Origin of the sequence: Dactylosporangium sp. CA-092794, from assembly GCF_050948465.1 — a bacterium.
Taxonomy (GTDB): domain Bacteria; phylum Actinomycetota; class Actinomycetes; order Mycobacteriales; family Micromonosporaceae; genus Dactylosporangium.
In genome coordinates, this window is sequence record NZ_CP192044.1 from 11365481 (window position 1) to 11826853 (window position 461373).

406 protein-coding genes, 5 tRNA genes, 3 rRNA genes, 1 other RNA gene and 4 pseudogenes (1 of these 419 running past the window's edge) are annotated in these 461373 nt (G+C 71.2%); 165 read left to right on the forward strand and 254 right to left on the reverse strand.

What is annotated here, in order from left to right; translation table 11 throughout:
* Positions 1 to 491: 491 nt before the first annotated feature.
* A complete protein-coding gene (locus ACQPXD_RS49125) occupies positions 492 to 776 on the reverse strand; it encodes a hypothetical protein (RefSeq protein ID WP_432830898.1) in 285 nt (94 codons plus the stop codon).
* Positions 777 to 1269: 493 nt separating this feature from the next.
* On the opposite strand from ACQPXD_RS49125, the gene ACQPXD_RS49130 reads away from it, so the two are divergent.
* From ACQPXD_RS49130 to ACQPXD_RS49140, 3 genes are all read left to right on the forward strand, one after another.
* Positions 1270 to 2139: a hypothetical protein gene (locus tag ACQPXD_RS49130; protein ID WP_432830900.1), complete on the forward strand. Its 870-nt coding sequence runs from the start codon at positions 1270 to 1272 to the stop codon at positions 2137 to 2139.
* The gene (locus ACQPXD_RS49135; RefSeq protein ID WP_432830902.1) at positions 2132 to 3136 is read left to right on the forward strand and encodes a TRM11 family SAM-dependent methyltransferase; all 1005 of its coding nucleotides are present in this window, start codon (positions 2132 to 2134) and stop codon (positions 3134 to 3136) included. Before ACQPXD_RS49130 ends, ACQPXD_RS49135 begins: the two co-directional genes overlap by 8 nt.
* 588 nt (positions 3137 to 3724) lie before the next feature.
* Positions 3725 to 4042 carry a recombinase family protein gene (locus ACQPXD_RS49140; RefSeq protein ID WP_432830904.1) on the forward strand — a complete coding sequence of 106 codons (318 nt, stop codon included), beginning with the start codon at positions 3725 to 3727 and terminating at the stop codon, positions 4040 to 4042.
* A 16-nt stretch (positions 4043 to 4058) separates the two neighbouring features.
* Here the strand turns inward: ACQPXD_RS49140 and ACQPXD_RS49145 are convergent, their stop codons facing one another.
* From ACQPXD_RS49145 to ACQPXD_RS49155, 3 genes and pseudogenes are all read right to left on the reverse strand, one after another.
* Positions 4059 to 4409, reverse strand: a complete 351-nt coding sequence (locus ACQPXD_RS49145) for a hypothetical protein (RefSeq protein ID WP_432830906.1) — start codon at positions 4407 to 4409, stop codon at positions 4059 to 4061.
* 565 nt (positions 4410 to 4974) lie between these two features.
* Positions 4975 to 5256: pseudogene (locus ACQPXD_RS49150) on the reverse strand (sigma-70 family RNA polymerase sigma factor); the annotation flags it as partial.
* Entirely contained in the window at positions 5253 to 5480 is a 228-nt protein-coding gene (locus ACQPXD_RS49155; protein ID WP_432830908.1) for a hypothetical protein, read from the reverse strand. The gene ACQPXD_RS49155 and the pseudogene ACQPXD_RS49150, both read right to left, overlap by 4 nt.
* 878 nt (positions 5481 to 6358) lie before the next feature.
* Between ACQPXD_RS49155 and ACQPXD_RS49160 the strand changes: the two genes are divergently transcribed.
* On the forward strand, positions 6359 to 6496 hold the full coding sequence (locus ACQPXD_RS49160; protein ID WP_432830910.1) for a hypothetical protein: 138 nt from the start codon (positions 6359 to 6361) through the stop codon (positions 6494 to 6496).
* The gene (locus tag ACQPXD_RS49165; RefSeq protein ID WP_432830912.1) at positions 6496 to 7023 is read left to right on the forward strand and encodes a hypothetical protein; all 528 of its coding nucleotides are present in this window, start codon (positions 6496 to 6498) and stop codon (positions 7021 to 7023) included. Before ACQPXD_RS49160 ends, ACQPXD_RS49165 begins: the two co-directional genes overlap by 1 nt.
* Before the next feature lie 550 nt (positions 7024 to 7573).
* Here ACQPXD_RS49165 and fxsT read toward each other — a convergent pair.
* A complete protein-coding gene (gene fxsT / locus ACQPXD_RS49170) occupies positions 7574 to 9649 on the reverse strand; it encodes an FxSxx-COOH system tetratricopeptide repeat protein (protein ID WP_432830914.1) in 2076 nt (691 codons plus the stop codon).
* A 62-nt stretch (positions 9650 to 9711) separates the two neighbouring features.
* Positions 9712 to 9960, reverse strand: coding sequence for a hypothetical protein (locus ACQPXD_RS49175; protein WP_432830915.1), 249 nt, complete (start codon positions 9958 to 9960; stop codon positions 9712 to 9714).
* Positions 9961 to 11062: 1102 nt separating this feature from the next.
* Between ACQPXD_RS49175 and ACQPXD_RS49180 the strand changes: the two genes are divergently transcribed.
* The 6 genes from ACQPXD_RS49180 (at position 11063) to ACQPXD_RS49205 (ending at position 15406) form a co-directional block, all read left to right on the forward strand.
* Positions 11063 to 11272: a helix-turn-helix transcriptional regulator gene (locus ACQPXD_RS49180; RefSeq protein ID WP_432830916.1), complete on the forward strand. Its 210-nt coding sequence runs from the start codon at positions 11063 to 11065 to the stop codon at positions 11270 to 11272.
* 12 nt (positions 11273 to 11284) lie between these two features.
* Positions 11285 to 12463, forward strand: a complete 1179-nt coding sequence (locus ACQPXD_RS49185) for a tyrosine-type recombinase/integrase (protein WP_432830918.1) — start codon at positions 11285 to 11287, stop codon at positions 12461 to 12463.
* 142 nt (positions 12464 to 12605) lie between these two features.
* Positions 12606 to 12767 (forward strand): WD40 repeat domain-containing protein, encoded by a 162-nt coding sequence (locus ACQPXD_RS49190; RefSeq protein WP_432844232.1) that lies wholly within the window; start codon positions 12606 to 12608, stop codon positions 12765 to 12767.
* 119 nt (positions 12768 to 12886) lie between these two features.
* Positions 12887 to 13144: a hypothetical protein gene (locus ACQPXD_RS49195; RefSeq protein WP_432830920.1), complete on the forward strand. Its 258-nt coding sequence runs from the start codon at positions 12887 to 12889 to the stop codon at positions 13142 to 13144.
* 225 nt (positions 13145 to 13369) lie between these two features.
* A complete protein-coding gene (locus ACQPXD_RS49200; RefSeq protein ID WP_432830922.1) occupies positions 13370 to 14023 on the forward strand; it encodes a hypothetical protein in 654 nt (217 codons plus the stop codon).
* A 603-nt stretch (positions 14024 to 14626) separates the two neighbouring features.
* Positions 14627 to 15406 carry a hypothetical protein gene (locus tag ACQPXD_RS49205; protein ID WP_432830924.1) on the forward strand — a complete coding sequence of 260 codons (780 nt, stop codon included), beginning with the start codon at positions 14627 to 14629 and terminating at the stop codon, positions 15404 to 15406.
* 191 nt (positions 15407 to 15597) lie between these two features.
* On the opposite strand, the gene ACQPXD_RS49210 is transcribed toward ACQPXD_RS49205, so the two are convergent.
* Positions 15598 to 16164, reverse strand: a complete 567-nt coding sequence (locus tag ACQPXD_RS49210) for an RNA polymerase sigma factor (protein WP_432830926.1) — start codon at positions 16162 to 16164, stop codon at positions 15598 to 15600.
* A gap of 8 nt (positions 16165 to 16172) precedes the next feature.
* Entirely contained in the window at positions 16173 to 16460 is a 288-nt protein-coding gene (locus tag ACQPXD_RS49215; protein WP_432830928.1) for a hypothetical protein, read from the reverse strand.
* Here ACQPXD_RS49215 and ACQPXD_RS49220 point away from each other — a divergent pair.
* Both ACQPXD_RS49220 and ACQPXD_RS49225 read left to right on the forward strand, forming a co-directional pair.
* Positions 16428 to 16595, forward strand: a complete 168-nt coding sequence (locus ACQPXD_RS49220; protein WP_432830930.1) for a hypothetical protein — start codon at positions 16428 to 16430, stop codon at positions 16593 to 16595. The genes ACQPXD_RS49215 and ACQPXD_RS49220 overlap by 33 nt on opposite strands.
* The gene (locus ACQPXD_RS49225) at positions 16592 to 16858 is read left to right on the forward strand and encodes a hypothetical protein (RefSeq protein ID WP_432830932.1); all 267 of its coding nucleotides are present in this window, start codon (positions 16592 to 16594) and stop codon (positions 16856 to 16858) included. The genes ACQPXD_RS49220 and ACQPXD_RS49225 overlap by 4 nt, the downstream gene beginning before the upstream one ends.
* Positions 16859 to 17062: 204 nt before the next feature.
* Here the strand turns inward: ACQPXD_RS49225 and ACQPXD_RS49230 are convergent, their stop codons facing one another.
* Positions 17063 to 17227: a hypothetical protein gene (locus tag ACQPXD_RS49230; protein ID WP_432830934.1), complete on the reverse strand. Its 165-nt coding sequence runs from the start codon at positions 17225 to 17227 to the stop codon at positions 17063 to 17065.
* A gap of 981 nt (positions 17228 to 18208) precedes the next feature.
* On the opposite strand from ACQPXD_RS49230, the gene ACQPXD_RS49235 reads away from it, so the two are divergent.
* From ACQPXD_RS49235 to ACQPXD_RS49245, 3 genes are all read left to right on the forward strand, one after another.
* Positions 18209 to 18472: a hypothetical protein gene (locus ACQPXD_RS49235; RefSeq protein ID WP_432830936.1), complete on the forward strand. Its 264-nt coding sequence runs from the start codon at positions 18209 to 18211 to the stop codon at positions 18470 to 18472.
* Positions 18473 to 18536: 64 nt separating this feature from the next.
* Positions 18537 to 19418 carry a helix-turn-helix domain-containing protein gene (locus tag ACQPXD_RS49240; RefSeq protein ID WP_432830938.1) on the forward strand — a complete coding sequence of 294 codons (882 nt, stop codon included), beginning with the start codon at positions 18537 to 18539 and terminating at the stop codon, positions 19416 to 19418.
* A gap of 318 nt (positions 19419 to 19736) precedes the next feature.
* Positions 19737 to 20369 (forward strand): hypothetical protein, encoded by a 633-nt coding sequence (locus ACQPXD_RS49245; RefSeq protein ID WP_432830940.1) that lies wholly within the window; start codon positions 19737 to 19739, stop codon positions 20367 to 20369.
* 3 nt (positions 20370 to 20372) lie between these two features.
* Here the strand turns inward: ACQPXD_RS49245 and ACQPXD_RS49250 are convergent, their stop codons facing one another.
* From ACQPXD_RS49250 to ACQPXD_RS49310, 13 genes are all read right to left on the reverse strand, one after another.
* Complete coding sequence (locus ACQPXD_RS49250) at positions 20373 to 20636, reverse strand: hypothetical protein (RefSeq protein WP_432830942.1); 264 nt, start codon at positions 20634 to 20636, stop codon at positions 20373 to 20375.
* A gap of 1028 nt (positions 20637 to 21664) precedes the next feature.
* Complete coding sequence (locus tag ACQPXD_RS49255; protein WP_432830944.1) at positions 21665 to 24127, reverse strand: tetratricopeptide repeat protein; 2463 nt, start codon at positions 24125 to 24127, stop codon at positions 21665 to 21667.
* A 1140-nt stretch (positions 24128 to 25267) separates the two neighbouring features.
* Positions 25268 to 27616 (reverse strand): tetratricopeptide repeat protein, encoded by a 2349-nt coding sequence (locus ACQPXD_RS49260; RefSeq protein ID WP_432830946.1) that lies wholly within the window; start codon positions 27614 to 27616, stop codon positions 25268 to 25270.
* Complete coding sequence (locus ACQPXD_RS49265) at positions 27613 to 31014, reverse strand: hypothetical protein (RefSeq protein ID WP_432830948.1); 3402 nt, start codon at positions 31012 to 31014, stop codon at positions 27613 to 27615. Before ACQPXD_RS49265 ends, ACQPXD_RS49260 begins: the two co-directional genes overlap by 4 nt.
* Positions 31011 to 31853: a hypothetical protein gene (locus ACQPXD_RS49270; protein ID WP_432830950.1), complete on the reverse strand. Its 843-nt coding sequence runs from the start codon at positions 31851 to 31853 to the stop codon at positions 31011 to 31013. Before ACQPXD_RS49270 ends, ACQPXD_RS49265 begins: the two co-directional genes overlap by 4 nt.
* Positions 31850 to 34471, reverse strand: coding sequence for a right-handed parallel beta-helix repeat-containing protein (locus ACQPXD_RS49275; RefSeq protein ID WP_432830952.1), 2622 nt, complete (start codon positions 34469 to 34471; stop codon positions 31850 to 31852). Before ACQPXD_RS49275 ends, ACQPXD_RS49270 begins: the two co-directional genes overlap by 4 nt.
* Positions 34458 to 36665, reverse strand: coding sequence for a transglutaminaseTgpA domain-containing protein (locus ACQPXD_RS49280; protein WP_432830954.1), 2208 nt, complete (start codon positions 36663 to 36665; stop codon positions 34458 to 34460). Before ACQPXD_RS49280 ends, ACQPXD_RS49275 begins: the two co-directional genes overlap by 14 nt.
* A 71-nt stretch (positions 36666 to 36736) precedes the next feature.
* Positions 36737 to 37867 (reverse strand): DUF58 domain-containing protein, encoded by a 1131-nt coding sequence (locus tag ACQPXD_RS49285; protein WP_432830956.1) that lies wholly within the window; start codon positions 37865 to 37867, stop codon positions 36737 to 36739.
* 13 nt (positions 37868 to 37880) lie between these two features.
* Positions 37881 to 38975: an AAA family ATPase gene (locus ACQPXD_RS49290; RefSeq protein ID WP_432830958.1), complete on the reverse strand. Its 1095-nt coding sequence runs from the start codon at positions 38973 to 38975 to the stop codon at positions 37881 to 37883.
* A 1906-nt stretch (positions 38976 to 40881) separates the two neighbouring features.
* Positions 40882 to 41130: a hypothetical protein gene (locus ACQPXD_RS49295; protein WP_432830960.1), complete on the reverse strand. Its 249-nt coding sequence runs from the start codon at positions 41128 to 41130 to the stop codon at positions 40882 to 40884.
* A gap of 65 nt (positions 41131 to 41195) precedes the next feature.
* On the reverse strand, positions 41196 to 41402 hold the full coding sequence (locus ACQPXD_RS49300) for a hypothetical protein (protein ID WP_432830962.1): 207 nt from the start codon (positions 41400 to 41402) through the stop codon (positions 41196 to 41198).
* A gap of 141 nt (positions 41403 to 41543) precedes the next feature.
* Positions 41544 to 42152: a nuclear transport factor 2 family protein gene (locus ACQPXD_RS49305; RefSeq protein ID WP_432830964.1), complete on the reverse strand. Its 609-nt coding sequence runs from the start codon at positions 42150 to 42152 to the stop codon at positions 41544 to 41546.
* A 210-nt stretch (positions 42153 to 42362) separates the two neighbouring features.
* A complete protein-coding gene (locus ACQPXD_RS49310) occupies positions 42363 to 43019 on the reverse strand; it encodes a TetR/AcrR family transcriptional regulator (RefSeq protein ID WP_432830966.1) in 657 nt (218 codons plus the stop codon).
* Positions 43020 to 43319: 300 nt separating this feature from the next.
* On the opposite strand from ACQPXD_RS49310, the gene ACQPXD_RS49315 reads away from it, so the two are divergent.
* Positions 43320 to 43967, forward strand: coding sequence for a TetR/AcrR family transcriptional regulator (locus tag ACQPXD_RS49315; protein WP_432830968.1), 648 nt, complete (start codon positions 43320 to 43322; stop codon positions 43965 to 43967).
* A 24-nt stretch (positions 43968 to 43991) separates the two neighbouring features.
* Here ACQPXD_RS49315 and ACQPXD_RS49320 read toward each other — a convergent pair whose 3' ends face one another.
* From ACQPXD_RS49320 to ACQPXD_RS49335, 4 genes are read right to left on the reverse strand one after another with little or no spacing between them, the layout of a single operon-like run.
* A complete protein-coding gene (locus ACQPXD_RS49320) occupies positions 43992 to 45536 on the reverse strand; it encodes an AMP-binding protein (RefSeq protein ID WP_432830970.1) in 1545 nt (514 codons plus the stop codon).
* Positions 45533 to 46540: an amidohydrolase family protein gene (locus ACQPXD_RS49325; protein WP_432830972.1), complete on the reverse strand. Its 1008-nt coding sequence runs from the start codon at positions 46538 to 46540 to the stop codon at positions 45533 to 45535. The genes ACQPXD_RS49320 and ACQPXD_RS49325 overlap by 4 nt, the downstream gene beginning before the upstream one ends.
* The gene (locus ACQPXD_RS49330) at positions 46537 to 47052 is read right to left on the reverse strand and encodes a MaoC family dehydratase (RefSeq protein WP_432830974.1); all 516 of its coding nucleotides are present in this window, start codon (positions 47050 to 47052) and stop codon (positions 46537 to 46539) included. The genes ACQPXD_RS49325 and ACQPXD_RS49330 overlap by 4 nt, the downstream gene beginning before the upstream one ends.
* A 2-nt stretch (positions 47053 to 47054) precedes the next feature.
* A complete protein-coding gene (locus ACQPXD_RS49335; RefSeq protein WP_432830976.1) occupies positions 47055 to 47828 on the reverse strand; it encodes an HpcH/HpaI aldolase/citrate lyase family protein in 774 nt (257 codons plus the stop codon).
* Positions 47829 to 48261: 433 nt separating this feature from the next.
* Here ACQPXD_RS49335 and ACQPXD_RS49340 point away from each other — a divergent pair, with 433 nt between their 5' ends.
* The 7 genes and pseudogenes from ACQPXD_RS49340 (at position 48262) to ACQPXD_RS49370 (ending at position 56992) form a co-directional block, all read left to right on the forward strand.
* Positions 48262 to 49023: an ABC transporter ATP-binding protein gene (locus ACQPXD_RS49340; RefSeq protein WP_432830978.1), complete on the forward strand. Its 762-nt coding sequence runs from the start codon at positions 48262 to 48264 to the stop codon at positions 49021 to 49023.
* Positions 49020 to 49751, forward strand: a complete 732-nt coding sequence (locus tag ACQPXD_RS49345; RefSeq protein ID WP_432830980.1) for an ABC transporter ATP-binding protein — start codon at positions 49020 to 49022, stop codon at positions 49749 to 49751. Before ACQPXD_RS49340 ends, ACQPXD_RS49345 begins: the two co-directional genes overlap by 4 nt.
* A gap of 22 nt (positions 49752 to 49773) precedes the next feature.
* The gene (locus ACQPXD_RS49350) at positions 49774 to 50727 is read left to right on the forward strand and encodes a branched-chain amino acid ABC transporter permease (RefSeq protein WP_432830982.1); all 954 of its coding nucleotides are present in this window, start codon (positions 49774 to 49776) and stop codon (positions 50725 to 50727) included.
* Positions 50727 to 51836: a branched-chain amino acid ABC transporter permease gene (locus tag ACQPXD_RS49355; protein WP_432830984.1), complete on the forward strand. Its 1110-nt coding sequence runs from the start codon at positions 50727 to 50729 to the stop codon at positions 51834 to 51836. The genes ACQPXD_RS49350 and ACQPXD_RS49355 overlap by 1 nt, the downstream gene beginning before the upstream one ends.
* Before the next feature lie 8 nt (positions 51837 to 51844).
* Entirely contained in the window at positions 51845 to 53155 is a 1311-nt protein-coding gene (locus ACQPXD_RS49360) for an ABC transporter substrate-binding protein (RefSeq protein ID WP_432830986.1), read from the forward strand.
* Between the two features lie 35 nt (positions 53156 to 53190).
* A pseudogene (locus ACQPXD_RS49365) lies at positions 53191 to 53304 on the forward strand (site-specific integrase); the annotation flags it as partial.
* A gap of 586 nt (positions 53305 to 53890) precedes the next feature.
* Entirely contained in the window at positions 53891 to 56992 is a 3102-nt protein-coding gene (locus ACQPXD_RS49370; RefSeq protein ID WP_432830988.1) for a CHAT domain-containing protein, read from the forward strand.
* Positions 56993 to 57078: 86 nt separating this feature from the next.
* On the opposite strand, the gene ACQPXD_RS49375 is transcribed toward ACQPXD_RS49370, so the two are convergent.
* Positions 57079 to 57528, reverse strand: a complete 450-nt coding sequence (locus tag ACQPXD_RS49375) for a hypothetical protein (RefSeq protein WP_432830990.1) — start codon at positions 57526 to 57528, stop codon at positions 57079 to 57081.
* A gap of 238 nt (positions 57529 to 57766) precedes the next feature.
* Between ACQPXD_RS49375 and ACQPXD_RS49380 the strand changes: the two genes are divergently transcribed.
* Both ACQPXD_RS49380 and ACQPXD_RS49385 read left to right on the forward strand, forming a co-directional pair.
* Entirely contained in the window at positions 57767 to 59953 is a 2187-nt protein-coding gene (locus ACQPXD_RS49380; RefSeq protein ID WP_432830992.1) for a CATRA conflict system CASPASE/TPR repeat-associated protein, read from the forward strand.
* Positions 59934 to 62870 carry a CHAT domain-containing protein gene (locus ACQPXD_RS49385; protein WP_432830994.1) on the forward strand — a complete coding sequence of 979 codons (2937 nt, stop codon included), beginning with the start codon at positions 59934 to 59936 and terminating at the stop codon, positions 62868 to 62870. Before ACQPXD_RS49380 ends, ACQPXD_RS49385 begins: the two co-directional genes overlap by 20 nt.
* Before the next feature lies 1 nt (position 62871).
* On the opposite strand, the gene ACQPXD_RS49390 is transcribed toward ACQPXD_RS49385, so the two are convergent.
* Positions 62872 to 64149, reverse strand: coding sequence for a hypothetical protein (locus ACQPXD_RS49390; protein ID WP_432830996.1), 1278 nt, complete (start codon positions 64147 to 64149; stop codon positions 62872 to 62874).
* 196 nt (positions 64150 to 64345) lie between these two features.
* On the opposite strand from ACQPXD_RS49390, the gene ACQPXD_RS49395 reads away from it, so the two are divergent.
* A complete protein-coding gene (locus ACQPXD_RS49395) occupies positions 64346 to 65320 on the forward strand; it encodes a hypothetical protein (protein WP_432830997.1) in 975 nt (324 codons plus the stop codon).
* Between the two features lie 9 nt (positions 65321 to 65329).
* On the opposite strand, the gene ACQPXD_RS49400 is transcribed toward ACQPXD_RS49395, so the two are convergent.
* Genes ACQPXD_RS49400 through ACQPXD_RS49415 form a run of 4 tightly spaced genes read right to left on the reverse strand, consistent with a single transcriptional unit; the run spans position 65330 to position 71611 of the window.
* Positions 65330 to 65833, reverse strand: coding sequence for a hypothetical protein (locus tag ACQPXD_RS49400; protein ID WP_432830999.1), 504 nt, complete (start codon positions 65831 to 65833; stop codon positions 65330 to 65332).
* Positions 65834 to 65851: 18 nt separating this feature from the next.
* On the reverse strand, positions 65852 to 67369 hold the full coding sequence (locus ACQPXD_RS49405; RefSeq protein WP_432831001.1) for a protein kinase domain-containing protein: 1518 nt from the start codon (positions 67367 to 67369) through the stop codon (positions 65852 to 65854).
* Positions 67351 to 69762 (reverse strand): Eco57I restriction-modification methylase domain-containing protein, encoded by a 2412-nt coding sequence (locus ACQPXD_RS49410; protein WP_432831003.1) that lies wholly within the window; start codon positions 69760 to 69762, stop codon positions 67351 to 67353. Before ACQPXD_RS49410 ends, ACQPXD_RS49405 begins: the two co-directional genes overlap by 19 nt.
* Before the next feature lie 40 nt (positions 69763 to 69802).
* Positions 69803 to 71611, reverse strand: coding sequence for an N-6 DNA methylase (locus tag ACQPXD_RS49415; RefSeq protein ID WP_432831005.1), 1809 nt, complete (start codon positions 71609 to 71611; stop codon positions 69803 to 69805).
* A gap of 107 nt (positions 71612 to 71718) precedes the next feature.
* On the opposite strand from ACQPXD_RS49415, the gene ACQPXD_RS49420 reads away from it, so the two are divergent.
* Both ACQPXD_RS49420 and ACQPXD_RS49425 read left to right on the forward strand, forming a co-directional pair.
* Positions 71719 to 72225, forward strand: a complete 507-nt coding sequence (locus ACQPXD_RS49420) for a hypothetical protein (RefSeq protein ID WP_432831006.1) — start codon at positions 71719 to 71721, stop codon at positions 72223 to 72225.
* Positions 72226 to 72452: 227 nt separating this feature from the next.
* Positions 72453 to 72713 carry a hypothetical protein gene (locus tag ACQPXD_RS49425; protein WP_432831008.1) on the forward strand — a complete coding sequence of 87 codons (261 nt, stop codon included), beginning with the start codon at positions 72453 to 72455 and terminating at the stop codon, positions 72711 to 72713.
* 22 nt (positions 72714 to 72735) lie between these two features.
* Here ACQPXD_RS49425 and ACQPXD_RS49430 read toward each other — a convergent pair whose 3' ends face one another.
* Together ACQPXD_RS49430 and ACQPXD_RS49435 are read right to left on the reverse strand one after the other, a co-directional pair.
* Positions 72736 to 73716, reverse strand: a complete 981-nt coding sequence (locus ACQPXD_RS49430) for a thiamine pyrophosphate-dependent dehydrogenase E1 component subunit alpha (RefSeq protein ID WP_432831010.1) — start codon at positions 73714 to 73716, stop codon at positions 72736 to 72738.
* Complete coding sequence (locus ACQPXD_RS49435) at positions 73713 to 74711, reverse strand: alpha-ketoacid dehydrogenase subunit beta (RefSeq protein ID WP_432831012.1); 999 nt, start codon at positions 74709 to 74711, stop codon at positions 73713 to 73715. Before ACQPXD_RS49435 ends, ACQPXD_RS49430 begins: the two co-directional genes overlap by 4 nt.
* 65 nt (positions 74712 to 74776) lie before the next feature.
* Here ACQPXD_RS49435 and ACQPXD_RS49440 point away from each other — a divergent pair, with 65 nt between their 5' ends.
* The gene (locus tag ACQPXD_RS49440) at positions 74777 to 75523 is read left to right on the forward strand and encodes an IclR family transcriptional regulator (RefSeq protein WP_432831014.1); all 747 of its coding nucleotides are present in this window, start codon (positions 74777 to 74779) and stop codon (positions 75521 to 75523) included.
* A gap of 54 nt (positions 75524 to 75577) precedes the next feature.
* Here the strand turns inward: ACQPXD_RS49440 and ACQPXD_RS49445 are convergent, their stop codons facing one another.
* Genes ACQPXD_RS49445 through ACQPXD_RS49460 form a run of 4 tightly spaced genes read right to left on the reverse strand, consistent with a single transcriptional unit; the run spans position 75578 to position 80428 of the window.
* Complete coding sequence (locus ACQPXD_RS49445; protein WP_432831016.1) at positions 75578 to 78394, reverse strand: FAD-binding and (Fe-S)-binding domain-containing protein; 2817 nt, start codon at positions 78392 to 78394, stop codon at positions 75578 to 75580.
* A complete protein-coding gene (locus ACQPXD_RS49450) occupies positions 78391 to 79182 on the reverse strand; it encodes an amidohydrolase family protein (RefSeq protein WP_432831018.1) in 792 nt (263 codons plus the stop codon). The genes ACQPXD_RS49445 and ACQPXD_RS49450 overlap by 4 nt, the downstream gene beginning before the upstream one ends.
* Positions 79182 to 80093 (reverse strand): NAD-dependent epimerase/dehydratase family protein, encoded by a 912-nt coding sequence (locus tag ACQPXD_RS49455; RefSeq protein ID WP_432831020.1) that lies wholly within the window; start codon positions 80091 to 80093, stop codon positions 79182 to 79184. The genes ACQPXD_RS49450 and ACQPXD_RS49455 overlap by 1 nt, the downstream gene beginning before the upstream one ends.
* 2 nt (positions 80094 to 80095) lie before the next feature.
* Complete coding sequence (locus ACQPXD_RS49460) at positions 80096 to 80428, reverse strand: cupin domain-containing protein (protein ID WP_432831022.1); 333 nt, start codon at positions 80426 to 80428, stop codon at positions 80096 to 80098.
* A gap of 220 nt (positions 80429 to 80648) precedes the next feature.
* Here ACQPXD_RS49460 and ACQPXD_RS49465 point away from each other — a divergent pair, with 220 nt between their 5' ends.
* Genes ACQPXD_RS49465 through ACQPXD_RS49480 form a run of 4 tightly spaced genes read left to right on the forward strand, consistent with a single transcriptional unit; the run spans position 80649 to position 85127 of the window.
* Entirely contained in the window at positions 80649 to 81353 is a 705-nt protein-coding gene (locus ACQPXD_RS49465; RefSeq protein WP_432831024.1) for a GntR family transcriptional regulator, read from the forward strand.
* On the forward strand, positions 81350 to 82099 hold the full coding sequence (locus ACQPXD_RS49470) for an SDR family NAD(P)-dependent oxidoreductase (RefSeq protein WP_432831026.1): 750 nt from the start codon (positions 81350 to 81352) through the stop codon (positions 82097 to 82099). The genes ACQPXD_RS49465 and ACQPXD_RS49470 overlap by 4 nt, the downstream gene beginning before the upstream one ends.
* A gap of 26 nt (positions 82100 to 82125) precedes the next feature.
* The gene (locus tag ACQPXD_RS49475; RefSeq protein ID WP_432831028.1) at positions 82126 to 83205 is read left to right on the forward strand and encodes a TRAP transporter substrate-binding protein; all 1080 of its coding nucleotides are present in this window, start codon (positions 82126 to 82128) and stop codon (positions 83203 to 83205) included.
* Between the two features lie 2 nt (positions 83206 to 83207).
* A complete protein-coding gene (locus ACQPXD_RS49480) occupies positions 83208 to 85127 on the forward strand; it encodes a TRAP transporter large permease subunit (protein ID WP_432831030.1) in 1920 nt (639 codons plus the stop codon).
* Positions 85128 to 85205: 78 nt separating this feature from the next.
* On the opposite strand, the gene ACQPXD_RS49485 is transcribed toward ACQPXD_RS49480, so the two are convergent.
* The 4 genes from ACQPXD_RS49485 to ACQPXD_RS49500 all read right to left on the reverse strand — a co-directional run bounded on the left by ACQPXD_RS49485 (position 85206) and on the right by ACQPXD_RS49500 (position 88561).
* Positions 85206 to 85460 (reverse strand): hypothetical protein, encoded by a 255-nt coding sequence (locus ACQPXD_RS49485; protein WP_432831032.1) that lies wholly within the window; start codon positions 85458 to 85460, stop codon positions 85206 to 85208.
* Between the two features lie 798 nt (positions 85461 to 86258).
* Positions 86259 to 87254 carry a hypothetical protein gene (locus ACQPXD_RS49490; protein ID WP_432831034.1) on the reverse strand — a complete coding sequence of 332 codons (996 nt, stop codon included), beginning with the start codon at positions 87252 to 87254 and terminating at the stop codon, positions 86259 to 86261.
* Positions 87255 to 87316: 62 nt separating this feature from the next.
* Positions 87317 to 87577, reverse strand: a complete 261-nt coding sequence (locus ACQPXD_RS49495) for a hypothetical protein (RefSeq protein ID WP_432831036.1) — start codon at positions 87575 to 87577, stop codon at positions 87317 to 87319.
* Positions 87578 to 87760: 183 nt separating this feature from the next.
* The gene (locus ACQPXD_RS49500) at positions 87761 to 88561 is read right to left on the reverse strand and encodes an Fpg/Nei family DNA glycosylase (protein WP_432831038.1); all 801 of its coding nucleotides are present in this window, start codon (positions 88559 to 88561) and stop codon (positions 87761 to 87763) included.
* 83 nt (positions 88562 to 88644) lie between these two features.
* On the opposite strand from ACQPXD_RS49500, the gene hrpB reads away from it, so the two are divergent.
* The 5 genes from hrpB to ACQPXD_RS49525 all read left to right on the forward strand — a co-directional run bounded on the left by hrpB (position 88645) and on the right by ACQPXD_RS49525 (position 95022).
* On the forward strand, positions 88645 to 90942 hold the full coding sequence (gene hrpB, locus ACQPXD_RS49505; RefSeq protein ID WP_432831040.1) for an ATP-dependent helicase HrpB: 2298 nt from the start codon (positions 88645 to 88647) through the stop codon (positions 90940 to 90942).
* Between the two features lie 78 nt (positions 90943 to 91020).
* Positions 91021 to 92295 (forward strand): DUF1254 domain-containing protein, encoded by a 1275-nt coding sequence (locus ACQPXD_RS49510; RefSeq protein WP_432831042.1) that lies wholly within the window; start codon positions 91021 to 91023, stop codon positions 92293 to 92295.
* Between the two features lie 127 nt (positions 92296 to 92422).
* Complete coding sequence (locus ACQPXD_RS49515) at positions 92423 to 93727, forward strand: glycosyltransferase (RefSeq protein ID WP_432831044.1); 1305 nt, start codon at positions 92423 to 92425, stop codon at positions 93725 to 93727.
* A 30-nt stretch (positions 93728 to 93757) separates the two neighbouring features.
* On the forward strand, positions 93758 to 94321 hold the full coding sequence (locus ACQPXD_RS49520) for an NADAR family protein (protein ID WP_432831046.1): 564 nt from the start codon (positions 93758 to 93760) through the stop codon (positions 94319 to 94321).
* Positions 94318 to 95022, forward strand: a complete 705-nt coding sequence (locus ACQPXD_RS49525) for a hypothetical protein (RefSeq protein ID WP_432831048.1) — start codon at positions 94318 to 94320, stop codon at positions 95020 to 95022. Before ACQPXD_RS49520 ends, ACQPXD_RS49525 begins: the two co-directional genes overlap by 4 nt.
* A 480-nt stretch (positions 95023 to 95502) precedes the next feature.
* Here ACQPXD_RS49525 and ACQPXD_RS49530 read toward each other — a convergent pair whose 3' ends face one another.
* Entirely contained in the window at positions 95503 to 96942 is a 1440-nt protein-coding gene (locus tag ACQPXD_RS49530; protein ID WP_432831050.1) for an amino acid permease, read from the reverse strand.
* A gap of 90 nt (positions 96943 to 97032) precedes the next feature.
* Between ACQPXD_RS49530 and ACQPXD_RS49535 the strand changes: the two genes are divergently transcribed.
* Positions 97033 to 98355 (forward strand): FAD/NAD(P)-binding protein, encoded by a 1323-nt coding sequence (locus ACQPXD_RS49535; protein WP_432831052.1) that lies wholly within the window; start codon positions 97033 to 97035, stop codon positions 98353 to 98355.
* Here the strand turns inward: ACQPXD_RS49535 and ACQPXD_RS49540 are convergent.
* From ACQPXD_RS49540 to ACQPXD_RS49555, 4 genes are read right to left on the reverse strand one after another with little or no spacing between them, the layout of a single operon-like run.
* A complete protein-coding gene (locus ACQPXD_RS49540) occupies positions 98314 to 98892 on the reverse strand; it encodes a GTP-binding protein (RefSeq protein WP_432831054.1) in 579 nt (192 codons plus the stop codon). The genes ACQPXD_RS49535 and ACQPXD_RS49540 overlap by 42 nt on opposite strands.
* Positions 98873 to 99256: a DUF742 domain-containing protein gene (locus tag ACQPXD_RS49545; protein ID WP_432831056.1), complete on the reverse strand. Its 384-nt coding sequence runs from the start codon at positions 99254 to 99256 to the stop codon at positions 98873 to 98875. Before ACQPXD_RS49545 ends, ACQPXD_RS49540 begins: the two co-directional genes overlap by 20 nt.
* Positions 99243 to 99665 (reverse strand): roadblock/LC7 domain-containing protein, encoded by a 423-nt coding sequence (locus ACQPXD_RS49550; RefSeq protein WP_432831058.1) that lies wholly within the window; start codon positions 99663 to 99665, stop codon positions 99243 to 99245. Before ACQPXD_RS49550 ends, ACQPXD_RS49545 begins: the two co-directional genes overlap by 14 nt.
* A complete protein-coding gene (locus ACQPXD_RS49555) occupies positions 99666 to 102056 on the reverse strand; it encodes a nitrate- and nitrite sensing domain-containing protein (RefSeq protein WP_432831060.1) in 2391 nt (796 codons plus the stop codon).
* 170 nt (positions 102057 to 102226) lie between these two features.
* Here ACQPXD_RS49555 and ACQPXD_RS49560 point away from each other — a divergent pair, with 170 nt between their 5' ends.
* Entirely contained in the window at positions 102227 to 102619 is a 393-nt protein-coding gene (locus tag ACQPXD_RS49560) for a hypothetical protein (RefSeq protein ID WP_432831062.1), read from the forward strand.
* A 12-nt stretch (positions 102620 to 102631) separates the two neighbouring features.
* On the opposite strand, the gene ACQPXD_RS49565 is transcribed toward ACQPXD_RS49560, so the two are convergent.
* Both ACQPXD_RS49565 and ACQPXD_RS49570 read right to left on the reverse strand, forming a co-directional pair.
* Positions 102632 to 103747, reverse strand: coding sequence for a DUF5925 domain-containing protein (locus ACQPXD_RS49565; protein ID WP_432831063.1), 1116 nt, complete (start codon positions 103745 to 103747; stop codon positions 102632 to 102634).
* A gap of 10 nt (positions 103748 to 103757) precedes the next feature.
* On the reverse strand, positions 103758 to 104795 hold the full coding sequence (locus tag ACQPXD_RS49570; protein WP_432831065.1) for a bifunctional heptose 7-phosphate kinase/heptose 1-phosphate adenyltransferase: 1038 nt from the start codon (positions 104793 to 104795) through the stop codon (positions 103758 to 103760).
* A 39-nt stretch (positions 104796 to 104834) separates the two neighbouring features.
* On the opposite strand from ACQPXD_RS49570, the gene ACQPXD_RS49575 reads away from it, so the two are divergent.
* On the forward strand, positions 104835 to 105950 hold the full coding sequence (locus tag ACQPXD_RS49575) for an NAD(P)/FAD-dependent oxidoreductase (RefSeq protein WP_432831067.1): 1116 nt from the start codon (positions 104835 to 104837) through the stop codon (positions 105948 to 105950).
* Between the two features lie 656 nt (positions 105951 to 106606).
* Here the strand turns inward: ACQPXD_RS49575 and ACQPXD_RS49580 are convergent.
* Positions 106607 to 107188, reverse strand: a complete 582-nt coding sequence (locus ACQPXD_RS49580) for a PadR family transcriptional regulator (RefSeq protein WP_432831069.1) — start codon at positions 107186 to 107188, stop codon at positions 106607 to 106609.
* 134 nt (positions 107189 to 107322) lie between these two features.
* Between ACQPXD_RS49580 and ACQPXD_RS49585 the strand changes: the two genes are divergently transcribed.
* The 3 genes from ACQPXD_RS49585 (at position 107323) to ACQPXD_RS49595 (ending at position 110811) form a co-directional block, all read left to right on the forward strand.
* On the forward strand, positions 107323 to 109776 hold the full coding sequence (locus ACQPXD_RS49585) for an ATP-binding protein (RefSeq protein ID WP_432831071.1): 2454 nt from the start codon (positions 107323 to 107325) through the stop codon (positions 109774 to 109776).
* 189 nt (positions 109777 to 109965) lie between these two features.
* Complete coding sequence (gene rpsT / locus ACQPXD_RS49590) at positions 109966 to 110235, forward strand: 30S ribosomal protein S20 (protein ID WP_432831073.1); 270 nt, start codon at positions 109966 to 109968, stop codon at positions 110233 to 110235.
* A gap of 159 nt (positions 110236 to 110394) precedes the next feature.
* The gene (locus ACQPXD_RS49595; protein ID WP_432831075.1) at positions 110395 to 110811 is read left to right on the forward strand and encodes a GntR family transcriptional regulator; all 417 of its coding nucleotides are present in this window, start codon (positions 110395 to 110397) and stop codon (positions 110809 to 110811) included.
* A gap of 103 nt (positions 110812 to 110914) precedes the next feature.
* Here ACQPXD_RS49595 and ACQPXD_RS49600 read toward each other — a convergent pair whose 3' ends face one another.
* Together ACQPXD_RS49600 and holA are read right to left on the reverse strand one after the other, a co-directional pair.
* A complete protein-coding gene (locus ACQPXD_RS49600) occupies positions 110915 to 112762 on the reverse strand; it encodes a hypothetical protein (RefSeq protein ID WP_432831077.1) in 1848 nt (615 codons plus the stop codon).
* Positions 112759 to 113736 carry a DNA polymerase III subunit delta gene (holA, locus tag ACQPXD_RS49605; RefSeq protein WP_432831079.1) on the reverse strand — a complete coding sequence of 326 codons (978 nt, stop codon included), beginning with the start codon at positions 113734 to 113736 and terminating at the stop codon, positions 112759 to 112761. The genes ACQPXD_RS49600 and holA overlap by 4 nt, the downstream gene beginning before the upstream one ends.
* Positions 113737 to 114086: 350 nt before the next feature.
* On the opposite strand from holA, the gene ACQPXD_RS49610 reads away from it, so the two are divergent.
* Positions 114087 to 114452, forward strand: coding sequence for a hypothetical protein (locus ACQPXD_RS49610; RefSeq protein WP_432831081.1), 366 nt, complete (start codon positions 114087 to 114089; stop codon positions 114450 to 114452).
* A 151-nt stretch (positions 114453 to 114603) separates the two neighbouring features.
* Here the strand turns inward: ACQPXD_RS49610 and ACQPXD_RS49615 are convergent, their stop codons facing one another.
* The 7 genes from ACQPXD_RS49615 to nadD all read right to left on the reverse strand — a co-directional run bounded on the left by ACQPXD_RS49615 (position 114604) and on the right by nadD (position 120763).
* Positions 114604 to 116913, reverse strand: coding sequence for a ComEC/Rec2 family competence protein (locus ACQPXD_RS49615; protein ID WP_432831083.1), 2310 nt, complete (start codon positions 116911 to 116913; stop codon positions 114604 to 114606).
* Complete coding sequence (locus tag ACQPXD_RS49620) at positions 116910 to 117461, reverse strand: helix-hairpin-helix domain-containing protein (protein ID WP_432831085.1); 552 nt, start codon at positions 117459 to 117461, stop codon at positions 116910 to 116912. Before ACQPXD_RS49620 ends, ACQPXD_RS49615 begins: the two co-directional genes overlap by 4 nt.
* Positions 117462 to 117704: 243 nt before the next feature.
* Positions 117705 to 118577: a DegV family protein gene (locus ACQPXD_RS49625; protein ID WP_432831087.1), complete on the reverse strand. Its 873-nt coding sequence runs from the start codon at positions 118575 to 118577 to the stop codon at positions 117705 to 117707.
* Between the two features lie 81 nt (positions 118578 to 118658).
* Complete coding sequence (locus ACQPXD_RS49630; RefSeq protein ID WP_432831089.1) at positions 118659 to 119057, reverse strand: hypothetical protein; 399 nt, start codon at positions 119055 to 119057, stop codon at positions 118659 to 118661.
* 38 nt (positions 119058 to 119095) lie between these two features.
* Positions 119096 to 119695 carry a histidine phosphatase family protein gene (locus tag ACQPXD_RS49635; protein ID WP_432831091.1) on the reverse strand — a complete coding sequence of 200 codons (600 nt, stop codon included), beginning with the start codon at positions 119693 to 119695 and terminating at the stop codon, positions 119096 to 119098.
* A gap of 25 nt (positions 119696 to 119720) precedes the next feature.
* Entirely contained in the window at positions 119721 to 120104 is a 384-nt protein-coding gene (gene rsfS, locus ACQPXD_RS49640; RefSeq protein WP_432831093.1) for a ribosome silencing factor, read from the reverse strand.
* Between the two features lie 80 nt (positions 120105 to 120184).
* Positions 120185 to 120763 carry a nicotinate-nucleotide adenylyltransferase gene (gene nadD, locus ACQPXD_RS49645; RefSeq protein WP_432844234.1) on the reverse strand — a complete coding sequence of 193 codons (579 nt, stop codon included), beginning with the start codon at positions 120761 to 120763 and terminating at the stop codon, positions 120185 to 120187.
* 170 nt (positions 120764 to 120933) lie between these two features.
* On the opposite strand from nadD, the gene ACQPXD_RS49650 reads away from it, so the two are divergent.
* Positions 120934 to 121152: a DUF397 domain-containing protein gene (locus ACQPXD_RS49650; protein ID WP_432831095.1), complete on the forward strand. Its 219-nt coding sequence runs from the start codon at positions 120934 to 120936 to the stop codon at positions 121150 to 121152.
* A 60-nt stretch (positions 121153 to 121212) separates the two neighbouring features.
* Here ACQPXD_RS49650 and ACQPXD_RS49655 read toward each other — a convergent pair whose 3' ends face one another.
* A complete protein-coding gene (locus tag ACQPXD_RS49655; RefSeq protein WP_432831097.1) occupies positions 121213 to 121791 on the reverse strand; it encodes a hypothetical protein in 579 nt (192 codons plus the stop codon).
* On the reverse strand, positions 121791 to 121961 hold the full coding sequence (locus tag ACQPXD_RS49660; protein WP_432831099.1) for a hypothetical protein: 171 nt from the start codon (positions 121959 to 121961) through the stop codon (positions 121791 to 121793). Before ACQPXD_RS49660 ends, ACQPXD_RS49655 begins: the two co-directional genes overlap by 1 nt.
* A gap of 325 nt (positions 121962 to 122286) precedes the next feature.
* On the opposite strand from ACQPXD_RS49660, the gene trpS reads away from it, so the two are divergent.
* Positions 122287 to 123327 carry a tryptophan--tRNA ligase gene (trpS, locus tag ACQPXD_RS49665; RefSeq protein ID WP_432831101.1) on the forward strand — a complete coding sequence of 347 codons (1041 nt, stop codon included), beginning with the start codon at positions 122287 to 122289 and terminating at the stop codon, positions 123325 to 123327.
* Here the strand turns inward: trpS and ACQPXD_RS49670 are convergent.
* The 10 genes from ACQPXD_RS49670 to ACQPXD_RS49715 all read right to left on the reverse strand — a co-directional run bounded on the left by ACQPXD_RS49670 (position 123260) and on the right by ACQPXD_RS49715 (position 136693).
* Complete coding sequence (locus tag ACQPXD_RS49670; protein ID WP_432831103.1) at positions 123260 to 124408, reverse strand: hypothetical protein; 1149 nt, start codon at positions 124406 to 124408, stop codon at positions 123260 to 123262. The genes trpS and ACQPXD_RS49670 overlap by 68 nt on opposite strands.
* A 16-nt stretch (positions 124409 to 124424) precedes the next feature.
* Entirely contained in the window at positions 124425 to 125354 is a 930-nt protein-coding gene (locus ACQPXD_RS49675) for a GNAT family N-acetyltransferase (protein ID WP_432831105.1), read from the reverse strand.
* A gap of 69 nt (positions 125355 to 125423) precedes the next feature.
* The gene (obgE, locus tag ACQPXD_RS49680; RefSeq protein ID WP_432831107.1) at positions 125424 to 126878 is read right to left on the reverse strand and encodes a GTPase ObgE; all 1455 of its coding nucleotides are present in this window, start codon (positions 126876 to 126878) and stop codon (positions 125424 to 125426) included.
* A gap of 283 nt (positions 126879 to 127161) precedes the next feature.
* Complete coding sequence (rpmA, locus tag ACQPXD_RS49685; protein ID WP_432831109.1) at positions 127162 to 127419, reverse strand: 50S ribosomal protein L27; 258 nt, start codon at positions 127417 to 127419, stop codon at positions 127162 to 127164.
* A 10-nt stretch (positions 127420 to 127429) separates the two neighbouring features.
* Positions 127430 to 127744 (reverse strand): 50S ribosomal protein L21, encoded by a 315-nt coding sequence (rplU, locus tag ACQPXD_RS49690; protein WP_432831111.1) that lies wholly within the window; start codon positions 127742 to 127744, stop codon positions 127430 to 127432.
* 135 nt (positions 127745 to 127879) lie between these two features.
* A complete protein-coding gene (locus tag ACQPXD_RS49695) occupies positions 127880 to 130750 on the reverse strand; it encodes an Rne/Rng family ribonuclease (RefSeq protein WP_432831113.1) in 2871 nt (956 codons plus the stop codon).
* A 90-nt stretch (positions 130751 to 130840) separates the two neighbouring features.
* Positions 130841 to 131665, reverse strand: a complete 825-nt coding sequence (locus tag ACQPXD_RS49700; RefSeq protein WP_432831115.1) for a TIGR03936 family radical SAM-associated protein — start codon at positions 131663 to 131665, stop codon at positions 130841 to 130843.
* A complete protein-coding gene (locus ACQPXD_RS49705; RefSeq protein ID WP_432831117.1) occupies positions 131658 to 133616 on the reverse strand; it encodes a TIGR03960 family B12-binding radical SAM protein in 1959 nt (652 codons plus the stop codon). The genes ACQPXD_RS49700 and ACQPXD_RS49705 overlap by 8 nt, the downstream gene beginning before the upstream one ends.
* Before the next feature lie 15 nt (positions 133617 to 133631).
* Positions 133632 to 135977 (reverse strand): glycoside hydrolase family 65 protein, encoded by a 2346-nt coding sequence (locus ACQPXD_RS49710; RefSeq protein WP_432831119.1) that lies wholly within the window; start codon positions 135975 to 135977, stop codon positions 133632 to 133634.
* The gene (locus tag ACQPXD_RS49715) at positions 135974 to 136693 is read right to left on the reverse strand and encodes a beta-phosphoglucomutase family hydrolase (RefSeq protein WP_432831121.1); all 720 of its coding nucleotides are present in this window, start codon (positions 136691 to 136693) and stop codon (positions 135974 to 135976) included. The genes ACQPXD_RS49710 and ACQPXD_RS49715 overlap by 4 nt, the downstream gene beginning before the upstream one ends.
* A gap of 65 nt (positions 136694 to 136758) precedes the next feature.
* Here ACQPXD_RS49715 and ACQPXD_RS49720 point away from each other — a divergent pair, with 65 nt between their 5' ends.
* Complete coding sequence (locus tag ACQPXD_RS49720) at positions 136759 to 137625, forward strand: hypothetical protein (protein WP_432831123.1); 867 nt, start codon at positions 136759 to 136761, stop codon at positions 137623 to 137625.
* 161 nt (positions 137626 to 137786) lie between these two features.
* Here the strand turns inward: ACQPXD_RS49720 and ACQPXD_RS49725 are convergent, their stop codons facing one another.
* Positions 137787 to 139322, reverse strand: coding sequence for a chitinase (locus ACQPXD_RS49725; RefSeq protein WP_432831125.1), 1536 nt, complete (start codon positions 139320 to 139322; stop codon positions 137787 to 137789).
* Positions 139323 to 139699: 377 nt separating this feature from the next.
* Here ACQPXD_RS49725 and ileS point away from each other — a divergent pair, with 377 nt between their 5' ends.
* Positions 139700 to 142813, forward strand: a complete 3114-nt coding sequence (gene ileS / locus ACQPXD_RS49730; protein WP_432831127.1) for an isoleucine--tRNA ligase — start codon at positions 139700 to 139702, stop codon at positions 142811 to 142813.
* Here ileS and ACQPXD_RS49735 read toward each other — a convergent pair.
* Entirely contained in the window at positions 142810 to 143415 is a 606-nt protein-coding gene (locus ACQPXD_RS49735; protein WP_432831129.1) for a helix-turn-helix domain-containing protein, read from the reverse strand. The genes ileS and ACQPXD_RS49735 overlap by 4 nt on opposite strands.
* A 209-nt stretch (positions 143416 to 143624) precedes the next feature.
* On the opposite strand from ACQPXD_RS49735, the gene ACQPXD_RS49740 reads away from it, so the two are divergent.
* Positions 143625 to 144461 (forward strand): EamA family transporter, encoded by an 837-nt coding sequence (locus ACQPXD_RS49740; RefSeq protein ID WP_432831131.1) that lies wholly within the window; start codon positions 143625 to 143627, stop codon positions 144459 to 144461.
* 106 nt (positions 144462 to 144567) lie between these two features.
* Positions 144568 to 145269, forward strand: coding sequence for a lysophospholipid acyltransferase family protein (locus tag ACQPXD_RS49745; RefSeq protein ID WP_432831133.1), 702 nt, complete (start codon positions 144568 to 144570; stop codon positions 145267 to 145269).
* A 107-nt stretch (positions 145270 to 145376) separates the two neighbouring features.
* Here the strand turns inward: ACQPXD_RS49745 and ndk are convergent, their stop codons facing one another.
* On the reverse strand, positions 145377 to 145790 hold the full coding sequence (ndk, locus tag ACQPXD_RS49750) for a nucleoside-diphosphate kinase (protein ID WP_432831135.1): 414 nt from the start codon (positions 145788 to 145790) through the stop codon (positions 145377 to 145379).
* Between the two features lie 133 nt (positions 145791 to 145923).
* Between ndk and ACQPXD_RS49755 the strand changes: the two genes are divergently transcribed.
* Positions 145924 to 148752 (forward strand): VOC family protein, encoded by a 2829-nt coding sequence (locus ACQPXD_RS49755; protein ID WP_432831137.1) that lies wholly within the window; start codon positions 145924 to 145926, stop codon positions 148750 to 148752.
* Positions 148753 to 149469: 717 nt separating this feature from the next.
* On the opposite strand, the gene ACQPXD_RS49760 is transcribed toward ACQPXD_RS49755, so the two are convergent.
* Genes ACQPXD_RS49760 through ACQPXD_RS49775 form a run of 4 tightly spaced genes read right to left on the reverse strand, consistent with a single transcriptional unit; the run spans position 149470 to position 154737 of the window.
* Positions 149470 to 150438 (reverse strand): helix-turn-helix transcriptional regulator, encoded by a 969-nt coding sequence (locus ACQPXD_RS49760; RefSeq protein WP_432831139.1) that lies wholly within the window; start codon positions 150436 to 150438, stop codon positions 149470 to 149472.
* Positions 150438 to 150800, reverse strand: coding sequence for a DUF4233 domain-containing protein (locus ACQPXD_RS49765; protein ID WP_432831141.1), 363 nt, complete (start codon positions 150798 to 150800; stop codon positions 150438 to 150440). Before ACQPXD_RS49765 ends, ACQPXD_RS49760 begins: the two co-directional genes overlap by 1 nt.
* A complete protein-coding gene (locus ACQPXD_RS49770) occupies positions 150797 to 152065 on the reverse strand; it encodes a bifunctional folylpolyglutamate synthase/dihydrofolate synthase (protein WP_432844236.1) in 1269 nt (422 codons plus the stop codon). The genes ACQPXD_RS49765 and ACQPXD_RS49770 overlap by 4 nt, the downstream gene beginning before the upstream one ends.
* A 53-nt stretch (positions 152066 to 152118) precedes the next feature.
* Positions 152119 to 154737, reverse strand: coding sequence for a valine--tRNA ligase (locus ACQPXD_RS49775; RefSeq protein WP_432831143.1), 2619 nt, complete (start codon positions 154735 to 154737; stop codon positions 152119 to 152121).
* 92 nt (positions 154738 to 154829) lie between these two features.
* On the opposite strand from ACQPXD_RS49775, the gene ACQPXD_RS49780 reads away from it, so the two are divergent.
* Both ACQPXD_RS49780 and ACQPXD_RS49785 read left to right on the forward strand, forming a co-directional pair.
* Entirely contained in the window at positions 154830 to 155675 is an 846-nt protein-coding gene (locus tag ACQPXD_RS49780; RefSeq protein ID WP_432831145.1) for a hypothetical protein, read from the forward strand.
* 73 nt (positions 155676 to 155748) lie between these two features.
* Positions 155749 to 156381 (forward strand): hypothetical protein, encoded by a 633-nt coding sequence (locus ACQPXD_RS49785; RefSeq protein ID WP_432831147.1) that lies wholly within the window; start codon positions 155749 to 155751, stop codon positions 156379 to 156381.
* 99 nt (positions 156382 to 156480) lie between these two features.
* On the opposite strand, the gene rrf is transcribed toward ACQPXD_RS49785, so the two are convergent.
* The 10 genes from rrf to ACQPXD_RS49835 form a co-directional block, all read right to left on the reverse strand.
* Positions 156481 to 156597, reverse strand: a 5S ribosomal RNA gene (rrf, locus tag ACQPXD_RS49790).
* A 121-nt stretch (positions 156598 to 156718) separates the two neighbouring features.
* A 23S ribosomal RNA gene (locus ACQPXD_RS49795) occupies positions 156719 to 159831 on the reverse strand.
* 340 nt (positions 159832 to 160171) lie between these two features.
* Positions 160172 to 161686 (reverse strand): 16S ribosomal RNA (locus ACQPXD_RS49800).
* The 16S, 23S and 5S rRNA genes sit together here, the layout of an rRNA operon.
* Positions 161687 to 162394: 708 nt before the next feature.
* Complete coding sequence (locus ACQPXD_RS49805; RefSeq protein WP_432831149.1) at positions 162395 to 163189, reverse strand: carbon-nitrogen hydrolase family protein; 795 nt, start codon at positions 163187 to 163189, stop codon at positions 162395 to 162397.
* Positions 163190 to 163205: 16 nt separating this feature from the next.
* Complete coding sequence (locus ACQPXD_RS49810) at positions 163206 to 164039, reverse strand: EamA family transporter (RefSeq protein ID WP_432831151.1); 834 nt, start codon at positions 164037 to 164039, stop codon at positions 163206 to 163208.
* 159 nt (positions 164040 to 164198) lie between these two features.
* Positions 164199 to 165497 (reverse strand): ATP-dependent Clp protease ATP-binding subunit ClpX, encoded by a 1299-nt coding sequence (clpX, locus tag ACQPXD_RS49815; RefSeq protein ID WP_432831153.1) that lies wholly within the window; start codon positions 165495 to 165497, stop codon positions 164199 to 164201.
* Between the two features lie 264 nt (positions 165498 to 165761).
* Positions 165762 to 166421 (reverse strand): ATP-dependent Clp protease proteolytic subunit, encoded by a 660-nt coding sequence (locus ACQPXD_RS49820; protein ID WP_350616060.1) that lies wholly within the window; start codon positions 166419 to 166421, stop codon positions 165762 to 165764.
* A gap of 11 nt (positions 166422 to 166432) precedes the next feature.
* Positions 166433 to 167083, reverse strand: a complete 651-nt coding sequence (locus ACQPXD_RS49825) for an ATP-dependent Clp protease proteolytic subunit (RefSeq protein ID WP_432831155.1) — start codon at positions 167081 to 167083, stop codon at positions 166433 to 166435.
* Positions 167084 to 167254: 171 nt separating this feature from the next.
* Positions 167255 to 168625 carry a trigger factor gene (tig, locus tag ACQPXD_RS49830; RefSeq protein WP_432831157.1) on the reverse strand — a complete coding sequence of 457 codons (1371 nt, stop codon included), beginning with the start codon at positions 168623 to 168625 and terminating at the stop codon, positions 167255 to 167257.
* 58 nt (positions 168626 to 168683) lie between these two features.
* Positions 168684 to 168757: transfer RNA gene (locus tag ACQPXD_RS49835), tRNA-Pro, on the reverse strand.
* A 144-nt stretch (positions 168758 to 168901) separates the two neighbouring features.
* On the opposite strand from ACQPXD_RS49835, the gene ACQPXD_RS49840 reads away from it, so the two are divergent.
* Positions 168902 to 168972 (forward strand) — tRNA-Gly (locus ACQPXD_RS49840).
* 220 nt (positions 168973 to 169192) lie between these two features.
* On the opposite strand, the gene ACQPXD_RS49845 is transcribed toward ACQPXD_RS49840, so the two are convergent.
* Positions 169193 to 169348, reverse strand: a complete 156-nt coding sequence (locus ACQPXD_RS49845) for a hypothetical protein (protein WP_432831159.1) — start codon at positions 169346 to 169348, stop codon at positions 169193 to 169195.
* Positions 169349 to 169703: 355 nt separating this feature from the next.
* On the opposite strand from ACQPXD_RS49845, the gene ACQPXD_RS49850 reads away from it, so the two are divergent.
* The gene (locus ACQPXD_RS49850; RefSeq protein WP_432831161.1) at positions 169704 to 169973 is read left to right on the forward strand and encodes a DUF1778 domain-containing protein; all 270 of its coding nucleotides are present in this window, start codon (positions 169704 to 169706) and stop codon (positions 169971 to 169973) included.
* Positions 169970 to 170689, forward strand: coding sequence for a hypothetical protein (locus tag ACQPXD_RS49855; protein WP_432831163.1), 720 nt, complete (start codon positions 169970 to 169972; stop codon positions 170687 to 170689). Before ACQPXD_RS49850 ends, ACQPXD_RS49855 begins: the two co-directional genes overlap by 4 nt.
* A 10-nt stretch (positions 170690 to 170699) precedes the next feature.
* On the opposite strand, the gene ACQPXD_RS49860 is transcribed toward ACQPXD_RS49855, so the two are convergent.
* The 11 genes and pseudogenes from ACQPXD_RS49860 to ACQPXD_RS49910 all read right to left on the reverse strand — a co-directional run bounded on the left by ACQPXD_RS49860 (position 170700) and on the right by ACQPXD_RS49910 (position 179575).
* Positions 170700 to 170894 (reverse strand): hypothetical protein, encoded by a 195-nt coding sequence (locus ACQPXD_RS49860; protein WP_432831165.1) that lies wholly within the window; start codon positions 170892 to 170894, stop codon positions 170700 to 170702.
* Positions 170894 to 171052 (reverse strand): hypothetical protein, encoded by a 159-nt coding sequence (locus ACQPXD_RS49865; RefSeq protein ID WP_432831167.1) that lies wholly within the window; start codon positions 171050 to 171052, stop codon positions 170894 to 170896. Before ACQPXD_RS49865 ends, ACQPXD_RS49860 begins: the two co-directional genes overlap by 1 nt.
* Before the next feature lie 301 nt (positions 171053 to 171353).
* A complete protein-coding gene (locus ACQPXD_RS49870; protein WP_432831169.1) occupies positions 171354 to 171905 on the reverse strand; it encodes a flavoprotein in 552 nt (183 codons plus the stop codon).
* Positions 171906 to 171910: 5 nt separating this feature from the next.
* Positions 171911 to 172975 (reverse strand): hypothetical protein, encoded by a 1065-nt coding sequence (locus ACQPXD_RS49875; RefSeq protein WP_432844376.1) that lies wholly within the window; start codon positions 172973 to 172975, stop codon positions 171911 to 171913.
* 18 nt (positions 172976 to 172993) lie between these two features.
* Positions 172994 to 173122 (reverse strand): annotated as a pseudogene (locus tag ACQPXD_RS49880) (helix-turn-helix domain-containing protein); the annotation flags it as partial.
* Between the two features lie 68 nt (positions 173123 to 173190).
* Positions 173191 to 174831, reverse strand: coding sequence for an AIPR family protein (locus ACQPXD_RS49885; RefSeq protein WP_432831171.1), 1641 nt, complete (start codon positions 174829 to 174831; stop codon positions 173191 to 173193).
* A 173-nt stretch (positions 174832 to 175004) separates the two neighbouring features.
* On the reverse strand, positions 175005 to 175598 hold the full coding sequence (locus tag ACQPXD_RS49890) for a hypothetical protein (RefSeq protein ID WP_432831173.1): 594 nt from the start codon (positions 175596 to 175598) through the stop codon (positions 175005 to 175007).
* 1394 nt (positions 175599 to 176992) lie between these two features.
* A complete protein-coding gene (locus ACQPXD_RS49895) occupies positions 176993 to 177136 on the reverse strand; it encodes a hypothetical protein (protein ID WP_432831174.1) in 144 nt (47 codons plus the stop codon).
* 93 nt (positions 177137 to 177229) lie between these two features.
* Positions 177230 to 178426, reverse strand: coding sequence for an RNA polymerase sigma factor (locus ACQPXD_RS49900; protein WP_432831176.1), 1197 nt, complete (start codon positions 178424 to 178426; stop codon positions 177230 to 177232).
* A complete protein-coding gene (locus ACQPXD_RS49905; RefSeq protein WP_432844237.1) occupies positions 178426 to 178833 on the reverse strand; it encodes a YciI family protein in 408 nt (135 codons plus the stop codon). The genes ACQPXD_RS49900 and ACQPXD_RS49905 overlap by 1 nt, the downstream gene beginning before the upstream one ends.
* A 91-nt stretch (positions 178834 to 178924) precedes the next feature.
* Positions 178925 to 179575, reverse strand: coding sequence for a DUF2625 family protein (locus tag ACQPXD_RS49910; RefSeq protein WP_432831178.1), 651 nt, complete (start codon positions 179573 to 179575; stop codon positions 178925 to 178927).
* 119 nt (positions 179576 to 179694) lie between these two features.
* Here ACQPXD_RS49910 and ACQPXD_RS49915 point away from each other — a divergent pair, with 119 nt between their 5' ends.
* The gene (locus tag ACQPXD_RS49915) at positions 179695 to 180513 is read left to right on the forward strand and encodes an SDR family oxidoreductase (RefSeq protein WP_432831180.1); all 819 of its coding nucleotides are present in this window, start codon (positions 179695 to 179697) and stop codon (positions 180511 to 180513) included.
* Here the strand turns inward: ACQPXD_RS49915 and ACQPXD_RS49920 are convergent.
* Positions 180482 to 181234, reverse strand: coding sequence for a tyrosine-protein phosphatase (locus ACQPXD_RS49920; RefSeq protein ID WP_432831182.1), 753 nt, complete (start codon positions 181232 to 181234; stop codon positions 180482 to 180484). The genes ACQPXD_RS49915 and ACQPXD_RS49920 overlap by 32 nt on opposite strands.
* The gene (locus ACQPXD_RS49925) at positions 181231 to 182904 is read right to left on the reverse strand and encodes a serine/threonine protein kinase (protein WP_432831184.1); all 1674 of its coding nucleotides are present in this window, start codon (positions 182902 to 182904) and stop codon (positions 181231 to 181233) included. Before ACQPXD_RS49925 ends, ACQPXD_RS49920 begins: the two co-directional genes overlap by 4 nt.
* Positions 182905 to 183009: 105 nt before the next feature.
* Here ACQPXD_RS49925 and ACQPXD_RS49930 point away from each other — a divergent pair, with 105 nt between their 5' ends.
* From ACQPXD_RS49930 to ACQPXD_RS49940, 3 genes are all read left to right on the forward strand, one after another.
* Positions 183010 to 183810, forward strand: coding sequence for a GNAT family N-acetyltransferase (locus ACQPXD_RS49930; RefSeq protein WP_432831186.1), 801 nt, complete (start codon positions 183010 to 183012; stop codon positions 183808 to 183810).
* Positions 183717 to 184226, forward strand: a complete 510-nt coding sequence (locus tag ACQPXD_RS49935; RefSeq protein WP_432844238.1) for a sterol carrier protein domain-containing protein — start codon at positions 183717 to 183719, stop codon at positions 184224 to 184226. The genes ACQPXD_RS49930 and ACQPXD_RS49935 overlap by 94 nt, the downstream gene beginning before the upstream one ends.
* Positions 184227 to 184314: 88 nt before the next feature.
* Positions 184315 to 184788: a hypothetical protein gene (locus ACQPXD_RS49940; protein ID WP_432831188.1), complete on the forward strand. Its 474-nt coding sequence runs from the start codon at positions 184315 to 184317 to the stop codon at positions 184786 to 184788.
* Positions 184789 to 184896: 108 nt separating this feature from the next.
* On the opposite strand, the gene ACQPXD_RS49945 is transcribed toward ACQPXD_RS49940, so the two are convergent.
* The 8 genes from ACQPXD_RS49945 to ACQPXD_RS49980 form a co-directional block, all read right to left on the reverse strand.
* Entirely contained in the window at positions 184897 to 185367 is a 471-nt protein-coding gene (locus ACQPXD_RS49945; protein WP_432831190.1) for a ribose-5-phosphate isomerase, read from the reverse strand.
* A 13-nt stretch (positions 185368 to 185380) separates the two neighbouring features.
* Positions 185381 to 185575 carry a hypothetical protein gene (locus ACQPXD_RS49950; RefSeq protein ID WP_432831192.1) on the reverse strand — a complete coding sequence of 65 codons (195 nt, stop codon included), beginning with the start codon at positions 185573 to 185575 and terminating at the stop codon, positions 185381 to 185383.
* A 29-nt stretch (positions 185576 to 185604) separates the two neighbouring features.
* Positions 185605 to 186807, reverse strand: a complete 1203-nt coding sequence (locus tag ACQPXD_RS49955) for a DUF1015 family protein (RefSeq protein ID WP_432831194.1) — start codon at positions 186805 to 186807, stop codon at positions 185605 to 185607.
* A gap of 17 nt (positions 186808 to 186824) precedes the next feature.
* Entirely contained in the window at positions 186825 to 187016 is a 192-nt protein-coding gene (locus ACQPXD_RS49960; RefSeq protein ID WP_432831196.1) for a hypothetical protein, read from the reverse strand.
* 125 nt (positions 187017 to 187141) lie between these two features.
* A complete protein-coding gene (locus ACQPXD_RS49965; protein WP_432844240.1) occupies positions 187142 to 187555 on the reverse strand; it encodes an ATP-binding protein in 414 nt (137 codons plus the stop codon).
* Positions 187556 to 187595: 40 nt separating this feature from the next.
* Positions 187596 to 187922: a DUF3817 domain-containing protein gene (locus tag ACQPXD_RS49970; RefSeq protein ID WP_432831198.1), complete on the reverse strand. Its 327-nt coding sequence runs from the start codon at positions 187920 to 187922 to the stop codon at positions 187596 to 187598.
* A gap of 5 nt (positions 187923 to 187927) precedes the next feature.
* Positions 187928 to 188299 (reverse strand): hypothetical protein, encoded by a 372-nt coding sequence (locus tag ACQPXD_RS49975; protein WP_432831200.1) that lies wholly within the window; start codon positions 188297 to 188299, stop codon positions 187928 to 187930.
* Positions 188300 to 188326: 27 nt separating this feature from the next.
* Positions 188327 to 188956 (reverse strand): mycothiol-dependent nitroreductase Rv2466c family protein, encoded by a 630-nt coding sequence (locus ACQPXD_RS49980; protein ID WP_432831202.1) that lies wholly within the window; start codon positions 188954 to 188956, stop codon positions 188327 to 188329.
* Positions 188957 to 189141: 185 nt separating this feature from the next.
* Here ACQPXD_RS49980 and pepN point away from each other — a divergent pair, with 185 nt between their 5' ends.
* Positions 189142 to 191685: an aminopeptidase N gene (pepN, locus tag ACQPXD_RS49985; RefSeq protein ID WP_432831204.1), complete on the forward strand. Its 2544-nt coding sequence runs from the start codon at positions 189142 to 189144 to the stop codon at positions 191683 to 191685.
* Between the two features lie 72 nt (positions 191686 to 191757).
* On the opposite strand, the gene ACQPXD_RS49990 is transcribed toward pepN, so the two are convergent.
* The 3 genes from ACQPXD_RS49990 to ACQPXD_RS50000 form a co-directional block, all read right to left on the reverse strand.
* Positions 191758 to 192135 (reverse strand): DUF5130 family protein, encoded by a 378-nt coding sequence (locus ACQPXD_RS49990; RefSeq protein WP_432844242.1) that lies wholly within the window; start codon positions 192133 to 192135, stop codon positions 191758 to 191760.
* A 13-nt stretch (positions 192136 to 192148) separates the two neighbouring features.
* Complete coding sequence (gene ctaJ, locus ACQPXD_RS49995) at positions 192149 to 192457, reverse strand: aa3-type cytochrome oxidase subunit CtaJ (protein ID WP_432831206.1); 309 nt, start codon at positions 192455 to 192457, stop codon at positions 192149 to 192151.
* 934 nt (positions 192458 to 193391) lie between these two features.
* Complete coding sequence (locus tag ACQPXD_RS50000) at positions 193392 to 193934, reverse strand: HNH endonuclease (RefSeq protein ID WP_432831208.1); 543 nt, start codon at positions 193932 to 193934, stop codon at positions 193392 to 193394.
* Positions 193935 to 194149: 215 nt separating this feature from the next.
* On the opposite strand from ACQPXD_RS50000, the gene ACQPXD_RS50005 reads away from it, so the two are divergent.
* The 4 genes from ACQPXD_RS50005 (at position 194150) to ACQPXD_RS50020 (ending at position 198706) form a co-directional block, all read left to right on the forward strand.
* A complete protein-coding gene (locus ACQPXD_RS50005) occupies positions 194150 to 195181 on the forward strand; it encodes a mechanosensitive ion channel family protein (RefSeq protein WP_432831209.1) in 1032 nt (343 codons plus the stop codon).
* 267 nt (positions 195182 to 195448) lie between these two features.
* Positions 195449 to 196951 carry an MFS transporter gene (locus tag ACQPXD_RS50010; RefSeq protein WP_432831211.1) on the forward strand — a complete coding sequence of 501 codons (1503 nt, stop codon included), beginning with the start codon at positions 195449 to 195451 and terminating at the stop codon, positions 196949 to 196951.
* Positions 196952 to 196955: 4 nt separating this feature from the next.
* On the forward strand, positions 196956 to 197372 hold the full coding sequence (locus ACQPXD_RS50015; RefSeq protein WP_432831213.1) for a globin: 417 nt from the start codon (positions 196956 to 196958) through the stop codon (positions 197370 to 197372).
* A 74-nt stretch (positions 197373 to 197446) separates the two neighbouring features.
* On the forward strand, positions 197447 to 198706 hold the full coding sequence (locus tag ACQPXD_RS50020) for a PKD domain containing protein (protein ID WP_432831215.1): 1260 nt from the start codon (positions 197447 to 197449) through the stop codon (positions 198704 to 198706).
* 153 nt (positions 198707 to 198859) lie between these two features.
* Here the strand turns inward: ACQPXD_RS50020 and ACQPXD_RS50025 are convergent.
* From ACQPXD_RS50025 to ACQPXD_RS50040, 4 genes are all read right to left on the reverse strand, one after another.
* Positions 198860 to 198935 (reverse strand) — tRNA-His (locus tag ACQPXD_RS50025).
* A 53-nt stretch (positions 198936 to 198988) separates the two neighbouring features.
* A complete protein-coding gene (gene orn, locus ACQPXD_RS50030; protein WP_432831217.1) occupies positions 198989 to 199627 on the reverse strand; it encodes an oligoribonuclease in 639 nt (212 codons plus the stop codon).
* A gap of 99 nt (positions 199628 to 199726) precedes the next feature.
* On the reverse strand, positions 199727 to 200968 hold the full coding sequence (locus tag ACQPXD_RS50035) for a hypothetical protein (RefSeq protein ID WP_432831219.1): 1242 nt from the start codon (positions 200966 to 200968) through the stop codon (positions 199727 to 199729).
* A 98-nt stretch (positions 200969 to 201066) separates the two neighbouring features.
* A complete protein-coding gene (locus ACQPXD_RS50040) occupies positions 201067 to 202929 on the reverse strand; it encodes a copper resistance CopC/CopD family protein (RefSeq protein WP_432831221.1) in 1863 nt (620 codons plus the stop codon).
* A gap of 139 nt (positions 202930 to 203068) precedes the next feature.
* Between ACQPXD_RS50040 and bcp the strand changes: the two genes are divergently transcribed.
* The 6 genes from bcp (at position 203069) to ACQPXD_RS50070 (ending at position 208249) form a co-directional block, all read left to right on the forward strand.
* Positions 203069 to 203542 carry a thioredoxin-dependent thiol peroxidase gene (bcp, locus tag ACQPXD_RS50045; protein ID WP_432831223.1) on the forward strand — a complete coding sequence of 158 codons (474 nt, stop codon included), beginning with the start codon at positions 203069 to 203071 and terminating at the stop codon, positions 203540 to 203542.
* A 190-nt stretch (positions 203543 to 203732) separates the two neighbouring features.
* Entirely contained in the window at positions 203733 to 205304 is a 1572-nt protein-coding gene (locus ACQPXD_RS50050; protein ID WP_432831225.1) for a circularly permuted type 2 ATP-grasp protein, read from the forward strand.
* An 8-nt stretch (positions 205305 to 205312) separates the two neighbouring features.
* Positions 205313 to 206260, forward strand: a complete 948-nt coding sequence (locus ACQPXD_RS50055; RefSeq protein WP_432831227.1) for an alpha-E domain-containing protein — start codon at positions 205313 to 205315, stop codon at positions 206258 to 206260.
* Positions 206257 to 207099 (forward strand): transglutaminase family protein, encoded by an 843-nt coding sequence (locus tag ACQPXD_RS50060; RefSeq protein WP_432831229.1) that lies wholly within the window; start codon positions 206257 to 206259, stop codon positions 207097 to 207099. The genes ACQPXD_RS50055 and ACQPXD_RS50060 overlap by 4 nt, the downstream gene beginning before the upstream one ends.
* Positions 207100 to 207123: 24 nt before the next feature.
* A tRNA-Leu gene (locus ACQPXD_RS50065) sits at positions 207124 to 207196 on the forward strand.
* 321 nt (positions 207197 to 207517) lie between these two features.
* The gene (locus ACQPXD_RS50070; RefSeq protein WP_432831231.1) at positions 207518 to 208249 is read left to right on the forward strand and encodes a hypothetical protein; all 732 of its coding nucleotides are present in this window, start codon (positions 207518 to 207520) and stop codon (positions 208247 to 208249) included.
* Positions 208250 to 209178: 929 nt separating this feature from the next.
* Here the strand turns inward: ACQPXD_RS50070 and ACQPXD_RS50075 are convergent.
* Entirely contained in the window at positions 209179 to 209670 is a 492-nt protein-coding gene (locus ACQPXD_RS50075) for a hypothetical protein (protein ID WP_432831233.1), read from the reverse strand.
* Positions 209671 to 209923: 253 nt separating this feature from the next.
* Positions 209924 to 210724, reverse strand: coding sequence for an MOSC domain-containing protein (locus tag ACQPXD_RS50080; protein WP_432831235.1), 801 nt, complete (start codon positions 210722 to 210724; stop codon positions 209924 to 209926).
* A gap of 95 nt (positions 210725 to 210819) precedes the next feature.
* Between ACQPXD_RS50080 and ACQPXD_RS50085 the strand changes: the two genes are divergently transcribed.
* The 6 genes from ACQPXD_RS50085 to hutH are packed head-to-tail and all read left to right on the forward strand — an operon-like array spanning position 210820 to position 218672.
* The gene (locus ACQPXD_RS50085) at positions 210820 to 211683 is read left to right on the forward strand and encodes a MurR/RpiR family transcriptional regulator (protein ID WP_432831237.1); all 864 of its coding nucleotides are present in this window, start codon (positions 210820 to 210822) and stop codon (positions 211681 to 211683) included.
* A 9-nt stretch (positions 211684 to 211692) separates the two neighbouring features.
* The gene (gene hutU / locus ACQPXD_RS50090) at positions 211693 to 213345 is read left to right on the forward strand and encodes a urocanate hydratase (RefSeq protein ID WP_432844244.1); all 1653 of its coding nucleotides are present in this window, start codon (positions 211693 to 211695) and stop codon (positions 213343 to 213345) included.
* A complete protein-coding gene (locus ACQPXD_RS50095) occupies positions 213345 to 214550 on the forward strand; it encodes an allantoate amidohydrolase (protein WP_432844246.1) in 1206 nt (401 codons plus the stop codon). The genes hutU and ACQPXD_RS50095 overlap by 1 nt, the downstream gene beginning before the upstream one ends.
* A complete protein-coding gene (locus ACQPXD_RS50100) occupies positions 214541 to 215989 on the forward strand; it encodes a formimidoylglutamate deiminase (protein WP_432831239.1) in 1449 nt (482 codons plus the stop codon). Before ACQPXD_RS50095 ends, ACQPXD_RS50100 begins: the two co-directional genes overlap by 10 nt.
* The gene (gene hutI / locus ACQPXD_RS50105) at positions 215986 to 217155 is read left to right on the forward strand and encodes an imidazolonepropionase (RefSeq protein ID WP_432831241.1); all 1170 of its coding nucleotides are present in this window, start codon (positions 215986 to 215988) and stop codon (positions 217153 to 217155) included. Before ACQPXD_RS50100 ends, hutI begins: the two co-directional genes overlap by 4 nt.
* Positions 217152 to 218672 (forward strand): histidine ammonia-lyase, encoded by a 1521-nt coding sequence (hutH, locus tag ACQPXD_RS50110; protein ID WP_432831243.1) that lies wholly within the window; start codon positions 217152 to 217154, stop codon positions 218670 to 218672. The genes hutI and hutH overlap by 4 nt, the downstream gene beginning before the upstream one ends.
* Before the next feature lie 1120 nt (positions 218673 to 219792).
* On the opposite strand, the gene rdgB is transcribed toward hutH, so the two are convergent.
* From rdgB to ACQPXD_RS50140, 6 genes are all read right to left on the reverse strand, one after another.
* Positions 219793 to 220389 carry an RdgB/HAM1 family non-canonical purine NTP pyrophosphatase gene (gene rdgB, locus ACQPXD_RS50115; RefSeq protein WP_432831245.1) on the reverse strand — a complete coding sequence of 199 codons (597 nt, stop codon included), beginning with the start codon at positions 220387 to 220389 and terminating at the stop codon, positions 219793 to 219795.
* Positions 220386 to 221114: a ribonuclease PH gene (gene rph / locus ACQPXD_RS50120; protein WP_432831247.1), complete on the reverse strand. Its 729-nt coding sequence runs from the start codon at positions 221112 to 221114 to the stop codon at positions 220386 to 220388. The genes rdgB and rph (ACQPXD_RS50120) overlap by 4 nt, the downstream gene beginning before the upstream one ends.
* Before the next feature lie 72 nt (positions 221115 to 221186).
* Positions 221187 to 222005, reverse strand: a complete 819-nt coding sequence (locus tag ACQPXD_RS50125) for an SGNH/GDSL hydrolase family protein (protein ID WP_432831249.1) — start codon at positions 222003 to 222005, stop codon at positions 221187 to 221189.
* 25 nt (positions 222006 to 222030) lie between these two features.
* Entirely contained in the window at positions 222031 to 223143 is a 1113-nt protein-coding gene (locus ACQPXD_RS50130) for a glycosyltransferase (protein WP_432831251.1), read from the reverse strand.
* Positions 223140 to 224288 carry a glycosyltransferase family 4 protein gene (locus ACQPXD_RS50135; protein ID WP_432831253.1) on the reverse strand — a complete coding sequence of 383 codons (1149 nt, stop codon included), beginning with the start codon at positions 224286 to 224288 and terminating at the stop codon, positions 223140 to 223142. The genes ACQPXD_RS50130 and ACQPXD_RS50135 overlap by 4 nt, the downstream gene beginning before the upstream one ends.
* A 67-nt stretch (positions 224289 to 224355) precedes the next feature.
* Positions 224356 to 225108 carry an MBL fold metallo-hydrolase gene (locus ACQPXD_RS50140; protein WP_432831255.1) on the reverse strand — a complete coding sequence of 251 codons (753 nt, stop codon included), beginning with the start codon at positions 225106 to 225108 and terminating at the stop codon, positions 224356 to 224358.
* A 258-nt stretch (positions 225109 to 225366) separates the two neighbouring features.
* Between ACQPXD_RS50140 and ACQPXD_RS50145 the strand changes: the two genes are divergently transcribed.
* Positions 225367 to 225714 (forward strand): hypothetical protein, encoded by a 348-nt coding sequence (locus ACQPXD_RS50145; RefSeq protein ID WP_432831257.1) that lies wholly within the window; start codon positions 225367 to 225369, stop codon positions 225712 to 225714.
* Here ACQPXD_RS50145 and ACQPXD_RS50150 read toward each other — a convergent pair.
* The 6 genes from ACQPXD_RS50150 to ACQPXD_RS50175 all read right to left on the reverse strand — a co-directional run bounded on the left by ACQPXD_RS50150 (position 225711) and on the right by ACQPXD_RS50175 (position 229976).
* Positions 225711 to 226661 (reverse strand): PLP-dependent cysteine synthase family protein, encoded by a 951-nt coding sequence (locus ACQPXD_RS50150; protein WP_432831259.1) that lies wholly within the window; start codon positions 226659 to 226661, stop codon positions 225711 to 225713. The genes ACQPXD_RS50145 and ACQPXD_RS50150 overlap by 4 nt on opposite strands.
* A gap of 4 nt (positions 226662 to 226665) precedes the next feature.
* A complete protein-coding gene (locus ACQPXD_RS50155; protein ID WP_432831261.1) occupies positions 226666 to 226977 on the reverse strand; it encodes a MoaD family protein in 312 nt (103 codons plus the stop codon).
* Positions 226978 to 227044: 67 nt separating this feature from the next.
* Positions 227045 to 227536 carry a Mov34/MPN/PAD-1 family protein gene (locus ACQPXD_RS50160; protein ID WP_432831263.1) on the reverse strand — a complete coding sequence of 164 codons (492 nt, stop codon included), beginning with the start codon at positions 227534 to 227536 and terminating at the stop codon, positions 227045 to 227047.
* 47 nt (positions 227537 to 227583) lie between these two features.
* Entirely contained in the window at positions 227584 to 228078 is a 495-nt protein-coding gene (locus ACQPXD_RS50165; protein ID WP_432844248.1) for a DUF2017 domain-containing protein, read from the reverse strand.
* Positions 228079 to 228080: 2 nt separating this feature from the next.
* Positions 228081 to 228377 carry an ATP-dependent Clp protease adapter ClpS gene (gene clpS, locus ACQPXD_RS50170; protein ID WP_432831265.1) on the reverse strand — a complete coding sequence of 99 codons (297 nt, stop codon included), beginning with the start codon at positions 228375 to 228377 and terminating at the stop codon, positions 228081 to 228083.
* Between the two features lie 15 nt (positions 228378 to 228392).
* On the reverse strand, positions 228393 to 229976 hold the full coding sequence (locus tag ACQPXD_RS50175; RefSeq protein ID WP_432831267.1) for a hypothetical protein: 1584 nt from the start codon (positions 229974 to 229976) through the stop codon (positions 228393 to 228395).
* Positions 229977 to 230173: 197 nt separating this feature from the next.
* Between ACQPXD_RS50175 and ACQPXD_RS50180 the strand changes: the two genes are divergently transcribed.
* The 4 genes from ACQPXD_RS50180 (at position 230174) to ACQPXD_RS50195 (ending at position 235282) form a co-directional block, all read left to right on the forward strand.
* Positions 230174 to 232798: a LuxR C-terminal-related transcriptional regulator gene (locus ACQPXD_RS50180; protein ID WP_432831269.1), complete on the forward strand. Its 2625-nt coding sequence runs from the start codon at positions 230174 to 230176 to the stop codon at positions 232796 to 232798.
* A 77-nt stretch (positions 232799 to 232875) separates the two neighbouring features.
* Positions 232876 to 234120 (forward strand): nicotinate phosphoribosyltransferase, encoded by a 1245-nt coding sequence (locus tag ACQPXD_RS50185; protein WP_432844250.1) that lies wholly within the window; start codon positions 232876 to 232878, stop codon positions 234118 to 234120.
* On the forward strand, positions 234117 to 234689 hold the full coding sequence (locus ACQPXD_RS50190) for an isochorismatase family protein (protein ID WP_432831271.1): 573 nt from the start codon (positions 234117 to 234119) through the stop codon (positions 234687 to 234689). Before ACQPXD_RS50185 ends, ACQPXD_RS50190 begins: the two co-directional genes overlap by 4 nt.
* 215 nt (positions 234690 to 234904) lie before the next feature.
* Positions 234905 to 235282: an STAS domain-containing protein gene (locus ACQPXD_RS50195; protein ID WP_432831273.1), complete on the forward strand. Its 378-nt coding sequence runs from the start codon at positions 234905 to 234907 to the stop codon at positions 235280 to 235282.
* 1186 nt (positions 235283 to 236468) lie between these two features.
* Here ACQPXD_RS50195 and ctaD read toward each other — a convergent pair.
* Together ctaD and ACQPXD_RS50205 are read right to left on the reverse strand one after the other, a co-directional pair.
* A complete protein-coding gene (ctaD, locus tag ACQPXD_RS50200; protein WP_432831275.1) occupies positions 236469 to 238205 on the reverse strand; it encodes an aa3-type cytochrome oxidase subunit I in 1737 nt (578 codons plus the stop codon).
* A 132-nt stretch (positions 238206 to 238337) separates the two neighbouring features.
* A complete protein-coding gene (locus tag ACQPXD_RS50205; RefSeq protein WP_432831277.1) occupies positions 238338 to 238622 on the reverse strand; it encodes a hypothetical protein in 285 nt (94 codons plus the stop codon).
* 188 nt (positions 238623 to 238810) lie between these two features.
* Between ACQPXD_RS50205 and ACQPXD_RS50210 the strand changes: the two genes are divergently transcribed.
* Both ACQPXD_RS50210 and ACQPXD_RS50215 read left to right on the forward strand, forming a co-directional pair.
* The gene (locus ACQPXD_RS50210; RefSeq protein WP_432831279.1) at positions 238811 to 239860 is read left to right on the forward strand and encodes a LacI family DNA-binding transcriptional regulator; all 1050 of its coding nucleotides are present in this window, start codon (positions 238811 to 238813) and stop codon (positions 239858 to 239860) included.
* Between the two features lie 148 nt (positions 239861 to 240008).
* Positions 240009 to 240854, forward strand: coding sequence for an NADP-dependent oxidoreductase (locus ACQPXD_RS50215; protein ID WP_432831281.1), 846 nt, complete (start codon positions 240009 to 240011; stop codon positions 240852 to 240854).
* Between the two features lie 343 nt (positions 240855 to 241197).
* Here ACQPXD_RS50215 and ACQPXD_RS50220 read toward each other — a convergent pair whose 3' ends face one another.
* The 7 genes from ACQPXD_RS50220 to ACQPXD_RS50250 all read right to left on the reverse strand — a co-directional run bounded on the left by ACQPXD_RS50220 (position 241198) and on the right by ACQPXD_RS50250 (position 245607).
* Positions 241198 to 241413 carry an RNA-binding S4 domain-containing protein gene (locus ACQPXD_RS50220; protein WP_432831283.1) on the reverse strand — a complete coding sequence of 72 codons (216 nt, stop codon included), beginning with the start codon at positions 241411 to 241413 and terminating at the stop codon, positions 241198 to 241200.
* The gene (locus ACQPXD_RS50225) at positions 241410 to 241760 is read right to left on the reverse strand and encodes an ankyrin repeat domain-containing protein (protein WP_432844252.1); all 351 of its coding nucleotides are present in this window, start codon (positions 241758 to 241760) and stop codon (positions 241410 to 241412) included. Before ACQPXD_RS50225 ends, ACQPXD_RS50220 begins: the two co-directional genes overlap by 4 nt.
* Before the next feature lie 791 nt (positions 241761 to 242551).
* Positions 242552 to 242773, reverse strand: coding sequence for a hypothetical protein (locus tag ACQPXD_RS50230; RefSeq protein ID WP_432831285.1), 222 nt, complete (start codon positions 242771 to 242773; stop codon positions 242552 to 242554).
* Between the two features lie 59 nt (positions 242774 to 242832).
* Positions 242833 to 243495 carry a phosphotransferase gene (locus ACQPXD_RS50235; RefSeq protein ID WP_432831287.1) on the reverse strand — a complete coding sequence of 221 codons (663 nt, stop codon included), beginning with the start codon at positions 243493 to 243495 and terminating at the stop codon, positions 242833 to 242835.
* Between the two features lie 162 nt (positions 243496 to 243657).
* Complete coding sequence (locus ACQPXD_RS50240; protein ID WP_432831289.1) at positions 243658 to 244266, reverse strand: response regulator transcription factor; 609 nt, start codon at positions 244264 to 244266, stop codon at positions 243658 to 243660.
* 36 nt (positions 244267 to 244302) lie between these two features.
* Positions 244303 to 245115: a M20/M25/M40 family metallo-hydrolase gene (locus ACQPXD_RS50245; protein WP_432831291.1), complete on the reverse strand. Its 813-nt coding sequence runs from the start codon at positions 245113 to 245115 to the stop codon at positions 244303 to 244305.
* 261 nt (positions 245116 to 245376) lie between these two features.
* On the reverse strand, positions 245377 to 245607 hold the full coding sequence (locus tag ACQPXD_RS50250) for a hypothetical protein (RefSeq protein ID WP_432831293.1): 231 nt from the start codon (positions 245605 to 245607) through the stop codon (positions 245377 to 245379).
* A 240-nt stretch (positions 245608 to 245847) separates the two neighbouring features.
* Here ACQPXD_RS50250 and ACQPXD_RS50255 point away from each other — a divergent pair, with 240 nt between their 5' ends.
* Positions 245848 to 246711, forward strand: coding sequence for a dioxygenase family protein (locus ACQPXD_RS50255; protein WP_432831295.1), 864 nt, complete (start codon positions 245848 to 245850; stop codon positions 246709 to 246711).
* Here ACQPXD_RS50255 and ACQPXD_RS50260 read toward each other — a convergent pair.
* The 5 genes from ACQPXD_RS50260 to ACQPXD_RS50280 form a co-directional block, all read right to left on the reverse strand.
* The gene (locus tag ACQPXD_RS50260) at positions 246694 to 247344 is read right to left on the reverse strand and encodes an MOSC domain-containing protein (RefSeq protein WP_432831297.1); all 651 of its coding nucleotides are present in this window, start codon (positions 247342 to 247344) and stop codon (positions 246694 to 246696) included. The genes ACQPXD_RS50255 and ACQPXD_RS50260 overlap by 18 nt on opposite strands.
* 22 nt (positions 247345 to 247366) lie before the next feature.
* Positions 247367 to 248140 (reverse strand): hypothetical protein, encoded by a 774-nt coding sequence (locus ACQPXD_RS50265; RefSeq protein WP_432831299.1) that lies wholly within the window; start codon positions 248138 to 248140, stop codon positions 247367 to 247369.
* A gap of 223 nt (positions 248141 to 248363) precedes the next feature.
* The gene (locus ACQPXD_RS50270; protein ID WP_432831301.1) at positions 248364 to 249101 is read right to left on the reverse strand and encodes a helix-turn-helix domain-containing protein; all 738 of its coding nucleotides are present in this window, start codon (positions 249099 to 249101) and stop codon (positions 248364 to 248366) included.
* 608 nt (positions 249102 to 249709) lie between these two features.
* On the reverse strand, positions 249710 to 250468 hold the full coding sequence (locus ACQPXD_RS50275; protein ID WP_432831303.1) for a hypothetical protein: 759 nt from the start codon (positions 250466 to 250468) through the stop codon (positions 249710 to 249712).
* A 43-nt stretch (positions 250469 to 250511) separates the two neighbouring features.
* Positions 250512 to 250799, reverse strand: coding sequence for a hypothetical protein (locus ACQPXD_RS50280; RefSeq protein ID WP_432831305.1), 288 nt, complete (start codon positions 250797 to 250799; stop codon positions 250512 to 250514).
* Positions 250800 to 250855: 56 nt separating this feature from the next.
* Here ACQPXD_RS50280 and ACQPXD_RS50285 point away from each other — a divergent pair, with 56 nt between their 5' ends.
* Complete coding sequence (locus tag ACQPXD_RS50285; RefSeq protein WP_432831307.1) at positions 250856 to 251467, forward strand: thymidine kinase; 612 nt, start codon at positions 250856 to 250858, stop codon at positions 251465 to 251467.
* Here the strand turns inward: ACQPXD_RS50285 and ACQPXD_RS50290 are convergent.
* A complete protein-coding gene (locus ACQPXD_RS50290; protein ID WP_432831309.1) occupies positions 251407 to 253617 on the reverse strand; it encodes a putative bifunctional diguanylate cyclase/phosphodiesterase in 2211 nt (736 codons plus the stop codon). The genes ACQPXD_RS50285 and ACQPXD_RS50290 overlap by 61 nt on opposite strands.
* A 96-nt stretch (positions 253618 to 253713) precedes the next feature.
* Between ACQPXD_RS50290 and ACQPXD_RS50295 the strand changes: the two genes are divergently transcribed.
* Both ACQPXD_RS50295 and ACQPXD_RS50300 read left to right on the forward strand, forming a co-directional pair.
* A complete protein-coding gene (locus tag ACQPXD_RS50295; protein ID WP_432831311.1) occupies positions 253714 to 254007 on the forward strand; it encodes a metal-sensitive transcriptional regulator in 294 nt (97 codons plus the stop codon).
* Entirely contained in the window at positions 254000 to 254497 is a 498-nt protein-coding gene (locus ACQPXD_RS50300; protein ID WP_432831313.1) for a hypothetical protein, read from the forward strand. The genes ACQPXD_RS50295 and ACQPXD_RS50300 overlap by 8 nt, the downstream gene beginning before the upstream one ends.
* Before the next feature lie 148 nt (positions 254498 to 254645).
* Here ACQPXD_RS50300 and ACQPXD_RS50305 read toward each other — a convergent pair whose 3' ends face one another.
* The 12 genes from ACQPXD_RS50305 to ACQPXD_RS50360 all read right to left on the reverse strand — a co-directional run bounded on the left by ACQPXD_RS50305 (position 254646) and on the right by ACQPXD_RS50360 (position 266098).
* Positions 254646 to 255128, reverse strand: coding sequence for a lipoprotein (locus ACQPXD_RS50305; protein WP_432831315.1), 483 nt, complete (start codon positions 255126 to 255128; stop codon positions 254646 to 254648).
* Positions 255129 to 255213: 85 nt separating this feature from the next.
* Positions 255214 to 255693, reverse strand: a complete 480-nt coding sequence (locus ACQPXD_RS50310) for a macro domain-containing protein (protein WP_432831317.1) — start codon at positions 255691 to 255693, stop codon at positions 255214 to 255216.
* 374 nt (positions 255694 to 256067) lie between these two features.
* A complete protein-coding gene (locus tag ACQPXD_RS50315; RefSeq protein WP_432831319.1) occupies positions 256068 to 256676 on the reverse strand; it encodes a Clp protease N-terminal domain-containing protein in 609 nt (202 codons plus the stop codon).
* 153 nt (positions 256677 to 256829) lie between these two features.
* Positions 256830 to 257435, reverse strand: a complete 606-nt coding sequence (locus ACQPXD_RS50320) for a transposase (protein WP_432831321.1) — start codon at positions 257433 to 257435, stop codon at positions 256830 to 256832.
* Positions 257417 to 257905 (reverse strand): winged helix-turn-helix domain-containing protein, encoded by a 489-nt coding sequence (locus ACQPXD_RS50325; protein ID WP_432825383.1) that lies wholly within the window; start codon positions 257903 to 257905, stop codon positions 257417 to 257419. The genes ACQPXD_RS50320 and ACQPXD_RS50325 overlap by 19 nt, the downstream gene beginning before the upstream one ends.
* A gap of 302 nt (positions 257906 to 258207) precedes the next feature.
* Positions 258208 to 258624: an SMI1/KNR4 family protein gene (locus ACQPXD_RS50330; RefSeq protein ID WP_432831323.1), complete on the reverse strand. Its 417-nt coding sequence runs from the start codon at positions 258622 to 258624 to the stop codon at positions 258208 to 258210.
* Between the two features lie 663 nt (positions 258625 to 259287).
* The gene (gene rph / locus ACQPXD_RS50335; RefSeq protein ID WP_432831325.1) at positions 259288 to 261885 is read right to left on the reverse strand and encodes a rifamycin-inactivating phosphotransferase; all 2598 of its coding nucleotides are present in this window, start codon (positions 261883 to 261885) and stop codon (positions 259288 to 259290) included.
* A 118-nt stretch (positions 261886 to 262003) separates the two neighbouring features.
* Entirely contained in the window at positions 262004 to 262660 is a 657-nt protein-coding gene (locus tag ACQPXD_RS50340) for a DUF305 domain-containing protein (RefSeq protein WP_432831327.1), read from the reverse strand.
* A gap of 79 nt (positions 262661 to 262739) precedes the next feature.
* The gene (locus ACQPXD_RS50345) at positions 262740 to 264233 is read right to left on the reverse strand and encodes a multicopper oxidase family protein (RefSeq protein WP_432831329.1); all 1494 of its coding nucleotides are present in this window, start codon (positions 264231 to 264233) and stop codon (positions 262740 to 262742) included.
* 19 nt (positions 264234 to 264252) lie between these two features.
* Positions 264253 to 264840, reverse strand: a complete 588-nt coding sequence (locus tag ACQPXD_RS50350; RefSeq protein ID WP_432831331.1) for a peroxiredoxin family protein — start codon at positions 264838 to 264840, stop codon at positions 264253 to 264255.
* On the reverse strand, positions 264837 to 265832 hold the full coding sequence (locus ACQPXD_RS50355; protein ID WP_432831333.1) for a cytochrome c biogenesis CcdA family protein: 996 nt from the start codon (positions 265830 to 265832) through the stop codon (positions 264837 to 264839). The genes ACQPXD_RS50350 and ACQPXD_RS50355 overlap by 4 nt, the downstream gene beginning before the upstream one ends.
* The gene (locus tag ACQPXD_RS50360; RefSeq protein WP_432831335.1) at positions 265829 to 266098 is read right to left on the reverse strand and encodes a hypothetical protein; all 270 of its coding nucleotides are present in this window, start codon (positions 266096 to 266098) and stop codon (positions 265829 to 265831) included. The genes ACQPXD_RS50355 and ACQPXD_RS50360 overlap by 4 nt, the downstream gene beginning before the upstream one ends.
* Before the next feature lie 145 nt (positions 266099 to 266243).
* Between ACQPXD_RS50360 and ACQPXD_RS50365 the strand changes: the two genes are divergently transcribed.
* From ACQPXD_RS50365 to ACQPXD_RS50380, 4 genes are all read left to right on the forward strand, one after another.
* Positions 266244 to 266693: a DUF6153 family protein gene (locus tag ACQPXD_RS50365; protein WP_432831337.1), complete on the forward strand. Its 450-nt coding sequence runs from the start codon at positions 266244 to 266246 to the stop codon at positions 266691 to 266693.
* An 88-nt stretch (positions 266694 to 266781) separates the two neighbouring features.
* Entirely contained in the window at positions 266782 to 267417 is a 636-nt protein-coding gene (locus ACQPXD_RS50370) for a DUF305 domain-containing protein (protein WP_432831339.1), read from the forward strand.
* Between the two features lie 215 nt (positions 267418 to 267632).
* A complete protein-coding gene (locus ACQPXD_RS50375) occupies positions 267633 to 268136 on the forward strand; it encodes a SigE family RNA polymerase sigma factor (protein ID WP_432831341.1) in 504 nt (167 codons plus the stop codon).
* Positions 268136 to 269578 (forward strand): hypothetical protein, encoded by a 1443-nt coding sequence (locus ACQPXD_RS50380; protein WP_432831343.1) that lies wholly within the window; start codon positions 268136 to 268138, stop codon positions 269576 to 269578. Before ACQPXD_RS50375 ends, ACQPXD_RS50380 begins: the two co-directional genes overlap by 1 nt.
* A 68-nt stretch (positions 269579 to 269646) precedes the next feature.
* Here the strand turns inward: ACQPXD_RS50380 and ACQPXD_RS50385 are convergent, their stop codons facing one another.
* Positions 269647 to 276327: an RHS repeat-associated core domain-containing protein gene (locus ACQPXD_RS50385; RefSeq protein ID WP_432831345.1), complete on the reverse strand. Its 6681-nt coding sequence runs from the start codon at positions 276325 to 276327 to the stop codon at positions 269647 to 269649.
* Positions 276328 to 276751: 424 nt separating this feature from the next.
* On the opposite strand from ACQPXD_RS50385, the gene ACQPXD_RS50390 reads away from it, so the two are divergent.
* Positions 276752 to 278167 carry a glycosyltransferase family 87 protein gene (locus ACQPXD_RS50390; protein ID WP_432831347.1) on the forward strand — a complete coding sequence of 472 codons (1416 nt, stop codon included), beginning with the start codon at positions 276752 to 276754 and terminating at the stop codon, positions 278165 to 278167.
* A gap of 84 nt (positions 278168 to 278251) precedes the next feature.
* Complete coding sequence (locus tag ACQPXD_RS50395; protein WP_432831349.1) at positions 278252 to 278680, forward strand: hypothetical protein; 429 nt, start codon at positions 278252 to 278254, stop codon at positions 278678 to 278680.
* A gap of 64 nt (positions 278681 to 278744) precedes the next feature.
* Here ACQPXD_RS50395 and ACQPXD_RS50400 read toward each other — a convergent pair whose 3' ends face one another.
* On the reverse strand, positions 278745 to 279356 hold the full coding sequence (locus ACQPXD_RS50400) for a hypothetical protein (RefSeq protein ID WP_432831351.1): 612 nt from the start codon (positions 279354 to 279356) through the stop codon (positions 278745 to 278747).
* Between the two features lie 121 nt (positions 279357 to 279477).
* Here ACQPXD_RS50400 and ACQPXD_RS50405 point away from each other — a divergent pair, with 121 nt between their 5' ends.
* The gene (locus ACQPXD_RS50405) at positions 279478 to 279894 is read left to right on the forward strand and encodes a hypothetical protein (protein ID WP_432831353.1); all 417 of its coding nucleotides are present in this window, start codon (positions 279478 to 279480) and stop codon (positions 279892 to 279894) included.
* On the forward strand, positions 279891 to 280610 hold the full coding sequence (locus ACQPXD_RS50410; protein WP_432831354.1) for a DUF6518 family protein: 720 nt from the start codon (positions 279891 to 279893) through the stop codon (positions 280608 to 280610). Before ACQPXD_RS50405 ends, ACQPXD_RS50410 begins: the two co-directional genes overlap by 4 nt.
* A gap of 3 nt (positions 280611 to 280613) precedes the next feature.
* Here the strand turns inward: ACQPXD_RS50410 and ACQPXD_RS50415 are convergent, their stop codons facing one another.
* Both ACQPXD_RS50415 and ACQPXD_RS50420 read right to left on the reverse strand, forming a co-directional pair.
* Entirely contained in the window at positions 280614 to 280775 is a 162-nt protein-coding gene (locus ACQPXD_RS50415; RefSeq protein WP_432831356.1) for a hypothetical protein, read from the reverse strand.
* A gap of 143 nt (positions 280776 to 280918) precedes the next feature.
* Positions 280919 to 281323 carry a GntR family transcriptional regulator gene (locus tag ACQPXD_RS50420; protein WP_432831358.1) on the reverse strand — a complete coding sequence of 135 codons (405 nt, stop codon included), beginning with the start codon at positions 281321 to 281323 and terminating at the stop codon, positions 280919 to 280921.
* 216 nt (positions 281324 to 281539) lie between these two features.
* On the opposite strand from ACQPXD_RS50420, the gene ACQPXD_RS50425 reads away from it, so the two are divergent.
* Positions 281540 to 282034, forward strand: coding sequence for a SigE family RNA polymerase sigma factor (locus tag ACQPXD_RS50425; protein WP_432831360.1), 495 nt, complete (start codon positions 281540 to 281542; stop codon positions 282032 to 282034).
* Complete coding sequence (locus tag ACQPXD_RS50430) at positions 282027 to 282845, forward strand: hypothetical protein (protein WP_432831362.1); 819 nt, start codon at positions 282027 to 282029, stop codon at positions 282843 to 282845. Before ACQPXD_RS50425 ends, ACQPXD_RS50430 begins: the two co-directional genes overlap by 8 nt.
* A 204-nt stretch (positions 282846 to 283049) precedes the next feature.
* Here the strand turns inward: ACQPXD_RS50430 and ACQPXD_RS50435 are convergent, their stop codons facing one another.
* Both ACQPXD_RS50435 and ACQPXD_RS50440 read right to left on the reverse strand, forming a co-directional pair.
* Entirely contained in the window at positions 283050 to 283271 is a 222-nt protein-coding gene (locus ACQPXD_RS50435; RefSeq protein WP_432831364.1) for a hypothetical protein, read from the reverse strand.
* 35 nt (positions 283272 to 283306) lie between these two features.
* Positions 283307 to 284740: an MDR family MFS transporter gene (locus ACQPXD_RS50440; protein ID WP_432831366.1), complete on the reverse strand. Its 1434-nt coding sequence runs from the start codon at positions 284738 to 284740 to the stop codon at positions 283307 to 283309.
* A 113-nt stretch (positions 284741 to 284853) separates the two neighbouring features.
* Here ACQPXD_RS50440 and ACQPXD_RS50445 point away from each other — a divergent pair, with 113 nt between their 5' ends.
* Entirely contained in the window at positions 284854 to 285678 is an 825-nt protein-coding gene (locus ACQPXD_RS50445) for a helix-turn-helix domain-containing protein (RefSeq protein ID WP_432831368.1), read from the forward strand.
* Here ACQPXD_RS50445 and ACQPXD_RS50450 read toward each other — a convergent pair.
* From ACQPXD_RS50450 to ACQPXD_RS50465, 4 genes are all read right to left on the reverse strand, one after another.
* Positions 285662 to 286624 carry an ABC transporter ATP-binding protein gene (locus ACQPXD_RS50450; RefSeq protein WP_432831370.1) on the reverse strand — a complete coding sequence of 321 codons (963 nt, stop codon included), beginning with the start codon at positions 286622 to 286624 and terminating at the stop codon, positions 285662 to 285664. The two genes, ACQPXD_RS50445 and ACQPXD_RS50450, sit on opposite strands and share 17 nt — an antisense overlap.
* Complete coding sequence (locus tag ACQPXD_RS50455; RefSeq protein ID WP_432831372.1) at positions 286624 to 287433, reverse strand: ABC transporter permease; 810 nt, start codon at positions 287431 to 287433, stop codon at positions 286624 to 286626. Before ACQPXD_RS50455 ends, ACQPXD_RS50450 begins: the two co-directional genes overlap by 1 nt.
* Positions 287426 to 288283, reverse strand: a complete 858-nt coding sequence (locus tag ACQPXD_RS50460) for an ABC transporter permease (RefSeq protein ID WP_432831374.1) — start codon at positions 288281 to 288283, stop codon at positions 287426 to 287428. The genes ACQPXD_RS50455 and ACQPXD_RS50460 overlap by 8 nt, the downstream gene beginning before the upstream one ends.
* Before the next feature lie 417 nt (positions 288284 to 288700).
* Positions 288701 to 290902, reverse strand: coding sequence for an MMPL family transporter (locus ACQPXD_RS50465; protein ID WP_432831376.1), 2202 nt, complete (start codon positions 290900 to 290902; stop codon positions 288701 to 288703).
* Positions 290903 to 291088: 186 nt separating this feature from the next.
* On the opposite strand from ACQPXD_RS50465, the gene ACQPXD_RS50470 reads away from it, so the two are divergent.
* Positions 291089 to 291670, forward strand: coding sequence for a TetR/AcrR family transcriptional regulator (locus ACQPXD_RS50470; protein ID WP_432831378.1), 582 nt, complete (start codon positions 291089 to 291091; stop codon positions 291668 to 291670).
* Positions 291671 to 291846: 176 nt separating this feature from the next.
* Here ACQPXD_RS50470 and ACQPXD_RS50475 read toward each other — a convergent pair whose 3' ends face one another.
* On the reverse strand, positions 291847 to 292086 hold the full coding sequence (locus tag ACQPXD_RS50475; protein WP_432831380.1) for a hypothetical protein: 240 nt from the start codon (positions 292084 to 292086) through the stop codon (positions 291847 to 291849).
* Between the two features lie 364 nt (positions 292087 to 292450).
* On the opposite strand from ACQPXD_RS50475, the gene ACQPXD_RS50480 reads away from it, so the two are divergent.
* The 4 genes from ACQPXD_RS50480 to ACQPXD_RS50495 all read left to right on the forward strand — a co-directional run bounded on the left by ACQPXD_RS50480 (position 292451) and on the right by ACQPXD_RS50495 (position 296942).
* Positions 292451 to 292813 (forward strand): ArsR/SmtB family transcription factor, encoded by a 363-nt coding sequence (locus ACQPXD_RS50480; protein WP_432844254.1) that lies wholly within the window; start codon positions 292451 to 292453, stop codon positions 292811 to 292813.
* A gap of 167 nt (positions 292814 to 292980) precedes the next feature.
* Positions 292981 to 293493, forward strand: coding sequence for a hypothetical protein (locus ACQPXD_RS50485; RefSeq protein WP_432831382.1), 513 nt, complete (start codon positions 292981 to 292983; stop codon positions 293491 to 293493).
* Between the two features lie 217 nt (positions 293494 to 293710).
* On the forward strand, positions 293711 to 294460 hold the full coding sequence (locus ACQPXD_RS50490) for a DUF4253 domain-containing protein (protein ID WP_432831384.1): 750 nt from the start codon (positions 293711 to 293713) through the stop codon (positions 294458 to 294460).
* Between the two features lie 319 nt (positions 294461 to 294779).
* Positions 294780 to 296942 carry a GmrSD restriction endonuclease domain-containing protein gene (locus ACQPXD_RS50495; RefSeq protein WP_432831386.1) on the forward strand — a complete coding sequence of 721 codons (2163 nt, stop codon included), beginning with the start codon at positions 294780 to 294782 and terminating at the stop codon, positions 296940 to 296942.
* 202 nt (positions 296943 to 297144) lie between these two features.
* On the opposite strand, the gene ACQPXD_RS50500 is transcribed toward ACQPXD_RS50495, so the two are convergent.
* The 4 genes from ACQPXD_RS50500 to ACQPXD_RS50515 all read right to left on the reverse strand — a co-directional run bounded on the left by ACQPXD_RS50500 (position 297145) and on the right by ACQPXD_RS50515 (position 299109).
* On the reverse strand, positions 297145 to 297474 hold the full coding sequence (locus ACQPXD_RS50500) for a hypothetical protein (protein WP_432831388.1): 330 nt from the start codon (positions 297472 to 297474) through the stop codon (positions 297145 to 297147).
* Positions 297464 to 297733 (reverse strand): hypothetical protein, encoded by a 270-nt coding sequence (locus tag ACQPXD_RS50505; protein ID WP_432831390.1) that lies wholly within the window; start codon positions 297731 to 297733, stop codon positions 297464 to 297466. The genes ACQPXD_RS50500 and ACQPXD_RS50505 overlap by 11 nt, the downstream gene beginning before the upstream one ends.
* A 665-nt stretch (positions 297734 to 298398) precedes the next feature.
* Positions 298399 to 298471: transfer RNA gene (locus ACQPXD_RS50510), tRNA-Ala, on the reverse strand.
* Positions 298472 to 298554: 83 nt separating this feature from the next.
* A complete protein-coding gene (locus tag ACQPXD_RS50515) occupies positions 298555 to 299109 on the reverse strand; it encodes a YqgE/AlgH family protein (RefSeq protein WP_344619484.1) in 555 nt (184 codons plus the stop codon).
* Positions 299110 to 299398: 289 nt separating this feature from the next.
* Between ACQPXD_RS50515 and ACQPXD_RS50520 the strand changes: the two genes are divergently transcribed.
* Positions 299399 to 300157, forward strand: coding sequence for an S-methyl-5'-thioadenosine phosphorylase (locus ACQPXD_RS50520; RefSeq protein ID WP_432844256.1), 759 nt, complete (start codon positions 299399 to 299401; stop codon positions 300155 to 300157).
* Here ACQPXD_RS50520 and ACQPXD_RS50525 read toward each other — a convergent pair.
* From ACQPXD_RS50525 to ACQPXD_RS50540, 4 genes are all read right to left on the reverse strand, one after another.
* The gene (locus ACQPXD_RS50525; protein WP_432831392.1) at positions 300093 to 301166 is read right to left on the reverse strand and encodes a sensor histidine kinase; all 1074 of its coding nucleotides are present in this window, start codon (positions 301164 to 301166) and stop codon (positions 300093 to 300095) included. The two genes, ACQPXD_RS50520 and ACQPXD_RS50525, sit on opposite strands and share 65 nt — an antisense overlap.
* Positions 301159 to 301839: a response regulator transcription factor gene (locus ACQPXD_RS50530; protein ID WP_432831394.1), complete on the reverse strand. Its 681-nt coding sequence runs from the start codon at positions 301837 to 301839 to the stop codon at positions 301159 to 301161. The genes ACQPXD_RS50525 and ACQPXD_RS50530 overlap by 8 nt, the downstream gene beginning before the upstream one ends.
* Before the next feature lie 62 nt (positions 301840 to 301901).
* Positions 301902 to 302300 (reverse strand): hypothetical protein, encoded by a 399-nt coding sequence (locus tag ACQPXD_RS50535; protein ID WP_432831396.1) that lies wholly within the window; start codon positions 302298 to 302300, stop codon positions 301902 to 301904.
* Between the two features lie 52 nt (positions 302301 to 302352).
* Positions 302353 to 302802 carry a MarR family winged helix-turn-helix transcriptional regulator gene (locus ACQPXD_RS50540; protein ID WP_432831398.1) on the reverse strand — a complete coding sequence of 150 codons (450 nt, stop codon included), beginning with the start codon at positions 302800 to 302802 and terminating at the stop codon, positions 302353 to 302355.
* A 62-nt stretch (positions 302803 to 302864) separates the two neighbouring features.
* Here ACQPXD_RS50540 and ACQPXD_RS50545 point away from each other — a divergent pair, with 62 nt between their 5' ends.
* Positions 302865 to 304424, forward strand: a complete 1560-nt coding sequence (locus ACQPXD_RS50545; protein ID WP_432831400.1) for an MFS transporter — start codon at positions 302865 to 302867, stop codon at positions 304422 to 304424.
* 120 nt (positions 304425 to 304544) lie between these two features.
* On the opposite strand, the gene ACQPXD_RS50550 is transcribed toward ACQPXD_RS50545, so the two are convergent.
* From ACQPXD_RS50550 to ACQPXD_RS50565, 4 genes are all read right to left on the reverse strand, one after another.
* The gene (locus ACQPXD_RS50550; RefSeq protein WP_432831402.1) at positions 304545 to 305528 is read right to left on the reverse strand and encodes an aldo/keto reductase; all 984 of its coding nucleotides are present in this window, start codon (positions 305526 to 305528) and stop codon (positions 304545 to 304547) included.
* Positions 305529 to 305562: 34 nt separating this feature from the next.
* The gene (locus ACQPXD_RS50555; protein ID WP_432831404.1) at positions 305563 to 306081 is read right to left on the reverse strand and encodes a YdcF family protein; all 519 of its coding nucleotides are present in this window, start codon (positions 306079 to 306081) and stop codon (positions 305563 to 305565) included.
* Positions 306082 to 306786: 705 nt separating this feature from the next.
* Positions 306787 to 307830 carry a WD40/YVTN/BNR-like repeat-containing protein gene (locus ACQPXD_RS50560; RefSeq protein ID WP_432831406.1) on the reverse strand — a complete coding sequence of 348 codons (1044 nt, stop codon included), beginning with the start codon at positions 307828 to 307830 and terminating at the stop codon, positions 306787 to 306789.
* 11 nt (positions 307831 to 307841) lie between these two features.
* On the reverse strand, positions 307842 to 309377 hold the full coding sequence (locus ACQPXD_RS50565; protein WP_432831408.1) for a SpoIIE family protein phosphatase: 1536 nt from the start codon (positions 309375 to 309377) through the stop codon (positions 307842 to 307844).
* 148 nt (positions 309378 to 309525) lie between these two features.
* Between ACQPXD_RS50565 and ACQPXD_RS50570 the strand changes: the two genes are divergently transcribed.
* From ACQPXD_RS50570 to ACQPXD_RS50580, 3 genes are read left to right on the forward strand one after another with little or no spacing between them, the layout of a single operon-like run.
* Positions 309526 to 310998: a PAS domain-containing sensor histidine kinase gene (locus ACQPXD_RS50570; protein ID WP_432831410.1), complete on the forward strand. Its 1473-nt coding sequence runs from the start codon at positions 309526 to 309528 to the stop codon at positions 310996 to 310998.
* Between the two features lie 4 nt (positions 310999 to 311002).
* Positions 311003 to 311395 (forward strand): response regulator, encoded by a 393-nt coding sequence (locus ACQPXD_RS50575; protein ID WP_432831412.1) that lies wholly within the window; start codon positions 311003 to 311005, stop codon positions 311393 to 311395.
* A gap of 34 nt (positions 311396 to 311429) precedes the next feature.
* Complete coding sequence (locus ACQPXD_RS50580; protein WP_432831414.1) at positions 311430 to 311555, forward strand: hypothetical protein; 126 nt, start codon at positions 311430 to 311432, stop codon at positions 311553 to 311555.
* Between the two features lie 67 nt (positions 311556 to 311622).
* Here ACQPXD_RS50580 and ACQPXD_RS50585 read toward each other — a convergent pair whose 3' ends face one another.
* The gene (locus ACQPXD_RS50585) at positions 311623 to 312171 is read right to left on the reverse strand and encodes a DUF6036 family nucleotidyltransferase (protein ID WP_432831416.1); all 549 of its coding nucleotides are present in this window, start codon (positions 312169 to 312171) and stop codon (positions 311623 to 311625) included.
* Positions 312168 to 312671: a helix-turn-helix domain-containing protein gene (locus ACQPXD_RS50590; RefSeq protein ID WP_432831418.1), complete on the reverse strand. Its 504-nt coding sequence runs from the start codon at positions 312669 to 312671 to the stop codon at positions 312168 to 312170. Before ACQPXD_RS50590 ends, ACQPXD_RS50585 begins: the two co-directional genes overlap by 4 nt.
* Before the next feature lie 251 nt (positions 312672 to 312922).
* Here ACQPXD_RS50590 and ACQPXD_RS50595 point away from each other — a divergent pair, with 251 nt between their 5' ends.
* The 5 genes from ACQPXD_RS50595 (at position 312923) to ACQPXD_RS50615 (ending at position 318759) form a co-directional block, all read left to right on the forward strand.
* Complete coding sequence (locus tag ACQPXD_RS50595; protein WP_432831420.1) at positions 312923 to 313588, forward strand: hypothetical protein; 666 nt, start codon at positions 312923 to 312925, stop codon at positions 313586 to 313588.
* A 131-nt stretch (positions 313589 to 313719) separates the two neighbouring features.
* Positions 313720 to 314757 carry a type II toxin-antitoxin system PemK/MazF family toxin gene (locus ACQPXD_RS50600; RefSeq protein WP_432831422.1) on the forward strand — a complete coding sequence of 346 codons (1038 nt, stop codon included), beginning with the start codon at positions 313720 to 313722 and terminating at the stop codon, positions 314755 to 314757.
* 258 nt (positions 314758 to 315015) lie between these two features.
* Positions 315016 to 315375, forward strand: coding sequence for a hypothetical protein (locus ACQPXD_RS50605; protein WP_432831424.1), 360 nt, complete (start codon positions 315016 to 315018; stop codon positions 315373 to 315375).
* A 1135-nt stretch (positions 315376 to 316510) separates the two neighbouring features.
* Positions 316511 to 317932, forward strand: a complete 1422-nt coding sequence (locus ACQPXD_RS50610) for a DNA methyltransferase (protein WP_432831426.1) — start codon at positions 316511 to 316513, stop codon at positions 317930 to 317932.
* Positions 317929 to 318759, forward strand: coding sequence for a hypothetical protein (locus ACQPXD_RS50615; RefSeq protein WP_432831428.1), 831 nt, complete (start codon positions 317929 to 317931; stop codon positions 318757 to 318759). Before ACQPXD_RS50610 ends, ACQPXD_RS50615 begins: the two co-directional genes overlap by 4 nt.
* A gap of 837 nt (positions 318760 to 319596) precedes the next feature.
* Here the strand turns inward: ACQPXD_RS50615 and ACQPXD_RS50620 are convergent.
* The 3 genes from ACQPXD_RS50620 to ACQPXD_RS50630 all read right to left on the reverse strand — a co-directional run bounded on the left by ACQPXD_RS50620 (position 319597) and on the right by ACQPXD_RS50630 (position 322640).
* Positions 319597 to 320385, reverse strand: coding sequence for a hypothetical protein (locus ACQPXD_RS50620; protein ID WP_432831429.1), 789 nt, complete (start codon positions 320383 to 320385; stop codon positions 319597 to 319599).
* Between the two features lie 727 nt (positions 320386 to 321112).
* Entirely contained in the window at positions 321113 to 321382 is a 270-nt protein-coding gene (locus ACQPXD_RS50625; RefSeq protein WP_432831431.1) for a hypothetical protein, read from the reverse strand.
* A gap of 391 nt (positions 321383 to 321773) precedes the next feature.
* Positions 321774 to 322640, reverse strand: a complete 867-nt coding sequence (locus tag ACQPXD_RS50630) for an SDR family NAD(P)-dependent oxidoreductase (RefSeq protein WP_432831433.1) — start codon at positions 322638 to 322640, stop codon at positions 321774 to 321776.
* An 87-nt stretch (positions 322641 to 322727) separates the two neighbouring features.
* On the opposite strand from ACQPXD_RS50630, the gene ACQPXD_RS50635 reads away from it, so the two are divergent.
* The 3 genes from ACQPXD_RS50635 (at position 322728) to ACQPXD_RS50645 (ending at position 325294) form a co-directional block, all read left to right on the forward strand.
* Positions 322728 to 323615 carry a LysR family transcriptional regulator gene (locus tag ACQPXD_RS50635; protein WP_432831435.1) on the forward strand — a complete coding sequence of 296 codons (888 nt, stop codon included), beginning with the start codon at positions 322728 to 322730 and terminating at the stop codon, positions 323613 to 323615.
* Positions 323616 to 324297: 682 nt separating this feature from the next.
* Positions 324298 to 324528 carry a hypothetical protein gene (locus tag ACQPXD_RS50640; protein ID WP_432831436.1) on the forward strand — a complete coding sequence of 77 codons (231 nt, stop codon included), beginning with the start codon at positions 324298 to 324300 and terminating at the stop codon, positions 324526 to 324528.
* 220 nt (positions 324529 to 324748) lie between these two features.
* Positions 324749 to 325294 (forward strand): HD domain-containing protein, encoded by a 546-nt coding sequence (locus ACQPXD_RS50645; RefSeq protein WP_432831438.1) that lies wholly within the window; start codon positions 324749 to 324751, stop codon positions 325292 to 325294.
* Here the strand turns inward: ACQPXD_RS50645 and ACQPXD_RS50650 are convergent.
* The 11 genes from ACQPXD_RS50650 to ACQPXD_RS50700 all read right to left on the reverse strand — a co-directional run bounded on the left by ACQPXD_RS50650 (position 325259) and on the right by ACQPXD_RS50700 (position 336013).
* A complete protein-coding gene (locus ACQPXD_RS50650) occupies positions 325259 to 325723 on the reverse strand; it encodes a hypothetical protein (protein ID WP_432831440.1) in 465 nt (154 codons plus the stop codon). The genes ACQPXD_RS50645 and ACQPXD_RS50650 overlap by 36 nt on opposite strands.
* Positions 325716 to 325901 carry an NUDIX hydrolase gene (locus ACQPXD_RS50655; protein WP_432831442.1) on the reverse strand — a complete coding sequence of 62 codons (186 nt, stop codon included), beginning with the start codon at positions 325899 to 325901 and terminating at the stop codon, positions 325716 to 325718. The genes ACQPXD_RS50650 and ACQPXD_RS50655 overlap by 8 nt, the downstream gene beginning before the upstream one ends.
* A 573-nt stretch (positions 325902 to 326474) precedes the next feature.
* Positions 326475 to 326848: a transfer-messenger RNA gene (gene ssrA / locus ACQPXD_RS50660) on the reverse strand.
* A gap of 70 nt (positions 326849 to 326918) precedes the next feature.
* The gene (locus tag ACQPXD_RS50665) at positions 326919 to 328298 is read right to left on the reverse strand and encodes an SRPBCC domain-containing protein (RefSeq protein WP_432831444.1); all 1380 of its coding nucleotides are present in this window, start codon (positions 328296 to 328298) and stop codon (positions 326919 to 326921) included.
* Between the two features lie 69 nt (positions 328299 to 328367).
* Positions 328368 to 328847 (reverse strand): SsrA-binding protein SmpB, encoded by a 480-nt coding sequence (gene smpB / locus ACQPXD_RS50670; protein ID WP_432831446.1) that lies wholly within the window; start codon positions 328845 to 328847, stop codon positions 328368 to 328370.
* 76 nt (positions 328848 to 328923) lie between these two features.
* Positions 328924 to 330207 (reverse strand): peptidoglycan DD-metalloendopeptidase family protein, encoded by a 1284-nt coding sequence (locus tag ACQPXD_RS50675; protein ID WP_432831448.1) that lies wholly within the window; start codon positions 330205 to 330207, stop codon positions 328924 to 328926.
* A 168-nt stretch (positions 330208 to 330375) separates the two neighbouring features.
* Positions 330376 to 331251: a permease-like cell division protein FtsX gene (gene ftsX / locus ACQPXD_RS50680; RefSeq protein WP_432831450.1), complete on the reverse strand. Its 876-nt coding sequence runs from the start codon at positions 331249 to 331251 to the stop codon at positions 330376 to 330378.
* A gap of 65 nt (positions 331252 to 331316) precedes the next feature.
* Positions 331317 to 331997, reverse strand: coding sequence for a cell division ATP-binding protein FtsE (ftsE, locus tag ACQPXD_RS50685; RefSeq protein ID WP_432831452.1), 681 nt, complete (start codon positions 331995 to 331997; stop codon positions 331317 to 331319).
* A 201-nt stretch (positions 331998 to 332198) separates the two neighbouring features.
* Positions 332199 to 333317: a peptide chain release factor 2 gene (prfB, locus tag ACQPXD_RS50690; protein ID WP_432831454.1), complete on the reverse strand. Its 1119-nt coding sequence runs from the start codon at positions 333315 to 333317 to the stop codon at positions 332199 to 332201.
* 29 nt (positions 333318 to 333346) lie between these two features.
* Positions 333347 to 333862 carry a PadR family transcriptional regulator gene (locus ACQPXD_RS50695; protein ID WP_432831456.1) on the reverse strand — a complete coding sequence of 172 codons (516 nt, stop codon included), beginning with the start codon at positions 333860 to 333862 and terminating at the stop codon, positions 333347 to 333349.
* 96 nt (positions 333863 to 333958) lie between these two features.
* Positions 333959 to 336013, reverse strand: coding sequence for a serine/threonine-protein kinase (locus tag ACQPXD_RS50700; protein ID WP_432831458.1), 2055 nt, complete (start codon positions 336011 to 336013; stop codon positions 333959 to 333961).
* 140 nt (positions 336014 to 336153) lie between these two features.
* Between ACQPXD_RS50700 and ACQPXD_RS50705 the strand changes: the two genes are divergently transcribed.
* Complete coding sequence (locus tag ACQPXD_RS50705) at positions 336154 to 337758, forward strand: hypothetical protein (protein WP_432831460.1); 1605 nt, start codon at positions 336154 to 336156, stop codon at positions 337756 to 337758.
* Between the two features lies 1 nt (position 337759).
* Here ACQPXD_RS50705 and pruA read toward each other — a convergent pair whose 3' ends face one another.
* A complete protein-coding gene (gene pruA / locus ACQPXD_RS50710) occupies positions 337760 to 339379 on the reverse strand; it encodes an L-glutamate gamma-semialdehyde dehydrogenase (protein ID WP_432831462.1) in 1620 nt (539 codons plus the stop codon).
* A gap of 90 nt (positions 339380 to 339469) precedes the next feature.
* On the opposite strand from pruA, the gene ACQPXD_RS50715 reads away from it, so the two are divergent.
* A complete protein-coding gene (locus ACQPXD_RS50715; protein ID WP_432831464.1) occupies positions 339470 to 340333 on the forward strand; it encodes a hypothetical protein in 864 nt (287 codons plus the stop codon).
* On the opposite strand, the gene ACQPXD_RS50720 is transcribed toward ACQPXD_RS50715, so the two are convergent.
* Positions 340330 to 340836, reverse strand: a complete 507-nt coding sequence (locus tag ACQPXD_RS50720; RefSeq protein WP_432831466.1) for a DUF6912 family protein — start codon at positions 340834 to 340836, stop codon at positions 340330 to 340332. The genes ACQPXD_RS50715 and ACQPXD_RS50720 overlap by 4 nt on opposite strands.
* A gap of 137 nt (positions 340837 to 340973) precedes the next feature.
* Between ACQPXD_RS50720 and ACQPXD_RS50725 the strand changes: the two genes are divergently transcribed.
* Positions 340974 to 341201 carry a helix-turn-helix domain-containing protein gene (locus ACQPXD_RS50725; RefSeq protein ID WP_432831468.1) on the forward strand — a complete coding sequence of 76 codons (228 nt, stop codon included), beginning with the start codon at positions 340974 to 340976 and terminating at the stop codon, positions 341199 to 341201.
* Positions 341202 to 341377: 176 nt separating this feature from the next.
* Positions 341378 to 341980, forward strand: a complete 603-nt coding sequence (locus tag ACQPXD_RS50730) for an Rv3235 family protein (protein WP_432831470.1) — start codon at positions 341378 to 341380, stop codon at positions 341978 to 341980.
* 1299 nt (positions 341981 to 343279) lie between these two features.
* Here ACQPXD_RS50730 and secA read toward each other — a convergent pair.
* Complete coding sequence (gene secA, locus ACQPXD_RS50735; protein WP_432831472.1) at positions 343280 to 346204, reverse strand: preprotein translocase subunit SecA; 2925 nt, start codon at positions 346202 to 346204, stop codon at positions 343280 to 343282.
* A 172-nt stretch (positions 346205 to 346376) separates the two neighbouring features.
* On the opposite strand from secA, the gene ACQPXD_RS50740 reads away from it, so the two are divergent.
* From ACQPXD_RS50740 to ACQPXD_RS50750, 3 genes are all read left to right on the forward strand, one after another.
* The gene (locus tag ACQPXD_RS50740; RefSeq protein WP_432831474.1) at positions 346377 to 347525 is read left to right on the forward strand and encodes a GNAT family N-acetyltransferase; all 1149 of its coding nucleotides are present in this window, start codon (positions 346377 to 346379) and stop codon (positions 347523 to 347525) included.
* Entirely contained in the window at positions 347522 to 348502 is a 981-nt protein-coding gene (locus tag ACQPXD_RS50745) for a GNAT family N-acetyltransferase (RefSeq protein ID WP_432831476.1), read from the forward strand. Before ACQPXD_RS50740 ends, ACQPXD_RS50745 begins: the two co-directional genes overlap by 4 nt.
* A gap of 68 nt (positions 348503 to 348570) precedes the next feature.
* Complete coding sequence (locus tag ACQPXD_RS50750) at positions 348571 to 349686, forward strand: glycerophosphodiester phosphodiesterase (RefSeq protein ID WP_432831478.1); 1116 nt, start codon at positions 348571 to 348573, stop codon at positions 349684 to 349686.
* 57 nt (positions 349687 to 349743) lie between these two features.
* On the opposite strand, the gene hpf is transcribed toward ACQPXD_RS50750, so the two are convergent.
* The 5 genes from hpf to mtrA all read right to left on the reverse strand — a co-directional run bounded on the left by hpf (position 349744) and on the right by mtrA (position 356950).
* Positions 349744 to 350400, reverse strand: a complete 657-nt coding sequence (gene hpf / locus ACQPXD_RS50755) for a ribosome hibernation-promoting factor, HPF/YfiA family (RefSeq protein ID WP_432831480.1) — start codon at positions 350398 to 350400, stop codon at positions 349744 to 349746.
* Positions 350401 to 351585: 1185 nt separating this feature from the next.
* The gene (locus ACQPXD_RS50760) at positions 351586 to 352287 is read right to left on the reverse strand and encodes a ComF family protein (RefSeq protein ID WP_432831482.1); all 702 of its coding nucleotides are present in this window, start codon (positions 352285 to 352287) and stop codon (positions 351586 to 351588) included.
* Between the two features lie 6 nt (positions 352288 to 352293).
* Positions 352294 to 354588, reverse strand: a complete 2295-nt coding sequence (locus ACQPXD_RS50765) for an LpqB family beta-propeller domain-containing protein (RefSeq protein WP_432831484.1) — start codon at positions 354586 to 354588, stop codon at positions 352294 to 352296.
* The gene (gene mtrB / locus ACQPXD_RS50770) at positions 354585 to 356252 is read right to left on the reverse strand and encodes an MtrAB system histidine kinase MtrB (protein WP_432831486.1); all 1668 of its coding nucleotides are present in this window, start codon (positions 356250 to 356252) and stop codon (positions 354585 to 354587) included. The genes ACQPXD_RS50765 and mtrB overlap by 4 nt, the downstream gene beginning before the upstream one ends.
* A gap of 8 nt (positions 356253 to 356260) precedes the next feature.
* Positions 356261 to 356950, reverse strand: coding sequence for an MtrAB system response regulator MtrA (gene mtrA / locus ACQPXD_RS50775; protein WP_190251405.1), 690 nt, complete (start codon positions 356948 to 356950; stop codon positions 356261 to 356263).
* A 140-nt stretch (positions 356951 to 357090) separates the two neighbouring features.
* On the opposite strand from mtrA, the gene ACQPXD_RS50780 reads away from it, so the two are divergent.
* The 5 genes from ACQPXD_RS50780 to ACQPXD_RS50800 all read left to right on the forward strand — a co-directional run bounded on the left by ACQPXD_RS50780 (position 357091) and on the right by ACQPXD_RS50800 (position 362733).
* Positions 357091 to 357945, forward strand: coding sequence for a hypothetical protein (locus tag ACQPXD_RS50780; RefSeq protein ID WP_432831488.1), 855 nt, complete (start codon positions 357091 to 357093; stop codon positions 357943 to 357945).
* Entirely contained in the window at positions 357942 to 358511 is a 570-nt protein-coding gene (locus tag ACQPXD_RS50785) for a DUF4129 domain-containing protein (protein ID WP_432831490.1), read from the forward strand. Before ACQPXD_RS50780 ends, ACQPXD_RS50785 begins: the two co-directional genes overlap by 4 nt.
* A gap of 138 nt (positions 358512 to 358649) precedes the next feature.
* Entirely contained in the window at positions 358650 to 360395 is a 1746-nt protein-coding gene (locus tag ACQPXD_RS50790) for a DUF4350 domain-containing protein (protein WP_432831492.1), read from the forward strand.
* Positions 360392 to 361390 carry an AAA family ATPase gene (locus ACQPXD_RS50795; protein WP_432831494.1) on the forward strand — a complete coding sequence of 333 codons (999 nt, stop codon included), beginning with the start codon at positions 360392 to 360394 and terminating at the stop codon, positions 361388 to 361390. Before ACQPXD_RS50790 ends, ACQPXD_RS50795 begins: the two co-directional genes overlap by 4 nt.
* On the forward strand, positions 361387 to 362733 hold the full coding sequence (locus ACQPXD_RS50800) for a DUF58 domain-containing protein (RefSeq protein WP_432831496.1): 1347 nt from the start codon (positions 361387 to 361389) through the stop codon (positions 362731 to 362733). Before ACQPXD_RS50795 ends, ACQPXD_RS50800 begins: the two co-directional genes overlap by 4 nt.
* Before the next feature lie 134 nt (positions 362734 to 362867).
* On the opposite strand, the gene ACQPXD_RS50805 is transcribed toward ACQPXD_RS50800, so the two are convergent.
* Positions 362868 to 363863, reverse strand: coding sequence for a stage II sporulation protein M (locus ACQPXD_RS50805; protein ID WP_432831498.1), 996 nt, complete (start codon positions 363861 to 363863; stop codon positions 362868 to 362870).
* 61 nt (positions 363864 to 363924) lie between these two features.
* On the opposite strand from ACQPXD_RS50805, the gene ACQPXD_RS50810 reads away from it, so the two are divergent.
* Positions 363925 to 364923, forward strand: a complete 999-nt coding sequence (locus ACQPXD_RS50810) for an RDD family protein (RefSeq protein WP_432831500.1) — start codon at positions 363925 to 363927, stop codon at positions 364921 to 364923.
* Positions 364924 to 365385: 462 nt separating this feature from the next.
* Here the strand turns inward: ACQPXD_RS50810 and ACQPXD_RS50815 are convergent, their stop codons facing one another.
* From ACQPXD_RS50815 to ACQPXD_RS50860, 10 genes are all read right to left on the reverse strand, one after another.
* Positions 365386 to 367116, reverse strand: a complete 1731-nt coding sequence (locus tag ACQPXD_RS50815; RefSeq protein WP_432831502.1) for an ABC transporter family substrate-binding protein — start codon at positions 367114 to 367116, stop codon at positions 365386 to 365388.
* 45 nt (positions 367117 to 367161) lie between these two features.
* Complete coding sequence (gene efeB / locus ACQPXD_RS50820; protein WP_432831504.1) at positions 367162 to 368418, reverse strand: iron uptake transporter deferrochelatase/peroxidase subunit; 1257 nt, start codon at positions 368416 to 368418, stop codon at positions 367162 to 367164.
* A 72-nt stretch (positions 368419 to 368490) separates the two neighbouring features.
* Positions 368491 to 369636, reverse strand: coding sequence for an iron uptake system protein EfeO (gene efeO, locus ACQPXD_RS50825; protein ID WP_432831506.1), 1146 nt, complete (start codon positions 369634 to 369636; stop codon positions 368491 to 368493).
* Between the two features lie 35 nt (positions 369637 to 369671).
* Positions 369672 to 370517, reverse strand: a complete 846-nt coding sequence (gene efeU, locus ACQPXD_RS50830; protein ID WP_432831508.1) for an iron uptake transporter permease EfeU — start codon at positions 370515 to 370517, stop codon at positions 369672 to 369674.
* A gap of 199 nt (positions 370518 to 370716) precedes the next feature.
* The gene (ahcY, locus tag ACQPXD_RS50835) at positions 370717 to 372183 is read right to left on the reverse strand and encodes an adenosylhomocysteinase (RefSeq protein ID WP_432831510.1); all 1467 of its coding nucleotides are present in this window, start codon (positions 372181 to 372183) and stop codon (positions 370717 to 370719) included.
* A 284-nt stretch (positions 372184 to 372467) separates the two neighbouring features.
* Positions 372468 to 373610: a mannose-6-phosphate isomerase, class I gene (gene manA / locus ACQPXD_RS50840; RefSeq protein ID WP_432831512.1), complete on the reverse strand. Its 1143-nt coding sequence runs from the start codon at positions 373608 to 373610 to the stop codon at positions 372468 to 372470.
* A 2-nt stretch (positions 373611 to 373612) separates the two neighbouring features.
* Entirely contained in the window at positions 373613 to 374578 is a 966-nt protein-coding gene (locus ACQPXD_RS50845; protein ID WP_432831514.1) for a cation diffusion facilitator family transporter, read from the reverse strand.
* A gap of 79 nt (positions 374579 to 374657) precedes the next feature.
* Positions 374658 to 375854, reverse strand: coding sequence for an SIS domain-containing protein (locus ACQPXD_RS50850; protein WP_432844258.1), 1197 nt, complete (start codon positions 375852 to 375854; stop codon positions 374658 to 374660).
* A gap of 5 nt (positions 375855 to 375859) precedes the next feature.
* Positions 375860 to 376084: a Trm112 family protein gene (locus tag ACQPXD_RS50855; RefSeq protein WP_432831516.1), complete on the reverse strand. Its 225-nt coding sequence runs from the start codon at positions 376082 to 376084 to the stop codon at positions 375860 to 375862.
* A 28-nt stretch (positions 376085 to 376112) separates the two neighbouring features.
* Positions 376113 to 377483, reverse strand: coding sequence for a phosphomannomutase/phosphoglucomutase (locus ACQPXD_RS50860; protein WP_432831518.1), 1371 nt, complete (start codon positions 377481 to 377483; stop codon positions 376113 to 376115).
* Positions 377484 to 377620: 137 nt separating this feature from the next.
* Here ACQPXD_RS50860 and ACQPXD_RS50865 point away from each other — a divergent pair, with 137 nt between their 5' ends.
* Positions 377621 to 378601, forward strand: coding sequence for a cation diffusion facilitator family transporter (locus ACQPXD_RS50865; RefSeq protein ID WP_432831520.1), 981 nt, complete (start codon positions 377621 to 377623; stop codon positions 378599 to 378601).
* A 4-nt stretch (positions 378602 to 378605) separates the two neighbouring features.
* On the opposite strand, the gene ACQPXD_RS50870 is transcribed toward ACQPXD_RS50865, so the two are convergent.
* Positions 378606 to 380030: an aldehyde dehydrogenase family protein gene (locus ACQPXD_RS50870; protein WP_432831522.1), complete on the reverse strand. Its 1425-nt coding sequence runs from the start codon at positions 380028 to 380030 to the stop codon at positions 378606 to 378608.
* Positions 380031 to 380147: 117 nt separating this feature from the next.
* On the opposite strand from ACQPXD_RS50870, the gene ACQPXD_RS50875 reads away from it, so the two are divergent.
* From ACQPXD_RS50875 to ACQPXD_RS50900, 6 genes are all read left to right on the forward strand, one after another.
* Positions 380148 to 381578 carry a gamma-aminobutyraldehyde dehydrogenase gene (locus ACQPXD_RS50875; protein ID WP_432831524.1) on the forward strand — a complete coding sequence of 477 codons (1431 nt, stop codon included), beginning with the start codon at positions 380148 to 380150 and terminating at the stop codon, positions 381576 to 381578.
* Positions 381578 to 382900: a 4-aminobutyrate--2-oxoglutarate transaminase gene (gabT, locus tag ACQPXD_RS50880; RefSeq protein ID WP_432831526.1), complete on the forward strand. Its 1323-nt coding sequence runs from the start codon at positions 381578 to 381580 to the stop codon at positions 382898 to 382900. The genes ACQPXD_RS50875 and gabT overlap by 1 nt, the downstream gene beginning before the upstream one ends.
* A 550-nt stretch (positions 382901 to 383450) precedes the next feature.
* The gene (locus tag ACQPXD_RS50885) at positions 383451 to 384737 is read left to right on the forward strand and encodes a GAF domain-containing protein (RefSeq protein ID WP_432831528.1); all 1287 of its coding nucleotides are present in this window, start codon (positions 383451 to 383453) and stop codon (positions 384735 to 384737) included.
* 9 nt (positions 384738 to 384746) lie between these two features.
* Positions 384747 to 386270 (forward strand): aldehyde dehydrogenase, encoded by a 1524-nt coding sequence (gene adh / locus ACQPXD_RS50890; protein ID WP_432831530.1) that lies wholly within the window; start codon positions 384747 to 384749, stop codon positions 386268 to 386270.
* A 2-nt stretch (positions 386271 to 386272) separates the two neighbouring features.
* Positions 386273 to 386641, forward strand: coding sequence for a DUF779 domain-containing protein (locus tag ACQPXD_RS50895; protein ID WP_432831532.1), 369 nt, complete (start codon positions 386273 to 386275; stop codon positions 386639 to 386641).
* Positions 386642 to 386776: 135 nt separating this feature from the next.
* On the forward strand, positions 386777 to 388237 hold the full coding sequence (locus tag ACQPXD_RS50900; protein WP_432831533.1) for an FAD-binding oxidoreductase: 1461 nt from the start codon (positions 386777 to 386779) through the stop codon (positions 388235 to 388237).
* 110 nt (positions 388238 to 388347) lie between these two features.
* On the opposite strand, the pseudogene ACQPXD_RS50905 reads toward ACQPXD_RS50900, so the two are convergent.
* The 6 genes and pseudogenes from ACQPXD_RS50905 to ACQPXD_RS50930 all read right to left on the reverse strand — a co-directional run.
* Positions 388348 to 388554 (reverse strand): annotated as a pseudogene (locus ACQPXD_RS50905) (arginase family protein); the annotation flags it as partial.
* A 1-nt stretch (position 388555) separates the two neighbouring features.
* Positions 388556 to 389761, reverse strand: a complete 1206-nt coding sequence (locus tag ACQPXD_RS50910; protein WP_432831535.1) for a saccharopine dehydrogenase family protein — start codon at positions 389759 to 389761, stop codon at positions 388556 to 388558.
* A 4-nt stretch (positions 389762 to 389765) separates the two neighbouring features.
* A complete protein-coding gene (locus ACQPXD_RS50915) occupies positions 389766 to 390569 on the reverse strand; it encodes an ABC transporter permease (protein ID WP_432831537.1) in 804 nt (267 codons plus the stop codon).
* Positions 390569 to 391477, reverse strand: a complete 909-nt coding sequence (locus ACQPXD_RS50920) for an ABC transporter permease (RefSeq protein WP_432831539.1) — start codon at positions 391475 to 391477, stop codon at positions 390569 to 390571. The genes ACQPXD_RS50915 and ACQPXD_RS50920 overlap by 1 nt, the downstream gene beginning before the upstream one ends.
* 109 nt (positions 391478 to 391586) lie before the next feature.
* A complete protein-coding gene (locus ACQPXD_RS50925) occupies positions 391587 to 392732 on the reverse strand; it encodes an ABC transporter ATP-binding protein (RefSeq protein ID WP_432831541.1) in 1146 nt (381 codons plus the stop codon).
* Positions 392733 to 392735: 3 nt separating this feature from the next.
* On the reverse strand, positions 392736 to 393974 hold the full coding sequence (locus tag ACQPXD_RS50930) for an extracellular solute-binding protein (RefSeq protein WP_432831543.1): 1239 nt from the start codon (positions 393972 to 393974) through the stop codon (positions 392736 to 392738).
* A gap of 248 nt (positions 393975 to 394222) precedes the next feature.
* Here ACQPXD_RS50930 and ACQPXD_RS50935 point away from each other — a divergent pair, with 248 nt between their 5' ends.
* Genes ACQPXD_RS50935 through ACQPXD_RS50950 form a run of 4 tightly spaced genes read left to right on the forward strand, consistent with a single transcriptional unit; the run spans position 394223 to position 398020 of the window.
* Positions 394223 to 394723, forward strand: coding sequence for an Lrp/AsnC family transcriptional regulator (locus tag ACQPXD_RS50935; RefSeq protein WP_432831545.1), 501 nt, complete (start codon positions 394223 to 394225; stop codon positions 394721 to 394723).
* Positions 394720 to 396102, forward strand: a complete 1383-nt coding sequence (locus ACQPXD_RS50940; RefSeq protein ID WP_432844260.1) for an aspartate aminotransferase family protein — start codon at positions 394720 to 394722, stop codon at positions 396100 to 396102. Before ACQPXD_RS50935 ends, ACQPXD_RS50940 begins: the two co-directional genes overlap by 4 nt.
* On the forward strand, positions 396087 to 396674 hold the full coding sequence (locus ACQPXD_RS50945) for a pyridoxamine 5'-phosphate oxidase family protein (RefSeq protein ID WP_432831548.1): 588 nt from the start codon (positions 396087 to 396089) through the stop codon (positions 396672 to 396674). Before ACQPXD_RS50940 ends, ACQPXD_RS50945 begins: the two co-directional genes overlap by 16 nt.
* Positions 396674 to 398020 carry an NAD(P)/FAD-dependent oxidoreductase gene (locus ACQPXD_RS50950; RefSeq protein ID WP_432831550.1) on the forward strand — a complete coding sequence of 449 codons (1347 nt, stop codon included), beginning with the start codon at positions 396674 to 396676 and terminating at the stop codon, positions 398018 to 398020. Before ACQPXD_RS50945 ends, ACQPXD_RS50950 begins: the two co-directional genes overlap by 1 nt.
* A 342-nt stretch (positions 398021 to 398362) precedes the next feature.
* Here ACQPXD_RS50950 and ACQPXD_RS50955 read toward each other — a convergent pair whose 3' ends face one another.
* A complete protein-coding gene (locus ACQPXD_RS50955; protein ID WP_432831552.1) occupies positions 398363 to 398890 on the reverse strand; it encodes a signal peptidase I in 528 nt (175 codons plus the stop codon).
* Between the two features lie 378 nt (positions 398891 to 399268).
* Between ACQPXD_RS50955 and ACQPXD_RS50960 the strand changes: the two genes are divergently transcribed.
* Positions 399269 to 399526, forward strand: a complete 258-nt coding sequence (locus tag ACQPXD_RS50960) for a WhiB family transcriptional regulator (RefSeq protein WP_033364663.1) — start codon at positions 399269 to 399271, stop codon at positions 399524 to 399526.
* A 71-nt stretch (positions 399527 to 399597) separates the two neighbouring features.
* Here ACQPXD_RS50960 and ACQPXD_RS50965 read toward each other — a convergent pair whose 3' ends face one another.
* Positions 399598 to 399951: a DUF3499 domain-containing protein gene (locus tag ACQPXD_RS50965; protein WP_345134832.1), complete on the reverse strand. Its 354-nt coding sequence runs from the start codon at positions 399949 to 399951 to the stop codon at positions 399598 to 399600.
* A gap of 118 nt (positions 399952 to 400069) precedes the next feature.
* Between ACQPXD_RS50965 and ACQPXD_RS50970 the strand changes: the two genes are divergently transcribed.
* On the forward strand, positions 400070 to 400519 hold the full coding sequence (locus tag ACQPXD_RS50970; protein ID WP_432831555.1) for a metallopeptidase family protein: 450 nt from the start codon (positions 400070 to 400072) through the stop codon (positions 400517 to 400519).
* A gap of 962 nt (positions 400520 to 401481) precedes the next feature.
* On the opposite strand, the gene ACQPXD_RS50975 is transcribed toward ACQPXD_RS50970, so the two are convergent.
* Both ACQPXD_RS50975 and ACQPXD_RS50980 read right to left on the reverse strand, forming a co-directional pair.
* Entirely contained in the window at positions 401482 to 403962 is a 2481-nt protein-coding gene (locus ACQPXD_RS50975; protein ID WP_432844262.1) for a bifunctional FO biosynthesis protein CofGH, read from the reverse strand.
* Positions 403963 to 404115: 153 nt separating this feature from the next.
* Entirely contained in the window at positions 404116 to 405834 is a 1719-nt protein-coding gene (locus tag ACQPXD_RS50980) for a hypothetical protein (protein ID WP_432831557.1), read from the reverse strand.
* Positions 405835 to 405961: 127 nt separating this feature from the next.
* On the opposite strand from ACQPXD_RS50980, the gene cofD reads away from it, so the two are divergent.
* From cofD to ACQPXD_RS50995, 3 genes are read left to right on the forward strand one after another with little or no spacing between them, the layout of a single operon-like run.
* On the forward strand, positions 405962 to 406933 hold the full coding sequence (gene cofD, locus ACQPXD_RS50985; protein WP_432831559.1) for a 2-phospho-L-lactate transferase: 972 nt from the start codon (positions 405962 to 405964) through the stop codon (positions 406931 to 406933).
* Positions 406930 to 408009 carry a coenzyme F420-0:L-glutamate ligase gene (locus ACQPXD_RS50990; protein WP_432831561.1) on the forward strand — a complete coding sequence of 360 codons (1080 nt, stop codon included), beginning with the start codon at positions 406930 to 406932 and terminating at the stop codon, positions 408007 to 408009. The genes cofD and ACQPXD_RS50990 overlap by 4 nt, the downstream gene beginning before the upstream one ends.
* Complete coding sequence (locus ACQPXD_RS50995) at positions 408006 to 408551, forward strand: NUDIX hydrolase (RefSeq protein WP_432831563.1); 546 nt, start codon at positions 408006 to 408008, stop codon at positions 408549 to 408551. The genes ACQPXD_RS50990 and ACQPXD_RS50995 overlap by 4 nt, the downstream gene beginning before the upstream one ends.
* A 276-nt stretch (positions 408552 to 408827) precedes the next feature.
* Here the strand turns inward: ACQPXD_RS50995 and ACQPXD_RS51000 are convergent, their stop codons facing one another.
* From ACQPXD_RS51000 to ACQPXD_RS51010, 3 genes are all read right to left on the reverse strand, one after another.
* A complete protein-coding gene (locus ACQPXD_RS51000; RefSeq protein WP_432831565.1) occupies positions 408828 to 409946 on the reverse strand; it encodes a mannose-1-phosphate guanylyltransferase in 1119 nt (372 codons plus the stop codon).
* 110 nt (positions 409947 to 410056) lie between these two features.
* A complete protein-coding gene (locus tag ACQPXD_RS51005) occupies positions 410057 to 411205 on the reverse strand; it encodes a glycosyltransferase family 4 protein (RefSeq protein WP_432831567.1) in 1149 nt (382 codons plus the stop codon).
* 153 nt (positions 411206 to 411358) lie between these two features.
* A complete protein-coding gene (locus tag ACQPXD_RS51010; protein WP_432831569.1) occupies positions 411359 to 413422 on the reverse strand; it encodes an N-acetylmuramoyl-L-alanine amidase in 2064 nt (687 codons plus the stop codon).
* A 61-nt stretch (positions 413423 to 413483) separates the two neighbouring features.
* On the opposite strand from ACQPXD_RS51010, the gene ACQPXD_RS51015 reads away from it, so the two are divergent.
* Entirely contained in the window at positions 413484 to 414167 is a 684-nt protein-coding gene (locus ACQPXD_RS51015; RefSeq protein ID WP_432831571.1) for a TIGR03089 family protein, read from the forward strand.
* A gap of 20 nt (positions 414168 to 414187) precedes the next feature.
* On the opposite strand, the gene ACQPXD_RS51020 is transcribed toward ACQPXD_RS51015, so the two are convergent.
* Together ACQPXD_RS51020 and ACQPXD_RS51025 are read right to left on the reverse strand one after the other, a co-directional pair.
* Positions 414188 to 416134: an acetoacetate--CoA ligase gene (locus ACQPXD_RS51020; protein ID WP_432831573.1), complete on the reverse strand. Its 1947-nt coding sequence runs from the start codon at positions 416132 to 416134 to the stop codon at positions 414188 to 414190.
* Positions 416135 to 416254: 120 nt separating this feature from the next.
* The gene (locus ACQPXD_RS51025) at positions 416255 to 416788 is read right to left on the reverse strand and encodes an acyl-CoA thioesterase (RefSeq protein ID WP_432831575.1); all 534 of its coding nucleotides are present in this window, start codon (positions 416786 to 416788) and stop codon (positions 416255 to 416257) included.
* A 24-nt stretch (positions 416789 to 416812) separates the two neighbouring features.
* Between ACQPXD_RS51025 and ACQPXD_RS51030 the strand changes: the two genes are divergently transcribed.
* Both ACQPXD_RS51030 and ACQPXD_RS51035 read left to right on the forward strand, forming a co-directional pair.
* Positions 416813 to 420085 (forward strand): hypothetical protein, encoded by a 3273-nt coding sequence (locus ACQPXD_RS51030; protein WP_432831577.1) that lies wholly within the window; start codon positions 416813 to 416815, stop codon positions 420083 to 420085.
* A gap of 852 nt (positions 420086 to 420937) precedes the next feature.
* Positions 420938 to 422302 carry a carbohydrate-binding protein gene (locus ACQPXD_RS51035; RefSeq protein ID WP_432831579.1) on the forward strand — a complete coding sequence of 455 codons (1365 nt, stop codon included), beginning with the start codon at positions 420938 to 420940 and terminating at the stop codon, positions 422300 to 422302.
* Positions 422303 to 422348: 46 nt separating this feature from the next.
* Here the strand turns inward: ACQPXD_RS51035 and ACQPXD_RS51040 are convergent, their stop codons facing one another.
* Genes ACQPXD_RS51040 through ACQPXD_RS51050 form a run of 3 tightly spaced genes read right to left on the reverse strand, consistent with a single transcriptional unit; the run spans position 422349 to position 426511 of the window.
* On the reverse strand, positions 422349 to 424460 hold the full coding sequence (locus ACQPXD_RS51040) for a putative bifunctional diguanylate cyclase/phosphodiesterase (protein ID WP_432831581.1): 2112 nt from the start codon (positions 424458 to 424460) through the stop codon (positions 422349 to 422351).
* Between the two features lie 11 nt (positions 424461 to 424471).
* Positions 424472 to 425614, reverse strand: a complete 1143-nt coding sequence (locus ACQPXD_RS51045; RefSeq protein ID WP_432831583.1) for an FIST signal transduction protein — start codon at positions 425612 to 425614, stop codon at positions 424472 to 424474.
* A gap of 54 nt (positions 425615 to 425668) precedes the next feature.
* Positions 425669 to 426511: a LysR family transcriptional regulator gene (locus tag ACQPXD_RS51050; protein ID WP_432831585.1), complete on the reverse strand. Its 843-nt coding sequence runs from the start codon at positions 426509 to 426511 to the stop codon at positions 425669 to 425671.
* A gap of 71 nt (positions 426512 to 426582) precedes the next feature.
* On the opposite strand from ACQPXD_RS51050, the gene ACQPXD_RS51055 reads away from it, so the two are divergent.
* From ACQPXD_RS51055 to ACQPXD_RS51065, 3 genes are all read left to right on the forward strand, one after another.
* On the forward strand, positions 426583 to 427458 hold the full coding sequence (locus tag ACQPXD_RS51055) for an NAD(P)H-binding protein (protein ID WP_432831587.1): 876 nt from the start codon (positions 426583 to 426585) through the stop codon (positions 427456 to 427458).
* Between the two features lie 219 nt (positions 427459 to 427677).
* Positions 427678 to 428061, forward strand: a complete 384-nt coding sequence (locus tag ACQPXD_RS51060; RefSeq protein WP_432831589.1) for a hypothetical protein — start codon at positions 427678 to 427680, stop codon at positions 428059 to 428061.
* Between the two features lie 14 nt (positions 428062 to 428075).
* Positions 428076 to 429806 (forward strand): ATP-binding protein, encoded by a 1731-nt coding sequence (locus tag ACQPXD_RS51065; RefSeq protein WP_432831591.1) that lies wholly within the window; start codon positions 428076 to 428078, stop codon positions 429804 to 429806.
* 167 nt (positions 429807 to 429973) lie between these two features.
* Here the strand turns inward: ACQPXD_RS51065 and ACQPXD_RS51070 are convergent, their stop codons facing one another.
* The gene (locus ACQPXD_RS51070) at positions 429974 to 431122 is read right to left on the reverse strand and encodes an acyl-CoA dehydrogenase family protein (RefSeq protein ID WP_432844264.1); all 1149 of its coding nucleotides are present in this window, start codon (positions 431120 to 431122) and stop codon (positions 429974 to 429976) included.
* A 184-nt stretch (positions 431123 to 431306) separates the two neighbouring features.
* On the opposite strand from ACQPXD_RS51070, the gene ACQPXD_RS51075 reads away from it, so the two are divergent.
* Both ACQPXD_RS51075 and ACQPXD_RS51080 read left to right on the forward strand, forming a co-directional pair.
* Positions 431307 to 432728, forward strand: coding sequence for a UDP-glucose dehydrogenase family protein (locus ACQPXD_RS51075; protein WP_432831593.1), 1422 nt, complete (start codon positions 431307 to 431309; stop codon positions 432726 to 432728).
* A gap of 127 nt (positions 432729 to 432855) precedes the next feature.
* Entirely contained in the window at positions 432856 to 437883 is a 5028-nt protein-coding gene (locus ACQPXD_RS51080) for an SCO7613 C-terminal domain-containing membrane protein (RefSeq protein ID WP_432831595.1), read from the forward strand.
* 383 nt (positions 437884 to 438266) lie between these two features.
* On the opposite strand, the gene ACQPXD_RS51085 is transcribed toward ACQPXD_RS51080, so the two are convergent.
* The 4 genes from ACQPXD_RS51085 to ACQPXD_RS51100 form a co-directional block, all read right to left on the reverse strand.
* The gene (locus ACQPXD_RS51085; RefSeq protein ID WP_432831597.1) at positions 438267 to 438389 is read right to left on the reverse strand and encodes a hypothetical protein; all 123 of its coding nucleotides are present in this window, start codon (positions 438387 to 438389) and stop codon (positions 438267 to 438269) included.
* A gap of 49 nt (positions 438390 to 438438) precedes the next feature.
* Positions 438439 to 438732, reverse strand: coding sequence for a hypothetical protein (locus ACQPXD_RS51090; RefSeq protein ID WP_432831599.1), 294 nt, complete (start codon positions 438730 to 438732; stop codon positions 438439 to 438441).
* A gap of 92 nt (positions 438733 to 438824) precedes the next feature.
* Positions 438825 to 439655 carry a hypothetical protein gene (locus ACQPXD_RS51095; protein WP_432831601.1) on the reverse strand — a complete coding sequence of 277 codons (831 nt, stop codon included), beginning with the start codon at positions 439653 to 439655 and terminating at the stop codon, positions 438825 to 438827.
* Complete coding sequence (locus tag ACQPXD_RS51100) at positions 439643 to 440161, reverse strand: SigE family RNA polymerase sigma factor (RefSeq protein WP_432831603.1); 519 nt, start codon at positions 440159 to 440161, stop codon at positions 439643 to 439645. Before ACQPXD_RS51100 ends, ACQPXD_RS51095 begins: the two co-directional genes overlap by 13 nt.
* A gap of 128 nt (positions 440162 to 440289) precedes the next feature.
* Here ACQPXD_RS51100 and ACQPXD_RS51105 point away from each other — a divergent pair, with 128 nt between their 5' ends.
* A complete protein-coding gene (locus tag ACQPXD_RS51105; protein WP_432831604.1) occupies positions 440290 to 440898 on the forward strand; it encodes an RNA polymerase sigma factor in 609 nt (202 codons plus the stop codon).
* Between the two features lie 3 nt (positions 440899 to 440901).
* On the opposite strand, the gene ACQPXD_RS51110 is transcribed toward ACQPXD_RS51105, so the two are convergent.
* From ACQPXD_RS51110 to ACQPXD_RS51120, 3 genes are read right to left on the reverse strand one after another with little or no spacing between them, the layout of a single operon-like run.
* Positions 440902 to 441468, reverse strand: a complete 567-nt coding sequence (locus tag ACQPXD_RS51110) for an exonuclease domain-containing protein (protein ID WP_432831605.1) — start codon at positions 441466 to 441468, stop codon at positions 440902 to 440904.
* Entirely contained in the window at positions 441462 to 441902 is a 441-nt protein-coding gene (locus ACQPXD_RS51115) for a MarR family winged helix-turn-helix transcriptional regulator (RefSeq protein WP_432831606.1), read from the reverse strand. The genes ACQPXD_RS51110 and ACQPXD_RS51115 overlap by 7 nt, the downstream gene beginning before the upstream one ends.
* 28 nt (positions 441903 to 441930) lie before the next feature.
* A complete protein-coding gene (locus tag ACQPXD_RS51120; RefSeq protein WP_432831607.1) occupies positions 441931 to 442518 on the reverse strand; it encodes a TetR/AcrR family transcriptional regulator in 588 nt (195 codons plus the stop codon).
* 84 nt (positions 442519 to 442602) lie between these two features.
* Here ACQPXD_RS51120 and ACQPXD_RS51125 point away from each other — a divergent pair, with 84 nt between their 5' ends.
* Positions 442603 to 443967 (forward strand): MDR family MFS transporter, encoded by a 1365-nt coding sequence (locus ACQPXD_RS51125; protein WP_432831608.1) that lies wholly within the window; start codon positions 442603 to 442605, stop codon positions 443965 to 443967.
* On the opposite strand, the gene purE is transcribed toward ACQPXD_RS51125, so the two are convergent.
* The 4 genes from purE to ACQPXD_RS51145 all read right to left on the reverse strand — a co-directional run bounded on the left by purE (position 443936) and on the right by ACQPXD_RS51145 (position 448858).
* The gene (purE, locus tag ACQPXD_RS51130; RefSeq protein ID WP_432831610.1) at positions 443936 to 444454 is read right to left on the reverse strand and encodes a 5-(carboxyamino)imidazole ribonucleotide mutase; all 519 of its coding nucleotides are present in this window, start codon (positions 444452 to 444454) and stop codon (positions 443936 to 443938) included. The two genes, ACQPXD_RS51125 and purE, sit on opposite strands and share 32 nt — an antisense overlap.
* Positions 444451 to 445632 (reverse strand): 5-(carboxyamino)imidazole ribonucleotide synthase, encoded by a 1182-nt coding sequence (locus ACQPXD_RS51135; RefSeq protein WP_432831612.1) that lies wholly within the window; start codon positions 445630 to 445632, stop codon positions 444451 to 444453. The genes purE and ACQPXD_RS51135 overlap by 4 nt, the downstream gene beginning before the upstream one ends.
* A 257-nt stretch (positions 445633 to 445889) precedes the next feature.
* Entirely contained in the window at positions 445890 to 446438 is a 549-nt protein-coding gene (locus ACQPXD_RS51140) for a hypothetical protein (RefSeq protein WP_432831614.1), read from the reverse strand.
* Positions 446439 to 446887: 449 nt separating this feature from the next.
* On the reverse strand, positions 446888 to 448858 hold the full coding sequence (locus ACQPXD_RS51145) for a thioredoxin domain-containing protein (protein WP_432831616.1): 1971 nt from the start codon (positions 448856 to 448858) through the stop codon (positions 446888 to 446890).
* A 124-nt stretch (positions 448859 to 448982) separates the two neighbouring features.
* Here ACQPXD_RS51145 and ACQPXD_RS51150 point away from each other — a divergent pair, with 124 nt between their 5' ends.
* The 5 genes from ACQPXD_RS51150 to ACQPXD_RS51170 all read left to right on the forward strand — a co-directional run bounded on the left by ACQPXD_RS51150 (position 448983) and on the right by ACQPXD_RS51170 (position 453006).
* A complete protein-coding gene (locus ACQPXD_RS51150; RefSeq protein ID WP_432831618.1) occupies positions 448983 to 449402 on the forward strand; it encodes a hypothetical protein in 420 nt (139 codons plus the stop codon).
* A gap of 143 nt (positions 449403 to 449545) precedes the next feature.
* Positions 449546 to 450187 (forward strand): hypothetical protein, encoded by a 642-nt coding sequence (locus ACQPXD_RS51155; RefSeq protein ID WP_432831620.1) that lies wholly within the window; start codon positions 449546 to 449548, stop codon positions 450185 to 450187.
* A 213-nt stretch (positions 450188 to 450400) separates the two neighbouring features.
* Entirely contained in the window at positions 450401 to 451546 is a 1146-nt protein-coding gene (trpB, locus tag ACQPXD_RS51160; RefSeq protein WP_432844266.1) for a tryptophan synthase subunit beta, read from the forward strand.
* Complete coding sequence (trpA, locus tag ACQPXD_RS51165; RefSeq protein ID WP_432831622.1) at positions 451543 to 452259, forward strand: tryptophan synthase subunit alpha; 717 nt, start codon at positions 451543 to 451545, stop codon at positions 452257 to 452259. The genes trpB and trpA overlap by 4 nt, the downstream gene beginning before the upstream one ends.
* A gap of 3 nt (positions 452260 to 452262) precedes the next feature.
* On the forward strand, positions 452263 to 453006 hold the full coding sequence (locus ACQPXD_RS51170) for a GntR family transcriptional regulator (protein ID WP_432831624.1): 744 nt from the start codon (positions 452263 to 452265) through the stop codon (positions 453004 to 453006).
* Here ACQPXD_RS51170 and ACQPXD_RS51175 read toward each other — a convergent pair.
* The 4 genes from ACQPXD_RS51175 to mca form a co-directional block, all read right to left on the reverse strand.
* The gene (locus tag ACQPXD_RS51175) at positions 452986 to 453621 is read right to left on the reverse strand and encodes a hypothetical protein (protein WP_432831626.1); all 636 of its coding nucleotides are present in this window, start codon (positions 453619 to 453621) and stop codon (positions 452986 to 452988) included. The two genes, ACQPXD_RS51170 and ACQPXD_RS51175, sit on opposite strands and share 21 nt — an antisense overlap.
* A gap of 581 nt (positions 453622 to 454202) precedes the next feature.
* Positions 454203 to 456692 (reverse strand): putative bifunctional diguanylate cyclase/phosphodiesterase, encoded by a 2490-nt coding sequence (locus ACQPXD_RS51180; protein ID WP_432831628.1) that lies wholly within the window; start codon positions 456690 to 456692, stop codon positions 454203 to 454205.
* 205 nt (positions 456693 to 456897) lie between these two features.
* Positions 456898 to 457146: a hypothetical protein gene (locus ACQPXD_RS51185; RefSeq protein WP_432831630.1), complete on the reverse strand. Its 249-nt coding sequence runs from the start codon at positions 457144 to 457146 to the stop codon at positions 456898 to 456900.
* Between the two features lie 5 nt (positions 457147 to 457151).
* The gene (gene mca / locus ACQPXD_RS51190; RefSeq protein ID WP_432831632.1) at positions 457152 to 458036 is read right to left on the reverse strand and encodes a mycothiol conjugate amidase Mca; all 885 of its coding nucleotides are present in this window, start codon (positions 458034 to 458036) and stop codon (positions 457152 to 457154) included.
* Between the two features lie 100 nt (positions 458037 to 458136).
* Between mca and ACQPXD_RS51195 the strand changes: the two genes are divergently transcribed.
* Both ACQPXD_RS51195 and greA read left to right on the forward strand, forming a co-directional pair.
* Positions 458137 to 458565: a DUF4307 domain-containing protein gene (locus ACQPXD_RS51195; RefSeq protein WP_432831634.1), complete on the forward strand. Its 429-nt coding sequence runs from the start codon at positions 458137 to 458139 to the stop codon at positions 458563 to 458565.
* A 101-nt stretch (positions 458566 to 458666) separates the two neighbouring features.
* Positions 458667 to 459167: a transcription elongation factor GreA gene (gene greA, locus ACQPXD_RS51200; RefSeq protein ID WP_432831636.1), complete on the forward strand. Its 501-nt coding sequence runs from the start codon at positions 458667 to 458669 to the stop codon at positions 459165 to 459167.
* A gap of 79 nt (positions 459168 to 459246) precedes the next feature.
* On the opposite strand, the gene ilvA is transcribed toward greA, so the two are convergent.
* The 3 genes in view from ilvA to ACQPXD_RS51215 are tightly spaced (each overlapping or abutting the next) and all read right to left on the reverse strand, a layout consistent with a single transcriptional unit that may run on beyond the window.
* Positions 459247 to 460476, reverse strand: a complete 1230-nt coding sequence (gene ilvA, locus ACQPXD_RS51205; protein ID WP_432831638.1) for a threonine ammonia-lyase — start codon at positions 460474 to 460476, stop codon at positions 459247 to 459249.
* A complete protein-coding gene (locus ACQPXD_RS51210) occupies positions 460473 to 461144 on the reverse strand; it encodes a hypothetical protein (protein WP_432831640.1) in 672 nt (223 codons plus the stop codon). Before ACQPXD_RS51210 ends, ilvA begins: the two co-directional genes overlap by 4 nt.
* On the reverse strand, positions 461144 to 461373 hold the final stretch of the coding sequence (locus ACQPXD_RS51215; protein WP_432831642.1) for an amidase. The gene runs 1156 nt beyond the window's last position; the window shows 230 of its 1386 coding nt (coding positions 1157–1386); its start codon lies off the right edge, out of view; the stop codon is at positions 461144 to 461146. The genes ACQPXD_RS51210 and ACQPXD_RS51215 overlap by 1 nt, the downstream gene beginning before the upstream one ends.

Genomic DNA, 461373 nt, shown 5'->3' on the forward strand with positions numbered 1-461373 from the left:
TGTCGGCGCTGAACGCGTGGTGGCTCCAGGCACGTACTGCCGGGCGATGGTGGACTTAACACGTCCAATACCCCGGCCACCAGACAACGGGGCACCCCCTCGCCCTGCCACACCGGTGCGGCCGACCGGCCGCCGGTGAAGGCAGTCCGCAGCACGTCGCCAGCGCTCGGGCCGGACGGCGACGGTCCCGGGGTTCCAGGGTCCAGCGATCAGGCGGTGGCGGCCGGTATGGGCACTGGGTAACCGGTACCGGCGACCCCCGGTGCAGTACGGAACTCGGTGCGGTAACGGTGGACGTCCGGCGCCGTACCGCACCCGATACCGCGACCGGTGACCGGGCCGTACTGGTACCCGCCCACTGACCGGACCGGCACCGGCACCGGCAGGCCACGGGTGCACGCCGATGGCACCGGTACGCGTACCGCCCTGCAGTGACCGGTCCGCCCGCCCGGTACCGCCCGGTGGCCGTCCGGCCCCGGCCACCGCGAGGATCATCGGCCGATACGCATCGTCACCGCACTGTCGGCGCCGGACTCGGCCGGCATCGCACGAATCCAGTATCCGGATATCGCGGCGTACGCATCTACATCGGTCGCCCACCGGCCACGCCACCACCAGCGAGGGATGTTGATGGCGACCACAGCGCGGCCGATCGCCTCCACACCACCGTCAAAGGAGTTGTCGCCGACCGCACGGTGCATCAACCGGTCCGCGCAGGAACCATCCGTACCAATTACGGAGCGGGCGCGCCTGCGGCGGGCGCGCCATTCGATCACCAACCGGTACCGGAACCGGCGGCGCCGCGACCGGTACCGGCCCGGCGGTGTGCCTGGTCGCCGTTTGAGGCGGCCCACACGCGGGTACCGGCGGGCGCCACACCGGTACCGGCCGCGCCCGCACCGGTACCGGTGATGCCCGCCGCGGCACCGGACACGATCACGGGCTGGAACGGAGCGCTGAAACCAACGGCGTGGCGGTTCGGCGCGGCCGTCAACCAGCGAGCACGCCCCGCAGCGACGGCCGTACCCATCACAGGCAGGCACCCCGGTTGAGCGGCCGCCGGTCGCAACGCCGGGCTGGTTGGCTGCCCAACCACCGGCCAGCTAGGCACCCGACGAGTCCGGTTGGGTCGCGCCCGCGGCGGTACCCAACCGAGCTGGGTATCGCCATCCAACCCAGTTGGGATCGCCTAGCGCCGGTTGGGTGCCGGTTGGGTTGCCTGCCCCGTCGACCGCTGCGGGCGGGGGTCCAGTTGGGCCATGGGTGGGCGTGAACACCAGCCACCCCGCGCGGGAACCGCACCCGCCCATGGCCGACCACCACGACCGCCCCGACGACGACCGCGAACGTCGCACCGCACCCCAGCCCGACCAGCCGCACCACCTTGACCCGCGCATCCCGGACAGCCCCGGCCCGGACACTGGGTACACACCAGATGCCGATGACCCGCTCACGCTCTCCGAACTGATCGCAAGCGGCGACATCGACGTCGTCCCCGGCGACCCACCGGTCCCGATCGCGGTCTGGCGCGTCGCCGACGTCGACGCCCAATGGAGCCGCCAGCGCGCCGACGCGCTCACCCCACGGCTGGCCGCGCTGCTCGTCGGCACCCACACCCGCCCCGGCGACACGATCGTGTCGATCGGCCACGAACCCGCCCTGGCCGGTGCGGCCGGCGCCGGCGCTCGCCGCTACCACAGCCTCGACCACCCCGACCAACTCGCCGGCCTCGACCAGGCCGCCGGCACGGTCGCGCTGATCGTGCTGCCCTGGCCGCCACCCAACCGGCCCGGCACAACGAGCCACCAGATGAGCGGAGTACTGAGCCGGGACAGCCTGGTCGCGATGTTCGGCGCCTGCCGGCGGCTGATGAGCCCAGGCGGCTGCACCATCGTCGCCCTCGCCGGGCTGCCGCCACAGCAGACCTTCGTCGAGCACAGCAGCGCACTCATCCCGGCGGCGCACCAGGCCGGCCTCGGCTGGCTACAGCACATCGTCGCGATCACCGCCCCGATCGTCGGGCCGCACATCACCTGGCGCGCCGCACCCGCCGACCCGGCGCTGCTGCGCGCCGCCGCCCATCTCAGGGTGCATCTGGACTTGTTTGTGTTCGTGAGTCGGGGCAGCCGGCATGGCTGAGTACGCCCGCCCGTATGTCGCGACATCCGCCCTGGCCGGTGCGGGCGGGTCGCCCGCCGGCTGCGGCGACACACCATTGTCGCCGTCAGCGCCGCTGTTGTCGGTGATCCTGGTCGGGCAACGCAGCCTGGCCCGGCAGCGGCACGGCCGGTACGTCGCCGGGTCCGGGGCGCACCCGGCCCGGATGGCCCCCGACCTGGCCGCCGCCCTCATCGGCGACTACACCCGCCCCGGCGACCTGGTCTTCGACCCCCTGGCCGGGACCGGCACCACCCTGGTCGAGGCCATCCACGCCGGCCGCAACGCCCTGGGCATGGAGTACGAACCCGGATGGGTCGCGCTCGCCCGGGCCAACATCGACCTGGCCCGCCGCCAGGGCGGCACCGGCCACGGCCGAGTCCTGCGCGGCGACGCCACCGTGCTCCCCCGCGGCGTGCCCACCGAACTGCGCGGCCAGGTCAGCCTGGTGCTCACCTCACCGCCGTACGGCAAGACCATGCACGGGCGGGTCGAGCACAGGCGCGGGCCATTGGCCCGCTTCCACAACACCTACAGCCAGCGCCCACCGCACGGCGCCACCGACGGCGAGGCCGCCGGCCCGGTGGCGGCGGCCCCGGCGAACCTGGCCCACCGCGGGCGCGACGCGCTGCTGGACGGCATCACCGCTGTGCTGGCCGGCTGCGTCCCGCTGCTCAAAGCCGGCGGGATCATCGCCGTGGTGGCCCGGCCGTGGCGACGCGACCACTTCCTGGTCGACCTGCCCGGCCAGACCATCCAGGCCGGTCTGGCCGCCGGGCTCGAGCTCGTCGGGTGCCGCCGCGCGGTGCACGCCGCGGTCCGCGACGGCAGGCTGCTCGCACGTCATTCGTTCTTCCAGCTGCATGTGGCCCGGGCCAGCCGCCGCAAGGGCATCCCGGTCAGCCTCATCCAGCACGACGACATCGCCCTGCTGCAGGCCCCCAGCGATGTTCTGGCCGCGCCCGGGCGGTCAGCGTGAGCACGCCGCCGCGCCGCGCCCCGCCGCGCCCGTCCGGCCCCAGCCCACACTCCGGACGGCTCGGATCCGGGGCGAAGAGCAGGGGTCGGCACCGCGGCGCGAGTCGCGCTACCGTCCCCGCCAGCCCGGCCCGGCCGGGAACGGCCAGACCCGGAAGCCAACCGGGTGCTGCGGCTGGTCCTGACCGGACACCGTGCCGATCACCGCAGACCAGCCTCAACAGGCGGTCAAGGCGCTGTCCGCCATGATCGTCGCCTGGTTGCAGCGGCAGGCACACCACGGCCGGTCACTGACCGGCTGACCCAGACGCGGGGCCGGGCTGGCGAGGCTCCCCGCCGCCCGGCCCCGCCCAGGTTTCCCTGCACATCCCTTTCAGTGTTGGAGATCACCATGCCCACTACCGCCATCGGTACCCATCGCCCGCGCCGGGTCGCGCCATAGACGCGCACCCGCGACCCTGTATGCCTCCTCCTCCCCCACCAGGACAGGAAATCCGGCTGCAGATGTTCCTACTCAGCCACCCCGACTAGTACCCGGTTGCCGAGCACGCCGAGTACGGCAGCGACGCCCGCCGCACCGGGCCTGCCCTTGCGGCAGGCGGTCGCCGACGCCCGCGCTCCGCAGTTCGACCTCCTGCTCACCGAAAACCTGGACCGGCTCGGTCGCGGCCTGCCCGGGTCACCGGGGCTGCTGATCGACCTGGACCGCGCCGGCGTGGCCATTGCCACCGCGGACGGCGCGGTGAACACGACCCGGTCGGCCGACCGGCTACTGCTGGCGATACTGACCGCGATCGCCGAGAACGAGGCCGCCGGCCAGGCCGCACACCGCGTCGAATGCGCTTGCCGCCGTCGCCTCCGCCACGCGCGCTGGGCCGCGTGCCCACGGCTGGACGAATGCGGCTAAGGGAAGGAGAGGACCGTCACGGCGCGTCGCGCCACCACCTGCGCCGCCCGTAGGCCGCCCAACTGAGCGGCCTACCGTCCAGCTCAGAGGACAGTGCTTCCAGGGCAGGGCAGGGCAGGGCAGGGCAGGGCAGGGCAGGGCAGGGCAGCGAGTTGCATACTCCCTGGTGCAGGTCGTCGCTGGCGAACATGAGGAGGTGGTTGTCGTTGCCTTGCTCAACAACCGTGACGAGTACGCGGGCACGAATCGCCTCGGCCAGATCCGGCGTCAGCGCTGCGGGCGGGCACTGCATCAGCCGGGCGACGTCCTGCAGCCCGCACGACGGGCCGATCAATGCGGCGACCCACAGTAGGCGCTGCACGGGCATGGGCAGCTGGGCAGCCTCTGCAGGAGGCCGCCAAGGTGCGGCGGAGCGATGGTGGAGGTTGCGGGATGCCGCAATGCGATCCACCGGCACTGCCACCGCAGGATGTCACGGAGTGTGGGTGGCGGCCCGCGGGTGGCACGCCGACGAGGTCGTGCAGGAACGGCCGTAGGATGATGGGCAACAGGTCGAACGGACCTCCGGGGACCAAGCGGTAGTTGACCTTCCGGCAAGCACGTCCACATTGGACCGATTTCGTCGCCACGTCCGTGGCGCGTCACATTGGCTCGGATCCGTTCACCGCTGCATCGTCGCCGCTTACGCGGGCGGCGTCCTTTCGTCGCTGCCGACTGGCTCTCTGCCGACAGCGAGGTGAACAGTACTTCCGTGGCCGACCAGTAGGTGCCGACGGCGGCACCGGGCATGGGCAGCACCCGCAGATCCCCGAATTCTGCGGAGGCTCCTGCCAACCATGCGCATCACACCAGGTCAGCGCGGTAAGGCTGGCCGTTTCGTCCCCGAAGAGCGCTCGTCGCAGGTCCGCGGGAATGTGACGAAGCTCGACACCGACGAAGTCACGCAAGGTTCCAGCGCGATGGCGAGGGTGTCGCAGCTTAGACATCGTCTTCGCCTCGATCTGGCGAATCCGCTCACGGGTAACGCCTAGCCGCCGACCGACCTCGTCGAGAGATCGCGGGACCATGTCGCTGACCAGGCCGAAACGCAGTTGGATAACGACCTTCTCGCGCTCAGTCAAACTATTGATTGCCTCGGCGAGGCCACGGGCAACCTCGATGGACGTGAGTATCGAATCGGCCGAAGTAGAATTATTTGCCCGTTTTCTAGTCATTCAGCACGCCCTGAGTCGTCGCCGGGCTCAATAATGCCGCGGCGGTCCTCGGGCCTCTGCGGGAGGCGGTCAACGAGCGGGCGGAACGCCGAGACGAACACCGCTAGAACAGTGGGAAGGTCTTCGGGCCGAGCACGTCGGATCGCGGCAAGCCACACGAGGCAGAGGCCGACCGCAAGAGCAAGGAAGGGGGAGATCAGCAGGAACACGAGCATCAGCGACACAACGACCTCCAGAGACGACGAAACCCCCCGGTGTACGCGACACCGAGGGGTTGGGCAGCTTGTTTTGGGCAACAAAAAAGCCCCTGACCTCCAAGGTCAAGGGCTTGATCGATTGTACTTACGCATAGTCCTTCGCGGCGATGAGAGCCTATCGCAAAAAAGCCGGGCGGCAAAGCCCCCATCGGACCGTTGTTTTCCCAGCTCAACGAAAATACGCGCCGGTCGGGCGGTTTTGTGACACCCGTGACCAGTCACGCTCGCGTAGCGCAGGTGACGCGCGGCGGCGATTCGCGCTTGACAAGCAACTGCGGGGGCGGCTGGCGTTATGGCGCGGCAACGTGCTGGCAGACGGGCGCCGACAAAACCGTGCCGCATCGCACCGGGCTGTGCTGCCGACCAGGCCAGCCCCGAGCAGATCCCGGGCGGTGCAGCGCGCTCGGGCCGGCTGGGGGCCCGACTGGTCGCGACGAATCCGATAGTGCTTCGCGGTTCAACGCGGCCTCTGGGCGGGACATCCGCCATGACCGGCAGCGCGGCCCCGATCGGCCAATTCATCCTAAAAACTGAACGGCCGTTGCAACCTCAGTGCGACTGTTGCTACCTCTATGAGCATGGCGACCAGAGCTGGAAGCGATGTCGGAGGCGGTCGTCGTACAGTCCGCTCGCCGCCCCGGTGACTACGCCGCCGCCCGCGGTCCGAGCGGCCTGGAGATCGTCTTCCAACGGCGGAGAACAGCTACTCGCCGGCACCGACGGCATCGACCGCGTCGCCTCGATCCTGCGCGACACCGTGCTTGGCCGGTGTCGTTCGTCGACAGACCAACGGGACGCTCATCGACGCGGCATTTCTCGAGGTGTTTCGGCGGCACGGAATCCGGGTGAGCGTCTCACTCGACGGCGGTGCGCGCGCCCCCTTCCGCCACCGGCGCTACGCGAACGGCCGGGAGAGCTTCGACCTCGTGGCACGCGGCCTGAACCTGCTGCGCAGCGAGACCGACCTCTACGCCGGCCTGTAGTGCACATCGATACCGACAACCATCCCACACTGGTGTACGAGGACCTCCTCCGCTTCGCCTCGCCCCGGATGGATCTGCTGCTGCCGCATGGGACGTGGGACCGTCCGCCGCCGGTCGCGGCGCCGATCAGGCCGCCACGCCCTACGCCGGTTGGCTGGCTGGCAGCGGTCTTCGACCGCTGGTGCGACGCACTGCTCCGGGAAACCTCGATCCAGATCTTCGAGTCGATCGGCGATCTGCTGTTCGGCGGGCACGGCGAGAGTGAGGTCGTCGGCCTGGGGCGGGACATGACGGTGACCATTGAGTCCGACGTCTCGATCGGGCACAACGACTTCTTCAAGATCACCACGGACGGCGGCGCGGAGACTGGCCTTAACGTCTTCGCCCACGACCTCGCCGACGTGCTCGCCCATCCGGCCTGGACCGCCCCGACCGGGCTCCGCGGGCTCTGTGCTACCTACAAGGTCGTGCCCCGTGGTACGCGTCTGTGGCGGCGGCCTGCGGCCCACCGGTTCCGCTCCGGCTAGCTCGACAACCCATCCGTGTACTGCCCCGACCTCTTTGCGCTCATCGCACACATCCCGCGCCGCCTCACCGCGGGCCTCCTGCGGTTGCGCACGGCCAGCACAACAACGGTGGAGACACCAGCGTGATCCGGCGCTACACGCTGACGATCGGCGATCTCGACGCCCTCGGCGTCGGCGACGGCATGCTCGAATTGCACCGCCAGCTGGCCGCGTCACAGAAGTCGAGGCGCATGCTGCTTGAGCACAAGTGGTCGCGCACCGGTTTGCAAGTGCGACCCGTGTGTATACTCGCCAGCTGCACCGGCCGATCTCCACAGAGGACCGCAAATCTGCTGGTGGCTTGGCCGGCGGTGGCACGACACCGACCCCGCAGAGAAGGTCGCGACGGTCTCGGTCGCCGGGTTCCTGATCTGGCTCGTCGGCGACCTTGTGCTCAGCGGCATCCGATGACCGCAACGCGGCCGCCTCGTCCCACACCTCCGCAAGCTCGCCAACACCCCCTCAACGAACGCCGGACCGTCCGCCAACTAGCCCGGCTCCCCCGTGACGGTCAGTCGTTCCGCCGATCGTCCGCTACTGTCCGGCTCACAACCGTTTCGTCGAGTGCTGCCAACTTGTTCGTTGACGCCAAGGTCTCCGGATGGTTCTCCCCCAGGATACGACGGCGGGCGGCAAGGACGTGCTCGTGCATCGAGCGCGCCTCGGCAAGCTCGCCGAGCCCGGCTAGCACATCCGCAAGATTGTGCATAAGCGTGAGCGTGTTCGGATGGCTCTCACCGAGGACCCGCCGCGCCGTGGTCAGGGCACCGGTGTACATGGCGCGCGCCTCGGCGGTTCGCCCCAGCTTGGCGAGCACGCCCGCGAGGTTGTTCATCGAAGCAAGGGTGTCCGGATGGTCCACACCGAGATTCCGCTGTGTGGCCTGCAGCGTCTGCTCATGCATCATCCGAGCGTCGCCGAGTTCGCCGAGCCTGGCCAGCACCAGCGCAAGGTTATTCATCGACGTGAGCGTGTCGGCATGGTCGGCGCCGAAGATGCGGCGGCGTGTCCGCAGCGTCTGCTCGTGCATCGCGCGGGCCCGGGCGAGCTCGCCCAGCCTGACCAACACATCCGCGAGGTTGTTCAGCGACGTCAGGGTATCGGCGTGGTCCGTTCCGAGGAGGCGCCGGCGGGCACTCAGGATCCGTTCGTGCAGGGCACGTGCGTGGTCGAGCTCGCCGAGCCTGGCGAGCACCTCTGCAAGATTGTTCAGTGCGCCGAGGGTGCCGGGGTGATTGCCACCGAGACTCCGGTCCAGCCGGATGTGCGCCTCCCCGAGGAGACGTTCGGCCTCCCTGAGCTCGCCTCGCCGCTGCGCATACAGGCCGCATACGGTCAGCAGCCGTGCCGCGTTGTCGTCAGCGGACGGCGGCAGGTGTTCGGCAATCGTCGTGATGTGGGGGTACAACACCGCGATCTGCGACCACGTGCCGGGATCGTCGGGGTGGGCCGGGAGGGCAACGGCAAGGAGCTGTGCGGTGATCTGCGGCCAGGTGACGCGCCTAGCACGGAGGCGCCGCCACCATGGCACGGACGGCGTGGGGTGCTGGTGCCGGATGATCTCGGCGACGAGCTGGTGGACGCGGATCGTGCCGTCCCGGATATCGATTAGGGCAAGTTCGGCCAGCACTTGTAGGGCGCGGTCGTAGGCGGCCTGGTCCTGGGCGGTCTGGCGCAGCGGGGCGGGGAGCTGGTGTGGAGCGACGGTGGCAAGAGCCCGTGGGATGGGTGCGGCGGCGAGATGGGCGAACAGCTGCATTAGGGACGGGGCTGCCGGGTGCTGGTGGTCAGCCACATTGACCGCAAGGGTGATGGTCGCGTCAACCGTCAGGTGCTGAGCATCGTCGATGCCGTACCGGAGGAGGCGGTGCTGCTGGATGGCATCGAGATAGTCGGTCAGGGTGCGACCGGTGGCGGTGCAGTAGGCGCGGGCTTGTTCGAGCGCCAAGGGAAGGTAGCCGAGGCGCTCGGCGAGCTGCACCGCGGCGTCCGTCGGTACCCTGCCTGCATGTCCGGCCTTCGGCATGAGGAAGGAGGCTGCGGCTTGCGGGGGGAAGAGACCGACTTCCTGAGTGGCAGCGGTGTTGTCCCAGTAGGGGTTGCGGGACGTGATCAGCACTTGGCCGCCGCGCGGCGGGATGAGACCACGAATGGTGTCGGGCGCGGCGTCGTCGAAGACCAGTAGCCAGCGGTCACGGTGGCAGAGGGCCGCCACGACCGCGGAAGCCGCCTGCTCCTGGTCCGGCCCGAGCGTGAGCTCAAGGGGTCCAGTGAGTTGGGCCAGGCCAGTCATGGCGGAGAGTCGGCTGGTGGCGCGAATCTGCCAGGCGATGTCGAACCGGTCCGCGTGCTTGTGCGCCCAGGCCAGCGCGAGCTGAGTCTTGCCGACACCCGGGATGCCGTGCAGGACCACCCGCCCGGTCGTCTCCAGAGCAGCGCCCAGCGCGGTGAGGTCAGTGTCGCGTGCGGTGAACGTCGCCACCGGCGCCACCACGGTCCACGCCTTCGCATTGACCGCCGGCCCGCGCGGCGGCGGCGAACCTACCGGCGCCTGAGCAATGACGATGTCACGTTGGGCCTGGTACACCGTCGCATTCTCACGGGCACGGCCACGGAACCAAGCCCACTTGCTGCGCCGCATCGGTCGGTTCACGGCTGTGAGCGCTGGTTGTTGCCGACGTTGTGGACGTCACGGCCGGCTTGTACCACCAGCGCGTTACCTCTCGCCTTGCCGCTGAAGCGGAACGTCCGGCGAGCGCCGTCGCTCGTACGCGACGGCAGGGCAAGGAACAGGGTCGCAAAAGCCAGCACGAAACTGCCGACACCGGCGAGCCATGACGCGACCTCGACACCATGCTGCCCGAACAGCACGGCGGCAATAATCAGCCCGACCACCACGAGCGCACCAACCACTCCGGTTGCCCACCTGCCAGTCCGGTTCATTCCTTTAGCATGCCGCAGCCGAGCAACAACCGTCGACCACCCAATCGACGACTCCCAAGACGACCAGCGCACTGATCCTGTGCAGGTAGAGCGAGCATGCCCGGAGCCGTGACCACGTCACGGCAGACGACCTGCCCGGCCTGCGGATCGAGCCCGAACATCGGGGCCACGCCCCCGCTGCCCTTGGGCACAGGCTGCTTGAGCAACCGTTAACCCCATATCAGCAAATCAGTGGTCCCGACCGGCGCCCGACCCAACGTTCCAACCCACGGGTTGACATCCAGCTCACGCCAGTTGCATACCCCACCGGAGATTTCCGATATCGGGCAATCGTCGGCAAGACCACGCCGGCTGGGTTGGCGGGTGGCGGCTGGTTGGGTCAGTTGGGCGGCCCCGATCGCGCGGCTGCCGGAAACCGGGCTCTGGTTGGGCCATGGGTGGATATGAACACTCCCGAATTGGCGCAGGAGTCTGACGCGCCGATAGCCGACACGCACCAGATCGACAGGGATCGGCTGCCCCCTGGCACGGCCATGACCCGGCCGATGCCGGCGGCGACGCACGTAGCCGCCGCCGGAGACGCCTGCGCCGCAACCAGCCTGGGTCTCCAGGCGATCGATGCGATATACCACGCCCCCGGCCTCCATGCTGCGGTGCGCTCCGGTGTCGCGGCCGGGCCGCTGCTGCGCTGCCGGAGTGCTACACACCGCAGCCAGCTTCACGCCGATACGCCGCGTCCCTCCCTCAGCAGTTCCCCGGTCGCCGAATGGGACAGCGGCGGCGCTGATGACCGGCCGCGCCACCGGTACAGCGACGGTCCGGACGAGCGCCGGCAGCTTGAGAACCAGCGTGAGGAGCCCTGGCAGTACCGCCGGCCCTCCGGTCAACTGCCCGCAGCCGCGCCGTGCCCTGTCAGCGCTGGCTGGCGGTGGTGCAGCGAGTCGCGCTACCGTCCCGCGCCGTCCAGACGTCGGCCGCATCTTGCGACCTGCGGCGACGGCGAGAGCAGGAGGAACAGCCCCTGTGAACAGACAGCCGACCGGCCGGCAGGTGCGCCATGACCGGCACCGCGAACGCCGGATGGGAGCCAGAGCCCCTGCTGAGCGTCGAGCAGGTGGCGCGATGGCTCGGCAAACCCAAAGCCACCCTCTACGCCTGGCGCAGTCGCGGCCAAGGACCACGTGCCATCCGGGTCGGCAACGTCCTGCGCTACCGGCACAGCGAGGTAGAGCGATGGCTCGACCAACAGACCGACCCACGCCGATAGGCAGGTACCACGGTGAGTAGACCGCAACTGCCCATCGGGACCTGGGGCAGCATCCGCCGGGAGGAAGTCACCCCACACCGGTTCCGGGCCCGCGCCCGGTTCCGCGACTACGACGGCGTCACCCGCGACGTGGAGGCATGGGGTCCCAGCGGCGCAGCCGCCGAACGTGCCCTGCGCGTCAAGCTCCGCGACCGATCCACCCCGAACAACAACGACATCAACCCAGACATGCGCCTGAACCGGCTCGGCGACCTGTGGATCGACGAACTCATCGCCGAGGCCCGGATCACCCCGCAAACCATCGCCCGCTACGAAGGCAGCCTGCGTACCGCCATCCGTCCCGCCCTGGGCAACCTGCGCATCCGCGAGGCCACCGTCGGCCGCCTCGACCGGTTCTTCAAAACGGTCGCGGCCCAGCACCCCGCCAAGGCCCGCGGCGCGAAGGTCGCCCTCAGCCAGATGCTCGGCATGGCCGTCCGCCACGACGCGCTTGCCACCAACCCCGTCCGCGACATCGCCCGGCTCGGCAAACCCCGCCGCACCGTCACAGCGCTGACCGTCACCGACCTGAACACCGTCCGCGACGCCATCCGCCGCTGGCAGACCCCAACCACCGGCAAACCCGGCCCCCACCACAACAGCGACCTCGCCGACATCGTCGACCTCCTGCTCGCCACCGGCGCCCGCATCGGCGAAATCCTCGCTCTACGCTGGGACGACATCGACCTAGCCCTGCCGCGCCCGACCCTCACCTTCAGCGGCACCCTCGTCTACGTCAAGGCACGCGGACTGTTCCGCCAACCCTGGACCAAGAGCCACGCCAGCCACCGCACCGTCGTGCTCCCCCGCTTCGCCGTCGACATGTTGCTGGGCCGGCAAGTCCACGCCACCAGCAACACCAACAACGCGATATTCCACTCCCGGACCGGCGCCTGGCTATGGCCCAACAACGTCCGCCGCCAATGGCGCGCCGCCCGCAAAGACACCGGACTCGACTGGGTCACCCCACACACCTTCCGCAAGACCGTCGCCACCCTGCTCGACCGGGAAGCCAGCACCAAAGCCGCCGCCGAGCAACTCGGCCACAGCAGCGAAACCACCACCGACACCTACTACATCCAGAAAGCCAAACAGGCACCCGACGTCTCCGACGTCCTCCAAACCCTCAGCAACCCCGACGCAACCGCCTGAGGGCCCAGACGCCCGGCCACATTGACGAACTGCTGCAACGGCCCAGCATCCAACGCGTCCTGACGATCCCGACCAAACACTTCGAACGGGCCTGGTCACTACACGCAGCGCATCGCGGAACGGAACCCGTCGAACACGGCGTCTGACCGGCCACACCGGGCCGGTGCGGTCGGTGGCGATCGCGCCGGACGGGACGTGGCTGGCCACCACCGACGACGACCGGGAGGTGCGGATGTGGGGGTTGGCGCCGCGGCGCCAGCCATCTCGGCCGAGACACGTGCGGATGGCATCCCGGCCGGTCTGACGCCGCTACTACGCCAGCTCGCTACCGACCTGCGAAGGGCAGGCGACCATCCGCTGCTACTCGCCGGGACCGGGATCGAGCCGGGCCTGCGGGCCAGCTGCCGGCGCCTTGTTGCGGAGATGTCGGACCAGGCAGATCAGTTGCGGGCGGCGCTGTCGGAGTTCGTGGGGGCGGACCCGCGCGCGGCGAAGAACATCCGGCTGGACGACCTGGACGGGGTGCTCTGGTCGGACGCCAAGGCGGCCAATGGTCCAACCCGCTGGCCCGACCACCTCCACCACGTCGTGCGGGAACATTCGGACGAGACCGGGCCCGGGTCCGGCCTGTTCGTCGTGCGGTTCGGCACCTCAATCGGTGCTGGCCCGCGTACGATCTAGCTCCCAGGTGTCGCCGCTGAATGTCAGCCGTGGCGCTTTTGCTGGCATCGAGATGACCGACGAGCACTGACAACGAGGTGGCGCCTCCCACCTGGTTCGCCACGATGGCATGAATGAATCGCGCCGTCCCCGAGCGGAAGCGCTCGCCGGAAGTACCGTTTCCCGCATCCGACGGAGAGCGCCTACGCATGGCGGGGTGTCGGTTCTACGATGCGGGAGGGAAAAGTGACCTGGCCGTTCGAGCAACGGTTCAACGTGGCCCAGTACGCCCGGCGGGTGGGCATCTCCGAGGGCCGCGCCCGCGCGATGCTCACCGATCTCAAGGGCAGCCGCCTGGCCGAGCCCGACGGCGCCGACGCCGACGGGAAGCCGGTGTGGTTCGCCTCCACCATCGACGCCTGGTGCCGGGCTACCGCCCGGCCGGTGCCCCGGCAGGCGCGTTTCCCGCACGGCTGGCCCGATGCTCCGGCACCAGCCGAACTCATCTACGACGAGGTGGTGTCGCTGCCGGATCCGCCCGGCCGGCAGGCGCATGTGCTGGTCTGGGACGCTGGCGACGGCGACGGGCACCTGCTGCTGGTTAACGCGCTGGCCGGCTTCGGCATCATGCAGCACACCCTCGCCAAGGCCGCCGCCCGGTTCGTCGAACCGCTGTTCTGGTCCGCCGCCGTGATCGTCATCGGCGTGCCGCCGTCGGTCAGCGGCGACGGCGCCGGCGGGCACTGGCTGCCGACCTGGCGGATCGCCGCGCCGGGCATCGAGGATCCCGGCCCGCCCCCCGCTGCAGCCACGCGCCGCGCTGGGCAGCCGACTGCCGCGCTTCCTGCGCCAGCTCATCGACGGCCCGGACGAGCCTCTGGAGATGGAGGCCGAGCCTGAGCGCTCAGCGCCGGAGCCGGCCGTCGAGCTCGGCGGCAACGTCAGCACAGCCCAACTGCTGCGCGTGCTCGGCCGGCCGGTGCCGCTGTGGTGGGACGGTACCTGTACCCCGCCGTCATCCAGCGCATGCGCGCCCTGGGCGTGCCCAGCGCCGTCACCGTCGTGGACACCGTCACCGCCTGGCCTCTGGCCCGGGCCCGCGCCGCGGCCTCTGTCGCCGCTGATCTGCCCGGCGACTTCCCGCAGGCGTTCGCCCTGCTGGCCGACGACGTGCGCGGCGTGCACCAGGAGGTCCGCCAGCAGCACCGGCGCACCGGCAACGGTGGACCGGGCTGGTACCTGGCCGCTCGCCCGGGCCGCGCCGGAGTAGCCGGTCACCCTGGAGCAGCGCATTCACCTGGCCGCCGACACCCCGTTCGACGCCGACACCGCCGAGCGCGAGCTGCCCGAGCTGCGCCAACAGGAGCAGGACCTGCCGTGACGCGACCCGGCCGAGGACGCCACCGGCTCAGCGATGCACCTGGCCGCGCAGCTGCTGGGCGCGCAGCTGTACCGTCGCGATCGCAACGCGGTGGTATTCCAGGCCCGACCAGCTACCACATCGTGCTCGCCGGGCCGGTCTGCCAGCAGTATGTGGACACGCTGATCCCACTGCCGGCCGAGCAGGTCGACGCGGCCCGGGCCGAGCCTTCCCGCCGGCTCGTGCGGCTCATCACCGAGGACGCCCCCGACGAGACCCTCCACGCCTATGACCTGCTGCGGCGCGACGGCGGTCACCTCGCCGACCTCGTCGCGCTCTTCCACGACCCGGCCGGCCGGCTCGTCGCCGAGCTGCGCCCCGGCACCAGCGGCGGCCCGCCCCGCCTCGCCGTCGAGTGGCCGACCAGCCTGCCCACCGGGTGGACCGACACCACCGTCATCGCCGCCGACCAGGAGCAGTTCGAGGCCGGCGTCTTCGCCCTCACCTCCACCCCCGACGGCGGGTGGCGCGTCGACCCGGTGCCTAACCCAGGCCGCCAGCCCGGCTACACCTGGGGCTACGACGGCACGGGTCCGACCACCCTCTACGGCGCGCTGGCCGCCTGCGCCACCGGCGGCTGGACCGCCAGCCGCGACAAGAACGCGTGGCTGACCCGCCTCGGCCATCTCGGGCTCGAGGACCGCAGCGCCAGCCGGCTGTGGGACGCCATCCGCGCCACCGACGGACCGCTACGGCTGCCTGGCTCCAGCTCGTGCGTTGGGCCGCCCAGGATCGCGCCCGGGTCACCGGCGAGCCGGAGGGCGGCGCTCGGTGAGGCCTCCCCGGGGCGGGTGATGCCGTCGGCATCACCCGCCCCGGGGAACCGGACGCCGGTTCGCGGTGCGCCGGCCAGTCGGAACTGAGAGCGCACCGTGCTGGCGACTCGAGCATTTCGTGCGCGGCGGCCGCCGTGACGACGAAGGCGCCGATCGCGCCCGGCAGGCCCAGTACCGCCCCGGCCGGCGCCGCCGCCACCGCGGCACCGCCGAGGATCACCGCCCACCGCAGCGGCAGCTGGCGTCCGGGCCCTTCCGAGCCGTCGTGCTTGTCTGCACTACTCCCGAGAGTGCATGTTATGCCGGAGCTTGTTGCGTGCGTGCCGGAGGTTGGACCGGACGGTGTCTGGGGAGCTTCCGATCATGTCAGCGATCTCCACCGGGGTGTATCCCTCAAGCTGTAGCCCCATCATGAGGGCTTGCTGGCGTGGTAGCAGGTCGAGCAGCCGGCTGACCTCGCTGTTGACCTCGACTTGCGATAGGTCCCACATGGCGGCTGGATCGGGGAGCGAGTAGAGCTGACCGGCGTCTGAACGATCCAGGAGCGAGCGTTGCTGACGAAGCCAGTCCGCGGTGGCGTTCCGGGCTGCAACGAAGGCGTAGCGCTGTGGGTGGTCGACACCACCGCCGCGTATGTGCTCAATGACGCGCATCATGGTCTCTTGCGCGATGTCTTCTGCAGCGGTCAAGTCGGCGCGCCCGACCAGCATGGCGGCGATGAAGCGGGTCAAGGGTCCGAACGTGTCTTTGTAGAACACCGTGATGTCGCCGTCCCAAACTTGGGCAGGCGCCGGTGGCGCATCCGCGACAGGTGCGCCACCGGCTGTCTTGCGAAGTTCGGACATGCAGCTGGTCAGGAGCGTGAACGAGCTCGGTTGCGAGGCTGCGGCTCGGGCTCCTCGTCGCCGTCCTCGTCCGGGTCGTCGCTGTCGCCGTCCTCGCGGTAGTTCGCGGACCGGATGGGTTCGCCCGGCACGTCGCCGACGTGGATGGCAAACATGCCCCAGACGCTGATCCGCAGCATCGTCACGTAGAGGAGACCGAGAACTCCAGCGATGCTGAGCGCGATGTGAATCTCCGTGCGCAGGTGCTCAGGGATCCCAGCGGCGTGATCATCCTCGACACGCTCGGCCGCGAGCATGGGCTGACCTGGGGCGAGGCGGCCGTGCTGTCCGGCCACGCCCCCGAGTCCGGCGAGAAGACGCGCCGGCGGATCGAATACCTGCGCAAGGAGGCGGCACGCCGCAGCGCGAGGACCGTTCGGAGCCCGCGGTGAACGGCACCGTCCGCACCCGCCGACGGCTGGCCGGCTGGTGCCTGGCGATCGCGGGTCTCGCCCTGCCCGCCACCGTCGCCGTCGCCGTATGGGGCGGCGCGGCAGGCACTGCCGGGGCCCCGGTCATCGGTACCATCGCCCTCGCCGCGCTCGCCGCCGCCCAGGCGTTCCTGCGCGAGGCGCCCCTCAAACCGGCCGGCCAGCGCCGGCGCGGATCCAGCGCCACCGCGGAGCGGCCGCAGACGTCGGTACCCGTCCAATGACTCACGCGACACGTGCGTGTCGTTCGGTGCGTTAGTGCGGACTCCGTGTCACCGTGAACCTCGGCTTTTCGTAGTCGAGGTGTTCCTCGCGGACGTTTCCGGGTCTTCCGGTGCGCTCGCGCGCGGTACCGGACGACCAACCTGGACCGACCAGGGCTCGCCCACCGCGAGGGAGTGTCCGACGTGGAACTCGAGACGGGAGAGTCACGCCAACACCCGGTCAGGCGGCATGTCGCCAAGCCGGGCTACACACCAAAGCACCAGGCACCATCGCGATACACCGGACAGCACCAGCTGCTGCTCCTGCGGATCGGCCTCCAGGTCGCCGGCATCGTCATCGACGTGCTGACACACCACGAGGACCATCATCCTGCGATGGTCCTCGTGCGAATTGCCTGCTCAGCGCTCACGTTCGTGGTGGTTCGTCGACGCTGACCAGTCAGCCGGGGGCTGGGCGCGGCCGCGTCCAGCCCTTGCGGTGTGGCATGTCAGTGTCCGGTCGTCCAACTTCCGGATTCCGACAACGAATCCAAGTTACCGCCTGGCCCGGGAGGATCCCGCCTAAGGGACCCCGGCGTGTTGACCGGGTACACCGGAGCCGGTAGAGGCGAGCGGGTCCGGTGCCGGCGAAAACGACGAGCGTGCGGGCCATGCGTCACCCCGACCGCTCCCCCGCCAAGGTTCGATCGCTCTGCCCGCCCGCGGCCCCGGGATGATGCCCCGTAGAGACGCTTCGGGCGCCGCCCGCATGATCAGGTTCGCGGGCCTGATGACGCGGGCGGCGCCCGGTTGTGATGACACTTCGGGTGATGAGCCCGACATCGGTACCCGCGGGTAGCTTCGACGGCGCCTGCAGGTTCGGGGGGTAGGGAGGCGTGCTGGTGACCCGCCAGCGGGAACGCCTCGTGGGTTCAGCGGGGGTTGCAACGGAACGGGGGTTCTCCGGTTCGGGCCTCCGGTGTGGGATCACCGGCGACCCGTGTCATGCCCCGCCATTCTTAGGGCCCGTACACAAGCCGCGGAACCGGTGCGCCGTTCACAATGCGCCGTTCCGCTCTCGCGGGGGTGTCGACGCCCCCCGCGGGTACATTCAACCTGCCTGTTCAACGGCATTCCACCCGGGCGTTCCTGTACAAGACCGAAATATCGGATATTTCAGTCTATCGATCCGCACACCGCATCCGGAACGGCCCTCACTTCCGCGGGGTAGCCCGACTTGGTACTTGTAGTAACCGAGCAGCCGATGCAGGAGCCACTGGCCCGACCCCGCCAGCCCTCCGTCCGCGAATCGCGTCGGCGCGCTCGTTGCAACGCACGCGGTGTCTCTCCGGAAGCAAAGGACAACGAGTCATGCCCGTTTCCCAGGTGGGCGGCTTTGCCGTGCCCACCTCCCTGGCGGTCCAGATCGCGCTGGGCCTGCTACTGATCATCACCGTGGGGGCCGTGCTCGGCCGCCGCCGGCGCTACCCGGCCACCATCGTGGTTCTGGTCGTCGTGCTCGTCTTCACGCTCGCCCTGACCGCGCTGGGCCTACCGGCCACCGCGGTCACCGCGATCGTGGCCGCGGCCGCGGTCACGTCCGTCCGACTCGGCGCTCGATCGCGCGAGAGCTGAGCCGAGACGCAGCTGGTGCGGCCCCCGCAGCGGGGCCGCACCAGCGCGTCATGGGCGGGACACGATGCCGAAGCAGAAACGACCACCGGCCGACCCGAGTTCCGGGCCGGCCGCGCAGTTCGGCTACGAGCTGCGCCAGCTGCGCCAGGACGCGCAGCTGACCTACGCTGCGCTGGCCCAGCGCAGCTACTACTCCGCAAGCGCCTTGCACCGCGCCGACCAGGGCCACGTGCTGCCCAGCGAGAACCTCACCAGGAGCTACGTGAGGGCCTGCAACGGCGACGTCGAGGCGTGGCTGCTCAAACGCAAGGAGATCGCCGTCGCGGCCGAGGCCGGGAAACCCCCACCCTCACCGCGACCGACCCCGAAGACCCGCGGCCTGGCCGCACCGGACCCGACCGAGGCGACCAGCCCGGTCGAGTACATCGACGCGCTCAAGAGGCTGCGCGAGTGGTCCGGCCTGACCTACCGCGACATGGAGCGCATCGCCGCCGACTACGCCCGGCCGCTGCCCATGTCCACCGTCTGCGCCGCCCTGCGCCGGGGCACCCTGCCCCAGCGGGACCTAGTCGAGAGCATCGTCCGCGCCGTCGGGCTGGCCGAGGCCGACCAGGTGCTCTGGCTCGGCGTGCGGGACGCGATCGCCAACGGCCAACCCGTTCCGCGGGAGCCGACGTGGAGGCGCTGGACCACCGGGAGCCGTCAGCTCGCGCTCACCCGGCCTCGCCTGCCTCCCGAAGACGACGTGGTCGCCATCGAGGACGACGTCGTCCCGGTCGCGCACCTCGTCGACGAGCCGCTGCAACTGGTCAGGGACTGGCACCTCGTCGGCGGCCGATGGCAGTCCACCGACGAACTGCAGGCGGAGCGTAGCCGCGAGCGCTGGGCGGCCCGCGCCTCCCGGGCTTGGGCCGCCGTCACCCGCCGGTGGCGACGCAGCACCTGATCACGGACCGTGCGGGCCCCCGCAGCACTGCGGGGGCCCGCCGGTGGTACAGACCATCCGGCCGCCGCGGCCACCCGGTCATCGTCCGATGATGGTGTGGAAGAGCATGAGCGCGCGGAACCCGTCCGACTTCGGCTCGCTACAGCAGGTCGGCGGGCACATCGCAGACGGCCATGGCGGGCATCGGATCGACCGGGCGGCGGCATCTTGCACCTCAGTAGGGCAACGACAACCGCCCTTGTAACTGGACGTCAGGATTTGACCATGACACGCCGCAATTTTACGGAGAGTGACGAAGCCGGATTACGCTGAGCCGACGTGAGCTACACATACGAAGCGGCATGGGTGCCGTTCACCGTGGACAGGACCATCGAAGCAGCGGCCGAGATCGGAATCGCATGGGCCGAGCGGGTTGCTGCGCGTAACGGTAGACCCGCCGTGCTGGTGTCCGACCAGAAGAACAACACCGTCGGCGTCGACGCGCTCGGTCGCTACGAAGATCGACATTTCACTCTACGCTCGAGCGGCGGCACCACAGCCGGCGCGGTCATCGCGTACCTTCCGTCGCCGCATGCAATGAAGCTCGCCACTCGGCTCGCTCACGGCAACGCCCTCGTTGTCGTGGAGTTACAGATTCCCTGGCGGCTAAAAGGTTGGGCGCGCGCCGCCGGCGCTGTCGACTTGCCCAGCGGCGACCGGGAACTCGGCCTCGATGACGGCCTCAAGAAGCAGCTGGAGACGCTCGAGTTTTACGGCAACAACGGCTACCCGCGCGGCTACGGCCGCGACCACGCACTCCGCGTGCTGCGAGAAATGCAGGCGGAGGGCCAGCTTGGCGACCGCGACATGGTGCTCAGCGCCTTGCTCGTCGGCAAACTGTCATCGGACGGTCTTGAGACGCTGGACAAGCTCATCACCGAGGTCGCAGGGTCCCGGACCTGCACGGCCTGAAGCTCAACCACACCCGGCGCGTACAAACTTCGGCTGCCGGGTGACCAGTGGGCAGTCCAGCGCCCGCGCCTCCTGCAGGGCGCGCCGTGCCCCGAACGTGCCCTGCCACGCCGAGATCTCTATCGCGGCCCGCTCCGTCAACGGCAACACCGTGATCGACCGCGACCACAGGATGGAGTCCCACCCCGACGCCTCCACCGTGGTGCCGGCCTCGACGATCGCCAGGGCAGGAAAGCCGAGCTGGCCGAGGGTCCTGGTCGGCGGCACGCCACAACGCCCACACGGGCGGGTGGGCGTCGAAGCGGGCGGCGAGGGCAGTGGCATCGAAGACCAGCACGGGCGCCCGAGGCAGAGAGTGCCCCGCGCCCGCCATGCCCCTTTTCCGCCATTTCTTCTTTGCGTTGGCACGATACCGTGGTGCGCATGGTGGAGTCTGAGGTCGGCCGTCAATGCTGGATACGGGCTACCAGAAACGGTAGGTCGCTGAACGTTGAACGTCTTATCTGAGCCGAATTGGATAATCACCGCCTGTGTTGGCGCGGTTCTCGGTGCTCTGATTGTGCCCCTGTCGCGCGTCGTTGCCTATCCGCTTCGCGGTCATCGTCACCTTATGAAGGGTCGCTGGTACTCCTATCATCATACCTTTATCGACGGAAAGCCGGAACTTCGTTGTGGTTACTTCATAATCTCACCTGGGGTTCGACATAGGTGGATGGTCCTTAGGCGGAGTCACCGGGAAAATGTAAAGGACATCGACACTCCGCCCACAGAGTCTGCCGTCTACGGCGGGTACCTGTTCGATGAAATCGACCATCATGTTATAATTCTCCACTCGCAAGCTGGTAGAGAAACGTCGATGTGGAGATTTGTTCGGCGCGTACAGGCGAAGATCACATCGTCGTCGGGCTCCGATTGTCCTACGACTATGATGGGAACCCAAATGCTAGCGCTGTGCTGCTGAGCAGGGATTGGCTCGACTCCTCGGCTAGCCGCGAGATCCTTGATAGGTGGTCCGTGGCGGACTCACTCACATTGAAGATCCGGAAAGAGCCCAGCCCAGCATCCAAGGTGAATTGAAGTTATCCCAACGCGAGCATATTTCCCCTTGAGGGTCGCCGAGTGGTCGCAACAGTACAAGCGATGTCCCTGTCAGGCGGACTAGCTTGGCGGGGTCAAATTTGGTGGGCTGATGCCACATGCCATCGTGATAAATCCGGCGGCCCCTAAGGATCGCTAGGGCGAGTCAAGTAGAACGAGAACTGCTGAGAATCTTCGTCGCGCGCTTGAGCGGTGAACTACGCGGTTTCTTCCGGGATGCCGTCGAGTCCCCGATTGTCCAGCACAGAGCGAAGATTTTTGCTGCTGCGCAAGGTGTATGGGTTCTCGGCGCCCAGCAGCCGGCTCCGCGCTTTGAAGACCACCCGGTGCTCAGCTTCAGCCTCCTCGAGTCGGCCCTGGGCAGCTAGCACAGTGCCGAGGTTGCTGCGACTGCTCAGGGTGTCGGGGTGGTCGGCGCCCAGGATCTGGGTCTGTGTCTCCATCACGATCCGGTATTCGACTTCGGCCTCGTCGAGTCGGCCTTGGGCGCCTAGCACGGCGCCGTGGTTGCTGCGACTGCTCAGGGTGTCGGGATGGTTGGCGCCCAGGATCTGGGTCTGTCTCTCTACCACGATCCGGTATTCGACTTCGGCCTCGTCGAGTCGGCCCTGCACATGTAGCGCGGCGGCGAGGTTGCCGCGGTTGTTGAGGGTATCGGGATGCTGGTCACCCAACAGCTGGGTCAGTCCGCGGAGACCTTCTCGATATTCGACTTCGGCCTCGCCGAACCGGCCCTGCTCGTGCAAAGCGGTAGCGAGGTTGTTGCGACTGCTCAGGGTTTCGGGATGTCCGGGACCCAGTATCCGGGTCCGTGCCTCCAGGATCGCCCGATGCTCGGCTTCGGCCGCACCGAAGTTGCCCTGCGCTCCCAACACGGTAGCCAGGTTGCTGCGACTGCTCAGGGTTTCGGGGTGTTCTTGCCCTAGCATCCGGGCCTGTGCCTCGAGGACGACCCCAAGCTCGGCTTCGGCCTCTCCGTAGCGGCCTTGCCTATAGAGTACGATAGCAAGTTTGCTGCGGCTGCGTATGGTCTCGTGATGGTCACGGCCCAAGAGCCGGGCTTGTACCGTCAGGACCACCCGATACTCGGTATCGGCCTCATCGAACCGACCCTGTGCGTCCAGCAAGTTGGCGAGGTTGCTGCGGCTGTCCAGGGTTTCGACATCTTCGGGTCCTAGCAGCCGAGTTCGCGCCTCCAAGACCACTCGATGCCCAGTTTCGGCCTCATCGAACCGGCCCAGCGCACCCAGCACGTTGGCAAGGTCGCTGCGGCTGCCCAGGGTGCTGGAGTGCTCGGAGCCCAGCAGCCGAGTCCGTGCATGAAGCAGTGCTTCGTATTCATACTCGGCTTCGCCGAAGCGGCCCTGTCTGTAAAGCAACGCGGCAAGGTTGTCGCGGACACCGAGGGCGTCGACGGAATCTGGATCAACCGCCGGATGCGTCAGGTACAGCCGCATCAAGGTCACGGTCGTGGCCCCCAGCAGGTGGCGTCGGGCGTGACCAGGGATCCGTTCGTACAGGTCGAGTGCCTGCGCCGCCGTGAGCGGCTGCGGCCTTTGGCCAGTGAGGCAGGCTGCAACCAGTGTGTCCAATGGTCCGGCGAGCCGACTCGCGACTGCGATTGCGGTGGTGATCATGAAGTACGGATCGTGGCGAAGTAGCGCGGTGATCGCTGCTAGCGCTCGCTCGGTATGCCGCGCAGCCCTGGCCAGCGTGGACAGAGCGCGCTCTGCGCGGACCTGATCGCTGCGGGTCGCCTCCACGACCGCCACAGCCAAAGCGGGCGTGCTGGCCACCAAGTCGGCCGCGTAGCGCTCCACCATTACCGCCGGGAGGTGCGGGGCCAGCCAGTCCGACTCGCGCTGCCGGTACTGCGCGCGCAGCCAGTCCGCCAATCGCCCCGCATCCTCGCTCGAGACCGCCGCTGGCAGCCGCGACAGCAACTGCCGAGCGCTGGACGGATCCGAGGCTCCGACTAGCGCGGCCAACACCACCGCCTCCCCGAACACCGCCTGTGGAAGTCGGTGCAGACCAGCCCGGCTGGCCATGTCGAGCCACCGCTCCCGCTCCGCCGCGAACACGGATAGCGCCACACCATCGGCGCTTACCTCGCCGCGGGCCGCGGTATGCGCGGCCCACGCGGCGCCTGCATGCAGCAGTGCCACCGACGGCGGTGGCAGTACCGGCGTCCATACCGCCTCGGGCACCGCTACGCCTTCTGCGGTGAAGAACCGCATCGCCCTGGTGAACATTTGCTGCTGCGACCGGCCGGCTGCCCCAACCAGCGGCGGCACCGTTACCTGTGCTTGGAACGGCAGGGCGGCGACTACCTCGGGCGGCAGCTCATCCCGCAGACGTGGCCACCACACGTCGTCGACCCGTCCGGCCACCACCAGCCGAAGGCCCGGCGCGCCGGCTCGCGCCCAGGCAATCAACGTGTCGGCGACATCGGAGCGTGTGTCCGCGTCGTCCAGCACCAATACTCTTGCGTCCCCGAGGGCCACGGCCGCCTCGACCGCCTCGACGCCCCGCCCCGGCCGACCCCAACCCCACACGGCCTCGCTCCGCCCGGCTGCCTCCACCAAGAGGCGCGTCTTTCCCGAGCCGGGTGCGCCATCGACGTACAGCACCGCCTCCACGACATCGCTGCGGCCTTCCACCCACCGAACCACCTGCGATACCGCTGGCTGGTGCGACACGCTGTACGGCACCAGCGCCCGGCCAGCCCACAGCAACCCAACTACGCCGTCGTCGCCGGACGCACCGCCAGGGCCGGCTGCGACCGCCGTCGTTGCGGCCAGCCACGCCGCCTCCCGGGCTAGCGCCTCAGCCCAACGCTGGAGTACCAGCCCCCCGTACGCACCCGCGGCGCCGGATAACGCTCCCAGGCCCGCCGCCGTGTACGGAGCCACAAAATTTGCCAATGCGGCCGTCATACCGGCGGCGACTAGCAATCCCGCGCCAGCGACCGCCACCCGTCGCTGGCACATCCATACCGCGATTCGGCCAGCAAACACCGGCAAACCTCCCTACCTGGAAGCACGGTCTACCAACTGTCCCTGCCCTCGGACCTGGACGGGCATCCGGAGATCGGTCAAAGTCGACACCTACTGGTCCATTACAGGCGACGCGATCGGCGGTGATACACGACAACTCCGTGAGTTGGGCCAGGTCAAGCCATAGCAGCGTGGGAAATGCGGTCTGTAGTACCGAAGATCAGCGCCGGCTGCAACATGCTCGCCATCAACTTCGGGTCGATCCCGAGGGCTGACGTACCCGGCCGGCACAGATTCAATTGACGGCCCTCTACCGCCGACACGGCCAGCGCGGTGGCCTACTGGCGCCAACGCCATCCCGAGCTCAGCGCTGCCAACATCGCCCGAAAGATCGGCAAACACGAACACGCCGTGCGCCGTAACTGGCATCACCCACAGCACCCGCCGACCGCAGACTCAGCCCAAAGAGCCTGATGTGACAGTCCGGGCGAACGCTCCGGCCGCCCTGTGCGGCCCGAGCCAACTCCGGTCCGACGCCTCGCACGATCGCCGGACCACCGGGAAGACAAGCCCGTCGATACGCGACGCGAGTCCTGGAATTCGGCTCGGCTGGCGTGGCGGCGACGTAGCTGCCGGTTCTCTGGGGAGGAAACCGATATCGGTCTGGCGTGAAGCGTGCGCAGCTGCCGGTACGCGAACGGCCAAGCCGACGCTGCCGGTCACCGCGGCGACCACGAAGGCGTGGATGTTCGAGTAGCTGGTGAGGCGGCCGCCGCACCGGCCCGCGCCCGTCCGTGCTGTCGGTCACTCTGCGCCGTCGACAGCAGCGTCCTCACGCTCGATCTCGTCGAGAACGAGCCGGAGGTGCTCACCGGCAGTTCGGGTATCCGCGTGATCGTGCCCGAGTACCTCTGACCGTAGCTGTAGCACCGTACGAAACTCCTGTTCCGCCTCGCCGAGCCGACGCTGGCGCAGCAGGGTCAGCGCCAGGTTGCTCCGAGTAGTGATGGTGTCCGGATGCTTCGCGGCGAACCTTCGTGTCTGTGCGGCGAGCACCCTCCGGTATTCCTGCTCGGCCTCGCCGAGGTTCGTCAGCCCGGTCAGGGCGTTGGCGAGCGTGTTGCGGGCCCGTAAAGCGTCCGGATCGGAGTTCCCGGTCCGCTCGGACAGTCGGAGCGCATCGCGGACCTCGCGCTCGCCCGCTTCGTAGTCGCCGAGGGCCACGAGCGCCGCGGCGAGGTGGTGGCGGATGCGAAGCAGTTCGGGCCGGTCGGCGGGCAGTCGCTTGCCCACTGCCGTGAGGGTCGACCGGCAGATCTGCTCCGTCTCTTGGTATCGACCGAGACCGAACAAGGCGGCAGCATGGTTACCGCGGCTGCGCAGCGTCTCCGGATCCCGCTCACCGAGCAGTCTCGCTCGGGCCGCGGCAACGCGTTGGTGGATGCGTACGCCGTTCTCGACCTCGCCGAGCCGGAACAGTGCGTTCGCAAGATCGGTGCGCAGGCGGAAACGCACAGCCTCGTCGCGACGGCCGAGCACTTGCGCCGCGCGAAGCCCGCATCGCGCCACGCGGCGGCTCTCGACGAAGTTGCCTGCGACATACAGGGCTCGCGCGGCATTGTGCGTAAGCTCGATCAGCGCGCGTCGGAGCGGTCGTCGCAGGGCCGTGCGAGTCCGTGGCAGTACGTCGAGCAGATGGCCGGAAACCGTGGACCACCAGGGTCCTGTATCCGGCTGTTCGGGGTCGTGGCGTACCGCGGTAGCGCACATCAGCATCGCGACGGCAGCCGCGACGCCGGATTGCACGGCCGGCTCCCGGCCGGCGATCGCCCGGTTGGACTGCACCACGACAGGATGCGCCGCGACACAACGCAGTGTGCGGCCCGTGGCATCGGTGGCGCACTGCAGCGACAGCAGTCCCAACTCGATCAGTTCGTTGAGAGTTCGGGAGTGTACGGCGGCGTCGTACCGCCTGACCGATCGGCGAAGGCGATGACCGGCCGTACGGCGCAGCAGGGCCGTACGGCGCAAAGTGGCGGGGTCGAGCAAATCCAGGGGCAGGGGTGCAGGCGCGAGGCCGCCGAGGATCCGCATGAGGTCCCGGGCGTGCACCATGCCCTTGTCGGCGAGCAGGTCGAGCGAGACCTCCCATGTGGCCGTGACGGCGCCGGAGCTGCGCACGGCGTCCCCGTGCGCGTCCATGAACTCCGCGAACTTGGTGGTCAGGATCCCGCGGTATGCGGCGAACGTCGTCGTCTCCTCCAGTTGCGCGAGTGACGAGCGCAGGTAGCGCCCGGCAGCGACCAGGGCAAGCGGCAGGCCGCCGAGTTGCGCACCGAGCGCGGCGGCCTCGTCCCAGTCGTCGATCCCCGGCCCGACCGCATCGACGAGCACCTCGGCGGCCGCCGTCGGGGACAGCTCGGCGATTGGATGGATCACCGCATACGCGCTCCAGGCGTCGCTCGCGCGGACGCGCGAGGTAACCAGGACCAGCCCGCGGGCGGAACGACGGACGACGCCGAGCCCGGCTCGCAGGTCGTCGCCGGACGGACTGAGTAGTTCCGGCCTGTCCGCAGCATCGACGATGAGCAGCCACCCGGTGGGCGCATCGGCGAGACCTTTCCAGATGAGGTCGAGCATGGCCGCTGTGCCCTGGGCATCGGCGGCGATGCCCAGGTCGGTAGCGAGACCGGCCAGCGAGAACCGTAGCGACGCCGAGTCCCTCGCGTCGATCCACCAGACCTGGCGCCCGGCCTGTACGGACCGCTCCACGACGGCCAGCGCGACCGCCGTCTTGCCGCAGCCGCCGATACCGCTCACGATGTGCGGCCGGCCGTCAGGAGCCAGCACGAGTGCGGCGAGCTCGTCGACCAGGTCGTCCCGGCCGCGCAGCTGAGCTGGCAGCAGGTCAAGCGGTGGTGCGGCAGAGCGGATGTCGATCCCGTGCGGCAAGGGCGCAGTCGCAACATGCCTTGCCGTACCGCCGGCGCGCCAGGCCTCGAACGCCATCCACGCGAGGATCAGCGCGGCCAGGAAAACCCAGCCTGGCCAAAACCCGTCCGGCACGACGATGTTGGTGACGACACCGGCGGCGGCGCCGAAGAGGACGGAGATGCCCGCTACGACGCTCCGGCGCGGAGGTACCAGCTTCATGCTTGGCATCCGTCTACGTAGGGCAGAATCCGCGAGGGGTATCGCGACCAGTCTGTCTCGGAGAGGGAACCGCCGGCTGCACGGCAGGCAGCGGTACGCGGGTCGGCGGTGACCGACGTGATCCCGGAGACGTCCCAGACGATGATGCCACCCTGTTCGTCGCCGGTGATGACGGTGCCCTGGTCACCGCCGAATGCCGCGCTCCGCAGCGGCGCGGTGTGGCCGGTCAGAACGGCTAGGAGGTGCGGGTGAAAGGGATCGACGATGCTCCACAGCATTGCGGTGGCGTCCCGGCTCGCGGTCACCAGCATCGTGCCATCGTCGCTGTACGCCACGACCTCCACGGGCTGCTGGTGTCCACGCATCGACGTGATCTCCTTCAGGGCCGACGCGTCCGCCAGATCGAACTGGGTCACGATCGGGTCGCGCCCCTCGGACCGTGTGAGCGTCCGCGCGCTCGGAGCGAATGCCAGCGCGCGGGACGGCCCGGAAGCGGAAGGCAGCCGCTGAACCAGGTGCGGCGCATCCGGCTTGCGCACATCCCAGATCTCGGTCGTGCCGTCCTCCTTCGCCACGGCGAGGTAGCCGCCGCCGGAATCGAAAGCGACCCGGATGATCGGACCGGTACCGAACGTGGAGGCTTGCGTTGGCTCGGCAGGGTCGGTGCTGTTCAGGAGTACGACGCCACCCGCTCCGCCGGCGGCAAGCAGCCGACCGTCTGCGGAGAGACCGAGCGTCTGGGCGACGACCGTGTCCGGCGGGCGGCTCCACTCCTCTCTCGGTGTCGCCGGCGTGGTGAGGTCCCATCCGGTCAGCCCGCCCTGTTCGTCCGTCGTCACGGCGTGGACTGCGCTGCCGTCGGAGCGCAGCACGACGGACGTGGCCTTGCCGGTGGCGGGATGGAGGCCGGCGACCCGGTTCGGCTGTTTTATGGTCGCCAGGTCCCACACCGTGGCTCCGTCACCCGTAACGGTGACGCCCACCGTCCCCCGAACCATGATCTGCTCCACCGAGCCGCGCTGTCCCTGCATCGTGCCGATCCGGCGGTATTGATCCGCGTCCCTGAGATCCCACAGGCGAACGGTGCCGTCCCGGCTGCCGGTGACCGCCGTGGACCCGTCTGCCGCGAACCTCGCGGTGATCACCGACCCCTCGTGTCCGTGCAGCACGGCGAAGGGCTCATAAACACGAGAGGTCGCCGACTGCCGCCAGACGACGGCGGAGTTCCCGTCGCCGCCCACCAGCACCGTCTTTCCGGCGTCACGCACATCGACGGCGCGGACCGCACCGGACTGCCCGGCGATCGCCAGGAAGCCGTCGTCCATCCAACGGCCCCGCTGCACGCGTACCATCTCGCTGGTCCCGTCCGACCAGCCGATTACAAGCTCCGGCCCGTCGCCGAACGCCGCGGCGTATGCGGGCCCTGGCGCGGGCAACCCAGGCCTCTTCGGCGTCTCCGCCGAACTCCACTCGACCGCGGCAGCCAGCCTTCCCGATGGTGCACCCGTGATGGAGTAAAGCGCGGCGCCCTGCTGCGCGGCAACGGCGACCATGGTGCCGGTCTTGTTGAAGGCGACGGCATGGATGGCACCGGTGCCGCGAACGAGCACGCCGGCGTTGACGGGCCGGGCGGGGTCAGCCAGGTTCCAGATCGTGAGCGTCCCGTCGGCACACGCAACCGCGGCAAGCCTGGACGCCTCGCTGTAGGCCAGAGCGGTCGTGTCGCAGGTGGCGAACTGTGACTGACTCGGCCGGGCTGAATCAGCGGCGTTCCAGATCGTCACCAACGGCTCAGCTGCCTCCGACGAACTCGACCGTCCGGCGATGAGTACGGTCCGTCCATCGGAACTCGTCGCCGTGGCGCCCGCGACCGTGCTCCCGATCAGCGGACTGTAGCGGCGTCGCGGACGCGCGGGTTCGCTGATGTCCCACAGTGTTGCGCCGGATTGATCCGCCGTGACGAGGGTACCCCCGGGTCCGTACGCCACAGCGGTCACCGGCCCCTGGCCGGGAGTGATGACGGCTGGCGGTCGAACGGTGATCAGGCGGTTGACCAGCGCCGCCCGCGTCTGCGGCGAGTCCTCGATGGCCGCAGCCGCGAGGTCGAGCCGTGTAGCCAGGTTAGTCTGGTCCCGGGAGAGGGCATCCGCCTGGTCGAGTAACTCCCGGACGACACGGGCACGTTGGGCGAGCCGCTCATGCTCAATCGCCTGCTCGGTGTCGGCCCTGGCTCGGCTGACCAGGTATCCGCTCAGGGCGAGGAGCGGCACGATGCCGACGGCGATCATTCGGGTGGGGACCCAGCGTTGTACCCGCCGGCGGGCCTGCCGCACGGTGCTGACCGGGAAGATACGCAGCCCATGACCCCTAAGCTGGACGGCCGCCTGCCAGTTGGCCTCCGGGACGACCACGCTCCAGGTCCGGCGGCGTGCTGCCTCGAACTTGCCTGGCAGGCCGCCGACCGGGCCGATCACGCCATCGGCGGTGAGGGAGCCGGTGATCGCACACTGGGTGCGGAAGACCCTGAAGAACCGCAAGGGCGACAGTGATCGGGCACGGCGGTGGCCGAGCAACTCCGCGAGCGCGACGGCGAAGGCGGCGCCGAGCGAGTTGCCGCTGATCGGCGTCCTCTGATCGCCCTCCTGCTCGATGTGCCACAGCACGCAGCGCGGGGCGGCGGCACGCGCGGCGTAGGTCCACGACGCCGAGAGCGACTCGCGAAAATCCATGTCGGCGCGCAGAAAGCTCATGGTTCGCGGGTCCGGGTAGAGGCCAGGCGGACCCCCGGGCAGCAGCACAAGCCTCAGCGTTCCGGTACGGCCGGCCTGCTCGCCCGGTGCGGTGTCGAACAGGATGCGGACCTCCCGGCGGGCCACAGGCGGTGCCGGGTCGCTGGCCATGCAAGCCACGGCCAGCTCGACGAACGCCGCGGCCGCGCTGCGCCGGTATCCGTCCCGTTCGCCGGCACGGCTCGGGGTGGTCGCCGTGAACGGCAGCACGCCGGCCGCCGACCAGTACGCCTCGGCGTCGCGGCGCGCCCGGTCGCGCAGCCCGCCGGGTAACCCGTCCGCCGCGGCGACCGCAACCGCGGCAATCGCCCGGGTCGACTCGCCCGCGTCGTAGGGGCCGAAGTCCGTCGGGTCCTGCCCGGCCAGGATGCGCTCGATACGGGTATCTTCGCCGTCGTACCACTGCCGGACCCGCTCCGGGTCGGTCCGGCTCCCCTCGGCGCACGCATCCCACCACAGGCCGTCCAGCAGCCGAGCCCGGATCTCGTCCGGCGTGACCGAGACCAGGGCGATGTCGGCGCCCGCGAGGTCGGCGAGCGCCTCATCCAGACGGGCCAGCGGCGACCGGCGCTGGCCCGGCCGCCCGAGAGCGGTCGCGTCCGCTGTCATTCGCGGCCCGCCCCGAGCCCGCGATGTATCGCATCGTGTTGTTCGGTGGTGAGCCGCACCGCGAGATCACGCCACGCCTGCCGACCCGCGGCCGAGTGTGCGGCCGCCGCCGACGCCGCAAGATCGTCCGGCGAGCAGATACCGTCCAGCTCCTCCACCGGCGCATTGTCGAGCGCCTGCCACGGAGCCTGAGCGAAGAAGGCGTCGAGTCGGACGGTTCCGCTGGCTCGGATCGACGAGGCCGGCAGCGGAATGACCCGGACAGCCGTGTCGCCGTCTTCAGCGGTGTACTCGACGACAACGGCCCGCCATCGCGTCTCCGGCGGCCGGGTGGCCTCGATCAGGTACTGGCCGGGCAGCGTCCGCCGCAGGACAAGCAGCGTCCGCCGCCCGGGGGTGACCACACGCAGCACTTCGGCGGCGTCGCTGTCGGCCGGTGCGGCGAACGACAGCTGGGCCGCAGGCTGCGGCAGCGGCACGGCGGTCTCCGGCAGCCGCGGACTGCGCGGACGGGCACGGAGGTCGAACCTCCAACTGCCGGGTGGCATACCCGTGATCGAGAATGAGTTGTCGTCGTCGACCGTGCCGAGGCTGAACCGCCTCTCGTCGACCCCTACGCAAATCGGCGTGCCCGCAAGCGGGTGCGACCCGTCCGCGGTGGCGATGCGGATGCTGCAGGTCAGCGCCAGCGTCCCGGCCGTTCCGGCGGTGACCTGCGCTTCGACGGTGAGCGAGTCCACCGTCGTGGTCATGCGGGCCGGAGCGCCACCGATGGCCTTGCCCTGCAGAACGCGCAGCGCGTCGAGGAGCATCGTGCGGAAGTACCGGGAGTCGGTCATGTACATCTCACCCCAACACATCCCGATGGGTTGTTGACGGACCGGTTGCCCCCGCCGTCGGTCACGGTGCCGGGTATTGCCTCGATCCCGTAGTCGGCGTTGTCAGTCGTATCGTTGTCAGCGATGAAGACGCCGGCGCCCGGCGGAGCGGTGATGTGCAGCCCATCATTGACTGGCCGACCTCGCGAGTCTTTCTTGCCGGCCGACTGTCGTCCGTTGGCAGTGAAGTGGTTACCCGTGACCTCGGTCTGATTGCGCCCGTCAGTCGTGACGTAATCGAGGTATACCCCGGCAACCGCGTTGTTCTCGAAGGTGTTGCCGCGAATGATGAGTCCATCGGTTTCGCCGATGTTTCTGGCCGCGTCAGCGACCCCGATGCGGTTGTTGCGGAACGCGTTCTGCTCGATGACGACATCGGTCGTCAGGTCCCCGACGGTGATCACGGCGTCCGCGCCGGTGAACTCGTTGTTGCTGAACCTGGCCCGTCGGGAGGTCTGCGAGAGGACCACCGAAGACCGGAAGAACGTGTTGTCGCGCACAACAAGGTCGTCCGACTCCTGCAACGTGATGACGGTATCGGTGATGGTTGACCGGACGACGTTGCTGGACTGGACGTCGACGAGGAACGAGAGCCTGGTGTTCTGCAACACGCAGCCGGTGATCAGCGGCGATGTGGTCTCGGCACGCTGGAACTCCAGCGCGCCACCGACGATCTTGGTGCTTGACAGGCTTGGGTTTCCCGAGCCGTTGAACGTTATCTGGGTGTCCGCGATCGTGGACTGTTCGAACCGCATGTTGACGCTGGACGACACGGTCAGATCGGGTGCCTTGACGCGAACGTCGATCAACGCGCCGAACGGCGAGTTGGAGTAGCTCACGCGAGTCTTGAGCTGACCGTGCCGGATACTGACTCCGGCCTGCCGGTCCACCCTGAACGTGCCGCCGCTGATGGTGTAGTCGTTGAGGTCGACGATGACATCCTGCGCTCCGACGGTGAGGCCGCTGCCCTCGCAGTTCAGATCCTCATGGAGGACCACGCTGCGCGTGATGACGTCGCCGCACTGCACCCGCGGCGACTGCGTGATGACCGTGAGCGTCGCCGACAGCGAGTCTGTGCGTGTGCCGGTCGTGACCGTAAGCGTGACGGTGTAGCGACCAGGCGCAGTGAACGTGTGCTTCAGCTGTTCCTCGGTACCGGTCGCCTCGGGGGTCTGGTCCGCGGTCACGACGCTCCAAGCCCACGCGGTCGGCCTCGGCCCGGCGATGGTCGCGCTGGCAGTGACGGTCTGGCCGACCTCAGGAGGTGTCTTCGGGTCGAACGAGATCGCGCTGATGTGGCTAGGCGGCCCGGGGACGCTGGACGGGCTGGGTACGCGACTCGAGCCCGACCCGGAGGGCTTCGGCGAGCGGGTCGGGACGGCGGTCGGTGAGGATGACTGGCTCGGGAGGCTGTGCAGCGACGGCGACGGCGCTGCTGATGGCCTCACCGCGTACTTGTCGATGCGCCGGACGGTGCCGTCGGCATCGATCACGCCGGCGGCCTGGGTGTCGGGGTCGTTGAAGTACACGATCCCGGAGCGCGTGAGCAGTTCGAATCGCACCGCGCCGGCGAACAGCGGTTCGGTGTGGATGACACGCCCGGTGCTGAGTTCCGCAACCCACACCGTTCTGGTGCTGTAGTTCGGGACGAAGGCGTAGCCGCCGGCGACGACCGGGCCGCCGAGATCTGAGCCGCCCGGCACCGTCGGGATGCCCGATGCGCAGCCACCACCGTCCTGCGTGCACGGGTAGAGCACGCCGGAACCGGCCTGCATCACCAGGACGGTAGAGCGCTGCTCGGCGCCAGTGACAACGTCGTCGGCGCCCGCCGGCAGCTGCATCGTCAGCTCGGCCTCGCCGTTGTCGGGTGCCAGCCAGACCGCCGTGTGCGCGACAGGGTCGAACAGCACCGGCCGGCCGGCGGCCGATGTCAGGCGGACGCCATGGCCGCTGATGCCGGCAATGTGACGGCTGATCCGGCGAACCGGACCCTGCGGGCTCGCGTCGATCGCCAGGACCTCGCCGGTAGCGCGATCGACGGCCCACAGGGCGTCGGCGGTACCGACAAAGGCGATGTCCGCACTCGGCAGCTGGACCGGCGGCCCGACCCGACGCAGTGTGCTCCCGTCGAGCATGGTGACCGTCCGGCCCGCCGCGTCGGCGGCCAGCACTCCCCCGCGGACGGAGTACACAACCGTGGCGCGTTCCTCGGGCCGGAGCCGCTGCGTAACGGTCGACAGCGTGGCCGCGCTGACGCCGACGACCGCACCGTTGTCCGCATCGAACACGTACCCTGCCGCGTCAGCCTGCGTGGCGACGAACCTGCTGTTCGCCGCACCGACCCGGACGTTGGCGGCCACCTTCGCGGAGACGCCGTCGACCAGCGTAAGCTGGCCGACGCCGCGCGAGGTCAGCCAGATGCTGCCGCTGGTGAACCGGGGATGAGCCGGCGGCGCGGCGTGGTTCGCACCCACGGCGATGAAGCCGGCGGCCAGCATCGTTCCGGCGCAGAGTGCCAGCGCACGCCTGACGCGCGTGCTGCGGGAATACCGCATCAGCCACCCGTCACGGCGCCGCATCGACTGGGGCTCCCGTCCTGGAGGGTCGCCGAGGGCCGGAACGGAGCACCCTTGGGTCGAACCGGTCCACGATCCGCAGCCATCGGCGGCGACCGCCGTAGAGCTGGCGGTGCAGGCGCCACTCCATCGCCCACGCCCGTTCCGGGTCACCCGGCACAAGATGCTGCGGGCCGAACACCGCCGTTGTCACCAGCGACGACAGCTCGCTCATCGGCTGGGTTCGCGACCCGTGCCGCTCCGCTGCGCGGCCCGCGATCTCGATCGGGGTCAGGCCCGGCGGAAGGTGCATGTTCCGCACCAGCGGCAGCTCCACCGACTCCTGCCAGGCCCCGACGACGCGGTCGGCAGGCGTACCGCGGCGCCGCCGTCGCCGCCGTCGCAGTATGCGGGTCGCCGCGATCCCAGCCAGCGCGAGCGCGACGACAGCGGTACACGATCCGAGGACGACCAGCACGGCCCGGACCCAGTCCGTGCCGCCGCAGCGGGGATCAGGCTGAGTACATGGTTCGATCGGCGCCGTCGGCGAGACGGACGCCGCGCCGGTCGGGGTCGTTCCATCGGAGGGCGTCTCCGTCACCGTAGGGCTTGGGCTGACGCCCACCGGGGTCCGGCGCTGGGTCCGCTGCGCGTCGGTCGGGTCAAACGCAACCCAGCCGGACCGATCGAGCCGCACCTCGGCCCAGGCATGGGCGTCGGCCGTGGTGACGTCGAACGAGCGGCCCCCGTCGTTCGGCAGCCGGTACCCGACGGCGACCCGGGCCGGGAAGCCCAGCACACGGGCCATGATCGCGAACGCAGCCGCGTGCTGCTCGGCGTACCCGATGCCGTTCGCGCTGAGTATGCCGCTCACCGCGGCGTACGAGTGTCCGGGCGGCGCCTCCAGGCTGTACGGCAACCCTCGCAGGTACTCGTTCAGTGCCGCGAGTTTGCCGACAGGGCTGGCCTCTGCGTCCGTGGCCTCATGCGCAGTCGCCATGATCAGGGGCGGTATGCCCGGCGGAAGCACCTGATACTCGGCGTCGTCCCCCGCCCGCGCCGGCCGGTCGCTGCGGGCCACCTCGTTCGCCGATCGGTACTCACCGACGAACTCGAACGTGGCGCCGGCCGGAAGCGTCGCGGACGCGACGACGGCGCCGGAGCGGGGGCTGAAGCCGATCGCCGTGCTTATCCCGGACGTGAACCTGATCTGGCGTGGCCAGCCGACCAATGGCAGGAATCGGCCGGCCAGCCGATCGATGGTCACCCGGCCGGTGATCCTGTGCGGAGCCGACAGGCCGCGGTCCCGCTTGAGGTTCTCACCGGCGGCGAAGAAGTCCTGGTCTGTCGTCCACACCGCACCGTCGAATCGGTCCAAGGCAATCGTCCGGATGCCGACCAGTCCGGCGGTGTCGGGCGCGGCATCGAGTTCGACGTGGAGGAGCCGCCGAACCGGCGCCTCGATCAGCTGCGCGCGAACGGTGGCCAACGGTGTGATCATCTCCGGGACGGTGAGCGGCGCGGCGCGCAGTGGACGAGGGTCGGCGCGGCGCGGGTCGCCACCCACCGCCGCGATCACACCGAGCGGGGCGGCGCCGAGCACCACGACGGCGCACAGGTAGCCGACCGTCCGCAGGCCCGAGAGCCGGGAACGCGGCACGCCAGAACCAGCCGGGGGCAACGTAGTCGGCCGAACGCCCGCTGCGGTGGTCTGCCGGCTTCGGATGACGACGAGGATGACGATGGCGACGCTGAGCACGCCGGTGGCGACCAGATGAACCGGCTGCTGGCTGGCAACCATGGCAAGCGCCAGCCCGCATGCCAGCATCGGCGGCAGGGCGGGCCACAGTGGCGCGCGCGTATGCAACGCAAGCGCCGTCGACGCGGCCGCGGTCAACCATGTCACGAGGAGCACGGTGACGAGCGGCCGGCCGGTTGCCGGGGCCGGCAGGCCGACCGACAGCATTTCAGCCCACCCGGCGATGACGCCCCACCCGAGTTCCTCGGCGGTGCGTGGCGTGGGCACAGCACCGTGAAAGGTCCCGCGAAGCGCTGTCAGAGCGGCGAACGCGCCGAAGCAGACGACGTGAAGGACGGCCGCAGTAAGCGGGCGGATGCGACGAGCGACGATGGCCGTAAGGGTCATGCCGCCAACCAGCGCCGTGACCGCGGCCGGGGCGTAGGTCGCGGCGTCGAAAAACTCGCGCAGTACGATCAACGATGAGCTGGCTGCGGCAGCACACGCCAGCAGCTCACCGGCCCGGCGTGCGGGGGACACGACAGGCGTTGTCATTCGAGTCCCCGATACTGCACCGCGAACTCGCTGCTGTTACGCACACTGAGCACCTGGGCACCGCAGATGCTGAAGCGCCGAGGTATGGCGGAGCAGATCTGCACAACGGAAACCGGCCCGGCCACGTTCAACGGGGCAACGAGGGACTCGAGAGCGGAGCCGCCGACCTCACCTGTGACCAGGACGCTCCCGAGCAGATCGCGATCGACGACGGCGGGGGCGACGACGTATCGGTCGGTGAGTCCGACCGCAGCAAGGAAGTCGAGCGCGGGACCGGACGATGCATTCGGGGTCGCCAACGTGTTCACCAGCGCTGTACCGCCGGTCGTGCGGAGGTGCAGCTGGGCGCCGAGCCGCATGACGGCGACCGCCAGGGAGGCGGCGATGCGCACCGCGTCCTCGAACGAGTCGTCCGGATACAGGCTTCGAGCGGTGTCCAGTACCACCTGGTAGCCGGGCGCATCGGGAACGCTGAGTTGCCGAACTGCCAAAGAGCCCAGACGGGCCGAGGTGGGCCAATGGATCAGTCGCAGGTCGTCGCCAGGGATGTACTCGCGCAGGCCGAAGAAGGCAACCCCGCCGCCGGTCGGCCGCGATGCCCGCCCATCGCTGCCCGCCAGGTCTCCGGCACCGAACAGCGGTAGGTCGTGGAAGGAGGGGTGGACGTAGACGGTGATCTCGGGTCCCAGACTCACCCGCCGAACGGCCAGGCGGGCTGGGTCCGCACGCTCGATGCTCAGCGGCACAAATCGATACACTCCGCGCCGCGGCATCGGCAGTTCGTACTCGAAGGACTCCGATCGACCGGGCGGCAGCGGCGGCAGGCGCAATCGGAAGGGGCGCCCGGCCACCTCTTCGAGCAGGCCCACCTCCGGGCTGGCGACCCAGCCAGCGTTCGTCGCTCGGACGATGCAGCGCATCGGCGTTCCTTCGGTAACGCGGGCCCTCGGCACGGCGCGCTCGGCCCGCAGGGCGGGCCGAGCAACGACGACCGCGAGTGCGGCCAAGATCCACGTGAGACCCGCCGCACCGAGCGCAACCAGCTCCGGATAGCCCACCAGCAGGCCGATGACCACGAGTACGCCACCGGACATGATGAGTGTCCGCCCTGCCGTCGTCAGCTTCATCGCGGAGCCGCCGTTAGCGCGCCTGCAGCGGCCGTACGGTGGCAAGTATCTCGAGCAGCAGCTTCTCCGCATCGACGTCCTGCATCAGGGCCTCCGGCTTGAGCATCAGCCGATGCAGCAAGACGGGCACGGCAACCGCCTTGGCGTCATCGACGGTCGCGTATTCGCGACCGTGTGCGGCCGCCACCACCTGCGCGGCCCGGGCGAGCGCTATCGCGCCGCGCGGGCTGACGCCGAGCCGCACGGCAGGGTCCGCCCGCGTCGCCGCGGCGAGCCGCACCAGATAGTCACGCAGCGCGCCGCCGACCTCGACACTTCGGGTGAACTCGGTCATCGCGGCGACCTCCGCGATGCCCACCACCGGCCGCATATCGGCGACGCGGATCCCGCCGACCGCCTGCTCGATGATGGTCATCTCGTCACCGTGATCTGGATAGCCGATCGAGATGCGCATGTGAAAGCGATCCATCTGCGCCTCAGGCAGCGGATAGGTGCCCTGGTGGTCAGCCGGGTTCTGGGTCGCGATGCACAGAAACGGCTTCCCGACCCGCCTGGTCGTCAGCCCGACCGTGACCTCGCCCTCGGCCATCACCTGCAAAAGCGCCGACTGGGTCCGCGGCGAGGCACGATTGATCTCATCGCCCAGCAGCACGTTGCAGAAGACCGGGCCGGGCCGGAAGTCGAAGGACCGCAGTCCGGGGTCATACACCTCGACGCCCGTGACGTCCGACGGCAGCAGGTCCGGCGTGAACTGGATCCGCCGGAAGTCGCCGCCATGTATCGACTTGGCGATCGCCTTCGCCAGCGAGGTCTTCGCGACGCCGGGAACGTCCTGGATCAGCAGGTGACCCTCCGAGAAGACACAGACGAGCGCCAACTTAATCGCGTCGGGCTTGCCGCGAATGACCTGCGCAATGTTGCGCTCAAGGTCAGCAAAGCGCTCCGCGAATCGGATTGACGTCATCGACATGGAGTCTCCCAGTCCACCCATGAGCCCCCATTCGAACACGAAGCGCAACGGAAAGCGCTGCCCGTTCGGCCGACGAACGGGTCTGTTTGGGTCCCGAAGTACGGACTTGCCGACGGCCGCCAGCACCGAGTAATGCATCGAGGAAATACTCCGCGACGCCGGCCCGCAGACGGAGCCGCTGCTGGCGACCGTCGAGCGACCGCGAGTCTCCCGGAGGAGCTCGCCCGCGCATACGTGGGCGGTGATCGCCGCGAACACGTTCAAGATGACGCCGCAACAGCGGCCTCTGGCACGGCACGGGCTTCCACGGCCGCGTGGTGGCAAGGCCGGCTCACGTACTCGCGCGTCAGCGCCGCGTCACGGAACGTCAATGGCGGATCGGGCGAACAGCCCGACTGCATCCGAGTACGACCGACTGTTCGGAAGGGAGCAGCGATGAGCATTGCAAGGTGCCGCATCGGTACTGCGGCCGCGCTGATCGTCGTGCGATAGGCGCCGCACTGGTCGCGGGCCTCAGAGGCCCGGCGCGGGCGGTGTGGACGAACGGCAGCGATCCGCAACTACGGCAGCGGTCGGGCTCGGGGTCCGTGCTCGGTCCACCAGTAGCCGGGGCGTTCCGGGATGCCGGCCCAGCGGCAGAGCGGATGCCCGCGCTTGAGTAGTTCACGCGGGATGGGGTGGTCGAGTACCCGAGCGGCTCGGAGAAGGAAGTGTACGGGCGCGGCAATGATTGGTTTGGTGAAGAGCTCGTCGGCGTCGGCGGGCCAGTGTCGGTGAACGCATACCGCCCGTTGTTCCTCCACCGCGGCCAGCAGGTCGCCGACGACGAAGGCGTAACTCGGCTCGCCGCGCGAGAGCTCATTGGCAACCGCGCCGAGAACCTCGCGCCTGCGTCAGACAGGACTGTCCAGCGCGGCGTCGCTCAGCCACCACCGGGTCATGGGGTGTCTCAGATCGGCGGGTACTCGGGACAGAGGATCATGATCGAACCCCCCGTTTACCCCCCGAAAACCCTGCGGAACAGTGACAACTTATGCAAGCATCGACCTCGATGGCCAAGCCGTTTCCGCAGGTCAGCGCGAACTTTTGACGAGTAGTGAAAAGTCGGATACCCCCGTGCCCCACTACTGCGGGTTGTAGGTTCAAGTCCTACGCGGCGTACGGAATCAAATCGGCGGCCCCTGCTTCGCGGCGGGGGCCGCTTGCCGTTGTTGATTCCGTATTCTTCGCGCTCGCTTCGCTCGCTCCCCAGTGGGGGCTTCGCCACCCACACCCCCATGCCGGGGGTGCTGTTCGTGAGCGCCTCGCGCCTTGCGCCTCTCGGTCGACGGCTGACGGCCTGCGGCGGCTGGAGCGGTTGCTCCGTTCCCGCGTCCCTCTGGCGCCGTTGATTGGCCGTTGGTAGGTGGTGTTGAGATTGTGTGCTTTCGGCTGTCAGCGGTGATGCTGGTGAATGCGATCGGTTTCCTGTCAGTCGCCGCTGGCGAATTCTCGCTTCGTCCCCTTGAATGGTCGGATGCGTTACGCGCCTCAACGACCCATTGGGGGTGGGGCGGACGGTGCGAGTGTCGTACCCGCCGGGCGCAACCTCCGATCTGCGCGGCCGGGGCGGGCATATGTCTCCGTGATCATGATGTCCGCGGTGGCCGCACCACGGGTTTGCCATGATCCCGGAGACTTTCGGTACACGGGGGTACATCAGCACTCCGTGATCATGAAAGACCGTTGGTGTCGGCGGCGGGTACAGCATGATCGCGGAGACTTCCGGTCGCTGCGGCGTGCTCCGCGGCGGGGCCGGCGCGTGAGACGTGACCGCCGACCGCGCCTCGCCGGTGCGTCAGGACGCGCAGGGTGGGTTGGCGGTGCGGGTTATGGTGCGGACAACACCCACGAGCGCCAGACGCCCGCCCCGAGCGGTCCCGCGTAGCGGCGGCCGGCCACCGCCGCCTGGCCGGGCCGCGACGCGACCCCGCCGAGTTGGGCGCTGGCCGGGCCGTGGTGGAGCAACGGCGCACCGACAGATAGTGGACCCTGTGGTGGGCTGCTACAGCGCGAGCAGGCGGCGAAGGCCCCGGTCGACCTGGCTCGCCAGGGTGGCTGAGATGCGACCGTGGCGGTGGCCGAACGCGGCCGGGTCGCCGAAACGGATGCGCGACAGGTCGATGGTGCCGCCTCCGGCCAGGTCCGCCGGCAAGGGCAGCAGAATGCCGGGCACATCACCATCGGCTCGGTCGTGGATCAGCACCACAACCGGGTACACCTCCGAATACACGTTGGCGCTGACCACGAGCACACGGATCCGCCTGCTGCCGAGCGCGAAGTCGACAACGTCGCCTCGCGACAGTGGCGCGGTCCCGGCTACCACCCGGCGTTGAACTCAGCGAATGCGGCAGCGTCCTCGCCCTCGAGGGACGCATGCCAGACTGCCGCGGCAGCCACGGCCTTGCGGTCCAGGTACTCACGAATAGCCTCAGCCACCACCGACGACCGGTTCCCGCCGGCCGCCGCGGCGTTCAGCGCCGCGCCGAGCTCGTCGTCGAGCGTGATAGAGATGCTCATGGTCATACCGCTGACACTACCAACGATCGTGTCAGCGACACGATTGCCGACACGATCGGTGTGTCGTCGAGGTTGCCCCGGCTCAACGGCCGGGGCACCCTCGCGTTGACCCGATGGACCGCAACGCAGGCGCGCGGATCGCGCAGATCAGCGACCTGCATTCGCGCCCAACAGGGTGCCGCCGGCGAGCATGGCCGCCAACGTCTGGTACACGGGATCCTGTTTGTCGCGGGTTCCAGTGGTGAAGGTCGGCCCCGTCGCGGCGGCCTGGCCTTCGAACACAACACCTGCGTCATACACACCGCGGCGGTTCTGGAAACGCCACTGCCCGTCGCGGCGGGTCACCTCGTCGAGGTACCGGCCGGCCAGCAGGTAGTAGGCCGTGCCGGTGCCCGAGATCCGATCGCCCGCCAACACGGCAAGGGCCTCGCGCGCCTCGGGCGGGTAGTACTGGAACGTGGTCACGTAGGTCTCGACGTGAGCGACATCCGCTCCGGTAAACTCGATGACGGAGTTGCTCACGGAGTGCATGGAGAACGGGATTTTGGCGTGGCGGTCGCGGACGTACTCGACGAAGCCGTCGACATTGCCCGCGTAGCCGCCGTGATCGTCGACGGCATCCGGGTGGTAGGCCGCGCGAATGCCGTCGAGATCGAGCCGGTCGACGGCGCGGCAGTACCGCGCGATGAGGTCCTGGATCTGGGCGCGGTCCGCGAGGCGTTCTGGCGAGAACTGTTCCGAGCCGATGCCGGTCATCTGATCACGCTGCCTTCCATATGCCGAGTGCTTACTCGGCAAACATAGCCGATCTAGCCCGACCGCGTCGACAGCTTCCCCGGACCTGGGCCCGGCTGGGCCTAACCAGTGAGCGAGCGCTTGGAAGCGGAAGCCGAACGCGCCGGACAGGCTTTGGCGCGCGTCCTTGACAGCGGCGCTACGACGGCCGCCTCGCCGGCTGCGTCGACGCTATGAGGTGGCGCGCTGTCCGGCCAATGACTCAGGCCCATGTCGGGCGACCGTGGGCCAGCCCTCGACCGTGAAAACGAGGCCGCGAGCCATTCGCACGTGCCGTTCGGCGACCTGTTCGGCGGTGAGGGGACCGGATGCCTGGAACCACCCGGAGATGTTCGTACATAGCACGACGATCGATCGGCTGACATCGAGCGGCATGTCCGTGGTGAACACACCTTCTCGCACGCCATCGATCACGACATCGTCGAACAGGTGCTGGATCGCCAGGCGGTAGTGATTGATCCTCGCCCTGTTGTCCGGTTCGAGGCTGCGCAGTTCACTGACGAACAGGAAGCTGCTCACCGCGTGCATGGCCTGGTAGGTCGCCAGGGTCCGCACCAGGCGGTCGAGCCTTTCCGCGGGGCTCAAACCGTCGGTCTCCACAGCACGCTCGAGTCGCTCGAACAGCTCTCGCACGCCCTCGCCCAGGATCGTCGCCAGCAGATCCTGTTTGGTGGCGAAGTGGTGATACAAGCCAGGGACGCTGATGCCGGCAGCCTGCGCCACCTCGTTCACCGAGCTGCCGTGATACCCCTTGGCGTGGAACGTGTGCAATGCTGCATCCAGGACACGGCTCCTGATTTCAGCTGAGCGCTGCTGCCGCACGGACATCTTGGCCATCCTCCGGTACCCGAGCGCTCACTCGTGACAGAGTAGCATCGGGCTAGTGCTCTGACCACAAAGGTTCACGGTGTTGAATGACACGCCGTCCGGCGTTAGTGGTTGCAGACGCCCGGCTTCCGACCCCGGACCGCGGCCCGACCCACACCGCAGAGCACCGGCTGCCGTAGGTCAGACGGCCGTTGAGACGATGCAACCAGCACTTTTGTGAGCAGCCGCTTATCCCGGCGTAAAGTGCGAACCCCAGAATTGGCGAAGCTGTCCGCAGCGTACCTCGGGCGAAGGACGAACATGACAGACACCGATCCGCCCCGTCCGCTGTCCGACGGTCCGCAGCCCGACGCCGATGACCTCCGTAGCCGCATCGTCGCGGCCGCTATCGACGCGTTTGCGACGCGCGGGTTTCACGCGACGTCCACGCGCATGATCGCCGAAGCGGTCGGCGCGAGCACGGGCGCGCTCTACGTGCACTTTCGCTCGAAGGAAGAACTACTGTTCGAGATCTCCTTGATCGGGCACCGATCAGCGTTGAACGTGGTGAAGCGGGCCGCGCGCACAATCGACGATCCGATCCAGCAACTGCGAGCGGTCGTCCGTGCGTACATGATGGATCAGGCGGAGCGGCGCACCACCGCGAGCGTGGTGAATTACGAGTTGCGCTCGCTGACCGACGAGCATCGCATCCAGGTGGCTGCTCTACGCCGTGAGCTGGATTTCGAGGTGCGTTTCGTCCTCGAGTCGGGCCTGAGGCGCGGTGTCTTCGATATCGCCGATCCGCCGGTCACGGCAACCGCGATCCTGTCGCTGGGCATCGACCTTGCCCGCTGGTTTCGGCCTGGTGCAGGATGGTCGGCCGAACGTATCGCGGATCAGTACTCCGACCTCGTCCTGAGAATGGTCGCCGTGACCCCGTCAGCGACGGCACTTCCGACCGACTGACCGCGATGGCGACGGCTCGCGCGGTCAGTCCGCTGTCTGCAGGTCGAGCGAGCCCTGCGCGTGCATTGTCGCCAGCAGCAGTTTGTCGGCCTTGCCGACCGCGGTGCGGGGGATTTCCGGCACCACGGCGTACACGGTCGGAACCTGCCATTTCGGCAGCGTCTCCAGGAGCAGGGAGCGCAACTCGCTCGCGTCGACGTGCTCCGTCAGGTGCACGATCGCGAGCGGTTGGCCGCCCCACCGCTCGTGAGGAATCTCGATGACAGCAGCGCCGGCGACACCGGGGTGACGCAGCAGCGCGTCCTCGATCGGCCCGGGCCAGATGGCCTCGCCGCCAGACTTGATCATCTCCTTCGCCCGGCCCAGGATCGTCATCTGACCTTCGGCGCCGACCTCGCCGATATCGCCGGTGTCGAACCATCGGCTCTGCGGAGCAGGCAGGCCCAAATACTGACCAGTCACCCATGGAGCGCTGATCAGCAGAGCGCCGCCGTCACGTGAGTCGCCGGCAATCGGCTCGGTTCGCAGCTGCACCCCGATGTTCGGCCGGGATGTGCGCACGTCCGGCTCGATCGGCGCACCGGGAACCGGGCTGTCCATGAGTGAGAGCGTGGCGGGCAGCGTCTCGGTCATTCCCCAGCCCACGTATGTCGTCACTCCGAGTTCGCGCAAGCGGGCCGGCAGACCCGACGGCGTCATCGCTCCGCCGATGACCACCGTCCGTAGGTCGCCGATATGGGTGACTCCCACGGTCGCCGCGTGCGCGGCGACGTCATTCCACACGGTTGGTACCGCGGAAGAAGCCGTGATGTTCAACTGCTCGACCGTGCGCAGAATGACGTCCGCAGGCAGCGAGCCGTCGATGAAGACCAAGTCGATGCCGCTGAGCCAGCACACCTGCGGCAGGTTCCAACCGAGACCGTGGCAGATCGGCACCAGAGCGAGCACGGTGTCGTCCGGTCGTAAGGGACAGGTGGCAATGGAACTGTAGGACACCGTGTGCAAATACAACGCCTGCTGGGTGTACGTCGCACCCTTCGGTATCCCGGTGGTCCCGCCCGTGAACAGGACCGCGGCGAGTGCGGACTCGTCCGGCCCGGCGAGTGGTGCCCGCAGTGGCCCGGTGGAGTCAATCGCCGCGGAGTAGTCGTCCCATCCGTCGGCCCGCGCAACCGAAAGCCGAACGACTTCTCGATCACCAAGCGGCCCGGCGTCCAGGAGAGCGGTCATGTCGGCGTCCGCGACGACCACGGCCGGAGAGCACGATTCCACCATGGCGGCCAACGACGCCTTGTCGGCGCGCGGATTGAGTGGCGCGAACACGGTGCCCAGCAAGTGACTGGCGAACAGCACCTCGAGGTGTTCATGGTGGTTCCGGCAGACCGTGACAATGACATCGCCGGTACCGACACCTCGATCGAGCAGAGCCTGAGCCAGACGTTCAGCACGGTCGGCAATCTCGGCGAAGGTCAGCACCACCGGCCTCGCGTTACGGATCGTCGTCACCGTCGAAGCCGCGAAGCGGCGTCGCCCGAACGTAAAGATCTCACCCATGGTCAGCCCGGTCATCGCGCTGCTCCGTCCAGGTTCGCCCCGATGGTCGACGGGGTCCGAGGGGAACGGTTGCCGAAGTAGACCTCTTCGGCGTTACGCCGCAGCATGTCTTCGACCGTAGCGGCCGGGATGCGGTTCGAGGTCGCCTTGGGAAGGTCGAGAAACCAGTCGCGCCAAGCGGCCAGTTGCTCGACGCCGCGAAGGCTCTCGCCGAACATCGTGTCGGAACCGAACAGGATCCGGTCGCCACCCGCGAGACGCACGGCACGTTCGAGCATCGGCCGGAAAGGCGACCCGTCGGCGAGCGCCTCCTTCTCCCACAAGGAAAGCTCCAGATAGGTACGCGGATGCGCCGCCGCTAAAGCGACGCACTCGTCGAACCACGCCATGTAACCAGAGTGCGCGAGGACGATCTTCAGCTCGGGATACCGAGCCTGCACGCCGACGAGATGTATCGGCCAGGCGTTTCCCCAGCGCAACGAACCCCGGCCGATACCGCAGTGGAAGACAGCCGTCTTGTCGGCGTCGATCAAGGCCTCGTACAGCGGGAAGCAGTGCTTCTCATCCGCGCGGATGCCGGCCGGAGGGTAGAACTTCAGCCCGCGGCAGGCATCGCTGCGCAGGTAGGTACGCGCATGCGCGACAGCTTCGGGACGGCGGGGGTCGATGCCGGCGTTGAAGGCGAGGCGCCCGTCGGAGTCACGGCAGACGCGGTCGAGACGCTCCATGAACGCGGTCGCGGTCGCCTCGGTAGCGGCCCACGCCTCGGGGCCGTAGTCGACCCCCATGATGATCGCGCGACCGATGCCGGCGCGGTCGAGCGCTGTGAGGAGATGAGCGCCATCGGGATCCACGATGTCACTGCTGACCCGAGGGTACACATCCGCCGCCGCGTCGAGCGGCATTCCCTTACGCAGCACGGAAGTCTTCGCCCACGACATCCGCAACGTCGCCGGGATGTATTCGGGCAACCACATGTGCACATGCGCATCGAGAACGGTGAAGGTCGGTGCGCTCACTGCTCTGGACCGAACACCGGCTGCTGTGTTCCCGGCCCGTGCCCCTGCCGCCAGACCATGATGACGCGTTTGAACTCGACGATGCGTTCACCTCGCTGGTTCATGCCCCAGGTCTCGACGGTGACGATGCCACGATCCGACTTCGAGGCCGACTCCCGCTTGTCGAGCACTTTCGAGAAGACCCGTACCGTGTCGCCGGGGTAGGTCGGCTTCATGATCCGCACGTCGGTCATGCCGACGAAGACCACGGCCTTCGGCGAACTCGACAACATGCGCGTGGACAGACCATGCACCAACGCCACGATGTACCCGCCATTGACCAGCATGTCTCGGTGGCCGTGCTCCTGCGCATCGATCACATCGAGATGGCCTGACGACGAGTTGCCCGTCAGCAATGTGAACTGCTGGTTCTCCCAGCTGGTGATCGTCCGTCCCGGCCAATGATGGATGACCTCGCCGATCTCGAACTCTTCGAGGTAACGGCCGTGTGTTTCCCGCTCAAATGTGTCCATCGTCAGTTCCTTTGCTCAGCCGCCGCAAGGAGCCGGCGCGCTGTTCGTTTCGTCGCCTCGTCGACCATGACCGTGCCGAGTCGCCTGGCGCCGTCCTCCGCCGCGAGGACCCTGTGCGCCCACGCGATCTGCTCGGCGCTCGGCTCGAACGCCTTTCGGATCGGTTCAAGTTGGTTGGGGTGGATCGCGCACTTCCCGGTGAAGCCAAGGCCGCGAGCGTTGTAGACCGCTTGGACGAAGGCGTCGTCGGGATCGATCTGAGCCTCCGGTGTGTCGACCACGTGCGGCACACCGGCGGCCGCGCATGCGTAGACGAGGCGGCTGCGCGCGAAATCGATCTGCCGGAGGTCGAGGTCGTCGAACAGACCCAGATCGGCGCGAAGATCGCCGGCACCCAGCAACACCCCGTCGATGTCGACACCGGCATGCAGCATCGCCGGCAGATTCTCGACCCCGCGGGCGCTCTCAATCAGCAGCCACACCTCGAAACCGGGGTTCCGCGACCGTAGAGCTCGGGCGACGACCTCGATGTCGTCGACGTCTTCCGCCTTCGCCAGGACCGCCCCTCGCACCCAGGCCGGAAGGATCGTCGCGTCGGAGATTCGATGCTCGGAACCGGCCCTGATCCGGCAGAGGGTCGGCGGCGCGCCGGGCGGCGGATCGAGACCGCAGAGGTTCGCGATCGCCTCATGCCGGAGGTCGGCAGGTACGCCGTCCTCGAGGTCGATGACCACGACGTCGGCGCCCGTCACTGCGGACAGTGCCTTGTCCAGCAAGCGGCGACGGTGCGCCGGAACGTACAGAAGCGTGCGCGCTGGATACGAATGAGTGGACATGGGCTCCGATACCGAGTGCTCACTTGGATTTGGCCAGTAGAGCAAAGCGGAGGCGCGGGCGCAAGGCCCTGGTGCAGGTTGGCCGGTGCCGACAGTGCCCGCCTTTGGTTGATCAACTTGGGTGTCCGTGCTGGTGGTGGCGCTGGTCAGCACCGCCTGGCGGGTCACCACCAGGACAGCGGCCGGGCGGGACCTTCGGCAGGTCGGGGCGGCCGCCGGGCGGCAGGGAGCCGACGAACCTCGATCCCGCAGGCTTCGACCTGCTCACGGTTGGTCACCGGGCGTCTTGCGGCCGTGCCGCGATGCTGTCTACTATCTCGCCTACGTTTACTGAGCACTCGGTTTTTGATCCGACCCTGCGAAGGACACTTCAATGACACCTCTGCTCGAAGTCGCCGACGTCTCCGTGCGATTCGGGGGCGTCGTGGCGCTCGACGCGGTGAGCTTCGACGTCGACGAGGGACAGATCGTCGGTTTGATCGGTCCCAACGGCGCCGGCAAGACAACGATGTTCAACTGCTTGACGCGCGTGTACGACCCGGTGTCCGGGTCGATCCGGTTCGCTGGTTCGGACGTGTTGCGTCTTGCGCCGCACAAGGTCGTCCGCGCCGGGATCGCGCGAACGTTCCAGAACCTCGCCCTGTTCGCCTCGATGAGCGTCGTCGAGAACGTGATGGTCGGGATGCACTCCGGCTCGCGCAGCAACTGGGTGACCGCGGCCTTGCGGCTCGGCATCGCACGGGAGGAGCGGCGACAGCGCGACCGTGCGTACGAGATTCTCGACGACATCGGGTTGTCCGATGTCGCCGATCACGTGGCCGCGGGGCTTCCGTTCGGCACGTTGAAAATCGTCGAGCTGGCCCGCGCGATGGCGTCGCGGCCGCGTCTGCTCATGCTTGACGAACCGGCCTCCGGACTGACGCACGCCGAAGTTGCGGAACTGGGCGCACTGATCGTGCGGCTGCGTGACACGTACGACCTCGCCGTGCTGCTCGTCGAGCACCACATGCAGATGGTCATGGGGCTGTCACACAAGATTGTGGTGCTCGACTTCGGACGAAAGATCGCCGACGGGGCGCCGGATGTCGTGCGCAGCGATCCGGCCGTCGTCCAGGCGTATCTGGGGACGTCATGACACCGTCGCCGACCCAGCGCGGCCGTCTCGACATCAAGGACCTCCGGGTGTCATACGGCGAACTGCCGGTGATCCACGGACTGGACCTGACCGTCGAGCCGGGCGAGATCGTCGTCCTGCTCGGCGCGAACGGTGCCGGCAAAACGACGACGCTGCGCGCGATATCCAAAATGGACATGGTTTCGGTCAGCGGGAGCATCCTGCTCGACGGCCAGTCGATCATCGGTCTTCGCCCCGAAGCAGTGGTCCGGCGCGGAATCGCCCACGTACCGCAAGGTCGCGGCACGTTCTCCGACCTGACCGTCGAAGAGAACCTGCGCATCGGCTCCTTCCTGAACCGCAAAGGCATCAACGACCGCATCGCGCATTGGTACGAGGTATTTCCCCGGCTGTACGAGCGACGCGACCAGCGAGCCGGCGGACTGTCCGGTGGCGAGCAGCAGATGCTCGCGGTGTCCCGTGCGTTGATGAGCGAGCCCAAGGTGCTGCTGCTGGACGAACCGTCCCTCGGGCTCGCTCCGCTCGTCGTCCAGGACCTGTTCCACCGCTTCGCCGAACTCAACGAACGGACGGGCACGTCCATTCTCGTCGTCGAGCAGAACGCGAACCTCGCGCTCGACGTAGCCGATCGTGCTTACGTCCTCGAACGGGGAGAGATCGCCGTTCACGGGCCTGCCGCCGAGCTGCGCTCGCATGACGAGGTCCGGCGTGCATATCTCGGTTTCTGATCAGGCCGCTGAGGGATATTCCATGACACACCACGCGATACCGCTGATCAACAGCGACTTCTTCCACTGGTCGTTCGTACTGCAGCTGGTGTCCCAAGGCCTCGCCAACGGCTCCATCTACGCGCTGGTCGCCCTGACGATCGTCATCATCTACCGAACCACCGGCCACCTGAACTTCGCGCAGGGCGAGATGGCCACCTTCGGCTGTCTCCTCGTATTCACCCTGGCGGAAAAGGGTGGTCTGCCCTACTGGCTGGCCATCCCGGCCGTCATGGCGGTCTCGTTCTTACTCGGCGCGGGCATCGAGCGCACCCTGGTCCGGCCGCTGCAAAGCCGGGGTGGCTACGCGGTTGTCATCCTGACCCTCGGACTCTTCCTGGTCTTCAACTCCCTCGATGCCGCCATATGGGGCACGCAGCCGCTGCGTCCGACGACACCCTTCCCCAGCAACGCCGACGATCAGTTCAACCTGATTCACGGCGACCCGCTCTTCTTCATCCGCTACTCGACGATCGGCGTCTGGGTCACCCTCGCCGTCGTCGTAGCGCTCTTGTGGTTCGTCCTCGAACGCACCAGGCTCGGGCTCGCCTACCGCGCCGTCGCCGCGAATCGCGAGTCGGCATTCCTGGTAGGTATTCCCGTCGGTCGCATGCTGGCCCTCGGCTGGGGCTTGTCGGCGGCGATCGGATCCCTTGCGGCAGTACTCGTCGCACAGCAGAGCGGCGCACTCGACTTCAACCTGATGTTCTCGATTTTCGTCTACGCGTTCGCCGCAGCGACCTTGGGCGGGCTCGACAGCACCGGCGGGGCGGTCGTGGGCGGGCTCATCGTCGGGCTGGTCGAAGCGCTGGTGCCCCAGTTCTTCTCCTTCATCGGTGGTGAGCTGAGCCTGTTCATGGCGCTCCTGATCATCGTCATCGTGCTGCTCGTACGCCCGCAGGGGCTCTACGGAGCCAAGCGCATGGAGCGTGTGTGATGAGGTTGCGGATCACAACAACCCCGGCCGCGGTACGAGCGCTGCGCTGGCTGTCGTATGTGGCACTCGCGACACTCGTTGTCGTCCTCGCCGCCGAGGTGCCCGACTACCGGCTCGTCAGCCTCTGCCAGGTCGCCGCCATGGCCGTGGCGGCGATGGGCCTGAACTTCGTCAGCGGCTTCTGCGGTCAAATCTCCGTGGGACACGGAGCGTTCTATGGCGTTGGCGCGTACACCACCGCGGTATTGGTCACTCGATACGACTGGCCATTCCTGGCGGCGCTCCCGGTATCCGGCGTAGTCGGACTGCTGGCCGGCCTGCTCGTCGGAATCCCGGCGCTCCGTGTCCGCGGCTTCTATCTCGCTCTGGTCACCCTTGCGCTCACCGTCACATTCCCCACGCTGGCCAACTTGGATCAGCTCAGTCGCTTCACCGGCGGACCGAACGGCCTGCCCGTCTACGTCTTGGCCGACCCACCGTCCTGGTATCCCTTGGCGGCCACCCCGGCCGGCTGGAAGTTCCTCGAGCTGAGCGCGGTCGCCGCAGTCATGTTCGTACTGGCCGGCAACATGCTGCGCAGCCGAGTGGGACGCGCGCTGGTTGCCGTACGTGACCAGGAGACCGCCGCCGCGGCGTCCGGAGTCAACACCGCGGCGTGGAAGATCGGCGCCTTCGCCGTCAGCGCAGGCTATGCCGCGGTAGGCGGCGGAATGATCCTGCTGGCGGTCCCGGTCGTAACCCCCGACCTCGGCGGCTTCACCACCAGCGTCAGCATCCTGGCCGCCTTGGTAATCGGTGGTACCGCCACCAGATGGGGTCCGCTGTTCGGTGCGTTCCTCGTGATCTGGTTGCCGGTGCTCGCCACCGACTGGGGCTCGGACCTACCGCTGCTCAACGACCGCACTGAACCGCTGGTCGCTGTCGCCTTCTATGGCGCACTGCTGGCCGTCGTGGTTCTGGTGATGCCCGGTGGTATCGCCGACGGGCTGAGGCGCCTGACCGCCAACTTCGTCCGCGCCCGGCCACCGGCCCATTCGGCACACGGTCCGAAATCCGAAGTCCCACCGCTGGCTGCAAACGCAGCGAGCAACACCGTTCCGAAAGGCTAGGAATCTGAATGTTACCCAAGAACAAACTCGCCATCGCATCAGCGCTGATCGTTTGCGCTGCGCTGGCGTCGGCATGCAAATCCTCCTCTCCGCACTCCGCCGATGCGCCGGGCGGAACCACGGGCGCCGGCGGCGCCGGTCCGGTTTCGGCGACGAACTGTCCCGCCTCCGCGACGAAGGCGATCGGCGACGGCGCGGAAATCAAGGTGGGCATCGTTCTGCCGCAGAGCGGCCCGTTCGCCGCGCTGTCGACGGTAGCCACCGGAGTCAGCGCGTACTTCGACTCGGTCAACGCCGACGGAGGCGTGGCGGGGCACAAGCTGAAGCTGCTCGTCAAGGACGACGGATACGACCCTTCGAAGACTGTCGTCGCCGACAACGAGTTGATCAGTCAGGACCAGATTTTCGCCACCGTCGCTCAGGTTGGCACCCCGACGGTTGCGGCAACCCAGAAACTGCATGAGCAGACCTGCACCCCGCAGCTGTGGGTGCAGGCCGGGGACCCCACCATATCGGCCGATTTCGGCGCTCACCCGTGGACCACCAACGGGATTCTCGCGTACAACACCGAGTCGGCTATGTGGGGGCAGTACATCAAGGCGCACAAGCCCGGCGCGACGGTGGCGATGCTCGCCCTGAACAACGACTTCGGCGGCGAGTACACCACCGGCGTCAACAAGGCCGCCAAGACGGATGGCTTCAGCGTGGCGACCGTGCAGAAAGTCGATCCCACCGCGACCTCGGTGTCCAGCCAGATCACCACGATCTTGAGCAAGCGGCCAGACGTCGTCATCGGTGCCGTCGGCGGCGCCTTCTGCTCCAAGTTCATGCAGGGGCTGGCACAGGGCGGCTACCAGGGCATCACCATCGTCACGACCGCATGCTCGTCGGTCAACTCGTTCTTCAAGCCGGTGGACCCTGCGGGTGACAAGGTGTTCTCACTTTCGACGGCGCCGACCTTGGGCGCGTCCGCCGAGCAAGGAGTCACGCGATACGAGTCCGATCTGCGCAAGTACGGCAACGGCGTCAGCCCCGCCGACAACAACGTGCAAGCCGGATACAACTGCGCAACGCTCTTCGTCGCCGCGCTGAACGCCGCGGCAGCCAGCCCGGGTGGCCTCACCCGAGTGAGCTTGATGAATGCGGCGTGGACGCTGAACTACGCCGCACCACTGGCCATCGGGCCGGCGAAGCTCTCTGGAGCGAACGACGCTTACGCCCTCGAGACTGCGCAGATGACCCAGTACGACGCCGCCAGTCACACGCAGAAGCCCACCGGTGAGAAGTTCGACGAAGAGGGCAAGAGCGGCGCCAACTGAGGACGGCGATCCGCCCGCCCTACGACTCTGCTCCCGTCAAGAGCAAAGGCTTCTTCCGGCCGGCTTGGACCAAAACCGACGCCGCCGACAACCCCCTCGACGCGCGGCGAGACACCTCGCTGTCACCCCAGAACGTGCGCCGCCAGTGACGCCAGACGCGCATCGATACCGGCCTCGAATGGGTTACCCCGCCCACCGCCCTACATCGTCAAAGGCCCTGATCGGCGCTCCTGCTGGTCAGGGCCTTACTTTGGCCGGGGTAGCCGGATTCGAACCCTCTGCGCGGCCGGGCCGGACGTATGTCTCCGTGATCATGATGCCCGCCGTGGCCGCACCACGGGTTTGCCATGATCCCGGAGACTTTCGGTACACAGGGGTACATCACCACTCCACGATCATGAAAAACCGTTGGCGTCGACGCCAGTTGCGCATGATCACGGAGACTTCCGGTCCCTGCGCCGTGCCGCCCAGCGTGTAGCGCCCGACCGGTGGGACGTGATCGCGGACCGCGCCCGCCTGTCGGGATGCGCAGACCGGGCACCGTCCGGACGCCACATGTGGTGATCACCGGGCAAGATTCGCGGAGAGTCGGATCGACGTCTTACCGGGCGCAAGCACCACTCCGGTGCCGTCATCGACGTCAACGCGGACGAAGCCGTCCGGCACCGCCACGGCACCTGTGGCGGCACCGCGCCCGGCCGATGCCGGATTCGTGGCCGGCCGCATGATCTGTGTATGGCGAGCGACGGGAATGCCGAAAGCACCGCGGCCCGGCTGTACCACCAAGCCGTCGAACTGCTGCGTGACCCGCGCGCCGCGGACGACGTGGCGGTGCTGGATCAGGCGGTCGGCTGGTTCGAGCAGGCGATACACGCGCTTCCGCCGGACTTCCCGAACCGGAGACTGCTGCTGAGCGACCTCGCCGACGCGCTGCAGACACGGTACGAGCGCGCCGGGACGCTGGTCGACCTGGACCGGGCCATTGCCACGAGCCGGGAGGCGCTCGACGAGACGCCGCCCGGCCACCCGCACCGGGCGCTGCTGCTGTCCAATGTGGGCACCGCGCTGCGGAGGCGCTTCGAACACACCGGAGCGCGGGCCGACCTGGAGCAGGCCGTCGACGCCGGTCGTGAGGCGGTCGAGGCTACCCCGACCGGCCATCCCAACCGGGCCGGGCGCCTGTCCAATCTCGGCAACGCGCTGCAGACGCGGTTCGGGCGGACCCTGGTGACGGAGGATCTGGACGAGGCCATCGCGGTCGGCCGGGAGGCGGTCGGCGCCGCCGGTGCCGACGATCCCGGCCGGGCCGGCTACCTGTCCAACCTCGGTGCCGCGCTGCAGGTCCGGTTCGAGCGGGGCGGGTCGCCGGCCGACCTGGACGAGGCCATCGCCGCCGGCCAGGAGGCGGTCGACGCCACCCCGCCCGGCCATCCCGGCCGGGCCAGGCGCCTGACCAACCTGAGCTTCGCGTTGCGGATCCGGGCGGGGCGCACCGGGACGCCGGCCGACCTGGAGCGGGCCATCGCCGTGGGCCGGGAGGCGGTCGCCAGCACGCCGGCCGATCATCCCGAGCGGGCGGCGATGCTGTCCAACCTCGGGCTGATGTTGCGGGCCCGGTACGAGCGCACCGGGGCGGCCGACGACCTGGACGAGGCCATCGCCGCCGGTCGGGTCGCCGTCGACACCACCCCGCCGGACCGTCCCGACGGGGCGAAGTACCGCTCCAATCTCGCCGGCGCCCTCCTGAGGCGGTTCGAGCGCGCCGGAGCGTCAGTCGATCTCGAGGCGGCCGTCGCCAACGGGCGGGAGGCGCTCGCCGCGACGCCGGACGATGATCCCGCCCGGGCCGCGGTGTTGTCCAACCTCGGCGCGGCGCTGCGGGTCAGGTTCGAGCGCGGCGGGGTGGTGGCGGACCTCGACGGAGCCGTCGCGGCGATGCGGGGCGCGGTCGAGGCGACCCCCGCCGACCACCCGGACCGGGCCAGGTACCGGTCCATCCTCGGCACCGTGCTGCGGATCCGGTTCGCGCACACCGGGGCGGCGCCCGACCTGGACCAGGCGGTCACCGTTGGGCGGCAGGCGGTCGACGCCAGTCCGCCCGATCATCCCGACCGGGCGGGGCGGCTGTCCAACCTCGCCGACGCACTGCGGGCCCGGTTCGAGCACGGCGGAGCGGTGCTCGACCGCGACCGGGCCGCCGCGGCCTACCGCGAAGCCCTCGACCATCCCACCGCGCCGCCGATGCAGCGCGCACAGGCGGGGCGGGCGGCCGCCGCCCTCGCCGCCGACCGGGGCGACTGGGCCGCCGCCGAGGCCGCCCTGGCCACCGTCGTCGGCCTGCTGCCCGTCCTGGTCGACCACGGACTGGACCCGCGGGACCGTCAGCACCACCTCGCCCAGTTGCAGAACCTCGGCGCCGACGCCGCCCGGGCGACGCTCGGCGCGCTCGGCCGCAGCACCGTCGCCTGGCAGCGGCTCGAGCAGGCCCGCACCGTCCTGATCAACCAGGCACTCGAAACTCGCCACACCACCGACATCGACCGCCTCGGGCACACCCACGCGGGGCTCGCCGACGAGTACCACCAACTCCGCGAGGCTCTCACCGGCACGGATCCGGGCGGCACCGGCGGCGGCGACACGGTGGCGGCCGCGCGGCGCGCGGAACGGGACATGATCGCGCGGCGGCGCCGGGCCGCCGACCGGTGGCCTCGGCTGCTGGACGAGATCCGCCAGGTGCCGGGATTCGAGGACTTCGCGTTGCCGCCGCCGATGGCGACGCTGCACGAGGCGGCCGGCGAGGGCACGATCGTGGCGATCATCCTCACCCGGCACGGCTGCGGTGCGCTGTGGCTGACCCGCGACGACGCCGGTTACCTCGAGCTGCCGGAACTGACCGCCGAGGACGCGTTCGAGCACGCGAACGCCTTCCTCGCCGCGCTCGGGCCGGCGCCCGACCAGGAGGTAGACCCGGACGAGCTCACGCGGGTGCTGACCTGGTTGTGGGACAAGGTCACCGGCCCGGTGCTGGACCGGCTCGGCCACACCGGTCCGGCGTCCGATCAGGCCTCGCCGCAGGACCTGCCGCGGATCTGGTGGATCCCCACCGGACCGCTGAGCACGCTCCCGCTGCACGCGGCCGGGCACCACAGCGACCCGCCGGCCACCCGGCGGGCCGTGCTGGACCGGGTCGTGTCATCGTTCACGCCCAGCGTGCGGGCCTTGGCCGACGCCCGGCGCGCCCGGGCCGCCGCCGCCACGACCGTGCTCACGGTCGGCATCGACACCACCGCCGACGACCGGCTGCCTCCGCTGACCCGGGCCGAGCTGGAGGCGACGCAGGTCGCTCGCCAGCTCCGCGCCGCCGAGCCGCCGCTGCTCGGCCGCCGCGCCACCCATCGGCGGGTCCGGTCGCTGCTGCCCGGCGCGGCGTGGGCGCACTTCGCGTGCCACGCGTACGCCGACAACGACGACCCCGCCCAGAGCTTCCTCGCGCTCCACGACCGGCCGCTGCGGGCGAACGAGCTGTTCACGATGCGGCTGGAGGAGCCGTACCTGGCCTTTCTGTCCGCCTGCACCACCGGCATCGGATCGCTGCGCCTGCTGGACGAGAGCATTCACCTCGGCTCCGCGTTCCAGCTCGCCGGATATCCGCACGTGATCGCCACGCTGTGGAGCGTCAACGACTTCATCGGCATGCGGCTGGCCACCGGCATCTACACGGCCATCCAGCCCGGCAACCCACCGGCGCACGCCGTGCACAGCACCGTCCGCGCGTTCCGCGACCGGTACGCCGGCAACCCGCACCCGTGGGCCGCGCACATGCACATCGGCCCGTAGGCCCTCGGGCGCACCGCCCGGCAGGGGTTTGTTCGGCGAGGCATGTCCGCGGTTTTGCCGGCAAGTGAGGTGTCGCGGGCGTGGCTTTACGCAGGATGATGCTCTCGCGCGGGCGCCTTTCGCAGGTACCCGAGGTACAGCCTGCGGCTCGCCAGGCCGATGAGCAGCATCACCGCAAGGCCGAACAAGACCCGGACCGGCCAGACGAGCGCCGGGTAGACCGCCGCGGCGCCTGGCACCGCGACCGCCGGCAGCTGCCGGAGAGCGTCCGGCGGCTCGGAGACGTACCAGCCGCCCTCGTAGCCGATACCGTGCCAGACCGGGCCAGGGGACGTGTCGACCCCGTGAACCCGGCCGGTGACCGTGAACCCCGCAGTCTTCCAGTGCGCGGTGCACCAGACCACGTCCGGCGTGTAGTCGCCGGCCTGCACATGGCAGCGTTCGACGGTCACCCGGGTCGAGCTGCCCGGAAAGAACCCGGTGACGAGGCCGAGCACAAGGACGGCCGCTGCCTGGACGGCCCACCACCTCCGCACTGACCCAGTATCGATGACCATCAGGTGTTTCGGCAGTACCGGGTCCGTGGGACCGCGCCTCCGGCTCGTGTCGATGGGCCGGCCCAGATCGACCAGCGCTCGACGAGACTCCCCCCACCGGGTGCTGCTGCTGTCCAATGGGCACCGCGTGACGGGCTCCGTCGAGGTCCGCCACCACCGCATCGCGCTCCAACCTGGCCCGGACCATCGGCCCGTAGGGCCTCGGTACAGTCGGGTCATGCGGCCCGAGGAACTGCCTGCGGATCCGGACACGGTCGACGCGCTCGCGGTGCTCGGTGACGTGCCGCAGTGGCGGATGCCGGCCGGGCGCTGGCCGGCGATCGCGGCGATCATCGAGCGGATGGGCCGGGCGGTCGATGAGCGCGATCCGGCCGCCCTCGCCGAGGCGACGGCCGAGCTCGAGCTGGCCAGCCCCCTGCGGTACACCCTGCTGGGATCGACGCCCCTGGTTCCGCCGCCGCCTCCGGTGTACCTGCTGCGAAATCACCTCGTGCAGGCCCTCGGCGGTCAGCCTGCGCAGCCGGCCGCCCCGGTCGTGCTGCCGTCGCGCGCCGACACCGCCACCGAGGGGCTGGTCAAGCAGGACTTCTTCGTGCACGTGTTCGCGCCGGTCGTCGGGGAGCACGCCGACGCGGCCCAGCGGCTGGTCCGGCAGTTGTGGGACGTGTGTGCCGCCGAGTTCGGCGCCACCGAACCGATCGACGGGCTGCGCCTGCCGGCGCGGCTGCCGGACGACATCCCGGACGGCGCGGCCGCGGCCGCCGCGGGCAGCCCGGATGGCTTCCAGGCGATCGTCCGGCGCGAGCACGACCACGTCGTGCTGTCCGTCGCGGCCGCGCGCGACGACACGACCTGGGCGCAATGGGCCGCCCGGTGGGAAGCCGCGACCGGAGGCGCCGACGACCCGGCACTCACGGGTGTCGTCATGATTTTCGGGGGTACCGTCGAAAACACACCGGACGCCACAGCACTGTCAGCGCGGAAGGTGACGGGCGCGCTGCCGCCCACCGTCGACGACTTCTGGCAGCAGGACGGCACCGCCGTGGGTGATTGCGCGCTGTGGCGGTTGCCGCCGAGAGGGGACGCGCGGTCGCGCCGGCTGGTCGTGCTCGGGGCGGACGAGGCGGCGCTCAGCGCCCTGGTGTGGAGCCGGGGCGACGCCGAGCCGACACCGTTCACGCTGTTCCTGCTCAACGCCGCGAAGGTCCGGCATGCGCGGCGGGTGCGCGCAGCGTCGGCGGCGCGGATCGATGAGCGGCCGGTCGGCTGGCTCGAGGACCTGCGTGACGCGGTGAAGATCGCGTGGACCAACATGTCGCGCGCGCTGCACGGCGCGGGCGGGCCGGCCGAGCCGGTGACCGGGTCGCTCGCCGACGACTTCGCCGCCGCGGCGGCGCTGCTGGATCAGCTCGGCTACGACCACCGGCATGCGATGCGGGCCGCACGGAGCGTCCCCGCCAGGCCAGCGATCGGGCCGACGTTCGGGCTGGTCACGGCCATGCAGGAAGAGTTCACCGCGATGCGGGCGCTCATCGACGATCCCGTCCCCCTGGACGTCGCCGGGGACCGGGCGGTGTATGTCACCGGTACCGTGCCCAGCACCGACGCCGCCCGGCCGCACGCGGTGGTGCTGACCATGCTCGCCGAGACGGGCACCGACGCGGCGGCGCACGGGGCGGCGAATCTCGTGCGGAGCTTTCGCACGGTGGACCAGATCGTCATGGTGGGCATCGCCGGGGGCGTGCCGGCCCCCAAGGACCCGGACAACCACGTTCGGCTCGGCGACATCGTGGCCGGGACCTGGAACGTTGTGGACTTCGACCACATCGTCGACCGGGCCACCGGCCCTGAACGCCGCCAGGAGTTCCCCCGCCGCTCGGGGCTGCTCGCCGGCCGGGTCAAGCGCCTCGCGGACGGCGCGGACCGGGGGGAACGGCCGTGGGAGGGGCACCTCGACCGGCTCGTCGAGCGGCTGCCCGGCGACGGCCGCCCGGATGCCCGTACCGACGTGCTGTTCTCCGACGACAGCGACGACGCCACCGTCGTCGCGCACCCCGACCCGGCGCGCTCCGGGCACCGGGCCGACCGGCCGAAGATCCACGAGGGGCGCATCGGCAGCTCGAACCGCTCGGTGCGCAACGCCGTGTTCCGTGACACCGTCGCCCGGCGCCACAACCTGCGCGCCATCGAGATGGAGGGCACCGGCATCGGCCGGGCCGGCCACTCCGACGGCCGCGACTGGTTCGTCGTGCGGGGCATCAGCGACTACGCCGACCGGTGGATCGACGCTGTGTGGCGCCGATACGCGGCGGCCGCGGCGGCGGCCTACGTGCGCTCGCTGCTCGAGGCGTGCCCGCCCCTCGACCCGCACGGTGGGCATACCGGTGGCGTCGACCCGATCTGACGCGGTCGACCCCGGCGACCGGGACCGCCTGTACGAGGCCGTCCGAGCCCGGCTGCGCCGCTACGCGGCCGACGACGTCGACGCCATCCTGTCCGTCGACGCGCTCAAGGAGGTCGGCGCGCTGCTCGACGCCGACGACGTCGGCCTCGACGCGGCCCGGGCCTGCGGCCTGCTGCTGTGGTGCCGCAGCCTGCATCAGCCCGACGACGCCGACCACGACGACCTCGTGCCGGCGCTGGCCCTGCTCGAGCCCGTCTGGCGCGCCGATCCGGCCCGGGTGCCGCAGGACATCGCCGAGTACTTCGCGACCGTCGGCGCCGGCCCGCTCCGCCCCACGGACGCCGCCCAGGGGCCCGCCATGGCCCTGATGGACCACGTCAAGCGGACCGGGGACACCGCCGCCGCCGAGATCGCCGTGGGACTGCTGCGCCGGATCGTCGCGCACACCGGCAGCGCCGATCCCGAGTACGCGATGAACCTCACCAACCTGGCGATGGCGGTTCAGGAGCTGGCGGAGCTCACCCGCAGCGCCGACGGCATCGCCGAGGCGGTCGCGCTCGGCCGGCGGGCGGTGGCGGCATTCGACCGCGCCGACCCGCGCCGGGCCAGGCCGGCCGCGGCCACCGCGGTGGCGTTGCGGCGCCGGTCGCGGCACACCGGCGACCTCGCCGACCTCGACGAGGCGATCGAGCTGGGGCGGGCACACGCCGGCGGCCGCGCCGACCGGCTGTCGAACCTTGGCGTGGCGCTGACCTACCGCTACGAGTGGACCGGAGACCGGCGGGACCTCGACGCCGCGATCGGCACGCACCGGGCCGCCGTGGCCGCGACGGGCTCCGGCGACCCGCGGCGGGCGGCGCACCTGGCCAACCTGGCCGCCGCGCTGTTCGTGGCCTTCGAGGACACCGGCCGGGCCGGCGACCTCGACGCGGCCGGCGAAGCGGCGCAGGCGGCGGCGAGTGTGCCGGACGTCCCGGACGCCGTCCGGTCGGGCGTGCATTCCGGGCTGTGCAACGTGCTGCGGGCGCGCTTCCGGTACACCGGCAACTCTGCCGATCTCGACCGGGCCGTCGAGGCCGGCGCGGTCGCGGTCGCGGCGCTGCCGGAGGGCCACCCCGACCGGGCCGCCGCGCTGACCAACCTCGGCCTCGCCCGGCACGTGCGGTCGGTGCGCCGGGCCGTGCCGGGTGACCTCGACGCCGCGATCGCCGGGCTGTCCGCGGCGGTCGACGCCACCGGCGCCGGCGACCCGGACCTGGCGGGGCGCCTGTCCAACCTCGGCGACGCGCTGCTGACCCGGGCGGACCGCGGCGGCGACGCGCTCGACCGGGCGGTCGACTGCGCCCGGGCGGCGGCGCGGGCGGGCGGCGATCACCGGCGGCGGGCCTACTACCTGTCGAACCTCGGCAACGCCATGCGGGCCCGGGGTGACGTGGACGCGGCGATCGCCGTGCACCAGGAGGCCGTCGACGCGTGCGCCGCGGACGCTCCGCACCGCGCGGCGTGCCTGGCCAATCTGGCGGCGGCGCGGATGGCCCGCTTCCAGGCCGGCGCCGGGCCGGGCGACGACCTCGACCGGGCGATCGCCGACGCGAGCCGGGCGGCCCTGGCCGAGACAGGGCCGGTGGAGGTCCGGGTCCGGGCCGCCGTGCGCTGGGGGTACTGGGCCGCGGCGGCCGGGCGGTGGGCGGAGGCCCTGGCCGGGTACACCGCGGCGGTCCGCCTGCTGGGTGCGGTGTCACCGCGCGACCTGCCCCGCGAGGACCAGGAGTTCGAGCTGACCCGGCTGGGCGGGGTGGCAACCGATGCCGCGGCGTGCGCGCTGCAGGCCGGTGACGTGCCGGCCGCGGTACGCCTCCTCGAACAGGGACGAGGCATCGTCCTCGCCCACGCCCTGCCGGACGGCCCGCCCGGCGCGTCGGCGCCGGGCGCCGCCGGCGGATCGTTCGCCGGGCCGGTCGCGATGCTCAACGTGAGCCGATTCCGCAGCGACGCGCTGCTGCTGACGGGGGAGGATGTCGTCGTCGAGCCGCTGCCGGCCGTGGACCCCGGCACGGTGCACGCGATGGCGGAGCGGTTCCTCGGCGCCGTCGACGCCCGCGACGACGGCGCCGCCGAGGAGGTCCTGGGATGGCTGTGGGACGTGGTGGCGGAGCCGGTCCTGCGCCGGATCGGCGCCACCGGTGACGGGCCGCCGCCGCGGCTGTGGTGGTGCCCGACCGGCCTGCTGGCGATCCTGCCGCTGCACGCCGCCGGTCGCGCGGGCCGCGGTTCGGTGCTCGACTGCGTCGTCAGCTCCACCACGCCGAATTTGCGGGCCCTGGCCAATGCCCGCCGGGTGGCGCCGGAGGGTCACGGGGGCGGGGAACTGCTCGTCGTCGCGCCGGAGGACGACGCCCTGCCGGCCGCGGCCGCCGAGGGACGGCTGCTGGCCGGGCTCTTCCCCGGCCGCGTCGTCACCGCCGACCTCGACCCGCGCACCCTGGCCGGCTACCCACGGGTGCACGTCGCCGGTCACGCCGTCGCCGACCTCACCAATCCGTCCCGCGGTGGCATCGCCCGCGCCAGCGGGCCGCCGGTCACCGCCGGCGAGCTGATCCGGCTGCGGCCGGTGGCCGGTGAGCTGATGTTCCTGTCGGCCTGCGAGACCGCCCGTACCAGCCCGGCGCTGGCCGACGAGACCGTGCACCTCGCGTCGGTGCTGCACGTCGTGGGATACCGGCACGTCGTGGCCACGCTGTGGGCGGTCGCCGACCGACCGGCGCTGCGGGTCGCCGAGCACGTCTACCGCGACCTCGCCGACCACGACGACGTCGAGCGGCTACCACGGGCCCTGCACGACGCCGTCCGCGCGCTGCGGGCCCGCTACCCGGGCCGGCCGCTCGCGTGGGCCGCGTACGTCCACATCGGACCGTGACTCACGGCGCCGCCGTCGCCGGCCGCAGGGCGGGATGCTGGCCGAGGACCTGGTCCAGGGCGATGCGCTCCGCGTCGGTGTAGCCGAGGAAGTAGATGCCGCGCAGCAGCGTGCCGGGCGTCGCGATCAGGTGGTCGACGGCCGCGTCGACGAGCTCGGTCGCGGTCGGCCCCGGCGAGGCGCCCGCGCCGCCCGCGCCGAGCATCGGGAACAGGATGCTGCGCACCGAGCCGGACTCCGCGGCGAGCCGCTCGGCGTGCACCAGGGCGTTGCCGACGCAGGCACCGACGTGCCGGACCTGGCGGAAGCCGGCGCCCGGCTCGCCGTGGACGGCGGCGACGTGGATGATCCACCGAACCCCGTTGGTGCCGGCCAGCGCGCCGGGGCCGGTCACGAACGCCGACCCGGGGGCGACCGGCCGCGGCCCGTCGACGATCCTGGCCAGCTCGGCGCCGACGAGGTCCTCGACCACGTGCCCTCCGGCGTCGCGGCGGGCGCCGTTGTAGCGGATGATGCTCGAGATCGAGAAGTCGTTGAAGCGCGCCATCTCCATGTCGGTGTTCTCGCTGTTGACCCAGATGTCGACGTCGTGGACGCGCATGATCCGGCCGGTCCGCACGCCGATGACGCAGGACGAGGCGTGCGGCGATGCCAGCGCATACGGCCCCGCGGGCGCCGCGACCGGCTCATCCGGCGCGGCCGGCCCGTTCCACAGCCACGCCTCGCCGCGGTAGTCCTTCGTGTGCACGTCGACCCGCTGGAAGTCGGCGGCCCGCAGCCCGGAGTGCCGTTCGCCGACCACGTAGGAGTACAGCGTGTCGGAGACGAGCACGACCAGGTCGGCCCCCCGGCGCCGGATCAGGGCCTGGCGCAGCACGTCGCTGTCGACCATCCGCCCGGCCTCCACGATCGTGTCTCCGGAGAATCCGATCGCGGCGGGCCCGAGCGTGCCGATCACCACCGCCATCCGCAGGCGCATCCGGTCGCGGTAGCGCCGGTTGTCCTCGGCGAGCGCCTCCGCGGCGGAGCGCAGCAGCCGGACCAGCGCCCGGTGCACCTCCATCTCGCTCGGCAGGAACACGACCATGCCGTCGCCGGTGCCGTGGTGCAGCGTGTCGGCGATGCGCAGGTCGAAGTCGCGCAGTACCTCGTCGACGAAGGTGGACACGCGGTGCTGGATGTCGACCTTCTCACGTGCGGAGCGGCCGCTGTAGCCGGCCACGTCGATCACGAAACCCATCCGCACCGCTGCGGTGAACCTCGCTTCCGGCGCCCCCATGACAGGCAATCTTGGCCGGTCGGCACCCATTCGCACAACGGACACGTTTCGCATGCGCCAACTCCATCCAGATCGGCCAATGTAGTTTCCCGGCACTCTAGCGCCGCCTGATTGCTGACCGTTATGATTCACATACACTCCGGAGTCATATCCGGATAGCCGACTTCCGTGTTGCGTCGTGTGCGGGAGGTGTCGAGTGCTGTTCAATCCGGCCGCAAACCTGATCGGTGCCGAAGATGCGGAGTTGGGCCTGCGGGTCATCGCCGGAGACGTCGCGGTCGGCCAGGTGTGCTGCGACCCGGCGACGTTTGTCGAGGTGACCAATTTGGTGGTACCCCACGGTGGCCGCACGGTCGAGGAGCTGGTGCTCGACGCCCGGGTGCGGGCGCTGCTGCGGGTGGTGTGGCCGGGCCGCCCGGCCCAGGCGCGCCTCGCCTGGGGCGGCCGGGTCGCCGCACAGGCGCGGCGGCACCACTCCGTCGACGACCTGGTGGCCGCCGTCGTCGGTGACGTGATCGGGGTGCCGCCCGGGGTCCTGCGGGAGGTCCTGGCCGAGTCCCCGGCGGCCGGCCGCTTCTGCCCCGACCCGGTCGTGCGGGCCGGCGTGCCGATGGCGCTGTTGCGAACCGCCACGGCGGAGGTCGTCCGCAAGGCCGCCGGCGGCCCGGACACCGGCGCGCCGGACACGGTGCTCGACGAGCTGCTGTTCTGGCGCGGGCTGGGCCACGAGCCGGTGTCCCTCGACGACGTCGCGACGCTGGTGACCGCCCTGACCGCCGCCGCCTGGGACGCGACGCGGGTGCTGCTGTCCCGCCCGGCCGACGCCGATGATCCGGCGCCCCCCGGAGCCGGACACGAGGCGATCGGCTGGCTGCGGGTCGCTACGCAGTCCGTGATGCTCGGCGGAGCACCGGTGCCGGCCGGCACGCGGTGCCTGCTACTGGTCGACGCGACCGAGCCGGAAGCCCACCCGGCGCGGCCCCCGCTGCACACGCTGCGGTGGCTCGCCCCGGCAGCGACGGACGGCGCCGGCGCCACCTTCGCCCGGCTCGTGGCCGACGAAGTGCTCGCCGCCGGCCACCACCTACGAGACGAGTCCCCAGGATCGGCCTCCCGCGCATTCAGCCCCTCGGCTCAGCCGTCTTCCGCTTGGGCGCTCCCGGCCGCATGACGGGCCGGGTCAGTCGCGGAAGGTGACGGACCAGTAGGCGGTGACCTTGCGGATGTCGCCGCCGTAGCGGACTGCGCCGTCGAGGTCCCAGGCGCAGTTGCGGGCGTAGGCGACGGCCGGCTCGCGGCCCGCGTATTCGAAGACGATGACGTGCTCGGTGTTGGCGATGAGCGCGCAGTGCGTGCCCGGGTCCTGGGCGGTGGGCAGGTGGTTGAGGTAGCCGGTGAGATCCTCGGCGCCGTCGGACATGCGGCGGGTCGCGGCGAGCGCGTAGGCGGGATTCGGGTAGCTGCACAGCAGTGCGCTGCGGGCCCCCTCCGGCACGAGGGCGCCCGTGCGCGTCGCCCGGACCGCGGTGCCGGACCAGGTGGCGGGGCAGGTCCCGGCGACCGTCTGCCCGCCGGCCGCGGCCGCGTCATCGCCGGCGCGGCCACGAACCGCCACGACGGCGACCACGATCGCGGCGGCGGCCACCGCGACGGACACCCCGGCGACGATCGGTAGGAGCTTCATCGGCGGCATAGTAACGGGCTAACCGGGACGGCGGAGGCCCGCCAGAAGCTCGGCCGTGCCGGTGACCGCCGGATGGCCGGCGCTGTGCAGGCGCCGCAGGTCGTCCAGCACGCCGCTCAGCGTCCGCTCGGCGGCCGCCCGCTGCCCGGCGCCGAGCTGCAGCAGGCCGATCTGCCGGCGCAGGTCCAGCACCCGCGAGTCGTCGTCGCCGAACACCGCGCGCTCGTCCTCCAGCAACGCCTCCAGCCGCCGCAGCGCCTCGGTCGTGTGGCCGAGCAGCGCCTGGCAGGTCGCCTCCCGCAGCCGGGAGTCCAGCACCGGCGGGGCGGCCGCGCCGTGCTGCGCGGTCAGGTCGTCGACGAGCTGCCGGTAGGCCGGTGCCGCCCGGTGGTAGTCGCCGCTTTCGAAGAGTGCGTCGGCATACTCCTGCCGCAGCCCCTCGTCGCCGGCGTGGCCGGCCCGGTCGACGGCGCCGGCGAGCAGGTCGGCGGCCTGGTTGTAGCGCGACTGCCCGATCAGCCGGTCGGCCTCGGCCCGCACCTCCGCGAGGTCCGCGGGCGCGGTTGCCGGCGGCCGGTCGGCGACGGGGGGCTCCTCCGCCGACGGTGGGGTGGTGGCGAAGACGCGGCCGAGCACCGTGGCGTACATCCGGGCCGGGCTGGGCGCCGACGGCGGGTGGAGAATGCCCGGCAGCGGCGTCAGGTCGACGGCGAACGGCACGAGCCGCGCGAAGACCTCGCCGGCCCCGGCGGGACGGTCCTCGGGTTTCTTCTCCAGCATGGCCAGCACCAGCTCGTCGACCTCCGCCGGCACCTCCGGGCGCAGCGCGCGCACGGGCGTCGGTGCCTCGTCGACCTGCTTGTTCATGAGGGTGTACGTCGTGGAGCCGGCGAAGACCGGCTGGCCGCAGAGCATTTCGTGCAGGGTGCAGCCCAGCGCGTAGACGTCGCTGGCCGGGCCGCTGAGCCCGGCGAGAATCTGCTCCGGGGCCATGTACGCGGGGGTGCCGATCACCTGTCCGGTGTTGGTGATCTTCGAGAAGTCGGTGAGGTCGATCGCCAGGGCCAGCCCGAAGTCCAGCACCTTCACCCCGCCGTCGGGCTCCAGCATGAGGTTGCCGGGCTTGAGGTCGCGGTGGACCAGCGACGCGGCGTGCGCGACGGACAGCACGGCGCAGGCCTGCGCGGCGATCGCGGCCGCCCAGCCGACCGGGAGCCGCCCCTGCTCGGCGATCAGGTCCGACACGCTGACCCCGCTGATGCGCTGCATGACCAGGTACGGGCGTCCATCGTGGACACCGGCGTCGTAGACGGCGGGCACACCGGGGTGCTCCAGCCGGGCCGCGATGCGCGACTCGCGGACGAACCGGCGGGTCAGCTGCTCGTCCGGGGTACCCTCCGGAAATCGCACGAACTTGACCGCCACCGGGCGGTCCAGCCGCGTGTCGTGGCCGAACCACACCTCCCCCATGCCGCCCCGGGCGACCGGCAGCGCCTCCAGCTCGTACCGCCCGCTGATCACGGTGTGCGCAGCCACAGCCTCTCCAGGTTCGTCGGCGCGAGCCGCCGTGCCTTCCTCTTGCCGTGCAACCCGTCCGCCGCTTCCCGGGCGTAGCGGCGGTGGTTGAGCTCCAGCAGCAGGTCCACCATCTCCCGCCGGGCGTCCGGGCCGGCGGTGTAGCGCACGTGCCGGCCGGTCCGGTGGAACCCGTGGCCGAGGCCCTGCCGGAGCAGCTCGTCCCAGCCGTACGCCGCACAGACGGCCACATCGATGTCCCGGTGGATCCGCCGGAGTTCCACGATGTCGCCGTCCGTGCAGGCGGCGTCATTGACCAGACTGTACGTCGCTGTCAACCCCGTGCCGCGGGCGCCCATGATGTCCCGGCGCCGGCGGTCGAGCCGGTCGCCGAGCGCCCGCATCCGCGGGGTGGGCTCGGGCAGCGGCAGGGTCTCGAACACGTCGGACGGGGTGTACCGCAGATCGGTCTTCATCGTCGAGGCCCGCCCCGCCGCCCACCAGTAGTGCGGCGCGCTGGACAGCAGCGCCAGCAGCGCGGTGTCGTCGGTGGCGAACACGCCGAGCATGTGTGAGAACACCTGGCCGGTCGGCACCATGACCGGCATGACGGTCCGGCTCACCAGCGCGATCGCCACGACCCGGGCCAGGCCCGCGATCTGCGCGTACAGCTCAGGCCGGCGCCGCTCGTAGAGCCACCACCGCTCGCGGGCGCCCCGGCTGAAGGTCACCTTGAGCCGTTCCGGCCGGACCAGCCGGCGCACCCGGCCGTAGCAGTCGGTGTACGCCCGCGCCCGCTCCTCGGTCCAGTCGTGGAAGTTGACCACCCAGCGGCTCGCGGTGCAGTCCGGCCGCAGGTTGAGGTCGTGGCCGTTGAGGTACGGAAACAGCACCTCGGTGTTGCGGGCGTCCTTGCGGATCAGCTCCGCCGCCCCGTCCGGCGCCACGGTGAACCCGAGGCCGAGGATGTTCGAGCCCTGGAAGCTCAGGCCGGCGTTGGCGGCGAGGCGGTGCGCGACGCCCCGGGCCCGGGACGCGGCCTCCAGCGACGGCGTGATGCGCTCGACGGGCACGCCGTCGGCGAGGCAGCGCGCGGTCGCGGCGGGCGCCTGGCGGGTCGTCCAGACGGCGCAGTAGTCGAGCACCGGGGACCGCGACGGCCAGCGCCGGCTCCGGACCGCCTGCCGGATGACCGCGCCCTCGGCGACGATCCGCTCCAGGCCGACCTCCCGGGTGTCGCCCTGTGCCAGGGTGTTCGTCGCGATGAGGCCGGTCTGGCCGGCGGCGCCGAGCAGGTCGTGGGCGCGCAGCGCGAAGTAGGCGACCAGGTCGGCGCTGCCGCGCGCCCCGCGGCCGACCGTGTTGACCAGCATCTCGCGGTAGGCGGTACCGAGCGCGCCGGTGAGCTTCTGGCCGCCGAGGAACGGCGGGTTGCCCACGACGGCGTCGAAGCCGCCCCGCGCGAACACCTCCGGGAAGGCCAGCGGCCAGTGCACGGGCCGCCGGTCGAGGGCCCCGGGCGTCCGGTCGGTCGCCGTCCGGGCCGCCTCCGGCTCGCCGCCGCGCCGCACCACTTCCCGGACGAGTCCGGCGGCCCCCGCGTATCCGCCGTCGCGCCCGCCGGTCGCGAGGACCGCGCCCGCCACCAGGTCGGCGAACCGGCCCATCCGCCCGTCCGGCTCCACCGGCCCGAGCTGATCGAGGCTGGTGATGCCGAGCAGCGAGTCGCCCACGATCAGGTGGTTGCCGAGGAAGGGGTACGGCCGCCCGGGACCCATTGCCAGCAGCCACAACGACAGCTTGGCGAGCTCGGCGGCGGTGGGGTCGATGTCGACGCCGTACAAACACTGCTCGATGACCTGCCGCCGGGCCTCGGCGCCGTCGGCCGGCACCCCCTCGGCGGACCACGCCTGGACGAGGTGATCCGCGAGGTACCGTGCGGCGGCGACGAGAAACGCCCCCGAGCCCATCGCGATGTCGGCCACGTTCAGGGCGAGGATGTCCGCGCTGGACCGGCGCCGCCACCGGGCACGGTCGGCGGTCTGCAGCGGCCCGGGCGCGTAGACGAGCGGCTCCAGCGCGCCCGCCACCACCTCCTCGGCGAGGTACCGCGGCGTGTAGTGCGCGCCGGTGTTCCGGCGCAGCGCCGAGGACAGCAGGCTCTCGTACACCTGGCCGAGCCGTTCCACGTCGAGGGCGCCGGCCTCGAGCCGCGGGATGGCGCGCAGCGGGGGCGGCAGGGCGCGGTCGTCGGATTCCGGCAGCAGGCCGCGCGCCTCGGCGAAGCGCCGGAAGACGACGCGCATCGCGGTGGCGACGGCGCCGCGGTACACCTCCGGTGTCTCGGCCGCCTCCGGGCCGGCCAGGCCCTCGACCGCCCTGCGGACCGCGTCGGTGAACGCCGCCCGGCTCACCGGGCGGTGTCCCGGCTCAGGTCCCGGCTCAGGTCCCGGCTCAGGATTCGGGCGGTGGCCGCAGCGCGCCCTGGGCGAGCCCGTCGATCGCCCCGCGGATGAAGTCGGCGCCGAGCGACGCCGTCCGGCGCAGGGCCTCGTCGAACGTGTCGAGGGCCCGGAAGGCCTCGCCGAGGCGGCGCTGCTGGGGCAGCGGCAGCCGGCGCACCTGGGCGCGGCGGACGTCGAAGCGGAAGGCGCCCGACACGCTGACGGCCTGGCGTTCGTTGGCGGCGGTGCGCAGCTGACCGGCGAGATACCACGGATCCAGGATGGCGGGATCGGGGCGCAGCGCGAACAGGTTCGGCCCGAGCGGCGGGCCGGCCTCGGTAACCACCCGGGTGATGAGCGGCCGGGCGACGGTGGGGACCACCACGTCGCCGGGTTCGAGGGCGATCGGGTCGGCGGCGGGGCGTACCGGACCCAGAATCCGCAGCGCGCCCGACTTGGCCAGGTCGTTCACCGAGACGACGGGCGCCGGCGCCGGGCCGGGGTCGTGGGTGAGGCCGGGCACCTGGCCGGGCAGCCGGGCCAGCCCGTCGAGCATCCGGTCGCGCAGGGCGGCGACGCCGCCGGGGCCGGCGTCGGCGGCCGGGCCCGGCTGGCGGCGGGCGGGGGTGAGGTCGACGTCCTCGTCGAGCAGCTCGATGACGGGCACGGCGCGGGCGAAGCCGGGCTCGTCCACGGACCCGTCCGGCGTCGCGCCGAACGCGCGGTAGGCGGCGAGGATCCGCGGATAGCCGGCGTCGGCGTCGCCGTCAACCGCGTCGACGAGCAGGGCGTGCGCCGGGGCCGGGTGGTGCCCGTCGGGCCGGCGCAGGACCCACAGGTGCAGCGACACGCTGTGCGGCGCGGCGGCCTTGGCCGGCAGCGCGATCACGGCCCGCAGCGCGCCGCGGCGCAGCAGCTCGGAGCGGATGCGCCGGCCGGCCCGGCGCCCGGCGGCGGAGGGCGGCATGAGCAGCACGGCGGTGCCGCCCGGGCGCAGGTGGGCGAGGGCGTGCTGGACCCAGGCCAGCTCGGGCTCGGTGCGCGGGGGCATGCCGTACTCCCAGCGCGGGTCGTAGCCGAGCTCCTCGTGGCCCCAGTTGGTGTCGCCGAAGGGCAGGTTGGACACGACCGCGTCGGCGGCCAGCCCGGCGAAGGCGTCGGCGCGCAGCGAGTCGGCGACGCGGACGCCGCCGGGCACGCCGCGCAGGGCGAGCCAGACCTCGATGAGCCGGGCGGCATCCGCGTCGATCTCCTGGCCGTAGGCGGCGGCGCAGCCGGCGCGCACGGCGGCGCGCAAGATGTTGCCGGTGCCGCAGGCCGGGTCGAGCACGGTGCCGCCCCCGACGTCGGCCAGGCCGGCCATGAGCTCGGCGAGCGCCTCGGGGGTGACGCCGGCCCGCCAGGCCTGCAGTTGCACGAATCGCTGCCAGAGCGCGTCGAACACCGCCCGGGCGCCGCGCTCGCCGGCGAGCGCGGTCACGGCCTCGGCGATCGACGGGTCGACGCCGGGGTCGCGGACCGGTTCGCCGCGGTCGTGGGCCAGCAGCAGCCGGCCGAGGGCGCCGAGGGTGGCGGCGACGTTGTCGCCGGCGGCCGTGGCCCGGGCCCAGAGCCGGTCCTCGGCCGGCAGCTCGCGGTGCTTGCCCTGGCCGCGCAGCCAGTCCTCGACCGCGGCCAGGTCGAACTCGGGGCTGCTGGCGCTGCCGCCGACGGGCGCCGGGAAGTCGGCGTGGCGCTTGCGCCAGTTGCTGACCGCGGCCCGCCCGACCCCGGCAAGCCGAGCGATGTCGGCCGCACTGACCTTCGGAGTTTCAGGCACAGACGCAGTATACGCACATGTCAAGCATCATGTCTGTTGACAGAGTTCACAGCCAATGCTCTCATTGACGTCGCATCGGAACGCATCCCGCGAAGGAGCACCGCATCATGCGCAAGATCGTCATCGGACTGGCCGCCGCGTTGAGCCTGTTCGTCATCGCCTGCGCGACCCCGAAGAACGACACCGTCAGCAAGCCCCCGGCGGCCAGCGGCACGAACGCCCCCGCGGCTCCCGCCGGCGCCCCCGAGGGCCCGAAGAAGTTCACCGTGGGCGAGGTCGGCGCGCTGTCGATGTCCGACGGCTCGACCGGCGAGGTCACCGTCAAGAGCGTGAAGGTCCAGGGAAAGGTGATCGTCGTGGCGGTCTCCATCACCTGCAAGACCGGCAAGATGGACTACAACCCGTTCCACTGGTCGATGCTGGCCGGCGACGGCACCAAGCTGGACACGGGCTTCGACGTCGGCGTGAAGAACCAGCTCAGCTCCGGCGACCTTGGCGCCGGCCAGACCGTCACCGGCAACCTCGTCTTCGAGGGCACCACCGCCCAGACCAAGGGCGCCCAGATCCAGTTCGCCCCGGCCTTCGAGACCCTCGCCTACTGGGTCAACCCGTAACCACAAGCCCCGGCACCGCGCGGCACCCCACCCGTCGCGCGGTGCCGTCGCGGCGCTGGGAAGGGGTGAGGTGTGGTGGGTTGGGGATGACCGCCAGCAGGTATGCGGGGGTGCGTAAACCCGTAGGCGGGGAATCCGGTTGGCCGCGAGGTATGCCGCAGCGGTACGAGCGACGGTGGTTGTAACAACACCCCGTTGTCCCGGCTTCTTCGAACAGGTGATGTTCCATGACCACGATGCACACCGACCCGGTGCTGAGCATGGCGCTGTTCGTGTCTGATCTGCCGCGCCGCCGGGACCTCGACGACGCCACGGTCCGCCGGACCGTCGAGGCCACCCTGGCGCGGCTCGGCGCGGACGAGTGCTACGCCCGCGCCGCCCAAGACTTCGGTGACCGGCCCGAGACCGCCCTGGGCCGCATCCAGTGGGCCCGCGAGCTGTGCGACCGGGCGATGGCCACCCCCGCACTCGCCGGCGCCGCGGGCTGACCCGCGGGCCGGCGCGCGGCGGTCAGCCGTAGACGTGGGCGAAGAGCCGGTCGGCCGGCGGGGCGGGTGAGCGCACCGCGGCGGCGACCGCTTCGTCGACCGCGGCCCGGACCTCGGCGGCGAGGGCGTCGGCCGCGTCGGCGGTGAGCGTGCCGCGGGCGATGAGGTGCTCGCGGTAGATGGCGATCGGATCCCGGGCGGTCCAGGCGTCGAGCTCGCCCTCCGGCCGGTAGGCGGCCGGATCGGCCCGCGAGTGGCCGTGGTAGCGGTAGGTCTTCGCCTCCACCAGGGTCGGGCCGCCGCCGGCCCGGGCCGTGGCGACCGCGCGGCCGAGCACGTCGGCCAGCGCGACGAAGTCCTGGCCGTCGACGATCTCGCTGGGCACGCCGTTGGCCGGGCCCCGCTGGGCGATGTCGGGCACGGCGGTGGTGGAGGCCAGCGGGCTGTACTCGCCGTAGAGGTTGTTCTCGCAGACGAAGACGACCGGCAGGCGCCACACCGCGGCGATGTTGAGCGACTCGTGGAACGCGCCGATGTTGGTCGAGCCGTCGCCGAAGAACGCGAAGCTGACCGCGTCGTGGCCGCGGACCTGGGCGCCGAGCGCCGCCCCGACGGCGATGGGCAGTCCGGCGCCGACGATGGCCATGGTGGGCAGGACGTTGACCGACGCGTCGGCGAGGTGCATGGAGCCGCCGAGACCGCCGACGCAGCCGTCCGCCCGGCCGAGCACCTCGGCGGCGACGCCGAGCGGCGGGCTGCCGAAGGCGAGCGCGACGCCGTGGCCGCGGTAGGTCGCCGTGGCGTAGTCGTCGGGGCGGCTGCACGCGGCGGCGGCCACGCTGACCGCCTCCTGGCCCTGGCAGGTGTGGATGGAGCCGCGGATCCGGCCGTCGGAGTAGAGCCGGTTGAGCGCGTCCTCGAGGTGCCGGATCTCGATCATGCGGCGCAGCGCCTCGACGGGGTCGGCGGCAACGGCGGCGCGCCGGTCGGTTGTGGTCGTCATCGTGCGTCCTTCCACCAGAGGCCGGGCAGGGAGTCGGTGCGCAGCAGCGCCTCGATCTGGGCGACCACGTCGGCCGCGGCCGGGGTCATCAGGCGCTCCAGCGGCTCGGCGTAGGGCACCGGCACGTCGGGAGCGGTCAGGCGGAGCACCGGCGCACGCAGCGTGCCGAAGCACCCGGCGGCGATCTCCGCCGCCAGGCCGGCGCCCCAGCCGCCAGCCCGGGGGCCGGCCTCCACGGTGACCAGCCGGCCCGTGCGGCCGACGGACTGGCGCACCGTGTCCAGGTCCATCGGCGACAGCGTGAGCAGGTCGATGACCTCGGCGGAGCAGTGCTCGGCCGCCTCGAGCGCCACGGCGACGGTCGCGCCCGCGGCCACGACGGTCACGTCGTCGCCGGCGCGCAGGGTCCGGGCCCGGCCGAGCCGGACATCGACCCGCTCGGGGTCGAAGTCCTCCCAGGTCGGATAGAGGCTGCGCGGCTCGATGACGACGACCGGGTCGGGGTCGCGCACGGCCGCGCGCAGCAGCCCGTAGGCGGTCGACGGGGACGACGCCACGGCGACCTTGAGCCCGGCGGTGGACAGCAGCCACGGCTCGACGGCCTGGGAGTGCTGGGCCGCGTAGCCCAGGCCGCTGCCGGCCGAGCCGCGCACCACCAGCGGCACCGAATACTGCCCGGCCGACAGGAACCGCATCTTGGCGGCCTGGGTGACCAGCTGGTCGAGGGCGACGCCGAGGAAGTCCATGAACATGATCTCCACGATCGGCCGCAGGCCGGTCATGGCCGCGCCGACCGCCGCGCCGAGGAATCCCATCTCGGCGATCGGGGTGTCGCGCACTCGCCGCGGGCCGAACTGAGCGAGCAGCCCCTCCGAGGTCTTGAACACGCCGCCGGCCGCGCCGACGTCCTCCCCCATGACGATCACGTCCGGGTCGGCGGCGAGCTCGTCGGCCATCGCCTTCACGATGGCCTGCCGCATTCGCATTCTTGCCATGCCGATCAGCCTACGACTGGCTCACTATTCTACGCAAACATCAAATAGTGATATGGTACCGAGCCATGGACGACACCAACGCCCGGCCCCGGGTGCAGTCGCTGGCCCGCGGCCTGGCCCTGCTGACCGAGGTCGGTCAGCATCCGGGCGCGCTGACCGCGGCCGAGCTGAGCGACCGCACCGGCCTGACCCGCCAGGTCACCTATCACCTGCTGCACACGCTGCGGGCGACCGGCTTCGTGCAGGTGTCGGCCGGGCAGCGCTACGAGCTCGGCCTGGCGTTCCACAGCCTGGCCCAGGCCGGGCCGGCGCCGGGCAACCCGGAGTCGCTCGGCGCCGGCTATCTGCGCGCGCTGGCCACGCTCACCCAGGAGTCCTGCTCGATGTCGACCTGGCAGGGCGACGACGTGGTGGTGGTCGACCAGGCACCGGGCGCGCACGCGGTGCGGGTCGCCGACGTGCACGTCGGGCAGCGCGGCGACCTGCACGCCCGGGCGTCGGGCAAGCTGCTGCTGGCGCACGCGTCGCCGGAGCGGTTCGGGCGCGTGTTCGACCGGCTCGACCTGCGCCGGCTGACGCCCGCGACGAAGACCGATCCGGCCGCGCTGCGGGCCGAGTTCGACACGATCAGGGCCGACGGGTTTGCGATGGACCGCGAGGAGTTCACCGCCGGGGTCACCTGCGTGGCCGCCCGGGCCGTCGTCGCCGGCACCGAGCTGGCCTTCACCGTGCTCGCCCCGACCGGCCGGTTCTCCCCCGACTACGTGCGCGACGCGATGGCCGTGGCCGCCCGCGCCTCACTCAACGTGTGACCCGCGCCCGCGCCCGCGCCTCACTCAACGTGTGACCCGCGCCCGCGCGCCCGGCTACGGGCCGGCGCCGCCGGCCAGGAGCTCGGCCAGGTGCAGCGCGGCGCGGCCGCGCACGTGGGCGGCCTGCAGGTAGCAGCTGAACCCGTCGGCCAGCAGCGGCGCGTCCGGGCGGCGGTCGAGCGCGGGGGTCAGGCCCTGGCCGGCCACCTGCAGCGACACCTCGTAGTGCCGCCGCTCGAAGCCGAAGTTGCCGGCCAGCCCGCAGCACCCCTCGGCCGTCTCGACGCCGAACCCCCAGCCCGTCAGCAGGTCGCGCTGCCGGACCCGGCCGAAGGTCGCGTACTCGTGGCAGTGCACCTGCTGGACCACCGGGCCGGCGGCGACCCGGGCCGGCCGCCAGCCGGGGGCGTAGGTGGCCAGGGCCCCGGCGAGGGTCTGCACCCGGGCGGCCACCCGCTCGCTGCGCTCCCCCGGCACCAGCCGCGGCAGGTCCTCGCGCAGGGCGGCGGCGCAGCTCGGCTCGGGCACGACGATGGGCGCGTCCGGCGGGCCCGCCCGGTCGAGCAGCCGCGCGGTGCGGCGCAGCACCCGCCGGGCCACCGACAGCTGGCCGGTGGAGATCCACGGCAGCGCGCAGCAGGCGCCGCGCGGCGCGACGGCGGCCGGCAGGCCCGCGTCGCCCAGCACGCGGCGGGCCGCCGTGACCACCGAGGGCCGGAACGATCCGGTGAACGTGTCCACGAGCAGCAGTGACCGCGGGCCGGGCGGCGCCGGCCAGGATGGGGCGCGGGCGAACGCCGGCAGGTCGCGCTCGGTGGTGACACCGGCCAGCCGCGCGCCCAGGCGCCGCACCGCCGGTACCCCCAAAATTCGATTGGCGACGGCCGGAAGGCGCGCCGCGAGCCGGAACCACAGCGGCGCCCAGCCGAGCGTCAGGTGGCTCGCCGGCCGCCACCGGCGCCGGTAGTGCCGGTGCAGGAACTCCGACTTGTACGTCGCCATGTCGACGCCGGTGGGGCAGTCCGTCGAGCACGCCTTGCAGGCCAGGCACAGGTCCAGCGCGTCCAGCACGGCCGCCGCCCGTTCGCCCGGCGCCGCGTCCGGCGGCCCGTCCAGCAGCTCCTGCAGGACGCGGGCCCGGCCACGGGTCGAGTCGCGCTCGTCCCCGGTGGCGCGGAAGCTCGGGCACATCACCCCACCGGCGGCGCTGCGGCACTTGCCGATGCCGACGCAGCGGTCCACCGCGCCGCGCAGCCCGCCGGGGTCGCGCGGAAAGGCGAACGCCGACGGCCGCGGCGGCCCGGCCGGGGCGATCGCGATCAGGTGGTCGGTCGGCCGGTCGGGGCGCACGATGACGCGCGGGTTGAGCCGGTCGCCGGGGTCCCACGCCGCGGCGAACTCGTCGAAGGCGCGCAGCATCTCCGGCGGATACATGACGGGCAGCAGCGCGCTGCGGGCGCGGCCGTCGCCGTGCTCGCCGGACAGCGACCCGCCGTGGCGCACCACGAGCCGGGCCGCGTCGGCGAGGAAACCGGCCATCGCCTCGCGGCCGGCGGCGCCGGCCAGGTCGAAGTCGATGCGGGTGTGCACGCAGCCCGCGCCGAAGTGGCCGTAGATCGCGCCGCCGAGCCGGTGGCGTTCGCGCAGCGCGATGAAGTCGCCGAGGTAGGCGGCCAGCCGATCCGGCGGTACCGCCGCGTCCTCCCAACCGGGCCAGTAGGTGCGCCCGTCCTCGGTGCGCGCGGCCAGCCCGGCGCCGTCCTCGCGGATGCTCCACAGGCGGCGCTGCCCGGCCGGGTCGGTGACCACCCGCGCCTCCCGGCCCCCGGCCGCGGTCAGCTCGGCCACCAGCTCCGCGGCGGCCCGCTCCGACGCGGCGAGCTCGCCGCGGTCGAGCTCGACGAGCAGCCAGGCGCGCCCGGGCGGCAGGCGGCGCAGCGCGATGCCCGGCCCGTCGCCGTGCAGCATGCGGACCAGCGGCTCGTCCATGCCCTCGACGGCCGCCGGAGCGTGGGCGAGGACGGCCGGCACGTCGGCGGCGGCGGCCCGCACGTCGGCGTAGCCGGCGACGACGAGCACCGGGGCGGCGGGCGCGGGCACCAGGCCGACGGTGGCCGAGGTGACCAGCGCGCAGGTGCCCTCGGAGCCGGCCAGGCTGCGGGCGAAGTGGGTCGCGCCCGGTAGCAGGTGGTGCAGCTGGTAGCCGGAGACCTGGCGGCCGAACCGGTCGAGCCCGGCACGGATCACGCCGGAGTACCGCTCGCCGATGTCGCGCAGCGCGCGCTCGAGGGCGGCGACCCGGTCGGCGCCGTCGGCGTCGAGCGCCTCCAGCCGGTCGGCGTGGACGGCGACCCGGGTGCCGTCGGCCAGCACCACGTCGAGCCGGTGCAGGTGGTCGGCGGTGCGGCCGTGGACGACGGAGTGGTTGCCGCACGCGTCGTTGCCGATCATCCCGCCGAGCGTGGCGCGGCTGTGTGACGACGGGTCGGGGCCGAAGGTGAGCCCGTGCGCGGCGGCCCGCCGGCGCAGCGTGTCGAGCACGGTGCCGGCCTCCACCACGGCGGTCCGGGCGGCCGGGTCGATGGACGTCACCACGGTCAGGTGCGCGGACAGGTCGATGACGAGGCCGGGGCCGACCGCGTTGCCGGCCATGCTGGTGCCCCCGCCGCGGCCGGTGACCGGCAGGCCCTGCGCGGCGGCCGCGGCCACCAGCCGGGCCACGTCGGCGGCGGTTCGCGGGAACGCGACGGCGGCCGGCACGATGCGGTAGTTCGACGCGTCGTGGGCGTACTCGCTGCGCCGCCGCAGGGTGGTGTCGACGTCGATGCCGGGCACCGCGGCGGCGAAGGCGCGCCCGGCGACGGTGCTCACCGGCCCTCCGGCAGGCGTAGCAGGCGGGCCATGGTCGAGTACCGGATCGGCTCGTCGGCCGGGGCCCGCGCGATGTCCGGCGTGGCCGCGGTGACCGGCCAGTTCGAGCCCCAGCACAGCCGCTCGGGCCCGTAGGCGTCGCGCAGCTCGGCGACCACCCGCCCGGCGTGCCGGCCGAGGTAGTCCAGCCCGGACAGCTTCAGCAGCAGGTTGGGCCGGTCGGCGAGCGAGACGACGGCGTCGAGCTGGTCGCCGATCTCCATGGCGAAGCGGGCCTTGATGCCGCCGAGATGATGGCCGAGCACGGTCAGGGTGGGGTGCCGTTCGGTGAGCCGGCGCACGGCCGGTGCGTGCCACGGGCGCATGCCGAGCCCCACCGCGATGCCGTGCCCGGCGGCGTGGGCGAACGCGGCGTCCCGGCGCGGGTCCAGGAGCCGGTCGCCGTTCTCGTCATCGCCGAGGTACACGCTGATGCCGGCGATCCCGTGGCGGGCGAGGGCGGCGAGCCGGTCGAGCGGCGGCGCCGGGTCGGGCGGGCTCCAGTAGGAATCGTGGTCCGGGAACACGGCCAGCCGGTCCGGGAAGCGCGACCGCGCGGCGAACAGGTAGGCGTTGTTGTCCTCGTTGTGCGTGATCTGCGCGCCGACCAGCACGGCCCGCTCGACCCCGGCCCGGTCCATGAGCGCGACCAGGCGTTCGGCGCGGGCGTCGGCGGGAGGCTGCACGGACGGCGGGTACGGCCAGCGGGGCCAGGCGTGCACGTGGGCGTCGATGACCGGCGGGGTCATCACGCCACGCCGATGCGCCGGGCCCAGTCGAGCACGCCGGTCTCGACGGTGAACGCCGGGCGGTACCCGAAATCCTCGCCGGCCCGGCCGATGTCGCAGGCGCCGCGCAGATGGCGGCCGGGCTGCGGGCCGGGCCCGAGCTCGATGTCGGCCGCGGGCACGGCCGCCATCACGGCGCGGGCGAAGTCGCCGCGGGTGCGCAGCACGCCGCCGGTGACGTTGTAGACGTCGCGCGGGTTCGCGACCGTGTGCGCGCCGACGAGGCCGGCGGTGAGGTCGTCGATGTAGGTGAAGTCGCTGGGGTGGTCGGCGCCGGCCGTTTCCCGGATCGGTTGCCCGTCGGCCGCCCGGGGCAGGAAGTACTGGTCGATCTTCTGCCCGGGGCCGTAGGGGAAGCCGAACCGCACGCTGCAGCCGGCCAGGCCGTAGGTGCGTTTGTAGGCGGTCAGCAGCGTCTCGGCCATGAGCTTGGAGGCGTCGTACAGGCTGACCGGGTCGACCGGATCGGTCTCGCGCAGCGGCCGCAGGCTCGGGTCGTTGCCGTAGATGGTGGCGGTGGACAGCAGGGTGACCCGGGCGCCGGTGGCCCGGGCGGCGTCGAGGACGTGCTGGGTGCCGATGACGTTGACGGCGACGGTACGGCCCGGATCCTCGCGCGAGGCGGCCGGCCCGACGATGCCGGCGGCGTGCGCGACGCCGTCCGGCCGCAGCTCGGCGAGGGCGGCGGCCACCGCCTCGCGGTCGGTGACGTCGAGCGCGACGAAGCGGTACCCCGACAGGTCCGGCATGCCGGGCTGCGGGCGGGGCGGGACCAGGTCGGCGAGCACGGGCTCGTGGCCGGCGCCGGCGAAGCGGGCGGCCAGGTGCCCGGCGACGAACCCGGCGGCGCCGGTGACCAGGACGCGCGGCACGCTCACTCCTCCAGCTCGCGGGTGGTCACCTCGACGCCGTCGACGTACTCGACGATGTTGAGGAACCGCACGGGCTCGTCGCCGCGCGCCTCGATGCCGTGGGACACGCCCGGCGGGGTGCGGACCGCGTCACCGGCGCCGACCGGGATGCGCTCGTCGCCCCACAGCACGTCGGCCTCTCCGGCGGTGAAGAACCACGTCTCGACCTTGCCGGTGTGGACGTGGACCGAGCACCGCTCGCCCGGCTCGACGAGGTACCAGCTGAGCCCGATCCGGCCCGGCTCCGGGCCGGATCCGTGCCAGCGGATCTCACCGCGGACGAGCCCGCCGTGCACACGGGCGCCAGGCGCGCGGCCGTCGTCCGCCGGACTCGGCGGGGGTATCACCGAAGCATCCACATTTGTACCCTTCGAACCAGGTCGATGTGATAACACCAGGCGGGCCGTGTGATCACAACCCGGACCCTAGAACGCCGACCGAAACCGCGTCAAGCTCGAATAACGCCTCAGTAACCCGCTCTTGACACGAACGAAACGGCCGAGTAGACAGCGTGATGTGATAACACATCAAGCGGCGGTCGCCACACCCCACGCGACCAAGGGCGAGGCGGCGTACCTCTACCTCCGCGAGGCGATCCTGGACGGCCGGCTGCGCCCCGGGCAGCGGGTCACGCTGGCCACCCTGGCCCAGGACATGGGGATGAGCCAGATGCCCGTGCGGGAGGCGCTCAAGCAGCTCGCCCGCGAGGGGCTGGTCGTCGTCACGCCGCACACCGAGACGCTGATCGCCCCGTTCGAGCTCGGCGACGTGCAGAACATCTTCGCGGTCAAGGCCAACCTCGAGTCCCTCGCCGCCCGGCTCGCCGCCGGCCGGGTCACCCCGACGCTGCTGGCCGCCCTGGGCGACCTGCACGCCGAGATGGGCGGGGCGATGGCGGTCGAGGACTACGAGACGTTCGCCCGCTGCAACCGCCGCTTCCACGAGGAGATCTTCGAGGCCGCCGGCAATCCGCACCTGCACCGGCTGCTCGAGGAGGTGTGGGCGCAGAGTTTCCGGTTCCGGGCGGGGTACCGCATCATCCCGGGCCGGGCGGCCAAGGCCTACGACGAGCACGAGGTGCTGATCCTGGCGCTGCGCGCCGGCAACGCCGACCTGGCCGAGGTGGCGATGAAGTCGCACATCAGCCGGGCCGGCTCGGACCTCGTCGAGCTGATCGCCGACGGCAAGCTCGACTGGCCGGACCTGGCGGCGGGCCGATGACCGCGGCCGCCACCGTGCTCGTCACCGGCAGCACCGGCGCGATCGGCGCCGCCGTCGTCGACCGGCTGCTGGCCGACGGGTGGCGCGTGGCCGGCGTCGACGCCCGGCCGGCACCCGGCGGCGACCGGCCCGGGCTGCGCGCGGTCACCGCCGACATCACCACCGAGGACGGCCGCGCGAGCGCGCTGGCCGCGGCGCGGGACCTCGGCGCCCTGGCCGGCCTGGTCAACTGCGCCGGCGTCGTGCCGACCGGCCCGGCGCTGGCGGCGAGCGACGCCGAATGGGAACGCGCGTGGCGGATCAACGTGATGGCCGCGTACTCGCTGTCGTGCGCGGTGGCGGACGACCTGACCGCCGCCGGCCACGGCGTGATCGTCAACATCGGGTCGATCGCCGGGGCCCGGCCCAGCCCGAACAACATCGTCTACGCGGCCACCAAGGCCGCGCTGGCCAGCGTCACCGCCACCCTCGCGGTGGTGCTGGCCGATCGCGGCATCCGCGTCAACGCCGTCGCGCCCGGTCTCATCGACACCCCCCTGAGCGACCGGACCGACGAGGTACTGGCCACGTTGAGCGGACGCGACCCGGAAACCGTCGCCCGGGGGCGCACCGCCGCCGTCCCGCTCGGCCGGCGGGGCACGCCCTCCGAGGTCGCCGACGCGGTGGCCTTCCTGCTCAGTAACCGATCCAGCTACATCAGCGGGCAGACGTTGCACGTCAACGGCGGCGCCCACGCGACCACGTGACGTCGATCCCTCAAAGGAGCACTCCCATGAACTCTCGTCCTTCGCTGTCCTTACCGGCCGCCGGGATCGGGCGCCGCCGGCTGCTGCGACTGGCCGGCCTCGGCGCGGCCGGCGCGGCCGCCGCGCCGTTGCTGGCCGCCTGCGGCAACGGTGTGTCCAAGGGGGCGTCCGGCGGCTCGTCGGACGCGCCGCAGTACTCGTGGCGGACCGGCACGATCGTCACCGACACCGACCCGTTCTACCTGTACCTCAAGGCCATGGCCGACGCGGTCCGGGAGAAGACCAGCGGCGCGGTCAAGATCGACGTGTTCCCGAACAGCCAGCTCGGCACCGAGGCCGACGTGTTCAAGCTGATCCAGTCCGGGGCCGTGCAGTTCAACGCGTTCTCGACGGTCACCGTCAACGCCACGATCCCCTCGACGCTGCTGTACAGCCTGCCGTACCTGCTCGACACGAGCGACCCGGCCAAGATGCGGGCCATCTACACCGGCGCCGCGTCCGACGTCCAGCGCGCCGACCTGGCCAAGGCGGGCGTGCACGTGGTCAACTTCGTCAACAACGGCACCCGGCACATCGGCGGCAAGAAGGCCTTCCCGAGCCCGACCGACATGGCCGGCACCAAGATCCGCGTCCCCGGCACCCCGCTGTACCAGGCCATCTTCAAGCAGTTCGGGGCGGTCCCGACACCGCTGGCGATCACCGACGTGTACAGCGCCCTCCAGCAGGGCCTGGTCTCGGCGTTCGAGCAGCCGCTGCCCGGCATCCTGGCCCAGAAGTGGTACGAGATCGCCAAGCAGATCACCCTGGCCGCGTACACGATCACGCCGGTGTTCATCGGGGTCAACCAGACCATCTGGAACGGGCTGCCGAAGAACATCCAGTCCGGCATCGAGGACGCGGTCGAGTCGGCCAGCAAGCAGTTCGACACGGCGACCCTCCCGGCCGCCGAGGCCGACGCCAAGACCAAGCTCGCCGCGGCCGGCGTCACCTTCACCTCGCCCGACCTCAACGCCTGGCGCACCGCCGCCGAGCCGGTGTACTCGCAGTTCGCCGGCCAGGTGGGCGGCATGAGCGTGATCGACCAGGTCCGCGGCGGCGCGAAGTGACCATGCCGGACGACACCGTCGCCGGGCCGGCCGTGCTCGACCAGCCCGACCAGCCGCCACCGCCGGCCGGCCCGGGCGCGGCCGCCCGGGCCTGGACGGCCGGCATCGGCGGGCTGGTGCACGCGGCCGAGGCGCTGATCGTGGTGGCCATCGTCGGGGAGATGGCCGCCACCATCGCCGGGATCATCAGCCGCCACTTCTTCTCGCAGGCGCTGGCCTGGACCGACGACCTGTCCACGGCCTGCCTGTGCCTGATCACCTTCCTCGGCGGCGCGGTGGCCATCCAGCGGGGCCGCGGCATGAGCCTCGACCTGCTGGTACGCCGGCTGCCCGAAGGCACCGCGGCCGTCGTCCGCAGCACCGCGGAGTGGGTGGTGGTCGCCTGCGTCGTGCGGCTGCTCGCCACCGCGCCGGGCTTCCTGCGGACCGCGCAGGCCAACCGCACCGCGAACCTCGGCCTGCCCACCACCGTGTCGGCGATCTGGCTGCCCGTCGGCCTGGCACTGCTGCTGCTGTTCACCCTCGACCGGCTGCGGCGGCTGCCCCCGCGCGCGGTGGCGATCGGCTTCGTGATCGCCGCGGCGGCCTCCGCCGGCATCGTCTGGGTCGGCAAGCTCAACTGGGACGGCGTCCTCGCCGTGCCGCCGCTGGCCGGGATGCTGGTGCTCTTCGCGCTGACCCTCGCGGCCGGTGTACCGATCGGGTTCGTCATCACCGCCGCCGCGCTCACCTTCATCGAGCTCGACGGCACCGTGCCACTGGCCGGCGTACCGGTGGCCATGCAGTCCGGCATCTCCGGCTTCGTGCTGCTGGCCATCCCGTTCTTCATGCTGGCCGGGGTGCTGATGGACGTCGGCGGGCTCGCCTCGCAGCTGATCAACGTGATCCTGCCGATCGTGTCCCGCCTCCCCGGCGGCCTGCTGATCACCCAGGTGTTCGCGGTCTACGTCTTCTCCGGCATCTCCGGATCGAAGACCGCCGACATCGCGGCGATCGGCTCGGCCATGCGCAAACCGTTGCGGGAGGCCGGCTACCCGCCGCAGGAGTCGACCGCGGTGCTGGCGTCGGCCGCGGCGATGAGCGAGACCGTGCCGCCGAGCCTCGCCATCATCATCCTGGCCTCGATCACCACCGTCTCCCCCGGTTCGCTGTTCCTGGCCGGGATCCTGCCGGCGCTGGCGATGGCCATCGTGCTGTCGATCGGCATCCTGATCCGGGGCCGCGGCGGGCGCTACCCGCGCGCCGCCGTCGGGTCGTTCCGCGACGTGCTGCGCGCGCTGCCACCGGCGATCCCGGCGCTGATCCTGCCGGTCATCCTCATCTACGGCATCGTCGCCGGCATCGGCACCTCGACCGAGGTGTCCGCGCTCGCCGCGCTCTACGGCATGATCGTGGTCTCGTTCGGGTACCGTTCGCTCAACCTCGGCCAGCTGTGGCGGGCCTGCGTGGACGCGTCGGTGCTCGGCGGGCTGGTGCTGTTCATCATCTCGGTGGCCACCGTGCTGTCGCAGAGCCTCACCCTGCAGCACGTGCCGCAGCGCATCGCCGACCTGCTGGCCGACCAGGGCAGCGCACCGGTGTTCATGGTGCTCAGCGTCATCACGCTGCTGATCCTCGGCGGCCTGCTGGAGGGCCTGCCGGCGATCGTGGTCTTCGCGCCGCTGCTGCTGCCGGTCGCGGTCGACCTCGGGGTGGATCCGTTGCAGTACGCCGTGGTACTCATCATCGCGATGGGCATCGGCTCGTTCGCACCGCCGCTCGGCGCCGGCCTGTACGTGGCCGCGGCCATCGGCCAGACCACCGTGGAGAAGGTGATGAAACCGGCCGCCGTCTACACCGGCGTGCTGATCGTCGGCCTGGCGATCGTGGCCGCGCTCCCGCAGATCACCCTAGTCGTGCCACACTTCTTCGGACGTTTCTGACAGATAGCCGGACGCTGCGGTCAACGCTCACGCGGCGACGAGGGCGGCGGGCTTACGGACGCCGCCGAGCCGTCACGCTCACGCCGCGACGAGGGCGGGCGCCATCGCGCGGGCGCACAGCTCGCGCGCCCACTGGATGCGCGGCAGCGCGGTCTCGGGCCGGTCGCCGAACGCCTGCGCGGCCCGGGCGTAGCACTCGTCCGGCCCGAGCCGCTCGAGCGTGTCCTCGACGATCCGGCGAACGGCGGCATCGTCGAGGTCCCAGCCACGCGAGACGTCGGAGACGAACAGCGCCATGCTCAGCACCGGGTCGACCGGGTAGGTCGTCGTCATGATGGATCACCTGCTCGAAGCGGGATACGGAACGTTTGAGTCAACGATCGCTCGTACCGATGAGGGACAACCTCGCCGCCAGCGGGATTCTCCGGCTGCGGGTTTCCGCACCCGCGGATACCTGCTGGCGGTCATCCCCGCCGCCCCACGCCTCACCCTCCACCGTCCACCCCCACCGCCACGCCGAACGCGCCGCCCCGCACCCAATCATGACGGCCAAAGTCAGCCACCAGCCCGCAGGGTCCGCGCGAACCGCGACAAAGGCCCGACGGCACGCCACACAGCCCGGCGCAGCCCCGCGCACCGCACCTCGGCGCGGCGCGGTGCGCACCGCGGCCCGGCGCGGCGCGCGCCTCGCATCTCAGTGCGCTGCGAAGCTCGGCGCCGATGGCCGCCGGCGCGGCACAACGGTCATCGACGCCATCTTCCGGGCAGCGCGGGCAGCGCGAACATTTCGGATATTTCGCCTGACAGTGGAAATATCCGGAATGCGCAGCCCTCGGACCGGACACATGTCTCCGTGATCATGCTGCCCGCGGTGACCGCGCACCGGGTTTGCCATGATCACGGAGACTTTCGGTACACGGGTGTACACGATGGCTCCGTGATCATGAAAAACCCTTGGTGTCGGTGGCAGGTAGGCATGATCGCGGAGACTTCTGGCCGCTGCGCGGTGCTCTGCGGCGTGCAGCGCCCGCCGCGTGTGAGGCTTGCATCGCGGATGACGCTCCGGCTCGGGGGATCACCCCGGCACTCACCCCGCATCGCCCGGCGGGGGCAGTAACTTCGGATGTGGGCCTACGAGACGTGCGGGAGAGCCCAACTGGAAGACAGTTGAGCTGAGAGGCTGAATGGCCGAGAGGCCAGCCGGCGATCCCCACTACCTGATCCAGGCAATGCTGGCGAAGGGAAACCGCCTCGTAGGTCTTTTTCGTGCCCGCTGGCTCGCACCGCTTCCGCGACGAGTCCGGCGAACGTGGCACCCGCCCCGCCGGGCGCGCCCGGAGCCAGCCAGCGCAGCGCGTGCAGCGCCGGACGCACCGGCCGATCGGCCGGTTCGAGCGCGTCGACCACCAGCAAGCAGCGGGAACCGGCCGGGAGCTGTGCGCCGCCGAGCACGACCGTCTCCCGCATGACGCGCAGCCAGCCGATGACCTCCGGCTCGCCGCCCCCAGCAGCACCGGCGGGGCGGGCCAGCAGCGCCGTGGTCGCGTCCCAGGCGGCGGCGACCAGCGCGGTCATCAGGGCCGCGATCTCGTCGAGCGTCACGCGCTCGCGGCCGAGTCCCCGCCAGAACAGCAGCTCCTCGAGCACGGTGTCCGGCTGCCCCGAGTCTGCCGTGCGGACCACCTCGGCCGTGGCGGCGTGCAGCAGGGCCATCGGCACGGCGGCCCGGGCGACGGCGTCGGCCTCGAACCGCCCGGCCGTGCGGCACTGCGCCACCACTCGGTGCAGGACCGGCTCGGGCACCCCGAGCACGTCGCCGACCACGGCGGGCACCAGGTCGTCGAGGTGCCGGTGCCGCCCCACCTGCGCCGCGACCCGGCTGCCCCAGACAAGGCGCGCATGGGGCACGGTGCTCGGCCACACCACCCGCAGCAGCGCCCGCACCCTGGGGTCGAGCAGCAGCGCCGCGGCCGGGGCGCCCGCGTCGGGCCGCACCAGCGTCGTGACGTCGGCGAAGGCGCCCGGATCGCAGCACACCTGCCCGACCGCGACGTCTCCGGCGATGATTCGCAGGCCCAGCTGGGGATCCTCGGCACCGATCAGGTTCGCGGCCGGGTCGAACAGCACTCGGGTACCTCCTGTACGCGGTTCGGATTCCTAGTCTATTCGAACATGCGTACGAACGCCAATCAGTTGGCGGCGCCGGCGAGTGCGGGGGTGGCCATCGCCCGGTCGCACAGCTCGCGGGCCCACTGGATGCGGCCCAGGGCGGTCTCGGGCCGGTCGCCGAGGTCTTGGGCGGCGCGGGCGTAGCACTCGTCCGCGCCGAGCCGCGCCAGGGTGGCCTCGACGGTCCGGCGGACCGTGGCGTCGTCGAGGTCCCGGCGGCGCGGCAGATCAGACACGAACAGCGCCATGCTCAGCACCGGGTCGGTGTGCATCGTGGTCATGGAACATCACCTGTTCGAAGAAGCCGGGACAACGGGGTGTTGTTACAACCACCGTCGCTCGTACCGCTGCGGCATACCTCGCGGCCAACCGGATTCCCCGCCTACGGGTTTACGCACCCCCGCATACCTGCTGGCGGTCATCCCCAACCCACCACACCTCACCCCTTCCCAGCGCCGCCGGAGTCACGCCTGCTCGCGGGAGCACCACCAGGTGGTCCGGCCGCCGACCTTGCCGCGGAGCATCGGCGCGCCGCAGCGCGGGCAGGCGAGGCCGGGGCGGCGGGCCGGGACCACCGACAGCGTGTGCACCCCGCCGCCGCCGACCGCCTGGGCGACGGCGGCGCGCAGGCCCCGGTGCAGCCGGTCGACCTCGGCCCGGGACAGCTCGTCCACCGGCCGGGCCGGGTTGATCTTCGCCCGCCACAGCGCCTCGTCGGCCAGCAGGTTGCCGACCCCCGCGACCGCCTCCTGGTCGAGCAGGCGCACCTTCACCGGCGCCGTCCCGCGCGCCATGATCACCCGGAACTGGGCCGGCGTGATCTCGCCGGCGTCCGGGCCCAGCCGCTCGACCGGCGGATCGAGGCGTACCCGGCCGAGCCGGCGCGGATCGACGAGCAGCAGCCGCGTCCCGTCGGAGAAGCGCAGCGCGAACCTGGTGAACCGGTGGTCCCCCTGGGCCCGGCCGCGCTGCCAGTAGTCGCCGCCGTCGGTCTCCCGCCCGTCGGCGTCGGCGAACACCACCTTGCCGGACATGCCGAGGTGGATGCCGAGCACCGGCCCGGGCCCGGAGGTCTCGCACCACATGCTCTTGCCGCGCCGCTCGGCCGTGGTCAGCTGCCGGCCCACCAGCGCGGCCCGGATCTCGCCGGGCCGGTGGGGGCGGCAGACCCAGGTGTCGGCGTCGTCGACGTCGGCGATGGGCCGCCCGAGCGCGTGCCGCTCCAGCACCAAGCGAGCGGACTCCACCTCGGGCAGCTCGGGCATCGGGCGAGCGTAACGGAGCCGGCCCGGCGACCGCACGCGGCGCGGCGGCCGCGACGTGAACGTCCGGCTGCGAGGATGGCGCGGTGAGCGAGCTACCGGTGGCCGCGGTGCTGGATCGGGTCGTCGCGGCCGTGCGCGGCGGCGCGGCCGTGCTCGTCGCGCCGCCCGGGACCGGCAAGACCACGCTCGTGCCGCCCGCGCTCGCCGACGGCATCGACGGGCGGATCGTCGTCGCCGAGCCGCGGCGGATCGCGGCGCGCGCGGCCGCGCGGCGGATGGCGGCGCTGCGCGGGGAGCGGGTCGGGCAGAGCGTGGGCTACTCGGTGCGCGGCGACCGCAAGGTGAGCGCCGCGACCCGGGTGGAGGTGGTCACCACCGGGCTGCTGGTGCAGCGCCTCCTCGCCGATCCCGAGCTGCCCGGCGTCGGCGCGGTCATGATCGACGAGTGCCATGAGCGGCACCTCGACACCGACCTCGCCACCGCGTTCCTGGTCGAGGCGCGCGAGGCGCTGCGGCCCGGCCTCGGGCTGCTGGCCGCCTCGGCGACCGCGGACGTGGAGCGGTTCCGGCGCATCCTCGGCGCCGAGGTGGTGAGCGCCGAGAGCCCGCTGCACCCGATCGAGGTGCGGTGGGTACCGCCGGACCGGCCGCCGCTGACCATGGAGCACGTCGCCCGCACGGTGCGCCGGGCATGGGCGGAGACGGAGCACGACATCCTCGTCTTCCTGCCCGGGGCCGGGGAGATCGAGCAGGTCCGCCGCGGGCTCGCCGGCCTGCCGGCGGTGGCGCTGCACGGCCGGCTGCCCGCAGCCGTGCAGGACGCGGCGCTCACCCCGGCCGGCGGACGCCGGGTGATCCTGTCCACCGCGGTCGCCGAGAGCAGCCTGACCGTGCCCGGCGTGCGGGTCGTGGTCGACGCCGGGCTGGCCCGGGTACCGCGCATCGACCTGGCCCGCGGGCTCGGCTCGCTGGTGACCGTCCGCGCGTCGCGGGCCAGCGCCGCCCAGCGGGCCGGGCGGGCGGCCCGGGAGGGGCCGGGCGTGGTGTACCGGTGCTGGTCCCCCGCCGACGACGAGCGGCGGCCCGCGCAGCCCGAGCCGGAGGTCCGCATCGCCGAGCTGACCGGCTTCGCGCTCGCCCTGGCCTGCTGGGGACGGCCCGACGGGACCGGCCTGGCGCTGCCCGACGCCCCGCCCGACGCCGCGCTGCGGGTGGCCCGGGAGACGCTGCGGGCGCTGGGCGCGGTCGACGAGCGGCTCGTCGTCACCGAGCGCGGGCGGCGCATCGCCCGCGTCGGGGCGCACCCGCGGCTGGCCCGGGCGCTGCTGGACGGCGCGCCGATCGTCGGCGCGCGCAACGCCGCCGAGGTGGTGGCGGTGCTGGCCGAGGAGACGCACCCAAGCGACGACGTGGCCGCGGCCCGGCGGCTGACGGACCGCTGGCGGCCGGAGGCCGACCGGCTGTACCGCATGATCGAGAACCCGGTCGAGCGGAACACGGGCGCGGACCGGGCGGCCGGCATCATCGCCGGGCTGGCGTACCCGGAGCGCATCGCCCGGCGGCGCCGCGACGGCTACCTGATGGCCGGGGGGACCGAGGCCGAGCTGGCCGCCGGCTCGCCGCTGCAGGGCCACCCGTGGCTGGCGATCGCCGAGGCGGACCGGCCGGCCGGGCGGGTCAACGCCCGGATCCGCCTGGCCGCCGCGATCGACGAGGACATCGCCCGTGAGGCCGGGGCCGCGCTGCTGAGCACCGCGGACGAGGCGAGCGCGGCCGGGGTGGACCGGGTCGAGCGGCTCGGCGCGATCGTGCTGTCCCGGCGCCCGGTCGCCGCCGCGCCCGCGGAGCTGGCCGCGGCGGCCCGGCGCGAGCGGCTGCGCCGCGAGGGCGTGCCGTGGAGCCCCCTGCGGCACCGGCTGGCCTTCCTGCATCGGGTGGCCGGCCCGCCGTGGCCCGACGTGAGCGACGCGGCGCTGATCGACGCGCTGGCCGACGGCACCGACCTGCACATGGCGCTGCAGGCACGGCTGCCGTGGCCGGCGGCGAAGGACCTGGACCGGCTGGCGCCCGAGCGGCTAACGGTACCCAGCGGCTCGGCGATCCGGCTGGACTACGCCGACCCGGAGGGCCCGGTGCTGGCGGTGAAGGTCCAGGAGATGTTCGGCCTGCCCGGCACGCCCGAGGTCGGCGGCCGGCCGGTCCTGCTGCACCTGCTGTCCCCGGCCGGGCGCCCGGTGGCGGTCACCCGCGACCTAGCCTCGTTCTGGCGCACCGGCTACACCCGGGTGCGCGCCGAGCTGCGCGGGCGCTATCCGCGCCACCCGTGGCCGGAGGACCCGGCGACCGCGCCCGCGACCCGCCGGGCCAACCCGCGGCGGTAGCCCACGCCCACCCTCCGCCTCACCCGCCCGGGCGCGCGGCGGCCGGGACGCTGGAAGGCAGGAGGAGGGAGGGGGCGTATGCGAGACGACCTGCCCACGCTGGCCGCCGAGGCGTACGGCTACGGCTATCCCCTGCTGCAGGACCTGCACGCCGTCGGCACCGCCACCGCGTTCAACGCGTTCACGCACCAGCGCAGCGTTCCTGGCACGCCCAACGCCAACCCCGACCTGCTGTACTCCATCGCCCAGCTCGACCTGTCCGGCGGCCCGCTGTGGCTGCGCGTGCCCGACACCGGCGGGCGGTACCACGTGGTGCAGTTCGTCGACGCCTGGACCGACAACTTCGCCTACGTCGGCAGCCGCTCCACCCCCGACGGGGAGCGCGAGTTCCTGCTCGTCCCGCCCGGCTGGGCCGGCCGGGAGGCGCCCGGCGCCGAGATCATCCGGGTGCCGACGATGATCGCCACGCTGATCGCCCGGTTCGGCGCCGCGCCGGGCGTGCACGCCCTGCAGGACGCCCTCACGATCGAGCGGATGTACCCGCGCGTGCCCATCGACGGCCTGCCCCAGCCGCAGGCCGGCGTCCCCGACGAGCTGCTGTTCCTGGAGTCGCTGCGGCGCGGCCTGGCCGCCTTCCCCCCGTCCCCGGCCGAGCGGCGCTACCAGCGCCGGTTCGCGCCACTGGGGCTGTCCGACGGCGGCAACTCCCCCTACCCGACGCTGCCGCGCGAGCTGCGCGCCGCGCTGCGCGACGGGCTGGAGCGCGGCCGCGACGCGCTGGAGGAGGCGGCCACCACCGAGCACGCGGAGCTGGTCAACGGCTGGACCAACGACCTGCACGCGTTCGACTACAACCTCGACTACTTCGAGCTCGGCACCCTCGATGCTCCACAGTGGACGGCGCCGGACCGGGAGGCCGCGCACCGGCTGCGCGCGGTCGCGGCCCGCACCCGGCTGTGGGGCAACCACGCCTACGAGGCCGTGTACCCGACCGTGCACAAGGACCGCGACGGCGCCCGGCTGACCGGCGCCCGCGCCTACACGCTGCGCCTGGCCCCGCCCCCGCCGGCGGCGGCCGGCTGGTCGCTGACGATGTACGCCGCCCCGGGCTCCCGGCTGTTCCCCAACGAGCTGGGCCGGCACTCGATCGGCGCGGGCACCCCAGGCCTGCGCCCGGACCCGGACGGCGGGGTGACCATCCGTGTGCAGCACGAGCCCCCCGACGACGAGCCGGGGCGGGCCAACTGGCTGCCCGCCCCGCCCGGCGAGTTCCACCCGGTCCTGCGCGTCTACGCCCCCGGCGAGCCCGTCCTGGGCGGCGAATATCGGCTGCCCCCGCTCGTGCCGATCTAGCACCCTGGGCGTGGCCGTGGCGATGACGGCTGGGTAACCGAATGCACGGGCTACGGTCGATGAACAGCTGGCGTACAACGGATGCTGATTCTCGTGTGAGTGTCGGGCGTACCGCACCATGTCCGGCGTGAGAATCGCGCACTTCTGCGACAGCCACCCGGGCCGCTCGGACGGCGTGGCCACCTCGGTGGCGACCACCGTCTCCCTGCTGCGCGCCGCCGGGCACGAGGTCCAGCTCTACCAGCCCGCACCGCTGCTGCGCGGGCGTGGCGAGCCGTGCGGGGTGCGCTCGGTCCCGGTGCCGGGGCGCAACATCCGCGTCGGCGTGCCGCGCTTCTCCGGCATGCGACCGGTGCCGCACCTGGTGCACGTCCACACGCCCGGGCCGGTCGGCATCGGCGGCCTGCGCTACGCCCAGGTGCACGAGGTGCCGGTGGTGATGACCTGGCACACCGACCTGCTGGCGTATTCGGCCCACTTCATGGAGATCCAGTTCGGCGCCGTGCACGCCGCGCAGCGCCTGGAGCTCGGCTGGACCATGCGCGACTACCTGCGCCTGGCCCGCTCCGGCACCGAGCGGCGGGCCCGGCTGCTGCAACTGGGGCAGGAGTTCATGGACCGCACCGCCGTGGTGATCGCGCCGTCGGCGAAGACCGCGGCCGGGCTCAGCGAGTTCGAGCGGCTCCCGCCGGTGTGGACGGTGCCGACCTCGATCCAGCTGGCCGAGTGCCCGCTGGGCCGGCCCGAGCTGCGCCGCTCGCTGCGCATCCCGGAGGCCGCCCCGGTGGTCCTCGCGGTCGGCCGGGCCACCAAGGAGAAGGACCCGGCCCTGCTGCTGGCCGCGTTCGCCCGGCTGCTGCGCACACTGCCCGGCGCGCGGCTGGTGATGGTGGGCGTGAAGCAGAACCGGCTCAACGTCATCCGGCTGTCCCGGCAGTTCGGCGTCGCCCACGCGGTGCGCCTGGTCCGGCCGGTGCCGCACAGCCGGATGGCGGCGTACTACCGGATGGCCGACGTGCTCGCGTTCGCCTCCACCACCGACACGCAGGGCCTGGTGATGATCGAGGCGGAGGCGGCCGGGCTGCCGGTCGTGCTGGCCGACGCGGCGCTGGCCGCCCGGCCGGGCGGCGCGACGGGCCGGCTGAGCACCACGCCGGACGCCGACTCGTTCGCCGCCGCCCTGGCCCGGGTGCTCACCGACCCGGACCTGCACCGGGAGGTGGCCGAGGCGGGCCGCGCCGCCGCGGACGCCTACTCGGCGGAGCACTACCTCGACCACCTGCTCGCCGCCTACGACTTCGCCCGGACGGGCCAGGCCACCGCGCAGGGCGCGACCAGCGCCGCTCAAGCCGCGGCCGGGGCCGGCCGGGCCGCGGCGGCGGTCACCGTGATCCCGCCCACCGCGGCCGCGAGCAGCGACTTCCCGACATGACCGGTGGCGCGGATCGGGCAGACTCGGCTCATGCCCGTCCCGCCGTCCTCCACCGCCGAGCTGCTGCGGCTCATCGAATCCGGCGCCCGCGTGAAGTTCCTCTACTTCTGGGGCCACCGCCCGCGGCCCGACGGGGCGATCGGCCCGAGCTGCCTGAGCCAGTGGTGGCCGGCCCCGTTCACGGCGGACGGCGCCGGGTTCGCGTCGGCGGAGCACTACATGATGTGGCGCAAGGCGCGGCTCTTCGGCGACGAGGCCGCCGCCGGGCGCATCCTCGCCGCGGCGCACCCCAACGACGCGAAGACCCTCGGCCGGGTCGTCGAGGGCTTCGACGAGGACACCTGGGCCCGGGAGCGCTTCGGCATCGTGGTCGCCGGCAGCATCGCGAAGTTCGCCGCCCACGCCGACCTGCGCGCGTTCCTGCTCTCCACCGGCGACCGGATCCTGGTCGAGGCCAGCCCGCTGGACCGGGTCTGGGGCATCGGCATGGCCGCCTCGGACGCGTCCGCGGACGAGCCGGCCCGCTGGCGGGGCCGCAACCTGCTCGGCTTCGCGCTCATGCGGGCCCGGCACGAGCTGGCGGGCCGCTCGTGAGCGGCCGGGACGAGGTCGAGCCGCTGCCGGGCTTCATCGCCTGGCCGATCCGCGTGCTCGCGGTCGTCTTCGTGGTACCGGTCCGGCTGGCCTGGGAGCTGTTCACGATCGTCACGCGCTTCATCGGGCGTTATGTGTTGCGGCCGGTGTACGAGTACGTGCTGTACCCGGTGCTCTACTACGTGCTGTACGTGCCGTTGCGCTGGATCGTGCTCAACGTGCTGTGGCGGCCGCTGGTGTGGCTCGTCAAGTACGTCGTCGCCCCGCTGTTCGGCCTGCTGTGGGACGGCCTGGTCTGGTTCGTCCGCGCCCTCGGCCCGTTCTGGCGCCTGCTCGGCCGCGCGCTGCTGGAGGCGGCCCGGGCGATCGGCTGGGCCATGCGGCTGCTGTACCGCTACCTGCTCCGCCCGCTGGGCCTGGCGCTCGCCTGGGTGATGGTGGCGCTCTACCGGTATCTGCTGCGGCCGCTGGGCTACGCGATCGCGTTCGTCTGGCGGTGGGTGGTCGTGCCGGTCGCCCGGGCGGTGGGCTGGGCCTGGAACCACTCGGTTGTCTTGTTGTGGCGGTACCTCGTGGTCATCCCGATTTCCTGGGTCTGGCGGACGATGGTGGTCCCGCCGGCCAGGTGGCTCCGCGCCGCGGTGCTCCACCCGATCGCCGAGACCACCCGCCGCGTCCTCGCGACCCTTGGCCTGCGGTAGCCGATCAGCCGACGGTGGCCGGCTCGACCGCCCTCGGCCACCGCCCGGCTCGGCGCTCAGCCGCCGGTCCGGCAGCTGCGCACCGCAGCCCGGCGCCGCCAGCAGTTGCGCCGCCCGCAACCGGCGACGGGAGCGACCGGCGCCGCCCGCAACCGGCGACGGGAGCGACCGGAGCGAGGGCGACCAGCGACGGACAACAGGCCGGTCACCGATGCCGCCTTTTATCTCCGTGATCATGCTCGACCGGCCGAGCGCACCACGCGTTTTTCATGATCACGGAGCTTGCATGTACACCTGGGTACCACACCTTTCCGCGATCACGAAAAGTCCGGGCGTCGGCGTGCCACCTGCATGATCACGGAGACTTGTCGCCGCATCGCCCGACAAATCCGACATATACCCTGTCAGGAGAAAAAACCGATAAGTCGTGGCACGGAGTGCCCGACTTATCGGGACAGAGCGGATCGTCCGGGCCGGTGTCTAGCGGAGCACCGCGCGGCGGATGCCGTAGGTGAAGTACAGCAGCAGGCCGAGGGCCATCCAGACCAGGAAGCGCACCCAGGTGATCACCGGCAGGTTCAGCATCAGCCAGAAGCTGGCCAGCACGCTCACCGCGGGCAGCCACGGCACCAGCGGGGCGCGGAAGGCGCGCGGCAGGTCCGGGCGGGTGCGCCGGAGCACCGCCACGCCGATCGAGACGACCACGAACGCGAACAGGGTGCCGATGCTGGTCAGCTCCGACAGCTCGGACAGCGGCACGAAGGCGGCCAGCACGGTCACGATCGCGCCGGTGATCGCGGACATCACCCACGGCGTGCCGTAGCGGGGGTGGACCCGGGCCAGCACCGGCGGCAGCAGGCCGTCGCGGGCCATGGCGAAGGAGACCCGGGCCTGGCCCAGCAGCAGCACCAGGATGACCGAGGTGATGCCGCAGACCGCGCCGAGGGAGATGAGGTGCGCCGCCCAGCCCTGCCCGGCCAGGACGAACGCCTTGGCCAGCGGGGCGGCGGTGTTCAGCTCGCCGTAGCGGGCCATGCCGGTGACCACGAACGCGACCGCCATGTAGAGCACGCCGCAGATCACCAGCGAGCCGATGATGCCCCACGGTACGTCCCGCTGCGGCCGGTGGGTCTCCTCGGCGGTGGTGGCCACGACGTCGAAGCCGATGTACGCGAAGAACACGATCGAGGCCGCCGCCACGATGCCGAACCAGCCGAAGTGCTGCGGGGTGATGCCGGCGAGCACCTGCAGCAGCGGCGCGTCGCCGCCGGAGGACTTCGCCGCCGGCCGGGCCGGCGGGATGAACGGCGTGTAGTTGGCGGCCCTGACGAAGAACGCGCCCAGGCCGATGACGAAGAGGACGACGGCGACCTTGATGATCACCAGCGCGCCGGTCACCCGCCCGGAGAACTTGGCGCCGAGGATGGCCACGACCGTGAGGGCCACGACGATGAATGCGGCGCCGAGGTCGGGCCGGGCCCGGTCGCCGGCCAGCCAGGGCGGCAGGTTCAGCAGCGCCTGCAGGTAGGCCGACCAGCCCCGGGACACCACGGCGGCGCCCAGCGCCAGCTCCAGGCACAGGTCCCAGCCGATGATCCAGGCGACGAACTGGCCGAGGGTGGCGTAGGAGAAGGTGTACGCCGACCCGGCGACCGGCACCGTGGAGGCGAACTCCGCGTAGCACAGCGCCGCCAGCGCGCACACGACGCCGGCCAGCGCGAAGGACAGCACGATCGCGGGGCCGGCGTTGCGGGCCGCCTGCTGGCCGGTGAGCACGAAGATGCCCGTGCCGATGATCACCCCGACGCCGAAGACGGTCAGGTCGAAGGCGGACAGGTTCTTGCGCAGCCGGCGGCCGGGCTCGTCGGTGTCCCGCATCGACTGCTCGATCGACTTCGTGCGCAGCAGTGACGACGGCATGAATCCCGACATGCCCGCCCGAGGACCCGGCTACACGTCGGCGTCCTCAGCTAGTACCATTAAACCTATCTTTTAAATAGGATTTCGGCGATGGGGCGGTGGACGATGGGGCGGACGGGCACCACCGTCGTGGTGGGCGGCGGCTGTAGCGGGGCGCTGACGGCGATCCACCTGCGCGAGGACCCGGCGCAGGAGGTGGTGATCGTCGATCCGGCGCCGTTCCACGAGCTCGGCCGGGGCGCCGCGTACCGCACCAAGGACCCGGTCCACCTGCTCAACTCGCGCGCCGCGGCGATGAGCGCGCTCGCAGACGCGCCCGACGACTTCCTCGACTGGTGCCGTGAGCAGGGCCTTTCCGTCGGCCCCACGGACTTCGTGCCGCGCCGGGTGTACGGCGACTACGTGCACGACCGGCTGCGCCGGGTGGCGTTCACCCACGTGCGCGGGGTCGCGGTGCGCATCCGCCCGGACGGCACGGTGCTGCTGCGCGGCGGCGACGCGGTCCCCGCCGACCGGGTGGTCCTGGCGCTCGGCCACGGGGCGCCCGGCGGCCCGCTGGCGATCACCTCGGCGGTCCGCACCCACCCCTACTATGTGGGAAACCCGTGGAGCCCGGGCGCGCTGGACCGGGTGCCGGGCGACCTGCCGGTGCTGCTGATCGGCACCGGGCTGACCGCCCTCGACGTGGCGCTGTCCCTGCACGGGCGGGGCCGGCGGGCGCCGATCCTCGCCGTCTCGCGCCGCGGGCTGCTGCCCCAGCCGCACCTGCCGCGCCAGCCACCGGGCGACGCCGGGTTCAGCTACCCGGGCACCGGCGCGGCCGGGCTGCTGCGGGCGGTGCGGGAGTACGCCGCGACCCAGCCGGACTGGCGCAGCGCGGTCGACGCGATCCGGCCGCAGATCGACCGGCTGTGGTGGCAACTGTCCGTCGACGCGCGGCAGGGGTTCCTGCGGCACGTGGCCGCCTACTGGGAGGTGCACCGCCACCGGATGGCGCCGGAGATCGCGGATCGGGTCGGCCGGATGCGCCGGAGCGGCGAGCTGAGCATCGACGCCGGGAAGATCCGGTCCATCCGCCGCGGGGAGCGCGGCTTCGTGGTCACCATCGACGACGCGACCCGGACGGTGGGCGCCATCGTCAACTGCACCGGCCCGGGCGGCGCGAGCACCTCCACGCTGGGCCGGGCGCTGCTCGACGACGGGCTGGCCCGCCGGGACGCCACCGGCATCGGGCTCGACGTCGACGGGCTGGGGCGGCTCGTGGACCGGGCCGGCGAGCCGGTCGAGCACCTGTTCGCGGTCGGGCCGACCCGGCGCGGCGCCTGGTGGGAGACGACCGCGGTGCCGGAGATCCGGGCCCAGGCCAAGGCGCTAAGCCGGCACCTGCTTGAGCGTCATCACGTGCTCAACTAGGGCGATCAGCACGTCCTTGACCGAGCGGCGCTCCCGGGCGTCGCAGAGCACGACCGGCACCTCCGGGTCGAGGTCGAGGGCCTTGGCGATCTGCACGGCGCTGTGCTTCTGCACGCCGTCGAAGCAGTTCACCGCGACCAGAAACGGGGTGTGCCGCCGCTCGAAGTAGTCCACCGAGGGGAAACAGTCGGTGAGCCGCCGGGTGTCGGCCAGCACCACGGCGCCGAGGGCGCCCAGCGCCAGCTCGTCCCACAGGAACCAGAAGCGGTCCTGTCCCGGAGTACCGAACAAGTAGAGAACGATATCGTCGTTGATACTGATCCGGCCGAAGTCCATCGCGACGGTCGTGGTCCGCTTGCCTTCGACGCCGTGGACGTCGTCGATGCCGACGCCGGCGTTGGTGAGCACCTCCTCCGTCTGCAGAGGACGGATCTCGCTCACCGAGCTGACGAGCGTGGTCTTGCCGACGCCGAACCCACCCGCGATGAGGATCTTCACCGCGAGCGGGACGTGACCGTCAGAGCGCTCGGAGGCCATTGACAACCGCCTTGAGGATGCGATCGTCGGGCCGCTGTGGCCCGACGGACTGGTCGTACTCCGGTTCGTGCATTTCGATGAGACCCTGCTGGAGCAGGTCGCCCAGCAGCACGCGCACGACGCCCAGCGCGAGGTCGAGATGGGAGGCGAGCTCGGCGACCGACACCGGCTCGCTGGTGCGCGCCAGGATCGCGCGCTGCTCGGGCAGCAGGTGCAGCTCGCCGGAGCCGTCGACCCGGCTCACCACGAACGCGAGCAGGTCGAAGGCGCCGACGGCCGGGCGGGCCCGGCCGCCCGTTACGGCGTAGGGCCGCACCACCGGTCCGGCTTCGGAGTCGAGCCAGTCGTGGTCACCCTGTGGCATCGTTTGAGACGCCCGGTCGCGATGGCGCGGTGAGGTACTGCCCGACCCGGGTCACCAGCATCGCCATCTCGTAGGCGATCACGCCGATGTCGGAGTCCGCGGCGCTGAGCACCGCCAGGCAGGCGCCCTGCCCGGCGGCGGTGACGAAGAGGAACGAGTTGTCCATCTCCACGATGGTCTGACGGACCGAGCCGCCCTTGAACTGCCGCCCGGCGCTGCGGGCCAGGCTGGAGAATCCGGACGCGACCGCGGCGAGGTGCTCGGCGTCGTCGCGCCCCAGCCCGCTGGACGCGCCCATGAGCAGTCCGTCGGCGGAGAGCACCACCGCGTGCTGCGCCGACTCGACCCGCTCGACGAGGTCGTCGAGGAGCCAGTCGAGCTTGCCGGTCCGGCTCGTCGAGTGCGTCACCTATGCGTCCCTTTCCGGTGTGTTCGTGTCCGGGTCGTCGTCATCGAGCGGGACCTGCCCGGCGTCGCGCCGGCCGCGGGTGAACCCGGCCTGCAGCGACGTCATCAGGGCGCGGGTCTGCTCCGGCGACCGCCCGCCGACGGTGGTCGTGGCGAACTGCGCGGCGGGGATGCCGTCCACGGTCATCTCGTCCTCGGGCCGCTCGCGCAGCTGCGGGGCGAGGCTGGCCTGGCGGCGGCGCCGGGGCAGGCCGTCATCGGTGAGCTCGGGCTCCTCCGTCCGGGCCTCGGCGGGCTCCCGCGGCGATGGTACGGCGGGCAGCGGCTCCGGCGCCGGCGGCGGCTCGGGCGCCACGGCCGGCGGCGGCCGGTCGTCGCCGGGCGCCGGGCCGAGCACCTCGGCCGCATCCAGCTCCAGCACATTCTCGACCGCCTCCGGCCGCCGCTCGGCCGGGGCCGCCGCGGTCAGCTCGGGGGTGGCGCTGGTGATCAGGTGCGGCGGGACGAGCACGACCGCCGTGATGCCGCCGTACGCCGAGGCCCGCAGCGTGACCCGCACGCCGTGCCGGGCGGCGAGCAGCGACACGACGAACAGGCCCAGCCGGGCGCTGTTGGCCGGGTCGAAGTCCGGCGGCTGCAGCAGCCGCTGGTTGGCCTCGGCGATCGCCTCCGGCGCCATGCCCAGGCCGCGGTCCTCGATCTCGATCGCGTAGCCGTTGGGCACCAGCTGCCCGCTGATCTGCACCCGGGTGTGCGGTGGCGAGTAGGCGGTGGCGTTCTCGATGACCTCGGCGAGCAGGTGGATGACGTCGGCGACGGCCCGCCCGGCCAGCGCCGCCTCGGGCAGCGCGACGAACCCGACCCGCGCGTAGTCCTCGACCTCGGAGACCGCGCCGCGGATCACGTCGACCATCGGCACCGGGTTGCGCCAGCCCCGGCCGGGCGCGGCGCCGGCCAGGATGACCAGGTCCTCGGCGTGGCGGCGCATCCGGGTGGCGAGGTGGTCGACGCGGAAGAGGTTCTCGAGCTCGTCCGGTTCGGTGGTACGCCGCTCCATCCGGTCGAGCAGCGCGAGCTGGCGGTGCAGCAGCGTCTGGCTGCGCCGGGCGATGTTGAGGAAGACCTCGTTGAGGCCCTGGCGCAGCTGGGCCTCGTGCGCCGCGGACTGCACGGCGGTGCGCTGGACGGCGCTAAAGGCGTTGCCCACCTTGCCGATCTCGTCCTGGCCGTACTCCAGCGGCGGCGTCGCCGCCACGATGTCGATCTCCTCGCCCTGCCGCAGCCGGGTGACGAGATCGGGCAGCCGCACGTCGGCCAGGTGCTGCGCGTCCTGGCGCAGGCCGACCAGGCGGCGGATGAGCGACCGGCCGATCCGGATCGACAGCAGGATCGACACCAGCACCGCGACGAGGCCGAGCACGCCGGCGCCGACCACGCGCAGCAGGATCGCGGTGCCGACCGGGCCCGCGTTCTGCACGATGACCTCGCCGAAGCGCAGGTCGAAGTAGCGCAGCTGCTGGACCAGGTCGTCGTAGGCGAGGCGCCAGGCGCCCACGTCGAACGGCAGCGGCCCGCCGGGCTTGGCGTCCGACATGATCTTGTTCTCCAGCGACTGCACCCGCTGGTAGGCGTCGCCCGCGGCGATCGGGTCCCACAGCTGGCGGCCCTGGTCGCGCAGGTCGACGACCGCGTCCGCGTAGACGTCGCGCTTGGCGCCGATCAGCGCGATGAGGTCGGAGCTCTCGGTGCCCACGAACCGGCCGGCCGCCGCGGCGCCGCTGACCAGCGCGTCCTCGCGGGAGAGCAGCTCACGGCCGCGGCTGGTGGCGATGACCGTGCGGGCGTCGCGGGTGAGCTGGGCGTCGCTGATGCCGGGGAGGGAGTTGTACCACCGGTAGATCGCGTCGATCGGGGTGTTGTAGACCTCCATGGCGGCGGCCCGGTCGACCTGCCCGAGCGAGATCGCGATGCGTTTCGCCGGAAGCCCGTCGAAGGCCGAGACGACCTCCTGCAGCCGGGCCCGGGCCGTCTCGGGGATCGCGCTCTGCAGGTCGGCGTCGGTGGCACGGCGGCGGAAGTCCGCCAGGACGCCGTCGACCTTGCTCCGCTGGTCGGCGAGCGCCAGCGTCTCCGGGCGGCCGTCCTGGCGCCCGGTGGCGAGGTACACCTGGGTCAGCTGCCGCTCGCGCTGCAGCTCGACGATCACGTTCTCCGACGGCTTGCCGCTCAGCGCGTAATACGTCTGGCTGTTGAACAACTCCGCCGCGTCACCGGCGGTCAGCGTCGTGGCGAACACCCACATCACGATGAGCGACGCCAGCGGCGGCAGCAGCAGCGTGATGATCTTGGCGCGGATCGACCAGGTACGGATTCTCCACGAAGGACTCTTCATGCGGTCGGTTCCTCGCTGGGCTCGCGGGGCAGAGGGTGGCGCCTCGGGCATGATACGGACACCAAGGGCCTGAAGTCACCAGCCACCTGGCGCTTTCATCTGATCCTGACTCGCCCCGGACATCCCCCTTTGCCCGGTATGAGCGGCACGTCCCCGGGCACCCAGGCCGCATGCGGCGTGGACGTTGGGTGCTGGCGATCGGGGCTTGGATGATCTGCGCGGCGGCGCTCAGCGCCCTCGGGGTGGACGGCACCCGCGCCGCCCGGGCCGCGCTGATGAAGGCCACCCGGCCCGCGCCGGGCTACACGGCGCCCGCCTCGCCGCCGCCGTCCCCGGGCACGCCGCAGGTGCTGCGCACGCCCGGCGGCAACGTCGTGGCCGGGTGCACCGGCGGGCAGGTGCGGGTGGAGTACCTCAGGCCGGCCGACGGCTTCCACATCGAGAACGCCGACCGGGCGCCCGGGCCGCAGTCGCGGGTGACCTTCAAGGCCGACGGCCGCGAGGTGCGGGTGCTGGTGCAGTGCGCCGGCGACACTCCGCAGGCCGAGGTCACCGTCGGCTGAGCGACCGGTCACCTAGAGATAGAGGCCGATGCGCGGCGGGTCCGCCTCGGGGGTCAGCACCCGGCCGCCGCCCTCGCGCAGCTCGTAGAGCTCGGCCAGCGTCGCGCCGTCGGGGCCGATCCCGGTGGCCGTGCCGATCGCGGACTCCAGCCACGCGGCCGCCTCGTCGAACGGCAGCGGGCCCAGGTGCAGCTGCGCCAGGCAGCGACCGGGACGTACCACCGCCGGATGGAGCTTGGCGAGATCCTCGTTGGTGGTGATCGCCACGAGCACGTCGCGACCCTGCCCGAGCAGCCCGTCGGTGAGGTTGAGCAGCCGCGCCAGGGCCTGGCCGGTGGCCTGTTTCGCCTCGCCCCGGATCAGCTCGTCGCAGTCCTCGAGCAGCAGCAGCCGCCAGCGCCGCCGCCCGCTCGCGTCGTCGCCGTCGGCGCCCAGGGCGGAATCCATGAGGTACGCCGGGTCGGCGAACAGCCGCTCCGGGTCCAGCACGCAGTCGACCTGGCACCAGTCCCGCCACTGCCGGGCCAGCGCGCGCAGCAGCGTGGTCTTGCCGGTGCCGGGCGGCCCGTGCAGCAGCAGGAGCCGGCCGCCGACCTGCTCGGCGTCGAGGCCCATGAGCCGGTCGATCGCCTCGGCCGTCTTCGCCGCGTAGTTGGCGCGGATCTCCGGCCACGCCGGTGCGGCGATGCGCCGCTCCCGCCGGCGCGGGCCGTGCTGGCCGGCGTGCCAGAAGCCGATCGGCACCTGCTCGTCGGCGGGCGGCTCGGTCTCCTCGGCCCCGTCCACCGCGCCGGCCAGGATCCGGTCGGCGAGCTCGGCATCGACGGCGGTGACCGTCACCGTGGCGTTGCGGCTCTGGTGCCAGCGCACCGCGCGCAGCGTCCAGCCGTCGCCGGCGGCGAGGGTGGCGCGGTCCTCGTCGTCGACGGCGTCGCGCAGCACGGTGGCGCCGTCGGGCAGCAGGGTCGCGTCCTTGCGCAGGTTGGCCAGGCGGCGGGTGCGCGCGTGCGGCTGCCGGCCGCTGACGAACGCCGAGAGGGCCAGCACGTCGAGCACGTCGAGCACGCCGTCGCCGTCGTCGATCCAGGCGTTGACGGGGACCGCGGCGGTGGGCTCCACGGGAGACATCCCTCAAGGATCAGGCGGGTTCCCGCTGCAGTACACCCATTTTCTCCGGTACCACCGCCGTGCCCGCGCTGCGGATGGCCATCGACGCGCAGCGCTGCGCCACGTCCGCGGTCTCCACCAGCCCGGCGCCGGCGAGCCGGGCGAGCACGAACCCGGCGAGGTACGCGCCCCCGGCCCCGGTCGCGTGCGCGCCGCGGGCCGGCGGCGCGGCGGTGCCGACCGACTCGCCGTCGAGGCTCATCACCGCCGACCCCTCCTGGTCCAGGGTGACGGCGACGACCGCCGCCCCGGTGTGCCGCAGCAGCCGCCCGCGGTCGCGCTGCCGGTCGAACGCCACGCGCCCCGGCTCCCGGCCGAGCACCCGGTCGGCCTCGTCGCGGTTCGGGGTCACCAGGTCGGGCCCGATCGACGCCCAGCTCGCCAGGTCGTGCGCGTCGACGGCGAGCAGCGGCAGCTCCAGGCGCCGGTCCCCGAGCAGCGCGCGCACCTGTGGGCCGAGCGTGCCGATGCCGTGGTCGCACACCACGACCGCGTCCGGGCGCGGATCGCCGCTCAGCGCCTCCTCGAGCCGGCGGACGAGGGTCTCGACGGCGTCCGGGCCGAGCGGGCTCGTGTCGCCGTCGTCGAAGCGCACCAGCACGTAGTTGTCGGCGACCACGCGCCGCTTGGTGACCGTGTGCCGCCCGACCGCCGTCACCATCCGGTCGGCCACCCCGCCGTCCCACACGCAGGTGCGCAGCCGCGCGCCCGCGTCATCGTCGCCGACCGCGCCGACGAGCGTGGTCCGCGCGCCGAGCGCGGCGAAGTTGGCGGCCGTGTTCGCCGCGCCGCCGCACACCTCCCGGGTGGTGTCGAGGGTGATCACGGGTACCGGGGCCTCGCTGCTCAGCCGGGTCGGGGTACCGCACAGCCATCCGTCAAGCAGCGCGTCGCCGACCACGAGCACCGCCGCGTCGCGCCAGCCCTCGGCCAGCGCGGCGAAGTTGCCAGAGCTTTGCACCGCCCGCCGGTACCCGGCCCGGCCCGCTTCATTCCCTGCGACGATCACGGGCATTCCTGTCACAATCGGGGCATTGAACGCGCAGACGTGGCGATCATCGGCGGGGGCATGGCCGGCCTGGCCCTCGCCGCAGAGCTCGCCGAGCTGGACGGCCGGTTGGCGGAACGGTCGGGCGGTACCCGCCCGCCGCTGAGCATCACGCTGCTCGAGCGGGAGAACCAGCTCGGCTACCACAGCACGGGCCGCTCGATCAGCGCCTTCTGCGAGAGCCTCGGCGGCCCGCACCAGCGCGCCCTCACCCGAGCGTCGCGCACGATCCTCGACGCGATGGGCGCCGAGTCGGGCACACCGCTGCTGCACACCCGCCCGATGGTGTGGGTCGCCGACGAGGAGCACCTCGACCCGCTCAACGACCTGCTGACCGCCAACCCGTCCTTGCGCGCGGTCGACCTGGCCGCCGCGCAGACCCTCTGCCCGCCGCTGCGCCCGTCGGCCGTGGCCCGCGCCGCGGTGGAGCGCACGGCCCAGGACATCGACGTCGACGGCCTCCTGGAGCGCTACCGCCACCGCGCCACCGCGGCCGGCGCGGTCCTGCGCACCGCCATCGGCCTGGAGTCCGGCACCTGGGACCCTGCGGGCTCGGCCTGGCGCCTGACCACCGACCGCGGCGAACTGCAGGCGGCCCGCGTCGTCAACGCGGCCGGCCCATGGGCCGACGCGGTCGCCACCCGCCTCGGCGTGGCCCCCGCCGGCTTGAAGTCCCTGCGCCGCACCGTGGCCATCGCCTCGGCCCCCGGCATCGGCCCGGCCTGGCCCTTGGTCATGGACGTCGGCGAGCGCTTCTACTTCCGCCCGCAGCGCGGCGGCCTCCTCGTCTCGCCGGCCGACGAGACCCCGTCCCCACCCACCGACGCCGTCCCGGCCGCGCAGGACGTCTCGCTGGCCCTCGACCGCGCCGCGTCCGCCACCACCCTGGAGTTCCAGCGGGTCCGCACCAGCTGGGCCGGCCTGCGCACGTTCACCGCCGACCGCGACCCGATCGTGGGCCCCGACCCGCGGCAGGACGGCCTCTCCTGGTTCGCCGGCCTGGGCGGCACCGGCATCCAGACCGCACCGGCCCTGGCCCGCCTGGCCGCCGCCCAACTCCTCGACGAGCCCTACAACGTCCCCGGCCTCAACCCACAAGCCTTCCTCCCCCGCTAACCCCCCACTCGCCCCGCCCCACGGACGCCGCGCCGCCCCCACGCCGCCCCACCCGCCAACGCCGCGCTGACCCCACGCGGCCCCACCCGCACCGCCCGGCCGGCCGACACCGCACTCGCCAGGTGGCGTCCCGCTCACGGCCCCGCCCTCCGCCACACCGCGCTCCCCGCAGTGTGCGCGCCCCACACCCCACCAGCCCGCCGCACCGCTGTCCCAGCCGCGCCACCACCGGCCTCACCGCACCACCCGGCCCCCGCACGGCCCGGCCGAGCCGCCTCACCGCCGCGCCGCCGCCCCAGCCCGCCTCGGCCCCGCCCACCGGCCCCGCCCACCGGCACCGCCCGCCACGGCCGCGCCGCCTGCTCAGTCGCGCCGCCAGCCTGCCCGTCGAACCGTCCGGGTCGACTCCGCTTCGCGCGGGCCGCGCCGGCCCGGACGAATCCTTCCGCGATCATGCGCCGAACTGCTTCGACGGCCCGGTTCTCCATGATCACGGAGACAAACCGTACACATAGGTACATCTTTGCTCCACGATCATGAAAAACACGGGGTGCGCAACGCGGGTAGGCATGATCGCGGAGACTTAACGCCCCTCCAACGCTCACCATCCGGACATAACCGAAATGTCGGATAAATCTGGCGCGCCAGCGCCGGATTTATCCGACCGCGGACACGTCCCGGCGCACCGGCGGCCGCGGCACCGCAGCCGGCAGCGCAGCGTCCGGACCCAGCAGGGCGCGGTCTGCGTCGTCGACGAAGGACAGGTCCGCCTCCACGTGCCGGCTCGCCGCCGACAGCAGCAGCCCCACCACCGGATCCGTGGCCTTGCGCCGCAGCCCGTCGAGGTTGCGCAGCTCGCGCAGCAGGTACGTGCGCTGCTGCCCCAGCACGGTCCGCACCGTCTCCGGATCCCCCGATCGCGCGGCCGCCGTCACCTTCAAGAAGAAGTCGTCCCGGAAGCCGCCACTGCGCGCCGACGCCTCCCCGAGCCAGCGCCCCAGCTCCGACCGCCCGGCCTCGGTGATCTCGTAGACCACCCGGTCCGGCTTCACCGTCTGGGCGTGCCGCTGCGAGACCACCATCCCGTCCCGGGAAAGCCGGTCGAGGATCTGGTACAGGTGGCCGATGTTCAGCGGCCCCCACTGCGGGCCGACCGCGGACTCGAAAGCGCCCTTGAGCTCGTAGCCGTAGCTCGGGCCGTGCGACAGCAGCGAGAGCACCGCGTGATGGATCGGCATGCGTCAGAGGGTACCCCTTGCATTGTCACAATGTATCGGCCAGCCTCGCCGGGTTACCCAGCTGCGGCTTTAGCCAGAGTTTGCACCTATTCACGGGTAACATCCCTCTTACGTGCTTGCGGGTTGGGGGTGGTATGCCGCAACTCGATACCGGCGTGCTGACGCACCCCGAACGGCTTCGCGCACTACGCCGCGCGCATCTCCTGCTCGAGTCGTCGTCCGCTCCGGTCGACGGCCTGGTCCGGCTCGCCGCCCGCTCCGTGGTGGCGCCGGTCGGGCTGCTGACCCTGGTCGACGACGAGCGCATGCACGTGGTCGGCCGGCACGGCCTGCCGCCCGAGCTGGACCGGGTCCACGCCGAGCCGGCGACGAGCTCGTTCTGCCAGTTCGTGGTCAGCGAGAACAGCCCGCTCGTGGTGCGCGACGCCCGCGAGGACCCGGTGCTGCGCGATCTCGGCGTGGTCCACGCCCGCAACATCACCGCGTACCTCGGCCAGCCGATCCACGACCCCAGCGGCCACACGCTCGGCGCGGTCTGCGTCACCGACTCGGTGCCTCGGCACTGGACCGACGACGACATCGCCGCCATCGCCGAGTGCGCCGGCCTGCTGGAGGTCATGCTCGCCGCGGAGACGTCCCGGGAGGACATCGCGCTCGCCGCGGCCGAGACCGACGCGGTGCTGGAGACCGCGCTCGAGGCGTTCGTCGCGATCGAGCTCAGCGGCGAGATCACCCGGTGGAACCGGGCCGCCGAGCGCGCCTTCGGCTGGTCGGCCCGGGAGGCGATCGGCCAGCCCGTGCACGAGCTGCTCATCCCCGAGCGGTTCCACGCCGCGCACCGCGCCGGCCTGGCCCGGCTGGCCCGCGGCGGGGTGCCGAAGCTGCTGGGCCAGCGCCTGCAGCTGTATGCGGTGAACCGGGCCGGCGCCGAGTTCCCGGTCGAGCTCACGCTCAACGTGGTCGAGGGGCCGCTGGGCCGGCACGCGCACGCGTTCATCTACGACATCAGCGAGCGGGTCACCGCCGAGCGGCAGCTCGCCCGTGAGCGGCACTTCCTCGGCGCCCTGCTGGACAACCTCGACGTGGGCGTGATCGCCTGCGACGAGCGGGGCCGGCCGATCCTGTCCAACCGGGCCCTGCGGGATATTTTGGGCGGCGACATCATCGGCGCCAACGTCGGCGAGCGGTGGACCGCGCCCATCGTCGGCGACGAGATGCCGCTGACCCGCGCCTTCCGCGGCGAGCACATCCGCGACGCGGACTTCGTCATCCACCCGCCGGACCGGCCGCGCCGGGCGTTCACGGTCAACGCCCAGCCGATCCGCGACTCCGACGGCACCCGGCTGGGCGCGGTCGCGGCGCTGCACGACGTCACCGAGCGCCGCCGGGCGCAGCGGCTCATCGAGTGCGAGCTGGCCGTGTCGCGCATCCTGGAGAACGCCGCCACCATCGAGGCGGCCGGCCTGGAGCTGCTGGAGACGGTGGCCCGCACGCTGCACTGGCCGCACGCCGAGCTGTGGCTGGTCGACCGGGTCGGCCACGTGCTGCGCAACGCCGCGATGTGGACCGAGCCCGGATACGAGATCCCGCCGCCCGACCCGCTTTCCCCCGGCGTCGGGGTCTCCGGCGTCGCCTGGCAGACCGGCCAGCCGGCCTGGATCCCGGACATCTCCGCGGTCAACAGCCGCCTCAACGCGCCGTCGCTGGCCAAGCACGGGCTGCGGGTGGGCCTGGCCATCCCGATCCGCGACGGTACCGGGGTCACCGGCACGCTGAGCTTCTTCGGCGACGCCGCCGAGGAGCCCGAGCAGTCCCTGATCGCGCTGCTGTCGGGCATCGCCGCGCACGTCGGGCAGTTCCTGGAGCGGCGCCGGGCGGAGGACCTCGCCAAGCAGCTGGCCCGCACCAAGGACGAGTTCATCGCGCTGGTCGGCCACGAGCTGCGCACGCCGCTGACGTCGATTTCGTCGTACACCGAGCTCCTGCTGCACGACCACGAGGACGAAACCACCCGGTCCCAGTTCCTGGCGGTCATCGCCCGCAACGCGGAGAACCTGCGCGCGATCATCGACGACCTGCTCGACCTGGCCGGCCTGGAGAGCGGCTACGTGACGCTGGTCGAGCGCCCGGTCGACTTCGCGGCCGTGGTCCGCGAGGTCGCCGACGCCAACGCGCAGGCGGCCCGGGAGAAGGACCTCGACGTCTCGGTCGGCCTGCCCGACGGCCCGGCGCCGGTCTCCGGCGACCTGCCCCGGCTGCGCAAGGTCGTCGACCACCTGGTCACCAACGCGGTCAAGTTCACCCCGCCCGGCGGCCGGGTCGAGATCCGCCTCGACAGCGACGTGGCCGGCGTGACGCTACGCGTGGTCGACACCGGCGTCGGCATCCCCGAGGAGGAGCGGTCGCGGCTGTTCGAGCGCTTCTTCCGCGGCTCCAACATTCGCAACCAGGGCGTGCCCGGCACCGGCCTGGGCCTGGCGATCAGCCGCACGGTGGTGGAGCGCCACGGCGGCACGATCACCGTGACCGATCACGGCGACAAACCGGGTACCACGTTCGTCGTTCGCCTGCCCGCCTACTGCCCGTGAGTTTTGTTTGCGGCAACGGCCGGGCAGCATGGGATCCCTCTGGATCAGGCCCTGCGGCCGGCCCGTTTTGGCTGGCCGCGGGGGGACCTGGTAGCCTGATTCATCGCGCCCGGTGACGCGTCGGTGTTCGATGTGCCGAGAATGCCGGAGCTAAGACCCGAACCCGAGCGATCAAGACGAGGCTGTCGCGTGGCGAACATCAAGTCCCAGATCAAGCGCAACCGGCAGAACGAGAAGCGCCGCCTGCGCAACAAGTCGGTGAAGTCGTCCCTGAAGACGGCCATCCGCAAGTTCCACGAGGCGACCGCCGCCGGCGACGCCGAGACGGCCGCGACCCTGCTCCACCAGGCCTCCCGCAAGCTGGACAAGGCCGCGAGCAAGGGCGTGATCCACAAGAACCAGGCCGCCAACCGCAAGTCGGCGATCACCAAGAAGCTGAGCACCCTGACCTCCGCCTGACGGCGACCCGCTCACTTCTTTCTCCATACCGCGAAAAGCGCCGCCCACTAGCCTGGGACGGCGCTTTCGCTGTGCCCTCTTCCCGACGGGTGTCGTGTAGCCTCAGATTATGGCCATTAGGTCTTGTTGCCACATGGCCCTATAAGCTATTGTCCACACATGGTAATCCCCAGCCGCCCGCACAACGGGTACCGAAAAATCGCCGAAGTGCTGCGCCAACGCATCCACGACGGCAGCTATCCCCCCGGCGACCCGGTGCCCACCGAAGCCGCCCTCGCCGACGCGTTCGCCTGCAGCCGCGACACCGTCCGGGACGCCCTGGCCGCCCTCGAAGTCGAAGGCCACATCCTCAAACAACGCGGCCGCCGCACCATCGTCCGCCGCCGCGCCGACCGCACCCGGGTCGAAATTCCCCCCAACGCCTGGGTGAGCGCCCGCCCGGTCACCCTCCCCGAGGCCGAGTCCTTCGGCTGCGGCCCAGGCATCGCCATGATCGAGGTCCACACCGGCACCACCGAACAGCTCTACCGCGGCGACCAGCACATCCTGGTCTCCCAGCCCGCCGCGGCCGCCTGACCCTCACCACCACCTCGTCGACGCCACCCGTCGCCGGTCCAGACCAAAAAGTGGCCTTGGATGCCCACTCAAGGTCATCCAAGGCCACTTCGCTCATCCAAGGTCAGGCGAACCGCCCCTGGTTGAGCCCACCCGTACGCTGCCGAGCCAACTCATCATCCGTCCGCCACGACCGCTCCGCGTGCCGCCCGGTCGTGAAGTGCCCCGACGTCTCCTCGGACCGCCGCCGCCCGGCCGGCTGCTGCCGCGCATGCCGCCCACCGGCCACCCGCTCATCTCCGTCCCGCCGATGCTCCCCACCGGACGCGCCCCGGCTCAAACCAGCCTCATCGCCCTCGCCGAAGCTCCCCTCGTCACCGGGCCCGTAGTCACCGCTCCCCGCCGGCCCATAGCCACCGTCCTCGGCCGACCCATAGCCGCCGTTCGCGGCTGGCCCGTAGCCGCCGGTGCCGGACTCCGCCGCCCGATACGCCTCACCACGCGCCGTCAGATCCCGGGCGGCCTGCTCGCGCCCCGCCGACCCGAACGCCGACCGCGACCCGCCCTCCTCGCCCGAGTAGTCGGCCGCGGCACCCTCCCAGCCGGCGTACGCACCCCACGATGACTGCCCCCCGTACGGCGACCGGCTGCTCCCCCACGCCGCCTGATCGGCCCACCCGGTGTCGTCGTCCCAGTCCGCACCCTGCTGCGCCGGCGCGACCGGCCGCTGATCGGCCCACGCCGCCCGATCGCCCCAGGCCGTCTCGTCCCCCCAGTTCGCCGCCGCCGCGCCGTTCCCATGCCCGCCAGACCACCCCGCTCCTGCGCCATCCCCATGCCCACCGGGCCACCCGGCCGCCGCGCCATCCCCGCGCTCGGCGGACCACCCGGCCGCCGACTCGGACGCGCCCGACGTCCGGTCGTCCCAGCCGCCGGTCGCGCGGTCGCCCTCGCCCCAGCCGCCCGTCTCGCCGGACCGGTCGCCCTGCGCTCCGGGCTCGGCCGCGTGGGCGGCTTCGGCCTGGCTGCCCCACGGATCCTGGGCGGGCCGGTCCGCCCACATGGGCCGCGAACGCTGGTACCCGTGCGCATCGGTATCGGTCCACGCATCGCCCGCCGCCGCACCGTCGGCGACCGGCGCGGACGGGGCCTCGGCGGCGACCACCGGCTCGGCGACCGGCACATCGGAACCCGGCGAGATCCCGTAATCACCCTCGGCCGCCCGGCGCGACCCGCCCCCCGCGCCGCCGTCCCGGGCCGGAACCGAGATCCGGATCACGCCGACCTTCTTGCGCTGCGCCGGCGGCTCGACCGTCCGGGTCCGCACGCCCGTCGTGGTGTCCGAGCCCGCGGTCTTCGACTTGGTGGTACCGCCGGCCCGAGCGATCTCGGCCCGATCGAGCGCGGTCGCGGTGCGCCGGGCGACCGGCGGCCGCTCGTCCTCCGCCCGATCGAGCGCCGTAGCCGTGCGACGGGCCGCCGGGGGCCGCTCGTCCTCAACCCGGTCGAACGCCGCCGCGGTGCGACGAGCCGCCGGGGGCCGCTCGTCCTCAACCCGGTCGAACGCCGCCGCGGTGCGACGAGCCGCCGGGGGCCGCTCGTCCTCAACCCGGTCGAACGCCGCCGCGGTGCGACGAGCGGCCGAGGGCCGCTCGTCGGTCTGGGCATCGGGATCCACCCGCGTGGCTGACGCTCGATCGGATGAACCACGATCGCCCGAGCGCGCCTGCGCCCGGGCCCGCCGCGAGCCCCCGATGACCATGTCGTTGACCTTCACCATGATCGCCACCACGGCCGGCAGGACCGGCACCGCCCACCAGCTCACCAGCTCGGCCAGTGCCAGCAGCACCCCGGCCGCGATCATGCACTCGAACAGCAGGAAACTTACGAACCCGCCCACGTGCAGGTGCCGAAGCCGCAGCGCACGCACGTAGAGCGGCGCCTGGTGCGCGAACCCGTTGTTCGTCGTCATCGTCCTATTCCTCCACCGCGCGCGGCGACGACTGCGAACACCGCCCGCTCGAGCGCATAACCGCGGTCGTCAGATCCACCCTTCACGGCGGCATTGCACTCGGCAGCCGCTCGCATGGCATCAACGAGCGCCTCGGCCGTCCAGCCACGGGCTTGGCGCTGCGCGCGTTCGACCTTCCACGGAGGCATTCCCAAACTACCGGCGAGTTGATATGCGCTCCCCTTGCCCGCCGCAGCCACCCGAGCGACGGTACGAACCCCATCGGCGATCGCATCCGCGATCGGCACCGGGTCCACCCCGATGTGCAGCGCCCACCGCAGCGCCTCCAGCGCCCCGGCCACGTCCCCCACCATCACGGCATCGGCGACGGTGAAGCCGGACACCTCGGCCCGCCCCTTGTAGTACTGCGCGATGGTCTTCGCATCGATGCGCCCACCGGTGTCGGCGACCAGCTGCGAGCAGGCCGCCACGATGTCCCGCAGCTCATTGCCCACCGCCGCCAGCAGCGCCTCCGCCGCGTCCTCCCCGATCTTGCCGCCCTGCCGCCGAATCTCGTTGCGCACGAAGTCCACCCGCTCGCGGTGCTTGCTGATCTTCGCCGCCGCCACCACATCGGCCCCCGCCGCCTTGAGCCCATCGGCCAGCGCCTTGCCCTTGGCCCCACCCGGATGCGTGACGACCAGCACGACGTCGTCCTCGGGCGCCTTCGCATACCCGACCAGCGCCGCCGACACGTCTTTCTTCACGTCCTGCCCGTCGTCCACCACGATCACCCGCCGCCCGCCGAACAGCGACGGGCTGAGCATCTCCGCCAGCTCCCCGGCCACCAGCTCACCCCCGGCCCGCCGCCGAACCTCGGTATCCGCCTCCTCCGCCCGCGCCACGGCGATCGTCTCGGCAACGGCACGGGACACGAGCAGCTCTTCGTCGCCGATCACCAGGCGAACGCGGGGAAGATTCGACACGCCAGCCATCGTGTCACGCCCACCGCCCACGCCCCGCCCACCGACGCCTCCAGCCCCCGCCCCGAACAACCACGCCGCCAACAGCCCCGACGCCGAGCACAGGCCCCGCACGGCAAGCGGGGCACGCCGGGGGCGCTGCACGCCGCGTAGGGCCGGACGAATCTCTCCGTGATCATGCTGCCCGCGGTGGCCGAACACCGGGTTTTCATGATCGCGGAGACTTGTGGTACACGGGTGTACATCAGCGCTCCGTGATCATGAAAAACCGTTGGCGTCGGCGCGAGTAGGGCATGATCGCGGAGACTTCCGGTCGCTGCGCCGAGCTTCGCCACGCAGATCGGATGCCGCGCCCAACGGGGGTGAGACTTCCGCAACGTCCACCCGCCCGCGCCGCCCGCCCCACCACCCCACCGCGCCGCCGCCCCGCCCGCCTGACCCGCGCCGCCGCCCCGCGCCGCCCGCCCCACCGCGCCGCCGCCCGCCCGCCCGCACCGCACCGCACCGCCGCACCGCGCCGCCGCCCGCCCGCCCGCACCGCACCGCACCGCCGCACCGCCCTGCCGCCGCACCGCCCCGCCCTGCCGCCGCACCGCCCCGCCCTGCCGCCGCACCGCCGCGCCGCGCTGCCGCACCGTCGCACCGCCCGGCGGTCGGCGCCGATGGCCGCCGTGCCCACCGGCGGCCCATCGACGCCCAGCCTGCGCCGGCCGCGACCGGCCGCCTGACCTCAACCAGCGCGACCAGGCGCCGGCCTCATGCACCACGCCGGCGCACGTGACCGTGGACGGGGCGTCATAAGCCACGGGCGGGACGTCACGAGCCGCGGGCGCGGCGTCATGAACGACGGGCGCGACGTCACGAGCCACGGGCGGGGCGTTATGAGCCGCGGGCGGCGACCGCCAGTTGGCCGCGGTCGTCGCGGACCACCGCCAGGTCGCCCTGCTGGTCGGTGCGCAGCACGCGGGCGCCGCCGCGGGTCAGGCGGGCCAGCAGCACCGCGCTCGGGTGCCCGTAGTCGTTGTCCGCGCCCACGCTGACCAGCGCGATCCGGGGCGCCACCGCCTCCAGGAACGTCTCGTCCTGGTAGGCGCTGCCGTGGTGCGCGACCTTCAGCACGTCGGCGCGCAGCAGCGCCGGATCGTCCATCGTGCGCAGGCTGAGCTGCTCCTCCGTCTCCGCGTCGCCGGTCAGCAGCACCCGGAAGCCGCCCGTCGAAACGGAGAGCACGAGCGAGTTGTTGTTCGGATCGGAACGGGTGCCGGTCGTCGGCTGCACCGGGCCGAGCACGGCGATGCCGACCCCGCCGACGGTCAGCGTCGTGCCGACCGGGGCCGCGACCGGCGGCAGGCCGTGGCCGAGCACCGCGGCGCGGGCGGCGGCCGGCTCGGCGAAGTCCGGCGCGAGCAGGCCGTCGACGCGCCGGCCGCGCAGGACGCCGTCGAGGCCGCCGACGTGGTCCACGTGGAAGTGGCTGATGACCAGGAGCGGAATCCGCCGCACGCCCAGCCGCCGCAGGCACCCGTCGACCGGGTCCGGCTCGGGTCCGGCGTCCACCACTACGGCCGCGCCCGGCCCGGCCGCGACGGCGAGCGCGTCGCCCTGGCCGACGTCGCAGGCCACGACCAGCCAGCCCGGCGGCGGCCAGGAGGCGGCCAGCATCCGCACCGGCGCCGCGCCCAGCACCACCGCGACCGCGGTGACCAGGACCCAGCGCCGCACGACCGGCCACCGGAACGCGACCAGCAGCGCCGCGACCAGCGCGCCGAGCAGCAGCCCGCCGGCCGCCCCGCCCGGCCAGGGCAGCAGCCCGGCGGGCACGGCGGCGCCCCGGTGGGCGACGAACACCAGCCAGCGGGCCGGCCAGGACGCGAGCCACGCGGCGAAGGCGGCCGCGGCGGGGAGGACCGCGGAGAGCACCGCCGCGAAGATCCCCAGAATCGTGGCCGGCGCGACGGCGGGCGCCGCGAGCAGGTTGGCCGGCACGGTGGTCAGGCTGACGCTCGCCGAGATCGCCGCGATGACCGGCGCGCACGCGGCCTGCGCGGCGGCGGGCACGCACAGCGCCTCGGCGGCGACCCGCGGCCACCCCCGCGCCCGCAGCGCCTCGGTCCACCGCGGCGCGATGAGCACCAGCCCGCCCGTGGCCAGGACGGACAGCGCGAACCCGGCGTCGACCGCCAGCTCCGGGTCGACCACGACGAGCCCCAGCACCCCGGCCGCCAGCGACGGCACCGCCGCCCGGGGCCGCCCGACCGCCATCGCGACCAGCGCGAGCCCGCCCATGGCCGCGGCCCGCAGCACGCTCGGCGAGGGCCGCACCAGCACGACGAACCCGGCCAGCGCCACCACGCACACGACCGCCGCCACCCGCGGCCCGGCCCGGCACCACCGCACGACCGCGACCACCAGCCCGATCACGATCGCGAGATTGGCGCCCGACACCGCGGTCAAGTGCGTGAGCCCGGTGGTCTTGAAGTCCGCGGCGAGCGCCGGATCGAGCCGGCTGGTGTCCCCGACCACGAGCCCCGGCAGCAGCCCGCCCGGCTCGGCCGGCAGCCCCGCACACGCCCGCTGCAGCCCCGCGCGCAGCACCCCGGCCGCCCGCTGCACCGGCGGCGCCCGCCCGATCAGCGCCGGCGCCCCGGCCACCGAGACGAGCGCGGCCCGCAGGTCACCGCCGCCGGCCGGGGACAGCCGCCCCTCGGCCTCGGCCTCCTGCCCCGGCAGCAGCCCCAGCCACCCCCGGTCGCCCGCGAGCACGAGCACCCGCGCGCCGACCGCGACCCGCGCACCGTCCGCGGCGGACACCCAGACCAGCCGCGCCGGCACGACGACGGTGGCGTCCCGCCCCACCCGGGCCCGGCCGAGCCGCGGATCGTCGGAGATCCGCACCTGCACCCGCACCGTCGCATGCCGTATGGCCAACGTCCGCAGCGGCTCGGCGTCTCGCTCCCCGACGCGCGCCGCCGTGGCCGCCCCGCCGCAGGCCACCCCGGCCGCGACCGCCGCGACGATCCACCTGGTGCTCCGCGCGCCCCGCCCCACCGCCACGGCGGGCCAGGCGAAGGCGACCAGCAGCCCGGCCCCGGCGATGGTCCAGCCGGCGGCGGGCGGGACGAAGAGCGCGCCGATCGCCGCGAACCAGCAGCCGAGCGCGGCCCCGGCGAGCCGCATGTCCGCGCTCATACCGTCACGCGGTCCTTCAGCTGCTGGAACTTCGCGTCGCCGATGCCGTCCACCTGCCGCAGGTCGCTCACCGCGCGGAAGCCGCCGTGCCGGTCGCGGAACTCGACGATCCGCTGCGCCAGCACCTCGCCGATGCCCGGCAGCGTCTGCAGCTCGGTGGTGGTGGCCGTGTTCAGGTTGACCAGGCCACCGCCGCCGACGGGGCCGGCGGCGGCACCGGGTGCGGCCGGCGGGGGCGTGATGCCGACGGCGATCATCTCCCCGTCGGTGACCTTCCGGGCCAGGTTGATGCCCGACAGGTCGGTGCCCGGCAGCGCCCCGCCCGCCGCCTCGATCGCGTCGGCCACCCGCGCTCCGGGCGGCAGGCGCACCAGCCCCGGCCGCCCGACCCGGCCGGTCACGTTCACGACGAGCGGCGCGGGCGAGGCGCTGGGCGCCGCCGCGGCCGAGATCCCGCCCCCGGCCGGCGCCGCCGTCACCCGCGGGCGCGACCACCAGACGATGCCGGCTGAGACGCACACCACCACGGCCGCGACGACGAGCAGCACGCGCACTCCCCGCCGCCCCGGATCGAACGCGCCCAGCGATCCCCGCGAAACTGTGCCATCCCAGGAATCGTCGGGAGGCAGGGCCGTCACCCGAGCCGGGGCCGCAGGGTCGTCGTAGTCGTCTGTGCGCCGCATGGCACGGCAGCGTAGGCGGGATGCGACCCGCCCCGCCCGACCCGATGTGAACCTGTGGATAACCCCGGATCGGCCTGTGGAAAACGTCGGCGGCCGGGGTTCGGCGTGCTATGCGAGCCGATAGACCACGACGGCGACCATGCCCGGGCCGACGTGGGCGCCGACGACCGCGCCGACCTCGGTGAGATACGCGCCGCGCAGCTGCTCGCCCAGCCGCTCCTTGAGCGTGGTGAGCAGCGCGTCGGCGCGGTCCGGGGCGGCGAGGTGGTGCACGGCGATGTCGACGTCCGCGTCCCCGGCGGCCTCGGCGGCGATGTCGACGAGGCGGGCCAGTGCGCGGCTCGCGGTGCGGACCTTCTCCCGCACCACGACGCCCTGCTCGGTGGTGTGCAGGATCGGCTTCACCGACAGCGCGGTGCCCAGCAGCGCCGCGGCCGCGCCGATCCGGCCGCCGCGGCGCAGGAACTCGAGGGTGTCGACATAGAAGAGGGTGGTGGTACGCGCGGCCGCGTCCACCGCCGCCCGCCGCACCTCCTCGAGCGTCCCGCCGGCCGCGGCGGCGTCGGCGGCGGCGAGCGCCGGGAAGCCGAGGCCCATCCCGGTCGACTGGGTGTCGATCACCTCCACCCGCCCGTCGAACTCGGCGGCGGCCAGCACCGCGGCGTCATAGGTCCCGGAGAGCCGCGCCGACAGGTGCACCGAGAGGATGCCGTCGGCGCCATCGGCGAACAATTGGCGGTACACCTCGGAAAACGCCTCGGGGGACGGCCTGGAGGTGGTTACGGAGACCCGCCGGGCGTTCAACGCGTCGGCGACGGTGGCGGAGTCGATGTCGACGGTCTCCAGGCCCGGCACGCCGTTGACGACCACGGCGAGCGGGACAACGGTGAGGCGGCCGCCCGGCGTGGCGGTGGCGGGCAGCGGCGGCAGGTAGGCGGTCGAATCGGTGACCACCGAGACGGCGGGGTGTGGGCCGGTCATGACGGCACGGTAGCCGATTGCGACCCGCCGGCCATCCCCCAACCGTCACCGGCCGCCGCGCTCACCCAAATACCACACGCATCACGGCTCGACCCGGTTGACCCGGAACGGCGTCCCCTGCTGGCAGGTGCTGAGCAGGTCCGGCTCCGGATGGCCGTAGACGGTCGCGCGCGTCCCGGCCTTCGGCAGCTCCGCCCGCTTCGGCCCGACCAGCAGATACGTCTTCGAGTCGGTGGCCAGCAGCACGCACCCGGGCTCGACCCCGTCCTGGACCGTCCCGGTGACCGAAACCTCCACCACCGACGAATCCCCGGGCCGCAGCGACGGGCCGCCCGAAGCGGGCAGCGACGGGCCGCCCGAACCAGGAGGCGTAGCGATGGACGGCGGCGGCGCCGAAACGGGCTCGGACGAGTCCGGCGAAGCGCAGGCGACCAGCAGGAGCCCGGCGAACCCGACCAGCACGACGAACCGAAGTCTCATAACCCCTCCGACGCTAGTCCCGGTCCCCCGGTTCCCGATCACGGCACGTTGTGGGCCTGCAGCGTCCACCCGCGCACCGGATCGTGGCGCAGGTGGGTCCGGTGGCAGTTGTGCATCGCCCCCAGCGTGGCCGCCAGCTCCATCGGCCACCCCAGCAGCGCGACCGTGGCGAAGCGGGCCGCCGCGCCGTGCGTCGTCACGACCGCGACGCCGTCGGGGCCGGCCGCCGAGGCGATGTCGAGCAGCGCCGCGACCATGCGCTTCGCCACCGCGTCGATCTCCTCCACGCCGGCGTCGCCGACCTCCTCGCCGCGCAGCCAGCGGCCGAACGACTCGGGCCAGCGCTGCGTCGCCTCGGGGTGGGTGAGGCCCTCCCAGTCGCCGAAGCCGCGCTCGCGCAGCCGCGGATCGTAGGTCACGGGCAGCCCCGAGACCGCCGCGAGCTCCGCCGCCGTGCTGGCGGCCCGGGTCAGGTCGCTGGCGTAGAGCAGGGCCGGGCTCAGCGCGGCAAGCCGCGGCGCACTCTCCCGGGCCTGCTCAAGACCCACGGCGGACAGCTCCGTGTCGGTCTGCCCCTGAATCCGAAGTGTCGCGTTCCACTCGGTCTGACCGTGCCGCCACAACACGAGCAGCGTCACGCGGCCACCCCCGAACCGCGAGCGATCATGCCGAGGCGGGCAGGTCGCGGTCCACGAACTCGATCTGCGGGCAGTCCTTCCACAGCCGGTCGAGCGCGTAGAACTCCCGCTCCTCCGTGTGCTGGACGTGGACGACGATGTCGACGTAGTCCAACAGCACCCACCGACCGGCTCGCTCACCCTCGCGGCGCACCGGCTTGGCCTTCTCCGGCAGCTGCACCAGACGCTCCTCGATCGCGTCGACGATCGACAGGACCTGGCGCTCGTTGGGCGCCGAGGCGAGCAGGAACGCGTCGGTGATGACCAGCTGGTCGGCCACGTCGAGGATGACGATGTCTTCGGCCTTCTTGTCGGCGGCCGCTTGCGCGGCGGTGAGCGCCAGCTCGCGGGCACGCTCAGTGGCGGGCACCGGACTCCCTTCGTCGAACCACCCCGGCCAGGTCCGCCGGGCTCGTTCCAGCCTCTCACGCGGGTACGACATTTTGCTGCTCAGTTGTTGCCGACTTTTCGGTACAAACCGCGCTTTGCGATGTACTGCACCACACCATCCGGCACCAGATACCACACCGGCTTGCCCTCCTCCACCCGCCGCCGGCAGTCCGTGGACGAGATCGCCATCGCCGGGACCTGCACCAGGCTGACCGTGTCGGCGGGCAGGTGCTCCGCGTTGAGCTCGAAGCCGGGCCGGGTCACGCCCACGAAGTGCGCCAGCGCGAACAGGTCCGCGGCGTCCTTCCAGGACAGGATCTTGCTCAGCGCGTCGGCGCCGGTGATGAAGAACAATTCAGCGTCGGTACCGTATGAAGCCCGCAAATCGCGCAGCGTATCCACGGTGTAGGTGGGCCCGCTCCGGTCGATGTCCACCCGGCTGACCGTGAATCGCGGGTTGGAGGCGGTGGCGATGACGGTCATCAGATACCGGTCCTCGGCCGGGCTGACCGCGAACTCGCCCTTCTGCCACGGCTGGCCGGTCGGCACGAACACCACCTCGTCCAGCCCGAAGAGGTCCGCCACCTCGCTGGCCGCCACGAGGTGGCCGTTGTGGATCGGGTCGAAGGTGCCGCCCATGATGCCCACGCGCATCACCGCATCGTAATGATCAGAGCCGCCATTCGGCGTCGTGCTGCTCGTCACCTCCGGCACATCCCCCGGCCACCCCCCGACCCGACCCCGGGACCACCCACGAGTCGCACAAACCGCCGCCGGGACCCCGCCGGGGCCGCTGTAGCGTGGCGCACATGACGCTGTCCCATCCCAAAGGCGAGTTCGACGACTCCCGCGCCGTGTGGCGTTCCGCCCCCGGCGACAGCCACGGCAGCCGCGTCGAGGTGGCATTCGTGGACGACCTCATCGGCCTGCGCAACGGCGCCGATCCGGGCAGTCCCATCCTGGTCTTCACCCAGGACGAGTGGGACGCGTTCGTGGCGGGCGCCAAGGACGGCGAATTCGACGTCTGACCGGCCAGGGGCCGGGCCCGGGCGGCCACCGGCGCAATGCGGTGACCGCCCGGGCAACGGTCAGGGCTGCAGCAGCGACCGCAGCGCGGTCATGCGCTCCAGCCGCGGCCCGAGGGCACGCACCCGCAGCGTCAGCGTCACCGCCTCCAGCGCCGCCTCCTCATCCGGCGGCCGGTAGCCCCGGTGCCCCTCCAGCCACTCCGCCACCTCCGGCCAGTCGTACACCGGCCGGCGAGGGTGCGCGAACACCGGCTCGGGCAGCGCCCAGGAGCGCACCGCCACCGCGGGCCGGTCGAGCCGCTCGCCGATCGTCTCCAGCGTGACCAGCGGGTCGTCGGCGAGCGCCGACTCGATCGCCAGCCCCGCCACGTCCAGGTCACGCACCCCGGACACGACGGCGTCCAGCAGCGAGGGCGCGTCCCGGTCGAACGCCACCCACGCCACCCGCCCGGCCGGCCAGTCCGCGCCGCCCGGCTCCCCGCCGGCCCCGACCGGACCGCCGGAGCCGGGAGCCACCGGGACGACATCGTTCGGCGGCAGCACCTCCACGCACAGGTCCGCCGCCCGGCCGAACAGCGCGTCCGCCGCGCCCGGCGTCACTTCCCCGGCCACGAGCAGCCGGAACTGCCGCAGCCGCATCACGCCCGCCGCCCGCACGCCCGGTGCCGGTGCGTGAACGCGTCGAGCCGCCGCGCCACCCGCTCGGCCGGCAGCCCGCGCGGTACCGCCGCCGGCACGCCCAGCCAGCCCCGGCACACCGGGCACTCCAGCCGCAGCCAGTCCCGGTCCTCGTCGATCTTTCGATGCACGGGTCCTCCCCCCGTCGATCACCTTCCAGCGCCCCAGCGAACACCAGAAAACGCCGCTTGGGAGGGGCCAGCGGGAAACCCGCCCCACCGACAGATATCTGTGCATCCGAGCGCCGCGCACCGGTGATACGCTCCGATACATGTCGCAGTGCACCGCCCAACGGCTCAGCTGGCCCGCCCCATAGGGGCGGCCAGACTTCGCACACCGCGATATCCCCACATATCACCAAGGCCGCCCGGTCCGGGCGGTCGTTCTGTGTGGGCGCTCGGATTCCCTTGGCCGCGAGCCACGCGCAAATCAGGCGCAAACCAGGAGGAACGAGCCATGTCCCGACGCATATCGGGGTTCAAGCCGACCGGCCATCTGCAGCTGGGCAACTACGCCGGCGCGATCCGGCCGGTCGTCGACGCGCAGCACGACCACCCGACGGTGGCGTTCATCGCCGACCTGCACGCCATGACCGTGCCGCACGATCCGAGCCGGCTGCGCGAGCTGTCCCTGGAGGTCGGCGGCCTGCTGCTGGCCGCCGGCGTCGACCCGGCCCGCACGGTGCTGTACCGCCAATCGGACCTGACCGCCCACTCCGAGCTGCACTACCTGCTCGAGTGCGTGACCAGCTACGGCGAGGCGCACCGGATGATCCAATTCAAGGAAGCCCATTTCAAGAACAAGGATGGCGGCAGCGGCTCCCGGCTGTCGCTGCTGACCTACCCGGTCCTGCAGGCCGCCGACATCCTGCTGCACGACATCGACGAGGTGCCCGTCGGGCGCGACCAGCGCCAGCACGTCGAGCTCACCCGCGACCTGGCGCTGCGGTTCAACGAGCGCTACGGACCGGTGTTCACCGTCCCCTCGACGGTCCTCGCGCCGGTCGCGGCCCGCCTGGCCGACCTGTCCGACCCGACCGCCAAGATGGGCAAGACCAACGCCTCGGCCAACGGGGTGCTGTTCCTGCTCGACCCGCCGGACGTGCTCCGCCGCAAGATCATGCGGGCGGTCACCGACGGCGGCACGGAGGTGGTCTACGACCCCGAGGGCAAGCCCGGCGTCTCGAACCTCCTCGACATCCTCGCGGGCTGCACCGGCGACCAACCCGCGGAAATCGCCACAAAGTACGCAAATTATGGCGAACTCAAGGAGGCCGCGGCAGCGGCGGTGATCGACCTGCTGCGGCCGATCCAGCGGCGCTACCACGACCTGTCCCCCGAGGACATCGAGCACACGCTGCGGGCAGGCGCGGACCGCGCCCGCGAGCGCGCCGACGCCACGGTCGGGCGCGCCCGCGAAGCGCTGGGCCTCACCAGCGGACGGCGCGCTCCCGCAGGTAGCCGAGGGACGCCGGTGACGGCTGCGCCAGCGCGCTGAAGCGGGCCGGCCGGTAGTCGATCTCCTCGACCAGCAGATCGGCCTCCACCAGCAGCGCCCACGGCACGTGGAACACCTTCTCGCCCGGCACGGACACGCCCACCAGATCCACGGCGGGCAGCAGCGCCGGCGTCCCGACCGCCCACACGGCCGTCGTGAACGCCGACCCGTCCGGCCGGGCGGCGAGGGTGGCCTCGGCCAGCCGCGGATCGCCCAGGGTCCGGCGCTGGTGCTCGGCGACGTCGACGGCGAGCCGGCGCGCCCCCCGGACCGCGGCCGGATACGCCGGGTGCCCGCGCGGCGGCAGGAACGGCACCACTCGCCCGTCGTCGTCGGTCGTGTACGCCATCGGCGACAGCGGCCGCGGGGTCCGCGTGTACTCGTCGGCGGCCAGCTCGTAGAGCTGCTCGACCAGCCGCGGCTCGTCGGCGCACACCAGCAGCATGAGCGTGCTGGGCAGGAACGCGACCGCCCGGCCGCCGACCTGATCGTCGAGCTCGGCCAGCCACCCGTCCAGCAGGACCCAGGAGACCAGGTGCTCGCCGCCGTAGTCCGGCACGTGCAGGACCGACGGGCCGAAGAAGCCGGCCGAGGACGGCAGCTCGGCCCGGGCCAGCGTGCGGTGGTGCGCCGCGGCGAAGATCTCCTCCGGGCTCACCCCCCAGCGCCCCGGGCTGTCGATGTCCAGCGGTATCTCGCCGACCAGGACGACCTCGTCGAGGTGCGGTAATGCGGGGCGGCGCAGCGTGCGGGTGCCGCGGGCCGCGTGGCGCAGGGCCAGGCGCAGGTCGGGCAGCGCCGCGGCGAAGCTCTCCGGCTGGGCGGGCGGGGCGAGGCTGTGCGCCACGAACTCCCGCACGAACTGTTTCTTGTCGCCCGGATTGCGTTGGTACTGGGTAAAGGCCTTCGACAGGAAGAGCCAGCTGTATGCGTCCTGGCCACATTCGCACACGATGGCGAACTGGGTCGGGCGGAATTCGGCGTCGGTGAATCCGAGTCTGCGCAGCTCGGCCAGCACTTGGTCGGCGAAGCGCTCCCGCGGTGAACGGGTCGGTCGGGTCAGCCGCTCGAGGATGCCCACCGACCAGACACTAGCCTCAGGCGAGCTCAGACGCGATGGGCTCGGGAGCAATCACGAGTTTTTCATAGCACAGGCTGAGCGGGCTGTGTACGTACGGCCCATACGGCGGAATCGGTCGGTAACCGGCCGATTCGTACAATCGGATGGACTCGGGCTGACGGGGGCCGGTCTCCAGCCGGATGACCGGGTAGTGCAGGCCGGCGGCGAGGTCCTCCAGCGCGGCGAGCACCCGCCGGGCGATCCCCTTGCCGCGGTAGGCCGGGCGCACGAACATGCGCTTGACCTCGATGGTCTGGTCGTCCAGCGGCTGGATCGCGCCGCAGCCGGCGGCCACCCCGTCGACGGTGGCCAGCACGAACTTGGCCATCGGGTCGACCGGGAACCGCCGCGCCTCGGCGTTGCCGTAGCGGTTGGTGGCCTCGTCGGCGGAGAGCTGGATGAGCTCGGCGACGGCCGGGTCGGTGGCGACGCGGCGCACGACCCGCACCTCGCGCGCGCCGTCGTCGTCGTCGAAGCGCTTCTCGAAGCACCGGCTCGCCTCGTACTTCACGTAGCGGCCGAAGCGGGGGATCGGCCGGTAGCCCGCGGCGAGGAACAGCGAGATGGCCTCGGGCGAGGTCACGCCCGCCTCCAGGCGCAGCACCCGGTGGCCGCGGGAGGCGGCGAAGTCCTCCAGCGCGGCGAGCATCCGGCGGGCCAGGCCGCGGCCGCGGTACGCCGGGCGCACGTAGAGCCGGGTCACCTCCGCGGCGTCGATGTCGATGGGCAGCAGCGCGCCGCAGGCGACCGCGTCGCCGCCGACGACCGCGACCAGGTAGCGCGCGGCCGGGTCGACCGCGTACACGTGGCCCTCCCGGCCACCGTCACGCGCGCGCAGTTCCACCTGCTGGTCGACGACGAGCGCGATGACCTCCGAGTCGCCCGATGGACGTTGCTCGATCAACATGGAACGACGGTACGCAACCCGGATTTCCCGGATGTTTCACTTGACCAGCGATTTTCGTTGCGCAGCGGGTCAAAAATCTTCGTCTTCGGCCGCGTCCGCGGGTGAAACTTCCAACTCCTCGTACGGCCGGCGGCGGGCGGCCCGCATGGCCTTGCGCTCGGCCGCCCCGACCCGCTTGCCGGACTCCTCGAGCCGGTAGTCGGTGCCCCGGTTGCCGGGCACGAACTCCTCTTCGACGAACAGGTTCGGCTGCCAGTCGAACTCCCGGGCGCCGATGCGGACCGGGTCGCCGGGCTGGGCGCCGGCCTTCTTGAGCGCCACCTCGACCCCGAGCCGGGCGAGGCGGTCGGCAAGGTACCCGACGGCCTCGTCGTTGTCGAAGTTGGTCTGACGCACCCAGCGCTCCGGCGCGCCGCCCCGGACCACGTAGACGCCCTCGGCGTCGCGCTGGATGATGAAGCCGCTGTCGTCGACCGCGACGGGGCGCAGGACGATCCGGGTGCGCTCCGGCGGCGGCGCGGCCAGCCGGTGCTTGCGCACCAGCTCGGCCACGGCGAAGACCAGCTCGCGCAGGCCCTCCCGGGTGACCGCGCTCACCTGCTGCACGGTGTGGCCGCGGGCCTCCAGCTCGGGGCGCACGATGCCGGCGAGGTCGCGCCCGTCGGGCACGTCGATCTTGTTGAGCACCACCATGCGCGGCCGGTCCTCCAGCCCGCCGTAGGCGGCCAGCTCCGCCTCGATGGCGTCGATGTCGGAGACCGGGTCGCGCTCGGTCTCCAGCGCCGCGGTGTCCACCACGTGGACGAGCACGGCGGTGCGCTCGATGTGCCGGAGGAACTCCAGCCCCAGGCCCTTGCCGGTGGCGGCGCCCGGGATCAGCCCGGGCACGTCGGCGACGGTGAACGTCTCGTCGCCGGCCTGCACGACGCCGAGGTTGGGCACGAGGGTGGTGAACGGGTAGTCGGCGATCTTGGGCCGGGCCGCGGAGATCGCCGCGATCAGCGAGGACTTGCCGGCCGACGGGAAGCCGACCAGGCCGACGTCGGCGACGCTCTTGAGCTCGAGCACCACGTCGAGCTCCTCGCCGGGCTCGCCGAGCTCGGCGAAGCCGGGCGCCTTGCGCCGGGTGCTGGCCAGCGAGGCGTTGCCCCGCCCGCCGCGGCCGCCGCGGGCCAGCTCGAACTGGGTGCCGGCACCGACGAGGTCGGCGAGCACCTCCCCGCCGACGGTCTGCACGACGGTGCCGTCGGGCACCCGCAGGGTGAGCGTCTCGCCGTTGGCGCCGTCGCGGTCATTGCCGGCCCCGCCCTGGCCGTTGCGGGCCTTCTGGTGCGGGTGGAAGTGGAAGTCGAGCAACGTGTGGACGCCGGGGTCGACGACGAGCGTGACGCTGCCGCCGTGGCCGCCGTCGCCGCCGTCGGGGCCGCCGAACGGCTTGAACTTCTCCCGGTGGATGGACACGCAACCGTGACCACCGTCGCCGGCCCTCACGTGCAGCACGGCCCGGTCAACGAACGAGGTCACCGCGAATACCTTTCAAGAATATTTTTGGCCCGGGTCCGCGTCACTCGCGGACCGTTCCTCCCGGGCGACTCGCTCGGCGCTGGCGCGCCTCCCTGCGACTTCGTGGTGCCAAGAACACAGAGCGTTGTTCTTGGCACCACGGACCTGGCAGGGAGGGCCGCCAGGCCCGACCGGTGTCTGACGGGAGCGACGGTCGTCAGTTGCACGAACCTGAGTCCCGAAACAAGGCAACGGCGGGCGAGGGACGATTTATGCCCCTGCCCGCCGCGCGAAAACTGCGAGATCAGCCCTCGGCCGGAGTGATGCTGACCAGCTTGCGGCCGCGCCTGGTGCCGAAGGTCACATGACCGGCGGCGAGCGCGAACAGCGTGTCGTCGCCACCGCGGCCGACGAGGTCGCCCGGGTGGAACTTCGTGCCGCGCTGGCGGATGATGATCTCGCCGGCCTTGACGAGCTGGCCGCCGAACCGCTTCACGCCGAGCCGCTGGGCCTGCGAGTCGCGCCCGTTCCGCGAGCTGGACGCACCCTTTTTGTGTGCCATCGCGCTTGTCCTACTTCCCGGTGGAGATGCCGGTGACCTTCACCTGGGTCAGCGGCTGACGGTGACCCTGGCGCTTGTGGTAGCCGGTCTTGTTCTTGAACTTGTGGATCCGGATCTTCGGACCCTTGGTGTGCGCGACGAGCTCGGCGGTCACCTCGGCGCTGGCAAGCTTGGCCGCGTCGGTGATGAGATCCTCGCCGTCGACAAGCAGGACAGCGGAGAGCGTCAGCGCATCGCCCGGCTCGCCCGCGAGCTTCTCGACCTCGATCACATCGCCCTCGGCGACCTTGTACTGCTTGCCGCCGGTCTTGACGATCGCGTACATGGGACGCGGACTCCTGTCGTAGCTTCTGGCGGGCTGATCGGGCTCGTGCCGCCTTGCGAAAAGGGGCACGCAAAGAACCCTGCGCACGAAAGTGCGCTTTAGAGAGAGTACGCCATGGCTGGCGTACTCCCCAAATCAGGGCCTGGTGCGCCGGCGCACGCCACCCCGGCGGGTCCGCCGGCGGGCGCCGTTGCCCGAGCCCTCGTCCTCGTCGTCCTCGACGTTGTCGGGGTCGTCCTCGGAGGCGATCGGCGTGTACTCCGCCTCCTCCTGCACGTCCTCGACCACGTGCGGCGCCTCGACCGCGCCGTCGGCCTCCTCGGCGACCGCGGTGGCGCCCCGGCGGCCGCGCCGCCGGCCGCGCGGCGCGGGCGCGTCGGCCTCCTCCACGCCGCTGGTGACCCCGCTCGACGCCGTGGCCGAGGCGACCTTGGCCACCGCGTGGGAGTGCCCGCCGCTGCCGCCGCCGCGCTTCTCCGGGATCGGCTCGGTGTGGATGATCAGGCCGCGGCCCTTGCACACCTCGCAGGTCTCGCTGAACGCCTCCAGCAGGCCCTGGCCGACCCGCTTGCGGGTCATCTGCACCAGGCCGAGCGAGGTGATCTCGGTGACCTGGTGCTTGGTGCGGTCCCGGCCCAGGCACTCGGTCAGCCGGCGCAGCACCAGCTCCCGGTTGGACTCGAGCACCATGTCGATGAAGTCGATGACGATGATGCCGCCCAGGTCGCGCAGGCGCAGCTGGTGGACGATCTCCTCGGCCGCCTCGAGGTTGTTGCGGGTGACCGTCTCCTCGAGGTTGCCGCCCGCACCGGTGTACTTGCCGGTGTTGACGTCGATCACGGTCATCGCCTCGGTGCGGTCGATGACCAGGCTGCCGCCGGAGGGCAGGAACACCCGCCGGTCGAGCGCCTTGATCAGCTGCTCGTCGATGCGCAGGTCGGCGAAGACGTCACCGACGCCGGTGTAGCGGTGCACCCGGTCGACCAGGTCGGGCGAGACGTGCGACAGGTAGGGCTCGACCGACTCGTAGGCGTCGCTGCCCTGGATCAGCAGCTCGCGGAAGTCCTCGTTGAACAGGTCGCGGACGACCCGCACGACCAGCTCCGGCTCCTCGTAGAGCAGGGCGGGCGCGCTGCTGGTCGCGGCCTTCTCACCGATGGCTTCCCACTGCGCCTGCAGCCGCTTGACGTCGCGGGCCAGGTCGTCCTCGGAGGCGCCCTCGGCCGCGGTGCGCACGATCACGCCGGCGCCGTCGGGGACCAGGTTCTTGAGCACGTCGCGCAGCCGCTTGCGCTCCACGTCCGACAGCTTCCGGCTGATGCCGGACGCGTTGCCGTGCGGCACGTAGACCAGGTGCCGCCCGGACAGCGCGATGTGGCTGGTCAACCGGGCGCCCTTGGTGCCGATCGGGTCCTTGGTCACCTGCACGAGCACGGAGTCGCCGGACTTGAGCGCCTGCTCGATGGTGCGGGTGCGCCCCTCGAGGCCGGTGGCGTCCCAGTTGACCTCGCCCGCGTAGAGCACCGCGTTGCGGCCCCGGCCGATGTCGACGAACGCCGCCTCCATGCTGGGCAGCACGTTCTGCACCCGGCCGAGGTACACGTTGCCGACCATCGAGCTCGACGAGGCCCGGGTCACGTAGTGCTCGACGAGCACCTTGTCCTCGAGCACGGCGATCTGCGTGCGGTCGTTCTTCTGCCGGATGACCATGGTGCGGTCCACGGCCTCGCGGCGGGCCAGGAACTCCGCCTCGCTCAGCACCGGCGGGCGGGTGCGGCGCTGCTCGCGCCCGTCGCGGCGGCGCTGGCGCTTGGCCTCCAGCCGGGTGGAGCCGGAGACGCCCTGCACCTCGTCGCGCTCGCGCGCGGCCGGGCGCGGCTCGCGGATCTTCACGACCACGTGCGGGTCGTCGCCGGCCTCGGTGTCGGCGGCGCCCTTGCGGCGGCGCCGCCGGCGGCGGCGGGTCAGCCCCTCGCCGTCGTCGTCGCCGTCCTCGTCGGCGGACGCCTCCGCCTCCTCGTCGGCGGATGCCTCCTCGGCCTCGGCGTCGGCCTCCGTCTCGGCCTCGTCCAGCTCGTCACCGGCCGGGCCGCGGCCCCGGCCACGACCCCGGCGGCCGCGGCGACGGCGCCGGCGGGCGGCGGCGTCGAGGTCGTCGTCCTCGTCGTCCGCCTCGGCCTCGTCGGTCTCGGCGACCGCGTCGTCGGCCTCGACGGCGTCGGGCACCTCGGCGAACGTCTCCTCGGTGGCCGCGCGGCCGCGGCGGCGCCGCCGCCCGCGGGCGACCGGCTCCTCCTCGGCGACCTCGTCGTCCTCGGTGCTGGCGGGCGGCGGGGTCTGCTCGCTGGGCGGCATGAACAGCAGTTGCACGGGCGCGGCGCGGCGGCCCCGGCGGACCGGCGGAGACGCCTCCTCCTCGACCTCCACGACGAGGGGCTCGAGCTCCTCGGGGGTGTCGGCCTCGTCCTCGCCGAGCAGCTCATCGACGGTCGGCTCATCGAGCGCCGGCTCCTCGAGGACAAGCTCCTCGGCCACCGGCTCCTCGACGACCGGCTCTTCGACCACCTTGGCCCGGCTGCGCCGGGTCCTGGTGGCCTTGACCGGGACGGGCGGTTCCTCGATCGGCAGCGCCTGCTGTCCGGACTCGCCCAATTCGCCCGTTTCGGCGGCGGCCGTCGCTTTCCGGCGGCGCCGGGTGGGGGGTGCGGCTTCGGCGTTCTCAGTGCTCTCGGTGGCCTCGGCCGCGGCGGGGGTCTCCGCGGCGGCCTTGGTCGTCCGGCGCCGGGTGCGCCGGACAGGGGCGGTGGTCTCTGCTTCGTTGGCTGCGGCAGCAGCCACCGGCTCTTCGCCGGTGGTCTCGCCGCTCGCCGACTCGTTGTCGAACATGCGGACGTTCTCCAGTTCTGGCGCTTCCGGGCGCGTAATAACGCAGCCACACGGGGCGCCGCATATATGTTGTGCCGGCGGAGGTATCCACTCGCGCGGACGATCCGCCGTTAAGATCATCGCCGACGGCGGAGCCGTCGGCGCTCGCCAAGTCTGCTGACCTCGCGCCCGGCGACCGGCGGCCCGCCACCTGGCGGATCCACCCGTCGTCTACAGCGACGAAGTCCCGACGACGGCCGCCGGCCGATCCGCCGCGCCGGACGGGGCCAGCGGATCGACGAGGTCGCCCTGCTCGGTCAGCACTCCCTGAGCCAGTCGGGTCGCACGGGGCGGTACCGGCGGCTCCAGGTCGGCCACAACGCGCAGACCGGACAGCACATCGTCGGGCCGTACGGTCGGGGTTGCCTGCCGTACGACAAGGTCGAGTATCGCACACGGTATGTCGGTGACCTCGGAAGGTACGCCACCGAGGGCGGAATCCGACACTTCCTCACGCTCGGCGAGCCCGAAACGGACCACCGCCGCCCGCGTGTCGAAGGTCCGCCGGCCCTGCTTGGTGAGGCGCTCGACCAGCACCTCGGGGGCGTCGAGGAAGGCCCGGACGGCCACCTCGGCGTCGTGCCCGCCGACCCCGGGCAGTTCGATCCGCCAGGCCGAGGCGTCGATGCGATCGGCCAGGCTGCCCCCGCCGTGCAGCGGCGCCTCGACCGCCGTCAGCACGTCCAGGCCCGGCGACAGCGCCGCGTCGAGGGCCAGCCGCAGGTCCGCCGGGTCGACGACGGCCCGCAGGCCGATCTCCAGGTACTCCGCCTCGCTGGCCACCCCGGTCGGCGCGGCCGAGGCGTAGGAGACCTTGGGGTGCGGGGTGAAACCCTGCGAGTAGGCGATCGGCACGTTGGCCCGCAGCAGCGCCCGCTCGAACGCGCGGGCGAAGTCGCGGTGGGACGTGAAGCGCAGGGGGCCGCGCTTGGCATACCGCAGCCGGATCCGCTGGACGACGGGCTCCTGGTTGCTCTCCGGCTGGCGCCTAGGCATGCGGCGTCCCACCCGGCACCCGCAGGCCGCCGACCGGCGTGAGCGGGAGCAGCTTGCGGCCGGTCGGGCCGATCTGGATCTCGGTGTCCTGGCTGGGGCAGACGCCGCAGTCGAAGCACGGCGTCCACCGGCAGTCGTCCTGCTCGTAGCCGGTCAGGGCGTCCTGCCAGTCCTGCCAGAGCCAGTCCTTGTCCAGCCCGGAGTCCAGATGGTCCCAGGGCAGGACCTCGTTCTGCTCGCGCTCGCGGGTGGTGTACCAGGCCAGGTCCACCCCGTAGTCCGGCAGCACCGCCTTGGCCGCGTCGACCCAGCGCTGGAACGAGAAGTGCTCCGACCAGCCGTCGAAGCGACCGCCGTCCTCCCACACCCGCCGGATCACCGCGCCGACCCGCCGGTCGCCGCGGCTGAGCAGGCCCTCGACCTGCGAGGGCTCGCCGTCGTGGTAGCGGTAGCCGATCGCCTTGCCGACCGACCGGTCGGCGTTGATGGCATCCTTGAGCGCCTTGAGCCGCCGGTCGATGACCTCCGGCTCCGCCATCGGCGCCCACTGGAACGGCGTGTGCGGCTTGGGCACGAACCCGCCGATCGACACCGTGCAGCGGATGTCCCGCGACCCGGTGGCGGCCCGGCCGGCCTTGATGACCTCGTGCGCGAGCTTGGCGATCTGCAGCACGTCGTCGTCGGTCTCGGTGGGCAGCCCGCACATGAAGTACAGCTTCACCTGGCGCCAGCCGTTGGTATACGCCGTGACGACCGTGCGGATCAGGTCCTCCTCGGTGACCATCTTGTTGATCACCTGGCGGATGCGCTCCGAGCCGCCCTCGGGCGCGAACGTGAGCCCGGTGCGCCGCCCGTTGCGGGAGAGCTCCTGGGCGAGCGTCACGTTGAACGCGTCCACCCGGGTCGACGGCAGCGACAGCGAGACGTTGGTGCCCTCGTACTGCTGCGCCAGCCCCGAGCACATGTCGCCGATCTCGGAGTGGTCGGCCGAGGACAGCGACAGCAGCCCGACCTCGTGGAAGCCGGAGAACTCCAGCCCCTCGGCCACCATCTGCCCGACCGTGGTGATGCTGCGCTCCCGCACCGGCCGCGTGATCATGCCGGCCTGGCAGAAGCGGCAGCCCCGGGTGCACCCGCGGAAGATCTCCACGGCATAGCGCTCGTGCACCGTCTCGGCCAGCGGCACCAGCGGCTTCTTGGGGTAGGGCCACGCGTCGAGGTCCATCGTGGTGCGCTTGTGCACGCGGAAGGGCACGTCGGCGCGGTTGGGCACGATCCGCTGGATGCGCCCGTCGGGCAGGTAGTCCACGTCGTAGAAGCGCGGCACGTAGACCGACTCGGTGCGGGCCAGCCGCAGCAGCAGCTCGTCGCGCCCGCCGGGCTCACCCTCGGCCTTCCACTGCCGGACGATCCCGGTGATCTCCAGGACCGCCTCCTCGCCGTCGCCGAGCACGGCGGCGTCGATGAAGTCGGCGATCGGCTCCGGGTTGAAGGCCGCGTGGCCGCCGGCGATCACGATCGGGTGCCGCCCGTCGCGCTCGCGCGCCTCGAACGGGATGCCGGCCAGGTCGAGCATGGTGAGCAGGTTGGTATACCCCAGCTCGGTGGAGAACGAGACGCCGAACAGGTCGAACGCGGCCACCGGGCGGTGCGCGTCGACGGTGAACTGCGGCACGCCCTCGGCCCGCATGAGCCGCTCGAGGTCGGGCCAGACCGCGTAGGTGCGCTCGGCGAGCACGTCGGGCTGCTCGTTGAGCACCTCGTAGAGGATCTGCACGCCCTGGTTGGGCAGCCCGACCTCGTAGGCGTCCGGGTAGGACAGCACCCAGCGCACGGTGACGGCGTCCCAGTCCTTCACGACCGCGCCGAGCTCACCGCCGACATATTGGATCGGTTTGCTGATCCGTGGCAGCAGTCGCTCGAGTTGGCCGAAGACGCTCGTCACACTCACGGATAACCAGGGTACCTACTCCTCCCGGCGGCGGCGATGCGGCGCCCGGCCGTGCGGCTGGTGCGGCGCGGGCGTGGCCGGCCGCGGCGCGGGGATCTTCAGCGTGACCGGCTCGCCGGCGCGCACGGTGACCGGCTCGCCGTGGTGGCGCAGCGCGATCTCGCCCTGGTCGACGGCGTAGGTGGCCTGGCCGTGCTCCACCGTGACGCGCAGCACGTCGCCGTGGATCGTGACCGCGAAGCGCAGCCGCTCGAGCCGCCCGGGCAGCCGGGGCATGAACGCGAGCTCCCCGCCGTAGTCGCGCATGCCGCCGAAGCCGGCCACGATCGCGAGCCAGGTGCCGGCCAGCGAGGCCATGTGCAGGCCGTCGGCGGCGTTGTGCTGCAGGTCGTAGAGATCGACGAAGGCGGCCTCGCCGAGGTAGTCGTACGCCAGCTCGGTGTGTCCGACCTCGGCCGCCATCACCGCCTGCGTGCACGCCGACAGCGAAGAGTCACGGACCGTGCGCTCATCGTAGTAGTAGAAGTTGCGGGCCTTCTCCTCGGGCGTGAACGCGTCGCCGCGCCAGTGCATCGCCAGCACCAGGTCGGACTGCTTGACCACCTGGCGCCGGTAGAGGTCGAAGTACGGGTAGTGCAGCAGCAGCGGGTAGTTGTCGGCCGGGGTGCCGGCGAAGTCCCACTCCTGGTGCAGGGTGAAGTTGACCGACTGCTGGTGCACGCCCAGCTCCCGGTCGTAGGGCAGGTGCACGCGGTCGGCGGCGTCGCGCCAGGAGGAGAGCTCCTCGTCGTCGACGCCGAAGGTGCGGGCCAGGTCCGGGTGCCGCTCGGCGGCCTCGGCGGCGGCGCGCAGGTTCTGCTGCGCCATCAGGTTCGTGTAGATGTTGTCGTCCGCGATCGCGCTGTACTCGTCGGGGCCGGTCACGCCGTCGATGTGGAACACGCCGTGCCGGTCGTGGTGGCCCAGCGAGCGCCACAGCCGGGCGGTCTCCACCAGCAGCTCCAGCCCGGCCTCGGCCTCGAACCGGCGGTCGCCGGTGGCCTGCACGTAGCGGACCACGGCCGCGGCGATGTCGGCGTTGACGTGGAAGCCGGCGGTGCCGGCCGGCCAGTAGGCCGAGCACTCCTGCCCGCGGATCGTCCGCCAGGGGAACGCGGCGCCCTTCAGCCCGAGCAGGCGGGCCCGGTCGCGGGCCAGGTCGAGCGTGTCGTGCCGCCACCGCAGCCCGTCGCGGGCCACCTGGGGATGGGTGTACGTCAGGACCGGCAGCACGAAGCTCTCGGTGTCCCAGAACACGTGGCCGTCGTAGCCGCGCCCGGTGAGCCCCTTGGCCGCGATCGGCCGGGCCTCGGCCCGCGCGCCGGCCTGCATGAGGTGGAACAGCGCGAAGCGCACCGCCTGCTGGATCTCCGCGTCGCCGTCGATCTCGACGTCGGCCTGGGCCCAGAAGGCGTCGAGGTAGGAGCGCTGGGCCTTGACCAGCCCATCCCAGCCGCCGAGCCGGGCACCGGCGATCGCGCCGTGCACCTGGTCGCGGATCGCCTGCCGGGAGCGCTGGCTCGACCAGCCGTAGGCGAGGTACTTCACGATCCGCAGCCGCTGCCCGGGCTGCAGCTCGCAGGCGAACGTCGTGCGCGCCCAGTCCTCGGTCGCCTCGGTCTGCGAGCGCACCGGCACCGGCGCGTCGACCTCGTGGTCCATCTCGGCGCCGAGCCGCAGGCAGCTGACGTTGGTGCGGTGCAGCAGCTGCGCGTTGAGGTCGCGGGCGTGGTGGCCCTCGGCGAGCAGCGCGTGCTCGAGCGCCGCGGCGACCCGCGGGTCCTTGCTCGGCGTCGGCACGTCCTCGTTCGCCACCAGCTCCGACTGCACGATCACCCGGGCCGGCTCGTCGAGCGGCTCCACCTCGTAGCGGAACGCGGCGACCGAGCGCTGCTCCAGCGACACCAGCCGGGTGGTGCGCACCCGGATCCGCTGGCCGGCCGGGGAGGTCCACTCCACGTCGCGCTGCAGGGTGCCGGCCCGCAGGTCGAGCACCCGCTCGTGGGAGATCAGCCGGCCGTAGCGCACGTCGAACGGCTCGTCGTCGACCAGCAGCCGGAACACCTTGCCGTTGGTGACGTTGAGGATCGACTGGCCCTCCTCCGGGAAGCCATAGCCGGCCTCGGCGTAGGGCAGCGGCCGCTCCTCGTAGAAGGAGTTCAGGTAGGTGCCGGGCAGCCCGAACGGCTCGCCCTCGTCGAGGTTGCCGCGCAGGCCGATGTGCCCGTTGGACAGGGCGAACAGCGACTCGGTGCGAGCCACCGCGTCGAGGTCCAGCCGGGTCTCGCGCAGCGCCCACGGCTCGACCGGAAACGTGCTCACAGCAGCTCTCCCAGGTCTCGTACCACCACGTCGGCGCCGCTGCGCCGCAGGTCCGCGGCGTGCTCGCCGCCGATCCGGTCGACGCCCACGACGAAGAACCCGCCCGCGTGCCCCGCCGCGACCCCGGCCAGCGCGTCCTCGAACACGGCCGCGCGGGCCGGCTCGACGCCCAGCTCGCGGGCCGCCTCCAGGAACGTGTCCGGGGCCGGCTTGCCCTTGAGCCCGCGCTCGCGGATGGTCAGCCCGTCGACCCGGGCCTCCAGCAGGCCGGCCAGCCCGGTCGCGGTGATCACCTGCAGGGTGTTGGCGCTGGAGCTGACCACGGCCCGGCGCAGCCCGGCCGCCCGGGCCCGCTCCAGGTAGGTCACCGACGACGGGTAGGGCTGCAGCCCGCCCTCCGCCAGCAGCTTGAGCAGCAGGACGTTCTTGCGGTTGCCCAGGCCGTTGACGGTCTGCGCGTCCGGCGGGTCATCCGCGGTACCCTCCGGCAGCGAGATGCCCCGGGAGGACAGGAAGTCGCGGACGCCGGCCTCGCGCGGCTTGCCGTCGACGTAGTCGTTGTAGTCGTTGACCGGGTCGAAGTCCGGCAGGCCCCTGGCCCGGAGGAACTCGTCGAACGTCGCGGTCCAGGCCTTGTTGTGGATGACCGCCGTGGGGGTCAGCACACCGTCGAGATCGAACAGGCACGCGCTCACGTGATCCGGTAGCCCAAGCACACCGCGACCGTATCCCCGCCGGGCGAACTCTGCGCGGCGTGCGCCCGGTGGTTAGCCTTCAAGTTGTGACACAACCGGCGGATGAGTCGCCGACCCAGCGGCAGCCGGCCTCACCCACGTGGGTAGGCTCCGCGTCCGTGCCGCCGGGCGGCTCCCGCCGGCGCCGGCAGTGGGAGGACACGCTCGACCTGCCCGCCGCGCCGCGCACCCTGGACCTGCCGGTCCCGCCGCCCGAGCCGCCGCCGATCCGGTATGTCCCGGTCCCGCCGCCCGGCTACGGTCCCCCGCCCGGCTACGGCCCCTCGCCCGGCTACGGCCGGCTGCCCCCGGGCTACCGCCCCGGCCCGATCCCGCCGCCGTGGCAGTACCGCCGCCGGCGGCGCAAGTGGCCGTGGGTGCTGCTGTCGCTGCTGGTGCTGTGCGCGGGCTGCTGCGGCGGCTCGTATGCCTGGGCCCGCCCCTACTGGATCCAGTACCCGGCGAGCGTCAACCTCGACGCCCCGGTGACCGGCCTGACCCGGGTGAACGACCAGGCGAGCCGCAAGGCCGCGGAGCAGTTGCAGACCGCGCTGACCTCCGACCACCTCGACGAGTCCGGCTTCACCGCCGCCTACGCCGACGGCGCCGACGGCCGGGCCCGCATCCTGGTCTTCGGCGCCACCCGGTTCATCACCGACCCGGGCCGCGACCTGGACGCGAGCCTGGGCAAGCTGGGCACCAAGATCCAGGTCCAGGGCGTCCGGGAGATCGACCCGGGCCCGCTCGGCGGCGAGCAGCGCTGCGCCGGGTCCCGCCTGGACGGCCGGGCCGCCACCGCCTGCGGCTGGTCCGACCACGGCATGATCGCGATCGCGGTCTTCCCCGGGAAGTCCCTGGACGCCGCCGCCCGCACGATGCAGACGATCCGGGCCGCCATCACCGTGCGCGACTGAGCGCCGCGGAACAGTGCGGGGAGACCGGGTGCTGGGTACACCCGATCTCCCCGCACTTGTGTTGGAGGAAGAAAGCTCAGCCGGTCTGGGTGGTCCCGCGGCCGGGGCCGAATCCGGCCGCGGGATCACCCCCTCCCATCGAACAGTGTCAAGATCTTGCGTTACGGCAGCGCGGCCAGGTGCGGGTCGACGGTGTGGGCGAAGTTGGTGCCGTTCGTCACGTCCCAGTTGATCGACCAGGTCATCGCGCCGCGAATGCCCGGGTAGGTGTGCGGCGGGTGGAACGAGCCGCAGTTCGTGCCGAGCGCCAGGCAGTCCAGGGCCTGGTTGACCACCGACGGGGCGACCACCCCGCCGCCCGCCGCGCCCGGGCCGGCCGGCAGACCGAGGGCCACCTGGTCGGGGCGCAGGCCGTTCTCCAGCTGGATGCAGGCCAGCGCGGTGAGGAAGTTGACCGTGCCCTGGGAGTACGCCTGCATCTGGTCGCAGCCGAGCATGCTGCCGGAGTTGTAGTACTGCGTGTGGACGACCGTCAGGATGTCCTTGATGTTCAGGGCGAGCGCGAAGTAGCTGCCGCCCGTGGACTGCATGTCGATCGTCTGCGGCGCCAGCGTGATGATCAGGTTCGCGCCGGCCTTACCGCGCAGGGAGCGCAGCGCCTGGCCCATGTACGTCGGGTTCAGGCCGTTCTCGAGGTCGATGTCGATGCCGTCGAAGCCGTACGTCTGCATGATCGAGTACGCGCTGTTGGCGAAGTTCGTCGCGGCATTGGCGTCGCCGACGCCGACCGTCCCGGCCTCGCCGCCGACGGAGAGGATGACCTTCTTGCCGCGCGAGTGCAGCGTGGCCACGTCGGCCTTGAAGTCGGCGTCGGAGTAGCCGCCCAGCGCGCCGGACAGGCCGGAGTCCACGGAGAACGACACCGCGCCCGGCGTCGGGGTGGCGTTGGCGAAGGCGACCGCGATCAGGTCGTACTCGGCCGGCACGTCGCGCAGCCGCAGCTTCGCCGCGCTGTTGGTGAAGTCCTGCCAGTAGCCGGTGAGGAAGTGCTTGGGCAGCGACCCGCCGGGGTTCGTTGGCGACGTCGACGGCGTGGGCGAGGCCGACGGCGACCGCGACGGGGAGGGCGACGGCGAGGACGACGGCGACCGGGAGGCGGACGGCGACGGTGAGGGCGAGCGGGTGGTCGGCGCGACCGTGGTCGGCGTGCCGCCCGGGCCGTTGAGCGAGAAGTCGTCGGCGGTGTACGCCGGCTGCCCGTACCATCCGTGCACGTAGACGACGGCCGAGGTCTGGCTCGCACCGGTGGTGAACGCGACACTGAGCTGCGAATATGCGCCGTTGGTGCCCGGCGTCCAGGTGCTGGCCTCGACCCCGCCGGTCACGCCGATGAAGACGTAGGAGCCGTTGACGTAACCCGAGAGGGTGTACTGCGTGTTGGGCTGCACGGACACCGTCTGCGTGCACTGCGCGTTGGCGCTGCCGGTGGGCGACCCGGCCAGCTTGTAGGTGCCCGAGTGCGCGGCCCCCGAGGTGACCGACGCGGAGTCGCAGGCCCAGCCGGACGCGGAGCCGGCCTCGAAGCCGGGATTGGTGAGCAGTTCGGCGGCGGACGCGGGCATGGCGATCACGACCCCGGCGAGGGTCAGTGCCACCGCGCCGGCCCCCGCGAGCAGGGTGACGTGGCGTGGACGCATGGGGGCGCTCCAGGGGGTGAGCCGTCGATGGGCGTCGACGTGTCCCTTCATGTCACACGGGCCCCGAATTAATGTCAAGGTTTCTTTACTATTTCTTATGGCTCCCCGGAAACCCGGTTCCCGGGTCGCGGTATCCTCGATGTACAGGCGTCGACCCGGCCATCACCGGCGAGCCTCCGGAAGAACGGCCCCGCGCGCACCACGTGTGCGAGGGGCTCAGTAGAACCGGACGGGTACCGGCCCGTGACAGCCGGCCAACGAGCGGCCGCCGGGCGCACCACTCCGGCGGCAAGCGGGGTGGTACCGCGGACCGGGCGACCGGTTCGTCCCCGCGTGGAGAGCACGAGATCGCCCACGCGAGGAAAGAGCGACCACCGATGGCCTACCCCATGCACCGCGCCGGCGCCCAGGGGGTGCCGGCCAGCCCGAAGCTGCCCGAAGTCGAGCGCGAGGTCCTGGACTACTGGTCCGGCGACGGCACGTTCGAGGCGTCGGTGGCGCAGCGAGCGGCCGGCGAGAACGGGTCGAACGAGTTCGTCTTCTACGACGGGCCCCCGTTCGCCAACGGCCTGCCGCACTACGGCCACCTGCTGACCGGCTACGCCAAGGACGTCGTCCCGCGGTACAAGTCGATGCGCGGCTTCCGCGTCGAGCGCCGCTTCGGCTGGGACTGCCACGGCATGCCGGCCGAGGTCGAGGCGGAGAAGCAGCTCGGGATCACCACCAAGGCCGAGATCCTGCAGCTCGGCGTCGACAAGTTCAACGCGGCCACCAAGGAGTCGGTGCTGCGCTACACCAGCGAGTGGGAGCGCTACGTCACCCGCCAGGCCCGCTGGGTCGACTTCACCAACGACTACAAGACGCTCGACCTGGACTACATGGAAAGCGTCATGTGGGCCTTCAAGACCCTGTCCGACAAGGGTCTGGTCTACGAAGGCTTCCGGGTGCTGGCGTACTGCTGGCGCTGCGAGACCCCGCTGTCCAACACCGAGCTGCGGATGGACGAGGACGTCTACCGCGACCGGCAGGACCCGGCGCTCACCGTGGCCTTCCAGCTGGAGACCGGGGAGAAGATCCTGGTCTGGACGACCACGCCGTGGACGCTGCCGTCCAACCTGGCCGTCGCGGTCGGCCCCGACATCGACTACGCGGTCTTCGAGGAGGAGGGCGTCAGGTACATCCTCGCCGAGTCGCGGGTCGCCGCCTACGAGAAGGAGCTGGCGAACGCGACCCGGGCCGGGTCACTGCGCGGCGCGGAGCTCGTCGGCCGGCGGTACACCCCCCTCTTCGACTATCTCGCCGACACCCCGAACGCCTTCCAGGTGATCGGCGCCGACTTCGTGACCACCGAGGACGGCACCGGCGTGGTGCACATGGCGCCCGCCTTCGGCGAGGACGACCAGAACGCGTGCGCCTCGGTGGGCATCCCCACGGTGGTGACCGTCGACGAGCACACCCGGTTCACCTCGCTGGTCCCGGACTACCAGGGGCTGCAGGTCTTCGAGGCCAACAAGCCGGTGATCCGCGACCTCAAGGCGGCCGGCGTGGTCGTGCGGCACGACAGCTACACGCACTCGTATCCGCACTGCTGGCGCTGCGACACCCCGCTGGTCTACAAGGCGGTGTCGTCGTGGTTCGTGGCGGTGTCGACCTTCCGCGACCGGATGGTGGAGCTCAACCAGCAGATCACCTGGACGCCGGAGCACATCAAGGACGGCTCGTTCGGCAAGTGGCTGGCCAACGCCCGCGACTGGTCGATCAGCCGGAACCGGTTCTGGGGCTCGCCGATCCCGGTGTGGAAGTCCGACGATCCGCAGTATCCGCGGGTCGACGTCTACGGCTCGCTGGACGAGCTCGAGCGCGACTTCGGCGTGCGCCCCACCGACCTGCACCGGCCCGAGATCGACAACCTGACCCGGCCCAACCCGGACGACCCGACCGGGCAGTCCGTCATGCGCCGGGTGCCGGAGGTGCTGGACTGCTGGTTCGAGTCCGGCTCGATGCCGTACGCGCAGGTGCACTACCCGTTCGAGAACGCGGACTGGTTCGAGCACCACTACCCGGGCGACTTCATCGTGGAGTACATCGGCCAGACCCGCGGCTGGTTCTACACCATGCACGTGCTGGCCACGGCGCTGTTCGACCGGCCGGCGTTCACCAACTGCGTCAGCCACGGCATCCTGCTGGGCGAGGACGGGCGCAAGATGTCCAAGAGCCTGCGCAACTACCCGGACGTGTACCGGGTGTTCGACGAGTACGGCTCGGACGCGATGCGCTGGTTCCTGGTCTCCTCGCCGGTGCTGCGCGGCGGCGACATGCCGGTCACCGAGACGGGCATCCGCGACTCGGTGCGCCAGGTCCTGCTGCCGCTGTGGAACGTGTGGTACTTCTTCTCCCTCTACGCCAACGCCGACGGTTACACCGCACGGCGGCGCACCGACAGCGCCGACCTGCTCGACCGTTACGTGCTGGCCAAGACGGGCGAGCTGGTCGCCACCGTCGAGCGGCAGCTGGACGCCTACGACCTGTCCGGGGCCTGCGGCACGGTGCGGGCGTATCTCGACGCGCTGACCAACTGGTACGTTCGCCGCTCCCGGGACCGGTTCTGGTCGGGCGACCACGACGCGTTCGACACGCTCTACACGGTGCTGTCGACGCTGACCCAGGTCGTCGCGCCGCTCGCGCCGCTGACCGCGGAGGAGATCTTCCGCGGCCTGACCGGCGAGCGCTCGGTACACCTGACCGACTGGCCCTCGGCGGCGGACTTCCCGGCCGACCACGAGCTGGTGGCCAACATGGACGCGGTGCGCGACGTGTGCTCGGCGGCGCTGTCCCTGCGCAAGGCCCGCGGCCTGCGGGTGCGGCTGCCACTGTCGCTGCTCACCGTGGCGACGCCCGACGCGGCGGCGCTGCGGCCGTTCGCGGCGCTGGTCGCCGACGAGGTCAACGTCAAGCGGGTCGAGTTCACCGACGACGTGGCCGCGCACTGCACGCGGGTGCTGACCCTGGTCCCGCGGGTGCTCGGCCCGCGCCTGGGCAAGGAGGTCCAGCAGGTCATCAAGGCGGTGAAGGCGGGCGACTGGGGCCAGACCGCCGGCGCGGTGGTGGCCGGCGGCGTCGAGCTGCGCGAGGGCGAGTACGACCTCAAGCTGGTCGCCGCCGACCCGACGCAATCCGCGCCGCTGCCCGGCGGCGAGGGCGTGGTCGTGCTCGACAGCACGGTGACGCCGGAGCTGGCGGCCGAGGGCCTGGCCCGCGACCTGGTCCGGGTGGTCCAGCAGGCCCGCCGCGACGCCGGCCTCGACGTGTCGGACCGGATCACCGTCGTGGTCGACGCCCCGCCGTCGGCCACCGCGGCGCTGGAGACGCACCGGGCGTTCGTGGCCGGCGAGACCCTCGCCGAGAGCGTCACGACCGGGCCGGTCGCGGACGGCTTCGCGGGCGAGGTCGGCGACGGCGAGGCCGTGCGCGTGCGGGTCGGCAAGATCTAGCGGCGGCGGTCGTGCTCGCCCGCGGGCATGACCACCACCATCATGAGGACCGCCTCCGCCGGGCCCGGATTCCGGTACCCGTGGGGGCGGTCCGCCGTGAAGTCGATGGTCTCGCCGGTGCGCACCAGGTGCTCGGCGCCGTCGACGGTCACCACGAGCGCGCCCGCCCGGACCTGGATGATCTCCCGGGTGCGGGGCGTGTGATCGGCGGAGTCGTGCGCCTCCCCCGGCGCCATCCGCCACTCCCACACCTCGACGAACGCGGGGTCGTTCACGCCGCGCAGCAGCCGCCCGGTGCCGCCGTCCGGCCCCCGCCACAGCACCGCCGGCTCGTCGGCGCCGACGATCTTCACCACCGGCTCCGGCTCGCCCTCCAGCAGCCGGCCGATGCTCACCCCGAACGACTCGGCCACCCGGCACAGCGTGCCGATGCTCGGATTGGTCCGGGCCCCCTCGATCTGCACGAGCATGCCCTTGCTGACGCCCGAGCGGCTGGCCAGCTCGTCGAGCGACCAGCGCCGCCCCTGCCGCAGGCTCTTCACCTGCCGCGCGATCGCGGCCTGCGCGTCCCGCTCCCGGTCGGTCAACATATTTTCCTTCACGGTCATTATTATGGTACGACTATGCCGTGCTTGAGGTTACCTTCGCGTCTGCGCCGCCCGCGTGATCGGCATCGCCCTCGCCGCACTGTCCGGCCCGGTCCGGGGCGCCGGCGACTCCGGTTTTGCGAGGCGGGCGTGATCGGCATCGTCCTCGCCGCCCTCTCCGGCCCGGTCCGGGGCGCCGACGACTCCGGTTTTGCGAGGCGGGCGTGATCGGCATCGTCCTCGCCGCGCTGTCCGGGCTGGTCTGGGGCGTCGGCGACTTCTCCGGCGGCAAGGCCAGCCAGCGCGCCGATGCGCTGCTCGTCGTCGTGCTGTCCAAGGCGGCCAGCGTCCCCCTCCTCGCCCTCTACCTGCTGCTCCTGCCCGCCGCCCCGGCACCGCGCGCCCTGGCCTGGGGCGCCGCCGCCGGCCTGGTCGGCGTCCTCGGCATGATCGCCTTCTACCGGGCCCTGGCCGGCGGCGCGATGGCGGTCGTCGCCCCGGTGAGCGCGGTGACCACCGCCCTGCTGCCGGTCGCCGCCGGCCTCGTCGCCGGCGAGCGCCCCGGCCCCGTCCCGCTGACCGGCGCGGCCTGCGCGATCGCCGCGATCGGCCTGGTCAGCGCGGCCGGCGGGGCCGGCGGCCGGGTCACCGCCCGGCTGGTCGGCCTAGCGCTGCTGTCCGGCGCCGGGTTCGGCCTGTTCTTCGCCTGCCTGTCCCGGGCCGGCGACCACTCGGGCCTGTGGCCGATCGCCGCCGCCCAGGTCGCCGCGCTGGCCCTCGGCATGGCCCTGCTGGCCGCCCGCCCGCGCCACGCCGCCGCCCGCCCCGACGCCGCGTCGTGGCGCTGGCTGCTGCTGGCCAGCCCGCTGGACATGAGCGCCAATGCGCTCTACCTCCTGGCGGTCCAGCGCGGCGACCTGAGCATCACCGCGCCGATCGCCGCGCTCTATCCCGTTTCGACGGTACTGCTGGCCCTGTTCGTCGACCGCGAACGCCTCCGCCCCGCCCAGCTCGCCGGCCTCGGCCTCGCCGCCACCGCCTTGGTCCTCGTCGCGTCCTAGTGACTCCGCAGGTGGTGTTGCCCACCTTGTGAGCTCCCCGGCTGACCGGCCCCGCAACGGCCGTTAGAGTGTGCGGCATCATCGAGTTGAGCCTGGTGGAGGGCATTTGTCCGCGCTCTATGCGATCGGCAAGGCAACGGTCGCGCCGATCATCCGGATCGCGTGGCGCCCCAAGATCACCGGCCTGGACAACGTGCCGAGGAAAGGCCCCGCCATCCTCGCGAGCAACCACCAATCGGTGCTGGACTCGGTGATGATGGGCTCCGTCATGCCGCGCAACGTCTACTTCCTCGCCAAGGACCAGTATTTCCTCGGCCCCGGCCTCAAGGGCGCCGCGCTGCGCAACATCATGTACGGCCTCAACCAGATCCCGGTCGACCGCTCCGGCGGCCGCGCCAGCCTGCTGGCCCTGGACGCCGCCCTGCCGGTGCTGCGGGCCGGCCACGTGCTGGGCATCTTCCCCGAGGGCACCCGCTCCACCGACGGCCGCCTCTACCGCGGCCGCCCCGGCGTGGCGAAGCTGGCCCTGGACGCGCCGGCCCCGATCATCCCGGTCGGCCTGATGGGCTTCGACAAGGTGCTGCCGGTCGGCGCCTCCCTGCCGAAGCTGGGCCCGAAGGTCGAGGTCCGCATCGGCGAGCCGCTGGACCTGAGCCAGTGGCAGGGCGGCGGCGAGGTCGACAGCCGCGCCCTGCGCGAGGTGACCCTCAAGCTCATGAACGCAATCCAGCAGCTGACCGGCCAGGAGTACGTCGGCCGCTACGCCCCGAAGCGCCCCGACCAGCTCGCCACTGACGCGGACAGCTGACCAGCTCGCCGCCGCCTCCGCGCCCCGACCCCTTGCCGCCGACGCGGACGGCTGACCAGCTCGCCCCCGACGCGGAGGGCCGATCGGCTCGCCGCTGACGCGGACGGTTAGAGCGCCAGCTCCGGGAACCAGAGGGCGATCTCACGCTTGGCGCTGTCCGGCGAGTCGGAGGCGTGGACCAGGTTCTCCCGGTTGGACAGCGACAGGTCGCCGCGGATGCTGCCCGCAGCGGCCTTGCGGCCGTCGGTCGCGCCGATCAGGGTGCGCACCACGGCGATGGCCTCGTCGCCGGAAACGATCAGCGAGACGAGCGGCCCACCGGTCATGAAGTCCCGCAGCGGCGGGTAGAAATCGCGCTCCACGTGCTCCGCGTAGTGCTGGTCGGCCAGAGCCGCGTCCATCGTGCGCAACGTCATCGCATCGATGGCCAGACCCTTACGCTCGAGCCGGCCGATGATCTCGCCCACCAGGCCACGGCGAACGGCGTCGGGCTTGATGAGAACGAGCGTGCGCTCGGACACGGGTCTCCTCCAATGATGTTGTACTGCGCGCAGCCTACCCAGCGTCACCACCCGCGACGCGCTGGGGTGCCGGAGACTTCCGTTTCGGCGATGATCAGGCATAGCCTGATGTCAGTCGTCTGGGGAGGTCGACTTGCCGTCCAGCAACCGTGCGTCGTCGTCGGACAGCCGGAATCTGGTCATCATCCTGCTCCTCGTGGTGGGCGGATTCCTGGCCTTCTGCGGCCTTGGCATGACCAACGCGCTGGTCGTGGCGCTTGGCGTGATCATCGCCGCCGTCGGACCGGTGATGATCAGGGTGCTCAACTCACGCAACAAGGTGCGCCACTACGTGCAGGGCACCGCGGTCGTCGATGCCATCACGCCGCGCCCGACCATGGACGGCCGCACCGCCCGCGGGCGGCTCAAGGTCACCGTCACCGCCACCGGCATCCACGGCGTCTCGGTCTCCACCACCGACCCGGCCATCCCGCTGGACAAGTGGCCCGAGCCGGGCGCAGTGTTGCCGGTGCAGGTCCTCAAGGGCACCCCGCGCAAGTTCACCGTGCTCTGGGACCGCGTACAGACCCACCAGGAGCTCGCCCTAGCCGACCAGCGCGTCACCGCCGGCGGCGCAGGCAGCGCCCCGGACATCTACGCCCCGGCCGGCTACACCCTCGACGGCGACGACTACGGCCCGCCCTCCGAGGACGCGTATTCCGGCCTCAACACGCCGCCCGACAACACCCCGACCCTGACCGACCTGCCCCCGATCGACGCGGGCATCGACGAGCCGCTGGCCTCCCGGGCCGACGCCGGCATCGACCGGCCACTGGGCTCCCCGGCCGACGCCGGCATCGACCAGCCGGTGGGCGCCCCGGTCGGCGCACGCACGAGCACCGCGGTCGCCGCCCCGATGGCCCCACCGGCCGAGCAGATCCCCGACGCGGCCCGCCGCCCCGGCCGCCCAGCCGCCCGCCCCCGCCACGCCGCCCCCGACCCGGCCCACCACACCGCCGAGCCGATCGGCGCCTCGGCCACCGCCGTCACCTACGCCGAGACCACCACCGCGCCACCCCCGTCCCCCACCGGCACCCCGGCCACCCCCGTCGCCCACACCTCGACCGCGACCGCACCACCCGCGGCCCCCACTCAGACCACAGCCGCACAACCCCCGGCGCCCACTCAGACCGCAGCCGCACCACCCTCGGCGCCCACCGACGCCCCGGACACCGCTGAGGCCGCGGCGGCACCACCCCTGGCCTCCGCTCACGCCCCGGCTACCGCTGAGCCCGCGGCCTCGCCGTCCCCGGCTCCCACCGACACGCTGGGCACCGCCGTCGCCCACACCGGCACCGCGACTGCATCACCCTCGGACCCCGCCGGCGCCCCGGCCACGCCGCCCCCGGCCCCTTCCGTCACCAACGCCGACACCGACACCGACGGCGACGGCGACGGCGACGGCGACGGCGACGGCGAGGCCGCACCGCCCCCGGCCTCCGCCGAGTCCGAGGGCGCCCAGCCGGCGCAGGAGGCCGAGGCCGCGCTGGGACCGGCGCACTCGGCCATCGAGGAGGAGGACCAGCCGATCATCATGCGGCTGCGCTCCTCACCACGCACCGCTGGCGCGGGCGCACACCGCCGCCCGAGCCCCCACCCGCGCTCCGGCGCGCACGAGCGGGTCCGCCGCACCCGCCCCGGCCGCGGCCGCCCACCGATCGAGACCCCCGCCGACCCGGCCGCGGACACCTCCACCTTCGCGGCCGACCCCGCGACCAGCCTCCCTGCCGAGCCCGCGACCGCCTTCACGGCCGAGCCCGCGACCGACGTTCCCGCCGGGCAAGCAACCGACGTCCCCACCGATCCCGCCGCCGAGGCCGGGACCGATATCGCCGCCGAGACCGCAGCGGAGACGGAGACCGCGGCCGTCGCCCAGCCCGAGGAATACACGATCCCGGAGGCCGGCTCGACCGTCCCCGCTCCGGTCGACCTTCCCGACCCCGCCACCGAGATCGACTGGTGGACCCCGGTGCGGCAGCCGGAGCCGGGCCCCGCCCCGGTGTCGCACTATCCCGACCGGGAGACGGAGCAGCCGCCGACGCGGATGCACCACGACGACTACCCCACGGTCATCGACGGCGAGGCCACCGAAACCCCGCCGGCCGACGCCCCACCCACCGACCCCACGGACGTCGCACCCTTCGACACCGCGCCCACGGACGCCGCGCCCACGGACGCCGCGCCCACCGACACCGCCGGGCCCACCGGCACCGCCGAGGCCACGGGCGGCACGGGGCAGGCCGGGGCGGCGGGCGAGCCGTCGGTCTTCTCGGCGATCGGCGATCCGCAGAGGCCGACCGGCTCGGCCTGGTCGGCGAACGGCCGCGGCCCCGTCCCGGTGGGCGCCGGCCTCTACAGCGCACCGCCCGTCCGCCGCACCCCCGAGCCATCGCCGGCCGCCGGCGAGGACGACGACGAGCCGGTGACCCCCGACCCGTATGCGACCGAGCACTACCTGCCGCCCGAGGACCAGCTGGAGGAGCAGCCGCTGAGCGAGGGCGCGGTCGCCGAGTTCCTGGCCGCCGCCCCGCGCCGGCAGGCCATGCCGCTGGACGGGGTCAACGGCGTGAGCATCACGCTCATCGTGTCCGACCTGCAGCGTTCCCGCCGGTTCTACCGCGACACGCTCGGCCTCACCGAACTCGACAGCGGCCCGACCAGCGCGGTGCTGGAGACCGGCACGGCCCGGGTCGTGCTGCGGCGCGTCGCGGACATGCCGCCGGTCGACCGCCGCGTGGTCCACCTGAACCTCGACGTCCCCGACGTGTACGAGGCCTACGAGCGCCTACGCGAGCAGGGCGTCGACTTCGTGCACCGCCCCCGCGTGGTTCCGCAGGGCGAGCAACTGGAACTGTGCTCGGCCACATTCCGCGACCCCGACGGCCACGCCATCGCCCTCACCCGCTGGGAGCTGCGCCGCTAGCACGACCACACCGACTCCGAGCCCCGCAGCCAGCGCGACCGCACCCACTGGGGCAGCCCCGCCGCGAGCGCGACCGCACCCACTGGCCGCCCCGCCGCGAGCGCGACCGCACTCACTGGGAGCCGCGCGCCAAGAGCGACCGCACCCCTCGGAGCCGCGCCGCTAGCGCGACCGCACCCACTGGGAGCTGCGCCGCTCTGAGCGACCGCGCTGGTGGGAGCTGCGCCGCTGAAAGCAATCGCCAATCGGGCAGCCTGCGCATCCAGGACATATCGGGCACATCACGATGCGCCACCGGGCCGGGGTCCCAGCCACCGCCGACCCGCCGTCGGCAGGTTGCGTGCCGCGGCCCTGGCTGCCGGCGGCCGATCGCCCGACGCGCATTATGTTTCCGCGATCATGCCCGACCCGCGGTGTGCACACGGGTTTCCCATGATCACGGAGCCTTGATGTACACGGGCGTACCATAACCTTCCGTGATCATGAAGAACCCGGGATGTCGGCGCGGTGGCGTGCATGATCGCGGAGACTTCTCGTCGCCGAAATCCGATCTATGGCCCGATGGGCGATAAATCCGACTCGTGACCATGCGCATGGTGCACAGCCGGGCATAAACGATTTATGACCTGTCGGGGTATAAATCCGAAAAGTCGTGGCGCGGAGCGCCCGACTTTTCGGACCGCGGCCGACGGCAGGACCGTCGGGGCGAGTGGGCGTCTACGTGTAGCGGCGCAGCGTATCCTCCGCGGTGGCGCGCATGAGTGCGCGCAGCTCCGGCGGGTCGACGACCTCCACGTCCGGGCCGAAGCGGCCCAGGTCGACCCGGGCGTGCTCGAAGGACTCGATCGGCAGCACCGCCCGGAGCCAGCCGTCGTCGCCGTCGGGGGTGCCGGTCTCGCGCAGCGCCCGCTCCGCGACCGGGCCCAGCATCCACCACAGCCGGGCGGCGCGCGGACCGACCCGCACGGTCGCCGAACCGCCCCGGTAGAGCGTCTCCTGCAGCCGTTCGGCGAAGCCCAGCCAGTACCGCCGCAGATCGAAATCCTCGGGCCGCTCGAAGCGCTCGTCGCTCGCGGTCAGGCCGTCGATGCGGGAGATCCGGTAACCGTTGATGCGGGTGCGCCCGCGCGCCACCAGATACCAGGCGGTGCCCTTGAGCACCAGGCCGAGCGGCTCCAGGGTGCGTTCGACCGAAGTCCCGTCCCATTTACGGTACCGAACGTGAATCCGAACCTGCTCCCACAGCGCGGACGCCACCGCGTCGAGGTGCGGCGGCGCCTCCGGGTCGCGGAACCAGCCCGGCGCGTCGACGTGCACGCGCTCCTGGATGCGCCCGGCGGTCGTGCGCTGCTCGGCCGGCAGCGCGGCGAGCAGCTTCAGCCGCGCCGCCTCCAGCGTCGGGCCGAGCCCCAGGTCGCCCGCGGTGGCGCCGCTGCCGGCCAGGAACAGCGCGGCCGCCTCGTCGGTGGTGAGGCCGGTCAGGCTGGTGCGGTAGCCGTCGACCAGCTGGAAGCCGCCGGCCGGCCCGCGGTCGGCGTAGACCGGCACGCCGGAGGCGGACAGGGCCTCGATGTCGCGGTACACCGTGCGCACCGACACCTCGAGCTCGTCGGCGATCTGCTGCGCGGTCAGCCGGCCCCGGGTCTGCAGCAGTAGCAGCGTCGACAGCAGCCGGCTCGCGCGCATCAGCCAGGTCGGTTCGCGTACACCGACCGGCGCACGTACAACGCATACAGCCACGCCGGCCCGAACACGATGCCCAGGGCGAGCAGCGACCAGTGCAGGAACCCGCCGCCGAGCAGCACGACCTGCACCAACAGCCCGGCGAACCAGGCCCACGAGCGGCGCAGCAGCCCGCACAGCGCGAAGCACACGACGGCGAGCCCGGCGCAGACCCAGATCGCCGCTGTCGTACCGCCGCCGCCGTGCCCGAGCTTGGCCAGCGGCAGCAGCGCCAGCAGCAGCACGACCCCCTCGACGGCGAGCCCGGCGGCGCCGACGCCGCGCACGGCGGCCTCGGGGTTCTTCAGCCCGGTCGGCGCGCTCATCGGCGCAGCAGCCCGCGGGCGTCGGCGACGGTCACGACCGAGCCGGTGATGAGGATGCCGACGGTGCCCGGCACGGCGTTGTCGGACTCGGCGAGCGTGACCGCGGCGTCGATGGCGTCGGGCAGGGCCGGCACCACGTGCACCCGGTCGGCGCCGTAGAGCTCCTCGGCGATCGCCGCCAGCTGCGCGACCGGCATCGCCCGCGGCGAGCTGTTGCGGGTCACCACGATGCTCTCCGTGATCGGCTCCAGCAGCTCCAGCATCCCCTCGACGTCCTTGTCGGCCAGCGCGGCAACGACCGCGACCAGGCCGCTGAACGCGAACTCCTCGGTCAGCGCCTTCACCGCGGCCGCCATGCCCGGCTCGTTGTGCGCGGCATCGAGCAGGATCGGCGGCGAGTTGCGGATGCGCTCGAGCCGGCCGGGCGAGCTGGCGCCGGCGAAGCCCTCCCGCACCGCCTCCGCGTTGAGCGCCCGCTCCGCGCCCGCGCCCAGGAACGCCTCCACCGCGGCGAGCGCGATGGCCGCGTTCTGCGCCTGATGCTCGCCGTGCAGAGGCAGGAAGATCCCCTCGTACACCCCGGAAAGCCCCTGCAGCGTCAACACCTGCCCGCCGACGGCGAGATCGCGATGGACGACGCCGAACTCGCGCCCCTCCCGGGCCAGGCTCGCCCCGACCTCGGCGCAGCGCTCCAGGATCGGGCGCATCGCCTCCTCCGGCTGCAGCGCACAGATCAGCGTCGAGCCCTTGTGCACGATGCCGGCCTTGGCCCAGGCGATCTCCTCGAGCGTGTCGCCGAGCCACTCGGTGTGGTCCAGCCCGATCGGCGTGATCACCGTCGTCTGCGCATGCAGCACGTTGGTCGAGTCGTCCGCGCCGCCGAGGCCGACCTCGACCACGGCCACGTCGACGGGCGCGTCGGCGAACGCGGCGAACGCCATCGCGGTGGTCATGTCGAAGTACGTCAGCGGCTGGTCGTTGCGCGCGTCGAGGTACTCGGCCAGCGGCGCGACCTCCTCGTACACGTCGACGAACCGCTGCTCGCTGATCGGCTCGCCCTCGATGCTGATCCGCTCGGTGATGCTCTGCAGATGCGGGCTCGTGTAGCGGCCGGTGCGCAGCCCGTGCGCGCGCAGCAGCGAATCGATCATCCGCGCCGTCGAGGTCTTGCCGTTGGTACCGGTGAGATGGATCGCCGGATACGCCCGCTGGGGGCTGCCGAGCGAGTCGAGCAGCCCCTCGATGCGGCCGAGGTCGAACACCATCCGGGTGAACCCGCGGGCGTTGAGCTCCTGGTCGACCTCGGAGAAGCTTCTGGTCACAGCGCTTCCAGCTGGGCGGAGATGCGGGCCAGGTCCGCCTCGGCGGTCTCCAGGCGCTGGCGGATCTTCGCCACCACCGCCTCCGGCGCCTTGTCGGTGAAGGCCGGGTTGCCGAGCTTCGCCCGGCACTGCGCGGCCTCCTTCTCCGCCGCCGCCTTGTCCTTCGTGAGCCGGGCCCGCTCGGCGGCCACGTCGATCGCGCCGCGGGTGTCGAGCTCCACCGTGACCCCCACGCCGACGGCCAGCTTCGCCGACGCCGCGAAGTCCCCGCCGGCCGGCTCCAGCCGCGCCAGTGACCGGATCAGGCCCTCGTGCGCGGTCAGCCCGGCCTCCTCCAGCCCCTCCAGCCGGGCGGCGACCCGCTGCGACGGCTTCACGCCCTGGTCGGCGCGGAACCGCCGGACCTCGGTCACGACCCGCTGCAGGTTCTCCACCTCGCGCTCGGCGGCGTCGTCGGTGAGCTCCTTGTCGGCGGCCGGCCACTCGGCCCGCACCACGGTCGCCCCGCCGGTCAGCGTCGTCCACAGCTCCTCGGTGACAAAGGGCATGATCGGGTGCAGCAGCCGCAGCAGGCTCTCCAGCACGTGGCCGAGCACCCGCCGGGTGCGCGCCTGCGCCTCGGCATCGGCGCCGGCGAGCACCGGCTTGGTCAGCTCCAGATACCAGTCGCAGACGTCGTCCCAGGCGAAGTGGTACAGCGTGTCACACACCTTCGCCAGCTCGAGCGACTCGAACTGCTGGTCCACCTCGCCGATGACGTGCTGCAGGCGGGACAGGATCCACCGGTCCACGGTGCTCAGGCCCTCGGTGGGCAGCTCGCCCTCGACCGTAGCGCCGTTGGCCAGGCCGTAGCGGGTCGCGTTCCACAGCTTGTTGGCGAAGTTGCGGCTGCCCTGCGCCCACTCCTCGCTCACCGGCACGTCCGCGCCCGGGTTGGCCCCGCGCAGCAGCGTGAACCGGGTCGCGTCGGCGCCGAAGCGCTCGATCCAGTCCAGCGGGTCGACGACGTTGCCGAACGACTTCGACATCTTCTTGCCGTACTGGTCGCGCACCATGCCATGCAGCATGACCACGTCGAACGGCTGCCGGCCGCCCATCGCGTAGAGGCCGAACATCATCATCCGGGCGACCCAGAAGAACAGGATGTCGTACCCCGTGACGAGCACGCTGGTCGGGTAGAACTTCGCCAGGTCCGGCGTCTCGTCGGGCCAGCCGAGCGTGGAGAACGGCCACAGCGCCGAGCTGAACCAGGTGTCGAGCACGTCGGCGTCCCGCACCCAGCCCTCGCCGGTCGGCGCCTCGTCGTCGGGCCCGACGCACACGACCTCGCCGGCCGGGCCGTACCACACCGGGATCCGGTGGCCCCACCACAGCTGCCGCGAGATGCACCAGTCGTGCATGTTGTCGACCCAGCCGAAGTACCGCTTCGTCAGCTCCGGCGGCTCGACCCGCACCCGCCCGTCGCGCACCGCGTCGCCGGCCGCCTTGGCCAGCGGCGCGGCCCACACGAACCACTGCAGCGACAGCCGCGGCTCGACGGTGGTGCCGCACCGCTGGCAGTGGCCGACGGCGTGCACATACGGCCGCTTCTCGGCGACGATGCGCCCCTGCTCCCGCAGCGCGGCCACGACCGCCGGCCGGGCCTCATACCGGTCCAGGCCCAGGAACGGCCCGTGCACCGTGATGACGCCGTGCTCGTCCATGATGGTCAGGCTCGGCAGGTCGTGCCGCTGGCCGATCTCGAAGTCGTTGGGGTCGTGCGCCGGGGTCACCTTGACCGCACCGGTACCGAACGCCGGATCGACGTGCGCATCGGCGACGATCGGAATCCGCCGCCCGGTCAGCGGCAGCTCCACCTCGGTGCCGACCAGGTGCCGGTAGCGCTCGTCGTCGGGGTGCACCGCGACCGCGGTGTCGCCGAGCATCGTCTCGGCCCGGGTGGTGGCCACGACGATCGCATCGTCGCCGTCGCCGTAGCGGATCGAGACCAGCTCGCCGTCGTCGTCGGAGTGCTCGACCTCGATGTCGCTCAGCGCGGTCAGGCAGCGCGGGCACCAGTTGATGATCCGCTCGGCCCGGTAGATGAGCCCGTCGTCGAAGAGCCGCTTGAAGATCGTGAGCACGGCCCGGGACAGGCCCTCGTCCATCGTGAACCGCTCGCGGCTCCAGTCCACGGAGTCGCCGAGCCGGGTCATCTGCCCGAGGATCTTGCCGCCGGACTCGGCCTTCCACTGCCACACCCGCTCGACGAACGCCTCCCGGCCGAGGTCGTGGCGCGACTGCCCGTCGGTGGCCAGCTGCCGCTCGACGACGTTCTGGGTGGCGATGCCGGCGTGGTCCATGCCGGGCAGCCAGAGGGTCTCGTAGCCCTGCATGCGCTTGCGCCGGGTCAGCGCGTCCTGGACCGAGTGGTCGAGGGCGTGGCCGATGTGCAGGGACCCGGTGACGTTCGGCGGCGGCAACACGATCGCGAACGGCGGCTTGTCGCTGGCCGCGTCCGCCGTGAACAGGCCGTCGGCTACCCATTGCTCGTACCGCCGCCGCTCGACCTCGCCGGGGGTGTACTGCGCCGAGAGCGCCGGCGCCGCCTGCGCCGCGCGTGGAGTATCCGTCACACGCAAAGTCTAGAACTGTCGCACCGGGGGTCTACGCTCGCCAGTGCCGGAGCCGACCCAGGTGCCTCGTTTTCTCAGGAGATTGATCGAAGGTGACGACCCCGCCGCACGACCCGGACGACGAGCCTCGTTCTGAGCCGTTCCGGCCCATGTCCTACGACCTGGCTCCGGAGTTCGGCACGCCCCCGCCGGTGAACAACCCGGGCCCCTACCCGCCCCCGCCCCCGGCGCAGCCCCAGCCGGCCACCTATCAACAGCCTGCCTATCAGCAGCCTGCCTATCAGCCGCCCCCGCCGCAGCCCGTCTACGCGCCGCCCCCGCCGCCACAGCCGGTGCTCGCGCCGCCCGCGCCCAAGAAGGGCCACGGCCTGCGGATCACGCTCGCCGTCGTCGGCGGCGTGATCGTGGTCTGCGCCATCGCCGCGTGCGTGTTCCTCTACCCGTATGTCAAGGAGAGCTCGCACGTGACCGCCCCGCCGACGCTGCCCGGCGGCCTGACCAAGCAGGACACCGACGAGTCGAAGGCCCTCGCCGACAGCCTCGCGACCGAGCTGCGCAAAGACTCCTCCACCAGCATCGACGAGACCGCGGTCGGGGTGTATTCGGCCGGCGACGACCCCAGCAACATCGTCGTGCTCGCCGCCGGGACCGGCACGTTCTTCTCCCCCGGCGCCCAGGTCGACAGCGCCTTCACCGGCTTCGGCGCGAGCGACGGGGTGAGCATCGGCGCCCCGCAGACATACCACCCCGGCAAGCTCGGCGGCACGGTGAAGTGCGCCGACGGCACGAGCTCGTCCCAGGCGGTCGGCAAGGTGTCGATGTGCGTGTGGGCCGACCACGGCAGCGTCGGCCTGGTCGTGTTCATCGGCCGCACCGCCGACGAGGCCGCGCCGCTGTTCGTGCAGATCCGCGAGGCCGTGCAGACCCGGGAGATCTGAGCCGCCGCGAGGCGCACGTGAGCGCCCTGCGGCCGCCAGCCAGGGTCGCAGGGTTCGCTGCTACAGTGCGCCGATGGTCGACCCCGAGGGCGGTCCCGCCTACCTGTACCCCGAAGACGCGGAGCTCGACGAGGCCCCCGCCGGCCGCCCGCCCCTCAAACGCATCGCGATCGTCTCCGGCTCGGTCGCGGCCGCAGCGCTGCTGGTCTCCGGGATCATCTACGGCCCGACGGTGGCCCGGGTGCTGTCCCAGAGCGGCACGACGGTCGACTCGCCGAACAAGGTGGGCGCGTTCACGCTCGACACGAGCGACGGCGCGAAGGACACCGCCGAGTACATCCGCGACGCTGTCACCACCGAGATCTCCCTGGACTCGAGCGTCGGCCTGATCTACCGCGACCAGCAGGTCAGCGCGATCCTGGTGGCCGGCACGGCCCGCATCTGGAATCCCGGCCGCACGTTGGAGTCCGCGTTCGACGTGGTCTCCGACGACGCCGGCGGCGTCCGCGACGTCCACGACGTGGCGGCCGGCCCGCTCGGCGGCACGGTCCGCTGCGGCGTCACGAAGGTCGACAACACCGACCTGGCGGTGTGCGGCTGGGCGGACAACGGCTCGCTCGGCGTCGCCCTGTTCTCGGGCCGCACGGCTACCGAGGCCGCGAAGCCCTTCCTGGACCTGCGCACCGCGGTGGAGCACCGCCCCTGATTCCGCGCCGGCCTGGTCCAGCCAGATCAGGCCGGCGAAAGGAGTCCCGAAAATGCTTTAGGGGCCCGTCGCATGCGACGGGCCCCTAAAGGAAAGTTTGTCCGGCGGCGTCCTACTCTCCCACACTCTCACGGGTGCAGTACCATCGGCGCTGGAGGGCTTAGCTTCCGGGTTCGGAATGGGACCGGGCGTTTCCCCTCCGCTATGGCCACCGAAACACTATGAACCTGTCAACCCCGCACACCCAACCCCCCACCTTTCCCGAGGGGTCCGGGGTGCGAACGGTATTGGTTCAGAATCACACAGTGGATGCGAAACAGCCCTTACAGCTGTATATGAGGTCAAGTCCTCGGCCTATTAGTACCGGTCAGCTCAAACCTGTTACCAGGCTTCCACTTCCGGCCTATCAACCCAGTAGTCTCGCTGGGGGCCTTAACCCTCAAGGGGTGGGATACCTCATCTCGAAGCGAGCTTCCCGCTTAGATGCTTTCAGCGGTTATCCCTTCCGAACGTAGCCAACCAGCCGTGCTCTTGGCAGAACAACTGGCACACCAGAGGTTCGTCCGTCCCGGTCCTCTCGTACTAGGGACAGCCCTTCTCAAGTATCCTACGCGCGCGGCGGATAGGGACCGAACTGTCTCACGACGTTCTAAACCCAGCTCGCGTACCGCTTTAATGGGCGAACAGCCCAACCCTTGGGACCTACTCCAGCCCCAGGATGCGACGAGCCGACATCGAGGTGCCAAACCATCCCGTCGATATGGACTCTTGGGGAAGATCAGCCTGTTATCCCCGGGGTACCTTTTATCCGTTGAGCGACACCGCTTCCACCTGCCAGTGCCGGATCACTAGTCCCGACTTTCGTCCCTGCTCGACCTGTCAGTCTCACAGTCAAGCCCCCTTGTGCACTTGCACTCAACACCTGATTGCCAACCAGGCTGAGGGAACCTTTGGGCGCCTCCGTTACATTTTAGGAGGCAACCGCCCCAGTTAAACTACCCACCAGACACTGTCCCTGAACCGGCTCACGGCCCAAGGTTAGATACCCAAATCCACCAGAGTGGTATTTCAAGCTTGCCTCCGACAGTCACTGGCGTGACCGCTTCACCGGCTCCCACCTATCCTACACAAGCGAATTCGAGTACCAATGTCAAGCTATAGTGAAGGTCCCGGGGTCTTTCCGTCCTGCCGCGCGTAACGAGCATCTTTACTCGTACTGCAATTTCGCCGGGCCTGTGGTTGAGACAGTGGGGAAGTCGTTACGCCATTCGTGCAGGTCGGAACTTACCCGACAAGGAATTTCGCTACCTTAGGATGGTTATAGTTACCACCGCCGTTTACTGGCGCTTAAGTTCTCCGCTTCGCCCCGAAAGACTAACAGGTCCCCTTAACGTTCCAGCACCGGGCAGGCGTCAGTCCATATACGTCGTCTTACGACTTAGCATGGACCTGTGTTTTTAGTAAACAGTCGCTTCCCCCTGGTCTCTGCGGCCACCAACCGCTCCACCAGCACGTGGTCTCACCATCGGTGGCCCCCCTTCTCCCGAAGTTACGGGGGCAATTTGCCGAGTTCCTTAACCACAGTTCGCCCGATCGCCTCGGTATTCTCTACCTGACCACCTGTGTCGGTTTCGGGTACGGGCCGCTCGAAACTCGCTAGAGGCTTTTCTCGGCAGCATGGGATCACTGGCTTCACCTGAAACGGCTCCGCATCACGCCTCACCCACCATGTGCCACGGATTTACCTATGACACGGGCTACACGCTTGCCCCGGCACAACCACCGGCCGGGCCCAGCTACCCTCCTGCGTCACCCCATCGCTTGCCTACTACCACCCAAGTTCCCAAACTCCAGCCATCCCCCCGAAAGGTTCAGACCATCGCAAGGTTAGTACAAGCAGGTTCAGCATGGACGCTTCTACGCGGGTACGGGAATATCAACCCGTTGTCCATCGACTACGCCTCTCGGCCTCGCCTTAGGCCCCGACTCACCCAGGGCGGATTAGCCTGGCCCTGGAACCCTTGGTCATCCGGCGGCAGGGTTTCTCACCCTGCTTTCGCTACTCATGCCTGCATTCTCACTCGCGCCACCTCCACGGCTGGATCACTCCGCCGCTTCACCGGTGACACGACGCTCCCCTACCCATCCACACACCTGGACCCCAAAAAAGGGGCCGGGTACACGCGTGAATGCCACAGCTTCGGCGGTGTGCTTGAGCCCCGCTACATTGTCGGCGCGGAACCACTTGACCAGTGAGCTATTACGCACTCTTTCAAGGGTGGCTGCTTCTAAGCCAACCTCCTGGTTGTCTATGCGACCCCACATCCTTTACCACTTAGCACACGCTTAGGGGCCTTAGCTGGTGATCTGGGCTGTTTCCCTCTCGACTACGAAGCTTATCCCCCGCAGTCTCACTGCCACGCTCTCACTTACCGGCATTCGGAGTTTAGTTGACTTCAGTAAGCTTGTAGGCCCCCTAGGCCATCCAGTGCTCTACCTCCGGCAAGAAACGCGCAACGCTGCACCTAAATGCATTTCGGGGAGAACCAGCTATCACGGAGTTTGATTGGCCTTTCACCCCTAACCACAGATCATCCCCCAACTTTTCAACGTTGGTGGGTTCGGCCCTCCACGCGGTCTTACCCGCGCTTCAGCCTGCCCATGGCTAGATCACTCCGCTTCGGGTCTAGGACACGCGACTGAACGCCCTATTCAGACTCGCTTTCGCTACGGCTCCCCCACACGGGTTAACCTCGCCACGTATCACTAACTCGCAGGCTCATTCTTCAAAAGGCACGCCGTCACCCCCACCAAAAGGCAGGACGCTCCGACGGATTGTAGGCGCACGGTTTCAGGTACTATTTCACTCCCCTCCCGGGGTACTTTTCACCTTTCCCTCACGGTACTCGTCCGCTATCGGTCACCAGGGAGTATTTAGGCTTACCAGGTGGTCCTGGCAGATTCACGGCAGATTTCAGGAGTCCGCCGCTACTCGGGAACACACACAACAGACCAGCAGTTTTCGCCTACCGGACTCTCACCGTCTACGGTGCCGCTTTCCAGCGAACTTCAACTAACCACCGGTTTTCTCACTGCCGTCCCGGATGGCAGCCCGGAAACTGTGCGTCCCACAACCCCGAACACGCAACCCCTGCCAGGTATCACACGTGCCCGGTTTAGCCTCATCCGCTTTCGCTCGCCACTACTCACGGAATCACAATTGTTTTCTCTTCCTGCGGGTACTGAGATGTTTCACTTCCCCGCGTTCCCTCTACCTGCCCTATGTATTCAGACAGGAGTGACACCACATGACTGGTGCCGGGTTCCCCCATTCGGACACCCTGGGATCACAGCTCGGTTGACAGCTCCCCCAGGCCTATCGCGGCCTCCCACGTCCTTCATCGGCTCCTGGTGCCAAGGCATCCACCGTACGCCCTCAGCAACTTGACCACAAAGCAATAAAGATGCTCGCATCCACTGTGCAATTCTCAACCAACACCAAACCCAGAACGTTGACTGTCCAAGCCTCCGGCCATCCGACCGAGGTCCCCGAACCATTCTGGATTCACGTCCGAAACACACCATCGCTGGTTGTTTCAGGACCCAACAGGGTGCCTATACGCTCTCCTCCAGCCGCACCAGCCGCGTTCCACACCACTCACGTGGCAGTACTAACCGCGCCGGCCGTTGCCGAACAGAACTTCGCCAGTGTCTCCGCCATCGAGCACCCCACCAGCACACTCGGCCGGTGTGGGCTCCTTACCACCGTTCGGTGGAAGGCGCTCCTTAGAAAGGAGGTGATCCAGCCGCACCTTCCGGTACGGCTACCTTGTTACGACTTCGTCCCAATCGCCAGCCCCACCTTCGACGGCTCCCTCCACAAGGGTTGGGCCACCGGCTTCGGGTGTTGCCGACTTTCGTGACGTGACGGGCGGTGTGTACAAGGCCCGGGAACGTATTCACCGCAGCGTTGCTGATCTGCGATTACTAGCGACTCCGACTTCACGGGGTCGAGTTGCAGACCCCGATCCGAACTGAGACCGGCTTTTTGGGATTCGCTCCACCTCACGGTATCGCAGCCCTTTGTACCGGCCATTGTAGCATGCGTGAAGCCCTGGACATAAGGGGCATGATGACTTGACGTCATCCCCACCTTCCTCCGAGTTGACCCCGGCAGTCTTCGATGAGTCCCCGGCCGAACCGCTGGCAACATCGAACAAGGGTTGCGCTCGTTGCGGGACTTAACCCAACATCTCACGACACGAGCTGACGACAGCCATGCACCACCTGTGAACGGCCCCGAAGGACCCGACATCTCTGCCGGATTACCGAACATGTCAAACCCAGGTAAGGTTCTTCGCGTTGCATCGAATTAATCCGCATGCTCCGCCGCTTGTGCGGGCCCCCGTCAATTCCTTTGAGTTTTAGCCTTGCGGCCGTACTCCCCAGGCGGGGCGCTTAATGCGTTAGCTGCGGCACAGAGAACCGGAGAGGCCCCCCACACCTAGCGCCCAACGTTTACAGCGTGGACTACCAGGGTATCTAATCCTGTTCGCTCCCCACGCTTTCGCTCCTCAGCGTCAGTATCGGCCCAGAGACCCGCCTTCGCCACCGGTGTTCCTCCTGATATCTGCGCATTTCACCGCTACACCAGGAATTCCAGTCTCCCCTACCGAACTCAAGCCTGCCCGTATCAGCTGCAAGCCCACAGTTGAGCTGCGGGTTTTCACAGCTGACGCAACAAGCCGCCTACGAGCTCTTTACGCCCAATAAATCCGGACAACGCTCGCGCCCTACGTCTTACCGCGGCTGCTGGCACGTAGTTGGCCGGCGCTTCTTCTCCAGGTACCGTCACTCACGCTTCGTCCCTGTCGAAAGAGGTTTACAACCCGAAGGCCTTCATCCCTCACGCGGCGTCGCTGCATCAGGCTTCCGCCCATTGTGCAATATTCCCCACTGCTGCCTCCCGTAGGAGTCTGGGCCGTGTCTCAGTCCCAGTGTGGCCGGTCGCCCTCTCAGGCCGGCTACCCGTCGTCGCCTTGGTAGGCCATCACCCCACCAACAAGCTGATAGGCCGCGAGCCCATCCCACGCCGAAAAACTTTCCACACCCGACGATGCCGTCCGATATGAATATCCGGTATTAGCCCCCGTTTCCGAGGGTTATCCCAAAGCCTGGGGCAGGTTACTCACGTGTTACTCACCCGTTCGCCGCTCGAGTACCCCGAAGGGCCTTTCCGCTCGACTTGCATGTGTTAAGCACGCCGCCAGCGTTCGTCCTGAGCCAGGATCAAACTCTCCAACAAAACCAACGTTGGTGAATCAATCACCCGGCAACAAACATGTTGTCACCAAAGGAATCCCAGACACGATCACCCTCGAAAGGGACACCGTGCCACGGGGTAAATTTCAATTGGCACTGGCTTAACAAGCACCCTGTTGAGTTCTCAAACAACCAACACACACCGCCGTGGTCCGCGATTTCTCGCTCGCCTCGTCCGGGGCAACTGCTCCACCTTACCAGTTCGCTTTCCGTTGTCAAGTCCGTTGTCCGAACTTTCTCACTTCCAGCGGGTTTCCCGAGCATAGCAAGGCCGCCGTTTCCGGCGATCTTGTTTCGGGAGATCCGATCGCACCGGCCGACACTGGAGCTTGTCGCTCGCTTGCCCGCCCGGCTCGCCACCGGCTTTCCTACTCTACCAGCCCGATCCGTCCTGTCAAGTTCGCGTTTTCCGCTTACCGACCGTCTGAACCGTTTCTCCCGCGCGCGTCAACCGCGCCGTTTCCGGCGCCAGACTCGCTTGGGATTTCGGTAGGCCGACCGGCCCTCGCGGGCCTGCCCGGTTCCCTACCGGCTGGGAAACCTTACCTGGCCGGCTTCGCGATCGCAAATTCGCGTTCGCACCACCCAGAGTTTCTCAAATCCGACGTTCTGGTTGTTTCCGCCCAGCCCCTCGGACGTGGAGAACCTTACGGACCTTGCCGTGTCGGAGTCAAATCGGCACGTCAGCGCCCTATAGACGGCGGTTGGCCAGGCTCGGCAGGGTCAGGCGAATCTCTTCCAGCCGCTCAAGATCGAGGTCCGCGAACGTCACACCAACGACGTCGGGGGCCTGGGCGACGACCGTCCCCCACGGGTCGACCACCATGCTGCGCCCGAAGCAGGTGCGATCGGGGTCATGGTTGCCGATCTGGCCGGCGGCGAGCACATAGCACTGGTTCTCGATGGCGCGCGCCCGCAGCAGCACCTCCCAGTGGTCCCGGCCGGTGTGCAGCATGAACGCCGCCGGCACCACGAGGACGGTCGCGCCGTCGATCGCCAGCGCGCGGTACAACTCCGGGAACCGCAGGTCATAGCAGACCGACAGGCCGACGCGGACGCGCTCGACATCGACGCAGGCCGTCGTCCCGCCGGGGGCGACCGTCTTCGACTCGTGATATGAGACACGCCCCGGGATCTCTACGTCATAGAGGTGGATCTTTCGATACGTCGCGGCGAGCGCGCCGGACCGATCGAAGACGAGCGACGTGTTGTACGTGTGCTCGGCGTCCGGCCCGGTCTCGTGGAACGACCCCGCGTGCACCCACATGCCGAGCTCCCGCGCGGCGTCGGCGAAGAACGCGGCGAACTCGCCGTCGACGCCCTCGGGCTTCGGCGCCGAGTGCGCGCGGCCGAGGTAGTCCACGTACTCCGGCAGCATCGCCAGGTCCGCTCCCCCGTCCGCGGCCCGCTGCAGCAGCTCGCGAGCCACCCTGAGGTTGTCGGACCGGTCGTCACGGGCGTTGAGCTGGCACACCGCTACGCGCATACGGCCAAGCCTACGGTCAGCCGGCGGTCAGCACGAGGGCCACGGCGGCCAGGCCCAGCCCGGTGATCTGCAGCGGCCGCATCCGCTCCCGATCGACGGCCACGGCGAGCACGACGGTCGTCACCGGATACAGCGAGGCCAGGGGCGCGGCGACGCTGAGCACGCCGTTGCGCACGGCGAAGAGATAGAGCGCATTCGCGGCGACGTCGAAGGCTCCGGCGGTACCCCCGAGCAGAACGGTGCCGCCCGGAACACGCACCGGCACGCGGAGCGCGCGCATGGTCACGAGCAGGCCGGTGACTCCCGCCACCCGGCCGGCGAGCAGCGGCCACAGGCCGGAGGCGTCCGAGGTCTGGGCCACCAGCGTGAAGTAGCCGCCGAACAGCACGCCGGACAGCAGCGCGAGGCCCGCCAGCGCGCGGGAGGCGCGGGCGCCGCCGCGGGGCCCGGCGCTGACGAGCGTGATCGCGGCCACCGCGAGCACCGCGCCCGCGAGCGCCGGAGCCGACGGCAGACGATCGAGAAACAGACCAAGCAGCAGTGGTACCGCCGCGGTCGTGGTCGCCGTCAAGGGCGCGACGACCGACATCGCGCCGCCGGCGAGCGCCCGGTAGAAGATCACCAGTCCCGCGTTGCCGACCAGCCCGGAGGCCACGCCCCAGGCGAGATCGGCGAGGCCCGGCGCGCCGGGGCGGGTGATCAGCAGCCAGCCGGCGAGGAGCGGGATGCCCGCCGTCTCGGCGACGAGGGCGACGACGAAAGAGTTGGCGCGCTGACTCGCCTTGCCGCCGGCGAAGTCACCCGCACCCCAGATGAGCGCGGAGGCCGCGGCGAACACGAGGGACAGCACGCAGACGACGATATCAGCATCGATTCCGCGCTGCTGCGAGTTTTTCCGTGGTACCACCGAAGCTTGACGACGATTTCCCTGACATTGGACGGCGGGAATCCGTGGCCGGAACGCGCAGTGACCCGGGACACTGTGTCCCGGGTCACTGGTTGGTCTTGCTCAGGCCGACTTCTCCTCGCGGTCCGCCCGGCGCCGGCCGACCCGGTGGGCGGCGAGGTCCCGCGGCACGATCGTCGGGATGACCTTCTCCAGCACGACCTCGCGGGTGATCAGGACCCGGGCGATGTTGGGGTTGCTGGGCACCTCGTACATCACGGAGAGGAGGACCTCTTCCATGATCGCCCGCAGCCCGCGGGCGCCGGTGCCGCGCAGGATGGCCTGGTCGGCGATCGCCTCCAGGGCCTCGGGCGCGAACTCGAGCTCGACGCCGTCGAGCTCGAACAGCCGCTGATACTGCCGCACGAGCGCGTTGCGCGGCTCGGTGAGGATCTTGACCAGCGCGTCGCGGTCGAGGCTCTTGACGCTGGTGATGACCGGCAGGCGCCCGATGAACTCGGGGATCAGGCCGAACTTGAGCATGTCCTCCGGCATGACGTCGCTGAAGGCGTCGTCGGCCGTGCGGTCGGTGATCGAGCGCAGGTTGGCGCCGAAGCCGGTGCCGCCCTTGCCGACCCGCTGCTGGACGATCCGGTCGAGGCCGGCGAAGGCGCCACCGCAGATGAAGAGCACGTTGGACGTGTCGATCTGGATGAACTCCTGGTGCGGGTGCTTGCGCCCGCCCTGCGGCGGCACGTTGGCCACCGTGCCCTCGATGATCTTCAGCAGCGCCTGCTGCACGCCCTCGCCGGAGACGTCCCGGGTGATCGACGGGTTCTCCGACTTGCGCGCGATCTTGTCGACCTCGTCGATGTAGACGATCCCGGTCTCGGCCCGGCGGATGTCGTAGTCGGCGGCCTGGATCAGCTTCAGCAGGATGTTCTCGACGTCCTCGCCGACATAGCCGGCCTCGGTGAGCGCGGTGGCGTCCGCGATCGCGAACGGCACGTTGAGCATGCGCGCGAGGGTCTGGGCCAGGTGCGTCTTGCCGCAGCCCGTCGGGCCGATCAGCAGGATGTTGGACTTCGCCAGCTCGACGCCGTCGCCGCCGGAGCTGCCGCCGGACTCGGCCTGCACCCGCTTGTAGTGGTTGTAGACCGCCACCGCGAGGGCCTTCTTGGCCTGATCCTGGCCGACCACGTATTGGTCGAGGAAGGCGCAGATCTCCATCGGTTTGGGCAACTCGTCGAACTTGACGTCGCCCGACTCCGCAAGCTCTTCCTCGATGATCTCGTTGCAGAGATCAATGCACTCATCGCAGATGTAGACGCCGGGTCCGGCGATCAGTTTCTTCACCTGCTTCTGCGACTTGCCGCAGAAGGAGCACTTCAGTAGGTCGCCGCCGTCGCCGATCCGTGCCACCTACGATCTCCCTGCCTTCGGCCGGACCCTACGTCCGGATCGCATCCCCTGCCGCGCGGAGCGACTGGCGCCCACGTTGGCTTCTGCCTCGACGTTACCTGGTGGTCGCCCGTATTCCGACCCCCTACGCGGGGGTGTCTTTCGAGCAGACTCCCAATGGCCGGTTTCCCGGCCCCGCCGCGGCCCGTCCCGGCTCCTCGGCAACCTCATCGGCTCGCCGAACCCGGAGGTTAGGCGAGCCGACGAGGGTCCTGCTCAGCGGGCTCAGCTGCCCGACGCCACCAGGCTGGACTTCTTGCGGCTGACCAGCACGTTGTCGACCAGGCCGTATTCCTTGGCCTCGTCGGCGGTGAGGATTTTGTCGCGGTCGATGTCCTTGCGGACCTTCTCCACCGGCTGGCCGGTGTGGCGCGACACCATCTCCTCGAGCTGCGTGCGCATCCGCATGATCTCGCGGGCCTGGATCTCGATGTCCGAGCCCTGCCCGTAGCCACCCTCGGTGGCCGGCTGGTGGATGATGATCCGGGAGTTGGGCAGGGCGAGGCGCTTGCCCGGCGTGCCCGCCGCGAGCAGCACCGCGGCCGCGCTCGCCGCCTGGCCCAGGCACACCGTGAGGATGTCGGGCCGGACGTAGAGCATGGTGTCGTAGATCGCCGTCATGGCCGTGAAGGAGCCACCGGGCGAGTTGATGTACAGCGTGATGTCCCGGTCCGGCTCGGTGCTCTCCAGCGTGAGCAGCTGCGCCATCACGTCGTTGGCTGACGCGTCGTCGATCTGCACGCCGAGGAAGATGATCCGGTCCTCGAACAGCTTGTTGTACGGGTTGGTCTCCTTGATGCCGTATGACGTGCGTTCGACATACGACGGCAGGATGTAGCGGTTGTGCACCTCGCGCAGCGCCGGGGGCAGACTCAGATCGGTCATGGCTTCGCTCCTCAGGCCAGGGTTCCGGCGCCTTCCGGAGCCTGCTGGGCCCCGGTGATCACCTTGTCGATGAAGCCGTAGTCCCGCGCCTCTTCGGCGGTGAACCAGCGGTCACGGTCGGAGTCGGCCTCGATCTGCCCCAGCGACTGCCCGGTGTGGAACGCCACGCGCTCCTGGAACATCCGCTTGGTGTAGAGCATCTGCTCGGCCTGAATGGCGATGTCGGAGGCCGTGCCCCCGATGCCGCCGGACGGCTGGTGCATCATGATGCGCGCGTGCGGCAGGGCCATGCGCTTGCCCGCCGCACCGGCGCACAGCAGCAGCTGACCCATCGAGGCGGCCATGCCCATCGCGACAGTCGCCACGTCGTTGCTGACGAACTGCATGATGTCGTAGATCGCCATGCCCGAGTAGACCGAGCCACCGGGCGAGTTGATGTAAAGCCAGATGTCGCGCTCCTCGTCCTCGGCGGCGAGCAGGAGCATCTGGGCACAGATACGGTTGGCAACCTGGTCGTTGACCTCGCTGCCCAGGAAGATGATCCGCTCCTTGAGCAGACGGTTGAACACCGAGTCGTCGAGCGTCAGGCTCGTGTCCGCGCCCCGACCGCGCCCGTGGGGCGCGGGACTGACTGGCGACGCTGGAATATGCAGGTCGGTCATGGCAGCCCTTCGCAAGAGTCTTGTACTTGCCGACCCTAACCGGTGCGGGGAGCGGCAGCTTCCCGTGCTGACCGCATTTCGCTATGAGCGCACCGTGGTTGCGGGACGACGCTTTGACCCCCGGCTCCGGTGAGGGCCGGGGTTTTTCGGTTTAGCCCCCGGCCTTCAACGTTAGTGGTTGTGGCCCTCGTGGTCGCCGTGATCGTGACCCTCGTGCTCGTCGACCGCGCCGCGCAGGTCGTCGAGGCTCAGCGCGTTGCCGTCGCTGTCGACAATCTTCACCCGCTCGAGCACCAGCCCGAGCGCCTTGCCGCGGCGCACGTCACCGAAGACCGCGCCCGCCACGCCGGCCTGGACCAGCTGGTCGTAGTACTGCTGGGGCCCGACGCCGGCGCGCTGCGCCCGGTGGACGATCTCGTGGCCGAACTCGTCGTCGCTGACCTGGATGTCCTCGGCGTCGGCCAGGGTGTCGAGCACCAGCTGCACCTTCACGCCCTCGACGGCCGCCTCGTTGAGCTCGGCGTCCATCTCCTCCGAGGTCTTGCCCTCGGTCTCCAGGTAGTCGTCGAACGAGGCGCCGATCCGCTGCAGCTGGTCGTTCATCGACTCCTTGCGCGACTCGACCTCGTCCTTCACCACGCCCTCCGGCGCCGGGACGTCGGTCGCGTCGATGACGGCCTTGAGCGCGAGGTCACGCGCCGCGTAGAGCTGCTCCATCCGCTTCACCCGGGTGAGCCGCTCGCTCAGGTCGGCCTTGAGCTCGTCCAGCGTGTCGAACTCGCTCGCCAGCTGCGCGAACTCGTCGTCAAGATCGGGCAGCTGCTTGTCCTTCACCGACTTCACGGTGACGGACACCTCGGCGTCGCGCCCCTCGAACTCCCCGCCGACCAGCTGCGTGGTGAAGGTGGTCGAGTCCCCGGCTCCCAGGCCCACCAGCACGTCGTCGAGCCCGGGCACCAGCTGGCCGCTACCCACCTCGTGCGAGACGTTGGTCGCGCTGCCGCCCGGCACCTCTTCGCCGTCGACGGTCGCGACCAGGTCGATCTGGACGTAGTCACCGACCAGCGCCGTGCGCTCCACGGTCTTCAGCGTCGCGAACCGGTCGCGCAGCCCCTTGAGCTGCTCGTCCACGTCCTCGTCGCTCACCACGAGCGCGTCGACGGTCACCTGGATCTCACTGAGATCCGGAAGCGTGATCTCCGGCCGCACGTCGACCTCGGCCGTGAACTTCAACGGCTGCCCGTCGGCGAACTCGGTGATCTCCACCTCGGGCCGCCCGAGCGTCTTGACCTCGTGCTCACGGACCGCGGCCAGGATCTGGGTCGGAATGACCTCCTGCACCGCCTCGTTCAACACGGCGCCGCGCCCCACCCGCTGGTCGATCACCGCGGTGGGCACCTTCCCCCGCCGGAACCCGGGGATACTGACCTGCGAGCCGATCTCCCGGTACGCCTTGCGAAGACTCGGCTCCAACTCGGCGAACGGCACCTCGATTTCGAGCCGCACGCGCGTCGGGCTCAGGGTCTCGACGGTGCTCTTCACAGGACTTTCTCCCTCATTGGTACGGCATCTGGACTGGCGGCTGCCTTTGACTTCCCGGTCGGGGTGGCGGGATTTGAACCCACGGCCCCTCGCTCCCAAAGCGAGTGCGCTACCAAACTGCGCTACACCCCGGTGGTGTGCGTCGGCAAGTGTATGCGCTCCGCCCGGCACCGCGCCGCTCGGTATGCCGCTGTCGCACACCGTGGACCCCTGCCCCCCACCGCGGGCCCGGAGGATTCGCTACCATGGACCGGCACCCGATCCCCGGGACCGCACGCGGGCGTAGCTCAATGGCAGAGCTTCAGTCTTCCAAACTGACGGTGGGAGTTCGATTCTCCTCGCCCGCTCTCTGTATCCATTCCGAGGGGGAGCTTCGCTCCACCCACACCCCCTCAACCGCACCGCCAGGCTGGCTAGCAGCGCAAACGTCCTCACCTTCACCCAGCCTCAGCCGCGCTCCACATGCCGGCGAACATCGGCCCCACCCCGACTTCGATCTTGATCTGGCCGCCCGACCGAAGTTGCCGAAACGCGTCAGCGCCCCCGCGCCGCCGGTGAAGAGGAGAGCTACTGCTCCTCCCCCACGAATTCGCCCACCAGGTGACCAGCGAGCGCCCGATCCACGGTGTAGTCCCCGCAGTCGGTGATCACGTCCCACCCGTCGGGCGCCGCACGGCGCAGGAACCGGAAGTCTCCGTGATCATGCGCAACCCGGCTCGACACCAACGGTTTTTCATGATCACGGAGTGCTGATGTACCCCCGTGTACCACAAGTCTCCGGGATCATGGCAAACCCGATATGCGGCCACCGCGGGCATCATGATCACGGAGACATACGTCCGCCGCGGACGTGACCAGCTCCATCGGGTCGATCAACTTAGGGCCATAATCGGCCTTACACTGCTGTGCCGTGCGGGGTCCATCCACTACGGTCGAACACATGAGCGCACAGCCCGACAGTCGTATTGCCTCGGAGTGGCCCGGGGGCGCGAGCAGGATCCGCCGCCGAACGCTAGGTGCTTCCGTACAAACGCCGTACAGTCGAGGTGACATACCGCTTGGCCGAAGGGAGGGCGACATGAACCCGAAGACGGAGCGCATCGAGGTGCGCGCCGACGAGGTCAGCAAGTCGCGGATCTCGGAAGCCGCCGAACTGCTCGGTGAACCCGTGTCGGCCTTCGTGGTGCGAACGGCGCGCGCCGAGGCGGACAGGGTGCTCGCGCGAGCGCACCGGACCATCATGCCCGCCGAGCAGTTCGACGAGCTCATCGCCGCACTCGACGAAGCGGACGAGGCGCCGGCGCTGACCGAGATCGCCAACCGTCCTCGACGTTTCCGGCGCGTGTGAAGTTGTTCAGATCAAGCCGGCTCAAGGACACCCACCAGCTCGATCAATTTCAGTGCGGCGAGCCGTCCCTCGACGTATGGCTCAAGGAACACGCTCGCCGCGCGCAACTTGCCGGCACCTCCCGCACATACGTGTGGACGCCGGAGGACAGCGGTGACGTCGTTGCCTACTACTCGATCGCACCGACCCGAGTCGAGCGGGCCGAGCTCACCCGCGGACTGGCGGCCGGATTCAGCGTCATCCCCGCCTACCTGCTGACCCGTTTCGCACTGGACCGCTCGCTGCAAGGGCAGAACCTCAGCGACGACCTGCTGCTCGACGCCATGGAGGTCCTCACCAAGGCCGCCGGCGTCGCGGGCGGCCGGCTGATCGTTGTAGACGCGATCAACGCGCAGGTGGCGGGCTACTACCAGCGCCGCGGGTTCCAGCCGATCAAGGGCGACCCGCTGCGGCTGGTCATGAAGGTTGCCACGGCCAAGCGCGCGCTGAGCACGGGCATGGTGAAGGTCACGGCGCAGGGAGGCCTCACAGCCCTCGTCGTGTCCGGCCCGGACGGCGAGACAACGCCGGTCGTGGCGTCTCCGGACGACCTTCGGGCGATTGCCCGAGCCCTCGAGGCCCAGGCAGACGACGCCGCACGCAAGCCGATCACCATGGATGCGCTGAAGGACGCGATCAAGACGGCGCTTGGGCGAGATCCGTTCGACATCGCTTGACCCGAAGGCATCACCACCAGCGGATTGGGAAGGCGCCCAGCTTCGCCTCGTGTTGGGGGTCGGGGTGGTTGGCGGGCTTGGTGCAGCGGACCTCCACGTCGCCCGAGGCGGTTGGGGTGGTCTTGGTGGGGTGCCGGTACAGCTCCCGGGCGGCGTTGACGCCGGTGGCCACAGGCGCGGCGACGGCACGACGGTGCGTCCTCATCACGCCTCACCGCCGTCCGGGACGGTCGGGGCCGGGCCGAGGCGGCAGGCATCGCAACGCTCGACGTCCGGCGGCAGCGGCGCCGGGGCCTGGCAGGTGGTGCAGGTGCGCCACACGGCACCGCCGGCAGCGCGCACCTGGTCGCTGGTGCCGCGCATCCTCTGCTTGATGAGCAGCCGCGCGGGGACGCAGGGCCACAACAGTCCGCATTCCGCGCAGGTCCAGCCCGGCCGCAGCACGCGATGCCGCTCGGCGTCGCGGTAGAAGCGCTCCGTGTAGAGCCCTCACGATCGTGTCCCTGCGCGCTGGGCGAACGACCCGCCGCGTGAGGGCCGCGGATCGAGAAATGCGCAAGGCTCGCTGTTAGGAGATAGCGTGCAACCACACAGGGTGATGACCCCGCACCACGAAACGACCCGCACTTTTGTGCGGGTTAGGGACCGAAGTCGGCGGTTGTCCTCAGTCGGCCATAAGTGCGTTGAGCTGCTCAACAAGCCAGGCGGGCTGGAATCGCTCGATGACTTCAGCGCCAGTGCCGGACTTGGTCGGCACCTCTCCGGGTTGCCCAGTGTGAACGTCGACCAGACGAACGCCGGCACCGCGCAAGACGGCCAGGCTGGCGGACCACGCCGGGTGGCCCCAGAGCTTGTCGTTCACCATCGGCACGACAAGCGTCGGCAACCGCATCCCGATCGCCTCACAGACCTGCCCGAGCGCGTACGTGTCCATCGCGCCGGCCGCGGCCTTGTTGATGGTGTTGAAGGTCGCCGGACAGACCACAAGCGCCGCCGGCGGATCGGCGCGGCGCTCCAGCGTCGGCGCCCGGTAGTCGAACTGCGGCGGCCGTCCGGTCAGCCCCTCGACCGCCTCTGCGTCCAACCATTCACGCGCAGTAGGCGTACCCACCACGCGCGGCAGCCAGCCAGCACCCTGAAGGGCCGCCACCAGGTCGCCAGTGCGCAACGTCAATGGAGCGCCGCACACGACGACCGTTACCGAGCGATCAGCCACGCCCGCTAGTCCAGCACACCCGCCCGGACCGCCAACCGATGCAGGGCACTGGTCGTTGACCGCTTCTGCCGCGCCAGCATCTCGCGGACCAACTCCCGAGCCATCACGTTGTACCGGATCATCTCCGGCACCGTCCGCTCCGCTTCCATCAGATGCAGCAGCGCATCAGCGTCCCGCTTGCGCTGCACCTGCGCCCAGGCCAGGTCGAGGTGGACCTGTGCCCGCCGGCTGTTGAGCCCGACCGGCAGCCGCTCCGGATCGACGGCCTCCGCCGCGCGAATCGCCTCCGCCGGGTCGCCCAGTTCGGCCGCCACCGACACACGATGGATGGCTACGTTCGTCGGCCCGAACGCCGTCCAGGCGAAATTGCCATCTTGCCCGAGCATCGTGGCGAGCGTTTCGGCCTGGTTCAGCCGCCGCCACGCCTCACCGCGATCGGTGCGCCGCCCGGCAATCACGGCGGCAATCAGCCAGAGCGCACCAGCCACGGAGACCACTACCGGCTCTTCCGGCCGTGCCTCGCGCTCCATCACCTCGGCCATCTGCACCGCGAGCCCCTCAGCGTCTTCGGCGCGGTCCGCCCGCAGCAGCGCACACACCACCTGATAGGCCGCCACTCCACGCGACTCAGCCGAGTCCGCGTCGACTGCCGCTGAAGCCGCACGATCGGCAGACAACAGCGCGAGATCAGCCGCCCCCATCTTCGTAAGCAGCTTCGCGGCCATGGCGTAGGCGTTCACATAACTCGCCAACGCGTCCCGCCGACGACCCCCGCTCGCGGTCGACCGCAGCGGATCGGCGAGCGACAGCAAGGCGGGCAAATCCTGGACCACACGCTCATACTCGGCCGCCTGATACGCGCGATGCGCCGCGTTCACGCGCTGACGCACGTCGACCACGTCGACCTGGTCGTCGGACACCACACCAAGCAGACTGTCGTACCGGCCGAAAAACCGCCGGACGTCATCAAGCCCGTCGACAAGCGGGCTTCCACTCGGCGCGTACTGCCACGGCTGGCCAGTCAACGCCTCGACCTCAACATTCAGAACTTTCGCTAGGTCGAGCAACACGGACAATCGATCAACGGACCGAACGCCCCGCTCCACCTGCGATAGCCACGACTCCGACCGACCCACAAGGCCCGCCAGCGCGGACTGGCTCAGCCCTCGCCTGCGCCGGTATGCTGCGACCCGCTCGCCAACCGATCCGGATACCATCCGTTAAGTGTCGCAGAGAACTCCGGCAATTCAAAGCCACAGGTAGGCGATCATTGCAATATTCGACTCTACGCGACAACCTTCAGTAGCTCTGCGCAGCGCGCCTGATTTTTGAAAACATTACCCGGATAAGAATTTGTGGGAAAAGCGACAGTTATCGCGTCGAGCAACCGATCGGCATCCTCGGAGACCTTGACATACGCTGCGGAAAAGTCGAAGTCCGGGCTACTCAGCAATTTCTTGCCAATTCGGTTGAGAATTACGTGCGCAATCATCCTGCGCCCATTCACGGCGACGCCCGCCCGCAGGTTGTCACTCGTAGTGGCCACCTCGTCCATCCGAGCATCAACCGCGCGGACGACTTGGACTGCACGATGAAGCAGAAGGCCATTCGTCGTTGGATTGAACAGCGCCCTGTACGGCCCTCCCTCACGGTCGAAAAGCCGCGAAACTTCGCGTTTTGCCAATACTACATGCGACAGCTCAGTAGACGCGCACGCCAGAGCCACGGCCGCCTGCCTGACATCAATAGCCTTCTCCGGATCTTTCTGTACTGAAACCTCACCGGCACGGAGAATGTAGTCGAATCCGAGAACACGGAGTTCCTTGGCCAACCGGTGCTGTTCATCGTCGAGAAACGCGAAATCCTGAGACGAAACAACGTTTTGAGTATTTGCGAATCGCGTAATTCGTCGCGAAAGGTCTGCATCGTCCGACGCCACCTCAATGCATCGGACCGCTACATATGCCCGACCCAAAGAATCGTAAAGGCCCTCCTTCGCCGCTCGACCCAATGTCGACACAGTCTGTGCACCATTGATGACGCTCGCATCCTTCAATTTGAAATATCCAGCGTCCCGGTTCGTCGAGCCCGCCAGACTCCTCTCGATCTTGGAAGCCAGGATCGTGATTCCGTTATTGTAGTACCAAAACTTCTCCGGTTCCTCGGTAACGGTTCTAAGAATTCCCTCGTTGATCTCCGATCGCGGCAATACGACTCGAATATTCTCCGCGAAAAGGCTCACTCCGTGCTTACTGAACCAGTCGGCGACCAACACAGCGTTCGCTCGGCCATAGAAAGCCGGAACAGGCTCTAGAGTTCGGCCCCAGTCGAGCATGTGGACTTCGAGATCGACAGCCTTCCGCTGCGGCTGCGCAAGTGCATCGAAGAAGGTGCCCTGTGTATAAACACTTGCGGTCGCGATCTTTCTGTCGTCCCCAGCGTCGTTAAGAGTCGCAAGCAGGTCGCTAATAGGCTGATTCACCTCTTCAGCCAAAGCATTACTGGCGGTAGTCGCCAGCACCAACACAAGCTGAGTTCCAGGCGTTTGCATAGCTGTTCGAACAGCGACCTTCGTGGTCGGAGAGCATGTCGGTATTCCTTCCGAGGAAAAATCGAGTAGGTACCGAACCCCGTCTACAAACTTAAGGACCGATCCAAGGTCGATCGAACCAGTTCCATCTTTCCGCCATTTGGACTGAACAACCACGACAAGCTTCGCGCTATCGTCGACCGCGATTGCATCAATGCCGCGATCACCCTCGCCGTCCGTGATCTCCACCAGAGCTACACCATCTACAGCGGCGGGACCCAGAGCAACGTCGATCGCGTGACGCGCCAAGAGCCGTGAAAGGTTGTTGTCGTCGTCCAGCGAGTCCAGCCAGTACGACCCATATTTGTTTCTCAGGTGCGTTTCAATCTGGCGCACGTGAAGAAGACTCACTGACCCCTCCCGGATTCTCGGCCGGCAGCAGCATACTTGATTGCCTGGAGCTACGAGGCGCCGGAGGGCCATCCGGCACTCCGCGGCACCAGCGTTGCCGAATATGGCTCATCCAAATCAAGCGCCGGCTTCGCCGGCCAAGCCGCAGCGCTTGAGGTTCAGCCGACCCACTCAGGATCGTTGGTGTGCTGTAGGTATCGATTGCGGGCTTCGCCGTTAACAAGTTCCGTATGCAGTGCAAACGACACAAGCGGTCGCCAGGTCCTCTTGTGGGCGAGCCGAACCTCAACCGTGACGTCGTAGGGGCCGCCGGCTAAATCAGTAGGCGCGTTGGTGCGACCAAACTCGATGAAACGCTCAACAGCCTGCCTGCCGTTCAACGCAATTGGCGAGGGCAGCGCTCGACCGCCGCCGGATGCAGCCGGCTCAAGCCTCGGCTGGATGGAGTACCACGAAACGAGCAGCGGCAGCGCGGTGTCTTCACGCGCAGCAATACCCACAATACGCAGGCGGAAATCGAGTATGACGATCGGAGCTGGGCCTGTGTTGTAGAGGACAAGCGGCAGATTCAACAGCAGCTTCGAACCGCCAAACGCACCCGCGTACGAAAGCGGCGGGTATGCGCGAAGCCGACCGCGCCTGACCTGTATCCACCAGAAGGATGCAATGGTGAATAACAACGCCAAAAACGAGACTATTACCGCGGGCGTGACGGAGGAGCCTGTCGACGCATTCGCGGCGATGTTTGCCATTTGCCACGTGTACCACTCCGTAACCCGGAAAGCACTACACGAACGTAGATCTTTTTGCGTACGTTCGTCGTGGTGCGGACCGCTGCTCCCGCCGACACCGGTCGCTTCGCTCCCTGCCGACTCCGCGTGTAGTTGCGGTCTGCCTCCGGCGGGTCCTCTGGCTCCGGGGAGGTCGCTCCGCTCCCGCACCGTCGTCCAGGCCGAGCCGAGCAGACCGGCGCCGGGTGCAAGCCGCTTCGCGGTCGCCTTCGGCGAGCCTGGCCCACCCGACGCCGCCCCGCTCCCCTGAGGGTGGACGACGGCATACGGGAGGGTCGCTAGGCCCGCTACGGCCATCTGGGGCGCGGGAACAGGACCACTGGGGCGAACGCCGCTCGCGCTCGGCCTGCTGGCGGCGCAAGCGCCGGCATCGGCCGGCGCGGCGGCTCACTCAGGTGTCCGGAAGCATGATCGAGCCGGGCCATTTGCGGGCCATTCACCCCGTCCGCCAGAGGTCACGAGCGGGCACGACGGGGCAACCCGCCGGGCCGCCCACCAGGCGATCCGGACAGATCACCCCGTCGCGAGACGATCTTCCAAACTGACGGTGGGAGTTCGATTCTCCTCGCCCGCTCTCTGTATCCATTCCGAGGGGGAGCTTCGCTCCACCCACACCCCCTCAACCGCACCGCCAGGCTGGCTAGCAGCGGAAACGTCCTCACCTTTCACCCAGCCTCAGCCGCGCTCCACATGCCGCCGAACCTCGGCCCCACCCCGACTTCGACCTTGATTCGGCCGCCCAACCGAAGTTGCCGGCACGCGTCAGCGCGCCCACGCCGCCGGTGAAGAGGAAAGCTTCCGCTCCTCCCCCACGAATTCGCCCACCAGGTGAGCAGCAAGCGCCCGATCCACGGTGTAGTCCCCGCAGTCGGTGATCACGTCCCACCCGTCGGGCGCCGCACGGCGCAGCAACCGGAAGTCTCCGTGATCATGCGCAACCCGGCTCGACACCAACGGTTTTTCATGATCACGGAGTGCTGATGTACCCCCGTGTACCACAAGTCTCCGGGATCATGGCAAAGCCGGTATGCGGCCACCGCGGCATCATGATCACGGAGACATATGTCCGCACCGGCCGCGCAGATTGGCGATTGCGCCCAGCGGGTGCGACATCCGCACCGCCGCGCCGAGAGGCCGGCGCCGATCACCGCCGTGCCCCGCGGGCGCCCTAACCCGCAGCCGCCTGAGCATCAATTAATAGGGCCATAACTTGGCTTGTGCTGCTATATTGCGCGGGTTCGACCCGGTGCAGCGGCTGGATGAGGTGGAGGCGCGCTGGACCCCCCGAGGAGCGGGAGCAGCGTCGGCGTGCACTGCTGGCCAGGATCGCGGCCGCGTGAACTGATCCGGCGGGGCTAGCGCCAGCGGATTGGGAAGGCGCCCAGCTTTGCCTCGTGTTGGGGGTCGGGGTGGTTGGCGGGCTTGGTGCAGCGGACCTCCACGTCGCCCGAGGCGGTTGGGGTGGTCTTGGTGGCGGGGCAGGTCTTCGCGATCTCCATGACCGACGACCTTAGCCGAACATACGTACGAAAGCAGCCGCGATCAAGGAATTGACCTGCGGAAACGTCCGGCATGTGCCGCGCCGTGCCCGATCATCCCAATTCTGGCAGGGCGGCGGCGCGGGTGTTGAGGTACCGCTGCTGGGGCAAGGTGCCGGCCAGCGAAGCGGCCTTCAGGTAGGCGGCGCGGGCGGCCGGCGCGTCGCCGGACATCTCCAGCAGGTGGCCGCGCACGGCGTGCAAGCGGTGGTCGCCCGACAAAGCGTCCAGGTCGTCGATCAGGGCCAGGCCGGCGGCGGGGCCGCGGGCCATCGTCACCGCCACGGCATGGTTCAGGGCCACGATCGGGCTCGGGGCGCGGCGCATCAGCAACGCGTACAGCGCGACGATCTGCGGCCAGTCGGTCTCGGCGGCCGAAGGGGCCTCGTCGTGGACGGCGGCGATCGCGGCCTGCAGCTGGTACGGGCCGGGCACGCCGCGGGGCAGGGTCGCGGTGATCAGCTCGACGCCCTCGGCGATCTGGGCCGGGCTCCAGCGGGAGCGGTCCTGTTCGGCCATGGGTACCAGCGAGCCGTCCGCGGCCGCCCGGGCCTCCCGGCGGGCGTCGGTGAGCAGCATGAGGGCCAGCAGGCCGGCCGCCTCCAGATCGTCCGGCAACGTGCGGTGGACCAGGCGGGTGAGCCGGATGGCCTCGGCGGCCAGGTCGGGGCGGTGCAGCAGCGGGCCGCGGGTGGCCGTGTAGCCCTCGTTGAAGATCAGGTACAGCACCCGGAGTACCACTTCCAGGCGGTTGTGACGATCCGCCGGGTGCGGCAGCGCGAAAGGGACCCCGCTCACCCGGATTCGCTGCTTGGCGCGGCCGATCCGGCGGGCCATCGTGTCCTCGGGGACCAGGAAGGCGCGGGCCACCTCCGCCGTCGTGAGGCCGCCCACGGCCCGCAGCGTGAGCGCGATCTGCGCATCGGGCTTCAGCGCCGGGTGGCAGCACATGAACAGCAGGACCAGCGAGTCATCGGTGTCCGGCACGGCCGGGGGTACATCCACGGACCAGGCGAACTCGCGCCGCCGACGAGCCTCCTCTGCGCGCAGCAGGTCGGTCAGGCGGCGGGCGGCCACCGCGATCAGCCAGGCCCGCGGATCGTGGGGCGGGTCCCGCGGCCACTGGCGGGCGGCGGCCAGCAGCGCCTCCTGGACCGCGTCCTCCGCCGTGTCGAAATGTCCGTATCGGCGCACGAGCGCACCGAGGACCTGCGGCGCGAGGGCGCGCAGCAGGTCCTCGAGTGCGGCCATCAGAAGCCGAGCTCGCTGGACGACTCGACGATGGGGCGGACGTCGGCATACGCGCTGGCGGCGACCGCGGGCGGTGCCGGGCACTTGCCGAGGCGCAGCGCGATCTGGGTGGCCCGGTCGAAGCTGTCGCACTCGACGATCCAGTAGCCGGCGAGGACCTCCTGCGTCTCGGCATACGGGCCGTCGGTGACCACGCCGGCCGCGCCGCCGACCCGCCGGGTGTGCACGGGTGCGTCGAGCGCGCGGGTCTCCACGAGCTCGCCGGCCTCCTCCAGCTCGCGGTTGAAGTCCGCCATGAACGCGCCCATGGCGGCGAAGTCCTCCGGCTGCCACGGCGACTCGTCGGCTGCGCCCGGTTTGCCGGCCATCGCGTCGTAGTCGCGCTGCGACGCGTAGCTCAGGATCATGTACTTCACGGTCGGCCCCTCTCCAGGATCGGTGTACTCGCGGGCTACGTCGGAGCCGCCGCGCGCATCAGGACAGGAATCCGGGACCGGATCATGTGCCGAGCTGGTCGGCCATGTCGTGCTTGGTGCCGATCAGCTCGAGCATCGGGACCGGCCGGCGGCTCATCCGGTCCAGCTCCCGCGCCTCCCGGCTGAACAGCGGCGGCGCGGTGCCGAGGCCGGCGTCGAGCGGGCACTGCGCCACCTCGTCGCGCCAGCCGGGCCAGCGCCAGCTGCGGTAGAACTGGTCGACCGCGCCGGCCAGCATGGCGTAGAGCCAGTCCGTATAGCCGAGAGTGAGGTCCTCCCAGCGCAGCGTATCCGGCGCGAAGTAGTGGATGGTGGGCTTCCCGTCGCTCTCGCCCTGCCGCCACACGAACTCGCCGCCCATGATGTCCTGGGCCACGACCAGGCCGGCCGCCTCGAACACCGCGTTGACCGCGTGGATGTCGGCCAGCCGGCGCCGCGGGTTGCCGGACCCGAGGACCCGCAGCCAGCCGCCGTCGACGACCAGGCCGCCGCTGCCGTACACCAGCGCGCCGAGCCAGGACCCGGTGCCCACCTGCAGCCGGTGCAGGCAGGACGCGGCCCGGTCGGGGTCGGTCGGCAGGATCTCGACGGCATACGGGGAACCGGTGACCGCGGCCTCGATCTCGGCCCAGGCGGACCGGTCATCGGAGATCAGCTCCGCCAGCGAGCGCACCCGCCAACTGTACGGCCGGGGCCCGGACGGACACGAACGACGGAAAGAGCGCCTGAATGATGGTCATTCACGTTTCTCAGACTGTTGACCATCGGATACTAAGAGTCACTATGCCGGATATGACTCGTCGCTGGTTGATCACTGGTTGCTCCACCGGTCTCGGACGCGCGCTCGCCGAGGCGGTCGCCGCGTCCGGGCAGCATGTGCTGGCCACGGCCCGGCGCCCGGAGACGCTCGAGGAGCTGCGGGACCGCTACCCCCGGACGCTGGCCACCTGCGCCCTCGACATCCGCGACCCCGACGACTGCCACAACGCCGTCCACGCCGCGCTAGCCCGCTACGGCGGCGTGGACGTGCTGGTCAACAACGCCGGCGTGGGCCACTTCGGCGCCGTCGAGGAGGTCACCGACGCCGAACTCGAGGCCCAGCTGGCGGTGAACCTGGTGGCGCCGTGGCGGCTGACCCGGATGGTGCTGCCGCTGATGCGCGCCCAGGGCTTCGGCGACATCGTGATGGTGTCCTCGACCGCGGGCCGGATGGCTCACCCGGGGCTGGGCGCCTACGCGGCGGCGAAGTTCGCGCTGGAGGGCATGGTCGAGACCCTGGCCCTGGAACTCGCCGGCAGCGGGGTCCACGCGATGGCGGTCGAGCCCGGCGTGTTCGCCACCGAGTGGGGTGCCTCGCTCACCGAGTCGGAGCCCGTCCCGGCGTACCACCGGACCGTGGAGCCGATGCGGGCCGGTTTCCGGGCCCTCAAGAGCCTGCCGATCGCCAGTCCGCCGGAGCGCTTCGCGAGCGAGCTGCTGCGGCTGATCGCCGCCGAGGAGCGGCCGGTGCGCACGCCGGTGGGCGAGGACGCCTGGACGACGCTGCTCGACGCCGCCCAGCGCGACTACACGGCGCTGCTCAACACGCGGCCGGTGCCGGCAGCGGTGTGACGAGGCTGGCGCGCAGCGCGGACAGCTCGCCCGGCGTGAGGCCGTACTCGCGCGCCCAGCCCTCCATGTCCCCCCACCGCTCCCGCACCAGGTCCAGCATCCGGGTCATCAGCTGCGCCTCCGGCTCCCACATCGGCAGGGATACCGGGCGCGGCGGCAGGCCGAGGCGGTCGACGACGACGGCGACCCGCTCGTGGATGGTGGGCATCGCGGCCGCGGTGGCGGCGTAGTCGGCGGCGATCGCCTCCTCGGGCACGCCGAGCAGGCCGAGCACGACCGCGGCCAGCACGCCGGTGCGGTCGCAGCCGGCCTCGCAGTGGAACACCGCCGGCAGGGTCCCGGCGCAGGCCAGGTGGCGCACCGTGCCGGCCAGCACCGGCCCCTTCTCGGTGAGCATCGCCACATAGTGCCCGACGAGGTCCTCCGCGCCGCTGACGTCGGCGATCGGGGCCGAGTAGTACTCGACCCGGGCGCCGGCCAGCGGGCCGCGGCCGAGCTGCTCCACCTCGTACTCGCCGCGCAGGTCGATCACGGTGGACACGCCCAGCCCGCGCACCAGGTGCTGGGCGTCGGCCGGGGTCGCGTAGGCCAGCGAGTCGCTGCGGAAGAGCACGCCCGGGCGCACGGTGCCGCCGGCGGCCGGCAGCCCGCCCAGGTCGCGGAAGTTCACCAGCCCCTCGAGCTTGCCGGCCGATGGCCGCCGGCGGCGGCGCCACCTCACCGGATGAGGCCTTCCACCGAATGGTAGAAGTTGACGAACCAGTCGACCTCGCGCAGGTAGGCGATGCCGGCGCCGGCCAGGAACAGGCCCGTGATGGCGTGCGCGCCCTTCGCGCTGCGCCGCAGGCGGCCCAGCCGCTGCTCGATGATGAGCCGGCCGAGCAGCCGGGACAGCGCGAACACGCCGACGGCGACCCCGAGCACCACCAGGAACGCGATGAACGGCCCGGTCAGGCTGCCCTCGCTGTCCAGCGCCCACAGGCCCCAGCAGATGAACGCGATCACCGCGCCGGTGCCGGTCAGCTCCCAGCCGATCTTCAGCTGGCGGGCGCGCTCGCCGCGGGGCGGCTCGTAGCGCGGGCGGTGGTACTCCTCCGGCTCGGCGGGCATCATGCCGGTCGGGTCGGGCGCCGGCCGCGGGATGACCTTGGCCCGGCCGCGCATCTGGGGCACGCCCTCGGCGTTCACCGCCACCCCGCTGGGCGAGACCGGCACACCGGACACGGGCGGAGCGGAGACCGGCGGCGCCATCGTCTGCAGAGCCGTCGCACCGGTACCCCCGGATCGCAGCGCCACCAGCTCGCGCTCCAGCCGCTCGATGCGCTGGTAGGCGTCGGTCTCGGTGCCGCTGATCGACGGGCGGGCCCGGCCGACGGCCCGGGCCGTCTCGGTCGACTCGGTCTCGTGCCAGTCGCAGCCGACGTCGGGCAGCCCGGCCCGGCGGACCAGCTCACCCAGCTCGGCCAGCCAGGCCGGCAGCTCGCGGGTGGCCGGGCGGTCGGCGGGCCGGTCGGCGAGCGGGGCGTGCAGGTGGTCGCGCAGCGCGGGGATGCGCTCCAGCAGCGGGTGGCGGCGCAGCACGTTCCACGGCGGCGGGGAGGCCTCGTGCGGGGCGTGCTGGTCGCTGCGGCCGTCGACGCGCGGGTAGGCACCGGTCACCATGAAATACGCCACCGCGCCGTAGCCGTGGACGTCGTACGCCGGGCCGACGTACTTCACGCCGCCGAACGCCTCCGGGCCGCCCGACTCCGGCGTGTAGGCGATCTGGGTGATCTCCTCCTCGCGGAAGTACCGGGCGCCGGTGAAGTCGATCAGGCGCACCTCGCCGGTGGCGAGCACCATCAGGTTGGACGGCTTCACGTCCATGTGCAGCACCGGCGTGGCGCCGCTCTCCTGCGGGTTGTGCAGGCTCTGCAGTACCGCGGCCAGGGTTTTCAAGGCGGACACGGCGTTGAGCCGGCGCGATCCGGGCGCGGTGCCGGACCGCTGCACCACGTACTCACGCAGGTTGACCCCGTGCAGGTAGTCATACACCTGGTAGGGCACGGCGTCGCCGGGCGCCGGGCGCTCGCCCGGCCGGTGCGGCGGCGGCCCGTAGAAACCGTCGGCGCGCCGGCAGATGCCCGCGACGCCCCGGTTGTTGAGGTCCATGAGGGCGGCGTCGCCCTTGTCCCAGGAGCGCAACTCGTCGGCGATGGGCCGCTGCGGATCGACGCGGAAGACCTTGACGGTCATCGGCGCCGAGGTGACCCCGCCGCACACCCGCACGGCGCGGTAGACGTCCGCCTGGCCGCCGGAGCCCAGGTGGGCCACCAGACGGTACCGCTGGAACGTCTCGGGCAAAGGGCTCGCCGGACCGCAGACGAGGTCCAGCAACGCACCCTGCGTCATCACACCACTCCCCCCAGCAATGGCCTTGCAACCCCCACGCTTCTGAGAGTAACGAGCGCGCAAATCGGTCGCGCTGAGTGGAGGTCACGAGGTAGACACAACCGGATGAGCGACTATGTGCTGCGCACCGCGACCGCCGACGATCTCGATGCCGTCTCGCGAGTGCGCCGCGAGGCGTTCGGGGCCACCGGGGCGCCCGAGACCGCCTACCGCAGCGTCATCGAGCCGGAGCGGATCCACCTCGCCGAGCGGGCCGGGGAGATCGCCGGCGTCGCCGGGATCTTCACACGCGACATGGCGGTGCCGGGCGGGGTGATCCCGGTGGCGCACGTCACGGGCGTCGCGGTCGCCAACGCGCACACCCGGCGCGGCCTGCTGCGCCGCCTGATCACCGACCAGCTGACCACCGCGCCGGAGGCCCTCGCCGCGCTGTGGGCCTCCGAGGGCCGCATTTATCAGCGCTTCGGTTACGGGCTGGCGTCGCAGAACGTGACCCTGCGGGCCAACCTGCGCGAGGTGAGCCTGCGCATGCCGCCGTCGCCGGGCGAGCTGCGCGGCGTGGTGCCGGCCAACGCGATCGCCGAGTTTTCCCAGGTGTACTCCAGGGTGCTGCCGACCCGCCCGGGCTGGACGGGCCGCAGCGAGACCTGGTGGAAGCACCTGACCCTCGACGCGGAGACCCGGCGGGAGGGCCACACGGCGGAGCGCGCCGTGCTGTTCGAAAACCCGGACGGGGTGGTCGACGGCTACGCGCGCGGTATCGCATCGCGCCCGGCTGGGACGACTACGGGCCCAAGCAGGAGGTCAACGTCATCGAGGTGGTCGCCGCGACGCCCACGGCCTACACCGAGCTGTACCGCTTCCTGCTGCGCATCGACCTGGCCCGCACCCTGGTCCAGGGCCTGACCAGCGTCGACGAGCCGCTGTTCCACCTCGTCGACGAGCCCCGGCAGCTCGGCAGCCGGCTCACCGACGGGCTCTGGGTGCGCATCCGCGACCTGCCCGCGGCGCTCACCGCCCGCCGCTACGCGGCCCCGGTCGACGTCGTGTTCGAGGTCACCGACGCGCTGCTGCCGGCCAACGCCGGGCGCTGGCGGCTGCGCGTGGGCGCCGGCGGCGCGCTGGTGACCTGCACCCGGGCCGACGGCGAGCCCGACTTCGTCCTCGACATCGCCGACCTGGCCGCGGCGTACCTGGGCGGCACCCCGCTCGGCACGCTGCACCAGGCCGGCCGGATCCGCGAGCACCGCCCCACCGCCGTGGCCGCGGCGAGCACCGCGTTCGGCTGGCCCGTCGCGCCGAACTCGATCGAAATCTTCTGATGTGTCGGCGGGCGGGGCGCAAGACGGTACTGTCGGTCGCATGGGTGGGATCCAGCGGCGCCGGCGCCGCATGCGGCAACATCAGCCGGTGACCCCGCCCGCCCCCACACCGCAGGAGCCCGAACCGGTGGAGACGACGTCCGAGGCCGAGGCCGAGGCCGAGACCCCGAAGCGGCCGGCGCCCCGCCCCTCGCCGCACCACCTCGCCGAGCTTTCGGGCACGTTCGCGATGACCGCGGCCGTCCACGATCCGGAGCCGGCCACCCCGGCCCCCGCCGCACCGGCCGAGTCGCGCGAGCCCGAGGACCCGCACGACGAGCCGCACCACGACGAGCACCATCACCACCATCACGACGAGGTGGTGTCCGAGCGGGGCCTGCGCGGCCTGGTCGGCGGCGGCGCCTCCCAGGTCAGCGTCTCGGCGGCGATGCGCGCCCGGGACGCGGCCCGCCCGAGCGACGACGACCTGGCGGCGGCCGAGCGCGACCTGCAGATCGTCCGGCGTGGATGGGTGCCGCGCGAGGAGCTCACCCGGCCCGGGCGCCGCTCACCCACTGGGTGATTCGAGTCGGCCCTTCGGACGATGCCATTCCCGGCCTCGAACAGTTGCCATGGAACTTGCGGGGTTCGCGCCGAGGGGGGTCTCGGCGCGGACCCCGGTGAGTGGCCCTCAGGCGGGCAGCGGCGGGAGCACGCGGCTGTTGTCGTACTCCAGCACCTGCGCGATGCGCCGCGCGTGGCGCTCGTTGCCGGAGAACTTCGTGGACAGGAACGTGGTCACCAGCGTCGTCGCCTCGTCGATGGTGTGCTGACGGGCGCCGATCGCGACGATGTTGGCGTCGTTGTGCTCGCGGGCGAGCTGCGCGGTCTCGATGTTCCACGCCAGGGCGGCGCGGACGCCGGGCACCTTGTTGGCGGCGATCTGCTCGCCGTTGCCCGAGCCCCCGATGACCACGCCGAGGCTGCCCGGGTCGGCGACCACCCGGGCTCCCGTGTGGAAACAGAAGACCGGGTAGTCGTCGTCCGGGTCGTACTTCGCCGGGCCGACGTCGACGACCTCGTAGCCCTGCAGGCCGAGGGCGCTGACCAGGTGCACTTTCAACTCGTAGCCGGCGTGGTCCGAACCAAGGTAGACGCGCATACCCGGCAGTCTGTCAGAGCCGCACGAGCCCCAGGCAGGAACCCGCCAGCAGGCCGCCGCCCACCAGCACCAGCCCGAACACCCAACCGGCGGTCGCCCCGCGGTTGAGCCGCCAGAGCCGTCGGCGGTCCCACACGAGCGCCGCCGCGGCGAACGCGCCGATACCGAAAGCGGCGATCATCGCCGCGATGAAGATCCGCAATTGCATGCGCACACCCCAGGCCGAAGTTCAGCGGCCTAGTGTGTATCACGATCGGGTGACGAGAACGAATCGAGCTGCGCCACGACGAGCCCGGCCCGCGCCTTCGGCGTGAACCAGGTGCTCTTGCGCGGCATCTTCTGCCGGGCCAGGTTGACCGCGACGAAGTCATCGACGGTGACCGGGGCGATGAGTACCGCCAGCTCCGCCCGGCCGGCGTCGACCTCGCCGCGCAGCCACTCGGCCGGGTAGTCGCCCCCGACGTAGGTGATCCGCTTGTCGCCCGGCTCGAGCCCGAGGGCCTCGGCGAAGAGCCGCCGCTCGACGAGCGCGTGGTCGAGGTTCTCCACGACCCCGGCGTCGTCGATCCGCGGCAAGGCGGCCGACCAGGCGCCGTCGCGGGTGTAGAGGTGCACCCGGCCGCCGGTGGCCGGAACGCCGGCCGGGCCGTCCAGCGGCCGCAGGTCGAGGCCGGACAGCGGCCCGGGCAGTTCCGAGACGAGGCGGTTGTACGGCTGGATCGCCACCGACGCGGGCGTGGTGATCACGGCCAGGAAGCGGGGGTACCCCGCGGTCTGCGCGGCGAGGCTGCGGTGGTTGCCGTCGGCGACGACCAGCTCACCCCCGCCGGCGAGGGCCAGCAGCCGGTCGCGGGTGGTGCCGGCGCCGACGGCCCAGATCTCGTGGGCCCGCCCGGCCGGGTCGACGTCGGTGACGGCCGGGGCGCCCGCGTCGGCGACGGCCTGGGCCAGCGCGTCGTGCAGGGCGTCGCCGTGGGCGGTCTGCAGCAGCAGCACCGGCGAGAGCAGGTGCCCGAGCGCCTCGGCGAGCGCGACCCGCTCGCGGACCTTGTCGATGAAGACGTCCTCGTTGCGGATCACCGCGCCGGGCTCGTCGGCGCTGGTCGAGATCTGGTCGGTGGCGACCATGCACCACAGGCCGTAGGCGCGCTCGCCGTCCGGGCCGGTGATTCGGTAGAGGACCACCACGTCGGAGGCGGGGGCGTAGTGGCCGTCGTCCTTCGCCGCGCGCAGCCGCTCGACCGCGTCGGGCAGGCAGTCCCGGAACGGTCGGCCGACGCTCTGCGGCGCCCGGTGCGGCATCTCCACGGCCAGGGCGCTGGTGGGGTTGGCGGCGATGATCGCGGTGATCTCCGCGTCGTCGGCGAACTCGTCGTAGTTCTGCGCGCCGGTCCCTCCGGTGGAGAGCCAGGCGTGGGCGATCGGGTACGCAACCGTCATGCCCGTGACGCTACAGTTCAGGCGACTCCGGCCACGGCACGGGGGATCGCCCGTCCCGAAGTGCGGCGCGGCTGGTTGCGGCCCTGGTTGCGGGCCATGCCGGCGCTCACCACGATGGGCGGGGCGAGCAGCGCGCTCACCTCGTCGGGCAGCTCGGGCAGCTCGTCCTTCCAGGTCCGTTCCTGGACGGTCCAGCGGGTCTCGGACATGATCTACGTCTCCCCTGAAAGTGTCGTCGCCAAGTGCAACGCCCGATTACAGGGAAAGACACGCGGGAGCGTCAGCGGCCGCTCTGTCGCGCTTGCGGCACGAATCAGGGAAAGGGGCCGGCCTTTTAGGGAAGCGCTGGCATGGTGCGGGTCAGCAGCTTGACGATCCGCAGCGCCATCCCGCGCGGCTGGGCGCGGCGCAGCTCCACCATGTCGGCGAGCGCGTGGATGATCCGCAGGCCCCGCCCGGCCTCCGCGTCGGGCTCGGGATCCGGGAGCGCGGCGGGGTCGAGGCCCGCGCCCTCGTCGACCACGTCGATGATGCAGCGGTCCTCCTGGATGGTGACCGTCACCTCGTAGTCGGCGCCGGCGTCGGCGTGCTGCACGGCGTTGGCGCACGCCTCGCCGACGGCGAGGCCGATGTCGTCGCGGCAGTCCCGGGTCACGCAGAACACGGCCAGGGCCGAGTCGAGGACCCGCCGTGTCAGCGGGACGGTCGACCGGTCGCGCGGCAGGGAGAGTGAAAGCCGGACTTCCATCCCCACGATCGGGCTCCCTTCGCGCGCGGTGGCTCCACCTCTAGGGTGCCCCGGACGCCACGAGCGGAAACGCCGCGCGCACCCGCCGGGTCACCACCCGCTCGGCCACGAACGACAGGAACGGCACCGTGCCGGCCAGCAGTACCAGCACCGTGAACGGCAGCTTCCAGCGCGCCCGGCGGGCCAGGTCGGCGGCGAGCACCAGGTAGACCATGTAGAGGAAGCCGTGCACCGGGCCGACGACGGCCACGATCGTGTCGTCGCCGCTGGTGTACTTCAGGATCGTGCCGACGGTGAGCACGAGCAGCAGCACGCCGACGATCCAGGCCACGACCCGGTAGCGGGTCAGGGCGGGGCTGAGGTTCATCTGTGTCATCCCGGGAACTCGGTCGGACGGCGGTCAGGATTGGCGGCGAGCCAGGCGAGCATCCGGTTGTACTGCGCGAGCTCCGGATCGTCGTCATCGGCCGGCGGCGGCGCGGCGGGCACCCGGCTCACCGGCGGCCGCAGCGGGGCCGGGCCGGGGCGCGGCGCGGCAACGCCGCGGGTCTCGCGGATCGAGCGCGCCCACAGGAAGACCACGAAGGCCGCGAAGAGCGGCCACTGGACGGTGTACGCCCAGCTGAGCATGTTGCCGTGGATGGCACGCTGGTACTGCCAGACCCCGGCCAGCAGGCAGACGGCCACCCCGGCGAGTGCCAGGAAGTGGCCGAGCACCCACCGGGGAGTGAAGAACCGCCGCACGAGTAGGCAGGCTACTCCTACGACCCGTCAGTCGAAGACCGGGCCCACGTCCCGGGTGCGCTTGATCTCGTAGAAGCCGGGCGTGCCGGCGACCAGCAGCGTGCCGTCCCACAGGCGGCCGGCGGCCTCACCCTTGGGCCGCGGGGTGACCACGGGGCCGAAGAATGCGATGAGCTTGCCGTCGGGGCCAGGCACGTGGATGACCGGGGTGCCGACGTCCATGCCGACCGGGTTCATCCCCGCGAGGTGGCTCTCGCGCAGCTGCGCGTCGTACTCGGTCGAGTCCGCGAACTCGGCCAGGTCCGCGGGGAGCCCGGCCTCGGTGAGCGCCGAGCGGTAGAGCTCGTCGGAGAGGTCCTGCTTCTCGTGGTGGATGCGGTTGCCGAGGGCGGTGTAAAGCGGACGAAGCACCTCATTGCCGTGCTTTTGCTCGGCGGCGATCGCCACGCGGACCGGCCCCCAACCCTTTGCCAGACCCTCCTTGTATTGCGGGGGAAGGTCATCGCGGTTCTCGTTGAGAATCGACAGACTCATCACGTGGAACCGGATGTTCACCGGGCGGACCTGCTCCACCTCCAGCAGCCAGCGGGAGGTGATCCAGGCCCACGGGCAGCGCGGGTCGAACCACATGTCGGCGATGACGCGGTCTTCGGCCATGACGGTGACCACCTCACTGTTGAAAGAGTCGGAAAGCCGATCTGATCCTTACGCAGGGCTGTCCGACCGTACTACTCCGACCCTGGGTGACCTGAGCCACTCCTCCAGTGTCCTCCGGGAACATGGAACACTCGTTGTGACGCCGTCGACGGGGACGGCCACCGCGAAACGACAGGAGACGACACGTGGCCGGTGTACGCAACCTACGCCAGGTCGAAGCGGTCGAGCGGGCGCGCCTGCTCGACATCCAGGCGTACGACATCAGCCTCGACCTGACCGATGGCGCCGGAAATCCCGGGGAAGGCACGTTCGCCTCGACCAGTGAGGTGCGGTTCACCTGCCAGGAGCCGGGGGCCGACACTTTCATCGAGGTCGCCGCGGCGGCCTTGCGCGGCGCGACGCTGAACGGCGAGCCCGTCGACATCTCCGGCTGGTCCACCGAGGGCGGGCTGCAGCTGCGGGGGTTGCGGGCCGACAACGTCCTCGTGGTCGACGCCGACTTCGCGTACTCGACCACCGGCCAGGGCCTGCACCGCAGCGTCGACCCGGTGGACAAGGAGGTGTATCTCTACAGCCAGTTCGAGACGGCCGACGCGCAGCGCGCCTTCGCCTGCTTCGACCAGCCCGACCTGAAGGCCGAGTTCGCCTTCCGGGTGACCGCGCCGGCGCACTGGAAGGTCATCTCCAACATGCCGCTGGAGCGGCAGGAGGGCCTCGTGCGGCACTTCGCCAGGACGCCGCGGATGAGCACCTACATCACCGCCGTGTGCGCCGGGCCCTACCACGAGGTGCGCGAGATGCACGACGGCATCGACCTGGGGGTGTTCTGCCGGCAGTCGATGCGGCAGTATCTCGACGCCGACGAGATCAACCTGATCACCAAGCAGGGCTTCGACTTCTTCCACGAGGAGTTCGGCATCCGCTACCCGCTGCCGAAGTACGACCAGGTGTACTCCCCGGAGTTCAACGCCGGCGCGATGGAGAACTTCGGCTGCGTGGTCCACGCCGAGCAGCACTACGTCTTCCGCTCGCCGGTCACCGACTTCGAGTACGAGCAGCGCGCCAACACGATCCTGCACGAGCTGGCCCACATGTGGTTCGGCGACCTGGTCACCATGCGCTGGTGGGACGACCTGTGGCTCAACGAGTCGTTCGCCGAGTGGGCGAGCCACTGGTGCAACACGCACGCCACCCGGTTCTCCGACGCCTGGACGACGTTCCTGTCGGTGCGCAAGAACTGGGGGTACCGCCAGGATCAGCTGTCCTCGACGCACCCGGTGTACACCGAAATGCCCGACGTCGAGGCGGTCGAGGTCAACTTCGACGGCATCACCTACGCCAAGGGCGCCAGCGTCATCAAGCAACTGGTCGCCTACGTGGGCATCGACCCGTTCCGCCGCGGCCTGCGCGCCTACTTCCGGCAGCACCAGTGGGGCAACGCCACGTTCGACGACCTGCTCTCCGCGCTGGAGAGCGCCAGCGGCAAGGAGCTGCGCAAGTTCGCCGCCCAGTGGCTGGAGACGGCTCAGGTCAACACGCTGCGCCCGGAGCTCACGATCGCGGCCGACGGCACCTACGAGCGGGTCGTGGTGCACCAGGAGGCGCCGGCGGCGTATCCGACGCTGCGCACCCACCGGATCGGCATCGGCCTCTACGACCTCGTCGGCGGCGGCCTCGTGCGCCGCGAGCTGGTCGAGGCCGACGTCGACGGCGAGCAGACCGAGATCACCGCCCTCGCCGGCCGCCGCGCCGCCGACGTGCTGCTGCTCAACGACGACGACCTCACCTACGCCAAGCTGCGGCTCGACCCGCGCTCGATGGCGGCGGTGGTGGACCACATCGACGGGATGGACAACTCGCTGGCCCGGGCGCTGGTCTGGTCGGCGTCGTGGGACATGGTCCGCGACGCCGAGCTCGCCGCCCGCGACTACGTGCGGCTGGTCGTCACCGGCCTGCCGGCCGAGCAGGACATCAACCTCGTCACGGCCACCATCCGGCAGGCGCAGTCGGCGCTGGTCTTCTACGCCGACCCGGCCTGGGCGCCGCAGGGCTGGACGCAGCTGGCCGAGACCGCCCGCGCGGCGCTGCGCGCCGCCCCGCCCGGCAGCGGCTTCCAGCTGGCCTGGGCCCGCTCGTTCGCGGCCGCCGCGCGCAGCGAGGCCGACCTGGCGGTGCTGGCCGGCTGGCTGCGCGGCGAGGACGTGCCGGCCGGCCTGACCATCCAGGCCGACCTGCGCTGGGGCATCCTGCACGCGCTGATCGCCAACGGCGCCGCCGACCCGGCCGACATCGAGGCCGAGCTCGATCGGGACCGCACGGCCAGCGGCGAGCGGCAGGCGGCGCTGGCCCGCGCGCTGGTGCCCACGGCCGAGGCGAAGGCCGAGACCTGGCGCCGGCTGACCGAGGACCGCTCGCTGCCGAACTGGCTGCAGCGCTCGCTGCTGCAGGGCTTCCAGCACTCGGCGCAGACCGCGCTGACCGCGCCCTACGTGGCCGCCTACTTCGACGCGCTGCTGCCGGTGTGGGAGAGCCGCGACAGCGAGCCGGCGGCGGAGTTCGTCGAGATGGGCTACCCGGCGTTCCAGGTGAGCGAGGAGACGGTGGCGCGCACCGAGGCGTGGCTGGCCACCCCCGACACCCCGGCCCCGCTGCGCCGCCTGGTCGGCGAGGGCCGCGACGGCATCGTCCGCGCCCTCAAGGCCCGGGCCAAGGACGCCACAGCGAGCTGACCCTTCCGCGGTCGGTCTTGCACTTGTGATCCTTGGATTCGCCCGACAAGTGCAAGACCGGCCCGGGGTGGGTCAGTGGCGACCGGCGTGATCGGCGAGCTGGGCCAGGCCGGAGACCAGGCCCCCCGCGAGGTCCCCGCCGCCGAACGCCGCGGCCATCGACAGGGCGGCGAGCTTCGCCGCGCGGTCGGGCAGGCGCCGCCGGGCCTCGCCGCCGGTGACGATCTCCAGCAGGCGCTGGTTCGGCGAGAGCGCGATGAGCACCGAGTGCGGCGGGTCGGCCAGCTGCCCGTGCAGCTTCTCCGCGTAGGCCCGCACCGGCTCCTCGAGGTCGCCGACGTAGATGCTGAACGTCAGCCCCGTCGACGAGTCGGCCAGCCGCAGGGCCTCGTCCAGGCGCAACAGCTGGCGCGTGGTGAACGGCCCGTCGAGGACGTCGGGCTGGCCCATCAGGCCAGCCGGGTTACCACCGGTCACTTGCGCCTCCGATGACGTGCGGCTGGGCCTTGTCGCCGGACCACTCGGTCACGGTGCCGGCATCAGCACCTGCGGTCAGTTCGGCCCGCCGCGCACCGGTGAGCTCGCGGGCACTCGCCGCCTTGGTCATCTCCTCGGGCGCGGCGAGAAACCAGACCGGCGTGAACTCGAACGGCCGGCCGGGCCGGTAACGCTTGCTACGCCGGGAGCCTCCCGCGTAGACGGCGCCCGCGATGAGCAGGATGACCGCTGCCGGAATCCCGGCGAAGATCAGCGTCGTCTCGATGATGGACAAGATCAACGCCCCCAGGCGTCGAAGGGACTAAAAGACCGGCTTCACGTTAGCGGGCCGTCATGACCAGCCGATTGCCGGGGGTGTCCGATTGATCTCCGCTCCTGTACCGCATTTGCCCACCCCACCCGGCAAACCAGGCGCAACCACGCCACTCCCGCCCAGCCACACCGCACCGAACGAATCTCTCCACGATCATGCACAGCCCCGCAGCCACACCCGGCTTTCTCATGATCGTGGAGACATATGGTACACGGGTGTACATAAACACTCCACGATCATGAAAAACCGCTGGTGCCAGCGGCAACTCCAGCATGATCACGGAGACTTCCCGCCGCAGCCAGCACCGGGGCGCACTCACCACGATCAGCAGCACCGCAGCAGCTCCCCCAACTCTCCCAACCGCCCCAACCGCCCCGACCGCCCCGACCGTTCCCGTCCCGGCTTTCGGATTTTTCCCCCGTCAGGGTATAAGTCCGAAAAGTCCGGACACGAAGTGTCTGGACTTTTCGTCGCAAACTCGCGTCCGCCGCCACTCCGAGCCGCCCAAGCGCCGACACCGGCCAGGGGCGGATGTATGTCTCCGTGATCATGATGCCCGCAGTAACCGCGCTACGGGTTTTCCATGAGCCCGGAGACATTTGGTACACAGGTGTACATCAGCACTCCGTGATCATGAAAAACCGCTGGTGTCGATGCCGGGTTACGCATGATCACGGAGACTTCCGGTCGCCGCGCCGCGCCTCACGGCATGCAGCGCCCGACAGGTGGGACACGACCGCCGACCATGACCGCCCTAGGGTGTTGGGCCGCGCAGGCCGGGCACCACGCGGTCACCGGCGGGCATGGCGGCCGGCGGCGCCGATCCGTGGCGGACAGGACCCGGACCACCCCCGGCCAACGCGCCCGGAACCGACCCGCGGGGCGGGGCGGTGGATCAGGCCGCCTGGGGTAGGCCCTCGGTCGGGAGCTCGAGCCAGTCCGCCCACCGCGGGTCCGGAGTGCGGTGGCCGAGCACTCGCCAAGCCACGCCCTTCGGCGCCATAGGGGTGGTATGCAAACGCCAGCCGAGTTCGGCTGGCGTTTTGTCACCCTTGGTGTGGTTGCACCGGGCGCAGGCGGCTACGACGTTCTCCCAGGCGTGCCGCCCGCCCCGGCTGCGTGGCATCACGTGGTCGATGGTCTCGGCCGGGCCGCGGCAGTAGGCGCAACGCCATCCGTCGCGGGCGAATATCCCGCGCCTGGAGAGGCCTATGTGTGTGCGATACGGCACTCGCACGTAGCGGGTGAGCCGGACCACAGATGGGACCGGCAGCTCGTTCATCGCACTGTGCAAGATCCCGTCACCGTCGGCGACGCACACGGCCTTCGACGTCAGGACCAGGATGGTGGCACGTCTGACAGACACGACACACAGCGGCTCGTAGGTGGCATTGAGCACCAGCGCACCCGATACTCGTGCGGGTCGTATGTCAGGCATCGCCGTCCCCCTAGTACGTGAAGGAAGTCTCCCTGGAAATGGCCATGTGAGGTCTGCTTGCCGGCCCACCGGCGGTGGTCCGTGGGCTAATCGTCCCTGATAGATCCTCGGATTGCACGTACTATTTGCGGCCGGTGGGTGAACCTTCACCCGCGCCCCTGGAAGCTTTGTGCGGACTTACCCCGGTTCGCACCGTTCTTGCCGGTAGGAGCTTCGTGATCAGCCCCCTCGCCTTGCCCTTGGAGACGCCCGCGCCGATCAAGCCCAGCTGCGCGGACAAGAACGGATTGTGCGAGCTGATCTTCAATCAGACGAACAACCGCTGGCTCGCCGAGAGCAGCTACTGGGTGCTGGTCAAGCCGCTGACGATCCTGCTGATCATCATCGTGGCGTTCGTCGTCCGGGCGCTCATCCACCGGGCGATCGACCGGCTGATCAAGCACACCGTGACCGACAACGAGCGCGGCGGCTCGCTGCTGCGGCCCCTGCGCAACCGGCTGCCCGGCGCCCTCACGGCGCCCGGTGAGCGGCGCAACCAGCGCGCCCGGGCGCTCGGCTCGGTGCTGCGCAGCATCGCCTCGGCGGTCGTGTTCTCCATCTCCGTGATGCTGATCCTCGGCGAGATCGGGATCAACCTCGGCCCGCTGCTGGCCAGCGCCGGCATCGCGGGCCTCGCGATCGGCTTCGGCGCGCAGAACCTGGTCAAGGACTTCATCGCGGGCCTGTTCATGCTCCTGGAGGATCAGTACGGCGTCGGCGACATCGTCGACGTCGGCGAGGTCGCCGGCACGGTCGAGGCGGTCGGGCTGCGGATCACCACGGTCCGCGACGGCTCCGGCGTGGTCTGGTACGTGCGCAACGGCGAGATCGTCCGGGTCGGCAACAAGAGCCAGGGCTGGGCCGTGGTCAACATCGACGTACCGGTCGGCTTCGTCTCCATCGACCAGGCGACCGAGGTCCTGCGCGAGGCCGCCGACGCGGTCGCCAACGACCCCGAGTTCGTCGACGACTTCATCGACCCGCCCAAGGTGCTCGGCGTCGAGCAACTGACCGCCGAGGGCGCGGTGCTGCGTACCACCGTAAAGACCTCGACCGAAGCCCAGTGGCGGGTCGGCCGCGAGCTGCGCCGCCGGCTCACCGAGGCTCTCGACCGGGCCGGGATCGCCGCCCAGCTGACCGCGGCGCGGATGTTCATCCGCCCGGCCGCCGAGAGCGGCACCGACGGGGGACCGGCCGGGCACGCTTGATCGACACGGCTCCATACACCGCGGCGAACGGACGAATTTGTCCAATCTGACGGTCAGCTGTGATCAACCCGGAGGGTAGGGTCGCGCGTCGGGTGGTCAGTCGGTTATCGTCCGTTCGTTCAGGTGTATCGCTGCACAGTGTCCCGGTCCACCGCCGTTAACCCCATTTGGCCAGGAAAGCCCGATTTAACGGTGGAGTGACCGGTTCGGCCGCGCCCGCGAACGTTTGACGCCGCTGTCGTGACCGAGGAAAGGGGGGCTTCGCCGGTGTCCGATCCCGACGAGTCCGCCGATCGGCCTGCCACCGTCCGGGAGACCCTCGGCAACCGGGAGTATGCCGCCGTCTTCTGGGCCCAGGCCCAGTCGGGCCTCGGCGACAACGTGGCCCGGGCGGCCGTCGTCGCGGTGGTGTATGGCCAGACGAACTCGCCGATCCTCTCGGCCGCCGCGTTCGCCGTGAGCTACCTGCCGTGGCTCGGCCTCGGCGCGCTGCTGTCGGCGTGGGCCGAGCGCCACTCGTACCGCCGCACCATGATCGGCTCCGACCTGATCCGCTCCGCGATCATGCTCGTGATCGCCGCGTTCCCCCACCAGCCGCCGGTCCTCCTCATCGCGCTGCTGTTCGCCAACGCCCTGCTGAGCCCGCCGTTCGACAGTGCCAAGTCCGCGCTCATGCCGCGGCTGCTGCACGGCGAGCAGTATGTCGTCGGGATCACGCTCAACCGCACCACCGCGCAGATCACGCTGATCGGCGGCTACGCGCTGGGCGCCACGCTCGTCTCGGTCAGCGACTCCGCCGCGCTGCTCTTCAACGCGGTCACGTTCGCGATCTCCGCGCTCGTGGTCGCCCTGGTCGTCAAGGAACACCCGCCCAGCCTCAAGGAAGAGCAGCGCTCCAACCTGCTGCGCGAGGCGGCCGACGGCTACCGGGTCGTGTTCCGCTCGCCGGTCATGCGCTCCATCGCGCTGATCGTCTTCTGCGGCGTCTGCTTCGGCGTGGTCCCCGAGGGCCTGGCCGCGGCCTGGGCCGCCCGCCTGGCCGGCGGCCACCCCGACACGTTCGGCTACGGCGCCATCATGATCGCCGCGGCCACCGGCTTCGTGCTCGGCAGCTCGCTGGTGACCTGGCTCATCCGGCCCCAGCGGCGGGTCGCGCTGATCCGGCCCGTGGCCATTGTCACACCGCTGGCCCTGGTGCCGGCCCTGCTCGACCCGGGCCTGTGGGTCGTGGTCGCCATGACGGTGATCTCCGGCGCCTCGCTGGCGGTCACCATGCCGGCCACCAACGGGCTGTTCGTGCAGGTCCTCCCGCCGGCGTACCGGGCCCGCGCGTTCGGGGTCATGCAGAGCGGCGTCCACCTCATCCAGGGCGCCGCGATCGTGCTGACCGGCTGGCTGGCGACCTTCTATTCACTGCCCGACGTGGTGGGGTATTTCGGGCTGGCCGGCTGCGCCGCCATGGTGCTCATCATCTCGGCCTGGCCGAGCCGCGCGACCATTTCCGACGCGATCGCCGCCAACAAGGTCCGGGCCGCCGCGGAGCAGCATGCGGCCGAGCGCCCGGAGCGCCTCGACGACTTCGGCGAGGTCACCATCGACCTGGGCCGCGCCCCGCTGCCGCCCCGGCGCCGCCCGTCCCCGGGCCCGTCGGCGCGCCGGGAGCCGCCGATGCCCGACCCGGCGGAGCGCACGGTCGACCTGAGCGAGCGCACGGCGGAGCTGGGTGGGCTCCCGCCGCCACCGCCGTCCCAGGCCGCGCGGCATAGTTGACGGCGTGACGTCCCCTAACTTCTACGAGCTGATCGGCGGCGAGCCGACGTTCCGCAAGCTCGTCGACGAGTTCTACGCCGGTGTCGCCGAGGACCCGATCCTGCGGCCGCTGTATCCGGAGGAGGACCTCGGCCCGGCCAACGAGCGCTTCCGGCTGTTCCTGATCCAGTACTGGGGCGGCCCGGGCACCTACTCGGAGCGCCGCGGCCACCCGCGGCTGCGCATGCGGCACGCGCCGTTCCGGATCGCCTCGGCGGAGCGCGACGCGTGGCTGCGGCAGATGCGCCGGGCCGTCGACGCGATCCAGCTCGCGCCCGAGCACGAGGCCGTGCTGTGGGACTACCTGGAGCGGGCCGCGCACTTCATGGTCAACGCCGAGGACCCCGACGAATCGGACTATCACCGCATTACCGTTTCTTAGGTGACGTTTCCGCGGTTAGTGGAATATGCGCCCCTGTGTCCGGTGGCGCGTTCCACGATCAAGGAGACGCACGCATGCGCCGACGCCTGCTCGCCGCAGCCGTTACAGCACTGGCCGCGTTCGCGGTCGCCCTCCCCGCCTCCGCCGCGCTGAACCAGCCCGCGCCGGTGTCGATCGACCCCGCCGACTTCACGCCGAACGTGCTCGACGGCGAGGTGCGGGCGTTCGCCGTGGTCGGCGACGCCGTGGTGGTCGGCGGGGACTTCACCACGGTCACCGACGCCCGGCGCAAGGTGCGGTACAAGCGCAACAACCTCTTCGCGTACCGCGCCGCGACCGGGGAGATCCTGCCCTTCGCACCCGAGCCCGACGCCCCGGTGCTGTCCCTGGCCACGGGCCCGAACAACACGGTCTACGCGGGCGGGTCGTTCCAGCGGATCGCCGGCGGCCCGCAGCGCGGCCTGGCCCAGCTCAGCCTGGCCGACGGCCGCCGCGTGGAGGCGTTCGCCGCCCCGATCAACTGGGGCGACGTGCGCAGCGTGATCGCCGCCGGCCAGTGGGTGTACGCAGCGGGCTCGTTCAGCCGGATCGGCACCGCCGACCGGGTCGGGCTGGCCCGCGTGAACGCGACCACGGGCGCGGTCGATCCCGGCTTCGACCTGAAGCTCGCCGCCCCGCACCTCACCCGGGTCAAGCTGGAGGACCTGGCCCTGACCCCGGACGGTACCCGGCTGGCCGCGGTCGGCGCCGTCGAGCAGGCCGCCGGCCAGTGGCGGGCCCAGGTCGTGATGGTCGACGTCCCGGCGACCGGGCCGGCCCGGCTCGCCGACTGGTACACCGACGCCTACACGCGGCCCTGCCGGGCGGGCTTCGAGACGTACCTCCGCGGCATCGACTTCGACCCGACCGGCACTTATGCCACCATCGTGGCGACCGGCCGCAAATGGGGCGATCAGCTGATGTGCGACACGGCGGCCCGCTTCGACCTGCGCGGCACCGGCATGCACCGCCCGCTGTGGGTCAACTGGACCGGCGGCGATTCGCTGTACTCGGTCGCGGACACCGGCGCGGCCGTCTACGTCGGGGGCCACCAGCGCTGGATGGACAACCCGCAGGGCCACGAGACGGCCGGCCCGGGCGCGGTGGCGAGGCCCGGCATCGCCGCGATCGACCCGGTCACGGGCAAGGCGACGACCTGGAACCCGAAGCGGGTGCCGCGTGGCGTCGGCGCCCGGGCGCTGCTCGCGACCCCGCAGGGCCTGCTGGTCGGCTCGGACACGGAGCGGATCGGCAACGAGTATCACGCCCGCCTCGCGCTGCTGCCCCTCGCCTGATTTTTTCAGGACTCGGGCCGCGTCACTCACTGACCGTTGCTCCCGCCAGACACCGGGCCGGGACCTGCCCTGAACGGGCGGTCCCGGCCCTGCCAGGTCCGCGGTGCCAAGAACACAAAACGGCCCCCGTCGTGTGACGGGGGCCGATTCATATGGGGTGACTGATGGGATTTGAACCCACGACACCCGGGACCACAACCCGGTGCTCTGCCAACTGAGCTACAGCCACCATGAACTCGCCCGCTAATAGTAGGGCATGGGGGGCGGGGTGCGTCGACAGGGTTACGACGCGTTCGTGTCGCTTTCCCGGCTCAGTTCGGCGGCGATGGCCTTCGCGGTGTCGACGTCGGGGCCCGGCAGCGGCACGAACAGGGTGCGGCGGTAATACTCGAGCTCGCGGATGCTCTCCCGGATGTCGGCCAGGGCGCGGTGCGCGAGGCCCTTCGGCGGCTGCCCGAAGTACACCCGCGGATACCACCGCCGGCACAACTCCTTGATGGAGGACACGTCGATCATCCGGTAGTGCAGGTGCTGATCGAGGCGGGGCATGTCGCGGGCGAGGAAGCCGCGGTCGGTCGCGATGGAGTTGCCGCACAGGGGGGCGGTGCGGGGATCGCGGACGTGCTCCGTGACGTACGACATGATCATGTCCTCGGCCTCGTGCAGCGTGACCTTGGAGGCCCGCACGGCCTCGGTGAGCCCGGACCGCCCATGCATGTCCCGGACCACCTGGAGCATGCCGTCCAGCTCGGCGTCATCGGCGTGGATCACCACGTCGACGCCCTCGCCGAGCACGTTGAGATCGGGGTCGGTCACCAGCGCCGCGACTTCGATCAGCGCGTCCTTCCCCAGATCCAGCCCCGTCATCTCACAGTCGATCCAGACCAAAAGATCACCCACACCGGACAGCCTAGTGTTCATCCGCCCGACTTCTCACTCCTCGGTGGATGCAACCACCCATACTGCGCGAAGTCGTTACCAACGCCACACCGGACCGCGACATGCGTTCGCTGACGTCGATCAGCGCGCGCCGGCCTCCTCGGCGGGCTCCGGCAACGCGAGCGGAGCCCAGGTGAACTGCAGCTCGATGGCCGGCAGCGGGGGCAGCGGAGGCAGCTCGATGGGGCCGCGGCCGTCCAGCTCGACGCCCTCGGGCGCGGGGCGATCGAGCTCACACTCGGCGAGCAGCACCGGCTCCTTGCCTGCCTCAGGCCGCTCAGCCACCTCAGCCTCCGCCGGTCCCCCGGCCGCCTCAGCGTCCGCAGGCTGCCCGGCCGCCTCGGCCTGCGCTGCCGCGGGCTGCTCAGCCGCCTCGGCGTCCGCGGCGGCCAGGACGTCGGCGAGCGTGGCGAGGACGGCCTCGCTCGGGGCCTTCGCCGGCGGCTCGTCGCCGGCCTCGTGCTCCGGCGCGGCGGCCTCGAGCTCCGTCGCGGCGGCCTCGAGCTCCGTCGCGGCGGCCTCGAGCTCCGGCGCGGCGGCGGCCTCGAGCATGGGCATGGGCTGGGCCGGAACCGCGAGCTGCGGCTGCCCCTCCGGTGCGACCGAGGCCAGGGCCGGCGCCATCGGACGGCGAGCCGGCGGCCAGGCCAGGGTCACCAGCGCCAGCAGGAACAGCGCCGAGCCGAGCATGAGCAGGCCGCCGGTGGTGGGGCCGAGCCACGCCGGCGCCAGGCGCGCGGTGATCGCGGCGTCGATTCCGGCGGTACCGTCGGCACGCATGATGACCAAGGCCAGGTGCTTGCCGCGCAGCGCCGACGGCGACCAGGTCAGCCGCGCGGCGCCGGCCTGCTGCTCGCTGCGGGCCAGCCAGAACAGCTGGCCGCCGGGCGCCGGCAGCGGAGCGGGCGCGGCCGCCGGGTCCTCGGCCGGGCGGGCCGGGCGCGCGGCGAGCTCGACCGGCAGCGGGCCGCGGGCGAGGCGCACCCGGCCGACCCGGGACTGGGCGAGCCCGTCGAGGTAGCGCTCGACGTCGCCGTCCGGCCCGAGCCCGATGAACAGGGGGCCGCCGGAGCCGACCGCCGACAGGCTGAGCGTCGTCTGCCCACCCCGCGCGAACGGCGCGTCGGCTCGCAGCAGCGCGTCGACGTCGGGCACGACCACGGCGGTACCGTCGCTGCGGATCCGCTCCAGTCGCGCCGTGAAGGTGTCGTCGCCGGCGCGATGCTCCATGGCCACCAGCAGCCCGCCACCGGCGAGTGCCAGCGGCACCGCGATGAGCAGCAGCAGCGCGCCGACACCCGCCCGAACCAGACGCACGACCATGGCAGCGGCCCCTCTTCCCCCGGCGTTACGGGCCCGACATTACCGGCAAATCGGTCGCACAATGCCCGTATTGTCCGAAAACCACCGAGGTGGCGCGACTACTTCACCGGCACCTGCACGGTCACGGTGGTCTGGTTGAAGTCGTCGACGCGAACCGTGAACTTGAACTCCCACGTCCCGGCCGTGACCAGCGAGACCTGCCCCAGCGCGTGGTCCTCGGTGATCGCGAGCGTGGGCACGGTGATCGGCTCGATACCCTTCGCGGGCAGGGCGGCGGTCGCGGTCCACTCGACCACGCTCTGCGGCCCGGAACCGTCCGGCTTGAGCGCGTACAGGTGGATCGAGTTCGGCCCGACGGTCGCCGGCGAGATGTCCACCTCGAGCTTCAACAGGTTCGTGGAGAGCGTGCTGTCGAACGGCCCGGCCGCCGCGTCCGACGCCTGCCCGCCGCGCGCCGGGCTGGTCTGCACCAGCACGGACGTGAGCGCCAGCACGACGACGGCGATCGCCACCTCGACGAGCACCGCGGTCCGCAGCCGCTTCCGATCCCGCGCATCCGCGGAACGACCCCGCTCGGCACCGGCTTCGACCACGCCCGGCTCCTCCGGCGCGTCGTCCTCCGCCCCACCGTCGTCGTCCTCCGCCGAACCGCCTCCCGCGGCAAATTCCACCGTGCCGGTTCGCGCCGCCCCACCCGTCCGGGCGGCCACCAGCTCCGCCTCCGACATTTCCGACATCTCCGAAATGTCGGCAACGGTGTCATCGATCGGGGCGGGCGTGAAGCGGCGGTTCGTCAGGCGCCGGGAGTACGCCGCCACCGCGACGACGCAGGCCAGGAGCGCGACCTTGGCGATGACCAACTGGCCGTACAACGTGCCGGTGAGCGCGTCGATGGTGCCGATCTCCACAAGCGCCTGCGCGGTCCCGGCCAGCACCAGCACCGTGATCGCGAAGAGCGCCCAGCTCGACCACACCGGGACGATGGCCATCAGCTCGCGGGTGTTCGCGCGGCGCAGCAGGAACCCGAACAGCATGACCAGCCCGCCCAGCCAGATCGACATGGAGGCGAGGTGCGCGACGTCGGCGACCACGGTGAGCGTCGGCACCGGGGAGGCGCTCGGATGCCCGGAGATCGGCCAGGTGCCCAGCCCGACGACGCCGAGGATGATCAGCAGCGTCTGGTCGATCTTGCCGACCCGGCCGCCGATCACCGGCCGCAGCAGCAGCGCGGTGGCGATGACCACGGCGAGCCGGACCAGGTGCGCCGCCCCGAACGGGGTGCCCAGCACCTCCCGCGTGGCCGTGCCGGTGATGTCGAAGAGGGTGGTACCGGCGGTGTAGGGAATCTCGATGTACAACTCGAGCAGCGTGCTGGCCGCGAGCAGCCCGGCGCCGATCATCGCGACCCGGCCCGGATCCCGGGCGGACAGCCGCCGCGGCCAGAGCGCGAACAGGATCAGGGCCGGGCCGATCAGCAGCACCAGGCCGGCGAAGCCGAGGAACCGCGCGACCGACATCGCGTTCCGGACCACCGCGTCGGTCTGCACCGAGTTGCCCGGATCGGCGGCTCCGGGGGTCGCGGACACCTGCCCGTAGGAGAAGCTGTAGCCGCCGCCGACCGGGTGGCTGTCGGCCGAAATGATCCGGTAGCTGACCAGGTACGTGCCCTTGGGGCCGCCGGACTTGAGCGGAATGACCACTTCCGTGTCGCGCACCGAGGGCTTACCGGTGTCGGCCCGGCTGCCGTCCGGCGCGGTCACCCGGACCTTGTCGGCGACCAAGCGCACCGGCTCGCCGAAGGTCAGCGTGACCTCGGCGGGCAGCTGGTCGAGCACCGTACCCGCGACGGGCGCGGTCTTGTCGAGCGTCGCGTGTGCGCTGGCCGGCGCGGCAGGCAGCACGAGGATGGCCAGGGCGCCGAGGAGCATGGCCAGGGGTACGGACCATCTGCGTCGGGTCATGACGTCATGATTTCGCGCCGGTCATTCTGAGGTGGTCGCGGGTCGGCGGGCAAAAGTTCCCGGCAACCTTCCGTCACGCGTCATTGACGTACCGCTACGGGGTCCACCGGCGGGTACCGGCACGCGATAGAGTCCAGACATGACCACGACGCGCCTCGAGCCGGGTGACACCGCCCCCGAGTTCACGCTGCAGACGGACCGGGACGAGCCGCTGTCGCTCGCGGACCTCCGGGGCCGCAAGGTCGTCCTTTATGCGTATCCGGCCGCGATGACGCCCGGCTGCACCAAGCAGGCCTGCGACTTCCGGGACAACCTCGCGTCGCTCAAGGCGGCCGGCTACGAGGTCGTCGGCATCTCCCCGGACTCCCCGGCCAAGCTGGCCCAGTTCCGCGAGCGCGACGCGATCACGTTCCCCTTGGTCTCCGACCCGGACCGGTCGGTGCTGCGCGCCTACGGCGCCTACGGCGAGAAGCAGAACTACGGCCGCACGGTCCTCGGCGTGATCCGCTCCACCTTCGTGATCGACGAGAAGGGCCACATCGAGCGGGCGCTCTACAACGTGCGGGCCACCGGCCACGTGGCCAAGCTGCGCAAGGACCTCGGCCTGGACTGACCACCGCCGCGGCCGTCGGCACCGGCCCACCGCTGCGCCGTCCGGTTTTTCGGCTTTGCCCGTTCGCGGCATCGATGACCGTCCGGTGCCCGAAGATCCGTTCGAGGCGCATATGCCAAGGTCAGCGCAAGATCGCGCGGCAAAACACATCGGTAATGCGGCCGAAACGGATCGTGCCTAGGCTCTCGTCATGGCGGACATCTTCGATGATTATTCGATGTCCGGGGCCATGTTCGAAGCTTGGGACGAGATGTTCGAACGCCCCGGCCAACCGCGGTCGCCCTATCGCTCGTTGTTCGCCGCGCTCCAGCCCCTGGCCCCGGCCGACCTCCGGTTCCGGGCCGACCAGCTGGCCCGCGTCTTCACCGACCGTGGGGTCACCTTCGCCTACGCGGGCGAGGAGCGCCCGTTCCCGCTCGACCTCATCCCCCGCATCCTCGACGCCAACGAGTGGGACCTGCTGACGGCCGCCGTCCAGCAGCGGGTCAAGGCCCTCGAGGCATTCCTCGCCGACATCTACGGCGCCGGCCGCGTGTTCGTCGACGGCGTCGTGCCCCGCAAGCTCATCACGACCAGCGCCCACTTCCACCGCCAGGCACACGGGATCGAGCCGCCCAACGGCGTGCGCGTCCACATCAGCGGCGTCGACCTCGTCCGGGATGAGGAGGGCCGCTTCCGGGTCCTCGAGGACAACCTGCGCATTCCGTCCGGTGTGTCGTACGTCATCGAAAATCGCCGCGCCCTGACCCACACGATGCCGGCCCTCTTCGCCGACGCGCGCGTGCGGCCGGTCGACGACTACCCGGCCCGCCTGCTCGCGGCGCTGCGGGCGGCCGCCCCCGAGGGCGTCGACGACCCGACCGTGGTCGTGCTCACCCCCGGCGTGTACAACGCCGCGTATTTCGAGCACGCGCTGCTGGCCCGGCTGATGGGCGTCGAGCTCGTCGAGGGCCGCGACCTCGTCTGCAGCGGCAACCGGGTGCGCATGCGCACCACGCAGGGCGAGCGGCCCGTGCACGTGGTGTACCGCCGCGTCGACGACGAATTCATCGATCCGCTGCACTTCCGCCCGGACTCGGTGATCGGCTGCCCCGGCATCGTGAACGCGGCGCGGGCCGGGCAGGTCACGCTCGCCAACGCGGTCGGCAACGGGGTCGCCGACGACAAGCTCGTCTACACCTACGTTCCGGACCTGATCCGCTACTACCTGTCGGAGGAGCCGCTGATCGACAACGTCGAGACGTACCGGCTCGACGACCGGGACCCGGAGGTGCTCCACGACGTGCTCGGCCGCCTCGACCAACTCGTGCTCAAGCCGGTCGACGGCGCCGGCGGCAAGGGCATCGTGATCGGCCCGCAGGCGTCGGAGGAGACGCTGACCACGCTGCGTGCCGCGGTCGAGAAGGACCCGCGCGGCTGGATCGCGCAGCGCCCGGTCGCGCTGTCCACCTCGCCGACGCTGCTCGGCGACCGGGTCGCACCCCGCCACATCGACCTGCGCCCGTTCGCGGTCAACGACGGCAACGAGATCTGGCTGCTGCCCGGCGGCCTGACCAGGGTCGCCCTGCCGGAGGGCGCCCTCGTGGTCAACTCCAGCCAGGGCGGCGGCTCCAAGGACACCTGGGTGCTCGCCCACCCCGGCGACCCGGCGCCCGCGCCACGGCCCCGCGTCGTGGCCGAGCCGCGCGACTCGGGGGGCAGCCCGCGCGACAGCGGCCCCGCCGCCGCGCAGCTGGCCGGACAACAGCAGCAACAGCAGTAGGAGTGCCGATGCTCAGCCGCATCGCGGAGTCGCTGTTCTGGATCGGCCGCTACGTCGAGCGCGCCGACGACACCGCCCGCATTCTCGACGCGTTCCTCGGCCGGCTGCTGGAGGACCCGTGGGCCGACGAGGACGCGGCCTGCCGCAGCCTGATGTCGATCCTCGGCGCCCCAGCCCCGCAGGACCGCCGCCTCACCACCGGCGACGTGCTGGAGCTGCTCGCGTTCGACGCCGAGGACCCCAGCGCCATCTCCGGCGCGATCGTGGCCGCCCGCGACAACGCCCGCGGCGTCCGCGAGACGATCTCCAGCGAGATGTGGGAGTGCCTCAACGTCACCTGGCACACCCTCGCCTCCCGCCGCGTCGCCGCCGAGCGCCTCGGCCCGACGGTCTTCCTCAGCTACGTGCGCGAGCGCGCCGCCGTGCTGGCCGGCCTCGCCGAGTCGACGATGAGCCGCGACGACGGCTGGCGCTTCCTGGTGCTGGGCCGCAGCCTGGAGCGGGTCGACATGACCGCCCGCCTGCTGTCGATCCAGACCAACACCCCCGACGAGGTCACCGGCTGGCGCACCGTCCTGCGCTCCTGCGGCGCCGACGAGGCGTTCCTGCGTACCCACGGCGGCACCTTCGACCCGCAGCGGGTCACCGAGTTCCTGCTGCTCGACCGCCTGTTCCCGCGATCGGCCCTGCATGCCCTCGGCACCGCCGAGCAGTGCCTGCGCGACCTGGCCCCCACCACCGAGCGCGCCGGCGTGACCGACGCCGCCCGCCGGCCGATCGGCCAGATCCGCACGCGCCTGGAGTACGCGGACACCACCACGCTGCTGTCCGAGCTCCCGCAGCACCTGCGCGCGCTACAGCAGACCTGCGCAACGGCGAGCGCCGCCATCACCGAGCGGTACTTCCCGCAGTCCACGCCCGTCACATGGGGCACCGTCGCTTGGGGTGGATCATGAACTGGCGTCTCAAGATTCGTCACGTCACCGGCTACAAGTACGCCGGCACCGTCTCCGCGTCCTTCAATGAGGCCCGCCTCACGCCCCTGACCCTGCCCTGGCAGACCACCCTGTTCAGCCAGGTCGAGGTCACCCCCGGCGCGACGACGTACCGCTACTACGACTACTGGGCCACCCAGGTCACCGCGTTCGACCTGCACCGCCCGCACCAGCAGCTGCGCGTGGTCTCCAGCAGCCTGGTCGAGGTCTCCGCGCCGCCGCCCCCGGACACGTTCCTGAGCTGGTCCGACCTCGGCGCCGACACTGTGCTGGACACCCACGCCGAGTTCCTCTCCAGCAGCCGGCTCACCCGCGTCGATCCGGCCCTGGTCGAGCAGGCCTGGGACCCTGTCGGCCACCTCGCCCCGGCCGAGGCCGCCGAGGCGGTGTCGCACTGGGTGCGCTCCGAGGTCGCCTACGTCCCCGGCTCGACCGGCGTGCAGACCAGCGCGCAGGAGGCGTGGCACCTGCGCAAGGGCGTGTGCCAGGACATCGCGCACCTGACCGTCGGGCTCCTACGCGCCAAGGGCATTCCCGCACGGTACGTCTCGGGATACCTCCACCCGAAGATGGAGGCCGAGGTCGGCGAAACGGTCGCCGGCCAGAGCCACGCCTGGGTCGAGTGGTGGTGCGGCGAGTGGACCGGCTTCGACCCGACCAACGGCGTCCCGGTCGGCCCGCCGCACGTGGTCGTGGCACGCGGCCGCGACTACGACGACGTCCCCCCACTGCGCGGCGTGTATCACGGCGCGCCGAGCAAGCACCTGGGCGTCACGGTGGAGATCACCCGACTGGCCTGAGTATTGTGTCCTTGGTTCTCGCGGGGGGCCGTAGCCCAATGGCAGAGGCACACGGTTTAGGTCCGTGCCAGTGTGAGTTCGACTCTCACCGGCCCCACCGTCGGAGGCTCACCCTGCTCGCGCGCCCTTCGGGCGGGCTCGCCGGCGACGGTGGCATTCCTCGCGCTCGCTTCGCTCGCTCCCCAGTGGGGGCTTCGCCACCCACACCCCCATGTCGGTGGGCGCGGTGGTCGTGATCGTCACGGTCGTGGCCGTCTCGGTGTCTCCGGTCTCTGGTCTCCGGTCTCTGTTCTCGTGGCCCTGCTCTGGGTCTCTGGTCTCGTGGGCCCGCGCCTGGTCTCTGGTCTCGGGGTTTGGGTTGTGTGCTTGGTATTTGGTTATTGGTCTTGTGGGGTTTGCTCTTACACTCGGGCGCATTATGACCAAGCTGAATCAGATCATTGCGGTTGAGAAGGGCGTGAAGTCGCGGTCGTTCCAGGACCTGACCGAGGCGCACCACGTCCTGCAGAAGCCGGCGCTGCTGGCCGGCATCGCGCGGACCTACCGTCCGAAGGACGAGGAGGGCGAGCAGCTGCCGCCCGAGTCGACGCGCGTGCAGGTCAAGGCCGAGGAGGTGCTGCGGCAGACGGGCACCATCCTGACCCGCCTGTTCGACGTCACCGCGACGAAGGACTGGACGAACTGCGTAGCCCGCGCCGACGTCGTGGTCGACGGCACCCCGCTGCTGCGCGACGTGCCGGTGTCGTACCTGCTGTTCCTCGAGAAGCAGCTGGTCGACCTGCTCACCTTCGTGCGCAAGCTGCCGATCCTCGACGCCGCCGAGACGTGGGTGTACGACGCGTCCGCCGACACCTACGCCACCGAGCCGACCCAGACGACTCGCACGAAGAAGATCCCCCGCAACCACGTGAAGGCCGAGGCCACCGAAAAGCACCCGGCCCAGGTCGAGGTCTACTACGAGGACGTCGTCATCGGCTACTGGCGAACCATCAAGTTCTCCGGCGCCCTCCCCGCCAAGCGCGTCAACGAGCTCGTGGAGCGCGTCGAGAAGCTGCAGGCCGCAGTCAAGTTCGCCCGCGAGGAAGCGAACGGCGTCGAGGTGGTCGAGCAGGAGACCGGCGAGAAAGTGTTTCGCTACTTGTTCGGGTAGGGGCTAGGATCGGCGGTGCGCAAGGAGCGCAGACTGAACCTGAGGCTCAGTTTGACAGGTGCGCGCGGTGTCAACGTGGAGGTTCGATTCCTTCCGCCGCCACTCCAAGGCGGCGTAGCCCAATGGCAGAGGCGGCCGCGGGAGCCGAAACACAAACTCAACTTCTCGCTCCAGTCTGAGCATTCGCCGCCGATCGCCGGATCAACCGAAAGGGACGCCAGTCGTCGAGGTTGCGGGTTCAACTCCCGCTCGGCCCTCTCCACGGGCCGATAGCTCAATCGAAGAGTGCGACGTCATAACCTGATCCACGTTCTTCAACGTCGCCGGTGTGCGCAATTGGGCGGCACGCCGAAGCCCGGTGGATGGATACTCCACCGGGCTTCACCATCCCTAGCCGCCTCACCTCGCCTAGCCACCGCGCCGCCTCGCCACCGCGCCGCCTCGCCACCGCGCCACCGCGCCGCCTCGCCGCCGCGCTGCGAAGCGCGGCGGAGGACCAGCGGTGCGCTGCGGTGCTCGCCACCTCGGCGCCAGTCGCCCCGGCCACCCGCCACCTCCAAGGGGCACCCAGCACCTCCACGGGCGCTCTGCGGGCGTCTCGCTCTACGGCGCCTCTGTCCCCAGGCGCCTTCTGCCCACGGCCCCTGCCCACAGCGTCTTCTGTCCGCAGCGTCTCCCTCCACGGCCCCTTGCCCGCGGCGTCTCCCTCCACGGCCCCTTGCCCGCGGCGTCTCCCTCCACGGCCCCCTGCCCGCGGCGCCCTCTGCCCGCAGCGTCTCGCTCCGCAGCCCCTGCCCGCGGCGTCTCCCTCTGCGGCCCCCTGCCCGCGGCGCCTTCTGTCCACGGCACCTCTGTCCGCCAATGCCGCCTCGCGCAGTTCCCCGCTTCCTTTGCGGGGGCTTCCACGCCAGCGCGGGACCGGGAATCCCCTACCGCGCCGGAATCCGCATCCGGTTCAGCGCAGCAACGGCATCCTCCGGCTCATCCACACTGACGGTGAACTGCCGCCCACCGAAGTCGAACATCAACGCCGGCCCAGACCGCACGATCACAGCCCGCCCACGCCCGGGCACCCAGGTCCACCCCCACCGCTGCCCAATCCCGGACCGCACGTCAATGGCCCGCAGATCGTGGACCATCCGCAACGGCACCGAGATCGGCGGCATCGGCAAAAGGCTGTGCCGAATCCGCACGTTGTACATGCTGATCTGAACACTGACGTGCGCCATCGCCGCCGCCCAGGCACCGGCCGCAAGCCCGGCCACAAACAGCAACGCCGTCAACGCCAGCCGCTTGGGATGGTCGAACGGCTGCCCAGGCGCCACGACGGACCCGGCCACAAAGCACACCACGGCAACCCCAAGCCCGGCGCCCGCCCGCCGGTACCCGATGGCCCGCCCGGACCACAGCAGAAATGACACGCGCGTTGTTTTACCAGAGCCCCACCTCCTTCACAGTCACACGCCGCGTGACGGTCCACACGCTGCCGATACACAGTGCTCCCTCGCCGCGCACGATCGCACCATCGGCAAGCACCCCAAACGCTCGCCGCCGCCAGCCACGTGCCGCCGTTCGACTCGCCAGCACCGGCCCACCTGTCCGAAGTCAGTCAGACGCGCACCAACCGGCGACGCCCTCGGGAAGCGCCCGTCAGCCCGTCAGCCCGTCAGCCCGTCAACGAATCGTGATCTCGTCACCGACCGCGATCTTCCCGCGCACGTCCGGAATGAGGTTGATGCCGAACATCACGCCACCCGGAAATCGGCGGTACTGGCCCAGCACCCGTAGCGGCTGCCTACCCTTCTCACCCGTCTCCGGGTCAATGGTTGTCAGCACACAGCGGCTGCAGGCTTTCGGCGCCCGAAACACGACGTCGCCAATGACGATCCGGCGGCCGATCCAGTCGTCCTCCGCCCAGGCCTTGGCGCCGGCGACGACAACATTGGGCCGGAAGCGGGTCATCGCGATCGGTTCGTCACCCTCCTCGACCAGCCACTCGTTGACCGCGTGCAGCGACGCTTCGTTGGTCAGCAGCAGCGGATAGCCGTCGGCAAAGCTCACGCGGTCGTCGGGCTCGCCGAACTCCGGATCGACCTGCCGCTGCGTCGGGTCGTCGAGATGAAACAGCTGGGCCGGCCGCTCGATCACGTCTGACACCCACCGGTGCGCGGCGTCCCCCGCAGACGTCGCGGCGATCCACTGGCGGAAATGCCGCACCTCCGTCGTGCCCCCATCCGGAAAGGGAACCTGAAGCGGAGACACTCCCTTTGCGGTCAGCACCAGGGCGTCGTCCGTGTAGCGCGGACGAATGCGCCCCAACTTCGGCCAGTCCCGCTGCGTGATGAGCTTGGCGTCCTCGTCGACGATCAACCATCGCCGATCGCCCGCGAGGCCCCACGGCTCCACCTCCGCGCGGTCTGCCTCGACGCGGTAGCAGCTCTTGATCGGGTATGTCGCTATATAGCCGAGCTTCACGTCCTGAGAGTCGCATGTCGTGCTCCCTTCCTGCCAGCATTCTGAATTACTCCATGCGGTTGACGCAACCCTGAAAGTCGACTTACAGTCGAGCCATGACAACCTCCCCGCGCCAGCGGATTCTCGACCTCTTCGACGGGCAGCGCCTGACGCCCGTCCAGCGCCGCATCGCGCGCATCCTGGTCGAGCACGCCGGGCAGGCCGGTTATCTGTCCAGCGGAGACCTGGCCACGCTGGCCGGCGTGAGCCAGCCCTCGGTGACCCGGTTCGCCACGGCGCTCGGGTTCGAGGGTTATCCGGCGCTGAGGGATCAGTTGCGCGTCACCATCGACGGCTACCGGCACGGCCCACCCACAGCCGACGACGCTGTCGAGCACCCGGCCGTCAGCGAGGTCGAGCAGGCTTTGAGCGGCGAGATCGCCAACCTGCAGCGGCTGTCCGACACCCTGCGCGACACCACGCCGCTGACCGAGGCGGCCCGGCTGCTGATGGGCAGCCGGCCGTTGCCGGTGCTAGGGATGCGCGCCGCGGGAGCGCTCGCGGGAGCCTTTGCCTACTTCGCCGCCAAGGTGCATCCGGACGTCCGGCTCCTGCAAGAGCAGGGCAGCCTGCTGGCCGATCGCCTGGAACAGGCGCGCGCGGCCGGTGCGGTTGCCATGCTGGCGTTTGTGCTGCCGCGTTATCCGCGCGAGGCGATCGAGGCGCTGCGCGAGGCGCGCGCGGCCGGGTTCCTGGTGGTCACCGTGACCGACTCACCGGTCAGCCCAGCGGCGTCGGAGTCCGACATCGTCCTGCCCGCCCCGGTCGGCTCCAGCATGGTGTTCGACCTGCACACCGCGCCCATGGCCTTGGTGACGATCCTGCTCCAGGCGATGTGCGATTCGGCACCTGCCGAGACCCAGGAGCGACTCGAGGCGTTCGAGCGCTCAGTCGCCACCCGTCAGGTATTCCTGCCCTAGCCGAGGAGAATCATGGAAGCGATCCGTGCCCCTCGGGGCACCCAGTTGACGGCACGGGGCTGGCAACAGGAAGCCGCCCTCCGCATGCTCATGAACAACCTCGACCCTGACGTCGCCGAGCGTCCGCAGGATCTTGTCGTGTATGGCGGCACCGGCAAGGCGGCCCGCGACTGGCCCTCGTTCCGGGCCCTCGTCCGCACGCTCACGACGCTGGGGCCCGACGAGACGATGCTGGTCCAGTCCGGGCGGCCGATCGGCGTGCTGCAGACCCACGAGTGGGCCCCTCGGGTGCTGATCGCCAATTCCAACCTGGTCGGCGACTGGGCCAACTGGCCGGAGTTCCGGCGGCTGGAGGCGCTCGGTCTGACGATGTATGGGCAGATGACCGCCGGATCGTGGATCTACATCGGCACGCAAGGCATCCTCCAGGGCACTTACGAGACGTTCGCTGCGGTGGCCGAGAAGCGGTTCGGCGGGTCGCTCGCCGGCACGCTGACGGTGACCGCCGGCTGCGGCGGCATGGGCGGTGCTCAGCCCCTCGCCGTCACGATGAACGGCGGCGTTTGCCTGATCATCGACGTCGACCGGGCGCGGCTGGAGCGCCGGGTCGCGACCCGCTATCTCGACACGATCGCCGACTCGCTCGAAGCCGGGGTCCGTCTCGCCGCGGAGGCCCAGACCGAGCGCCGGGCTCTGTCGGTGGGGGTCGTGGGCAACGCCGCGCTACTGGTGCCGGAGCTGCTCCGGATGGGCGTCCCGGTCGATATCGTCACCGACCAGACCTCGGCGCACGACCCGCTGTCCTATGTGCCGAGCGGGGTCGAGCCTCAGGACGCCGCCGACTACGCGGCCAAGAAACCGGAGGAGTTCACCGAGCGGGCCCGGCACTCGATGGCGCGGCACGTGGAGGCGATGGTCGGCTTCCTCGACGGGGGTGCCGAGGTGTTCGACTACGGCAACTCGATCCGCGGCGAGGCGCAGCTCGGCGGGTTCGATCGAGCGTTCGCCTTCCCGGGGTTCGTCCCGGCGTACATTCGGCCGCTCTTCTGTCAAGGCAAGGGACCGTTCCGCTGGGCTGCGCTGTCGGGCGACCCGGCCGACATCGCCGCGACCGACCGGGCGATTCTCGATCTCTTCCCCGACAATCCATCGCTGCACCGCTGGATCACCATGGCGCAGGAGCGGGTCGCCTTCCAAGGTCTGCCGGCCCGGATCTGCTGGCTGGGCCAGGGCGAGCGAGACCGAGCCGGCCTGCGGTTCAACGAGATGGTCGCCGACGGCACGCTCGAGGCGCCGATCGTCATCGGGCGAGACCACCTCGACACAGGGTCGGTCGCCTCGCCATATCGGGAGACCGAGGCGATGCGTGACGGCTCCGACGCGATCGCCGACTGGCCGCTGCTCAATGCGCTGGTCAACACGGCCTCGGGGGCATCCTGGGTGTCGATCCACCACGGTGGCGGCGTCGGGATCGGCCGGTCGATACACGCCGGGCAGGTGTCCGTCGCCGACGGCACCGAGCTGGCCGCGCAGAAGCTGGCCCGGGTGCTCACCAACGACCCCGCGATGGGCGTGCTGCGGCACGTCGACGCCGGATACGAGGACGCGGCGGAGGTCGCCGAGGCGTCCGGGCTTCGCGTGCCGATGCGGGAGCAGTCATGATGAGCGCCGAGCGGTTCGCCGCGCTGTGGGGGTCGTTGAGCCCGATCGGCCAAGCTGGCGATGGCGGCGGCTACGTGCGACTGTCGTGGACCGACACCGACCTGATGTGCCGGGAGTGGTTCGTCGAAGAGGCGCTGGACCGCGACCTCGAAGTCGAGATCGACCGCAACGGCAACATGTGGGCCTGGTGGGGCGAGCCTGAGGGCGAGGGCGCCGTCGTCACCGGTAGCCACCTCGACTCGGTGCCCCACGGCGGTGCCTACGACGGGCCGCTGGGGGTCGTCTCGGGGCTGCTGGCCATCGATCGGCTCCGCGAGCGCGGTGTGACGCCGGCCCGGCCGGTCGCGGTGGTCGTGTTCGCCGAGGAGGAGGGCGCACGGTTCGGAGTCCCGTGCCTCGGGTCTCGGCTGCTCACCGGGGCGTTCGACCCGGCGAAGGCGCTACGGCTGCGCGACCGCGAAGGGACGCGGCTGGCCGACGCGATCGGCCGCGCCGGGCTCGATCCCGACCGGCTGGGCCCCGATCCCGACCGGCTGGCGCGCATCGGGGCATTCGTGGAGCTCCACGTCGAGCAGGGCCGGGCACTCGACCATCTCGACGCGCCGGTCGGGCTGGCGAGCGCGATCTGGCCACACGGCCGGTATCGGTTCGACTTCACCGGCCAAGGCAACCACGCGGGCACGACCCGCATGGCGGACCGCCACGACCCGATGCTGACGCTGGCATGGACGGTGCTGGCGGCAGACGAGGCCGCCCGGGCCAACGGCGCGCACGCGACGGTCGGGCGGGTCGACGTGGCCCCCAACGCTACGAACGCGATCGCCGCGCGGGCCTCGGCCTGGCTCGACGCCCGCGCCGCCGACGAGGACACGCTGCGGAAGCTTGTCGAGTCGATCCACCAACGGGCGGAGGAGCGCGCCCGGCACGATGGCACGCAGGTGGCGATGGCGGTCGAGTCGCTGACCGGGGAGGTGGCGTTCGGCGGCGCGGTGAGCCGGCTGGCCGCGGCTGCGCTGGACGCGCCCGTGCTGCCGACCGGGGCCGGCCACGACGCCGGTGTGCTGTCCAGCCATGTCGACACCGCGATGCTGTTCGTGCGCAACCCGACCGGCGTCTCGCACGCGCCGGAAGAGTCGGCGTCCGACGCTGACTGCGCCACCGGCGTGGAGAAGCTCACCGATCTGCTGGCGCGGCTATGTCAGTGATGCGGTACCACTGCGCGCACGCCTGGCTCCCGACGGGCGTGGCCGCCGATGTGCTCATCGAGGTTGTCGGGGGTCGCTTCGTAGCCGTGCAGCCACAGACCCCGGCCGACGCGCCCGAGGCCGCCGGCGCCGTCCGGCTGACCGGCCTCACGCTGCCCGGGCTGGCCAACGCCCACTCCCACGCGTTCCACCGCGCCCTGCGCGGGCGGACGCAGGGCGGCCGGGGAACGTTCTGGACGTGGCGCGAGCAGATGTACACAGTGGCGGGCGCGCTTGATCCCGACTCGTATCACGCGCTGGCGTCGGCGGTGTATGCCGAGATGGCTCTCGCCGGCATCACCTGCGTCGGCGAGTTCCATTACCTCCACCACGGCCCCGGCGGCGCTCGATACACAGACCCAAACGCGATGGGTGAGGCGCTGATCGCGGCAGCTGCGGATGCCGGGATCCGGATCACGCTGCTCGACACGCTGTATCTGACCGCCGGCGTGGACGGGCGCCCGTTGGAGGGGGTCCAGCTGCGTTTCGGCGACGGGTCGGTTGACGCCTGGTCCGACCGGGTCGACAAGCTGCGGGCTCGGCCGCACGCGCGGATCGGCGCGGCGGCGCACAGCGTCCGGGCCGTGCCGGCCGATGCGCTGAGCGCCTTCGCGGCGCGGACCGACGGGGTTCCGACGCACGTGCACCTCTCGGAGCAGCGGGCGGAAAACGACGCCTGCCTGGCCGTCCATGGACGCACGCCAACCGAGCTGCTGGCCGACCGGGGCCTGCTCGGCGGCCGGGTGACGGCCGTGCACGCCACCCACCTGACCGACGCCGACCGGGCCGAGCTCGGCGACAGCGGCACGGGCGTGTGCTTCTGCCCCACCACCGAGCGGGATCTCGCCGACGGGATCGGCCACGGCCGCGCCCTCGTCGACAGCGGCAGCCCGCTGAGCCTCGGCAGCGACGGCCATTCGGTGATCGACCTGTTCGAGGAGGCCCGCGGCATCGAGATGCACGAGCGCCTGCACACCGAGCACCGAGGTCACTTCACCGGTGCCGAGCTGATCGCCGCGGCATCGGTCGCCGGGCATGCGGCGCTCGGCTGGGCGCAGAGCGGCACGATCACCGTCGGTGCCCGGGCCGACCTGGTCACCGTGGCGCTCGACTCGCCCCGCACGGCCGGCTGCGACCCGGCGGCGATCGCATTCGCCGCCACCGCCGCCGACGTCCGCCACGTGGTGGTCGACGGCCACGTCATCGTCCGCGACGGGACACACCTCAGCGTGCCCGATGTCGGAGCAGCCCTGTCCCGCGTCCTCCGTTCCCTGACCGATCCGCCCGCCCCACGCAACACAGCCACGACGTCCACGTCCGGCACGGCGAGCGGGTCGGACGGCGCGCAGGCCCCGGCGAACAGGGCTGCGGACGGCGGACGGATCGGGGCGGCGCGATGAGGTCCCTGCTGATCACCAACATCGGCGAGCTGGTCACGGCCGATCCCGCCTGGGGCGAGGGGCCGCTCGGCATCCGGCGCAACGCGGCGCTCGTCGTCGACGATCGCCGGGTCGAGTGGATCGGGCGGGCGACGGACCCGCCGGCGGCGGACGCGCGGCTCGATGTGAACGGGGCGGCGGTGGTGCCGGGGTTTGTCGACAGCCACTCGCATCTGGTTTTCGCGGGCGATCGGGCGGGCGAGTTCGCGGCGCGGATGGCAGGGCAGCCATATACCGGTGGCGGGATTCGCACCACCGTCGGGGCGACCCGGGCCGCCAACGACGAGCAGCTGCGAACCAACGTCGCTCGGCTGCGGCACGAGGCGTTGCGGCAGGGCACGACCACGATGGAGATCAAGTCGGGCTATGGACTGAACGTGGCCGACGAGGCGCGATCGTTGCGGATCGCTCGGGAGTTCAGCGCCGAGACGACGTTCCTCGGGGCTCACGTCGTGCCGCCGGAGTACCTGGACCGGACCGACGACTACGTCGGTCTGATCTGCGGGCCGATGCTCACGGCGGCACGGGCGGCCGGTGCCCGGTGGATCGACGTGTTCTGCGAGCGGGGCGCATTCGACGCCGATCATTCCCGCGCCATCCTGACCGTCGGGGCCGATGCCGGTTTGGGGGTACGCGTACACGCGAATCAGCTGACGCAAGGGCCCGGTGTGCAGCTCGCGGTGGAGTTGAACGCCGCGTCCGCCGATCACTGCACCCATCTTTCCACCGCGGACATTGCCGCGCTGGCCGAGTCGGACACGGTGGCGACGTTGCTGCCGGGGGCGGAGTTCTCGACACGGTCGGCGTATCCGCCGGCCCGGGCCTTGCTCGATGCCGGCGCCACGGTCGCGCTGGCCACCGACTGCAATCCCGGGTCGTCGTACACCACATCGATGCCGTTCTGCATCGCGCTGGCGGTGCGGGAAATGGCGATGACGCCGGCCGAGGCGTTGCTTGCCGCCACTCGCGGCGGGGCGGCCGCGCTGCGGCGGGGGGACATCGGGCACCTGACCGTCGGAGCACGCGGCGACCTCGTCGTGCTCGGAGCGCCCTCCTATCTGCACCTGGCCTACCGGCCGGGGGTGCCGTTGACAACCACCGTCGTGCTTAATGGGGAGTTGGTTTGATCACCATTACCGCCTCTGGCATCAGTCCCGACGACCTGATCGCGGTCGCCCGGGGCAACGCGCGGGTCACCCTCGCGCAGGACGCGCTCGAAGCCATGCGCGCGAGCCGGTCGATCGTGGACGGCATCGAGCGGGACGGACGGCCCGTCTACGGAGTGTCGACCGGGTTCGGGGCGCTCGCCAACACGTTCATCGCGCCCGAGCGGCGGGCCGAGCTGCAACACGCGCTGATCCGGTCACATGCGGCGGGCGTCGGCGCGCCGATGCCGCGCGAGGTCGTCCGGGCCATGATGCTGCTGCGAATCCGGTCGCTGGCCATGGGTCGTTCCGGGGTACGGCCCGAGGTCGCGCAGGCGCTCGTCGAGCTGCTGAACTCCGACGTCACGCCGTGGGTGCCGGAGCACGGCTCGCTCGGCGCGTCGGGCGATCTTGCGCCGCTCGCGCACTGTGCGCTGGTGCTGATCGGCGAGGGCTGGGTGCTGGCGAAGGACGGCAGCCGGGTGAGCGCGCTCGATGCGGGGGTGTCGCCGATCCGGCTGTCGTCGAAGGAAGGGCTGGCGCTCATCAACGGCACGGACGGCATGCTCGGCATGCTGCTCATGGCCGTCGCCGACGCCGGCCACTTGTTCACCATGGCGGATGTGACCGCGGCGCTGTCGATCGAGGCGATGCTCGGATCGGATCGGCCGTTCATGCCCGAACTGCACACGATCCGCCCGCATCCGGGGCAGGCGGCGTCGGCCGCCAACATCCACCGGCTGCTGCAGGGCTCACCGATCATGGACTCGCACCGGGACGACCTGGTCCACGCGGTGCAGGACGCGTACTCGATGCGGTGCGCGCCACAGGTCGCCGGGGCCGCGCGGGACACGCTCGAGTTCGCTGCGACGGTCGCCGGGCGGGAGCTGCGTTCGGTCGTCGACAACCCGGTAGTGCTCCCGGACGGCCGGGTGGTTTCGACCGGCAACTTCCACGGCGCACCGCTCGGGTTCGCCGCGGACTACCTCGCCATCGCGGCGGCCGAGGTGGGGGCCATCGCGGAGCGGCGGGTCGACCGGCTGCTCGACGTGACCCGGTCGCGCGACCTGCCGCCCTTCCTGACGCCGGACGCGGGAGTGAACTCCGGCCTGATGATCGCCCAATACACGGCCGCCGGCATCGTCGCCGAGAACCGGCGGCTGGCCGCGCCGGCGAGCGTCGACTCCCTGCCGACGTCCGGCATGCAGGAGGACCACGTGTCGATGGGGTGGGACGCAACCCGGAAGCTACGAACGGTGCTGGACAACCTGTGCAGCATCCTCGCGGTCGAGCTGCTTGCGGCGGTCCGAGGCATCCAGCTCCGGGCGCCGCTGCAGCCCTCGCCCGCCGGGCGGCTGGCGGTGGCGACCGTCGAGCGGTTCGCCGGCGGCCCAGGGCCCGACGTGTTCCTCGCGCCGGTGATGGAGGCCGCCCGCGCCCTGGTGTGGTCGCCCGAGCTACGGAAGGAGATCGAGCGGGCAATCGGACCACTCACCTGACCCACCGCCGAAGCGCGCCCCGGCGGCACACCGCAGCACAGCCCGGCCCGGCACAGCCCGGCCCGGCGCAGCCCGGCGCGGCCCGGCGCGGCCCGGCGCAGCCCGGCCCGGCGCGGCGCGGCACAGGGTGGACGGTGCGGGGCGGCCCACACGCGGGCCGGCACGGGGACAGAGTTCGCGGCGGTCCGGGGCCGCCGACGTGGTGCGCCGACGCGGCAGCCCAGCGGCGGGCAGGGCCACGTCCGCCGGCGTGGTGTATGAGCTTGGCGTGTCGTCACAGAAAACGGCATCGGTGCGGTCGTGGTGCGGCGCGTGCGGCCGGTGTGCGGGCCCGCAGCCGCCGTGGTCTGCCCGCGCCGGGCACCGGCCAGCGCCACGCGGAAACGGCACCGCAGGCCGCCATGCCCGCCGGCGACCAAGCGGTGCCCGGCCTGCGCGCCCCAACGGCCCGGGGTGGGCACGATCGGCGATCACGACCTACACGTCGGGCAGCTGCACGCCGCGAGGCCCGGCGCAGCGACCGGAAGTCTCCGTGATCATGCACACCAGCGCATCGACACCAACGGTTTTTCATGATCACGGAGCGCTGATGTACCCCCGTGTACCACAAGTCTCCGGGATCATGAAAAACCCGGTGCGCGGCCACCGCGGACAGCATGATCACGGAGACATATGTTCGGCCCGGCCGCGCAGATCGCAGGTTGCGCCCGACGGGTGCGACATCCGCACCGGTCCGCTGCGCCGCCCCCGGGGTCGGCGTCGATGATCGCTGGTGCCCGCCGATGGCCACCGACGCCCAGCCTGCGGTGGCCGCCGGCGGCCGGCTGACGTCAACCAGCACGATCAGACGCTGGCCTCATACACCACGTCAGCGGAGTGACCGCGGGCAGCGGGCGCGCGAGCGGCAAGCAAGGAGCCCGCGGCGGCGAACTGAGGCCCGGGCGGGCGAGCGCATCACGCCCCGTGCGAGGGCCGACGCCCGTGCCAGGGCCGACGCACTGGGCGAGGGTCGGCGCCCCGAGCGAGGGCCGGCGCACTGTGCGTGCGGGGTGCAGCGCACAGTGCCGGCGGCGAGCAGGTGGGACGGGGTGGGGGCGGGACCGGGCAGGACGGGGCGGAGCTAGAGGCGGATGGCCAGGGCGCGGAAGGCCTTGCCGCGGTGGCTGATGGCGTCCTTCTCGTCCGGGGGGAGTTCGGCGGTGGTCTTGGTGTAGCCGTCGGCGACGAAGATCGGGTCGTAGCCGAAGCCGCCGTCGCCGCGGGGAGCGCGGATCAGGTGGCCGCGCATCTCGCCGCGGAGGACCTCCTCGCGGCCGTCTGGGTAGACCAGGGCGGCGGCGCAGACGAAGGCGGCGCCCAGGTGTTCGTCGGGGACGTCGCCCAGTTGGGCCAGGACCAGGCGGAGGTTGGCGCCGTCGCGGTCCGGGGTGCCGCTCGGCAGGCCCGACCAGCGGGCCGAGAAGACGCCGGGCATGCCGTTGAGGGCGTCCACCGCCAGGCCCGAGTCGTCGCCGACGCTGGGCAGGCCGGTGTACTGGACGGCCTCGCGGGCCTTCAGGAGTGCGTTCTCCTCGAAGGTCAGGCCGGTCTCGGGAGCCTCGGGGTAGGTCTCCACGTCATCGAGGCCGAGCAGCTCCACGTGTGGGGCGGAGGTCTCTAACACGCGGCGGAGCTCGACGAGCTTCTTCTTGTTGCGGGTGGCCAGGAGCAGCTTCATCCGGCGATCGCCTTCTGCTGAAGCGCCGCCAGCTCGTTGCAGCCCAAGGCGCCCAGGTCGACCAGGGTGTCGAGCTCGGACCGGCTGAAGATGCCCTGCTCGCCGGTGCCCTGGACCTCGACGAAGTCGCCGGTGCCGGTGCACACGACGTTCATGTCGACGTCGGCGACCACGTCCTCCTCGTAGCACAGGTCCAGGCGGGGCTCGCCGCCGATCACGCCGACGCTGACGGCCGCGACCGAACGGTGCAGCACGTCGGCGGGCTTGCCGGCCAGCTTGCGCTGGGCCGCCAACCAGGCCACGGCGTCGAAGAGGGCGACGTAGGCGCCGGTGATCGCGGCGGTGCGGGTGCCGCCGTCGGCCTGCAGGACGTCGCAGTCCAGGACGATGGAGTTCTCGCCGAGGGCCTTGAGGTCGATGCAGGCGCGGAGGCTGCGTCCGATGAGGCGGGAGATCTCGTGGGTCCGGCCGCCGATCTTGCCCTTGACGCTCTCCCGGTCGCTGCGGGTGGTCGTGGCGCGGGGAAGCATCGCGTATTCGGCGGTGAGCCAGCCCAGGCCGGAGCCCTTGCGCCAGCGGGGCACGCCCTCGGTGACGCTGGCGGTGCACAGCACGCGGGTGGCGCCGAACTCGATGAGCACGGACCCCTCCGGGTGCATGCTCCACTGGCGGGTGATCGATACGGGGCGAAGTTGATCGGACGCGCGTCCATCGGGTCGAGCCATACCGACCACCCTAGTCAAGCGCCATCCAGAGGGCCTTGGCGGTACCTTCCCGCCGCGGCTCGAAAAGCAAGGTCAGGCGACCCGGCCGTGTACCTCGTCGCCGCCGCCGAGCTCCAGGTCGAGCAGGTCCAGGTCGGGTGAGCCGTGCCGCCACTCGGCCCAGGCCAGGCGCAACAGGCCCGGCAGCAGGTCGGTGGAGCGGCGGATCACCCACTGGGTGCCTGCGGTCGCCAGCCAGAACGCCTGCGCCGGAACCGATGGCGGGCGGCCGTTCGGGTCCGGCGACGGGCGGCGGGCGGCGGCGAAGCCCTCGATCAGGCCTCGCTCGGTGAGGAGGTCGAAGTACGAGCAGGCGATGAACCGGTGCCCGCGCTCGCTCGGGTGGAGCCGGTCGACGCTCCACATCTGGCGGTCGTACGAGTCGGGGTTGCCCGCCGCGTCGAAGTGGATCGTGTCGTACCGCGCGGCGACCAGGTCGGTGGCCTGGTTGATCTCGGCCATCCGGCGGGCCAGCGGGCGGGCCAGCGGGCCCGGCAGCCCGAACATCCGGCCCGGTTCGGGCAGCCGGATGGTGAGGACGTGGGCGCCGGCGCGGCGCAGCGCGGCGACGGTGCGATCCAGGTGCTCGGCGAAGCGGGCGGAGGAGAACGGATCGCGCAGCGTGTCATTGGTGCCGATGAGTACCGCGGCCAGGTCCGGCTTCACCGACAGCGCCTGGGGCAGCTGGTCGCGCTCCAGGTCGGCGGCCCGGGCGCCGCTGGTGGCGAAGTTGTGCAGGCGGGCGCCGAGGGCTTCGGCGAAGATCGGCGCCCAGCCGCGCCAGGTGTGATTGGGCAGACGGTCGCCGAAGCCGGCCGTCGTCGAGTCGCCGAGAGCGGCGAAAACGGTCATGACAGAACCACCACAGCATCCGAGGTCATCGCATTGCCACCGGCGAGGACGAGTGATGGACCGCAAGGAATCCAGCGACGGCGGCGGGCCACGAGAACTGTTCCGCGCGGGCTCGGGCATCGGTGCGGCGGGACACCACCGGTCGAGCGAGCACTTGCAGTACACCTCCCGCAAAATCGTTGGTGACGGCGACTCCGGCGGCGCCGATCACCTCGGGCAGCGCGGACGCCGCGTCCACGACGACGGGCGTTCCGCAGGCGAGCGCCTCTAGGGCGGCGAGCCCGAAGGTCTCGATCGGGCCGGGCGCGATGACGACGTCGGCGGTCGCCAGCAGCGACGCGACGACGGTGCGCTCGGTCACGAAGTCCATGAAGTGGACGGCGTGGCCGTGGGCCTGCTCCTGCAGCCGGGCCCGCAGCGGTCCGTCGCCGGCGACCACGAGCACCGCGTCGAGGCCGCGCTTGCGCAGGGCGACCAGGGCATCGACGGAGCGCTCCGGGCGCTTCTCCGACGACAGCCGGCCGCAGTGCACCAGCAGGATCTGGCCGGGGTTGGCGTAGCGGGCGCGGAGGTCGTCGTCGTAGCGCGAGGGGTTGAACAGCTCGAGGTCGACGCCGAGCGGCACCTGCGAGACGTTGTCCGCCCCGATGCGGCGGAACTCGGCGGCCGCCCAGCCCGTCGTGCACACGATGCGGTCGTACGAGCGGAAGCTGCGGGTGTTGAGCAGGTCCGCCCACGGGTTGCCCAGCGGGCCGGCGAAGGTGAGCAGGCCGGCGAGGCTCTCGTGCGAGACCATGATCGCCGGGATGCCGTGCTCGCGCGCCCAGCGGCCGGTCCAGCGCAGAGTGAACCGGTCGGAGACCTCGAGCCGGTCGGGTTCGAGGTCCTCGAGCAGCTTGACGAGGCGCCGGCGGGCCAGCAGGACGCGGTAGCCGCCGGTGCCGGGCACGACGGGGCCGGGCAGGGTGATGACCCGGCCCTGGGACGTCATCTCGTCGCCGAAGGACGCGCCGGGCACGATGAGGACCGGTTCGTGTCCGGCGGCGCGGTACCCCTCGCCGAGGGCGTTGAGCGCGGTGCGCAACCCCCCGGAGCGCGGCATGACAAAGTTCGCCAGCCGCACGATCCGTGAGGTCATGCCGGAATCGGGACGGACCGGGCGGCGATGCCCCCCGAGTGCACGTCGACGTAGTGGCGGATCAGCTCGTCGCCGACCGCGGCCCAGGTGCGCGAGGCGACCGCGACGCGGGCCGCGACGCCCATCGCCTGCCGCCGCTCCGGGTCGTTGACCAGCGAGGCGACCGCCTCGACCAGCGCCGGGGCGTCGCAGGGCGGCACGAGCAGGCCGGTGCGGCCGTCGTCGACCAGGTCCAGCGGGCCGCCCTGGGCCGGGGCCACCACGGGCACGCCGCTGGCCAGGGCCTCCTGGATGGTCTGGCCGAAGGTCTCGAACGGCCCGGTGTGCACGAACAGGTCGAGGCTGGCGAAGATCCGGGCCAGTTGGGTGCCGCGCCGCTCACCGAGGAAGACCGCGTCGGGCATGGCCCGCTCGAGGGTGGGGCGGGCGGGGCCGTCGCCGACCACGACGACGCGGACGCCGGGGATGCGGCTGACCGCCGCGAGGAGGTCGACCCGCTTCTCGACCGCGAGCCGGCCGACGTAGCCGACGATCACCTGCCCCTCGGCGGCCACCGCGCGGCGCAGGGCGGCGGAGCGGTGGCTGGGGTCGAACCGGGCCGCGTCGACGCCCCGGCGCCAGAGCCAGACCCGCTCGATGCCGTGGCTGTGCAGGGCGGTGGCGGCGGCGGTGGAGGGGGCCAGGGTGCGGTCGGCGGCGTTGTGGATGCGCCGCAGCCAGCGCCAGGCGGCCTGTTCACCGAGGTTCGACTTGTAGTACAGCCGGGCGTAGGAGGGCACGTCGGTCTGGTACACGGCCACCGTGGGCAGGCCGAGCGACGTGGCGACGGTCATGCCGCGCGCGCCGAGCACGAAGGGGCTCGCCAGATGGACCAGGTCGGTGCGGTACGCCCTGAGCGCGGCGGCCATCCGGGGACTGGGCAGGCCCAGCCGGAAGCTTCCGTATCCGGGCGTGGCCACGGACGGCATCCGGACGATCGGGTAGGGGAAGGAGCCGGTGACCGAGCGCGCCCCCGACGACGGCTGTGGGGCGATCACGAGCGGCTCGTGGCCACGCGCGACGAGGTGTTCGGCCACCCGGACGACGGAGTGGGCGACGCCGTTGACATCGGGCGGGAACGATTCGGTGACGATCGCGATCCGCATGCCATGACCATGAGGGGGATGTCCATGCATGCGGCCACGATATGTTGGCCAAACGGCAAACGGGTGCCTAAATGTCGTACCGCGCGCCTGGTCGGACGATGTCGATCGGTCCGGTGAAGGCGCTCGAGGCGGCCTCGATCGTCAATGCCTCGCTCCCCCACGCCGGCACCAGGTGCGTGAGCAGCAACCGGCCCACGCCGGCCTTGCTGGCGTGCTCGGCCGCCTCCCGGCCGGTGAGGTGCAGGTCGGGCGGGTTGTCCACGCCGTCGAGGTAGCTCGCCTCGCACAGGAACGCGTCCGCGCCCTGCGCCAGCCGGATCAGCGCCTCGCAGGGGGCGGTGTCGGCGGAATACGTCAGCACCCGCCCGCCGTGCTCGATGCGTACCCCATAGGTCTCGATGGGGTGGTTGACCCGGTCCACCGTGACCTGGAACGGCCCGATCGGGAAGCTGCCGGGCTGCAGGGCGTAGAAGGAGTACACGTCGCTGATCGACATGGGCTCGTTCTCGCCGCCGTAGGCCGCGGCGATGCGCTCCGGGGCGGCCACCGGCGCGTAGACGGGCAGCGGCGGGAACGGGCCGGACGGGGCGTACCGGCGGGCCACGATGTACGAGCACGCGTCGAGCATGTGGTCGCAGTGCAGGTGCGACAGGAGGATGGCGTCGATCGAGTACAGCGCGCTGTAGCGCTGCAGCGTCGACATCGAGCCGGGCCCGAAGTCCATCAGGAGGCGGAAACCCTCCGCCTCGACGAGGTAGGCGGAGCAGGGCGCCTCCGGCCCCGGGAAGCTGCCGGCGCAGCCGAGAACCGTGAGCCTCATCTTGCTGCCCTCAACCCGCCGTCTCCTCTACGAACAAGAACTGTGGATCGCACCGGTCAGGTGAGGATAGATCCAATCTGTGGAGCCGCCGTTCCTGGGCACGGCTTGGCCCGTCACGCTGCGCAGCCTACGCCGGACCACCAGCCAAGACTGAATGATCGGACACCAGATGTCGCCAACGTGACAGGGTCCCGTCACGCTGGACTACCTCGATCGTTGCACCGAGTGAGCCAGCGGCGGGTGAACAGGGAGGCGACCGTGCCCGTAGACGTGTCTCAGCTGAGGCGAATCGGGCGGCAGTTGCCGGATGCGTTCCGGCTGCCGACGGAGGCGGACCCGCGCCCGGCCAACCGGCACATCGCCGCAGTCTGCGCGTGGGCGGCCGCGCTGGGCCTCGGCGGCATGGCGGTGGCCCTGCGGGCGTTCGTCGGGTTGATCGCGCAGTACCGCGGCTGGTATGGCCCGACCGTCGTCACCGTGGGCCTGCTGGGCCTGGCGTGCACGATCGGCGCCTTCGCCAGCGTGCACCGCCGCCGGCTGCCCTTCGCCCTGCTGGGCGCGGCCTCGGTGAGCCTGCTGATCGGCTGGGTCATCACCGGGCTCTAGGCCCAGAGCTGCCCTTCCAGGGCGCTTTCCGCCTCGGCCAGGGTGCCGCCGTAGGCGCCGGTCGAGAGGTACTTCCAGCCGCCGTCGGCGACCAGGAACACCACGTCGGCCCGCCGGCCGGCCTTGAGCGCCTGGTGGGCAACGGCGAGCGCGGCGTGCAGCACGGCGCCGGTGGAGAAGCCGACGAACATGCCCTCGACCTCGACCAGCTGCCGGGTGCGCAGCACCGAGTCGCGGGTGCCGACGGAGAAGCGGCGGGTGAGCACCGTCGCGTCGTACAACTCCGGCACATAGCCCTCGTCGAGGTTGCGCAGGCCGTAGACGAGCTCGCCGTAGCGCGGCTCGGCGGCGATGATCTCGACGTCGTCGACCTTCTCGCGCAGATACCGCCCGACGCCCATCAGGGTGCCAGTGGTGCCCAGGCCGGCCACGAAGTGCGTGATCGTCGGCAGGTCGCGCAGGATCTCCGGGCCGGTCGACTCGTAGTGGGCGCGCGCGTTGGCCTCGTTGCCGTACTGATACAGCATCACCCAGTCCGGGTGCTCGGCCGCGATCTCCTTGGCCACGGCGACGGCCCGGTTGGAGCCGCCGGCGGCCGGCGAGAAGATGATCTCCGCGCCATACATGCGCAGGATCGACGTCCGCTCCGCGGACACGTTCTCCGGCATGACACAGACCAGCCGGTAGCCGCGCAGCTTCGCCACCATCGCCAGCGCGATGCCGGTGTTGCCGCTGGTCGGCTCGATGATCGTGTCGCCGGGGCGGAGGCGGCCGTGCTCCTCGGCCGCCTTCACCATCCACAGCGCCACGCGGTCCTTGACGCTCCCCGTCGGGTTGCGGTCCTCGAGCTTGGCCCACAGCCGCACGTCGGCGCTCGGCGAGAGCCGGGGCAGCCCGACCAGCGGCGTGTTTCCGCACGCGTCGAGGAGGGACTCGTAGCGCGCCACGGGATCAGCCCCGCAGGGCGTGCGCGGCGGCGAACGCGAGCGCCCCGCCCGCGACCGCGGGCAGGATCGTCACGGAGTCGCCGTCGTTGAGCTTCGCGTCGAGGGCGCCGAGGAAGCGGACGTCCTCGTCGTTGATGTAGACGTTGACGAACCGGTGCAGGCCGCCCTCGGCGGTGATGAGGCGGTCCCGGAGCCCGGCGTGCCGCGAGTCCAGGTCGGTGAGCAGGTCGGCGATGGTGTCACCGCTGCCCTCGACGGTCTTCGCGCCGCCGGTGTAGCTGCGCAGGATGGTGGGGATACGAACCTCGATAGCCATTTCTTCTCCTCTGGTACGGCATGAGCGTCGGACGACGGACGAAACGAACGTGCTACCTGGCGGCTGGTCAGCTGCCGGTTTGACACTCGTAGTCGACGGTCGTCGGGCTCTGCCCGAAGAGGTAGGTCTGGACGGCGTTCGAATCCACGACTGCATTAACTACCTGAACCGGCTCCTCGGTGACGATCCCGTCCACGATGCGGAACGACCGGACCTCGGTCAGCTCCGGGTGGCGGGTCGAGACCAGCAGGTAGTGCGCGCCGGGCTCACCGGCGAAGGAGACGTCCGTGCGGGACGGGTAGGCCTCGGTGGCGGTGTGCGAGTGGTAGACCACGACCGGCTCCTCGTCGGCGTCGTCCATCTCCCGCCACAGCCGCAGCTGCTCCTTGGAGTCGAACTCGTAGAAGGTCATCGACCGGGCCGCGTTTTCCATCGGCACGTGCCGCACCGGCCGGTCGGAACCGGCCGGACCCGCGACGATGCCGCACGCCTCGTCCGGGTGGTCCCGGCGGGCGTGCACGACGATCGCGTCGAGGATCGCGGCGTCGATGGTCAGCACATCGGACAGCTTACCGAAAGCCGGGTGCGGGCCGCCCGTGACCGCGCTCACCCCATGAGCGCGCCGACGAGCGACTCCTGGAGGTAGGTCAGGTACTGGTACACCGACAGCTGGCCGACCCGGGGCGAGGTCGGGTCCCGCAGGATGGCGTCGTCGAGCTCGGCCTCGATGTCGACGTCGTCGTCCACGATGCCCAGCCGCAGGCCGAGGGTGAGCCGGACGTCGGTGAGCGCCCGCAGCCAGGCCTCGGCCTGCTCCTCGTCGAGGGCCACCTCGCCGCCCTCCTCGGGCAGCGCGTCGAGCAGCATGGCGGCCTGCTCCAGCTTCGCCGAGCGCAGGTCGTCCTCGGTGTAGCGGCGCAGCTCGGCCGACAGCTCGGCGTCGTCGCGGTACACGTCGGGGAAGAGCCGCTCGATGACGGGGTCAGCGCGGTCGAAGCCCTCCGACAGCAGCGTGATCACCTCGAGCATCACCTCATTGAGCACGGCCGCCTCGCCGGGGCCGAACCGGGCCACGCAGACCTTTCCGGCACGCACAAACATGGTCACGACTGCTCCACCGTCGCCCAGAGCCCATGCGCCTGCAGGCGGGACGCGTCGTATTCCATGCGCTCACGCGCCCCGCTGGTCACGATCGCCTTGCCCTTCTGATGCACGTCGAGCATGAGGCGTTCGGCCTTCTCCTTGCTGTATCCGAACAACTTCTGCAAGACCCAGGTCACGTAGCTCATCAGGTTGACGGGATCGTTCCAGACGACGGTCACCCACGGACGGTCGGTCTGGGACACCTCGTCAACCTCGACGTGGGTCTCTTCGATCGGTAGGACCTGCGGCGCCGCCATACCATCATGGTGCCATCAAGCGAGCAGCACGCCATGGTCGACCGCATCTGCGGCGATGATCGAAAGGGCTTGGCGCAGGTCGGCGTAGCGCTCGCCGAGCTCATGGCCGATCTCCACCTCGATCTCGCGGAGGGCGTGCTGCAGCCACCGGCGGCAGTCCTTCTTGTCCGGCAGCTTGACGGCGGCGCCGGGGGTGTGCTTGGGCTGCCACATCGCATAGGAGCCGGCGTTGAGGCCGATGCCGAGCGGGGCGAGCACCTGCCCGGCGTCCTCGCCCGCGGCGCCGACCGCGGAGAGCCCGTCCAGGGCGCCGGCGCCGGTCAGCGCGGCGACGCCGGAGGTGGTGGTCACCAGCAGCGCCCGGTCGCGCTCGCGGCCGCCGTCGCGCAGCGAGTCCACGGCCCGCCGGGCGGCGCCGGCGATGCGGGCCAGCACGACCTCGCCGGGCGGCGCGTCGAGCAGCTCCCCGAAGACCCCGCCGATGATCTCGCGGGTGTCGGCGTGCAGCAGGCGGGTGGTGCGCACGGAGAGCGCGTGCAGCTCCCGGTCGAGCACCCGGGGCAGCTCCGGGCAGCCCTTGCCGGAGCCGAGCTCCTGCACGCAGCGCACGTGGATGGTGGCCAGGTCAATCGAGACCCGCTCGACGGCGGCCAGCCGGCGGGCGCGGATCTGCCGGTCGAGCGTCTCCTGCCAGCCGTCGCCGGTCGTGGAGACGGTGGCGGCGGTCACCGCGACGGGGCGGGCGGCGGCCGCGGCCCGCTCGTCGGCCCAGCTCTCCAGCAGGTGGCTCAGCTCGGCCACGCCGAAGATCCCGCCCGGGTCGAGCGAGACCGGGAACCAGGGCGCGGCGGCCAGCCGGGGACCGCGCGCGGCGAGCAGCGCCCGGTTGGCGGCGAGCACCTCGGGCCACTCGTCGTGCTCGTCGATGCGGGTGAGCACGAACGCGATCCGCTCCACCCGGCCGTCGGCGGCGCCGAGGAGGTCGAGGTCGGCGCGGGACAGCGGCGTCGCGGCGTCGACCACGTAGAGCAGGCCCAGGCCCCCGGCGGCGGCGTCCAGGACGATCTCGGCGATGGCCGGGTCGGACCCGCCGCCGGGCGTGTCGACCAGGGCGACCCGCCGCAGCAGCGGCGCCGGGTGGCTGATCTCGATCCGCCGGGCCGGGCGGACCGGCCCCTTCACCGTGCCGGTCTCCGGCGGATGCACCGAGCCGGAGGCCGGGTGCACCTGGCCGGACGCCGGCGGATGCATTTGGCCGGGCGCGGGCAGCGGCCGCGGCTCGCGGTGGCCGGGCACGAAGGCCCACGCCCCGGAGTGGTCGCCGTGGCGGAAGACCAGCCAGGCGTCCCCGGTTTCCACCGATTCCGCGGGGGTACGCCGGATCAGCGCGTCGACCAGCGCGGTCTTCCCGCCGCGGGCGGTGCCGGCGACCACGGCGTAGGACCGGTGCGGCGGCCGGGACGGGGCGGCCGGCTGCCGCTGACCGCGGCTGCCGCGCACCGGCATGGCGGACGCCGACCTCCCGACCGTCGTGCCGTGATCCGGCGACGATGTGATGGTGAGATTGATCAGCGGCGCCTGCAGGACCCCGAAGCCCATGTGCGACCTCCTTGTGCACGCCCGGGAGATCCCGCTCACGCGCAGCTCGGGGGCCGCGCGGGCGGGGCACCGGAACGCTACGTGAACAGGCACTTACAGCAGCAGGGTGGGTGCTACTCAACTGGGTCCGAACGCACTACTCAAGTTCGTGCACCCGCGGGTACGCGCAGTAATCAACGTATCGATATGCTGCGACGGTGCCTCCGTGGAGTTTTGTCGGCAGAAACACAGAACTGATCCGTGTCGCCGAGGCGGCCACCGGGTCTACCGGTCGCGGCCTGATTCTCGGCGGCCCGCCCGGCATCGGCAAGAGCCGCCTGCTACGCGAGGGCGTCAACGCCCTTGACCAGGACCGGATCGCGGTCTGGACGGCGACCGCCAACGCCGCGACGGCCGGGCTGCCGCTCGGCGGCCTGGCCCAGGTGCTGCCGCCGGACCAGCCGGCCGGCGGCTCGCCGGCCGGGCTGCTGCGCTGGGCCGTCGACGCGCTGCACCGCCAGGCGGCCGGGCGGCCGATCGTGGTCGCGATCGACGACGCCCACCTGCTCGACCCGCTCTCGGCCGCCCTGGTGTACTACGTCGCCCGCTCCGAGAACGCCACGGTGATCGGCACCGTGCGCACCGGCGAGTCGGTCCACGACCCGATCAGCGCCCTGTGGAAGGACGACCTGGTCGAGCGGATCGAGCTCGGCCCGCTCACCCTGCCGGAGACCTCCGACCTGCTGCAGCAGGTGCTCGGCGGCCCGGTCGACTCCGCCTCCGTGGACCGGCTCTGGCAGCTCTCCCAGGGCAATGCGCTGCTGCTGCGCGAGCTGGTGATCGCCGCGCACGCCGCCGGGGAGATCATCGAGAGCTACGGCATGCAGCGCTGGACCGGCAAGGTCGACCTGGCCCCCACGCTCACCGAGGTGGTCGACGCCCGCATCGGCAAGCTCACCCCGCAGGAGCGGGCGGTGCTGGAGCTGGTCGCGTTCGGCGAGCCGATCGGCCTGCCGCTGCTGGTGAAGGCGACCGACCTGGCCACCGTCGAGATCGCCGAGGAGCGGCAGCTGGTGCGGGTGGTGGTCGAGGACCGGCGCACCACGGTCCGGCTGGCCCATCCGCTCTACGGCGAGGTCGTGCGCCGCCGCTGCCCGGTCACCCGGTTCCGGCGGCTGCTGGCCGACCTGGCCACGCTTGTGGAGAGCAGCGGCGCCCGGCGCCGCGACGACCTGTTGCGGGTCGCCGTCTGGCGGCTGGACAGCGACACCGCCCGCGACCCGGTGCTGCTGCTCAACGCCTGCCGGCTCGCCTTCGCCGCCTACGACATGGCCCTGGCGATGCGGCTGGGCAAGGCCGCCGTCGCGGCCGGGGGCGGGTTCGACGCCGCCGAGACGCTCTCCACGATCCTGATGTTCGCCAACTGCCCGGACGAGGGCGCGGACATCCTCGACCAGCACGAGGACCAGATCACCACCGAGGCGCAGCGCAGCCGCTGGCTGACCATCCGGCACATCATCTCCCACTGGGGGCAGGGCGACTCCAGCACCGTCGAGGAGTTCGAGCGGCAGGCGCAGAAGCTCACCGACGTGCGGGAGCGCTCCCTCACCATGGCGGTCGAGTCGACCATGCGGCTGCACCGCGGCGATTACGCCCAGGCGCTCACCCTGGCCCGCACCGTGCTCGACAGCCCGGCCAGCGCCCCCGGGCCGCGCGCCCTGGCCCGCAGCAACATGGGCCATCTGCAGGCGATGCGCGGCATACCGGTGCAGACGGTCAAGGCGATGGCGGCACTGGACGCCGACGCCGCCCAGTGGCGGGCCGAGGTGCCCTACATCCAGCTCGGCGTCGAGCTGGCCCGGGGCACCGCGATGGTCCTCGCCGCCGACCTCGAGGCCGTCGACGCGATCGTCGCCACCGAGTTCGCCGGCATGGCCGACGCGGGCAACTTCCTCATGGGCTCCGGATACCTGCAGATCATCCGCGCCCAGGCGGCCCGGCTGCGCGGGCACCTGCAGGAGGCCGGCCGCGCCGCCAGCCAGGCCAGCTCGATGCTCGCCACCGGCCGGATCTTCGTCGCCCTCGCCCACGCCGAGCGCGCGCACATCGCCGCGCTGCTGGGCGACCCGGCGGCCGCCGCGGCCGCGTTCGCCCTCGCCGAGGAGGCACACTACCGCTCCATGGAGGTGCTGTATCCCTGGCTGGAGGAGGCCCGCGCGTGGGTCGCCGTCGCCTCCGGGGACGTGGCCACCGGCGCCGAGGTGCTGCGCCTGCTCGCCGCGCGCAACCGCGGCGACGGTTTCGCCTCGCACGAGCTGTTCGCGCTCTACGACCTGGCCCGGCTCGGCTTCGCCGGCGAGGTCAACGAGCGCATCGCCGAGCTCGCCCAGGCCGTCGAGGGCCGGCTCGCGCCCGCGCTGGCCTGGCACGTGCGGGCGATCGCCGAGGAGGACGGCGGCGCGCTGCTGGCGGTCGCCGAGGAGCTCGCCGAGATGGAGCTGTACCTCTTCGCCGCCGAGGCCGCCGCGGGCGCGGTGACCCTGCTGCGCGGCATCCGCTCGCCGCAGACCCCGCGGGCCGCGCAGCGCCTCGCCGAGCTGCGCACCGAGTGCCCGCACGCGGTCACGCCGGCGCTGGTGGTGCCGCAGCCGATGCTGACCGGCCGGGAGCGGCAGATCGCCCGGCTCGCCGCGGCCGGGGTGCCGTCGAAGGAGATCGCCGACCAGCTGTATCTTTCCTCCCGCACGGTCGACAACCACCTCATGCGGGTCTACGCGAAGCTGGGCGTGACCGGCCGGGCCGAGCTCGCCGCCGCGCTGCGCTCCCTGCCGCCGGAGGAGTGAGCAGGGTCCTATTCCGGGTGACATATGTTGGTGGCGTGACGAGTAGCGCGCTGCTGACCGACCACTACGAGCTGACGATGCTGTCCGCGGCCCTGCGTGACGGCACCGCCGACCGGCGCTGCGTGTTCGAGGTGTTCGCGCGCCGCCTGCCGACCGGCCGCCGCTACGGCGTGGTGGCCGGGACGGGGCGGCTGGTCGACCTCATCGGGGCCTTCCGCTTCGGCCCCGATGAGATCGAGTTCCTCGCCTCGCGCGGCATCGTGGACCCGGCGACGGCCGAGTGGCTCTCGGCGTACCGCTTCACGGGAGACGTCGACGGCTACGCCGAGGGCGAACTGTTCTTCCCCGGCTCGCCCATCCTCACCGTGAGCGGCACGTTCGCCGAGTGCGTGGTCCTGGAGACGCTGATCCTGTCGGTCCTCAACCACGACAGCGCGATCGCGGCCGCCGCCGCCCGCATGGTCACCGCCGCCCGCGGCCGCTCCGTGATCGAGATGGGCTCGCGACGCACCCAGGAGGAGTCGGCGGTCGCCGCCGCCCGGGCGGCGTACCTGGCGGGCTTCGCGTTCACCTCCAACCTCGAGGCCGGCCGGCGGTACGGCATCCCGACCACGGGCACGGCCGCGCACGCGTTCACGCTGCTGCACGACTCCGAGCCGGCCGCGTTCGCCTCCCAGGTGGCGACCCTGGGCAAGCAGACCACGCTGCTGGTCGACACCTACGACATCGCACAGGGCATCCGCAACGCGATCGCGGTGGCCGGCCCCGACCTGCGGGCGGTGCGGATCGACTCCGGCGACCTGTCGGTGCTCGCCACGGAGTCCCGGGCGCTGCTGGACTCGCTCGGCGCGACCGACACGCAGATCGTCGTCTCCGGCGACCTCGACGAGTACGCGATCGCCGCCCTGGCCGCCGAGCCGGTGGACGCCTACGGCGCCGGCACCGCGGTCGTCGTCGGCTCGGGCGCGCCGACCGCCGGGCTGGTGTACAAGCTCGTCGAGGTCGACGGCCGCCCGGTGGTGAAGCGGTCGGAGAACAAGCGGACGGTCGGCGGCCGCAAGACGGCGGTACGCCGCCACAAGCCCACCGGCACCGCGACCGAGGAGATCGTCGTCTCGCTCGGCACGCCGGAGACGCAGCTGCACGACCGGGCGCTGCAGCGGGCGTTCCTGCGCGGCGGCGAGCCGGTCGCCGACCTGCCCACGCTCGCCGACTCGCGCGAGCACCTGCGCCAGTGCCTCATCTCGATCCCGTGGGAGGGGCTCAAGCTCTCCGCCGGGGATCCGGCCGTACCCGTCATCATGAAAGAAGGCTCGCTATGACCCGGGCGTTGATCGTGGTCGACGTGCAGAACGACTTCTGCGAGGGCGGCTCCCTCGCCGTCGCCGGCGGCGCCAAGGTGGCCGCGGCGATCAGCACCGCGCTCACCGACGGCCGGTGGGACCACGTGGTCGCCACCCAGGACCACCACATCGATCCCGGCGCGCACTTCTCCGCGCACCCGGACTACGTCAGCACCTGGCCGGCCCACTGCGTCGTGGGCACCGGCGGCATCGACTTCCACCCCGCGCTGGACACCTCGAGGGTGGAGGCGGTGTTCGAGAAGGGTTCGTACTCGGGCGCGTACTCCGGCTTCGAGGGCTCGGCGGGCGGCGAGGGCTTGGCCGCGTGGCTGCGCGAGCGGGCCGTCACCGATGTCGACGTCGTCGGGATCGCGACCGACCACTGCGTGCGGGCAACCGCCCTGGACGCGGTCCGTGAGGGCTTTGTTACGACCGTGCTGCTCGGCCTGACCGCCGGGGTGATGCCCGCTACAACCGCATCCGCCCTGGTAGAACTGCGTGAGGCCGGGGTGACCTTGGTAGGTGAACCGGTCGTAGCCACGAGTTGACCGTCCGGCGGATGGCACATGGCTGGACTTGCCGTGTAACAACCGACGTGTAGCGTCATCCGGGCAAGCGGTTCCGCACTGCCGATGTGAGGACTTCTCACGTCACAACGTAAGGAGCACCTACACGGAGCGTGGCGAAAATGGCTAGACTTCGCTACGCTTGCGGGACCTCAAAGGGTCGTCCATGGTGGACGGCTCAGCACCAGGAGGGTCACGTGAAGTTGTCGATCGAGACTCGCCCTGCCGATCAGCGCGAGTCTGTGCTGACGCTGAGTGGCGAAATCGACTATGAGACCGCTCAGGAGCTCCGCACCGCAGTGAGCTCAGTGCTCGACGGAAGCATCGACCTCCTTGTCATCGATCTCGCGGGGGTCACGTTCCTCGACTCCACCGGCATCGGCACCCTCGTCGTTGCCAAGCGCATCTGCCACAGCATGGGCGTCAAGCTCGACATCCGCCGTCCCAACCCGTTCATCGCGCGCCTGTTCGCCGTGGTGGGCGTGAGCGACATCCTCGGCGTGCCGATCCCGCCCGGCACCGTGTCCGGCCGCCTCCCCGCCCCGCGCGAGCGCGGCGTGACGCAGCCCGCCTAACCAGCCACGGACCGTAGTTTCCAGCCGGCCCGAACCGGCCCCTCCCAAAGCCCGCCGCGCGGAGCGCCACGCCTTCACCCCAAGGCGGCGCTCCGCCTTCCCGGGCTTTGCCTCCACCTACCGAGCGTCACCCTCCCGGGCGTCCCCCACCCGAGCGAGGCGCCGGACGCCCGGCCGATGCCGCGTCCCCGCCAAGCCCCGCCCATCCGATGTCTCGCCAGCCCGGACCGCCCAGGGCCCCGGTCCCGACCCGCATCCCCGGCCAGCACCGCCGCCGCCCACCACCACCCACTCCCGCCGCCCGCCCACCACCACCCACTCCCGCCGCCCGGACGCCACCACCCACTCCCGCCGCCCGGACGCCCGCGCCCCGTCGCCACCGCTTACGCGCCCAGTCCGCACGCGCTACGCCCCCGACTCCGCCGGCCGCTTCCGCGCCGCAACCCGCGTCTCACCGGGCGCCCGCCATCGCCCGCGCGCCGCCACCCCAACGCGCCGCAGTTCCTTCCCGCGCGCCGGTGACCGCCTCCAACCACTATTGCCCTCGCCGCCGTCTTAAGTGGATATTTCCGACATTTCCGATTTATCAATTTCGTCCAACAGTGCGTGCGGCCACAGCGGCGGCGCCATCCCTGCGCGCCACGACCGCAGGCCCACCCCGGTCCACTCCTGCGCACCTTCGCCCGCGCCCCCGCACCCCCCGCGCACCTTCGCCCGCGCCCCCGGCGCACCTTCGCCCCCGGCGCACCTTCGCCCGCGCACCGGCACGCCGCCGCGACCGGATGTCTCCGCGATCATGCGAAAGTCGTAGCGCACACCAAGCGTTTTCCATGATCGCGGAGAAGAAATGTACCTATAGGTACCATATATCTCCAAGATCACGCAGAACCCGCACCATCGAAGCGCGCACCCGCATGATCGCGGAGGGTTTGTGCCAAGCCGGCCGCGCGACGGCCGCGAACCAAGGGCGCCGCGGCCGGGAAAGGCCGGGGCAGGCTCGGCAACACGCAAAACCCGCGCACCCCGCATGATCGCGGAGAGTTTGTGCCGAGCCGGCTGGCCACAAGACGGCCCGCAAACGAAGCGCGCCCCCAAGCCAGGAAGGGCCGGGGCAGGCTAAAAGCGCAAACGAAGCCGCCCCCGGCCGGGAGGGGCCGGGGGCGGACTCAGCAAGCGTGTGGTGCGGTCAGTGCTGTTCCTGGTACGAGGCGCCGCCGTCGGCCTCGCTCGTCAGGGGGCGGGCGCCGCCGGGCGGTGGGGCCTCCAGCGAGTGGCCGGGCGCGTGCGCCGGGAACTTCGCGTCGAAGGCCGGGCGCTCCGAGCGGATGCGCGGCATGCTGTCGAAGTTGCGCAGCGGGGGCGGGCAGGACGTCGCCCACTCCAGGGACATGCCGTGGCCCCACGGGTCGTTGACCTCGACCACGCGGCCGGTCTTGTACGACTTCCACACGTTCCACAGGAACGGCAGCGTCGACAGGCCGGTGATGAACGAGCCGATCGTGGAGATCGTGTTCAGCGTGGTGAAGCCGTCGCTGGCCAGGTAGTCGCCGTACCGCCGGGGCATGCCCTCGGTGCCGAGCCAGTGCTGGACCAGGAACGTGGTGTGGAAGCCGATGGTGGTCAGCCAGAAGTGGACCTTGCCCAGGCGGTCGTCGAGCATGCGGCCGGTCATCTTCGGGAACCAGAAGTAGATGCCGGCGTACACCGCGAACACGATCGTGCCGAACAGCACGTAGTGGAAGTGGGCGACCACGAAGTACGTGTCGGAGACGTGGAAGTCGATCGGCGGCGAGGCCAGCAGCACGCCGGAGAGGCCGCCGAAGAGGAAGGTCACCAGGAAGCCGATGGCGAAGAGCATCGGTGTCTCGAAGGTGATCTGACCGCGCCACATCGTGCCGATCCAGTTGAAGAACTTCATGCCGGTCGGCACGGCGATCACGAAGCTCAGGAACGAGAAGAACGGCATGAGGACCTGGCCCGTGGCGAACATGTGGTGGGCCCACACACTCATCGACAGGGCGCCGATCGCGATCGTCGCGCCGACGAGGCCCTTGTAGCCGAAGACCGGCTTGCGGCTGAAGACCGGGATGACCTCGGTGATGATGCCGAAGAACGGCAGCGCCACGATGTACACCTCGGGGTGGCCGAAGAACCAGAACAGGTGCTGCCAGAGCATCGCACCGCCGGTCTCGGAGTCGTACACGTGCGCGCCGAGGCGGCGGTCGGCCTCCAGGGCCAGCAGCGCGGCGGCCAGGATCGGGAAGACCATGATCACCAGGACGCTGGTCACCAGGATGTTCCAGGTGAACATCGGCATGCGGAACATGGTCATGCCGGGCGCCCGCAGGGTCAGCACCGTCGTGATCATGTTGACCGCGCCCAGGATCGTGCCGAGGCCGGAGAGCACCAGGCCGACGATCCAGAGGTCGGCGCCGACACCGGGCGAGTTGATCATGTTGTTGAGCGGGGCGTAGGCGAACCAGCCGAAGTCGGCGGCGCCGCCGGGCGTGATGAAGCCGATCAGCGTGATCGAGCCACCGAACGCATACAGCCAGTACGCGAACGCGTTGAGCCGCGGGAACGACACGTCGGGGGCGCCGATCTGCAGCGGCGTGATGTAGTTCGCGAACGCGAACACGATCGGCGTCGCGAAGAACAGCAGCATGATCGTGCCGTGCATGGTGAACAGCTGGTTGTACTGCTCGAGCGAGAGGAACTGCAGGCCCGGCCGGGCCAGCTCGGCGCGCATGAGCAGCGCCAAGAAGCCACCGACCATGAAGAAGACGAACGACGTGACGAGGTACATCAGGCCGATCTGCTTCGCGTCCGTGGTGCGCAGCAGCCGAGCGAACGCCGAGCCCTTGACCGGCTGGTGCACCGGCCATGGCCTGGTCACGATCGGCTTCGGTGCGACGGTGGTCACGAGAGGCCTCCTGAGGCTGTTGAACCCGCTGGCGAGCCAGCTCTGTGAGGCTTCCGTGTGACCGGCAAGTGCGATCAACACCTCACCCCGCAGGCAGAATAGTCTCCCCGGCCGACGCGCCTACGCAGGGGTTCAGTTCCCGCCCCGGGCCCCCAGGTCGAAGCTGATCGCGCCCGCCGCGATGGCGGCCAGCACGAGCAGTACCACACCCCAGAAAATCAGCCGGTCGGCCGGCGACGGATTCTTGACGGCGCTCACCAGGCGACGAGCGACCGGGGTCGGCTCGGCGGAGTCCAAGGCCGGCTCGGTCTGCGGGGCGCGCCCCTCCTCGAGGGACTGCAGGACGATGAGGACGGCGCCGGCGAGGACCAGCAGGACCCCGAGCACCGCGACGATGACGGCAATCCAGTCGCGCATGTCACAGCACGCTAGAGACCGCGACCCGGCCCGTCGAGCCCTGCCGCTGGGCGGCCCTGAAATTTACAGTCCAAACCCTGGTGGCGAAACCTTGCGGCAATCTCGTGTTGACACCGCAGAAACGGTGTATGACGCTCCGATATGGAAGCGCTCCCAAAATCGACGACTTGCTATCCGAGGAGGTCGCGATGTCGATGACCGCCGCTGCAGAAACAACGCACGACCCCGCGCACGAACCTACTCGCGACGCGGCCGAACACCCAACGCTCGCCCACGTCGCCGCCCTTGCGGGCGTTTCATCCGCCACCGCCTCCCGCGTGCTCAACGGCTCCGCCCGGGTCTCGCCGACGGCCCGCCAGCAGGTCCGTGATGCCGTGGACCGGCTCGGCTACGTCCGCCAGCGCGCCGCCCGAGCGGTCGACCGTCGCCCCCGCTCGGTCGCCGCGGTCGTGTGCGAACCCAACGCACGCCTGTTCGCCGATCCGTTCTACTCCCGTGTGCTGGCCGGCGCCAGTGCCGCGTTCGCCGAGCACGACATGCCGATGCTGCTGGCCGCGGGCGAACGCCCCGCGGCGCTGCAGCGGTACCTCAGCAGCGGCCACATCGACGGGGTACTGCTGATCTATTGTCGAGGCAGCCATCCCCTCATCGTCACGCTCCCGGCCCTCGGCGTCCCGGTGACGCTCATCGGCCGGCCGCTGCAGGTCAGCTCCCTGCCCTACGTCGACGCGGACAACCGCGGCGGCGCCCGGCAGGCGGTGGAGCACCTGGCCCGCACCGGCCGGCGGCGCGTCGTCACCGTCGCCGGCCCGCCGGACGTGGCCGCCGGGGTCGACCGGCTCGCCGGGTTCCGCGAGGGGCTCGAGCGCGCCGGCCTGGATCCCGGCCCGATCGCCTATGGCGACTTCACCCGCCCCGCCGGTGTACACGCGATGACCAGACTCCTGGACCATCGCCCCAATCTGGACGCCGTGTTCTGCGCCTCGGACCTGATGGCCGTCGGAGCCCTGCACGCGCTGCGCCAGGCCGGCCGCCGGGTCCCGGAGGACGTGGCCCTGGTCGGCTTCGACGACCTGCCCCTGGCGGCGTTCACCCAGCCGCCGCTGACCACGATCAAGCAGCCGGTCGAGGAGATCGGCGCGGCCGCGGCCCGCCAGCTGCTGGCCCTGATGAGCAACGAGACCTACGACCAGCCCCCGGTCCTGCCCACCACCCTGATCAAGCGGCAGAGCGCATAACGACCGCAGGCGCCGCACCGGATGGCCGTCCGCCACGGCCCGCCGGGGTGGCCCCGGCGCCTCACCGCCACAGGGGTAGATCATCTCACCTCCCGGACCTGGCCGTATCCGCGTACGCGGGGGCACTGAGCCGCTAGACATGGAAGGCGTGAAGGCCATCACGCTGACCGAGCACGACGATGCCGGCGTTCTGTCCCTCCAGGACGTGCCCGAACCACGCCCGGCCGCGGACCAGCTCCTGATCGAGGTCCGCGCCGCCGGCGTCGACCCGGCCGACCTCGCCGACCCTCGCACCGAAGCCGCCGTGCCGGGCCACGACCTGGCCGGCGTCGTCGTCGGCCGCGGCGCGGAGGTGACCGGCTTCGTGGTCGGCGACGAGGTGTATGCCAGCGCCGAGGGCGCCTACGCCGAGCGGGTCACCGTCGCCGAGCGCGACGCCGCGCACAAGCCGGCCGGCCTGACGTTCGTGGAGGCCGCCGCCGTACCGCACGCGGCCGCCGCCGCCCTGCAGGCCCTCCGCGCCGCCGGCACCGGCGAGGGCGACGTGGTCCTGGTGCACGGGGCCGCCGGCGGCGTCGGGCACTTCGCCGTGCAGATCGCCCGCGCCCTGGGCGCCGAGCGGGTCCTGGGCACCGCCGAGGAGGCCGACCACGACTTCCTGCGCGAGCTGGGCGCCGAGCCGGTCACCGAGCCCGCCGAACCGGTCGACGTGGCCCTGGACCTGACCGGCGGCGACACGACCGCGGCCGCCCTGCGCGAGGTGCGCGACCCGGCCCGCGCGGTCTCCACGGTCAACCCGGCCATCACCGCGGCCGGCGGGCAGCACGTGACCCCGCAGCCCAGCGCCGCCGACCTGCGCTGGCTCGCCGACCTGGCCGACCGCGGCCTGCTCCGGGTCGCGCTGCACCGCGAACTCCCGCTCGCCGAGGCCACGGACGCCCACCGCCTCCTGCGGTCCGGCCGCGTCCGCGGAAAGCTCGTCCTGACCCCATGAGCAGATCCGGGACTCGGGCCGCGTCACTTACAGACCGTTGCTCCCGCCAGACACCGGTCGGGCCTGGCGGCCCTCCCTGCCAGGTCCGCGGTGCCAAGACCCAAAACACAGTCGAGGCCGGGAACACCCCCGGCAGGTGGAGTTCCCGACCTCGACCGCATCACCGTTGCCCCTACTGACCACCCCAGCTCGGCAACGCTGTGAGGAAAGCTGGCGTGACCGCGCGCCGGTGGACCATCCAGGGAGGCTTCCGGCTTTCCGGCGCCGGTCACGAGAAAAAGCATGACCCGCCGACCTGGGCAGGGGCGCAAACGGCGCTGTGAAGTTGCTGAGTACGCGATCTTCAGGCGACCCGCAGCGTCAGCCCCAGGACCCGCACGACGTCGCCCTTGTGCAGCTGCCGGCCGCGCCGGGTGTCGACCTCGCCGTTGACGGAGACCTCACCGTCGGCGATCAGCTCCTTGCTCTCCCCGCCCGACTCCATCACGTCGGCGAGCTTCAGAAACTGCCCCAGCCGGATCATGTCGCCGCGGATCTCGACGTCCCGCATCCCGCTCATTCGCCGGCCTCCAGCAGCCGCAGCATCTCCGGCAGCCCGAAGAACCGCGCCGTGTCGATCGCCGACGGCCCGCCCGCGCGCGGATCCGCCCCGGCCTCGAGCAGCGCGCCGACGGTCTCCGCGTTCTGCCGGAACACCGCCGCCGCCAGCGCCGTCTGTCCGCGATCATTGGCCCGATCGGCCTCGGCCCCGCGCGCCAGCAGCGCCGCGACCGTGGCCGGATGATTGTGGTACGCCGCCAGGATGAGCAGCGAGTCCCCCTTGTCGTTGGTCAGGTTCGCGGGCACCCCGGCGTCGACGTTGGCCGCCAACTCCTCCGTAGCCCCCGCCCGAGCCAGCTCGAACATCCGGTGCGCGAAGTCGAGCACGTCCTGGTCGAACGGCTCTCCGCTCGGTTCACTCACACCGCGCAGCGTAACCGCCACCGGCCCGCCCACGCCCCGCCGAACCACATCGCTCAGCCACCAGCGCACCCGCCCGCCGGACCCGGCCCCCAGCCAGCCGCCGGCGCGCCACGATCACCGCACGTCGGCCGAGCACCGCAGCGCCGACCGCGCAACGCCTCCGGCGCAGCTCCCACGCCTCCCGGGAGCACCGGCCCGCCAAACGCCCGCCGACGCGGCCGATGCGGTGGCCAGCGCCTGATCGCGGTGGTTGATTGTCAGGCGGCCCACCGCAGGGCGCTTGCGGACGTATCACCCGCCGGGCGAACATCCGATCGGTGCGGCCGGACGTATGTCTCCGTGATCATGATCCCTGCCGTAACCGAACCACGGGTTTGCCATGATCCCGGAGACTTGTGGTACACGGGTGTACACGTTCGCTCCGTGATCATGAAAAACCGTTGGTGCCCACGGCGGGTACAGCATGATCGCGGAGACTTTGGGGATTTCCGCAGTTGCCGCTGGTCCGGATCGGCAAACGGGCGCGCAAAAGGGGCGGCCGGCTGTTCGAGACGGTGGATGCCCTGGCCGGTGGCGGAGTTGACGTTCGAGCCGGTGCTGCGTCGCGGGTGGGGCATCGTGCACCAGGCCCTGCAGCCCGGCCGGCTGGACCCGGCCGGGCCGGGTGCTGCTGTTCGCGGCAGTGGGATCGTGGGGACTGCCGGGGAGGTGCGGACAAATCAGACTTCCCGGGATCAGCCGCTGGTGGCCAGGTCTGCCGCGCGGTGGAGGGCATCGGCGACGGCGCGGGTCTCCTGCGCGCCGTACACCAGGAGGAGCTCGCGGTCCGGGCCGCCGCGGCGGTCGGTGGCGGTCGCGCGCTCCACGACGACGCGCGTGGTGGTGAGCTGGTCGTCGACGGAGATGTCCATGTCGGCCACGCCGATGTCCACCTGACGGACGAAGAGTTCTTCCATGAACAAAAGCGTGGCGCCGGGTCGGACGGGCAACGCCGCCCCGATCGGGTTATTCCGGGTCAGTGGTGGGTGCGGGCGAAGGTGGTTACCAGGATCTTGGCCTCGTGGAGGTGGGCCTTCTCCTCGCCGGTCACGTTGGGGTCGGCGACCCGGCGGCGGGCGGCGGCCTCGAGCTGCGAGAGCGGATTGTCCCGGGTGCAGCCGAGCAGCGTCTCGAGGAACTCCTCGGCCTGCTCGCTGAACGGGTGGGCCGGCATGACCGCGACCGTGGCGATGAGCAGGGCGCTCATCGCGACGTCGAGCTCGGGCGGGCCCTCGGTGCTGTTGCGCCAGTCGATGACCACCGGGCCGCCCTCGGTCATCACCACGTTTTCGGGGTGCAGGTCGAGGTGCAGGATGCGGGTGCCCGGGTCGGTCGCCGCGCGAACGCGGACCTTGTGCAGGCGCTCCAGCAGGTCGGCCAGCACCGTGGCGCCCGAGCGCAGGTCGAGGGTGCCGTCGCCGAGCGCCCGCAGCATGGTCGGGCCGTCGAGGCGCTCCAGGACCAGGTCGGCGCCGTCGGCCTCGTAGACGCGCGGGACCGGGTAGCCGTGATCGGAAACATACCGCATGATCGCCGCCTCGGCCGTCACGTCGCCGCCCCGGCGATACCGCCGTAGCACGCGCCGCTCGTCGATCGCGTAGACGTCCGCGTCGCGGCCGCTGGCGAGTAGTGCGGTCATGCCGCGACTCTACGTCCCCGGGCGGATTCCTTCAGCCCTTAGGTGTACAGCCATCCAATTCCGTCATTTCTTCTCATCCGTTGCCACGGCGCGGATGCGAGGTCACCTACGTCATCCAGGGCGGCGACCGCACCGTCTGGTTCGGCGGCGACACACTGCCCGCTACAGCCAGCCGTTCTCGTCGGCGAGGCGGACGGCCTCGGCGCGGGTGCGGGCGCCGGTCTTGCCGATCGCCGCGGACAGGTGGTTGCGCACCGTCCCCTCCGACAGGCCGAGCTGGCCCGCCACGTCGGCGACGGTGCCGCCCTCGCGCGCGGCGCGCAGCACGTCGGCCTCGCGCGGGGTCAGCGGGCTGTCGCCGCTGGCGAGCGTCTCCGCGGCCAGCGTCGGGTCGACGACCCGCAGCCCGGCGGCGATGCGGCGGACCGCGTCGGCGAGCTGGCGGGCCGGCGTGTCCTTGACCACGAACCCGGACGCGCCCGCGGCCATCGCCCGGCGCAGATACCCGGGCCGCCCGAACGTGGTCACCATCAGCACCTTGCAGGACGGCAGCGCCTTGCGCAGCGCGGCGGCGGCCGCGATGCCGTCCAGGCCGGGCATCTCCACGTCGAGCAGCGCCACGTCGGGGCGGTGTTCCCGGGCCGCGGCCACGACCTCGTCGCCGCGGCCGACCTCGGCCACGACGGTCAGGTCGGACTCGAGGTCGAGCAGCGCCGCGAGGGCGCCGCGCACGAGCGCCTGATCGTCGGCGATGAGCAGTCGGATGGACACCCGAGCATGGTGCCACGCCCCGGGGCGCCGGCCGGGCTACTGGGCGAGCTCGACCACCGTGCGCACGGCCGCCTCGACGACGCCGGCCGCGAAGCCGTAGTCCAGCGTCTCGGCGGTGTCGCCGGGCCGGTGGTACTCCGGGTTGCGGTAGTCCGCGGTGTCGGTCACCAGCAGCGCGCGGCGGCCACTCTCCCAGTACGGCACGTGGTCGCTGCGCATCGCCACCGCCTGGGCGAACTCGGGCAGCACCAGCGGCATCGACGGCACCCGCAGGTGCCCGGCGAAGCAGGCCAGCAGCGGCTGGGAGGGATCGTCGGCGACCAGCGCGATGAAGTCGCCGCGCTCGGGCGGCTCGACGAACCCGGTCAGCTCGTCCGGAAAGCGCTGCGACGCGGCGGTGTACCCGATCATCTCGAAGACGATCGACTCGGTCCGCGGTGTGATGTGCGCCATGTGCGCCTCGCTGCCGGCGAAGCCGTCCTCCTCGCCGCCGAACAGGCAGAAGCGGATCGTCCGGGCCGGCAGCTCGGCATCGCGCAGCGCCCGCGCCGCCTCGAGCACGCCCGCCACACCGCTGGCGTTGTCGTCGGCGCCGGCGCTCTCGGCGACGGAGTCCCAGTGCGCGCACAGCTCGACGGCGTCATCGGAGGTGCCACCCTGGATCTCGGCGACGAGGTTGACCTCGTGCAGCTCGCCGCCGTAGCGCTCGACGCGCACCGCCAGCCCCAGGCCGCTGAGCTCATCGGTGATGTACCGCAGGCAGGCCGGCACTCCGGGCAGATCCGCGAACCGCGGCCCGTGCGCGGTCAGCGCCTCGACGTGGGTGCGCAGCCGTTTCGGTGAGATCACGGCCACAGGATAGAGAACGCCGGCTCGCGGGCCGGGGCCGGACATGGAACAGCCCCCGAGGTTCCACCGCTGGATACGCGGAGGGCCGGTCGGACTACACCGGGAAGCCTCGGGGGCCGGGTAGCTGTCTCGTATTCGCCGGCCGCCATCCGGGCGGTCACACGAAGTGCGAGTCCAGAGGACGGAGACTAGCGGACAGTCACCTCACGAGTCCCATTGCTACACAATTCTGGACCACCTCCTTTCCCGTGTACGCCCAACCTAGCCAGCCTCCTGGATCACCGGCAACGCTTTTTCGGGAGCATCTTGGTTAGCGGCCCCGCCGGCCGGCAGACGCTTGATCAGCCGGTACACGACCGGCAGCGGGATGATGCCGAAGACCCCGAATGAGATGTCAATCACCGACCACCAGCCGGGAATCCCCCGCACCGGCCCGGCGAAGAGCGCGAGCGGCACCACCCCCACGCAGGCGATCATGCCCCACTGGATCACCCAGACATTGCGGACCGGGTCGCGCAGCGGACCCAGAACGCGACGGCGATGACGTTGCGCATGATCACGGAGACTTCCGGTCGCCGCACCGCGCAAACACCCGACGGGTGGGACGTGATCGCCGACCGCGACCACCCCGGAGTGTCAGGCCGCGCAGTGCGGGCGCCACGTAGACATATCGGCTCCGCCACACGGACCAGCACTTGTTGAGCGCTCAACTACAGCGCTACCCTGGACCACATGAGCGCCCTGCCCCTGCTCGATCAGCACCGCTCCGTCGCCGTGCCCGCCAGCCGCGAGCAGCGGACCTGGACCCCCGAGGACGGCCCCCTCCCCAGCCTGTATCTCAGCCACGGCGCCCCGCCCCTGCTGGAGGACGGCGAGTGGATGCGCGAGCTGCTCGACTGGGCGCTGGCGCTGCCCAAGCCCAAGGCGATCCTCATCGTGAGCGCCCACTGGGAGTCCGCCCCGCTGAGCGTCTCGGCGACCGCCGCCGGCACACCCCTGGTGTACGACTTCGGCGGCTTCAAGCCCGTGTTCTTCACCCTGCAGTACCAGACCCCGGACGCCTCGGCCCTGGCCCGGCGGGTCGCCGCCACCATGCCCGACTCGGAGCCGCTGCACGAGCACACCACCCGCGGCCTCGACCACGGCGCCTGGGTGCCGCTCATGGTGATGTACCCGCTCGGCGACGTCCCCGTGCTCCAGCTCAGCCTGCCCACCCACGACCCGGACCGCCTGCTCGAGCTCGGCCGGCGGCTGCGCCCGCTGCGGGCCGAGGGCGTGCTGGTGATCGGGTCCGGGTTCATGACGCACGGGCTGCCGTTCCTCACCCGCCAGCACTGGCTGGGCGGCGGCACCCCGCCCGGCTGGTCGACGGACTTCGACGCCTGGGCCGCCGACGCGCTGGCCCGCGGCGACGTCGACACGCTGAGCCGCTTCGCCAAGCAGGCCCCGGGCATGCCCTATGCCCACCCGACCGCCGAGCACTACACCCCGCTGTTCGTGACGCTCGGCGCCGCCGACCGGCCCGACGCGCCGGTGCGCTCGGTCATCGACGGGTACTTCATGGGCCTCTCCAAGCGCTCACTGCAAACGGCTTAGCACCCGCTCCCGCGTCCGCGCCGGCAGCGCCTCGGCGGCGAGCAGCCGCGGCAGCAGCTCCGGCGCGGACGTGAGGGCCCGGAAGGTCAGCCCGATCGTGACGTCGTGCTCCGGGATGTACACCGGAGCGATCTCGTCGCCGGCCCGCACCCGGCCCGGCCGGACGACCCGCAGGTACGCCCCGGGCTCCGCGCGCTCGGTGAACCGCTTGATCCAGCCCCACTCGCCCAGCCAGCCGGCGAACGTCCGGCACGGGATGCGCGGCGCGCACACCTCCAGCACGACCTCGGCGCCGATCAGCCAGCGCTCGCCGATCCGGGCGCCGGTCACCTCGAGCCCCGAGGTGGTCAGGTTCTCGCCGAACACGCCGCCGGGCAGCTCCCGGCCCAGCTCCGCCGCCCATCGGTCGAGGTCCTCGCGGGCGTACGCGTACACGGCCTGATCGGGCCCGCCGTGGTGCCGGGTGTCGCAGACCAGGTCACCCTCGACCCCGGTCGCCTCGGTCCCGCGCGGCCCGGGCGCGCTGATCAGCACCGGCCCGTCGACCGGCCGCTTGTCGATGCCGGTGACGCCCAGGTCGGCGTGATCGCTCGGCGCGGGCCGGCCGGCGTTGACGGAAATCAGGTACGGCACCAGGCCAACGTACTGTCCCGCCTCACGCGTGGATAAGGGCCAGATCCTCGCCCGCCCGGATGCCCGGCCCGCCGACGGTGCGCACCGCGCCGCCCGGCCCGGCGTGCACGACGCGGGCCCCGGCGAGGTACCGCACGCTGAGGTTCTCGGCGAAGTTGCGCCCGTTGGCCAGCCCGCCGGCCGCCATGACGGTGCCGACGTCGACCCCCCAGACCCGGTGCCCCTCGTGCCCGTCGCGGAACAGCACCGCGACGTCACCGCTGAGATACGCGTCGTAGACGATCCGCACCCCGAGCTCCATCCGCAGCGCCAGCAGCTCGTCGCCGGGCGCCGCCCCGGCCAGCTCGGCGCTCGCCGACTCGATCGTGTCCGCGCCCCACTGGTGGCCGTAGGCGAGCCGCTGCCCGTTGGGCAGCTCGATGTCGTAGCGCACCTGCTCCCCCGCCACGACCGCACCGATCGGCGACCACCGGTGCCCGGCGGTGACGGTCAGCCGCGCACCGTCCACGATCGCCTGGGCGAACGGCTCCGACCCGACCCCGGTGACCGAGGCGCTGGCCACCCGCAGCGTGGTGCTGACCGGCGTCCACCCGTGCGTGCCGTGCATCAGCCCGTCGAGCTGCACCCGGTCCGGCGCCCGCCCGAGGCACGCCGCGACCGCCTCCCCGAGCCCCTCGTCGCCCAGCCCGAACAACTCGACCTCGGCCGCGCTGGTCACGTGCCGCTCGACCCCGGCCGCGTTGACACTGGACGACGCATAGCAAAGCCCCGCAACGATCGACAGCTCAATGCCCATGACCGCCCCCGAGATCACGCAACGTTACGTCGACGTTACAGCCGCCCGAACGCCCGCGGCCCGCGATCCCCGCGACTGCACCCGACAACCGCATTTCCGGCTCGGCCTCCGGCCTTCGCTGTTTTGCTTCCTGACTCCGGTCCGTGCAACGCACGACCGTCGCTCCCGTCAGACACCGCTCGGCGCTGGCGCGCCTCCCTGCCAGGTCCGGGGGTGGTGGAGCCTAGCGGCGATAGTCCTCCAGCGGCACGGCCTCCCGCTCGATCAGCGCGAAGACGCGCCGATACTCGGCCACCTCCGCCGGCGCCTCCAGATAGACCGCACCGAGGTACGACTCGAGATACACGACGTCCGGGTCGTCCGGATCGTCGAAGTCCAGGATGCGAAACGCACCCGCCATGCCGGCGTGCGCGCCGGCCGCGAACGGCAGCACCTTGATCCGCACATGCTCGAGCCGCGCCAGCTGCCGCAGGAACTCGACCTGCTCGGCCAGCACGCCCTCGCCGCCGACCAGCCGGCGCACCGCGCTCTCACCGAGCACCGCGACGATCGGCACCGCCGGCACCCGCCCCAGCAGCGCCTTCTGCCGTCGCACCCGCAACTTCACGGCCTCGACGTCGACCGCCCCCACGCCGGCGAGCAGGGCCCGGGCGTAGCCCTCGGTCTGCAGCTCCCCCGGCACGATCTCGTCGGAATAGATGGCGATGCCGCTGGCTCCCGCCTCGAGCTCGACGTACATTTTCAGCCAGTCGGGCACCGCCGGGCTGGCATCCCACCAGTCGCCCCGCGTGGTCCCCAGCGCCAGCTCCGCCAGGGCGTCGGTGACGGTGCTCTCGATGCCGTACAACCAGCACAACGCCCGCACGTTGGCCGGCGACACCGGAACCTTGCCGGTTTCGATCCGGTGCAGGGTCGGCTCGGACATCCCGAGCTTGGCCGCGACGACCGCACGCCTGGTCATACCGGCCGCGACCCGCAACCGAAGCAGCCGACGCCCGAGCGCCCGGCGAGCCACCCGCTGCCCCGAAACCGGCACTCTCCGCCCCTATCCACCCGGAGCCATTCCCGCGACACCGAAAGATCCCGACCGGAGCTCAACCGCCAGAACTCGGAAATGCCACACCACACCCTACTATCAACGTGAAAGTTTTCACGATGAGACCTTGCCTGCATTCGGGCCGCCGGTTCAACCCGCCGGCGACCCCGTGGTGCCCGATCTACGCGTCCCAGGGCGAGCACGGCCGGCGATCACGTCCCACCCACCGGACGCCGCACGGCACAGCGACCGTAAGTCTCCGCGATCATGCGCAACCGGCCCCGACACCAACGGTTTTTCATGATCACGGAGCGCTGATGTACCCCCGTGTACCGAAAGTCTCCGTGATCATGGCAAACCCGCGGTGCGGCCACCGCTGACATCATGATCACGGAGACATACGTCCGCCCCGGCCGCGCGGCTCGGCGGTCGCACCCGGCGGGTGCGGTGCTGACCGGCTGGGGCTCAAGCGATCAACGGCAGGCGCTCTCCGCGATCCTGGACCGCACCTGGGCTCGGCGCCAGCCGCGGAGTCAGGACCGGGCCGGGGCGGTGCGGAAGGACGGGGACGCGCCGTCCGGCGCCGCCGCGGTGGCCTTGCGCAGGCGTAGCTCGGCGTCGAAGGCCTCGTCGTCCAGGCTGCGCTTGGCGGCGACGGCCAGGTCGGCGGCCTTCGCGGCCTGGCGCTCGATCTCCGAGGCCTCCTGATACGCGTGGAACTTGCGGTCGCGGATCACCTTGCGCAGCATCAGCTCCTGCGCGAACGGGTGGGCCGTCGGGTCCCAGCCGTTGCGGTGCATGAGGGCGTCGGCCAGGTTGGCCGCGGAGATCTCGCCGCGGTCGTGTGCGGCGTTGACCAGGCGGACCAGGTGCCGGCGGCGGCCCGCCGGGTCGTCGTCGACCAGCGGAAACGCGTTGGCGCGGCGCAGGCGGTGGACCGCCTGCTCGGTCTCCTCGTAGGCGCGCCACGCGGCCTCCTGCGTGCGCTGGGCGGCCTCCCACTCGCCGCGCCGGCGGTCGGCCATGACCGTGGCGCGCTCGGCGGCGGTGGCGACCTCCGCGCAGTACCGCTGCAGCTCCGCCAACTCCTTGGCGGTGCGCTCCACCTTGGCCTGCCGCTCGCGCGCGGCCTCGGGATCGCGGATCGCCCTGCGCAGCCGGCTCCACCATGACGGGCCGCCGGAGCCGCGGCGGGACAGGAACGTGAGGACCAAGAACGTGATGACGACGGCGGCGAGCAGGGCGAGCCAGATGGCCAGGGCCTGCTGCATGCCGGTGGAGAAATTCTGCATGGCAGTTGCACCTCGGGGCGAGACCGGACGGAGGGGGGTCGTCTCAGGCCGGTGAGGCGGGTGGGGCACGCTCGGCGACGGCGCCGACCGGGCGCTCCGCGGTCAGCGCGGCGACGGCCGGAAAGCAGGCCGGCGGGGCGGCCGGCTCATCCGAAGCGGACTCGGCGGCGGGGGCGGATGTGACGAAGGACACCGCAGCCGCCGGGCGCGGCTGCTCCACTGTGGACGGTGGGGCGGAAGTGAAGCCGACGCCCAGGATCAGGGCGCAGATGGTCAGCGCCAGCCGCCGCGCGCCCCGCCGGAGCCGGCTGGAGGGCGGGGCGAAGCGCATACCTCCAACATGCCCGCTCCCGCCCATGGTCGCAACCCGGGGTAGCCTTTCGCGCCGTGGATCTGACCGTCATTCTCGGGCCGATGAAGAGCGGCAAGTCGCTGGAGCTGGTGAGCCTGCTGTCGCCGCTGCAGTTCACCGACGTGCGGCACCGGGTGTTCCAGAGCGCCCGGCACGTGCGCGACGCCGGCGTGGTGTCGCGCAGCGGCGCGGCGCTGGCCACGGTCAAGGTCACGACGCTGGCGGGCGCGCTGGACGAGGAGCTCGACGTCGTCGGCGTCGACGAGGTCCACATGTTCGCCACGGCCGACATGGTCGTGGTGCGCCGGCTGCTGGCGCGCGGCACCCGGGTGGTGGCCGCCGGCATCGACCTGGACCACCGCGGCGAGCTGTTCGCGCCGGTGCGGGCCCTGCTGGAGCTGGGGCCGGCCGCGGTCACCTATCGCCGGGCCGTGTGCGACCGGTGCCGGTCGTTCTCAGCGGTGTACACCCAGGTCCTGGAGCACGGCGAGCCGATGATCCGGGAGCTGGCGCCGTCGACGGCGCTGCCCGACGACGGGACCTACACCTACGAGGCCCGCTGCCGGGACTGCGTGGTCCTGCCCGGTCAGGCCGCCGCGGCGGACTCGAGCGCGAACGAGGGGTTGGCCACCGGGCGCCCGAAGTGATAGCCCTGCGCGTAGCGGTACCCCAGCCGGTAAAGCTCCTGGGCCTGCTCGGCGGTCTCCACGCCCTCGGCGATGGCGTCGAGGTTGAGCCCGTCGCTGACGTTGATCAACGCGGTCGCGATCACCGAGTGCCGGCCCGCCATGGTCACGTTGTCGACGAACGACTTGTCGACCTTGAGAATGTCGACCGGGCACGTCTGCAGCAGTCCCAGCGACGAGTGGCCGGTGCCGAAGTCGTCCAGCGCGATGCGCACCCCGAGCCGGTGCACCGCGTCGAGGGCCTCGATCGCCCGGCCGCCGCCGAACACCGCGGTCTCGGTCACCTCGATCGCCAGGCGCTCGGCGGGCAGCCCGGTCGCCGCCAGTACCGCCGCCACGACCTCGGCGAAGTCGGGCTCGGCCAGCTGCCGGGCGGAGACGTTGACGCTGACCTTGCCGGGTGCGGCGCTGCCCAGCGTGGCCAGCCAGGTGGCCGCCTGTGAGCACGCCTCCAGCAGGATCCACGCGCCGAGCTCGACGATCTGCCCGTTGCGCTCGGCGACCGGGATGAACTCGGCCGGGCTCATGAACCCCAGGTGCGGATGGTGCCAGCGGATGAGCGCCTCGACCCCGGCGATCTCCCCGTGCGGCAGGGCCACGATCGGCTGGTACACCAGCTGGAACTGGCCCCGGTCGAGCGCCTCGCGCAGCTGCGCGCCGAGCCGGGCGTGCTCGGCGGCGCGCTGGTCGAGCTCGGGCCGGAAGCGCTCCCGCCGCGCCGTGCTCTCCTTGGCGGCGTACATCGCCACGTCGGCCCGGCGCAGCAGCTCGAACGGGTCCCGGGTGCCGGCCGCGTCGGCGACGCCGATGCCGGCCCGGACCAGCAGGTGCTGCTCCCCGGCGTACACCGGCTGCTCCAGCGCCGCGGCGAGCTCCGCGACCAGCGCGTCCGCCGCGCACTGGCCGGTGTCGGGCATGAGCACCGCGAACTCGTCGCCGCCGAGCCGGGCGACCACGTCGCCGGGGCGCAGCACCCCGCCGAGCCGCCGGCCGACCGCGGCCAGCAGCTGGTCGCCGACGGCGTGGCCGAGCCCGTCGTTGATCCGCTTGAAGTCGTCCAGGTCGATGAAGGCGACCTGCGGGGAGCCGCCGCCGGCGAGCTCGTCGCGGATCAGCTCCTCCAGCAGCCGGCGGTTGGGCAGTCCGGTCAGGTCGTCGCGCATGGCCAGCTCGCTGAGCTGGCCGGCCTGACACTGCACCTTGCACACCAGGTCCGCCAGCCGCGCCAGGACCAGCAGGAACAACGCCACGGCGACGATGCCGATGGCGAGCCAGTCCATGTGGTGCACCCCGGCCAGCCCCTGCCCGATGAGCAGCGCGGGTGCGATCAGGGAGCTGATGGCGAGCACCGCGATCCGCCCCATCGACAGCGTGGTCTCCTGGATCCCGGCCGGCTCGGTCAGCTCCCGCATGGACGGGTGCAGCGCCGCCGCGCCCAGCGCGACGTAGGCGGTCAGCCAGCCGAACCGGAGGGCACCGCCCGGTACCGCCGAGAAACTCGACAACACCGAGAAGCTCACGTCGGTGGCGAAGATCAGCATCACGGTCGTCACCAGCAGCCAGTAGCTCGGCGTGCGCGCCGCCCGGCCGGCCAGCAGCCGCGCCAGGAGCACCACCAGCATCACGTCGACCAACGGGTACGCCAGCGAGAACGTCCGGTGGATCACCGAGACGCCCTCGGCGTCGGCCAGCGGCCGCATCACGAACACCCAGCACAGCAGCCCCGTGCCGGCCGCGGTGATGCTCGCGTCGATGAGCCCCGCCCGGTCGCGGCCCTGCGTGCGCAGCAGCAGCCAGACGCCGACGGAGAACACCGGATACGCCCCGAAGTAGAACGCGCCGGCGAACGGCTCGTGCGAGTACATCGCGTGCGCCACGTCACCGAGCACCCAGACCCCGAGCCCGGCGGCGAACCAGTACCACAGCGCCCGCCGCTCCGGCCGGTTCCGCCGGACCCCGAGCAGGACCACGGCGAGGGACCCGAGCCCGATCGCCTCGTACCCGGCGTTCGCGAGGCCGGACCCGCGGGGCAGCAGCGCGCACAGGGCGGCCGCCGCCCCGCCCACCAGGAACCAGACGAGCCACAGGCGCCTGGTCAGCCACTCTCCCACGGGAGGGTTATCGGCACCACCCACCCCGCCCTTGAGGGATGTCTCCCGATTTTATACCCCCTGGGGGTTCCGAGCCGAACGGGTATGCTGGTGCACATGACGACCGCGACGCCGCGCGGGTACACCGCGACCAAGGACCAGCTCCAGAGCCGCCTGCGCCGCATCGAAGGCCAGGTCCGCGGCGTGGAGAAGATGGTCGACGAGGATCGGTACTGCATCGACGTGCTGACCCAGATCAGCGCCATCCAGGCCGCCCTGGACAAGGTCGCGCTGGGCCTGCTCGACGACCACGCCCGGCACTGCATGAAGCACGGCGCCGAGGAGGGCAAGGGCGAGGAGATGGCCACGGAGATGATGGCCGCCGTCGGCCGCCTCATGCGCCGTGGTTGAGTACCGCTTCGTCCGCCAGACCGACGGCTTCACCTGCGGCCCGACGGTCGCCCTGGTCGCCTCCGCCGCCCTGGACCCGGCCTACGCGGCCACCCTGTCCGACGCCGACGCCGGCACCGAGCAGCGCCGCATCCATGCCGCCGCCAACCGCCTGTGGCCCCGCCGCCTGGGCACCACCCCGTGGGGCGTGGCCGCGATCATCTCGGCCCACACGGCCCCGCTCGGCGTGCGCTACCGCTGGCGCCGCTTCCGCCCCGCCCTGGGCCCGGAGCTCGCCGCCGTCGAGACCGGCTGGCCGGTGCCGCTGCTGATCGGCAACGCCGTCCCGCGCCACTGGGTGCTGATCGTCGGTCACGCGGACGGCGTGCTGCGCTGCTTCAACCCCGCCCGCGGCGCGGTGATCGAGGTCCCCCTCGCCGACGCCCGCAACCGCCGCCTGGCCGCCACCCTGGGCTTCCCGCGCCCGTTCGTCACGGTCCTGCCCGCTTGATCTTTTTAATCTGACTCGGGTCCGCGTCACTTGCAGACCGTTGCTGCCGCCAGCGCCTGGTCTGGGTCGGTTCTTGCGAAGCCCAACCGAGCCAGACTGGGCGAACCGGTCGGGCCTTGACGGCCCTCCCTGCCAGGCCCGAGGGTGGTTACAGCGGTTCGTCCGAGGTGTAGCAGGGGGTCGCCACGTTGATCCGGACCGCCTCGGCGCCGTCCCCGACCGCGGAGATGGTCACCCGGTCGGGCCCGGTGACGCTCAGCGCGCCGCGGTCCGACCCGTCGGTGGAAGGCGGCTCGACGGTGTAGTCACGCGCCGACTTGTAGTGCTCCCGCAGCTTCTCCAGCGCCGCGGTCTGCTGGTCGGCCGGCACCGGGACGTCACCGTACGTCAGGGCGGCGAACGTGCGCCCCTCGCACTGGACCAGCTTGTTCGTCGGGTCGCCGGTCAGCGGGCCGCCGATCGCCGTGACCGCCTCGTCGCGGAACCGCCCGGCCAACGCCTCCGCGTCGGCGTGCGACATGGCCTTGACGGTGCCCGGGCTGGACGACGGCTCCGGGGCGGCGCCCTCCTCGGCCTTTCCACAGCCGGCGAGCACCACGACCGCCAGCAGCAGACTCAGAACCCGCCTCACCACGCCTCCCAGGGACGACAGCGGGAACATGATGCGCCGCCGCGAGATCCACGGCAACAACCAGCAGATGACGTGTTCACTGCGATCATGCAAGGTCGTACACCGTAACCGGAACATCGCGGGCCGAGAGCCGCTCGATGATCAAGGGTTCGATCCGCTCCCACCGCCCACCGGCCAGCCCGGTGCCGATGCGCGGCATGTGCACGGACGCCCCCAGCCGCTGAGCGTGCCCGCCCAGCGCGTCCAGGCAGGCGCCGACCGCCTCGTACCGAATCGGCGGCCCCTTGGACCCGGCCCGCATCCCATGCTGGCCGATCATGTTGGCCACCCACGTGTCGCCCCGAACCTGCACCACCCGAACCGCCCCGAGCCCGAAGTCGTTACCGGCCCGCCCGCGGTGCCAGGCCCGGTAATCCCGCTCCGGCTCCGCCCAGCGTTTCGACACGGCCACCACGAACCCCTTGCCCCAGCCACCCAGGTCGTTGCAGATGTGGGCGATCAGCTTGGGCCCTGCGGCCTGCGGAGCCGTAGCGTCCCCTTGGACGTAGCCGATCGGTACCACCACGAAAACCTACCGGATGATCCACACCCGCGCGCGGCGACGAACCCCGGCGCAACGCCACCCGGCCCGAACCCGCCGCTCGGGCGTGGGGCCCCAACGCACGACCGGTCATCGGCGCCGACCCCGGGCGCCGCGGCGGGGCGGATGCCACACCCGCCGGGCGGACCATCCGATCCGCATGGCCGGAGCGGACGTATGTCTTCGTGATCATGATGTCCGCGGTGGCCGCACCACGGGTTTGCCATGATCCCGGAGACTTGTGGTACACGGGGGTACATCAGCACTCCGTGATCATGAAAAACCCTTGGTGTCGATGCCGGGTTGCGCATGATCACGGAGACTTCCGGTCGCTGCGCCGCGCTCCGCAAAGGCCCCGTTCACACCGAGTCGGACGAGCTTGAGATTCGTCGGAGAAGGTCCTTCTCCAGATCGCGGAGGTGAGCCGCATCATCGATTCGGCCATCCTTGACCGCTTGGCGCCTCGCCTCTCGGAGCGACGCAAGTTCTTCCATTGCCGAAGCGGGCGCCTGCCGGTTCGCCAGATCACGGCTCGGTTCTATGCCGTACTGACCAAGAAAGCGACCTATCTCAGATCGAACCCTCACCATATCGACGCCGAAGTCCGCCAGGAAACGAACTACACTGGCCTCGGCCCCCAGGGACAGCAACCCAAGCAACAGATGTTCCGTGCCAACGTTGTTGCTCAAAGTGGATGCGGCCGACTGCGCCCCGCGAAGGACTTCTTCAAGACCTTCGACAGCGGAACCATCGTCCCGGATGCCAGAAACCGCCTGCGCGACCGCCTGTCGCAACGCCCTGATATCGATGTCAAGCTCAGTCAACACGTTGTGTGCCAACGACGCCGGCTCGTCCAGCAGGCCGAGCAGCACGTACCACGCTCCGGGCACTTCGCGTTCCGACTGGGCTGCGAGCAGCTCAGCCCGGGCCAGCACACGCCGAGCACGATCCGAGTACGGTTTGGTCATCGACTTATCCAAAGATCGTTTCGAAGAGCCACCGCACGCCCTCTTTCGCCGTTGTTGGAGCATCTACCCGGCCACCAGCCGCCAGTATGTCCATGCAGTGGGTAACGCAGTTATTGAGGTCTGGGTCTACCCGAGGCTGAAAGGTCGGGGTGATCACGGCGGTTGGGGTTGCAGAGCGAGGCCCGTTTCAGCGATGAAGGCGTCGAGGAGTCGCGGCCGATACTGCATGCTCTTGAGCCGCGTGCGCACGATCGTGGCGAGTTGGTCGGTGCTGCAGGCGGCGAGGTTGCCCAGCCCGCGCTTGAGGTTCGACCACACTCCCTCGGTCGGGTTCAGTTCCGGTGTGTACGCGGGCAGTTGGACCACAGTCAGCCAGTCGTGGGCCTCGACGAATGCCCGCATCGCCGCGCTGACATGGTGATTGAGGTTGTCCCAGATGAGCACGACCGGCGCGCGCAGCTGGGCGTGGACCGCGCCGAGCAGCCGGATGTAGTCGGCCTCGGCCAGGCCCTTCGGCTCACGTTTGCGGCCGTGATACACGCGGATGCGGAAGAACAGCCGGGTGCGCAGCCCCGGCCGGGCGGCGATCAGCCCGGCCATCGACACCCGGCCCGATCCCTTGCCCGACACCGGCACCACCGGGGTCATCCCGCACCGCGACCAGGTGCTGGCCTTCGGCGGCCGCAACGACTGCCCGGCCTCGTCCTCGAAGCACACCCACGCCCCGAGGGCCCGGGCCGTCATCTGACCCGCGACCACGTCTCCTCCCGCCACACGGCGACCGCTCGCTCATCGCGTTCGACGGCCCGATGGACCGGCACCTGCGGGGTCCAGCCGATGCGGTGCAGCAGATACGACACGCCCCGCTCGGTGTAGCGCACATGGAACAGCCGGCCGACCAGCACGGTGATCCGCGGCAGCGTCCACCGCTGGTCCTCGACCCAGCCGTGCGCGGCCGGCCCCAGGTCCAGCTCGGCCTGCAACCTGGCCAGCCGGACCGGGTCCAGCCGGCACCGGCTCCCGCTGGGCCCCTTGGACCGCAACCCATCGCGCCCGGCCCGCCGCCAGGTCTGCTGCCACTGGTAGGCCGACTTCGCCGACACCCGCAACACCGAGGCGACCCGACCGGCCGGCACCTGCTCCTCGAACAGGTCAACAGCCTGCATCCGTACCATCTCGCGGCGGGCCCGGCCCTTCGCGCTCAGCCCGCCGCCATCGGCGTACCTCACACTGTCGGTATAGATCCCCGCCAGGCCTGGGTCACGCCGACACGCCGAGCCAACATCGACTCACCTCGACCTTTCGGCCTCAGTAGTGGGCTCGCAGGAGTTCCAATCGCTGCTCGTTGTGCTTCTGTCGCCCCTCGCGCGTTTGTCAACGGAATCGTGATGAATCTGCTCGGCGTTACGACCCTCGCGGCCACTTACACACTCCCTGGGCGGGCCCAAGCCACCACGAAACCCCGCGTTCAACAGGCCTGCCTCGCGATCCGCGTACGGCACTGCAAACGCGTCCGAAGCATGGCATCTGATCAATTAGAGAGATCAAGCTTTCGCAATAGCACATGAACACTTTCCGCAACCTCTACCCAGCCAGTCTGACCAAGATACAGAACGCGTGGATCATCGAGGCTCCGCCGATAGTCGAGAGCTATCGGTTTGTCGATGCCGAGATCACCAATGTACACGGCCTTACGGGGATTGAGGCCAACGCTAGTGCCCTCAACAACCTCGCCGTAGACCTGACGAACGGACCTTTCGGGCAGTCGTCGATTCTGCGGTACCATGGACGCCAAGTCATAGAACTGGGGCGACTCCGGCTCGGTCTCACCAAAGACGGCCCGGATAAGCCCCGGGTCACTCGGCGGCCGCCACTTGCCGTGTCGAATCGCAGCCACCAGCAACGGCGGGATAGGCAGTCCATTGATCACGAAATCATACTTTTCCAAGGCTCATCCCACGACTCTGAATCCAGTGGCACGACTCAAGGCGTCCTTGATTGGCTGACGATAACGGATCGGTGCTGCCGCGGCCTTCGGCGCAGTGCCTCCCTTGGCCATGTTCTTGGCGCCCTGAGCGATGGCCCTAGACTCGGCGGACGCCGCCTTTCCAGTGGCTTGCGTCGCTGCTTTGAGTCCCGCTCCGGAGACCATCTTGGAGACTCCAGCTTTGAGTGCGGCGACGCCGGCGGCGCCGAGGCCGCCCATGAGGCCGCCGACGCTTCCCCCAGCTCAAGCCACAGTGGGGGAACATGAATTTCACACGTGCACATAAATCACTATGACGAAGATCACAACAATCCACGTTACTGAATGCCACATATCGACAACCGCCGTCGCCTGCCCCACACCGCTCGGGACGCCATCATCCGCGTCCGTTGTGCCGTGGCGTCAGTGCGGCCCCGCCGGTGACGCCCGCCGGAGGCAAGGACCCCGGCCACCCCCGGCCCTGGCAGGGAGCGAAGCGACCGCTGTCTGGCGGGAGCAACGGTCCGCAAGTGAAGCGAACCCGAGCAAAGACCAAAGGCAAAGATCCGGCACAGCGGCCTCGACGAGCGTGACCGGCGGGGCGAACGCGAGGCCCGGCCCGCTACCCGCCGGGTGCGGGGGCGGTCACGGCAACAGTTCGACGTACCCGCCGGTGCCGTGCACGCGGATCCGCTGCCCGTCGGAGATCAGCCGGGTGGCATCCACCACACCGACGACGGCCGGCAGGCCGTACTCCCGGGCGATCACCGCGCCGTGGGTCATCAGTCCTCCGACCTCGGTCACCAAGCCCGTGATGGCGACGAACAGCGGCGTCCAGCTGGGGTCCGTGTAGGCCGTGACGAGGATGTCGCCCGGTTCGAGATCGGCCTGTGCCATGTCGAGGATGACGCGGGCCCGCCCTTCGACGGTCCCGGCGGAGACCGGCAGGCCGGCCAGCGCGCCGGTCGGCAGGTCGGCGCGACGATACGCCCCGGCGATGACCTCGCCATCCGACGTGAGCACCCGGGGCGGTGTGAGCGCCTCGTACGACCTGAACGCCTCCCTGCGCCGGTCGATGAGCCGGTAGTCCGCCTGGTTCGTGCGCACGACGTCGTGCAGTTCCTGGAACCGGAGGTAGAAGATGTCCTCCTTGTGGCGGAGCACGTCGCCCTGTACTAGGCGCTCGGCCTCTGCCAGCAGGGCCTGCTTGTAGATGCAGTAGCGGCTGACCATGCCGTACTTCGGATACTCCCGGTACCCGCTGAAGGTCCGGACCCGGTCGATCATCCGCTTGGTCTCCTCGGCCTTGTGCTCGCCGTCCGGCAGGGCGCGCAAGCGCTCCAGCACGTCCCGTTCCTTCTGCTCCGCCTCCTGCAACCCTTGCTCGAAGCGGCGCTTGCCGGCTCCCGGCTCGAAGTTCTTGACGTTGCCGAGGATCAGGGGCACGAGCGTGGCAGGGCGTTCGATCCACCGCGGCCGGGTGATGTCGATCTCGCCGGCGCAGCGCATGCCGTAGCGGTCCAGCCAGGCCTCGATGGCCTCGCGCGCCTCGGGGCCGCCCTCGAGCTTGGCCAGTTCGTCCAGGAAGCCTTCGTCCCCGACGTCGTGCAGGAAGGCCACCACCTCCGGATGCGGGCGGATCACGTCGGCGACGTCCAGGAGCGCCAGGCCCATCTCCGAGGTGACGTTGTTCGGGACGGACTGCGTGAGCGTGTCGGCCGCGTTCTTCTCACCCAGCCATGCCTGCAGCTGATCGTTGAGCCACCACGTGGCCTCCATGCCCGCCATGATCACCTGCATGTGCTGCGGATGGAACTGGACCCGCTTCAGCTCCTGGAGGTCCGCCAGGATGAAGTCGAGCAGCGCCGGTCCGGACCGCGTCCGGATGTCGCGCCGGGCCGCGGCGATGGACGCCTGGCTGCGCTCGATCAGCTCGGTGACGACGGCCGGATCGGTCTCGATCGAGGCGGACGCGCCGCTGCCCGGCAGCGTCCAGGCGGGACCCTCGTCCGGGACCGGCCGGATGAAGTCGCGATCGAGGACGGTCCGCAGCGCGTCCCCGATCAGCGGATCGGATTTCCCCAGGGCCGAAAGGAAGCCGGCCCGGCTCGCCGGAGCGGCCAGCACCCGGGTGACGTCGACGAACAGCCGCCCGCCGGCCTCGGCCATCGGCCGGGGCGTCGTCAGCTGCCAGAAGGACAGCCCGAGGGGCTTCATGGCGTCGGTCATCATCTGCTGGTGCCCGACGGAGATGTAGACGTGATTCTCGTTGTCCTCGACCGCCGGGAGGGGGAACAGCGTCGTGATCGGCCGGCTCTGGACGATCTGGAAGCCGTCCTCGTCGAGGCACCATTCGATGTCCTGCGGGCGGCCGAAGTGGTCCGCTATCCGGCGGCCGAGCCGCGCCAGCCGCAGGATCTGCGCATCCGTCAGCGCGGGCCGCTCCCGCCGTTCGGGGTCGATCGCCACCTCCTGCGTACCGCCGGCCGGCACGGCCTGGATGGCGAGCCGCTTGGTGCCGACCGCTCTGCCGACGACCTCGCCATCGCGGACCGTGAAGACGTCCGCGTTCACCCGGCCGGAGACCAGCGCCTCGCCGAGGCCGAAGCCGGCCTCCACGGAGGCGACCTTCCGGTTGGATGTGACGGGGTCGGCCGTGAACAGGACGCCGGCCGCCTGCGGGAAGACCATCCGCTGCACGACCACGGCCATGTGGACCTTGCGATGGTCGATGCCGTTGCGCTGGCGGTAGGTCACGGCCCGCTCGGTGAACAGCGACGCCCAGCACCGGCTGACGTGCCGCAGGATTTCGGCCGCACCGACGACGTTCAGGTACGTGTCCTGCTGGCCGGCGAACGAGGCTGTCGGCAGGTCCTCTGCCGTCGCGCTGGATCGCACGGCACAGGCGGCCTCCGCGCCGAGCCGGGCCAGGGCGGCCGTGATCGCCGTCGCGAGATCATCCGGGATGGCGATTCCTTCGACGGTCCGGCGGATCTCCGCACTGAGCGTGCGGCTCGCCTCCCGGTCGTCCGGCTTCAGGCGCGACAGCCGGTCGAGCTGATCGCCGAGCGTCGATGCTTCCGCCATGATCCGGCGAAAGGCGGCCGTCGTCACGCAGAAGCCGGCCGGCACGCGGATGCCGTCGATCCGCGCCAACTCGCCCAGGTGCGCGCCCTTGCCGCCCACGACCGCGACCCGCGTCCGGTCGATCTCCTGCAGATCCAATACATACTGCTCGATCATGCGATAGCTCCGTCGCGCCGGCAGGTTTCAACTCCGGCCGACGATTCTGTGGCATGACCGGGGTCTTGCCGCAAGCCCCCCACTCCGCTATATGTTGAAGTTGGGGAGGAGTGACCGATCAGCCGGTCAGCCGCCGCATCGCAACGATCTCGGCCTGCTGCGTCTTCACGATGCGTCCCGCGAACTCCCTCGCATCCGGGTTGGTTCCGTGGGCCTGCTCGGCCTGAGCCATCATGATCGCTCCCTGATGGTGAGTGATCATCATCTGCAGGAACAGCCTGTCGAAGTCGCCGCCGGTCGCCGCGTTCAGCTTCGCCAGGTCGGCGCCGGACATCATGCCCGGCATCGACGGCATCCCGCTGGGCATCATCCCGCTGGGCATCATGCCGTGCGGCATCATCCCGCTCGGCATGCAATGCATGGGACAGCTCGGCATCGTGGTCGGCCGGCCCCAGGCGGTGAGCATGCCCTTCATCGTCGCGATCTCCGCCGTCTGCTCGGCACCGATCTTGGCGGCGAGGCGTTCGACGTCCGGATCGGCGGCCTTCGTCCGGGCCAGGTCGGCCATTTCCACGGCCTGTTCGTGGTGCGGGATCATCATCTGGACGAACATCGCGTCGGCGTTGTTGAAGGTCGGGTTGACGCTCACGCCGCCATTGCCCGGTGTCATGGGGGTACCGCCGCCGCTCGGGGGATCGCCACAGGCGGCGAGCGCGACGGTGGCGGTGAGGGCGGCGCCGGCCAGCACGGCGCGGCCACGGGTGGAGTAGTCCATGGGGCGCAGACCCCTTTCGACGCTGGTGTGCGCCCGACGCGGGCGTCATCAGCCGGCATGCTTCCCCCTGTGGCCGGAGTCAAGCCCGGTACCCAAGGTTGATCATCATGCCGGTCTCGGCGTGGTAGATGTTGTGGCAGTGGGTCATCCACTGGCCCGGGTTGGTGGCGTCGAGGTCGACGGTGACCGTCTGGTCCGGAAGGACGATGACGGTGTCCTTGCGCGCGCCACCGCCGGCCACCGCGAACGTGTGCCCGTGCACGTGCATCGGATGGAACATGGTGGTCCGGTTGACGAACTGCAGCCGGACCCGCTCGCCGTGGGTGACCGGGAGCGGCGCGGCGTGCTCGAACGTGGCGCCGTTGACGGTCCAGCGATAGGGCATCATGCCGCCGCCGAGTTCCAGCCGATGGGTACCGTCGGGACGCCGATCGTCGAGGCGGACCGGCTCGGCGGCGCGCAGCGTGGCCGTCATGGTCACGGCGCGGTCAAGCTCGGCCGGGCGGGCGTCGGCGGCCGGCGGGTCGCCGCCGCCGGTGCGGACCACGGCGAGGGCCTGGCCGGTCTTGCCCTCGGCGAGCGCGACCAGCGGAAACACGCCGTCGGCGAGGGTCACCGTGACGTCGGCCCGCTCCCCCATGCCCAGCAGCAGGGCGTCGGCGCCGGTCGGTGCGACGGGGAAGCCGTCGGCGTGGGTGACGGTGAGCCGGTGGCCGCCGAGGGCGATCCGGAACGCGGTGTCGGAGCCGGCGTTGACCAGCCGGATCCGGACCCGCTGCCCGGGCTTGCCGGCGAGGGTGACCGGTGCGGCGGGCGTGCGCCCGTTGATCAGATAGTGGGGGTACGTGATGTCGCCGGCGCCGCCGAGCAGCGGCGAGGTCATCGTCTCCATGCCCATGCCGCCCATGCCGCCCATGTCACCCGGCATGCCGGCCATGGACCGCAGCGAGGCCAGGACGTCGTCCGGGGTACGCCCGGTGCCGTCGACCCAGTCGTCGAGCACGACGATCCACTCGGCGTCGTAGCGGCCGGGATCGCCGGGGTCGTCCACGATCAGGACACCGTAGAGGGCGCGGTCGACCTGCACGCCGGAGTGCGGGTGGTAGAAGTACGTGCCCGGGTCCGGGGCGGTGAACTCGTAGGTGAACGACCCACCGGGCGCGATGGGCGGCTGGGTCACGCCGGGGACGCCGTCCATGTCGTTGCGCAGCGCGATGCCGTGCCAGTGCACGCTGGTGGTCACCGGCAGCCGGTTGCTCACTTCGACGTGGAGCAGGTCGCCGGCCCGGGCCCGGATCAGCGGGCCCGGCCCGGTGTCGGCGTAGCCCCAGGTCTGCACCACCGGACCGCCGAGGTCGAGGGTGACCGGCCGCGGGGTGAGCGCGGCCCGGACCGTGGCGCCGGTGTAGTGGCGGGCGGCTTCGACCCGGCCGACGAGGCCGTCGTGCGGGTCGAGCAGCCGTGGCGCCCGGTCGAACAGCCCGGTCCCCCAGGCGGTGGCGAGCCCGGCACCGGCGAGGCCGGTCAGGCCGGCGGCGCCGGCGAGCAGCCGGCGGCGGGTGATGGTGGGCATGTGGTGGCTCCTCGGTACGTCAGTTCAGGTGTTTGCGGACCTGAGTGAGCAGGTCGGCCGGGGAGAGGTACATGGAGGGGTACTCGCCGTACCAGCGCTGCACGCCGTCACGGTCGATGAGGACGAAGCTGTGGCCGGGCAGGCCGGCGTGCATGCCGCGGCCGAGGGTGCCGTAGGCGCGGGAGACGGTGCCGTCGTCGAGCAGGAACGGGGTGCGCACGCCGTTGGTGGCCATGTCGGCCCGGATCTGGGCGGCGGTGTTCATGACGATCGGCAGCACGGTGACGCCGGCGGTGGCGAAGTCGGCGGCGTGGCGCTCGATGTCGGCCATCTGGTAGAGGCAGGACTGGCAGCCCGCGCCCTCGGAGAAGTAGAGCACGACGGTGCGGCCGCGGTAGGCGGCGAGGTGCACCTGCGCGCCGCCGGTGTCGGTCAGGGTGAAGTCCGGCGCGGTACGGATGGTGCCGTCGCTGGTGGTGCGCGCGCTCCACGCCATCGCCGCGACGACGGCCACGACCGCGGCGAGGGCGATGCCCCACCACAACGGGCGCCGGTCCGGACGGCGCGCGGCCGGGCGGCGAGGGTGAGGCCTGGTCCTGGTGGTCATCTCCGTGCCTCCTTGGCCGGAATCGGGTGGCAGTGCTCGGCGGGCGGTGCCCCGGGCTCGGGCGGCTCGGGGGCGGGTGGCGCGGGGGCGGGTGGCGCGGGGGCGGGTGGCGCGGGGGCGGGTGGCGCGGCGCGGTCGCGATGCCGGTCGGCGAGGGTGGCCCAGGCGAGCCCGGCGGCCACGGCGAGGACGAGCAGGCCGAGGATTGGCTCGGGTACCGGTGAAAGCCACTGCTGCAACTGGGTGAACTGCCGCTCCAGCCAGTGCCCGATCGCGGCCTGGAAGCCGGGGCCGGCGGTCATCCGCTCGGCGCCGGCCAGGTAGACGATGAACCCGCCCATCGCCGCGAACCCGGCGGCGACCAGCAGGTTGACGGTGTTGGTGACGACGCTCCACCGGCCCAGGCGCAGCCGGACCGGGCGGGCCCGCAGCCACGGCTTCTCGCGCAGCCGCAGCCGGTCCCAGGCCAGGGCCATGAGAAACAGCGGGAACGTCATGCCGAGCACGAACGCGAGCCCGAGCAGGGTGCCGCCCAGCGCCGAGCCGGACAGCGCCGACAGCGTCATCACCCCGGCCAGCACCGGCGCGCAGCAGCTGGAGGCGATGCCGGAGAACACGCCGAGGGCGAAGAAGCTCGCCGAGTCGCCCCGCGCCGTGTCCGGCGCCCGCAGGAACGACGGCAGGCTCCACATGTGCCCCGACAGCGAGTACGCGGCCAGCAGCAGCATCAGCGCGCCGCCGGCGTAGTAGAACGGGGCGTGGTACTTCGCGATGGTCCCCGCCACCAGGCTCATCCCGAGCGTGATCGGCACCATGACCAGCGCCAGACCCGCGGCGAAGACGAAGGTCAGCGGCAGCAGCCGCCAGCGGCGGTTCTTCACCGCCGCGGCCAGGTAACTCGGGGCGAGAAACACGATGCAGCACGGCGCGAACAACGCCACCATCCCGGCGAAGAACGCCGCCAGGACACTGCCCGTACCCAGCAGGGTCATGGCGCCGCCACCTCCCGCCGGGCCGCCAGGCGCGCGGCCAGCTTGCGCCGCGGGAGCCGGCCGGCGCTGAAGTACTCCCCGTCGAGCAGCACCAGCGGGAACATCGCCGGCCGGTGCTCGGCGACGAGGACGGCGCCGGCATCACTGCTGGCGGCGACCAGCTCGACCCGCAGCGGCATCCGCTCGGCGAGCTCGGCCAGGGCCTGCTCCGCGTCGGCGCAGAAGTGGCAGGCCGGGGTATGGACCAGCGTGACGGTCGATGGCATCGAGGGCTCCTCGCAGTCGGCTCCGGACTCGAGAGTTCGCCCGATCTATGGGGAAACCCCGGCGGCTTCCCTGAAGATTCGATGAAGCCCGCCATGCCCACCGGGAGCGGTGCGGTTGGTCGGAGTCGGCCGGTACCGTGAGGTCGTGGCGCATGCGGTCAACGGCACGCTCGGGCGGGCAGCCCGGCTGGCCCTGTTGCTCGCCACCCTCCTCGGCCTGACCGCCATGCACACGCTCGGCCACGCCGGCCCGCATCTGGCCGGCGACCACCGGCACCCGCCGGTCGCCGAGCATGCCGCCGTGATGCCCGTCGCCGCCGCCCTGAGTGCCGCCGTCACGGGCTGCGCCGGTGGTGGTTGCGCGGACATGCTGCTGGGCTCCGGACACGGTCACGGCGGCATGGACGGCTGGGCCGTGTGCCTGGCCGTCCTGGTCGCCTTCGCCGTCATCGTCCTGACCGCCATGCTGCTTGCCCGCCGCGGCGCCACAACCACGGCGGCAGGCTTACGGGCGGCCCGGCACGCCGGTCCGCGCGCTCCGCCGCCCCGGCCGTTCGGCCTCGCCCTCGCCACGGTGTCGGTCCTGCGCACGTAGGACGCCCCGCACGACGCCGGCCCAGCGCCGGTGTCGGTGCCGCCGCGTCCCGTGCAGGTCTCGTTCGACACCGAAAGGTCACCGCATCATGAAGCGCACCCTCGTGCGCCGCGCCATCCTGGCCGGCGCCGCCCTCGCCACCGCTCTGGTCCTCGCCGCCTGTGGCGGCGGGCACGACCAGATGCCCGGCATGAACCCGGCCGGCGGCGGCTCATCGGGCGTCACCGCGGTCAACAACGCCGACGCGATGTTCGCCCAGATGATGATCCCGCACCACCGGCAGGCGGTGGAGATGGCCACGCTCGCCGACACCCGCGCCACCGACCCCGAGGTCAAGGCCCTCGCCGCGCAGATCAAGGCCGCCCAGGACCCCGAGATCCAGACCATGCAGGACTGGCTCACCTCGTGGGGCAAACCCATGCCGGCGATGAGCGACGGCATGGGCGGCATGACCCACGGCGACATGCCCGGCATGCCCGCGACATCGGCCATGCCGGGGATCATGTCCGACACCGACCTGGCCAACCTCAAGGCGGCCAAGGGCAGGAACTTCGACCAGCAGTTCTGCACCATGATGATCGCCCACCATCAGGGCGCCATCACCATGGCCGGCCAGGAACTGGCCAACGGCACCAACCCCGACGCGAAGGCCCTCGCCCAGAAGATCATCACCGCCCAGCAGGCCGAGATCGACACGATGAAGAAGATCCTCGCCCGGCTGTAACAACCGTCGCGGGTGCCCGCGACGCACGACGACGCCAGGGCACCCGCGTAGCGGCGCACGCCCGCGGCTCGTGCGCCGGAGGTGGCGAAGATGACGATGAGCAGGGCGCCGTCGAAGGTCTGTCCGATGCCGCGGCGCCGAGCGACTGCGATGCTTCCCCCCGGCCACCCACCCGCGCGGAGGTCTGCGAGCGTGTGTCCGGATAGGGAGGTGTGGTGGAGGCGGAGGAGTCGTTCCACGCGTATGTGTCAGGCCGTTTGGCGGCGCTATCCCGGATGGCGTACCTGCTATGCGGTGACCGGCACACGGCGGAGGATCTGGTACAGGTGACCTTGGTCAGGGTCGCGCGGCACTGGGACCGGGTGGTCTCCGGCGGCGATCCGGACCGGTACGTGCGGCGCACCATGGTCAGCCAGCACGTGTCGCTGTGGCGGCGTCGCTGGCGGCACGTGCAGCTGAGTGAGCAGCCGCCGGACCGCCCGGTGCCGGACAGCGCGGACGCCGTCACCACGGCGCTCGCGGTGCAAGCCGCGCTGGCGAAGCTGGCGCCGCGTCAGCGGGCGGTGCTGGTCCTGCGGTACTTCGAAGACCTGACGGAGATCGAGACCGCCGAGACGATGCGCTGCTCGGTCTCGACAGTGAAGAGTCAGACCCGCGACGCTCTCGCCGCGCTGCGCGCCAGGGCACCCGAGCTGGCCGACCTGACGGAGGTGCTGTGATGACCGTGCCGTTGCGTGACACGCTGCGTGAGTTGGGCGAGCAGATGCCACCCGCCCGGCTGCCTGAGGATCTTTGGCGGCGCGGGAGACGGCAGCGGCACCGGACAAAGATCATCACCGCTGCCGTCGCGATCGCCGCAGCGCTGTTGTGCGCGACTGTCGCCGTCGCGCCCGGCCTGCACGTCGAGCCCCAGCCGGCCGGGGGCGGGCCGGTCATTCCCCGGAGCGTCGAGTTGCCGTATCTCTGGCAGGCGACGGTCGATATGGCGCCGCCCGGCCCGGCCACGGTGCTGTTCGGCGGCGACAGTTGGGGGCTGGGCAGCGATCCGTTCGAGGAGGAGGGTGGCAAGCTCGCCGTTGTCGGCCGCGACGGCGCCTACCGTATGCTGCGCTATCCGGTGCATGGGCTGCGTGCTGGGCAGGATGTGCGGCTGTCGCCGGACGGCAGCCTCGTCGCGCAGAGCGTGCTGACCGGCGGCCCGGCTGGGTGGCTGGTGGTCACCGACCTGCGCACCGGCCGCGGCCGGGGCTATGGCGTTGGGCCGTCGGCCTGCTGCTTTGAGGTCGCGGCGTGGCGGCCGGACAGCGGCGCTGTCCTGGTGTTGCACCGTACCGGCAGCGTCGTGCTGGGAGGTGTCGGCCAGACCGAGGGCCCGCCGGCGCAGTACGTCCTGGTCGACCTGGCCGGCGGCGCGCTGGTGCCGGTCGACGACGTCTTCGTGCGAGACCCCGTCGTCTCGGCGTGGGTGGCGGCGTTCGCGCCGGACGGTCGCGGGTTCGTCGCGACGCGGCCGGCTGCCGGCGGCGGCACCGAGCTGCGCGGCTACGACGCCGCCGGTCAGCGGCGGTGGAGCCGCGACCTCGGCGACCGGCGGCGGCTGGCCGGCGCGGGCGCCTACACGCCGGACGGTTCGGCCGTGGCGCTGCTGAGCGTCGACGGCTGCGCCGACACGAAGGAGTGCGACCACGACCAGCTCGCCGCCCGGCGATGGCGGGTCTCCTACGTGGACGCCGCCACCGGCGCGGACCGTGAAGGGCCGGCGCTGCCGGCGGTGACCGGTCCAGCGGTACGAGCGCTCGGCTGGCACGGCGACACCCTCGTCGTCGTGCAGTACGAGCTCGAGGACGACATCCGGCAGGAGCCGGACGACACGGGCTGGGCGGAGACCCGGCACGTCCGTGTGCTGGCGCTGCGGCCGGACGGCACCGCGGGCGTCGTGCTGGACCCGCCGGCCGGCGTCAGCTCCATCGACATCGCGCAGGACCTGCTCGGCGACGGCCGGTTCGGCGGCCCGGTACCAGCGCCCGCGGCGCTGCCCGCCCGCTGGTCGGTGGTCGCCCAGGGGGCGCTGTTCCTGCTGGTGCCGATGCTGCTGGCGACCGCCGCCGCCGTCGTGATCCTGCGGGCGATCCGCCGGCGCCGCACCGCCACCCGGGCGTAGCCGAAGCCGCCGGCCGGGCAGGAGCTGCCCGGCCGGCGGCGGTCTGTGCTCAGTGGGTCAGGACCCGGTCACCAGGCGGGGCCGAAGCGTCCCCGGCAGGGGCATCGACCGAATATCTCCTGCTCCCACCACGGCCGCAGAGTCAGGTGGGTGCCGTGGATGTTCACCCAGCGCCGCGGCCGGTACCAGGTAGAGTTGACCCTCATCCAATCTACCGGGTCATACAGCGAATCAACGTCCCTGAAGATCCCGGTCGATGTTTGCCCGGGCCGCAGCCTTGGCGTAGAGCCGTTGCCGTTCGGGTACTCCGCAATGAAGATGGAGTGGTTACGTCTATTGGTAACCCGACCACAGGGCTTCCATATGATCTTGAACCATTTCCACGACATACAGTCGCCCGTCGCTCGGCCCGTGACGTCGGAGCACCCTACCGGCCGACCTTTGCAGTAGTCGTATGCGTTCGCGCTGCCGCCCGCGACCGGGTCGACCGACAGGAACCGCCCGGTGGTCGGGTTGTAGAGGCGGACCCCCATGAGCACGATCCCGGCGGGCTGGTCAGCGGCGCGCAGCGCGCCGCCCTGCCACGCGTACCGGATGGTGCCGATCAGCGTCGGGTTGCGCGTCGCGCCGTACTCGGTCGTCTCGCTCGTCAACGACGGCGTCACGTCCGTCCCGACGACCGATATGACCAGGTTCCCGGCCAAGTCCTGCGGTTGCCACACCACGTCGGTGGCGCCGCCCGCGCTCGTGGCGAGCGCTGTCACCCCGCCGACGCCGAGGATCGGCCGGGTCGAGACGCCGCCCCCCTCGTCGGTCCACGCCGGCATGTCCTGGTCGCCGTCGGCGTAGTGGTTGACGTGGGTGGTCGTGCCGTCGGTCCACGAGGCGACCCGGCCGCCGGTGACGTCCAGTGCGAAGCTGTTTGTGACTTCGTTCTGCGCCAGCGACGCCTCGAGGTCGTTGACGTAGTACCCGACGGTCATGTCGCCGGCGCCGGGCGTGAGGGTGTCGGCCGCCGGAACGGTGGTGCTGCGGCCGAGCGCGTCGTAGACGTAGCCGCCGCCGGTGACCCGGCTCGCGGTGTCGTAGGTCCACGTCCGGCTGCTCGCCGCCGTGGTGGCCTGGCACGCGCCGCCGGCCCCCGGGCCGTAAACGTTCTGCCCGCTGCGGTCGGTCGCGGTGTTGAACCCGTACGTGCGAGTTGTGCACTCCCCGTTGACGGTGTCTTTCACCGTTGTTAGCCGCTGCCCGGCGTCGTAGCCGAAGTCCTGCGCGGACAGCGTCGACACCTGCCCGGACAACAGGCCGTTCGCGCCGGGCTCCGCGCTCTGCATGAACAGCGTGCAGTCGGCCTGGCCGCATCCGGTCCGGGTGTACGTGACCGCAACCTCGCTGCCGCGCTCGTCGCGCTGGTGGGTCACGCCAAGACTGTTCGGCCAGCTCTCGGTGACCAGCGCGCCGTTAGCGTCGTAGGCGCCGGTGAATGTGCCGGCCTGCGAGTCGGCGACCTGGGTAAGCAGGCCCCGGTTCTCGCCGTTCTGGTCGTAGGTATATGTGCGGGTGCCCAGGCCGTCGCTGACAGTGGAGATCCGCGAGTGCAGGTCATACCCTGTCGTCGTCACGTTGCCGGCCGCGTCGGTGTACGACGTGACCCGGCCCAGGGTGTCGTAGCTCGTCGTCGACTGCGCCGTGACGGTGGCGCCGTTGAGGGTCTGAACGTTGACCACCTGGCCGGTGGCCGGGTCGTAGACGTACCGCCGGGTCGGCACCGGCGAGCCGATGGCCGCGGTCACCGCTACGGTCGAGATCCGCCCCGCGCCGTCATAGGTGGTCGTGGTGGTGCGCAGGGTTCCGCTGGAAATCTTCTCGGTCAGCGTCGCTGGCTGGTCGAGCAGATCGTAGGTGGTGACGGTGTACGGCAGCTGCGGCCCACTTGCTGGCTGGCCGCCGGGCTGGGTCCGGCAGGCGAGGCCCGCCCACTCGGGGTGGCCGCCGCACTCGGCGTACGTGCCGTTCGCCGCTGTGCTGTAGTACACGGTGATCGTCGTCGCCGGCGTGTTGGTGCTGGTACCGCCGGCCGGCTGGGTCGTCGATGTGACGAGCCCGGTCGCCGCGTCGTAGGCGGTGCTGGTGCGCAGCGCGAGTCCGGCGGGGTCGACGATGACCTGCAGCGGCTGGAGCAGGGACCAGTCGTAGACGGTCTTCGTGGTCTCCAGGTCGGCGTCGTGCTGCGTGCCGTCCGTGTCCCAGTAGCGCAGCCCGGTCACCACGGTCGTGGCGAAGTTGTGCGCCGGCGTGCCGGCCGGGATGCCCTCGTCATAGGTGGTCAGGGTGACCTCACGGGCGTCCTTCGACACGCCGCTCGCGAGCCGTACGTGGTGCATCGGCCCGAGCACCGTGGTCAGCCGCCGCCCGTCCGCAGAGTACACACTGAGGTTGGACTTCGTCCGGGCCAGCGCCGCCTCCTCGGTCACGGTGTCCGTCGCCGACGCCGCAAGCGCCGAGGCCCGGTTCGTGGCCGACAGCGTACGGCTGATGTTGCCGAAGTCGTCGTACCAGGTGGTGTCGATGTTCCCGCCGGGCGTGGCGAGGTTGATCCGGCGGCCGTTGGCGTCGAGGTAGGTCACCGTGGCCCTGGTCCAGGAGGTCGGCAGAACGCCGGTCGTCTGGTTGCCGCCGGGTACTTGCCCGGGGTCGAACACCGCTGTGGCCGTGACCGCCGGGGTGGTCTGGGCCCAGCGGGCGATCTGGCCCGCCGACAGGTCGTACGGCGCTCCCGAGCCGGAGACCGGTACGTTGTAGACGACTGTCGTCACCGCGGTGCCGGAACTGAGTGCGGACCGGCTCACGGAGGCGAGGCGTCCCGCGCCCGCGTCCCCGGGAACGATGGTGTACCCCAGCGTCCAGGGCTGCTGGGCGATCGGCGTGACCGTGGCGATCGTGCCGTCTGTGTTGTACGCGTACGTGGTCCAAAGGTGCGTAGCGCTGTTGTCTAGGCGCGGATCCCACTGCGCGGTGAGCCGGCCGTTACTGTCGTAGCTGTACGCGGCCACGGCGACGTTCTTCATCGCGGCGGTCGCCGGATCCCAGGCGGTGAGGCTGACCTGCTTGACCCGGCCGGTGTAGTCGCCCCACCCGGCCTGGGCCGTCCCCGTCGCGGTGGTCGCGGTGGCGTAGGTAAACGTCAGGGCCCGGCAGCCGCGCACCAGGGTGGCGCAGCTGACGCCGGACGGCACCGGCGCGAGAATCTGCGTCGGCCGGGTGACGGTCGCGCCGTCTACCGTAACCGTCTCCCACGACATCGCCGACGTCTGGCCGTTGCCCGGCGTCGTCACCGACGACACGGTGTACTGCCCCGTCGGGCCGCCCGCCATGCGGCGGAAGACGACCACGTCGCCGTCGTTCTCGCTGAGCGTGTACGCATCGGTGCCACTGTTGTATGTCAGCGACAGCGTCTCTTTGCCCGCCTCCGGTGTGAAGGCCGACGCCGACGCGGCGGTAAAGCCAATCGTCGACCCGTCCGGGACCTTGACCTGGACCAGGGAGCCCGTGACAGTGAGACCGGAGTACGGCGCGTCAGCGGCGGTCGCCGTCGAGGTCCAGCCAGGCCCGAACATGTGCGTGGTGTCGAACACGCCGGCCTGGCGGCTATTGAAGCCGCGCGACAAGCTCAGGTTCGTGCCGTACGAGGCGACATTGACGTCAACGTTGGAGACGTTGTACGCGCCCGTCAGCAGGTTGACAGATCCCGGCCCGATCTCGGTGCTCTCAGCGTCGGCCCGGTCCGGGTCGAGGGTGAACCGCAGCCCCGGCGTCGTGAACGACGGCGTGCCGGCGGTCCCGCTGAAGGCCGCCCGCACCTGCAGCGGCCCGGCAAGCGCGGTCGCCCCGCCGAGGGTCGCCTTGACGTTCCAGTTCAGCGACGGGGTCAGCGCCGCGGTCTTCGCGACGGGCCAGATGACGGCGCCGCCGCCCGACGTGTAGGTGACATCAGCGGCCGGGATCGTGGCCCAGACGTCCGTGTCGGCACGCCGCCACTGGAACGTGGCGCCGGTGGCCGTGGCCGGGCCGGTCGCCTGCAGCAGGGTAGTGGTCGCGGCGACCGTGCCCACCGTCGGGGCGGTAATCGAGCCCGAGCCGACATTGAACTGGTACGAGCGCACCGGCGACTTGTTGCCGGCCCGGTCCACCGCCTGCACGTACAGGGTGTGCGCGCCGTCCGACGACGGCGTCACCGACACCGTGGCGTTGCCGCCGAGCGACGCCGCGGCGACGGAGGCGCCGGGCGTGGGGATGTCGAGGTCGTACAGGTACGAGGCGATGTCGCTGGTGCCGCCGGCGCTGAACGTGAAGCTGGCCGCGGTGCCCGCATAGACGGCCGGCGTGCCCGCGCTGTAGGTGAAGATGACCGCCGTATCGTTGTTCAGGCTGGCGGTGTGGTACGAGAACTGCGTCGCGCTCGTGCCGTCGGCATCCTCCACCCCAGCGAGTGCTCCAGAGCCTTGCTCGTAGGCGTTGTCGATGCCGGAGTAGTTGAGCTTGATGGTGCCGCTGTTCTCGGTGAACAACACCTCGGCGTTCTGCCGGCGGGTCTGGTCCGCGAACTGACTGGCGTTGTTCCACTCGATGAGGAACGTCCGGTTCGGCGACGTGCCGCTCGTCGCGGTCCGGACGCTCGCCGAGCCGTCCACGATCAGGTCCTGGCCGAACACGTAGATTGCGGCGTTCGGGTCGGCGCTGTTGGGCAACTGCACGATGTCGTCCGGATGGGAACCGTGTGGGTCCACAAAGGACACCATGCCGTTGGTGTCGATCCACGCCGAACTGTAGGACTGGCCGTAGAAGCTGGCCGGGAACGGCAGGCTGATCTGCTGTACCGCGTCGTCACCGGTCAGCGCCAGCGTCGTCGTGCCCGCCACATACGGGGTGCTGACCGTGCTGGTCGTGTAGCCGGCCAACTGCCCGGTCCAGGTGTTCTCCGGGAACGTCGACGACGACACCCCTGGCTGAGTGCCCGGTGCGGCCGTGTCGACGGCGAACTCACAGTACGAACTGTAGGCCCCCGTCGTGCTGCCGTCGGTGCCGCGGACTCGCCACCGGTAGGTGCCGTTGTTGCCGATCGCCCCCGACGGAATGGTCGCCTCGAACGTCGAACCCGACGCCTGCGGCCCGACCGTCGTGGAGCCCAGCACCGTACCGCCGGTCCCCGACCACTCGAATGTCGCCGACACCGGCGACCCCTCCGGGTCCGTCACCTGCGCCCGCAGCTTCGGCTGCGTCTTGTTGATGAACGGCCGGCCGCCACCTGTGACGCATTCCGTGGACGGATCCGTCGACCGCGCCGTCACCTGCGGCGTGCCGTTGAACGTCACCACGGCGTACGGCGGGTTGGCTCCTTCAGAGGAATGGAACCGCTTCCACGACAGGTGATCGGTCTCGTTGGTGGCCCGCAACCCCATCGTGAGCACGCTGTAGGTCGACCCGATCTGGAAAAATCCGGTTGCCGGGGCGGAAACCCAGCCATCGTTACACGACGAGCTGAAGCCCTTGGTCTGGGTCGACGTGCCGTACTTCGCTTTCCACGTCGGCTGGTTCGTCCACCTCGTGGCAGTGGACACGAAATCGGTGTCCCACACCTCCCACGACGCCGCCGTGCACGACCACGAATGGTAGTTCCACAGATAGACCGTCGCGGAGTTCACCTGTGCCCCGGCCAGGAACGCGGTGTTCCAGGTCAGGAACGACCGGGCTGTCCACGTCCCGCCGTCGTCGGAGTATCCGAGCTTCAGATCGGTCGAGCCGGACTGGTCATCGACCCAGCCGGTCTGCACGAACGTGTCGAACGTCGGATAGATCGTCGGGTCAATCGTGATCGGAAACGTCAGATCCGGCGAGGCCAGGAACTGCGGGTCCGGCGCCAGTTCCAGGGTGATGTTCGCGCCCCGTTGCACCGCCGACAGCCCGACGCTACCGACCCGCAGGTGATCCAGCGACTGCGCACCGACCGAGGCGTCCCACATCGACGGCGCCGGGATCCGGCCGGCGTCCTTGCCGTCCTTGCCCTCGAACAGCAGACCACCCGCACCGTCCGGGGTGACGGTCAGCCTCGGCGCCTTCAGCCGCAGGGTCAGCTTCCCCGACCTCGACAGCGCCTCCCGGGTCTTCACCACGAAGAACTGCTCGTAACCGGTCCGGGTCGACTCGATCACCAGGTCGACGCCGTCGAGCACGTCCGTATACGTGGCGCGCGTCCCGTCGACGGCCGGCCTCGGCAGCCTGCCCGGCCAGACCAGGCCCACCGCATCGTCGCCGCTGCCGAGCGTCACCACGTCATGCTCGCCGTCCCCGGCCGCACCCGACAGCTTCAACCCGCGCGGATGCGCCTTCGCCGACACCGAACCATCCGCATCCGCCTGCAACGCGAAGTCGACCGGCTTCCAACCGCCCTTACCATCGCGCATCCGCACCGGACCCGCATGCTGCTCCGCCGTCAGCGACCCATCCGGATTCGCCCACATCTGCAGCGTCTCGGACTTCTCCCCCGACACCTCCACCTTGCCGCCGCACAACCGGGCCGCCATCACCGCCGACACCCGATCCACGCGGTCTGCCGGACAAGCCGGCTTGCCCGCCGGCGCAGCCTGCGCAGGTTTCGGCGGGGTCACGAGATCGACCAGCGTCACGGCCAACACCAGCGCGAGAGCGTAGGTCACGCCTCGGCCAAAACCACGGCCGAAGTACTCGGCCAAGACAATGAAGCAGCCTCGATGGCGCCACGGCGCGTTCCGCATGACTCGGCCTCCCCGCTGGATGGTCACGACGGTGATCGAGACCCTACGGAGCGGCTTCGGCGACGGTCAATGAATACTTCACGTTTTCCACAGGCTTCTCACAGGCTTCCCACAGCTAGCGAAACCCAATGAGCACGGACAATCACCAAGTGTGATGACCGGATATGCACCATCCGGTGTATCCGACAATCAACACCTATTCGATCTTGCACTCTCAACACTGCCGCCACACTCAGAGTGGTTCAAAATATCGCAAACCAGGCGTAACACCACACGACCAGTCGTAGGCATCCCGGCTGAACGGGTGAGCCTCCATAGGTGGTCGTCGGTGTCTCCGAGAAAGCCTTGCACCGGTTTGGGCTACGCCGGGAAATGCGGCAGGATGACGCGGGTGATCGGGACTGGTAATGACCGTGGTCACTCAGGGCGGGTCGGCGTTGCCCTGGGCGTTGCGGTTGTCGCATTCGTCGTGGGGTATGTGCAGAAGCTGCCGTGCGACTTGGCGGGCTGGCCATCGGACCGGCAGGTGGAGTACACGCGGTATTGCTACAGCGATATCCCGCTGCTGTTTCGCGAACGCGGGCTGATCGCCGGTATCTTTCCGTATGCGCCGCAGGCATGGCAGCACCCCCTGGAATATCCGGTCCTGACGGGCGACCTGATGGACCTGACCGCCCGGCTGACCCGGGCGCTCGCACCGGGCGGTGGCGACACACAACTGGTGCGGCTCTACTTCGGCGTCAACGTGCTGGTCCTGCTCGGGCTCGCGCTGGCCACGGTGGCCGGGGTGCGCACGCTGCTGCGTCGCGCGGGGGACAGCGGCACGGCGGCGCTGCTGGTGGCCGGGGCGCCGGTCCTCGTGCTGACCGCCACCATCAACTGGGATCTCCTGGCCGTGGCCGCCGGCGTGCTTGCCCTGCTGGTCTGGGACCGCGACCGGCCGATGCTCGCCGGCGTGCTGCTCGGGCTCGGCGGGGCGGCCAAACTGTTCCCGCTGTTCATCCTTGGTCCGCTGCTGCTGATCTGCTGGCGGCAACGACGGATGCGCGCGTTCGGTTCCGCCGTCGCGGGCGCGGCGATGTCCTGGGCGATCGTCAACGCGCCGGTCGCCCTGCGCTATCCGGACGGCTGGCTGGAGTTCTACCGGTTCAACACGCTGCGCTCCGGCGAGGTCGGCTCACTGTGGTACGCGCTGTCCCGCATGGGTTATGACGTACCGGCGCTCAACGTCGTCGCCCCGCTGAGCCTGCTGTTGCTCTGGGCCGGGATCGCGTTGCTGGCGTGGCGCGCGCCTCGGCCCCCGACGCCGGCACAGCTCACGTTCCTGGTGATCGCCGCGTTCCTGCTGACGAACAAGGTGTACTCGCCGCAGTACGTCTTGTGGCTGTTGCCGTTCGCCGTGCTGGCCCGCGCCGGCCGGCCGTTGCCGCGCGTACTGCCGGCGTGGGCACTCTGGCAGGCAGCCGAGGTCTGGTACTGGGTCATGGTGTGGCGACACCTGGCCGACGGGCACTACCTGCTCGGCGCCGACGGCGTACTGTACGTGGCCGCCACCTTCGCGCGACTCGCGACGACCGGGTACCTAGCGGTCCGGGTGCTGCACGAAATGGCCGTAGACAGCCCAGGGCATTCCCGAGGCGACACGCACCCGCCCACCCCGGCGCCCGGCGCCAAGCACACCGACCTCAAGGGGCTGCCGCGCTCAAACGGCCCCAGCCTGGCAACACTCGACACGGACGCAAGCGCCGCAGGCCCATTGGCGTCACGGAATGAACGGTCGGCCGACAATTTCACCTAATAGGCGGACAGCGAAGATCGGGCTAAACACGAAGATCATCAATACTGTACCGATAATCGGGAGCTATTGACCTATCGTGGTGGCGTGGCGGCCACCGGGAACTATGCGTGGAAGTCGGACGCTGTTTGGGCCACTGTGCTCATCGTCTTCTGGAGCATCTCACTGGCGGCTCTCGGTGCAGTCTTGCCCCATCCTTCTGGCACGGCTTTCCGGATGGCGCCCGGGGTCGTGGTCATGGCCCCATTCTGGATCATGAGCAACTCGGCAGTGCCCACGCGGGATCGGAAGATCGGCGGCTGGGCCGTGGTGCCGCCCGCATTCGTGGTGCTGGCCGTCGCTGATCAGATCCGATCGCTGTCCTCGCAGCCGGGGTGGGCCTACGTCCTCAGCTACGCACTCGCGGCGTGGGTGGGCTGCCTGGGTGCCATCTGGTTCACCTGGCTGCGCATCAAGCGGCGGCGCACGCAGGAACTGGCGGGCGGTGAACCCGCCGAAACACCGCCGCCGCAGTAGCGATCCGATCCAATTTGGCTGCGGCGCGCTGGTCAGCCGGCACTTCCGAGTCCGGCCCAGCGTGTCAAGGAAGCTTGTCGAAGACCGTTCGCACGAGCATGGCCAGGTGTTTGGGCGTGTCCGCGTCGCCGGCCACACGGGTCACGTCGAGCGACACTTCGTCGCGGCCACGCCGCACCCGCAGCTTGTAGTCGATGACGCGCTGCGAGGAGCCGGGATCCCGCACACCGCAACTCTGGTCGCCGAGACCCGCGAGCACATCGGCCGCCAGGTCCCCACCGGTCGGGCCGAGTTTGTTCCTGTCGTCCGCGCACTCCTTCGTTGTCAGGTCTTCGGCCCAGGCCGTGCCGGACTTACCGCCGCTGTCGCCATACCGGGCCACCAGCATGACCAGCTGGCTGCCGCGGGCCTCGCCCGCGCCGGCGTCAACCCGGCACACCGCCACGTTCACGCCGTCCAACGGCACAACCGGCGCGAACGACTCGTCGCGCCGAATCTCCTCGGGGTTGGGCATCACCTGCGCGAACGCGTCGATACCGACGAGGGCGCACGGGTCAGACGGCACCGGCTTCGCGGAAATGTGCAGATCCACGTCGCTGTCCCCGGAGCCGGCGCCGCCACATCCACCGAGCAGGACCAACACGGCGCCGACCGCCGCGAGCCACAGCCGATTCACACCGGCGAATCTAGCCGGTCGGTTCAACCTGTGAGGTGGAGGTCATGCGTTACATCATCCGGGCGCGTCATGCTGCCGCTGCGGTCCTCATCGTGTGCTGGCGTCGACGAGTGCGTGTGCCGTGGTCGAGGAGCCGCGATACGGCCCGGGCAAACGCGCCGTCAGCGAATATCGCGAGGAGTCGGAGAGGCTTCAGCTCGCACCGGGCTGGCACTGGCCCGCGCCGCCGAGCTACCCAGACATCGTCGACGGCCACCCGATGAAGCACGAAATCAACATGGGCCGGGTGGACGCGGCCTGGTTCTGGCATTGCACCTGGGCACGGACCTATCTCGCCGCGACCGATCCCTCGGCTAGGGACGCCGCCCTCGCCGAGGTGATGAAGCTGCGGCAGTCCGCGTACTACCGATGGGGCCTGGACGCTCTCGAACGGGGCTGGCGCGATAAGGTACTCGACGAGGTCAGCAGCGGCGACACCAAAAGCTTCCGGCAGATCATCGGCCTGAACTGCCCCGAGAACGCGGAGAGCGCCGCGTGAATGCTGCACCGCCTGCGGCTCCTCCTTCCCCCGCCCGGCTGCCCGTAGGGCTCGGTGCCGGCCTCGGTGTCGCCGCGTACGTCCCAGATCTGCTGGACGACGCGGTGGCGCCCTACGTCACGCCGCTGTTCAGCTCAGGATTCGCCTGGGGGCTCGTCGCCCTCGTCGCCGGGTACACGACGCGGCGGGCGAGGTCCTCGATCGTGGCCGGTGCGGCAGCGCTCACGATCGCCGTGTTCGTCTACTACCTGCTCATCGTCGCCGGTCAACGCTGGTATGTCGATGTGTTGAGCAGCGCGGACGGGGTGGCGACGATGGCCGGACTGCGATCGGTCGGCCTGTCGGTCGTGTTCTGGACCGCCGGTGCGCTCATCGGTGGCGGCACGCTGGGATGGCTGGGCCACGTCGTCCGCCACGCGCCGGCATTACCGGGCTCGGCCGCGATCGGCGCGACCCTTGGCTTGCTGTCCGGGGAGGCGATCAGCATCCCGCTCGTCTACAGCTCGGTCTGGGACGCGCCGCTGGACCCGTTCAGCTTGGCCAAGCTCGTCCCGTCGCTGGCACAGCTAGTCCTCGGCGTCGCCGCGGTCGCCGTCCTGATCCGCATACGCGACCGGCCGACGATGTGGCGCCTCACCGTGCTCGCCGCCGCCGCGTCCGTCGTCGTCAACGTATTCCTCTGGTATGTGCTCCTGACCGTACGGATGAGCCTCTGATCGTCAGCTCCGGGCATCCACCATGAGCAGGCCGACCGCGTCAATCGGCAACTGCTCACATGGAGCGTCGGTGACCGGAGTGCCGGTGTAGAGGCGGGCCACGACATCCTCGATGTCGGGCTCCACGATGGCGACGTCGCGCAGGGGGTACCGCGTGGAGGGCACCCAACTCACCATCACCGGCACCGAACTGACCCGCCGCGAGGTCATGGTCCGCGCCCGAACCCTCAACATCGACCGCCCAGCCTAGGATCACGCCGCCGCCCTGACGGACACCTGGCTCCGGAACAGCGGCGTGATCACCCCGGCTAAGCCGCGGCCCGTACCACCTCGACCTGATCCGCGGGAATCAATTCGCAGTGCCCGTCCGCCCGCCGAAGTTCGAGCACCGGCACACCCGGCGCGATGCCGAGCCGCACCCGCTCCGGCCGGCTCGGCATCCGGCATACCAGGGACTCGTTCGGCCGCAGGAACAGCGGTTCGCGAACCGCCCGGGGCCGGACGACCGGCCGGTAGCCGCGGCGGACCGTGATCAGCCCCTCGTCACGGAGGACCTCCAGGGCATCGCGAACGGCGTCCCTGCCCAGACCGAACCGCGCGGCGAGAGCGGACTCCGCCGGCAACAGGGCCTCCGGTGCGTAGACCCCCTGCTTGATCTCGTCCCGAAGATGGCCGGCCAGCCGGAGGTACAGCGGTTCGTGCATATGTGTCATGGCGCCAGAGTAAATGTTGGGGCCCTGTGGCCACAATCATCTTCCCGCGAAGTACTGAGAATTCCGTGCAACCTTCCGCCCGGCCCGGCGTGTTACAAGCGCTTCCACCAGTTCGGGCAAGGGACGGCTTCGATGGTCGCGGCGGCACGGGGCTCCGCGGCCAGCGAAGTCGATCTAGGCTGCATGCGTCTCGTTCCTGACCGGAGTAAGGCACCTTTGGCCGTCGCCCCCGAATTCGCCGACTTCTACGCGGCGACGTTCCCCCAACTCCTCACGCAGGTCCACGCGTTCGTCGGCGACCGGGCCGAGGCGCAGGACCTCGTCCAGGAGGCGTACCTGCGCGCCTTCGCGCGGTGGCCGACGATCTCGCGCTACGAGGATCCGGTCGGGTGGGTGCGCCGGGTCGCCTGGAACCTCGCGATCAGCCGCTGGCGGCGCGCCCGGCGGCTGCTGCACTGGCGCCGCGACCTCGCGCCGCCCGACGTCGAGGGCCCGGACGGGCTGTCGCTGGACCTCACCCGCGCGCTGGCCAAGCTCCCGCCCGTCTACCGGCAGGCGGTCATCCTGCATTATGTTGCGGACCTGCCGGTACGCGACATCGCGACCTTCACCGGCGCCGCCGAGGGCACGGTGAAGGCCCGCCTGCACCGCGCCCGGACGATGCTGAACGAGCTGCTCAGCCTGGACGACGGGCGGTCGGGCAATGGCTGAGCGGGACCCGCTGCGGGAGCGCTTCGCGGCGTTTCGGGATCAGTCCGAGGGTGCCGCGCGCCCGCCCGACCCGGAGATGATCCCGGTCGTCCTGCGCCGCCGAAAGCGCCGGAGGCTGATCGCCGCGGCCGCGGCGATCGTCGCCGTGCTCGCCCTGGCCCTGCTGCCGAATCCCGGCGACACACCCCGTCCGCCCGACCCGTCCGTCTCCGACACCGCGACACCGACCGTGACCACCGAGCAGGCCCCGACCTCGGCACCACCCCCCACCACCACCGCCGGCTCACCGAACGTGCCGGCCGGCCGGCCCGCCGGCAGCACCACCACCAAGCCGTCGAAATGCGCGACACCCCTGGACGGCGCCGGGAGCGAGCCCACCGTGAACGGCAACGAAGTGCTCAACGGCGTCCCCTATTCGATCCGGCCGTCCGACTACTTCGACCAGTGCCCGGCCTACCGCCTGCGCTTCGTCGAGGCCCGTTACGTGTGGGACCGCAACCGCCAGCTCATCGTCCTGGCCGCCAGCACCGAGCGCTACCTGACCAAGGCGTCGCCGACCGTCGCGGCCCCCAAAATCAACGAGCTGCCCGGCCTGTGCGGCGAGGGCTTCGTGGCCCTGCAAACCACGAAGCCGATCCCGACCACCATCCCCAACTCGGTCCAGGACACCCCGGGCGCCTACCTGAACCTCCTGCAGAAACACGCCTACGCGGCCTTCAGCCACTGGATCTTCCCAACCTCAACCCAGGCGCGCAGCAACAGCAGCTGCGGCCCGCCCGCCGCCAGCCCGTCAACCTCCCCAACCCCCTAGCCGCTCCACAGACCGTCTGCTCCGACCGCCAGGTCCATTGGGCGCACCGCGAGGCTCACCAGCATTGCCTCTGGCCGGTCAAGTCGATGACCTCGCCGTTGTCGTCCTGCGGCTTCCACACCGACTTGGCGGCGTCCCAGACCAGCTTGCTCGACGAGCCGCCCAGCGGCAGGCGACCGTGTCCCCCCGAGAAGGCCGGCGCCGTCAGTCGGCGGCTGGTTTGCCGCAGTAGAAGATCGCCCGGCCCAACTCCATCTCCGCCGCGATCGACGCGCGCCACTGCGGATAGCCGGGGTCGTCCGCCGCCGGGCGGCGGACCAGCTCCAGCAGGCACTCGTAGAAGTACGGCGCCGACCCCGATTCGGCGGCCCGCCCGATCGTCGCCTCGACCTGCTCCGCCGTGGTGAGGTTGCTTCCCGAGCTCATGTGTCAGCGGCCTTTCTTGCGCGAGGTTCTCCCTCTCAGGACTGGGCGGCGGCGAGACCGGGCTCGGTGGGCTGCTTGGCCGGGAGGAGGAAGGCGAGGAAGAACGGCACAGCGCTGAGCGCGAAGGCCCACCAGAACGTGCCGGAGAACGCGTCGAGCCCGTCGGCGGTCGTGGCGGCGCCGTCGAGCAGCCGTTGCAGGATCACGGCGATGACGGCGACGCCGAACGGGGCACCCACGCGCTGCACGACGCTGAACGCGGCGCTGGCCCGCGGTGCCTCGTCGTGGTTCAGGCTTGCGAAGGCCAGCGTCATCACCGGCAGCGTTACGGCGCCGAAGCCGACGCCCTGCAGGAACTGCCCGGCCATCAGCACAGCCGTGCCGCCGTGCAGGTCGGCCAGGGCGAACGGCACGACGCCGAGCATGTTCAGCAGCACGCCGGCGGCGACCATGAGGCGGCCGTCGACCCGGGCGCCGAACCTGCGGGCGAGCACGAAGAACAGCATCGTGCCGATGCCTTGCGGGATGAGCAGCAGGCCGGTGCGCAGCACGCTCTCGCCGCGGATCTGCTGGTAGAACAGCGGCAGCAGGAACGACAGGGCGTAGAGCGAGAAGCCGCTGACGAAGGTGATGGCGCTGCCCAGGCCGAAGCTGCGGCGGGCGAAGACCCGGACGTCGATCAGGGCCGGGCGGCGGGCGCGCAGGGAGTGCAGGGCGAACCCGGCGAGCAGGGCCACGCCGGCGAGCAGCGGAAGCCACACGTCGACCGCGGTGAACCCGGCAGCGGCCTGGCTGATGCCATAGGCGATGGCGACGACGCCGGGGGTGAGCAGCAGCAAGCCGAGCATGTCCAGGCGGTGACCGCGCCGCCGCGGGGTGGCGGGCAGCAGGATCGGCCCGAGCAGGAGCGCGGCGAGGCAGATCGGCACGTTGACGAAGAAGAGCCACTGCCAGCTCCACGACTGCAGGATCGCGCCGCCCAGCACCGACCCGGCGATCGGGCCGAGGGGTACGGGCAGCGCGATCGCGGTCATCGCGCGGTCGATCCGGTCCGGGCCCGCCGCGCGGGTGAGGATCGAGGTCGTGATCGGCATGACCATGCCGCCGCCGATGCCTTGCAGCACCCGGAAGGCGATGAGCGCGGGTAGCGAGGTCGCGAAGCCGCACAGGACGGATCCGGCGAGGAAAACCCCGACGACGAACAGCCACGCGTTACGGGCGCCGAAACGTTCCGAGACCCACCCGCTGACGGGGATCACCGACACGAACGCCAGCAGGTAAGCCGTCGCGACCCACTGGGTCTGCGCCACCGAGGCGTGGAACGTCGTGTGCAGGTGGTCCAGGGCGATGTTCACGATGGTCGTGTCCAGCAGCGTGGTGATCAGGCCGAGCACCAGCACGACGCTGATGAGCGTGAGCCGGCGGTCGTTCACCGGTGCGGCCGCCGGAGCCGCCACTGTCGTCGTCATGGCAGGAAACGCTAGGTTGGCTGGAGTGCGAATGGTGGCCAACCGATAACGCGCATCGGCCAAACCCGTGACGATGTTCGACGTCACGAGCGCGCCGCCGAAAGGATCGTTCCGTGACCAGCTCAGACACCTCCCCGACGGTGCCGCCCACGTCACCGATCCTGAGCATCCAACGCGGGGACTCGGCCGGGGTCGAGCGACTGTCGACTCACGCCCATCCCGAGCCGGTGTTGCTGTGGACCTCGACCGCAACGGTCATGGGCACCATCGCCTCCCGCGACTGGCTGGTCCCGCCGGGCTACGGGATGTGGATTCCGGGTGGGGTCGAGCACGGCGGGACCGTGCTGCGGGAAGGCGAGATGTCGATCATCCATTTCGCCGTTGATCGCTGCCCGATCACCTGGACCGAACCCACCGGGGTCGCGATCGGGCCACTGCTGCGCGAACTGATCAGACACCTGCACCGAACCGGACCGCAGGACCCCAGCCGGCCCCTCGGTGAAGCGCTCATGTTCGAGCTGCTCACCCCGCTGGCCACCCACGACATTCAGGTGTCCATGCCGGCCGACCCGCGAGTGCGCGCCGTCGCCGAACGGCTCCTCGCCGATCCCGGCGACCAACGCGAACTCACGGCCTGGGCCGACCATGTGCACACCGGAGTGCGAACCCTGTCGAGGCTGTTCCGCGCCGAGACCGGCCTCAGCTTCGCGGCGTGGCGGACGCAGGTCCGCATCCACGCCGCCATCCAGCTACTGGGCAACGGAACACCGGTCAGCGCCACCGCTCATGCCGTCGGCTACCGCAGACCCAGCGCCTTCATCAGCGCCTTCCGTCGCGTCACCGGCCAGACGCCCGGCACCTACCTTCAAGCCGACGCGATCACGCAGGCGACCGTCCACGACCCGAGGCAGACCGAAGACCTCATCGCGCGTCGGTGACCGGGGTGCCGGTGTAGAGGCGGGCCACGACATCCTCGATGTCGGGCTCCACGATGGCGACGTCGCGCAGGGCGTGCCCGGCCAGCTGGGCCAGCAGCGCACCCGCGGTGGCCGTTTCCAGGTCGTACTCCAGGCGCAGCCGGCCGGCCGCGACCAGCGCCGCGCCCGGGACCACCGGCGGCACCGCGACGGGCTCCTCGAAGTCGACCACCACCCGGCGACGCGAGCCGTACCGAGCGTGCAGAGCCTCAATCGTGCCGTCGTGCACCACCCGGCCGTGGTCGATGACCAGCAGCCGCCGGCAGAGCTTCTCGATGTCCGCGAGGTCGTGCGTGGTCAGCACCAGTGTCACGTCACCGCCCGCGCCCAGCTCGGCGAGGAAGCCGCGGACCGCCTGTTTGCTGACCACGTCGAGGCCGATCGTCGGCTCGTCCAGGAAGAGCACCTCGGGACCGTGCAGCAGGGCAGCGGTCAGCTCGCCGCGCATCCGCTGGCCGAGCGAGAGCTGGCGGACCGGGGTGTCGAGGAACGCGTCGAGGTCGAGCAACCCGCGGCAGCGGCGCAGCCGGGCGGCGTGCTCGGCCGCCGGCACCCGGTAGACGTGCCGCAGCAGGTCGAACGAGTCGCGGAGCGGGAGGTCCCACCAGAGCTGGGAGCGCTGGCCGAAGACCACGCCGATCCGCCGCGCGAGGCGGGTGCGTTGGCGCACCGGCGACAGGCCGCAGACGGTCACCGCACCACCGGTGGGCGTGAGCACCCCGGTCAGCATCTTGAGCGTGGTCGACTTGCCGGCTCCGTTCGGGCCGATGTAGCCGACCATCTCGCCGCGCTCGATCGCGAGGTCGACCCCGTCGACCGCGGTCACCGCGCGCCGGATACGGCGCAGCCGGCCGGAGCGCACCCGCACCGTGAACTCCTTGCGCAGTCCGACTGCATTGATCACCATCACGACCCCGTACTCGTGTAGTGCCGCAGGCCGAGTCGCCACACGGCGGCGGCCAGGACGGTCGCCGGAACGGCCACCAGCGGCGCCAGCCAGCCGACCCAGCCCGGCAGGCCGATCGGGTCGGGCTTGCCGAGCAGGGCCAGCGCCGGGTAGTAGGCGACGAAGGCGAAACCCAGGCCGTACGCGAAGGCGCCGCGGAACCATCCACTGTAGATGTTCACCGGGTAGCTCGTGAAATCGCGGCCGCCGTAGGTGAAGGCGTTGCCGACCTCGCCGGAGTCGGTCCACCAGAACGCGACCGAGGCCGTGGTCACGAACAGGGCGCCGAAGAACACCACACCGGCCAGCGGTGCGATGACCGCGAGCAGCGCCCGGCCGGGCGTCCAGGCGATCCCGGCGACGCCGAGCACGATCAGGTAGACCGTGGTCGCGAAGCCGGCCCGGGAAAGCTTGTGCAGCGACATGTCCAGCAGCACCAGCTGCGGCAGGGCGTGCAGCGGCCGCACGAGGACGGCGTCGATCCGGCCGGTACGCACGTACTGCGACACCCGCTCGATATTGCCGATCAGCACGTCGCCGACCGCGAACGACAACGCCGAGATGCCGCTGACCACCAGCGCCTCGTGCAGGTCGAAGCCGCCGAGGGTACGGGTGACGCCGAACAGCACCAGCACAGTGGCGATGTCGAGCGCGGTGGAGCCGACGTTGGCCACCAGGTCGACGGTGAACGAGACCCGGTAGGACGCCTGGCTGCGCAGCTGGCCGCGCAGCAGTTCCCAGTAGGCCCGCAGCGCACCGGCCTCAGCCACCCTGCACCACCAGCCGGTGCTCGGCGCGCCGCTGGACGAACCGGGCCAGCAGCAGGATCAGTACCGCCCAAACTGCCTGGAGCGCGACCAGCGCGACCTGCCGGGGCGTCGGGTCGACCTCGACCAGGACGTCGAGCGGCGTCTGGAACAGGCTCGGCAGCGGGGTCAGCAGCCACAGCGGTACGACCAGCCAGTCCGGCAGGAAGCGCAGCGGGAAGTACAAGCCGCTGAGCACGCCGGAGGCGAGCGCCCAGAACACCATCGGGCCGCGGACGTCGAGCATCCAGAAGCCGACCGCATTGACCAGGTAGCGGCAGCCGAAGCTGATCACGACCGCGAGCCCGACCGAGATGGCGAACAGCGACACGGTCGGCCAGCGGTGCGGCACGTACACCGGGAAGAACAGCGGGCCGACCAGCACCGGGACGAGCATCCGGGTGACCGCCGCGTGACCGGCCCGGCCGAGGTCGGCGGCCAGGTAGCTGGTCACCGGGTGAACCGGCCGAAGCAGGTCGGAGACGACGTCGCCGCTGCGGATCCGCTCGGCCAGTTCCGTCCAGCCCCAGAACAGCACGACGGCGAGCAGACCTTGACCGAACCACACGAACGTGGCGAGCCGGGCGGGATCGTAGCCGGCGACGGCGGCGCCGGCCGCGACGGCGAGCAGGACGTAGCACTTGAGGAAGCCGAACACCGTGTTGGTGAACGCGCCGGCGAACGTGGCCTGCCGATACGTGGAATATCGCCGGAATCCGGCCCGCATCAGCGCCACGAATGTCCCGATATCGGCGGCGATACTCGCATAGCGCCCGCGGGAGGCGGTGACGGAGTCCACGGCCATACTCTGCATACCGGGCATCGTCAGCGCCAGGCGTTTTCTGGCCATCCGTCGGGACGCAATTCCACCTACGCATTGTCCGGCCCGACCGTTGCCTGTCCACCACGCCCGTGCCGCGCTCCGCCCACCGTTCGCGCACCCAGGCCCGCCGGAGGCAAGAAGCCCAGCCACCCCCGGCCCTGGCAGGGAGCGAAGCGACCGCTGTCTGGCGGGAGCAACGGTCCGCAGGTGAAGCGAGCCCGAGCAAAGAGCAACGGCAAAGGCCGAAGGCCGAGCCAGAAGGACCGTAAGCAACGCACGAACGGTGACCACCGCGCGCGTCAGGGAGCCGCCCGTCGAGCGGCCACGACGCTGATGCTTGCGTGGTCCTTCGCCGACTGCGTAAGGGTGCGGGCCGCGGCCGAACCGGCGGCGGCCCGCACCGATGGGTCAGGCCGGTGCCCGCTCGGGCAGACTCACGGCCGGTTCGACCGCTACGTCGTCGAGCCGGTGGCGCAACTCCTCGCCTTCGACGTCGACGTTGGGCAGGAGCCGGTTCAGCCAGCGGGGCAGCCACCAGGCGGCCTTGCCGAGCAGGGTCATCACAGCCGGCACGATGGTCATCCGGACGACGAGCGCGTCGAAGAGCACGGCCACGGACAGCGCGAAGCCGATCGATTTGATGATCGGGTCGGGGGCGAGGATGAACCCGGCAAAGACACTGATCATGATGATCGCGGCGGCGGTGACCACCCGGGCGCCGTCGCCGAAGCCGGCGATCACGGCCTCGCGGGGTGCGACGCCGTGCACGTACTCCTCGCGCATCCGGGTGACCAGAAAGACCTGGTAGTCCATGGCCAGGCCGAACACGATGCCGATCAGGATGATGGGTAGGAAGCTGAGGATCGGTCCGGTCCGCACGACGCCGAGCAGGTCGGCCGCCCAGCCCCACTGGAAGACCGCCACGACGGCGCCGAAGGTGGCGGCGACGCTGAGCAGGAAGCCCAGGGTGGCCTTGATCGGCACCAGTAGCGACCGGAACACCAGCATGAGCAGGAGGAACGCCAGACCCAACACCACCGCCAGATACGGGATGAGGGAGTCGGCGAGCTTGGTGGAGACGTCGATGTTGATGGCGGTCAGGCCGGTGACACCGATACCCGCGCCGGCGATGGTGCCGTCGAGGTCTCGGACGGCATGCACGAGGTCCTCGGTGGCGGGGTCGCCCGGACCGCCGGTGGGGATGACGGTGAGCAGGGCGGTGTTGCCGACCGGGTTGACGGCGGCGGTGGCCGCCGCGGCGACGCCGGGTAGGCCGGTGATCTTCTGCACGACCTGGTCGGCGGTGGTCTTCGCGGCGCCGGCCGGGGTGTCGACCACGACGGTGAGCGGTCCGTTGAAGCCGGCGCCGAAGCCGGAGGCCAGCAGGTCGTAGGCCTTCCGTTGGGTGGTGTCCGGTGCGGCGGTTCCGTCGTCCGGCATACCCAGTCGCAGGTCGAGGGCCGGGATCGCGACGACGCCGAGTGCGACCACGGCGACCAGCAGCGCGGTGACCGGCCGGCGCGCGATCGCGCGGGCCCAGCGGATGCCGAAGGTGGTGGTACTACCGGCCTCGGGGTCGCGGGTGTGCCGAGCGCGGGCGTGCTTGCCGAGGACCCGGCGGCCGGCGAAGCCGAGTGTCGCGGGCAGCAGGGTCAGTGCGATGACCACGGCGATGGCCACGGTGAGCGCGGCGGCCAGGCCCATCTGGGTCAGGAACGGCACGCCGACCACGGAGAGTGCGGCCAGCGCGACTACGACGGTGAGACCGGCGAACACAACCGCTGAGCCGGCGGTGCCGACCGCCCGGCCGGCGGCCTCCTGCGGGTCGCGGCCGTTGCCGAGTTCGTACCGGTAGCGGGAGACGATGAACAGGGCGTAGTCGATCGAGACGGCGAGGCCGAGCATCAGTGCGAGCACCGGCGTGGTCGAGGACAGGTCTATGAAGCCCGTAGCGGCGGTGATCACGCCGATGCCGATGCCGATGCCGAGCAGCGCGGTCAGCAGCGGCAGGCCGGCGGCCACCAGCGACCCGAACGTGATCATCAGAACCACGGCGGCCACCGCGACGCCGATCGCCTCGCCCAGTCCGCGCTCGGGCGGGGCCTGCAGCGCGTCGCCGCCAATCTCGACACTCAGGCCCTGCTCGCGGGCACGGCCGGCGATGGCGGTGAGCGCGTCGCGGTCCCCGTCGGTCAGTTCCTGCGCTGGTACCCGGTAGGTCGCCTGGGCGAAGCCGACGGTGCCTGCCTGGTTCACGGCGCCGGACCGGAACGGGTCGCTCACCGCGGCTACCTGTGGTGCTTGGCGCAACTCGGCGACGGCCTGCTCGACGGCCGCCTTCGTGGCCGCGCTGGTGAGCTGCTGTCCGTCCGGTGCGGCGAACACCATCCGTGCGGTGGCGCCGTCTGCGGACACCTGTGGGAACCGTTCCTGCAGCAGGTCGATCGCCTCCTGCGACGGCGCGCCGGGAATCCTGAACCCGTCAGACGTCGAACCGGACAAGGTCGCGGCGCCGGTCACCACGGCCGCGAGGACCGCTAGCCACAGCCCGACGACCAGCCATCGCCGACGGAACGCGAACCGGCCCAGCCGGTACAGAAACGATGCCATCTCGGGCCTCCTGCGGAAGATCGGTCTGTCCGCAAGCTAGCCGATCGTGCAGTCGATTGCTGCACGATCGTGAGGTACTTCACTTCACGATCGTGCAGTGGATCGACTTTACGATCGTGCGGTTGCCTACTGAACGATCGGCCAGCTAGGCTTCCCGGCAGAGACGGGTTCAGGGAGGCGGCGCGAATGGCCGTAACAGCAGTCAGGGCGTCCGACAGCCGGCAGCGCTTCGTCGATTCCGCGATACGCCTGTTCGCCCGGCACAGCTTCGCCGGCACATCGCTGCAGATGATCGCCGACGACGTCGGCGTCACGAAGTCGGCTGTCCACCATCACTTCCGCACCCGCGAGGAACTGCTCAACGCCGTAGTTGAGCCACTGACCGTCGAGCTGCGGGCGGCCGTCGAGGCGGCCGAGGCGCAACGGAGCCGGCCGGCCCGCGCCGAGCGCATGCTCACCGGCCTCGTCGACATCATGGTGGGTAACCGCGTGCTGGCTCCCGTGCTGGTCGGCGACCCCGGGGCCATCGAGATGCTGCGCACCCGCTCCGACGTGAACGACCTCATCGACCGCCTGATCAAGCTGCTCGCCGACGTCGAGCCCGGCGTGGGCGGGTGGATCAAAGCCGACATGGTCATGGCCGGAATCGCCGGCGGGATGAGCGCACGGACGAGCGGCCTCGACAACGACGTGCTGCGCCGGCACCTGGTCGAGGCCAGCCGGCGCACCCTCGGGCTGCGCGCCCCACGATGCCTCCGCCCCTGCTGAACGCCGGCGGGACCAGGCCTGGTCGACGGCCATCGGGCGCCAGGGATGGCGCCGCCGTCGAGGCTGAGTAGACGGAGGCGGTGTGCATTCCTCCAGAGAGGACCGGCCTGCGCACCCACCTCCCGCGCCCGAGAACTCCTCGAACTCGACCTCCTTCGGCAGTCGGCAAGACGAGCTCAGGCGTCCGGTTCCACCTCAGCCTTCAGCGCGTCCGGCGCATCGGCAAGGATCTCCAGCGCACGATCCCTGTCCATGCTCGCTCGCCGCTGCTGCAGCGCCCATCTCAGGATCGGACGCGCTTCCAACGAGCTGAAGAACGCGTCACGGTCAGAGCCCCCAGCAAAACCATGATCGCGAATGCGCAACCAGTCACGAAGCGCACGACCGGTGTCACTTACGCTCCGCACGAGATCCACCAACGCAGGACGCAGACTTACACGGAGCTTTCCCGCACGAGTACTCCCGAGAACGAGAGAAACAGAAACACGCCGCCGAGGACTGGTCCGGTCATGTCTCGCCTCCAATCGCTAGCATCGATGTTGCCTCATCGGCTAGATAGCCGGCCGCCTGCGTCCGAAACAATGCCGCGTATCGCCCGTTCAGTTGCATGAGTTCTTCATGGCTGCCCTGCTCGGTAACAGCACCTTCATCAAGCACGACAATGAGGTCGGCGTCCTTCACCACGTTGAGTCGATGAGACACGAGAACCGCAGTATGACCCGGCGAATCTCGACGCAGCGCATCGTGAACGGTACGTTCAAGGCTGACAACCTGGGAGGCGTGGGAACTGCGACAACTGCTACGCCTGCTGTCTCGCCGCTTGTCGGCGATCCGATTGAGCGTGCCGATGCCGAGCAACTCGCGGGAGTACTGAAAGCATTCGCCGATCCGGCCCGGCTGCAGCTGCTGAGTCTGATCCAGTCCGCTCCGGAGGGCGAGGCGTCCGTGAGTGACCTCACCGCGCCGCTTGGTCTGTCCCAGCCGACCGTGAGCCATCATCTTCGGATCCTCACCGAGGCCGGCCTGCTCGAGCGTGAGAAGCGCGGCGTCTGGGCGTACTACCGCCTGGTGCCGTCCGCGATCGCGGCCATCGCCGACCTGTTGACGCCGCCCCGTAAACGGGCGGCGAAGAGGGCCCGCTGAGCGGCACTATCGAAGGCCACGAGTGCGTCGGACAAAGCGCGCCCAATCCGCCAATTTCCTTGATCGGATGCGCGCGCCCATGCCGCTGACTGGGCGCTCCTCGAGGCGTGTGGTAAGTCTCGGATTTTGTGTGGACGTCTCCGGCCACCAGTGGATACCGTCGCCCGGTGCAGCATGCCAGGCGGTACGGCTACGTGGGGCCGCCGGAGCTGCGTGGCCGGATGGCGGGAGTGGACGCCGTGGCGGTCGAGACGGCTGCCGCTCTCGCGCGTTGGCTCGCTGAACGCGACCGTGGTGAACTCGTCGAGCCGTTCACCTTCGTCGTGGCGCTCGACGGTGGACTCAGGTTGGCGTCCCGGCGCTCCGAACACGTTGTCCTGGTCGGTGGACACGATGTCCTCGCAGCTGGCGAGATCGCCTTCGCCCTCGCTGGATCCGGCTGGCACGTGGTCGAGGTGACCAACCAGTCGACTGGTTACTGCCCCGATCCGGACTGCTGGCCGGCCGTTGGCGAAGCACTCGACCGAATCGGCGTGCGGCATCCAGACGACTTCACCGACAAGGTCACATTCCGGCGCTGCCCGGCCTGCGGCGAGCGCAACGTCGTGCGGGACGACGACTTTACCTGTGCCCAGTGCGACAGCGCGCTGCCCGCACAGTGGAACTTCGCGCCGAACTGATCGATAACGATCTGCATCGGTGTGAAGTTTCCCGTCGACCGCGCCAATGTCGAGCCGTCAGGACGGACGGCCTGATCACCTGCGCGCACATGCCGCCGAGCGGGCGCGGCTACCGGAGATTGCGCTCGGCAGGTCCGGCTCGTGGTTTAGTAGCCGCCGGTCGGCGGATCTTGTACTGGTGTTGTGTCGATGCGTACTACCGCGATTGGGGACGCACATGCTGCTGCAGGCCTTGGCTTCGTGTACGGTCCCGTTGCCACCCGGAGGGGAAGTTCCGTTCATCGACGACAGGCGCCCCGCGATGCTCTGGTGCAGCGATGGGCCGCCCGCCGCCGACCTGGTCCAGCAGTTGCGGACGGCGCACCCGGTGACCGGGTTGTGGCCCGTACTGCTGTACGACGATCCTCTTGAGCTCTTTCCCGAGCTGGCTGGCAGCCCGGACGTCTACGACGCCGCCATCGTGTTGGCCGGGTTCTGGCACCGGTACACCCGCGACGGCCCGGCCAGCGCCACCAGCCCATTCGGACAGCGCTGGCCGCGTATCGTGCCGGCTGGCAAACCGCGCGAAGATCCGCTCGACTGCGCCGACGACCTGACGCGCACACTGCTGCACGGCGGCCGGCTCGTCGATGCCCGGCTGGGCCTGGTACCAGCCGTCCGCGGCGCCGACGTGCTGGCCACGATGGGCTGGGCGGGTCCGGTCAACTACGACAACGACACCGCCAAGTTCTCGTCCGTGCTGCGCTCATGGGAAGACCAGTTCGGCGTCAGCGTCGTCGCCGCCAACATCAACACGCTCACCGTCAGTGTTGGCGCACCGCCAGGAGATCTCGATGCGGCGCTGCATCTGGCGGCAGAACACTTCGCGTTCTGTCCGGACAACCTCTGGCAGAGCCACCCGCACACCATCGCCGAGTACGCACCGCACCTCATCGACGCGCGATCGTGGTCGTTCTGGTGGGACTGAACGCTCCATCACCACGCCCGGGCCTACCAAGGTCACACGCAAACTGGGCGCGCACATCTGCCGCTGCGGGCGCTCAGTGCCCGTCACCGGCGGTGATAGCGTCCGGCAGTTCTCATCATGCTGGTCGGCGAGATCCTCGGCGTTCGACCGCCAGCCTGAGCCGGAATGTGTCGTACTGGCATACGTGCTGTCGCCGCCTCACGGCGAGCAGAGTCGCGTTGATCGAACCTCGCTATGACCGTATCGGCGATATCCAGCAAGTCGGCCTTCGGCTAGCTTAGCTGGTCTCGACCTGCCACCCGACCACTGGGGAGTCGCCATGGTTGCCGATTCGGTCAGCGACCTGATCCTGGGGAACACGCGAACGGTTCGGGAGATATTCGGAAGTAGCAGGCGCTACGGCCTGGACTCCTACCAACGCGAGTACGCGTGGACGGACAAGCAAGTCGAGGAGCTGATCAACGACCTGACCGGGCGGTTTGTCAAGGACTGGTCACCCAAGCATGAACTCAGAGACGTTGCTCGATACCAGCCATACTTCCTCGGCCCGATCATCACGGCGCGACGCGAGGGCATCTCCTATCTGATCGACGGACAGCAGCGGTTGACCACGCTGATGCTCTTGCTGATGTGGCTGCGGCGCATACAGGACGGTCGCCTGGACGCCGTCCCGGGGGTGGACTCACTGGTCTACACCGCACACTTCGGCGAGAACCTGTTCGCGGTCGACGACGAGGAGCGTCGGCCCTGCCTGCACGCACTGTTGACCGGGACCGACTATGACGCCAGCAACCAGCCGATCTCCGTACGCAACCTCATGCGCGCCTTCAGCGCTATTGATCGGCTCTTCCCGGAAGATCTTCGCGATGAGGAACTGCCGTACTTCATCTACTGGCTGCTCGACCGGGTCACCCTGGTGGAGATTTCCACGAGCGACGCGAGCCTGGCGTTGGAGATCTTCGAGACCATGAACGACCGCGGCCTGCGGTTGACCAGCCTGGACATGCTCAAGAGCTTCCTGCTCAGCCAGGTCAGTGACGACGATCGTGGGCCCGTCAACCATGCATGGCGCACACGCCTGACCACGCTGGCCGATATCGACCCGAACACCAACGCACAGACGGCGTTCGTGAAGAACTGGCTGCGCGCGAAGTACTCAGCCGGTAACGATGACGACGAGGCGATCGGCACGGCGTTCGACAAGTGGGTACGCAATTCCGCAGCCCGGATTGGCTTGGACGGGCCGGTCGCGATACGCGACTTCGTCCTGCGTGACATGGACAGCCTTGCCCGTCGGTACAGCGAACTGCTCGTCGCCACTCGAACGCTCACACCGGGCCTGGAACCGCTCTTCTACAACGCCTTTAACTCGGTAACCCTGCAACTTCCGCTAATCCTGGCCACCCTGGCTGTCGACGACGACGCAGAAACCTTCCGGCGCAAGGCGCGCATGGTCGCCGGATATCTCGACATCTTCGTCGCCCGCAGCATGGTGAACGCCCACGACTTCCGGTACACGTCCGTCGAACACCGGCTGTTCAGCCTCGCTCGGGAGATCCGCGGCATGGACACCGAGACGTTGGCCAAACGGCTTGGTGAGGAGGTCGCTGCGATCTCGGACTCCTTCGATGCCGTCGCTTCGTTCTCGCTCCGACCACGCAACCGTACGTACGTGAAGTACCTGCTCGCCCGGATCGCGGCCTGGCTCGACGCGCAGTGCGGGACTGGGCACACATTCGCGGACTACGCGCGCGCAGCCAAGGACCAGCAACCCTTCGAGATCGAGCACATCTGGGCCACCGACGGGTTCGCCCACCAACCGACCATCACGCGCCGACGATTCGCCGAGCTACGCAACCGGCTCGGTGCCTTGCTGCTGCTGCCGAAGGACTTCAACGCCAGCTTCGGCGACATGCCGTACACCGACAAGCTGCCAAAGTACATGGGACAGAACCTGCTCACCCGATCCCTGCACCCCGACTGCTACCAGAACAACCCCTCGTTCCTTCGGCTCGTCCAAGCCCACGGCCTGCCATTCCAGCCGTTCCCGAACGCTTTCGACCCCGTCGCCATCGACAGTCGGCAGGCGCTGTACCAACGACTGTGCGAGCTCATCTGGGACCCGGCCGTCTACGGTCTGGACGTACCTGCCGTCATGACCCAGCCTGCTCGGGAACGAAGCCGAGTCCGATTCGATGTCTCGCTCCGCCAACTCGTCGATCAGGGCCTGCTACCGGCTGGCGCGCAGCTCGTAGGCTCTTACCGCAACGCTGAGCACAAGGCAGAAATATCACCAGACGGCCGGATCCGCATCGAGTCTGGCGACGAGTTCGAGGCCGCCTCCCCGGCCGCGATGGCGGTGCTCGAGAAACAGTCGTGGAACGGTTGGACCTTCTGGCACGTCGCCAACGCCGACGGCTCCTTGACCCGCCTCGACGAGATACGCAAAGCCGCCATCGAACGCGACAGCGTAGAGGCGTAGCTCACCGCCCCAACGACCGTGGCGAAGGTCCACGCCGCCGCCCTCGAAACACCGACGCCGCGGCTGCGGCTCGGCGCCGACACCGTGACCGGCGACTCCGCACGTCGGATCGCGGCGCTGCTCGTGCAGGGCCGCGACCTCGACGCCCACAGGATGCTACTCGGGTCATGGTCGGCCGGGGACACGGTCACCGTCGCCGCTGTCAGGCGGCGCGTTGCTGCAACCTGCCGGCGGCGTGGGTGATCATCGCGACTCCACGTTGCAGCTCGATGGCCGGATCGACGTCCGCACCAGCCGCCTGCTTCGCGGCCAGAATCCCATCGACAACCCACTGCCGCACCAACGTGGACCACGCAACCCCACGCTCAGACGCGAGCGCCGCCAACTCTTCAAACACATCGGTGGGCAGCCGCAACGAGCGGCTCACCATCACCTCAGCAGCGACCTCGATGGGCTCGGTGTTGACACGTGCTTGCGTTTCCAGGTCTCCGCGCCGGTACCGATCGATCGTGTCGCGATCCTCAGCCCTCATCAGAACCTCCAAAGATGTGGGTCCACTTCAGCTCGGTCGCGAACCCTGCTTCAAACGCCAACACGAGTTCCCACCCGCCGTTGTCGCCTTCGACCAGCCACACCGTGACCAGGCGACCACCAACCCGACCTGACACCGCCCGTGTCCGGTCGTCAACGTCCTCGACCAACGTGGGCTGAGCTGCCAGCACAGCCCTGATCGTGGTCAAGTCAACGCCCTGCTCAGCGGCAGCGTCGATACCGTCAACCGTGAGGATCACACGCACAATCCAGCGTAGCACGCAGCGTGCTACACCGTCCGCCCAGTTGGCCGGGGTCCGCCGGTCGCCGGCTTCGGAAAAGCGGACCTCTGCGCACACGGCCCGTCGTCAATCGAGCTCGCTGCTTGGATCCCTCGCCGGGACACGGAGCGCGGTAGGTGCCGAGCGACTCGCCGTCTGGGACGGGCCGCCGTCGCCGCTGTCGTGTTTGTGCGCGGCGACGGAGTGCTATGGCCGAGCCAATCGGGAACGGACGTAGCTCGGCGTGGCGGGATCGGTAGCTGTGGCGCCAGGCAGTTCCACCGACGGAGGACCGGGTTTCCTCGACGGCGTTCGTCACGATGACCATGACGTGACATAGGTTCTGGTGCGACAGATGTCGTGAGCGCCCGGCCCTGACACGACGTTCAACAGCGCCACATCCGGACGAACCAGCAGGACGCGGCAATGACCGCACCACACCGGAATGTGGGTACCACACCGCAGCCCGGCGAAAGGCCCAGCTGCGAAGGTAGACAAATCCGCTGGTCACTAAGCAACCAACTGCAACATGAGCCGGTTGCCGAACAGCAAGTGCGGGCGATCGTGTGAGCAATGTGTGAGCACTGTGAGCACAGAAATCGGCACCCATCAATGATGGATGCCGACTGACCTGCAAAGATGGGTGGAGCCGAGGGGATTCGAACCCCTGACCCCCACACTGCCAGTGTGGTGCGCTACCAGCTGCGCCACGGCCCCATCTGGTGTGCCGCGCTCTCGCGGGCACTCACGGAATAGTACACATACCGCGGAGGGGGGTCACATCGGGTTCCCCCCTTCGCTCAGTTCTGGGTGGGATCCGCCGGGTAGTGCGCCACCGCGGCCATCAAGCCGCCCTGGCGGCGCAGGACCATCTGCCACAGGTCGTCCGGGCGGGGGGCGAAGGCGTCGCTCGGGAGGGCGTCGAAGACGAACCAGGAGCCGCCCTCGATCTCGCGCTCCAGTTGGCCCGGGGACCAGCCCGCGTAGCCGGCGAAGACGCGGACGCCCAGGACGCCGGCTACCAGGAGGTCGGGGTCGCCGGAGAGGTCTACCGTGCCGACGGCGCCGGATACCCGGTTGAAGCCGGCCAGGTCCTCCACGCCGGGGCGGGTGCGGGCCAGGCAGATCGCGGCCTCCGGCTGGACCGGGCCGCCCTCGAACACTACCGGCGGCTCGCCGGCCAGGGCGCCCCAGCCGCCCAGGACGTCGGCGACCTGGACCTCGGTCGCGCGGTTGAGCACCACGCCGAGGGCGCCGCCCTCCTCGTGCGCGACCACCAGGACGACGGTGCGCTCGAAGTTGGGGTCGCGGAGCGCCGGGGTCGCCACCAGCAGACGCCCGGTTAACGACTCCATCGCCCTCCCTCGCCGCCTTCTGGAAGTTCCCCGGCCGGTGCCCGACGAGCTCGGCCGTGGCGAACCACGGCCGGTCGGGGTCTGGCCGGACGGTTGTCCTTCCATCCCACCGAGATCCCCGGGCGTGGACATCAGCCCCACCAGCAAACATCACCGGCCGGGCGGACGATGACCGGGCGCGCCGGATGGATCTTCGCGAAGTGGGGTGCGAGGGTCATGTCTCGCACCATAGCCTGACCGGCGCGTCCCGGTTAGGGTCTGATCCGTGACCTCACTCGCGGACATCGCCGTGATCGGTGGTTCGGGGCTTTACGCGTTCCTCGACGACGCCGAGGAGCACGCAGTCGACACGCCGTATGGCCCGCCGTCCGACCCGATCACGATCGCTTCGGTGCAGGGGCGGCGCACCGCGTTCCTGCCGCGGCACGGGCGGGACCACCGCTTTCCCCCGCACCGGATTCCCTATCGGGCGAATCTGTGGGCGCTCAAGGAGCTCGGCGTGACGCAGGTGCTGGCGCCGTGCGCGGTCGGCGGGCTGCGCCCGGAGCTGGGGCCGGGCACGTTCGTGGTGCCCGACCAGCTGATCGACCGCACGTCGGGGCGGGTCCAGACGTTCTACGACGAGGGCGCCGTGCACGTGAACTTCGCCGATCCCTACTGCGCGACCGGGCGGGACGTGGTGAAGAAGGTGGCCGCCGAGCACGGGATCGAGGCCGGCGACGGCGCGATGGTCGTGATCGAGGGGCCGCGGTTCTCCACCCGGGCGGAGTCGCGCTGGTTCACCGCGATCGGCGGCGCGGTGGTGAACATGACCGGGCACCCCGAGGCCGTGCTGGCCCGGGAGCTGGCGCTCTGCTACACCTCGATCGCGCTGGTGACGGACCTCGACGCGGGGGTGGAGGGCGACCACGGCGTCACCCAGGAGGAGGTGTTCCGCGTCTTCGGCGAGAACACCGACCGCCTGCGCCGGGTGCTGCTCGACGTCATCCCGCGGCTGCCGGAGCGGCCTGATGACCCGTGCCAGCACGCGCTGGACGGTCTGCGGTAGGCAGCCGAACCACAAACCGGCAGCCGTCCCCGACGTTGTCCACCGCGACGGCGCCGTGGTGGGCCTCGACCAGCCCGCGGACGATGGCCAGTCCCAGTCCCCCGCCGGCGTCTTTGGCGGGGGTACGAGCCGGTGCCCCGCGAAACGCCACGTCGAACACGCGCGGCAGGTCCGCCTCCGGGATGCCGCCGCAGGTGTCGCTGACGGCGAGCCAGCCGCCCGTGGCGTCCTGGCCGCCGGTGACGGTCACCGTGCCGTCGGGCGGGGTGTAGCGGATCGCGTTGCGGATGAGGTTGTTGACGACCCGGGACAGCTCGGGGACGGAGCCTCGCACGACGGGCCAGCCGGCGGTACCCCCGGAAGGCTCGGCAACGATCCGGATGTGCTCGGCCGCGGCGAGCGGCGTCGCCGAGGCGATGGCGTCGGAGATCACGTCGCCGAGCGGCACGTCGGCCAGCGACAGCCGCAGCGCGCCGGCGTTGATCCGGGACAGCTCGAACAGGTCGTCGACGAGCGCGGCCATGCGGTCGGTCTCGTCGCTGATCCGGCGGTGGTAGTCGGCGACGGTCTCCGGGTCGGACACGACGCCGTCGTCGAGCGCCTCGGCCATGGCCCGCAGCCCGGCGAGCGGGGTGCGCAGGTCGTGGGAGACCCAGGCGACCAGCTCGCGGCGGCGGGCCTCGGCCTCGCGCTCCCGCTCGCGGGCCTCGGCCGCCCACATGCTGGCCCGGGCGAGCCGCCGGCCGGCCCAGAGCCCGACCGCCAGGGAGACGGTGGCGGCCGTACCGACGACGATGAGCAGCACGTGCAGGTCGTGGTCGGAGATGAACATCTGCATCGACGCGCCCAGGATGCCGGTCAGCACGCTGATGACGGTGACGAGCAGGATCACCGCGATATGGGCGGTGACCGAGCGGCCGCGCAGGATGCGCAGCACGCCGAGGCCGGCCACGGCGACGACGAGCGAGCCGGTCAGCGCCATGAGGAACGTGAAGACGACGTCACGCATATTCGTACCGGTACCCCACGCCCCAGACGGTCAGGATCCGCTTCGGCTCGGCCGGGTCGTCCTCGATCTTCTCCCGGAGCCGTCGCATGTGGACGGTGACCGTCGACTGGTCGCCGAAGGTCCAGCCCCACACCTGTTCGAGCAGCTCGGCGCGGCGCAGCACGCGGCCCGGGTGGCGCATCAGGAACACCAGCAGGTCGAACTCGCGCACGGTGAGGGCGAGCTCCCGGCCGCGCAGCGTCACCACGCGGCGGGACACGTCGACGCGCAGGTCCCCGTCGACCAGCTCCCCCGCGGCCGGCGGCGGGGCGCTGCGGCGCAGCACGGACTGCACCCGCAGGACCAGTTCCCGGGGCGAGAACGGCTTGGTGACGTAGTCGTCGGCGCCGATCTCCAGGCCCAGCACCCGGTCGGACTCCTCGCCGAGCGCGGTGAGCATGACGATCGGCAGGCCCGGGTCCTGGGCGCGCAGCCGGCGGCAGACCTCCAGGCCGTCGATGCCGGGCAGCATGAGGTCGAGCACGACGAGGTCGGGCCGCTGCTGGCGGTACGCCTCCAGCGCCGCCTGCCCGTCCCCGGCGAGCTGCACGCTGAACTGCTCGCGCTCCAGATATCGCCGCACGACGTCGCTGACGGTCGGATCGTCGTCCACGACGAGTACGCGCTGCCCCATCGTTCGAGCGTAGAGCGCCCCGGGCCGCGGGCCACGCGCGGCGGCGGCCCGTAAGCGAACCGTCAGGTCTCGCCGCCGAGATCGGTCTCGTACGCCTCGTAGAGCAGGTCGGCGCCGCGCTGGCGGTGCTGCCACACCTCGTGGATGAGCCGGGCCGCGTGCCGCCGGACGGCCTCGGCGCCGGCCTCACGCGGCTCGGCGAGGCGGCCCTCCAGCTCGTCCAGGGCCGTCCAGACCGAGCGGTGGTCGCCGACCAGGTCGTCGAGGTACGGCGCCAGCCGCGGGGCGTCGAGGATCACCCCCGCGTAGAGCCCGGCCGGGCCCTCGGTCGCCTCGACGTGTTCGGCGAAGGCGGCCTTGAGCTCGGCCACCGCGCGGCTGACCGCTGGCCGCCACGCCGGGTCGCCGACCGGCGCCTGGATGGCGTGTTGCATGTGATGAATGCCGCCGAGCAGTTCCATGGCACACCTCCCGCCCATCCCATGATGTGACGCGGGACACACTCTGTCCAGCTCAGAGGGTGGGGATCTCCTCGCCGTCCTCGGCGGCGGCCTCGGTCATCCGGGTCAGCCAGGCGTTGACGACGGCCAGCTCCTCGGGGGTGAACCCGGCGGCGAGGCGGTCCTCGACGGCCTGCACGGCGGGCAGCGCCTCGGCCAGCCGGGCCTCGCCGGCCTCGGTCAGGAAGATCTGCTGCGAGCGCCGGTCGGTGGGGTGCGGGCGGCGCTCGACGAGGCCGGCCCGCTCCAGGCCGGTGAGCATCTCGTTGGCCGACTGCCGGGCGGTGGCGACCTTGCGGGCCACGTCCGCCACCGACAGCCCCGGCGAGCCCTTGAGCATCAGCAGCGACGCGAACTGGGCCACCGACAGGTCGTACTGGACCAGCGCCGTCGACACGACGCCGCGCAGCGCCAGCCAGGCATGCCGGACGAGGAAGGTCGAGCAGGCGTCTACGGCGTTCATCGCCCCATTGTGCGCCGTGGCACTATTGACAGGAACCTGCCATTCCTGCGAGCGTAGTCACCATGACCGTCAGGGACCTGTCAATCAGTCTACCCCGGCAGCGCCGTGTGCTGTCGGTCCTGGTGTTCGCCGCGGTGCTCATCTGGATCGACACCACGATCCTGGGCATCGCGCTGGAGCGCATCGCGGACCCGCGCACCGGCCTCGGGGCCACGCCCGGCCAGCTGCAGTGGGCCGTCGGCTCGTATGCGCTGCTCTTCGCCACCGCACTGTTCGCCGCCGGCGCGCTCGGCGACCGCTACGGCCACCGCACGATCCTGGTGCTGGGCCTGTTCTGCTTCGGCGCCGCCTCGGTGTGGGCGGCCTGGGCCGGCGACGCCACCGGCCTCATCCTGGCCCGCGGCCTGATGGGCCTCGGCGGCGCGATGATGATGCCGACCTCGATGGCGATCATCGGCGCCACGTTCCCGCCGGAGCGGCGGCCCGAAACGATCGCGGCCTGGGCCGCCTCCAGCGGCATCGGCGTCGCGCTGGGCCCGCTGCTCGGCGGCGTGCTCGTGGACCATTTCTGGTGGGGCTCGGTCTTCCTGGTGAACCTGCCGGTCGCCGGGCTGGCGCTGATCGGCATCCTGTCGGTGGTACCAAATCCGAAATTGGCGCAGCGGCGGCGCCCAGACCCGATCGGGCTGCTGCTGTCCACGGCCGGGCTCGCACTGCTGGCCTATGGCCTCATCGAGGCCGGCCAGGACACCGACTGGACCCGCACCCGGGTGTGGGCCCCCGCGCTCGCCGGCCTCGCGCTGCTGGCGGTGTTCACGGTCTTCGAGTGGCGCTCGGCCGAGCCGTCGTTCGACCCGCGGCTGTTCCGCAACGGCCGGTTCAGCGCCGGCAACATCGCCCTGGGCGCGCTGTTCTTCGCCATCACCGGCCAGATGTTCTACGGCAACTTCTACCTGCAGGGCGCCCGCGGCATGAACGCCCTCGACACCGGCCTGGCCTTCCTGCCCGGCGCGCTGGGCGTCGCCTTCGGCTCGCTCCTCGGCGCCCGGCTGGTCCGGCGCTTCGGCGTCGCCCTGGTCAGCGGCGGCGGCCTGCTGGTGGTGTCCGCCGCGTTCCTGACCAACCTCGCCTTCGGCCTGCACACGCCGCTGGTCTACTTCTGCATGGTCGGCTTCGCTTCCGGTACCGCGATGGGCATGGCCATCTCGCCGACCTCGGCCGCCGTCATCGCGGCCCTGCCGCTGGACCGGATGGGCGCGGGCTCGGCGGTGAACAACACCGTCCGCCAGGTCGGCAGCGTCCTGGGCATCGCCCTGCTCGGCACGATCCTGACCAGCACCTATCGCGACCGGATCGCGCCCGCGCTGAACGCCCTGCCACCCGCCGCCCGCGACGCCGCATCGCCATCGGCGGAGCACACCCGCGCGGTCGCCGACGCCCTGCACCGCCCGGACTTGGCCGATGCGGCCAACAACGCCTTCATCACGGCGATGCACACGACCGCGGCGTCGGCTGCGGTGGCCGCCTTTTTGGGTGGGGTACTGCTGGTGCTCGCCTTCCGCGCGCGCCGATCCACGGCGACCTCCGCGCACCCGGAACCTGCCCTCGTCGCGAGCTCGTAACCGCCGCTCCGCGTTCCGTCCGATGAATGCGTTTTGTCCGGTGAATGCGTTTTATCCGATAAATCCAGACGCTCCGCGTCCGGATTTATCGGATATTTCGTAAATGCCTAATTCAGTGCGTCAGGCGCGGCCCATCAGGCGTTCGACGTCGGCGAGCTCCGCCGGACTCAACGGGCCGAAGGACAGGGCGCCGGCGTTCTCCTCGACCTGGGCGACCGTGCGGCAGCCCGGGATCGGGACGGTCCGCGGGTCGTAGGCCCACAGCCAGGCCAGCGCGCCCTGCGCCAGCGTGCGCCCGCCCGAGGTGAGCACGTCACGGATGCCCTCGATGCGGGCCAGGAACTCGGGCGCCGGCCGGCCATCGGTGAAGTACCGCATCCACTCGGGACTCAGGCCGCGCACGTCGTCCCGCGGCAGCTCCGACGACGCCGTGTAGCGCCCGCCGAGCAGACCCATCGCCAGCGGGCCACGGATGATCACGGCGAGGTCGTGGCGCTCGGCGACCGGCAGGACCGCGAACGAGCCCCGCAACACCGAGAGGTCGGCCTGGATCGCGGCGCAGTGCGGGCCAGCGTCGGCGAAGGCGTCGGCCCGCTCCGGAAAGTCGGTGCTCCAGCCGTACGCCCGGATCAGGCCCTGCGCGACCAGGTCCTCCAGCGCCGGCAGGAGCTCGATCGCGGCCGGGATCGGCAGGGCGTTGATGTGCAGCTGATAGAGGTCGATGCGGTCCGTGCCCAGCCGGCGCAGCGACTCCCGCACCGCCCGGCCGACCTCCGCCGGCGTGCCGTCGTCCGGCCCCACCTGGCGGGTGCGCTCGTCGAAGGTGCCGCCGAACTTCGTGGCGATCACCACCTCGTCGCGCCGGCCGGCCAGCGCGCGGGCGAGGATCTCCTCGCTGTGGCCGGCACCGTAGACGTTGGCCGTGTCGAAAAACGTGACGCCGAGGTCGAGCGCGCGGCGCACGGCCCGGATCGACTCGCCGTCGTCGACCTCGCCCCAGCCCAGCGGCTGCTCACCGGCCCAGAACGGCCCGCCGATCGCCCAGCAGCCCATGCCCAGCGCACTGACCTCGATGCCACTGCGTCCCAGGAATCGCGTTTTCATGAGGCATACGCTGCCACCTGGAGCATGCTCCATGTCAACAGTACTGCTGGAGATAGACCGCCTTCACCGAAGCCGCCCATTGGTAGGGAATCTGCCGGACCCAGTAGATCGGCGGCAGGTGCGAGGTCGCCACATATACCTCGCCGGGGAAACAACGGGTTACGCGCAATCGGGCGCGCCATGCATGATCGGCGGTTGTCACGAGTACCACGGAATGCCATCCGTATTGCGCGCCGAGCCGGCGTACCGCCTCGGCCTCGCCCCGGGTCGTGTCCGGTTCCGGATGGAAGCACAGCACCGTCACACCGGGCTCCTCGGGCAGGCACCGGCCCGTGTCGGCGTCCGCCTGCAGCGTGGATTGCACCAGATAGGCGGCGCGATGCTCCCTGGCCAGCCGCATGGCGAGCCGGTCGCGGTCCGCGTCGCCCGGCCCCGCGAGTTCCACGATCGCGTCCACGCGGGCCGGGAGTCGGGGAAGGCGCGGCCACACGAAGTACCGCGCCGTCAATGCGATGAAACCGATCAGTGCGATGACCGCCCATCTCCGGATCATGGGCCGTAGCGTGGCATCGGCAGTTGAAGAGAACGTGGACGGGGAATCGGCCCGTCGCCCGAAATCTACGGACATGGCGGCACTCGCGAGAATGCACTGACGGCTATTTGGCAGCGCCTTCTCGACGCATTCTCAGCTATGACGTGCATCACCGGGCCATCGCGGGATTTCGCTGATCGTATTGAATCGTGATATGTCCGATAAGTCGCGGCGCGGAGTGCCCGACTTATCGGACCGCCGCGGGGGTCGTCGACCAGGTGCGGCAGGAGCAGCGGGAACGGCGTCCGCGCCGACGCCCTGCTCGCCGCGCAGCCGGCGGGGTCGTCGGCCCAAGCCCAGCGCAGCCGTCAGCCCAAGCCCCAGCCCGGCGCGACCGACGGGGCCCGGCAGCGGCTGGCGGACTCTGCGGCCGCTACGACCGGAAGTCTCCGCGATCATGCCGGACCGCCACCGACACCACGCGTTTCCCATGATCACGGAACAAACATGTACACCCGTGTACCAAAAGTCTCCGGGATCATGGCAAACCCGCGGCGCGGCCACGGCAACACGCATGATCACGGAGACATCCGTGCGCCCAGCCGCCCGAATCCAGCTTCCCGCTCGCCATGTGAGCAATCCGACAAAACGCCATGAAACTGGCCAGACGGGATGCGTCAGCGCGAGCGGTGGTCACGGCCGCCGCGAGCATCCCTCGCCGGAAGCTCAGCGCAGGCGGGCGATGCGGCCGGCTTCGCCCGAGGCCCAGCAGGTGCCGTCGGCGCACGCGACCGCGTCGAAGCTGCCCGTGTCGAACCGGCGCCAGGTCCGGCCGCCGTCGTGGCTGACGTCGCTGCCGGTCGGGCCGACGGCGTAGGCCGTGTCGCCGCGGGTCGAGCGCCAGGCCACGCCCGAGCGGTACTCGCCGGGCACCGCCTTGGCCACCGCCCAGGTGCGCCCGCCGTCCCGGGTGGTCGCGGCCGCGGCCGGCGCGGCCGTCGGCGCCGCGAAGTCGCCGCCCACGGCCAGGCCGTGCATCCGGTCGGCGAAGGCGAGCGAGTAGATGCCGGCCGACGGGCCGCTCGGGATGGGTGTGGCGGTGACGCTCCAGTGGCGGCCGAGGTCGGCGGAGTGGAACACCCGCGCGGCGGACCCGCCGCCGGTGGCGAACCACGCGTCGGCGCCGCCGCGGGCCGCGGTCACCAGGCAGGTGCCGCTCGCGGCGAACGCGAACTCCCCGTCGAGCGCGGCCGGCATGCCCGCGACCGGCTGCACGGCCCAGTGCCGGCCGCCGTCCTGCGTGGCCAGGATCCGGAAGTGGCCGTCGACCGGGTCGGACAGCGCGAGCCCGTGCCGGCGGTCGGAGAACGCCACGCAGTCGTAGAACGCGGCCGGGTCGGTGTTGCGGAAGGTCTCGGCCCAGGACGCGCCGCCGTCGTCGGTGACATACACCCGGGACAGCTCGCCCTCGCCGATGGCCAGCGCGACCGCGTGCCGGGCGTCGAACGCCTCGATGTCGCGGAACTGCAGGTCGGCCGTGTCCGGCGGGCCGACCGAGCGCCAGGTGCGGCCGCCGTCGGTGGTTCGCAGCACGGTACCGCCGGTGCCCGAAGCCCAGGCGACCGTGTCACTGACCGCGGCGAGCCCGCGCAGCCGGGCGGTCGAGCCGGAGTCGAGCAGCCGCCACGCCGGGCCGGGCCGGGCGAAGCCGCTCGTGGTGGCGACGGTGGCGAGGGCGAGGGCCAGGACGGCGATCGGGCGAAGCCTCATACCGCCGGAAGTTACTCGCCTCCATCGATCGAGCCAAGTGCGCCGGGCACCCGCAGGGCGGCTACGCAGACGTCGTCGTGCGGGGCCGGCCCGGCGAGCATCGCCGCGAGGATCTCGTCCACGAGCTGCCCGGCGTCGGGCGCGTGGCGGGCGGCCTCGGCGGCCACGCGGGCGAGCCGCTCCTGGTGCGGCCGGGGGTCGCCGGGGCGATCGATGAGTCCGGCGGTGTACGCCAGGAAGGTCCCGCCGCGCGCCAGGTCCAGCCGCCACTGGCCGATGTCCGGGTCGGGGAAGATGCCCAGCGCCGGGCCGGCCGGAATCGTTACGGTGCCTTCCGGCTCGATCAGGATCGGTTCCGGGTGACCGGCGTTGGCGATGCGCAGACCTCGCTCGGCGGGGTCGTAGAGCGCGACGACGGCGGTCGCGTAGGTGTCGTCGCCGTGGTTGGCGAGCAGGTACCGGTTGAGCCGGCGTAGCACCTCGGCCGGGGCCGGATCCTCGATCGCATACGCGCGCAGGACGGCGCGGACCGGCCCGATGACCGCGACGACGTCGTGCCCGTGCCCGGCGACGTTGCCGACCGACACCAGCACGCGGCCCTGGCCGAGCGGCAGCACGTCGTAGAAGTCGCCGCCGGCGTTCAGCGGGTCGGACGCCGCGACCCAGCCCGCGGCCAGGTCGACGCCGGGCGCCCCGGCCGGGTCGTCGGGCAGCGCGGAGCGGCGCAGCCGGTCCAGCACCCGCCGCTCGGCCCGCTCGTCGGTCTGGATCCGCTGGCGGAGTTGTTCGGCCCGCTCCTCGGACACGTCCTGGACCACGCCCCACAGCGCCCCGTCCGCCCCGGGGCGGAAGGAGACCACGACCTCGCGCACCACGCCGACGAGGTCGGCGATGCGCAGCTCGACGGTGTGCGGGCGGCCCGTACGCCGGGTCCGCACCACCGCCGCCGTCATGCGCTCGAGGTCTTCGGGGTGTACCCGCCGGCGCAGCTGCCGCTGGTCGACCCGGCCCGAGGGCAGCCCGAGCAGCTCGCGCAGCGGCGGGGAGAGCAGGATGGCGCCGGTGCTCGCCTCGAGGGCCCACGTGCCGGAGTGCGTGACCCGCTGCGTCTCGCTCAGCGCCGCGGTCGTCGCGACCAGCGCGGCCTTGACGGCGCGCCCGGGCTCCTGGGGGGCGATGCGCTCGCTCAGCAGCGCGTCGATGGCGGCCAGGACGGCCTTCGGGTGCGCGGGTTTGAGGATCACATTTTGTACCCCATATGCCCGAGCCAGCGGGGCCACCTCCTGCTCCGCGTAGTGCGCGGTGTTGAAGGCGATCGGGATGCGGCACGTCGCCGGCGCGCTGCGCAGGGAGCGGGCGAGCTCGTACCCGTCGATCCCGGGCATGAGCACGTCGGTGATCACCGCGTCGGGTGGCTGGTCGCCGGCCATCCGCAGGGCGCTCTGCCCGTCGGCCGCCTCGCGCACCCGGTGCCCGCGGTGGATCAGCAGCGTCCGCAGAAACTCGCGGTTCATCGCGTCGTCGTCGACGACGAGCACCGTTGCCATCAGCCTCCCGTCTGCGCGACGTCGTCGAGCCAGTATGCGCCCGGGCCGCCGCCGCGCGGCCGGCCCGTCATCCGAACGGGTTACGCCGCGGCGTTCACGCCGGTCGGCCGATGTGCCGCCCGCCGCCCCTGCACCAGACTGGCGAGCCATGACCCAGACCGGCGTCGAACCGTTCGAGACGAACCCCATGGCCATCGTGCGCTCGTCGCACGACGCGATCGTCAGCAAGACCCTCGACGGCGTCATCACCTCGTGGAACGACGCGGCCGAGCAGCTGTACGGCTACCCGAGGTCCGAGATCATCGGTTCCCACGCGGAGATCCTGTATCCGGTGGAGCGGCGGCCGGAGGAGGCCCGGATCCTGCGACAGGTCGCCCGGGGCGAGCGGCTTGACCAGTATGTGACCGACCGCGTCCGCCGCGACGGCACCAGCGTGACCGTGTCGCTGAGCGCCTCGCCGGTCCTGGACGCAGTGGGCCGGATCACCGGCATCGCGACGATCTCCCGCGACATCGGCCGGGTGCGCGGCGTGGCCAACAAGTGGCGCGCGATGCTCGAGGCGGCCCCCGACGCGATCGTCGCGGTCGACGCCGACGGACGCATCACGGTGGTCAATGCGCAGACCGAGCGCCTGTTCGGCTACCGACGTGACGAGCTGATCGGCCAGTTGATCGAGGTGTTGGTACCCGAACAGGCGCGCCATGTGCACCCGCGGCACCGGGAGCGGTACCTCCGGGAACCCAAACCGCGTCCGATGGGCGCCGGCATCGAGCTGTCGGCCCTGCGCCGCGACGGCACGCAGTTCCCGGCCGAGATATCGCTGTCGGCGATCAAGACCGAGGACGGCGAACTGGTCGCCGCGGCCATCCGCGACGTCTCCGAGCGCATCCGCTTCGAGCGCCAGCTGCGCGACAAGAACATCGAGCTGGAGAAGGCCAACAAGGCCAAGGACGCATTCCTGGCGAGCATGAGTCATGAGTTGCGTACCCCGCTCAATGCGATCATCGGCTTCACCGGCACCCTGCTGATGGGCCTGCCCGGCCCGCTCAACGAGGCGCAGGTGCACCAGTTGCAGCTGGTCGAGACCAGCGGGCAGCACCTGCTCTCGCTCATCAACGACCTGCTCGACCTGGCGAAGATCGAGTCCGGCAAGGTGGAGATCAGCCCGGAGAACGTCGACTGCTGCAGCGTGGTAGAGGAGGTGGTGTCGTCGATGCGCCCCCTCGCGGAGCAGCGGGGCATCACCCTGGTCGCCGACCTGCCGGCGGAGAGCTGCGTCGCCGTGGCCGACCGGCGGGCCCTCGGCCAGATCCTCATCAACCTGGTCCACAACGCGATCAAGTTCAGCTCCGAGGGCGACATCCGCATCGCCCTGCACCGCCGCACCGGCGAGCCATGGATCCTGCAGGTGACCGACCACGGCCCCGGCATCCCGGTGGACGAGCAGGTCCGCATCTTCGGCGCTTTCGAACGCAGCGCCGCCGCCCGCAAGCAGAGCGACGAGGGCACCGGCCTGGGCCTATATATCTCGCACAAGCTGGCCGAGCTGATGGGCTGCACGCTCAGCGTCGACAGCATTCCCGGCCACGGCAGCACCTTCTATGTCACATTGCCAGTGTGACGAGATGGGCGCGAACATCCTCATCGTCGAAGACAACCCGCAAAGCCTGGAGCTGATGTCGTACCTGCTCAGCACCCACGGCCACCGCGTACACGGCGCTTCGACCGGCATCCAGGCCCTGACCCTGGCCGTATCGGAGCCGGTCGAGCTGGTCCTGCTCGACCTGCAACTGCCCGACCTCGACGGCTACCAGGTCCTGCGCAAGCTGCGCGAGCAGCCCCGCCTCGCCACGGTGAACATCGTCGCCGTCACCGCCGTCGCCATGGTCGGCGACCGCGAACGCACTTTGGCCGCCGGCTTCGACCACTACATGCCGAAACCGATCAACCCCCGCAGCTTCGTCGCCGAAATCGGCAGTTGGCTCCCCACCCACGCCCGCACCCCCCTTCCCGACTGAACCCCACAATGGCCATGTGGCCCTACAATGCCTCATGACCGTCACCCTCGACGACGTCGCCCGTAATCTCCAGTTCCGCCTCGACGGCACTCACTACGTCGAGTACGGCTCAGTCCAACTGGAAGTCCTGCTCCAAGGCCACGTTCCCAACCTCGGCTGACCCGCAGCGAACCCGGCCGGGGCCGCGCGAGGCCACCAGCCTTCGGCTGCGGCGTGACACAACGCCATCAGCGTTCGACGCCACCGCCGTACGTGGCGATCCAACTCCGCAGCCGCTGCAGTAACGCGGGCGCGACATTCAGCGTGCCGATGCGCTCAGCAATCACCGCCGGGTCGATGAGGCCGGCCTCCAGGAGGGCCGCCGCGAACGCGAGGTCCTTCTCGCGGCCCGCTACCAGCTTGGACACGACGCAGTCGTGAGGCTCCAGCAAATACCCCCGGCCCGGCCGCGTGCCCGCGGTATCGACCAGCACGAGACGGTCCCGCCACCCTGCCGGCAGTGTGGCGGTCGAAACGCTGACGCCTTGAGCGTAGTAACCGAACTCGTCATGAAACGGCGACAGCTCACCGATCGCGCCATCGACTTGGTCCGCCTTGAAGTCGTCGGGGTCGTCGAAAAACGCGACGTCGACCTCCATGGAAGCGGTCGCGGCGGGTGGAAGGCGGTGCTCGGGGATACCACCGAGAATGGCCTGGCTGCCGATCACCAGGATCTCCGGGTCACCGGCCACGTGCGACGCCGCTCGAAGGACGTGCTCCAACTGCTCCCGCTTCACGCCGCCCGCTCCGTTCGCCACCACGCGGAAAATGCCGCCAACACGGCGTGCCGGTCCTCGTCCGGCAAGACCCCGGCGAACGGCGAGTTCTGCCGGAGTTCCGTCGCTTCCGCATCGAGCGACGTGAGGTTTTCCAGCACCTCCTCAACGCCTTGCCGGAAAAGGTCACGCCATCGGTCCAGCCACACTGCGGTCATTCCCGCCGGATGCACGACGCGCAGACGCTCGAGGTTGGCCGTCGCCCGCGCGAGCACCGCCTCGGGCGCCGCCACCAGGCGGCCGGCAACGGCCCGGTGCAACCACAGCGCCTTGAGTTGGTCGCGCGTCATCGCGGGCCGCAACATCTCCTCGATGTCCGTCCGGCGCACCCGGCGATGCGTACCGACTTTGACGTACGCGAGCCGTCCCCGCTCGCACAGGTCGACGACGTGCTGGCGGGACACCCGCAACAACAATGCCGCCTCGCCGGTCGTCAGGAGCTCATTGTCACCACCATGCATTCCCCAAGCATGGCGGACAAACACCACAAACACAACGCCGCAGGTGGAAGGCGTGTGGCGAGATCCATCGTCAAGCTCCATATGCACGGCTAAACGCCAACCGGGTCGCGGTGTACGGTGATGCGTCGATTTCTTCGAGTCGCGCCCACGAGGAGGCCGAGAACGCGGTGGACCACCATGTCTGGTTCGTCCTCGGAGTACTCCTCGGCAACGGCATCGGGTCCCTGCTGGCCGTGTTCTGCCTGGTCCGGATGACCGACCAGCGACGGACGGTGCGCAACCGCCTCCTCCTGACGCTGGTCGGGTCGTGGGCGCTGGTCGAGACCGCCCGCGACGACATGCTCTTCGTGGCCGGCACCGCCATCCACATGAGCGATTACGAGGTCCATTTCTTCCTGGCCCCGAGCATGGCCCTGACCGTGTTCGCCGTGCTGTTCACGATGGCCGTCTTCTGGTGGTCCGCCGCCCACCCGAGACCTCTGTGGACGGCCGGCGGAGGCACCGCGGTCGGCCTGCTGCTGGCCGCGATGTGCCTGCAAGCAGCGTTCTCCGGCCGCAGCGGCTCCGCCATGTCGATCGACATCGCCAACGCCGCAGTGATCGCCGCCGCCTTGGGCGTGATAACCGGAATCGCAGTCTGGCTGGGAACCGGCGCCACCAGGCGCCCAGCAGTCGTAACCGCCGTCACACTGCTGGCAATCTCGCTGACGATCGCCCAGTACCTGATCGCCGCCGAGGTGACAACCGACCCCTCCATCACGGTCGACAGCGATGCCGGCATCAACCCGATCCAACTGGCCATATTCACGGCGGTAGCCTTCGGCGTCCGCGCCATCGCCCTAACTTTCATGAGCATGATCGACGAAAGCCACCAGGAGCCCCTGGCCGAAGACCTCGACGCCCACAGCACCCGATAGCAGCCAGCCCATTCCGGCACGGCGCCAACCACCGCAAGCAACGCGAACGCCGGCCACCGCCGCATCGGGCGGCTCCAATCTGCCGTACTTTCGTTTTCCGCAGGACTTTGCGATGATCCCGGTTCGGCATTGTGATCGATGCATGTCACGGGGAGGACGACATCCACGCGAACTGGGTCCTGACGGCCGGCATCGTGCTGTTTGTCGCCGGGGTGGTGGGCTGGTTCGTCGGCAGGTCCATGCAGGGCCGTGGTCCGCGGCGGGCGCCACGATACCCACAGCCGGGCGAGATCTGGTGGGCGACGGTGCCCTTCCGTGAAACCCCGGGCGAGAAGCGCCGGCCGTGCCTGGTGCTGCGCGGCGACGGGCACACCTTCGAGGTGCTGAAGATCACCAGCAAGGACAAGAGCCAGCGCCACGACCATGTGCAGATCCCGACGTACACCTGGGACCGAAACGCCACCGCCAACAGCTTCCTCGACCTGTCCGCCCCGTTCCAGTTGAACCGCCGGGACTTCCACAACTACGCCGGCCCGATCGACCCCACCACCTGGCACCGCGTGATCCAGGTGCACCCGGTCGGCATGGCACCGATCGCGACCCCGATCCCCGACGCGGTCCCACGCCTGGCCGGCCGCGCATTGACCGCGCTGAGCAGCGTCGCCGTCATAGCCGGCCTGCTCGCGATCTGCGCCGGCGCGACCGTGGTCCCCTGGCTCGACCGCGTCCGGCAGGACACCGAGACGGCCGCCGGCGCCGACAGTCCGCTGTATCGCATACCGATCGCCGCGAGGGACGTCGGCTCCTCGGGCCAGCAGCTCGACAGCACCCTCGCCGACCGGCACTTCCCCGACTCAACCGGATTCTGGGTAGGCTGCGAAGGCAAGGCGGCAACCGCGACGTACCAGCTCGACGGCAAATGGCGCCGCCTCACCGCGACGGCCGGCCTCGATGTCACAGCCCCCACCGACGTCGTGGCGAAGCTCATCATCGAGGTCGACGGCAAGGCGGCGCTGACCGACACCGTGAGCCGCAGTAGATCGATCCCCGTCGACCTCGACCTGACCTCGGTCCGAATGCTCACCGTGTCAGCCGAGCGCACCAAAGGATCGTGCGGCACCGCAACCCGCCCCTACGGCGCCCTCGGCGACGCCATCGTCCATCACTGAATGGCGGCGAAACCCCACCTGGTCGCGCATACGCTGGAGATCGCCTCCAAGGGCTAGGACGCCTGGACAAGCTCGCCGGCCGGCGCCAACCTGCACACCAGCGTGAGCGCCGACGTGGTCCAGGCAGGAGACCGCGTGGCGCACCAAAGTCGATGTGTGCGTGGTCGACGGCAAGCCCCTGGATCGCTTACGCTCGCTCAACCGCTCGGGCCGACACCAAAATCCCGGTCATCGACCTATCCATAGAATCGAGCGACCATGTTCTTCCGCCGCAACTGGATCAGAACGACTGGCCGCGTGCTCGACTCCCGGATCCGAAAGTCGTATGACAGACGCGTTGAGGGCCACGTGGTCGGCCCGCCGTCGCACCTGCACAACTACGTCGTCGAGTTCACCGCGCCGAACGGCGAGACAACCAGGCTCGAGGTCGAGCAGCACAGCGAGACCGTCGACGTCGCCATCGGCAGCGAGGTGCCGCTGCTCGTCCGCCCCGACGGACAGCGGGCAATCTTCGACAAGAAGGACCCGAGGATCAACATGATGGCCTTGAGTAAAGCCCGGCAGGAGGCCCAAAGGAAGGCCGACGAGGAGCGCTTCCGCGGACTGCTCGAAGGCTAGCCCACCCGCTCATTCCCCGACCTTAGGTCAGCTGCGGCGGACCAAAACGGTGGCCCACCGAGAATCGGTGGACCGCCGTTTGATCATCTCCAGTGGACCTGACGATGGCTTACTTGAACCCGCTCAGGTGGATCGCTGGGGCACCCGACGCAACAAGCCGGTCGTGTCGAGTACGAAAGCAACCGGCTCGTGGACGGCAAGCATGACCGGCGCAATACATCCAGCGCCGGGGAGAACATGTCCAGACGCGTTCGCCCGGGCGGATCGAGGTCGGCTACCCGGAGACTTCGCCGGGCGTCGCGCGGGGATCCGCCGATCAGGTTCGCGGTTGGGGTGGAGGGACGTGGTGTGTGGTGGCGGTCTCGATCAGGGTCCGCAACTCCGGGTTATCGAGAACCTCCGGGCGGCGGATCTTGATGTGGCGTATGAGCCGGCCGGTGCCTCCAGCATCCTCTCGGGGTCGTGCAGCTTAGAACCCGCCGGGGACGCCGTCGCGCGGTGCAAGGGTGTGGGTGGCGAAGCCCCCACAAGGGAGCGAGCGCGAAAAATCCTCCACCCACCAACGGCGAACGCCCCCTGCGTGAGCAGGGGGCGTTCAACAGTCGAGCTAACGATGTCCTACTTGAACTCAGGATCGGTCACCTCAGGCCACACGACCGGTGCACCAAAATCTCGCTTACAGCGAGCCAGGCGTGATCTCGGTCTAGTCGACGGTGATCGACCAGATCATCATGCCACGGGAGGCGCGCCGCATGCCGCGCACCGGATGATCTGACAGCCTTCGTGTAGCAACGGGCATAGAGAGCATCTGAACCGCCGCGCCAATTCCGATTCTTTATATTCGTATACCCGCACAGTGCACAGCACGATAGAAGAGATGGGGAACACCACTTACATCGAGAATCCATCCGATACCCTATGATATCGGCTCAAGATACCAAGAAATACTTTTATACAGACATAAACAGCGCATTTTCAGATCAACCTTGAGAAATGTAGCCACAATCTGTGACGCTGGTACGACCCAGCGTCAGATGTGGAGAGGGAGATCGCCATGCGCCCTTCTGCTTTGGAGACGTCCGTCCTCTATAGAGACGATTGCCTCGATCGACTATCAAGCCTCCCTGGCGACTCCGTGGACCTAATCTACTTAGACCCGCCATTCTTCTCCAACAGAACGTATGAGGTAATTTGGGGAGAAGAGGCAGAAATTCGTTCTTTTGAAGATCGCTGGGAAGGGAATGTCGGCGTCTACGTCGATTGGATGAGGAAGCGCGTCGTCCAGCTCTACCGCGTCCTTAAGAGCACTGGAAGCATCTACCTGCACTGCGACTCACACGCAAGCCACTACCTGAAGGTAATGCTCGACAGCGTCTTCGGTCCGGAGCGCTTCCGCAATGAAATTGTGTGGCGTAGGACACGTGCAAAAGGTCTAATGACAACACGCCTTCCCAACAACCATGATGTCATTCTGTCTTACCAGAAGGGATCGGTGGCAACTTGGAACGAACGGGCCTTATTTCTGCCTTATGATGTTGGCGACCTAGATCCGAAGACGGATAGTAAATACAGCTTGCGAGACCCCGAAGGTCGACGATATCAGCTCACTAGTTTAATCAACCCTAACCCAAATCGCCCTAACCTTACTTATGAGTTCCTTGGCGTCACACGGACGTGGCGGTGGACACGTGAGCGAATGCAACAGGCATACGAAAAAGGGCTGGTAGTTCAAACGCGCCCAGGTGGCGTTCCTCGAGAAAAACGATACCTAGACGAGCAAAGAGGCCAGCCCCTGGACGATGTGTGGACCGACATAAATCCACTCAACTCAAGAGCTGGAGAGCGGTGCGGGTGGCCGACGCAGAAGCCCGAGGCCCTCCTTGAACGTATTATCGAACTGGCTAGCAACGTCAACGATGTTATCCTCGATCCATTCTGCGGATGCGGAACATCTGTAGCCGTCGCCCAGCGCCTGCAAAGACGGTGGATAGGCATTGACATATCAGCTACCGCGATCGAGGTAATGAAGCGCCGGTTGCACACCCTGCATTGCCGCCCTACCGTCATTAATGAGCCAAATTCTGTGGCCGACATGAAACAACTCAGGCCGCTGGAATTTCGGAATTGGGTAATCGCGGCAATCTTCGGCACTCATGCATCACGCACATCTGCCGCAATGGGCATCGATGGTTATTCTTTTTTCGTGAATGAACCAGTCCAGATACGACAAATCGAAGGCGTCAACCGCAAGACGGTCGACAGTTTTGAAACCGCCGTGCGTCGCGCTGGCCACTCTACCGGACACATGGTGGCGTTTAGCTTTTCACGCGGCGCCCGAGAGGAAGCCCTGCGGGCGTCATCTGATGGCCTCGAGATCGATTTGGTTACAGTCGCCGAACTGCTCATACAACGAAAGCGTCCGAACGGAAAACTGGTTCCCGATCCGGAAAGCACCAGGATGGCTCCAGTCCTCGAAATGCGAAAGAAGCCGGACATGCCGACCGTGGAGGAGCTCATTGAAAGTGAGCGGCGGAACCGCTATCTCGAGTCGGCGTGAGCATCGCGATATGCATCGAGCCGAGAAAGGGCGGGCAAGCAACATTGAAGGCGCAAGCGATCCGCGAGTTTTTGATCATTGGCTCCAAGTCTCGCTACCTTGTCGATGTCACCACCGAGCACCCCGTGTTTGGCAACAAGCACGTTCTCGACACCATCATCACTTTTATCAGCGCCTGCAAAGAATCCGGCCTACTCCTCACGGCCGAATCTGCTCGTGAGCAATACGGCGACCTTATTTCCAAGTGGACCGGGATAGATGAACATGATCGAGGCGAGGTGAATCTAACAGTACATGACGTAGCGCTAGTCAGGGAGGCGGCGTACCACGTGCAAACGGTAATGCTGTCCGAATCGAGTGCAGTATTCGCTTATGTCGCTCAAGACAAACGGTTTCCAGTCCCGCGACTACTCGCCAATGTAGGATCATTGATGGCGCCCGGAATATTTGACACCCTTCCTCCGGTGGCACAATACGACTTTGGCGAGGCCGGACGGTGCATTGTTTTCGAAACGCCAACGGCTGCAGCGTTCCACACAATGCGTGCAACGGAGGACGTTCTTAAGTACTTCTACTGCAAACTAGTTCGCACAAGGCGGGTTCGCCAACTAATGTGGGGACCTATGGTAGAAAGTCTTTCAAAGCGACGGAAACCGCCTCCCGCCGTATTGCTGGAGAGCTTAACCCATTTAAGGAAGGGGTTCCGCAACCCGACCCAGCATCCCGAAAAAATTTACACCGTCGAAGAAGCGCAGGACCTGTTCGCCCTTAGCATCGAAGCAGTCAATCGCATGGTGTCATATCTCAGATCCGAGAAGCGAATCTGACTTCGGGAACGCGCGACGGACTCGGGCCCATGCCGGGGCATCCGGTCGGGCACCGAGCCCCGTTTGATGGCGGCACCAGAGAACAAAGCGCCTTTTCAACCTCGCTCACGTCCTCCACGGACCGTGGCGAGCCACCGTCGTCCGTTCGGCCTCCCGGTTGGGCGGCGTGGTTGCGGTCAGGCTATGGCGGGTAAACCTGTGCGTGTGCGGCGGCTGCCTGACGAGGAAGGTCCGCAGCTCCTGCGAATCACCAGAAAAGGGACCGGCTCGGCAATCCGGCTGCTCCGGTCGATGGTCGTGCTCGCCTCGGCCGGTGGCAACAGTGTGCCTGCGATCGCCCGCCTCGTGGGGCTGATGAGGACTCGGTCCGCGCCAGGTCATCCACCGGTTCATTTAGATCGGCATGGCCAGCCTCAACCCGCCTGATCAGTGAAGACGACGAACCTTCATCGCGCGACGGCCAACCTACGACCCGAAACCCTCGGCCAGCCGTTCACCCCGTTGGAGCATCCGGAACTCGCCGGCTACCACACTGACTGTCTCGGTCTCGGCCGTCCTGATGCTCGGGTACCTGCTCTGGCGCTACGCCAATCTCTCCATCCATCTGGCACATCCTCGTGTGCACCCTGTTCGGCTGCTTCTTCGCCGCCTCCTCGATCGCACCCAACATCGGCCGGCTGCTAGCCGCCGCCCACTACATCTCAGGACCGGACCTGTTAACGGCCGCCGCGACAGCGCCAACCACCGCAATCAACGCGAACGTCACCGCACGGACGTGCGGACACCCGGTTCGCTCGCGAATGCGCCGGAATCCTCAGCTTGATCAGCAACGACGCTTCAGGGGCTGGCCATGTTTGCCGCCGTGGGCACCAGTCCTGCAGCAATTGCGGCCTGGCACCCTTCCCACCCTGATTCGCTACGCCACACCGACGCGATTCCGATTGATAGGAGAAGTCCAACATTGTCCCCGCCGGGATCCTCCGAGAAGACAGCCAGCAAGCCCGGGTGAGGTACCGCTGGGTAGAAGAAGTAACGATAGGCAAGAAGCTGAGCCAATGCCTCACGAACCGCCGGTGTAACGCGCGCTCCGTAGACCATCTTGACTTCGGCCAACCAGGTCTTGCCGGCTCGCGACAACTCTAGGTCACGTGGATGCACGGTGGTGACCGGCCGCCAACCGATTGCAGCCACTGCGCGCCCATAATCGGCGAGAAGCGCCTCGTGTTCACGCATCTTGACTTGCACGGCAGCAGCGATGTTCGCCGTGTACGGGCCGGAGCCTTTCGGGTTGAACTGGCCATCTGGCTTGAGTGTTCCCACGCCGACCTCAGGAAGACCAGAGGCCTCAGTCGAGCCTGCGGGCGACAGCCTCCACGGCTGAGCGCGCTGTGAAGGGAGAAGGATCCGCTCCTTTTTCAAGCGATCGTACAAAGAGTCAAGGTTGTTCCGCCAAGCCTGCTCAGCGCCGGCGCGCCCTCGACGCGGCGCCAGATCGTCGTCAGTGAACTGGTCTCCGAAAAGGGTCGCCACGGCTTGGTGGACGGCTTGCCTGGGAGCAGCGTCTCCCAGTTCGCGTAACGCGATGAGTAACCAGGCACGCAGAACCCGTGCACCCGTCTCCGCCATGTGACAGTGCTACCACGAGCGCCCGCGAGAGCGGCTGTCGGCGTGGCCAGAGTCAACGAGTTGCGACACGGTCTGGGCCAGCGGGCATAGACCTCTCCCCGCCCTGCCTGACAGCGCATCAAACACGAGCGGCGGCGGCCCCGCAGGGCCACCGCCGCTGATCTTGCAGTCGAGGTAACCATGGCTTACGTGAACCCTGCCTGTGCGTGACCGTGCCAGAGCCACTCAACGGCGGCAGCGGGGACGGTAGCGACGCGGGCCCCGCGCAGCGACGACCGCCGCACCCACCGCGAACGCCGTCGTCATGGGGTGTGGGTGGCGAAGCCCCCACCGGGGAGCGAGCGAAGCGAGCGCGAAACTCCCGGAACGACCAACGGCAAGCGGCCCCCGCCGCGAAGCAGGGGCCGCCCAGCGGTGGAGGTAGCGATGGCTTGCTTGAACCCTGCATAGCGGACGTCCTGTCCGGAAAGGGCGGAGAACTGCTGGATTTCCTGTATCGCTGGTGCCCCAGCACAGTCGTGGACAGGACGACGCTCACAGGATCGAGGGAGGTGGGCCGAGCATGACCGTCATAGTAGAGATTCCGAGCGGCCCGCTCACGCTGGACGACGTCACCCCTCTACGCACTCAGGGCCACCAGAGCGTAGAGCCTGCAAGTAACGCCAGCCGATAGCAGCCAGCATCATGGAGAGCGTAGGTAAGAAGCGATCGAGGCCGCGGCGGGCGTTCACGCCCGAGTTTCAAGACTGAGATCGTCGAGTTGCGCCAGCGCGGCGACCGCACGGTCGGGCAAGAGGCCAGGGACTTCGATCTGACCGAGACCGCGGTGCGGCAGTGGATCAAGCAGGCCGAGCTTGATGCCGGGACCGGTTGCGGCAGGAGAGCCGCTGCGTGCACCAGGACGTCGAGATTTTGAAGCGGGCGGCGGCTTTCTTCGCGTTAAGGAGACACGGTGAACGTGTATCCGTTCATCGAGGCGGAGAAAGCCGACCAGCATAGCGTGAACATGCGCGTGAGCTGTTGAACGTCTCCCGGTCCGCCTCCCAGATCCGCGCCGGAACCGGCGCCCAAGTCATGGCCGCCCTGCGACACACGGCCGTCGGTACCTTGCCCTCGCCCGCCACCAGCAACATCGCCGCCGCCAACCGCCACCACGCACGTGACAGCAGCCCCGCTGGCACTGCTCGGAGTCATCTGACGACTTTGCCGAGGCCCGCTCGCTGCCCGGTGTCCACTACGGTCGCTGGCAGTGCCGTGAAGTCGTGATTGAGCTCCGGTCGTCCGGCAGCCGCCTGGGCATGCTGACCTCTTTCGCTGCGCCTCGTATGGCCGTGCCCCGGGTTGACGGTCCCGTCACGGTGGTCGGTGGCGCGCACCCGTGGTCTTCGTCAGACGCCATGCTCGGTCAGGACTCTCCGGGTGAGCGCTCGGCTTTCGGTGGTGACTTCTGGGGTGAGAAAGCCGCGTAGCGTGTCGTCAGGCTCTCCAGACGTACCAATAATCGTTCCTGGCCGTTGCTCCAGTCCGGGTGCCAGACACGCGGTGATGATCGCCTTGGCGGCATCGGATGCCGGGGTTCGCGTTCCGGCCACGATCTGCTCCCACATCGACCGGTACGCCGGAGGCAACATTCGCTGCCGCATACCAGCGGCGTTGGGAGTGGCCGCGGCGCCCGGGTCAGCCACGACGGTGGTCACTCCCTGTCGCGCGAGACGGTCGGCCTCGTCCAGCGCCCAGGCCAGGTTGGCCAGTTTGGCCCGTCCGGTCACCGGTAGTCCGTAGTACTCACCCGGCAGGTCGACCTCGGAATAGTCGGGCGTGCCGGCCTGGATCGCGCCTGACGTCACGTGGACGATGCGGCTCGGCGCCGCCGCGACCAGCGCAGGCATGAGTGCCTCGGTGAGCAGGTAGGGTGCCAAGTGGTTCAAGGCGAAAGCGCCCTCAATGCCATCGGCGGTTTCCCACCGGTCCGGCCACATCCCTCCGACGTTGTTCACCAGCAGTCCGAGCGGTCCGTGCTGGGCGAGGCGGGCGCCCAGGGCGCGCACCGTGCCGATCGTCGAGAGGTCCGCCACCAGAAAGGTCGCCGTGCTCCCGGCGCGTTCAGCGTGAAGACGCTCCACGGCTTCCCGACCTCGCTGGGGATCACGGCCGATGACGGTGACATCGTAGCCGGCCCGGATCAGCCCTCGAGCGGTCTCGAAACCAAGTCCGGCCGTGCCCGCGGTGACGACTGCGTGTTTTTCGGTTTCCATGTCGAGAGATCTTGACCCTGGCAAGGAACGGGAGGTAGGTGCGCCGGCGCATGGGACCTATGCGGAATCGTCATGTAACTTTGGCTGATGTTGGACTTCGATCTACGGCAATTGCGTTACTTGGTTGCCGTAGCCGACGAGGGTAGCTTCACGCAGGCCGCGGACCTGCTCGGCGTGACGCAGTCGGCCCTGTCCCGATCGGTTGCCACACTAGAAGCCACGCTGGGTGTCGCGCTGTTTGAGCGGCTGGCACGAGGAGTCGTTCCGACCGCCGCGGGAGAGGTGATGGTCTGCGAGGCACGCACCATCGTGCGGCGAGCCGAGACCGCGGTGGCTCGGGCCCGCAGGGCCGCGGTCGAAAAGCCGCCGATACGTTTCAGCGCGCGGGGGTGCGATCTGGCGCTCGCGGATGAATTGGTCCGTAACCATGAACGCTGCTACGCCGCCGACGGCATCGAACTGGTCGATGCGGATTGGCATAGTCAGCTCGATGATCTTCGCAAAGGGGTGACGCAACTCGCCTTGATCTGCGGTGACTTCGATCCAGGTGGCACGGATCACGAGGTGCTCAGAAGCTACGAACGTCTGGCCGTGGTCGCCGATTCAAACCCGCTGGCTTCCCGACGGGTCGTAGATCGCACCGAGCTGTTGCCATACCCGGTTTTGACCTGGGCTGGCGACGACGCCGCGGCAAGGGCCTACTGGCTCGGTGGGCCGGATGCGATCCCTGGACCAGAGGTCAACGACGGCGAAAAAATGGTGGCTCACGTCCGACTGGGCCACTGCATCGTCTTTCTCCCTCGTCCCTACATGGAACACCACGGCCAACCAGCGGGCGTCGCCGTATTGCAGGTTAGGGACCTCTCCCCGGGGCTGCTGCGACTGGTCTGGGCCGAACAGGAAACCTCACTCGCCGTAGCGCGCTTCGTCGGCCACGCTGTTCGCTCGACATCTCAGCATTCAGAGAGCGTCTAACTTGGAGCTGCTGCAGCGGCTTGATAAGCACCAGGACGTTGCGGATTCGGGCGGCCATGAGGTCACCGATCTGTTCCTCGGCGCCTCGACTGGTGACCTGCGTGCCGTTGACGTCGCCCAACGCAAACGCGGACCGGCACACCGGTCTCGGCCTTCTCGGCGAGTGTGCGGAGGATGACCGGATCCTCCAGGGCGCTGTAGGCGACGATGTCGATTGTGGCGGTGGCTTGGCCGAAGAGGGAGCGCCACGTGTCCAGCGGGACCAGACTTCGGTGGGCGTAGGTCATGCGGACCTCGTCTGGCCGGGCTGCGGTTCGCGTGGGATGGTGTCGGGCCAGAGGTCGGCCGCGGTCCAGCCGGTAAAGCGAGCGAGTTCAGCACGGTAACGCGGATAGGGGACACGGCCGGCGAACCAGCGGTCGACGGTCTTGGGGTCGGCTCCGAGGCGCGCGGCCACGTCGATGGCGTTGAGTCCTGCGCCGGCGAGCGCTCGGGTGAGAGGGTGTCGCACGCCGGCCCCCGTGAAGCCACTGAGTGCAGCCGATTCTAGTCAAGAAGTCCCTAGACGTCCTTGGAACGCGGTACTCGGCTGGAGACGCCGAGGGAAGGCTGGCGGTATCGACACGCCTTGGCCACTCGGCCCGCCCACGTGCGATGTCGGCTGGAAGAGAGCGAGACGAGCATGGCCGGACGCGAGGATGCGCAGCAGGCCGCGGACGCGTTGGCCCTCGCGTTGGAGGAGGCCGGGCTAGATGTGGGGCGGGCGTTTCCGCTGCTGCACGCCGCCATCGGACGCGATGGCGCGCCAGCCGTCGAGATCGGTCACCTAGCGCCTGCCGTGGCCGGCCAACTGGCGGACCTGATCGCGCGGGCGGCGGCTGGCGGCATCACGGTTGACGTGCTGAGAGACTGACCGGCGATCCACGCGTTCGAGAATGGGCGGCATGCGGTCCACGGCTTGGGGGCCTACAAGGTCATCACCGAGGGGTGAGGCTGCGCTGGTGGAGCGGTACGGCGTGGCGCGAGGGACAGCGCGGCAGGCGCTTGCGGCGTTGCAGGACGTCACGGTGTCGGTGCAGGGCAAGAGGCGCTTCGTCAAGCCGCGATGATCGACCGGCACTACTCTCGGACATGTGGAACATGTCCCGTGGGCGCGTGACCTCGCGCGTCACCTGCTGGCCGAGCCGCTGCCGACCCGCTGGGCGCACGTCCAAGGCGTCGGGCACACCGCGGAGGACATCGCCCACATCGTCGGCGACGATACCGACCTGTTGATCTGCGCGGCCTGGCTGCACGACATCGGCTACGCCCCGGACCTGACCAAGGCAGGCTTCCACCCGCTGGATGGCGCCCGCTACCTCCGCGACGTTGAGGGCGCCGATGAGCGGCTCGTCCGTCTCGTTGCCAACCACTCCTGCGCTCTGATCGAGGCGCGTAACCGGGGTTTGGCCGAGGACCTGGCTACGGAGTTTCCGAGTCCGGCCGACTTCGTCCTTGACGCGCTGACGTTCTGCGACATGACGACCAGCCCAACCGGCGAGCCGATGAATCTCGACCAGCGGCTTGCCGAGGCGTTCCAGCGCTACGGCGACGGACATCTCGTCACGCGCTCGCTCACCGAGGCCAGGCCGCAGTTGGAGGCGTCAGCGCACCGGGTGCTGGCCGCTCTCGGCCGCTGACGTCAGCCGGCCCTGCTCGTTGCGGTTCCAGCGTCGACCGGCGCTGTCCAGAAACTCAATCTCCACGGGTTCCGGATCGACGTACGAGCGGATCCACGACGCCGGGGCCGGACGCCGGATCGTCTGCCCTGGCGGAACCAGGCCGACGAACTCGACATCGCCGCCGTCCGGCATCGGCAACTCGACCTCGTAGATCGGCATCTCGCTGGCGTTGTGGATGTGGAAGGCGAGTTCGCGGGTGCCGTCCGGCTTGCGATAAGCCTCCACCCACGCGCTGATCCGGGCGGCCTGGCCGCGCCGTTCGTCCTCGGCGCGTTCGGCCTCGCGGTTCTGCTCCCGTCGCAGGAGCACGAAGCCGACAAGGAACGCGCCGACGGTACCGAGCGCGGAGAAGACGCTGCCTGCGGCGTTGATCCAGTCGCTATCCAAGGTGCGGCTTCCCAGCCCGGGTGAGGTAGTGCTCGATCCGCATCCGCATCGACCGGTGCATGGTCAGCCCGTCGATGGCGTCCGGAGAGACCCACACGACCTCGCGGGACTCGTCGCTCGGCGTCGGCTCGCCGCCGAGCGGACGTGCGGTGTAGACGATGGAGAACTCCTGCCGCACCTCGTTTGATCCCCTCGTCCACGCCGCGTTGCCGTACCTCATCGCTGTCCGGATCGCCCAACAGGACTCGGACCGCTACGTCCGACTCGGCCTTGCGCCGGATAGCGCGCAGGATGCCCGCGTCCTCGGGGATGAACAGGCCGCTGTACACGAGGATGCCGATCTCACGCTCAGCGCTGTCGAAGAACGTGCGCCACAACTCTGACGGGACCGTCCACCGGGCCGGGTAGATGTTGATGATCTCGCTCTCGGAGGCGTTGGCGACCTGGTCGCGAGTCAACGCATCAGGCCAGAGATACGCCTCATCGACGCCCAGATGGGCGGCCACGGCGAAGCGGTGGCGGCGGTACGGCAGCCGGCCGCTGATCCAGCGCTCGACGCTCTTGGGATCGACCTCCAGCACTGCGGCCAGCGCCACCCACGCAACAGCGCCGACCACCGCACCCACCACGAACGCCGCCGCGATGGGGGTGTGGGTGGCGAAGCCCCCACCGGGGAGCGAGCGAAGCGAGCGCGAAACTCCCGGAACCACCAACGGCAAGCGGCCCCCGCCGCGAAGCAGGGGCCGCCCAGTGGTGGAGGTGCCGGGAATCGAACCCGGGTCCTTCGTCGCTTTGTTAGGACTTCTCCGAGCGCAGCTCGCTGTGCCTCTACTCGGCCCTACCAATCACGCGAGCGAGTTGGTATGACGGGCCCAGTCACGATTGATCTCGCCGTGCGAGCCCCGTGACAGGACTCGGTTGGCCAGCCTTCTAGCTGATGCCGGTTACTGGGCCGAAGGCACTCCCAGACCGACAGACCTTCACCCTAGCTTAGGCAGCGAGAGCGAGGTCGGAGCGCTTGTAGTTGGCGCTTATAACTTTCCGACGACTGATTCACGAGACAACGTCGGCTTCCTCGGCTCGCTTCCCCTATCGCCGCAAACAAAGTCGAAACCAGTCACCCCCGCGTGGGTGGTGTTGGCTGCCGCGCCCCACTAGCGCGACCGATCAAGCGTAACCCCTTCCCGCCACAGTTTCATCCCGGTATCGCTGTGCACGGCCGGCCGTCGATCGTGCAGGTGAAGGGGCCGTTGCGCACGCCCAGGCCCTCCACGTCGAAGCGGACCGTTGCGCTGCCGCCGGGCTTGACGGTGCGGGTGGCGTCGACGGGGGTGAAGACCACGCGCACGTCGGTGCGGGTCATGACGGCGCCCGTGACGTTGCGCACACCCAGGTCGAGCAGGGGCAAGGCGATGACGAGGGTCCAGTCGTTCGCCGTGGTACGGCCGGGATTGCTGATCGTCACCGTGACCCGGTATGCGGTCAGGCTCAGGTCCTCGGTCCGGTAGGCGGCCGTGAGCTGCGCATACTCGACCAGCGTGCTGGGTGGCGGGGTGGTGGTGCCGGTGGACGGGGCGGTGGTCGCCGGCGTCTGGGTCGAGCGCGGGGTGGCCTGGGCGGCCGACTGTGCGCTCCGGGAGACCGGGTCGGAGGCGGCGGGCACGGCGGCCTGGGTGGGGCCGGGGCTGTCGCCGCCGGTCTGTGGCGGCTTGGCCGGGTGCAATGCGGTGGCCTGGCCGACCAGGATCCCGGCCATCGCCAGCAGCAACAGTATCGCCGCGCCGGCCGCTACCGCCTGGCTGCGCCGGTCCGCCGACCAGTCGCGCACGCCGACCAGCCACCGCCATCCTTTTTGTGCTGCATTAGGGGCCTTTGTCCCGACCGCGTCCGGCTCCACAGCGGTGGCAGGCGGGCCGACCTTGGCGACGCCCTTCGCCTGGGCGCCGAGCACGGCGGCGGCGAAGCCGGGCACGGCCGTGGTCGGGCGCGGGCCGGCGATCGAGCGCGTGTGCGAGCTCAGGCCGGGCGCGGAGTGGCTCGGCGCGCTGGACTGACTCGGCGCGTTGGACTGGCGGGGCAGCCGGTTGAACGGGCCGCCGTCGTTGCGTCGCGGCGTGGCCGGCGGTTCCGGTGGTGGCGGTGCGGAGGGCTCCTCGGCGGCGCGCGCGGCGATCTTCGCGAGGGTCGCCGTCAGCGAGCCTTCCAAGAGGGAGGTGTACGTCGTGAGGAGCACCCTTCGCCGCATGGTTCCCTGCGGGCCGAGAAACCCGCTCTGCGTCAGCGTGAGCCGGCTGCCCCGCTCCCGCTCGGCCACCGCGATCGTGACCACCGTGTGCAGGTTCTCGCCCTCCCAGCGCATCACCAGGCGGTGCGGCGCCTCGACGGCGACGAGCCGGCCCTCGATCGGGTCCTCCAGGCCGGCAAGGTCGGTGGCGTGAAACGTGAACGTGCCGTCGTCGCGGACCATGAAGCGGCTCGCCGGCAGCCAGTCGGTGACCAGATGGGCCTCGGTCAGCGCGCGCCAGACCACAGGCGGCGGTTGCTCGAGGTCAACATCGACCCGAATCTCGGTCACGCAGGGACTATAGGGCTTGAACGCATTGCTCGCAGTATGCCTGGGCATTACTCACGCGCGAGTGCGCCTTTACTCAGCGCTGCCCTTGCCGCGGCGGCCCATAACGCGAGCGATCTCTCGGTCGGCGTCGCGTTTGGCCAGCGTCTGGCGCTTGTCGTAGGCCTTCTTGCCGCGCGCGAGGGCGAGCTCGACCTTCGCCCAACCGTCGGAGAAGTACACCGACAGCGGCACCAGGGTCAGGCCGCTTTCCCGGACCTGCGCACCGATGCGAGTGATTTCCTGCCGCTTCAGCAGGAGTTTCCGAATCCTGCGGGGTGGGTGGTTCGTCCAGGTGCCCATCGTGTATTCGGGGATGTGCATCGCATGCAGGAACACCTCCCCGTCGGAGATCTGGCCGAAGGCGTCGACCAGCGAGCAGCGCCCGGCCCGCAGCGACTTGACCTCGGTGCCGGTCAGCGCGATGCCGGCCTCGAACGTGTCGAGGATCTCGTAGTCATGGCGCGCCTTCCGGTTGGACGCGACCAGCTTGCGCCCTTTTTCGCGCGGCATGGACTCCTCCTGATCTCCTTGGCCGGAATGAAGAGTACCGCGCCGGGCAAGACCATTTCCGCCGCGCGCGCCGCGATCAACACAGGCAGGACGGCAGCCAGTCCAGGGGCTGGATCGGGGTGCCGTTGAGGCGGACCTCGAAGTGCAGGTGGTAGCCGGTGGACGCGCCGGTGGTGCCGACCCGGCCGATGAGTTCGCCACGGTGTACGACCTCGCCGACGTGCACCAGGATCGCGGACTGGTGGGCGTAGCAGGTGGCCAGGCCCTTGCCCTGGTACAGCCCGTGCGAGATGCAGGTGTAGTTGCCGTTGCCGCCCGCCGGGCCGGCCCGCACGACCACGCCGTCCGCCGCGGCGACGATCGGCTGGCCACCGCCCGCGGCGATGTCCACGCCGGCGTGCAGCTGATAGACCTTGTACACCGGGTCGAACCGCATCCCGAAATTGCTCGATTTCCAGCCGTGCACCGGCATCAGGAAGAACGCGCCCGTCTTCGGTGGCAGAGCGGTCGTGACGGGAGCCTTGTTCGAAGTACCACCGCGGGAGCTTTTGGCTTTTCTGGCTTCGGCCGCGGCTTCCGCGCGTAATTGTTCCGCAACCTTGTCGCTGTCGATTTTGAGCTGTTCATATCGGGCGAGTACGGCGCTGCGCTCGGCATTCGCGGTCGCCTCCGCCTTGGCGCTCTGGTCCAGCAGGGCCTGCACGTCGGCGGCGGCCCGCTCCGCGTTTGTCTGCGCGGTCACGGAGTCGGCGAGGGCGCGCTCGGCCTGGCCGGCCGCCTCCTGGGCGCGGCGCTGGGCCAGCAGCGCGACGTCGCTGCGCTGCTTGGCGCCCATGCGGGCGGCGGTGAGCTCGTCGAGCGCGTGCTGGTTGGCCTGGGCGACCTGGTTGAGGTACTCGATACGCAGCGCCAGGTCGGTCGGTCCGCCGGCGTCGAGCACCGAGTTGACCATGGCGAACCCGCCGCCCTTGTAGGCCGCGGACACGAACGCCGACGTGTCCGCCCGGGCCCGTTCGACCTGCTGCCGGGCCGCCGCGTAGGCGTCGTCGGCGGACGCCAGCACCGCATCGGCGGCGTCGCGGTCGCGCTGTGCCTGGCGGACGGCGGCGTCGGCGGCGATGGCCCGGCCCTTCGCGTCGGCCAGGTCCTCCTGCGCCCCCGGCAGCGCGGCCGCGGCGCGCTCGTGGTCGGCCGCGGCCTGCTGCGCCTTGTCGGTGGCCGCCTCGAGCGTGGCCTGCGTCTCCTGCAGCTGCCGGTCCAGCTTGGCCTTGTCGTCGCCGGCGTCCGCATACCCGGCGGTGCCGGGCCCGAGCAGCATGATGGTGGCGCCGATAGCGGCGACGAGCCGGATTCGGTTCACAGCAGCAACCCCCCGTACCACTTCAGGGTTACCGTACGCCGAAAAACGCCTATAAGTCCGTAATTTCCGCTAAATGCCCCCATCGTGGGCGGTTTCCCCCGGGAACGACGACGAGGGCGGATCCCCGAACGGGGGATCCGCCCTCGGCAGGCCGCGGGAAGCGAGCGGTCAGACCCGCACGTAGAAGCGCAGCGTCACCCAGGCCGTAACGGCGCTGACCAGGCCACCGGCGCCGCAGAGCACCGGCAGCATGATCCAGATGTTGCCCCAGTCCACCGGCAGGAGCACCGTGGTCAGGGCCTTCAGCGAGCCGTCGATGAAGAAGACCTTCGCGGCCACGAGGGCGGCGAAGGCCAGGATCGCGCCGAGCAGGCCGGCGAAGACCGCCTCGAGCACGAACGGCATCTGGATGAACCAGTTCGAGGCGCCGACGAGCTTCATGACGGCGACCTCACGGCGCTTGCTGTAGGCGGCGACCTGGATCGTGTTGGCCACGAGGAGCAAGGCGGCCGCGCCTTGGACGACGGCGACGGTCAACGCCAGGGTCTGCAGCGCGCCCAGGAGGTCGAAGACCCGGGCCAGCAGCTGTTTCTGGTCGATGATGTCGCTGACGCCGTCCTGCGTGCGGATCTGGTCGCTGAAGTCCTGAACCTTGTTCGGGTCCTTGAGCTTGATCCGGTACGACTCGGGCAGCGTATCCTGCTTGGTCGCGTTGACCAGGTCGGGCGCGTCCTTGAACTGGGTCTTGAAACGCTCCCAGGCCTGTTCCTTGGTCTCGTGCTCGTAGGACTTGACCAGGGCGTTGGACTTGATGGCGCTTTCGAGGTTGCTCCGCTGCTCGTCGGAGACGTCGGCCTTGAGGAAGACGGACACCTCTACCCGCTGGTAGAAGAAGTCTTCCATCTTGCCGACCTGGAAGAACAGCAGGAGGCTGGCGCCAAGCATGGTCAGCGACACCGTCATCGTGATGATCATCGCGATGGTCATGGTGACGTTGCGCCACAGCCCGGTCAGGACTTCGGACAGGACGTATCTCATGCGCATCGGGTGGGGGTTCCTTCCCAGCGGACCCAGCAGGAGGACGGGGGCGGTGCGGACTAGGGCTGGGGTCAGCCGTAGACACCGCGCGGCTGGTCCCGCACGATCCGGCCACTTTCGATCTCTACGACCCGGCGACGCATCTGGTTCACGATGTTGGAGTCGTGCGTGACCATGACGACGGTGGTGCCGGTGCGGTTGATCCGGTCCAGCAGTCGCATGATCTCGATCGACGTGTCCGGGTCCAGGTTTCCGGTCGGCTCGTCGGCGAGCAGGATCAGCGGGCGGTTCACGAAGGCCCGGGCCACCGCGACGCGCTGCTGCTCACCGCCGGAGAGCTCGTGGGGGTAGCGGTGCTCCTTGCCGCCGAGGCCGACGAGCTCGAGCACCTCGGGGACGACGCGGCGGGCGACGCCCTTCGACTTGCCGATGACCTCGAGGGCGAAGGCGACGTTCTCGTACGCCGTTCGGTTGGGCAGCAGCCGGAAGTCCTGGAACACGCAGCCGATCTGCCGGCGGAAGGCCGGGATGCGCCACGAGCGCATCGAGGTCACGTCACGCTCGTTGACCACGACTTTGCCCCGGTTGGGGGTCACCTCGTGCAGCAGCAGCTTGATGATCGTGGACTTGCCCGAACCGGAGGGACCGATGAAGAAGACGAACTCGCCCTTCTCGATGTTGACGGAGACATCGTCAAGGGAGGGGCGAGACGCCTTCGGATACATCTTCGTCACGTGGTCAAGCCGAATCACGGGACGTGAGTCTACGCGGTGTGACAAGTGGGCCAAGTACACGCGGTGCGTCGTGCGCGATTTGCCGCAAATGCGCCCCCGGCGTGGCGGCCGCGAATCGCAGGGCAGCGCTCGATTCCGCCGAAAGGTGTGACGTACGCCTCACTTTTTCCCGACGGCACCACCGTCACGTTATGTGATTGACGCACTCCAAAGCGATCATCAGGCGGCCGGGTTGAGCTCCCGCTGCTTGCGCCAGCGGATGCCGGCGTCGATGAACGCGTCGAGGTCGCCGTCGAACACCGCGGTGGGGTTACCGGTCTCGTGCTCGGTCCGCAGATCCTTGACCATCTGATACGGATGCACGACGTAGGAGCGCATCTGGTCGCCCCACGAGCCGGCCACGTCGCCGCGCAGCGCGTCCATCTTCGCCGCCTCCTCGGCCCGCTTCAGCGCCAGCAGCTTGGCCTTCAGCACGCCCATGGCGGTCGCCTTGTTCTGGATCTGGGACCGCTCGTTCTGGCAGGACACGACGATGCCGGTCGGGATGTGGGTCAGCCGCACCGCCGAGTCGGTCGTGTTGACGCCCTGGCCGCCGGGGCCGCTGGAGCGATACACGTCCACGCGCAAGTCGTCGTCGGGGATCTCCACCTCGTCGGTCTGCTCGACGACCGGCACGACCTCCAGCGCGGCGAACGAGGTCTGGCGCCGCCCCTGGTTGTCGAACGGGCTGATGCGCACCAGCCGGTGCGTGCCGGACTCGACGGAGAGCGTGCCGTAGGCATACGGCGCCTTCACCGCGAACGTGGCGGACTTGATGCCCGCCTCTTCGGCATAGGAGGTGTCGTAGACGTCGGTCGGGTAGCCGTGCCGCTCCGCCCAGCGCAGATACATCCGCAGGAGCATGTCGGCGAAGTCGGCCGCGTCGACGCCGCCGGCGCCGGCCCGGATCGTCACCAGGGCCTCGCGGGCGTCGTACTCCCCGGAGAGCAGCGTGCGGACCTCGAGCTCCTCGATGGCCTTGGACAGCCCCGCGATCTCGTCGCCGACCTCGGACAGCGACGAGGCGTCGCCCTCGGCCTCGGCCAGCTCGAGCAGGACCTGGGCGTCGTCGAGCCGGGCGCGCAGCCGCTCGAGCTTGTTGATCTCGCCCTGGACGTAGGACAGCCGGGAGGTCACCTTCTGCGCGGCGGCCTGATCGTCCCACAGATTGGGAGCCGACGCCTGCTCCTCGAGATCGGCCTTCTCCTTGCGCATGCGGCCGAGGTCGAGCACGGCCTCGATGTTGCGTAGGGTGCCGTCGAGGCTCTTGAGGGATTCGGCGTGGTCCAGAGCAGTCACGCCTCAAGCCTACGCCGGGTCGCCGACGGCTATTTGCCCGGCGCGCTCTTGAGCCAGGTGAGCGCGGCCTTGTGATAGCCGACCGCGAACTCCAGCGACGCGGAGAAGAAGTCGTCGCCGGCCTTCTTCGCCTCTTTCGCCATTTCGCGGGCCTCGGTCAGCGCCGCATTGTGGTATTCGGCGGCCTGCGCATAGACCTCCTGCAGTTGCACGGCGGACTGCTGCGCGCCGAATGCGACGCGCAGCGCGACCGGATTGCGCAGCGACTCGCGGCCGGCCGGCTCCGAGAGCCACCTGGCGAATGCCCGCTTGCCGGCCGGAGTGATCGCATACGGCTGGCTGGAGCGCGCGCCCGGCTTGCCGAGCTTGACGTATCCGGCGTCGGCAAGCGCGGGTAGCTCGCGGTAGACCTGGCTGCGTGTCATCGACCAGTACGGCCCGAGCCGGCGTTGCGCGGCCGCCATCAACTGGCCGCCCGTCATCGGCCCCTCGTGCAGCAACCCCAGCAGCGCCGCCGCGGTCGCGTTGATTCCAGAATCCGCCATGACCCTACGCTGTCATCTTTCGACGGCGCAGTCCAGGATTTCGGCAAATCCACTGTGAACTGTCGCGGTGCGACTGTCTAGTTAGGACGGCCGAGGTCACCGGAAGGATGGAAACGCCGGGAACGACGGCATCGTCGGGAACGACGGCTTGGGTTCACCCGGCCCGGGTACCGTCCGCGTCGGATTCGGCGTCGCCTTCTTCGTCGGCGGCTTCTCGCCCGGCCCGCCCGTGGCGGTCACCTCCGGCAGCGCCGGGGCGGACTCCTCCGGCGTGGCGCTCGCCTCGCCCGTCGGCGCCGCCGACTCCACGGGGGCCGCCGAGGCCGGCGCCGCCGACGAAGTGGTGACGTTGACCTTTTTGTCCCCGGTCCCGCCCGTCTTCTTGTCCCCGCCGGTCAGGAGCAACCCGCCGGCGACCAGGAGCACCAGCAGGAGTACCCCGCCGCCGACCAGGGACAGCAGCCGCAACTGGCGGCGGGATCCGCTGTCGGCCGGCGGGGCCGGCTCACCGTAGCCGAACGGCAGCTCATAGTCACCGACGGTGCCCGGCCGGATCGGCTCGGGCGGCGCCTCGAACCCGGACGGCCCGAACCCGGGCGCCCCGAAGCCGGACGGCACGGGCATGGGCGGCACGACGGCCGGCGGCGGGACGGCGCCCGCCGGGACGATCTGGGTGGGCGGCTCGGCGTCCGTGGGCGGCGGCTCGGCCGAGAAGCGCAGCTGGGTCGGCGGCTCGTCCGGCGAGCCCGCCCGCTGGGGCGGGATGACCAGGTCCTCGGCGGGCGCTGGGGGACCCCACAACGGCTCACCCGCGGCGGCCGCGGCCGCCGCGTCCGGCTTTTCCGACATATCATTTTCCGTTCCGCTAGAGGCTGTAATTTCCGACAAACCAGAAATGTCGCTTATGGGCGCGCCCACGACCGGCCCGGGATCGGCCGACCCGCCAGCCACGCCAAACGCGCCGGCGGCGTCGACGGACGCACTGGCCGCGTCGACGGAGGCGTCGGCAGAGCCCGGCGCGCCGGGCCCGGACGAGGACGGGTCGGACGCAACCGCGCCCGGCGTGGGCGAGGCCGGCGCGGACGAGGCCCGCGCGGACGAAGCGGGGGCGATCGCCTGGGTCTGGAGGTCCGCGACGCCGTGCGGCTCCGTGGGCAGGTCGGAGATCGGCACCGCCATCATCAGGTTGGCCGAGGCCGCGGCCGGCGAGACCGGCGCGGTCGGCAGCGGCACCCAGTCCACCCGCCGGACCGGCGTCTGCATCGGCGCCGTCTGCTCCGCCGAGCGCTGCCAGAAGGTCACCGCCTCCGCGGGCAGCCGCGGCAGCGGCTCGAAGCCGTCCAGGGCCCCCTCCGCGGCCCGCAGCCGACCCACGATCGAGGCGGCCGTCGGGCGCATCCGCGGGTCGAGTTCCATGCAGGCCTCGATCACCGGCCACAGCGCGGCCGGCATGCCGGGCGGCGGCACCGGGACACAGTCGGCGTGGCGGCGCAGCACCTCGCCGGGCGAGCCGCCCCGGTACGGGCTGCGGCCGCAGATGAGCTCGAAGAGGACCACCCCGAGGGCGTAGACGTCGGCGGCCGGGCTCGGCGTGTCGCCGGCGACCACCTCCGGCGCCACGTACTCCGGCGTGGCGTGCGTCGGGCCGGCCGGCCGGTCCAGGCGCCGGGCCACGCCGAAGTCGGCGAGGCGCACCGGGCCGCCGTCGGTCGGCACGAGCAGGTTGCCCGGCTTGACGTCGCCGTGGACGATGCCGTTGGCGTGGACATAGGCGAGGGCGTCGGCCACCTGCGCGACCACCTCGGCCGCGACCGCGGGCGGCAGCGGCCCCTCCGCGCGCAGCCGGCGGCGCAGGTCCGGGCCGGCGACCAGCTCCATGGCGATCGCGAGCACCCCGGACTCGCTGACGAGGTTCTTGACCCGGATGACCGACGCGTGTTCGAGGCCGGCCAGCAGCTCGGCCTCGCCGAGGAAGCCGTCCTTGAGCTCCGGCACCTCGGCCGCCTCCGGGCGCAGCACCTTGACGGCGACCCACTCGTCGGCCTGTGTGTCGTAGGCCCGCCAGACCGCGCCGATCGCGCCGCGGGCCACCTCCGACTCCAGCCGGTAGCGCTTGTCGAGGACCGTCTTCGCCCCGGTGACCGTCTTCATGGTCGTCCCTCCCCCATCAACCGTGACGGTAGGCGCCGGCGGCTACGCGCAACTGCCGCGCGGGGGCCCCTGGCACGAACCGGGGAGTCGCTGCCTGCGGATTCGTCGGTCCCGCGGGCTAGCGATTAGGGTCACTTTCCGTGGCGAGAGGTGCGCTGGTCCATTGGCTGCAGTCGCTGGAGGCGCGCGAGCTGGGCGAGGTGCTGCGCCGGCGTCCCGACGCGCTGACCGCGCCCTCGCCCGGCGATCTCACCCAGCTGGCGACGCGCCTGTCCGCGCGCACCGCCGTGGCCGAGGTGATCGCCACGCTGCCGCTGCCCGCGTTGCAAGTTGTCGAGGCTTTGGTACTGCTCGGTGAGCCGCCCGTGCCGCTCGCCCGGCTGGCCGAGGCGCTCGGCCGGGAGCCCGGCGACGCGGAGCTCGAGGCGACGCTGCGCGTGCTGAGCCAGCGGGCGCTGGCCTGGCCCGACGGCGAGGAGCTGTGGACGGTGCCGTATCTGCTCGACGGCCGCGTCCCGGGCCCGCCCGAGCCGTTCGAGCCGGTGCCGCCGGGGCCGGCGCTCGTCCCCGCCGACCGGGCCGCGATCCGGACGGCGACCGCCACCGCCGCGACCGAGCTGCTGGCGCACGCCGAAGCGCTGCTGCGGGAGGCGGAGCAGCGCCCGCTCGCCCGGCAGCGCAACGGCGCCGTCGCGGCCCGCGAGCAGGCCAGGCTGGCCGGGCTGCTTGATCTCGCCGAACCCATCGTCGACGTCATTTCGGATGCGGTACTGCGCGCGGGCCTCCTCGGCCCGGACGGCGCCCACCTGCAGCCCACGACCGCCTCGGCCGACTGGCTCGAGGCGCCGCCGCCCGAGCGGCTGGCCCGGCTGGTCTCCGGCTGGTGGTCGGGGCCGGCGCTGCGCCGGGTGGTCATCCGGGTCCTGCGCGACCTGCCGCCGGACACGGCGGTCGCCGGCGCCGACACGCTCGTGCCGCTGGTGCGCTGGACCGCCCCGCTGCCCGCCCGCGCGGCGGCGGACCTGGCCGCGACCGTGGCCGAGCACCTCGGCGCGGCCGTCGTGCTGGGCATCTGCGCGATGCCGGCCGAGCTGACCTTCGCCGTCGGGCCGCTCGGGCGGGCGCTGGCCGACGGCCGGCCGGTCGCCGAGATCGCGGCGAAGCTGCTGCCGGAGCCGCCGGCGCCCGACCCGCTGCGGGTGCGCGCGACCGGCAGCGTGGTGGTCAGCGACGACCCCGAGCTGCTCGACGAGGTCGTCGGGAAGCTCGGGCTGGAGCGGTATGCCCCGACCGTGGCCGGCTCGCGCGAGCCCGCCGCGGAGACGCTGGCCGCGCTGCGCTCGGCGGGCTATCGGCCGGAGCGCGACGGCGCCCGGGTCACGCTGCGCCGGGCGCCGGTGCCGGTCGGCGCGGCCCCGGCCCGGGCGAAGCCGGCCGTGGACCCGGGCGAGCTGGCGCGGCGTCTTGCCGTACCGCTGCAGCGAAATGCGTCAACGCAGGAGCTGATCCGCAGGCGCGCGCCCCAGCTCGACCCCGAGCAGGCGGAGCTGCTGGCCACGGCGGTCGAGCACGGCACGCCGGTGTGGATTCGGTACATCGACGCCGGCGGGCGGGCATCCGAGCGCGTGATCGAGAACGCCGAGCTCGCCGGGTCGGTGATCGAGGCGTGGTGCCGGCTGCGCCGCGACGATCGCGCCTTCGCGCTCGACAAGATCGTCGCGGTGGCCCGGCCGCCGCGGGACTGAGTCAGCCCATGTGCGGATAGGTGTGGTCGGTCGGCGGTACGAACGTCTCCTTGATCGTCCGCGGCGACGTCCAGCGCAGCAGGTTGTGCCAGGAGCCGGCCTTGTCGTTGGTGCCCGACGCGCGGGCGCCGCCGAAGGGCTGCTGGCCGACGACGGCGCCGGTCGGCTTGTCGTTGATGTAGAAGTTGCCGGCCGCGAAGCGCAACGTGTGGGCGGCCCGCTCGATCACCTGCCGGTCGGTGGCGAAGATCGAGCCGGTCAGCGCGTAGGGCGCGACGGACTCGGCCTGCGCGACGACCGCGTCGAAGTCGCCGTCGGCGAAGACGTGCACCGAGAGGATCGGCCCGAAGTACTCCGTCGTGAACACCTCGTGACCGGGGTCGGTGCACTCGACGATCGTCGGGCGCACGAAGAATCCCTCGGCGTCATCGGCGGTACCCCCGGCGACGACGGTGCAGGCCGGGGAGTTCTTGATCCGGTCGAGGGCCGCGGCCTGCCGGTCGAAGGAGCGCCGGTCGATGACCGCGCCGCCGAAGTTGGCGAAGTCGGTGACGTCGCCGTAGGCCAGCGCCTCCGCGGTGCCGGTCAGCTCGTCCTTGATCCGCGCCCAGACGCTCGCCGGCACGTAGGCGCGGGAGGCCGCCGAGCACTTCTGCCCCTGGTACTCGAACGCGCCCCGGATCAGCGCGGTGGTCAGCGCGGCCGGGTCGGCCGACGGATGGGCGATCACGAAGTCCTTGCCGCCGGTCTCGCCGACGACCCGCGGGTAGGAGCGGTAGACGTTCTCGGCCACGGTGCGGTTGAGCGTGCGGAACACGGCGGTCGAGCCGGTGAAGTGGATACCGGCCAGATCGGGGTCGGCGAGCGCGACCTCGGAGACGGCCAGCCCGTCGCCGGTGACCATGTTGATCACGCCGGGCGGTAGGCCCGCGGCCTCGAACAGGGCCATCGTGTAGTGCGCGGCCAGCTGCTGGGTCGGCGAGGGCTTCCACACCACCGTGTTGCCCATCAGCGCGGGCGCGGAGGGCAGGTTGCCGGCGATGGCGGTGAAGTTGAACGGGGTGATCGCATACACGAAGCCCTCGAGCGGACGGTGGTCGAAGCGGTTCCACACCCCGGCCGAGGAGAAGGGCTGGTCGGCCAGGAGCTTCTGCCCGAAGTACACGTTGAATCGCAGAAAGTCGATCAGCTCGCAGGCGGAGTCGATCTCCGCCTGGATGGCGGTCTTCGACTGGCCCAGCATCGTGGCGGCGTTCAGCGTGTCCCGCCACGGGCCGCTGAGCAGGTCCGCCGCCCGCAGGAACACCGCGGCGCGCTCGCTGTATGGCAGGTCCCGCCAGCCGGGCGCGGCGCGCTTGGCCGCGGCGACCGCCTGGGCGGCGTCGTCCGTGGTCGCGTTGTGTGTGACACCGAGCACATGGCGGTGGCGGTGCGGCTGAACCACGTCGATCGGCGCGCCGGCCGCCAGGCGCCGCTCGCCGTCGACGGTCATGGTCAGCTCGTGCCGCTCGCCGGCCAGCTCGGCGAGGCGGCGCTGCAGGCTCGCCCGCTGCTGGCTCCCGGGGGCGTAACCGTGCACCGGCTCGTTCTTGGGCTCGGGCACGGTGAACAAGGCATCCATGAGGGTCTCCCACGTTTCAGTGCTCGGTTCTGTTCTCCCATCCTCGCACGGGCCGATGGGCGGTTCCGGCGCTCGCGTACGCTGCTCAGCGTGACTGCGAAGCGCGCTGAACTGGAGCCGAGCGTGGACGCCTGGCGGCCCGGGCGGGCCGTCTTCGTGGGCGGGTTCGCCCTGGTGCTGCTGTTCCTCACGCTCTTCTCGGCCTTCGGCCACGTGTCGGGCGCCGCCGTCGCCGCCCTCGTGCTGCCGGGCGTGCTGACCCCGACCCTGATCGCCGGCGCCGCGGCCGGCGTCCTGGCCGTCGGCCGGTTCGCGCCCGGCGCCGACCGGCGCGGCCGGCTGATCCACGGCGCGCTCGGCGGCCTGCCCGTCGGCCTGCTCGCGATGGGCGGGATGATCGCGGCGTACCACTCGGGCCCGTCCGTCGCCTACGTCGCCGCCACGGTCGCCGTCTCCGGCGTGCTCGGCGGCCTGCTCGCCGCGGCCGACCCGATCAGCGCGATCGCCGCAGGCGCGGCGGCCGGCGTGCTGTCCTGCGGCATCGGGCTGCTGGTGGCGTACTTCCAGAATGATCTCGTCAACCTCTTCGGCAACCAGGAGACCGTCGGCAGCATGGCCGACGCCGCCTACCGGCTGCAGTTCACGACGTCGATCGTGGCCGGGATCGCGGCCGGCGCCCTGGCCTTCGGCTACCTGCGCCGCTCCGGCCTCGCGCTGCCGTGGCCGGCATACCCCCTCGCCGGCGCCCTGCCCGGGCTGCTGACCCTGGCTGCGGCGCTGCTGGGCTGGCTGGGCGGCCTGCCGCTGTCGCACGCGGTGGCGAAGGAGAGCGAGTTCGACGCGGCGATCATCGCCAGCCGCCTGCCGGAGCAGGTCAACCACGGCCTGATCCTGCTCTTCGCGGGCGCCTTCGTGGCGATGATCCTGGTCGGGCGCACCCTCCGGCGCTCCTAGCCGACCAGCTGGTCCAGCTCCGAGGGGTCGTACCACTCAAGCTCGTGATCCTCGGCCCCGTCCACGGTGAACTGGGCGTCGGGGTCCCCCGCCTCCGCCTCCTCGACCACATCGGCCGCCGCCGCGACGTCGGCCTCGGCCGCCGGCCCGTCGACGTGGATCGCCGCCACGGTATGCAGGGCGATCTTCCCGGCCACGTCCACCAGGCTCGACCCGAGATCCAGCCCGCTCATCTTCAGCACCGTCCCGGGCAGATCGACCGAGACGACAACCCGCCGCCGCGGCGCCTTGGCATCGTGGCGCAGCAGGCGCAGGGCGCTCTGCGCGGCCCGGGTGAAGGCGACGTACTCCAGCTCCTCCTCGTCACCTTCGGCATACCATTCCCGCAGCGCCGGCGTGACCGCGTGCGCCTCGGCAGGCGGCGGCAGTTCGCCGCTCTCCCGCAGGACGGCGAGCTGGGCCATGGTCGCCGGAAGGTACACGCGCGTGAGGTCCGTCGTCACGCTCCTGTACTACACCCTGGCCCGGGTTTCGACACGTAAGTCGGGCGTGTCTTCCACCCACCGCCCACGCTCCGTCCTTCGGCCCGGCGGGAAGCTTCCCCGAGGCAGTAGGAAGCGAACGATGGCAAACTGAAGCGATGGAGCCGCGCTTCCTGCTCATGAGCGACGTCGCCGAGCAGCTGAATGTCTCGGTCTCGCAGGTCTACCACATGGTGCGCAGCGGCGAACTGCCCGCGATCAAGGTCGGCGGACGCGGCCAGTGGCGCATCGAGCGCAGCAAGCTCGAGGAGTACATCGAGCACAAGTACGCCGAAACGGCGGAGTGGGTGCGCAGCAACCCGCTGGTCGACCGCGACTTCGAGTAGCCGCCCGCTTTACCCGGTTTCGGCCCGGCTCGCTCCCCGCCCAAAAGCACCTATGTCCCGAACCAGACATAGACCCCCGTAAGCCACCCCACCACCCTTGACTCCCCAGGGGACCCCCGGCCTAACCTCTCCCTCACAAGCAATCGAAAGCAAACGCAAGCAACGGGGGCAATCCAATGACCATCAGCATCGAGCACCGCCCACGCCGCAGCACCCGCAACCGGATCCGCCTGACATCGCCCGGCCCCGCCGTGGTCCTGCGCCTGCCACCACCCCTCGACCCGCCCGCCGACCCGCCCCCCGAGCCGGCGCTCGACATGGACCCGCTCCCATTCGACTGGCCGGGCACGCCACCGCCCCCGCCCCGTCCACGAAGCCCGCGCCGCCCGCGCCCGGCCCCGCCGCTGCCGGGCCCCCGCTCCAACGCATACGCCGCGGCCCAGCGATTCGTGAGCATGTGTGTGGAGATCCTCAACGGCTACCGCCCACCCAGCCAGCTCCGCCCGATGACGCACCCGCAGCGCTTCACCGACATCAGCGACCAACTCCTGCGCCGCACCGTCCGCGTCCGCATGACCCCCGGCCAGGCCGCCCGCCACGGCCACCTGGTCCGCGCCCGCCGCCTCCTGCTGTCCGAGCCCCTCGACGGCGTAGCCGAGGCCGCCGTCGTCCTCGAACACGGCGAAGCCACCTGGGCCATGGCGATCCGCCTGGAGCGCACAGACCGCCCCGGCGCCGGCGTCCTCGGCTGGATGTGCACGGTGGTCCAGGTCCTGTAGCCCACCGACCCGCCCGACCCAACCGCCGCCCGCGGGCCGCCCCGATCACGGGGCGGGACGGCCCGCGGACCCGGCCCAGCCACTCGAATACCTCCGCCGTTCGTGCCGGGGAGGGACGGCACGCACGGCGACCCCGGAGGCGCGGCGTCCCCGATTGAGGTGGGCGGGGACGCCCCTCCGACGGCGGCCACCGCACCTAACGTGCCGGGCGCGGTGGCCGCCGCCCACCACTCCGACCAACCACCGCCACACCGCACGCCCTGCGCTCGCCCGGCCACGGTCGCCGCCGCCCACCATGCGTTGACCCCCGGTGCGCCCGGTCGCCATCGAAGCAGCGGGCGCACTGGGCACCACCCACCCACAAACCGGCGGCCGCCGCGCTCCGATTGGGCCCGGACGCGGCGGCCGCCCCACAAGCCACGCCATCCTCCTGGCGGGAACGCGGCCGTCGCACTCCCCCGCGGCGGCCGCCCACCCACCTCGGCCGACCGCCACCCCTCCCGGCCGGAACGCCGCCGTCGCACCCTCGCGGCGGCCGCCCACCCATGACCCGCCAGCCGGGCACCTGCGTCCCGCTCGGGTCCCGCTCGGGTCCAGGTCCAGGTCCGGGTCCAGGTCCAGGTCCGGGTCCAGGTCCAGGTCCGGGTCCAGGTCCGTCCGCGTCCGGCCCGGCAGCGCCGTCCGTCCAGCTGGCGCAATGTCCACCGGCGGCCAGCGGTGCCTGGCCTGCGCGTCCCAATTCCCTGGGCGGGCACGATCGGCGATCACGTCCCACACGCCGGGCACTACACGCCGCGCGGCACGGCGCAGCGACCGGAACTCTCCGCGATCATGCCGAACCCGGCACCGACACCAACGGTTTTTCATGATCACGGAGCGCTGATGTACCCCCGTGTACCACAAGTCTCCGGGATCATGAAAAACCCGGTGTGCGGCCACCGCGAGCATCATGATCACGGAGACATACGTCCGCCCCGCCGCCCGGGGACGGCGCCGACGACCCGCCGTGGCCCACCGGTGGCCATCGACGCCCAGCCTGGGGCGCCCGCGGCCGGACGCCTGGCCTCAGCCAGACGATCAGGCGCTGGCCTCATACACCACGCAAGCGGACGTGACCATCCGCATCGACCGAGCCCAGCCCCGATCAGGTGGGCGACGCCCGGCACTCGCCCTTTCCGGCCCCGCGCCGACCGCGGCGGGCCTTGCTGTGGTGCGCAGGCCCGCGGTCGGTCCGGGATGGGAAGGGCGAGGGGCGCCGCTCGGTGAATGAGCGGCGCCCCTCGGGAGTTGGTGGGTGGGTCAGGCCGGGCCGCCGGGGGCGCCGTGGCAGCGCTTGTACTTCTTGCCGGAGCCGCACGGGCACGGAGCGTTGCGGGACGGGCCGTTGCTGGCGACCGCCTGGCCGGGGGAAGGCTTGCGGGCGGCCGAGTCGGGCGCCGACGGGCCTGAGCGGCGGGCGTTGGGGGAAGGGCGCTGGCCGGGCTTGGCGCCATTGCCGGCGTTGGGGCCCAGGCCCAGGGCCGGGGCCTGCTCCTGCTCGATCACCACGCCCGTCTCGCCGGCGGCGCCGTCGATGGTGGGGGCGGAATACTGCAGGGCGCGGGGCACGCGGTTGCCGCCGAGGCCCTTGGCGCGGATCTCGACCTGAGGCTGCTCGGGGAGCGGGATGGAGGGGGCGTCGCTGTCGACCTCGTCGTCGGCCTCCGAGGCCGCGGCGGCCTCCTCGACCTGGACCTCGAGGTTGAACAGGAAGCCGATCGCTTCCTCCTTGATGCCCTCCTGCATCTGCTGGAACATGTCGAAGCCCTCGCGCTGGTACTCCACCACCGGGTCGCGCTGGGCATAGGCCCGCAGGGTGATGCCCTCCTGCAGGTAGTCCATCTCGTAGAGGTGCTCGCGCCACTTGCGGTCGATGACGTTGAGCAGGACCTGGCGCTCGAGCTCGCGGACGGCCTCGGCGCCCAGCTCCTCCTCGCGGCGGTCGTAGGCGGCGTGGGCGTCCTCGATGAGCTGGACGCGCAGGAACTCGGGGTCGAGCTGGCCGCCGGCCTCCTCCTCCAGGTCCTCGATCGTGACGCCGACCGGGTAGAGCTGCTTGAGGTTGTTCCACAGCTGCTCGAGGTCCCAGTCCTCGGCGGTCTCGCCGAGCGAGGTGGCGCCGACGACGTAGGCGCCGACGACGTCGTCGACCATGTTGCGGACCTGCTCGCTGAGGTCCTCGCCGTCCAGCACGCGCTTGCGCTCGGCGTAGATGACCTTGCGCTGCTTGTTCAGGACCTCGTCGTACTTCAGGACGTTCTTGCGGATCTCCGCGTTCTGCGCCTCGATCTGGGTCTGCGCGCTCTTGATCTGGCGCGTGACCATCTTCGACTCGATCGGCACGTCCTCGGGGATGTTGAAGCGGTCCATGACCGCCTCGACCGCGCTGGCCCGGAAGCGGCGCATCAGCTCGTCCTGCAGCGACAGGTAGAAGCGGGACTCGCCCGGGTCGCCCTGCCGGCCGGAGCGGCCGCGCAGCTGGTTGTCGATGCGGCGCGACTCGTGCCGCTCGGTGCCCAGCACGTAGAGGCCGCCGGCGTCGGTGACCTCGTCGGACTCCTCGTCGACGAGCTTCTCGAAGCGCGGCAGGAGGTCGGCGAAGGCCGTCTCGTACTCCTCCGGGCTCTCCTCCTCGGTGATCCCGCGCTGGCGCAGCTCGGCGTTGGCCAGGTATTCGGCGTTGCCGCCGAGCAGGATGTCGGTGCCGCGGCCGGCCATGTTGGTGGCGACCGTCACCGAGCCCTTGCGCCCGGCCTGCGCGATGATCTCCGCCTCCTTGGCGTGGAACTTCGCGTTGAGCACCGCGTGCGCGACCCCGCGCTTGCGCAGCAGCTGGGAGAGCAGCTCCGACTTCTCGACGGAGACCGTGCCGACCAGGATCGGCTGGCCGAGGGCGTGGCGCTCGACGATGTCGTCGACGACGGCGTTGTACTTCGCCTTCTCGGTCTTGTAGATCACGTCCGGGTGGTCGATCCGGATCATGTCCCGGTGGGTCGGGATGGAGACGACGCCGACGTCGTACACCTTGTTGAACTCGGCGGCCTCGGTCTGTGCCGTTCCGGTCATGCCGGAGAGCTTCGTGTAGAGCCGGAAGAAGTTCTGCAGCGTGATCGAGGCGAGGGTCTGGTTCTCCTGCTTGATCTCCACGCCCTCTTTGGCCTCGATGGCCTGGTGCATGCCTTCGTTGTACCGCCGGCCGTGCAGGATGCGGCCGGTGAACTCGTCGACGATGAGGACCTCGCCGTCGTTGACGACGTAGTCCTTGTCGCGCTTGTAGAGCTCCTTGGCCTTGATCGCGTTGTTGAGGTAGCCGACCAGCGGGGTGTTCACCGACTCGTAGAGGTTCTCGATGCCGAGCTGGTCCTCGACCTTGGACACGCCGCGCTCGGTGACCGAGATGGTGCGCTTGGACTCGTCGACGTCGTAGTCGGCCTCGCCCTCCTTGCCCCGCTTGAGGCGGTTCACCACGCGGGCGAACTCCTGATACCACCGCGCGGACTGCTCGGCCGGGCCGGCGATGATCAGCGGGGTGCGGGCCTCGTCGATGAGGATCGAGTCCACCTCGTCGACGATGGCGAAGTTGTGGCCGCGCTGCACCAGCTCGTCCTTCGACCAGGCCATGTTGTCGCGCAGGTAGTCGAAGCCGAACTCGTTGTTGGTGCCGTAGGTGATGTCGCAGTCGTAGGCGGCCCGGTGTGCGCTGGAGGGCTGGTTGGGCAGCACGGTGCCGACGGTGAGGCCGAGGAAGCGGTGCACCCGCCCCATCCACTCGGCGTCGCGCTGCGCGAGGTAGTCGTTGGTCGTGACCACGTGCACGCCCTTGCCGGACAGCGCGTTGAGGTATGCCGGGAGCACGCAGGTGAGCGTCTTGCCCTCACCGGTCTTCATCTCGGCGATGTTGCCGTAGTGCAGGGCCGCGCCGCCCATGACCTGCACGTCGTAGTGGCGCTGCCCGAGCACCCGCGAGGCGGCCTCACGGGCCACGGCGAAGGCCTCCGGCAGGATGTCGTCCAGCGTCTGACCGTCGGCGATGCGCTCCTTGAACTGCTCGGTCATGCCGGCGAGCTCTTCGTCGGTCAGGTCGGCATACTCGTCCTCCAGCGAGTTGACGGCGTCGGCGACGGCCTTCAACTTGCGTAGCATCCGGCCCTCGCCGGCGCGGAGGATCTTCTCGAAAATCGACACGGGTCAGCGCTCCCTCAAACGTCTGCGACCCATCGTAGGCGGCTTTTCCGCCGACCCGCCGCCCCTGCCTGCCTACTCTACGGACATCGAGTGCGAAAGTTGGACATTTCACCCGGCGTACCGCAGAAATATCCGTCTCCAGACGCGGACCTATACGGCAGGATCGGCGTTCATGGAGCCGATCGAACTTGCCACCGGCGACGGTCTCGTCCTGCGCGCCTGGCAGCCCGACGACGCCGAGGACGTGTTCCGCGCGTGCCAGGACCCGCTGATCCAGCGCTGGACCATGGTCCCCGTCCCCTACCTGCGCGAACACGCCGAGGACTTCACCGGCGCGCTGACCCGTGCGGCGTGGGCGGCGCAGACGGCGGCGCCGCTGGGGGTCTTCGACGCCCGCTCGGGTGAACTGCTCGCCTCGTCCGGCCTGGTCGCACTCGACCTGCCGGGTCGCAACGGGGAGCTGGGCACCTGGGTGGCGCCCTGGGCCCGGGGCCGGCGGGTCGCCGAGCGGGCCGGCCGGGCGGTGGCGCACTGGGCGTTCGAGGTGCTGCGCCTGCGCCGGCTGATCTGGCGGGCGGAGGTCGGCAACCACTCCTCCCGGCTGTCCGCCGAGCGGATCGGCTTCACCTTCGACGGAGTCATCCGCGCCGGCCTGCCGGCCAAGTCCGGCGGGTTCGCCGACTGCTGGCACGGCGTCATGCTGCCCGGCGAGGTGTGCGACACGCCGCCAGCCTGGGTGGCGCCGGGCGGGCCGGGCGCCGTCCGCGCGCAGGCGTTCGGCCATCCACCGGCGCGCCTGCCGGCCGGCCCGTGCACGCTGCGCGCCCTGCGCGAGAGCGACCTCGAGGACCTGGTGACCACGTTCCGCGACCCGGCCACCGTGCAGTGGACCTCCATCCCCATGGCCTACCAGCCGGCGCAGGGCCTGGACTTCATCCGCGGCGCGTTCCCGGCCATGTGGGCGCGCGGCACCGGCGCCGGGTTCGCGTTCGCCGACGGCGACGACCGCTTCGCCGGCACCGTCGACCTGCGGATCAGCCCCCTGGATCCGGTCACGGCGGAGGTGGGGTACTCCGCGGCGCCGTGGGCGCGCGGCAAGGGGTACACGACCGAGGCGGTCCGGGCCGCCTGCGTCTACGGGTTCGAGCGGCTGGCCCTGGGCCGTATCGTGTGGCGGGCGCACGTGGGCAACGCCGCGTCGCGCCGGGTGGCCGAGAAGGTGGGGTTCGTGGTGGAGGGCGTGCAGCGCGACAGCTGCGTTCAGCGCGGCGAGCGGCTCGACGGCTGGAGCGCCACCCTGCTGCCCGGCGATCTGCGGTGAGGGTCGCCCTGCGCCCCTGGCGGGAGGGCGACGCCGAGGCGGAGGTCGAGGCGACCTTCGCGCCGGGCGACACCGCACGGACCATCGAGGACGACGAGACCGGCGCCGCGCTCGGCGTGATCAAGTGCATGCCCCGCCGGCCGGGCATCGGCGAACTCGCCTACTGGGTCTCGCCGCAATGGCGCCGGCGGCGGGTCGCCACCACCGCGCTGGAGCTGTTCAGCGCCGAGCTGTTGCAAGAGCGATTTCAGCGGTTGTACGTCGAGACGGCGCTCGCCAACGAGGCGAGCCAGCGGGCGGCGATCTCGGCCGGGTTCGTCCGCGAGGGCGTCTCGCGCGGCGGCGCGCCGGCCGCGGACGGCAGCCGCCAGGACACGGCCGTCTGGGCCCGGCTGGCCGGCGACCCGCCCGGGCCCAGCCCCCGGGTGCTGCCGGACCTGCCGGACGGCCGGCTCACCGACGGCGTCGTGGCCCTCCGGCCGATCCGCGAGGATGACGGGCTCGTGACGTACCACATGCGGAACCTGCCGGAAGTGCGCGGCCGCTCCGTGGTGAGCACGCCCCCGGACCCCGCCGTCGTCGCCCGGCAGTGTGCCGAGTCGATGGCGAAGTGGCTGGCCGGGCAGCGGGCCGAGATGACCATCCGGCGGGCGGACGACGACGGCTACCTCGGCGAGATCGCGCTCTACTACTTCGAGCCGGCCCTGCGCGAGGCCATGATCGGATACAGCCTCACCCCGGAAGCGCGCGGGCAGGGCTATGCGGCGCGGGCCGCCCGGCTGGTCACCGGCTGGGGTTTCGAGATCGGCATGAACCGGATGACCGCCGGTACCGCCACCGACAACATCGCCTCCCAGCGCGTCCTGGAGGCGGCCGGATACACGCGAGAGGTCGTCCAGCCGCAGCGTCTGCCCGGCCCGGACGGCACGCGCATCGACAACGTTGCGTTCGCCAAACTGCGCCCGGCGGCCACCTGAGCGTCACGTGACGTTGCGCTCGGCCCTCTTACGTAGGGCCCATGCGTCGTCGTGCAGTGATTTCCGGCATGAGCGCGGCCGCCGGCGCGGCCGTCCTGCCCGCAGCCCTCGTCAGCCCCGCCGCTGCCAGTGCCCACTCCACAGCCCACGAGACCGACCGCGAGCAGCACCGCCCGGCCCGTCCGCTGGTGATCGGTCACCGCGGCGCCAGCGGCCACCGGCCCGAGCACACCCTGGGCTCGTACACCCTCGCCATCGAGCTCGGCGCCGACTTCATCGAGCCCGACCTGGTGTCGACCAAGGACGGCCAGCTCGTCGCCCGCCACGAGAACGAGATCGGCGCTACCACGGACGTCTCCGCCCGGCCCGAGTTCGCCTCCCGCAAGGCCACCAAGACGGTCGACGGCAACGCCGTGACGGGCTGGTTCACCGAGGACTTCACGCTGGCGGAGCTCAAGACGCTCCGCGCGGTGGAGCGGCTGCCCGCCGTGCGGCCGCACAACACCATCTACAACGGGCTGTTCCAGATCCCGACCTTCCAGGAGGTCATCGACCTCGCCCGCGAGCAGGGCAGGCTCGTCGGCCGCACGATCGGGGTGTACCCGGAGACCAAGCACCCGACGTACTTCCGCTCGATCGGCCTGGAGCTCGAACCCCTCGTCGCCCGGGTGCTCAAGCGCAACGGCCTGGCCGGGCGCAACGCCGCCGCGTTCCTGCAGTCGTTCGAGCCGACCAGCATCAAGAAGCTGCGCGGTCTGGTCGACACCCCGTCGGTCGTCCTGCTGGACGAGGTCGGCCAGCCGTTCGACTTCAAGGTCAGCGGCGACGCGCGCACCTGGGCCGACCTGGCCAAGCCGGCCGGCCTGGACTACCTCAAGGCGTTCACCGACGGCGTCGGCGCCACCAAGAACCTGGTCATCGCCCGGGACGCGGCCGGCAACCTCCTCCAGCCGACGGCGCTCATCCACGACGCGCACGTCCGCGGGCTGAAGGTCCACTCGTGGACCTTCCGCAACGAGAACCAGTTCCTGCCGCTGAACCTGCGCAGCAGCACCGACCCCACCGCGTGGGGCGACATCATCGGCGAGGTCCAGACCTTCCTGACGGCCGGCCTGGACGGGCTCTTCGCCGACTACGCGGACACAGCGGTCCTCGCCCGGGACCTGTACCTCTCGGGCCGCTGATCGACTCATGTCTCGCGGCGGGCGGGCCCTGGCACCGGGCCCGCCTGCCGCGGTTCGTCACATGCCTAGGCTCATCACGCCGTAGTCGTACGCCCGGCGGCGGTAGACCACGCTCGGACGACCGGACTCCTTGTCGTTGAACAGGTAGAAGTCGTGGCCGAGCAGTTCCATGTTGAACAGCGCGTCGTCCACGGTCATCGGGTCGCCGGGGTGCTCCTTCTCGCGCACGATGTGCCAGGGCTGGTCGTCGGTCTCCTCGATCAGGTCGAACCCGGCACTGTCCGTCGGTGCGGTCTCGACCGGGGCGAGTTCGGCCCTGGTGGCAAGGGCGGTGGCGGTATACCGCTCGGGCGGTGTGAATGCGAGTGACGCGGTCGCCGCGGCGACGGAGACCGGCGCGTGCCGGCCCCGATGGACCCGTCTGCGATCGGCGGCCCGGCTGAGCCGGCTGTCCAGTTTGCTGATCGCGCAGTCCAAGGCGCTGTAGAAGTCGGCGGCGCAGGCCTCCGCCCGGATCACCGGACCACGCGAGTAGCACGTGATCTCGACACGCTGACAGTGATCGGATTGGCGCGGATTGCGCTCGTGAAACAGCTCGACGTCGACGCGGATGAGCTTGTGGTCGTATCGCTCGACCTTCTGCAGCTTGTCAGCGACGTGCTGCCGGTAATGGTCGGGCACCTCGACGTTGCGGCCCTTGACGACGATGTCCACTCCTGACCTCCCCCACGGGTTCTTCGAAGAAAACGGGTTCGGGTTTCGGTTTCGAGACTCGGCCGGAAACGCGCCTCCCCAGAGGCTCAGCCCACGCGGCACGCGACCGAAACAGCGGGTGTCAGGTCCTCCCTTCGCGGCCGTCCCACCGCGGTTCACCCGGGAAGCGCCGCCGCGGCGAGCATTGGTCGTCTCTCGACGTTAAACCGAGGACAGCCGCTAGTCACCCCTCGTTCAGAAGAACGGTCACTTCATTCACCGAAACCCTCCCGATGGATTACCCCACGCTGTGCGGCACGTTACTTTGGGTGCAAATGGGGCATAAATCGTGTTGTACCGCTGACCTTGCGTAGTACCCTCACCCACCGGGGGGATTACGCCGCAGGCTTCGCCGACGCCAACGCCAACGCCAACGCTCCGACGCCCCAGGCGACGCCAGCCGAGGTCCACCACGCCAGCCCACCCGGCCAACGGCGCCGAGCCCCCGTGGCGCAGCCACCGAGACCCGTGGCACTGCCACGGCCGTGCAGCCACGGCGAGACCTGTGGCACAGCGACGGCCGCGCAGCCACGGTTAGGTCGGATGGCGCCCCGGCGATGGGCCACCTCGGATCGGCCGCCGGCCGCGATGCCTGCCCGCGGCCACGTGGTGCCCGACCTGCGCGTCCCAGGCTGGGCACGGTCGGCGATCACGTCCCACCCATCGGACACGGCTCGGCGCAGCGACCATGAGTCTCCGCGATCATGCGCAACCAGCACCGACACCAACGGTTTTTCATGATCACGGAGCGCTGATGTACCCCCGTGTACCAAAAGTCTCCGTGATCATGGCAAACCCGCGGTGCGGCCGGCGCTGACATCATGATCACGGAGACTTCCGGTCGCCGACCCGGCCGCGGAAATCGGAAGTTGTGCCCGGCGGGTGCGACACCCGCACCGTCCGCGCCGCCCCACCGCGCCGCCCCACCGCCCCACCGCCCCACCGCGCCGCACCGCCCCACCGCCCCACCGCACCGCCCCACCGCCCCACCGCACCACCGCACCGCACCACCCCACCGCCCCGCGCCCCACCGCCCCGCGCCACCCCGCGCCCCACCGCCGCGCCGCCCCATCGCCGCGCCGCGCCACTGCGCCGCGCCGCCCCACCGCCCCACCGCGCCGGGTCGGCCACGGAGATGCTGCCGGGTCAACCGCGGCGGCGCTGGGTGGCGGCCAGGACGGCGGTGCGGTCCACGGGGATGCCGGCCGAGGCCAGCCGCTGAGCCGCGGCCGCCAGGGTGACGCCGGTCGTGACGATGTCGTCGACGAGCACCACCGTCGCGCCCGTGCGGTGCAGGTGGGAGCGGAGGGCGGCGGCGCGATTCCGGCGTACCGAAAAAGCATGACGGGCGGCCGCGGCACGCTCCACGGCCGTCAGCTCCGCCGAGTCGCCGGGGCGTGGCAGGGCCCGCAGCGGCCGGGCGACGACCGCCCCGGGGCAGGCCCGGGCGGCGGACCTGGCCAGCCGGAGCATGTGGTCGCCGTGCCGGCGCCGGGCGGCGGCCGCGGTGCCGGGGATGGGCACCAGCACGACCCCTGCCGGCCCCCGGTTGGAGCATGATCGGGCGACGACCCGAGCAAGCAGGCCACCGAGCGCGCCGGTCAGCTCGTGCCGGTTCTCCTCCTTGTATTGCACGATCGCCCGTCGCAGCGCCCCCGCGTATGCCGCCAGGGCGAACGTCGGCGGCAGCCCCGGCGGCTCCGGATCGGGCCGGGTGGGCTGCGGCCGCGCCGAGGCCAGCGCGGCGCGGCAGCGGGCGCACAGCGCGCGGGCGGCCGGCTCCGCGCACCCCGCGCAGGTGGCGGGCAGCACCAGGTCGACCAGGCCGTCGACGAACTCGGTGAACACGGCGGATCAGTCCGAGAAAAACGGAGCGGTCGGCGGCAGCGGCTCGGCGGCTCCCGGTGCGGGTGGCGGACTGAGCTTCACCGGACCGATGTCGTCGTGGTACACGTTCTGCGCCACCCCGTTGGACTCGATCATGATCGTGTACGACGGCACGGTGGCGGACGGCGGGTTGGTGCGCACCGCCAGCGACGTCACATCCAGCTGCGACGGCGCGGCGCGCTCGCCCGTCGGCAGGACCTCCTCGATCGCGCCGTCCACGGTGATCGCGACCAGCGAGTAGGCGAACACTCCGGTGGGCGGGGCCGGGCTGGGCTTGCCGCCGACCACGAGCGTCGTCTCGGTGAGCCAGCCGACCGCCTGGGTGCTACCGAGCGACGTGGTGATCTGCTGGGGCAGTCCGCCGATGCTCAGCTTGCCGTTGTCCAACTGCAGTGTGGCGACCAGCAGGGTGCCGCCGACGATGAGCGCGATGCGGTGCCCGTCCGGCGCGACGGCGAAGGCGGTGATCGGGCCGGCCGGCAAATTGGCGACCGGTATCAGAGACTCCAGCTTTACCGACTTGTCGTCGCTCGATACGTACAGCTTGGAACCGTCGGAGATCAGCAGCCGCTGCACCGGATAGTTGATCCACTCGGGCCGGCTCAGGTGCTGGCCGACGACGCCCGTGTCGAGGTACACCGGCGGGTTGGCGATCGGCAGGTCGGGCGAGCTGACGAAGAGGCGCTGCTCGATCTTGGTCCCCGTGCCGGTCTGACGCACCAGGGCCGCACGGTTGAGCTGCCGGTTGATCGCCGCCGAGACGACGTTCTGGTTGTTCGGGCTCGGCACGAACAACGGCTGCTCGCCGGCGGGCGGGATGGCCACCGTCCGGGCAGCGCCGGCGGAGACGACGAACTTGTCCTGGCTCGCGGAGGCGAGGTCACCCGCGACGTTGTACGGCTCGTACGAGGTCGAGTCGGCGTCGTTGTGCTGATTCTCGATCATCAGCCGGACCAACGGATGCCCCGGCAGCGACCAGCGGATTTGCCGAGCCAGCCGGTTGAGGTCGTCCGGGCTGCGGCTGGCGGCCTTGCCGCTGAGGTTGACCTTGACGTCGCTGTCCTCGATGACCGGATTGTCCTTGACGTCGAACTCCTGCGGCCAGATATCGGCGACGCTGCGCAGCCATTGCGTCGGACCCACCTTGAGCCAGCGGAGCACCTCGCTGACCTGCTTGGCCGGGGAGAGCGTCCGCGGCATGTACCGCAGGTCCGGCACCAGCCGTGGATCGTCCAGGCCGGACTCCCAGAAGTAGACCGGCCGCTGGTCGTAGAGCGCGCGGAGCCCGCTCTCGCTGAGCAGCAGCTGGGCGTCCTTCGGGTCCTTGGGCTCGAACGAGTCCAGCCGCAGCTGGGTGTCGATCGTCGCCACCTGGATGTTGACCGGGATGTCGTCGAGCACCGGGTGGATGACTTCGCCGTTCGCGGTCAGCTGGCCGATCGGGTGCAGCGTGACATCGGCCTCGTACCGCCCGGACCCGACCAGCCTGGGGTAGATGACCGGATCGCGCACGATGGTCAGGTCCTTGCCGGGCACCCACCGCTTGCGCATCGCGTCGGTCATGAACTGCCGCATGCGGTCGAGAGTCTCGTTGCCCGCGTCGGGCGCGGCGCCCTCGGTGCCCAGATTGGCGCCGACCGACGACTTGAGGAACAGGTCGACCAGCGCCTGCGGCGAGTCCGCGTCCGACGGCTTCGGCGGCGTCACCCCACCCGGCGCGGCGGCGGCACTCTGCGCCGGCCCCGCGTATTTGGGATCGGTGTGCGATGGCAGCGCGCACGCCCCGAGCAGGAGCAGCGCGCCGAGCGCGGCCACCACGCCGGCGACCGCCCCACGCCCCGGCCTCCGACCGCGCCGCCACAAAGCAGGGCGCAGGTCCGCGGGAACCATCCCGGACGTGGCCCGGCGCAGCCCCGCAGGCTTGCCACTGCCCGGGCCCGGCGGCCCGGCCCGGCCCACGCGCGGCGGCGTGCGGTTGGCCGCCAGGGACAGCGGCGCGGCGCCGTCCGCACACGGCGGCGCGCAGTTGGCCGCTAGGGACCGCGGCGCGGCGCCGCCCACGCTCGGCGGCGTGGAGTTGGCCGCCGGGGGCGGCGGCGCGGCGCGGTCCGCGCACGGCGAAACCGAGTCGGCCGCTAAAGACTGCGGCGCCGTATCGGCTGCTAGAGGCGGCGGCGCCGTGTCGGCTGCTGGAGGCGGCGGCGCGGTGCGGCGCGGGTGCGGCAGTGTGGAGCCGCGCGGCAGGCGATCGGGTCGGGTCATGGCGTCTCGCCGATCAGTGCGGCCTCGTCGGCGCGGGCGTCGTCGGGGACCAGGCGCAGGGGCGAGGAGACCAGCCGGTCGCCGCTGCGGGCGGGCAGCGTCAGGCGGAACTGGGCACCCTTGCCCGGCGCACCCCACGCCTCCAGCCAGCCGCCGTGCAGGCGTGCATCCTCCAGGCTGATCGAGAGGCCGAGGCCGGTGCCGCCGGTCTGCCGGGCCCGCGACGGGTCCGCGCGCCAGAACCGGTTGAACACCAGCTTCTCCTCCCCCGGCTTGAGGCCGACGCCGTGGTCGCGGACCGTGACGGCGACCGCCGAAGCGTCTGCGGCCAGCGTGACGACCACCGGCTTGCCCTCGCCGTGCTCGACCGCGTTGCCGACCAGGTTACGCAGCACGCGCTCCACCCGGCGCGGGTCGACCTCGGCGATGACCTCGGTGTCGGGCACGACGACCTCCAGCTCGACCTTGCAACGCTCGGCCAGCGAGGACAGCTGGTCGCCGACGTGGCGCACCACCGGCACCAGGTCGGTGGGCTCGGCGTCGAGCGCGGCGAACCCGGCGTCGAACCGGCTGATCTCCAACAGGTCGGTCAGCAAGCTCTCGAACCGGTCGAGCTCGGCCTGCAGCAGCTCGGCGCTGCGCGCGGCGGCCGGGTCGAACTCGTCCCGGGACGCGAAGAGGAGGTCGGCGGCCATCCGCACGGTCGTCAGCGGAGTGCGCAGCTCGTGCGAGACGTCGGAGGTGAACCGCCGCTGCAGGCGCGACATCTCCTCCAGCCGCACGATCTGGCGCTGCAGGTTGGCGGCCATCTGGTTGAACGCGGCGGCGAGCCGCGCCAGATCGTCCTCCCCGCGGACCACCATCCGCTGGTCGAGCAGGCCGGCCGAGAGCCGCTGCGCGGTGCGCGCCGCCACCCGCACCGGCGTCACCACCAGGCGGGTCATCATGGCCGCGATCAGGGCGAGCAGCGCGACGAGGGCGATGCCGGTGCCGGTGACGACGGCGCCGGTGAACTGGACGAGCTCGTCCTCGGTGTGCAGGGGAACGAGGTAATACAGCTCGATGGGCTCGGTGCCGATGGCCACCGGGGTGCCGGTCACGAGGTACTTCTGCAGGCCGTTGCCGATGTCCAGCGTCGCGATCTGCTGATAGGTGCCGGGCTTGTCGCCCACCACCAGGGTCCGCATGCCGCGCACCTGCGGGTCGTCCATGACATACGGGTTCTTGCTGGGCGGCCACACGGCGTTGAGGTTGCCGCTGCGGCGCACCATGACGACCTCGGCCTCCGGGTCGCTGGCCGAGGCGTAGAGCTGGGTCACCACGTTGCGCAGCCGGGGCGGCAGGCTGGGGTCGTCGTTCTGGGTGAAGCCGGCCAGCTCGTGCAACGCGTAGTAGGCACCGTTGTGCGCCAGCGTGGTGGACTGGTTGAGCTTGTTGTGCAGCACGCTGTTGCTGATCAGCGACGCCACGGTGTAGCTGAACGCCAGCACCAGCGCGGCGGATAGCAGCAGCGTGATGCCGACCACCCGGAACTGCAGCGAGCGCCGCCACTGCCGGCGCAGCGCCGCCACGAACACGCGCCCCCGCCGGCTCACGGCGACGGGCACCAGCCGCCGCAGTCGCAGCCGGCGGGCATGCAGGATGATCGGGTCGATGCGCACCATCGGTCGGCCTAGCCGGTGCCGGCCTTGTAGCCGACGCCGCGAACCGTGAGGATGATCTCCGGCTTCTCCGGGTCGGGCTCGATCTTGGCGCGTAACCGCTGCACGTGGACGTTGACCAGGCGGGTGTCGGCCGCGTGGCGGTAGCCCCACACCTGCTCGAGCAGCACCTCGCGGGTGAAGACCTGGCGCGGCTTGCGCGCGAGGGCGACCAGCAGGTCGAACTCCAGCGGGGTCAGCTTGACCTCGTCGCCGTCGCGCATGACGGTGTGCGCCGGCACGTCGATGGTGATCTGGTTGCCCGGTGGCCCTATGGTCAGCAGCTCCGGCGCCACGTCCTCGCCGCGGCGCAGCCGGGCCCGCATGCGGGCGACTAACTCCTTGGGCTTGAACGGCTTCATCACATAGTCGTCGGCGCCGGACTCCAGGCCCAGGACCACGTCGACCGTGTCGCTCTTGGCGGTGAGCATCACGATCGGCACGCCCGACTCGGCTCGGATGGACCGGCACACGTCGATGCCGCTCATGCCGGGCAGCATGAGGTCGAGCAGGACGATGTCGGGGCGGGTGTCCCGGAACGCGGCGAGGGCGCGCTCACCGTCGGCCACGAAGGAGGGCAGGAAGCCCTCGCTGCGCAGGACGATGCCGAGCATCTCGGCGAGGGCGGGGTCGTCGTCGACCACCAGGACACGGGCTCTCATGCGGTCCAATATTTCACCTCCGGGGCCGGATGCGGGAACCCGACCGCCGATCTTGGCGGTCCGTGTCGGCTGGATTACCAAAAGTGACGAAGACGCCGGAAGGACAGTCGAACTCGCCCGGGCCGACTACGGTGTCCGGCGTGGAGGAGACCAGGGCCGTGATCCCGATGCGTCCGCTCACCTTCGGCGAGCTGCTGGACGCCGCGGTGTCGCTGCTGCGCGCCCAGGCGCCCGTGCTGCTCGTCGCGGCGCTGGTCCTGGCCGTGGGCGAGCAGGCTCTACTGTTCCCGCTGCGCACGTGGGCGCGGATACCGCAGCCGTATTTCGCACCGCAGTGGGACGACCTCGGCCCGTCCTGGCTGGTGTTCTGCCTCGGACTGACACTTGAGGGCACGATCCTGGCGTTACTGGGCGGTCTGGCCGGCGCCGCGGCCGGCCCGGGGCTGCTCGGCCGGCCGGTCCGCGGCCGGCAGCTGCTGGGCCAGGTGGCGCGCCGCACCCTGCCGCTGCTGGTCCTCGCGACGGTGACCGGCGTCATCCTCTTCTTCTCCGCGATCGTGCTGATGCTGCCGTGGCCGCTGTTCTTCGGGCTGCTCGGCCTCGCGGCGCCGGCGCTCGTGGTGGACCGGGTCGGGCCGTTCCGCGCCGTCGGCCGCTCGTTCAAGCTCTCCGGACGCGGGCTGCGCGGCGTCGGCATCCGGCTGGGCGGCTACCTGAGCTGGTTCGCCATCCGGCTGGCCCTCGGCCTCGGCGGAGCCGCCGTGCTGCAGTTCTGGCTGCGCAACGGCGAGACCGGCTTCGCTCTGGCCATGGCGGGAATCTGGGCGCTGGTCAACACCGTCGCCTATGCGATGCTGGCCTGCATCGACGCGGTGCTCTACCTGGAGATCCGGATGCGCGTGGAAGGCCTCGACGTCGCGATCGGCCGCCTGCGCCGGCTCGGCCGCCCGATCGATCTGGCGAGCTCGGTGGTCCTTGGGGCGGCGGTGCGATGAGCCGGGCCTGGGCCGAGTTCCTGCAGGCACTCGACGACGCCGTCGGCGTGCCGCTCACGGCGGTGCTGCTGCTGGTCGCCGCGATCGTCTTCGGCCTGCTGTGGTACTTCTACCCGCGCTGGGTGCCCCGGCGGTTGCCCCGGCTGCGCTTCGGCCGGCAGCGAAAGCGCCGCGAGGTCGACGAGCAGCTCGACGTCGACCCGGACCCCGACGAGGCGGAGCCCGAGCCGGAGCCGGACGAGACCGCGGAGGAGGTGCCCGAGCTGCCGGCGCACGTGTTCGCGTCGCTGGCCGACCGGCTCGCCGCCGAGGGCCGCTATGCCGAGGCGGTTCGCGAGCGCCTCCGCTCGATGGTGCGGGGCCTGGTCGAGCGCCGCATCCTGGAGCACCAGCCGGGCATGACGGTCACCGAGCTGGCCCGGGCGGCGGCCGCCGCGCAGCCCCGGGTCGACGCGCCGTTGCGCAACGCGACGGGCATCTTCTCCGATATCTGGTACGGCGAACGCCCCGCCACCGCCGAACACGACCACCGCATGCGAGAGCTGGCCGCGGAGGTAAGCCGATGACCACGATCCGGCACGGCGAACGCCCCGCCACCGCCGAACACGACCACCGCATGCGAGAGCTCGCCGCGGAGGTGAGCCGATGACCACCGTCGCCCGCCCCCACGCCGGCCGCGCCCAAACGTCCGGCGGAGGTAACCCATGACCGCCGCCCCGATCACCACCGCCCAGCCCGCGCAGGCCGCTCCCCCGGCGCCCGGCGCCGGTCGGCCGGCTCGCAAGCGACGCAGCCGGCGCTGGCTGCGGCTGGTCGCGCCGCCGGTGGCCGTGCTCGTGGTGCTGCTGCTGGGCACCTGGCTCTATCAGGCCGAGCAGCCCGACCTCACCGACCCGGCGTATCTGTCGCCGGACAGCCGCGCCGCCATCGGCGCCGCGGATCTGGCCGGGCGGGTCCGCGACGCCGGCGTCACCATCGTGCGCCGGGACAAAAGCTCCGACGCGCTGCTCGACGCCTACGCCGGCGACGCCACGCTGCTGATCACGACGCCGCAGCTGGTGCACAAGTTCTACCTGCGCATGCTCAAGCTGTTGCCCGCCTCGACCCGGGTGGTCATCGTCGAGCCCAACCTGGGGACCGCGATCAACGGGCTGCTGCCGTTCCTCGCCACCGACCGCGGCTACGCCGCCCGCACCGCCGCCCCCGGGTGCGATTACGCGCCCGCGGAGCAGGCCGGGCGGGCCGGGGTGGTGCGCACGCGCTACGGGCCGCTCGAGCCGGACCTCGGCCGCGAGGTCGCGCGCTGCTACAACGACGCGCTGGTGGTGTACCGGCGCGACAGCACCTCCGTCACCGTCGTCGGCTCGGCGGATCCGTTCCGCAACGACCGGATCGGCGAGTACGGCAACGCCAAGCTGGTCACCGGACTGCTCACCGGCGCGCCGAAGCTCGTCTGGCTCGACCTGCACCGCCGCGAGCCTCCGCCACTGGAGGTCGACGACCCCGGCCTGGCCGGCGCGCCCGCCGCACCGCCGTCGCTGCGGCCGGGGAGCTCCAGCGAGCCGGGCGACACCGACTTCCCGGTCGAGGGCGACGGCGGCGACCGGGGCGGTGGCGGCGGAAGCGGCAGCCAGCAACAAGAGCAGGCGTCGCAGCCCGATCCGCCCAATCCCCTGTGGGTGGCGTTCCCGCCGTGGGTGTATCCGGTGGTCGCGCTCCTCGTGTTCGCCGTGGTCCTGCTGATGGTGGCGCTCGCCCGGCGGCTCGGTGCGCCCGTGGTCGAGCCGCTGCCGGTGGTGGTGCGCTCCAGCGAGACCGCACTGGGCCGCGGGCGGCTCTACCAGCGGGCCCGGGCGCGGCCGGAGACGCTGCGCGTGCTGCGCGACGCCGCCCTGGCCCGGCTGACCCGCCTGCTGCGGCTCGAGCCCGGCGTCGATCCTGGGGTCCTCGTGGAGACGGTGGCGGCGCGCAGCGGCTGGCCACCGGAGGCGGTGAGCCAGACACTGTTCGGCCGCGAGCCCGACGAGGACGCCGAGCTGGTCGACGCGGCCGAGCGCCTCGAGCGCCTCGTCAACGCCGTCGCAACGGAGCCCACCGCGGCAACCGGGCCCCCCGAGGCAGCCGGGCCGGACATAACAAGGGAGCCCAGCGTGGCAGCGCATTCCGCCGCGCCAACGGAGCCCGGCGTGGCAGCCCAGCCCGGCGTGGCAGCCCAGCCCGGCGTCGCAGCCCAGCCCGGCGTCGCAACCAGGCCCAGCGTGCCAGCGGAGCCCGGCGTGGCAACCGGGCCCGGCGTGGCAACGGGGTCCGCTGTAGAGGCCCAGCACGGCGGAGCAACGGAACAAGGCGTACCAACGCGGCATGAAGCGACCACGGAACATGGAGCCGCACCCGGACATCCCGTCGCGCCGGACGCGCCGGGCGGCACATTCGAAGGAGAGCCACGGTGACCGACATCGCCACCCCGCTGATCGAAGGCTCGCCCGAGGCCGGCGCGGAGCAGGCCCGGGCCGCGCTCGGCCGGCTGCGCGCCGAGGTCGCCAAGGTCGTGGTCGGGCAGGACGCCGTCGTGACCGGCATGGTCATCGCCCTGCTGGCGCGCGGCCACGTGCTGCTGGAGGGCGTGCCGGGCGTGGCCAAGACGCTGCTCATCCGGACCATCGCGGCGGCGCTCGACCTCGACGCCAAGCGGGTGCAGTTCACGCCCGACCTGATGCCCGGCGACGTCACCGGGTCGCTGATCTTCGACGCCCGCAGCGCGGAGTTCCAGTTCCGGGAGGGGCCGGTCTTCACCAACCTGCTGCTCGCCGACGAAGTCAACCGCACGCCGCCGAAGACCCAGGCCTCGCTGCTGGAGGTCATGGAGGAGCGGCAGGTGTCGGTCGAGGGCCGGGCGCGGCCGCTGCCCGAGCCGTTCCTGGTCGCCGCGACGCAGAACCCGATCGAGTACGAGGGCACGTATCCGCTGCCGGAGGCCCAGCTCGACCGGTTCCTGCTCAAGCTGACCGTGCCCCTGCCGACCCGCGACGAGGAGCTGGGCGTGCTGCGCGCGCACCACCGCGGCTTCGACCCGCGGCGGCTGCGCGACGCCGGCGTCCAGCCGGTCGCGACCGCCGCCGACCTGGCCGCCGGGCGCGCCTCGGTCCAGCGGGTCTCGGTCGCCGACGGGGTGCTCGGCTACATCGTCGACCTGTGCCGCGCGACCCGGGTGTCGCCGTCGCTGGAGCTGGGCGCCTCGCCGCGTGGCGCGACCGCGCTGCTGGCCGCGTCGAAGGCGTGGGCGTGGCTGACCGGCCGCACGTATGTCACCCCGGACGACGTGAAGGCCCTGGCCCGTCCGACGCTGCGGCACCGGGTCCGGCTGCGGGCGGAGGCGGAGCTGGAGGGCGTGACCACCGACGCCGTGCTCGACTCGGTGCTGGCCACCGTCCCGACGCCGCGATGATCACCTGGCGGGCGGCCGCGCTGGTCGGCGCCGGCACGGCGCTGCTGGCGATCGTCGGCGCCGTCGCGGGCTCCGCCATCGGGGCGGCCTGGCTGTGGGGGGCGGCCGGGCTGCTGGTGCTCGCCGTCGGCGCGGCCTGCGTCGTGGACTTCCTCGGCGCCGCTTCGCCGAAGCTGCTCAAGCTCAGCCGCAGTGGCGACCAGGCGCTGTGGCTCGGCGAGACCGGGCGCGTCACGCTGCTGCTGCACAACCGCTCCGACCGGGTGCTCGCGGCGCGGGTGCGCGACTCCTGGGTGCCGTCGGCGGGCGCGTCACCGACGATGCACGACGTGCGCATCGAGCCGGGGCGGGCGGTGGCCGTCACCAGCACGCTCACCCCCACGCGGCGCGGCGACCGTCCGGCCGTGCGGGTCATGGTGCGGTCGTTCGGGCCGTTCGGGTTGACGTACCGCCAAACGAGCAAGACGACCGCGGACCGCCTCACGCCGCCGTGGCGCCTGCGGGTGTACCCGCGCTTCAACTCCCGTCGTCTGCTGCCCGAGAAGCTCGCCAGGCTCCGCGTACTGGACGGATCGGTCGTCACGCGCGGCCGGGGGCAGGGCACCGAGTTCGACGCGCTGCGTGAGTACGTCGTCGGCGACGACGTGCGCTCGATCGACTGGCGCGGCAGTGCCCGCCGGTCCGACGTCATGGTGCGCACCTGGCGGCCCGAGCGCGACCGGCGGCTGGTGTGCGTGCTGGACACCGGGCGCACCTCGGCCGCGCGCATCGGCGACGAGCCGCGCCTCGACGCGGCGATGGACGCGGCGCTGCTGCTCGCTTCGGTGGCGGCCCGCGCCGACGACCGGGTCGACCTGCTCGCCGTCGACACCGCCGTGCGCGCCTCGGTCACCAACGTCGAGAAGCGCACGCTGCTGTTCCGGCTGGTCAGCACCATGGCGCCGCTGGAGCCGAGCCTGGTGGAGACCGACTTCGGCCTGGTCGCCGGGGAGGTGCTGCGCCGGGAGCGCAAGCGGGCGCTGGTCGTGCTGTTCACCGCGCTGGAGCCGGGCGCGCTCGGCGAGGGGCTGCTGCCGGTCCTGCCGCAACTCGCGGCCCGGCACAAGGTGATCGTGGCCGCGGTGCACGACCCGGAGCTGGCCCGGATGGCCCGGGTCGGCCCAGACGCGACGCCCGCCGACGTCTACACCGCCGCCGCGGCCCAGCACGCCCTGGCCGAGCGCGACCGGGTCGCCGCCGCGCTGCGCCACCACGGCGTCGAGGTGGTCGACGCCCCGGCCGACGAGTTCGCCTCCCGCCTGACGGACCACTATCTGGCCCTGAAGCACTCCGGCCGCCTGTGACCCCCGGGCTGCCTGAAGCACTCCGGCCGCCTGTGACCCCGGGCTGGCCTGAAGCTCTCCGGGCGCCTGTGACCCCGGGCTAGCCTGTGACCCCAGGCTCGCCTGAAGCACTCCGGCCGCCTGCGAGCCCCGGGCTAGACGGCGGGGAGGGCGGCCATGGGGATCTCGCCCTCGACGGCGGTCGACTCGCCCTCGACGTGGGCCTGGCGGCCGAGCACGAAGACGTACACCAGGAACGCCACCCACACGACGAAACCGATGAAGTCCTTCACGATCATCGGCAGCGGGGCGGGGGTGACGAAGCCCTCCAGCAGGCCGCTCACAAACAGCACGCCGACCAGGCCCAGGGCGACCAGTACCCCTTCCAGCGCGGTCTCCGCCAGCGCGCGGCCGCGGGTGCGCAGCGGGCCGGGGGCGACCCACGACCAGCCGATGCGCAGGCCCACGCCGGCGCCGATGAAGACGGCGGTGAGCTCCAGCAGGCCGTGCGGGATGATCAGGCCGAAGAAGACGTCGCCGCGGCCGTAGGCGATCATGATGCCGCCCAGGAGGCCGGTGTTGAGGGCGTTGAGGAACAGCAGGTACACGACCGGGAGGAAGACGACACCCGAGGCCAGCACCTCGCCGGTGAGCAGGGCGTTGTGGGTCCAGACCCGCAGGAACGAATTTTGCGGCATGTACTCGCTGTAGTAGCCCTCGAAGTCGCTGTTCACCACGGCGTTGATGTCCGCGTCGCTGAGGAAGTAACCGGCGACCTCGGGGTTTGCCGCGATGTACCCCATCAGGCCGAACGTGAGGATCGAGAACACTGTCGCGGTGCCGCACCACCACGGCCACGCCCGGTAGACGGCCAGCGGAAACGTCCGGGTGAAGAACCGGCCCACCACGGCCCAGGAGAACGCGGGCGCGCCGGTGAGCGCGTTGCGCGCCGACAGGACCAGCCGGGACAGGCGGGCGACCAGGATCGGATCGGGCGAGCGGCTGCGGATGAGCGACAGGTGCGTCGCCGCGCGCTGGTAGAGCGCCACGAGCTCGTCGGCCTCCGCGGCGCTCAGGCGGCGCCGCCGGGAGAGGTCCTCCAGGCGCCGCCACTCGCCGCCGTGCTCGGCCACGTACGCGTCCAGGTCCACCCCGGCAGCGTAGACGGGCAGGGCACACCCAGGGGTGCCCTGCTGTAGGACACTGGTCGCCATGAACGACACGTCGGCCCCGGCGGCCGCCGGCGAGCGCCTGGTCAGCGGCGAGGCGGTCGAGCTGGAGGTGCGCGTCGCCCGGGCCGGTTCGCGGGTGCTGGCGCTGATGCTCGACATCTTCCTGCAGGCGGTGCTGCTGTGCGTGGTGCTGGTCGTGACCGCCATAGTCCTCTATTTCGCGGTACGGACCAGCCTCTTCGACCCGGGGCTGGGCGAGGCGCTGATCGTCATCGACGCGGTCGTCGTCCTGATCGGGTACCCGGTGTTCTGGGAGACCCTGCTGCGCGGCCGCACCCCCGGCAAGCTCGCGATGGGGCTGCGCGTGGTCCGCGACGACGGCGGCCCGGTGCGGTTCCGCCACGCGCTGATCCGCTGCCTGGTCGCCGTGGCGATCGAGTGGCCCGGCCTGCTGTTCCCGGTGGTGTCGTGGCTCGGCAGCCTGGGCGTGCTGCTGCTCAACCCGACGGGCAAGCGCCTCGGCGACCTGGCGGCCGGCACCATCGTGATCCACGAGCGCACGCCGGCCAGCTGGGGCTGGGTGCCGGCGATGCCGCCGCCGTTGACGCGCTGGGCGGCGCTGCTCGACCTCACCGGCCTCGACGACAGCCTGGCCCTCGCGGTGCGGCACTTCCTGGCCCGCAACCGCGAGATCGCCGAGCCGGCCCGCACCGCCCTCGGCCAGGCACTGGCCCGCGAGGTGGCGCTGTGCACGACGCCGCCGCCCCCGCCGGGCGTGCCGGGCTGGGCCTACCTGGCCGCGGTCCTCGCCGAGCGGCACCGCCGCGCGAGCGCCCGGCTGGCCCGGGCCCGGGCCGCCTCCGCGAGCGTCTGGCCGGGCCTGGCCGCAGCGCTGGCACCGCGACCGGTTGCCCCGGCCGGCCCGCCCGCCCTGCCCGGCTTCACCCCGGCCGCACCTTTGCCCGGCTTCACCCCGGCCGGACCACCGCCCCTAACGCCAACAGCGGCACACATCCGCCCGCCGACCCCACAGCGCTGACCAGCCCCACAACTCCCCAAACGCGGGCCCCAGCCGCGGCAAACGCGCGATCAAGACCTCCCGCCCGGGCCGGATCTGCGCATCCAGGACATTACGGGCCCCCGCGATCCGGGCGCCACGTCAGGAATTCGTCGCCGCCAGCCTGGCCCAGCAAGGGCGGTCTTCGGCGCGACGACCGGCCGGCCACCCGCCTTTTGTCTCCGTGATCATGCTCGCCCGGCTATGTGCACCACGGGTTTTTCATGATCACGGAGCAAAAACGTACACCTGTGTACAGTAAGTCTCCGCGATCATGGCAAACCCGTGGTGTCGGGCCGGTCGCGTGCATGATCGCGGAGGGTTATGGCCGCCGAATCCGACATATGACCCGTCAGGGTATAAATCCGAAAAGTCGTGGCACGGAGTGCCCGACTTTTCGGACCGCCGACCGACCGCAGGCGGCGGGCTGCGGGAAGGCGAGGGCTAGGCGGCGCGTTGGCCCCACTCCTGGATGTTGTAAGTCGGGCCCCACAGCGACGGGTTGTCGCGGATGTTGGCGTACTCCTGGTAGGTGAAAGTCAGCGTCGGGCGCTGCATCAGGGGCAGCACGTAAGCGTCCTTGGTCAGCAGGTCGTCGGCCTGGTTGAGCGAATCGGCGGCGTGCCTCGGGTCGACGTCCAGCGCCGCGGAGTGCACCAGCCGGTCCAGCTCCGGATTCGAGTAGCCGCCGTAGTTGCCGGGCGCCCCGCTGGACCAGCGGCGCTCGGGTGCGCTCTGGTAGAGCGGCCCGTTCACCCAGTCGGCCAGGACCAGGTCGAAGTCGGCCGTGGTGAGGGTCTGCGCCAAAGCGTCGGTGGTCTCGGCGCGGGCCTCGACGCCGATCGGCTTGAGGGCGGCGGCGATCTGCTCGGCGATCGCCGCGCGCACCGCGTTGCCGGTGTCGTAGCGCAGCCGCAGCGGGGCGACGGCCTCGCCGGCCTTGGTGACCAGGTGGCCATTTTCTAGCTTGTAGCCGGCGTCGGTGAGCAGCTTCTTCGCCTTGTTAGCGTCGCCGGAGCCCTGGCCGGTGCCGGAGATCACGTCCTTGTAGGAGGCGTCGCCGGGCACGAAGTTGTGGCTCTGCAGCGGCTTGAGGTTCTTGTCGAACGTGCCGTAGGTCTTGTCCACGATCGTCTTGACGTTGATCGCGGTGAACAGGGCCCGGCGCAGCACGGGATCGGCGAGGTACTTGTTGCGGACGTTGAGGGTGAGGTGCTCCCAGGCGTAGCTCTCGCCGATCTCGTAGATCACCCCGGGGGTGCCGGCCACGCCGGTCACCAGCGCCTGGGTCGGCACCGGGGACATGCCGGTGAGCTCCTTGGCGCGCAGGGCGGGGACGATCGCGGCCGGGTCGGGCACGAACTTGAACGTGATCCGGTCCAGGGAGGGCTTGGTCTTGCCGTACCACTTGTCGTTCTTGCGCAACACCAAGGTCTGGTCCTTGGTGTACGAGTCGATCTGGTACGGCCCGCCGGACCAGGTGGGGACCGTCTTGGCGAACCAGTCGGCGGCGGCCGCCACCCCGTCCGGCTTGGCCAGGTCGAAGCCCTGCTTGGTGGCCAGGTGCGAGGGGTAGAGCCCGTCGTCGGAGAAGTTGCCCTTCCAGTCGCCGAAGGTCTTGCCGTCGACGAGCGTCACGGTGACGGTCTTGCCGCCATCGGAGCCGACGATGCTCTTGATCACGTCGTAGCCGGACGTGCTGGCGGGGGTGCACGCGGTGCAGTGCGCCGGGTTTCCGGAGTTCTGCTTCCAGGCGAGGATGAAGTCGTCGGCGGTGACCGGGATGCCATCGCTCCACACCGCGTCCGGACGGATCTTGTAGACGACCGTCTCCGGGTTCTGGTTGGTGATGTCGGCGAAGCTGACCAGGTCCTCGTTGAGCTGCAGGCGGCCCTGCGGGTCGATCTTGAACACCTGGGGCAGCAGGCCGGCGAGCGCCTGCTTGGTCGCGGGTGTGTTTCCCTCTCTCGTGTTGACGTTCCAGCTGGTGATCGGCTGGGCGAGGCCGTAGGTGTACGAACCGCCGAGCTTGATGTCGCCGCCGTTGCACGTCGTCGGGTTCTGCTCGCAGTCGGCGAACCCGATGGTGGCCGTGGGCGACGGCTTCGCGGAGTCACCGAAGGTGCACGCGCCGAGCAACAGCCCGGCCGCAACGACGACGATCGATGCCCGCATCTGCCTTCCAGTTACAAACGCCACCCGGCCACCATAGGGTGCGCGCTAGGCCAGCAGGGCACGACCCCAGTAGTCATCGACCGCGGAGATGCCCGGCGGGCAGGCGAACAAACCGCTCGACGTGTGCCGGATGTACTCGTTGAGCGCGTCCTGGCGGGACAGCCGGGTCTGGATCGGCACGAACTGCTTGCGGGGGTCACGCTGGTAGGCGATGAAGAACAGCCCGGCGTCGAGGCGGCCCAGGCCGTCGGAGCCGTCCACGAAGTTGTACCCGCGGCGCAGCAGCCGGGCGCCGTCGTTGAACTGCTGGTGCGCCAGCCGCACGTGGGCGTCCATCGCGATGGCGGGCTTCCCGTCGGTACCCGCGGCGGAGAACGCCGGCTCGTCGAACTCCTTCGCGCCGCTTAGCGGGGCACCCTCACCCTTGTCGCGGCCGATGATCGCCTCCTGCTCGGCGAGCGAGGTGCGGTCCCACGTCTCGATGAGCATCCGGATCTTGCGGGTCACCATGTAGGAGCCGCCGGTCATCCACTCCGCGCCGTCGCCCGGCTGCACCCACAGTTGCTCGTCGAGCAGCTTGGCGTCCTCGGCCTTGAGATTGGCGGTGCCGTCCTTGAAGCCGAACAGGTTGCGCGCGGTCTGCTGGCTGCGCGACGTCGACGAGGTGCGCCCGAAGCCCAGCTGTGACCAGCGCACGCTGACCACGCCGAAGCCGATCCGGGCCAGGTTGCGCACCGCGTGCACGGCGACCTGCGGGTCGTGCGCGCACGCCTGCACGCAGATGTCGCCGCCGGAGATCTCCGGCACGAGCGTGTCCTTGGCGAACTTCGGCAGGTCGGCGAGCGCCGCCGGGCGCCGGTCGGCGATGCCGAAGCGGTCCTTGCCCTGCGCGTCGCGGAACAGCGTCGGGCCGAAGCCGATGGTGAGGGTGAGCCCGGACGGGGGCAGGCCGAGCGCCTCGCCGGTGTCGTCGGGGGCCGCCTCGGGCGCGCCGTTGACCGCGCCGATGGCGCCCGCGTCCTTGCCCTCGGTCATCCGGGCGGCCGCCGCGGTCCACCGCTTCAGCAGCTCGACCAGGTCGGCCCGCTTGTCGGTGATGACGTCGAAGGCGACGAAGTGCAGCCGGTCCTGCGCGGGCGTGACGATGCCGGCCTGGTGGGCGCCGTAGAACGGCACCGCGGCGCCGGCGTCGGCCGCCCGGGCCGGCTCGGCCGAGTCGAAGATCTGCGGGCCGATGACGCCCGCCGCCGCGGCCCCGATGGCGCCGGCCCCCGCGAGCCCGATCATCTTCCGGCGGTCCATGCCAAAACCCTTCAATCCGATGGGGTACCGCATGAGGCGCGCCCGGTCGCCCGGGCGCGCCATGCGCGCGACCTACTTCGCGGCGACCAATGGGGCGACCTTGCTGATCGGCTCGGCCAGCGCGTTGATCGCGTCGCCCAGCGCCTTGAGCTGCGCCTCGGTCAGCTCGTTGTGCAGCTTCCAGCCATCCCCGCTGCGGTACTTGTCCAGCTCCGCCTGCGCGGCGGCGAACTTGTCGTCGAGGGTCTTGGCCAGCGCGGCGTCCTTCTCCTCGATCACCGGGCGCAGCGCCGCGATCGCGGCCCGCGAGCCCTCGAGGTTGGCCTGGAAGTCCCACAGGTCGGTGTGCGAGAAGGTGTCCTCCTCGCCGGTGATCTTGCCGGTGGCCACCTCGTCGAGCAGCTCCTTGGCGCCGTTGGCGAGCTCCAGCGGGGAGAGCTGGACGGTGGCGGCCTTGTCGACGATGGTCTTGACGTCGGCGAGCAGCTTGTCGGCGTCCGGCCCGGACTTGCTGATGTCCTTGGTGACCCAGAGGTCCTTCTCGATCTTGTGGAAGCCGGTCCACTCCTGGCCGGGCTCGAGGTCGGCCTCGCGAGCGTCGATCGCCGGGTCGAGGTCGCCGAAGCTCTCGGCCACCGGCTCGATGCGCTCCCAGTAGGTGCGTGCGATCGGGAAGATCGCCTTGGCCTTCTCCGCGTCGCCGGCCTTGACCGCGTTGACGAACTCGGTCGTCTTGTCGATCAGGGCGCCGGTCTGGCTCTTCACGTACGTCTGGTAGTCCTTGGTCGCCTGGGCGAGCTTGGCGTCGTCGGTGAGCGGCGCGGCGGAGCCGGTCGCGGTGAACGAGCCGCGGATGCCGCTGCCGATCATGCCGGGCTTGCAGGCGGTCTCGTAGGTGCCGGCCGGCAGTTCCACGAGGAGGTCGCGGGTCAGGCCGGGCGCGACGTTCTCGACCTCGCCGACGATGCGGTCGCCGGGTGCGTACACGTAGAACTCGGTGACCTTGCCGCCCTTGTTGCTCACGGTGAAGGTCACCGGCCCCGAGGCCGCCTGGGTCTTCTCGACCTTGCATTCGGTGTCGGTCGCGGTCACCGCGATCTTGCCGTTGCCCGAGCCGCCGTCGGCGCTGGTGCCGCCCTTGTCGTCGGCACAGCCGGCGAGGGCGACGACCGCCAGCGCCGGGACGGCGCCGAATGTGAGCAGGCGTGATGTACGCATGGTTCTCCTACGGGAGGGTGGTGGTCGCAAGAAATTCAGGCGTTGGTGCTCGCCGGCTGCGGTGCCGGCCGGGGCGCGGCCGGCTTGCGCAGCAACGGCAGCAGGAACAGAACCAGGACGGGCACTCCGTAGGCGACCCAGGCGACGGTCTCCAGGACGGACGGCTGGGGGGTGAAGTTGAACATGCCGCGCAGCAGCTCCGCATACCAGGCGGTGGGCGGCAGCGCGCCGGAGATGTCGAAGGCGTGGTTGTTCAGGCCGGGCACGACGTTGGCCTCCTGCAGGTCGTGCACGCCGTACTTGAGGATGCCGGCCGCCACCAGCACGAGCAGGGCGCCGGTCCAGGTGAAGAACTTCGTCAGGTTGATCCGGATGGCGCTGGCGTAGAGCAGCCAGCCGAGCACGACCGCGGTGGCGAGGCCGAGCGAGATGCCGATCACCGGCTGCGCCGAGGTGGAGCCCTGCGCCGCGGCGAAGAACAGGATCGCCGTCTCCAGCCCCTCGCGGGCCACCGCGAGGAAGGCCATGGCGGCGATCGCGAACGGGCCGACGCTGATCGCGTCCTCGAGCTTGCCGCGCAGCTCCTTGCCCATCTGGCGGGCCATGCGCCGCATCCAGAAGATCATGACGGTGACGAAGACGACGGCGGCGAGCGAGGCGATCGCGTCGACCAGCTCCTGGTGCGGAGTGGAGAGCTGGGTGGTGCCCACCTGCAGCAGCACGGCGAACGCGATGGACAGCGCCGCGGCGGCGCCGACGCCGGCCCAGACGAACTTCAGCAGGGGCCTGCGGTTGCTCTTGACCAGGAACGCGACCAGGATGGAGACCACGAGGGTGATCTCCAGGCCTTCGCGCAGGCCGATCAGGTAGATGGCGGTCATTCGCAAGCTCCGCAGGTTAGCCGTACCTTACTTAGGTCAGCATTACCTTAAACCCCACTGACCTCGGCCTTCAACCCACAGACGGCTGAGCCGAGTGAACCTGGTCATGCCGGCAGACCACACGCCCGTCGCGCACCCGTGGACGCACGGAGGCCCGCCGGCCTGCGCCGACGGGCCTCGCGGGGCTGTGTGCGAGCGGTCAGTAGCGGTAGTGGTCCGCCTTGTACGGCCCCTCCACCGGCACGCCGAGGTACTCGGCCTGCTTCTTGGTCAGCTCGGTCAGCTTGGCGCCGAGGGCGTCCAGGTGCAGCCGCGCGACCTTCTCGTCGAGGTGCTTGGGCAGCGTGTAGACGCCGACCGGGTACTGCTCGGTCTTGGTGAACAGCTCGATCTGGGCGATCGTCTGGTTGGAGAAGCTGTTGGACATCACGAACGACGGGTGGCCGGTCGCGTTGCCCAGGTTCAGCAGGCGGCCCTCGCTCAGCACGATGATCGAGTGGCCGTCGTCGAACTTCCACTCGTCGACCTGGGGCTTGATGTTGATCCGGGTCACATCGGCGCGGCGGGTCAGGCCGGCCATGTCGATCTCGTTGTCGAAGTGGCCGATGTTGCCGACGATCGCCTGGTGCTTCATCCGGGCCATGTGCTCGGCGGTGATGACGTCGAGGCAGCCGGTGGCGGTGACGAAGATGTCCGCAGTCGCCACGACGTCGTCGACGGTGGCGACCTGGTAGCCGTCCATCGCCGCCTGCAGCGCGCAGATCGGGTCGACCTCGGTGACGATGACCCGGGCGCCCTGGCCGCGCAGCGACTCCGCGCAGCCCTTGCCCACGTCGCCGTAGCCGAACACGACCGCGACCTTGCCGCCGATGAGCACGTCGGTGGCGCGGTTGATGCCGTCGATAAGCGAGTGACGGCAGCCGTACTTGTTGTCGAACTTCGACTTCGTCACCGAGTCGTTGACGTTGATCGCCGGGAAGAGCAGCGTGCCGGCCTGCTGCATCTCGTAGAGCCGGTGCACGCCGGTGGTGGTCTCCTCGGTCACGCCCTTGATGCCGGCCGCGACCCGGGTCCAGCGGCGGTTGTCCTCGGACAGCGAGCGCTGCAGCACGCCCAGGATGACCGCGTACTCCTCGGAGTCGGCGGTGTCCGGCGACGGCACGGCGCCTGCGCCCTCGAACTCGGCGCCCTTGTGCACCAGCAGGGTGGCGTCGCCGCCGTCGTCGAGGATCATGTTGGGGCCCTGGCCGTCGGGCCAGACCAGCACCTGCTCGGTGCACCACCAGTACTCTTCGAGGGACTCGCCCTTCCAGGCGTACACCGGGACGCCGGCCGGCTTCTCCGGGGTGCCCTCCGGGCCGACCGCGATCGCGGCGGCGGCGTGGTCCTGGGTCGAGAAGATGTTGCAGCTGGCCCAGCGGACCTGCGCGCCGAGCGCGACGAGCGTCTCGATCAGCACCGCGGTCTGGATCGTCATGTGCAGCGAGCCGGTGATCCGCGCGCCCTTCAGCGGCTGCGCGGCGGCGAACTCACGCCGGAGCGACATCAGGCCCGGCATCTCGTGCTCGGCGAGCTGGATCTCCTTGCGCCCGAACGCGGCGAGGGACAGATCGGCCACCTTGAAGTCACCGTCGGCGACGGTCCGCGGCGGCAGCGTGCTGGTCAATGCGATCTCCTGGGTCTGCAGTGGCGAACGGCGACCTTTCACGGTACGCGGCGCCGCGGATGCGACGCCAAATACCCCCAGTAACAAGGTCTGGACAGCGTGCGGGGCGGTGGGATCACTCCCACCGCCCCGCACTTCCCCCCGGTTTGGTTCCCCCGCATGAAGCTCAGCCCCGGCTCGAACGAGGCATCAACCCTGCGTGACTTGAACATTACCCTGAGCAACTCACCATGTCCAGCAAATCTCCCGAATTCGGACACTTCGGGAATGACGAATCCGGGACGTCAGGGCGTGGCGGCCTGGAAGACCTCGCCGCTACCGCTCACCGCCAGCTCCGGGCGGGTCGCCGGCGCGAACGCGGCCTGCCCCTGGGCGAGCGCGACCGGCACGACGCCGTCGTCGACCCGGACCGAGCCGCGCGTGCACAGCACGATCCGCGGGCCGCCGCCGGGCAGGCGAACGGCCGGGGTGGAGGCGTCCAGCACCGCGCGGTGCAGGGCGAAGTCCGGCACCGGGACCGGGTAGGCGAACAGGCCGCCGCCGAGGGCGGCCGGGCGGGTCACCGGCTCGTCGAGGACCTCGAAGCGCAGCACCCGCAGCAGCTCCGGGACGTCGACGTGCTTCGGGGTCAGGCCGCCGCGCAGCACGTTGTCGGAGGCGGCCATGACCTCCACGCCCACGCCGCGCAGGTAGGCGTGCAGGTTGCCGGCCGGCATCCAGACCGCCTCGGTCGGGCGCAGGCGGATCCGGTTGAGCAGCATGGCCACGATGACGCCGGCGTCGCCCGGATACTGCGCGGCGAGGGTCACCGCCAGGTCGTAGGCCGGCTGCTCGGCGGCGCGCGGGCGGCAGGCCGCCACCACGTCGGCGACGAGCTCGGGGTCGGGCGCGCTCAGCAGGCCGCGGACCGCGTCGCGCAGGGCGGCCGCCACGTCGGGCTGCGACAGCGCGTCGAGCGTCGGCTTGAGCCGGGCCACGCCGAGCGCGGCCAGGTCGCGGCCGGCCGCGGCCGGGTCGCGGAAGCCGCACAGGGCGTCGAAGTCGGTGAGCGCGACCAGCATCTCCGGCTTGTGCCAGGCGTCGACGTAGGACGGGTGCCCGGCCGCGTGCGCGGCGCGGGCCTGCTCGAGCGTCGGGTGGGCCTGCAGGGACAGCGGCTGGGCGGCGGCGAGCACCTTGAGCAGGAACGGCAGCCGGGTGCCGAAGCGCTCGACGTTGGCCGCGCCGAGCAGGGCAACCGGGTCGGCGGCGATCGCGTCGACCAGCGAGGTGCCGCTCACCGCGAGCCGGGACGGGCTGGCCGGGTGGGCGCCCATCCACAGCTCCGCCTCCGGGTCCGCGGTCGGCGCGGGCCGGCCCTGCAGCGTGGCGATCGCGGTGTGCGAGCCCCACGCGTACTTGCGGATCGGGCTGTCGAGCAGTTCCACGGTCAGTGTGCCTCCGCGCTCGGGACGGCCGGCGTATCGGGCCGGTCGGCCTTGCTCGCCTGGTAGATGTCCGGCTCGAGGTAGATCACCCGGGCGATCGGCACGGCGGCCCGGATACGCGCCTCGGCGGCGTCGATGCCGCTGGCGATCTCGTCTGCGGTCTCGTTGTGCCGCACCGCGATCTTCGCCGCGACCAGCAGCTCGTCGGGGCCGAGGTGCACGGTGCGCATGTGGATCACGCGCTCGACCTCGGGGCCGTCCGCGATCGCCCGCTCGATGGCGTCGATCTGCTCCGGCGCGGCCGCCTCGCCGACCAGCAGGCTCTTCATCTCCACCGCGAGGATGCCGGCCACGGCGATGAGCAGGACGCCGATCGCCGCGGTGCCGATGCCGTCCCACACGCCGTTGCCGGTGATCAGGGTCAGGCCGACGCCGAACAGGGCCAGCACCAGGCCGATCAGGGCGGCCGCGTCCTCCAGCAGGATGACCGGCAGCTCCGGCTCCTTGGCCCGGCGGATGAACTGGACCCAGGTCGCCTTGCCCTTGATCTTGCGGGTCTCGCTGATGGCGGTGCGGAAGGAGAACCCCTCCATGCCGATCGCGGCGACCAGCACCACGACCGGCACCCACTGCCAGGACTCGATCGCCTCGGGATGGGTGATCTTGTGGTACGCCTCGTAGATGGCGAAGACGCCGCCGACGAAGAACAGCACGACGGCCACGATGAACGCGTAGATGTAGCGCTCGCGCCCGTAGCCGAACGGGTGCCGGGCGGTGGCCTGCCGCTGCGACTGGCGGCCGCCGAGCAGCAGCAGGCCCTGGTTGCCGGAGTCGGCGACCGAGTGGATCGCCTCGGCCAGCATCGACGAGGAGCCGGTGAGCACGAACGCGATGAACTTGGTGACGGCGATGCCGAGGTTGGCGGCCAGCGCCGCCAAGATCGCCCTCGTCCCACCTTCGGTGCTCACATCGCCTCCGCTTCGCTACGGCGATGCGAGCATCGCGCTGCCTTATGGTTCGAGGCTTCTCCGCAACGCTTCGAACCTCTCACGGACTCACCAACTCCTTCATCTCGGTAACGGCTGGGACCGTCATGGGGTCGAAGCCGTGCGCGAGCCCCAGGTAGATCGAGGCGAAGTCGGGCACGGCGACGAGCGAGGCCAATCGTTCCAGAGGAGATCCACCCTCGGCGGTGATCAGGCTCACCCGCACGCCGCGGCGCTCGGCCAGCTCCTGCACGGCCTCCGCGCGGCGCTCCTCGACCGCGACCGGCTCGTCGCCCTCCTCCTCGTCGGCGGTCAGGCCGCCGTCGCGCAGCAGCACCATGCGCAGCCGGGTCGCCGGGTGCGCCTCGTCCTCGGGGTCGGCGAAGATGTCGCGGTCGGCCTCGGCCAGGCCGCCGTAGACGCCGTCGAGCAGCCCGACCCGGCCGCGGCCGGCCTCGCCGAGAGCGCCCACCACGGCGGGGTAGCGCGCGTTGGCGGCGAGGGTGTCGCCGACCCGCCGGGCGGCGACGGTGGCCAGCGGCGAGGATCCCCAGACGATGGGCACCGAATGGGCCAGATCGAGGGCGAGGCTCTTACCCGGATTCACGAACGACTCGAGCGCCGTGCGGCACCGCTCGGCGTCGGCGTCCAGCCGGGACGCGGTCTCGGCGAAGTCGGCCTCGTTGACCTTGACCAGGCCCAGCTGCCGGCCGGCCAGCAGCACCGGCACGGCCAGGCCCCACAGGCTGGCCCGGGCCGGGGCGCGGCGCGGCACCGGGATGAACGGCGCGCGGAAGCGGTCGGCGAGGGCGTGCAGCTGGGTGTCGGGCGCGCCGATCGCGACGAGCCGGGCGCCCCGCCGGCCGGCCGCCTCGGCGGCGGCGAGCGCCTCCGGGGAGCGGCCGGACGCCGAGACGGCGATGACCACGTCGGCGGCGCCGACCCAGCCGGGGATGCCGGCGCTGCGGTGGGCGAGGACGGGAACCGGGCAGCGGGGCCCGGCGACGGTCTCCAGGATGTCGCCGGTGCGGGCGGCGGTGCCGACGCCAGCGATGACGACCGCCCGCGGGCGGCCCTCGTCGGCCAGCGCGCTCAGGTCGGTCTCGGCGGCCAGCGCCGCCGCCTCGCGGACCTGGGCACCGGCCGACGCGGTCGCGCGCAGCATGCCGCCCGGGTCGTTGCGCTCCAGGGCCTCGGCGTTGTCCAGCAGCGCCAGGTCGATCTCGCGATGTCCGCGGACCCCCGCGGTGCCCTCCAGCGGGTTCACGCCGCACCGTCCTCACCGGTAGCGTCGCCGGCCGCACCGCCGGCCGCCGGCGCCGGGCCGGTGGCCTCGTCGAGCAGCAGCACCGGGATGCCGTCGCGGATCGGGAAGACCCGCCCGCATTCCGTGCAGGTCAGCGTCTGTGCCTCCGGATCGAGCTCGAGCTCGGCGTGATGCTCGTCGGGGCAGCGCAAGATCGAAAGCAGGGCGGGGTCCACGGACACGCGCTTCAACTCCTTCGTGCGGCCGTCGTCAGCGGCGGATGACGGTCAGCATCTCATCGCGCAGGGCAGCCATCCGCTCCGCGGTCGGCGCCTCAACGTTAAGCCGCAGCAGCGGCTCGGTGTTGGACGGGCGCACGTTGGCCCAGCTGCCGTCGGTGAAGCTCAGCGTGATGCCATCGAGCTTGTCGACCGGGACGCCGAACGACTCCTCGATCTCGGCCAGCTTCGCGGCCGTGTCCGCGACCGTCGAGTTGATCTCCCCGGAGGCCGCGTAGCGGTCGAAGTCCTTCGCCAGCGCGGACAGCGGCGCGGACTGCCCGCCCAGCAGCGCGAGGGTGTGCAGGGCGGCGAGCATGCCGGTGTCGGCGCCCCAGAAGTCGCGGAAGTAGTAGTGCGCCGAGTGCTCGCCGCCGAACGCCGCGCCGGTGCGGGCCATCTCCGCCTTGATGAACGAGTGGCCGACCCGGGTGCGCACGGGCACGCCGCCATGCTCCCGGACGATCTCGGGCACCACCCGCGAGGTGATGAGATTGTGGATGATCGTGGCGCCGGGCTCCTTGGCCAGCTCGCGGACGGCGACCATGGCGGTGATCACCGAGGGCGACACGGCCTCGCCCCGCTCGTCGACGACGAAGCAGCGGTCGGCGTCGCCGTCGAAGGCGAGCCCGAGGTCGGCGCCGGCCTCGCGGACCTTGGCCTGCAGGTCGACCAGGTTGGCCGGCTCCAGCGGGTTGGCCTCGTGGTTGGGGAAGGTGCCGTCGAGCTCGAAGTACAGCGGGATGATCGTCAGCGGCAGCCCCGAGCCGAGCACGGCCGGCACCGTGTAGCCGCCCATGCCGTTGCCGGCGTCCACCACCACGGTCAGCGGCCGGATGTCGGAGAGGTCGACGAGCTTGAGCAGGTGGGTCGCGTAGCGCTCGAGGAGGCTGTATCGCTCGATGGTGCCCTTGAGCTCGCCCTCGGCCACACGCTCGCCGCTGTCGAGGATCGCCTGGGCCCGCTCGCGGACCTCGGCCAGGCCGGTGTCCTCGCCGACCGGCTTGGCGCCCTGCTTGCACAGCTTGATCCCGTTGTACTGCGCCGGGTTGTGACTGGCGGTGAACATCGCGCCGGGCAGGTCGAGCGCGCCCGAGGCGTAGTAGAGCAGGTCGGTGGAGCCCAGCCCGGCATCGAGGATGTCCACCCCCTCGGCGCGCGCCCCGGCGGCGAAGGCCTCCGCGAGCGCCGGGCCGGAGGCCCGCATGTCGTGCGCCGTGACGATCTTGTCGGCGAACTCCCCGCGTGAGCGCAGCGTCTGCACGAACGCCCGCCCGAGTGCCTCCGCCACCGGCTCGTTGAGCTGGTCGGGCACCGTCCCCCGCACGTCGTAGGCCTTGACGATCCGGCTCAGGTCGATCACAGTCTCGCACCCCTAGTCGTGGTCGCTGTTCCTCATGAGGAGCCTAGTGCGGTTGCGTTCCGTAGGCGTGTCAGTCCGAAGTTGCTGATGTGAGATCCCGGAAAGCCGGTCGACCTTCCCGTGGTACAGGATGAGGCATGGCCGAGGAAGGTAACTCCCTACGGGCGATCGTCGCGGCATTGTCTGCCAATCTCGGCATCGCGCTCAGTAAATTCGTGGCGTTCCTGTTCACCGGCTCGTCCTCGCTGCTGGCCGAGGCGGTGCACTCGGTGGCGGACACCGCCAACCAGGTGCTGCTGCTCGTCGGCGGCCGGCGCGCGCAGCAGCAGGCCAGCCAGCTGCACCCCTTCGGTTATGCGCGCTTCCGCTACTTCTACGGCTTCCTCGTCACCCTGGTGATCTTCCTCGTGGGCGGCGTCTTCGCGCTCTACGAAGGGTACGAAAAACTCCACAACCCGGAACCGGTCCAGGATCCGGTGTGGGCGTTCGCCGTGCTCGGCGTCTCGGCCGTGCTCGAGTCCTTCTCGCTGCGCACCGCGGTCCACGAGGCGCAGCCGTCCCGCCGCGGGGCGCCCTGGCTGCGCTTCATCCGCACGACCCGCTCCCCCGAGCTGCCGGTGGTGCTGGCCGAGGACTTCGGCGCGCTGACCGGCCTGACCTTCGCCCTGCTCGGCATCACCCTGGCCGTGGTCACCGGAGACGGGCGGTGGGACGCGATCGGCACCCTGGCCATCGGCGCGCTGCTCGTGGTCATCTCGATCACGCTGTCGCAGCGGATGCGCAGCCTGCTCATCGGCGAGTCCGCGGACAACGGCACCCTGCTGAAGATCGAGGCGGCGATCGAGCGGGAGCCGCTGGTCGAGCGGATGATCCACCTGCGCACCATGCACCTGGGCCCCGACCAGCTGCTGATCGCGGCCAAGGTGGCGGTGCGCGCCGACGAGACGATGGCGCACGTCGCGGCCGCGATCAACCGGGCCGAGGCGCGGGTGCGCGCGGAGCTGACCTACGAGTGCTTCATCTTCCTGGAGCCCGACGTCTTCGACCAGCAGCTCTACGACACCGAGGAGCGGCCGCCGGGCTCCTCCTCGAAGGAGCCCAGGCCCGCGTGGGAGTAGGTGCCTACAGCTGCAGGCCGGTGAGGACCATGACCCGCTCCTCGGTGTAGTCGGCCATCGCGCTGGCCAGCCCCTCCCGGCCGATGCCGCTGCCCTTGGCGCCGCCGTAGGGCATCTGGTCGGCGCGGTAGCTCGGCACGTCGCCGACGATCACGCCGCCGACGTCGAGCACGCGGTGCGCCTCGAACGCGCGGTCCAGCCGGCGGGTGAAGATGCCGGCCTGCAGGCCGTACTGCGAGGCGTTGATCGCGGCGAGGCCGTCGGCGTCGGCGCCGACCTTGGCCAGCACCAGCACCGGGCCGAAGACCTCCTCGACGGCGACCTTGGCGTCGGCCGGCACGTCGGTGAGCACGGTCGGCGCGTAGGAGGCGCCGTCGCGCGTGCCGCCGGCGAGCAGCTTGGCCCCGGCGGCGACCGCCTCGCCGACCCACGCCTCGACCCGCTGCGCCGCGGCCTCGCTGATCAGCGGCCCGACGTCGGTCGCCTCGTCGCCGGGGTCGCCGGTGCGCTGTGCCTCGACGGCGGCGGTGAGCTTCTCGGCGAGCGCGTCGAAGTGGCGCTCGTGGACGTACACCCGCTGGACGGCGATGCAGCTCTGCCCGGCCTGGTAGTTGGAGAAGACCGCGATGCGGGAGGCGGCCCAGTCGAGGTCGTCCCAGTCCTCGCAGACCAGCACGGCCGCGTTGCCGCCGAGCTCCAGTGTCACGTGCTTGCGCGGCACGGCGTCGCGGATCTGCCAGCCGACCGGCCCGGATCCGGTGAACGACACGACCGGCAGCCGCGGGTCGGCGACCAGGGCGGGCGCGCGGTCGTTGGGGATCGGCACGATCGACCACATGCCCTCGGGCAGGTCGGTCTCGGCCAGGATCTCGCCGAGCAGCAGGGCGCTCAGCGGAGTGGCCGGCGCCGGCTTGAGCACGATCGGCGCGCCGACCGCGAGGGCCGGGGCGACCTTGTGCGCGACCAGGTTCAGCGGGAAGTTGAACGGCGCGATGCCCAGCACCGGGCCGCGCGGCACGCGCTTGATCAGTGCGATCCGCCCGGTGGCGGCGGCGTCGGTGTCGAGGCGCTGCAGCGACCCGGAGAACCGGCGGGCCTCCTCGGCCGCCCACCGGAACGTGGAAACCGCCCGGGACACCTCGCCGCGCGCCCACTTGAGCGGCTTGCCGTTCTCCGCGGTGATCAGCCGGGCCACCTCTTCGGCGCGCTCCTTGAGCCGGGCGCTGACGTGGTCCAGGGCGGCCGCTCGGACGCTCGCGGGCAGCGCGGCGGCCTCGGCGGCGACCGCGGCCGCCGCGGCGACGGCCCGCTCCACCTGAGCTTCCGTCGCATTGGATGTGGTACCGACCGATCGCCCGTCGTAGGGATGACGGACCTCGACGACGTCGTCGCTGGTTGCCGGCCGACCGGCGATATAGAACGGGGTCACGGGTCCAAGATTAGTCGCCCACCCGCGCCCGTTCACAGCGCGGAAACAGTTGCTCAAGGGCTTGTGCACTGCGGATTCGATGGAAGGATGGGCCTGCCGGCACTCAAAGGAGTGGACATGACAAAGCAACTGCAGAACTTCATCGACGGCGCCCACGTGGATCCCGCCGAGGGCCGCTATGCCGACCTCATCGACCCCTCCACCGGTGAGGTGTTCGCCTCCGCGCCCGTGTCAGGCGCCGAGGACGTCGACCGGGCCGTCAAGGCCGCCGCCACGGCGTTCGAGACCTGGCGCGACGCGACGCCGTCGGAGCGGCAGAAGGCGCTGCTCAAGCTCGCCGACGCGATGGAGAACCGGGCCGAGGAGATCATCGACGCGGAGGTGCGCAACACGGGCAAGCCGCGCGCGCTGACCGCGAGCGAGGAGCTGCCCCCGTCGGTCGACCAGATCCGGTTCTTCGCCGGCGCCGCCCGCCTGCTCGAGGGCCGCTCGGCCGGCGAGTACATGAAGGGCCACACCAGCTACGTGCGGCGCGAGCCGATCGGCGTCTGCGCGCAGGTCACGCCGTGGAACTACCCGCTGATGATGGCGGTGTGGAAGATCGCCCCGGCGCTGGCCGCGGGCAACACGGTGGTGCTCAAGCCCTCCGACACCACCCCGGTCTCCACGCTGCTGCTGGCGGAGCTGGCCGCCGAGTTCCTGCCGCCGGGCGTGCTCAACGTCGTCACCGGCGACCGCGAGACCGGCCGCGCCCTGGTCGCGCACCCCACGCCGCAGTTCGTGTCGATCACCGGCTCGGTGCGGGCCGGCCGCGAGGTGGCCGGCGCGGCCGCGCCCACGCTCAAGCGCACCCACCTGGAGCTGGGCGGCAAGGCGCCGGTCGTGGTCTTCGACGACGCCGACCTGGCCGCCGCGGCCGAGGCGATCGCGGTCGCCGGCTACTTCAACGCCGGCCAGGACTGCACCGCGGCCACCCGGGTGCTGGCCGGCCCGGGCATCTACGACGACTTCGTGGCCGCGATCGCCGAGCAGGCGGCCGGCACGAAGACCGGCGCGCCGGACGACGAGGACATCCTCTACGGCCCGCTGAACAACGCCAACCAGCTGGCCCGGGTCGGCGGCTTCATCGACCGGCTGCCCGACCACGCGAAGCTCGACACCGGCGGCGCGCGGGTCGGCGACCGGGGCTACTTCTACGCCCCGACCGTCGTGTCCGGCCTGCGCCAGGACGACGAGATCATCCAGGACGAGGTGTTCGGCCCGGTGATCACCGTGCAGCGCTTCACCGATGAGGAGGAGGCGGTGCGCTGGGCCAACGGCGTGGAGTACGGCCTGTCGGCGTCGGTGTGGACCAAGGACCACGGCCGCGCGATGCGGATGACCCGGCGGCTGGACTTCGGCTGCGTGTGGGTCAACACGCACATCCCGATCGTGGCCGAGATGCCGCACGGCGGGTTCAAGCAGTCCGGATACGGCAAGGACCTGTCCATGTACGGCCTCGAGGACTACACCCGGATCAAGCACGTCATGCACAACATCGAGGCCTGATGACGCTCAGCGAGGATCTGCACAAGCGCCGCACCGCCGCCGTGGCCCGCGGCGTGAGCAGCATGATCACGTCGTACGTGGACCACGCCTCGGGTGGCACGCTGTCCGATGTGGATGGTCGCGAGTGGATCGACCTGGCCGCCGGGATCGCCGTCACCAACGTGGGCAACGCGAGCCCCAAGGTGGTGGAGGCAGTGCAGCGCCAGGTGGAGCGGTTCACGCACACCTGCTTCATGATCGCGCCGTACGAGAGCTACGTCGCGGTCTGCGAGCAGCTCAACGCCCTCACGCCGGGCGCGTTCGAGAAGCGCTCGGCCCTGTTCAACTCCGGGGCCGAGGCGGTCGAAAACGCGGTGAAGATCGCCCGGCACACCACCGGCCGCCGGGCGGTCGTCGTGTTCGACCACGCCTACCACGGCCGGACCAACCTCACCATGGCGCTGACCGCCAAGGCGATGCCCTACAAGCACGGCTTCGGCCCGTTCGCCGGCGAGATCTACCGGGTGCCGATGAGCTACCCGTTCCGCGACGGCCTGGCCGGCCCGGACGCCGCGGCCCTGGCGATCAACATGATCGAGAAGCAGATCGGCGCCGACCAGGTGGCGGCGGTGCTCATCGAGCCCATCCAGGGCGAGGGCGGCTTCGTGGTACCGGCGCCGGGTTTCCTGCCGTCACTGGCCGCATGGGCCCGGGCGCACGGCGCGCTGTTCGTGGCCGACGAGATCCAGACCGGCTTCTGCCGCACCGGCGACTGGTTCGCCTCGACCCACGAGCGCGTCGAACCGGACCTGATCACGACCGCGAAGGGCATCGCCGGCGGCCTGCCGCTGGCCGGCGTGACCGGCCGGGCCGAGATGATGGACGCGGTGCACGTCGGCGGCCTGGGCGGCACCTACGGCGGCAACCCGATCGCCTGCGCCGCCGCTTTGGCCGCCATCGAGACGATGCGCGAGCTCGACCTGTCCGCCGCGGCCCGCCGCATCGAGTCGGTCATGCTGCCCCGCCTGCGGCAGCTACAGTCGGCCCACCCGTTCATCGGCGACGTCCGCGGCCGCGGCGCGATGCTGGCGATCGAGATCGTCGTGCCGGAGTCGGCCACCCCGGGCACGGTGACCGCCGAGCGCGGCTACGCCCGCGGCGCCCCGCTGGGCGCGACCCCCGACCCGGCCAAGACCGCGGAGATCCAGCGCCGCGCCCACGATGCGGGGCTGCTCCTGCTCACCTGCGGCACCTACAGCAACGTGATCCGCTTCCTGCCGCCCCTGGTCATGGACGACCCAACCCTGCAGCGCGCCTTGTCCCTGCTGGAGTCCGCCCTCTGACCCCCGCGGTGGCCCGGCCCAACCGGGCCACCGCCCCGCCGCGGCCACGGACCGGCACCGGAACGGCCCTCGGGCGCTGCACGGCGCAGCGACCGTAAGTCTCCGCGATCATGCGCAACTGGCACCGACACCAACGGTTTTTCATGATCACGGAGTGCTGATGTACCCCCGTGTACCGAAAGTCTCCGTGATCATGGCAAACCCGCGGTGCGGCCGCCGCGAACATCATGATCACGGAGACTTCCGGTCCCCGGCCCGCCCGCCGATCGGAGGTTGCGCCCGACGGGTGCGACATCCGCACCGGTGCGCCGCGCCGCCCCGCCCCGTGGGTGGGCGCCGACGCCCAGCCCGCGGCGGCCGTCTGACATCGTCACCCTCCGTGCCTCATGCGCACCACACCGCCCAACCACCCGACGGCTCGAACGAGCCAATCGCCAACCGATAAGTCGGGCACTTCGTGCCGCGACTTATCGTATTCATACGGTGTCAGGGGAAAGTCCGCTTAATTCCGGTCCTTGGCGATGGGGGGTGACGCGGGTCACTATGAGGGATGCGCAATCCCTGGCTGGCGCTGCCCGCGGGGGCTGATCCCCGCGAGCGGATCAGCCAGAACGGGCGCGCCTGGGACGCCTTCCTCGGCAACGGCCGCGTCGGGGCGCAGGTGCGCGGCGTCGTCGCGGACTCGTGGCGGCGCAGCGCCGCAGCCCACCTGGACCCGGACGGCACCGCGCCGGTGGACCTCGGCGACGACGAGCTCGAGGAGTACCGCGCCGCCCACCCGCTGCGGGCCGCCCTGCCGCTCTTCCGCGACCTGCTGGGCAGCTTCGCCGAGGACGGCGCGCACCTCATGGCGGTGTGCGACGCGCACGGGCGGCTGCTGTGGGTCGAGGGGCAGCCGGCCGTCCTGCGCCGGGCCGAGGCCATGAACTTCGTCGCCGGCGCGCGCTGGGACGAGCCGCACGCGGGGACCAACGCGCCCGGTACCGCGGTCGCCCTCGACCACGCGGTGCAGATCTTCGCCACCGAGCACTTCAGCCGCCGGGTGCAGCGCTGGACCTGTTCCGCCGCGCCGATCCACGACCCGCGCACCGGCCGGCTGCTCGGCGCGATCGACGTGACCGGCGGCGACCACCTGGCCAACCCGCATTCCCTGGCGTTGGTACTCGCCACGGCCCGCGCCGCCGAGGCGTATCTGGCCACGCTGCCGCCGCCGGCGCCGTCCGGGCCGTCGTTCGCCGCGCTCGGCCGCGACGCCGCCGTGCTGACCTTCGGCGGGCGCACGCTGCGGCTGAGCCGCCGGCACAGCGAGATCGTCGCCCTGCTCTGCGCGCACCCCGACGGGCTGAGCGGCGACGAGCTGGCGGTCGAGCTCTACGGCGACGAGCTGGTCAACCCGGTCACCCTGCGCGCCGAGCTGTCCCGGCTGCGCCACGTGCTCGGCCCGCTGCTGCTGTCCCGGCCGTACCGGCTGCGCGAGGCGGTGCTGGCCGACTTCACCGAGGTGCCCGCCCGCCTTGCCGCCGGACACGCCGCCGCGGCGCTGCGTGCCTATCGCGGTCCGCTGCTGCCGCGCTCCGACGCGCCCGGCGTCGCGCGGCTGCGCCGGCTCGTCGAGGGGCAGCTGCGCGCCGGCGTGCGGGCCAGCGGCGACCCCGAGCTGCTCGGGGCGTGGACCGCGACGAGCTGGGGCGCCGAGGACCTGTGGATGTGGGAGGCCCTCGCCGCGGCGCTGCCGGCCGGCTCACCCCGGCGGGCGCTCGCGCTCGAGCGGATCGCCCGGCTCGGCGAGGACTACGCGCCGCCGGACGCAACGTGGTTGCAACGTCGCCGTAACTAGCGTCCGGGTATGACCCACTACGCAGCCCCCGGCCAGGACGGCGCCCTGGTCGGGTACGAGCCCCGCTACGACCACTGGATCGGCGGTCAGTACGTCAAGCCCGTCCGCGGCCAGTACTTCGAGAACCCCACGCCGGTGACCGGGCAGACGTTCTGCGAGGTCGCCCGGGGCACCGCCGAGGACGTCGAGCTCGCCCTCGACGCCGCCCACGGCGCCGCCGACGCCTGGGGCCGCACCTCGGTCGCCGAGCGCGCGAACATCCTCAACAAGATCGCCGACCGGATCGAGGCCAACCTGGAGGCCCTCGCGGTCGCCGAGACCTGGGAGAACGGCAAGCCGATCCGGGAGAGCCTGGCGGCGGACCTGCCACTGGCCGTCGACCACTTCCGCTACTTCGCCGGCGCCATCCGCGCGCAGGAGGGCAGCCTCGGCGAGCTCGACGACGACACGGTGGCGTACCACTTCCATGAGCCGCTCGGCGTCGTCGCCCAGATCATCCCGTGGAACTTCCCGCTGCTCATGGCGACGTGGAAGCTCGCGCCCGCGCTCGCCGCCGGCAACGCCGTGGTGCTCAAGCCCGCCGAGCAGACCCCGGCGTCGATCCACGTGCTCATGGGTCTCATCGCGGACCTGCTGCCGCCGGGCGTCGTGAACATCGTCAACGGCTTCGGCGTCGAGGCCGGCAAGCCGCTGGCCGCCAGCGACCGAGTGGCGAAGGTCGCCTTCACCGGCGAGACCACGACCGGGCGGCTGATCATGCAGTACGCCAGCGAGCACATCAAGCCGGTGACCCTGGAGCTGGGCGGGAAGAGCCCCAACATCTTCTTCGACGACGTCTCCGCCGCCGAGGACGCGTTCTACGACAAGGCGCTCGAGGGCTTCGCGATGTTCGCCCTCAACCAGGGCGAGGTCTGCACCTGCCCGTCGCGCGCCCTGGTCCAGCAGGGCCACTACCACGAGTTCCTCGACGCCGCCCTCGACCGGGTGCGGGCCATCCGCCAGGGCCACCCCCTCGACACCGACACGATGATCGGCGCGCAGGCCTCCAACGACCAGCTGGAGAAGATCCTGTCGTACCTCGACATCGGCCGCCAGGAGGGTGCGAAGGTGCTCGCCGGGGGCGAGCGCGCGGACCTCGGCGGCGAGCTGTCCGGCGGCTACTACGTGCAGCCCACGGTCTTCGAGGGCGACAACGCGATGCGCGTCTTCCAGGAGGAGATCTTCGGCCCGGTCGTCGCGGTGACCTCGTTCGCCGACTTCGCCGACGCCATCAAGATCGCCAACGACACCCTCTACGGCCTCGGCGCCGGCGTGTGGACCCGCGACACGAACACCGCCTACCGCGCGGGCCGCGCCATCCAGGCCGGCCGGGTGTGGACGAACTGCTACCACGCGTACCCGGCGCACGCGGCCTTCGGCGGCTACAAGCAGTCCGGCATCGGCCGGGAGAACCACAAGATGATGCTGGAGCACTACCAGCAGACGAAGAACCTGCTGGTCAGCTACTCCCCCAACAAGCTCGGGTTCTTCTAGTCATGGACCGGGTGGCAGTGACCCCCGCGGCGGCCGAGGTGATCCGGTCGCTGCGGGGCACCCACGGACCGCTGATGTTCCATCAGTCGGGCGGCTGCTGCGACGGCAGCTCGCCGATGTGCTACCCCGAGGGCGAGTTCCGCACCGGCAGCGGCGACGTGCTGCTGGCGTCGCTGTCCGTCGAGGGCGTCGCCGAGCCGGTGACCTTCTGGATGTCGCGGTCGCAGTTCGAGCGGTGGTCGCACACGCACCTCACGGTGGATGTGGTGTCCGGCCGCGGCAGCGGCTTCTCCCTGGAGGCCCCGGAGGGCGTGCGCTTCCTGATCCGTTCCCGCCTGCTGACGCCGCAGGAGCAGGCCGCATTTGGCTAGCGACCAGCGATAAGTCCGGACACTTCGTGTCCGGACTTATCAGATTTATACCCTGTCAGGAGGAAAATCCGAAGTTTAAGGCCGCGATCGCGGGTGATGGTGCCACGACGGACTCGACCGGCCGGAGGCCCAGCGATGACAGTCAGGCTCCGCACGCGCGACGGCGGCGAAACCGCGGTCACCGACGAACGGCTCGATGCGCTCCGCGCCACCTTCCGCGGCCCGCTCATCACGCCGCACGATCCCGGCTACGAGGAGAGCCGGCTGGTGTACAACGGCATGTTCGACCGGCACCCCGGGCTCATCGCCCGGTGCTCGGGACCGGCGGACGTGATCGACGCGGTGAACCTCGCCCGCGAGCGCGACCTGCTGGTCGCGGTGCGCGCCGGCGGCCACGGGATCGCGGGTCACAGCATCTGCGACGACGCCATGATGATCGACCTCTCGGCGATGCGGGGCGTCTGGGTGAACCCCGCCGAGCGGCTCGTCCGCGTCGAGGGCGGCGCGACCTGGGGAGACGTCGACCGGGAGGCCCAGGTGTTCGGCCTGGCCGTCCCCGGCGGCGTCGTGTCGACGACGGGCGTCGCCGGCCTGACGCTCGGCGGCGGTCTGGGGTGGCTGCACCGGAAGTACGGCCTGACCTGCGACAACCTCACCGCCGCCGAGATCGTCACGGCCGATGGGCGGCTCCTGCGGGCCAGCGAGACCGAGCACGAGGATCTCTTCTGGGCGCTGCGCGGCGGCGGTGGCAACTTCGGCGTCGTCACCGCCTTCGAGTTCCGGGCCCACCCGGTCGGGCCCATCGTCATGAACGCGGTCGTGATGTATGCCGCGTCCGACGCGCCGGAGGTCCTGCCGGCCTGGCGGGCCTGGACGGCCGGCCTGCCGGACGAGGTCACCAGCCGGGCCATGTTCTGGTCGATGCCGGCCTCGCCGCTGCTGCCGCCGGCGGTGCACGACCGGGACGTGCTCCTCACCGCGGCCGTGTACGCGGGTCCGCCCGAAGACGCCGTGCCGATCCTCCGGCCGCTCGGCGGGTTCGGTACTCCGCTCGCCGACCTCAGCGGACCCATGCCGTTCCGGGACGTGCAGCGGCTCCTGGACTGGATGTTCCCGAAGGGGCAGCTGATCAGCTACTGGAAATCGGTGAACCTGCGCGAGCTCGGCGACGACGCGCTCGACGTGGTCCTCGACCGGGGGCTCTCGCGGCCGCACCCCCGCACCCTGGTCCACGTGCCCCAGATGGGCGGCGCCGTGGGGCGGGCCGGGATCCACGACACCGCCTTCGGCGACCGGAGCGCGGCCTACCTGGTGAGCATCGACGGCAACTGGACCGAGGCCGCCGACACCGAGGCCAACGTGGGGTGGGTACGGGACGCCTTCCACGAGGTGAGCGACCTGCCCTCGGCGGCCGGCACCTACCTCAACTTCAGCGGCGACCAGGACCTGGACAGCGCGGGCACCCGCGCCGCGTTCGGCGAGAACCTCGACCGGCTCGCCCGCATCAAGCGGGAGTTCGACCCCGAAAACCGCTTCCGCCTGAACAACAACATCAAGCCGGCCAATACCCCGTCGGGCGAAAAGTCCGAAAAATAATGACGCCGCAGGCGTCGTGATTTTCGTTCGGGAAGTGGAAGTCAGCGATCGGCCAGCAAGGGGCGGCGCCTGGCGATGGCGGAGAGCGACTCCAGGACGACGCGGTTGGCCGGGCCGGGCCAATAGCCGCGCAGGCCAATCTGCAGGAAACGGTCGCCGCGCAGCGCGCCGGACTCGATCAGGGAGCCGAACTCCACGTCGCCGGTGTCGGCGTGGGCGGCGAAGTGGACCATCGACACGCGGCCGTACCCGTGCTTGCGCGCCCGGCCGGTGGCGTCGGGCCAGGCGATCGTGTGGTCGCCGCCGAGGACGACCGGGTCACAGCTCCTGCATACCCCACGGCGAGCCGTACTCGGTGAGCAGGTCCAGGAACGGCTTGGGCGGCAGGGCCTCGGGGCCGAGGACGCCGGCGCCGGACCAGGTGCCGGCGGCGAGCAGCTCCAGCGCCACGACCGGATTGATCGCCGTCTGCCAGACCACGGCCTGGGAGCCGTACTCCCGCATCGTCCACGCGTTGTCCACGACGTGGTAGAGGTACGTGGCCCGGGGGCGGCCGTCGCGGCCCAGGCCGGTGACGTAGGTGCCGGCGCAGGTGCGGCCGTGCATGCGGTCGCCGAGCGTGGCCGGGTCGGGCAGGCAGGCGGCCACCACGTCCCGCGGGGCGACCTCCACGCCGCCGACGCGGACCTTCCGCGTCGAGTCCAGGCCCAGCTTGTGGATGGTCTTGAGGACCTCGATGAACTCGTTGCCCAGGCCGTACTTGAACGTCACCCGCCGCACGTCGATCCAGCGCGGGATGAGCAGGACCTCCTCGTGCTCGACATTGACGCATTCCACCGGGCCGATGCCGGCCGGGAAGTCGAAGGTCTCGGGCTCGGAGAACGGCCTCGTGACGTACCAACCCCGGTTCTTCTCATAGATGACGGGCGGGTTGAGGCACTCCTCGATCGTGGTCCAGATCGAGAATGACGGTGCGAACTCGTAGCCCTCCACCACCAGGTCGGAGCCGTCGCGGATGCCCACGTCGTGGACCTCGGCGAACAGGGCGTCGGCGGCGTAGCGGGCGAACACGTCGGACAGCCCGGGCTCCACGCCCATGCCGACCAGGGCCAGCCGGTTCGCCGCCGCCCACCGGTCGGCGACGGCGAACTGCTCGTCGCCGAGCATGACGCCGGTCTTCTCGTAGGGGCGCTCGGGGTGCGGCCGGGACAGCGACATCGCCATGTCCAGGTAGTGCGCGCCGGCGGCGAAGGCGCCGTCGTACACCGGCATGACGAACCGGGGATCGACGGCGTTGAGCACGTGGGTGATCCGGCCGGCGCGGCACAGCTCGGCCACCGCCGCGGTGTCGGAGGCGTCCAGGAGTACCGCCGAGAACCGGGGATCGTCCACTCCGGACACCGCCGCCTCGGCCTTGGCGAGGTCGTAGTCGGCGACGACGCAGTGCTCGAAGAACGCGCGGCGGGCCGCGATGCGCACGGCGGCGGTGCCGACGCCGCCCGCGCCGACGATGAGCAGTCGCATGGGTTCAGGCCTTCCGGCGCAGGCGGGGTAGCTGCCCGACGAGCACGATCAGGAACGAGACGAGGAACATCGCCGTGCCGATCACGTTGATCTGGGCCGGGATGCCCCGCTGCGAGGCGCCCCAGACGAACATCGGGAACGTGACGACGGTACCGGAGTTGAAGTTCGTGACGATGAAGTCGTCGAAGGACAGCGAGAACGACAGCAGCGCGGCGGCCACGATGCCGGGCATCACCAGCGGGAGCGTGACCCGGATGAAGGTCTGCCGCTCGTCGGCGTAGAGGTCCATCGCCGCCTCCTGCAGCCGCGGGTCGAGGCCGGCCAGGCGCGCCTTGACCGTGACGACCACGAACGACAGGCAGAACATGACGTGCGCGATGACGACCGTCCAGAATCCCAGCGGTACCCCGGAAGCGACGAACAGCGCCAGCAAGGATGAGCCCATCACGATCTCGGGCGTCGCCATCGGCAGGAAGATCAGCGTGTTGGTCGCGCCCCGGCCGCGGAAGGAGTGCCGGGCCAGCGCGAAGGACATCAGCGTGCCGAGCACGGTCGCGCCGGCGGTGGCGACGAGCGCGATGGTGATGCTGAGCAGGAACGCGTCCTGGATGCCGGCCACGCCGAACGGGTGGGTCCAGTTGTCCCAGGTGAACTTGAAGTTGTCCAGTGTGTAGGGGGCGTTGTGGCCGGCGTCGCGGAAGGACATGGCGCCCACGACGCCGATCGGCACGAAGAGGTACAGCAGCACGATGAGCCCGATCGCCAGGACCCAGTGGTCGGCGACGAACCGGCGCAGGCGGTGGGCCATCACAGCACCTCATCCGTTCCGGCCCGCCGGACGTAGACGAAGACCAGCACCAGGATCGCCGCCATCAGGGTGAACGACAGGGCCGCGGCGGCGGGGTAATCGGTGACCTTGAGGAACTTCGACTGGATGACGTTGCCGATCATGTACTGCCGGCTGGTCCCGAGCAGCTCCGCGTTGATGTAGTCGCCGGCGGCCGGGATGAAGGTGAGCAGCGTGCCGGCCACCACGCCGGGCATGGACAGCGGCAGCACGACCCGGGTGAACCGGGCGACCGGCCGGGCGTAGAGGTCCCCGGCGGCCTCGATCAGGCGCGGGTCGAGCTTCTCCAGGCTGGCGTAGAGCGGCAGGACCATGAAGGGCAGGAAGTTGTACACCAGGCCGGCGATCACGGCGGGGGTGGTCGCGAGCAGCCGGCCGTCGGGCAGCGGCACGTGCAGCGCGTTGAGCACGGACACGACGGTGCCGTTGTCGGACAGGATGACCTTCCAGGCCAGCGTGCGGATCAGGAAGCTGGTGAAGAACGGCGCGATCACGCAGATGAGCAGGATGTTCTTGAACCGCCCGGACTTCAGCGCGATCGCGTAGGCCAGCGGGTAGCCCAGGATCAGCGAGAAGACCGTGGTGAGCGCGGCGTAGCCGATCGAGCGGCCGAACTGCGGCAGATACTGCGAGACCGTGTCGGAGTAGTTGGCGACGTGCCAGGTCATCACGTAGCCGTCCTCCAGCGACCCGCTCGGGTCGTAGAGGCTGGTGGCCAGCAGCTGCACGCACGGCACCGCGAAGAACAGGATCAGCCACAGGCCGCCGGGCAGCAACAGCAGATACGGCAGCCACTTCCTCCGGGGCTTGCTGAGCTCGACCGGCGCCGCGGTGCCGGCGCCCGCCCCGACATGCCCGAGGGCGCTCATGCTGCCACCTTTTTTCCAGGGCTCGGGTCCGCGTCACTCACAGACCGTTGCTCCCGCATGACTCGCTCGGCGCTGGCGCGCCTCCCTGCGACTCCGCGGTGCCAAGAGCTCACGCGGCGACCTCCTCCGGGTCGACCACCGGGGCGTGCGTCTCGCCGGCCGGGCGGGGCAGCAGGAACGCGTGGTCGGGCCGCCAGAACACGGTGACCTCGCTGGCCACGGCGAGCGGGGCGGCGACGCCGGAGTTGGGCACGAAGACCGAGAGCTCCTCGCCCCACGGGGCGCGGACCAGATACTGCGTGCTGACCCCGGTGTAGGAGGAGTCGGTCACGATGCCGCGCACCGACTGGTGACCGTCGGGCGCCTGCTCGGTGGTGAGGTGCATCTTCTCCGGGCGTACCCCCAGCCAGACGGTGCCCTCGGTGGCCCGGGCCCGTGCCGCGGGGACCGTGTAGCGGCCGCCGTAGGCCTCGACGAGCAGGTCGTCGCCGGAGCGGCCGCGCACGTCGGCGGCGAGCAGGTTGGACTGGCCGAGGAAGTTGGCGACGAAGGCCGTACCCGGGAAGTCGTACATCTCCACCGGCGCGCCGAGCTGCTCGATCTTCCCCGCGTTCATCACCGCGACCGTGTCGGCCATGGTCATGGCCTCCTCCTGGTCGTGGGTGACGTGCACGAAGGTGATGCCGACCTCGGTCTGGATGCGCTTGAGCTCGACCTGCATCTGCCGGCGCAGCTTGAGGTCGAGCGCGCCCAGCGGCTCGTCGAGCAGCAGCACCTGCGGGTGGTTGATCAGGGCGCGGGCCAGCGCGACGCGCTGCTGCTGGCCGCCGGAGAGCTGGGCCGGGCGGCGCTTGCCGAAGCCGTCCATCTCGACCAGGTGGAGCATCGCTTCCACCTGGTCGCGGTAGTGCTTCACGCCGCGCCGGCGCAGCCCGAACGCCACGTTGTCGGCGATCGACAGGTGCGGGAAGAGCGCGTAGCTCTGGAAGACGGTGTTCACCGGGCGCTTGTAGGGCCGCAGTGTCGTCACGTCGCGATCACCGAGCAGCACCCGGCCGGCCGTCGGCTCTTCGAGGCCGGCGATCATCCGCAAGGTGGTCGTCTTGCCGCACCCGGACGCGCCGAGCAGGGCGAAGAACGAACCCCGGGGCACGGTGAGGGTCAGGTCGTCGACCGCGGTGAAGGCCCCGAACCGCTTGGTGACGCCGATCAGGTTGAGGTCGGCGCCGCTGGCACCGGGTGGCTGCTCGGTCATCGATCAGGCTCCCCGGACCGTCTCGAACTTGGCCGCGTACTTCTTGTCCTCGTCCTCGGTCAGCGCCCGGAACGCGTGCGTCTTGGCCAGCGTCGCCGCGTCGGGGAAGATCAGCGGGTTGGTGGCGAGATCGGGGTCGATCTTCTGCATGGCGTCCTGCGCGCCCTGGACCGGGCAGATGTAGTTCACCGACGCGGCCACCTGCGCGGCGACGGCCGGGTCGTAGTAGTAGTCGATGAGCTGCTCGACGTTGGACTTGTGGGTCGCCGGGGCCGGGATCATCATGTTGTCGGACCAGAGCATCAGGCCCTCCTCCGGCGTGACGAACGCGACCTGCGAGCCCTCCTCGGCGGCGAGCTGGATGACGTCGCCGGACCAGGCGATGCACGCCGCCAGGTCGCCCTTGGCGAGGTCTTCCTTGTAGTCGTTGCCGGTGAACTTGCGGATCTGGCCGGAGTCGACCGCCTTCTTGATCTTCTCCAGCGCCGCGTCGTAGTCGGCGTCGGTGACGGTGGCCGGGTCCTTGCCCATCGACAGCAGCACCAGGCCGACGGTGTCGCGCATCTCGGTGAGCACCGCGACCTTGCCCTTGAGGTCCGGGCGGGTCAGCAGCTCGTCGATGGTGCGGACCTCCTTGGTCACCTTGCCGTTGTAGGCGATGCCGGTGAGGCCCGACTGCCACGGCGCGGCGTGGGTCATGTCCTTGTCCCAGGGCCGGTTGCGCAGGGTGGCCAGGACGTTCTTGGTGAAGTTCGGGGTCTTGGCGTTGTCGAAGGGCTGCACCCAGCCGAGGCCGACCACCCGAGAGGCCATCCAGTCGGTCAGGACCATGATGTCGCGGTCGATCGACTGGCACGACTGCAGCTGGTTGCGGACCTTGCCGAAGAACTCGTTGTTGTCGTTGATGTCCTCGGTGTACGTCACGGCGATGCCGGTCTTGGCCGTGAACGCATCCAGCGAGGGGCGCTTCTTGTCGTCGTTCTCGTCGACGTCGATGTACAGCGGCCAGTTGGAGAAGTTGATCTTCTTTTCGGTCGCCGACGCGTCGGCACCGACACACGCTGCCTTCTCCGACTCTGTCTTCTTCGCGGGCGGCGTGCCGCACGCGGCGAGAGCACCGCCGCTCACGGCCAGCGCACCGCCGGCCAGCAGGCCGCGCATGAGGGTCCGGCGCGACAGGCCGGTGGCACGCAGAACCGCCTGCGCTTCGGCAGAGAGCGGCGGGCGAGAGGGGTTTCGCACGGGGGCTCCTACGGATCTCGATGGCCGGTCGACACTTCTGGGGGGCGGTGACCGACGACTGATCCTGACACGAGGTGCCATCACTCACAAGGGATTCCGTTGTCACGATCGGGCAGCACAACGAAAAGCGCTATGCAATCAACCGGGGGTTACCGTCGTCACCTCACCGAAACACGGGCCGTCAGTCTGCCACGGTTTCGAGTCCGGCGGCATCCCTAACGAATCCGCAGATCTCTCGTTGACCAGCCATGGAATTAGTTGCCATCGGCCCGGTACTGGGTAAGAATCCACACGTGACCGAGCCCGTCCTCGACGACGTCAACAAGCGCATCATCGAACAACTCCAGCGCGATGGTCGCATGTCCTATGCCGCGCTGGCCAAGGTCGTAGGCTTGTCGGAGGCCGCCGTCCGGCAGCGGGTGCAGCGGCTGCTGGACACCGGCGTCATGCAGATCGTGGCCGTCACCGATCCCCTCACGCTGGGCTTCGCCCGCCAGGTGATGATCGGGATCAAGGTCGAGGGAGACATCCGGCCGGTCGCCAAGGCCCTCGCCGCGGTGCCGGAGATCGACTACGTGGTCATCTGCGCGGGCGGCTACGACCTGCTCGCCGAGCTCGTGTGCACCGACGACGAGCACCTCCTGGACCTCATCAACGACACGGTGCGGAGCATCCCCGGCGTGACCGCCACGGAGACCTTCGTCTACCTCAAGCTCGCCAAGCAGACCTACGCGTGGGGGACCCGATGAACATCGACCAGCAACCCGACGCCGCCACACTCGACGCGGCGGCGCGCGAGCACCTGTGGATGCACTTCACCCGCCTGTCCGCCTACGCGGAGACGCCGGTGCCGGTGATCGTGCGCGGCGACGGGGCATACGTCTACGACAGCAACGGCCGCCGCTACCTCGACGGCTTGTCCGGGCTCTTCGTCGTGCAGACCGGCCACGGCCGGCAGGAGCTCGCCGACGCGGCCGCCAAGCAGGCCTCGGAGCTCGCCTACTTCCCGCTGTGGTCGTATGCCCACCCGAAGGCGATCGAGCTGGCCGACCGGCTGGCCGGCCTCGCACCGGGCGAGCTCAACCGGGTCTTCTTCACCACCGGCGGCTCCGAGGCGGTGGAGAGCGCGTGGAAGCTCGCCCGCTCGTACTTCAAGCGCACCGGCAAGCCGCTGAAGACCAAGGTGCTGTCCCGCGCGATCGCCTACCACGGCACCTCGATGGGCGCCCTGTCGATCACCGGCATCCCGGTCCTCAAGCAGGACTTCGAGCCGCTGGTGCCGGGCGCGTTCCGGGTGCCCAACACCAACTACTACCGCCGCCCCGACGAGTCCATGACGCCGGAGCAGTTCGGGGTCTGGGCCGCGGACCGCATCGCCGAGGCGATCGAGTTCGAGGGGCCCGACACCGTGGCCGCGGTGTACCTCGAGCCGGTGCAGAACGCGGGCGGCTGCTTCCCGCCCCCGCCCGGCTACTTCGAGCGGGTCCGGGCCATCTGCGACCGCTACGACGTGCTGCTCGTCTCCGACGAGGTGATCTGCGCGTTCGGCCGGCTCGGTGAGTACTTCGGCGCCACCCGCTACGGCTACCAGCCCGACATCATCACCTGCGCGAAGGGCCTCACCAGCGGCTACGTGCCGCTCGGCGCGATGCTCGCCGCCGAGCGGCTGGCCGAGCCGTTCCTGGAAGGCAAGAGCTGGTTCGCGCACGGCATCACCTACGGCGGGCACCCGGTCGGCTCCGCGGTGGCCCTGGCCAACCTCGACATCTTCGAGCGCGAGGGACTCAACGCCCACGTGCGCGCCAACTCGCCACTGTTCCGCTCGTACCTCGAACGCCTCTACGACCTGCCCATCGTCGGCGACGTGCGCGGCGACGGCTACTTCTTCGGCATCGAGCTGGTCAAGGACAAGGCGACCAAGGAGACCTTCGACGACGCCGAGTCCGAGGCCCTGCTGCGCGGCTTCCTGTCCAAGGCGCTGTTCGACGCCGGGCTGTACTGCCGGGCCGACGACCGCGGCGACCCGGTGATCCAGCTGGCCCCGCCGCTGATCTGCGACGAGTCCCACTTCGCCGAGATCGAGCAGATCCTGCGCGCGGTCCTGACCGAGGCATGGGCGCGCCTGTAGAGCGCACGCGGATCCGCCGGCTGCCCGACAAGGCGGTCCGCGAGCGCGAGGCGCTGCACGCCGTGCTCGACGCGGGCCTGGCCGCCCACGTCGCGTTCGCGCACGAGGGCCAGCCGTACGCCATCCCCGTCGCCTACGCCCGCGCCGGCGACACGGTGCTCTTCCACGGCTCCACCGGCAGCCGCCTGTTCCGCCACCTCGCCGGCGGCGCGCCCTGCTGCCTGTCGGTGACGCTGATCGACGGGCTGATCCTGGCCCGCAGCGCGTTCGAGGCTTCCATGCGGTACCGCTCGGCGATGATCCTCGGCACGTGCACGGTCGTGGAGGATCAGGTGCCGGCGCTGCGCGCGATCAGCGAACACCTGGTGCCGGGCCGGTGGGCGCTGATCCGCCCGCCGTCGCGCAAGGAGCTGGCCGCGACGCTCGTGCTGGCGCTGCCGCTTTCCGAGTGGTCGCTGAAGGTGAGCGACGGCTGGCCCGAGACGTCGCCGGACGACGCGGGCTGGTCCCCGCCGACCGGCGTCATCCCGATCCGCACGGTTCGCGAGGCGTTCATCGAGGGCGAGGCTTGATGAGCTTCTGGATGTCGGTACTACCGGAGCTCGCCGCGCGCCCGCCGCTGCCCGGCGACGCCGAGGCCGACGTGTGCGTCGTCGGCGCCGGGTACACCGGCCTGTGGACCGCCTACTACCTGGCCCGCGCCGACCCGTCGCTGCGCGTCACGGTGCTCGAGGCGCGCACCGCCGGCTTCGGCGCCAGCGGCCGCAACGGCGGCTGGTGCTCCGCGCTGTTCCCCAAGTCGGTGTCCGCGCTGGAGCGCTCCTACGGCCGGGAGCCCGCCCTCGCCCTCAACGCCGCCATGGAGGCCTCCGTGGACGAGGTCGGCCGGGTCGCCGCGGCCGAGGGCATCGACTGCGACTACGCCAAGGGCGGCACGGTCGTGCTGGCCCGCACCGAGGCCCAGCTGGCCCGGGCCCGGCACGAGGCGGAGGAGGCCGCCGGCTACGGCATCGACGTGCGGCTCCTCTCCGCCGAGGAGGCAAGCGAGCGGGTCGGCGCCACCGGCGTTCTCGGCGGCACCTACACCCCGCACTGCGCCGCCATCCAGCCCGCGAAGCTCGCCCGCGGCCTGGCCGCGGCCGCCGAACGGCACGGCGTGCGCATCTACGAGCAGACCCCGGTCACCCGCATCGCCCCGGGCCGCGCCGAGACGCCGCACGGCGCCGTCCGCGCCCCGATCGTGGTCCGCGCCACCGAGGGCTTCACGCCCCGGCTACCCGGGCTGCGCCGGGCGATCGCGCCGGTGTACTCGCTGATGATCGCCACCGAGCCGCTGCCCGCGTCCTTCTGGGCCGAGGCCGGCCTGGCCCACCGCGAGACCTTCTCCGACCACCGGCACCTCATCATCTACGGCCAGCGCACCGCCGACGACCGCCTGGCCTTCGGCGGCCGCGGCGCGCCCTACCACTACGGCTCGGCGATCGAGGAGTCCTTCGACCGCGACCCGCGCGTCTTCGCCGAACTCCGCCGGGTGCTGGGCGAGCTGTTCCCGGCCCTGGGCGAGGTGCCGGTCGCCTACAGCTGGGGCGGCCCGCTGGGCATCGCCCGGGACTGGATGGCCTCGGTCGGCCTGGACCGGGCGACCGGGCTGGCCTGGGCGGGCGGCTACGTCGGCGACGGCGTCAGCACCACGAACCTGGCCGGCCGCACGCTGGCCGACCTGATCCTGGGGACGGACAGCTCGCTGGCCGGGCTGCCGTGGGTGGGGCATCGGTCGCCGCCGTGGGAGCCGGAGCCGCTGCGCTGGCTCGGGGTGAACGCGAGCCTGCGGCTGATGACCGCCGCGGACGCCACCGAGGCCCGCACCGGCCGCCCTTCCCGCCGCGCCGCGTTCTTGTCCCGCTTCCTGGGCGCCTGACCCTGTTCCTGGGCGCCCGACCGTTGCGCCGTCTGGAACCGTTAGCACTGTGCGCCGTCTGGAACCGTTAGCACTGTGCGCCGTCTGGAACCGTTAGCACTGTGCGCCGTCTGGAACCGTTAGCACTGTGCGCCGTCTGGAACCGTTAGCACTGTGCGCCGTCGGCGCATGCCACCAGGCGCCGCGGGCCGATCGACAACCGGCGCCGCAGGCCGATCGACAGCCCAGAGGCGTTTCGGACGAAAAGTCCAGACACTCCGTGTCCGGACTTTTCGGATTTATACCCTGACAGGCGATGAGTCGTTCTTCGTGCCGACTCTGCTGGCCTCGTCGCCGAGCCGCTCAGGGGCTCACCGCCGCGACCGCGTCGAGGAGCGCCGCTCCCGTGGTGGGGACCATGGCCAGCGCGGCGACCAGACCGCCCAGTACCAATAAACCCAACACTCGTCGCCCCGGAAACAGCAGCGCCAGAATCAGCGCGCCCGACGCCACGCGCACCGGGTGCGTCCGGATCTGCACGACGGGCCAGCCGAGGTGCGGCAAGGTCAGGCGTACCGGGCCGACCACGCGCCTGCGGTCCACCGGCGCCGGATCGGGTTGCGCGTTGGCGTCGCCCTTGACGGTCAGGGCGCCGTCCGCGGCCTGGGACACCACGCGGTGTGTGATCGGCCCGCGCGCATCGGTGTACGTCACGATTTCGTACAGCATCACCGACTCCGCGTGCGGATCGACGAAGATGAGGTCGCCCGCGTGCATCGACGGCGCCATCGACTCGGACGTGACCACGTAGGGCTTCCAGCCCAGGCCCGCGATGCCGACGGTGAAGAGGACGGCGGAGACGACGGCGCCCAGGAGTAGCCGGCCGATCACGAACCGGCCCCGGATCTCAGCTTTTGCCGCACATCGGCGCTGTTCGGCCAGGCCAGGGGCGGGTTGAGCAAACTCGCCGGGACTCTTCCGGCGCGTCCCGCGTGTCGGCCGTTACCTGGAGTGGGGCTGCGTCGGTATGGGTACGGCACGGGGGTACGAGCGATCGCCCGAGCGGGCCTATTTATCAGGTTCGGCTTGACGACGCACGCATTACACGCGTGTAATTTCACGGGGGATGTTCGCGGGGTGGGTGGCAAGTTGCTACCAAGCGGACATAAGGAACACCGCGCCGAGGTACAGCAACCTTGTAGGACATGCGCCTTCCGCGTGGGGGGTTGCGCCGGCATTGACGCCGGCGCGCAAGAAGGAGGCACGCTGATGGACGGCCGACCAGTCGTGGCCGACCTGCTGGGTAACGCTCCGGAGTGGCAAGAACGCGCTCTGTGTTCGCAGACCGACCCGGAGGCTTTCTTCCCGGAGAAGGGCGGGTCGACGCGCGAGGCCAAGCGCATCTGCTCGCGCTGCGAGGTGCGGGCGGACTGCCTGGAGTACGCGCTGGGGCACGACGAGCGCTTCGGAATTTGGGGTGGGCTCTCGGAACGCGAGCGTCGCAAGCTCAAACGACGGGCCGCTTAGCAGATCGGGATTTTGAATTAGGGCGCCGGCATCCGAAATGGGGGTCGGCGCCCTTTTCATGGCATTGATGGTTATGCGTCGGGAGGAATGACGCGCAGGTGCCCCCGCCGGCCCAGCGGGTGCTGCTGATCGGGCTCCTCGCGCCGCGGCGCCGGCCGCGCCGCCTCGCGCACGGCCTCGGCGAGCGCGACCAGGTCGTCGTTCGTCGGCGGGGGCGGGCCGTACTCGCCCTCGTGCCGTACCAGATCCCAACCCCGCGGCGCGGTCAGCCCGCGAGCGTGCGATTCGCAAAGATCGTAGGAGTGCGGCTCGGCGAACGCGGCCAGCGGACCGACAACTGCCGTCGATTCGGCATAAACGTACGTCAACGTCGCAACGGGGGGTCGGGGGCAACCGTTGCGCGAGCATCGACGTGGGGTCCTCACGGCCGAACGGTATCTCCCCAGGGCCTCCGCGCCGTCCCGGAAGCCCCGCGACACGCCGGGGTGACCACGCCGACACGCTCGCGCGGGCGATAGGGTTGGCTGGCGCTACGCTGACATCGTGGCGAGCCCAGACCGACGACGTAGTGGACCGGGCCGGCGCGGCCGAGACCGGCACGGCCGTGGCCTGCGCGGCCGCCTGGTCCCAGCGTCGCTGCCGATGTCCCGCACCCGCGCGGAGATGTTCGACGACCTGGTCCTGGATTCGGTCGAGCAACTGGAGCAGCGCTTCTCCCAGGAGCTGGCCGGCGTGGAGTTCGCGGTCGAGGACGTCCCACCCGACCTCAACGTCTACGACTCGGATGTCCTGGAGGACGGCGAGGTCCCCCTGGCCCGCCTGCTCCCCGGCCGCCCGGGCCGCCACGGCGTGCCGCCGCGGATCGTGCTCTACCGCCGCCCCTTGGAGTTCCGCGCCGCCGACCACGACGACCTGGCCGACCTGGTCCACGACGTGATCATCGAGCAGGTCGCGAACCTCCTCGGCGTCTCCCCCGACGACCTCGACTCCTGAGCACCCACGCCCCTTTCAGCCCGCCGCTCCCACCAGTCCCCGGTCAGGGCCGGCTCTCGCGAAGCCAACCGAACCGGTCGAGCCTTGGCGCTCCCCCCGCCATGCCCGCTGTGCCAAGCCCAACCGATAAGTCGGGCGCTCCGCGCCACGACTTATCGGATTTATCGCCTGACGGGGCATAAGTCCGAAAAGTCCGGACACGAAGTGTCTGGACTTTTCGTCGCTAGATCACCTTCGGCCACGGCGCCCCGCCCACCCCGCCACGACAGTCACAAACTCTCCGCGATCATGCACGCCCAGCCACGACACCAACGCTTTCCCGTGATCACGGAGACAAAAGGTACCTATGAGTACATCACCACTCCGTGATCATGAAAAACTCGTGGTGCAGCCGACTCCTCCCGCATGATCCCGGAGACTTATGGTCACGCCGCTCCGACGACGCCCGCCAGCACCCGCCGGCAGGAGGCCAAACCAGCGACATCCACGCCGGCGGCCCAGCAACGCAGCAGGGCGGCAGAGCGCAAGCACCGCGTAGTCGGCGCATAACCGAAATGTCGGATATGTCGGTCGCGGAGCGGCCGACATATCCGCGGTGCCGACGCCCCACAGCCGCTCCACCAGCAGCCAACACCCGCGCCCCGAGCCAGGCCTCGACGCGACGGGACCGGGAGCAGCGAGGCCAAGCCGCCACCCGGCCGGGAGCAACGGCTTCAGACCACCGACCTGCCAGGAACAGCGAGGTCAGACCGCCGACGCGCCGAAAGCGGCGGGTCCGGCCGCCGACAGGAGCACAACAGCGCCCGGCCGCCGACGTGACGGGAAGCGCGGGGCAGGGCAGCGGCGCGGCGGAAGGGGCTGGGGGTTGGAGGGCTGGGGGTTGGACGGGCGGGGGCCGGAGCGGCGGGGGCCGGAGCGGCGGGGGCCGGGCCGGAGGGGGCGGGAGGAAGGCGGAGGGCGGGTCAGGTGCGGGCCGGGACGTGGCCGTAGACGGTGGTTCGCTGGCGGACCGGGCGGCCGGCCGCCGCGCCGATGGACTCCAGTTCCTCGCGGGTGCGGGCGGAGCCGTGTTCGGAGCCGGCCATCCGCGAGATCGTCTCCTCCATCAGCGTCCCGCCGAGGTCGTTCGCGCCGCCGCGGAGCATCGTGGCCGTGCCCTCGTCGCCGAGTTTGACCCAGGAGCACTGGATGTTGGCGATGCGGCCGTGCAGCAGGACGCGGGCCATGGCGTGCACCGCGCGGTTGTCGCGCCAGGTCGGGCCGGGGCGGGCGATGCCGGCGAGGTAGATGGGCGCGCTGTGGTGGACGAAGGGCAGGGCCACAAACTCGGTGAAGCCGCCCGTGCGGTCCTGGATGCCGGCGAGCACCCGGAAGTGGCCGAGCCAGTGGCCGGGGTGGTCGACGTGGCCGTACATCATCGTCGAACTGGATCGGATGCCCAGCTCGTGCGCGGCGGTGACCACCTCCACCCACGCCGACGTCGGCAGCTTGCCCTTGGTGAGGACCCAGCGGACCTCGTCGTCGAGGATCTCGGCCGCCGTGCCGGGGATCGTGTCGAGGCCGGCCTCCTTGAGCTGGGTCAGCCAGTCGCGGATCGGCACGCCGGCCTTCGCGGCCGCGGTCACGACCTCCATCGGGCTGAAGGCGTGCACGTGCATGCCGGGCACCCGGTTCTTCACCGCGCGGACCAGCTCGGCGTAGGCCCCCACCGGTAGCTTCGGGTCGATGCCGCCCTGCATGCAGACCTCGGTCGCGCCGGACTGCCAGGCCTCCTCGGCGCGGTCGGCGACCTGCTCGTAGGAGAGCCGGTAGGCGTCCGCGTCGCGCTCGCGCTGGGCGAAGGCGCAGAAGCGGCAGCCGACGTAGCAGACGTTGGAGAAGTTGATGTTGCGGTTGATGACGTAGGTGATGTCGTCGCCGACCGCGTCGCGGCGCAGGTCGTCGGCGATCCGGACGAGCTCCTCCAGGGCGGGGCCGTCGGCGTTGAACAGGGCGAGGGCGGCCGCGGAGTGCTCGGGCAGCAGCAGCCGGGCGGGGTCGCTCGCGGCCATCGAGAGTCCACTGTGGACGTCGCTGTCGAGCCGCTCCGGTGCGCTGTGCGTGACCCGGGTGGCGACCTCGTTCCAGTCGCCGTACACCGTGTCGAAGTCCCCGCGCCGGTCCTCGGTGCGCCCTTCGGTGTCGATGGCGGCGTGCAGGTCGGTGCGGCCGCTGTCCTCGTATCCGCCGTCGGGCTCCTGCCAGGGCAGCCCGGCCGGCATCGCGCTCTCGTCGGCCAGGCCGGTGTCCCGCTCCATCAGCGCCTCGACGTGCGCCACCAGCCGGGCGTCCAGCCACGGCACGCCGCGCTTGGCGTACTCGGGGTAGATCGTCAGGCGCTCGCGCAGTACAAAACCGGCGGCTTTGGTTCGTTCGGCCAGCTCGTCGAGGGCGGGCCAGGGGCGTTCGGGGTTCACGTGGTCCGGCGTCACGGGCGACACGCCGCCCCAGTCGTCGATGCCGGCGCGGATGAGGAGGGTGTACTCCTCGTCGATGAGGTTCGGCGGTGCCTGGATCCGCGCCTTCGGGCCCAGGACCAGCCGGGCCACCGCGATCGTGGCCGCGAGGTCCTGCAGCTCGGCGTCGGGCATGCCGCGCATCGCGGTGTCGGGCTTGGCGCGGAAGTTCTGCACGATGACTTCCTGGATGTGGGCGTACTCCCGCATCGTCCGCCGGATCGCGAACAGGGACTCGGCCCGTTCGTCGTGGGTCTCGCCGATGCCGATCAGGATGCCGGTGGTGAACGGCACGCCGACCCGGCCGGCGTCCTCGAGCACCCGCAGCCGCACGGCCGGCTCCTTGTCCGGCGAGCCGAAGTGCGGGCCGCCCGGCTCCGACCACAGGCGGGTCGCGGTGGTCTCCAGCATCATGCCCATGCTCGGCGCGACCGGCTTGAGCCGCTGCAGCTCCGCCCAGGACAGCACGCCCGGGTTGAGGTGCGGCAGCAGGCCGGTCTCCTCCAGCACCGCGACGGCGCAGGCGCGCAGATACGACAGGGTCGAGTCGTAGCCGCGCTCGTCGAGCCAGCGCTTCGCCTGCGGCCAGCGCTCCTCGGGCCGGTCGCCGAGGGTGAACAGCGCCTCCTTGCAGCCCTGCCGGGCGCCCTCGCGGGCGATCTCGAGCACCTCTTCGATCTCGAGATACTCGCTGGGCAGCCGGTGCGGCACGGTCGCGAACGTGCAGTAGTGGCAGCGGTCCCGGCACAGCCGGGTGAGCGGGATGAAGACCTTCTTCGAGAAGGTGATGATGCCCGGGCGGCCGGCGTCGGCGAGCCCCGCGTCGCGAACCGCGCCGGCGATGCCGAGCAGCTCGTCGAGGGCGGCCCCGCGGGCGGTCAGCAGGACGGCCGCCTCGGTCGCGTCGAGCGTCCGGCCGTCCGCGGCCCGGCGGAGCGCCCGGCGCATGGCATTGCCTTCGGTACCTCTGCCTTCAGACGTCACGCCTTGCAGCCTAGGCCGCCGTCAAGCAAAACAACGCGTGTCCGCCGTGTGACTTCCGCCCGTCGTCGGCCGGGCGGTCGCGGCACCGGTCCGGCACCGCAACCGCCGCGTCAGGGCCTAGATGGCCTGGGTGCGCTGCGTCTCGTCGCCGTCGTCGCCCTTGTCACCCGGGCGCAGGACGGTCGTGGCGTCCGGGTCGGCCGGCGGCACCACCGGAGCGGCCTGCGTAGCGTCCGGATCGGCCGGCGACAGCACCGCGGTGCCTTCCTCGTCGGGCTGAGCGGGCGAAAGCCCCGCGGTCCCATCGGGCTGCGCCGGCGAAAGCCCCGCCGTGCCGTCAGGCTGCGCCGGAGAGAGCCCGGCGGTGCCCTCCGGCTGTGCCGGTGACAACACCGCGGTGCCCTCCTCGAAGGGCTGAGCCGCAGAGAGCCCGGCCGTGCCCTCCGGCTGCGCGGGTGACAACACCGCGGTGCCCTCCTCGAAGGGCTGGGCCGGGGACAGGCCCGCGGACGCCGGCGGCTGGGTCGAGGCGCCGCCCGGCCAGCCCGCCGCGGCGAACCCGCCCGGCGGCGTCGACGGCCCGCCGTCCGCGGGCGACGCGGAGACCGGCTCGTCGACGACCGGCGTCGGGGCCGGCGCGGTGTAGGCCGCGAACGGCGAGCTCAGCGGCGGCGCGGAGGCCGGCGCCGCGGAGACCGGCTGCGCGGAGGCCGGCGGAGTCGCCGGTGCGCCGTAGCTTGGCGCCGCCGAGGTGGGTGCGGCGTAGCCGGGCGCGCTGCCGGGGACGGCGTAGCCGGGGGCCGGGTACCCGCCCGAGGTCGGCGCGGCCGGCGCACCGGTCGCGGCGGCCACGCCGGGCGCCGGGGCGCCGGAGGCCGGCTGGGCGTAGCCGGGCACGCCGAACGAGCCCGTGGGCTGCGCCGCGCCCGGCTGGGGCTGGGCCGGGTAGCCCGCGGCCGCGCCGGCGATCACCCCGGGCGCCGCCGGGTTCACCGCGGGGATGCCGCCGGTGGCCGGCTGCGTCCACCCGCCGGTGGCCGGCTGCTGTTGCTGCTGCTGGACGTATGCCTGGTAGGCCTGCGCCTGTGCGGCGGTCGGCTGCACGCCGGCGGTGGTGACGTAGCCGGTCTGCTGCGCATACGGCTGCTGCGGGTAGCCGTAGCCGGCCGGATAGCCGTAGCCGGGCTGGCCGTACGGCACCGGCTGCGGCTTGGGCGCCGAGTAGCCGCCGAGGTAGATCCGCGCGGTCAGGAACAGCCCGAGGCCGAGCAGTCCGAGCCCGGCGAGGTGCTCCAGGAAGTAGGCGAAGCCGTAGCCGATCGGCAGGTTGTTGCTCTGCAGGTCGCCGATGAGCCCGGCGAGCAGCAGCACGATGCCGATGACGGCGGCCACGGCATACTCCACCAGGGCCCCGACGACGACGGTCCGCGCCCGGGCGGTGACCGGGTCCAGCTGCGTGGCGATCAGGACCGCGAGGATCGGCAGCACGATGATCTCGAAGCCGACGAACGAGCCGAACGACCCGGACGCGCTGGCCAGGAAGTCGTTGAACAGCCCGCTGAGCAGCTCGAGCAGGCCGGCCAGCAGGAAGATCGCGGCGGCGCCGAGCAGGGCGAAGGCGGCCAGCTCGCGGTAGGGCCCGATCAGCCCGCGGGCCTTCTTCACGTCCAGCGGGGCGGGCGCCGGCTGAGGCTGGGGCTGCTGATACGGATTCTGCTGCGCGGGACCGGCGACCGGGACGGCCTGGGTCGCCGGGCCGGGGTTCGAGTACGGCGCCGCGGCCGGGGGCGTCGGATACGCCCCGGTCTGGGCCGGATCGGGTGGCTGCGTGCTCACTGGCTCTCCCGAGGAGGAGTCGATGGTCCGTGCAACATCGCCCAGCAGCCTAGTCCGAGAAGGCGAGTTGTGCGTGAGCGAGCGACCCGGCACGGGGCCGTGACGGCGGTGCGGCAGGATTGAGGATATGCGGATCGTGGTATTGGCTGGTGGGATCGGGGGTGCGCGCTTCCTGCTGGGAGTGCGCGCGGTCGCGCGGGACCTGGGCGCGGACGTGACGGCGGTGGTCAACGTCGGCGACGACGTCACGCTGCACGGGCTGCGCATCTGCCCCGACCTCGACAGCGTCATGTACACCCTCGGCGGCGGCGCCGATCCGGAGCGCGGCTGGGGCCGCGTCGGCGAGAGCTGGACGGTCAAGGAGGAGCTGGCCGCCTACGGCGCGGAGCCCACCTGGTTCGGCCTCGGCGACAAGGACATCGCCACGCACCTGGTGCGCACCCGGATGCTCGGGGCCGGCTACCCGCTCTCCGCGGTCACCGAGGCGCTCTGCGACCGCTGGCAGCCGGGCATCCGCATGCTGCCGGCCAGCGACGACCGGGTGGAGACCCACGCCGTCGTCGAGTTCGACGGGTCCACCCGGGCGATCCACTTCCAGGAGTGGTGGATCCGGCACCGCGCCGAGGTGCCGACCGAGCGCTTCGTATTCGTCGGGGCGGAGACGGCCAAACCCGCGGCCGGAGTGCTCGACGCGATTGCCGATGCCGATGTGGTACTCCTCGCGCCGAGCAATCCCGTCGTGTCCATCGCCCCGATCCTCGCCGTAACGGCGATCCGCGACGCGGTCGCGACCGGTCCCGCCCCCGTGGTCGGCGTCTCGCCGATCATCGGCCGCGCGCCGGTGCGCGGCATGGCCGACAAGTGCCTCGCCGTGATGGGCGTCGAGTGCAGCCCGGCCGGCGTCGGCGGGCTGTTCGGCGCCCGCGCCGACGGCGGCGTGCTCGACGCCTGGCTGGTCGACGAGTCCGACGCCGGGGTCGAGGTGCCCGGGCTGACCGTGCGGGCCGTGCCACTGTGGATGACCGACGAGGCGGCCACCGCCGCGATGGTCCGCGCCGCGCTCGCCACGGCCGGGCTGACCGGGACGGACGCGGCATGACCGGCCGGCTGGAGATCCTGCCGGTCGCCGGCATCGGCGACGTGCACCCCGGCGACGACCTGGCCGCGCTGATCACGGCCGCGGCGCCGTGGCTGGCCGACGGCGACGTGCTCGTCGTCACCAGCAAGATCGTCAGCAAGTCCGAGGGGCAGCTGGTCGAGATCCCGCTCGACGAGCCGGCGCGGGAGGCCGCCCGGGAGGCGGCGCTGCGCGCCGAGACGGTCCGCGTGGTGGCTCGCCGCGGTGCGACCCGGATCGTGCAGACCCACCACGGGTTCGTGCTCGCCGCGGGCGGCATCGACCAGTCCAACGTCGACCCGGCGCACCTGGTGCTGCTGCCCAAGGATCCGGACGCCTCCGCCCGCTGGCTGCGCGACGAGCTGCGCGAGCGCTTCGGCCTCGACGTCGCCGTGGTCGTCACCGACACGATGGGCCGGCCGTGGCGGCTGGGCCTCACCGACGTGGCGATCGGCGCCGCGGGCGTCGACGCCCTGGCCGACTACCGGGGCCGCTACGACGCCTACGGCAACGAGCTGCAGCTCACCCAGATGGCCGTCATCGACGAGCTGGCCGCGGCCGCGGACCTGGTCAAGGGCAAGGTCACCCAGGTGCCGGTGGCCGTGGTCCGCGGGCTGACGCTCACCCCGGGCGCCCCGCACGGCCGCGGCGCCGCCGAGCTGGTCCGCGGCGCCGACGCCGACCTGTTCTCGCTCGGTACGGCCGAGGCCGTCGCCCGCGGCCTGCGCGCCGCGGGCGACCTGCCCGACGCCGCCGCCTTCGCGCCCGCCGACGGCGCCGTCGCGCTGCCGGCCCTGCCGTTCCCCCGGACACACAGCGTGACCGTGCCGGAGAACACCGTGGCCGCCGTGCTCGTGTGGGCGCCCGCCGGCGACCCGCGCGCCGCCGCCGAGGCGGGCCGCCGCGCCGAGCGGCTGCGCGCCGTCCTCGCTGCTGACGGCCTCGCCAGTGCCTGGCTGGAGATCGACGACCCGGCCCGCGTGGCCGGCGAGTTGCCCGACGGGGGCGTGCCGCTGGGCGTGCTCGCGATCGGGCGCGGTAGCCTGCCGTCACTATGAAGCTGCACGAGGACGCACTCGCGGTACTGTCGGCATGGGCGGCTCCCACGGCGGAGGCCGAGGCCACCCGGCAGCGGTTTCTGGACTTCGTCCGCCCGGACCCGTCGTCCGTCTGGCGCGAGCACACCGGGGGGCACGTGACCGCGAGCGCGCTCGTCGTGGACGCGGCCGCCGAACGGGTGCTGCTGTGCCTGCACGGCCGCATCAAGCGCTGGGTGCAGATGGGCGGGCACTGCGAGCCGGCCGACAGCACGATCGCGGGCGCGGCCCTGCGCGAGGCCACCGAGGAGTCGGGCATCCTCGGCCTGCGGATCAGCGAGATGCCGATCGACCTCGACGTGCACCACGTGCACTGCTCGGGCGGCCCGTCGCTGCACTACGACGTGCGGTATGCGGCGATCGCCCCGCCCGGCGCGGTGGAGGCGGTCAGCGCCGAGTCGAGCGCGCTGGGCTGGTTCGCGCCCGGCGCCCTGCCCGAGCCGCTGGCCCACGCGACGGAGTCGCTGGTCGCCCCGGCGCTGGCCTGGGCCAAGCGTTCCTGACCTCCGCTTTCACCGCGGACATTGCCTGGCCCGGGTCCGCGCCAGCTGAAGACCGTTCCTCCCGGCGCCCGGTCTGGGCCGGTCTCGCGGAGCTTCACCGGGCCAGACTGGGCGTCGCGACTCGCTCGGCGCTGGCGCGCCTCCCTGCGACTCCGCGGTGTCAAGCCCTTGGCACCGCGGACCTGGCAGGGCCAGGGCCAGCGAATGCTGGGCCCCGGCCCGGTGTCTGGCGGGAGCAACGGTCTGGAAGTGACGCGGACCCGAGCCAGATAAAAATTAGAGGAGCTCGATCGACCCGCGCTCCTTCAGCGAGTCGACCAGCTTCTTGACATCCTGGGCCCGGGCGCGCGGGCAGACCAGCAGCGCGTCGGGCGTGTCGACGATGATGAGGTCGCTGACCCCCACCGCGGCCACCAGGCGGCCGGAGCGGGGCACCACGACGACGCGCTCGGCGTCCTGCATGAGCACCGTCGGCTTGCCTTCCGGGGCGGCAACGCCCGCGTCCTCGCCGAGATCGACGACCACATTGCCGGCCGTGTCGGTCTCCAGCAGCTCGCCGAGGGTGTGGAAGTCGCCCACGTCGTTCCAGCCGAAGTTGCCGGGCACCGTGCCGACGAGGCCGGCCCGGCCGGCGCCCTCCATGACGCCGAAGTCCACGGAGATCTTGGTCAGGCCGGGCCAGAGCTCGGCCAGCACCTCCTCGCGGTCCCGGCTCTCCCAGGACTCGGCGATGCGGCGCAGGCCGTCGTGCAGGGTCGGCTGCTGCCGGGCCAGCTCGTCGAGGAACACGTCGACGCGCCAGACGAACATGCCGGCGTTCCAGAGGTACTCCCCGGAGTCGACGTAACGCTGGGCGACGTCCCGGGCCGGCTTCTCCGCGAACTCGGCGACCTTGCACACGTCGGCGGTGCCGGTGGGCTCGCCGACATGGAGGTACCCATATCCGGTCTCGGGGTGCGTCGGCGTGATGCCGATGGTCATGAGCAGCCCGTCCTCGGCGCCGTGGATGGCACGCCGGACGGTGTTCGCGAACGCCGGCACGTCACGGACCAGCTGGTCGGCGGCGAACGCGCCCATGATGGCGTGCGGGTCGCGGCTGGCGATCACCGCCGCGGCGAGCCCGATCGCCGCGCAGGAGTCGCGCGGGGTCGGCTCGACGAGGATGTTGCCCTCGGGCAGACCCGGCAGCTGCCGGGCGACCGCGGCCGCGTGCGCCACGCCGGTGACCACGAACGTGGACTCGGGCGTCGCCAGGCCTTCCAGCCGCCCGTAGGTCGCCTGGAGCAGCGACAACGGCGTGCCGGTGAGGGCGTGGAGAAACTTCGGATGACCGGCTCGCGACAGCGGCCAGAGCCGCGTGCCACTGCCACCTGCAGGAATCACCGCGTAGAACACCGGCACATCATGCCCAGCCGAGGGCACCCTTCCACAACTTGGGGGTGTCGTAACCATTACCAGAATCGCCTATTGCGGTTTCGGAGGGTGACAATTGCGGTCACCCCGGGTTAATACCCCCGCGGCCCGGCGGCTCTCGCCCAAGCGGCGAGGTGAACCTCGGCGCTGGACTCCCAGGTGAACTCCTTGGCGCGCGCCGCGCCGGCTTTTGCCAAAGCGTTACGTCGCTCGGTGTCGTCGAGCAGCGCCGCAAGGTCACGGGCGATCTCGTCGGGGCCGGGCCCGGTGTAGGCCACCGCGTCGCCGCCGACCTCGGGCAGCGACAGCCGGGGCGTGGTGAGCACGGGCGCGCCGCAGGCCATGGCCTCCAGGATCGGCAGGCCGAAGCCCTCGCCGAAGGACGGATAGGCCGCCACGACCGCGCCGCCCAGGAAGCCGGGGAGGTCGGCATAGCGCAGATATCCCGGCCGCAGCAGGCGCAGGTGACTCGGCACCTCGCTGATCGCGCCGTCGATCTCGTCGTCGTGCCCCTGCCCGCCGGCCACGACCAGGGCGGGCGGCTCCGGCCGGTCGCGCACCGCGGAGATCCAGCCGCGGATCAGGCTGGGCACGTTCTTGCGGGGCTCCTTGGCGCCGAGAAAGGCGATGTACTCCGTGGCGCCGAGGCCCAGCCGGGCCCGCACCCGGGCCTTCTCGTCGTCGCTGGGCGCGTGGAAGGCCTGCGGGTCGACGCCGTGATAGGCCACGTCGATGCGGGTCGGGTCGGCGTCGAGCAGCCGGATCAGCTCGTCGCGGGTCGCCTTGCTGGGCACGATGACCCGGCTGGCGCGGCGCAGTGACGTCTTGATCGCGGAGCGGAAGAAGGTGCGGCGGGACTTGTCGTAGTGCTCGGGCTCGGTGAAGAAGGTGGCGTCGTGGACGGTGACGGTCACCGGGCAGCCGGCCCGCAAGGGGCAGGTGTAGAACGGCGAGTGCAGCACCTGCGCCCCGACCTGCTGGGCGAGCAGCGGCAGGCCGGTCTGCTCCCAGGCGAGGCGGGCCGGGCGGTGGGCCGCCGCGGCCGGCGCCGACATGATCCGCGCGTTGGGCAGGAGGCGCCCGTAACGCTCGGCGTCGGTGCGCTGGCAGACGACGGCGAGATCGGCATCGAGCGCTCCCAGCGCACCGAGCAGCCCGTCGACGTAGCGCCCTACACCGCCTCGGTCGGCTGGGACACTCGTGGCGTCTACAAGCACTCGTGGCGGACGGCCGGGGGTCACTTGGCGACTCCTTCGGGACTCGATGCGACGTCAGGGCAAAGCCTACGCCCGATCCGCCGGTGATCGATGTCCACGACGCGACTAGCGACGTGAGTTCCACCCAGGATTCAGCCTGAATCAACTCACGTGTGCGTTTCATCGCGCCAAGTAACGTCAAAATAACGGTACTGGTATGTCCCCCGGCGCGCCGACGTCGTAGGTTCCCACGCCACGCACGTCGAACCGCCCGTCGTGGTAAACGGCCAGGTCGGCTCGGCCGTCGCCGTCGTACTGCCCGGGCACCGGCGTGTCGCCCGGATCGCCCAGCCGCACCGGCGGCCGCCCGTCGATGGTGAACTGCTGGCTCGCCGGGGACCAGATGGCCGGCTCGATCGTGCCGTCGCCGTCGTAGTCGGCCGGGACGGCGATGGCGCCGGGCTCGCCGAAGTGCCACTCGCGGATCGCCCGGATCGCCCACAGGCCCGTGGAGGGGCGCCAGATCGCGGGCTCGGCCCGCCCGTCGCCGGTGTAGTCGCCGGGCACCGGCTGGTCGCCGGGCTGGCCGAGCTGCAGTTCGCCGATGCCCTTGAGGTACCACACCCCGCTGGAAGGCCGGAAGACGGCGAGCTCGGCCTTGCCGTCGCCGTCGTAGTCGGCGGGCACCGGCACGTCGCCCGGCAGGCCCCACTGCGCCGTGGCGCGACCCTCGCCGGTCAGCAGCATCGTCCAGTTTCCGGTCGTGGGCGACCAGGTCGCGACGTCGGCCTTGCCGTCGCCGTTGTAGTCGGCCGGCACGGCGATCTCATTCGGCCCCGAGGTGAAGATCGGCTGCGCGATGCCCTGCAGCCGCACGGTGCCGTCGGCCGGGCGATAGGCGGCCATCAGCGCCCGCACGGTTCCCGGTTTGACCAGGTCACCGAGCAGTTCGCCGGCGCGGGCGCGGATCAGCGGCAGGGCGTCCAGGCCGCGCGCGCCCGGACACTCCGTCGGGTTGGTCTGCCGGTGCGGGAACACGCGCGGGACCGTAACCGTGGTGCCGGCGGGGTACCGCGACGTCGACCCGCCGCCGGTGAGCGCCACGCTGCCCCGCGGGTCGATCGCCTGGCTCAGCGAAAGTTTCCAGGCGGTGTACCGCGCGGCGGACTCCACGACCGCGGGCGGGACCGGCGTCGTGCGGTAGTCGCCGATCATGGCGATGCCGGCGGTACCGGTGTTGAAGCCGCCCGCCTGCGCGCCCACGACGGGGCGGGCCAGGCCACCGGAGCGGCCCTCCCAGAGCCGGCCGAAGCGGTCGACGAGCACGTTGTAGCCGATGTCGCCCCAGCCGCGGCTCACCGTCTGGTACTGGTAGATCGAGCGCAGGATCTTCGGGACGTCGGACTCGGTGTAGTCGTTCGTTGTCGCGGTGTGGTGTACCGCCACCGCCTTGACATAGCTCGCGTATTGCGGACGCCAGTCCATGAGCCGCTCGTTGGCGCCCCACGCGGCGCGCCGGTTGATCGGGGGCATGAACGGGCGCAGGCCGACCGGTGCGGCGTCCTCGGTCGGGCCCAGGGCGGGCGCGGCGTCGGCCGGCGCGTCGGCGGGATCGATGAGGTCGGCGGTGACGTCGTGCGGCACGGCGCCGGCCAGCGACGTGACCGAGACCTGCACGCCGTCGCTGAGGCCGACCCAGACCAGGTCCGCGCCCCCGCGCTCGGCGCCGCCGGGCACCGCGCTCGGCGACGGCCCGGGCCCGGCGACCGGGTCGCGGTCGGCCTCGCCGGCGCCGACGGCCTGCCAGCCGCTCCAGGTGCCGCCGGGGATGTGATGGCGCACCGCGACGCTGACCGCCCCGACCCGCTCGCGTTCGCGCCAGGTGACGCCCACGGCGCTGAACGGCGCGGTCGACGCCAGCGTGGCGGTGAGGGTCCGGCTGCGAGTGGTCCGCCGGTACCCCTCGGCGAGCGGCACGTCACTCAGCGTGCCGTTCTGGGCGCTCACGCCGGGCGCGGGCCGGCCGAAGTCGCCGATGGCGACCCGGGTGACGCGGGCAGGCACGCCGGCGCCGCCCGGTGCCTCGGCGGCCGGGTTCGCCCACTCGACCGGCTCGGCGAGGCCGGGCCGGGCGACCGGCGGCTCGCTCGGGCGGGCCGTGGCGCCGCCGACGGCGAACCCGGCAACGATCAGGGCGAAGGCGCAGCCGGCGACGGCGAGCAGCCCGCCCCGCCGGTATCGTCGCGTTGCCCAGACACCCATCTCGCCGCCCCATCTCGCTAGAAAACCGGTTGAGATGCTATGGAAGGGATTTTTTGGACATATGGGGAATACAGTTCCTTCACTCTTCGCGGCAATTGTTGGGAAAGATCCGTCACTTCCGTTCCTGACGTTCTATGACGACGCGACCGGCGAGCGGACCGAGCTGTCCGCGGCGACGATGGCGAACTGGGTGTCGAAGACCGCCAACCTGCTCGTCGACGGTTGCGGCCTAGGCCCGGGCGACGTTGCCGCGGTGCGCCTGCCCGCGCACTGGCAGACCGCGGCGATCCTGCTCGGGGCGTGGACGGCGGGGCTGCGGGCCGACTACGTCTCGGCCACGGCGGCCGGCGCCGACGTCGAGTTCGCCTCGCTCGAGGCGGCCGGGAGCGGGGCGCCCGGGCCCGCCGACCGGTACGTGCTCGGCCTCGCCCCGATGGGGCTGCCGATGCGCGGCGGCGTGCCGGCCGGGTGGGCGGACTACGTGGCCGAGGTGCGGCAGTACGGCGACTACTTCCCCGGCGCGCCCGCGACCGGCACGGAGGAGCTCGCCGAGCGCGGGCGGGCGCTGGGCCTGCCCGGCGGGCGCCTGCTGATCGACGCGGCGGCCCACCCCGACCCGGTGGAGTGGCTGGTCGGGCCGATCGTGGCGGGGGCCGGCATCGTGCTGAGCGTCAACACCGACCCGGCGAAGCTAGCGGGGCGGGCCGCCGCCGAACAAGCGATTCTTGTCGTACCCCCCGCGTAATCTCCCGCCCCGTGAGGCGATCAGTCGCGGGCGGCGCGGATCCGCTCGAAGTAGCGCAGCGACTCGGGGTTCGCCAGCGCGCCCTTGGCCGCCGCGCTGTCGATCGGGGTGCCGGTGAGAATCCGCTTCACCGGCACCTCGAGCTTCTTGCCCGACAGTGTGCGCGGCACCGCCTCCACCTGAAACACCTGATCGGGCACGTGACGCGGAGAGAGCGCGGTGCGCAGCTCCCGGCCGATCCGGGCGCGCAGCGCGTCGTCGAGCGCGGCGCCGGGCCGCAGCACCACGAAGAGCAGCAGCTCTCCCGCCCCGCCGTGTGGATCCTCGAGGTGGACCACGACGGAGTCCACGACCTCGTCCAGCCCCTCGACCACGGAGTAGAACTCGCTGGTCCCCAGCCGCACGCCGCCCCGGTTGAGCGTGGCGTCGGACCGCCCGGTGATCACGCAGGAGCCGTTCTCGTCGATGGTGATCCAGTCGCCGTGCCGCCAGACTCCGGGGTAGGTGCCGAAGTAGGCCTCGGCGTAGCGCGAGCCGTCCGCGTCGCCCCAGAAGCCGACCGGCATGCTGGGCATCGGCGCCGTGATCACCAGCTCGCCGAGCTCGCCGATGACCGGCTTGCCGTCCGGGCCGAAGGCCTCGATCCGCGCGCCCAGCGCCCGGCAGGCGATCTCGCCGGCCCGCACCGGCAGCAGCGGCACCCCGCCGACAAAGGCGGTGCAGACGTCGGTGCCGCCCGAGACCGACGCCAGCAGCACGTCTTCCGACACCGCCGCGTAGACCCACTCGAAGCCCTCGGGCGGCAGCGGCGCGCCGGTCGACCCGACGCCGCGCAGCTTGCTCAGGTCGGCGAGGTCCCGCGGCACCACGCCGGCCTTGCGGCAGGCCAGCAGGTAGGGCGCGGAGGTGCCGAAGTAGGTCGTGCCCGACTCCTCCGCGACCCGCCACAGCCAGCCGAGGTCGGGGTGCGCGGGGTTGCCGTCGACGAGCACGATCGCCGCGCCCACGGCCGGCCCGGAGGCCAGGTAGTTCCACATCATCCAGCCCGTGGTGGTGAACCAGAAGAACCGGTCGCCGGGGCCGAGGTCGTGGTGCAGGGCGAGCATCTTGAGGTGCTCGACCATGATGCCGCCGTGGCCGTGCACGATGGGCTTGGGCAGGCCGGTGGTGCCGGAGGAGTAGAGCACGTAGAGCGGGTGCGCGAAGGGCACCGCGGCGAAGTCCAGCGGCTCGTCGGTCTCCGCGGTCAGCTCGGCCCAGTCGCCGGCCGTCCCGTCCAGGTAGCCGATGCGCACCACGTGCTCCAGCGACGGCAGCGCCGCCCGGATCGCCGCCACCTCGGCGGCCCGGTCGATGGCCTTGTCGCCGTAGCGGTAGCCGTCGACGGCGACCAGCACCTTCGGCTCGATCTGCTGCCACCGGTCGACGACCGACCGCGTGCCGAACTCGGGCGCGCAGCTGGAGAAGATCGCCCCCAGGCTGGCCGTGGCCAGCAGCAGCACGAAGGTCTCGGGAATGTTCGGCGCGTAGACCGCGACCCGGTCCCCCGCCCCGACCCCGAGCCTGCGCAGCCCCGCCCGGGCCCGTCGCACCTGCTCACGCAGCTGCGCCGCGCTCAGCGTCACCGGCTCGCGGGTCTGCGACCAGGCCAGCACGATCGGCTCGTCGTCACCGACCCCGGGCATCCGCAGGACGTTCTCGGCATAGTTGAGCCGCGCACCGGGGAACCAGTCGGCCCCGGGCATCCGCGCGTCGCCCAGGGCCTCGGCCGGGCTCACCGCGCTGACCACGCCGAAGTAGTCCCAGATCGCCTGCCAGAAGGCCCCCGGCTCGTCCACCGACCACTGCCAGAGCGCCTGGTAGTCGCCGAAACTGGGCCCTCGCCCGGCCTCCAGCCAGCGCAGAAACGCCCCGATCCGGGTCCGGTCGAGCACATCCGCCGGAGGTCGCCACAGCACCGTCGCCATCCGACCATCTTGCGCCACCCGGGAAGGTCCGTTCAGTGTGGCCTTCCCCCACCCAAGCCCCACCGGCGGTGTGGGCCGCCCCCGTATCGCCCGCCCGCCGTTCCCCCTGTCCCGACCGGGCTACGGCTGGCGGGCCGACTCGGCGCGGTGGCGCTGGATGGCGTCGCGGCGGGCGAGGCGGTGTTCGCGGCGGATCTCCGCCTCCCGCCAGCGGCCGTCGTTCTGCGGGGAGTCCGGAATCACCGCCGGCACCGGACGCGGCTTGTTGTCGGCGTCGACCGCCACGAAGACGAGGTATGCGGTGGCCACCACCACCGGCTCGCTCTCGCTGACCACGTCCCAGCGCTCGGCCTCCAGCCGCACGCCGACCTCCATGGAGGTGGTGCCGGTCCAGTTGACCTGGGCGTAGGCGTGCACCAGGTCACCGACGCGCAGCGGCTCGAGAAACAGGATCTCGTCGATCGAGGCGGTCACGGCGGTGCCGCCGCTGTGCCGCGCGGCGGCCGCCCCGGCCACGTCGTCGACAAACTTCATGATCACGCCGCCGTGCACCGTCCCGTAGAGGTTCACGTCCACGGCGGTCATGATCCGGCTCAGCGTGACCCGCGAATACGTGGTCGGACGGCTGGTCGGTCGGCCGGTGTGCTCGCTCATGGCAAAGACGGTACGGTGCGACCCATGCGACACGTCGGAAGCCTGATCGCGGGGATGCTGATCGCCCCGATCGCGTGGCTGCTGATCGCGATCGGTCAGCAGAAGTCCACGGAAACCGTGGGCAAGTGGGTCGAGAAGGGCGCCTTCGACTCCGTCGACCTGCTCGTGCCCGCCGCGTACCTGCTGGGCGCCGGCCTGCTCATCGGCCTGATCGCCACCCTGCGCATCTCCCCCGTCGGCCCGATCGTCGCCGGCCTGGCGCTGCTCGCCACCTACGTCAGCCTGTTCGTCGACCCGCTGTCGGCCCTCAACAGCCTGCCGCGCGACCTGAAGATCGCCAGCCTGACGGTTGACGTGCGCCTGCCGATCGTCAACGGCACCACCGCGGTCCTCGGCCTGGCCCTGCTGGTCGCCGCCGCCAGCGTGAAGCGCTGGCGCGCCTGGCCCGCCACCGTCCCGCTGACCCCGATCGCGCCGAGCGCTCCGGCGGACATCCACGAGTACCCGCTGGGCCAGGGCCCGACGCCACCCCCCACGCCGGTCGCCGCCCGCCCGCCCTACAGCGGCCCGTCGGCCCCGACGTCGGTCTTCCCCGCCGCGGCCACCTCGGTCATTCCCACCCCCGGCCCCTACGCGCCCACCGACGCCACGCAGCCGGTCTCGTCCCCTTCGGCCGCACCGTCATCCGGCTACCCGGCTCCTCCCCCCGCCGCCGTCTCCGGCCCCCCGTCCGCCTACTCCGCGGGCCAGCCTGCCGGCGCCGTCTCCGGGCCCCCGTTCGCCGCCGGCGCCGTCTCCGGCCCACCCTTCCCCGCCGGCGCTGTCTCCGGCCCGCCCTCGCCCTTCGCCGGGGGTCAGCCCGCCGGTCCGGTCTTCACGCCGCCGGCTCCGTCCTACGCGCCCCCGCAAGCCGGCTCACCGGCCGGCCCGGCGCCCGCCGTCTCCGGCCCGCCCGCGGCCACGCCCGGCGCTTTCTACGCGGCCGGCCCCGCGCGGCCCGCGTCGCCGCCCGGCCCGTTCCCCCCGACCCCGCCCGGCATGCCGCCCCAGCCGGTCTCCCCGAGCCGCTTCGACCCGTCCCCGCCGCCACCCGTCGCGTCGGCGCCGCCTTTCCCCGCAGGCGTCTCCGCGCCGCCCGCCGGCGCCGGCACCCCACCCCTGCGACCCGCGGGCGCCGCGGGCGAGCCCGCCTGGCTGACCCCGGAGACGGCGTCCCCGCCACCGTTCGCGCAGCCGCCGGCCGCCCCCGCGGTGCCCCAGCCGCCGGCCGGCCCCTCCGCGACGCAGCCCCTTCCCAGCTCCTTCGCCGCGCCCCCACCTTCGGGCCCCGCCACCGCGCAGTCACCGTTCGGCCCCACCACCGCGCCACCACCTTCAGGCCCCGCCACGGCCCAGTCGCCGTTCGGCCCTGCCGCCGCGCCGCCACTTTCGGGCCCGGCCGCCGCCCAGCCACCTTTCGGCCCCGCCGGCGCGCAGCCGCCTTTCGGCCCCGCGGTTACCCAGCCGTCGACCGGGCCTGGCTTCGGCCAGCCGCCGGCCACCGCCGTTGAGGCCGCGCCCGGCAGCCCGGTGGGACGACCGGGAGGCACGCCGTGGACCGGAGCCCCCGGCACCGGCGAGCTTCCGACCCGTCCCCCGGCGGTCCAGGCGTCTTCCGCGACCCCGTTCGGCGCCACGCCGCCCGCCCCGCCGGCCACCGCGACCGGCGAGCAACCGATCGCCGGCTACAGCCGGGGCAGCGGCCACCCGTCGGACGAGCCCGACGCCACCGAATCGCTCGACGCGACCCAGCCGGTGAGCGGCACCGCCCCGACCCCGTTCGGCGCGACCCCGCCCACCTCGACTCCGCCGGTTCCGGGGCCGCCCACCTCAACCCCACCCCTCTCAGGGGCGCCCACCTCGGCCCCGCCCACCTCGGCCCCGCCCACCTCGGCCCCGCCCACCTCGGCCCCGCCCACCTCGGCCCCGCCCACCTCGACGCCGCCGGTTTCGGGGCCGCCGACCTCGACCCCGCCCATCTCGGGGCCGCCGGTTTCGCCGCCGCCGAGTTCGGTGTCGCCGCCGGCCGGGTCGGGACTGCCCGGCGCCGAGCCGTCGGGTTCGTGGCCGGTCGTCCCCGCCCCCGCCGGCTTCCCCGGCCTGGCCGACGACGAGGCCACGCGGCCGTTGCAGGCGAGCGGAGCCACCGACAGCGCCGGCACCACCGAGCCGCACACCGGCGAAGCCACCGGGACCGCTCCGGCCGCAACCGGCGCGGAGCCAACCATGGCCGCCGGCGGAAAACTCCCGTCGCGGACGGCTTGGGGCCCCTCGACCGAGCGCTCCATTCTGGACGGTCCGTCGTTCGACGGGTTCGCCGTGCCGCCGAGGAGTGGACACGAGGAGACACGCCCCGGCCAGGACGAGGAGACCGAGGCCTTCCACCCCGGCCGACAGGCGCCCGTGCCTTCCCGGCCCCGGCACGCCGCGGCCACCGGAGAGCACCCGATGGTGTCGCCCGACGGCGGGGACGGGGACGATCGTCGCCCGCGCTTCCAGCCGATGGCGCCCCAGCCGCCCGTCGCCGCACCGGACACCGACGGGGACACGGCCGAGCCGACGAGCCGGTTCCAGGCCCCGCCCGCCGAGACGGCCGGGCCGACCAACCCGCTCCAAGCACCGCCCGCCGGGACGCCCGAGCCCACTAACCAACTCCAGGCACCGCCCGCCGGGACGGCCGAGCCCACTAACCCGTTCCAAGCACCGCCCGCCGAGGCAGGCGAGCCCACTAACCCGCTTCAGGCGCCGTCCGCCGGGAGGGCCGAGGCCACTAGTCCGTTCCAGGCACCGCCTGCCGAGGCGGGCGAGCCGACCAACCCGCTCCAGGCCGCGGCCGCTGATGCGGGCGAGCGCACCGTCCTGTTCCAGGCCCCGCGCGCCGCCGCCGAGCCGGCTGCCGACCCGGAGGCGACGACGAACTTCGGCTTCGGCGGCAACCGGGTCTCCCCGGCCGAGGCCGCGGAACGCCGGGCCGCGTTCGCCCGCGGCGAGGCCGAACGCCGCGCCGGCGCCCAGGCCGAACTCGACCGACTCGCCGCGGAACGCGCCGCCGCCAAGGAGATGACCGCCGCACGCGAGAGCACCGCCGCACGCGAGAGCACCGCCGCGACGGAAAGCACGGCCGCCCGGGACAACACCGCGGCGGAGAACCCCGCCGCGGAGCCCGACCCCGACGCGACCGCCCGCTTCGACACCCAGCCGCGCCGGGACAACCCGCCGACCTCTCCCTGGGCCGAACCGCCACGCGAACGCGGCTGAGCCCGACAGCCCCCGGCCCCGCCGCCCCACACAGCGGCGGGGCCGCTGCCATAACCCCGCCCCGGCCGCCCGCACACCAGCGCCCGTGGCTCGCACGCCCGCGCCGGCCGCTCAGGCACAACCCCGGCCTGGCGCTCAAGCCGCTCCCACAGCTCCCCTCCGCATCACAAGCCTGCCGCTCGCTCCGGGCCGGACGAATGTCTCCGTGATCATGATGCCCGTCGTGGCGATATCACGGGTTTGCCATGATCCCGGAGACTTTCGGTACACGGGTGTACATGAACACTCCGTGATCATGAAAAACCCTTGGTGTGGGTGCCCGGTGCAGCATGATCACGGAGACTTACGGTCGCCTGCGGCGTGCTCCGCGGCGTGCGGCAACCGACGTGTGGGACGTGATCCCGCCGTTCGCTCGGCCGGGTCGCGCCGCCCGCACAACCGGTCGCGCCGCCCGCACAACCGGTCGCGCCGCCCGCACGAACCGGTCGCGCCGCCCGCACGAACCGGCCGCGCCGCCCGCACGAACCGGGTGCACTAGCCGCACGAACCGCACGAACCGGGCGCGGCTGGCCGTGCGGGCGGACTCGCCGCACGGAGAGGCCACACGCCGCTGTCGCGTGGGCGGGGCCGCTCCTCGTGCGGCGCAGCGTAGAACTTGGCCGGGCAGCGTGCGCGGGCGCAGCCGCGGCTCGTCGGCGGCGAGCTGGGCCGGCGGTGAGGCGGGCCAGCGGCGAGCCGGGGCGGCGGTGGGGCGGGGCGCAGATGGCGCTGCTTTAAGGTTGTCGACCCTTACATTTAATAGTGTTAACTGATAGCGTCACTGCCCATATCCGTCGATGGGCAGGAGGTCCTGTGAGGTCTCGTCGTCGCACAATCGCCCTGGTAGCCAGCGTGGCCGCGGCCGTCGCGGCGGCGGTGGTCCTCGTGCCTACCATTCAGGCGCAGGCCGTCTCCGCCGCGGCGCAAGCCGCCTGCACGGCGCCCAACTGGGCCGAAGGCAACACCTACACGGTCGGGCAGCAAGTCACGTACAACGGGCATACGTACCAGGCGCTGGTGACCCACACCGCGTACGTGGGCGCTGGGTGGAACCCGGCCGCCACGCCGTCGCTGTGGACCGACCTCGGCGCCTGCACCGGCGGGGGTGGCTCGCCGACACCCACCGTGTCCCCCACCCGGTCGCCGAGCCCGTCGGCGTCGCCGTCCCGGTCGCCGTCGACCTCGCCGAGCCCGTCGCGGTCGCCCTCGTCGTCGCCGACCGGTGGTAGCTGCGGCGTGAAGTCCCGCCCGGCCGGCAAGGTGCTGCAGGGGTACTGGGAGAACTGGGACGGCGCGTCCAACGGCGTGCACCCGGGGCTCGGCTGGATTCCGATCACCGACTCGCGGATGGCGCAGCACGGGTACAACGTCGTCAACCTCGCGTTCCCGGTCATCCGCTCCGACGGCACCGTGCTGTGGGAGAACGGCATGGACGCGGGCGTCAAGGTGCCGACCCCGGCCGAGATGTGCCAGGCCAAGGCGAACGGGATGACGCTGCTGATGTCGATCGGCGGCGCGGCCGCGGGCATCGACCTGAGCTCGTCGACGGTCGCCGACCGGTTCGTCTCCACCATCGTGCCGATCCTGAAGGCCAACAACTTCGACGGTATCGACATCGACATCGAGACCGGGCTGACCGGCAGCGGCAACATCGGCACGCTGTCGACGTCGCAGGCCAACCTGATCCGCATCATCGACGGCGTGCTGGCCCAGATGCCGTCGAACTTCGGGCTCACGATGGCGCCCGAGACGGCGTACGTCACCGGCGGCAGCGTGACCTACGGCTCGATCTGGGGCAGCTACCTGCCGATCATCAAGAAGTACCTGGACAACGGCCGCCTGTGGTGGCTGAACATGCAGTACTACAACGGCAGCATGTACGGCTGCTCCGGCGACTCCTACTCGGCCGGGACGGTCCAGGGCTTCACGGTCCAGACCAACTGCCTGAACTCCGGGCTGACGATCCAGGGCACCACCATCCGGATTCCCTACGACAAGCAGGTCCCCGGCCTGCCCGCGCAGTCCGGCGCCGGCGGCGGCTACATGACCCCGTCGCTGGTGAGCCAGGCATACAACAGCGTGTCGGGCATCAAGGGCCTGATGGACTGGTCGATCAACTGGGACGGCTCCAAGAGCTGGACCTTCGGCGACAACGTGAAGTCGCTGCAGGGCCGCTGAACAACAACGGGAGGGCCGGGCACACGCCCGGCCCTTCTGCACAGGGTCAGGCGGCGTGCTCCAGTGAGGGCAGCAGCAGCGAGGGCAGGCCGGCGGGGTCGAGCGGGCGGTACAGGTGATAACCCTGACCGAGCGTGCAGCCCAGCCGGCGCACCGTGTCCAGCTGGGCCTGGCTCTCGATGCCCTCGGCGACCACCCGCAGCCCGAGAATGTGCCCCAGCTCCATGACGGTCGAGACCAGGGCCAGGTCGCGGCCGGTGAGCTCGGCCCGGGCGATGAAGGCGCGGTCGATCTTCAGCTCGTCGACCGGAAGCTCGCGCAGGTAGGCCAGCGACGAGTACCCGGTGCCGAAGTCGTCGATGGAGAGCTGTACCCCCTGCTCGCGCAGGCTGTTGAGGGCCGCGACCGCGGTCGCCGGGTCGCTCATCAGCACCGACTCGGTGAGCTCCAGGGTGACCGCGGAGGTCGGCAGGCCGGCCGCGGCCAGGGCGGCGGTCACGTGGTCGGCGAAGCCCGGACGGACCAGCTCGTGGCCGGAGACGTTGACGTTGAGGGTCAGGCCGGGCCGGATGCGCCGCCAGGCGGCGGCCTGGCGGGCGGCGGTGGCGAGCACCCACTGGCCGATGTCGCCGATCAGGCCGGCCTCCTCGGCGATCGGCAGGAACTCGCCGGGCGGCACGATCCCGCGGGCGGGCGAGTCCCAGCGCAGCAGGGCCTCCACCCCCGCCACGGTGCCGCCGTCCAGGCGCACCAGCGGCTGGTACTGCAGCCGGAACTCGCCCTCGTCGAGCGCCCGCTGCAGGTCGCCGCGCAGCGACAGGTAGTGCAGCGCCGCGGCGTGCATGGCGGGCTCGTAGACCACGACCCGGCCGGGGCCGTCCTTCTTGGCCCGGTACATGGCCAGGTCGGCGCGGTTGAGCAGCTCCTCCGCGGCGGCGCCGGGCAGCGCCGCACCGACGCTCGCCCCGATGTACACGCTGCGGCCGAGCAGGCGGAAGGGCTCGCGGACCGCGGCGATGATGCGCTCGCCGGTGGCCACCACGGCGTCCGGGTCGGTGTCGTCGAGCAGCACCGCGAACTCGTCGCCGCCGATGCGGGCCACCGTGTCGCCGGTGCGCAGGCACGCGCGGAGGCGCTCGGCGACGGCGGCCAGCAGCCGGTCGCCGGCGTCGTGGCCGAGGCTGTCGTTGACCGCCTTGAACCGGTCCAGGTCGATGAAGAGCACGCTCGCGCCCGGGCGGCCGTGGAAGATCTTCAGGAACAGGGCGCGGTTGGGCAGGCCGGTGACGAGGTCGTGGTGCGCCTCGTGCACCTGCTCGACGGTGCGCGCGTCGGTGAGCGCCAGGCCGACCTGCTGGGCGAAGGCCTCGAGCTGGTCGGCGTGGTAGCCGGCCGTGCCGTCGAGGCGGGCCACCAGGCTGCCGGCCGTCTCGCCGGTCACCTGGACGGGGGCCGCGATGACGGTACCCTCGGGAAGCTCTTCGACGTGCAGCGCGCCCGCGGCCATCGCGGCCTGGGCGGCGGCGCACTGCCGCGGGTCGTGCGGCACCGCGGCTGCGGAGACCGAGGCGACCCGGGCCTCGGGGTCGGTCAGCATCAGCGCCACGTAGGCGCCACCGAGCAGGTCCGCGCAGCCCGCCGTGATGGCGTCGAGGATCTCCTGCAGCGGCCGGCGGCTGGAGATCGCGCGCTGGATGGTCAGCAGCGCCTCGACCAGCCGGGCCTCCCGCTCGCGCTCCGCGCGCACGGTCCGCTCGGCCGCGAGCGCGCGGATGCTGCGCAGCGCGGCGCCGAGCATCTGTGCCATGCACTGCAGCATCTGCCGCTCCTCGGGCGCGAACGGCTCGTCGAGCCGGCCCAGGATCAGCGTGCCGGGCAGGCCGGCGCCGAGCTGGCTGGGGATGGCGTGGACGGCGCCGAGCCCGGCGACGGGCAGCAAGCCACCGGCGCTGGGCAGCGCGAACAGCTCCCGGCCGGGCGCGGCCGCGCCGAAGCCCCACGCGCCGTGCAGGTGGCCGGCGAGCGTGGCGGCGCCGACCTCCGCCTCGACCATCTCCACCGCCCGCTCGACCGCCAGGGCGATGGCGGCGGGCTCATCGGGGGCGGCGTTGAGCGCGATGAAGTACTCCGTGAGCTGCTGCGTCGACCAGATGGCCACGGTGGCTCCCCTCAGGCCAGCGCGAGCGTGACCAGGGTCAGCTGGTGCATGCCGGAGGCGCCGCGGACCCGGGCCACCTCGCCCACGGTGTAGAAGCCGGCGAACGGGGCGCCGCCGAGCGCCGCCCGGATGGCGCCGACCTCCTCGGCCGTGCCCTCCTCGCCGAAGTACAGCTTGCGGCCGCCGCAGTCGAACGCGAGCGCGCCGATCGGCGCGGCGCCGCCCAGGCCCGCGATCGCCTCGGCGACGGAGTCGCGGGTGCCGGCCATCAGGTCGGCGTGGTCGCCCTCCATGAGCCAGACCAGCGCGCCCTGCGGGACCTCGGTGGTACCGAAGACCGAGCGATCCCCGTCGTCGCCGTTGTGCAGCAGCCGGATGTCCTCGCCGCTGCGCCGCGACAGCCCGAGCGGCCGCATGATCATCCCGCCGTCGAACAGCTCCTGGGCGCCGCCCGCCACGTCGAAGCGGCGCAGGAGCACGTCGAGGGCGGGTTCGCCGTCGAACTCGTAGACCCGCTCCGCGACGCTGCGGGTGACGATCATGGGCGGTTCGGTACGCCGCCAGCCGTGCGCGATCCCGATGCCGATCGGGCGGTCGGAGCCGATGGCCACGCCGATGACGCCGCCGGGGAGTGCCCGGTCGCCGAACAGCCGCGGTGCGCCGGTGGTCAGCCCGCCGACGAGCGGCATGGTGGCGCCGAGCACCGAGTACGCGCCGCGGACGATCTCGTGCGGGCCGAGCGCGGTGCCGTCGCAGAGCAGCAGCAGTACCCGGTGCGGGGCGTCGACCCCGGCCATCACCCGGGCCGCCTCGGCGCCGGCCGCGCGGGCGCCGAGCTCGTCGATGCTCGCCGCGTGGGCGCGGACGGTGAAGCCCGCGCCGCCGAACGCCGCGACGGCCACGCCGTGCAGCGTCGCGCCGGCCCCCGACAGCTCGCCGAGCCCGGTGCCGCCGACGACGACGGCGTCGGGGCCCGCCTCCGCGCGGACGGCGGCCAGCACCGTGGCCGGGTCCTGGCCGCCGGAGCAGAAGACGAAGACGGCGGCGGCGCGGCGGCCGGCCAGGGCGGCGACGGCGGCCTCCGTGCCGGCCTTGGATGCATCGGCGGCGGTACTGTGACCCGCGCCGAACCAGCGTTCCCCGATGCTCAGCATGGCCCTGCTATCGGCACGCCGGCCGCGGAGCTGAGGGCCGAGGCGGTGTTGCGGCTATCGCGGCGCGCTGAGGTCGGTGGCGGCGCGGACGAGGGCCGCCACCGCGCGGGAGCGGGACTGCTGGGGCCAGGCGATCACGAGCACGGCGGGCGGCGCGTCGGGGACCGGGCGGTAGACGACGCCGGGCCGCGGGTACCGCTCCACGACCGACTCCGGCAGCAGGGTGACCATCTCACCGAGCTCGACGAGCTTGATCAGCTGCGGCAGGTCGCGCACGCCGTGCCGGCCGGTCACGGCGTCGAGGCGCCGATGCAGCTCGGCCGGGTCCGCGTCCGGCAGCCCGAGGTCGGCCAGCCGGATCCGCTCGCGCCCGGCGAGCGGATGCGCCGCCGCGAGCGCCGCCACCCGCGCCTCGACCGCGACGGTCTCCGCGTCCAGGCCCGCGGTGTCGAACGGCTCGTACACCAGCGCCGCGTCCGCCTCCCCGCGGCGCAGCAGGCCGGGCTGCTCGCCCCAGCCGCACAGGCGCACCGCGAGCGGCACCGAGCCGGGCTCGGCCGCGTAGCGGGCGAGCATCGCGTCGAGCAGCCCGGCGTCGCTGTCCGCCTTGACGGCCAGGACCAGCTTGGCCGCGGTCCCGGCGGCGCGCTGGGCCCGCCGCCCGGCCGCCTCCAGCGCGTCGAGCGCGATGCGGGCCTGCGCGAGCAGCACCTCGCCCGCCGGGGTGAGCTCGACCCGGTGCGTGGTGCGCTCGAACAGCCCGACGCCGAGATCGGTCTCCAGCTTCCGGATCGCCCGGGACAGCGGCGGCGGGGCGATGCCCAGCCGCTGCGCCGCGCGCGCGAAGTTGAGCTCCTCGGCGACGGCGACGAAGTACCGTAGCGGCCGCGACTCCATGACCCTCAGGGTAACAACCGGGACCCGGACGATCCTTCAGGTCGCGGCCGCCCCGGAGCAGGGTTGAACCCATGATGGTGATCACGACCCCGACCGGCCAGATCGGCCACCGGCTCGTCCAGGACCTCCTCGACCGCGACGCGCCCGTGCGCGTCATCGTCCGCGACCCCGCCGCCCTGCCCCCGCGCGTCCGCGAGCGGGTCGAGACGGTGCCCGGCTCGCACGGCGATCCGGAGGTCGCCGCGGCGGCGTTCGCCGGGGCCGAGGCGGTTTTTCTGGTGGTACCCCCGGATCCACAATCCGCCGATGTCGAGGCCCACTATGTGAACTTCGCCCGGGTGACCTGCGCCGCGGCCCGCGCGGCCGGCGTCCGGCGCCTGATCGCCGTGTCGACGCTCGGCCGCGGCATCGCCGAGCACGCCGGCCACCTCTCCGCGGCCCTGGCCATGGACGAGGTCTTCGACGGCGCCGGCCTGCCGGTCCGCGTGCTGCGCCTGCCGTTCTTCATGGAGAACCTGCTGCACCAGGCCGCCACGCTGCGCGAGCACGGCGCGTTCTTCCTGGCCAACACCGCCGACCGCCCGCTGCGCGCGGTCGCGACCGCCGACATCGCCGCGACCGCCGCCGACCTGCTGCTCGACCCCACCTGGACCGGCCCGGGCGACGTGCCCGTGGTCAGCCCCGACGAACTGTCCCCGAGCGGCATGGCGTCGGTCATGTCGGAGGCCCTGGGCCGCCCGATCGCGTTCGGGCAGGTCGGGCTCGACGAATACCGGTCCACGATGGAGGGGTACGGCATGAGCAAGGCCTGGGCCCAGGGCCTGACCGACATGGCGGCGGCCCAGAACGAGCAGGACGTCTACGCCGTCACCCCGGACACCCCTCGCGCCCCGACCGACTTCCGCCACTGGTGCACCGAGGTCCTCACCCCAGCCCTCCCGGCGTGACACCCGGCTCGCCCCGGCCGTATGTCTCCGTGATCATGCTGCGTGCGGTGGCCGCACCGCGGGTTTGCCATGATCCCGGAGACATTCGGTACACGGGTGTACCTCACCGCTCCGTGATCATGAAAAACCGTTGGTGCCGGTGCCGGGTTGTGCATGATCGCGGAGACTTCCGGTCGCTGCGCCGCGCTCCGCGGCGGCCAGCGCCCGGCGGGTGGGGACGTGACCACCGGTGGCCGGCAGTGCCCGTTCCCGGGTGACGCCGCCGATGCGGGGCAGCCGGGGGCAGGCGCGCAGGCGTCGATGCCCGACCGCATTGTCCGTCCGATCGCAGGCTTGCCGACCTGCGCCAGCGAGCCGTCTCGCCGGCTCGCCCAGGGAGCGAAGATCGGCAATTATGAGGCCTTTCAAGTGATCATGCCGAGTCGATGCCGCCGCAACCGCTCTATTCGTAAGAGGCTGCGCACTGACCGCGATCGGACTGTTGCCGTGGATTGGGAGCAGCCGCAAAGGGCGCCGAAAGCCACGGTCGGCGAAGGTTCGGCGGCTCGCCTGCCCGAGCCCTTCTACTTCACACCTACTTCGCACACTACTTGCCAAGTGTGAAGTTGAGTGATGAGATGGGCATCGTGGGCGCCGACAACGTGATCGATTTACTCGCCGCCCTGCGCCGGATAGGCGGCGAGCCAACGCGCATCGAAGCGAAGCGAGCCGCCGGAGGCCTGCCGAAGTCCGTCCGCGAGACGCTCTCCGCCTTCTCGAACACAGACGGCGGGACGATCTTGCTTGGCATCGACGAGCAGAGCGGGTTCAGCGTCGTCGAACTGCCGAATCCCGCCGCGCTCAGGGATGCTCTGGTTCAGATGTCCCGAGACGACATCACACCTCCGCTACAGATCAGCACCGAGATTGCCGAGGTCGAAGGCCACCGGGTGGTGGTCGCGGAAGTACCTCCCGCGCCTATGGACCGCCGTCCGGTCTACGTCACTACACAGGGCATATCCGGGGGCTCGTACCTGCGCGGGGGTGACGGTGACCGCCACATGACCGAGGCGGAGATCGCGATGGTCGTGGCCGCACGGACCCAACCCCGCTACGACCGCGAACCCGTCGACGGTACCTCCGTGGACGACCTGGACGACGAGGCAATACGCCGCACTTTGCGACGGATCCGAGCCGGATACCCCAAACTGGCCCAGTCTGACGACGCCACCGTCCTCTTCCGGCTCGGCATCTCGGCCGGACCCGCCACCGAGTCACCGTTGACGCTTGCCGGACTCCTGACCTATGGGCAGTTCCCGCAGCAGTTCTTCCCTCAACTGATGATCTCGATTGTCGTACACAGCCCGGACCCGGCATCCGACACCAGGTTCCTCGACAACCAGACGGTGCGGGGTTCCATCCCTGAGATGGTCGAGACTTCCCTGTCCGTACTCCGCCGCAACCTTGCTGTACGCGCGGTCATCAGCGACCGCGGCGGGCGTGTGGACGAGGTCGAGTATCCGCTTGAGGCCGTCCGTGAGGCAGTCGTCAACGCCCTGCTGCATCGCGACTACAGCCCCGTGACGAGAGGCACTCAGGTGCAGGTCGAGTTGTTCCCCGACCGTCTGATCGTCCGCAGCCCGGGTGGCCTCTACGGAGGGGTCGTCGTCGACGAACTCGGCGAGGAAGGCATCTCATCGTCGCGCAATGCAGTCCTGGCCAGCCTGCTCGCGGACACTTACCTCCCGTCGTCGAATGAGCTCGTCGCCGAGAACAGGTCTTCAGGCATCCCAGCGATGCTCGCCGTAGCACGGCGCCGGGGCCTACCGCGGCCCAACTTCCGCAGCTCCATCTCGAGCTTCGTGGTCACCATGGCTCGTTCGGAGCTCCTCAACCCTGAGGTGCGCCGCTGGATTGCCGGGCTCCACGCACACCTTCCCACGCCAGCGCATGAGATCGCCCTCGCAATGCTGCGCGAGAACTACCTCACCAACGAAATGCTGCGGCAGTGGGGAGTAGACCGTATCGCTGCCGGCCAGGTCCTGAGAGATCTCGTCGACCAGGGGCTAGCCGTCAAGGAGGGCGGCCGACGCTATGCGCGGTACGTACTCGATCCCGCTGCCGCGGGCCGCAAAAAAGAGCCCGACCTCTTTTCCGCATTGCCCCCCGATCTGATGCCGGATGTCGGCGAAGTGCTCAGAAAGAGGGGAGAGGCGACCGCCGGCGAACTCGTCGAACTTACCGGGCTGTCACGCTCAGCCGTCCTCAACCATCTGCGGGCCCTGACCGAGGCAGGCAACGTCTCCGCGGTCGGCGCGACACGAAGCCCCAAGCGGCGCTACCGATGGATCACCGCCTCGAACTCCTGAGGGCGTCCGCAGTGGACCTGGTCGCTGGCATTCTTCGCACCGGCGAAGCCGCTCCGGCCGCGATTCGGGCCGAAGCGTCCTCGTAGATCAGCGACACTTGAGCGCGTCATGCGCCCTTCCGCCGTAGCGGCCGCTCGCCATGGGACGGAGCCGCAAAGCGTGTCCGGTCAGCCCTTGAGGAGCTGGCGGGCCATGACGATGCGCTGGACCTGGTTGGTGCCCTCGTAGATCTGGGTGATCTTCGCGTCGCGCATCATGCGCTCCAGGGGGAAGTCGCGGGTGTAGCCGTAGCCGCCGAGCAGTTGGACGGCGTCCGTCGTGATCGACATGGCCGCGTCGGAGGCGAAGCACTTCGCGGCGGCGCCGAAGTAGGTCAGGTCGGCGTCGCCGCGCTCGGACTTGGCGGCGGCGGTGTAGGTGAGCTGGCGGGCGGCCTCCAGCTTCATGCCCATGTCGGCGAGCATGAACTGGATACCCTGGAAGTCGGCGATGGGCTTGCCGAACTGCTTGCGCTCCTGCACGTAGCCCAGCGAGTAGTCCAGCGCGCCCTGGGCGATGCCCACCGCCTGGGCGGCGATCGTCACGCGGGTGTGGTCGAGAGTGCGCATGGCCGTGGCGAAGCCGGTGCCCGGCTCGCCGATGATGCGGTCGGCGGGGATGCGGACGTTGTCGAGGTACACCTCGCGGGTCGGGCTGCCCTTGATGCCCAGCTTCTTCTCCGGCGCGCCGAAGGACACGCCCGGATCCGACTTCTCCACAACGAACGCCGAAATGCCGCGGGAGCGCGCGGCGGGGTCGGTGACCGCGAACACCGTGTAGTACTCGCTCACGCCGGCGTTGCTGATCCAGCGCTTGACGCCGTTGAGCACCCACGTGTCGCCGTCGAGCTCGGCGCGGGTCTTCATACCGGCGGCGTCGCTGCCCGCGTCGGGCTCCGACAGGCAGTAGGAGAACATGGCGTCGCCGCGGGCGACCGGCGGCAGGTAGCGCCGCTTGATGTCCTCGGCGCCGGCCAGTAACAGCGGCAGGGTGCCGAGCTTGTTGACGGCCGGGATGAGCGAGGACGAGGCGCAGGCCCGGGCGACCTCCTCGATCACGATCGCGGTGGCGACGGCGTCCGCGCCGGCGCCGCCGTACTCGACGGGGATGTGCGGGGCGTGGAAGTCCGACGCCCGCAGCGCGTCGTAGGACGCCTGCGGGAACTCGGCGGTCTCGTCCGCCGTAGCCGCGTTGGGCGCGACCTTGCCGTCACATACCGCACGGACCGCCTCACGCACCGCCGCGTGCTCTTCGGGCAACTGGTAGACGTCGAACACGGCAAACTCCCTCGTCACGCACCCCTGAACCGCCGTTCAGCGGTTCGCCGATGTGAGCATACCGATAAGTAACAAAGCGGCCAGAGGCGCGGGGAAGACTGAGGGACTATCCTCGCCGTGGCAACGTCGGCCCGGCCTACGGAGCAGGGCCGCGGAGCGGACCTCGATCGAGCGGAGACTAGGCGTGACCATCGCGTATCCCAGCACACCACCCGTCGTTGCACCGCCGTCCGGCTCGGCGCGGCCCCGGTTGACCTTCCTGGGCACCGGCTACCTGGGCGCGACCTATGCGATCTGTTTCGCCGAGCTCGGCTATGAGGTGCTGGGCTTCGACATCGACGAAGCCAAGATCGCCAAGCTGGCCGGCGGCGACGTGCCGTTCCACGAGCCCGGCCTGGACGAACTGCTGCGCAAGAACCTCTCGGCCGGGCGGTTGCGCTTCACCACCTCCTACGCGGAGGTCGCGGAGTTCGGCGACATCCACTTCATCTGTGTCGGCACCCCGCAGCGCCCCGACGGCATGGCCGCGGACCTCTCCCACGTGGAGAGCGCCGTGACGAATCTCGCACGGCTGCTGAACCGCAAGGCGCTGATCGTGGGCAAGTCGACCGTCCCGGTCGGCACCGCCGAGTGGCTCGAGCAGATCGTCGAGCGGCACACCCCGGAGGGCCTGGGCGTCGAGGTGGCCTGGAGCCCCGAGTTCCTGCAGGAGGGCGTCGCCGTCGAGGACGTGCTGCGGCCCAACCGGGTCATCTTCGGCATCAAGTCCGAGTGGGCCAACGCCATGCTCTACGCCGCCCACAAGGGCGTGTTCGACCTGGCCGTGACCGAGGACCGCGAGGTGCCGGTGGTGATCACCGACTTCGCCACGGCGGAGCTGGTCAAGGTCGCCGCCAACGCGTTCCTGGCCACCAAGATCTCGTTCATCAACGCGATGGCCGAGGTCTGTGAGGCGGCCGGCGCCGACGTGACCCAGCTGGCCCGCTCGATCGGCTACGACGCCCGCATCGGCAACAAGTTCCTGCGCGCCGGCGTCGGCTTCGGCGGCGGCTGCCTGCCCAAGGACATCCGCGCGTTCCAGGCCCGCGCCCAGGAGCTCGGTGTCGGCGAGGCGCTGCGGTTCCTGCACGAGGTCGACCTGATCAACCAGCGTCGCCGGCAGAAGATCGTCCAGCTCTCCGCGGAGCTGCTCGGCCGCGGCTACGGCCCGGCCGGACCCGACCTGGCCGGCACCCGCATCACCGTGCTGGGCGCGACCTTCAAGCCCAACTCCGACGACGTGCGCGACTCGCCCGCCCTGTCGGTGGTGCGCAAGCTGTCCCGCTCCGGCGCCGACGTCACGGTGTACGACCCCGAGGGCATGGACAACGCCCGCACCGATGTCGGCGAGGTCGCCTACGCCAAGACCCTCACCGATGCCGTCACCGGGGCCGACCTGGTCTGCGTGCTCACGGAGTGGGAGGAGTTCCGCAACACCGACCCCAAGTCGCTGGCCCAGCTGGTCGCCACGAAGAAGGTCATCGACGGCCGCAACTGCCTTGACCAGGCCGTCTGGGTCGCGGCCGGGTGGGAGTACCGCGGCATGGGGCGCCCCGTCGTTTCATAGAGAATCTCCCAAACGGGCGCTTCGCTTTCGTCGCCACGCGAAACAAGGCATTCTTCCCAGTAGGGCGTGAACGGCCGGGGTACCACACCAGCGGTACCCCGGCCGGCAACACCGGGGGAGGAGTGGCGTGGAGACGTATCCGTGCCCGGCGTGCGGTGGGCCGGCCACCGAGACCACCGGCTGCCGTAACTGCGGCCGGCCGCACGACCCGGACGCGGCCGCACTCGCTCTGTTCCAGCGCACGGTCGCGTCGCTGGAACAAAAGAAGCGCGAGATCACCGAGGACACCCAGATCCTGCGCAAGCAGCTGGCCCACGTCTCCGCGCAGCGCGACAACCTGCGGCGCAAGGTCCGCGCCGCGGTCGAGGCCGAGCAGTCGGCCCACACCAAGCGTCCGCTGCTGGGCCGCTCCCGGGAGAGCACACCGCCGGCCGCGGTGACCGCCGAGATACCCCAGCCCCAGCAGCGGTACTCCCCCAGGGCCCCCCACGCGCTCGAGTCCGGCCACGCCACGGACGCGCCGGAGGGCGGCCCGTCCCGCCCGGTCATCGCCCCCGAACGGCCCCGCAGCGCCCAGCTGCCGCAGATGCGCCGCCCGCCCCGCGACGGCACGGGTGGCCCGCCCGGCGCCGACCAGCCCGAGGCCACGCGGAGCAGCATGCAGGCCTCCGTGCTGGCCCTGGGCGGCCTGCTGCTCGGCGGCGCCGCGATCGTGCTCACCCTCGACGCGTTCGGCTCGGTCGGCACGGTCGGGCGGATCCTGTCGCTGGCCGCCATCACCGCCATCGCCCTGGCCCTGCCGCTGGTGCTGGTACGGCGCGGGCTGAGCGCCACCGCCGAGACCGTCGCCTCGGTGGCCCTGCTGCTCGTGCTGCTCGACGGCTACGTGGTGCGCTCCGAGAAGCTGCTCGGCGCCGACGGGCCGCCGCTGCGCACCTATCTGGGCATCGTGTGCCTGGTCACCGCGGGCGTCGCCGCCGTGTACAGCATGCAGAGCCACCTCATCGCGTCGCGCTACGCCACCCTGCTCGCGCTGCAGCCGGTGCTGCCGCTGCTCGCCTTCGACGCGATCCACGGCCCGACCGGCTGGTCCGTGGCCCTGTCCGGGGTGGCGCTCATCGACCTCGGGTTCGCCGTGGCGCTCAAGCAGTCCGTGCAGCGCCGCGTCGACGCCCACCACGAGAACGCCGACGCCGAGGACGAACCTACCCACACCGGCCGGACCAACCGCATCGCCGACGGGCTCATGCGCGACCTGGCCTGGGGCCTGTTCGCCCTCGCCTTCGCGCTCGCCCTGCTCACCGCCGCGGTCGGGCTGGCCAGCACCGGCGAGCCGGTCGCGACGCTGCAGGCGGCCGGCGCGATGCTCGCCGCCGCCGGCCTCGGCGTCGGTGGCGCGCTGGCCTGGCGCACCGGCGGGCCGCGCCGGCCCGGGATCGCGGGATCGCTGCCCGACATCGCGACCGGCATCGCCACCGCGGCGGTCATCGTGGCGATCGCGCGGGTCGGCTCGGTGTGGCTGCCCGGCTCGACGCCACTCTTCCTGGCTCTCGCGGTGACCGTCGCCGCCGCGGGGGTACCGCTCCTGCCCTCCGACGTCCGCCGCGGCCCGCGCTACGCGGTCTCCGCCTCGGCCGCCGGCGCCACGCTGCTCGTCTTCACCCGGGCCGCCGAAGGGGTGGCCGCACCGCTGCGCTCCGCGTGGCCGGTGTGGCACGCCGACCTCGGGGCGTACCAAAGCCGCGTGCAGCAGGCGGTGGGTGCCGACGGGTGGCAGTACGTCATCGCCGTGATCCTGCTGACCGGCGCCTGCATCCTCATGCTCAGCGGCCGCAACGAGCCGGTGGCCGTCCCGCTGCGCGGCGGGCTGATCCCGCCGCTGTCCCCGGACGAGCTGCGCGCCGACATCGCCGTCGTCGGCGCCACGCTGGCCCTGCTCATCGCGCCCTCCGCGCTGGGGCTGAGCTGGATGGCGATCCCGGCGCTGACGGTCAGCGGCGCCATCGCGGCCGGCGCGCTCGCCCTGCGCGTCCGCGCGGCGCGCACGGTGTGGTGCTGCCTGGCCGCCGCCCTGGTCCTGGGCATGTACGCGGCCGCGGCCAGCCTGGCCCGCCCGGCCGCGACGACCATCACCCTCACCGCGATCACCCTCGCCGGCGCCGCGATCGCGCTGCTGCCCCGCCCGCACCAGACCGACGGCAACCGGCTCGCCGCCACCCAGCGGGTCGGCGACGCCGCGGCCGGCGGCGCGATCTTCGCCCTGCCCGGCGCGGCCGCGTCCGCCGCCGCGATCGTCTTCGCCGAACTGCCCGGCGGCGCCACGGTGATCCTGGTGCTGAGCTTCCTCGCGCTGGCGGTGAGCCTCGGCGTCGCCGCGCTCACCCAGGTCGCCCGCGGCACGCCGAGCCGGCCGCTGCTGGCCGGGGCCACCGCCGGCGCGGCCGCGGTCGGCGCGGCCACCCTCATCGCCGACGGCGCCACCACGATCGACCTGGTCATCGGCCTGCTCATGGTGATCGCCGCGATCACCCTGTGGGCCGCGCCGCGGATGGACGACCGGCGCACCTTCGGCTTCGAGTTCACCGGCGCCGACGCGGCCGCCGCGGCCGTCACGATCGCCGCCATCAGCGCGGTCGCCCGCGCCGTCTCGCTCGCCGCCGCCGGCATCGAGGTGGTCACCCTCGCGCTGCTGGTCTTCGTGGTCGCGGTCGCCGCCCGCACGCTGCCCGAGGACTGGCGCCGCGGCCCGGTCGCGGGCGCGGCGATGGTCGGCTTCGGCACCGGCCTCTACGCCGGCGCGCTGTCCGTCGTCGGCGCCATCGGGGTCATCCGCGCCGCGAACCCGCCCTGGCACGCCGACCTCGGCCCGCAGTGGGCGAGCACCGCGCAGGGCCTGGCCGAGTTCGGCTGGCAGGTGCCGATCGCCCTGCTGCTGCTCGCGGGCGCGGCCGCGGTCGCGCTGCCGCAGCCCTACGGCGACGACACCGCCTCCGCCGCCGTCGTGCTGGCCACCCTCGGCGCCCCGGTCGGCCTCGGCCTGGGCTGGCAGGCCCCGATGTTCATCGGCTGGCTCGCCGCCACCGGCGTGGCCGTGTGGGCGAGCTTCGCCCGCAGCTGGCGCGGCGCCTACACCCGGCTCGGCGCCGCCCTCGTGGCCGGTCTGTACGCGGCCGGCGCGGCCCTGGTCCGCCCCGGTGCCACCGCCGGCACCCTCGCCGCGCTCGGCGTCAGCGGCGCGATCATCGCCGGCCTGGCCCGCGCCAACGCGCTGCGCCGCAACGAGCCGGACGACGGCCCGCTGAGCGCGGTCGGCGGGGCCGGGGTGGCCGGCGCGCTGTTCGCCTTCACCGGCGCGGCCGCGGCCATGGTCGGCAGCCTGTATCCGGACCGGCCCAGCACGATCCTCATCGCCGCCCTGGCCACCGCCGCCGTCGGGCTCGCCGCCGCCGCGGCCCTGGCCCAGCAGGCGCCGGGCTTCATGCCGTACGTCAGCGGCGGCGTCGCCGTGTCGGCCACGACGACCGCGGTCGCCGCGCTGATCGTCCAGCGCGACGGCGCGGTCGTCTACGCGGCCGCCGCGGCGCTGCTCGGCGTGCTCGCCGAGTTGCTGCGGGCCAACTGGTACCGCCCGGCCGAGCCCGAGGCGGCCCGCGGTTTCCGCCCCGACCGCACCGGCAGCCCGGTCACCCGGTGGGAGCAGTCGCGCATCCCGCGCAACTTCGCCCTCGGCGTCGCCGCCGCCGCGGGCGTGCCGGCCGGCATCGTCGTGGTCTTCATCGCGCCCGCGCTGCTCGCCGCGCTGGCCGGGCCGTACCGCTGGATCGAACATCCCTGGACCGGCACCCCGCAGACCGCCGCGGACCTGGGCGACCTCGGGCGCTTCGCCGGGAACAGCACCCACGTGCTGGGCGCCTTCCTGCTCACCGTGGCCGGCGCGCTGATGGCCGTCGGGCTCGGCGGCACCGGCCAGGCGGTGGCCAGCCGCGCGGTCGCGATCGTCGTGCCGGGCATCTCCCTCACCCTGCTCATCGCCCCGGCGGCGTTCGCCGCCCCGTGGCCGGTCCAGCCCACCCTCGCCCTGCTCGTGGCCACCATCGCCGGCCTCGGCCTGGCCCTGACCCTCCCACCGCCCGAGTCCGAGACCGCCGACGCCCGCCTCATGATCGGCGCCCGGCGCCTGGTGTTCGCGATCGCGGTCCTGGCCGCGGGCGCCGGCGGCGCGGGCAGCCTGGCCACCCGCAGCCAGACCCTGGCCTGGCTGGCCGGCTCGGTCGTGGTCGGCGCGATCGGCGGCATCTGGGGCAAGACCGCGACCGCGCGCATGCTCGGCTGGCACGTGGCCGCCTCGACCGCCGAGGGCTTCGCCATCGCCGCGGGCCTGGCCGCCGGCCTGGGCCTCAAGCAGTGCGCGTTCCCGCTGCTCATCGTCGCCACCGCGCTGCTGGTCCTGGGCGCGGCGCTGCCCCGGCTGCGGCCCAGCGACACGATCAACCGCGAGGCCCTGACCGTCGAGGCCGCGGGCTACGCCGGCGCCGCCATCGCCGTGCTGCTCACCCTCGGCTCGCCGTCGCACACCGCGGCCGCGCTGACCGCGGTCGGCGCCGTCCTGGGCCTGTCCGCGGCCCGCAAGGGCCGCAGCCCGCGGCACCGGACCGCGCTCATCATCGCGGCCTCGGTCGCCGAGCTGCTGGCCATCTGGCTGCTGCTCATCACCGTCCGGGTGGCCCTGCCCGAGGCGTACACGCTGCCGTTCGCCGCCCTGGCCCTGATCACCGGCCTGATCGAGATCCGCAACCGCCCGGAGCTGGGCAGCTGGCTCGCCTACGGTCCGGCCCTGGTCGCGGGCTTCGCGCCGAGCCTGGTGATCGCGGTGGCCCAGCCCGGCACCCCGGAGCTGCGCCGCGTGCTGCTCATCCTGGCCGGGGTGATCACGGTCGCGATCGGCGCGGTACGCCAGCAGAAGGCCCCGGTGGCGGTAGGCGCGGCGGTGACGGTGATCGCGACGGTGAACGAGCTGTTCCGCATCGGTCTGCCGCTGTGGCTGATGCTGCTGCTCTTCACCGGCACCGGCGTGCTCCTGGTGATCCTCGGCGCCACCTACGAGCAGCGCCAACGCCTGGACCGCCTCCGCGGCGTCTACCGCGGCATGCGCTGATCCCCGCCGACCAGGGGTTCACGTCCGCCGGCGTGGTGTATGAGCTCGGCGTGTCCGCCGCGTACGGTCTGGGGTGGCCGGCCCGTAGCCGCCGCGCTCACCCGCACCCCGCGAGGCACGGCGCAGCGACCGGAAGTCTCCGTGATCATGCGCAACCCGGCGTCGACACCAACGGTTTTTCATGATCACGGAGTGGTGATGTACCCCCGTGTACCACAAGTCTCCGGGATCATGGCAAACCCGGTGCGCGGCCACGACGGGCATCATGATCACGGAGACATACGTCCGGCCCGGCCGCCCAGAGCGGAGGTTGCGCGCAGAAGCCGCTGGCCTGGCTGTTGCGATCGGGGCCGGCGGATCATCACCGCGTGCCCTGACCTCCGTCAGCGGAGGAGGGTGTTGGCGGCGAGGGTGCAGATCGCCGACAGCAGCAGCGAGGCCAGGATCATCAGCAGGCAGCCCAGGCCGCCGCCCAGGGGGCGGATTTCGACGTTGCCGATCCGCATGAGCGCAACCTACCCCGGGCGGGGCCTGGGCAACCGTGCCGAGCGCGGCTCAGCCGATGCGCTGGCGCAGCCAGGCGATCAGCGGTGGGTAGTCGGTCAGCACCCGGGTGACGTTGGCCGGGTCGTCCACCCGCAGCCGCTGCTGCTCGGCGATGCAGACGGACTGCTCGACCTGCAACCGCTCCGACTCGGCGGCATTGCCGGAGGTCACGGCGCGGTTGCGTAGCCGGGTGTAGCAGGCGATCGCCTCCTCGATGGCTTCAATGGCCGCGTGGTACCGCGCCGCGTCGCGCCGGCTCCACTCGAACGACTCGAGCCCGCCGACCGCCGAATATTCGGACATCGATCCCCCTCACCGTTCCAGCGTCGCGGACACTGTACCGCTACGCAGAGCCCGCTAGGGATCACCGAATTCGATTGATGCCGGATGATCCGTCAGGGAAAGAGGGTCAATGCCGGGTTGAGTGCCACGTCACGCAGCTCGCCGAGGCTGAGGCTGGGCCCGGGCCGGGTCAGCGCATGCGACGGCACGACGTCCGGCCGGCTCTGATCCACCGTGTAGTTGTCCAGCGAGACCCGGACCTCGGTGCCGTCCGGGCGCCACGCCTGCACACTGGTGGTGAGCGCGGGCGCGGAGAAGATCTCGACCCGGTCGTAGACGACCGTGCCGTCGTCCAGCACGCTGCGGACGCAGGTGCTGTTCCGGGGCCGCTGCAGGCAGGCGTCGTCGGCCGGCGGCGGCTCCGGCAGCAGGGCCACGGAGAGGTGCTGCAGGCCCGAGGCGTCGTACACGTCGAGATTCGCCGCGTAGCCGCCGCCGAGAGCGTCCATCGACCAGTCCTCGTCGCAGGTGCCGCCGGTCACCGTCAGGGCGCCCGGCAGCGCGGTGTGCAGCGCCGCGCGCAGGGCCGCGGTGAGCCGGATGACCCCGGCCTCGGGCGGCTCGGACGGGAGGTGGGCGCCGGGCGCCGGCGCGGCCGTGGGCGGGGTGCGGGCCGGCACCCGCGCGGCGGAGCCGGGCGGCCGGAAGGGCAGGAGGGCGGCGCAGTTCGGGGCCACCGTCATCGCGGGCGGGTCGGGCCGCAGCGCCAGCACCGCGCCGACCGCCGCGACGAGCAGGACGGCGAGCACGGCGGCGCCGGCGGCGGTGGCGAGGCGGGCGTGGGCGCGGCGGCGCAGCCCGTGGGCGATCACCGTATCGAGGTCGAGGCGCGGCGGCGGGGCCGCGGGGTCGAGCGTGCGCAGCCCGTCGATCAGCGGGTCCATGACGTCTCCTCCGTCGCGTCGCGGTCGGCCAGGCGCTCGCGCAGGGTGGCCAGGCCCCGGGCGGCCTGGCTCTTGACCGTGCCGGTGCTGCAGTGCAGGGCCTGCGCCGTCTCCTCCACCGACAGGTCGCAGCAGTAGCGCAGGACCAGCACCGCCCGCCGGCGCGGGGGCAGCTCGGCCAGCAGCGCGGACAGGGCAAGACGGTCGGCGACGAGGTCCGGGGCGGCGGCGGGGTCCGGCACGTGCGGTACCACCGCGGCAGGCTGCTCCCGGCGCCAGGGCCTTCGCTGTTCGTTGAGCATGGTGCGGACCAGCACCCGGCGTACGTAGGCGTCGATGTCGTCCGCGGCGGCCACCCGCGGCCAGTGCTGCAGGATGCGCACCAGCGCCGCCGACAGCACGTCGTCGGCGCGGTGCCAGTCGCCGCAGAGCAGGTAGGCGACCCGGCGCAGGGCCGGCAGGCGGCCGGTCACATACGCGCGGAAGCCCTCGACGTCGGTTGCCATACCCTGCAGACACGCGCCCCGCCCCGGCGGGTTGCCTGCCCGGGCGAGAACCCGGCGCCCGCCTCGCGCAGAGACATGGGTGTCACGTTTCTGGCTGGGACGGGAGGAAGTCGGATGGAACCGTGGTGATGATCGAACCGGGTGTCGACGACGCGGCGGCGCTGCGGGACCCGGAGCTGTTCGCCGTGCTGTACGACCGGTACGCGGCCCAGCTCTACCGGTACGCGTACCGCAGGGTCGGCCCGCAGCTGGCCGAGGACGCCGTCGCGGAGACGTTCCTGGCGGCGTTCCGGCACCGGCACCGCTACGACGCGGAGCGGGCCGGCGCGCGGCCGTGGCTCTTCGGGATCCTGACCCGGGAGCTGGCCCGCTGGCACCGCGCGGAGGCCGCCCGCTACCGCGCCCTGGCCCGGACGGGGGTCGACGACGTCGTTCCCGGCTTCGCCGACCGGGTGGATGCCGCGGTGACCGCGCAGGCCCTGCACGGGCCACTCGCCGGGGCGCTGGCCCGGCTGTCGCGGGGCGACCGCGACGTGCTGCTGCTGATCGCGTGGGGCGACTGCAGCTACGAGGAGGTGGCCGAGACCCTCGGGATCCGGCTGGGCACGGTGCGCTCGCGGCCGCACCGGGCCCGGCGGCAGGTCCGCGACGGCGACGGGCTGAAGGCGGGCGACGTGATCGAGTGGACGGCCGTGCTGCGGGTGGCGATCGTCGACCGGGCCGGGCAGGCGCCGTAGCCCTCAGCCGGGCCACCGGCCGCGCTCGGCCAGGTACAGCACGAGCGCACCGATGTTCCACGCGTCGTCGGCACCGTTGTGGTGCCGACCCTCCAACGGCAGGCCGGCGCTCTCCAGGGCGCCGGCCATGCCTTGCCGCCGCCGGCCGAGCGCCTCGGCGAACACGATCTTGGCGTTGTGATGGACCGATCCGAAGGGGTACCGCCGGGATCCCTCGCACTGCCGCGAGAACTGTTTGCGGTCGTAGTCGCCCCAGCTCGCCCAGGGCCGGGAGTCGGAGCGGTGGCGCTCGATCAGCAGCCGGCACGCCTCGGCGAACGTCACCCCGCCCGCCGCCTCCGCGGGGGTGATCCCGGTCAGCTCGGTGCAGAACGCGCTCACCGCCGACCGCTCCGGCCGCACCAGGATCCGGTCCCGCCCGGTCCGCTCCCCCGCGTCGAGGTCGACCACGCACACGCCGATCTCGATGATCTCGCTGACCTGCCCGGGCGGCGGTACCCCGTCCCAGCAGGTCGCCTCGACGTCGATCACGTTGAGCAGCCGGCCCATCGTCCCCCCGGTCCTCAGCACCACGCGCGGGTGAGCTTGGTCAGCGCCTTGTCCAGCGCGGCCCGCTCGGCCGCGGACAGGCTCTCCAGCAGCTCGGCCTCCACCGTGAGCGCCGTGGCCCGGCACTTGTCGAGCAGCTCGCGCCCCCGGTCGGTGAGCCGGAGGATCTGTCGCCGCCGGTCGCCGGTGTCCCGCACCCGCCGGATCGCGCCGAGCGCCTCGAGGTGGTCGGCGAGCGAGACGACGAGGCTCGGCGCGACCCCGAGCCGCCCGGCCAGCTCGTGCTGCGAGGCGGCACCGGCGGTGGCGAGCGCGGTCAGCAGCCGGGTGTGCCGGAGCTTGAGGCCGTCGCCCTCGATGCGCGCGGCGAGCATGTCGGTGGCCACGGCCCCGATGGCGCCGAGCTTGAACACCACCGTGTCGGCCGGCCCCGGTTCCTCGGCCTCATCGCTCACCCACGCAATGATAAAGCCCCGAATCGATTCATGCTCCGAACGATTCAGGATGCCGGGCGACGAGGGGCAGGAAGATGTCGTCGACGATCTCGGTGATGGTCTGCGTGGTGGGGCGGTGGCGGTAAAGCAGGAGCTCGTGCCGGAGCAGGTCGCTGGGCAGGGTCGCGACGCGCGGGGTCAGCCGGGCCGGGTCGGCCTCGCCGCGGGCGACGGCGCGGGACAGGACCGCGGCCATCGCCTCGGCCATGCGGCCCTGGGCCTCCGGCATCGCCTCGCCCGCGTCCGCGTCGGCCAGCAGGCCGTTGATCAGGTCGGGGCCCAGCTGGTCGAAGCGCTGCGCCATGCGGCCCATCAGCACCAGCACGTCCTCGCGCAGCGAGCCGGTGTCGGGCAGGTCGTCGGCGAGGGATGACCAGCGGTGCCGCACGGCGGCCAGGACCATCTGGGGGCGGCTGGGCCAGCGGCGGTAGAGGACCTGCTTGCCGGTGCTGGCCCGGGCCGCGACGCCCTCCATGGTCAGGCCGAGGTAGCCCTTCTCGGCGAGCTCCGCCCAGACCGCGTCCAGCAGGGCGGCCTCCAGCTCCGCGCCCCGGCGGCGTTGCGTCGTGATCTCCATCACCTCCAGTTGGAGACGATCCGTCTCTTCTTCCACTATAGTCGAACAGGAAAGAGACGTACCGTCTCCTAAGGAGGCAATCCCATGAGTCTCGGCAAACTCGCCGCGATCCTCATCATCGGCGTGGTGGCGCCGGTGCTCGACACCACGATCGTCAACGTCGCCCTCGACGCGCTGGGCAGGGACCTGCACGCGCCGGTGGCCGACGTGCAGTGGGTCGTCACCGCGTACCTGCTCGCGCTCGCCGCCGCCATCCCGCTCACCGGCTGGTCGGTGGCGCGCTTCGGCGGCAAGCGCATGTGGCTGTGCTCGCTCGCGCTGTTCCTGGCCGGCTCGGCGCTGTGCGCGGTCGCGTGGAACGTCGGCGCGCTGATCGCGTTCCGCGCCCTGCAGGGGCTGGGCGCCGGGCTGATGATCCCGATCATGCAGACCCTGCTGGTGCAGGCCGCGCACGGCCGGCCGCTGGGCCGGCTGATGGCCACGATCAGCCTGCCCGCGCTGGTCGGCCCGCTGCTCGGCCCGGTGATCGGCGGGCTCATCGTCGGCCACGCGAGCTGGCGGTGGGTGTTCCTGGTCAACGTGCCGATCTGCGCGGCCGGGCTGCTGGTGGCCTGGCGGGGGATGCCGGCCGCGCTCGACAACCGCGGCGACGCCTACCGCCTCGACGTCACCGGCCTGCTGCTGCTCTCGCCCGGGCTGGCCGCCGGGATCTACGGCCTCTCGCAGGTCCCGGCCCGCGGCGGCGCCGGCGACGTGCACGTGCTGCTGCCGCTGGCCGCGTTCGTCGTGCTGATGGCCGGGTTCGTGTGGCACTCGCTGCGCACGCCGGCGGTGCCGGTCGTGGACCTGCGGCTGTTCCGGTCCCGCTCGTTCGGGGCGGCCACCGCGCTGCTGTTCCTGTCCGGGCTGGCGCTGTTCGGCGCGATGCTGCTGCTGCCGTTGTACTACCAGCAGGTCCGCGGCGCGGACGCGCTCACCGCCGGCCTGCTGCTGGTCCCGCAGGGCCTCGGCAGCCTGCTGGTCCGGGTCGGGCTGGGCGGACTCACCGAGCGGCTCGGCGCGCGCCCGATCGTCATCGGCTGCGTCGCGATCACGCTGGCCGGCACCGTGCCGTTCGCGCTCGGCTGGCCGGAGTGGGCGCTGGCCCTCGCCCTGGTGGTCCGCGGCTTCGGGCTCACCGGTGTGCTGCTCGCCGTGATGACCAGCGCCTTCGAGGGGCTGGAGCGGGCCGAGGTACCGCACGCCAGCAGCGCCACGCGCATCGCCCAGCAGGTCGGCGGCGCCGTCGGGGCGGCCGTGCTGGCCGTCATCCTGCAGCACCAGGGCGGCTCGGCGGCGGCGTTTCAGACCACCTTCTGGTGGGCGACCGGATTCGCGCTGATCGCGCTGGTTCCGGCGGTACTGCTGCCGAAATCGCCTACGCCGAGCCCGGCTCCGGCTCCCGCGTGACCAGCGACGCGGACAGCGCCGCGTCCTTCTCCGCGACCAGCGCGCGCAGCGACTCCTGGAAGTCGCGGACCTTGGCCAGCAGTCCGGGGTCCGCGGCGGCCAGGATGCGCACGGCCAGCAGGCCAGCGTTGCGCGCGCCCGCGATGGAGACGGTGGCCACCGGAATGCCGGCGGGCATCTGCACGATCGACATCAGCGAGTCAAGCCCGTCAAGATATTTCAGCGGTACCGGCACGCCGATGACCGGCAGCGGCGTCGCCGAGGCCACCATGCCGGGCAGGTGCGCGGCGCCGCCCGCCCCGGCGATGATGACCTTGAGCCCCCGGCCCACGGCCTCGCCCGCGTAGTCGAGCATCAGGTGCGGCGTGCGGTGCGCCGACACGACCCGCACCTCGTAGCCCACGCCGAACTCGTCCAGCGCCTCCGCGGCCAGCCGCATGACCGGCCAGTCGGAGTCGCTGCCCATGATGATGCCGACGTCGGTCAATGCTGGTACCCCTCCTCGAGGATGCGAGCGGCCCGCCGGGCCCGCCTGCGGCAGTCTTCCAGGTCGTCACCGAGCACCGTCACGTGGCCGATCTTGCGGCCGGGCCGCACCTGCTTGCCGTACAGGTGCACCTTGGCCCCCGGCTCCTCGGCGAACAGGTGGTGCAGCCGCTCGTCGATGGACATCCCGCCCGGCTTCCCGCCGCCTTGGGCGGGCCGTCCTTGCGCAGCGTCGACGGGCCGGTCTTGGCGGCCCAGGACGTTGGCCATGACCACGGCCGGCGCGGTCATCCGGGTCTCCCCCATCGGGTAGTCGAGGACGGCCCGCAGGTGCTGCTCGAACTGCGAGGTCCGGGCCCCCTCGATGGTCCAGTGCGCGGAGTTGTGCGGCCGCATCGCGAGCTCGTTGACGAGCAGCCGCCCGTCGGTCGTCTCGAACAGCTCGACCGCGAGCACCCCCACCACCCCGAGCGCGACGGCGACGTCGATCGCCAGCCGCTGCGCCCGCACGGCGAGGTCCTCGTCCAGCCCCGGCGCGGGCGCGAGCACCTCGACGCAGATGCCGGCCTGCTGCACGGTCTCGACGATGGGGTACGCCGCGATCTGCCCCAGCGGCGACCGCGCGACGACCGCGGCCAGCTCGCGCTTGAGCGGTACCAACTCCTCGACGACCACGTCCACCGAAGCCGGGATGTCGGCCGCGGACGCCGCCACGAACACGCCGCGCCCGTCATACCCGCCGGTCGCCGTCTTCACGATCACCGGCCAGCCGACCTTGTCCCCGAAGGCCGCGGGGTCGGTCGCGCTCCACTGCGGCATCGGGAACCCCAGCGCCCCGAGGTGCTCGCGCATCGCCCGCTTGTTCTGGGCGAACCGCAGAGCGTCCGCTCCCGGCAGCACGGTGTGCCCTTCGGCGGCCAGCGCCCGGATGAGATCGCCCGGCACGTGCTCGTGATCGAACGTCACCACGTCGCACCCCTTGGCGAACTCCCGCAGCGCGGCAAGATCGTCATGCCGCCCGATCCGCACGTCGGCGGCGACGAGCGCGGCCCCGTCCTCGGGCGAGAGGGCCAGCACGCGCAGCGACTGACCGAGGGCGATGGCGGCCTGGTGCGTCATCCGGGCCAGCTGCCCGCCGCCCACCATGCCGACGACGGGAAGTCCGGTTCGGGTGTCCATAGGCTGGCCAGCCTATCCTTTCCGGCGTCGCGACCACCGCGCACGTCACCCGCTGTTGATCACGTCACCCGCTGTTGATGCGGATAAGTCCCGACGCCTCCGGCGTCAGGACTTATCCGATTTTTCGCTTATTTCCGGGCGCTATTGTCGATTTCGCCTTCTGGTTTCGCGTTCTGGCGCCGCCTGCTGGTTGCGCCGTCGGGTGTCGCCTGCTGGTTTCGCGGTGCCGATGGTGGGCCCGCCCCGACCGGTTGCGGTCAGACCGCCGGGCCGCGCCGGCGCAGTTCGTCCACCGACTCCATGGCCTGACGCAGCTCCGCCAGCCAGGCGTCGGCGTGCTGGCCGACGAGCGCCACGCACCAGGCGAGCGCCTCCGACCGCGACCGCGCCACGCCGGCGTCGACCAGCGTGTCGAGCACCTGCCGCTCGGGCTGCCGCAGCCGGGTCATCACCGGCGCCGAGTAGGTGGTGAACAGCTCCCGCGCGTCGCCGACCTGGACACCCCAGGAGACCTTCCGGCGATACCGCCGCTCCAACTGCTGCGCGATCCCGATCCGCTGGTCGCGGGTGGTCTCGCGGAACCCGGCGATCCGCCCCTGCTCGGCCGCGGCCCGATCGGCGTCGCTGGCGTCCTCGGCCAGGGTGGGCACGCTGAGCCGCCCGAGGATCAGGATCTCGTCACGGTCGATGGTCACCTCGGCCGGGCCCTGGAACCACCCCTCCGGCAGCGCCCCGCCGATCCAGGCGGTGGCGTCATCGGCGGGCGGCGGCTCACTGCGCGGCCCACCGCCGCGCCCCCACGGCACATCTCCTCGTCGCATCATCATTACTCCTCTGCTTGAGCAACGCTGATTACACGATTACACCGTTACGGCGTTGCGCCAACGCTTCCGCGTTCGCCGGTGGCGAACTCACTTCGGCGATCGTTGGCACGTGCCGCCGGGCGCCACCTGGCGAGGAATGCCAAGGCGCGTCAGTGCGGGACCGAAAGTCTCCGCGATCATGCTGGAGTCGATAGGCACAACGCCGGTTTCTCATGATCGCGGAGAGGAAATGTACCTATGTGTACATATTTCTTCCGCGATCATGGCGAGGCCGTGGTGGCACGTGGCGGCGTCCATGATCGCGGAGAGTTTCGGCGGGTGCCGCGGGCAGCCGGGGCGCGGGCGGTGCCGGCGCGGGCGGTGCCGGCGCGGGCGGTGGCCGCGCGGGGCGAAGTGGCGGCCGCGCGGGGCGAAGTGGTGGGGACCGGGGCTCAGGCCAGCTTGGCGACCAGGTCTTCCAGGGCGGTCACGGGCGCGTCGCAGACGAAGCCGCGGCAGACGTACGCCGTCGGGTGGCCGTCGCGCAGCGGGCGGCCCTCCAGCAGCGGCACGCCCGGGCGGTCCGGCTCGCCGGCGACGACCACGGCGCCGGGCGGGGCGTGCCACCAGGCGGCGGCGACGAGTGGCGAGGTCGGGTCCGGGGTGGCGATGGCGATCTCGTACGGGCCGGAGAGCAGCGCCTCGCCCGCCGCGCAGGCGTAGCCGGTGAACCGGCCGTGGGTGGCGGCCACGACCGCGACCGTGGCCAGGGCGCGCTCGGCCGCCTCGCGGTAGGCGGTGTCGGCGGTCAGCGCGGAGTACGTCACGAGGGCGGCCGCGATCGCCGACAGGCCGGACGGGGTGGCGTTGTCGGTGACGTCGGCGGGGCGGGCGACCAGCGCCTCGGCGTCGTCGGCCGTGTCGAAGAAGCCGCCGGTGTCCGGGTCGCGGAACCGGGACAGCGCCACGTCGAGCAGCTGCTTGGCGAGGGCGAGCCAGTGGCCGTCGCCGGTGGCCTGGTGTACCGCGCAGAAAGCCTCGGCGACCGCCCCATAGTCCTCCAGGACTCCGGCCGGCTCGCCGGCGACGCCGTCGCGAGACACGCGGCGCAGGCGGCCGTCGACCAGGTGGGTGCCGGCGAGGAACTCGGCGGTCCGCACGGCCAGGGCGGTCATGTCGCCGTCGTGGTACGCCATGCCGTACTCCACCAGCGCCGTGACCGCCAGCCCGTTCCACGCGGCGACGACCTTGCCGTCCCGCGCGGGCTGTGGCCGGGTCGCGCGGGCCTGCAGCAGCCGGGCCCGGATGTCGTGCCAGCGCTCGAGGTTCGCCGGGTCCTCGGGCAGTTGCAGCACGGAGCTGCCGTGCTCGAACGTGCCCTCGCGGGTCACCTGCAGCAGGTACCGCCCCCAGGCTCCATCGATCTCGCCGAGCACCTCGTCGAACTGCTCGGGCGTCCAGACGTACGTCAGGCCCTCCTCGCCGTCGGCGTCGGCGTCGAGCGCGGAGATGAAGCCGTGCCCGTCGTGCAGGTCCCGAGCCAGGAACGCGGCGGTCTCGCCCGCCACCCGCCGCGCGGTGTCGCTGCCGGCGATCCGGTCCAGGTGCGTGTAGACCCGCAGGAGCAGCGCGTTGTCGTACAACATCTTCTCGAAATGCGGCACGGTCCACGTGCCGTCCACCGCATAGCGCGCGAAGCCGCCCGCCAGCTGGTCGTAGATGCCCCCGCGGGCCATCCGCTCGCAGGTGTACCGCACCGCGTCGGCCACGGCGTCGTCCCGCGTGCGCTGGTAGCGCCGCAGCAGGAACAGCAGCGCCATGTGCGGCGGAAACTTGGGCGCCCCGCCGAACCCGCCGTGCTCGGCGTCGTACACCTTCATGAGCGACTCGGCGGCGGCCTGCAGTACCGAATCGTCCATGGGGTTGGCCGGCGGCCGCTCGGCGACCTGGCGGATCGCGTCGACCACGGCCGCGCTCTGCCGGCGCACCGCGTCCCGCTGCCCGTGCCAGGCGTCGGAGACGGCGTGGACCAGCCGCAGGAACGCGTCGCGGGGGAAGTACGTGCCACAGTAGAACGGCTCGCCGTCGGGCGTGGCGAACACGGTCATCGGCCACCCACCCTGCCCGGTCATGGCCTGCGTGGCGGTCATGTAGACGGCGTCGACGTCGGGCCGCTCCTCCCGGTCCACCTTGATCGGCACCGTGAGCTCATTGACGACCGCCGCGACCCCGTCGTGCTCGAACGACTCGTGCGCCATGACGTGGCACCAGTGACACGCGGCGTACCCCACGGAGATGAGCACCGGCACGTCCCGCCGGCGCGCTTCCTCGAACGCCTCCGGCGACCACTGCCACCAGTCAACCGGGTTGTCCTTGTGCTGCTGCAGGTACGGCGACGTAGCCGCGGCAAGACGGTTGGCCATACCCCAACCCTCTCACGCGCCGCCGACGTTCTCGCTTCTGTCTCGGCAAGGGTCTAGCCTTCTCATCATAAGTTCTCAGACGGGACAGAGATTTGGAGATGAGATGCGGAGGAGATCCATCGAGGTGGACGAGGAGGTCTTCGCATTCCTCCAGCGCCACGGCGAGCCCCTCGTCGACACGCCGAACGACGTGCTGCGCCGGCTCCTGCTGGGCAGCGGACCGGCGCCCGCCGCCGGCAGCGCCCGAGCCCGCAGACCGGGAGCCCTCCATCAGCTGATCACCGCGGGCCAGATTGCCGCCGACGACGCCCTGCGGTTCGAGCAACCGAGGATGCGCCAGATCCACGAGGCCGTGGTCACGGCCGACGGATGGATCCGGCTACCCGATGGCCGCGAGTTCGCCGCGCCGTCCCCGGCCCTGATGGCCCAGACCGGGATCACCATCAACGGCTGGGCCTATCTGCACGTACGCTCCGGCCGGACGCTTGCCTCGCTTCGCACCGAGTTCATGGACAACGCCGACTTGCGCGATCGGAGCCGCTAAATCTAAGATTGGCAGACAGTAAGACCAACGGCGTCGCCTCGACAAGACAAAACCCCGGCGGCATGCCTGGCGGCAGAGGCGGACCGGGGTCTTCGAGCAACAGGATAGCGCACTTCGGCGAGAGACGAGGAGAGGCCGGCGCCGTGGAAGTCCGCGATCTCGCCGTTCTTGAGCGACGCCTGTCGCCGGAGCGCCTCACCCCCTACCGAGCAGCGGGCCACGGTGACCTTGGCGCGGCCGTCAGGCTCTACGAGTGGAACGTCGCCGTATCCGCGGCGCTCGGCGAGACGTTCGGCCAGGTCGAGGTGCTCCTGCGCAACGCCATGCACGACCAGCTCACCTCGTGGTCGCGGCGAGTCTTCGCAGAGCCGCGGTGGTACCTCGATCCCGGCGGCTTTCTGTTCCCGGAGGCCGTCGATGACATTGCGAAAGCTCGGATCCGAGCCACCCGCACTGGCCGGCCCGAATCGGCGGGACGCGTCGTCGCGGAACTCAATCTGGGCTTCTGGCGATTCCTGCTGGCCCGGCGCTACGACCGCGTGCTGTGGCACCCCTGCCTGAATCGCGCTTTCCCCCGGCAGCGACGCGCCGTCGTCGCCGACGCGATAGGCCACCTGCACGAGGCACGGAACCGGATCGCCCACCACGAGCCCATGTTCAACCGGCCCCTCACGGATCTCTTCGATACCGCGCTCCAGGTGGCGTCCTGGATCTGCCCCGTCGGCCACCGCTGGGTCCGCGAGCAAAGCCGCGTGCCCGCCCTGCTGGTCACACGCCCTTCCTGAGTCCACTTCATTGGGCATTCTCCGTCCAAGCGGTGGCGGTGCTCCGATAACGCGAGCTCGCACAGTATTCCGGAATAGAGCCATAGGGCCACGCGATACTACGCTCGATCGGGAAGCCACAGTTCTAGAACTGTTGACCGTTCTAGAACTGTGGAGGGTGACGTGGGTGAGTTGCTCATTCGGCCGCGGCGGGATGTTGTGCGGGCGCCGCTCATGGGGGACCCGGGGCCGCTCGGGCGGTTCGGGGAGTACGGCGGGCGCTATGTGCCCGAGTCGCTGATCGGGGCGTGCCGGGCCGTCGAGGAGGCCTTCCGGGAGGCGTGGGCCGACGCCGGGTTCCGGGGGCAGCTCGACCGGCTGCTCGCCACCTACGCCGGCCGGCCCACTCCGCTCACCCCGGCGCCCCGGCTCTCGGCCGAGCTCGGGCTGAACGTCCTGCTCAAGCGGGAAGACCTCGCACACACCGGGTCGCACAAGATCAACAATGTGCTGGGGCAGGCGCTGCTGGCGCGGCGGATGGGGCGTACCCGGCTGATCGCCGAGACCGGGGCCGGGCAGCACGGCGTGGCCACGGCCACGGCGGCGGCGCTGTTCGGGCTGGGCGCGACCGTGTTCATGGGCGAGGTGGACATGGAACGGCAGGAGCCCAACGTCCTGCGCATGCGAATGCTCGGGGCCGAGGTCGTGCCCGTGCGCACCGGCGCGCGCACGCTCAAGGACGCGACCAGCGAGGCCATGCGGCAGTGGGTCGGCGCGGCCGACGAGGCGCACTACTGCATGGGATCCGTGCTCGGGCCGGCGCCGTACCCCTGGATGGTCCGCGAGTTCCAGCGGGTCATCGGCGACGAGGCACGGCGGCAGTGCGCGGCCGAGCTGCGCGCCGCGGTGCCCGACTACGTGGTCGCGTGCGTCGGCGGCGGGTCGAACGCGGCCGGCACGTTCGCCGGGTTCGTCGACACGCCGGCGCGGCTGGTCGGGGTCGAGGCGGAGGGCGGGGCGGGCGCCGCGCGCGGGCGGCTCGGCGTGCTGCACGGCGTGCGGTCGATGTTCCTGCAGGACGACGACGGGCAGGTGCTCGAGGCGCACTCGATCGCGGCCGGGCTCGACTACCCGGGGATCGGGCCGGAGCACGTCCAGCTGCGCGATGCCGGGCGGGCGCGGTACGTCACGGTCGGCGACGACGACGTGAAGGCGGCGGCGGTGCGGCTGGCGCGCACCGAGGGGATCATCGCCGCGCTGGAGTCGGCACACGCGCTGGCCTGGGTCATGCGCGGCGAGCTGCCGGCCGGCTCGACCGTGCTGATCACGCTGTCGGGGCGCGGCGACAAGGACCTCGCGGCGCTGCGGGAGGCGCTGTGAAGCTGCTCATGCCCTACATCACCGCGGGCGTGACGGCGAACTGGACGGACTATGTCCGCGCCTTCGCCGCCGCCGGCGCGGACCTGGTCGAGGTCGGACTGCCGTTCTCGGATCCCACGCTGGACGGCCCGACCATCCAGGAGGCCACAACCATCGCCCTGCGGCACGGCATCACGCTGAACCGGATATTCCATGAAATGTCGAGAATTGACGCAACGGTACCGCTCATCGTCAGCACGTACGCAAACCTGGTGATCCGCGACGGTCCCCAGGCGTTCTGTCAACGGGTCAAGGACGCCGGCGGGCAGGGGCTCATCGTGCCCGACCTGCCCCTGGAAGAGTGCGCCGAGGTCGCCGAGCACATCGACCTCATCCTGCTCGCCTCCCCCGCGACCCCGGATGCCAGGCTGGCCGAGATCGGCCGGCGCAGCAAGCGGTTCGTCTACGCGGTGACCGTCATGGGCACCACCGGCGAGCGGGCCGAACTCGCCGCCACGGCCGCCGGGCTGGCCGCCCGGCTCAAGGCCCGGACCGAACTGCCGGTCTTGTTAGGATTCGGCATCTCAACGCCCGCGCAGGCGGCGGAGGCGGCCGGCCTGGCCGACGGCGTCGTGGTCGGCGCCGCCGTGATGCGCCGCGTGCTCGACGGCGCCACCCCGGCCGAGATCGAGGCGTATGTGCGCGAGCTGCGGGCGGCGATGTCAGGAGGGTGACCCTTGGTCCGCGACGGCGAACCCCGCTACCGCGCCATCGCCGCGGACCTGGCCGCGAAGATCCACGCCGGCCACTACCCGGCCGGCGCGGCGCTGCCCGCGCAGCGCGAGCTCAGCAACGCCTACGGCGTGACCCTGATGACCTTGCGCCAGGCGTTGCGCGAGCTCAGCGACGAGGGGCTGATCGTGCAGCAGGCGGGGCGGGGGACGTTCGTTTCGCCGCCGCACCTGGCGTACCGATTGGGCAGCCTGCGCAGCCTCGCGGACGACCTTCGCGAGCAGGGGCACGCGGTGCGCACGGTCGTGGTCGCGGCCGAACTCGGCACGTCGCCCGAGTTCGGCCCCGGCTCGCTGCGCCTGGAGCGCGTCCGCGAGTTCGCCGGCCGCCCGTCGGTACACCAGGAGTCCTGGGTCCCTCCGCCCCACGCCGAGACGCTGCTCGGCGTCGATTTCACCGCGGTCGCCCTCTACGCCGCGCTCGCCGACATCGGCGTGGCGGTCGCACGAGCGTCTGAGACGATCCGCCCGTCGGCCCTCCGGTTCCCTTCGCAGCGGTACCTCCATGAGCCCGCCGGCACGCCCGTCTTCGTCAGCGAGCGGGTGACCTACGCGCTGGACGGCACCGCCGTCGTCGCCGACCGCGCGGTGATCCTCGGCGACGCCATGGAGATCCGCGCCGAACGGGCCGCCTCCGGCCTGTCGATGACCTGGTCGGGTACCACGGAATCAAACGTGACCGCGCAGTGACTCGTCGTAGGTGACGACCGGATCGCCGCCCAGCACGCCCTTGGCGGCCCGCTGGAACGCGGTCGCCTCGCTACGCTTGCGCAGCTGTACGGCGACCACCCCGCAGGGCGCACCCCCGTCGAGCCGCTCGATGGCGCCGGCGGTCAGCAGCGCGACCGCGTCGGGCTGCCCGGCCGGCCGCGCCACCACCCCGACGACGGTGCCGGCCAGGCTGTGCCCGCCCCGGGTCAGCGTGACCCGATCCCCGAGCCGCAGCCCCCGCCCGTCGACCGCGAGCAGTTCGCCGTCGCCGACCGGCGCGCGCCCCTGCACCAGCGCGGCCCGCTGCAGCCCACCGCTGTGCAGCGCGGTCAGCACGGTCGACTGCGCCATACCCCCGCGGATCGTGGTGACCCCGACGTCGTACAGCGTGTCGTCGCACTCCACCGCCGCCGCCTCCGGCACCGCAGCGAGCCGCTCGAGCTGCTTCGGCGTGAACCGCCCGACGAGCCGCACATCGGCCCCACCGGGCAGGTCCGCGAACCGCTCGTTCCCCCCGAAATGGTCCAGCACGACAAACGCCCCGACGGCGGCGACGGCACACCCGACCACGCTCACAAACCCCCGCTTGCTCACATTCGGTGACGCTAAGCCACCGCAGGCCCCCACCCCCGACGCCCCGCCGACACGCCGGACAATTCGCCCTCACTCACCGCCGCCGCCCGCCGCGTCTCACGACCTTGCGGCCCCCGGGCGCCCCTTTCGCAGGCCCCGCGATGCGCGGCAGGCTTTGGACTCCTCCGTCGGGCGAGACATCCGATCGGCGCGGCCGGAGGCGGACGAATGTCTCCGTGATCATGATGCTCGCGGGACCGCACCACGGGCTTGCCATGATCCCGGAACCTTTCGGTACACAGGGGTACATCACCACTCCACGATCATGAAAAACCGTTGGTGTCGATGCCGGTTGCGCATGATCACGGAGACTTCCGGTCGCTGCGCCGTGCCTCGCGGGCCGCAGCGCCCGACAGGTGGGACGTGATCGCCGTTCGCGGCCGCCCCGGGGCGGCGCCCGGGTCGCGGAGCACCTGCCCGGCGATCGGCCGCCCGGTCGACGCGGCGAGCGTCCACGGCGGGTCGGCGCTCAATGCCGCATATGCGAAATGTCGGATAAATCCGGACGCGTCAGCGTCCAGATTTATCCGTATAAACCACGGTCAGCCGGTGCCCTCGGCGCGCAGGTAGCGGCGCTGCACCTGGCGACGCTCACGGAGGACCGCCAGCAGCCCGTCCGGCGACAGCGGCGGATAGAACAGGAACCCCTGCGCCGCCGTGCAGCCGAGCTCGGTCAGCCGGGCCCGCTGGTCCGGGTTCTCCACGCCCTCGGCGACCACCCGCAGGTTGAGCCGGCGGGCCAGATCGACCGTGGCCTGGACGATCGCGCCCGCCTTCGGGGAGTCCAGCATCTGCGCGATGAACTCCCGATCGATCTTGACCTCCTGGACCGGCACCCGGGTCAGGACGGTGAAGGCCGAGTAGCCCGTGCCGAAATCGTCCACCGCGAGCTGCACGCCAAGCCGGCGCACGCGGGCCAGGACGTCGTCGATGACCGGCGAGCTGGAGAGCATGACGGTCTCGGTGATCTCCAGGACCAGCAGTTCGGCCGGGAAGCGGTAGCGGCCCAGGAGGTCCTGCAGCGTCTCGGGCAGCTGGCGCTCGGCCAGGCTGCGGGCCGAGATGTTCACCGCCACCGGCACCGCCAGGCCGGCCCGGCGCCAGCCCGCGGCCAGCGAGATCGCGCGCTCCAGGACCCAGTGGGTGAGCGGCGCGATGAGTTCGCTCGCCTCGACGGCCGGCAGGAACTGGGCGGGGGCGAGCTTGCCGCGGCGCGGGTGCTGCCAGCGGATGAGGGCCTCGACGCCGGTGATGCGGCCGCCGTCGGGCGAGGCGGCGCCCGGGCCGGTCAGGGCGACGGCGGGCTGCAGGTCGAGGGTGAGCTGCTCGGCGGCGCCGGAGGCGGGAGCCGACAGGGCCTCGCGCAGCTCGGCGAGCAGGGCCAGGCGGTCGGTGCTGGCGTCGTCGCGCGCCGGGTCGTACCAGGCGACCGGCTGGCCGCCGTCCTTGGCCTGGTACATCGCGATGTCGGCGCGGCGCAGCAGCTCCGTCAGGTCGACCGAGCCGGCCGCGGCGACCACGACGCCGATCGAGGGCTCCTTGGACAGTGCGACGCCGTCGATGCGCATCGGGGCGGCGATCTGCGTGCCGAGCTTGCGGGCGCGCTCGACGGCGGCGGCGAGGGCCAGGTCGGCGCCGCCGGTGGCCAGGTCGGTGACGAGGATCGCGAACTCGTCGCCGCCGAGGCGGGCGGGCAGGTCACCGGCGTTGCCGGCGTCCTGGACCCGGCGGGCGATGACCCGCAGGACCTCGTCGCCGGCGGTGTGCCCGAGCGCGTTGTTGACCTCTTTGAAGTCGTTGACGTCGAGCAGCAGCAGGGCGACCGGATCGCCGGGGCCGCGGCCGGCGAGCTGGAGGTTGCCGCGGGCGAGCAGGGCCGCGCGGTTGAACAGGCCGGTGAGCGGGTCGCGGACCGCGTCGTACGTCGTCCGCTCGCTCATCGCGCGCAGCTGGTCCTGGGTGATCGCGTCGTGCAGCGCGGCGGCGAGGGCCTCGCCGAAGGTGGCCAGCATGAGCCGGTCGCGGGGGCGGCTCGGCTCCGGGCCGGCCAGGCGCAGCTCGCCGACCTCGACCGCGCCGACGAGCAGCCGGCGGGAGGTGAACGGGCCGGGCGGCAGCTCGCCGTAGCCGCGGCCGCCGGTGAGCACGATCCGGACGCCGGCGACGCCGAAGAGGCGCCCGGCGCCGGCGATGCCGGCCTGCGCGGCGTCGCGCTCGTCGAGGCGGTTGAGGTCGCGGGCGACCTCGGCGAACTCGGCCCAGGTGCGCCGCTCGTCGTCCTCGCCGAGGCGGTTGGCGTAGAACTGGTGGAGCAGCCACAGCACCGGCGGCAGGAGCAGCAGCAGGTAGACGTTGACCGCGCAGGCCCAGACGATCGCCAGGCCGACCGCCACGTTGCCCACGAGCATGAGCCCCGTGCTGCGCAGCATCCAGGTGGCCAGGGCCCGCAGCGTGCCGCCGCCGGTCGCGGCCAGCCGGACGGTGACCAGCGCGGCCGTCGTCACGTAGTACACGACGGCGGCGGCGCACAGCGCCGCGACGAAGCGGGTCGAGAGGCGGTCGGGGCGGGCGTCGCCCCACACCACCGCCACCACCACGGCGGCCAGCGCGGCGGCGACGACCAGCCCGGCGACGCCGTAGACGACCTCGCGGCGGGGGCGGCCGCGGCCGGCCCGGGTGTCGACGACGTGCAGGGCGGCGTGCGCGGCGCCGAAGCCGGCCAGCGCGATCGGCGGGACGAGCGCGGGCGGCAGGCTCGCGCAGAGCAGCACGACGGCGGCCTCGCCCCAGGCCAGCCGGGCCAGGCCGCCACCGGCGCGCACCCGCAGCCGGGCCAGCTGCGACAGCATCGCCACGGCGGCGCCGCCGATCAGGGCGACGGGCACGGCCGGTGTCACGTCGATGCCGAACCGATTCAACGCCGCACCGACGGCGCCCTCGGGCAGGCGGACGGCCAGGACGAGAGCGACCGCCACCGCGATCGCGGCGGCGGCGACGAGGGCGGCGACCAGGCGCGCGGACAGCGGTCTCATCGCGCTACCGCGTCGGTGGGCACGACGACCACGCCGGCGGCGGAACGAGCGCACGTCGGGGCGGTCACCATTTGCCCCCTTCCCTGCCCCCAGGGATGCACGCTCTGCGAACTAGAACATGCACCCCGTGAAGGCTAAGGCACGAAGGAAAGGGACAACAGAGGTCAGTGATGCGTTTCTAACTCAGATCATCGGTTGGCGGTACTCAGGCGGGCGTCGATTTGTCCAGGTGATCGGGGTCGGCGCCGGGCTGCTCGGCGGCCGCGCCCTTGCGCTGCGCGTCCGGGTCGGGGAATTCGGCCGGAAGGCGCCGGATGCGTGCCGTCATGTTGCGGATCAAGAACACCGTCACAATGCCCAGGAGCACGATGATGAGCAGACCCATCGGCCCGGCCAGGCCACCGGAGCGGGTGTCCCCGAAGTTGTTCTCGGCAAGAACGTCCAACGTGCCCATACCGGTTACCTTACGCCCGCGAACAGATCATCCTCCGGCACGCTGGACTCGACGAACGACGTGACCAGCTCGTAGTCCTCGGTCGGCCAGACCTTCTGCTGGATCGGCAGCGGGACGGCGAACCACTGGCTGTCCGGATCGACCTGTGTGGCGTGGGCGCGCAGGGCGTCGTCGCGGATCTCGAAGTACTCCCCGCAGGGCACCCGGGTGGTGACCCGCAGATCCGGGTCGGGGCGGTCCTCCTGCTGCGCCTGCTGCTCCAGCCGCTCCTCGATCCACTTCGTATACGGCGACTCGCCGGTCGCCTCGATCATCGCCTCGTGCAGCGCCATGAACCGCGCCCGCGACCAGCCCATGTTGTAGTAGAGCTTCAGCGGCTGCCACGGTTCACCGCGGTCGGGGTAGCGGCTGGCATCGGCGGCCGCCTCGAACGCCACCATGCTGACCTTGTGCGTCATGACGTGGTCGGGGTGCGGGTAGCCGCCGGTCTCGTCGTACGTCGTGATCACGTGCGGGCGGAACGCGCGGATCAGCTCGACCAGCGGCGCCGCGGCCTCCTCCGGGTCGACCAGGCCGAAGCAGCCCTCGGGCAGCGGCGGCAGCGGGTCGCCCTCCGGGAAGCCCGAGTCGACGAAGCCCAGCCAGGCCTGCCGCACGCCGAGGATCTCGCGGGCCCGGTCCATCTCGGCCCGGCGGATCTCCGCGATGTTCGCCCAGATCTCCGGCTGGTCGAGCTTCGGGTTGAGCACGCTGCCGCGCTCGCCGCCGGTGCAGGTGACGACGAGCACGTCGACGCCCTCCGCGGCATACTTCGCCATGGCCGCCGCGCCCTTGCTCGACTCGTCGTCGGGGTGCGCGTGCACGGCCATCAATCGCAGCTGCTCGCCCACGACCTCTCCTCAACGTCTGTCCTCCCCCGCTGCGGGGGTGCCCCGGATACCGACCCTATTGTGGTTCGTACCTCCGGCAAAACGACGAGGATGCCGAGCCGTGACCGACACAGGACAAGAGACGCACACCACAGCGAAGTATCCGCCGGGCCGCTACGGCCGGCGCCGGGAGCCGCAGCCGCGCCGGCGCTGGCTCATGTTCACCGCCGCCGCCGCGGTGGCGCTGGCCGGGCTGGCCGTCGCCTGGCAGCTGTACGTGCAGTACGGCCCCAGCGACTACGAGCCGCAGGTCCAGCGCTTCTACAACGTGACCGACGACGGTGTCACCGTGGAGTTCGTGGTACACAAGGACGCCGACCAGCGCGCGACCTGCACCGTGCGGGCCCGCTCGGCCGACGGCGCGGAGGTGGGCGCCGCCCAGGTCGACGTGCCGACCGGCGCCGAGGCGTACGTCACATACCGGCTTACGACGAGCGCCCGTCCGGTCACCGCCGAAGTCCCGAAATGCGGACCCATCCGGTCGAGATGAAGTAACCCGACGGTAACGGCCCGGCGAATTCAAGTAGCCGCGGTGATGCGAGTCACTGGTACTTTGGTGGTTTGACCTAGCGCGCCCGTAAGGAGATTGCAGTGTCGACCACCGACGGCGACCAGGCCACCACCTGGCTGTCGCAGGACGCCTATGACCGGTTGCAGGCCGAGCTCGACGAGCTCATCGCCAACCGTCCGGCGCTAGCTGCCGAGATCAACGCGCGCCGCGAAGAGGGCGACCTGCGCGAGAACGGCGGATATCACGCCGCGCGCGAGGAGCAGGGCAAGGCCGAGGGCCGGATCCTGTATCTCAAGGAGTTCCTCCGCAAGGCGGTCGTGGGCGACGCTCCGACCACCAACGCGGTCGCCCCCGGCACCGTCGTCACGATCCAGTTCGACGACGACGAGGACGACACGGAGAAGTTCCTGCTCGGCTCGCGCGAGATCGCTGCCACCACGGACCTGACGGTGTATAGCCCCGAGTCCGCGCTGGGCAAGGCGATCCTGGGCGCGAAGCGCGGCGACACCGTGACCTACACGGCCCCGAGCGGCGCCGCGATCAAGGTGAAGATCATCGACTTCGAGCCCTTCGCCGGCTGAGCCGCCCCGCCTTCCGGCCGGCGCGCAGCCCTCGGATCACCCGGGGATGCGCGCCGGTCGCTTGCCGGGGCCGACCGGCCTAGATGCCGAAGGTGACCGTGTAGCCCGCCGAGCGCAGCGCGTTGACCAGCCGATCCGAGTGCTCGGCGCCGCGGGTCTCCACGGACAGGCCCAGCTCCACCTCGCCCAGCTGCAGGCGGGCGTCCTGGCGGCGATGTGCCACGTCGACCACGTTGGCGCCCTGCTCGGCGATGTAGGTCAGCAGCTTCGCCAGGTGGCCCGGGCGGTCGCCGCAGCGCACGGTGAAGGTCAGGTAGCGGCCCGCGGCGGCCAGGCCGTGCTCGATGACGCGGACCATGAGCATCGGGTCGATGTTGCCGCCGGACAGCACCGCCACCGCCGGCGTCTCCACCTCGACCACACCGGCCAGCAGGGCGGCGACGCCCACGCTGCCCGCCGGCTCGACCACCAGCTTGCCCCGCTCCAGCAGCATGAGCAGCGCCCGCGAGATGTCCTCCTCGCTCACCGTCACGACCTCGTCGACCAGCTTGGCGACGTGGGCGAAGGTGATGTCGCCCGGGCGGCCGACCGCGATGCCGTCGGCGATGGTGCCGAAGGAGTTCAGGCGCACCGGGCGGCCGGCGCGCAGCGAGACCGGGAAGGCGGCGGCGTCGGCGGCCTGAACGCCGATGATCCGCACGTCGGGGCGGACGGACTTGATGGCCACGGCGAGGCCGGCGATGAGGCCGCCACCGCCGGTGCCGGTCAGCACCGTCTTGACATCGGGGACCTGCTCCAGGATCTCCAGGCCGATCGTGCCCTGGCCGGCGATGACGTCGGGGTGGTCGAAGGGGTGGATGAACACGGCGCCGGTGCGCTCGGCGAACTCGCGGGCGGCGACGAGGGCCTCGTCGACGGTGGACCCGGCGAACTCGACGGCGGCGCCGTACCCCTTCGTCGCGGCGATCTTCGGCAGCGGCGCGCCGTGCGGCATGAAGACGGTGCTGGCGATGCCGAGCAGGCCGGCCGCGAGCGCGACCCCCTGCGCGTGGTTACCGGCGCTCGCCGCGACCACGCCGCGGCCGCGCTCGGCCGGGGAAAGGCGGGACAGCCGCACGTAGGCGCCGCGGATCTTGAACGATCCGGCGCGCTGCAGGTTTTCACACTTGAGCCACGTCGGCCCGCCGAGTTTGGCGGTCAGTGGCCGGGAGGATTCCACCGGGGTCAGGCGGGTCACGCCGGCAAGGACTTCCCTGGCCGCTTGAATGTCGGCCAGCGTCAGCAGCTCCGCGGGGACGGCGTCGGTCATGCCCCGATCGTGCCACCACCGCGAAGCACGAAGCTCCGCCGGGCCGGATCGGGCGCCTCGGCGGCGCCGCGCAGGCGGGCCACCCGGCCGTACTGCGCGCTGGTCACCCGGGCGACGAGCACGACCGCGACCGCGGCGGCGATCACGAACAGCGCGGCGGCGGGCAGGCGCAGCACCAGCTGCCGGCCGAAGAGGTCGGCGGCGAGCGCCCCGTCGACCGGGCGGCCGGCCGCGGCCTGCGCACGCACGTCGCCGATCTCGGCGGCGTTGTCCTGGCCCGCGAGCCAGCCGAGCAGCGCCGCCGCGCAGCCGGCCAGCAGGCTGCCGCGCAGCAGCCAGACCAGCGCGGTCATGCGGCGGCGCAGCGCGGGCGAGCGGCCGACGCTGCCGTGGGCGATCCGGCGCGAGCGCACGCCGAACGCTTCCAGGTTGGCGCGGGCGCGCCCCGCCCAGCCGCCGGTGGCCACGGCGGCGACCGCGCCGGCCAGGGCGAGGGCCGCCCAGGCGCTCAGGCGGATCGCCGCGGCGGCGGCGCTCGCGCGCTGGCCCGGGTGGTGCGCGGCCCACAGGTCGGCCAGCGGGACGAAGGCGATCACCAGGTACACCAGCGCGGTGGCCGCGAGGCCGAGCATCGCCGCGGTCGCCCAGCCGGAGATCGCCCTGATCATCAGCGCCGGGCCGCCGTCCGCGGCCAGCCCGGCGCGTGCCGCCGCCAGGGCGCGGCGTCCTCGAGCTGCCCGGCGAGCGCGAGCAGCAGCAGCTCCGCGCCGGGCGGGCCGACCAGCTGCACCGCGACCGGCAGGCCGTCGGTGCGCACCCCGACCGGGATCACCAGGCCCGGGAAGCCGGCGAAGTTCCACGGCGCCTCGTACGGCGCGAAGCGGGTGTTGACCAGCA

Coding starts and splice junctions, on each gene's coding strand:
- ACQPXD_RS49135 (WP_432830902.1), top strand. CDS start 2,132: ATGGCTGAGTACGCCCGCCCGTATGTCGCGACATCCGCCCTGGCCGGT.
- ACQPXD_RS49145 (WP_432830906.1), bottom strand. CDS start 4,409: ATGCCCGTGCAGCGCCTACTGTGGGTCGCCGCATTGATCGGCCCGTCG.
- ACQPXD_RS49180 (WP_432830916.1), top strand. CDS start 11,063: ATGACCGGCACCGCGAACGCCGGATGGGAGCCAGAGCCCCTGCTGAGC.
- ACQPXD_RS49195 (WP_432830920.1), top strand. CDS start 12,887: ATGTCGGACCAGGCAGATCAGTTGCGGGCGGCGCTGTCGGAGTTCGTG.
- ACQPXD_RS49210 (WP_432830926.1), bottom strand. CDS start 16,164: ATGTCCGAACTTCGCAAGACAGCCGGTGGCGCACCTGTCGCGGATGCG.
- ACQPXD_RS49215 (WP_432830928.1), bottom strand. CDS start 16,460: ATGCTCGCGGCCGAGCGTGTCGAGGATGATCACGCCGCTGGGATCCCT.
- ACQPXD_RS49230 (WP_432830934.1), bottom strand. CDS start 17,227: ATGATGGTCCTCGTGGTGTGTCAGCACGTCGATGACGATGCCGGCGAC.
- ACQPXD_RS49235 (WP_432830936.1), top strand. CDS start 18,209: ATGCCCGTTTCCCAGGTGGGCGGCTTTGCCGTGCCCACCTCCCTGGCG.
- ACQPXD_RS49240 (WP_432830938.1), top strand. CDS start 18,537: ATGCCGAAGCAGAAACGACCACCGGCCGACCCGAGTTCCGGGCCGGCC.
- ACQPXD_RS49260 (WP_432830946.1), bottom strand. CDS start 27,616: ATGAAGCTGGTACCTCCGCGCCGGAGCGTCGTAGCGGGCATCTCCGTC.
- ACQPXD_RS49265 (WP_432830948.1), bottom strand. CDS start 31,014: ATGACAGCGGACGCGACCGCTCTCGGGCGGCCGGGCCAGCGCCGGTCG.
- ACQPXD_RS49270 (WP_432830950.1), bottom strand. CDS start 31,853: ATGACCGACTCCCGGTACTTCCGCACGATGCTCCTCGACGCGCTGCGC.
- ACQPXD_RS49275 (WP_432830952.1), bottom strand. CDS start 34,471: ATGCGGCGCCGTGACGGGTGGCTGATGCGGTATTCCCGCAGCACGCGC.
- ACQPXD_RS49285 (WP_432830956.1), bottom strand. CDS start 37,867: ATGAAGCTGACGACGGCAGGGCGGACACTCATCATGTCCGGTGGCGTA.
- ACQPXD_RS49290 (WP_432830958.1), bottom strand. CDS start 38,975: ATGCATTACTCGGTGCTGGCGGCCGTCGGCAAGTCCGTACTTCGGGAC.
- ACQPXD_RS49300 (WP_432830962.1), bottom strand. CDS start 41,402: ATGACCATGAGCATCTCTATCACGCTCGACGACGAGCTCGGCGCGGCG.
- ACQPXD_RS49305 (WP_432830964.1), bottom strand. CDS start 42,152: ATGACCGGCATCGGCTCGGAACAGTTCTCGCCAGAACGCCTCGCGGAC.
- ACQPXD_RS49310 (WP_432830966.1), bottom strand. CDS start 43,019: ATGTCCGTGCGGCAGCAGCGCTCAGCTGAAATCAGGAGCCGTGTCCTG.
- ACQPXD_RS49315 (WP_432830968.1), top strand. CDS start 43,320: ATGACAGACACCGATCCGCCCCGTCCGCTGTCCGACGGTCCGCAGCCC.
- ACQPXD_RS49320 (WP_432830970.1), bottom strand. CDS start 45,536: ATGACCGGGCTGACCATGGGTGAGATCTTTACGTTCGGGCGACGCCGC.
- ACQPXD_RS49330 (WP_432830974.1), bottom strand. CDS start 47,052: ATGGACACATTTGAGCGGGAAACACACGGCCGTTACCTCGAAGAGTTC.
- ACQPXD_RS49340 (WP_432830978.1), top strand. CDS start 48,262: ATGACACCTCTGCTCGAAGTCGCCGACGTCTCCGTGCGATTCGGGGGC.
- ACQPXD_RS49345 (WP_432830980.1), top strand. CDS start 49,020: ATGACACCGTCGCCGACCCAGCGCGGCCGTCTCGACATCAAGGACCTC.
- ACQPXD_RS49350 (WP_432830982.1), top strand. CDS start 49,774: ATGACACACCACGCGATACCGCTGATCAACAGCGACTTCTTCCACTGG.
- ACQPXD_RS49355 (WP_432830984.1), top strand. CDS start 50,727: ATGAGGTTGCGGATCACAACAACCCCGGCCGCGGTACGAGCGCTGCGC.
- ACQPXD_RS49360 (WP_432830986.1), top strand. CDS start 51,845: ATGTTACCCAAGAACAAACTCGCCATCGCATCAGCGCTGATCGTTTGC.
- ACQPXD_RS49370 (WP_432830988.1), top strand. CDS start 53,891: ATGGCGAGCGACGGGAATGCCGAAAGCACCGCGGCCCGGCTGTACCAC.
- ACQPXD_RS49380 (WP_432830992.1), top strand. CDS start 57,767: ATGCGGCCCGAGGAACTGCCTGCGGATCCGGACACGGTCGACGCGCTC.
- ACQPXD_RS49390 (WP_432830996.1), bottom strand. CDS start 64,149: ATGGGGGCGCCGGAAGCGAGGTTCACCGCAGCGGTGCGGATGGGTTTC.
- ACQPXD_RS49400 (WP_432830999.1), bottom strand. CDS start 65,833: ATGAAGCTCCTACCGATCGTCGCCGGGGTGTCCGTCGCGGTGGCCGCC.
- ACQPXD_RS49420 (WP_432831006.1), top strand. CDS start 71,719: ATGCGCAAGATCGTCATCGGACTGGCCGCCGCGTTGAGCCTGTTCGTC.
- ACQPXD_RS49425 (WP_432831008.1), top strand. CDS start 72,453: ATGACCACGATGCACACCGACCCGGTGCTGAGCATGGCGCTGTTCGTG.
- ACQPXD_RS49430 (WP_432831010.1), bottom strand. CDS start 73,716: ATGACGACCACAACCGACCGGCGCGCCGCCGTTGCCGCCGACCCCGTC.
- ACQPXD_RS49435 (WP_432831012.1), bottom strand. CDS start 74,711: ATGGCAAGAATGCGAATGCGGCAGGCCATCGTGAAGGCGATGGCCGAC.
- ACQPXD_RS49440 (WP_432831014.1), top strand. CDS start 74,777: ATGGACGACACCAACGCCCGGCCCCGGGTGCAGTCGCTGGCCCGCGGC.
- ACQPXD_RS49450 (WP_432831018.1), bottom strand. CDS start 79,182: ATGACCCCGCCGGTCATCGACGCCCACGTGCACGCCTGGCCCCGCTGG.
- ACQPXD_RS49470 (WP_432831026.1), top strand. CDS start 81,350: ATGACCGCGGCCGCCACCGTGCTCGTCACCGGCAGCACCGGCGCGATC.
- ACQPXD_RS49475 (WP_432831028.1), top strand. CDS start 82,126: ATGAACTCTCGTCCTTCGCTGTCCTTACCGGCCGCCGGGATCGGGCGC.
- ACQPXD_RS49480 (WP_432831030.1), top strand. CDS start 83,208: ATGCCGGACGACACCGTCGCCGGGCCGGCCGTGCTCGACCAGCCCGAC.
- ACQPXD_RS49485 (WP_432831032.1), bottom strand. CDS start 85,460: ATGACGACGACCTACCCGGTCGACCCGGTGCTGAGCATGGCGCTGTTC.
- ACQPXD_RS49495 (WP_432831036.1), bottom strand. CDS start 87,577: ATGACCACGATGCACACCGACCCGGTGCTGAGCATGGCGCTGTTCGTG.
- ACQPXD_RS49500 (WP_432831038.1), bottom strand. CDS start 88,561: ATGCCCGAGCTGCCCGAGGTGGAGTCCGCTCGCTTGGTGCTGGAGCGG.
- ACQPXD_RS49510 (WP_432831042.1), top strand. CDS start 91,021: ATGCGAGACGACCTGCCCACGCTGGCCGCCGAGGCGTACGGCTACGGC.
- ACQPXD_RS49520 (WP_432831046.1), top strand. CDS start 93,758: ATGCCCGTCCCGCCGTCCTCCACCGCCGAGCTGCTGCGGCTCATCGAA.
- ACQPXD_RS49530 (WP_432831050.1), bottom strand. CDS start 96,942: ATGCCGTCGTCACTGCTGCGCACGAAGTCGATCGAGCAGTCGATGCGG.
- ACQPXD_RS49535 (WP_432831052.1), top strand. CDS start 97,033: ATGGGGCGGTGGACGATGGGGCGGACGGGCACCACCGTCGTGGTGGGC.
- ACQPXD_RS49540 (WP_432831054.1), bottom strand. CDS start 98,892: ATGGCCTCCGAGCGCTCTGACGGTCACGTCCCGCTCGCGGTGAAGATC.
- ACQPXD_RS49545 (WP_432831056.1), bottom strand. CDS start 99,256: ATGCCACAGGGTGACCACGACTGGCTCGACTCCGAAGCCGGACCGGTG.
- ACQPXD_RS49555 (WP_432831060.1), bottom strand. CDS start 102,056: ATGAAGAGTCCTTCGTGGAGAATCCGTACCTGGTCGATCCGCGCCAAG.
- ACQPXD_RS49560 (WP_432831062.1), top strand. CDS start 102,227: ATGCGGCGTGGACGTTGGGTGCTGGCGATCGGGGCTTGGATGATCTGC.
- ACQPXD_RS49565 (WP_432831063.1), bottom strand. CDS start 103,747: ATGTCTCCCGTGGAGCCCACCGCCGCGGTCCCCGTCAACGCCTGGATC.
- ACQPXD_RS49580 (WP_432831069.1), bottom strand. CDS start 107,188: ATGCCGATCCATCACGCGGTGCTCTCGCTGCTGTCGCACGGCCCGAGC.
- ACQPXD_RS49585 (WP_432831071.1), top strand. CDS start 107,323: ATGCCGCAACTCGATACCGGCGTGCTGACGCACCCCGAACGGCTTCGC.
- ACQPXD_RS49595 (WP_432831075.1), top strand. CDS start 110,395: ATGGTAATCCCCAGCCGCCCGCACAACGGGTACCGAAAAATCGCCGAA.
- ACQPXD_RS49600 (WP_432831077.1), bottom strand. CDS start 112,762: ATGACGACGAACAACGGGTTCGCGCACCAGGCGCCGCTCTACGTGCGT.
- holA (WP_432831079.1), bottom strand. CDS start 113,736: ATGGCTGGCGTGTCGAATCTTCCCCGCGTTCGCCTGGTGATCGGCGAC.
- ACQPXD_RS49615 (WP_432831083.1), bottom strand. CDS start 116,913: ATGAGCGCGGACATGCGGCTCGCCGGGGCCGCGCTCGGCTGCTGGTTC.
- ACQPXD_RS49625 (WP_432831087.1), bottom strand. CDS start 118,577: ATGACCGGCCCACACCCCGCCGTCTCGGTGGTCACCGATTCGACCGCC.
- ACQPXD_RS49630 (WP_432831089.1), bottom strand. CDS start 119,057: ATGAGACTTCGGTTCGTCGTGCTGGTCGGGTTCGCCGGGCTCCTGCTG.
- nadD (WP_432844234.1), bottom strand. CDS start 120,763: ATGGGCGGCACCTTCGACCCGATCCACAACGGCCACCTCGTGGCGGCC.
- ACQPXD_RS49650 (WP_432831095.1), top strand. CDS start 120,934: ATGACGCTGTCCCATCCCAAAGGCGAGTTCGACGACTCCCGCGCCGTG.
- ACQPXD_RS49655 (WP_432831097.1), bottom strand. CDS start 121,791: ATGCGGCTGCGGCAGTTCCGGCTGCTCGTGGCCGGGGAAGTGACGCCG.
- trpS (WP_432831101.1), top strand. CDS start 122,287: ATGTCCCGACGCATATCGGGGTTCAAGCCGACCGGCCATCTGCAGCTG.
- ACQPXD_RS49675 (WP_432831105.1), bottom strand. CDS start 125,354: ATGTTGATCGAGCAACGTCCATCGGGCGACTCGGAGGTCATCGCGCTC.
- rpmA (WP_432831109.1), bottom strand. CDS start 127,419: ATGGCACACAAAAAGGGTGCGTCCAGCTCGCGGAACGGGCGCGACTCG.
- rplU (WP_432831111.1), bottom strand. CDS start 127,744: ATGTACGCGATCGTCAAGACCGGCGGCAAGCAGTACAAGGTCGCCGAG.
- ACQPXD_RS49695 (WP_432831113.1), bottom strand. CDS start 130,750: ATGATCTTAACGGCGGATCGTCCGCGCGAGTGGATACCTCCGCCGGCA.
- ACQPXD_RS49700 (WP_432831115.1), bottom strand. CDS start 131,665: ATGCCTAGGCGCCAGCCGGAGAGCAACCAGGAGCCCGTCGTCCAGCGG.
- ACQPXD_RS49725 (WP_432831125.1), bottom strand. CDS start 139,322: ATGCGTCCACGCCACGTCACCCTGCTCGCGGGGGCCGGCGCGGTGGCA.
- ileS (WP_432831127.1), top strand. CDS start 139,700: ATGGCCTACCCCATGCACCGCGCCGGCGCCCAGGGGGTGCCGGCCAGC.
- ACQPXD_RS49760 (WP_432831139.1), bottom strand. CDS start 150,438: ATGCGCGCGAGCCGGCTGCTGTCGACGCTGCTACTGCTGCAGACCCGG.
- ACQPXD_RS49765 (WP_432831141.1), bottom strand. CDS start 150,800: ATGAGCGCGCCGACCGGGCTGAAGAACCCCGAGGCCGCCGTGCGCGGC.
- ACQPXD_RS49770 (WP_432844236.1), bottom strand. CDS start 152,065: ATGGTGTTCGACCTCGGCCGCATCGAGGGGCTGCTCGACTCGCTCGGC.
- ACQPXD_RS49785 (WP_432831147.1), top strand. CDS start 155,749: ATGGTCGACCCCGAGGGCGGTCCCGCCTACCTGTACCCCGAAGACGCG.
- ACQPXD_RS49805 (WP_432831149.1), bottom strand. CDS start 163,189: ATGCGCGTAGCGGTGTGCCAGCTCAACGCCCGTGACGACCGGTCCGAC.
- ACQPXD_RS49820 (WP_350616060.1), bottom strand. CDS start 166,421: ATGACCGATCTGAGTCTGCCCCCGGCGCTGCGCGAGGTGCACAACCGC.
- ACQPXD_RS49825 (WP_432831155.1), bottom strand. CDS start 167,083: ATGACCGACCTGCATATTCCAGCGTCGCCAGTCAGTCCCGCGCCCCAC.
- ACQPXD_RS49850 (WP_432831161.1), top strand. CDS start 169,704: ATGAACCCGAAGACGGAGCGCATCGAGGTGCGCGCCGACGAGGTCAGC.
- ACQPXD_RS49860 (WP_432831165.1), bottom strand. CDS start 170,894: ATGAGGACGCACCGTCGTGCCGTCGCCGCGCCTGTGGCCACCGGCGTC.
- ACQPXD_RS49865 (WP_432831167.1), bottom strand. CDS start 171,052: ATGCGCGGCACCAGCGACCAGGTGCGCGCTGCCGGCGGTGCCGTGTGG.
- ACQPXD_RS49890 (WP_432831173.1), bottom strand. CDS start 175,598: ATGGCAAACATCGCCGCGAATGCGTCGACAGGCTCCTCCGTCACGCCC.
- ACQPXD_RS49895 (WP_432831174.1), bottom strand. CDS start 177,136: ATGGAGATCGCGAAGACCTGCCCCGCCACCAAGACCACCCCAACCGCC.
- ACQPXD_RS49900 (WP_432831176.1), bottom strand. CDS start 178,426: ATGGCCGCACTCGAGGACCTGCTGCGCGCCCTCGCGCCGCAGGTCCTC.
- ACQPXD_RS49905 (WP_432844237.1), bottom strand. CDS start 178,833: ATGATCCTGAGCTACGCGTCGCAGCGCGACTACGACGCGATGGCCGGC.
- ACQPXD_RS49915 (WP_432831180.1), top strand. CDS start 179,695: ATGACTCGTCGCTGGTTGATCACTGGTTGCTCCACCGGTCTCGGACGC.
- ACQPXD_RS49925 (WP_432831184.1), bottom strand. CDS start 182,904: ATGACGCAGGGTGCGTTGCTGGACCTCGTCTGCGGTCCGGCGAGCCCT.
- ACQPXD_RS49930 (WP_432831186.1), top strand. CDS start 183,010: ATGAGCGACTATGTGCTGCGCACCGCGACCGCCGACGATCTCGATGCC.
- ACQPXD_RS49945 (WP_432831190.1), bottom strand. CDS start 185,367: ATGCGCGTCTACCTTGGTTCGGACCACGCCGGCTACGAGTTGAAAGTG.
- ACQPXD_RS49950 (WP_432831192.1), bottom strand. CDS start 185,575: ATGCAATTGCGGATCTTCATCGCGGCGATGATCGCCGCTTTCGGTATC.
- ACQPXD_RS49955 (WP_432831194.1), bottom strand. CDS start 186,807: ATGACGGTTGCGTACCCGATCGCCCACGCCTGGCTCTCCACCGGAGGG.
- ACQPXD_RS49960 (WP_432831196.1), bottom strand. CDS start 187,016: ATGTCCGAGACCCGCTGGACCGTCCAGGAACGGACCTGGAAGGACGAG.
- ACQPXD_RS49965 (WP_432844240.1), bottom strand. CDS start 187,555: ATGGAAGTCCGGCTTTCACTCTCCCTGCCGCGCGACCGGTCGACCGTC.
- ACQPXD_RS49970 (WP_432831198.1), bottom strand. CDS start 187,922: ATGAACCTCAGCCCCGCCCTGACCCGCTACCGGGTCGTGGCCTGGATC.
- ACQPXD_RS49980 (WP_432831202.1), bottom strand. CDS start 188,956: ATGGCCGAAGACCGCGTCATCGCCGACATGTGGTTCGACCCGCGCTGC.
- ACQPXD_RS49990 (WP_432844242.1), bottom strand. CDS start 192,135: ATGGGCCAGCCCGACGTCCTCGACGGGCCGTTCACCACGCGCCAGCTG.
- ACQPXD_RS50000 (WP_432831208.1), bottom strand. CDS start 193,934: ATGCCTGACATACGACCCGCACGAGTATCGGGTGCGCTGGTGCTCAAT.
- ACQPXD_RS50020 (WP_432831215.1), top strand. CDS start 197,447: ATGCGCCGACGCCTGCTCGCCGCAGCCGTTACAGCACTGGCCGCGTTC.
- orn (WP_432831217.1), bottom strand. CDS start 199,627: ATGAACACTAGGCTGTCCGGTGTGGGTGATCTTTTGGTCTGGATCGAC.
- ACQPXD_RS50035 (WP_432831219.1), bottom strand. CDS start 200,968: ATGGTCGTGCGTCTGGTTCGGGCGGGTGTCGGCGCGCTGCTGCTGCTC.
- ACQPXD_RS50040 (WP_432831221.1), bottom strand. CDS start 202,929: ATGACCCGACGCAGATGGTCCGTACCCCTGGCCATGCTCCTCGGCGCC.
- bcp (WP_432831223.1), top strand. CDS start 203,069: ATGACCACGACGCGCCTCGAGCCGGGTGACACCGCCCCCGAGTTCACG.
- ACQPXD_RS50050 (WP_432831225.1), top strand. CDS start 203,733: ATGGCGGACATCTTCGATGATTATTCGATGTCCGGGGCCATGTTCGAA.
- ACQPXD_RS50055 (WP_432831227.1), top strand. CDS start 205,313: ATGCTCAGCCGCATCGCGGAGTCGCTGTTCTGGATCGGCCGCTACGTC.
- ACQPXD_RS50060 (WP_432831229.1), top strand. CDS start 206,257: ATGAACTGGCGTCTCAAGATTCGTCACGTCACCGGCTACAAGTACGCC.
- ACQPXD_RS50070 (WP_432831231.1), top strand. CDS start 207,518: ATGACCAAGCTGAATCAGATCATTGCGGTTGAGAAGGGCGTGAAGTCG.
- ACQPXD_RS50085 (WP_432831237.1), top strand. CDS start 210,820: ATGACAACCTCCCCGCGCCAGCGGATTCTCGACCTCTTCGACGGGCAG.
- ACQPXD_RS50095 (WP_432844246.1), top strand. CDS start 213,345: ATGAGCGCCGAGCGGTTCGCCGCGCTGTGGGGGTCGTTGAGCCCGATC.
- ACQPXD_RS50100 (WP_432831239.1), top strand. CDS start 214,541: ATGTCAGTGATGCGGTACCACTGCGCGCACGCCTGGCTCCCGACGGGC.
- hutI (WP_432831241.1), top strand. CDS start 215,986: ATGAGGTCCCTGCTGATCACCAACATCGGCGAGCTGGTCACGGCCGAT.
- rdgB (WP_432831245.1), bottom strand. CDS start 220,389: ATGAAGCTGCTCCTGGCCACCCGCAACAAGAAGAAGCTCGTCGAGCTC.
- rph (WP_432831247.1), bottom strand. CDS start 221,114: ATGGCTCGACCCGATGGACGCGCGTCCGATCAACTTCGCCCCGTATCG.
- ACQPXD_RS50125 (WP_432831249.1), bottom strand. CDS start 222,005: ATGACCGTTTTCGCCGCTCTCGGCGACTCGACGACGGCCGGCTTCGGC.
- ACQPXD_RS50130 (WP_432831251.1), bottom strand. CDS start 223,143: ATGACCTCACGGATCGTGCGGCTGGCGAACTTTGTCATGCCGCGCTCC.
- ACQPXD_RS50135 (WP_432831253.1), bottom strand. CDS start 224,288: ATGCGGATCGCGATCGTCACCGAATCGTTCCCGCCCGATGTCAACGGC.
- ACQPXD_RS50140 (WP_432831255.1), bottom strand. CDS start 225,108: ATGAGGCTCACGGTTCTCGGCTGCGCCGGCAGCTTCCCGGGGCCGGAG.
- ACQPXD_RS50155 (WP_432831261.1), bottom strand. CDS start 226,977: ATGGCTATCGAGGTTCGTATCCCCACCATCCTGCGCAGCTACACCGGC.
- ACQPXD_RS50165 (WP_432844248.1), bottom strand. CDS start 228,078: ATGTTTGTGCGTGCCGGAAAGGTCTGCGTGGCCCGGTTCGGCCCCGGC.
- clpS (WP_432831265.1), bottom strand. CDS start 228,377: ATGGCGGCGCCGCAGGTCCTACCGATCGAAGAGACCCACGTCGAGGTT.
- ACQPXD_RS50175 (WP_432831267.1), bottom strand. CDS start 229,976: ATGGGCTTCGGGGTCCTGCAGGCGCCGCTGATCAATCTCACCATCACA.
- ACQPXD_RS50185 (WP_432844250.1), top strand. CDS start 232,876: ATGCTGTCCGCGGCCCTGCGTGACGGCACCGCCGACCGGCGCTGCGTG.
- ACQPXD_RS50190 (WP_432831271.1), top strand. CDS start 234,117: ATGACCCGGGCGTTGATCGTGGTCGACGTGCAGAACGACTTCTGCGAG.
- ACQPXD_RS50205 (WP_432831277.1), bottom strand. CDS start 238,622: ATGCGCGACTGGATTGCCGTCATCGTCGCGGTGCTCGGGGTCCTGCTG.
- ACQPXD_RS50210 (WP_432831279.1), top strand. CDS start 238,811: ATGTCGATGACCGCCGCTGCAGAAACAACGCACGACCCCGCGCACGAA.
- ACQPXD_RS50220 (WP_432831283.1), bottom strand. CDS start 241,413: ATGAGCGGGATGCGGGACGTCGAGATCCGCGGCGACATGATCCGGCTG.
- ACQPXD_RS50225 (WP_432844252.1), bottom strand. CDS start 241,760: ATGTTCGAGCTGGCTCGGGCGGGGGCTACGGAGGAGTTGGCGGCCAAC.
- ACQPXD_RS50230 (WP_432831285.1), bottom strand. CDS start 242,773: ATGGAAGAACTCTTCGTCCGTCAGGTGGACATCGGCGTGGCCGACATG.
- ACQPXD_RS50235 (WP_432831287.1), bottom strand. CDS start 243,495: ATGACCGCACTACTCGCCAGCGGCCGCGACGCGGACGTCTACGCGATC.
- ACQPXD_RS50255 (WP_432831295.1), top strand. CDS start 245,848: ATGAGCGCCCTGCCCCTGCTCGATCAGCACCGCTCCGTCGCCGTGCCC.
- ACQPXD_RS50265 (WP_432831299.1), bottom strand. CDS start 248,140: ATGGGCATTGAGCTGTCGATCGTTGCGGGGCTTTGCTATGCGTCGTCC.
- ACQPXD_RS50270 (WP_432831301.1), bottom strand. CDS start 249,101: ATGACCAGGCGTGCGGTCGTCGCGGCCAAGCTCGGGATGTCCGAGCCG.
- ACQPXD_RS50275 (WP_432831303.1), bottom strand. CDS start 250,468: ATGCAGAATTTCTCCACCGGCATGCAGCAGGCCCTGGCCATCTGGCTC.
- ACQPXD_RS50280 (WP_432831305.1), bottom strand. CDS start 250,799: ATGCGCTTCGCCCCGCCCTCCAGCCGGCTCCGGCGGGGCGCGCGGCGG.
- ACQPXD_RS50295 (WP_432831311.1), top strand. CDS start 253,714: ATGACGACCGCGACGCCGCGCGGGTACACCGCGACCAAGGACCAGCTC.
- ACQPXD_RS50315 (WP_432831319.1), bottom strand. CDS start 256,676: ATGACCAAACCGTACTCGGATCGTGCTCGGCGTGTGCTGGCCCGGGCT.
- rph (WP_432831325.1), bottom strand. CDS start 261,885: ATGATCGAGCAGTATGTATTGGATCTGCAGGAGATCGACCGGACGCGG.
- ACQPXD_RS50340 (WP_432831327.1), bottom strand. CDS start 262,660: ATGGACTACTCCACCCGTGGCCGCGCCGTGCTGGCCGGCGCCGCCCTC.
- ACQPXD_RS50345 (WP_432831329.1), bottom strand. CDS start 264,233: ATGCCCACCATCACCCGCCGCCGGCTGCTCGCCGGCGCCGCCGGCCTG.
- ACQPXD_RS50350 (WP_432831331.1), bottom strand. CDS start 264,840: ATGACCACCAGGACCAGGCCTCACCCTCGCCGCCCGGCCGCGCGCCGT.
- ACQPXD_RS50355 (WP_432831333.1), bottom strand. CDS start 265,832: ATGACCCTGCTGGGTACGGGCAGTGTCCTGGCGGCGTTCTTCGCCGGG.
- ACQPXD_RS50360 (WP_432831335.1), bottom strand. CDS start 266,098: ATGCCATCGACCGTCACGCTGGTCCATACCCCGGCCTGCCACTTCTGC.
- ACQPXD_RS50370 (WP_432831339.1), top strand. CDS start 266,782: ATGAAGCGCACCCTCGTGCGCCGCGCCATCCTGGCCGGCGCCGCCCTC.
- ACQPXD_RS50380 (WP_432831343.1), top strand. CDS start 268,136: ATGACCGTGCCGTTGCGTGACACGCTGCGTGAGTTGGGCGAGCAGATG.
- ACQPXD_RS50390 (WP_432831347.1), top strand. CDS start 276,752: ATGACGCGGGTGATCGGGACTGGTAATGACCGTGGTCACTCAGGGCGG.
- ACQPXD_RS50420 (WP_432831358.1), bottom strand. CDS start 281,323: ATGACACATATGCACGAACCGCTGTACCTCCGGCTGGCCGGCCATCTT.
- ACQPXD_RS50430 (WP_432831362.1), top strand. CDS start 282,027: ATGGCTGAGCGGGACCCGCTGCGGGAGCGCTTCGCGGCGTTTCGGGAT.
- ACQPXD_RS50435 (WP_432831364.1), bottom strand. CDS start 283,271: ATGAGCTCGGGAAGCAACCTCACCACGGCGGAGCAGGTCGAGGCGACG.
- ACQPXD_RS50440 (WP_432831366.1), bottom strand. CDS start 284,740: ATGACGACGACAGTGGCGGCTCCGGCGGCCGCACCGGTGAACGACCGC.
- ACQPXD_RS50450 (WP_432831370.1), bottom strand. CDS start 286,624: ATGGTGATCAATGCAGTCGGACTGCGCAAGGAGTTCACGGTGCGGGTG.
- ACQPXD_RS50460 (WP_432831374.1), bottom strand. CDS start 288,283: ATGCAGAGTATGGCCGTGGACTCCGTCACCGCCTCCCGCGGGCGCTAT.
- ACQPXD_RS50465 (WP_432831376.1), bottom strand. CDS start 290,902: ATGGCATCGTTTCTGTACCGGCTGGGCCGGTTCGCGTTCCGTCGGCGA.
- ACQPXD_RS50470 (WP_432831378.1), top strand. CDS start 291,089: ATGGCCGTAACAGCAGTCAGGGCGTCCGACAGCCGGCAGCGCTTCGTC.
- ACQPXD_RS50490 (WP_432831384.1), top strand. CDS start 293,711: ATGCTGCTGCAGGCCTTGGCTTCGTGTACGGTCCCGTTGCCACCCGGA.
- ACQPXD_RS50495 (WP_432831386.1), top strand. CDS start 294,780: ATGGTTGCCGATTCGGTCAGCGACCTGATCCTGGGGAACACGCGAACG.
- ACQPXD_RS50500 (WP_432831388.1), bottom strand. CDS start 297,474: ATGAGGGCTGAGGATCGCGACACGATCGATCGGTACCGGCGCGGAGAC.
- ACQPXD_RS50515 (WP_344619484.1), bottom strand. CDS start 299,109: ATGGAGTCGTTAACCGGGCGTCTGCTGGTGGCGACCCCGGCGCTCCGC.
- ACQPXD_RS50525 (WP_432831392.1), bottom strand. CDS start 301,166: ATGCGTGACGTCGTCTTCACGTTCCTCATGGCGCTGACCGGCTCGCTC.
- ACQPXD_RS50530 (WP_432831394.1), bottom strand. CDS start 301,839: ATGGGGCAGCGCGTACTCGTCGTGGACGACGATCCGACCGTCAGCGAC.
- ACQPXD_RS50535 (WP_432831396.1), bottom strand. CDS start 302,300: ATGGAACTGCTCGGCGGCATTCATCACATGCAACACGCCATCCAGGCG.
- ACQPXD_RS50540 (WP_432831398.1), bottom strand. CDS start 302,802: ATGAACGCCGTAGACGCCTGCTCGACCTTCCTCGTCCGGCATGCCTGG.
- ACQPXD_RS50545 (WP_432831400.1), top strand. CDS start 302,865: ATGACCGTCAGGGACCTGTCAATCAGTCTACCCCGGCAGCGCCGTGTG.
- ACQPXD_RS50550 (WP_432831402.1), bottom strand. CDS start 305,528: ATGAAAACGCGATTCCTGGGACGCAGTGGCATCGAGGTCAGTGCGCTG.
- ACQPXD_RS50555 (WP_432831404.1), bottom strand. CDS start 306,081: ATGATCCGGAGATGGGCGGTCATCGCACTGATCGGTTTCATCGCATTG.
- ACQPXD_RS50560 (WP_432831406.1), bottom strand. CDS start 307,830: ATGAGGCTTCGCCCGATCGCCGTCCTGGCCCTCGCCCTCGCCACCGTC.
- ACQPXD_RS50565 (WP_432831408.1), bottom strand. CDS start 309,377: ATGGCAACGGTGCTCGTCGTCGACGACGACGCGATGAACCGCGAGTTT.
- ACQPXD_RS50570 (WP_432831410.1), top strand. CDS start 309,526: ATGACCCAGACCGGCGTCGAACCGTTCGAGACGAACCCCATGGCCATC.
- ACQPXD_RS50575 (WP_432831412.1), top strand. CDS start 311,003: ATGGGCGCGAACATCCTCATCGTCGAAGACAACCCGCAAAGCCTGGAG.
- ACQPXD_RS50580 (WP_432831414.1), top strand. CDS start 311,430: ATGACCGTCACCCTCGACGACGTCGCCCGTAATCTCCAGTTCCGCCTC.
- ACQPXD_RS50590 (WP_432831418.1), bottom strand. CDS start 312,671: ATGCATGGTGGTGACAATGAGCTCCTGACGACCGGCGAGGCGGCATTG.
- ACQPXD_RS50595 (WP_432831420.1), top strand. CDS start 312,923: ATGACCGACCAGCGACGGACGGTGCGCAACCGCCTCCTCCTGACGCTG.
- ACQPXD_RS50605 (WP_432831424.1), top strand. CDS start 315,016: ATGTTCTTCCGCCGCAACTGGATCAGAACGACTGGCCGCGTGCTCGAC.
- ACQPXD_RS50620 (WP_432831429.1), bottom strand. CDS start 320,385: ATGGCGGAGACGGGTGCACGGGTTCTGCGTGCCTGGTTACTCATCGCG.
- ACQPXD_RS50625 (WP_432831431.1), bottom strand. CDS start 321,382: ATGCTGGTCGGCTTTCTCCGCCTCGATGAACGGATACACGTTCACCGT.
- ACQPXD_RS50630 (WP_432831433.1), bottom strand. CDS start 322,640: ATGGAAACCGAAAAACACGCAGTCGTCACCGCGGGCACGGCCGGACTT.
- ACQPXD_RS50635 (WP_432831435.1), top strand. CDS start 322,728: ATGTTGGACTTCGATCTACGGCAATTGCGTTACTTGGTTGCCGTAGCC.
- ACQPXD_RS50640 (WP_432831436.1), top strand. CDS start 324,298: ATGGCCGGACGCGAGGATGCGCAGCAGGCCGCGGACGCGTTGGCCCTC.
- smpB (WP_432831446.1), bottom strand. CDS start 328,847: ATGCCGCGCGAAAAAGGGCGCAAGCTGGTCGCGTCCAACCGGAAGGCG.
- ftsX (WP_432831450.1), bottom strand. CDS start 331,251: ATGCGCATGAGATACGTCCTGTCCGAAGTCCTGACCGGGCTGTGGCGC.
- ACQPXD_RS50695 (WP_432831456.1), bottom strand. CDS start 333,862: ATGGCGGATTCTGGAATCAACGCGACCGCGGCGGCGCTGCTGGGGTTG.
- ACQPXD_RS50700 (WP_432831458.1), bottom strand. CDS start 336,013: ATGAAGACGGTCACCGGGGCGAAGACGGTCCTCGACAAGCGCTACCGG.
- pruA (WP_432831462.1), bottom strand. CDS start 339,379: ATGGATGCCTTGTTCACCGTGCCCGAGCCCAAGAACGAGCCGGTGCAC.
- ACQPXD_RS50725 (WP_432831468.1), top strand. CDS start 340,974: ATGGAGCCGCGCTTCCTGCTCATGAGCGACGTCGCCGAGCAGCTGAAT.
- ACQPXD_RS50730 (WP_432831470.1), top strand. CDS start 341,378: ATGACCATCAGCATCGAGCACCGCCCACGCCGCAGCACCCGCAACCGG.
- ACQPXD_RS50740 (WP_432831474.1), top strand. CDS start 346,377: ATGGAGCCGATCGAACTTGCCACCGGCGACGGTCTCGTCCTGCGCGCC.
- ACQPXD_RS50750 (WP_432831478.1), top strand. CDS start 348,571: ATGAGCGCGGCCGCCGGCGCGGCCGTCCTGCCCGCAGCCCTCGTCAGC.
- ACQPXD_RS50765 (WP_432831484.1), bottom strand. CDS start 354,588: ATGACCCGACCCGATCGCCTGCCGCGCGGCTCCACACTGCCGCACCCG.
- mtrB (WP_432831486.1), bottom strand. CDS start 356,252: ATGGTGCGCATCGACCCGATCATCCTGCATGCCCGCCGGCTGCGACTG.
- mtrA (WP_190251405.1), bottom strand. CDS start 356,950: ATGAGAGCCCGTGTCCTGGTGGTCGACGACGACCCCGCCCTCGCCGAG.
- ACQPXD_RS50785 (WP_432831490.1), top strand. CDS start 357,942: ATGAGCCGGGCCTGGGCCGAGTTCCTGCAGGCACTCGACGACGCCGTC.
- ACQPXD_RS50790 (WP_432831492.1), top strand. CDS start 358,650: ATGACCGCCGCCCCGATCACCACCGCCCAGCCCGCGCAGGCCGCTCCC.
- ACQPXD_RS50800 (WP_432831496.1), top strand. CDS start 361,387: ATGATCACCTGGCGGGCGGCCGCGCTGGTCGGCGCCGGCACGGCGCTG.
- ACQPXD_RS50810 (WP_432831500.1), top strand. CDS start 363,925: ATGAACGACACGTCGGCCCCGGCGGCCGCCGGCGAGCGCCTGGTCAGC.
- ACQPXD_RS50815 (WP_432831502.1), bottom strand. CDS start 367,116: ATGCGGGCATCGATCGTCGTCGTTGCGGCCGGGCTGTTGCTCGGCGCG.
- efeB (WP_432831504.1), bottom strand. CDS start 368,418: ATGGACCGCCGGAAGATGATCGGGCTCGCGGGGGCCGGCGCCATCGGG.
- efeO (WP_432831506.1), bottom strand. CDS start 369,636: ATGCGTACATCACGCCTGCTCACATTCGGCGCCGTCCCGGCGCTGGCG.
- efeU (WP_432831508.1), bottom strand. CDS start 370,517: ATGACCGCCATCTACCTGATCGGCCTGCGCGAAGGCCTGGAGATCACC.
- ACQPXD_RS50865 (WP_432831520.1), top strand. CDS start 377,621: ATGGCCGAGGAAGGTAACTCCCTACGGGCGATCGTCGCGGCATTGTCT.
- ACQPXD_RS50875 (WP_432831524.1), top strand. CDS start 380,148: ATGACAAAGCAACTGCAGAACTTCATCGACGGCGCCCACGTGGATCCC.
- gabT (WP_432831526.1), top strand. CDS start 381,578: ATGACGCTCAGCGAGGATCTGCACAAGCGCCGCACCGCCGCCGTGGCC.
- ACQPXD_RS50885 (WP_432831528.1), top strand. CDS start 383,451: ATGCGCAATCCCTGGCTGGCGCTGCCCGCGGGGGCTGATCCCCGCGAG.
- adh (WP_432831530.1), top strand. CDS start 384,747: ATGACCCACTACGCAGCCCCCGGCCAGGACGGCGCCCTGGTCGGGTAC.
- ACQPXD_RS50895 (WP_432831532.1), top strand. CDS start 386,273: ATGGACCGGGTGGCAGTGACCCCCGCGGCGGCCGAGGTGATCCGGTCG.
- ACQPXD_RS50900 (WP_432831533.1), top strand. CDS start 386,777: ATGACAGTCAGGCTCCGCACGCGCGACGGCGGCGAAACCGCGGTCACC.
- ACQPXD_RS50910 (WP_432831535.1), bottom strand. CDS start 389,761: ATGCGACTGCTCATCGTCGGCGCGGGCGGCGTCGGCACCGCCGCCGTG.
- ACQPXD_RS50915 (WP_432831537.1), bottom strand. CDS start 390,569: ATGGCCCACCGCCTGCGCCGGTTCGTCGCCGACCACTGGGTCCTGGCG.
- ACQPXD_RS50920 (WP_432831539.1), bottom strand. CDS start 391,477: ATGAGCGCCCTCGGGCATGTCGGGGCGGGCGCCGGCACCGCGGCGCCG.
- ACQPXD_RS50925 (WP_432831541.1), bottom strand. CDS start 392,732: ATGACCGAGCAGCCACCCGGTGCCAGCGGCGCCGACCTCAACCTGATC.
- ACQPXD_RS50935 (WP_432831545.1), top strand. CDS start 394,223: ATGGAATTAGTTGCCATCGGCCCGGTACTGGGTAAGAATCCACACGTG.
- ACQPXD_RS50940 (WP_432844260.1), top strand. CDS start 394,720: ATGAACATCGACCAGCAACCCGACGCCGCCACACTCGACGCGGCGGCG.
- ACQPXD_RS50945 (WP_432831548.1), top strand. CDS start 396,087: ATGGGCGCGCCTGTAGAGCGCACGCGGATCCGCCGGCTGCCCGACAAG.
- ACQPXD_RS50950 (WP_432831550.1), top strand. CDS start 396,674: ATGAGCTTCTGGATGTCGGTACTACCGGAGCTCGCCGCGCGCCCGCCG.
- ACQPXD_RS50960 (WP_033364663.1), top strand. CDS start 399,269: ATGGACGGCCGACCAGTCGTGGCCGACCTGCTGGGTAACGCTCCGGAG.
- ACQPXD_RS50975 (WP_432844262.1), bottom strand. CDS start 403,962: ATGCGCCGGGCGCTCCGCCGGGCCGCGGACGGCCGGACGCTCGACGCG.
- cofD (WP_432831559.1), top strand. CDS start 405,962: ATGCGGATCGTGGTATTGGCTGGTGGGATCGGGGGTGCGCGCTTCCTG.
- ACQPXD_RS50990 (WP_432831561.1), top strand. CDS start 406,930: ATGACCGGCCGGCTGGAGATCCTGCCGGTCGCCGGCATCGGCGACGTG.
- ACQPXD_RS50995 (WP_432831563.1), top strand. CDS start 408,006: ATGAAGCTGCACGAGGACGCACTCGCGGTACTGTCGGCATGGGCGGCT.
- ACQPXD_RS51010 (WP_432831569.1), bottom strand. CDS start 413,422: ATGGGTGTCTGGGCAACGCGACGATACCGGCGGGGCGGGCTGCTCGCC.
- ACQPXD_RS51015 (WP_432831571.1), top strand. CDS start 413,484: ATGGGGAATACAGTTCCTTCACTCTTCGCGGCAATTGTTGGGAAAGAT.
- ACQPXD_RS51020 (WP_432831573.1), bottom strand. CDS start 416,134: ATGGCGACGGTGCTGTGGCGACCTCCGGCGGATGTGCTCGACCGGACC.
- ACQPXD_RS51025 (WP_432831575.1), bottom strand. CDS start 416,788: ATGAGCGAGCACACCGGCCGACCGACCAGCCGTCCGACCACGTATTCG.
- ACQPXD_RS51030 (WP_432831577.1), top strand. CDS start 416,813: ATGCGACACGTCGGAAGCCTGATCGCGGGGATGCTGATCGCCCCGATC.
- ACQPXD_RS51045 (WP_432831583.1), bottom strand. CDS start 425,614: ATGCTGAGCATCGGGGAACGCTGGTTCGGCGCGGGTCACAGTACCGCC.
- ACQPXD_RS51050 (WP_432831585.1), bottom strand. CDS start 426,511: ATGGAGTCGCGGCCGCTACGGTACTTCGTCGCCGTCGCCGAGGAGCTC.
- ACQPXD_RS51055 (WP_432831587.1), top strand. CDS start 426,583: ATGATGGTGATCACGACCCCGACCGGCCAGATCGGCCACCGGCTCGTC.
- ACQPXD_RS51065 (WP_432831591.1), top strand. CDS start 428,076: ATGGGCATCGTGGGCGCCGACAACGTGATCGATTTACTCGCCGCCCTG.
- ACQPXD_RS51085 (WP_432831597.1), bottom strand. CDS start 438,389: ATGCGGATCGGCAACGTCGAAATCCGCCCCCTGGGCGGCGGCCTGGGC.
- ACQPXD_RS51090 (WP_432831599.1), bottom strand. CDS start 438,732: ATGTCCGAATATTCGGCGGTCGGCGGGCTCGAGTCGTTCGAGTGGAGC.
- ACQPXD_RS51095 (WP_432831601.1), bottom strand. CDS start 439,655: ATGGACCCGCTGATCGACGGGCTGCGCACGCTCGACCCCGCGGCCCCG.
- ACQPXD_RS51100 (WP_432831603.1), bottom strand. CDS start 440,161: ATGGCAACCGACGTCGAGGGCTTCCGCGCGTATGTGACCGGCCGCCTG.
- ACQPXD_RS51105 (WP_432831604.1), top strand. CDS start 440,290: ATGATCGAACCGGGTGTCGACGACGCGGCGGCGCTGCGGGACCCGGAG.
- ACQPXD_RS51120 (WP_432831607.1), bottom strand. CDS start 442,518: ATGGAGATCACGACGCAACGCCGCCGGGGCGCGGAGCTGGAGGCCGCC.
- ACQPXD_RS51125 (WP_432831608.1), top strand. CDS start 442,603: ATGAGTCTCGGCAAACTCGCCGCGATCCTCATCATCGGCGTGGTGGCG.
- ACQPXD_RS51135 (WP_432831612.1), bottom strand. CDS start 445,632: ATGGACACCCGAACCGGACTTCCCGTCGTCGGCATGGTGGGCGGCGGG.
- ACQPXD_RS51145 (WP_432831616.1), bottom strand. CDS start 448,858: ATGGCCAACCGTCTTGCCGCGGCTACGTCGCCGTACCTGCAGCAGCAC.
- trpB (WP_432844266.1), top strand. CDS start 450,401: ATGGGGGACCCGGGGCCGCTCGGGCGGTTCGGGGAGTACGGCGGGCGC.
- ACQPXD_RS51180 (WP_432831628.1), bottom strand. CDS start 456,692: ATGAGACCGCTGTCCGCGCGCCTGGTCGCCGCCCTCGTCGCCGCCGCC.
- ACQPXD_RS51185 (WP_432831630.1), bottom strand. CDS start 457,146: ATGGGCACGTTGGACGTTCTTGCCGAGAACAACTTCGGGGACACCCGC.
- ilvA (WP_432831638.1), bottom strand. CDS start 460,476: ATGACCGACGCCGTCCCCGCGGAGCTGCTGACGCTGGCCGACATTCAA.
- ACQPXD_RS51210 (WP_432831640.1), bottom strand. CDS start 461,144: ATGATCAGGGCGATCTCCGGCTGGGCGACCGCGGCGATGCTCGGCCTC.